Genomic DNA, 378,605 nt, shown 5'->3' with positions numbered 1-378,605 from the left:
AGAAGTGTATAAGAGACAGGCCCAGGGCCGGTGTGGGGTTGTCGGCGTCGCCGGGGCCGGGGCTGGTCATTTGCTCGGGCGGGCGGGGGCCACCGGGGGCGGCACCGGCCGGGCGGCGCCCGTCGCGGGGCGCGCGGCCTTCGCGGGGCTCACGCGGCGGACGTGCCTCACGGCCTTCGCGGGGCTCGGCGCCGGGTTCGCGGCCGGCGCGGGGCTCCTTGGGTTCGCGGGGCTCGCGTGCGGGGCGGGCTTCGGCGCCTTCGTTTTGGGCGGCGCCTTCGCGGGCTTCAGGCTTGCCTTTTTTGCGCTTCGAACGCTTGCTGCTCGACTTGATTTTGTCGTCGAGGCGGTCGAGGGAGCCTTCTACGATGGCCGACACTTCGGGCTCGGGAGCTTCTTCGCGGGGCGGCAGCAGGCTTTCGATGATTTCGCCGCGCTTGTTCAGGTCCAGCAGCTCGCGCACGCGGGCCGTGTCCAGCATCACCCAGTTGTTGTCGCCCTTGAAGGCAAACCACATGCGGCGGCGGAAGATGTCGGTTTTCTGCAGGTAGGCCTCGCCCTTGCTGGTTTTCAGCGGGCGCTGCACCTGCGGAATGTCTTTAAGGGCGTCGAGGTAGGCGTCGAGCTCGTAGTTGAGGCAGCACTTGAGGCGGCCGCACTGGCCGGCCAGCTTCTGCGGGTTCAGGCTCAGGTTTTGGTAGCGGGCGGCCGTGGTGCTCACGGTTTTAAAGTCCTGCAGCCAGGTAGAGCAGCACAGCTCGCGGCCGCACACGCCGATGCCGCCGATGCGGCCGGCTTCCTGGCGCAGGGAAATCTGGCGCATCTCGACGCGCACGCGAAACTCATCGGCCAGGCGGCGGATGAGCTCGCGGAAGTCGACCCGGTCTTCGGCCGAGTAGTAGAACAGGGCGCGGGTGCGGTCGGCCTGGTATTCCACGTCGCTCAGCTTCATGCGGAGGCGCAGCTCGCCCACCACGGCGCGGGCCCGAAACATGGTGCCGTTTTCGAGGTCGCGCACGGCTTCCCAACGCTCCACGTCGTCGGGGGTGGCGATGCGCAGCACGTTGCGGATTTCCTTGGAGTCGGTCGGGATTTTCTTTTTGCGCATCTGCAGGCGCACCAGCTCGCCCTTCAGGCTCACGTGGCCCAGGTGCCAGCCGGAGCCGGCCGCCTCCACCACCACGGCGTCGCCTGTGACGAGCGGCAGGCGCAGCTCGTTGCGCATAAACTCTTTGCGGCCGCCCTTGAAGCGGATTTCCACGATATCAAAGCCCGCAAACGAATCGGGCATTTCCACGTCCTGGAGCCAGTCGAATACATTGAGGCGGGTGCAGCCGCCGGAGCTGCAGCCCCCTTTGGAGCCGCAGCCGCCGACTTTGGTGCCGCAGCCACCGCCGGAAGAACATGAAGTACAAGCCACTGGTCAGAAAATATATAGTTGAGCGGAAACGGGTTTTCCGCGAGAATTCGGTTCCTAGCAAAGATACGTATTTCGGCAAGGGCACCCCGAAAGTGCAGGGCCGGCAAGGGAAAACGGCCTTGCCACTACTAAAAATGCACTTGGACTTTGCAGGATTCAATTCTATCTTGCTTTTAGCACTTTACACATAAACGTGTAAGATTTTGGCAACTCAACCAGCGTGGTAAAATCATAAAGTGAGGATTCGGTGAATAGAAGCGGTTTTTTGCAATTATTCCATTTTTTAGAATTGAATCCCATTGACATTTACAATTATTCTGCTCTTATTTGGCCCATCCTTCAACCATTTTTCACAACTACCAACCCCGTTTACCCTATGAAACTACAAAACGTACTTTCCGCCGCTGCCATTTGCGTCGCCTCGACGTTGGCACTTTCCTCCTGCTCGAAAGAAAAAGAGCAGGCCGCTGCCACCCCCGCCGCCGTTTCGCAGGAGACGCTGAGCCAAATAAAAGCCTTGGGCTTCGGCACCCAAGACGTGCGCGCCGTTGAGGGCGGCTACGTGGTGGAGGGCGACATGCTGCTGACGCCGGAGTTGCTGGCCAGCGCCCCCGGCTACTCTACCCTGCGCGTGGGCGACGAAGAGCAATACCGCACCACCAACCTGGTGACCGGCCTGCCCCGCGTGCTGACCGTGAGCATCAGCAGCTCGTTCAACTCTTACTATGTGCAGGCCATCGACGAGGCCATCCGCCGCTACAACGCCGCCAACCTGCGGGTGCAGTTTCGCCGCGTGAGCTCGGGTGCCCAGATGCCGGTGAAATACTCGTCGAACCTCGGCACGGGTGTGCTGGGCCAGTCGGGCGGCTTCCCCAGCGGCGGCAACCCCGCCCCCGGCTTCACCCTGGTGCCCAACGTCATCAATAGCTCGAACGTGAATTACATCGCCACTATCATGGCGCACGAGATGGGCCACTGCATCGGCATGCGCCACACCGACTACTACAACCGCGCCTACAGCTGCGGTGGTAGCGCCTCTAACGAGGGTGCCAGCACGGTGGGCGCCATCCTGATTCCGGGCACGCCCTCCGCGGCCGAGCCCAACTCCTGGATGCTGGCCTGCGTGGGCAACGGCGTCAACCGCCCCTTCACCGCCAACGACCTCACCGCCCTCAACTACATCTACTAGCCCCCGGCCGGTAGCTTGTATCCAACCCATTTAATGCAAGAGCCTCGACTCTTATGAGTCGGGGCTCTTGCATTAAAAGCCATCCTATTGTCAGGTAATAAATAGCAGATTATCAAACAATTGTTGTTTATTGCTTTTGTCTTTCCACCATCCCACCACCATTTCCAACCAACGTATGAATACCAAAAACTTATTTGCTGCCGGCCTTTGCCTTGCCTCGATGCTGGCCTTTTCCTCCTGCTCGAAGGAAAAAGAGTCTACTCCCAAAGCCGAAGCTCTCTCTGCTGAGGTGCTTGGCCAAATCAAAGCCCTGGGCTTTAGTGCCGACGATGTGCGCGCCGTCGACAACGGCTACGTGGTAGAAGGCGACATGCTGCTGACGCCAGAGTTGCTGGCCAGCGCCCCCGGCTACGGCACGTTGCGCGTAGGCGACGAGGAGCAATACCGCACCACCAACCTGGTGAATGCCACCGGGGGCCGCACCCTGACCGTGAGTCTGGACAGCGGGTTCCCCGCGGCGTATGGACCGGCCATCGACGAGGCCATTGCCCGCTACAATGCCGCTAACCTGCAGCTGCATTTCACCCGCGTTTCGAGCGGCGGCGATTTGCCGGTGAAGTACTCGGCCGACCTGGGCCCGGGCGTGCTGGGCCAGTCGGGCGGCTTCCCCAGCGGCGGCAACCCCGCCCCCGGCTTCACGCTGGTGCCCAACGTCATCAACAGCACAAACACCAATTACATCGCCACCATCATGGCGCATGAAATGGGCCACTGCATCGGCATGCGCCACACCGACTACTACAACCGCCAGTATAGCTGCGGCGGGCGCAAGTCCAACGAAGGCGCCAGCACGGTGGGGGCCATCCTGATTCCGGGCACGCCTTCCGCGGCCGAGCCCAACTCCTGGATGCTGGCCTGCGTGGGCAACGGCGTCAACCGCCCCTTCACCGCCAACGACCTCACCGCCCTCAACTACATCTACTAGCCCCTCGGCCGGTAGCTTGTGCAAAAAGCCCCGACTCAGCAATGAGTCGGGGCTTTTCGTTGTTAGCCCGCTGAGGCGCATGCGGTGGACTTATTGAATAACAACCCGCAGGGTTTGCTTGGGCACGTCGTCCTGCTGCACCTGTAGCAGGTAGAGCCCGGGCTTCAGCCCCTCGGTTTCGATTACGTTAATCTGGCCAGCGGCCGTGGCCGTGCGTTGGAAACGGCCCAGCATGTCGTAGAGGCGAATGACCACAGGCGTTGCGCTGTTGGCCACCACCGTGAGCGGGGCGCCGGCCGGCACGGGGTTGGGATAAGCCTGCAGTTGGCCGGAGCCCAGCAGGTAGGCTTCTTCGGTGCCGCTGTAAAATTGCCGGCCGGCTACGTTGTCGAGGCGCACGCGGTAGAGGTAGCGCCCGGCAGCAGGCGGCCGGTCGATGAAGGAGAAACGGGCAGCGGTGAGCGGGGCGATGGTTTGCACGGCCTCAAAGCCAGCCGAGCCCATACGCTCCAGCGTGGCCGAGCGCAGCCGGAACACCGTGCCCAGCTCCACATCGAAACGAATGGACTCGTCGACCAACTGCCGGGGCAGAAACGAACGGAAATAGCACGCCGTGCCTTGGGTAGCAAAGTCGATGGTAGAACCGGGCTGCACGATGACGCCGCGCAACAGCGGCGCCACGGCATAGTAGCGCGTTTGCGCCATCTGGGCCTGGTTGAACACCAGCGCGGTATCGGCGCTCGGCTGCGCCAGGGGCACGAGCGTGGTGGCGCCCAGCCGGTATACCTGGTAGCCGGTGGCCCCGGGCACGCGGCGCCATTGCAGCAAGGTTTCCTCGGGGCAGGTGTAGCCCACTTGCACCGCCGGGGCCTGCACAATGGCAAACGTATCGGAAGTAAAATTCTGGCTGCCAACCACGAAGCGCAGTTGCGCCAGCGCGGTGGTATCGGGCACGGTCCAGGCGTAGCGGTTGGGCGCGAGCGGCACGGCGGCGCTTACGGCCCGCCACTGCGCGCGGCCCACCGGGCGGTATTCGAGGCGGCCGGTGGCGGTGGCCGGGCCGTTCCAGTACCAGAGCAGGGGGGTAGCCGCGCCCGGCCGCACATTGACGGCGCGTTGCGGGCTGCGCCATTCCAGCGCCGTCGGGCTGGTTTCGTACGCCAGGCTGAAGGCCTGCGGGCCCTGCGGCACGGCAAAGCCCCGCACGTGCAGCTCGTAGGTGCCGGCCGTGGGCACGGCGAGGGTGATTTGCTCGACGTTGTTGAGGTGGTCGGGGCGGCGGCGGGCGGGCAGGGTCAGAGAGTCGAGGCGCGGCGTGCTGCTCAGGGCCCAGGGCTGCCACCGCTGGCCGGTCGAGGTCGAGACCAGCTCCAGGTCGAGGTCGTTCACCAACGCTTTGGCGGCGTTGGCAGCGGCTTCGGGGTCGTTCCAGACCAGGGTGGCTTTGAACTGCTGGCCGGCGGGCACCGACACGATGAACACCTGCTCGGCGCCCTGGGCCACGCTGCCACTGAAAAACTGGCCGCCGCGCATGGTGGTCAGCGCGCCCAGCGCATCGGCCTGCCCGTAGCCGCTCACGAAATCGACTTCGGGCCGGCCCAGGTCGTCGGCGCTGTTCAGGAGCACGGCTTTCACGAGGGCGGCCGGGGGCAGCGCGCCGCTGTGCTGGTCGCGGTAGGCCTGCTGCAGCAGCACGCCGATGCCCGACACCAGCGCCGCCGCCTCGGAGGAGCCGCCTTCGCCGTAGGCCACCAGTTCGGGCTTGAGGCGGCCGTCGTAGGCCGGGCCGCGCGAGCTAAGGCTGGCTACCTGCCCGCTGGGGTCGGTGGCGCCCACGGTGAGGGTGTTTTTCGACATTTTGAACTGGCCCGTGACGTTGGCCACGCCCGCTAGGCCGGTGTAGGGGCCGCTGGGGCTGGCGGCCGAGCCCACGTTGCCCGATGAAAACACGTGCAGCAGCGTGGGGTACTGCCGCACCTGCCGGTCGTATTCCAGCGACTCGATGCCGTAGTAGTTTTCGATGGCCACGCCGTAAGAATGGTTTTGCACCGACACGCCGGCCGCCGCCAGCTGGGCGCCGTCGTCGGGCAGCAGGCGCGCAAAGTCGGAGGTGGTCAGGCGCACCTGCCGGGCCACGCCGCGGCCCAATGGGCTGGAGTTGCCGGCACCGCCAATGAGCGTGGCCATGGCCGTGGCGTGGTCGGAAAAAGGGGCCGGAAACGCAGTCGGGTTAATGACCCGGCCAATAAAATCGATGTCGTTGGGGTCGAAGGGCAATTCTTTCACCGACACGGCCAGGCCCTGGCCGGCCAGCTGCGGAAAGCGCGCGTGCACAGCTGCAATGGCATTCACCGACAAGTCGGAGTTATTGAGCTGGCGCTCCTCGTGGGCCTGGCGGTCGGTTACGTCCACAAAATCGACCGGAGCGGCGGTAGCCAATTGGGAAACAGCCGCGGCGCTCAGGCCGCGCACTTCCAGGGTGCGGGGCGAGGCACCGGGCTGCGACACTTGCGCGGCGGGCAGGTGCTGCTGCACCCAGCGGCGGAAAGCGGCGGGGTCGGCCACGCGCACGCGCACGGCTTGCAGCCCCCGGGCCCCCAAGGCGGCCTGCAGGCCAGGGGCCAGCCGGGCTTGCGCGGCAGCACGCGGCGCCTGTGCCCGGAGCAACTGCGGCCCGGCCAGCAGCACGAGCAACAGCCACCCACGGCAGCGCCAAGATAAGGGAAGTGCCTTCCGGCCGGTGGTAAAATTGCTCGGGGTTTGCAGCATGGGCTTGGTAGAAAGGAGTTGCGGGGCTGGCCGTGGCCTTCTTTTCAAAGGTAAAGCCAAACCCAACAAGGCGCCGGGCGCCGAACCCGGGGGCATTGCCGCACCGCACCGGCCTTATTTGACCACCCGGATGCGGTTGTTGATATAATCGCCCACGTACACTGCCCGCTGGCGTCCACGGCCACGCCGGCGGGGCCGAATAATTTGGCGGTGGTGCCCGGGCCGTCAGCAAAGCCGGGTCCAGGATTGGCAAACCGAAGCCCGGGTTTCACAAACCTGGACTCCGGGTTTCGCAATCCTGGACCCGGGTCTACCAATCATAAGCTCCCATTCCCAAACGGCCCGGCCACGCCCGTCGGCGGCGCCCGCGGGCCGCTATTTGATGGCCCGAATGCGGTTGGTGGGCGGTTCGGCCACGTAGAGGGTGCCCGCCGCCGTGATGGCGATGCCGGTGGGGGTGTTAAACGAGGCATTCGTCCCCGTGCCGTCGGTGCTGCCGACGGTGCCGGAGCCGGCCAGCGTCGTCGTTACCCCCGCTGGGGTGACGCGGCGGATGCGGTGGTTGAGCTGGTCGGCCACATACACGGTGCCCCCCGCATCGACGGCCATCCCCGAAGGCGAATTGAAGCTGGCGGCCGCGCCCGTGCCGTCGGCAAACGTCGCCGCGCCCGAGCCCGCCAACGTGCTGACCACGCCGGCCGCGGTGATGCGGCGGATGCGGTGGTTGCCTTGGTCGGCCACGTACACCGTGCCGAGGGCATCGACGGCCACGCCCGCCGGGGCGTTAAAGCTGGCGGCCGCGCCCACGCCGTCGGCCGCGCCGGCCGTGCCCGAGCCGGCCAGCGTGGTCACCACGCCCGCCGGGGTGATTTTGCGGATGCGGTTATTGCCCTTATCGGCCACGTACAGGGCCCCGGTGAGGTCCACAGCGATGCCCGTCGGCAAGTTGAAGCCGGCAGCCGGTCCCGTGCCGTCGGCCGAGCCGGCCGTGGTCGAGCCGGCCAGCGTCGTGGTCACGCCCGCGGCCGTGACCTTGCGGATGCAATTATTGGCCTGGTCGGCCACGTACACGGTGCCGTTGGCGTCAACGGCCACGCCGGTGGGGGTGTTGAATTTAGCGGCCACGCCCGTGCCGTCGGCGTAGCCGGCCGTGACTGCACCGGCCAGCACCGTGCCCGGCCCGGAAACCGGAAACTGCACGAGGATGTGGTAGTTCACATCGGACGCGTACACGGTGCCGGTCTCGCCGACGGCCACTCCGGTGGGGCGCGGAAGCGTCGAGGAGTTGAACGTGCTCACCACGCCCCCGTTGGGCGGCGCCGTCGAGCCGTTGGCGTCGGGGATGCGGCCGTCGGTCAGGTTGCGCCAGGTCAGGCCCGCGTACACGTAAAGGCCCACGGAACCGTCGGTTTGGTACACGAGCAGGCCCTGGGCCGGATTGGCAATGGCCTGGCGTTGGGCCGCGCTCATGCGGGGCGGCAGCAGGCCCTGCGTGGTGGTGCGCATGTCGAGCACGGCGGAGGCATCGGGCGTGGTGGTGCCAATGCCCACGCTTTGGGCCCGGCTTGCAAGAGGGAAGGCCAGCAACAAGCCCCAGAGCAAGGTTTTCATAGGAAGTAACGTGACAAGTGAACCTATTTTCGGAATAAAGTTAAATATATAGTTTATTATATGCAATAAGCATTAAGTCTGCCTATCACTGAATAAAAACGCCCCGACCGGCAAGGTCGGGGCGTTTGCTGAGCCGTTAGGCCCGGGACTTTCAGTAACGCGGTTTACTACATCCCCGGCTTCAGCACCACTTTGGTGCAGTTGTCCTTTTTGTGACGAAAGATGTCATAGCCGTGGGGGGCTTGCGAAAGCGGCAGGCGGTGCGAAATGATGTCGTCGAGCCGCACGTCGCCATCCGACACGTGCTTCAGCAGCTTGTCGATATGCTTATGGGCGGGCGCCTGGCCGGCCTGGATGATGATGCCCTTGTCGAAAATCTGGTGGATGGGGAAGTTGTCGAAGGGCGAGGAATACACGCCCAGGATGGACACAAACCCACCCCGGCGCACGGCGCTGAAGCAGGCCAGCATCACCTTGTCGGAGCCTTTTTCGAGGTTGATGACGGCCTTGGCGCGGTCGCCGAGGCTGCGGTCGGGCTCAAAGCCCACGGCTTCCACCACCACATCGGCACCGTAGCCGCGGGTCTTGCTGCGGATTTCGTCCACCACCTGGTCGTGGCTTTCCCAGAGGATGCCTTCGGCGCGGGCGGCTTTGGCGGCCAGGTTGAGGCGGTACTGCTGGGTGTCCACAATCATGACGCGCGAGGCGCCGCGCAGCCAGGCCGACTTGGCGGCCATGATGCCCACCGGGCCGGCGCCGAAGATGGCCACCGTTTCGCCGCCCTTCACGTTGGCCCAGTCGATGCCGGAATAGCCCGTGGGGAAGATGTCGGTGAGGAAGAGCACCTGCTCGTCGGTCAGGTTGTCAGGCACTTTGCGGGGGCCGTAGTCGGCGTAGGGCACGCGGGCGTACTCGGCCTGGCCGCCGTCGTAGCCGCCGTACAAATCCGTGTAGCCAAACAAGGCGCCGCCTTTTTCGGTCATCAGGCCGCCTTCGGGGCCGTAGTGCTCGGGGTTGGAGTTTTCGCAGTGGCCGGGCAGGTCGTGGTCGCAAAACAGGCAGTGGCCGCAGGCAATGGGAAACGGCACCACCACCCGGTCGCCGCGCTTGAGGTTTTTGACGCCTTTGCCCACTTCCTCCACAATGCCCATGAACTCGTGGCCCAAGGTCATGGGCCGGGGCTGCGGAATGCTGCCGTTGTAGATGTGCAGGTCGGACCCGCAAATGGCCGTGCTGGTGACGCGGATGATGGCATCGCGTGAGTCCTGAATTTCGGGGTCGTCAACGTTGTCGACCCGCACGTCGCGGGCACCGTGAATGCGTAGAGCTTTCATGAAAAGGGAATTGGAAGTGGAAAGGAAGAACTCCTGTTCCTAACGGGCCTGTTTCGGCCGGGTTACCGATGCCCGCCCTCCCTTACCAACAAACTCGACCGTAGAGCCGGTCAGTTCAGCTGATACACTGCCACTCCCGCCGCCGTGAAAATATAGGCGTACGTTTCGCCCACCAGCACCTGGCGCACGGCCGCCGGGTCGAGGCCGGCGGGCAGGGCCACGCGCCGCTCGGCCAGGGTGTAGAGGTTGAAAAAATGCAGGGCTCCGGCGTCGAGGTAATACAGCTCATCGCCCCGAAAGCCTATCATGCTCAGCCCGGTGAAGGGCAGCTTCTTCTTGTAGCTCCCGAAATTATCGAACACGTAGATGCCCGTGCTGCGGTCCACGAGGTAGAGGTTGTTCTGGTACTGGCGCAGGAAGCGGAAGTCGGGCCGCGAGCGGCCAATCAGCAAATCGAGCGGGGTGTTTTGGAGCAAACGCTGGGTGTTGGGGTCGAACTGGCGCAGCACGAGGTTGCTTTCGTCGAGCAGCCAGATGCGGTTGTCGGGCGCCAGGGTGGCCGCCCGGATGGTGCCGTCCACGTAATCGGCCAGCCGCACTTCGGAAATAGGCGCCAGGAAACGGTCGAGCAAGACGAGTTGCTGCCGGTCGTCGTTGAAGACGAGGGTGGTGGTCACGTTCCAGGCCTCGACCTGGGCGGCGTGGCCGGGCTGGGCCGGGGCGTAGGTGGTCAGCGGCAGGCCTTCAGGCCCGAACTGGCGCAGGTTGTTGTCGGCATCGGCCACGTAGAGGGCGCCGCGCCGGTCGAGCGAAGCCGCACCGGGGTTGGGCAGCTTGATGTCGCGAAGGAGTTTCCACGGCGCGGCAGTGAGGGCGGCCCCGGCAGCCGACGGCGCGGGGGCCGGCTGCACCGGGGAGACCACCTGTTTGGAAGCCGGGGCCGTGGAAGCGGCGGAAGGAACGGTGACTTGGGCGCGGGCTGGGTTCAGCGCCAAAAGCCCAGAACCAAGTGCCAGGAGTTGAACGGCGCGCATGCGCCAAAGCGCGCTATTGCTCAAAATGCCGCAGGGCCAATGCATTACCGTCATACACGCCATAGCTGCAATAATTGACCCATTCGCCCAGGTTGATGTAGCGGCTGCCCGCGGCCACTTCCACATCGAGCGGCAGGTGCCGGTGCCCGAACACGTAGTAGTCGTGGTGAGAACGGGTTTCGACCTCGCGGCAGTATTGCAGCAGCCATTCTTCGTCGCCGAAATACTTGGTGTCGTCCTTGCCCGCCTGCATGCGGCTGCGGCGGCTCCAGCGGTTGGCCATGCCGATGCCGAAGTTGGGGTGCAGCCGCGCAAACAGCCACTGCGCCAACGAGGAAGTGAACACCCGCTTCAGGGCCTTGTAGCTGTAGTCCTTCGGCCCCAGTCCATCGCCGTGGCCAATGTGAAACAGTTGGTTGCCAATGCGCTGCGACACTTCCCGGCGCAGCACCGGAATGCCCATTTCCTGCGTGAAGTAGCCAAACATCCACATGTCGTGGTTGCCGGTGAAAATGGTGATGGGCAGGCCGGCATCGGTCAGCTCCGCCAGCTTGCCCTGCAGCCGAATGAAGCCGCGCGGCACGGCGTGCCGATACTCAAACCAGAAATCGAACAGGTCGCCCAGCAGGTAGATGGCGGCCGCGTCGCGGGCCGCGGCGTCGAGCCAGCGCACGATGCGCTTCTCCCGCTCCAGCGATGCCGCCGCATTGGGCGCGCCCAGGTGAAAGTCGGAAGCGAAGTAGACCTTTTTGCCGGGCGGCAGGGCCAGGTCGGGCAGGGTGAGAGCTTGCTTCATGCAGACAGAAGTTCAGCGTCGTCTTCGAGCAAAAACAAGGCAATGCGGCGCGGGCCGTGGGCGCCCAGCACCAAGGTTTTTTCAATGTCCGCCGTGCGGCTGGGGCCGGTGGTGAGCGACACCATGGAGGGCGGTTGCGCGCCGTAGCGCGTCTGCATCACTTGCAGCGCATCGCCGATTTCGGCCACCACCTGGCTGGGCCGGGCCAGCACCAGGTGCTGGTCGGGATAGATGCTCAGCCGCCGTCCGCTGCCGGTGGCGCCCGACACCAGCACGCTGCCGGTGCGGGCCACCAGGGCCTCGCAGGAAGTCAGGCTTAAATCAGCGTGTTCGATAAATTCGGTTTCATCGGCCCGAAAGGCTACGCCGGCCTTGTAGAGCAGGGCCTGCAGCTCGGGCTCCCACACAAACGGGATGCCCACCTGCTGCCGCTGCCGGAACCCCGCCAGCTGCACCGCCAGGTGCGGCAGCGACTCGCAGTAGTAGAATTCCCCTCCCACCCGCTGGAAGCTCTCCGCAAAAGCCACCACCGGGTCAGCGTTGCCCAGCGGCGGGTGCACGGGCGCGGCAAAATCGGGCCGCGGCGGTAACTGGGCCGGGCCGGCCGCCAGCCCCTGGCGAATGCGGGCCAGTACCGCGTTTCGGGAAGATTCGGACATAAAACAAAAGTACCGGAAGGTTTCACAAAAAAAGCCGGCCCGTGGCGGGGCCGGCTTTCCAGAATAGGCTTCAGCCTGCGCTACTACCCGGCCACGGCGCTGCCGCTGGGGGCCGATGCCTCGTTGTTGTGGTCGTCGTTCAGGCCCGGCAGGTTCAGGTCGGGCAGGTCGTTGCCGAGCTTGCCGCCGGCGGCCTGCTCGCCTTTCACCTCGCTGGCGGTCTCGCTGCGGTCGGTGCCGGCCATGTGGGCCTGGTAGTTGGTTTGGGTAGCGAAGGGGCGCGGGCCCACGAGGCGGGTCAGGTCTTCCTGCTGCAGCACTTCCTTCTCTAGCAGCTCCTTTGCAATCACCTCCAACTCGTGGCGGCGCTCGGTGAGCAGCTCCTTCGTGCGAGTGTACGCCTGGTCGATGATGCTGCGCACTTCCTCGTCAATCATCTGCGAAGTAGCTTCCGAATAGGGCTTCGAAAAACCGTACTCGTTCTGGCCTTTCGAGTCGTAGAACGACACGTTGCCGAGCTTGGCGTTCATGCCGTACATCGTCACGATGGAGTAGGCCATCTTGGTGATGCGCTCCAGGTCGCTCAGGGCACCGGTCGAAATCTTACCGAACACCAGTTCCTCGGCGGCGCGGCCGCCCAGGGCCATGCACATTTCGTCAATTAGCTGCTCGGTGTTGTACAGAAACTGCTCTTTCGGCAAGTACTGCGCGTAGCCCAGCGCGGCCACCCCGCGCGGCACGATGCTCACTTTCACCAGCGGGTCGACGTGCTCCAGGAACCAGCCCGCAATGGCGTGGCCGGCTTCGTGATAGGCCACGATGCGCTTTTCGCCGGGCGAAATGATTTTGTTTTTCTTCTCTAAGCCCCCAATCACGCGGTCGATGGCGTCGGTGAAGTCCTGGTCAGTGATGAACTTCTTGTCGCGGCGGGCGGCGATGAGGGCGGCCTCGTTGCAGACGTTGGCAATCTCGGCGCCGGCAAAGCCCGGCGTCTGAGCCGACAGACGGCGGGCGTCCACGTCGGGGCCCAGCGTCAGCGGCTTGAGGTGCACGTTGAAAATCTCGGTGCGGCCGTTAATGTCCGGCTTGTCGATGCTGATTTGACGGTCGAAACGGCCCGGACGCAGCAGGGCCGAGTCCAGGGTATCGGGGCGGTTGGTAGCGGCCAGGATGATAACCCCGGAGTCGGTGCCGAAGCCGTCCATTTCCACCAGCAGCGAGTTCAGGGTGTTCTCGCGCTCGTCGTTGCCGCCGGGCACCGAGCCGCGCGAACGGCTGCGGCCCACGGCGTCAATCTCGTCGATGAAGATGATGCAGGGCGCTTTGGCTTTAGCTTGCTTAAACAAGTCGCGCACGCGGGCCGCGCCCACGCCCACGAACATCTCCACGAAGTCGGAGCCCGACAGCGAGAAGAACGGCACGTCGGCCTCGCCGGCTACGGCTTTGGCCAGCAAGGTTTTACCGGTACCGGGAGGACCTACGAGCAAGGCACCTTTCGGAATCTTGCCGCCGAGGATGGTGAACTTGCTGGGGTTCTTCAAGAATTCCACAATCTCCTGTACTTCCTCTTTGGCCTCTTCGAGGCCGGCCACGTCTTTGAAGGTAATTTTCACCTTGTCGCCGCCTTCAAACAGGGCGGCGCGGCTCTTGCCGATGCTGAAAATTTGACCACCGGGGCCACCGGCGCTGCCCATGCGGCGCATCAGGAACCAGAACCCGACTATCATCAGCACGATGAAACCGTAGTTCCAGATGTAGTCGCCGGGACTGTTGCGCTCTTCAATGTTGAGGGGCAGGCGCTGGCCGGCCGCCACGTCTTTTTGCAATTTGTCGAGGTCTTCCTGGAAGAGCTTGGCATCGACCACGGGGAAATAAAACTGCGCCCCGCCCGTGCCGCTGGCCCCAAAAGGCGTGCGGCGCGTGAGTTCCTGCTTGTACTTCTCCTGGGCTTCCGGCTTCAGCTTCACCTCCACCAGCTTCTGGTTGCTGATGATGGTGATTTCCTTCACGTCGCCGGCGGCGAGCATGGTTTCGAAGCGCTGCTGGTTGATTTTGGCCGGCGCGTTCATGCTGTTCATCACCAGCACGCCGAACACGAACACGAGCAAGCCGGCCAGCACCCACAGTTGCAAGCCCGGCCGCGGATTGGGCGCCGGCGTCAGGGGCTTCTTTTTCTTGTTGTTGGGATTTTTATCCGACATGAAAATAGCTACTTTAAATCAGGTATAACTACGGGCCTAACACCGCCTCAGAAGCAAATGTTCGGCCATGCAGAAGACGCGCGAAGGACGGTTTTATTTTGGGCGAAGTTGGATTTTCGAGAAAAAGAGAACGTCATGCTGAGCGGAGCGCAGCGCAGTCGAAGCATCTCTGCTACGGGAGTAATCCAATCATCAGGATTAGTTACGCGGGAGAGATGCTTCGGCTGCGCTCAGCAGGACGTTCCTAATTCGTTGTAGGCCCCAGGCCAATCCTTAGGCCGGCTCCGCTTCCACGTAGCGGATGTCGGCGTCGCCCCACAGCTCTTCGAGGGCGTAGAACTTGCGGCGGTCGCGCAGAAACACGTGCACCACTACGTCCACGTAGTCGAGCAGCACCCACTCGCGGTTGGTACGGCCTTCGGTTTGCCAAGGGCTTTCGCCGGTTACTTTTTCAATCTCCTCTTCTACCGAGCGGGCCACGGCGTCGAGTTGGGTATCAGAATTGGCCGAGCAGATGATGAAATAATCTGCCACGGCGTTTTTTAATTCCTTCAAATTCAGCACCACGATGTCGGACGCTTTTTTGTCCTGCATCCCGCGGATGACCAAATCTGCCAATGTGTCTGAATCCTGCCGGACCAACGTGCTTTTCATATTGTGGTGTTAGGTGTGAGCTTTGCAGCTGAAAGTCTACGAAGTTAACGATACGCGAAAGAAGGCCGTGGTTGTCACCCCTCAAACCCTGTTCACGGGCCAACAACTCGTCTGGTTGCCGGCCTGTGCCTCCACCAATTCGGAGGCCCAGGCGTTGATTGTCCAAAACCGGGCCAGCGAAGGCTGCACCGTCATTACGGACTTTCAGTCGGCTGGCCGGGGCCAGCGCGGCAACCAGTGGGAAGGCGCCCCCGCCGAAAACCTGATGCTTTCGGTGGTGTGGCAGCCCACGTTTCTGGCAGCCGCGCAGCAATTCCAACTCAGCCAAGCCGTGGCCCTGGGGGTGCACGACTGGGCCGCGGCCCTGCTGGGCCCCGACCCCAAGCTGAAGCTGAAATGGCCGAATGACCTGTACTACGGCGACCAGAAGCTGGGTGGCATCTTGATTGAAAACACCCTGAGCGGCCCAAAGATTCAATATAGCATCATTGGTATCGGCATGAATATCAACCAGCAAGGATTTGCCGTGCCCACGGCCACCTCGCTGCGCTTGCTCACGGGCCGCGCCTACGACCGGGCCGCGCTGGCCGCCCGCCTGCTCGAATGCCTGGAGCGCCGCTACCTGCAGCTGCGCGCCGGGCAGGTGGGCGCGCTGCGCCAGACCTACCTCCGCGCCCTATATCGCTACCAGGAAACCCACACCTTTCTGATTGACGGGCAGGCAACGCAGGGCCAGATTGTGGGCGTGGAAGAAGACGGCCGGCTGGCCGTGGCCGTGGGCCCAGAGCTACGACGGTTTGGCATGCAGGAAATCCGGCACCTGTAGCCACCGGAGCCGCCGTTTTGGCCTCTGTGGTTCAACCATTAAATGGCAGTAATAAAATATTTCCGGACACAGGCAACCAGTTGGTTTGTCTGGCCGAGTTGGTTTTGTTGCCGCCATACAACTTTTGGCAGTTTTAACAGTCTATCAAACCGAAACGACTGGCCCGGGGTTGATTGCGCAACTCGGCACGGTGCTTGTCTTTGCCGTGGCCGGTACTTACCTTGCTCGTCACCTTACTCTTTTCTGCTTACCCGTATGAAACTTTTTACTCGAATTATGGCTGTGGCCGCCATTTTGGCCATGCCCCTGGCGCCGGTGCTGGCCGCCACCATCACCATTCAGGTGGGCGACAATTTTTACGCCGGCCCGGACGGGACCAACACCATTCGCATAGCGCGGGGCGACGTGTTGGTTTTTCAATATGTGGGGCAATCGAGCCATCCCACCATGTCGGACAGCTCGCCGGCGGCTTGGGCCACGTTCCAGATGAATTCGGCCAACCTGACTAAAACATTTCCGGCCAACACGTTTGCCGTGGGCACCTATCCTTTTCACTGCACCGCCCACGGCGCTCCCGGCCTTGGCCAGTTCGGCACACTCATCGTGACCACCAACACGGCCACGCTGGACGCCAACGCCGCCGGCATCGCCCTGAGCGTGTACCCCAACCCCAGCCACGGGCAAGTGACGGTGAAGCTGGACCAGAAGCCTGGTATAGACTACAAGCTGCGCCTGAGCAACATCATCGGCCAGGAAGTGCGCACCATTGCCCTCAAGCCCGAGCTGACGGTCGCCGGCCTGCCCCTCGACCTGAGCGACCTGCGCGCCGGCTTGTACATGTACAGCCTGCTGGTGGACGGCAAGGTGGTGAGCACGAAACGAATTGTGCTGCAGAATTAAGGTTTCTTTGCCCGAACTACTGACCAAAAAGCAGCCCATGGCTGCTTTTTGTGTTTCTGGCCTGTATCGGCGGCGGGTTCGTGCGCAGTGCAACCGTGCATTGCCTACTTTTGCCCTTTAACTGATTTGCTAGCTTCTTTTTCCGGCCGCGTTTTGCAAACGACGGGCGGCGTTGTGTGCCTCATTCGATAGTATGCGTTCCTTTAAAAGCCTGAACAACCTGGTCGGCTGGCTCGTGTTTGCCATTGCCGCCGTCACCTACCTGCTCACCCTGGAGCCCACGGCCTCGTTCTGGGACTGCGGCGAGTTCATTGCCTGCTCCTACAAGCTGCTGGTGCCGCACCCTCCGGGAGCACCCACCTTCCTGCTGCTGGGCCGCATCATGTCGCTGTTTTCGTTTGGCGACGTGACCAAAGTGGCCGTGCTCATCAACGCCCTCTCGGGCCTGAGCAGCGCCTTCACCGTCTTGTTTTTGTTTTGGATTATCACCCGCATGGCCCGCAAGCTGGTGCTGCGCGAGGCCGTGGGCAACAGCAACCTGCGGGCCGAAGCCATCGAGCCCAATGGCTATCAGCGCCTGCTCATCCTGAGCGCGGGCGCGGTGGGGGCGCTAGCCTTCACCTTCTCCGACTCCTTCTGGTTTAATGCCGTGGAGGGCGAGGTGTACGCCATGTCGGCGCTGTGCACGGCGGCCGTGGTGTGGCTGATGCTGAAGTGGGAAGCCCACGCCGACGAGCCCGATTCTGATAAGTGGATTGTGCTCATTGCCTACGTCATCGGCCTGAGCATCGGCGTGCACTTGCTGAACCTCTTGACCCTGCCGGCCCTGGGCTTCATCTACTACTACCGCCGCACCGCCAACCCCAGCATGAAGGGCGGCATCCTAGTGATGGTGGTGAGCATGATTATCGTGGGGTCCATTCTGGTGGGCATCATTCCCGGCCTGCCCACGCTGGCGGGCAGCGTCGAGGTGTTCTTCGTGAATACCATTGGCCTGCCGTTCAACTCGGGCCTGTTTGTGTTCCTGATTGTCTTTATCGGGCTGATTTGGTTTGGCTTCCGGCTTTCGTACCAGCGCCGCAGTCAGCTGCTGAACACGGCCATGCTGTGCTTCGTGTTCATTCTGATTGGCTACTCGTCGTATCTGATTGTGCCCATCCGGAGCTCCTTCCAGCCTACCATCAACGAAAACGACCCGGAGGATGTGCTCTCCTTCGTGAGCTACCTCAAGCGGGAGCAGTACGGCTCGCGCCCGCTGCTCTACGGCCCGCAGTTCAACGCCCAGCCCAACGGGCAGGAGCCCGGTGCGCCCCGCTACGCCCGCGACCCCAAAACCGGCCGCTACAAGGAGCTGCCCCCGCAGCCCGAGTACACGTACGCCGACGAGGACAAGATGCTCATCCCGCGCATCTACAGCTACGAGCCCGACCAGATTGCCAACTACAAGAAGTGGGTGGATATTCAGGATGGCGTGAAGCCGACCATGGGCCAGAACCTGGGCTTCCTGTTCCGCTACCAGATGGGCCACATGTTCTGGCGCTACTTCATGTGGAACTTCGTGGGCCGCGAGTCCGACATTCAGCAGGCGGGCGTGGTCACGCCCTTCAGCCCCGGCAAAAGCACGCTGCCGGCGCGCATCGGCGAGAGCCCGGCGCACAACAACTTCCTGGCGCTGCCGCTCATTCTGGGCCTCATCGGCCTGTTTTTCCAGAGCCGCCGCGACAGCAAGGACGCCTGGGTGACGGGCCTGCTGTTCCTGATGACGGGCCTGGCCATCGTGTTTTACCTCAACCAGCCGCCGCGTGAGCCGCGCGAGCGCGACTACACCTTCACCGGCGCCACGTTTGCCTTCTCCATCTGGATAGGCCTGGGCGTGCTGGGGCTGGCCGAACTATTCGGAAAAGTGGTGAAGGCCGACGGCCTGCGCGCCGGCCTGGCCCTGGTGGTGGGCTTGCTCATTCCAGGCATCATGGCGGCCCAGGGCTGGGACGACCACGACCGCAGCAACCGCTACAACTCTGTGGACTCGGCCAAAAACCTCCTGAATTCCTGCGCCCCGAACGCCATCCTGTTCACCAACGGCGACAACGACACCTTCCCGCTCTGGTACGCCCAGGAGGTGGAAGGCGTGCGCACCGACGTGCGCGTGGCCGTGCTCTCGTACCTGAACACCGACTGGTACATTGCCCAGATGAAGCGCCGCGCCTACAAGTCGCAGCCCTTCCCCATCAGCATGGGCCCCGAGGCCTACGCCCAGGGCACCAACGACATGCTGCCCTACGCCGCCAACCCGGCGGTGCAGAGCGTAAACCTCAAGGAATTCATTCAGCTCATCGCCTCCAACAACCCGCTGCTGCAGGTGCAGTACCAGGAAGGCGGCCCGAGCATGAACTCCTTCCCGACGCCCAACTTTTACCTGCCCATCGACACGGTGGCGGTACGCAAGCTCGGCATCATCCCCAAAGACCGGGAGAACCAACTGGTGAGCAAGATGGAGTGGAGCATGGGCAAGCGCGCCATCGAGAAGAAAAACCTGGTGATTCTGGACATGATTGCCAGCAACAACTGGCAGCGGCCCATCTACTTCAGCAGCACCGTGGCGCCCTCCGATTACATGAACCTGCAGCCCTACTTCCAGCTCGAAGGCATGGCCTACCGCCTGCTGCCGCTGAAAGACCCCAACTACGACCCCCGCTCCGGCGACGAGGGCTTCGTGGAAAAGGACCTGACCTACGAGCGCCTGCTGAAAACCTTCAGCTACCGCGGCCTGCAAAACCCGCACATCTTCTACGACGAGAACAACCTGCGCTTCCCGGCCAACTACCGCGACAAGTTTGCCCGCCTCTCGCAAGCCTACCTCTCCAGCGGCAACGTGGCCAAGGCCAAGGAAGTGGCCGACAAGTGCCTGGAGCTGATGCCCGACAACACCATTCCCTACGACTACTACTCGCCCCAGCTGGTGCCCGCCTTGGTGGCCGGCGGCGAAAAGGCCAAAGCCGACCAGCTCCTCGACGCCATGACGCGCCGCTCGGAGCAGATGCTGGCCTACTACAGCACCAAGCCCGACGCCAGCCTGTTTGAGGACGACATGCGCGGCTACCTGTTGGGCCTGCAAAGCGTGTACCGCGCCGCCGAACTCAGCGGCGACAGCGTACGCGCCCAGAAGGCCTACGGGCTGATGAACCAGTACTACCCGCGGTAGGTACTTGGTATAGGAGCAATGAAGTGAAGGCCGGTTCGCGCAGTGCGGGCCGGCCTTTTTCATGCCCGAAGTCTATTCTTTTCCAATACCATCGGCCGTGTTTGAGCGTTTGCAGCAGGAAATGGCTAATTTGACGTATTCCAGCCGGCGTCTTCGCATGAACATGGCAATGAAACGCAATTTTGTCCTCAGCTTAATCGGTTGCCTGCTGCTGGCGACGCTGGCGGCAAACGTCGCGCGCCAGCCCCTGGCCCCGCGCCCCGACTACGCCGGCCTCTACCGCGACGTGGCCCGGCTGGACGTGGACACCCGCCGCGAGGGCGACAGTCTGCGCTTTTACCTGCGCCTGCCCCCGCCCGCCCGCCTGGGTCCCGGCCACCCCTTGCGCCTCACCGCCTGGCCCAGCTACGAAGCCCGCCAGCCGCTGTGGCAAGACAGCGTGCCCCGCCGCCAGCAGCACGCCATCCCCTTCCCTGATGGGGTGCGCCTGAGCTTCTGCGTGGCCGCGAGCCGGCTGCCGACCGGCACCGTGCTACAGTTCAACACCACGCTGCCCGACGCCAAAGACGACTACCAGGAGCCCACGACCACGGCCTGGCTGCGCCTGACCGAAGCCCTGCTGGCGCGCCCGTTTGTGCTCGTGGATTCGGTGGGGCAGCCTTTGCTGCGGCGCTACGTGCAGGCCGGCGAGTCTTTCGGCGTGGACAGCTACGGCCTCTACCAGCCCGTGCGCTGGAAGCGCTACGCCGTGAACCCAACCCCGGCCCTGCCGCCCATGACCAACCCGGCCGCCATGCCCGCCGGCCCGCGCACCCTGCCCGTGCTCGACTCGGCCGAAACGCGCCCCGGCCAGCCCCTGCGCTTCGAGGAGCCCGGCCTGTACGCGCTGCGCGTGGGCTCGCGCAGCACCCGCCCGCCGGTGCTGGCCGTGCTGATGGCCCCCAACCGCTACCCCGAGCTCACCACGGCCGCCGAACTCATCGAGCCGCTGCGCTACCTCACCACCAGCCAGGAGCGCAAGAAGCTCACCGACGCCCCCGACCCCAAGCGCGCCGTGGACCGGTTCTGGCTCGACATCGCCCAGGGCAACCAAAATCTGGGCAAAGAGCTCATCCGCCGCTACTACGGCCGCGTGATGGCCGCCAACGAATTATTTGCCGCCCACAAGGCCGGCTGGCTCACCGACCGGGGCCTGCTGTACGTGGTGATGGGCCCGCCGCCCAGCGTGCGGCGGCTGTTCGACGGCGAGGAACGGTGGTTCTACCCGGAGGCGGGACTGGGCGGCGGCGGCGTCACCTTCAGCTTCCGGCCCCGGCCGAGTACCTTTGCGCCTGATTACTACGAATTGGTGCGCCGGCCCGAGTACGAACTGCTCTGGTATGCCGCCGTTGAAAAATGGAGAACCCCACCGACCGCCCTGACCGGCCCGAACGTCCCCAGCGACCTGCCCGCCCGGTAGCCGGCCGCCGCTTCTACGACGGCGCCAACCGCCCCGTCACCCCCAAACAGTTCCGCCCCGACCGCGGCGGCAGCGAGTTTGACGACCGCCCCGCCCGCCCCCGCGGCCGCGGCGGCTCCGACAACCGCGACGACTTCGGCGCCGACCGCCCCGCCCGCCCGGAGCGCGGCGACAGCCGCCCGCCCTACCGCGAGCGCAACGAAAACGGCCCGCGCGGCGGCCAGGACCGGCCCCGCTACGAAAACCGACCGGCCCAGGCGTCGAGCATCGACATGCTGTTTGGCCTGCGCCCCATTCTGGAAGCGCTAAGCGCCGGCCGCACGCTGGAGAAAATCTTCCTGCTGCGCGGCACCAAGAACAGCTTGGTTACCGACATTTCCACCGCCGCCCGCGAGGCCGGCATTCAGGTGCAGATGGTGCCGGTAGAGAAGCTCGACAACCTGACGCGCAAAAACCATCAGGGCGCCGTGGCCTTCGTGTCGCCCATCGACTACGCCCCGCTCGACAACATCGTGTCCGGGCTGTTTGAGGAAGGCAAAGTGCCCTTCCTGCTGCTGCTCGACCGCATCACCGACGTGCGCAACTTCGGCGCCATTGCCCGCACCGCCGAGTGCCTGGGCGTGCACGCGCTGGTGGTGCCCAGCCGCGGCGCGGCCCAAATCAACGGCGACGCCCTCAAAACCTCAGCCGGCGCGCTCAACATCCTGCCGGTGTGCCGCGAAGTGAGTTTGCACGAAACCATTCGCTTCCTGCAGCAGTCGGGCATCACCGTAGTGGCTTGTACCGAGAAAGCTGATGAAGCCGTGGGTGCCGCCCAGGTCGATTTCAGCGGCCCCGTGGCCGTGCTCATGGGTTCCGAAGAAGACGGCATCTCGCCCGACCTGCTGAGCCTGGCCGACGTGAAGCTGAAAGTGCCCATGACCGGCCAGATTCAAAGCCTGAATGTGGGCGTGGCCGCCGGCATCATGCTATTTGAAGTGGCCCGCCAGCGGGTGGCGCAATCTTAAAGAGCAACTATTGCCATCCTGAGCGCAGCGAAGGATGGCGGACAACCTAAAAGCCCCGGCACTGCGCAGTGCCGGGGCTTTTAGGTAAATGGGCGGTCTGGCTCTGACAGGACGGATTGCTGCGCTGCGCTCGCAATGACAGGCGGCGCCTAGTTGTACCCCGCGCCCTTCTTGGCCTTCACGTCGGCTACGAATTCCTTCACGCGCTGTTCTTCGCTGCGCTTGCAGATGAGCAACACGTTGTCGTACTCGGCCACGATGTAGTCTTCCAGGCCCTGCACCACCACGAGGCGATCTTCCGGCGTTTTGATGACGCAGCCGGTGGTGTCGTAGAGCAGCACGTCGCCGCTCACCATGTTGCCATTGTCGTCGTGCTGGCCGATGCGGTGCAGCGAATCCCAGGTGCCCACGTCGCTCCAGCCGAAGTCGGCGGGCAGCACGTACACGTTGTCGGCCTTTTCCATCACGCCGTAGTCGATGCTGATGTTGCGGCAGCGCGAATAAGCTTCGCCGATGAACTCCTCTTCCTGGGGCGTACCGAGCTGCGCGGCGCCCTCGTCAAACACTTCGGCGATGTCGCTCAGGTATTGGTGGAAGGCGTTGATAATCACATCGGCCCGCCACACAAACAGGCCGGAATTCCAGAGAAAGTCGCCGCTTTCCACAAACATGCGGGCCAGCTCCAGGTTGGGCTTCTCGGTGAAGGTTTTCACCTTGTGCAGCTCGCCGCCGGGCAGGCTCTGCTCGTCCATGTACTGGATGTAGCCGTAGCCGGTATCGGGCCGCGAGGGCTGAATGCCGAGCGTGATGAGCACGTCGTGGGCCCGGGCGGCTTCCACGGCTTTGCGGATGAGCCGTCGGAATTCGTCTTCGCGCAGCACGGCATGGTCGGCGGGCGTCACAATGATGGTGGCCTGCGGGTCGCGCTGGGCAATGCGGTAGCTGGCGTAGGCGATGCACGGGGCCGTGTTGCGGCCGATGGGCTCGCCCAGAATCTGGTCGGCCGGCAGGTCGGGCAGGTGTTCCTGCACCAGCTGGGTGTAGTCGCGGTTGGTCACCACGAAAACGTTTTCGCGGGGGCACACGCCGGCAAACCGGTCCACGGTAAGCTGCAGCATGGAGCGCCCAACCCCCAACACGTCGTGAAACTGCTTGGGGTGGTGGGTGCGGCTAAAAGGCCAGAAGCGGCTGCCAATGCCGCCCGCCATAACAACGAGGTAGGTGGAATTCATTACGACAAAGGTAAGACTTCGGCAGAACGTGCAGCACGGGACCCGGACCCGCTACACCAAGCCCTCGCGCAGCAAATCGTGCAAGTGAATAAAACCGGCGAAGGCGCCCTGCTCCGTCACCACCAGCTGCGTGATGTTGCGCTGCTGCATGCGGGCCAGGGCTTCGGCCGCAAAGTCTTCGATGTCAATCGTGGCCGGGCGGGGCGTGAGGATGTCGCGGGCGCGCAGGTTTTCCAGGTCCGAGAAGCTGCCGAGCATGCGGCGCAGGTCGCCATCGGTGATGATGCCGGCCAGCTCGCCGGCGGCATCCAGCACCGCCGTGGCACCAAGGCGCTTGCCGGAGATTTCGAGCAATACTTCCTTTAGCGGGGCATCTTCCTGCACCTGGGGGCGCTGGTTCTGGCGGCTGAGGTCGCCCACTTTCAGGTAGAGGCGCTTGCCGAGGGTGCCGCCGGGGTGCAGCCGGGCAAAATCGGCGGCCGTGAACTGCCGGCTTTCGAGCAGGCACACGGCCAGGGCGTCGCCCAGGGCCAGGGCGGCGGTGGTACTGGTGGTGGGCGCCAGGTTGTTGGGGCAAGCCTCTTTGGCCACCGGCGCGTGCAAGATGTATGTAGCCTGCTGGCCCAGGTAGGAATCGGCGCGGCTCACCAGCGCGGCCAGCGGCACGCCCTTGCGGCGCAGCAGCGGCACCAGCACCTTGATTTCGGGCGTGTCGCCGCTTTTGCTGATGGCAATGACGAAGTCTTCGGGCTGAATCATGCCTAGGTCGCCGTGAATGGCGTCGGCCGCGTGCATGAACAGGGCCGGTGTGCCGGTGCTGTTGAGCGTGGCCACAATTTTGCCGGCCACGTGCGCGCTTTTGCCGATGCCCGTGACCACCACGCGGCCCTTGAGCTGCAGAATAGCTTGCACGCAGCGCACAAAGTCGGGGGTGGCGCCAATGGCCTCGGCCACGTCGTGCAGGGCGGCGGCCTCTTCGTGCAGCACCTGCCGGGCAATGGTGAGCATGTCGGCGGGCGAAGGGGCGGCACCGGCGGCGGCCAGATGGGCGGAAGCGGAAGAAGCGGGCATGGGCAAAGCAAAAGCGGGAAATGGCGCTGCAAAATTCGGCCACAGAAGCTAAGCGGGAGGCAGAGCCCCGACGCCCCCAGCGGTGGCCCGGAACCATTCGTTTTCAGCCGCTAAACGTGCCACGCCCGTTGCCGTTTGCAAACGCCTTGTTCGTCTGGCATTTGCATTTTACCCAGTACGCGGCCACGTATTTGGCGTTACGAAATTGTTTTCCACAATTCACGAAAAACACCATTTTTCACGTTAAAAAACAATCCTCGTGCTTATCTTCGTTAAGAACCGCGCTTCCATACGCACCTCATCTGAGCTTACGAACTATGTCAACAGTTGCCCTTCAAGAATCCCCGGTCCGCACGGCCGATTTGAAACATACGCTTAAAGAAGTATTCGGCTACGGCCAGTTTCGAGGGACGCAGGAAGCTGTTATTCAGAACATACTGGCGGGCCGCAACACGTTTGTCATCATGCCCACGGGCGCGGGCAAGAGCCTGTGCTACCAGCTGCCGGCCCTGGTGCTGCCGGGCACGGCCATCGTGATTTCGCCGCTCATCGCCCTGATGAAAAACCAGGTCGACCAGCTCGGCGCCTTCGGCGTGAATGCCCAGGTGTACAATTCGACGCTGACCAAAACGGAGATGAACCGCGTCAAGAAGGACGTGATGAACGGCGACGTGCGCCTGCTCTACGTGGCGCCCGAAAGCCTGACCAAAGACGACACCATTGAGTTTCTGCTGAAAAGCACCATCAGTTTCGTGGCCATCGACGAGGCCCACTGCATCTCGGAATGGGGCCACGATTTCCGGCCCGAGTACCGCAAGATTCGCGGCATCATCGACAACCTGGGTGGTAATGTGCCGATTATTGCCCTCACGGCCACGGCCACGCCCAAAGTGCAGCTGGACATTCAGAAGAACCTGCAGATGGACGACGCGTCGGTGTTCAAAACCAGCTTCAACCGCACCAACCTTTACTATGAGGTGCGCGCCAAGCACAACACCAAGAAGCAGCTGATTCAGTACGTGAAGCAGCACAAGGGCAAGGCGGGCATCATCTATTGCCTGAGCCGCAAGAAGGTGGAGGAAATAGCCGAGCTGCTGCGCGTGAACGACGTGCGCGCCCGCCCCTACCACGCCGGCCTCGACCAGCAAACCCGCATCGACAACCAGGACGCCTTCCTGAACGAGGAATGCGACGTCATCGTGGCCACCATTGCCTTCGGCATGGGCATCGACAAGCCCGACGTGCGCTTTGTGGTGCACTACGACGCGCCCAAGTCCATTGAGGGCTACTACCAGGAAACCGGCCGCGGCGGCCGCGACGGCCTGGAAGGCAACTGCCTGATGTTCTACAGCTACGACGACATTCTGAAGCTGGAGAAGTTCAGCAAAGACAAGCCGGTGACCGAGCGCGACAACGCCCACCAGTTGCTGCAGGAAATGACGAACTATGCCGAGTCGTCGGTGTGCCGGCGGCGGCAGCTGCTGCACTATTTCGGCGAGGTGCTGGAGAAAGACTGCGGCTTCTGCGACAACTGCAAGCACCCCAAGGAGCGGTTTGAGGGCGAAGCGGCCGTGGGCCTGGCCCTGCGCGCCGTGGTGCAGACCGAAGCCCGCTTTAACCTGACGCACATCGGCCAAGTGTTGCTGGGGCTCAGCAACCCGCACATCGAGAGCTACGCGCACAATGCGCTGCCGGTGTACGGCCAGGGCAAGGAGCTGGGCGACGCCCAATTCTGGCACTCGGTGCTGCGCCAGTGCCTGCTGAACGGCTTCCTGGAAAAGGATATCGACAGCCTGGGCTTGGTGCGCATCACGGACAAAGGCATGGATTTCATTGAGAATCCGACTTCTATCACGCTGACGCGCGACCACAATTTCGACGCCGAGCAGAAGGCCGACGAGGAAAAGGAGGAAGTGCAGCAGGCCGCTGGGCACGACGAAGCCCTGTTTACCCAGCTTAAGGAGCTGCGCAAGCAGGTGGCCAAACAGAAGAACCTGCCGCCCTACGTCCTCTTCCAGGACCCGAGCCTGAAGGAAATGGCCACCACCTACCCCACCACGCTGCACGACCTCACGCACGTGTCGGGCGTGGGCCAGGGCAAGGCCCAGAAGTTTGGCGCGCCGTTCGTGGCGGCCATCAAGAAGTACGTGGAAGACAACGACATCGAAACTGCCGAGGACGTGGTGGTGAAGTCGGCCGTGAACCGCTCCAAAATCAAAATCTACATCATCCAGCAAATCGATAAGAAGATGATGCTGGAAGACGTGGCCTCGTCGAAAGGCATTTCGATGGCCGAGCTGATGGAGGAAATCGAGCACATCTGCTACTCCGGCACCCGCCTGAACCTGGGCTACTACCTCGATGAAATGGTGGAGGAAGAGCGTCAGGAAGAGATTTACGACTACTTCATGTCGGCCACGACCGACAACATTGCCGTGGCCATGAAGGAACTGGGCGACGAGTTCAGCGAAGAAGAGCTGCGGCTGGTGCGCATCAAGTTCATCAGCGAAGTGGCCAACTAATCGGAGCTGGCATCCACGGAAGCCGCTCCAACAAAGCAACCTTACGCAAGAGGTTGTTTCGTTGGGGCGGCTTTTTGGTGCACGTCTGTCATCCTAAGCGCAGCGGAGGACCTTATCACCGAAGAACGATTTACTGTAGTCCAGACGGTGCGAGCGTGATAAGGTCCTTCGCTGCGCTCAGGATGACAGGCGCTCATAAACGACCTGCTGAAATCAACCGCCTGTTAACTTGCCAGACATTTTAACTTTTCTGCTTTAAAGTATGACGACTTCTTTTTCTTGCCGGGCGGTTCTGCGCGGCGCGCTGGCGCTGCTCTCCATGAGCGCGCTCGAGGCCCAAGCCGGCGGCCCGCCCGCGGCGCCCAAAGCGGCCGCCAACCCGCTGATGCCGGCTTTCAACCAGCCCATCGCCTTCAGCAAGGCCACCAAGGCCGATGTGCAGCAGGCCACCACCCTGGCCATTGCCAACACCAAAACGGCCCTGACCACCATTTACAGCGTGCCGGCCGCCAAGCGCACCTTCGCCAACACCATGCTGCCTCTGGATGCCATGAGCGACAACTTTGGCAGCGTGGCCGGCCCCATCAGCATCTTGTTCAACGCCAGCCCCGATTCGGCGGTGCGCAACCAAGCCGAGCGCAGCCTGGCCCTCATCAGCAAGTATGGCAACGAGCTGGAGCTGGACGAAAAGCTCTACCGGGCCGTGAAGGACTACTCCAAGACCCCGGAAGCACTGGCCCTGACCGGCCCGCGCAAGAAGTTCCTGACCGAAACCGTGGACGAGTACGAGCGCAACGGCTTCGCCCTGACGCCCGAGAAGCGGCAGGAGCTGCAAAAGCTCAACGACAAAATATCGGACCTGGCCCTGGCCTTTGGGGCCAACATTGCCAAGGACCGGAGCTTTTTGCTGGTGAGCGAGGCCGATATGAAAGGCCTGCCGGAGGACTACATTAAAAGCCGTCCGCGCGAGGGCGCGATGTACCGCATCAACGTGGACGGGCCTTCTTACACCACGTTCATGAAGTACGCGGAGTCGGAACCCATGCGCAAGCAGCTCTACACACTCTACAACAACCGCGCGGCCGAAGCCAACCTGCCCGTGCTGAAGCAGCTGCTCATTGAGCGCCAGAAAAAAGCCCAGCTGCTGGGCTACAAAACCTACGCCGCCTACCAAACCAGCAGCCGCATGGTGAAAAACCCCGAAACCGTGTGGGCTTTCGAAACCAAGCTGGTGGACCGGGTGAAGGTGAAAAGCCAGCAGGACCTCGACGAGCTGCTGGCCGTGAAGCGCGCCTACCTGAAGGACGTGAACGTGAAGACGATAGCGCCCTGGGAAACGTCTTTCTACAGCAACTTGCTGATGCAGAACAAGTACCAGGTCGACGCGGAGAAAGTGAAGGAGTACTTCGAGGTGAACCACGTGGTGGATGGCCTTTTCAACACCACGCAGCAGCTGTTTGCCTTGAAGTTCAACGAGGTGAAGAACCCTTCGGTGTGGCACAAAGACGCGCGCATGTTTGAGGTGCAGCGCGACGGCCAGCTCATCGGGCGGTTCTACATCGACCTGTACCCGCGCGACAACAAGTACACCCACGCGGCCTGCTTCGGGGTGCAATCGGGCCGGGCCACGGCCAAAGGCTACCAGCTGCCCACGGCCGTGCTGCTCTGCAACTTCAACGCGCCCACGGCCGGCAAGCCGGCCCTGATGAACCACGGCCAGGTGGTGACCTTCTTCCACGAGTTTGGCCACGTGATGCACAACCTGCTGACCACGGCCGAGCTGTCGGCGCAGTCGGGCACCAGCGTGAAGCGCGACTTCGTGGAAGCCCCTTCCCAAATCCTGGAAAACTGGGCCTGGAACTACGACGCCCTCAAGACCTTCGCCAAGCACTACCAGACCGGCGAAGTGCTGCCCAAGCCGCTGTATGACAAGATGTGGACGGCCCGCAACGTGGGCTCGGGCCTGGCCGCCTCGAACCAGATTCTGTACGGCACCCTGGACATGACGCTGCACGACCGGTTCGACCCGAACGGCACCGAGACGACCACCGACGTGCTGAAAAAGCTGCAAAACCAGATTACGCCCTTCTCCTACCTCGACGGCACCAACATGCAGGCGTCTTTCGGCCACCTCACCGGCTACGGCGCGGGCTACTACGGCTACATGTGGTCAAAGGTGTACGCCGAGGACATGTTCTCGGTGTTTGAGAAAAACGGCATCATGGACAGCAAAACCGGCCTGCGCTACCGCGACTACATCCTGGCCAAAGGCGGCACCGACGAGGAATATACCCTGGTGAAAAACTTCCTGGGCCGCGAGCCCAACCAGGACGCTTTTTTCAAGTCGCTGGGGCTGTAAAGGCCCGACGAAGGCATGCTTCCAAACAAAAAAGGCCGCTTCCCCAAGCGGCCTTTTTCGTTTCCGGCTGCGAAGCCTGCCGAACTCTGGCCCCGGCGCCGCGTATTGCCTAAGTGCCTAGCGTGCTGCCTGGCAAATACTTAGCGAATTATATATGTGGGTTGTATTTGCGTTGCTGGCGGCGTTGGTGTCGGCTACTGTGGTCACCTTGTCGAAAGCAGGCATCAAAAACGTACCGCCCAGCCTGGCGTTTGCCATTCAGGCCGTGCTGATAATCATTGTGTCGTGGGGCACGGTGCTGTGGGAAAACCTGCTGCCCGACCTGGGCAAGATTGAGCGCAAAAGCTGGATGTTCCTCATTGCAGCCGGTGTCCTCACGGCCGCGTCTTCCCTCCTGTCCTTTCGGGCCCTGTCCATCGGCGATGCCTCGCGCGTCTCGCCGCTCACCAACGTAGCCCTGGTGTTTTCGGTAACCTTGGCCGCCATTTTCCTGAAGGAGAAACTCACGTGGCAGGTGATGCTCGGCGCTGGGCTCATGGCCAGCGGGGCGCTGCTCATCGCCTTCACCAAGCCAACTGAGAAGCCCGAGGATGCCAGCAAAAAAAATGGCCGCCCCGAAACCGGGACGACCATCTACGAATCGAAGCCAGCGGCTTAGATTGCAAACTAGCAATACTCTTCGAACGCGCCTTGAAGGTTGTTCACGATGCGCATGGCGTCGGAGCCTTCGATGTGGTAGCGCTCAATCATGTGCACCAGCTCGCCGTCTTTGAACAGGGCGATGCAGGGCGACGAAGGAGGGTACGGCAGCAGGTGCTCGCGCATCTTGGCCACGGCATCGGTTTCCATGCCGGCGAACACGGTCACGAGTTTGCCGGGCTTTTTGTCGGCGCTGGCCAGGGCCATTTTCAGGGCCGGGCGGGCCTTGGCGGCGGCGCAGCCGCACACCGAGTTCACGGCCACCAGCACGGTGCCTTCTTTGTCGGCCAGGGCCGATTCCACTGCTTCGGGGGTCATTAACTGCTCAAAACCAACCTCGGTGAGGTCCTGGCGGATGGGCGCCACCATGTATTCGGGATAAACTGCCATTGTACTGTATAATTAAAAAGCGGCGGGGCCGCGTGAGGATGCAAAAATACGCATGCTTAAAGCATTAGGGGCGGCGGAAAGTTTCGAGGGTACCAGATGCGTTAAACAAGAACGTCATGCTGGGCTTGCCGAAGCATCTCTGCCGCGCAGCTAAACCCTGATGACTGGTTTACTGCGGCGGGTGAGATGCTTCGGCAAGCCCAGCATGACGTTGCTTTTTGCGCCGTCTTTCTACCCTCGGCCCTACGGCACTATCGTCTCGATGCCGCCATCGGCGCGGCGCTTCAGCTCGGTGACTTTGATGTTGCGCAGCCAGGTTTTGCCCGAGAGTTGGGTGTCGTGGTAGAAAATGTACCACTTGTCCTTGATGGGCACGATGGAGTGGTGGGTGGTCCAGCCCTGCACGGGCTCCATGATGACGCCCTGGTAGGTGAAGGGGCCGGTGGGCGTAGAACTGGTGGCGTACACCAGCAGGTGCGTGTCGCCGGTGGAGTAGGAGAAATAGTATTTGCCCTGGTACTTGTGCATCCAGCCGCCTTCGAAGAAGCGCCGCTTGGTGTCGCTGGCTAGCAGAGGCTTGCCAGTTTCATCCACGATGACCAGTTCTTTCACGGGGCCGTCGAAATGTTTCATGTCGGCCGAGAGCTTGGCCACGCGGGCGTTGAGGGCGGGCACGTCGGTGCTGGGCTCTTTTTCGGCGGCATTAGCGTCGTAGGTGCCTTTTTGCCAGCGCTGCAGCTGGCCACCCCACAGGCCGCCGAAGTACATGTAGGCGCTGCCGTCGGTGTCCTGAAACACGGCTGGGTCGATGCTGAAGCTGCCGGCAATGGGGGCGGGGTCGGCCTTGAAGGGGCCAGCGGGCGTTTTGCTGGTGGCCACGCCGATGCGGAAGACGTCCTGCTTGTCCTTCACCGGGAAGTAGAGGTAGTAGGTGCCGGCCTTGAAGGCGGCGTCGGGCGCCCAGAGCTGGCGGCCGGCCCAGGGAATGTCCTTGATGTCGAGGCCCACGCCGTGGTCCGTCACCTTACCCCCAATGCTGTCCATCGACAGGATGTGGTAGTCGCGCATGGCGAAATGGTCGCCCTTGTCGTTTTCCGGAATGCCGGCCTCGATGTCGTGCGAGGGGTAGATGTAAATTTTGCCGTCGAAGAGGTGGGCCGACGGGTCGGCCGTGTAGATGTTGCTGATGAGGGGCTGCGACAGCGGCTGCTTGGCGGCCGGGGCGGCGGCCGTGGTGTCGGCCTTGGGCGCGTCGGAGGCGGTGGTGGTTTCCTGGGTGGAGCTGTTGCTTTGGCAGGCGCCGAGCAGGGCCAGCGAAGCGGCTAGCACGGGCGCCAGGCGCGGCGATTTGGAGGAAGTGAGCATGAGGGAATTTTGGAGTGTAAGCAGGTTTTCGAAGGCTGTCAAAAACGACTTGATTGCCGTGGCCAGGCCGGCGTTACCAGCGACTGGCGCGTAAATATAGAAGCGCAACCCGCGCCCGCAACCAGTTGATTGATAACGCTTTTTAACCAAAAACTACCGCAACCGTTTGTGATAGGCGGTCAAAACCTAACGGGTTTTGGCGCGTTTAGCAGCAGCCGGCGCATAACTATTTTGACGCCCAACGCTTTTACCAGACGGCCGCCCTGAGCAGGCCTTTCCCCTCTCCTTTTCCTACTTTTTATGGATACCACACAAGCCACCACGTTCCGAAGAATCTTTCAGGTGATTGACGGCAACCGGAAGGCCGTCGGCGACGGCTTCCAAGTGACCAGTCCCATGCCGGGGCCGCGCATCCGCCAGCTCAGCCCCTTTCTGCTCATCGACCACATCGGGCCCATGGCCATCGCGCCCAGCGAGACGCCGCTGGGCTCGCCGCCCCACCCCCACCGCGGCTTCGAAACCGTGACCGTGATGTACCAGGGCGTGCTGGCCCACCGCGACACGGCCGGCCACCAGGGCAACATCGGCCCCGGCGACGTGCAGTGGATGACGGCCGGCGCCGGCCTCATGCACGAGGAGCTGTATGAGAAGGAATTTACCCGCCGCGGCGGTACGCTGGAAGTGGTGCAGCTCTGGGTGAACATGCCCAGGAAGGACAAGATGGCGCCCGCCAACTACCAAGACATTCCGTCGACGGAAATCAAAACCCTGCCCACAGCCGACGGCAAAGGCACCATCCGCGTCATCGCGGGCAGCTACGAGGGCGTGACCGGCCCCGCCAGCACCTTCTCCCCCCTGACCATGCTCGACGTGCACCTGCCCAAAGGCAGCGAGTTCACGCTTAAGCTGCCGCAGGACTACAACGTGGGCCTTTACATTGTGAAGGGCGATGTGCTGCTGCACGGCAACCGCCCAGCGGCCACCAAGCAGCTGGTGGTGCTGGGCTGGAACTCCGAGGAAGCCCACCTCACCGCCACCGAAGACAGCATCGTGCTGGTGCTGGCCGGCGAGCCCATTGAAGAGCCGCTGGCTACCTACGGCCCCTTCGTGATGAACACCAACAAGGAGTTGGTGCAGGCCATTGCCGACTACGAAAGAGGCGCCATGGGCAAGTTTGAGGACGAGGAGTAGAGCTAAATCGCATAAAATAAGGCCGTCATGCTGAGCGAAGTCGAAGCATCTCTACTGCAGTACTAAATCAAATTAGTTGCGAGGGAGAGATGCTTCGACTTCGCTCAGCATGACGGCCTTTCTGATTTTGTTCTGCTACTTGTCTCTACCGGCTGCCGTAGCGCTGGCCGAAGAAGTCGCCCTTGTTCCAGGTGGGGCGTGCGGGGTTGTTAGCCACTTGGTAACCGATGAGGAAGCAGAGCTGCACGTACTTTTTGCCGGCCTCGAAATCGAACTGGCCGTTGATGTCGTCCTGGGGCTTGTGGTAGGTCACGGCGCGCCACTTCTGCACTTCCTCGCTGAGGTTGTTTTTGCCGTCGGCGGTTTTGTTGCCGTATTTGATGTGCAGGGCCGGAATGCCGGTGGTCACGAAGCTGTACTGGTCGCTGCGGATGAAGCGGTTTTGCTCGGGCTCGGGGTCCTGCTCCAGGGTTACGTTCATGTAGGCCGCCGCCTTTTTTACCGGCTCAATGAGGCTGGAATGCGGGGCGCCCAGGGCCACCACGCTCAGCAGCGGGGCAATGAGGGTGGGCATGTCCATGTTCACGTCGGCCACGATGTTGGCCTTGGGCACCGTGGGGTTGGCCGCGAAGGCGGCCGAGCCCAGCAGGCCCAATTCCTCGCCGGTCATGAACACGAAGAGCATCGTCCGCTTGGGCTTCTCCTTGAGCTTGGAGTAGATTTTGGCGATTTCGAGCACGCAGGACACGCCCGAGGCATTGTCGTGGGCGCCGTTGTTGATGGAGTCGCCTTTCACGGGTGCCGTGATGCCCAGGTGGTCGAGGTGCGCCGAATGCACCACGTATTCGTCCTTCAACTTGGCATCGGAGCCGGTGAACTTGCCCACCACGTTGTAGCTCTCAATGTCCTGATAAGTCGACTGCGCGCTGGCCGTTACGGTGGTTTTCAAAGCAGCCGACGCCGGCTTGCCGCTCTTGATGGACGCAAACACCTGCGCGGTATCCAGGGCGGCCGTTTGCAGGAAGCGCTGCAGCGTGGCGGCGCTCACGGCGCCGTAGAACTGCTGCTTGCTGCCCGCCGCAAAGGTGCGCGACACGGCCACTTTGCCATTGGGCCCCAGCACGCTGTAGGTTCCGGTTTTGATGCTGGCCAACGGTGTGGCGTGGGTCGAAGCCAGCATCAGGCCCACGGCGCCGTGCTGCACGGCCGCTTTCAGCAGCCCCGCCAAATCCTGGCTGGCCGAGGCCACGGTGGAGGCAAACGTGCGCGGCGCACCGCGCACAATCACCACAATCTTGCCCTTCACGTCGAGGCCCTTGTAGTCGTCGTAGCCCAGCTCGGGCGCGCTGATGCCGTAGCCGGCAAAGGCCAGCGGCGCGTTCGTGACGCTGGTGGCCGGCAGCTCGGGGCTGGGGTACACCACGTAGTCCTGGCCCGCCGTGAGCGGCATGGCCGTGCCGTTGGCGTCGCGGGCCGCAAACGTGGCGTCGCCCTTCAGGAAAGCCCGGCGCAGGCGCACTTTCTGGATGTAGGTGCCGCCTTCGCCGGCGGGCTGCGCGCCCAGGTCCTTCAGCTGCTTGGTCACGTAGTCGACGGCCATTTGGTAGCCGGGAGTGCCGGCTTTGCGGCCCTGCAGCTTGTCGTCGGCCAGGTAGGCAATGTGGGCTTTGATGTCGGCCGGCTGTACTTGGTCAAGGGCTTGCTTGACGGGCGCAGGCACCGTGAGGGGCGCCTGCGCCTGGGCGCGGGGGCTGAGCAGTAAAGCCGCGGCGGCGCTTACTAAAAGAAAGTTTTTCATGGATAAATGGTCTAGAGACGCAAGATATTGCGTCTCGTCGTTGAACGACTTGTGCCTGCGCGGTGCGAACGAAACCCGACAATCCTTAAAACGGCGCGGACGACGAGACGCAAAATATTGCGTCTCTACCTCGTTCAGGATTGAGACGCAAATATGCGTCTCTACAGCGCCAGAATCTGCTTCAGCTCCGCATCGGTCACCGTGAGCAGGCCCACTTTAGGCAGGCGCTGGGTGAGGACGCGCCAGTTGGGTTCCTGCTTGAAAATGGGGCGCAGCAAGGCCAGCGCGGCGGGCACCTGCTGCTTGTTGGCCAGCGTGATGGCGTGCCAGTACTTCATTTCCAGGTTTTGCGGGAACATCTTTTCGGCCGCCTGATACTCGTTGATGGCCGTGGGCATGTCGTTTTTCTCCACGGCCAGGTCGCCGGCGTTCATGTGGTCGTAGGCGCGCTGCAGGCGGAGCAGGCGGCGCAGCTCCACGAGTGGGGCGGCGTGGTCTTCCACGCGCAGGTCCACGAGGCGGTCGGCCCAGGGGCCTTCGGTAGCGGTGCCGCGCACCACCAGCAGCGCCGCCGACTGCCGGCCGCGGATGTCGCCGCCCGCGGCCTGGGCGGCATCCAGCGCGGCCAGCACCCGCTCGGCCAGGGGCAGCCGGGCGTTTTGCTCGTAGGCCTTGGCCATGGCGGGCCACACGGTGGCGTTGAGCATCATGTTGGCCTGCACCGAGAACTGGTTGCCCTGCTGATGGCCGGCCATGTCGACGCACTTCTTGCCGGTGTGGGTGGCCACGCGGCCCTGGTTGTCGAGGATGGCAACCTGGCGCACGTCGCGGCCTTCGTCGTTCAACAGCAACTCGTCCAGCGCCTGCTGGGCCGATTTTCCGCTTTTCAGCAACGCCAGCCCGCGCGGGCCGAAGGACTTGTTGGTGAACGACTGGGTGGCCACCATGCCCACGCCGGCCTCGCCCCAGCTCACGGAAGTGCCCACCGAAAACCAGTGGCTTTGCACGGCCACGGCCATTTCGCCGGTGGCCGGGTCGCGCGCCACAATGCTGAAGGTGTGCGCAAAGGGGTCGGCGGTGGAATACATCTGGGCCGCGGCGGACCGATGAAAGAGGAGCAGCAGCGTCAGGCAGGAGAGTAGAAAATTGCGCATGGGAAGAGGTTGAGAAAGACGATGGACACGGGCCGGCCCGTAGAGACGCATCTTTGCGTCTCGTCGTTGAACGACTCGACTTTGCGGTGCGGGCGACGGGGCGCAAAGATGCGTCTCTACGGGCCAGCATTCTTCCCTCAGCTTATGACTCCTTTCGCACGCTCCCGCCGCCTGCTCGCCGCTTCCCTGTGTTGCGTCCTTGGTGCCTCGGCCCAGGCCCAGCAGTTTACCCCGCAGGTGCAGGAGTTCATCAAGGTGAGCGCATCCACCGTGGCCCTTACCGACGCGAAGGTGATTGATGGCACCGGTCGACCCGCCCAGCTCCACCAAACCGTGCTGCTCCAGAATGGCCGCATCACGCAGGTGGGCCCCGCGAAAAAGGTGAAAGTACCGGCCGGAGCACAGGTCATCAATTGCGCGGGCAAGACGCTGATTCCGGGCCTGGTGATGCTGCACGAGCACCTGTACTACACCATGCCAGCGGGCCCGTACTTCAACATCGCCCAGATGCCCTATTCCTTCCCGCGGCTGTACCTGGCCGGGGGCGCCACCACCATCCGCACGGCCGGCAGCATCGAGCCGCAAACCGACCTGGCCATCAAGCGGCTAATTTCGGAGGGCAAGCTCATTGGGCCCGACATGGACGTGAGCGCGCCCTACATGGAGGAGCCGGCCATGGACATTCCGGCCCTGAACACCATCAAAGGCCCCGAGGACGCGGCGGCCACCACCAGGTTTTGGGCCGACAAGGGCTGCACGTCGTTCAAAATGTACATGCACGCCACCCGCGCCGACCTGGCCGCCGTGGTGCGCGAGGCCCACGCCCGCCAGCTCAAGGTAACCGGCCACCTCTGCGCCCTCAGCTACCGCGAGGCGGCCGAAATCGGCATCGACAACCTGGAGCACGGCTTCATGGCCAGCTCCGACTTTGTGCCCAACAAAGCCGCCGACGCCTGCGACTACCCCGCCGCCCGCCAGAGCCTGCTGCGCCTGCCACAGAACAGCCCGGACATGGCCAGCCTCATCAAGTTTCTGGTCAGCAAGCACGTGGCGCTCACCTCCACGCTCACCGTGTTTGAGCCCTACACCGGGCGCGAAGTGGTGCTGGGCGGCGGGCTGGAGTCGCTGATTCCGCAGCTGCAGGAGCGCGAGCGGGCCACTTGGCAGCAAAACCAGCAAAAGGACACCGCCAGCGTGCGGCTGTTCAAGAAGAACATGGCTTGGGAGAAGCAGTTTCACGACGCCGGCGGCCTGCTGGTGGCCGGCACCGACCCCACCGGCGCGGGGCGCACCATTGCCGGATATTCCAACCGCCGCCAGCTGGAACTGCTGGTCGAAGAAGGGTTTACGCCGGTACAGGCCATCAAAATCGGCACCCTGAACGGGGCCATCTACCTGGGCCGCGACAAGGAAATCGGCACCATCGAGGCCGGCAAACAGGCCGACCTGGTGCTCATCAATGGCGACCCCGAGAAGGACATTCAGCAGGTGCGGCAGATGGAAATTGTCTTTAAAAACGGCGTGGGGTTCGATTCCGTCAAGCTGTTTGAGTCGATGAAAGGCAAGGTGGGGCTGAACTAGCGGCCAGCGCCTGGAAGCCACAAGCCAATAATTGGACGCATCTTTGAGGTTCGGCTTCGCCAATCCCTCATTTTTTTATCAATTTATGGAAGCGCTCGAAACGGCGACTTAGCCGGCCCAGCGCCGCGCTTACCGACCTGGCGAAAACCGGTAACGCAGGCCGTTCAATCGATTGTGAAACCTGGCAAAGCCGTTGATTGCGGCAGAGCCCGCGGCTGTCCGCTCCCATGTTTTCGACCGGAACTATCCTGATTTCCTTTGCGTTGAATCATCTTGGCCTGGTTTTTTGCTTATCTTGAGAAAAACCAAGCCTTCACCTTCGAAGCCTAAGTCCCCCCACCGACGCCCGCCCATGCGGCGGCCTCCCGGCCGGCAGCTTCCTCTCAACGACCCATCCCATGAATTCGCATACCTCCTTTCCCGAGCCGTTTGTGCCGCAGTTCCAAATTCAGAACCCCGGCCAACGCCAAACCCACGAGCTCAAAACCTGGCCCTCGTGCTTCGCCGCCGCCAAGGCCGGCAACAAACCGTTTGATGTGCGCGAAAACGACCGAAATTTTCAGGTCGGCGACATGCTCATCCTGCGCGAGTTCGACCCCGACAGCGGGCAATTCACCGGCCGTACCGTCACGCGCTGGGTGAGCTACGTGCTGGAGGGCGGCGCCTTCGGCGTGCAGCCCAACTGGTGCGTGCTGGGCTTCAGCGAGCAAGCGCCCATTCCGGCCGGCATCACCGACATCCGGCTCTGGTAGCCGGCGTCCTTGGAGTGCTGGGCAGCAGCCCCAACGTTGGGTGGCCCGTTGGGTTTACCTTGCTGCCGTATGCCCGATTCCTTACCCCCGGTTATCCGCGTTTCCAGTCTTAGCAAGCGCTTTGGCGCGCACGCCGTGGTGCGGGAAGTGTCGTTTGAGCTGGCGGCGGGCCACACGCTGGTGCTGCTGGGTCCCAGCGGCTGCGGCAAAACCACGCTGCTCAAAATGCTCAACCGCCTGATTGAGCCCGACGCCGGCACCGTCGAAATCAACGACCAAGACGTGCGGCACCAGCGCCCCGAAGCCCTGCGGCGCGGCATGGGCTACGTCATTCAGCAGGTGGGGCTGCTGCCGCACTACACCGTGGCCGAAAACGTGGCCGTGGTGCCGCGCCTGCTGGGCCAGGCGCCAGCCGCCATTGCCGAGCGCACCACGGCGCTGCTGGCCCGGCTGCACCTGCCGCCCGCGCGCTACGCCGGACAGTACCCGCACCAGCTCTCGGGCGGGCAGCAGCAGCGCGTGGGCCTGGCCCGCGCCCTGGCCGCCGACCCACCCATCGTGCTGCTCGACGAGCCCTTTGGCGCCCTCGACCCCATCACGCGGGCCAGCATCCGGCGCGAGTTTCGGGAGTTGGAGGAGCTGCGCCGCAAAACCGTGGTACTCGTGACGCACGACGTGACGGAAGCCTTCGAGCTGGCCGACCAAATTTTGCTGCTCGATGCCGGCCAGGTGCAGCAGCTGGGCACGCCGCGCGAGCTGCTGTTTCGGCCCGCCAATGACTTCGTGCGCCGCTTTTTCGCGGCCGAACGCCTGGCCTTGCAGCTGCGCACCCTGACTTTGGGCGACGTATTTCCCGATAACACGCGCCAGGCCAGCGGCGCATCCTTCACCACAAGCACCACGGTAAACGAGGCCTTGGAAGCCCTGACCACCGGCGACCAAGCGGCCGCTTCCTTTACCATGGCCCAGCTCATGGCGGCCTTCGGCGACGCCCTGCAACGAGAGGAGGACGCATGGAAACGCTAAGCGCCCTGTTCGTTTTCTGGCGCGAGCAGGCCGGCAAGCTGGGCGAGCAAACGCTGCAGCACATCGGCCTCACGGCAGGCTCGCTGCTGCTGGGGGTGTTGCTGGGCGTGCCGCTCGGGCTGCTGTTGTCGCGCCGGCCGCGCTGGGCGCCGGCGGTGCTGGGCCTGGCCGGCGTGCTCCAAACGGTGCCCAGCATTGCCCTGCTCGGCTTTCTGATTCCGCTGCTGGGCATCGGGCCGAAGCCGGCCATCTTCGCGCTGTTTCTGTATTCGCTGCTGCCCATCATTCGCAACACGCTGGCGGGCATTCAGGGCGTGCCGCCGGCCGTGGTGGAAGCCGCCCGTGGCCTGGGCCTGACCGATGCGCAGGTGCTGCGCCAGGTAGAGCTGCCGCTGGCCTTGCCGGTGCTCATGGCGGGCATCCGCACGGCCACGGTGATAAACGTGGGGGTGGCCACGCTGGCCGCCTACGTGGCGGCCGGCGGGTTGGGCGAATTCATTTTTGGGGGCATTGCCCTCAACAACCCGGTCATGATTCTGGCCGGGGCACTGCCGGCGGCCGGGCTGGCGCTGGCTTTCGATGCGCTGCTGGGCGGCGTGCAGCGGCTGAGCACCCGCCGCCTGGGCCAGGTGGGCACCGCGCTGCTGGTGGTGCTGCCGCTGCTGGGTGCGCTCTACCTGCTGCCCCGCGCCACCGGCAAGCTGTTGGCCGGGTTCAGCCCCGAGTTTGTGGGCCGGGCCGATGGCCTGCCCAGCCTCACCAAAACCTACGGACTGCGGCGCCTGCCCAGCGTGGTGCTGGCCCCCGCGCTGGTGTACGAAGCCGCCCGCCACGCCGATGTCGACGTCATCGACGGCTACTCCACCGACGGCCGCATCCGGGCCTACGACCTGCGGGTGCTGCGCGACGACCGCCGCGTGTTTCCGCCCTACTACGCCGTGCCGGTGGTGCGCCCGGCCCTGCTGCTGCAGCACCCCGAACTGGCGCCCGTGCTGGCGCGCCTCAATGGCCTGATATCCGACTCGGCCATGACTAACCTGAACTACCGGGCCGACTACCTGCACCAAGACCCCAAAGCCATTGCCGAAGCCTATCTGCGGCGCCGGGGCTTGTGGCGGGCGCCGCGGGCCGCCGCGCCGGGCGCCCCGGTGGTGCGCCTGGGCTCCAAGATTTTTGCCGAGCAATACATCCTGATTGAGATGTACGCGGCCCTGATTCGCGGCTACACCGACCTGGCCGTGCAAACCAAAACCGGCCTGGGCGGCACCACCATCTGCTTCGAAGCGCTGCGCACCGGCGCCATCGACCTCTACCCCGAATACACCGGCACCGGCCTGCTGGTGCTGCTACAGCCCACGCCCGCCGTGGTCGATTCGCTGGGCGGCCAGCCGGCGGCGGTGCTGGGCTACGTGCGGCGGGAGTTCCGTCGGCGCTACCAGCTGGAGTGGCTGGCGCCGCTGGGCTTCAACAACACCTACGCCCTGCTGATGCGGCAGCGGCAGGCCCGGCAGCTGGGCATTGCCAGCGTGTCGGATTTGGGTCATTTTCTGCGGCAATAGACCCTTTCCCGAAAATGGGCCGCCGTATTTTTGTGCCATGAAACTTGCCACCGCTACCCCTTCCGACGTACCCCGCCTCGCCCGCCTTGTGAACCGCGCCTACCGCGGCGACTCATCGCGCCAGGGCTGGACCACGGAGGCGCATCTGCTCGATGGCCAGCGCATCGACGAGGAAGGTCTGCGCGAAATGCTGGCGGTGCCCGGTGCCGCCATTCTGATGTGCCTGGACGAAAACGACGAGCTGCTGGGCAGCTTCTACGCCCACGCCACGGGCGAGAAAGTATACCTGGGCATGCTGGCTGTGGAGCCCCAGGGCCAAGCGCGCGGTGTGGGCAAGTTCCTCATTCGGGCCGCCGAAGACTACGGGCGCCAGCACAGCTGCACCGTGAGCAAGATGACCGTCATCTCCGTCCGTGCGGAGCTCATTGCCTACTACGAGCGCCAAGGCTACCGCCAAACCGGCGCCACCGAGCCCTTCCCCACCGACCCGCGCTTCGGCATTCCCCGGCAGCCGCTCACGCTGCTGGTGCTGGAAAAGCCGCTGACTTACGCCTGACTCATCCCAAAGCCTTCGCCATGAAAACCCTGGCTGACATGGTCCTGCTCGGCGACCCGCGCCTCTACGAGGTGTGCGAGCCCGTGACGGAAGCCGACTTGCCGCGGGTAGCCGGCTGGGTGGCCGACCTGCACCACGTGATGAACGAAGTGCGCGCCAAGTACGGCTTCGGGCGGGGCATTGCGGCGCCGCAGCTCGGCATCATGAAGCGGCTGGTGTACCTCAACCTCGACCGGCCCTTGGTGCTGCTCAACCCCGAGCTGACCGACGCCAGCGACGACCTGTTTGAGCTCTGGGACGACTGCATGAGTTTTCCTAACCTGCTGGTGCGCGTGCGGCGGCACCAGTCCCTCACGGTGCGCTACCGCGACGAGCACTGGCAGCCGCAGGTGTGGCCGGTGCAGGGCGCGCTCTCGGAGCTGCTGCAGCACGAGTGCGACCACCTCGACGGCGTGCTGTGCACCATGCGCGCCATCGATGCGCAGTCGTTTCGCTGGCGGCCCTAGCCCGGCGGGCTAGTCGCGGTAGTTGAGGGCGGGCTTGCGGTCGCCGAGCAGGGGCTTGTACGCGTAGTCGCCCACCTGCTGCTTGAGCTCGGCTTTGGCTTTGGTCAGCAGGTCAGGAGAAGTGAACAGGTCGATGCCGGTGAGGGCCATGGTTTTGGCGGCCACCATCATGCCTTTGATGCCAATTTCCTTGCCGCTGCACGCCACGGCCTGCCAGCTGTGCGCGGGCGTGCCGGGCACCCAGGTGGCAGCCGAGAGGCCCACGGTGGGCACCACGTAGCTCACGTCGCCCACGTCGGAGCTGCCGCCCAAGCTCCGCACCTGGTAGGGCGCCACCTCTGCGGCCTGCACCACCGGTGGCGCCGGCACGCCCAGCGACGCCTGAATTTTCTGGCCAAATGCGGTTTCCTCGGCCGTGTAGGCGACGCCGCCCACCTGCTCCAGGTTGCGCTGCAGGGCGCGAGCCAGGGTTTCGTTCACAAGCAAATCGTGGGTGCCGCCGATGATTTCGTAGTCCATGGTAGTGCCGGTGCCCAAGGCAGCGCCTTCCGCAGCTTTCACCACCCGCTCGAACACGGCCTGCACCTCGGCCCGGTTGGGGTGGCGCACGTAGTAATACACCTCAGCAAAGTCGGGCACCACGTTGGGCGCCTTGCCGCCGTTGGTGATGACGTAGTGAATGCGCGTTTCCTGGGGCACGTGTTCGCGCATCAGGTTCACCATGTTGTCCATCGCCTCCACGCCGTCGAGGGAGCTACGGCCGCGCTCGGGCGCGCCGGCCGCGTGCGCTGCGATGCCGTGGAAGCGGAATTTGGCCGAGGTGTTGGCGATGAACTTGCCGGCCATGGTGGCGTTTTCGCTGCTCGGGTGCCAGTGCAGCACCGCATCCACGCCTTGGAACAAGCCAGCGCGCACCAGGTACACCTTGCCGCTGCCGCCTTCCTCGGCCGGGCAGCCGTACACCTTCACGGTGCCGCGCAGCTTGCCTTCCTTCAGCAGCTTTTTCAGGGCAATGCCCGCCGCCACGCTGGCCGTGCCGAAGAGGTTGTGCCCGCAGCCGTGGCCGGCATCCTGGCCGGCAATGGCGGTTTTGTCGGCCACCGCTTGCTGGGCCAACCCCGGCAGCGCATCGTACTCGGCCAGAATGCCGATGACCGGCTCGCCGCTGCCGTAGGTGGCCACGAAGGCCGTGGGCATGTCGGCCACGCCGGCCTGCACCGTGAAGCCGTTTTTGCGCAGCTGCTCCTGCAGCAGCGCTGAGCTTTTGGTTTCCTTGTAGCCCACCTCGGCAAAGCCCCAGATGCGTTGCGCCACCTGCTGGTACTCGGTGTAATGCGCCTGCAAGTCCTGAAGCGCTTCGGTTTTGAGGGCGTCGGCGGGCGGCAGGGCCGGGCGGGAAGCCAGCAGCAGGCCAGTGGCCAGCAGGCCGAGGGCGGTACGGTTTTTCATGGACACGACGTGGGGGCGGGCGGTTGTACCCGCCCGAAAGTAGCACCGGGCCGGCGTTGCAAGCATGGGAATGTAGAGACGCGACACTTCGCGGCTTGGCAGCGGCGCCGTTGGTGTGTCATTTGCAAGTCATGACGGTATTATCGTTTTACGCCGAGACGCGAAGGGTCGCGTGTCTATATCCCTCTCATGGCTTACCGCACCAGCTTCTCGGCCCGAAACAGGTCGTCGGCCGCTTGCAACAGCTTGGCCCGCAGCTTGGGGTGGTAGTCGGGGTGGGCGGCTAGGAAAGTGCGCACCGTGGCAGCGGCACTCGCCGTTTGGTAGCTGCCCAATGTGGCCTGCAGCCAGGAATAGGGAAAGAAAATGTCGCCCGTGAGCTGGATTTCTTCCAGCAAATCGAGGCTGGCCGGCAGGTATTTCTCCGACGTAGCCTGCCGCAGCGGGTGGTGCAGGTAGCCCAGCGCCGAAGTCACCCAGGCTTCTTTTTTGCGGCCTTTTTTGTCTTTGAGAGTGGCAAAGAAGGCGTCGCGCGTGGCCGCATCGGGCGCCAGGGCGGGCATGAGGTATTGCAGGCGCAGGCGGCGGTCCTCGTTTTTGATGCGGGCCAGCTGCGCGGGCAGAATGGGCGCGGCGGCGGGGTAGTCGCGCACGGCCAGCGCCAGGGCCAGCGCGGTGTAGTCGTCCTCGGTCAGCTTCACGCCGACGGGGGCTTTTTCGGCTTGCCAGATGCCGTAGAGTCGAGTTTGCGCCGCCTTGGTCAGGGCCACCGACTGATAGGTTTTGAACAGCTGCTTCTTGGAGTTGGGCGCGGGGTTCTTCTGCATGGCCGCCCACAGGTCGGCTTCCAGCCCCGGCCCCACGGCCAGCCGCTGGGCCGGGCTCAGAAACTGCCAGAAAATGGCGCTGGCCTGGCCCGTGAGCAGCTTCAGGTTCAGCTCTTCGGGCTCGCGGGTGAGGGCCTGGCGGTACGTCTTCAGTAGTTCCAGCGGCTTGACGCCATCGCCGCGGAGCATGTTTTCGTAGAGGTTGACGTAGGTGGCGGCGCGGGCCGCGGGGCTTTTTATTTCGGTGAGGCCCGGCAGCAGCGCCGGCGCCACCGGAAACACGCCGTAGCCCACGCCCGTGGAATTGAACACGATGCGCTTCGGCAAAAACGGAATCCGGATGCCCTTTTCCGAGCCGTCCATTTTCACGCTCAGCTGCTGCTGCTCGCCGCTGGCCGATTCAACCAGCACCTCAAACTCCTGCGGCCACAGGCGGTCGGAGCCGTCCTCGGCCGTTTGCGTCACGTACAGACCGTAGCGCTGGTCGTGGCCGCCGCTGATGCGGTAGCTGAACACCGGCCGGCCGGGCTGGTTCACCCACACCTGGTTCCAGGCCTGCAGGTCGGCGGGCGTGCGGGCATCGAGGATGGCGATGAGGTCGGGCCAGGTGGCGTTGCCGTGGGCGTATTGGCGCAGGTATTCCTGCAGGCCGGCCCGGAAGGCTTCGGGGCCCATCAGGCGCTCCAACTGGCGCATCATGATGGGCGCTTTGTGGTAGATGATGTTGCCGTAGAGCGAGCCCGCGTCCTGCAGGTTGGCCAGCGGCTGGCGGATGGGGTTGGCGCCGGCCGTGCGGTCGATGCCGTAGGCGGCGGGGTAATGGTCGATGACGAACTTGAGGTCGTAGTTCGAATTTTTGACGGCCACCTGCGTGATTTTATCGGCCATGAAGTTGGCAAACACCTCCTTCATCCACACGTCGTTGAACCAGCGCATGGTCACCAAGTCGCCGAACCACATGTGCGCCGTTTCGTGCGACACCACGTTGGCGCGCTCTAGCACTTGGTCCTGTGTGGCGCCCTCGTCCAGAAACAAGGTCGAGGCCTTGTAATCGATGGCCCCGACGTGCTCCATGCCGCCGTACTGAAAATCCGGAATGGCCACGAAATCAAACTTCTGAAACGGGTACTTGATACCCGTGTACTGCTCCATAAACTGCAGCGCATCGGCGTGCAGCTGGAAGATGGGGCCGAGGCTGAGGCGCAGCTTGGCCGGGTCGGTTTCGCGGTGCAGGAAGCTCATCGGGCGGCCGTTGAGCGTGCGGTTTAGCCGCGCGAACTTGCCCGCCGCGAAGGAAAACAGGTAGGTGCTGATGCTGTCGGAAGGGGCGAAGGTGTAGCGTTTGGACGGACTAGGACCAACGTTGAGCACCGAGTCGCGCACCGGCGCATTGCCCACGGCTTTCCAACCGGCGGGCACCGTGAGGGCCAGTGTGAACGAGGCCTTCAAATCGGGCTGGTCGAAGACCGGAAACACCGTGCGGGCGCGGTCGGGCACCAGCAGCGTGTAGAGGTAGTCGGCGTTGCGATTGAGCGACTGCTCGCCGGCCGCGAAGCTGATATTGACCTCGTTGCGGCCCACTTTCAGCGCGCTGGCGGGTAACACCAGGTGTTCGTTGCGGTGGTCGATTTCGACGGTCTGCCCGTTCACCGTGAGGCCATGCAGGTTGGCCGTGGGCGCCTTGAAGTCGAGCTGCACGGGGTCGAGGTTGTCGCGCAGCGTGAACGACGCCGTTTCTTCCGCGGCAATGGGCTCCGCTTTCTGGGCCGGAATACTTAGGCGAAGGCCGTAGGCAACGCGGCTGATGTTTTGCTTGCGCGCCGTGGCCAGCGTTTCCGAAACACCTTTTTCGACGGGCGGCAGGGCGCGGGGCGGGGCGGGTGAGGCAGGAGGCACGGCGGTTTGCAACACCGGTTGGCGCTGGCAGGCGCCGGCCGCCACGGCCAGCAGAAGCCCACCGGCCCTGCCATATTTACGGAAGCTGAAAATCATCAACGAAAAGCTCGGTAGGAAGAGCTTCAAAAATAACCGCCAGCCCGTGAGCACTGCCCCCCAACCGCCTGCGCCCCGGGCCGCCGACGTGCGGCTGTTTCCGCTGGGCGACGCGGCCGTGGTGCTGGAATTCGGCCACGGCATCAGCCCCGCCATTCACCGCGCCATCCAGGCCGTGAGCCGCTACCTGACGGAGTACCCCTTCCCGGGGCTGCGCGAGCTGGTGCCCGCCTTCACCACGCTCACCGTGTACTACGACCCGTGGGTGTTGAGCGAAAACGGCCGCCACCAGCCCTACGAGCGGGTGGCCGAAATCCTGCACCAGCTGCTGCCCGCGGCCCAGGCCGCCGCAGGAGAAGCGGGCACGGACCTGGTGGAAATCCCGGTGTGCTACGGCGGCGAGTTCGGGCCCGACCTGGCTTTCGTGGCGGCCCACACGGGCCTGCCCCCGGGCGAGGTTATTGCCCGGCACTCAGCCCCCGACTACCTGGTGCACCTGATAGGCTTTGCGCCCGGCTTCCCCTACTTGGGCGGGCTCGATGAGCGGCTGGCCGCCCCGCGCAAAGCCGAGCCGCGGGCCCTGGTGCCGGCCGGGGCCGTGGGCATTGCAGGGGCCCAAACCGGCATCTATTCCCTGCCCACGCCGGGCGGCTGGCAGCTCATCGGGCGCACCCCGCGGCGGCTGTTCAGCCCCGAATGGGCACGGCCCAGCTTGCTGCAAGCCGGCCAGCGGCTGCGCTTCGTGCCGATTGACGAAGCCGAATTTTACCACCTCCAGCAGCATGAGCATTAGCGTTTTGCGCCCCGGCCTGCTCACCACCGTGCAAGACCTCGGCCGGCACGGCTACCAGCAAGACGGCATCCTGGTGAGCGGGGCCATGGACGCCACCGCCCTGCGCGTGGCCAACCTGCTGGTGGGCAACCCCGACCACGCCGCCGTCCTCGAAATCACGCTGCTGGGCCCTCGCCTGCGCTTTGAAACCGACCACCTCATCGCCCTCACCGGCGCGCACCTCTCCCCCACCCTCAACGGCCGGCCGGTCGGAATGCACCGGCCAGTGTGGGTGGCGGCGGGCACGGAGCTAGCCTTTGGCGCGGCCGTGGCGGGCAGCCGGGCCTACCTGGCGGTTTCGGGTGGTATCGACGTGCCGCCGGTGCTGGGCAGCCGGGCTACCTACCTGCGAGCAGGCTTTGGCGGCTTTCGCGGCCGGGCGCTGCGGGCGGGCGATGTGCTTTTCGTGGCCGGCCCAACGCCGACGGGCCAGCAGCTGATGGCCGCGCTGGCAGCTTCGGCTGCTTCAGCAGCCTGGGCGCCGGCCCGCTGGACTCCCGGCCCGGCGCTGTGCCCCGCGCCCTTGCCTAATCCAACCATTCGGGCAATGGCTGGCCCGGAATACGAGCAGTTTACGCCGGAAAGCCGCCGCGCTTTCTGGCAGCAGCCTTTTACGGTGACAACGGAGGCCGACCGCATGGGCTACCGGCTGCATGGCCCGGTGCTGGAGCGCCAAACGCAGGTCGAGCTGTTGTCCAGCGCCGTCACGTTTGGGACGGTGCAGGTGCCGGCCGGGGGCCAGCCCATTGTGCTCATGGCCGACCACCAAACCACGGGAGGATACCCGCGCATGGCCCAGGTTATCACCGCCGATTTTTCGGTGCTGGCGCAGGTGCGGCCGGGGCAAAGCATTCGCTTTCGGGAAGTTTCGTTGGTCGAGGCGCAGGCGCTGTACCTTGCGCAGGAGCGGCGGCTGCGGGCGTTGCAGCGGGCCGTGGAAACAGTTTTTGGCAGCTAGCAGCACGTCATGCTGAGCTTGTCGAAGCATCTCTACCGCAGCAGTAAACCGCTCGATTGAATTGCGTTGCGCGGTAGAGATGCTTCGACAAGCTCAGCATGACGTGCCATTTTGTTTTCATAATTCATAAATATGCTCCCACCTCTTACCGTTGACCTTAACTGCGACATGGGCGAAAGCTTCGGGGCCTGGACCCTGGGGCACGACGAGGCCCTCATGCCGTTCATCACCTCGGCCAACATTGCCTGCGGCTTTCACGCCGGCGACCCCGGCGTGATGAAGCGCACCGTGCGCGCGGCCCTGCAGCACAGCGTGGCCCTGGGCGCCCACCCCGGCCTGCCCGATTTGGTCGGTTTTGGCCGGCGCAACCTGGACATTTCGCCCGAAGAAGCGTTCGACCTGACGGTGTACCAGCTCGGGGCCTTGCACGCCGTGGCCCGGGCCGAAGGCGGCCAGCTGCACCACCTCAAGCCCCACGGCGCCCTCTACAACATGGCCGCCACCAACGCCGCCCTGGCCGAGGCCATTGCCGCAGCTGTGTATAAGGTGCAGCCCGAGCTGACGCTCTACGGCCTGGCCGGCTCGGAGCTGACCAAAGCCGGCGAAAAGCTGGGCCTGCGCACGGCCCACGAAGTCTTCGCCGACCGCACCTACCAGGCCAACGGCACCCTCACCCCGCGCCGCCAGCCCGACGCCCTCATTGGCAGCGCCGAGGCGGCCATTGCGCAGGTGCTGCGCATGGTGCAGCACGGCCAGGTGCGCGCGCAGCAGGGCCAGGACGTCGCCATTCGGGCCGACACCGTGTGCCTGCACGGCGACGGCGCCCATGCCCTGGAATTTGCCCAGCGCCTGCACGCCGAGCTGAAGGCCGCGGGGGTGCAGCTACAGGCCGGCCGCCCGGCCGTGGCCCCATGAGGCCGCCGCCCAAGGCCCGCTGGTGGGGCGGGGCCACGCTCGGCGCCGCTTTTTTGATGGCCAACTCGTCCATCGGACCGGGTTTCCTGACCCAGACCACGGTGTTTACCCAGCAGCTGCTCACCAGCTTCGGGTTCGTCATTCTGGTATCGGTGCTGCTCGACATCGGCGCCCAGCTCAACACCTGGCGCATTCTCACGGTGAGCGAGTTGCGGGCGCAGGACCTTTCCAACCAGTTGCTGCCGGGCCTGGGCTACTTTCTGGCGGCCATGGTCATCCTGGGCGGATTTGCCTTCAACATCGGCAACATCGCCGGCTGCGGCCTGGGCCTGAACGTGCTCACGGGCCTCAGCTTCGAGCAGGGCGCCATAATAAGCTGCGCGGTGGCGCTGCTGTTGTTCTGGGTGCAGGAAATCGGGAAGATGCTCGACGGCTTCACCAAGATTCTCGGCACGGTCAAGATTCTGCTCACGCTGGGCATTGCCATCAGCGCGCACCCGCCGGTGCTGCAGGCGCTGCACCACACGCTACTGCCCGTGAAGGTGAGCGCGGCGTCCATCGTGACCATTGTGGGCGGCACCGTGGGCGGCTACATCACGTTTTCGGGCGCGCACCGGCTGCTCGACGCCGGCATCAAAGGGCCCGACCACCAGGCGGAAGTGACGCGCAGCGCCCTCAGCGGCATTGTTATTTCCACCGTCATGCGGTTTGTGCTGTTTCTGGCCATTGTAGGCGTGCTCAGCCACGGCGCCGTGCTCGACAAGGACAACCCCGCGGCGGGCGTGTTCCGCTCGGCGGCGGGCGAGGTGGGCTTCCGGGTGTTTGGGGTCATTTTGTGGAGCGCGGCCATTTCTTCGGTGGTGGGCGCGGGCTACACGTCGGTGTCGTTTTTCAAAACCTTCCACCCCGTTTTTGCGCGCTATGAGCGGGTGTGCATCTCGGTGTTCATCGTGCTTTCCACCGCGGTATTTGTGCTGGTGGGCAAGCCCGCGCAGCTGCTGGTGCTGGCCGGGGCCGTCAACGGCCTCATCCTGCCCATTGCGCTGGCCATTATCCTCATAGCCGCCACCAACCGCCGCCTGATGCGCGGCTACCGGCACCCGCGCTGGATGCTGGCCGCCGGCTGGGTGGTGGTGCTGATAATGGGCGGCCTGAGCGTGCCCGTGCTGGTGGAGCAGGTGAGCGGGCTGTTGCGCTGAGTGGTGAGCGGCGAGTCATAAAGGAACGTCATGCTCATCTGGCGTCCGCGCAGTCGAAGCATCTCTACTGCGCAAGTAATTATTTACTATTGCGGTAGAGATGCTTCGACTGCGCGGACGCCAGATGAGCATGACGTTCTTATTAGTTCGATTCGACCATGAACCCCGCTACTGAAATCGCGCCCGCCCCCGGCCTCACCAGCCCCGACCTGGCCCCCGTGGCGCCCACCGAGCGCACCTGGGGCACCGGCAACTACGCCGCTCTTTGGATTAGCATGAGCCTGTGCATTCCGACCTACATGCTGGCCAGCTCGCTCATCGAGGGCGGCATGAACTGGTGGCAGGCCCTGCTCACCATCTTCCTGGGCAACACCATCGTGCTGGTGCCTATGCTGCTCAATGGCCGGGCCGGGGCGCAGTACGGCATCCCGTTTCCGGTGTTTGCGCGGGCCAGCTTTGGCGTGCGCGGGGCCAACGTGCCGGCGCTGCTGCGGGCCATCATTGCCTGCGGCTGGTTCGGCATTCAGACGTGGATAGGCGGCTATGCCCTCTACCAAATGGCGGTGCTGTGGGTGCCGGGGCTGGCCACGCTGCCGGCCGTTTTTCCGGCCAGCTGGGGGCTGGCCACGGGGCCGGCCATCGTGTTTCTGCTGTTTTGGGTGCTGAACATGTACGTGGTGTACCTGGGCGTCGACAGCATTCGGAAGCTATTGGTGTTCAAAGCCTTTTTCCTGCCAGTGGCGGCGCTGGCGCTGCTGTGGTGGGCCATATCGGCGGGCAATGGGCTGGGGCCCATTTTGGCGCAGCCGAGCAAATTCACGAGCAGCGCACAGTTCTGGGCGTTCTTCTTTCCCTCGCTCACGGGCATGGTGGGCTTCTGGGCCACGCTCTCGCTCAACATTCCGGATTTCACGCGCTACGCCACCAGCCAGCGCGCCCAGCAGATGGGCCAGGCCATTGGCCTGCCCACGTCCATGACGCTGTTTTCCTTCGTGGGCGTGGTCGTGACCTCGGCCACGTTCGTCATCTACGGCAAAACTATCTGGGACCCGGTGGTGCTGGCCGGCAAGTTCGACAGCAAGCTGCTGGTGAGCTTCGCCATGCTGGCCGTGGCCCTGAGCACGCTGGCCACCAACATTGCCGCCAACATCGTGAGCCCGGCCAACGACTTCGCCAACTTCTCGCCCGCGCGCATCAGCTTCAAAACCGGCGGCTACATTACCGGCGTCATCGGCCTGCTCATCTTCCCCTGGAAGCTCATTGCCGACCCGTCGGGCTACATTTTCACCTGGCTGGTGGGCTACTCGGGCCTGCTGGGCCCCATCGGCGGCATCATGATTGCCGACTACTACCTCATCCGCCAGCAGCAGCTCGACGTGCCCGACCTCTACCAGTACCACGGCCGCTACGCCTACCGCAACGGCGTGAACCGCGCCGCCCTGCTGGCGCTCGTTGTGGGCATTCTGCCTAACGTGCCGGGCTTCCTCACCGCCATCGGCGTGCTCGACAAGGGCGCGGTGTGGCCGGGGCTGGTGGCCGTGTACAACTACGCCTGGTTCGTGGGCTTCCTGGTGTCGGGCGCCGTTTATTTGCTGCTGATGCGGGCCCAAACCGCCGGCCAACCCGCGCCGCGCGGCCCGGAAGCCGCCATTCCCAATTCCTCACCTTCGCTTGCTCAATAACCTGGTTCATGGTTGACGTCACCATTCAGCACGACACCGTCGTGTTCACCGTGCAGGGCCTGCACAAAATCTGGGCTTTCAAAAGCTCGCTCACCATTCCGCGCAGCCACATTTCGGGCGTCCGGGCCGATGCGGAAGTGGGCAAAAACCTCAGCGGCTTTCGGGCGCTGGGCACCTACATGCCGTGGGTCATCAAAGCCGGCACCTTTTACCTGCACGGCGTGCCGGGCCTCAAGCCCGCGTTTGTCGACGTGGTACACCCCGAAAACGTGGTGGTCATCGACCTGCAAGACGAAGAATACCAGCAGCTCATCATCGAAGTCGACGACCCCGCAGCCGTGGTGGCCCTGCTAACCACCAGCGCCTAGCCGCGCCCGGCCAATCGTAGCATGCTGCGTTGGAAAGACGTCCTCGCCTACGCCAAGTACGGCAACCCCGAGCCCGCCCGGCGCGTGGAGCATTCGGAAGCTGAGTGGGCCGCGCTGCTGCCGCCGGAGCGGTTTCGGGTGCTGCGCCAGCACGCCACCGAACCGCCCTACCGCAACGCCTACTGCCGCGCCTACGAGCCCGGCCGCTACGCCTGCGCCGGCTGCGGCAGCCTTTTGTTTGAGGCCGAGGAGAAGTACCACGCCATTTCGGGCTGGCCCAGCTTTCGGCAGCCCGCGGCCCGCAGCGCCATTGCGTATTTCTTCGACGAAAGCTTCAGCATGCAGCGCATTGAGGCGCGCTGCAACGTGTGCGGCGGCCACCTCGGCCACGTGTTTCCCGACGGGCCGGAGCCGGCCGGACTGCGGTATTGCATGAACTCGGCCAGCCTGGTGCTGCAGCCGGGCTAAGCGGCGCCTACTTGCCGCGCTTGTCCAGCTCGTCGAGGTCGGCAGAGCCTTGGGCTGGGGGCATCCACTGCCAGGGGTGAGTGTCCTTGGGGGAGTTTATTTTCAAGTAGTTCAGCTGCACCGTGTTGGGCACCACCTGCTGGCAGGGGCTGGCCGCTGCCACGCCATACAGGCACAGCTACATGGGCTTGCCAAAGCGGGCCCAGGGCAATTCCAGGTACTGACCGGCCAGCAGGGCACCCACCTCCTGGCCGTTCACCAGCACTTTCACGGCCTCGGCGCCTGCCGAATGGGCGGGGCGGTAGATGTACACGAATGCCGTGTCGGACCGCAGCGGGGTGCGCAGGCTGGGGTACGGGCTGGTGGCGCCGGTGCTCATGTCGAGGCCGTAGGCCAAGGGTTCGCCGGTGTGGTCGGGCACGTTGGTGCGGGCCAGGACCGCGCCGGCCACTCCCGCTATCATGCTCGTTCGGCCTTGGGCCTGGGCCAGCGCGGCCTCGTGTACCTGGTCGAGCGGGGTTTCGCCCACGAAGGTGAAGGAATTGCCCTGGCGCATCAGCGGGAAATACTCCTTGCCATACTTCACGAAAGCTTGCTGGCCGTCGCAGAAGCCCCACAGCTCGGGCAGCGGCACGTTGTGGTCGATGCCGAGGCGTCCTTTCGGCCGCACCCGCGCCACGCCCAGCCACTGCACCGTGGCCAGGCGGCTGCGGTAGTGCCGCCGCAGCGTGTCGAGGGAAAACGCCAGGGCGGTATCGGGCCGGTTGGCCAGAAACTGGTCGAAGCGCAGGTACAGGCCCCGGCGCAGGGGTTCGCGCAGCACGGCGGGCACGGCGCGGCGGCCCACCAGCGCCGCGGGCTGGTCGGCGGGCAGCTCGGTCAGGGTGCGGGCCGGGCGGGCGGCCACCGTCGGCCAGGCAGTGCCGGTGAGCTGGCCCAGGCAGTGGCCGAGCATCTGGGTCACGTGTTCGGCGTGGCGGTACGTCACTTCGCGGCCGGTGTTACTGGCCTGAGCGGCCACGGCCTGCACGAAATGGTAGCCGTCGGGCAGGTGCTCGTACACGTCGGCGGCCAGCTCGGCGGTGGCCTGTTCCTGAGTGCCGCCTAGGGTTTCGCTGAGTTGCAGCCGGCGCAGGCACAGCACCACCGGGTGGTCGAACGGCTGACGGGGCAGCTGGCTTAGCAGAAACGTGGTGAGCTCGGGCCCCACGCCCTGCCGAAACTCGATGGCCGCCGATTTGCCAGCCCGGTACGCAATGCCGATGGGCGGATTTCCAACGCGGCCGTCCACCACTTGCTCCACCCACACGGCCCGGCCGGGCACGTTCAGGGTTTGGGAAGTCAGGTCGGGATAATAGGTTTGGGCGCGGGCCGCACGCCCGGCGCCGGCCAGCAGCAACACGGCCAGTAGAACTGTTTTCACGCAGGAAAGAAAGTTGTGGCGTCAAGGTTAAGCAGGATTTCTCAGACGGCCAACCGCTTGGCCCGTGGCGCCCGGACCCATGCCGCCCATGGACTCAGCCGTAGCAAGCACCAGCCGGCACAGCTATCTGCCAGCGGCATGGATGAACCCGCGGCGGCTACGTATGCGAAGCCTAGCCCAACGCAACGCCTCCTTTCCATGGCCAATTCCTCCCCCTCCTCTGCTTCCGATTTCACCGGCTTCGTGCGCGTGCGCGGGGCCCGCGAGCACAACCTCAAAAACGTCGACGTCGACATTCCGCGCGATGCCCTGGTGGTGTTCACCGGCGTGTCGGGCTCGGGCAAAAGCAGCCTGGCGTTTGGCACGCTCTACGCCGAGGCTCAGCGGCGGTATCTGGAGTCGGTGTCGCCCTACGCCCGCCGCTTATTTCACCAGATGGCGGTGCCCGAAGTCACGGCCATCGACGGGCTGCCGCCGGCGGTGGCTTTGCAGCAGCAGCGCGGCGCGCCCAGCACCCGCTCGTCGGTGGGCTCGGTGACGACGCTTTCCAACCTTTTGCGCATGCTGTACTCGCGGGCCGGCGACTACCCGGCCGGCCAAGGCATCATCTACGCCGAAGCCTTTTCGCCCAACACCGCCGAGGGCGCCTGCCCCACCTGCCACGGCCTGGGCCGCGTGTATGAAGTGACGGAGCAGAGCATGGTGCCCGACCCCACGCTCACCATCCGGGAGCGGGCCATTGCGGCCTGGCCCCAAGCCTGGGGTGGCCAAAACCAGCGCGACATCCTGGTGAGCATGGGCTACGACGTGGACACGCCCTGGCAGGACCTCCCGCAGAAGGACCGGGACTGGATACTCTTCACCGAAGAGCAGCCCGTGCTGCCCGTGTACCCCGGCTACTCGCCCGAGCAAACGCAGCGCGCCATCAAGCGCCGCGAGCCGCCGAACTATATGGGCACTTTCATGGGGGTGAAGAAATACGTGTTGCACACCTTCGCCACCACCCAGAGCGCACTCATGAAAAAGCGCGTGGCCCAGTACATGCTGGGCTCCGACTGCCCCACCTGCCACGGCAAGCGCCTGCGCCGGGAGTCGCTGAGCGTGAAGTTTGCCGGGCTGGACATTGCGGAGATGTCGCGGTTGCCGCTGAAGCGGCTGGCGGCGCTGCTGCAGCCCTTTGCCGCGGGCAAAACGGCCGGCCACCTCGCGCACCCCGAACAGGCCATCGTGGCCCGGCGCATTGCCGAGGACTTGGCCGCGCGGCTCACCGTGTTGCTCGATTTGGGCCTGGGATACCTGTCGCTGGAGCGCGGCACGCCTACACTGTCGCCGGGCGAGCTGCAGCGGCTAAGGCTGGCTACCCAGCTGTATTCTAACCTGTTCGGGGTGGTGTACGTGCTCGACGAGCCCAGCGCCGGCCTGCACCCGGCCGATACGGAGGCTTTGTTGAAGGCGTTGGCTGGCCTGAAAAGCGCGGGCAACTCACTGTTTGTGGTGGAGCACGATTTGGACGTCATCCGCCAGGCCGACTGGCTGGTGGACGTGGGCCCCGCCGCCGGCGAGAAAGGCGGCGAGATTCTTTACAGCGGCCCTCCTGAAGGCCTGAAAGCCGTGGTCGCCTCCCAGACGCGCCAGTTTCTGTTCGACATTGCGGCCCTGCCCGAACAGTCGCCGCGCCGGCCTACCGGCTGGCTGAAGCTGGCCGGTGTGACGCGCAACAACCTCGACCGCCTCGATGTGGAATTTCCGCTGGGCGTGTTCACCACGGTTACGGGCGTGTCGGGCTCGGGCAAGTCCAGCCTCGTGAGCCAGGTGCTGGTGGAGCTGGTGGCCGAAAGCCTGGGCCAGGCCATTGAAGCCGAAGAAGAGGAAACCGACCCGCTGGCCGCGCCCGCGCCGGCCACGCTCGGCGGCCACATCACGGCCGGCCTAGACAAAATCAAGCGCCTGGTGCGCGTCGACCAGAAGCCCATCGGCCGCACGCCGCGCTCCAACATGGCCACCTACACCGGCCTGTTCGACCATGTGCGCAAGCTCTTCGCCGCCACGCCCGACGCGAAAAAGCGCCGCTACGACGCCGGCCGTTTTTCTTTCAACGTGGCCAAGGGTCGCTGCGAAAACTGCGCCGGCGAGGGCTTCGTGATGGTGGAACTGCTGTTTCTGCCCAGCGTGTACGCCCCCTGCCCCGTGTGCCACGGCGCCCGCTACAACGCCAAAACCCTCGAAATCCAGTACCGCGACAAGAACATTGCCGAAGTGCTGGGCCTGACCGTGGACGACGCGTGGGAGTTCTTCGCCGATGAGCCCGCCATCTTCCGCGCCCTCACCGTGCTGCGCGAGGTGGGCCTGGGCTACCTGCGCCTCGGCCAACCCGCCACCGAGCTCAGCGGCGGCGAGGCTCAGCGCATCAAGCTCGCTACGGAGCTGCAGCGCATCGGCCGCGGCAACACGCTCTACGTGCTCGACGAGCCCACCACCGGCTTGCACCCGTCAGATATTGAGAAGCTGATGACACAGCTCGAAGGCCTGGTGGAAGCCGGCAACACGGTCATCGTGGTGGAGCACGACATGCGCGTGGTGGCCGGCTCCGATTGGGTCATCGACATCGGCCCCGGCGCCGGGGAAGAAGGCGGCCGCGTGGTGGCCGCCGGCCCGCCGCGCGAGGTGGCGAAGGTGCGTGAGAGCCGCACAGCGCCGTATTTAAAGGCGTTTCTGGCGGGGTAGAGACGCACTATGTTGCGTCTCGTCGTTGAACAAATACGCTTGCACGACAACCGAACGATACCCGAACTGCGTGGTTCTAATCGTTCAGCGACGAGACGCAATGTGTTGCGTCTCTACATCCCGCTATGAACCCCAACAACCCGCTCCCCGCCAACCTCTTCCGCCGCCAGGACGAAACGCCCGACGCGGAGTTCTACCATCACCCGCGCTTCGTGACGCACATCGACGACCGCGCCATTGCGGCCGTCACGCAGCTGTACCGTGAGTACTTCCCGCCCAATACGGACCTACTCGACCTGATGAGCAGCTGGGTGAGCCACCTGCCGGCCGAGGTGCCCTACCGCCGCGTGGTGGGCCTGGGCATGAACAAGGCCGAGCTGGCGGCCAACCCGCGCCTCGAAAGCTACGTGGTGCAGGACCTCAACCAGCAGCCCGCCCTACCCTTTGCCGATGCGGAATTCGACGGCGCCGCCATCTGCGTGTCCATCGACTACCTCACCCAGCCGGTGGCGGTGTTGCGCGAGCTGGCCCGGGTGCTGCGGCCCGAGGCGCCGCTGGTCATCACCTTCTCCAACCGCTGCTTTCCGAGCAAGGCCATTGCCGCCTGGCACGCCCTCGACGACCGGGGCCACTTGGCGCTGGTGCAGCAATATCTAATTGCGGCGGGCGGCTGGCACGCCATCGAGCTGTTCGACCGTAGCCCGCTGCCCCCCGGCCGCTCCGACCCGCTGTTTGCCGTGGTGGCCCGGAAAAAGGCTGCCTGATGGTGCTGCGGGGCTTGGGCCGCGGCAGATAAGGCGCTAGCAGCCAATACCAAAAAATTATGTTGCCGGTCAGGATAACCGGTTAGGATTATAGCAATTCGTCGTTCTACCTTTGGTTCGACGGATTGTCTGCCTTTCCAAAATCTTATTCCTCCGACGGCTTTATGCGTCTCTTGTTTTTGCTGGCCGCAGTGGGCAGCATGCTGGCTACCCCGGCGTTGGCGCAACAGGCGCCTTACCTCCCCTTCTACTCCCCCGACACCGTGCAGGTGCACCAATTGGCCGTGACGCACCGCACGGCCGTGCAGAAGTATTTGGTCACGCCCAAGTCGGTGAGCGGCGAGTACAAAGACCATTACAAGAAAATTGCGCAGGAGGCCTGCACCGACGTGTACAACACGGTGCGCTACTCGGCCCTGCTCGACCCCGTGCTGAACCCCTACGTGCAGCGGGTGTTTGCCCAAATCCAGAAGGCCAACCCGCAGCTGCCGCCCGTGCAGCTGGTGCTCAGCCGCAACCCCGAGCCCAACGCCCACGCCGTGGGCAACAGCACCGTGATGCTGAACGTGGGCCTGCTGGGCCGCCTCGAAAACGAAAGCCAGCTGGCCTACGTGCTGTGCCACGAGCTGGCCCACATTCAGGAGCAGCACATGGCCACGGGCCTGCGCGAGCAACTCACCAAAATCCACAGCAAGCAGGTGCGCAAGGAAGTGAAGCGCATCGTGGCCGACGAGTACAACATCAGTTCGAAGCTGAAGGCGCTGGCCCTTGGGCTGAAACTGAACAGCACGTACCACCACCGTAAGTATGAGAAGCAGGCCGACTCGCTGGGCTACGCCCTGCTCAAGCGCACGAGCTTCGACACGAAGCAGGCTTACCGCGTGCTGCAGCTCCTCGACCAGATAGACCAGCCCCTGACGCCGGAGCCGCTGGCGCTGGGGCAGTTTTTTGGCTGCGCCAATTTTCCCTATCCCCTGGCCGAAGCGCCGGCTAAGCCCAAGTCCATTTTCACGGTGGCCGCGCCGGTGAAAACGGTGATGGAAACCTCCGACACCCTGAAAACCCACCCCGACTGCGCCAAGCGCATGCGCTACCTCAGCGAGCTGGCCCAGGGCCAAATCACCGACGGGCCCTCGGCCATCTCGCCCGAGTTTGCCCGCGTGGTGGCCCAGAGCCGCCTGGAGGCCGTGCAAAGCTGGTTCGACTACGACTGCTACGACCATGCCTTATTCGAGGCCCTGCAGCTACTGCGCCAAGACCCGCAAAACGCCTACCTGCGCTCGGTGGTGACGCTGAGCCTGTACGAGCTGCGCGAGCACCTGCTGAAGCACGACTTCTACGAAGTGGTGGGCAACGTGTCGAAGCACCACCACGACAACTTCAACCAATTGCTAACCACGCTCTACGCCTGGAAAGCCGACGACTACAAGGGCCTGCTGGCCTGCTTTGCCCAAAACGGCAGCACCGCCCCCGCCCCGCCGGCCAACGAGTATGCCTTGGCCGCCAGCTACGCCGCCGCGGCCCTGAGCGGCGAGCCCACCGCCGCCACGCTCAAGCAGCAATACCTGGCGCACTACCAGGACGGCAAATTCAGCAAGCTACTGTTTCCCAAGCCTGTTTCTTCCAAAAAGTCCATTCGTTAACACTTCCGCTATTCACCACCCTTACCCCCATTTCCATGTTTGTTAAACGCACGCTGCTGGCGGCCTCATTGGCTGCGCTGGCAGCTCCGGCGGCTCTGCACGCCCAAACCCAAACCCTCGACGGCATCTCGCGCGTGTCGCGCACGGCCATCGAGCCGGTGTATGCCGGCAACGAGGTGAAAGGCTACGTGACCTACACCAAGGGCGACAAGGCCGACAAGAAAAACGACAATTTCCTGCTCGATTTCTACGACCAGGACCTCAACAAGGTGACCAACATCACCCTGCAAAAGCCCGCCGGCAAGTACTTCCTGCTGCGCAACGCCTTCAACGGCACGGCCTTCGCCATGTATTACTACAATGCCAAGGACAAAACCCTGGAGCTGGAAACCTACGACACCAGTCTCAAAAAGCTGGGCTTCAAGGCCATTGGCGAGCTGAACCGGGCCGATATGGCCGCCACCATGCAGTCGTTTGGGGCGCAGGGCAACGACGGCGACAGCGGCGGCGGGGGCATGTTCGGCTCGATGGGCCTGTTTCCGGTGCCCAACTACGGCTTCGTGCGCAACAGCTACGAGGGCACGATGAAGGGCTACAACCTGCAGATGTACGACGACAAGCTGACGCCGCGCTGGCGCATTGCCGCCGACCCCAAGGCCAAGTTCTACGAAACCATCAACCTGACCCAGGCCGTGGACAAGTACATCCTGGGCACGGCCCTGCGGCGCGACGGCGTGATGTCGAAGAAAATCAACCCCTACATGGTGGCCATTGAGGCCGCCACGGGCAAGAAAGTATTCGAAATGCCGGTGGAAACCAGCACCACCGAGCAGCTCTCGCTCAGCTCGTTCACCTTCGACCCGGTGAAGCGCGAGTTCATCGCCGTGGGCGAGTTCTACAAGCTGAACGACAAGCCCTTCGTGAACAAAAGCCAGGGCTTCTTCATCAAGCGCTTCAGCGAAGCCGGCAAGCAGGTGGCCGTGACCAACTACGGCTGGCACAACCAAGTGGCCGCCGCCATGCCCGCCGAAGCCCGCCAGAGCCTGGAAGACGGCTTCGTGAACTACACGCACTCCATCGTGCGCGGCTCCAACGGCATGACCTACATCGTGGCCGAGCAGTACAAAGTGGTGGGCGACGGCATGGGCATAGCCATGACCATGCTGGGCGGCAACGCCTCGGTGTCGAAGGGCAAAATCGCCAACATGCTGGTGTTTGCCCTCGACCCGGAGTACAAGCTGACCAACGTGAAATTCTTCCCCAAAGACCCTTCCGTGGCCTACGTGCCGCCGGGAGCGGGCCTCATGGGCACGGGCTTCCTGGGCATGTACTTCCGCCAATCGGGCCAGTTCGATTACCAGTTCACCCAGAAAAACGACGCCAACTCGCAGTTCAACGTGGTGTACATCAACTACGACAAGGAAAAGGGCGAGGCCACCAAGAAGGTCATCGGCAACGTGGCCTTCGGCGACAACGGCCAGTTCAAAGTCGACAAGATTGACGGCACCAGCAACGCCACCGCCTCGTACCTGTACCCGGCCAAGCCCGGCTACGTGATGCTGGTGGACTACCTCAAGAAGGAAAAGAAAATGGGCATGAAGCTCGTGAAACTGAACATCTAAGCAACTTTGGTTGCGGTTCAGCAGAAAAGGTCCGGCAGTTGCCGGGCCTTTTTCGTTTAATGGCCACGACAGCTCACTTCACCCCAACACCTCACTCCCTTGACCAAGCGCGATTTTGACGCCATTGTGGTCGGCTCGGGCCCCAACGGGCTGGCCGCCGCCATCACGCTGCAGCAGCAGGGGCTGTCGGTGCTGCTGCTCGAAGGCAAGGACACGGTGGGCGGCGGCCTGCGCACGGCTGAGCTGACGCTGCCCGGCTTCAAGCACGACATCTGCTCAGCGGTGCACCCGCTGGCGGCCGAGTCGCCGTTTTTTCGCACGCTGCCGCTGGCCGCCCACGGCCTGGAATTTATGTACCCACCGGTGGCCGCGGCCCATCCTTTTGCCAACGGCACGGCGGCCGCGCTGCACTCTTCATTGGTCGAAACCGCCGCCGACCTGGGCGCCGACGCCGACGCCTACCGCCAACTAGTAGCCCCCGTGGTGAACGACTGGCGGGCCCTGGCGCCGGCCATCCTGGGACCATTGCGCCTGCCAGCGCACCCGCTCGCCATGGCCCGCTTCGGCCTGAAAGGCTTGTTGCCGGCCCAGCTGCTGGCCAACCGCTACTTCACCACCCCCGAAGCCCGGGGCCTGTGGGCAGGCATGGCGGCGCACGCGCAGCTGCCGCTGAGCAGCGTGGCCACGTCGGCCATTGGGCTGGTGCTGCTGGCGCTGGGGCACGTGGGCGGCTGGCCGGTGCCTCGGGGCGGCTCGCAGCAAATTGCGGCGGCGCTCACGTCCTATTTCACGTCGCTGGGCGGCCAGGTCGAAACGGGGTTTTATGTCAAATCGCTGCGCCAGCTGCCGTCGGCGCACGCGGTGCTGCTCGACGTGACGCCCCGGCAACTGCTGGCCATTGCGGGGCAGCAGCTGTCGTCGCTCTACAAGTGGCAATTGGCGCGCTACCGCTACGGCATGGGCGTCTTTAAAATTGACTGGGCCCTGGCCGAGCCCATTCCCTTCACCGCCCCCGAGTGCCGCCGGGCGGGCACGGTGCACCTGGGCAACACGCTGGAGGAAATCACCCACGCCGAACAGCTCACCTGGGACGGCCACCACCCCGAGCGGCCCTTCGTGCTGCTGGCCCAGCAAAGCCTCTTCGACGCCACGCGGGCGCCGGCGCGCCAGCATACGGCCTGGGCCTATTGCCATGTGCCCCACGGCTCCACGCACGACATGACCCAGGCCATTGAGCAACAAGTGGAGCGTTTTGCGCCGGGCTTTCGGGAGCGTATTCTGGCCCGCCACACCATGAACCCCGCCCAGATGGAAGCCCACAATCCCAACTACGTGGGCGGCGACATCAACGGCGGCGTGCTCGACATCGGGCAGCTGTTTACGCGGCCGGTGCTGCGCCTGTCGCCCTACCAAACGTCGGCCAAGGGGCTCTACCTGTGCTCTTCGTCGACGCCGCCCGGCGGGGGCGTGCACGGCATGTGCGGCTACCACGCCGCGCGCCGCGCCCTGGCCGACGTGTTTAACGTACGCCTGCCCGGTATCTTGGCGGCATGAGACCCGCCTACATCCTCGCGCTGGGGGCCATCGCCCTGCTTTTTTACCTGGCCATTCCGTATGGCAGCCGCTTGTTCTTCCCGCGCATCGTCATCGGTTACGATACGGCGGTAAATGCGCGCGTGACGGGGCACATGCAGAGCCGTAGCTACCACAGCTTTTTCTTTAACGGACACACCAAAAACCAGTACGACGTAAGTGCCTTTGTGGCGGCCGAAGCAGCCAACGTGGGCCCGGCATCGGCTGATAGCCTGGAGTTAAGCGTATACCTGAAGCACGGCGACATCCTCCGCAAGGAGGCCCATTCCAGCGTGCTCACCGTGCAGCGCGGCAGCAAAGCAACGCAATGGGTGTGCCCACCCCAGGAGAAAGGCGCGGCCGAAGCGGTAGGGACAACGGCCACAAAACCGGTGACCGGGAGTACACCGGGGCCGGCCCCCGGCCAGCGGAGCGTGCCGCTGCAAAACGTTCAGCGCGAAGCCACCGCATTTGCCGCCACCCTGCCCGTGCTCGACGACACGGACGGGGCCATACAGCTCCGCGTTACATTAAACCCTCGGTCGCACCAGTTGCAACAGCTTCGCCTGACTTTTGCACCGCATCGTTCGGCCGTAGCTTATCGGCAGCTGGGCCAAGGCATTGGTAACTACCACGCCCAGTCGGGCCGCTACTATTTCAACGCTGGGTACCAGAAAACCACCCGATTGGGCGGAGGGCTCACTGAAAGCGGCGATTATCAAGAAATCAGCGGGTGGGTGCACCCTGATTCTTCCACGGCGGCAGCGGCGCCTCCAGTCGCGGTGCAGGACAAGTAAGGTCGTTGATTAACCATCTTTCCCTCAAACTTGGTGGATTTAAGTGAGGCCGTGTTCCCTTTGCGCCATGGGAAAAGAAAAAGGCCGTTTCCTTATTGGAAACGGCCTTTTCTTAGGTAGCGGGGACTGGACTCGAACCAGTGACCTTTGGGTTATGAGCCCAACGAGCTACCAACTGCTCCACCCCGCACTGTTTGGTTCTGCAAAAGTACGGGGATTTTCTGGGATGTCAATTATTTGGCTCATATTTCTTGCCCAGCGCTGATAACGCCTTAGCGGACAGGAAATAATTTTTTAGGTGCCTGCCTGCGCTAGGCGCGGTCGCCGGTGGTCTTCACCAGGTTGATGCCGGCAAAAAAGAAGATGAGGCCCACCACAAACGGGACGATGGAGTTCATCTTGCTCAGGCCAATGCCGCCCACGCCCAGGAAAGCGAGGGCGCCGATGATGATGCCGATGATGCCCAACACGGTGAGAATGCTGCCAAAAGTGCGTTTCTGATTCATGGCAAAAAAGGGGATGAAGTAAAATCGGAGGGAAACCCGGACGGGCCGGGACTTGCGCCTCATACGCCAACGGCCTGCAAATGGATAGCCGCCGCGCCGAAATTCCCCCGCGCCCATGCTACTTATGGACAGCCGCCAGCAGCGGAAGGGCTCCGAAATACCAGTTTAATCAGCCATCTTTGCTATCGTATTTAGCATTTGTGTTATGCCGTCTCAGCGCTCGCCTGCCCTTGGGTTCATTTTCGTTACGCTGCTGATTGACGTCAGCGGGCTCGGCATCATCATTCCGGTGGTGCCCACGCTCATTCGGCAGCTCACGGGCGAGGGGCTGAGCCAGGCGGCCGTGTACTCGGGCTGGCTCACGTTTGCCTACGCCGGGGCGCAGTTCTGCTTTGCACCGGTGATGGGCGGGCTCAGCGACAAGCTGGGGCGGCGGCCGGTGTTGCTGGCCGCGCTGCTCGGGCTGGGACTCGACTACATCTTTCTGAGCTTTGCCCCCACCCTGGCCTGGCTGTTTGTGGGTCGCGTGGTGGCGGGCATCACGGGGGCCAGCTTCACCACGGCCACGGCATACATTGCCGACATCAGCACGCCCGAAAACCGGGCCCAGAACTTTGGCATGGTGGGCGTGGCCTTTGGCCTGGGATTCATCATTGGGCCCACGGTGGGCGGGCTGCTGGCGGGCTTTGGCGCCCGCACGCCGTTTATGGTGGCCGCGGCGCTGAGCTTGTGCAACTTCCTGTACGGGCTGCTGGTGCTGCCCGAGTCGCTGGCGCCGGCCAAGCGCCGGGCCTTCGAGTGGGCCCGGGCCAACCCCGTGGCCTCGCTGCTGCGGCTGAAGCGCTACCCGGCGGTGCTGGCGCTGGTGGCCTCGCTGGTGCTGATTTACTTGGCGGGCTCGTCGGTGCAGTCGGTCTGGACGTTTTACACCGAGCTGAAATTTGGCTGGGGCGAAGGTATGGTGGGCATTTCGCTGGGCGTCATCGGGTTGTTTTCGGCCCTGGTGCAGGGCGGTCTGGTGCGCGTGGCCATTCCGAAGCTGGGCGCGGCGCGGGCCATTGTGGTGGGGCTGCTGTGCTACACGGTGGGCTTTGTGCTGTTTGCCTTTGCCTGGCGGGGCTGGCTGATGCTGGCGTTTCTGGCCCCCTACTGCCTGGGCGGCATTGCGGGGCCGGCGCTGCAAAGCACCATTTCGGGCCAAGTGCCGGCCAACGAGCAGGGCGAGCTGCAAGGCGCCCTCACCAGCCTGATGAGCGTGACCGGCGTAGTGGGCCCGCTGCTGATGACGGGCCTGTTCCGCTACTTCACCCGCGAAGGCGCGCCGGTGCATTTTCCGGGGGCGCCGTTTGTGCTGGGGGCGGTGATGGCGCTGGCCAGCGCGGGGCTGGCCCTGCGCTCGTTTCGGCGGCACCCGCCCGTGGAAGTGGCCGCGGCGCCCGCCGATGCCATGCCGGCTCACTAAGGCCCCGGGCAAGGCAACCCCCATGTGCCGCCGGCCGTGTACCTTGCGCAAGACCGATTTTTGCCCATGACTTCTGACCTTCCCGCGCCGCTCATTGAGTTCACCTACCGCGACGACCTCGACATACTGGTGGGCCGCTGGGGCTACCAGCCGGACCCGCGCGAGTTGCCGTCCGTGTACCAGCAAATGACCGACGCGGCCCTGGACAACAGGGCGCGCTTCTGGCTGCAAGACATTCGCCGCCGCACCCTCAACGACCCCTCCACGACCGAGTGGCTGCTGACCAAGTTTTTTCCGGACATGGCGCGGCGGCTCGACGGGCGGCTGTATGTGGCCTATCTGGTGGGGCCCGCGCTGCACAACGCCATTGTGAACCAGCCGGGCTACGTGTCGGCCGAAGCCTACGACGACAAGCCCTTCGCCATTTCGTTTTTTGGTGATGAAGGCGCGGCCATTCGGTGGCTGCAGATTCAGCAGACCGACAAAGTGGGTTCCTAAGTCGGCAAGCATCGCACTGTTCCTGCAATATTTTTCTTACCAAAAAAGGCTTTCCCAATCCGTGGGGAGGCCTTTTTTCATTTCATCACAACATATTTCCAGCCGGGCCGTTTGACAATTACGAAATTTTCGTAGATTTACGACATCATCGTAATTAACTAGTTCACCGGCTTTATGGAACGCCTCACCCAACCCGAAGAAGACGCCCTGCGCGTGCTGTGGCCGCTGCCCGCCGGCGGCTTTGTGAAAGACGTGCTCGACCAGCTGCCCGCGCCGCGCCCGCCCTACACCACGCTGGCCAGCACCCTGCGCAACCTGGAGCGCAAGGGCTACGTGCGCGCCGAAAAGCTGGGCAATTCCTACCGCTTTGTGCCCGTGGTGTCGGCCGACGACTACCAGCGCCGCTCCCTGGGCACGCTGGTGAAGCAGCACTTCCAGAACTCCTATAAGGAGTTGGTGTCGTTTTTCGCGCAAGACAACAAAATCAGCGCCGAAGAGCTGCAGGAGATTATCAAGCTCATCGAAAGCAAGAAGGAGGAGTAGCCATGCTGTCGCCCACGCTCCTGTATCTGCTGAAGGCCAACGGCGCGCTGCTGCTGTTCGCACTGGCCTACTTTGGGCTGTTGCGCCGGCTCACGTTTTTCCGCTTGAACCGGTTCTATCTACTTTTTGCGCTGCTGTTTTCGGCGGTGTATCCGCTACTGCCGGTGCCGGCGCTGCTGCCGCCGGAGCCGGCCGCGCCCGTGGCGGTGGTGCTGATGGATACGGCCACCGGCCCGGCGACCGAACCGACGGCCGCCCCTTCGGCGCCCATTGACTGGAATGCCGTGGCGTTGGCCGTGTACGGCGCGGGCGTGGCCCTGGGGCTGGGGCGGTTGCTGGTGCAGCTGCTGTCGCTGGCGCGGCTGCGGCGGCTTTCGCGGCCGGCGGTGGTGAGCGGCGTGGCCGTGCGGGTGCTGCCCGGCGACGTCAGCCCGTTCTCGTTTGGGTCAACCATTTACCTCAATCCAGCCCAACACCCCGCCCTGGAACTGACGGCCGTGCTGCGCCATGAGCAGGTGCACGTGCGCCACTGGCACACGCTCGATGTGCTGCTGGCCCACGTGGCCCAGGCGGCGGCTTGGTGCAACCCCGCGGCCTGGCTGCTGCGCCGCGCCCTGCTCGACAACCTGGAATACCTGGCCGACCACGCTGCCCTGCAGTCGGGCCTCGACCGGCGCGCCTACCAATACAGCTTGCTGCGCCTGAGCCAGGCACAGCCGGGCCCGGCCCTCGTTTCGCATTTCACATTTCCAACCCTCAAAAACCGTGTTGCTATGATGAACACACCGCTTTCTTCGACCGGGCAGCTGGCCCGCTATTTTGTGGCCGGGCCGTTGGTGCTGGCCGCCACGCTGGGCTTTTCGGGCGCGCGGGCGCAGGGCGCCGGGCCGGCGGTGCCGGCGGCAACCCAAGCAGCGTTGGCTCAACAAGACCAAGACGAGGAGCACGCCACCCACTACCTCGACGGAAAGGTAAGTTCCGTTGAAGAAGAAATTAAGCTCGGAGTTGAAAATGTAGCGTTTATGACTGCATTGGAAGGCGAAGAAGCCCGCAAAATCTCCGGGAACCCGCAAGACGAATACGTGCTGGTTGTTACCTCAAAACAGAATCAGAACCGCGCCGACGTGCGGGCATTCAACGAGAAAGTGGCGGCGGCGGAAGCACGGGAACGTGCCAGCAGGGCAGTTGCTTCGCCTAAGCCAGCCGTAAATCCGGCCGACCACCAGTTGCCCGAAGGCATCAAGGCCTACATTGCCAAAACCTACCCCGGCAGCACTGTTGGCGGTTATTTCATCAGCGAAAAGGCAGCCGAGAAGGCGCCGCATGTGCAGTACTACGCCAGCGTGACGACTCGCAACGGCGAGAAGCACAAGCTGTATTTCAACGCGCAGGAGCAATTAGTAGATGCCCCGGCCACAGTCCGCGCGGCGCGGTCGGCCGCTGGAGCGGCAGCCACTGCGCAAACCCTGGTTACCCCAGGCAAGAAGCTGGCCCCGCTGGTTTACTTAGATGGCCAGCGCTATACTGGTGACATCAAAGATATTGGCCCTGACAACATTGCCAATATCAGCGTATTTAAGGACAACGAGAAAGCCCGTCAAATTTTTGGGGATGAGGCCAACAATGGCGTGCTCATTGTGACCACCAAGGCCAAGGAGAACAGCGCAGAAGTGCTGGCTTTCAACAACAAATTCAACGATATAAGCCCCGCCGCAGCCGCACCGGCCCCGGCGGCCAGCGTGCCTTACCTGGCCGCCCCGGGGCTGGCCTACCTCACCCAGCACTACCCCTCGGCCCGCCTGTTGCGCGTATCGGAGGTAAAAGACCCCAACGGCGGCCCCTCGCGCTACCAGGCCGAAATTGTGATGGGCCGCCGGCCGGCCTACGTGCTGTTCGACGGTGCAGGTAAGTACCTCTCGGAATCCTACACCAGTTACCAAAAATAACGCTTCCCCTTCTTTCTGCAATGAAGTACCAAATTTGCCTGCTTGGGGCGGCGCTGGCCGTCGCCCCGGGCTGGCTGCGTGCCCAAAAAGCCGCTTCGACCGCCGCGTCGGTCGTCATCGAAGGCCGGTTTACCGGTGTGCCGGACTCGACTACGGCGGCTATTTTCGAGCCCCTGCCGGGCGTGCCGCTGAACTACTTTTTCACCGACGGGCCCAACGAGGCGGTGGTGCGCGGCGGGCGCATCCGCTACCAGTTGCGGCACGGGCAAACGGGCTTTGTGCGCTACAATGGCAAGTACGTGCCGCGCAACCTGTCATTTGTGGAGCCGGGGGCCCACGTCACCTTCAGCCTGACGCCCGGGGTGGGCAACGCGCCGCCGACGGTGGTGTACACGGGCGCCAACGCCGCCGGCAACAACCTGCTGGAGCAGGGCCAGTTGCTGAGTGGCGGCCTCGCCAGCGGCGAGCGCATCGGCACGGTGCTGGCCAGCGCGCCTACGGCCGCAGCCGTGCTGGCGGCCCTGGAAGCCGAAACGACCAAGCCCAAGGCCTTGCTCACGGCCGCGCTGAAGGCGCACAGTATCAGTCAGCGCTGCTACGAGGTGCTGACGGCCGAAGTGGAGCAACGCCTGCTCTACTGGTCGGGCAATGCGTTAGCCTTTCATTTTAAAGACTCCGCCAAGGCCAACCTGCATCTGCAAATGCCCGAGGCAGAAGCCCGCCAACTGACCCAGACCCTGTGCGCCCGCTACAACCCCGCCCTGCCCCGCTACCGCTACAGTTCGCTGGGCAATCTGGCCATAGTAGCGGGGCTGCGCGAGCAGGGCGTGCTGCCCGGCCCCTCGCCCACGGCCCGCACCTGGGCCGGTTACACCCCGCAGTTTGCGCAGGTGAACTCGGGCATGAGCCGCTACGACTACCTGCCCGCTGCTGCGCAGGGCCATGCCGTGGGCGACATGCTACTCACGGCGCTGGCCTTCAATGCCATGAGCCCGGCCGACTTTGCCAAAGTAGCGGCCGACTACCGGCGGCTGTTTCCGGCAAGTCCGTATAATCCCATCATTGCCAAGTCCTTGCCCAAGAACGGGCCTACGGCGGTAGTGGCGGGCCAGAACCTGACCTTTGGCACGCTGGCGCCCGGCGCGCGGGCGCTGGCCTTTGCCCCTGCGCCGGGCCTCGACACGGTGCGGACGCTGGCGGGGCTGGTGCGCCAGCAGTTTGCGGGCCGGCCGGTGTTTGTCGATTTCTGGGCGTCGTGGTGCGGGCCGTGCATTGCCGAGTTCCGGCACGAGCCCGGCCTGCACGAGTTTGCCAGCAAAAACGGCATTGAGGTGCTGTACATCTCCGTCGACAAGCCCGGCTTCCGGGAGAAGTGGGCGGCGCTGGCGGCTAAGAACAACCTGCGCGGTGCCCACTACCTGGCCTCGGAGGCCGTGCAGAAGTCGCTGGAGAAGGTAATTCCTTACCTGCCCACTTACATGATTTTCGATAAGAATGGAAGGCTGGTGGAAGCCAGCGCCTACCACCCCAGCGACGGCGAAAAGCTGTATCAGCAGCTGCGCGAGCGGCTGGGGCTGTAGCGAGTGGTGAGTGGTGAGCGGAAGAACGTCATGCAGAGCGCAGCGAAGCATCTTTACCGCAGCAAGTAATCTATTTTACTATTGCGGTAAAGATGCTTCGCTGCGCTCTGCATGAGGTGCTGGTTTCGGGCTGTGAGCCTCGTGCAATCCTGCGGAGCGGCTGGGGTCTTTGACGCTACATTGCTTCTGAAATCCTGATTCTCCACATATGAAAAACCTTGCTTCCCTCGGCGTGGCGGCGGCGCTGACCCTGGCCAACTGCGCCGGCACCAAGCCCGCCCCCGTGGCCAGCACCGCGCCAGCCGCCCCCGCTCCCACCGAGAGCTACCCCAAAGGCGTGGGCCTAGACATGGCCGACCTCGACCGCACGGTGAACCCCTGCGACGACTTCTTTCAGTTTTCGGGCGGCAACTGGCTGCGCAACAACCCCGTGCCGGGCTACGCCAGCAGTTGGGGACCGCGCAACCTGCTCGGCAACCGCACGCAGGACTTGCTGCGCAAGATTCTGGAAGACGCGGCGGCCAACCGCAACGCTCCGCCCGGCTCGAACCTGCAAAAAGTGGGCGACTTCTACGCCGCTGCCATGGACACGGCCGCCATCGACCGGGCCGGCCTGGCGCCGCTGAAGCCGGAACTGGACCGCGTGGCGGCCGTGCGCGACGCCGCTGCCCTCCGCGCCGAAATCATTCATTTGCAGGACCTGGACTTTGGCGTGCTGTTCCGCATCGGGGTGGACGTGGACGAGAAAAACACCTCGCAATACGTCGTGCAAATGAACCAGGGCGGCCTCACGCTGCCCAACCGGGAGTTTTACTTCAAGACCGACGCCCGGACCGAGAAGGTGAAAACAGCCTACCGCGCCTACCTGCAGGAGCTGTTCCGCCTGCAGGGGGCCGCGCCCGCGGTGGCCCAGCTCGACGCCGCCACCGTGGAGCGCATCGAAACGCGCCTGGCCAAGGCCTCGCGCACGCCCGTGGAGCTGCGCGACCCGCAAGCCAACTACAACCAAATGACCGTGGCGGCCGCCCAGAAGCGCTACCCGGCGCTCGACGTCAAGGGCCTGCTGGCGGGCCTGCAGCTGGGCAAAGCGCAGGAAATCATCATCGGCCAGCCGGCATTTTTTGACGAGGTGAACGCCGTGCTGAAGACCGAAAGCACTCCCGACCTCAAAACTTATCTGCGCTGGCACTTGCTGCGCGGCGCGGCCGCGGCCTTGCCTACGCCGTTTGCGGAGGCCTCTTTCCGCTACAACCAGGCCTTGACTGGCGCCAAGCAGCAGGCTTCCCGCTGGAAGCGCATGCAGGCCGTGACCGACCAGACGCTGGGCGAGGCCTTCGGGCAGCTCTACGTCGACCAGGCCTTCAGCCCTGAAGCCAAAGCCAAGGCCTTGGAAATGGTGAACAACATCAAGGCCAGCATGGCCGAGCACATCCAAACCAACACCTGGATGAGCGCCCCCACCAAGGCCGAAGCCCTGAAAAAGCTGAACGCCCTGCGCGTGAAAATCGGCTACCCCGACGTGTGGAAGGATTATTCGACCCTGAAAATCACCCGCGAGAGCTACCTGAAGAACGTGCTGGCCGCCCGCCAGTGGGAGAGCCGCCGCGAGGCCGCCCACTTGGGCCAGCCCATCGACCGCAACGAGTGGGGCATGACGCCGCCCACCATCAACGCCTACTACAACCCGCCGATGAACGAGATTGTGTTTCCGGCCGGCTACCTGCAACCGCCCTTCTTCGACCCCAAGGCCGACGACGCCATCAACTACGGCGCCATTGGCGGGGTGATGGGCCACGAAATGACCCACGGCTTCGACGACCAGGGCCGCCAGTATGACTCCGAAGGCAACCTGCGCGACTGGTGGACGCCGGCCGACGCGGCCGAGTTTACGAAGCGCGCCGCCGTGGTGGGCCGCCAGTACGACGCCTTCTCGCCGCTCGACTCCGTGCACGTGAACGGCCAGCTCACGATGGGCGAAAACCTGGCCGATTTCGCCGGCCTCACGGTGGTGTACGGCGCCCTGCAGAAGCAGCTGCAGCAGCGCTACGGCAACGGCCCGCGCCCGAAGTTTGACGGCTTCACGCCTGAGCAGCGCTATTTCCTGAGCTGGGCCCAGCTGCGCCGCCAGAACATTCGCCCCGAGGCCCTGCGCCAGCAAATTGCCACCGACCCGCACTCGCCCGGCCAATACCGCACCATCGGCCCACTGATGAACATGCCGCAGTTTCAGGCGGCGTTTGGCTGCAAAGAGGGGGATAAAATGATACGTCCGGCCGCCCAGCGGGCGGTGATTTGGTGAGGGCGGTAGCGCGGGCGTTGCAGAACGCATCCCTCGCCGCTTGATTCCATCATTCAGGAAGGCCCTGGTGCCTGCGCACCGGGGCTTCTTTGTGTGGATATATTTAAGCCGACATTCCACTCATAGCATTCATTTTCACTCAATATGAAGCTGATTTTCGCTTGGAAGCGTGCCGGGCTGGCGCTCTTGATTCTTCTGTGGCTGGTGGAGCCGGCAGTGCGGGCACAGGCCCCTGCCTGGCAGATGGCTATGGCAGTGGGACAAGGCGGCGAATGCTTTATTAGTGGAACAGCCGCCGATGCCAACGGCAATATTTACTTAGCCGGCCGCTTTCAGGGAACGGTTCGTTTTGGTCCCACTTCGCTCACAAGCGGAGGGATTAGTGCCCTATTTGTGGCCAAGTGGAATTCTTCAACAGCCGCTTTTGATTGGGCAAATCACGTTGTTGGCAGCGCTATTTCGGCGATAGCCGTCAGCGGAAATAATGTTTACCTGGCCGGTGATTTCAATGGCGCCGTCATCACATTTGGAGGCATCACGCTCACCAATACGACTGCTGGCACTTACGATGTTTTTTTGGCGAAGCTGGTGGATAGCGGCAATGCAGGCAATTTTATTTGGGCGCAGAGCGCCGGTGGAGGGGGCGATGACCGCGCGGGCGGCATCGCCGTAACCAGCGCTGGGGTATTCACAACCGGCAACTTTACGGGCGTAGCCAGCTTTGGCTCTCACAATCTTAGTAGCATTGGGGGCACTGATACCTTTGTAGCCAAAATCGTAGATGGTGGCAGTAGCAGCGTTTTCGCTTGGGCCCAACGGGCTGGCAGCGTAGGGGATGATTACAACGCCGGGGTAGCCGTCAATGGAACCAGTGTTTACCTGACGGGAGGCTTTGGCGGTACCGCTGCCGACTTCGGCAATACGACACTAGCTGCTTCTGGCGGTGCCGATGGCTTTGTGGCAAAACTTGTAGACCTTGGCAGCACAAGTGTTTTCGATTGGGCACAAAAAGTTGCTGGTTCCGGCAACGACTATCTCACTGGCATTGCCGTGAATGGAACATCCGTTTATGTAAGCGGCCTTTATCCCAATGCCATTATGCTCGGCGGGATTTCCTTGACCAATGCCAATGGCTCAAGTCAAAATGCTTTCGTGGGTAAGCTCACCGATACTGGCAATTTTGTATGGGGACAGCAGGTCAGCGGCTACACTCGGTTGGGCGGCTTAGCCGTGAGCGGCAACAACATTTTCCTGGCTGGCTTTTTCTTCAACACCACTGCCACTTTTGGCAGCATTATGCTTATAAATACGCTTAATCCCAGCATTACCTATGACGATGCCTTCGTCGCCAAATTAACGGACAATGGCAATACGGGCACATTTGCTTGGGCGCAACAAATCAGTGGCTCTCTCAGCGAGGAAATACGATGTTTGACAGTAGCGGGCAGAAATATATACGCGGCAGGCTTCTTTAATAGCATGCCCACCTACTTTGGTAGCTTATCACTTTCTCCAGCAAGCAACATTGCTGCCTTCCTCGCTTCCCTCACTGACCCCACCCTCACCGCCACGACCACAGCTCAAGGCTCCTTGAGTTTCTCCCTCTTTCCCAACCCGGCCCACACCAGCGCTACGGTGCAGCTGCCGGCAGGGCCCGGCGGCGCCACGGCCGCGCTCACCCTGCTCGACGCGCTGGGCCGCGCTGTGCGCACCCAACAAGCCGCCCTAGGCGCCCGCGCCGAGCTGGACCTGCGCGGCCTCGCGCCCGGCCTCTACGCCGTGCGCGTCAGCTCCGCCGGTGGCAGCGGCACCCAGTGCTTCGTGGTGGAGTAGGCTCTCGGATTGCCATCGATTGTTACGGTTTTGGAAGGGCTTCTGCTGCGGCGGAAGCCCTTTTTGCTGCGCTGATAAATCCAGTGCCCGCGGGCTGCTAATAAAATTTTGGCCTGCTTCATCTATCGGCAACGGTTGTGTAACTATCACAATCGTTGCCGATAAAAATCTTGTCTATTCACTAGAAAAACAGGCATTTAATCTGGAAAGCCGGGGCATACTTTTAATCCGACGCGGGTGCCAACAGGGCCCTCAGCGTCAGGTTTTTCTTTCCACCATCCCACCCAAACTTGTTTTTCTATGAAAAAACTTCAACGCGTTTTTCTTACGCTGGCGGCTGCTTTCAGCGGCCACCTCAGCCTATCGGCCCAGAACGCGCCGGTGCCGTTTGAGGCCGAAACCGGCGTTTCGGCCGGGGCGGCCATCAGCGGCGCCGCGCAGGGCGACTGGGCGTTCCGCACCACGGCCGCCCCGGCCGTAACCTACGCCACCAGCCTCACCGACGTATCGGCGTACACGGCGGCCGGCTCGCCGGGCGGCGGGGTGGGCGCCTCGGCCCCGGCCACGGCCAACCGGGTGCTGAGCTACACCGTCACCTTTCCCGGGGCCGGCACCTACGATTTGTACGCCCGCATCCGCGTGAACGCCGGGAACGCCAACGACGACAGCTTTTTCTACGGCAGCAGCTTTGGCGCCAAAGGCCCGGCCACGCCCAGCGACTGGACCAATGCCAACGGCCTCAACACCGTGGGCTACACCGCAGGCATCCTGCCCGTGGACGGCGGCGGCGGCGCCGGCACCGGCGTCTGGAAGTGGGTCAACTTGTCGAAATTCAGCACCTTCGGCTCCACCCCGCTGGTCACTTTTACGGTACCGGCCGGCGCCCTGACGCAAACCTTCCAGATTGGAGCCCGCGAGGACGGGCTCGATTTCGATAAGTTCGTTTTCGGCCAAACGGGGCTGTATTTCACGGTCGCCAACCTCGATGCCGGCGCGCAAGGCAGCGTGACCCCGCCGGTCACGTTCACGCCGTCGGGCCCGCCCCTGGCCACGGGCAAGCCCAAATACCTGGGCAGTGCTTACAGCCCGCAACAGGCGCCGTTTTTTGGCAACTACTGGAACAGCGTGACGGCCGAAAACGGCGGCAAGTGGGGCAGCGTGGAAAGCACGCGCGGCACCTTCAACTGGGCCGACCTGGACGCGGCGTACAACCAAGCCATCAGCACCGGCAGCTCGTTTCGCATGCACACCCTGATTTGGGGCTCGCAGCAGCCGGCCTGGATGTACAACCTCACCCCGGCCGAACAACTGACCGAAATCAACGAATGGTTTGCGGCGGTGGCGGCCCGCTACCCCAAAATCGACTTCATCGACGTGGTGAACGAGCCCATCAATGCGCCGCCGACCGGCTTTGTGGTGGTGGGCTCGCCCACCAACCCCACGGGCAGCGTGAACCCCACCGGCGGGGCATACATCAACGCCCTGGGCGGCACCGGGGCCACGGGCTTCGACTGGATTATTACCTCGTTTCAACTGGCCCGCCAGTATTTCCCCAACGCCAAGCTCATGATTAACGAGTACAGCGTGGAGAATTCAACGGCCCGCGCCACCACCTACGTCAACATCATCAACCTGCTGAAAGCGCGTGGCCTGATTGACGGCGTTGGTTTTCAGGCGCATGCCTTCTCGTTCAGCGGGATACCCACGGCCACCATTCAGGCCAATCTGGCGCTGCTGGCTTCGACCAACCTGCCGCTCTACGCCACCGAGCTGGACCTCGACGGCCTGACCGACGCCGTGCAGTTGGCCGAATACCAGCGCATTTTCCCGCTTCTCTGGGACAACCCGGCCGTGCGCGGCATCACGCTGTGGGGCTACCGCGTGGGCCACTGGCGCACCGCCCAGGGCGCCAACCTCGCCAACGCCGACAACACCGAGCGCGCGGCGCTGGTGTGGATGCGCGGCTACGTGGCCAGCACCTACACCGGCCCCATGTGGACCGGCAACACCAGCGGCGCCTGGAACGTGGGCAGCAACTGGATTTCGGGCTCTAACACGCCCACGAACTCGGCCGTGTCGTCGGCCGTCGTCAACACCGTGCCCCTGGCCACCGACGATGCCGTCTTCCCCGGCTACGCCACCAACCAGCCCACCGTGAGCGGGGCGCAGGCCATTCGCAGCGTCACGCTGTCGGGCACTGGCGCCAGCCTCACCACCCCGGCCGGCAGCGTGCTCACCATGACCGGCAACCTCACCAACAACGGCGGTACCCTGGCTGGCAGCGGCAACGGCACCATCGCGCTGGCCGGCGCGGCCGCCCAAACCATCGGCGGCACCAGCCCGTCCAATTTCCAGAACCTGACCGTGGGCGCAGCCGGCGCCAATCTGGCCGCGGCGGCCGGCGTGCGCCAGCTGCTCACGCTGAACGGCAACCTCACCACCAACGGGCAGGCGTTCACGCTGCTTTCGGATGCGGCGGGCACGGCCATGGTCGTGAACACCAGCGGCGCGGTGGTGGGCAACGCCACGGTGCAGCGCTACATCACGCCCAATAATTCGGGCCTGGGCTACCGCCACTACGCGCCGCCGGTGAGCGGCAGCACGGTGGCCGATTTGGCTACGGCTAGCTTCACGCCCGTGGTGAACCCCAACTACAACACGGTGGGCAACACCGTAACGCCCTTCCCCACGGTATTCAGCTACAATTCTTCGCGCCTGTTTGCTTCGGCCGCGCCCACCACCAGCGCGTTCGACTACGGCTGGGAATCGCCCACGACGCTGGGCGATGCGCTGATTCCCGGCCAAGGCTATTCCGTGAACCTAAGCGGCACGCAGCTCGTGGATTTTGTGGGCCCGCTTAATAATGGCAGCATCAGCCGCACCGGCCTCACGCGCAGCGCGCAGCCGGAGTCGGGCTGGCAGCTGCTCGGCAACCCCTACCCTGCCCCGCTCGATTGGGAAGCCGTGAGCACCAGCGGCCTCGACGCGGCCGTGTACGTGTTCCGTTCCAGCGGGCCCTATGCCGGCACTTACGCCAGCTACGTGCGCGGCGGCGCCAGCACCAACGGCGGCACCAACCTGCTGCCCGTGGCCCAGGGCTTCTTTGTGCGCACCACCTCGGCGGCCACGCCGGGCGCCATCAACTTCGCTAACTCGGCCCGCGCCACCACCTACGCCAGCCCCGTGTTCCAGCGCGGCAGCGCGGCCACCGACCCACTGGTGCGCCTCGACCTGCGCGGCGCTACCGGCCCGACCGATGAGGCGGTTGTCACTTTCAGCAGCGGCGCCACGGCCGGCTTCGATGCCACGGCCGATGCCTACAAGCTCACGGCGGCCGGCGTGCCCGTGCTAGCCACCGAGCTCAGCGCCACCGAGTTGCTGTCCATCAACGCGCTGCCTGCCCTCGGTGCCACCGACGTGAACGTGCCGCTGCGCGTGCAAGCGCCGCAAGCCGGCATCTACACCCTGCGCGCCACCGAGCTCCTGAACCTGCCCGCCGGCCGCTACGCCTACCTGCGCGACGCCCAGACCGGCGCCTTCTTCGACCTGAGCCAGGCCGCAGGCTACGCCGTGAACCTAACGGCTGGCCCGGCCGCTGCCGGCCGCTTCACGCTGGTCATCACCCAAAACCGCGTGCTGGCCACTGCCCCGGCGGCCATCAGCCAGCAGGTGGCGCTGTATCCCAACCCGGCTCATGGCAGCGTTTCGCTGGCCCTGCCCGCCGCGCTCAGCGCCCAGGCCGTGGAAGTGGCGTTGCTGAACACGCTGGGCCAAACCGTGCTGCGCCAGACGCTGGCCGCCAGCACCGAGCTGCTGCGGCCGCTTGCGCTGCCCGGCCTGGCCCCGGGCATCTACACGGTGCGTATGCAAACGGCCGCTGGCACCATCAGCAAGCGCCTGACCATCGACTAGTCCGGCTGCCTCCGGGAGCTGCCAGCCGCTTGTGTTAATTGGCGGCCCCCGGAGGCAGACACGGTTTTGCTTCTCATCTTTTGCATCAATAGCATTATGAAAAACACCAACATCCGGCGCAGAGCCCTGGCGGTGGCTGCCTTCACTCTCCTGGCTGGAGCCGCCTCCGAAGCCCAAGCCCAGGGTCCTGGCTCGGGCGGCCCCACGCCCGGCACACCCGCCGCAGAGGTGCCTCTGGACGGCGGCGCCTCGCTGCTGCTGGCGGCCGGCGCGGCCTACGGTCTTAAACGCCTGCGCAACCGCCGTAAATCATAAACACATCATCTCACCCAACAACAAAAAGCCGCCCTACTCACTGCAGGGCGGCTTTTCTTTATGATACGAGTACAAAACCCGCACAAAACGATTTGTGATTTTTTCAATAGTCAATCCTTAGTCTAAAATCAGATTGACTTTCTGGGCTAGCTTTCCATCACCTTGTTTTGGCGGTTGATGGATTCCAAATGTACAGCCGCAAGGTATTGCTCCACAAATTCCGTCGATAAGCCTACTGAATGCCCTTGACGCATAGACCGCTCCAGCACTTCATTAAAGCGTGCTGTTTGCAAAATGGTGATGTCGTTTTCCTTTTTGTACTGCCCGATTTTTTCGGCCACGGCCATGCGGCGGCCTAGTAGCTGCATAATCTCGGCGTCGAGCTGGTTGATTTGCTCGCGGAAGCTAGCCAGCGCGGTGAGGTACTCGCGCTTGTCGGTGCTCTCGTGGCGCCACACCAGGTCTTCAATCAGGTCGCGCAGCACTTCCGGCGTGATTTGCTGCTTGGCGTCGCTCCAGGCCGCGTCCGGGTCGATGTGGCTTTCAATCATGTTGCCGTCGAAACCGAGGTTGAGGGCCTGCTGGGCCACGGCCGCCAGCGTGTCGCGCCGGCCGCAGATGTGGCTGGGGTCGCAGAGCAGCGGCATGTCAGGCATGCGGCGCTTCATCTCAATGGGCAGGTGCCACATGGGCGCGTTGCGGAAATCGGTGTTGCCGTAGCTCGAAAAGCCCCGGTGAATGAGTCCCACGTGCGTGAGGCCGGCTTTTTGCAGGCGCTCCACGGCGCCCACCCACAGCTCCAGCTCCGGGTGAATGGGGTTTTTCACCAGCACCGGCACGTCGACGCCGCGCAGGGCATTGGCAATTTCCTGCACCGAAAACGGGTTGCCGGTGGTGCGGGCGCCCACCCACAGAATGTCGATGCCAAAGGCCAGGCAGTCTTCGACGTGCTTGGCGGTGGCCACTTCCACGGCCGTGGGCAGGCCGGTCAGCTCGCTGGCTTTCTTGAGCCAGGGCAGGCCTTTGGTGCCCACGCCCTCGAACATGCCGGGCTTGGTGCGGGGCTTCCAGATGCCGGCGCGCAGGGCCTGCACCTTGCCGGTGGCGGCCAGGCGCTGGCAGGTTTCGAGCACCTGTTCCTCGGTTTCGGCCGAGCAGGGCCCGGAAATAAGGAAAGGCTTGTCGTCGGGCTGGCGGTTGAACAGCGCGGATTTCATGGCGGGGATGGCGGATGAATTCATGGGATTGATTAGCTATTAGTTTTTAGGTCGTCATGCTGAGCGCAGCCGAAGCATGACGGGCTTTTTTATGTTGTTCTGCCTGCTAAGGCAGGATTTTGCGAATGTGATTGGCTTGTTGAATTTGCTGGGTGAGGCCGTCGTAGTCTTCCCGCGCCAGCAGGTCGCGCAGGTGCTGCAGCTGGTGCAGGTGCTCATCGAGCACATCGAGCACGTTGAGGCGGTTTTGGCGGAAGATGGGCACCCACATGGCGGGCGAGCTTTTGGCCAGGCGCACGGTGGAGGCAAAGCCGCCGCTGGCCAGGTCGAAGATGCGCTGCTCTTCCTTCTCTTTCTCCAACACCGTGAGCGCCAGCGCAAACGAGGTGATGTGCGAGATGTGCGACACGTAGGCCGTGTGCAGGTCGTGGGCCGCCGCGTCGAGGTACAGCAGGCGCATGGGCAGCGCGTGAAACAGCTTTTCGACCAGCTGCACGGCGTCGGGGTCGCTGTGCTCGGTGTCGCAGAGCACCACGGTTTTGCCGTCAAACAGGCCCTGCGTGGCCGCATCGGGGCCGGAGTATTCGGTGCCGGCCATGGGGTGCACGGCCACAAAACGGCCCCGGCGCGAATGTGCGGCCACGGCCGCCAGCAAGGTGCCCTTCGTCGAGCCCACATCAATCACCACCTGATGCGGCGCCGTGGCATCGAGCACGAGCGGCAGCACGGCCACCATGGCGTCCATGGGCACGGCCACCACCACCAAATCGGCCCGGCGCACGGCAGCGGCAAGGTCAGTTTCGATTGCATCGACCAGGCCCAGTTCCAGCGCCCGGCGCGCGTGGACCGGGCTTGCTTCCACCCCAATAAAATGCTGGGCCAGCCCGTGCTGGCGCAGGCTAAGCGCCAGCGAGCCGCCAATGAGGCCGAGGCCAATGATGGTGACGTTCATGAGTTGACAGAAGGAATGGTGACACGAACTCGCTCCAGGGCCTCGCGCAACACGCTTTCTGGCTGGCAAAGGCTGGCGCGCACGTAGCCCAGGCCGTTGCTGCCGAAAATGCCGCCCGGCGTCAGAAATACCCGGGCTTCGGCCAGCACGGCGTCGCTCAGGGCGTAGCCGTCGGCGTACTCGGCCGGCACCGCGGCCCAGATGAACAGGCCCACCTGGCCCGGAGCGGGTTCGCAGCCCACGGCGCGCAGCAGTTCAAGCACCAATTCGCGGCGGACGCGGTAGGTGGCGTTCAATTCCGCGAACCAGTCGTCGCCTAGGGCCAGGGCAGCCACCGCAGCTTGCTGCACCGGCAGCAGCATCCCCGAGTCCATGTTGCTTTTGAAGCGGAGGACGTCGGCCAGCAGGTCGGGGCGGCCGCAGAGCATGCCCACGCGCCAGCCGGCCATGTTGTGCGATTTGCTGAGCGAGTTCAGCTCCAGAGCCACTTCGCGGGCGCCGGGCACCGAGAGCAAACTCACCGGCGGCGTTTCATTCAGGATGAAGCCGTAGGGGTTGTCGTGCACCAGCAGGATGCTGTGCACCTTCGCAAAAGCCACCAATTGCGCCAGAAAAGCCGCGTCGGCCGAAGCGCCGGTGGGCATGTGCGGGTAGTTCACCAGCATGAGCTTCACCCGCGAAAGGTCGGTTTGAGCCAGCGCGTCCAAGTCAGGCAGCCAGCCGCGGGCGGCGGTGAGGTCGTATTCGCGCACCTCGGCCCCGCAGATTTCGGCCACGGCCCGGTAGGTCGGGTAGCCGGGGTTGGGAATGAGCACGACGTCGCCCGCTTCCAAAAACGTCATTCCCACGTGCATGAGGCCTTCTTTCGAGCCCAGCAGCGGCAGGATTTCGCTGGCCGGGTCGAGCGTCACGCCGTAGTGGCGCTGGTAGAAAGCGGCCATGGCCCCGCGCAGCGCCGGCGTGCCTTGGTAGCCTTGGTAGCCGTGGGCGGTGGGCTGGGCGGCGCTGGCACTGAGCGCCGCCACCACGCTGGGGTGCGGAGGCAAATCGGGGCTGCCAATGCCCAGGTTGATGATGTTGGCGCCGGCGGCGTTCAGGGCGGCCAGCTCGCGCAGCTTGCGCGAGAAGTAGTATTCGCCGGTGTGGGCCAGGCGGCTGGCAACGGGCACTTGCAGGCGTGCTGCGGAAGCTGTTTTCATGATTTTAAGTCAATTGCGGCGCTACTTGGGCGTCGATGGTTTGGGAAGCTGCGGTATTCCAGTGGCCACGGCGGTAGGCGCCCAGCACGCGCAGTTCTTCGGTTACGGGGGCCAAATCGGCCAGCAGGGCCTCCAGCTGCGCCGGATTTTCACATTCCACATCGGCGTGGAAGCCGTAGTGCCAGGGCTGGCCGGGGCGGGGGCACGACTGCAGCTTGCTCAGATTTAGGCCGTGGGCGGCCACGCGGGCGAGCACGGCGGCCAGGCGACCGGGCGCGTGTGGCGCGCAGAAGTAGAGCGAGGCTTTGTCGGCCAGCGGGTCGGGGCGGGCGCTGTCGGCGTGCTCCAGCACCAGGAAGCGGGTGTAGTTGTGCGGGTCGTCGTGAATGGCGGGCGCCAGGATGTGCAGGCCGAACTGCTCGGCCGCCTGGGCGCCGGCCACCACGGCCACGCCGGGCGTGCGGTGCTGGGCCAGCAGCTGGGCGCTGTGGCCGGTGTCGTCGGTTTCGACCAGTTTCCAGTGCGGGTGACGGTCCAGAAACTCGCCGCACTGGCGCAGGGCCATGGGGTGCGAGTGCACCTGCTGCACGGCAGCCAGCGTGGTGCCGGGCAACGCCAGCAGGTGCTGATGAATGGGCAGGTACACCTCGCCCGTTACCCGTACGGGGTGGCGCTCCAGCAGCAGGTAGTTGGGCAGGATGCTGCCGGCCAGCGAGTTTTCCATGGCCATCAGGCCGGCCTCGGCGGTGCCGTGCACCACGTGGGCCACCACGGCCGCGAAGGTGGCGCAGGGCAGCAGCGCCGGCGCCGCGCCGAAAAACTGCCGGGCTGCCACTTCGTGAAAACTTCCCTGGAACCCCTGGATGGAAACGTGCTTGGGCATGGTGTAGCGTTAGTTGTTAGTCGTCAGTTGCTCGTTGTCAGTTGTCCGGCTATTTACTCAGTAGTCTGTGCCATGTGAGGCTAACAACTGACAACGAGCAACTGACAACTAGAATTGGGCAATAAAAAAGGGCCTCCGTAGTGCGGGGCCCTGGGGTGGTTGGCAGCGAGTGTGGTGTGGTCACCTCGGGCAACAGCGGGCCGGCTTCTTCGAATAGAAGAAGGTATAGCCGTAATAAAAAAACACTTGCTGCGTGGGTACCATGAGTGAATTGGGCAATAAAAAAGCGCCTTCCCGATGAACGAGCGGCGCTGGAGTTGGCTGAGGTTAGCTACGCGGCGGCTCGTTCTACGCGGTGGCGTAGAAGTAGTAATAGCCGAAAAAGTAGCGCGTCTGGAACATCGGTGGTGCGGGTTTGCGGTGGCAAGTTACGCACAACCGCCGCAACTCCAACCGAAAAGCCCGGCGGCAGCTACGGCAGCACCCGTTCCACTGCCGGCTCGCGGGTGGCCGTGTTCAGCCCCTTGAACTCCAGGTATCTTACGTTCGGCACCCAAAACGTGCCGCCCTCGATGCGCAAATACACACGCTCGAGCTGCAGCTGCTTGCCGGCAATGGTGGTGTAGACGTGAAACGCCTTGTCGACCGGCGACTTCAGCAGGAAAAACCGCACCTTGCTATAGGCCGCAAACTTCAGCTCAAACTTGTCGGCGGCGAGTTTTTCGGCCGTGAGGCCATAAGCAAACTTGCCCTGAATGAAGTTCAGCTCCTTGCGCTCGCCGTGCTCGTCGTAGCGAATCCAGAAGGCGTTCACGGGCTCGTCCTCGTTGAGGCGGCCGGCGCGGTCCACGTTCAGTTGGTAGATGACGGTGTTGGTATTGGGGTCGCGCTGCAGGTAGAAAAGCTGGTTGGGCACCCCGCTGGGGACCGGAAACACAATGCCCGCTTTCGGGCCCGGCGGCAGGCGGCAAAACAGGTTGAATAGCAGCAAAAAGGCCGGGGCCAACATGGAGAATGGGATAGCAGCGGAGTGGCAAAGGTACCGTCGCGTGGACTCGCAGAGGCCACGCTACATCACTTCATCTGCCGGAACTTGCGCTTCATCACGTCTTGCACCGGCACGTTGGAAATCTTGCTTTCCAGCCACGAAATGATGTCCAGGTACAGAAAGGGCCGGCTTTCGTAGGGATTGGCGGCAATGACCGTCAGCTTCTCTTTGAGGTCGATGAAGGCCTCGCGCACCTGCGGCGGCGCAATGCCACCCAGCTGGCGCAGGAACCGGAATATCTCGACCTGCATGGGCTGCTGCTCGTCCATCTTGCCCAGAAAATGGTACACGGAGCGCACCTGGTATTCCAGGCTGGCGTCGTCGCCGGCTTCGTAGTGGGCAATGAGGTTGAGGATGCGGGCAAAGCACTGCAGGTCCTCGCGCAGGCTCAGGTCTTTGTGCTGAATGATGAGCGTGAGGTACTCAATGGCCTTCTCGTACTCGCCGCTGCCGAAGTAGAGGCTGGCAATCTTGTAGTAAAACACCAGCGTGCGGTGGATGTCGAGCTGGGGTTTGAAGTGGTCCAGCTGCTCGAGCAGCTCCGGGATGATGGCCAGGCCCTCGGTGAAGCGGCCCTCCAGGAAGTAGGCGTTGATTTTGTTGGTGTAGATGTACTGGAACAGCAGGATTTCGGTGTTGGGGCTGCTGCGCCGGGTCTGGTTGGCCGCGAAGTCTTCCAGCCTTTTCAGCACCTGCATGAACTTGCTGTAGTAAAGCATGTTATAGAGCGCCGCCAGCAGGTTGTGCAGTCCTTTGATGTAGAGCATGGTTTGCAGCTCCTTCATGGGCGGGGCCTGCTCAAAGAGGTCGACCCACTTCTGGGCGTAGCGGTAGCTGGCCCGGAAATTCTGGCTCAGCGTGTGGTACCACACCTGCGCCTGGTAGAAATACAGCTTCTCGAAAAAGCCGCCGCGGCTGTCTTCGGCAGCCGGCAGGTTTTCGCGGAAAAACGCCGTGATGCGCGCGTGGTCGGCGCGGTTGCGGGCGTGGCCGGCCTTCAGGTAGAGGCCGTAGAGGCGCAGCGCGGCGTTGGACAGCGCGTGCTGGTTGGCCAAGTGCGCCACCGTGTCCGTGGCTTCGGTGGTGAGGGTTTCGGCGCGGTCTTTCAGGCTGCGCGTGATGTACTGGCTTTCGATGAGCTTCTCAAAGTCGAGAGCCAGCAGCACGATGTGCGGCATTTCGGCCTGGCGGGCCTGCTGCTTCACTTTTTCCAGCATGCGCAAGGCCTGCTGGTAGAAGCCCTTGTTGTAGAGCACGCGGGCGTAGTCGAGCTGCTCGTGCAGCTGAATGTCGGGGTTTTGGCCGGCGTGGTACACCCGCAGGCTGGAGAGCACCTGCCGGTAAAGGTTGGCCTTGAGGTTGGCGAGTTGCACGCGCTTGAGGGCGGGCACCTGGGCCAGCACCTGGGCCTCGTCGTAAGTGTCGGCGGCGTCGAGGGCGTCGAAGAGCTGCAAAAACTTGAGGTCTTCGCTTGCGCTCTGCCGGTTGGTGAACAGGCGGAAATGGCGCTTTTCGGAGCGCGTCAACGATTTTACCAACTGAAAAACGGGTTCTTGGCTCTTGTTTGGCATTGTATAACGTCCTGATGCAACCTATTATCCCACAAGGTATTACTCTGCAAATCCCGCCGATTAGAAATAGTAGAAACGGTAAAATGGCGGTTTTCATGCCGCAAACGCGGCCGCTACTTGCCAGCCTATTTCAACGGCCCCGCCCGGCGTTTCCGGGCGATTGTAGCATGTCTCCGCAGCAAATCCAAATCTTCGATACCACGCTCCGCGACGGCGAACAGGTGCCGGGCTGCAAGCTAAACCGCGACGAGAAGCTTCTCATTGCCCGCCAGCTCGAGCAGCTCGGCGTCGACGTCATCGAGGCCGGCTTTCCGGTGTCGAGCCCCGGTGACTTTGCCGCCGTGCAGGCCATTGCCGCCCAAACCCGCGAAGCCACCGTGTGCGGCCTCTCGCGGGCCGTCGAAAACGACATTCGGGTGGCCGCCGAGGCCCTGCGCCCGGCCCGCTACCCGCGCATTCACACCGGCATTGGCACATCGGACGTGCACATTCAGCACAAGCTCTGCACCACACGGGAGGACGTGCTGGCCCGCGCCGTGGCGGCGGTGAAGCTGGCCAAAAGCTTCGTGGACGACGTGGAGTTTTACGCCGAAGACGCCGGCCGCACCGACAACGAATTCCTGGCCCGCGTGTGCGAGGCCGCCATCCGGGCCGGCGCCACGGTGCTCAACATTCCGGACACCACCGGCTACTGCCTGCCCCAGGAATACGGCGCCAAAATCAAGTTTCTGCACGAAAACGTGCGCGGCATTCACACGGTGCGGCTGTCCACGCACTGCCACAACGACCTGGGCCTGGCCACCGCCAACTCCATTGCCGGCGTGATGAACGGCGCCCGCCAGATTGAGTGCACCATCAACGGCGTGGGCGAGCGGGCCGGCAACACGGCCCTGGAGGAAGTGGTGATGATACTGCGCCAGCACCCTTACCTCCACCTCGACACCCGCATCAACACCCGCCTGCTGGCCGAAACCTCGGCCATGGTGTCGCACCTGATGACCATGCCCGTGCAGCCCAACAAGGCCATTGTGGGCGCCAACGCCTTCTCGCACAGCAGTGGCATCCACCAGGACGGCATCATCAAGCACCGCGAAACCTATGAAATCATCGACCCGCGGGAAGTGGGCGTGGCCGATTCGTCCATCGTGCTCACGGCCCGCTCCGGCCGCGCCGCGCTGGCCTACCGCCTCCAGAAGCTGGGCTATGATTTCGAAAAAACGGCCCTGAACAAAGCCTACGCGTGCTTTCTCGAACTCGCCGACCGCAAGCGCGAGGTGGTGGACGACGACCTGCACGCCCTTGTAGAACAAGAAAACCTAGTAGCCGCCAACTAACCCATGACGACTCCCGAAGAATACCGCCCCCTCGCCGCCGGCCCCGCCCAACCCAGCAGCCAGCCTCCCCAACCGGAAACCCCGCAACCGCCGCGCTTCACTGACTGGATTAGCTACGGAGTCGCCGTGATTCAGCAAGCAGCACCCACTGCCGCTGATTTTACCCCAGCAGGCGGCTGAAAGATGTAGAGACGCATCCTTGCGCCTCGTCGTCGAACGATAAATAACGCCTCGTTTCCTCTCCCAAAGCACCCAACGACGAGACGCAAGGATGCGTCTCGTCGCCCCACCCCAATGGCCAAGTCCTTATTCGATAAAATCTGGGAGGCGCACGTGGTGAAAGCCGCGCCGGGCGGCCTGGACATCGTGTATATCGACCGGCACCTCATCCACGAGGTGACCAGCCCGCAGGCTTTCGACGAGCTCGAAGCCCGCGAACTGCCGCTGTTTCGCCCCAGCCGCATCCTGGCCACGGCCGACCACAACGTGCCCACCCGCAACCAGCACCTGCCCATTGAGGAGCCGCTGAGCCGCTCGCAGGTGGACACGCTCACGGCTAACTGCGCCAAGTACGGCGTGGAGCTGTATGGCCTGGGCCACCAGCGCCAGGGCATTGTGCACGTCATCGGGCCCGAGCTGGGCCTCACGCTGCCCGGCACCACCATTGTGTGCGGCGACAGCCACACCTCCACCCACGGCGCGTTTGGCGCGGTGGCTTTCGGCATCGGCACCAGCCAGGTGGCGCAGGTGATGGCCACCCAGTGCCTGCTCCTGAGCCGCCCCAAGCGCATGCGCATCACCGTGGACGGCGCGCTGCGGCCCGGCGTCACGGCCAAGGACCTGATTCTGTACATCATTGCGCAGCTGGGCACGGGCGGGGCCACCGGCTACTTCGTGGAATACGCCGGCAGCGCCGTGCGCAGCCTGAGCATGGAAGGCCGCATGACGGTGTGCAACATGAGCATTGAGATGGGCGCCCGCGGCGGCCTCATCGCGCCCGATGAAACCACGTTTGCCTACGTGCAGGGCCGCCCCTACGCCCCTAAAGAAGCCGCCTGGGAGCAAGCCGTGGCCTACTGGCAAACGCTGTATTCCGATGAGGACACCGTGTTCGACGCCGAGCACCGCTTCGACGCGGCCGCCATTGCGCCGATGATAACCTACGGCACCAACCCCGGCATGGGCATTGCGCTGAATGGCCACATTCCCAGCGAAGTGCCGGCCAGCGAAGCCGAAAGCTTTGATAAGTCGCTGCAGTACATGGGCTTCCAGCGGGGCGAAAGCTTGCTGGGCAAGCAAATCGACTACGTCTTCATTGGCAGCTGCACCAATTCGCGCATCGAGGACCTGCGGGCCGTGGCGGCCTACGTGCAAGGCAAGCAGAAGGCCCGGCACGTGGAGGCCATCATCGTGCCCGGCTCGAAGCAGGTGGAGCAGCAAGCCCGGGCCGAAGGCCTGGACAAAATTCTGGCCGATGCCGGCTTTGAGCTGCGCGAACCCGGCTGCAGCGCCTGCCTGGCCATGAACGAGGACAAAATTCCCGCCGGCGCCTACTGCGTGGCCACCTCCAACCGCAACTTCGAGGGGCGGCAGGGGCCGGGCTCGCGCACGCTGCTGGCCTCGCCGCTGGTGGCCGCCATCACGGCCGTGCAGGGCAAAATTGTGGACATCACGCAGTATTTAAATTGAGTCTTTTCTGTCATCCTGAGCGCAGCGAAGGCCTTTTTCACCTTCGAACGATTTGCAGTAACTGAAACAGCACAGTCGTGATAAGGTCCTTCGCTGCGCTCAGGATGACAACTGATTTCGTCGAATTCCCAATGGAAAAATTCCAGACCCTGTATTCCGCCGCCGTCCCGCTGCCGCTCGAAAACATCGATACGGACCAGATTATTCCGGCCCGTTTTCTGAAGGCGACCACGCGCGAGGGCTTCGGCGAGAACTTGTTTTGCGACTGGCGGCGCAACCCGGACGGCAGCTTCAAGCCCGATTTCGTGCTGAACGACCCGCGTTTCAGCGGGCAGATTCTGCTGGCGGGCAAGAATTTCGGCTGCGGCTCCAGCCGCGAGCACGCCGCCTGGGCGCTGTACGACGCCGGTTTTCGGGTAGTGATTTCGAGCTACTTCGCCGACATTTTCCGCGGCAACGCGCTCAACACCGGCCTGCTACCACTGCAAGTGAGCGATGCCGAGCTGGCCCGACTGTTTGCCCTGGTGGAGGAAGACGCCCACGTGCAATTCGTGGTGAACCTGCGGGAGCAAACGCTGCACGTGCCGGCCACCGGCGAAGTCATCCGTTTCGACCTCGACCCTTACAAGAAGGAGTGCCTGATTAACGGCTACGACGACATCGACTACCTGGTGAGCCAGAAGCCCGCCATCGAAGCCTACGAACAAAACCGAACCTGGTCATGGTAAGCAAGAAAATAGCCGTGTTGCCCGGCGATGGCATCGGGCCCGAAGTCTGTCGGCAGGCCGTGAAGGTGCTGGAAGCCGTGGCCGGCCGCTTCGGCCACCGCTTCGACATGCAGAGCTACCTGATGGGTGCCTGCGCCATCGACGCCACCGGCAACCCGCTGCCCGACGAAACCCTCGACGCCTGCCGCGCCGCTGATGCCGTGCTGCTCGGGGCCATCGGCGACCCAAAGTACGACCACGACCCCACCGCCAAGGTGCGCCCCGAGCAGGGCCTGCTGCGCCTGCGCAAGTCGCTGGGTTTGTTTGCCAACATCCGTCCCGTGACGGCTTACAGCGTGCTGCTGGAGCATTCCCCCCTGAAGCGCGAGCGCATCGAAGGCACCGACCTGCTCATTTTTCGGGAGCTGACCGGCGGCATCTACTTCGGCGACAAAGGCCGCACCGCCGACGGCGAAGCCGCCTACGACCACTGCACCTACAGCCGCCCTGAGATTGAGCGCATTGCGCACCTGGCCTTCCGCGCCGCGGCTGGCCGCCGGCAGAAACTGACGCTGGTGGACAAGGCCAACGTGCTGGAAACCTCCCGCCTGTGGCGCGAAGTGGTGCGCGAAATGGCCGCCGAGTACCCGGAAGTGGCCGTGGATTACCTGTTCGTCGACAACGCGGCCATGCAGGTCATCCTCAGCCCCACGCAGTTCGACGTGATTCTGACCGAAAACATGTTCGGCGACATCATCTCAGACGAGGCTTCGGTGATTGCGGGCTCGCTGGGCCTGCTGCCCTCGGCGTCAGTGGGCGAGCGGGTGGCACTGTTCGAGCCCATTCACGGCTCCTACCCGCAGGCCAAGGGCAAAGGCATCGCCAACCCCATTGCCACCATTCTCTCGGCCGCCATGCTACTGGAGCACCTGGAGCTGGACGCCGAAGCCGCCCTGGTGCGCGAAGCCGTAGACGAAGCTCTCCACAACGGCGTCCTGACCAAGGAGCTAAACCCCACCGCGCCCTATACCACCGAGGAAGTCGGCAATTACATCGCCTTCTGGATTGCAGATTCGAACGAGAAGCAGTGGAATAAAAACAACGTAGAAATCGGGCTGAGCACGATTATTTGAGTGAGCGTCGTGCCGCGCACCTTCTGTCATCCTGAGCGCAGCGAAGGACCTTTTCACTTTTGAACGACTTGTTCAGGCGTGAGAAGGCCCTTCGCTGCGCTTAGGATGACAGGCTTTTTCGAAAGTCGATGCGGGCAAGTCACCATCGCCGTTTATAACCCCAAGGGCTGAAATCAGGTTAAGAAGGCTTGCTTCCCGACCTTACTTTTTGCCCCTTATGATAAAGCTATTTGAACCCCTGGCCCTGCGCGGCGTCACGCTGAAAAACCGCATCGTGGTGTCGCCCATGTGCCAGTACAGCGCCACCGACGGCTTCGCCAACGACTGGCACCTCGTGCACTTGGGCAGCCGCGCCGTGGGCGGCGCCGGCCTCATCATCCAAGAAGCCACGGCCGTGTCGCCGGAAGGCCGCATCAGCCCCGAAGACCTCGGCATCTGGAAAGACGAGCACGTGCCCATGCTCCGGCGCATCAACGAATTCATCACGGCGCAGGGCAGCGTGCCCGGCATTCAATTGGCCCACGCCGGCCGCAAGGCCAGCACCTACGCCCCCTGGCGCGGCGAGGGCGCGGTGCCCGCCAGCGAAGGCGGCTGGCAAGTGGTGGGCCCCGGCAACGAGGCTTTTTCCGACAGCTACCCGCAGCCCAAGGCCCTCGATGCGCAAGGCATTCAGCAGGTTATTGCTGATTTCCGCACGGCCGCGCAGCGCTGCCTGGCGGCGGGCTACCAGGTGATTGAGCTGCACGCCGCGCACGGCTACCTGCTGCACCAGTTTCTGTCGCCGCTGAGCAACCACCGCACCGACGAGTACGGCGGCTCATTCGACAACCGCATCCGCCTGCTGCTGGACGTGGTGGCGGCCACCCGCGAAGTATGGCCCGAAGAACGGCCGCTCATCGTGCGCATTTCGGCCACCGACTGGGTAGAAGGCGGCTGGAACGCCGACGAAGCCGTGCAGCTGGCCGCCGCGCTCAAAACCCGCGGCGTGGACTTGATAGACTGCTCCACCGGCGGTAACGTGCCCAAGGCCAGCATCCCTGTGGGCCCCGGCTACCAGGTGCAGTTTGCCGAGCGCATCAAGGAAGAGGCCGGCATCCGCACGGGCGCAGTGGGCCTCATCACCAACCCGGCCGAAGCCGAGGCCATTCTGGCCAACGGCCAGGCCAACCTGGTGCTGCTGGCCCGCGAGTTCCTGCGCGAGCCCTATTTCCCGCTGTTTGCGGCCCACGAGCTGGGCGCCGAAATGCCCTGGCCGCCGCAGTACGAGCGCGCCAAGCCGCGCGTGCAGACGGTGGCCGGGCCGCGATAAGTTTTCCTCAAAAGTCCGTCCGGCAGAGCGCCAGCGAAGTATGACGGCCTTTGGGCTTTATGCCAAACTGCGCACCCATTTCGCTGTCACCAGTAGCTGGCCCAGGTGGCGCGTGGTGTGCTCGGCGGCGTGCGTGAGGATGCCGATGACGGTGGAGGGCACCTGCGCCCGGCCCACGCCACGCCCTTCGGCCAGGCTGGTTTCGGGGGTGGCTTTTAGCTGCTGCAGGGCGGCGTCTACTTCGTGGTTGAAGCGGGCCACGAGCTGTTGCACCGTGTCGGGCGCGATGGAGAGGGGCGGCACTTCGGCGTGAAAATCGGCAAACTGGCTTTCCGACAACGCCTCGCCGCGGGCGTAGGTCAGCAGGCGATTTAACACGCCGGCCAGGTGCTGCAGGTGGAAGCCCACGGAAGCCACGCCCGCCGGCCGCTCGTTCAGGAGCGCGGGCGGAAAATCGTGCAAGGCTTCGTGTAGCTCGTCGCGGGCCTGCAGCAGGGCGTGGGCTACGGGTTGGAGCAGCGGGGGCACGCCCGCAATGGGGCCGCGCAGCCAGGCTTCGAGGGGAGCAGACATTGGGACAATGGGGAATTAAGTGCTTCAAAATAACGTCATGCAGAGCGCGCCGAAGCACGCAAAACGCTGTGGCGCGCTCTGCATGACGTTCGTATGGACGTCGAAACCGTCAACGACCTTCACGGGCCGTACTTTTGTGATTATGTCAGGTATTAACGATGCGCTGCGCGCCGCCGCCGACCAATTCGGCACCCCTCTCTACGTGTATAATTCCGCGACCATCACGCGGCAGTATAAAAAGCTGACCACGGCTTTTTCGGGGCATAAAACGCGCTTCTTTTATGCGTGCAAGGCCTTGAGCAACGTGTCCGTTCTGCGCCACATCCACAGCCTGGGCTCGGGGCTCGACTGCGTGAGCATCAACGAGGTGAAGCTGGGGCTGCACGTGGGTTTCGCGCCCGACGACATTCTGTTTACGCCCAACAGCGTCACGTTTGAGGAATTGGTGGAAGCCAAGGAGCTGGGCGTTAACCTCAACATCGACAACATCTCGCTGCTGGAGCGCTTTGGGGCCACGTTTGGCGGCTCGTACCCGGTGTGCGTGCGCCTGAACCCGCACATTGAGGCGGGCGGCAACTACAAGATTCAAACCGGCCACATCGACTCCAAATTCGGCATCAGCATCCACCAGATGCGCCACCTCGAGCGCGTGGTGAAGGGCACCGGCCTGCACGTGCGCGGCCTGCACATGCACACGGGCTCCGAAATCAAGGACGTGGGCGTGTTCATGCGGGCCCTGGAAATCCTGTTCGACGCGGCCACGCGCTTTCCGGAGCTGGAGTTTCTGGACCTCGGCTCGGGCTTTAAAGTGCCCTACAAGCCCGGCGACCCCGAAACCGACGTGAACGCGCTGGGCCAGCAAGTGGCCGCGGCCTTCAAGTCGTTTGAGAAAGAATACGGCCGCGAGCTGGAATGCTGGTTCGAGCCGGGCAAATACCTGGTGAGCGAAAGCGGCTTCCTGCTGGTGAACGTGGCGGTGGTGAAGCAAACCACGGCCACCGTGTTTGCGGGCGTGAATTCGGGCTTCAACCACCTCATCCGGCCCATGTTCTACGACAGCTACCACCACATCAGCAACCTCACCAACCCCAAGGGCACGGAACGGCTGTATACCGTGGTGGGCAACATTTGCGAAACCGACACCTTTGCCTGGGACCGGCTGCTGCCCGACATCCGCGAAAACGACCTGCTGGCTTTCCACAACGCCGGCGCCTACGGCTTCGAGATGAGCAGCAGCTTCAACTCGCGCACCCGCCCGGCCGAAGTGCTGCTGGACGAAAGCGGCGAACTGCGCCTGATTCGCAAGCGCCAGACGTTTGAAGACCTGCTGGCCGGGCAGGTAGACGTGGCGGCCAATGCCCCGGCCCAGCCTTCGCCCGTGGCCTGAGGTCGATGCCGGGACGCCCCAAACGTCCCGGCATTGTCGTATATTAGGGGAGGTTCGGGCCTGTTGAGGGGCCACCGGCTGGGGCGGCGCGGTTGGGGCAGGGGGCAGGCGGCCGGGTCTTAACGTAACCGTTTCGTGTGCCATGGACGCTGCCCTTTCTACGCGACTCTCGGCGCTGGCGCCTTTGCGGCCGGGGCTGGTGGCGCGCTTGCTCCACGTGGTGCTGGCCCTGGCCATCGGCGGGCTGTGCTACCGGCTGGCCCCGCCCGATTTCCTGCTCCTCACCCGGCTGCTCATGGGCTGGGACGGGTTCGTGCTAAGCGTGCTGCTGCTGAGCTGGATAACCATTTTCCATACGCGCGCGGCCGACATGTTTCACGTCGTCAGGGCCTTGCACCCCGACAAGACGTGGCTGCTGCTGCTGCTGACCACCTTCGTGGGCACCACCATCAGCATCGTGGCCGTGGTGCTGCTGCTGCACAACCTGCAGGCCATGGCCCGGGAAGAGCGGATTGAGAACATCTCGGTTTCGGTGGTGGCCATTGGCAGCACCTGGTGCCTGATGCACACGCTGTTTGCTCTGCACTACGCGCACACCTATTTCACCCTGCAAAAGAACGCGGGGGCCGATGCCGGCCTGCTTTTTGTCGGCGCCGGGCCAACCTCCTACTGGGATTTTGTCTACTTCTCCTTTGTGGTTGGCATGACGTCCCAAACCGCCGACGTCAGCATTACCTCGCTGCGCATGCGGCAATTGGTGCTGTTTCACAGCCTTATGGCTTTCGCCTTCAACACCACCATCGTGGCCCTGGCCATCAACGTGGTGGCGGGGTTGCTCTGAGGCAAGCCCGGGCTTCTGGTTGTTGATGGTGGGAAATGCCCCGTTCGCTCAGCGTCCGTCGGGCACCTGCGCCAGCCAGGCAGTGGCCTCTTCTTCGCTCTCAAACGTGCGGTAGGTGTGGTTCAGCCCGCGGCTGGCCATCACGAGCTGGTTCATGGCCAGGCGGGCAAATACGTCGTGCGCCACCAGGGCTGCCCCGTGGCGGTAGCCGCACTCGCGCACGGCACCGGGCAGCCATTCGTTGGTCATCCAGTCGAGTTCGGCCGGGGTGAAGGGCGCCATCTCGCGTTGGTCGATGAGGGCCTTCGACCAGCGGTGGCGGGCCAGGGCCTGGCCCAAGTGCGTGAGAATGGCCCGAAACTGCACCGTTTCGCGCGGGCCGGGCCGGTATTCCAGCCGCACATAGCCGCCGGGTTCTTCCCAAATGCGGCCAATGCTGTTTTCGAAATAGAGGGTGCGAACGGGTGACTTGAGCATCTAAAACGTGGGGCAGAGCCGGGCGTCCGGCGGCAGTTGCGGCGGGTGGCGTTGAAAGAGGGGTGCACGCCTCAACCACCAACCGGCGGCTGAGGTTGCACGGCGCCCCATACTTTTCGCCCAACTAGCCTTTCCAGGCGCCGAATGCTCCGCTTTGGTAGTCGCGGTACGCTTGCTGAATCTCGGCTTCGGTGTTCATCACAAACGGCCCGTAGCTCACCACTGGCTCGCCAAACGGCAGCGCGTGGCCCAGCAGCAACAGTGCTTCCTCGTCGGCGGCCAGGGCCAGCTCGTCGCCATCGTGGTTGAATTCGACCAGCTGGCGGGCCTTGGCCTCGGCGCCGTTCACCTGCACCGTGCCGCGCACCACGTAGAAGAAAATGTTGCGCTCGGCGGCCACCGGCAGCGCGACGCGGCTGCCGGCCGGCAGCTCCAGCCAAGCCAGGGCCACGTCGGCCAGCGGCTGCACGGCCCCGGCGGTGCCGGCCCACTCGCCCGACACGGCGTGCACCACCACGCCGCCCTCCAGCGTCACAGTCGGGATTTCTTCCTGTTGCAGGCCGATGTAGCGCGGGGCCACCATCTTGTCCTTGGCCGGCAGGTTCACCCACAGCTGCAGGATTTCGAGCGGCCCGCCCGCTTGCTTGAACTGCTCCGACGACACCTCGGCGTGCACCAGGCCGCTGCCGGCCGTCATCCACTGAATGCCGCCAGCGTTTATCACGCTTTCGTGCCCACCCGTGTCCTTGTGCAGAATATCGCCTTCCAGAATGAAGGTCACCGTCTCGAACCCGCGGTGCGGGTGCGGGCCGAAGGGCAGGCCGTTGTTGTTGGGCCGGTACACCTGCGGGCCGTGGTGGTTCAGAAACAGAAACGGGTCGATGTACTCCACCGACGCCGTGGGCAGCGCCCGGTACGTGACGAGGTCGGCAATGGGGGCATTGATGGCCCGGTGCTGCTGCTTGATGGTGCGCATGGTGGTGGGGTTGAAGTTAAAGTTGTTGCGGGTGCCTCACCCCCTGCCCCTCTCCTCAGGGAGAGGAGAGTCAGCCGATTTATACAGAAGAATAACCGGTGCCCCTCTCCCTGAGGAGAGGGGGTCAGGGGGTGAGGCGTCAACGTCAGACGAGTAGACCAACTCGCTACGCCTCCTGCTCCTGCGGCGGCGAGCCCCGGAAGGCATCCAGCTTGCTCACGGCGGGCAGCTTCACGGGCTTGTTTTCGCGGGCCGACTGGTAGATGGCCTCCATGAGGCGCTGGTCTTGCAGGCCTTCTTCGCCAGGCGTGTAGGGGGTTTTGTTCTGGCGCACGCACTCGGCCATGTGGTCGAGCTCCAGGGCAAACTGGTCCTTCATGGGGTCGTTGGGCGTTTCCTTCAGCTGCTTGCTTTTGGGCGCGCGCACCCGCTCCTGGTGCAGGCCCTGGTAGGTGAAGGCCGGGTCCATCTTGATGGTGCCTTCCTCGCAGTGCACCATGTAGCTCTTGCTGTTGAAAGTGCCGTAGCCCGTCATGCACTGCGAAATGACCCCGCTGGGGAAGCGCAGGGTAAACGTCACGTTTTCTTCCACTTCCTTGAAGCGGGCATCGCCCTGTGTGGTATATATCTGGGCCGAGACTTCGGTGGGCTCCTCGCCCAGCAGGAAACGGCTGGTGTTGAGGCAGTACAGGCCGATGTCGGGCAGGGCGCCGCCGCCGGCCAGGGCCTTTTTGTGGCGCCACTGCTGGTCGTGGGCCTGGTTCTGGCTGTTCACCATTTGCAGCAGCTTCACCTTGCCGTAGGCTTTGTCGCGCACCAGCTGCATGGCCATGCGGTTCAGCGGCTCGTACTGAATGCGGTAGGCAATCATGAGCTTTTTGCCGGCTTTTTTGCAGGCCTCTATCATTTCCTCGCACTCTTTGGCCGAGTTGGCCATGGGCTTTTCGCAGAGGATGTGCTTGCCGGCCTTGGCGCCCCGCAGCGTGAACTCGTGGTGCATGGAGTTGGGCAGCACGATGTAAATCACCTCCACCTCGGGGTTGTCCTTGAGGTTGTCGTAGGTCTGGTAGGAGTAGCAGCTGCTGGGTTTGATGCCGTATTGCTGGGCCACTTTGCGCATTTTTTCGGGGTCGCCGCTCACCAGGGCCACCGGCTTGGCGTGCTTGCTCTGGCCGAAGGCGGGCAGGATTTCATTGAGCGTGAGGTGGCCCAGGCCCACCAGGGCGTAGCCCACGCGTCGCTCGGGCGCGTCGGGGTTGAAGGGCTCCGAGCCCTTGGGGTCGGTGGGCGCTTCCAGCGGGGGCAGCTTGATGTCGAGCGGGCCGGTTACGGGCGGGGCGCCGGCTTCGGCAGTCGCGGCTTCGGCGGCGGCCACGGGCAGGGCGCTGGCCACGCCCACGGCCAGCAGGCCGCGCCCCGCGTGGTTGATGAACTGGCGGCGCGACTCGTCGTGGCGCGATTCCGAATCGGTAGCGGCGGGCGCGGTAGGGTGGTCTTGAAACATGGGGCAGGAACGTGGAAATGTGGAAAACCTAATGGCTGCTGTACGTACGTGCCGAAGGCGGGGCTTTGTTGCCACAGCATTCGGGCATGGCATTACGCCACAGGTTTTTGGGCCGCGCCAGCCGCTGGGCCAATGCGCAGTACATTTATAGCCCCGCATTTGGGTTATGTTGATGTTGAACTGCATGATAAAGCTTTACACGGCCTCGCGCGGGGCTGTTCTCACGGCGCTGCTGGCCGCAGCCAGCACGCTGGCCCGGGCCCAAACCGTCACGCCCATCGGCACCATTCAAACCAGCGGCGCCCTGGCCACGGCGGGCACCTACACCGTCGAGGGCATCGTGACGGCCGTGTACCCCGGGCTGAGCCCGGCCGGCTTTTATGTGCAGAACGAGACGGCCGGCGCCGACGGCGACCCCGCCACCTCCGACGCCCTGTACGTGGTGCAGACGGCCCCCACCGTGGCGGCCGGCACGCGCGTGCGCGTCACCGGCGCCGTGCAGGAAATGCCCACCACGCCCTCGTTCAACCAAGCCGTTCTCACCAGCCCCACCGTCACGGTATTGGCCGCGGGCCAGAACCTGCCGCCCTTTACGCTGCTGAACAATGCCACCTTCGCCATTGCCGATGCGGAGGCCTTCGAAGGCATGCTGGTGCAGTTTTCGGCGCCGGTCACGGTATCCGACGTGGCCACCCTGAAGTCGCGCGGCGAGCTCAACATCTCGACCCAGGGCCTGGTGTACCAGCCCACGCAGTACGTCGACCCCAACGACGACCCGGCCACCGGCACCAGCAGCACCGGCACCACCAACGTGCCCGCCGTGAACGCCTACCAGGCCGCCAACGTGCAGAAGTCGCTGCTGCTCGACGACGGCCTGGCCGCCCTCAACCCCTCCCCCACGCCCTACCTCGACGCCGCCACCGGCACCGTGCGCGTGGGCAGCACCATTGCCAGCCTGCGCGGCATTCTGGGCTACGGCTCCAGCAAGTGGCGCGTGCAGCCCCTGCCGGGCGCCGCCCCGGTGGTGACGACGGTGCGCCCGCCGGTGCCCACGTTCAGCCCGCTGTCGGTGAAGCTGGCCAGCTTCAACGTGCTCAACTACTTCAACGGCGACGGCGCGGGCGGCGGCTTTCCCACCTCGCGCGGGGCCCTCACCCTGGCCGACTTCAACCGCCAGCGCGCCAAAATCATCACGGCCATTGCCCAGATGAACGCCGACGTGGTAGGCCTGATTGAGATTGAAAACGACGGCACCGGGCCCAACTCGGCCATTCAGGACCTGGTGAATGGCCTGAACCAGGCGCTGGGCGCTGGCACCTACGCCATCGTCAACGACGGCGTGCTACGCCAGCCCAACAACACCGACCTCATTCACTGCGCCATCATCTACAAGCCGGCGGCCGTGACGCCCTACGGCAACGTGCTGCTGGCCAGCGTTACGGGCGTGTTCGAGCGCCCGCCGGTGGCCCAGCTCTTCATCACGACGCGCACGGCGGCGCGCGACACGTTTGCGCTGGTCGTCAACCACCTCAAGTCGAAAGCCAGCGGCAGCGGCGCCAATGCCGACCAGGGCGACGGCCAGGGCGCCAGCAACTTGCGCCGCAAGCAGCAGGCCACGGCCCTGGTGCAATTCATCAACGGCACGGTGCTGCCCGCCGGCACGCGCTACGTGGTGAGCGTGGGCGACTACAACGCCAACTACGAAGAAGACCCCATGGACATTCTGCGCGCCGTCGGCTTCGTGCTGGGCAGCCCGGCCAGCAGCGCCTCCTACGTGTTCAGCGGCCTGAGCGGCTCCCTCGACCACGCCGTGCTTACGCCCAACCTGCTGGGCTACGCCGCCGTGGAAAAGTGGCACATCAACGCCGCCGAGCCCGAATTTCTGGAATACGACGTGGCCGGCGCGGCCACCGACGTCAGCAGTCCCTTCCGCTCTTCCGACCACGACCCCGTGCTCATCGGGCTGAACTTCGGCGGCGTGGTAACGGCGGCCGCCCGGCCCGCGGCGGGCGTGCAGATGGAGGCGTTTCCCAACCCCGCCGCCGCCGGCTTCACCCTCCGGATAACGGGCCTGGCCGCCACCGAGCCCCTGACGCTGGACGTGGTGTCGGTGCTAGGCCAGCGGGTGCTGGCGCTGCACGGCCCGGCCGCCGGGCTGCCGGCCGAAACCGCCCAGCGCACGGCGAGCCTGGCGCCCGGCGCCTACCTGCTGCACCTGCGCGGCGCTGGCTTTAGCCAGACACTGCGGGTGGTGAAGCAGTAGCTTTGCCGGCATGAAACCCGCCCGCCGCAAGCCCGCCGCCCTTCGCAAGCCCGACCGATTTCCTGAGGAGAATGTGGCCGTGGGCTGGGACGCCCGGCACCTGCTGAGCCACACCGAGTTCGACGAGTACCGGTTTGTGAATTGCGACTTTAGCGGGGCCGACTTCAGCCGGCTGCGCTTCAGCGAGTGCCTGTTTGAGCATTGCAACCTGGCCACGGTGCGGCTGGCGGGTACGGCCCTGCAAAACGTGGCCTTCGCCGACTGCAAGCTGTTGGGCCTGCAGTTCACGGCCTGCCGCGACATGCTGTTTGGCGTGCATTTCGACCAGTGCCAGCTGCGCTACGCCTCCTTTGCGGGGCGCACCCTGCCCGGCACCCGCTTTGTGGGCTGCGGGCTGGAAGAAACCGACTTCGCCGACGCCGACCTGACCGGCGCCGTGTTTCAGGACTGCACGCTGGCGGGCGCGGTGTTTCAGAATACCCGGCTGGCCGGGGCCGATTTCACCACCGCGTCCGGCTTCATCATTGACCCCGAAACCAACCCGCTGCAGGGCGCCAAGTTCACCCTGCAGGGCCTGGTGGGCGTGGTGGCCAAATTTGGGCTGGTGATAGAATAAAGGCGGCCAGGCAGCGGCTTGCGCCGGAATGTGCCCATGCAGCTGGCGCATTGCCTGAGCAACTTTTTTGGCGGCAGCGGCCCGGATTCGTTTGCGGCTAGTAGATTGCGGCTGAATTCCCATCTATGCCCGAAAAGGACGCTTCTAACCACGGCGCCCACCTGTTTTCGGTAAATTGTCAGCACCCCGCGCCGGTCCAGCGCGGGACCAAAGCACGAGCAGCTGCCGGCCGCGTCCTGGGCTGGCGGCGCCGGCCACTGCGCCGGGGCTCGGGTATTTCATCACTTCGCTACAACCTACAGAGATGGCCAATCGCCGCGCCTCCATTACTGACCTGGCCAAGACGCTGGGACTTTCCCCCTCCACCATTTCGCGGGCCCTGAGCGACCACGACGACGTGAGCGAGGCCACCAAGGCCCGCGTGCGCCAACTGGCCGAAGAGCTGCACTACCAGCCCAACCAGCTGGCCGCCGCCCTGCGCCGCGGCCGCAGCAACACGCTGGGCGTGCTGGTGCCGCACATCACGGGGCACTTTTTCCCACAGGTGGTGCACGGCATCGCCACCGAAGCCGCCAAGCTGGGCTTCAACGTGATGATTTGCCAGTCGAACGAAGACTCGCGCCAGGAGCAGAAAAACATCGACCTGCTGATGAACTCGCAGGTGGAAGGCATTCTGGTGTCGCTGGCCAACACGACGCACAGCTTCGGCCACTTCGAAGCCGTGCGCCAGCAGAACATTCCGCTGGTGTTTTTCGACCGCGTGGTGGAGGATTTCAGCGGCAGCAACGTGAGCGCCGTCATGATTGACGACTACCAGGGCGCCTATCAGGTGGTGACGCACCTCATCGAGCAGGGTTGCACCCGCATTGCCCACTTCACCGGCCCGCTGCACCTCAACATCCACAAAAACCGCCACCAGGGCTACCGCGACGCCCTGCAGGCCCACGGCCTGCCCATCGACGACGAGCTCATCATGTTTTGCGAGATGAGCCAGAAGGGCGGCACCGCAGCCATGCGCCAGCTTCTGAAGCTGCCCCAGCGCCCCGACGCCGTGTTTTCGAGCAACGACCTGGCCGCCATTGGCGCCATTCAGGCGGTGAAGAGCGCCCGCCTGCGCGTACCCAAGGACATTGCCGTGGTGGGCTTCAGCAACGAGATGTTCACGATGCTCACCGAGCCCATGCTGAGCAGCGTGGACCAGCGCTGCGAGCAAATGGGCAAAACCGCGGTGCAGCTGCTGCAAAAGATGCTGAAAAGCGGCCCCAACCGCCAGGGCCCGCCCAAGCCCATCGTGCTCAAGCCCAAGCTACTGGTGCGAGAGTCGTCGCAGAAACGGTAGAAAGTCGTTGTTTTATCTGTCATCCTGAGCGCAGCGAAGGACCTTCTCACGCCTGAACAAGTGGTTCTGTCTTGAGAAGGTCCTTCGCTGCGCTCAGGATGACAGATAAAGCCTTTTACTGCTCTCAGCCGTAGGAAGCCATTCGCCCCTTTCGATTGTTGAAGAGGGTAGAATTCTGCTGCTTTCGATGACGCCGACCACTGCCCCACCCCCGCCCAAGGCCACGCTGCTCACGCCCTTCACCATTGCCATTTTCCGGGCCGTCTGGATTGCGGGCATGGTGAGCAACGTGGGCACCTGGATGCAGAACGTGGCCGGCGTGTGGCTGGTCACTACGCTCACCACCTCGGCCCTGCTCGTGGCCCTCATGCAGGCCGCCACCAGCCTGCCGGCTTTTTTGCTGAGCATGCCCGCTGGCGCCATGGCCGACATGGTGGACCGCCGCAAGCTGCTGCTGTTCACGCAGGGATTCATGGCCGTGGTGGCGTCCATTCTGGGGGTGCTCACGCTCACGGGCGGCATTTCGGCCTATGGCGTGCTGGGCTTCACCTTCCTGCTGGGCATGGGCGCGGCCCTGAACGCGCCCATCTGGCAGGCCGTGACCACGGAGCTGGTGCCCCGGCCCATCCTGCCGTTTGCCATCACGCTGAACGGCGTGAGCAACAACATTGCGCGGGCCATCGGCCCGGCCATTGGCGGGGCCATCATAGCTTATTACTCGGCCGGTTGGGTGTTTGTGCTCAACGGCGTGTCGTTTCTGGGCACCTGGGCGGTGGTGTATTTCTGGAAGCGGGAGCAGGCCGTGGCCAGCGGCCCGGCCGAGAACTTTCTGGGTGCCTTGCGGGCGGGATGGCGCTACGTGCAGTATTCGCCGGCCATCTACGGGGTGCTGGTGCGCACGTTTGCGTTTTCGTTTGGGGCGGCGGCCATGTGGGCGCTGGTGTCGGTGGTCATTGCCCGCAAGCTGCACCTGAGCTCAGGGCACTACGGCGTGATGCTGTCGTGGCTGGGCGCGGGCGCCGTCACGGGGGCTTTCCTAATGGGCCGGGCCGGCTCGCGGCTCAACTTCAACCAGCGCGTGCTGCTGGGCGTGCTCATGTTCGGCGTCACCAACCTGGCGCTGGCGCTCGTGGCCCAGATTTATGTGCTCTACGCGGTGATGTTCCTGTCCGGCATTGCCTGGCTGATGGTGATGACCAGCTTCAGCACCACCGTGCAGCTGAACGTGCCGAAGTGGGTGCAGGCCCGCGTCATTAGTGTGTACATGCTGGTGTTTCAAGCGGGTTTGTCGTTGGGCAGCCTGGCGTGGGGCGAGCTGGCCGACCACCTCACCCTCCAAACCTCGCTGCTCATCGCGGCCGGCTGGATGGTGGCCAGCGCGCTGCTGGCCTTCCCCTTCCCCATGCGCTCGGCCGAAGGCCTGAACCTGGACCCCGCCGAGCACTGGCCCGACCCCAAAACCGACGGCCACATCGACCCCGACGACGGCCCGGTGGTCATCATGATTGAATACCACGTGGAGCCCGCCGACTGGCCGGCCTTTCGGGCCGCCACCGAGCAGCTGACCCGCCTGCGCCTGCGCGACGGCGCCCTGCGCGCTGGCGTGTTTGCCGACGTGGCCCACCCCACGCGCCTCACCGAGTTTTACTACGTGGCCACCTGGGGCGAGCACCAGCGCCAGCACCACCGCTTCACCAAAGAAGACCAGGCCGTGGAGGCCCAGGTGCTCCGGTTGCACAGCGGCCCCGCCGAGCCGCGCGTGACGCACTTCCTCGCCTTCCCCAATACGTCGAACGTGGAAATGGCCACGCCCATGCAGACGCTGGAGAGCCAACGGTAGGAATCAGAAAGGCTTGTGCAACTGCTGCGTTAGGCTCGCCACGACGGATGGCTACTGGCCTTCCCGGCGCTTCTGGTCGAGCCAGGCGTTGGCGGCGCCTTCGTCGATGAAGCGGGCGTATTGGAAGGAGGCATTGGGCGAAGGATTTTTTTCAGCCATGTGGGGGTCGGCTTCCACTTCGCGCAGGTGGTTGGGCAGCACCAGGAAGGCCACGTAGAGCGGGGCACCCATTTCGCGCTGCACCTGCGGCAGGAAGGTGGTCACCACCCATTCGGGGCCGTTCAGGCGGCGGTCGGTGCGGCGGCGCGCGTCCATCAGCCAGTGGTGGCACTGGTGCTCCTGCGCGGCGCGGCGCATGGTTTCGTAACCCTCGCGCAGCTGCGCGTCGTTGATGGAGCACAGCCAGCGGCCAATCAGCAGGCACGAATCGGGCCGGTAGGCAACGTGCAGAAAAGCAGTCGAGGCAAGGTCCTGATACATGAAAAAAGCGGCTCAGTTGGCGGCGGCGCGGTGCCCAAAGCTACGCATCTATTCCGGCTTGCAACTGGTCATTTGGGCGAGTGCGGCCCCTCAACATTTCCTTTGGCAGACGGGCCGGGGCTGCGCTCCCACAGCTGCTTCAGAAACTCCTGCTCGGCCAGCCAGCGGCTCTGGCGGCTCAGTATCCACTCTTCGGACGTCTGGTCTTCGGCCGTGGGCGGGGTGCGGTCGTGGGGCTTGAGGCGCTCGGCGGCAAAGGCAAGGCAGGCGCGGAAGTCTTCGGGTTCGAGCGCCGGGTGCGCGGCCAGCAGCTCGGCTTCGGTGGCGCCGCCGGCCAGCCACTCCAGCACCTGCCACACGGGGTAGCGCAGCCCGCGCACGGTGGGCTGCCCGTTGCAAATGGACGGATGAATGGTGATGCGCGGAAAGACCGGGAATTTCATGCCTCCAATGTACGAACAAGCCCTTTTTTCAGCATCATTCAGAGCAGCTCCTGCAAGTCGGCCAGCCGGTCGATGCGCGTGGGCGCTTCGGCCTCGGTGAGCTGCCCGAAGCCGTAGGTGGCGAAGATGAACGGCACGCCCGCGCCCTGGCTGGCGGCGAGGTCGCCGGGGGTGTCGCCCACGTACACGGGCGCTTGCAAGCCGTATTCGGCCACCACTTCCCGGATGTTTTCGGCCTTGGAAAGCAGTTTGGTGCCGTAGCACTGGTGCCCCTCGAAGAACTCGCCGAGCCCGCTGTGCTTGAAAAAGGCCTCCACGTAGCCCAGCTGGCAGTTGCTCACGATGAACAGCCGGTAGCCCCGGCCGCGCAGGTAGCGCAGGGCCTCGGCCAGGCCGGGGTAGGGCGTGCCGCCGTGGTCCGTGGCCGCGGCCAGTTCGTGGCGGGCACAGAGGGCGCGGTATTCGTCCAGCTTATCGGCCGGCAGCTTGGGAAAGAGGCGCTCGTACACCACGGTGTAGGGCTGGCCGGTCACGGCCTGCACCTGGGCCAGCGTCACGTCGTTTTCGATGTAGTCGACGCTGCCGCGGGCTGCTTGAAAGGCCCGCGTAATGGCTTCTGAGGCATCCCACAGGGTGCCGTCGAGGTCGAAGATGACGCTATCGAATTGGGAGGGCATGAAATCAGTGAGCAGTTATCAGTGAGCAGTTATCAGTGAGCAGTTATCAGTTGGAAGCTTGCTGAACGATGCTGTTCACTGCTCACTGATAACTGTTAACTGTATTTATTCATACAAATCCTGTGGGTCGGCGGCGGCTAGCTCTACCAGAAACTGGGCAATGTTGGTGGTTACGGCTTCCAGGAAGGCGGCGCCTTTTTCGGCGGTGGCGGCGGCGGGGTTGCCCACGCCGGTGTCGGCGCTCACCTTGCTCCACTCGCGTTGGGCCCAGGCCCAGCCCTGGCGCAGGGCCGCGATGCGGAACTGCCGGGCGGCGCCGTTGCCGGCTTCGGCCAGGGGGCGCACCAGTTCGGGGGCGATGTGCTGCATCACGCTGGTTTCCAGCTCGTCGGCGTGGTCGCCGGGCGCGCTGAAGTACTGGTTGCGGTCGGCGGCTTTAAACCAGTTGAGCGTGCTCAGAAACACCGTCGGAAACTCGGCCTGCAGCTCGCGCAGGATTTGGCGGAAGTCGTTGCCGCCGTGGCCGTTCAGGATGACCAGTTTGGGTATGCCCTGGCGGGCCAGCACCTGCACCACGTCGCGCAGCAGCGCCAGTTGCGTGCTGGGGCTCATGTTGATGTCGAGCGTGATGTCGAGTTGGCCGGTGTTCACGCCGAAGGGCACGCAGGGCAGCACCACTGCTTTGGCGCCCTGCTCCCAGGCTTTGCGGGCGGCCTCGGCGGCCACGTAGTCCGACTGGTAGTTGTCGGTGGCGTAGGGCAGGTGGTAGTTGTGCGCCTCGGTGGCGCCCCAGGGCAGCACCACCACTTGGTAGGCGTTTTCCTGCACGGTTTTCCAGGTGGTTTCGGCGAGGATGTAGGGACGGGCGGGCATGGTTTTCAGGCTTGTGGTGGACAGTACACAGCCCTGCCCCGGCGGCAAGGCGCCCGCAAGTTCGCCCCCAAACTACTTTTCGCCCAGGTGCTCGGCTTTCCAGCGCATGGCAGTGTGCACGCGGGTGTGGCCGCTGGGATGGTCAAAAAACAGTGCCTCCTCCAGCGGCGCGGGGTCAATCTTGCGGTATTCCGACAGCTTCATGGCGATGGTGGCGAAGCCATCGGGCTGGCGGGCGGCGTTCAGGCCAAACATGTCGGCCTCCTGCTCCTGGGTGCGAATAATGGTGTTGAGCACCGGCGTGGCCAGGAAGCTGAGCACGGCTAGCAGGGCCACCGCCAGCGGCAGGCCGCCCACGTCGGCACGGTCGGCCACGCCCCAGCGCGGGCCGTAGCGCGCCACCAGCCGCGTGAAGGCCCAGTCGAGCGCCCACAGCCCCAGCCCGATGAGCACAATGAAGAACACCAGCATTTTCTGGATGTGGTTCAGCACGTAGTGGCCTAGCTCGTGGCCCATCACGGCCTGCACCTCCTGGGGCGTGCTGCGGCGCAGCAGGTTGTCGTTGAGCGACACCCGGATGGTGCTGCCGATGCCGCTCACGTTGGCGCTGATGCGCTTGCTCTGGCGGGAAGCGTCCACGAGGTACACGTTGTCGGCGGGCACGCCGTTGGCCCGGGCCATGCGCAGGATGGCGGCACGCACCGGGCTGGCGGGCAGCGGCGTGTACTTGTTGAACAGCGGGCTGACGAACACCGGGCCCAGAAAGATGCTAATCACCAGAAACGCGCCCACAATGCCCGTGCCCCACACCCACCAGCGGCTGCCGGCGCGCCGAATGGCCGCGTACAAAGCCAAAATCAGCAGGCTGCCGAATACCACGTTCAGGGCCAGGCTCGTGAGGTTTTCGCTCAGCCACTGGCCAAAGCGTTGGTTGGACAGTCCGTACTGGTGTTCGCGGAAATAGCCCTCGTACACCGCCAGCGGGAAGCTCAGCAGCCAGGCCAGCAGCAGGTAGGCGGCGGCGTAGGCCAACGTGCGCAGAAACCGCCGCGGCAGCCGTTCCGTCCAGGCCCTAAGGCGCCGCGACAACCCCAGGCCCAGAAACACGGCCGCGATGCCCACGGCATACAGCACGTCAATCAGCAGCAGCCAGTAGCCCCCCTCGAAGTACGCATCGGAGCTGGCTTTCTGGGCCGGGGTGAGGGTGCTGAGGTAGGCCTGGGTGGCGGCTTCCACGTCGAAGGCGGGCTGGGCGGTGGCCGGCGCTGGTGCCGTAGCCGGCGCCTGGGCCCAGGTAGTGCCAGCGGCAGCCAGCAGCAGGAAAACCAGCAGAAATTTTAGAAGTGTTGGCATAAGAAGCGGAGCAGAAAGCGGTGAGCACCACAGCGGTGTGGCGCGCAAGCTACTCTATTCCACCCGGCGGGCCAACCAATAACAGAGGATAGTAGAAACGCAATATTTTGCGTCTCGGCGTTGAACGTCTTGCATTGAACGGCGTGGCGCCAACGACACCCGAACGGCGCGAACGACGAGACGCAAGATATTGCGTCTCTACACCAATAAAGCCCTACTCACTCCCCCGGCCGCTCCAGCAGCACAATGGGCTGCTCGTGGTAGGTGGTGCGGGCGTATTCGCGGTAGCCAAACTTATGCGCCAGGCGCAGCGAGGGCTCGTTTTCGGGGTGAATGATGCACACGGTGCGCACCGGCCCGAAATGCTGCTGGCCCCAGGCCAGGGCGGCTTCCACGCCCTCGGTGGCGTAGCCCAGGCCGTGCACGGCGGGGTCGAGCACCCAGCCGATTTCCGGGGCCTCGCCCAGGGGCGGGTCGAGGGCGCGCTTGAGGCTGAGGAAGCCAATGCCGCCCACGAAACAGCCGCTGGCCTTTTCCTCCACCGCCCAGAAGCCGTAGCCCATGATGGCCCAGTGGCCGGCGCTGCGCAGCAGGAGTTTCCACACCTCCTCGGCGGGCATGGGCTCGGGCGTGAAGTAGCGGTGGTATGCCGGCAGCCGGCTCATGGCAAACCAGCCGTCGAAGTCATCGGCACGAAAGCCGCGCAGGCGCAGGCGGCTGGTTTCCAGCACCGGCACGGCCGAGGCTATAGTATTATGTTCAGGCATCATGATTTGGAGAAGGCTATTGCAAGTGGAGACGCAAGATGCTGCGCCTCGTCGTTGAACGGCTCGCGTCTGGTTGGTCTGAACGAAGCCCGAACGGCGCGGACGACGAGACGCAAGATGTTGCGTCTCTACCTCGTTCTGGCTCCTGGCTGATTTCCCTGACGGCGCGGCCGCCGAGACGCGAATACGCGTCTCTACACCGTTCAGGCGGGCAGGGCGAAATGCGGGTTTTGGATGACGCCCAGCAAGTTGCCGAAGGGGTCGAGCACGGCGCCGAGCAGGATGCCGCTGCCCACGTCCTGCACGGCCTCGCTGGGGTGAGCGCCCAGGCTCAGGAGGCGGTCGTAGGCCGCGGCGGCATCGGGCACGCCCCAATAGGCGGTGGGGCCGGCCTGGCCGGCGGCGGTGTGCTGCGGTATCAGGCCCAGCTCGTAGCCGCCCACGTTGAAGCCCACATAAAAGGGCTCGTTGAAATACGGTTCCTGCTCCAGCGCCCGGCTGTACCAAGCCGTGGCCTCAGCCAGATTTCCCACCGGATACACCACTGTGCGCAAGCCCTGAAACATCGCCAAAAAAGTTTGTTGAAGAATCCGGCCGAAAGGTATAGCGCTTTGCCGATTTACGCTCCGGTCCACGCTCGGACAGGTGCGCGCAGGCCACGGTATTCATGCAAGAAGCCCCGGCGCACAATGCGCCGGGGCTTCTTTGTTTCAGTCTGATTATCGCCGCCCCTTACCAAGAGCCGCTGTTGTCGTCGCCGCTGTCGAAGCCGCCGCCGCCCGTGTCGCCGGAGGAGCTGTCGTCGTAGGAGGAATTGTCGTCCGACGAGAAGTAGTCCGACGAGTTGTCGGCGGCCGTGTTGTCGTCGGAGAAATAATCAGGGCCGGGGCTGTCGGCGGCGCCTGTGCCTCCGCCGTCGCGGCTCGAGAAGTAGTCGCTGGCGGCGCCGGTGCCCGCGGCCCCGAGGCCTGCCCCGGCCGCCCCAGCCGCGCCGGTGTTGAAGTTGGTGTTGTCGTTATCGTTGGTGTAGTTGTGCCCCGAGGTATCGTGGCCCGATGCCATGCGGTTGCCGAGGTAGGCACCGGCGGCCGCAGCGGCGCCGGTGGCCAGCACGCCGCCCATGCCGCCCATCATGCCGCCCCCGCCCTGGTTGGGCGCATTGCCGTAGCCCGGGCCGCCCTGGTTGTAGCCCTGGTTGTAGTTGCCACCCGCCGGGCCGCGGTTCGAGCCGCCCCGGTTGGGCAGGAAGTCGGGCGTAGGTCCCGAGGGGCCCGCGTTCGGGTTATTGGCGGCCGCGGCGGCGCTGCGGTTGCGAAACATGCGCACCACAAACCACAGAATACCCCCGATGACCAGCGCCCCAATCAGCAGCGTGCCCATGCCGGGGCCCGACGGCGCGGGCTCGACCGGCGGGGCAGCCAGCACGGGGTCGGTGGGCGGCACCGGGGCGGGGTCCTGCGAGAGGTTGCTCGGGGTGTTGATGTCGGTGCTGGTGCCCGCGTTGCTGGAGGCGGTGCTGCCGGCCTGGCCGCGGGTGGCGGCGTTGGGGTCGGCGGCGGCCATCAGGGTGTTCAGGCCGGTGCGCAGGCCCGCAAAATAGTTGCCCTGCTTAAAGCCGGGGCCCATTTGGCTGATGGCCTGCTGCGTCACGGCCGGGGTGATGCTGCTTTGCAGGCCGCTGCCCGGCTGAATGCTGATTTTCCGGTCTTTGGCGCTCACCAGCACCACCACGCCGTTGTTTTTGTCGCGTTGGCCCACGCCCCAGGCCGTGCCGATGGCGCGGGCGTAGTCGGCCACGTCACGGCCGCCGAGGGCGGGCACGGTCACCACCACAATCTGCGTGCCGTTGTTGTCGGCGTAGCGGCGCAGGCCGCTTTCCAGCTTTTTGGCATCGGCCGGTGCCATGAGGCTGGCCTCGTCGTTGACGAAATGAAACGGCTGGGGCCGCGGGGGCACGTCGGCGGTGCCGGTTTGGGCGGCCGCGGGCAAGCCCAGCCCGGCCGACACAAACAGGAATACGAGAAACAGTAGTTTAACCATAGCACTGGGGGAGAAGAGTGGAAGAAGGGAATCTTCCGCCTTGTACGGCCCCGGTGCCGGTTTGGCTGTTGGACGGGCTGGCCCTACTGCGCCACGCGCACCTTCACCACCACCTTCTTGTCTTTGTCGATGCCCTCGACCTTGATGTTGGGCCGGTGCACGTCTTGCGGAAAAAACAGGTAGATGGTGCCCGGCCGCGCTTCGTACTGCGGGCCCTCGGCCGAGTAGTTGGCCACGTCGCGGGCCTCGTCGTAGGGCTTGATGACCGTGGCCTTGTCCATGGGCACCTGCCCTATTTTCTCGGCCCCGCGCACCACGTACTGCATGTCGATGTATTTGCGGTGCGACTCCCAGTTGGTGTTGGCGTACTCCTTGGTGGGGTTGTCGGTCACGGCCGCAAACACGTTGTCGGCGTCGATGGGGTACTTGCCCACGGGCAGCTCTTCCAGGTTGGTGTCGCGGAAGTAGGCAAAGGCTTTGTCCCAGGCCGCCTTGTTGGCGGTATACTGCTTGGCAAATTCCACCTTGTTCACCGATTCCTGCACGTTCAGCTTCAGCCCATTGGCCCACACCCGGCTCCGAAACCACTTGTCGGCCTTCTGGGGCGTCCAGCTGTCGGCGCTGGTGTGGGAGGCGGCGGGGCCGCTGGTGGTGCAGCCCAGCGGGGCCAGCGCCAGCGCGAAGAAGCCGTATTTCAGCAAAGCATTTTTCATGGAAGAGCGGAGCAACAGGGACCGGGGATGCGGCAAATGTAGCCCACGGCCGCTACGGTTGGGGCGGCTGCGGGGCGGCAGTTTCGGGCAGCTGCGGCTCCACGGCGCGCTCGTAGCGCAGGCGGCCGTCGGGGGCCGGGCCCGTGGCCACGAAGCCGTTGCGCAGCAGCACTTCCTGCGAGCCCGCGTTGCCGGGCTCGGTGTGGGCCACCAGGCGGCGCACCTGGCCCGTAGCCGCGGCCTGCGCCACCAGGCCGCCCACCAGTTCGGTGGCCAAGCCCTGCCGGCGCCAGTCGCTGGAAATGGAATAGCCGATTTCGGCCGTGCCCTCGGCGTCGGGCGGGCCCATGAAGCCGCCGCTGCCGATGAGGGTGCGGGGCGTGTCGCCTTCGGCTTTGCGCAGGGCATACCAGCCGTACCAGCCCGCGGCGTCGCGGCCGCCGGCCGTGAGCTGCTCCAGAAAGAACTCCATGGCCGGGCGGTCGTACTCGCCGGGCGGCCAGTCTTCGGGCAGGGCAGCGCCCAGCAACACGGGAAAATAGTGCGGCTTGTGCAGCTCGGCCGTGAGCAGGGCGCGGCTGGCGGCCAGAATGAGCAGGCGCGGCGTGTGGGTGATGAGCGGAATCATAGCCCGAGTATACGGCCCCCGGCGCGGGCACGGCCAGCCCGCCGCACCGGGCCGGGCATGCGGAGCCGGCGGGTGCCCGAAAGTATATTTGCCGGGACTGTTCGACCCGTGGGTGTGTGCCGATGCCGATAACTCTCCTTTCTACCTCCGAAGCGCTTGACCTCTACCACGATGAGGAAAACAACTGGCTGTATCTGGATTGGAAGGGCGCCCTAGAGCTGGCCAACGTGCAGGAAGACTGCCAGCGCATTCTGACCTATATAGGCCAACTTGGCACCCCCAAAGCCCTCAACGACAACTCGCACATCACCCACATCAGCTGGGAGCTGCTGAAGTGGGTGGCCGAGGTGTACCTGCCGGCCACGGCCCGGGCGGGCATGGCCTGCGTGGCCTGGGTGCACAGCCGGGCCCTGGAGTGCCGCAGCGACGTGGAGCTGCTGCTGCCCGTGGCCGACAACTGCCCCCCGCAGCTGAGCATGTTCGACGACGTGGCCGCCGCCTACGCCTGGCTGCGGAGCGTGCGCCTGCCCGCCGCGCCGGTGGGGCAGCAGTAAGGCCCGGGCCGGCCTGCCCAAGCCCGCCGGGCGGTACCTTTGCGCCGATGAACCAAACGGCCCTGCCCCTGCTTTTTGAGAATACCGCCGGCCAGCTGCAGGCCGACCCGGCTGGTTTTCTGCGCGCTACCTGGGGGCCGCGCCGGCGCACCCTGGCCGAAACGCAGGCCCTGTTTAACCAGATGCTGCGCTGCCTGCAGCAGCACGGCTGGGGCCGCATCCTGATAAACCAGCTCACCATGCCGCCCTTCTCGCCCACCGAGCAGCAGTGGATAGCCCAGCACTGGCTGCCCCGGGCCGTCACGGAAGGCGGCTACCGCTACGGGGCCGTGGTGGTGTCGCCCGACGTGCTGGTGCGCTTGGCCACCGCCTTCGTCACGACCAGCGTGCAGGGCCTGCCCCTCACCTACCGCTCCTTCGACACCGACGCGGCGGCCACGGCCTGGCTGGCCCAGCAGCCGGCCTAGCCAATCCGCCCCGTGCCGGCCATGCTTGCTCGCTGCTTTTTGCTGGTTGCTGCCAGCCACTCATTGGCCCGGCCGCCGCGCTTGGCCCAGGTGGCGGCCGCGTGGGCTGGGCCCGGCGGCGCCGGCGGAAAGCTAGCCCCAGCTCGCGGCGCACAAACCAGCCGGGCCCTTTACCTTTAGCCCCGAGTGCGCCGGGCGCATTTTCTGCCGCTGTTCTACCCCGTTGTTTTCCGCATGTCTGAGTTTTCCGGTGCCCGCATTCTGGCCCTTCGCAAAAGCAAGGGCTTGTCGCAAGAAGTACTGGCGGAGCAGTCGGGCGTGAGCCTGCGCACCATTCAGCGGGTGGAGCAGGGTGCCACCGTGCCGCGCGGCTACACCGTGCAAGCCCTGGCCGCCGCCCTGAGCGTGCCGCTCGAAGCCCTGCACGCCGAGCCTCCCCCCCCCGCAGCCCCAACGCCCGCTGAAACCCTGCCGGGGCCGGTGCCCACCCTGGCCGAGCCCGTGAGCACCGCCGCCGCTCTGCCCTCCAACCCCGACTACCTGCAGCTGCTCAACCTGAGCGCCCTGAGTTTCCTGGTGCTGCCGCTGCTGAACCTGGTGGTGCCCTGGCTGCTGTGGCGCGCCCGCCGCCACACCACGGCCCACGTGGCCGAGCTGGGCCGCCGGGTGCTGGGCTTTCAGCTGCTGTGGCAGGTGGCCACTTTCTTTCTGGTGCTGCTGGCGCTGGCCGCGCAGCTGGTGCTGTACCGGCGCTACCACACGCCCCTGCCCGAGCTCTGGCTCACGGCCCTGATTGGCACCTACGCGGCCAACGTGGCCACCGTCGTGTACTACAGCGCGCAGCTGCGGCGGGGCAATTTCGACGTGTACCGCTACCGGCTGTAGGCGGGCGCCAATTAATTCGCCCTCACTACCAGCACCTTGCCCCAAGTGGCGGCAAAATGACGGGGTAATGACGCCCGACTTCGGCAGTAGCGCCGGATACTTTTGACGCAGTAATCCTCTCCTTTTTTCTGCGTCATGAAACCCATTTTCAAAATCCTGCTGGCCGTGCTGGCGCTGTTCGTGCTGAGCAGCATCGGCGGTTATTTCTACTTCCGCCAGCAGTTTCTGCCGCCGGCCAACCAACTGGTGGTGTCGGGGCTGCCGGCCGCCACGCCCTTCGCCTGGCTGGCCGACACCGCCGCCGGCCGGGCCATGCCGCACGCCGCCGTGCTGGTGCCCGTGCGCCTGCCCAACTGCCCGCGCACGTGCTACCTGCAGTTCGACACGGGCGCGCCCTACTCGGTGCTCTACGCCCGGCCGCTGGCGGCGCTGCAGGCCCGCTACCCGGCGCTGCGCTCGGCCCTGGCGCTGCACGGCGACACCCTGCGCGACTTCCGCTTCGGCCTCGGCCAAAGCCAGGTGCGGGCGCACTGGGTGAAGACGCGCAACCTGGGCGCCGCCGCGCTGCCCGCCGACACCCTCGCGCCCTTCATCATCGGCACGCTGGGGGGGGATGTGTTGGAAGGCCGCGCCCTGGTGCTCGACTACGCCCGCCAGCGTTTCAGCCTGCTGCCCGCCGTGCCCGACAGCCTGGCCCAGCGCACCGACTTCGTGCCGCTGGCCTTCGACAGCCGCCGGCCGGTGTTCACGGCCGGGCTGCAGGGCGAGCCGCGCAAGCTGTTCTTCGACACGGGCACCAGCGCTTTTGCCCTGCTCACAAGCGAGGGCGAATGGCAGAAACTGGCCCGGCCCGGCGCCCCGGTGCGCACCCAGGCGACCAGCTCGTGGGGCCGGCCGCTCATGTCCTACACCGCCCCCACGGCCGCCGCCGTGCAGCTGGGCACCGCCACGCTGCCGTTGGGCACCGTGAGCCACATGACGGGCACCAGCTTCACCCAAAACCTGCTGATGCGCTTTTCGGGCATGGGCGGCATGCTGGGCAACGAGCCCTTCAGCCAGCGCGCCGTGGTGCTCGATGTGCAGGGCGGCCGGTTCGGGCTGGTGCGGCCCTGAGCCTTAGCGGCGGCTGAGGTAGTCGGTGGCGGCCACTACATGGTAGGCGGGGTCGGTGCTGAAAATGCCGTGCAGCGAGCCCACGTGCCGCAGGCCCATGATGAGCAGCTGACGGTGCTGGCGGGTGGCCAGTTGGGTGGTCACGACGTTGGAGTACACCTTCAGGTCGCGGTTGAAAAACACCGAGATGAACTCCGCGCCCACGTACTTGGGGTTGACGAACGCGGCGTCGACCATGGGGTCGGGCTTGAGGGTGCCGTTGGTGACGCGGGCCGGCGTGCGGTACACCAGCGTGTGCAGGCGCTGCACGGTGGCCGGCTCGTTCATGGCCCGGTAGTACTGGCTCATGGTGGTGGCGCCGGCCAGCAGCGGCTGGTCGATGGTGCGGGCGCCGAACGCCCGCCATTCCGTGGTGGCCTGCTCGTAGAGCCCGATGTTTTGCCCTTCGCTCAGAATGCTTTGGGACGTGCCGCCGGGCGCGTTCACGCAGTGCACGCCGGGCAGACCGAGGCGCTTGGCCAATACAAAGCCGACTTGGTAGATTTCGTTGCGCCCGCCGGGCATGGTGTTCAGGTCCAGCTTGTCTTGCCGGTAGAGGCGATACAGACTGTCGAGGCGGCCTTGTTTTTCGGGCACTTCCTCCACTAGGATGCCGTCGGGGCGGTAGCGCTGCAGCTGGTCGCACATAGCCGAAAGCTCGGCCTGGCGGCGGGGCGTGAGCACGTCGGAATTGGGGTTGTTGGCTTTGTACAGTTGGGCCAGGTGGTTGGAGCCCAACAGCAGGATGGATACGGGGGCCGAAGTGTCAGTGCCCGCAGTCGCGGACGGGGCTTTGGAAGCGGTGCAGGCCGCAAGGGCCAGGAGCAGGCTGCAGCAGCCGAATAAGAAGTGTCGGTCGAGGCGGCCGAAGAATTTCATGCGAGGCGAAAAAGGCGGTAGAAGCGACCAAAGGTAGCTAAATGCCCAACGCCGGTTGCCTGGCAGTGCGGCGAAATCTATCGCCTCGCGCCCCCGCCGCAAGCGCTGCGTTTCCGGGCGCGCAAGCGTGGCGGGGCCGGCGGTAATATCTTTAGCGCCCTTTCCACCTTCTTTTGATTCTTCTTACATGCGCGGTAAGCTCGTCCTTTTCGCAGGGTTATTAATGGGCGCCAGGGCGGCCAGCGCCACTTCCATTGGCACCATTCAGGGCAGCGGCGCCAGCGCCAAGGCCGGCACCTACACCGTCGAGGCCGTGGTGACGGGCGTGTACGCGGGCCTGAACCCGGCCGGCTTCTACGTGCAGGACGACAAGGCCACGGCCGACGGCAACCCCGCCACTTCGGACGCCCTGTTTGTGGTGGCGGCCGCGCCCACCGTCCGCATTGGCGACCGGGTGCGCATAAGCGGCACGGTGCGCGAGGATGCCGGCGCGCCCTCTTTCAACCAGGCCGTGCTGACGGAGCCGAACATCACGGTGCTGGCTTCGGGCCAGGCCCTGCCGGCGTTCGTCACCATCCGCAACGCCGACTTTTCGGCCCCCGACGCCGAGCGCTACGAGGGCATGCGGGTGCAGTTTTCGGACGCCATGACGGTGGTCGACAACTACAGCCTCAAGCAGCGCGGCGAGCTCACGCTCTCGGCCCAGGGCCTGGCCTACCAGCCCACGCAGTTCATCGACCCCAACGACGACCCCGCCACCGGCACCCACAGCAGCGGCCGCAGCAACGTGGCCGCCGTGAACGCCTACCAAACCGCCAACGAAAACAAGTGCCTCGTGCTCGACGACGGCAGCTCGGCCAACAACCCCTCGCCCACGCCCTACCTCGACCCCAACACCGGCACCGTGCGCGTGGGCAGCACCCTCACGGGCCTGCGCGGCATCCTGGGCTACGGCTTTGGCAAGTGGCGCGTGCAGCCGCTGCCGGGCGAGGCGGCGCCGGTGGTGCGCACCTCGCGGCCCAAGGGCCCGCCGGTGTTTGGCAAGCTCGACCTGAAGCTGGCCAGCTTCAACGTGCTCAACTACTTCAACGGCGACGGCGAGGGCGGCGGCTTCCCCACGCCGCGCGGGGCCAAAACGGCCGCGGACTTTGCCCGGCAGCGCGCCAAAATCATTCTGGCCCTTAGCCAGATGAACGCCGACGTGGTGGGCCTCACCGAGATTGAGAACGACGGCAACGGCTCTACCTCCGCCATTCAGGACCTGGTGGACGGCCTGAACCAGGTGATGGGCAAGGGCACCTACATTTTCGTGAACGACGGCGACGCCAACCACCAGCCCAACAACACCGACCTCATTCACTGCGCCATCCTCTACAAGCCGGCGGTGCTGGCGCCGCTGGGGCCGCCGCAGCTCTTCACCGCGCCGGGCGTGTTTGAGCGCCCGCCGCTGGGCCAGATTTTCATCACTAAGCGCAAGGAGCGGCCCGACACGCTGGGCTTCGTCATCAACCATTTCAAGAGCAAGGGCAGCGGCAAGGGCGCCGATGCCGACCAGAACGACGGCCAGGGCGGCTCCAACGCCCGCCGCAAGGCCCAGGCCGCGGCGCTGGTGCAGTTTATTCAGCAGAAGATGATTCCGGCCGGGGCGGCCCGCGTGGTGAGCGCCGGCGACTACAACGCCAACTACGAGGAAGACCCCATCGACATCATGCGCGCGGCCGGGCTGGTGCCGGCCACGCCGCCCACCAGCGCGTCCTACGTGTTCAGGGGCCTCACGGGCTCGCTCGACCACGCCGTGATTACCAATAATCTGGTGGGCTTTATCGACGTGCAGAAATGGCACATCAACTCGGCCGAGCCCAGCGTGCTGGAGTACGCCAACGCCGGCGCGGCCACCGACATCAACACCCCCTTCCGGTCGTCGGACCACGACCCGGTGCTGATTGGGGTCAATTTTTCGGGCATCAGCTACGCGGCCACCTCGCGGCCCACCTCCCGCCTGTTTGTGTACCCCAACCCGCCGGCGGGCGAAGTGCCCTTCACCCTGGCCGATGTGCCGGCCCGCGCCGGCCGCCTCACCCTCGATTTTTCGCTGCCGCAGGGCCCGCGGTTGCTCTCGCTGGCCGGCACGCCGGAGGCGCTGCAAAGCCAGCTGCGCGAATACACGGCCCACCTGGCGCCCGGCATCTACGTGCTGACGCTGCGCGGCACCAACTTTCGGCAAACTCGGCGGGTGATGAAGGAATAGGCCCGGCCCCTACTCCGCGGTGGCCTCGGTCAGCTCGGTTTGGGTTTTGCGGCCGTGGCGGCGGTCCAGCCAGTTCATGACGGGCGTGGCCAAGATGCCGTGCAGCGTGATGGACAGCAGCATGGTGAAGGCCAGCACGGCCCAGATTTGGCGGGCCTGCGGAAAGTCGGCCTCGCCCAGCGCATAGGCCACGTAAAAGACTGAGCCGATGCCGCGAATGCCGAAAAAGGAAATCACGGCCCGCTCGGCCAAGTTGATGCGCTTGGAGCGAATGAGCGTGAGCATGCCGCCCAGCGGCCGCAGCACCAGCACCAGCAGCAGGCCCAGCGCCGCGCCCTGCCAGGTGAGGGCGCGCAGCAGGCCATCGGCTATGGCGGCGCCCAGCAGCAGCAGAATCACCACGATGAACAGCCGCTCCATCTGGTCGGTGAAGGCGTGCATCTGGCGGTGGTACTCGTGCTTGCGCTCGCGGCTGCGCAGCGTGATGGCCGCAATGAACACCGCCAGAAACCCGTAGCCGTGCAGCAGCTCCGTGACGGCGTAGGACGTGAGCGTGACGGCCAGCGCCACAAAGCCGTAGCCTTCCGTTTTGATGCTGACGCGCTTGGGCAGGTTGAAAATCAGGTAGGCCAGTACCCGGCCCGAGAGCCAGCCCATGAGCACGCCCGTCCCGATGCGGTAGCCCACGTCCAGCCACAGCCAGTGCAGCAGCCGCTCGCCCAGCGGCGCGGCCGCGGGCAGCAGCGCCAGCGCCAGGTACACGAAGGGAAAGGCCAGGCCATCGTTCAGCCCGGCCTCGCCGGTGAGGGCGAAGCGCACGTTGTCTTCGCGGCCCTCGCCGGGGTCGCCCACCTGCACGTCGCCGGCCAGCACGGGGTCGGTGGGCGCCAGCGCGGCGGCCAGCAGCACCGCCGAGGCCGGCGCCAGCCCCAGCAGCCAGTGGCCCGCCACCGCCAGCCCGGCAATGGTGAGCACCATGAGCACCAGCACCAGCAGCAGCGGCGAGCGCCAGGCCCGAAAGGAAAACGGCCGGTCAATCTTCAGCCCCGTGCCCGTGAGGGCCACAATCACGCACAGCTCGGAGAGGTGCGTCACCAGGGTTTTGTGCTGCTGCGGGTCGGCCGCGGGCAGCTGCAGGGGCAGGCTCCACACGCCCAGCCCCAATAGAATGTAGAGGATGGGGTACGACAGCGGGTACTTCTCGAGCAGCGACGGCAGCCAGGCCACCCCCAAAATGGCAACTCCGAGCAGCAGCAGCGCAATGGTGTAGTAGGGCATGAGCGAAAACCGGCCGCCAGCCTCTGCAAGGACGCAGGCCAACGCCAACCGGCAAGGATGGTGCCTCCGTCATACGGCACCAGCGCCCCTAAGGCCGGGCCCGGGCTACTTCGGGGGCGCGGCGGGCGGCGTCCCGGCGTTGGCTTTGCCAGCCGCTTTCCGGGCGTTGGCCGCGTCTACGTAGGCTTTGAACAGCTCGCGCCAGTTGCGGCCGTGGGTGTTCAGGTAGTCCTCGTTTTTGGTTTTGTAGATTTCAAACACCGCCGATATTTCCTTCATGGTCTTGAAATCGATGGCCTGCTCGCGGGCCTGTTTCAGGTTGGCCAGAATCACGGCTTCTTCCGTGGGCGTCAGGTTGGGCACGATGGCCCGGTAGCCGTTCAGGGTGAAGGCCACCTTGCCGATGGTGTACTTGTCGAGCACGGCCTCCACCTGCTCGGGCGTGAGGTGCTGGCGCAGGCTGGCCATCAGGTTGTCGTGAATGCTTTTCGGCATGGCCGACACGGCGATAAGCGTCCGGTCCATCACGCTCAGCGGCTGGCCGGTGCCGGGATTGAGGCCGGCCGGCGTTTCGGTGTAGGGGTGGGCGTTGTGGTAGTCCCGGATGGCCGTGAGGTGCGTGGCAATGGCCTGTTGCACGGCGGCCTGCTTCCGGGCGTCGTTGAGGTTAAGGGAAGCCACCCAATCGGCGGCTTTTTTTTCAATCTCCTGGTCGGCCTTGCCTGACGCTGCTGCGCTTGGGGCAGGGCTGGCGGGGGCCTGGCAGCAGGCGGCGCGGGCACCCAGGCTCAGCAGCAGCACCAGCGAAATGGCAGGTTTTTTCATAGTGCAGCGAAGGTAGCGGCGCGCAGCACGGTCGCCTTGGGGGGTTATTGGCCAATTATTGTAGCCGATTAGCCGGTCTCAACCCTGCCGCCCGGCCGCTGCGCGTCATTTTGATTGAAACAAAGGGCAGTTTGGCTAATTATGCGGTTTCATCAATCGGGACCTTTGCACTCATCAACCAACCGAATTTCCTTTCCGATGAAAGCCATAAGAATCCACGCCTTTGGCGGCCCCGAAGTCCTGCAACTGGAAGACATAGCCCGCCCCGTACCGGCAGCCGATGAAATCCTCATCCAAGTGTACGCCAGCGGCGTCAACCCGGCCGACTGGACCATTCGGGAAGGCGGCAACGACGTGCTGCGGTCTTTTCTGACCCTGCCCCTGACCCTGGGCTGGGACGCGGCCGGTGTGGTGGCAGCCGTCGGCGCCGACGTGACGGCCTTCCGCGTAGGCGATGCCGTGTACGGCGAGCCCAACTTCCCCGGCGACGGCAGCTACGCCGAGTACTGCACGTCCAAGGCCAGCCGGTTTGCCCTGAAGCCCCGCCGCCTGAGCTTCGCCGAGGCGGCGGGCGTGCCGCTGGCCGGCCTCACGGCCTGGACGGCCCTCTTCCACGACGGCCAGCTGCAAGCCGGTCAGCGCGTCCTGATTCAGGGCGCCTCAGGGGGCGTGGGGGGCTTTGCGGTGCAGTTTGCCAAGGCCAAGGGCGCCTACGTCATCGCCACCGCCTCGGCCGCCAACCTCGACTACGTGCGCGAGCTGGGCGCCGACGAGGTGTTCGACTACCGCAGCCAGCCCGTGGAGCAGCTGGTGCACGGCGTGGACGTGGTGCTGGAAGCCTCGCCCCTGCGCGACAATGCCGCGCGGGCGCGCATCATTCCGGTGCTCAAGCCGGGCGGCATCTTCGTGACGGTGAACCTGGACGTGCCCTTCGACGAGGCCGTGCAGGCGGCTCTGGTCCGGCAGCAGGCCACGGGCGCGCTGTCGAATAACCAGGCGCGCGGCGAGTGGCTGGAGGAAATCGCGGCGCTGATTGACGCGGGCCGGGTGCAGGTGTTCATTAGCCGGACCTTTCCGCTGGCGCAGGTAGCCGAGGCCCACCGCGAAAGCCAGACCCACCGCGTGCGGGGCAAGCTGGTGCTGGAAATTTGCCCCAACGACGAACCGGCATGAGGCGCTTCCACACCATCAGCGCGTTCCACGACTTCGTGCAGCTGCCCAAGCCGCAGCACCCGCTGCTGAGCGTGGTGAACGTGGGCACCGTGCCACCCCCGCCGCCCGGCCGCGCGCCGGAGAGTATGGTGCTGGACTTCTACATCATCTCGGTCAAGCGCACGCGCAACGTTCAGGTGAAGTACGGGCAGCACCCGTTCGACTTCAACGAGGGCGTGCTTTCGTTCATTGCGCCCGGCCAGGTGTTTAGCGTGGCGGTGGCCGACGAGAACCATGCGGCAGAACAATCGGGGTGGGTGGTGTACCTCCACCCCGATTTCCTGTGGAATACGCCGCTGGCCAAAACCATCCAGCAGTACGATTTCTGGGATTATTCGCTCCGGGAAGCCTTGTTTCTGTCGGGCAAGGAAGAGGAAGCCATTCTAAGCCTCGTCTTCGCCATCGAGCAGGAGTATACGTCCACCATTGACCGGTTTAGCAAGCAGATTATCGTGTCGCACCTCGAAAGCCTGCTGCACTACGCCGACCGGTTCTACAACCGCCAGTTCATCACCCGCGAAAAGGCCAACCACGAGGTGCTCGAACGCCTGGAAATGCTGTTGCATACGCATTTCAACAGCCCCGACCTGCCCGAGCGCGGCCTGCCCACCGTGCAGTACGTGGCCGACCAGCTACATCTCTCGCCCAAGTACCTCAGCAACCTGCTGCGCGTCCTCACCGGCCAGAACACCCAGCAGCACATCCACGCCGCGCTCATTGCCAAGGCCAAGGAAAAGCTCTCCACCACCACCCTCACCGTGAGCGAAATTGCCTACGGCCTGGGGTTCGAGCACCTGCAGTCGTTCAGCAAGCTCTTCAAAACCAAGACCAGCCTCTCGCCACTGGAATTCCGGGCGTCGTTCAACTAGGAGACGGATGGCGCGGGGCTGTGCCCCATGCCGACTATCGGCAGGCCTCCGGCCTGCAATCGTTGAACAACATACGACTTGCCCAAACGGCGCGGACGTCTGCGGGCCAGAAGCCCGCAAATAGCCGGCACGGGCGCAGTCCCGCGCCATCGTGCTTACAAAAATTCACTCAACGGCACGCCGCAATCCGGAAAAGCGCTGCTGAATGGATAATGGTGTGCCTCATCAACCAGCCGGTTTTGCACCGGATTTTGATGGATGTATTCCTGCTTTTCCTGCATCCAAGCCGTCGATTTCAAGTCAATCGGGTGGTTGCCTTCCTGCCAGAACTTGAACGCCTGCCCATGTGGCCGGCCATAAAATTGCAGCAGGTGCAACAGCCAGTCGCGGCGGCTTTCCTGCGGGTGCGTTTCGAGGAGCTGATAGATGCTTTTGGCGGTGAAGCTTTTTAAGTCGCGCAGCACATCGGCCAACAGCAGGCCATCCTCCACGTCGGCGATAAGGTGAACGTGGCTGGGCATGATGCAGAACGCATACACCCGCAGGCCTTTGCGCCGGATGCAAAAGCGTAGGCTGTCCAGAAACAGGTCGGCATAGTCGGGCCGGGTAAATACGTCAATCCAGCCCACCACTGTCAAGGTCACGAAGAATATGCCACCCTCATAGGTTTTATATTTCTCTGACATCAGTAGAAATTGGCAAGTGAAAGGCGATGGCGCGGGGCTGCGCCCCGTGCCGACTATTCGCAGGCCTTCGGCCTGCAATCGTTGAACAATATGCACCGCAATACCCAAACGGCGCGGACACCTGCGGGCCAGAGGCCCACAAATAGCCGGCACGGGGCGCAGCCCCGCGCCATCGTGCGCGACGCTTGGTGTTTCTACCTAACGGCGCAAGCTTCCCCCCAAACGCAAACCAGCCGCCCCCGAAACGGAAGCGGCTGGCGAAGCGGGCCGGAGCCCGGCCCTAGTAGCCTTCCTTCTGGAAGCCGAACTCGCGCAGCACGTTCTTGTACGTGTCGGGGTAGTGGGCCTTGATGAGGTTGATGAGGGCCTTGAGCACCTTGCGCAGGGGCTTTTCTTGCGCGTTTTTCTGGCCGGTTTCGCCGGCGGCGGCGCTTTCGGTTTGGGCGCGCTGGCCCACCAGGTCGGCGTACTCGGTGGCGATGGGCTTCCAGAAGGCCTTGCCGTACTTGCGGTCGTCGTAGCCGTGGGCGTGGAGGGCGGCCACCAGCTTGGCCAGGGCCTTGGCGCGGGCGGGGCGGGCGCTGGGCAGGCGCTGGTTGCGGCCCTCGGCCCTGATGCCGAACTCGTCGTAGTAGGCCTCGTCGGCGTCGCCGTCGTGGTCTTCGGCCAGGTAGCCTTTCACGAAGCCCAGGGCTTTGTCAATCTGGGCATCGAGGGTGCGCAGGCGCTGGGCCTGGGGGCCCCGGCCGTCCTGGGCCGCGTCGGCGGAATCGAGGCTGTCGAAATAGGCCTGCGCCTGGGTCAGGAAGGCCGCTTTGGTTTTCCAGAGCAGGTCGCCCAGCGCGGAGGTTTGCCAGAATGTGGCCGCGCTCAGGGCCAGGGTGGCCAGCTCCAGCTGGCCGAAGGGCAGATTGGGGGTGTAGGTGGGCTCGTTGCCGGAGGGGTCGGGGGCCGGCGTGCCGGTAGATGCGGGACTCATAAACAGGTTGGGGGTTAGGTGAATAAAGCGCCATAAGGTAGCCGGTATCCGCCATATTCCTATCTAGGTTTTTGTCCCGGGGCCCTACTCCGGTTCGAGGCCCGGTCCGGGACCGTCCCGGAGGCCTACTCGGAACCCAAATAGGGCTCCGGGACCGTCCCGGGGCGCTTCTCCGGGTCGAGGCACGGTCCGGGACGGTCCCGGGGCCTTCCTCGGAAACCAAGTAGGGCTCCGGGACCGTCCCACGGCCCCCAGCCGCCCCCGGCGCCCCAGCGGCCGAACGATGCTTAGTGTTTCTCGCCATTCCGCGCGAGCTCCCCCAGAACCAACCCAGCCGCCCCTGGGGCGAAGCGGCTGAACGATACGTCAGTTACTTCCCATGAGTAACTTCTAGGATGCGGCCGTCGCGTTTGCTTATCTCAATGTAAGCCACACCGCCGTCCATGTCTTTGGGCAAAGAGCCTTCCACTACCCACACGCCTTTGCTGTTTAGCGTAGCCTGATACGGTTTTTCACTCAGGACTTTCTTGCCGTAGATGGGCAGCCAGACGGCTTCGGCAATGCGCTTGGCAGTAGCCGCATCGGGCACGAATCCGCCACTCGGCATGAAGCTCGGCGATGATGCGAGCTCTTGCGGCTCTGCTTTTGGGGTTTGAGCCTTGGCGCTGCTGGCTAATGACAGCAAGCCCACAACGAGCGAAAGAAAAACCTGATGCTTCATATTGCAAGCTACGCCCCACGCCCCCCAGCCGCCCCCAGCGGCTGACCGATGCTTAGTGTTTCTACCTAATGGCGCGAGCTTCCCCCAACCCCACCCCCACCCGCCCCCGGCGCGAAGGCGGCTGAGAGAAGCTTAGAGTTTCTCGCCACTCCGCACGCGCTACCCCAAAAACAAACCAGCCGCTCCCGGGGCGGCAGCGGCTGGGGAAGCTGGAGTTACTTGTAATGCTATGCTATTACATCCATTGGAATAGTCTGCTCAACATGCAATATCCCTTTAGGCAAAAGAGAGCATAAGCCATTTTGGTAATGTATTAAAGCCTCATTGTGCAGGTTTTTCAGAATACTGCTTTTGAATCTAGAAGAGTTACCATACTCAGACCATTTGATTAAGTCTGTATCGGAAATCTTCTCAGGATTTTTATGATAAAGGATGACTAATACTTTTTGTGTCGCATCCAAAGCAGTATTCTGGACTCGGACAAAACCATCGACAGTTGCAACAATTGGAACATGTATTTCATTGATGGTTCTAACTATTTTGTTAGCATCATCAACTGAGCAAGCATAATAAACTCTTATCAACTCAGTCATAATCCAATCGGACATTTGAGAGATAAAGATAGAGTCAGAAAAATTCGGGTCTATATCACCGCCAACATGAGCAACATTTCTTCTGTTGCGCACGTCAATCAGAAGCTTTACTAGCTTAGGAATATGTAACCTTACAGAATCATGGAGCCCCGATATATTCTGCATTCTATTAATTATGGTATCAGCATCCTTGACTTGGACCCCGAAAGGCGTATGTGGCTTCCCGTCAAGATACTGGAATAATCGGAGCATACATTCTCCGAACCGCCCACCATCTAACTCACTAGGGCGGAAGCGCCTGTATGCTAGATTTTGTTTTATACTTTGGTACTCGTTGACCAAGTGCTCAATTACTTCTTGAGGTAAGGGCGGAGACAAAGACGCTACAAGTTGTGCTTTTGCTATGCTCATTTCGAAAGCTTATGATTTCTGGGCTTCAGCGGCTGAAGGTTTTGCTTTACCTGATACCCAATCTTCGACACATTGCTTTCCGAACTTTGTCAAGTAGCAAGAGCCATCCAACTGATTTGAATCGAAGTATCTCGGTTTGTTATTATTAATCGCCTTCAGAAAGGCTTCTGATTTCACTGAAATGTTAGCGTACTTGGTTGTTAAGTAGTGATAAGCTTCACTACTTTTAACAGATTCTCCTTTCTTAAGAGCTACGGTAATAGACCAAATTGCAAACATGGCATACTCACGTGCCATTTTCAATTCAAGTACATCTAGCTTACCCAATTCTACTTTCTCTGAAGCCCAAGCTTCAGCTTTTTTCTTGTCTTCGTCTTTGATACGGGGAGTTGCAGGAGCGGACGTGGACTTATTTCGCAGCCAATACTTTTCACCTTCAGGTGCTTGCTTATTATCTAGCAAAGTAATTATTGTTTTGGCTCGCTCTATGCCATCATCATTCAGTTGGAAACCACCTGTTATAGGCATCAAATAACTGCTATGTACGCCCTTTAGATAAGTAGTAAAGTTGTTCTTATCAACGATATCTACCTTCTCTGCAGCGCTACGCAAATGGTCATCACTTGGTACAGGTTTTCCAAATACGAGCTTATAAAAAAAGCAGTATAGAACAAGGAAGTTCTTCTGTTGCTCAGACCACGTTTTGCCCTTAAAGTCCTTTGTTGTAGCAACGAGAACTCCTGAGTCCTCAGTAAAGAATCTTAATTTATCTGTATTGGCAGTTGGATTTTCCGCTTTAGGAGTTTCAGCTGTCGAAGCATCATCTGCATTAGATTTAGGGGTTACATCAGTTGCAGACGTTTCGATTTCATCAGCTGCTGGTGGCAATGCAACTGTCCCATCTCCAATTCTATTATCTGGGAGAATTTGGGCAACTACGAAGGGCGCTATTTCTGCAACCGATTTATCAGATAAAGAAAATTCAGTATGTTCTTTCCGCTTGTCGCCATCTTGTTCTACTGTTCTCAAGTAGTGGTTTGGCGCTTGGCTACCATTCTTTTTAACCACAAGTGGTTTACTGCAACTTAAGCAGTAGTCTTTTCCAGGAAAAGTCTTTTTACCGCACTCCAAGCATTTGGTCTGGCTATCACAGACAACGCAAAAATTGTATTCACTTGGCGTCAGTTCCTTGCAGAATTGACATACTACTTCTTCCGAATCTTCTGCTAAAGCCAAAGCCATAAATGGTAGATATTTAGGTGAACCCAAATATATCAAAAAAAGAGCGAATACTATTTAGTATTCGCTCTTTTATATTTTGAAATCTAATGTTTCTTACGACCCGCAGGCCTCGCAGGCGTCCGGGTTATCCAGGGAGCAGGCCATGTCGGACTGGTTTTGCTCCACCAGGGCCAGGGGCTCCAGGGTTTCGGCGGCTTGCTTTTCCACCGTGAACTTGATGGCGTCGGCGGCGGCTTTGGTGCGCAGGTAGTACATGCCCGTTTTCAGGCCGCGCTTCCAGGCGTGGAAGTGCATGCTGGTGAGCTTGCCGAAGTTCACGTTTTGCACGTGCAGGTTCAGGCTCTGGCTCTGGCAGATGTAGGCCCCGCGGTCGGCGGCCTGGTCGATGATGCGGCGCTGCGAAATCTCCCACACCGTCTTGTACAGGTCCTTGATGTGCTGCGGAATGCGGGCAATGCCCTGCACCGAGCCGTTGGCCGCGATGATTTCCTGCTTCATGGCGTCGTTCCACAGGCCCAGGGCCACCAGGTCCTTCAGCAGGTGCTTGTTCACCACCATAAACTCGCCGCTGAGCACGCGGCGCACGTAAATGTTGCTCGTGTAGGGCTCAAACGACTCGTTGTTGCCCAGAATCTGGGCGGTGCTGGCCGTGGGCATGGGCGCCACCAGCAGCGAGTTGCGGGCCCCGTGCTTGATGACCTCGGCGCGCAGGCTTTCCCAGTCCCAGCGGCCCGAGTCGGGCGTCACGCCCCAGAGGTCGAACTGGAACTTGCCCTGGCTCAGGGGCGAGCCGGGGAAGGTTTCGTAGTGCCCGTCCTTGATGGCGAGGTCCTTCGAAGCCGTCATGGCCGCGAAGTAGATGGTTTCGAAAATGTCCTTGTTCAGGCCCGAGGCTTCGTCGCTCTCGAAGGGCATGCGCAGGGCAATGAACGTATCGGCCAGCCCTTGCACGCCCAGCCCGATGGGCCGGTGGCGGAAGTTCGACTTCTGCGTTTCGGGCACCGGGTAGTAGTTCACGTCAATCACCTTGTTCAGGTTCAGGGTGGCCTGGTAGGTCACCTCGTACAGCTTCTGGTGGTCGAAGGTGGTGTTGCCGGCTGCGTCGGTCACCAGGTAGCGGGGCAGCGCCAGCGAGGCCAGGTTGCACACGGCAATCTCGTCGGCGTCGGTGTACTCAATAATCTCGGTGCACAGGTTCGAGCTCTTAATCGTGCCCAGGTTCTGCTGGTTCGACTTGCCGTTGGCCGCGTCCTTAAACAGCATGTAGGGCGTGCCCGTCTCCGTCTGGCTTTCCAGAATGGCAAACCACAACTCCTGCGCCTTGATGGTGCGGCGGCCGCGGCCCTCCTTCTCGTACTTGGCGTAGAGGCGCTCAAACTCCGGGCCCCAGGTCGTGTCGAGGCCGGGGCATTCGTGGGGGCACATCAGCGTCCAGTCGCCGTTCTGCTCCACGCGCTTCATGAACAAGTCGGGCGTCCAGAGGGCGTAAAACAGGTCGCGGGCGCGCATTTCCTCCTTGCCGTGGTTCTTCTTCAGGTCCAGGAACTCGAAAATGTCGGCGTGCCAGGGCTCCAGGTAAATGGCGAACGCGCCCTTGCGCTTGCCGCCGCCCTGGTCCACGTAGCGGGCCGTGTCGTTGAACACCTTCAGCATGGGCACCAGCCCGTTTGAGTTGCCGTTCGTGCCTTTGATGTAAGAGCCCGTAGCCCGCACATTGCTCACCGACAACCCAATGCCGCCGGCGCTCTGCGAAATCAGCGCGCAATTCTTCAGCGTGTCATAAATGCCATCAATGGAGTCGTCCTTCATCGTCAGCAGAAAGCAGCTCGACATCTGCGGCTTCGGCGTGCCCGCGTTGAACAGCGTGGGCGTGGCGTGCGTAAACCACCGCTCGCTCAGCAGATTGTAGGTCTTGATAACCGAGTCAATGTCATCCTTGTGGATGCCCACCGCCACGCGCATCAGCATGTGCTGGGGCCGCTCCACCACCTTGCCCTCCAAGCGCAGCAGATACGAGCGTTCCAAGGTCTTGAAGCCGAAGAAGTCGTAGTTGTAGTCCCGGTCATAAATAATGGCCGAGTCCAGCGTGGCGGCATTCTTATGAATCACCTCCCACACGTCGGTGGCCAGCAGCGAAGCGTTGTCGCCATTCTTCGGGTCCTCATAAGTATAGAGGCGCTTCATGGTGCTGCTAAAGGACTTCGAGGTCACCTTGTGCAGGTTGCTCACCGCAATGCGGGCCGCCAGGATGGCGTAGTCGGGGTGGCGGGTGGTGAGCGAGGCGGCCGTCTCGGCGGCCAGGTTGTCCAGCTCAATGGTGCTCACGCCATCGTAGATGCCGTCAATCACCTTTTTGGCCACCTCAATTGGCGAGATGTAGTCCTGATTCAAACCGTAGCACAGCTTCTCAATGCGGGCCGTGACTTTGTCGAACTTGACGGATTCGCGGCGTCCGTCGCGTTTAATTACGAGCATACCAGTGGTGTTTGGTTGGGAATTTTTTCTTATAAAAAGCGGCCGGTCCGGGGAGGGCGCAGCCGCAACTTGTTCAGTCCGATGTGAAAGCGCAGTGCCAAGGCCGCGGTGAACTGCTGGCCTGGTTTCATTGAATCCCGGAAATTACCTCCTGTGTTTGCGAGGGGCAAACAAAAAATATAGAAGTTTTCCACATACCCCCAACGCAAGCCGCCCGGCCGCTTTTTAGGGCGTGCCGGGCGGCAAAAGCGTCAATAGCAACTCCGCTATCTAGTCAGACTCAGCGGCTGGCCGTGGCCGTCGTTGCCGGCTGGCAGGTCATTATCACGCTCACGTCGATGCTCTTGGCGATGTTATTCCGCACCAGGGCCGGGATTTTAATCTTGTAATCGGCCGGGGCCACGGCAAACTTGGAGGTCACCACCAGGTCGTTGCCGCGCAGGTGCAGCGTGCCGGGCACCCGCACCTTGCGCTTCACGCCATGAATGGTGAGCACGCCCTGCACGTACACCGGCTGCGGGCCGCTGCGCAGGGTGGCCTCGTCGGGCATGGTCACCAGCGTACCGGTGAAGCGCGCCCGTGGGTACTTTTCGCTCTCGGCGTAGTTCTCGTTGAAGTGCTCCTGCATCAGCGTGTTCTTGAACTGGAAGTCGCGCATCAGCATGGAAAAAGCCAGCTGCCCGGTGGCCATCTCAAACACCGCCGCCACCTTGGGGTTCAGCGCCTCAATGTCCTCCAGCGGAGCCGTGGAAAAGAAGGTGATGAGGCCCGTGGACGTGGAGTAGCGCGGCAGCTTGGTGGCAGCAGCGGCCGCCGCGGCCGGAACAGGCGCCGTTTGGGCCCGCGCCAGGGGCGCAGCAACGAGTAGAGCAAAGAGAGCGAGTAAACGGTATGTCATTGAAATAAAATTGGGAAGACGGAAATAAAGACGCGAAGATACCACCGGGTCAAAGGCCCGATTACCTATCTACTCGTTCCATTTTACGCCGTGGTTGCCCCGGGCTCGACTTTGCGCCGGCATTATTTCTTACCGCCACAGTCCATGGTCGTTCGGTCACGAGGGCACCTGGCACACGCCTCCCCTACTGCGGCTGAATCCGCTGAATGCGCAGGCGCGTGCCGCCACAGCAGGGGCACGCGCCCATATCCTGGTAGAGGGCATACGCCACGCATACGCGCAGCCCGTCTTGCTGAAGGCTGGCCGGCAAGGCATCCACCGGGTACGCCCCACCGCCGTCCAATTTCAGCACCCAGCCGTTGGGGTCGCACCTGTTCGGGCCGTGCGCCACGGTAGCGGGTTGGCTGCCGTCGTCGCAGGTTGCGACCGGCTCTACCACGGGCCCATTGTCTTTGCAACAGGCCGCCAGGCTGCCCAGCAGCAGCAGCGAAATAAGAGGTTGGAAAATACGCATGACGGTCAGAATGAAAGGCACAAATGATTCCTTTCACCCTGACCGTCATGCCCCTATCAGCGTTGCGTCGCCGGCTTAGAAATCCTCGTCCAGCGAGAACACGTTGTCGTTGCGCTCGCTCATCACGCCGGCTTTCTGGTACTCGGCCACGCGCTTCTCGAAGAAGTTGGTTTTGCCCTGCACCGAAATCATCTCCATGAAATCGAAGGGGTTGGTGGCGTTGTAAATCTTGCCGCAGCCCAGGGCCACCAGCAGGCGGTCGGCCACAAACTCGATGTACTGCGACATGGCCTTGGCGTTCATGCCGATGAGGCTCACCGGCAGCGCATCGGTCACGAACTCCTGCTCAATGGTCACCGCGTCGCGGATGATGCTTTGCACCCGGGCCGGGTCGAGCTTGTGTTGCAGGTAGCTATACAGCAGGCAGGCGAAGTCGCAGTGCAGGCCTTCGTCGCGCGAAATCAATTCGTTGGAGAAGGTAAGGCCGGGCATCAGCCCGCGCTTCTTCAGCCAGAAAATGGAGCAGAACGAGCCCGAGAAGAAGATGCCTTCCACGGCCGCGAAGGCGATGAGGCGCTCAGCAAAATTCTCCGAGTTAATCCATTTCAGGGCCCACTCGCCTTTTTTCTGCACGGCGGGCACCGTTTCGAGGGCGTTGAAGAGGTAGTCCTTCTCCTTGGGGTCTTTGATGTAGGTGTCAATCAGCAGCGAATAGGTCTCGCTGTGAATGTTTTCCATCATAATCTGGAAGCCGTAGAAGCAGCGCGCCTCGGGCATCTGCACTTCCTGCATGAAGTTCACGGCCAGGTTTTCGTTCACGATGCCGTCGGAGGCGGCGAAGAAGGCCAGCACGTGCTTGATGAAGTGCTTCTCGTTGTCGTTGAGGCTGTTCCAATCCTTCTGGTCCTGCGAGAGGTCGATTTCTTCGGCCGTCCAGAACGAGGCCTGCGACTTCTTGTAGTACTGCCACACCTCATCGTTCTGGATGGGGAAGAGCACAAAGCGGTTGGGGTTTTCGGCGAGGAGCGGCTCCATAATTTCTCGGGGTCTTTGGTGGCGGGTTTCGTCGAGGTAAGCGGCAACTCAACCGCCGTCATCCGGCAGATGTTTGGCGCAGCGCCGGCAAATGCGGTCGACCTTCCAGCTTCAAATATAGGTCCGGTCGGGAGGCAGTCGGCCCCACTTTTCAGCTTTTTTATTCGTTATTTTTTGGTTAAGAACAGCGGCGTTTGGGGTGGGTGCACCCGTGGTTTTCCACAGGCCAACCGGGTGGCTGCTACCCAAACCCGCCTCAAAATCAGCCGCTTTTACCCGAGTTGTCCACATTTTCCCTGTGGATAAACGCACTTGTCCCCAAAATGACGTACTGTACGTACGTACTCGCGTGCTTTTTTCATCGAGCCGCCGGTTGGCCGTAAGCAGGCGCAAGCGGGCTCCAGCGCCGTTTTGCGAGCCCGCCCGACGGGCAGCCAATGACGATTAAGAACTTAGGCTTGGAAATCCCAAACCAAAGCCGTACTTTTGCCTTCCCATTTCAGAAAAACCCGCGAAAGCTGATGTACGCAATTGTTAACATAGCTGGCCAGCAGACCAAGGTTGAGGCCAACAAATTCGTTTACGCTCACAAACTGGCCGGCAATGTTGGCGACACCGTGACGCTGGGCAACGCCCTGCTGACCGACGACAACGGCACCATCACCGTAGGCGCTCCCGAACTGAACGTAGCCGTAACCGGCACCATCCTCGCTCACGTGAAGGGTGACAAAGTTCTCGTCTTCAAGAAGAAGCGCCGCAAGGGCTACCAGAAGATGAACGGCCACCGCCAGCAGTTCACCAAAGTAATGATTAACAGCATCGGCTAGTTCTAGCTGCCTGCTCGCTATCTAATTCTCTATTAAACCAGCCGCTCCCGGCCATTTGCCGGTAGCTTTAGCTTCAATACCATGGCTCACAAGAAAGGTGTCGGCTCGTCCAACAACGGCCGCGAATCGCATTCCAAACGTCTCGGCATCAAGATTTTCGGGGGCCAGGCCCTCGTAGCCGGCAACATCATCGTGCGTCAGCGCGGCACCAAGCACCACCCCGGCGAGAACGTGGGCATGGGCAAGGACCACACGCTGTTCGCCCTCGTCGACGGCGAAGTGCAGTTCAAGAAAGGCCGCAAAGACCGTTCGTTCGTGACGGTGGTGCCCCGCGAAGTAGTGTCGATGCCGGCTTAATTGCCAGCGCGTTAGCATTGAAAAAGGGCTGCTCCTTACGGGGCAGCCCTTTTGGCGTTGAATAAAAACCTGTCACGGCGCTAGCGGCCGAAGTAGACGCCGAGGTTGAACTGCGTGGCAATGGTGCCGGCGGCGGTGCGGTAGCCGGTGGTAGCAGCGCTGTTGGGTCCGTAACCTATGCCGGCGTTGAAGTCGACCAGAAAGCTGCGCCCCAGCCGTCGCTGCATGCCCCATAAAGCGTTGAGGCTGGGTCCGGTTCGGAGACGGCCATTGTAGCGCTCCAGCTCGGTGTGCAGCTCCAGCCCCACGTAGTTGCCAACGAATAGCCCGTGGGCCCGGCCGGTGTGGGCGCGGCCGGCCTGGTTGTAATAGTAGCGCCCCCCTACCCCCACGGCGCCCGAAGGCACAAGGGGACTGCTGGGGCCGTCGTAGGTAGTGCGGCGTAGCACGCTGATGTCGGCGTCGAGCTGGCTGTAGAGGGTGAACCGGGGGCTTAGGGCGTATTCGGCGGCTACCGAAACGGGGGCGCGGCCCACCCAGCCTTCGTAGCCGCCCCAGCGCAACGCACGGCCAGCACTAAGCCCAACTTTCAGGAGCAGGCTACGGGAGGTGGCCTCGCCCGGCGCATCCGGGTGAGCCCCCGCTTCGGCCGGGGCAGCAGGGGCTGTTTGCCCGTGGCTGAGGGCGGTGCTGGCCAGTATCAGCAGGCTGGACAGAAAAGTACGGGAAAGGCGCATGAGCAGCGGTGGGAATAGAGTGAAGGTTCAGAAGCCAGATGCAGCCGCTGGCGCAGGGGTTGCACGCGGCCGCTGTTCCGGCTGGCTATTCCTGCGGGCTCAGGCGATACAGCACGGGTTTGCTCGGGCTGGCATCGAGCTCCAGGCTGGTGATTTGGAGGTTGAGCAGGTAGAGGCCATCGGCTACTTCATCGGGCACGAAAATCAGCTCGGTGATGGTGGCGCCATAGCGGGGCTGCGCCGGGTATTGCCAGAAGGCGTGGTGCGCCAGGAGCTGTCCGCCGTCTTCCTCGCGGTCGACGCTGGGCAGGTCGAGCAGGAAATGCTGCACGCCGTATTCTACCAGCCACTCGGCCAGGGCGGGTTCGATGTAGGTGGGGTTGGTGCCCGAATACTGGCGGTGACGCTTGGCGGGGTCGTTGGGCAGGGTGCGCAGGATGAGGGCTTCTGGTATAGACCGGTCGGGTTGCTGGGCCAGGGCGGCCTGCACGTCGGCCAGCAGCACCACCAGGTCGCCGTTGGGCAGGGGCCGCGGGGCCACGCTCACCAGCCGGGCCACGAAGAGAAAGCGGCGCAGGCACCGGTTGAGCGTCACGGCCGGGTCGGGTGAGATGTGGCCGTAGCATTCGGTATGGGTGCCGTTGCCGTGGGGCGTGAGGTGCACGCGCTGGTAGTTGGTGCTGCCGCCCAGGGCCACGCTACCCACAAAGCTGCCCACCCGAATGGTATCAAACTGCACCGGCTCGGCCCAGAAGCAGTTCACCTGGTTTTCGCCGGGGGCCAGCGGCAGGGAAATATCGATGGGCGCGGCGGGGTCGAAGGCGTAGGTGCGGCCGGCGTAGGGGTAAGTGGGCGTATTCAATTGGCAGTGAGCAGTGAGCAGTGAGCAGTGAGCAGTGAGCAGTGAGCAGTGAGCAGTGAGCAGTGAGCAGTGAGCAAAAGAACGTCATGCAGAGCGCAGCGAAGCATCTCGCGTGCAATAACTAATTACTTAATTCAAGCGAGATGCTTCGCTGCGCTCGGCACGACGTCCAGATTCTATACAACGCTCGGCTTATGTTGCCAGCTCATTCAAAATCCGGCTGATTTCGCGGGCCTGGCTAATGATGATGAGGTGGCCGCCGGGCAAGCGGTATTGGCTGTGTGCGGCGCCGGCGGGTAGGAGCCGGTCGGCGGTGCCGTGAATGCGGACGACCGGCTGCCCCAGCCGGCCCGGCCACTGCACCAGCTGCGCAATGGCCCAGCGGGTGAACGCCACGTCGGTATCGAGCAGGATTTGGCGGAGCAGGCGGTACTCGCCGCCGTTGCGCGCGCCAAATAGCCACTGCGCCACCTGGGGCAGGCGCGGCAGCAGCTGCGGCGGCACCAGGTGGTGCAGCCCCGTAGCCCGGGCCAGGCGGCCCAGCCACGGCAGTTCCTGCGGGCCGGTGAAGCTGGAGATGAGCACCACCCGCGCCTGCGGACGCAATGCCCCAACCTCCTGCGCCAGCACGCCGCCAAACGAGACGCCGACCAGCCAGCACGGCTGCCCCCCGGGCACGGCCACCGCGAGCCGGGCCGCATAGTGCGGCAGCGGTTCCCGAGGGGTTTGGGGGGGCAGCCATTGCAGCACGTGCACCTCGCCGTGCAGGCGCAGAAATTGAAACACCCGCTCATCGGCGCCCAGCCCGGGAATGAGGTAGAAGACGGGCGGCATGGCCACGGGCGGGCTAGGTATCGAGGCGCACGTACACGCCCTCGAGGTAGAAGATGTTGTGCGGCTGGGGGTCGTCGGGCTCCTCGCCGTCCTCGGCTTCGCCGTCTTCCACGGCGGGGTAGGTCACGGAGAGCTTGAGGGCCACGCTGGGCAATGGCACGGGCGGCTTCTCGTCGGAATTATACTCGAGCAGCGCCGGCCACTCCTGCGCGGCCAGCGCATCGGCCACTTCTTCCTGCAGGGCGTCGGCGCGGGTATGGGCCAGGCTCAGGAGCGTGTCGAGGGCTTTGAAGGGCAGCGCGAGGTGGAAGAAATGCGTGTCGTTGTCGAACAGCGTGGTGGCCCACACGGTCACGTCGTCGGTGTTGTCGAAGACGATGGCCACGACGTGAATTTGCTCCACAAAAAAGTCGGCGTCGTCGGCAATGCTGTCGCTCAGGAGTCTCATGCGGCTACGGCAGGGGGTTGAAACAGCTCCAGCGTGATGTGGTCGGCCAGGAGCTTGCCCGCGTCGGTCAAAGTAAGCACTTCGCCCTGGATGCGGGCCCACCCGTTGGCCTGCAGCTCGGCAAGGTAGGCGGCGTGGGCGGCCCGCACGTCGAAGCCGAGCTGGGTGCGCAGGTGGGCCAGGTCGCAGCCGCGGGCCGTGCGCAGGGTGGTGAGCAGGTACTCGTTGGCGCGGTCGGTGGCGGTGAGCACGTCCAACGTCACGGGCACTTCGCCCCGCTCCAGCACCGCCGCCACATACTGCGGGTTGTTGGCGAGGGTGAACTGGCGATTCTGGCCGTCGTAGCTGTGGGCGCTGGGCCCGAGGCCGAGGTAGGGCACGCCGCGCCAGTAGTTGCCGTTGTGGCGGCTCTCGCGGCCGGGCTGGCAGAAGTTGCTGATTTCGTACTGCTCGTAGCCGTGGGCGCGCATGGCACCTAGCAGCAGCTCAAACTGCGTGGCCACAAACTCGTCGGGCGCCGACGTGAACGTGCCCTTTTGCAGCCGATGCCCGAATGCCGTGCCGGGCTCAATCGTCAGGGCATAGGCCGACACGTGCGGCACGCCCAAGGCAAAGGCATTGGCCAAGTCGGCCTCCCAGATGTGGTGGCCCGGCGCGGGCACGCCGTAAATCAAGTCGATGGAAATATTCTCGAAGCCGGCCTCCTGCGCCCGGCGCACGGCCGTGGTCGATTCTTCGGCGGTGTGGGCGCGGTTCATCAGGCGCAGGTGGGGTTCGTAGAAGCTCTGCAGGCCGATGCTGAGGCGGTTGACGCCGGCCTGGCGCAGCTCGTGCAGCTTGGCGGCGCTCAGGTCGTCGGGGTTAGCTTCGAGGGTGATTTCGGCGCCCGGTGCCACGGCAAAATGCCGATGGATGGCGCTGAAAACCTGGTCCAGCTCCGCGGCCGTGAGCAGCGAAGGCGTGCCGCCGCCGAAGTAAATGGTTTCCAGGGCAGTGCCGGCCGGCAGATAGTCGCGGCGTAGCTCCAGCTCCCGCACGATGGCCTCCACCAACCGGCTTTTCAGCCCCAAGGAAGTGCTGAAGTGAAAGTCGCAGTAGTGGCAAGCCTGCTTGCAAAACGGAATGTGGAGGTACAGGCCAGCCATGGAAACGCGGTGAAAAGCGTAGAAGTAAACGGGCAGCGGCCCCGCAATAATTCCGCCGCCGGAGGCCGGCGACCCGACAAAGGTAAAAAAGCCCGAACGGGCCGGCCGAAGCCAGGACATTCTCCTGGCCCGATTCAGCCAAGCAACTGCCACTGCGTGGTTACTTTGTGGCGAAAAGCCCCGCCCACCACCAGAGCCTTCTTTCGTGAACATTGTGCAGCATTACCAGTCCGGGCGTCTTTCGCAATACCTGCTGGGGCTGGCCTGCGTGGCGGGCGTGGTGGGGCTGCTCTCGGCCCGCTTTCTGGTGGCGCTGGCGCCGGTGGTGGGGGTGCTGGCCGTGCTGGCCAACCCCCACCTGCGCCGCGACCTGCCCCGCTACTGGCACAACGGGGCGGCCATGCGCGCGGCGGCCATCGTGGTATTCCTACTGCTGAGCAGCCTCTACACCAGCGAGTGGCCGGTGTGGCGGCACGAGCTGTTCCGCAGCCTGACCTGGCTGGGCGTGCCGCTGGCGTTTACGGCGGCCGTGCCGCTGGCCCGCGGGCAGAGGCTGGCGGTGGGGGCGCTGTTTGTGCTGGGCACGGCGGCCGTGGGCCTGGCCACCCTGGGCCAATACCTCCTACATCCCGAAGCCGCCAACGCCGCCATCAAAATCGGGCAAAACATGCAGGCCGTCACGCGCATTTTCCACATCCCGTTCGGGCTGATGCTGGCACAGGCATTCTTCTGGGGGCTGTTGCTGCGGCGCCACCCACTGGCCGCGCCCTGGCTGCGGTGGGCATTGCTGGCGGCGGCCGTGGTGGCGGTGGCGGTGCTGCACGTGCTGGCCTACCGCACGGGGCTGCTGGTGCTGTATGCCGGTTTGCTGGCGTATGCGGGCTGGCTGCTCACGCGGCGCCACTTGGCGCTGGGCTTGGCGCTGGTGCTGGTGCTGGGCGCGGCGCCCTGGCTGGCCTACCGGGCGCTGCCTTCGGTGCAGGAGCGGGTGGGCGCCAGCGTGTGGGACGTGCAACAGTTTCAGCTCCGGCACGACATCAACAACTACTCGCTGGCCCGGCGCCTAGCCGCGGCCGAAACGGCGGCTTACGTCATCAGCGAGAACTGGCTGGTGGGCGTGGGGCCCGCCGACACCCACGCGGCCATGCTGCGCCAGTATGCCTGGCACGACTACGGCCTGCGCCTCAAAAACCGCGTGGAAGTGCACAACCAATACTTAGAAGCCATGATGGGCGGCGGCCTCATTGGCCTGGCGCTGTGGCTTGCAGTGCTGCTGTGGCCCCTCACCCGGGCCTGGGCGCGGCGCAACCCGGCCCTCTGCTTTTTCATTCTGACCCAGACCACCGTTGCTATGGTGGTCGACATGCTAAGCCTGCAAATCGGCCTGAACCTCTTCGTGTTCGGCTACGGCTTCCTGGTGGTGGCCGGCGAAGAAGCCAGCAAGCGGGCATTAGCCGATGCAGCCGCGGCGCCCTCGCCCGAAACTGCTACGCAACGCCTGGTTTCGGTGCCTGAGCACCGCTAGCCCGACGGCCGAAGCATCGCCTGGGCGCCCGCGTGCCGGAGGGGTTTATCTTCGGGAAATTAAAAGGCGGCTTTTGCGTTAATGCCCAGAATGGTTATCCGGCTACTGTTGCGTTGCGTGGGAATATTGGCGGTGAGCGGCCTGCTCGGCAGCCCGGCGGCCCGGTCCCAAACGCCCAGCCTGAACCCTGCGGCCCCCAACCAGCCCGGCTTAGCCACCCCGCCCCTGCCGCCGCGCGACACGCCGTCGCCGGCCGCTGCGCCGCGCCGCACCCTGGCCCACCCGCGGGTGCTGCTGCTGCAAACCGAAGCCGCCGACCGCCCCATAGTGCGCCGCTACAAGGTGCGCGCCACCGTGCCCGATTCCTTGAGTGCGCTGCGCGAGGTGCGCGACGTGGTGGTGGCCCTGCAGGGCGACGCCTACCTCACGGCCTCGGCCGACGAGCTGCGCTGGGGCCGCGACACGGTGCGCGTGCGCCTGTACGTGGGCGAGCAGTTCCGCTGGGCCTACCTGCGCAACGGCAACCTCGGCGACGGCTTGATGACGCGGGCGGGCTACCGCGAAAAGCTGTTTCGGCAAACGCCGTTCTTGCCCGACGATTGGGCCCGGCTGCAGGAGCGCATCCTCACCGAGGCCGAAAACCAGGGCTTTCCCTTCGCTACTGTGGGCCTCGATTCGGTGCAGCTCAGCGGGCGCGACATTGCCGGGCGCGTGATGCTCAAGCGCGGCCCGGTGGTGATGTTCGACTCGCTGCAGGTGGTGGGCAACACCAAGACCAAAAAGCGCTTTCTGACCAAGTACCTGCAGATTTTTCCGGGGCAGCCCTTTAGCCAGCAGCGCGTGGCCAGCGCGGCCCAGCTGCTGCGCCAGCTGCCCTACCTGCGGCTGCGCGCCGAGCCCGAAATCCGGTTTGCCGGCGGCAAGGCCCGCGTGTACCTGCTGCTCGACGACCGGCCCAGCAACCAGTTCGACGCCATTGTGGGCATTTTGCCCAACGCCAACGCCGACCAGACCGGCGTGCAGTTCACCGGCGACGTCACCATCAACCTGCGCAACATCAAGGGCGGCGGCAAGCAGGTGGGCCTGCAATGGCGTAAGACCGATGCCTTTTCGCAGCTGCTCGACGCCCAGTACGTGCACCCCAACTTCTTCGGCTCGCCGCTGGAAGTGGCGGGCACGTTCAACCTCTACAAGCAAACCAACGACTTCACCACCATTCAGCCGCGCCTGCAGGTGACGTACCCCACGGCGCGGGCTGGCCGCATCAGCTTCTTTGCCGAGCAGCGCACCTCTTCCCTCGACTTTCTGAAGGACACCACCGTGCTGCCCGCCAACCTTGACTCGCAGTACAATTCCTACGGCCTGGCCTATGCCTGGGCCAACCTCGACGACCTGTTTTTTCCGCACCGCGGCGCCCTTTTGCAGCTGCAATCGGCGGTGGGCACCAAAACCATCAGCCAGAACATCCAGCTGCGGCCCGAACTCTACGCGGGCCTGCCGATGCGCAGCACCCAGTACACCTTCGCGCTGCGCACCGAGCGGTACATTCCGGTGAAGCGCGCCGGGGTGCTGCTGCTGCGGCTGCGCAGCGAAGGCCTGCTCAACCCGCGCCTCTACACCAACGACCTGCTGCGGCTGGGCGGGCTGAACTCCTTGCGCGGCTTCAACGAAAACCAGTTCTACACCAGCTCCTTCGCCGTGGCCACGGCCGAATTCCGGCAGTTCATCGGGGCCGATTCCTATGTGTTTCTGTTTGCCGACCAGGCCTACCTGCGGCACGACGTGACCAACGACCGGTTTTCGGACCAGCCCACCGGCCTGGGGGCGGGCCTGAGCTTCCGCACGCCGGCCGGCCTGTTTCAGTTTGTGTACTCGGCGGGCCAGGCCCGGTCCATCGGCCAGCAGTTTGGCCTGAGCAACTCAAAAATTCACTTCGGCCTGACCAGCCGGTTTTGAGGACGACGGGGGCCCTGGCTGCGCCATTTCGTCGGCATTTTTCAGGGGCAAAACCGCAATTTCTGCCAGCGTGGCCGGAACGCTAAAAAACAGCGCGAAAATCCCGCCAATACGACTGATATTCAGTGCCAGTAACCCTCAATTAAGATTGGTACATCATTTGTCATAGCAAGCCCGAAGCCGCTCTTAAAACCGGCTCCTTGCCATGAAACTTATCAGCCCGAAATTCATCCGCTCCATCGCCCCGCAGCTTGACCTGTTCAACACCATTGGCGGCGGCGTGGCCCAGCCCCAGTTGCGCGTCGACCAGCGCCCCAAAGGCGTGATTCTGCGCGTGGCCATGCCCACCGTGCCGGCCGAGAGCTTCCGCGTGGTGCTCAACCAGCAGCGCCTCACCGTGTTCGGCGAGTACCGCCACGAGCCCGATGACCAGCTGGCCGCTCCCCTCTTCGTGCAGACCCTCGACCTGCCCAACAACCTCGACCTGGCGCGCATCGACGCCGTGCACGAAGGCAACGAGCTACAGGTCCGCATTCCCTTCCTCAACCCTTCCGACCAGCAGCGCGAAATCGACATTCGCCACAATTAATACTGGGCCTTTGCCCGAATTAAATTCACTGAACTGCTGTTGATTAACTACCTATAACGCCGGGACCGACCGGCACCGCAGTCCATCGATAACGCCGGGACCGACCGGCCACGTATTGAGTCTCTTGGGTTTCACATTGAGCCACCGCCCACAGCGGTGGTTTTGTTTTTTTGGGGCCTACCCAAACAGCGGCACCAGCAGCACGAAGCTCATGAGCAGGGCCAGGTAGAACCAGCCCATCACCTGCCCGCGGTAGTGCCGCGGCAGCCGGTTGCTGAGCACGAGCATGGCCGCGATGACCAGCACGAGGTGCAGCACAAAAAACACCATCGTCTTCAGCCAGTTGCTCACAATGGTGTTTTCGGGCTGCATCTGGTTCGATTCGCCCAGGCCCGAGGTGAGGTACTGCAGGCCATAGAAGGCCGCCGTTTCGAAGGCCACGAACAGCAGTAGGCCAATAAACAACGACTCTTTCGAGGATTTGGGGGCTACGTCGGCCATGGCGGTTAGGGGCGCGGGCGGCCCTGCACTTCGGCCGAGCGGGCTTTGATGTACAGGGCTTCTACCTTGGCGCGGGCCCAGGGCGTGCGCCGCAGAAACGTGAGGCTGGACTTGATGCTGGGGTTGTCGGCGAAGCAGTTCATGCGCAGGCGCGCATCGAGTTCGGGCCAGCCGTAGGCGGCCACCAGGTACTCCAGAATGGCGGCGAGCGTGACGCCGTGCAGCTCGCTGATGAGGTGGCCCGATTCGTCGCGGGCGTCGGCGGCGCGGAGGAAAGACATAGCAAAGACAGAAAGCTGGAACCGCAAAGTTGGCGAAAAGCCGGCGGCCAAGGCACGATGCCGCCGGGCGGGGCGTTATTTTTGACCCGCACCGCCCATGCCCCATTCGTCCGCCACCCGTCGCGCCGCCCCTTCCGCCCCGTCCCGTGCCCCCCGCCGGGCCTGGCGCCGCCCGCTGCTGGCCGGCCTGCTGGTGGCCCTGGTGCTGAGCGCGATATACTACCGCCGCCACCAGGTGCAGGTGAACCGCTACGCCCGCCGGGCCTGGGCCACTTTCACCCAAAACGGCCTGACGGGCCGCGAGAAAACCCCGCTACTGGCCGGCTATTCGGTACACGGCATCGACGTGTCGGCCTACCAGGGCCGCATCGACTGGCCCGAGGTGGCGCGCAATAAGGTGCGGTTTGCGTTCATCAAAGCCAGCGAGGGCGCCACAATGCGCGACCAACGCTTTGCCCGCAACTGGAAGGAAGCCCGCAAGGCCGGCGTGCTCTGCGGCGCCTACCACTACTTCCAGCCCAACCGCGACGGCCAGGTGCAGGCCGACCTGTTTGCCCGCACCGTGCCCCTGGCCCCCGGCGACCTGCCGCCCGTGCTCGACGTGGAAGCGTCTAACTTTCACGACGTGGCCGTGCTGCGCCGCGAGGTGGCCCGCTGGCTGCGCCTCATCGAGGCCCACTACGGCGTGCGGCCCATTCTCTACTCCAACCACAGCTTCTACCGCCGCCACCTGGCCGGGCACTTCGACAGCTACCCGCTCTGGCTGGCGCACTACGAGGTGGAAAAGCCCGCCATGCCCGCCAACAAGTGGATTATCTGGCAGCACTCCGACGAAGCCTACGTGCCCGGCATCCGCGGCGTGGTCGACTTCAACGTGTTTCAGGGCAGCTTCGAGCAGCTGCAGGCCTTGCGGGTGCCGGCTCCGCGCCCCACCGCCGCGGCCCCGTCCCCGGCCTCCCGAAACCGGCCGGCGCGCCGGCCCTGAACCGGGCCGCGGCCGGGCGCTTGGCGGCAGCTTTGACCGCTCATTTCGCCGTTGGCCGGTATCTTGCCCCAAACAGCCAGCCATTTCACCGCTTTGATGACCTTCCACTCCAGAGCCTACCCGCTGCCTACCCGCCTATTGCTGCTGCTACTCCTGGCGCTGGGCCTGCTGTCGTCGTGCGGCAGCAGCCGCAACGCCGGCAACGACAGCAAAGGCAACTACAGCAAGTTTTCCCAGTCGGGCCTTGGGTCTTACTACGCCGACAAGTTCAACGGCCGGGCCACGGCCAGCGGCTCCATTTACCGACCGGGCCAGATGACGGCGGCCCACAACACGCTGCCCTTCGGCACGGTCATTCGGGTTACCAACACCCGCAACGGCCGCTCCGTCGACGTGACGGTGACCGACCGCGGGCCGCACACCAAGGGCTATATCGTGGACGTGTCGCGGCGCGCGGCGGCGCAGCTCGACATCATCGAGGCCGGCGTGGTGCCCGTGCGCGTGACCGTGGTGCGGGCAGCCAGCGCCCCTTGAGTTGGCCGCGCCATCCATCCTCCCCTATTCAGAAACATTGCTCACGATGAACATCCGCAAAAAAGTCCGCTGGACGCTGCCCCCCGACACCAACCGCTACGCCGCCCTCGACCTCTGGGTACCCGCCGCCGAAGACGAAGGCTGGTCGGAAGATGAAATCCAGTACGTCATCAACGAAGTAGTGGAAGCCGACAACGACGCTGCCGGGCTGGAAGTACTGGCTTGGTACACCGCCCGTTAGTCGCTGTTCAAACAACCTATCTACCGCACTGAGTAGCGCGGCCGGAATGCCTCCCGCAGCCACGCGCCGCTCAGCGCGGCCAGCCCTCCCGCCAGGCCCGCAATCAGGCCCGCCACGGCCACCAAAGCTGGCACCGAGCCGCCCAGCGGCAGCAGCTGCGCCACGCGGTGGGCCAGCAGACCGTTGTTCTGGTAAGCCAGCCAGGCGGCGGGCAATATCCAGCTGAGCGCTGAGCCCGCAAAGCCCGCCCAAAACGCCGCCTTGCCGCTGGGCGCCACGGCCAGACCGACTACAAAAGCCACCACGGCCAGGCTCCACCACGGCAGGTCCAGTTGCAGGGCCGAAGCCAGCACGAGAATGAGAATCGGTAAAAGCCAGGGGTTGCGCCAGTTCATGCGGGCAAGATAGTGCTTTGCCAATTAAGGCCTCGCATCGACAGACGGCGCATGCAGCCGTAGCTCAAGCGGCCGCCAGCACCTCCGGGTCGTTGTTGGCCGGCGAGTTCACGCGCTTGCTGATGACGTATTCCTGCATGGCCGATGCATCGTAGGGCATCAGCTGCTGCTGGTGGGCGGCCAAGCCCAGTCCGTCGTCGAGCCAGGCCTGCTCGGCGGCGCGGGTGGGCAGAATGACCGGCATGCGGTTATGTATACTGGCCATCAACTCGTTGGGCTCGGTGGTGATGATGGTGAAGGTGGGGTGCACCTCGCCGGTGCCGCGGTCCACCCACTCATCCCAGAGCCCGGCGAAGGCGAAGGGCTGCTCATTGCGCAGCAGGATGCGGTGCGGCACCTTACCGGCCGGCGTGGCCTGCCACTCAAAGAAGCTGTCGGCCAGCACCAGGCAGCGCTTGCGCCCCAGCAGCTGCCGGAAGCTGGGCTTTTCGGCCAGCGTTTCGGCGCGGGCGTTGATGGGCTTGGGGCCGGCGGCGGGGTCCTTGCTCCAGCCGGGCACCAGGCCCCAGCTCAGCAGCTGAATCTGGCCGGGGGCGGTGTTGGTGATGACGGGCAGGCGCTGCGAGGGCGCGGCGTTGTAGGTAGTGGGCGCCGGCTCCGCGAACGTGGCGTCGAAGCGCTGCTCAACGGTTGGGGCGGGGGCGATGAAGGTGTAGCGACCACACATGGCAAGGAAGGGAAATAGTGGAAAGGAAAATAGCTGTCATCCTGAACGCAGTGAAGGACCTTACCACGCCCGGACGAGTCGTTTATACGACAATCGTTCCGACGTGGTAAGGTCCTTCACTGCGTTCAGGATGACAGCCGACCTCTAGTGGGCCAACCGTCCCGCTTGCTTACGCTTTATACAGCAGCTCGTAGTAATCCTTGGCCATGCGTCCGCTCTCGAACTCCGGCTCCACGTCTTTCATGGCGGTTTTCACTACTTTCAGGAAGTTCTTGGGCTGGTCGTAGTACAGCGGCAGCACGGTGTTTTCGAGCACGTCGAGCAGGGTGGTGGCCTCCTGGTCATCCTTCACGTTTTCGGGCAGGTTTTCATCGGCGTGGGCGATGAGGAATCCGTTTTCACCGTCGCGGCAGAACTCCGGAATCCAGCCGTCGGCGATGCTCAGGTTCACGCTGGCGTTCATGGCGGCGGTCATGCCGCTGGTGCCGCTGGCCTCGCGCGGGAAGCGGGGCGTGTTCAGCCAGATGTCGGAGCCCTTCTTGAGAGCCGCCGACAGGCCCAGCTCGTAGCCCGTGAGCACGGCGCAATTTGGCAGGCTGGCAGTGCGCTTGATGATGTCGTTGAACAAGGCCACCGCGCCAAAATCCTTCGGGTAGGGCTTGCCGGCCCAAATCATCTGGATGGGGCGCTGGGTGTTGCGGGCCAGCTCCACGAAGCGCTCGAATTGGCGCAGAATGAGGTCGGCGCGCTTGTAGCCGGCAAAGCGGCGGGCCCACACGATGGTGATGACGCTGGGGTCGAACACGTTGCCGGTCTGGTCGGCCACAATCTTGAACAGCTCCTTTTTCAGCTCCTGCTTGCGGGCCAGCAGGGCCGCGTCGTCCTTGCCTTTGAGCGCGGCGGCCAGCTGCGGGTCGCGCCAGTAGGTGCCGTTCTGGCTGTTGGTGATGGGAATGATGGGGCAAATGCCTTCGTAGTGGCCCCACATTTCGTTGGCCACGCGGCCGTGCACCTTGCTCACGGCGTTGGCCTTGCGCGCGAAGCGCAGGGCCGTGAGCGTGTAGTTCAAGGCGTCGCCCTCGCCGATGCGGGCCACGCGGCGCACTTCCTCCTCGGGCATGGTACCGAAGAAGGTCATGTCCGTCAGCAGCTTCATGGGGCGCTCCTCGTTGCCGGCCAGCTCGGGCGTGTGCGTGGTGAACACCAAGCGCTTCTGCACTTCGGCCAGGTCGCGGCCGTGCTTTTCGTAGAGGTAGAACGCCAGCGGCAGGCCGTGGCCCTCGTTGAGGTGGTACACGTCGGTTTTGCGGCCGAGCTCATCGAGCAGCTTGCCGCCGCCCACGCCCAGCAGGATGCTCTGGGCCACGCGGGCCGCGGCGTCCGGGTCGTAGAGGTGGTGCGAGATGGTGCGCGAGATGTAGTCGTTCTCCGGAATGTCGGTGGTGAGGAAGAACATGGGCACGGTGCCGAACACCTCGGGGGCCAGGTACAGGGCCTTCACCTGCACGTCGGCGCCGTGAATGGTGATGGGAAACACGATGCCCGTGTCCTGCAGAAACGAGTAGTGCTTCTGGCGGAACTCGGCGCGCATGGTCTGGTCTTCGGCGCGGCCCTGGTCGTAGTAGCCGAAGCTCCACAGGATGCTGATGCCCACCAGGTTCTGCTTCAGCTCGAAGCCCGAGCGCATGTGCGAGCCGGCCAGAAAGCCCAGGCCGCCGGAGTAGGTTTTCAGGGCCTGGTCGACGGCGAACTCCATCGAGAAATACGCCGCAGCCGTCTTGTATTTGGCGGCGGGCGCGTAAGGTTTGAACGTAAAAGCCATAGAGAAACACAGTGCCAGCCGGGGCTGGCATTATAAGAAATGCGGGGTGAAATTGAAAATGCTACCAGCCAAGCCGTAGCGAAACGAAGCCGCAATGTGCAAACGTTTCGACAAATAACGTGGAAGCCCAATATTAAGCTTGCTCCGCAAACGCACACCGGCTGAGCTTAAGAAGCTCGTTCTTAAGCTACAACTGACTTAGCGCAAATGCCCTGGCTGCTGGCCAATGCTAGCCCACGCTGGCCACGCCTTTCAGCTGCTGCAGCTTGCGCAGGGTTTCCTGCGAGGTCTGGTGCTGGCGCTCCACGGCCTGGCGGGCGGCCCCGGCGAGCTCCGACGATTCCAGCGCCTCGGTGTAGGCCTTGATGGCCCATTCTTCGCCGTATATGTTAGAATCGAGAATGCTGGCTTCGCTGCGGTTGGTGACAATGGATTTGGCATCCATAAACCCGCGGTAGAACTTGCCTTTGAGCGTGGTGCTGCTTTCGGCGTCGCCGCCGGCGGCTTTGGCAAACCCGTTCAGCTCGCTCACAAACTGTTCGCTTTGCTGCGCCAGTTGCTGGTAATAGGCGTGGTTCTGGGCGTCTTTGGTTTCGTGGGCGGCGGTTTTGTAGCCTTCGATGCGGTCGTTGACGAACAGAGTCAGCTCGTTGAGGGTATCAGCTAGTTTGGAGTTTTCGGTCATGGGCGTGCGGGGGTGGTTGGAGGGGGCAATTGTTGCGTGGGGCGAGCCGGCGGGTGGGCTCCGGCAACATTTCCTAACGAAGGCGGGCAAAGCCGAGTTGGGAACAATCTGCTAATCATTCGATAAATACCAAATCGGGGCCAAGAAGCCGGACGCCTCTTCTGCCCGCCAAACCAGCCACCTCCCCCACCCGCTGCCGGTTTGGGAGGTGCCGTTGCCTGGCCCACCGCCCTTCTTCTGCGGGGTGCATATCGCCAAAATCGTACTTTTGGTGCGCAAACGTTTCCACTGGTCGCACTGCTCCCCATGAAAGTCCCTCATTTGTTACTGGTTGCGGCATTCGCGCTGGCCGCCGCTTCCCCGCTTTCGGCCAAAATGATGACGCCGCCCGCCGCTGCCACCAAGGCCACTGCTGGCATCCGCATCGACCCTACCTACTGGTGGGTGGGCATGAAAAACCCCAAGCTGCAACTGTTGGTGCACGCGCCCGGCGTGGGCACCAGCGCCGCCAGCCTGGCTTCGTATGCTGGCGTGACGCTCGAAGGCACCCAGAAGCTGGAGAACCCCAACTACCTGGTGGTCAACCTCAACATTGGCCCCAACGCCCGGCCGGGCCAGCTTAAGCTCACCTTCAAAGGAGCCAAAACACTGAACTACAGCTACGAACTGCGCGCCCGCAACACCGACCCGCAGCGCACGCAGGGCCTCACGCAGGCCGATTTCATCTACATGCTGATGCCGGACCGGTTTGCCAACGGCGACCCGAAGAACGACGTGGTGAAGGGCACCCGCGCCCCCCGCGTGGCCCGCGACTCGATGTACGCCCGCCACGGCGGCGACCTGAAGGGCATTGCCAACCACTTCGCCTATTTCAAGCAGCTGGGGGCCACGGCCATCTGGCCCACGCCCATCGTGGAAAACGACATGCCCAAAGCCAGCTACCACGGCTACGCCGTGACGGACTGCTACAAGATTGACCCGCGCTACGGCTCCAACGCCGAGTACCAGCAATTTGTGAAGGACGCGCACGCGCAGGGGCTGAAAGTGGTGCAGGACATTGTGCTGAACCACTGGGGCAGCTACCACCACTTGTTTCTCGACAAGCCGGCGGCCGACTGGTTCCACCAGTTTCCCACCTTCACGCGCAGCAATTACAACGCTTTCGCCCTCAACGACCCGCACGGCTCCAAGCGCGACTACCAGCTGTTCAACGACGGCTGGTTCGATACCACGATGCCCGACGTGAACCAGAGCAACCCGCTGGTTTCCACCTACGTGATTCAGAACTTCCTGTGGTGGGTGGAGTCGACAGGCATCGACGGCTACCGCATCGACACCTATCCCTATTCCGACCCGCAGTTCCTCATGGCGTTTGGCCAGGCCATTGGCGACGAATACCCCAAGCTGGCGCAGTTTGGCGAGGCCTGGGAAGGCACTGAGGCCGAGCAGGCGTTCTACGCCCAGAACATTCTGCCGCCGGTGAATGGCTTTAAGTCGAACCTGCCCGGCGTACTCGATTTTCAAATCAGCTTCGCGATTTCGGACGCACTCAAGACCGAAAACGGCGACCTGAGCAAGCTTTACCACGCCCTGCAGGCCGACTGGCTGTACGTGGACGCCACGCGCAACGTGCCCTTCCTCGACAACCACGACATGAGCCGCTTCTACTCGGTGATTGGCGAAGATTTCAACAAGTTCAAGACGGGCATTGCTTGGCTGCTCACGCTGCGCGGTACCCCGCAGCTGTACTACGGCACCGAGGTGCTGATGAAGAATTTCTCGAACCCCGACGGCAAGGTGCGCGAAGACTTCCCCGGCGGCTGGGCCGGCGACAAGCTGAACTACTTTGTGGCGCGGCCCGGGCAGGCGGGCGAGGCCTTCGACTACGTGAGCAAGCTGGCCAACTACCGCAAAACGCACCCCGTGCTGAGCAGCGGCAAGCTGATGCAATTCATCCCGCAGGACGGCGTGTACACGTATTTCCGCTACAACGACGCCGGCGAGTGCGTGATGATTATCGCCAACAACACGAAGGACGCAAAGAAGGTGGACGGCACACGCTTCGCCGAGCGGACGGATGGTTTCTCTTCCGGGGTGGAGGTGGTGAGCGGGGCAACTATCAGCGACCTGAAGACCTTGAACGTACCGGCGCACACGGCCTGGGTGGTGGAGCTGCGGAAATAGCGCGAGGTTTCGCGAGGGTAAGGAAGGTTTCGCGAGGTGCCTAACGCCTGCTTTGTAACTTTCTTAAATCTCGCGAAAACCTGGCGAAACCTCTTTTAACCTCGCGAACCCTTGCGCCCATGACCGACCTCACCGACCAAGTAGCCATCGTGTCCGGCGCCAGCCGCGGCATCGGCAAAGCCATTGCGCTGCTCCTGGCCCTGCAGGGTGCCAAAGTGGTGGCCGTGGCCCGCAGCGAGCAGGAGCTCGAAGACCTGACCCACAAAACCCGGGGCCTGTGCATCGTGGCCGACATTGCCGACGAGGAAGACGCCCAGCACGTGGTGGCCGAAACCCTGCGCCACTACGGCCGCCTCGACATCCTCGTCTGCAACGCCGGGGTGGGTTCTTTCAACGAATTAGAGCACTTTGAAGCCGCCGAGTGGGACCGGATTTTTGACACCAACGTGAAGGGCACGTTTTTGCTCTGCAAAGCCGCCGTGCCTCATCTCAAGCAACAGAAGCGCGGCCACATCGTGGGCATCACCTCCGACGTGGCCCGGCGCAGCTTCGCGCACGGCACGGCCTACGGCGCCAGCAAGTTTGCCCAGGATGCCGTGCTGGCCAGCCTGCGCAAAGAGGTGCGGCCCCACGGCGTGAAGGTGAGCACCATCTACCCCGGCCTAGTCGACACTTATTTCAACGACACCAAACCGGGCAGCCCCGAAGCCGAGAAAACCCACCTGCGCCCCGCCGACGTGGCCCAGGCCGTGCGCTACGTGCTGGAGGCCCCCGCCCACGTGGTGGTCGACGAGCTGATGCTGCACCCGCTGACGCAGGAGTGGTAGCCTGGCAGTGAACAGGTATCAGCGAGCAGTTAATGACGCGCTCGACTGCTAACTGCTCACTGATAACTGTTCACTGACCTATTATCTTGCCGCATCATGAAACAACTGTTGCTGGCTGGCAGCCTCCTCACCCTGGCTGCATTCGCTTTGCCCAACCCGCCCGTGGCCAAAAAACCCACCGCCCAGGACCCCAACACCACCGCGGAAGTCCCCCAGGACAACAAGCTCGTCATCTACCAGGTGATGACGCGGCTGTTCGGCAACAAAGTGGCCCTGAACAAGCCCTACGGCACCATCACGGAGAACGGCTGCGGCAAATTCAACGACATCACCGACAAGGCCCTCGACGAAATCAAGAAGCTGGGCGTGAGCCACGTGTGGTACACCGGCGTGCTGGAGCACGCCACCATGACGGACTACACCTCGCAGGGCATTCCGGCCGACGACGCCGATGTGGTGAAGGGCCGTGCGGGCTCGCCCTACGCCATCAAGGACTACTACGACGTGGCCCCCGACCTGGCCGTGACGGTGAAAAACCGCATGCCCGAGTACGAAGCCCTCATCAAGCGCACCCACGACCACGGGCTGAAGGTGCTGATGGACTTCATTCCGAACCACGTGGCCCGCTCCTACAAGTCGGACGCCAAGCCCCAGGGCGTGGTGGACCTGGGCGCGATGGACGACAAAACCAAAGCCTTCGCGCCCAACAACAATTTCTACTACCTGCCCGGCAAGAGCTTCGTGGTGCCGCCCGACTACAACCCGCTGGGCCCCGGCAAAGGCCCGCGCGAAGACGGCAAATACACCGAAACGCCCGCCCGCGCCACCGGCAACGACGTGTTTTCGGCAACGCCCAGCGTGAACGACTGGTTCGAGACCATCAAGCTGAACTACGGCGTGGACTACCAGAACGGCCGCAAGGGCTACTTCGCGCCCGTGCCCGACACCTGGAAGAAGATGCGCGACATCCTGGTGTTCTGGGCGGGCAAAAACGTGGACGGTTTCCGCTGCGACATGGCCGAAATGGTGCCCGTGGAGTTCTGGGCCTGGGTAATTCCGGAAGTAAAAAAGGTAAAGCCCGGCATCGTCTTCATCGCCGAAGCCTACAACGCCAAGGAGTACAAAACCTACCTCTCCACCGGCAAATTCGACTTTCTCTACGACAAGGTGGGCCTCTACGACGGCCTGCGCAAGCTGATGACCGGCACCGGCACCACCGAGGACATCACCAAAGTGTGGAAAGAAGAAAGCAACGGCTTCTCGTCCAAAATGCTGCGCTTTCTGGAAAACCACGACGAGCAGCGCATTGCCTCCAAGGACTTTGCCACCGACCCCAAACGCGCCGTGCCGGCCATGACCGTGACGGCCACCCTGGCCAGCGGGCCGGTGATGCTCTACTTTGGCCAGGAAGTGGGCGAGCCCGCCCACGGCGCCGAAGGCTTCAGCAGCGAAGACGGGCGCACCAGCATTTTCGACTACTGGGGCGTGCCCGAGCACCAGAAATGGATGAACCAGGGCAAGTTCGACGGCGCCAAGCTCAGCCCCGAGCAAAAAGACCTGCGCCAGTTCTACGCCCGCCTGCTCACCGTCACCAGCCAGAGCGAGGCCTTGCGCAAAGGCCGCTTCTACGAGCTGCAGGACGCCAACAACTTGGGCAAAGAGTACGACCAGCGCCGCATCTATTCTTACCTGCGCTACACCGACAAGCAGCAGGTGCTGGTGGTGGTCAATTTCTCGGCCGACAAAACCTACCGGCCCACCATCACCATCCCGGCCGAGGCCATGGCGGCCATGGGCCTGAGCACCAAAAAATTCTACACCTACACCGACCTGCTCGACACCGACGAGCCCCGCAACGGCCTGAACCTGACGCTGGCCCCGCTGTCGGCGTACATTTTCGAGATAAAGCCGCGCTAACGTTTGCGCAATGCCGCCTAAACTCCTAAATTTGAAGGCTGTGGTGCTCCGGTTACGGGCGTGTCGCAGCCTTCACACTTTCCTCCTTTCTCATGGCCGCTCCCACCGCCGCACCCACTACTAGCACCAGCGTCAAGCCTCGCCTCAGCTTCTGGCAAATCTGGAACATGAGTTTCGGCTTTCTGGGCATTCAATTCGGCTTCGCGCTGCAAAACGCCAACGTCAGCCGCATTTTTGAAACGCTGGGCGGCACCGAAATTGCTCTCTACTGGCTGGCCGCGCCGCTCACCGGCTTGCTGGTACAACCCATCATCGGCTATCTGTCGGACCGCACTTGGAGCCCACGCTGGGGCCGGCGGCGCCCATTCTTTCTGGTGGGGGCCATTCTGGCCTCCATTGCCCTGCTGGTGATGCCCAACGTGACGGCGCTCTGGATGGCCGTGGGCATGCTCTGGATAATGGATTCCAGCATCAACATCAGCATGGAGCCTTTCCGGGCGCTGGTGGGCGACCTGCTGCCCTCCGAGCAGCGCACCACCGGTTTTGCTGCGCAAACGTTTTTCATCGGCGTGGGCGCAGTAGTGGCCTCGTCGCTGCCGTGGGTGTTCACCAACGTTTTTCACGTGGCCAATACGGCCCCGGCGGGAGAAATTCCGCCCTCGGTGCGCTATTCTTTCATTATTGGTGGCATCGTTTTCTTCCTGGCTGTGCTCTGGACGGTGCTGCGCACCAAGGAATACCCGCCCGAAAACATAGCCGAGTTTGAAGCCGAAAAGGCGCGCAGCGCAGGCTTCGCCAACGGTTTCCGCGAGTCGTTCATGGGCATTTTCGAAATGCCCAAAACCATGCGCCAGCTGGCCGTGGTGCAGTTTTTCTCCTGGCTCGCGCTGTTTTCGATGTGGATTTACACCACGCCGGCCATCACCAGCCACATTTACCACACCTCCGACACTACCTCCAAGCTCTACAACGAAGGGGCCGACTGGGTGGGCATTTGCTTCGCCGTCTACAATGGCGTGTCGGCCCTGGCGGCGCTGCTGCTGCCGGCCATAGCCCGGGCCACCAGCCGGCGGTTCACGCACATGCTGTGCCTCACGGCGGGCGGGCTGGGCCTGATTTCCATGTACTTCATTCAGGACCCCAAGCTTTTGCTGCTGTCGATGGTGGGCGTGGGCGTGGCCTGGGCCAGCATTTTGTCGGTGCCCTACGCCATGTTGGCCGGCGCCTTGCCCAGCAACAAGATGGGCTACTACATGGGCGTGTTCAACTTTTTCATCGTGATTCCGCAAGTGGTGGCCGGCCTGATTCTGGGCTTTTTCACCAAGCACCTGTTTCACAACGAATCCATCCTTACCTTGGTGCTCGGCGGCGTGTCGATGATAATCTCGGGCCTGCTCACCCTGCGCGTCAACGACGCCGACGACATCAACCTGCCCGTGCAGGAGCCGGCCGAAACTCTCGGCTACGATGCCCTGGCCCCAGCCAATCCGCAGGTGTAAAGCAGCTGCATTAAGCCCAAAAAGGTCGCTTCTGGTTTGGAAGCGACCTTTTTTGTTTTGGCAATTCATTGCAGGCAAACCTTCCTCAACCCTTAGCAATCATCTCGGCCACCTCCCGGCCCGTGGCCAAAGCGGCGTTGAGCGACGGGTACGCGGCCCAGTCGCCGCACCGGTACAGGCGCTCGGCCAGCTTGAGGGGCTGGCGCACGGGCTGGCCCGCCAGGTACACCGGCAGCGCCGCCGCGATGCGGTAGCTGCGCAGGTGCTGCCACTGCCGGGCCGCCGGACCAAACCACGCGGCCAATTCCTCGCGCACGCCGGCCGTGAGCTCGGCCTCGCTCAGGCTACGCTCGCCGTGGGTGCTCACCGATATCAGCGAGCGACCGGCCGGGGCGTAGTCGCCGCTCACATCGGCTGGGAAAGCCACGTTGTGCGCGAGGGCATGGGAGGAGGCATTGAGGCGCAGCAACTTGTCGTTACGGCCCGGCGAGTGGCCGCCGGAAGTGGCAAAATACGTGCAGGTGGTGATGCGCGCCGCCGTGGGGAAGCTGGCCGCTTCGGTGCTAACGGCATCGGCGGGGTTCCCACTGCGGCCCGCCAGCAGACGCAGGGTCGTTAGGCCGTCGGTGGCCAGCACGATTGCGCTAGCTTCCACGACCTTGCCTGAACTTAGCCGCACCTGCGAGCCGTCGACAATGGCTGCCACGGGTGCGTTGAGCTGCACCGTGCCGGCGGGCAGGCGGGCCGCCAGCTGCTCGGGGAGTTGCTGCATGCCAAGGGCCGGCACGGCGGCTTCGCCCGTCACGAACTGCTGAAACACGAACTCAAAGAAATTGCTGGCCGCGGTGAGTTCGCGGTCCAGAAACACGCCGCCGAAAAACGGCTTGAAGAACGAGTTTATCATCTGCTCGCTCCAGCCGTAGCGCTGCAGAAACGTGAGCGTGTCGGTGGCCGGGCGGGCCAGCAGCTCCTCGGGCTTGTATTTCAGCACGTGCCGCACCAGGCTGAGGATGCGCAGCTTGTCGGGCAGCGTGCCGATGGGCGAGGCCAGCGCCGAAAACGCCGCCAAGGGCCGCTGCAACGGGTTCTCGAGGGTAGTTTCTTGGCCGTCGGGCATTCGGATGACGGCCCCCGACCGAAACGCCCGCAGCTTCAGCGCGCCGTAGTCGAATAGGCGCCGGGCTTCGGGGTAGTTGGTTTGCAGCACCTGAAAGCCACGGTCGAGCCGGAAACCCTCGGGCGTGAGGTCGGTGCGCACGCGGCCGCCCACGCCGTCGGCAGCTTCGAGCACCAGCACCGGGCGGCCGGCGCGGTGCAGCCAGGTGGCGCACGAGAGGCCGGCCATGCCGGCGCCGATAATGATGATGGGAGGGGAAGAAGAAGTCATGGGCAAAACGTGCGTGCAAACCTGTTTTTCAATCTCTGAGTGTACCAGAAAGGCGCGCAACTTGTCGGCGGCAAGGGAGCATCATCATTATACGCGGCGTTCTAACGTGGTACGTTGCCTCAGAACAACTTGGGCATTTTGTGCTCCTTCCATTTCTTCCGGGTTTTCATGGTCCAGAACTCGGCCACGCCGTCGCGGCGCAGGCTGAGCTGCCAAGCGCCCATGGGCTGGCCCAGGCGGTAGCCCGTGGCTTGGTCCTGCGGGAACTGCTTCTGGATGAGGGCGTAATCGGCTTTCGACATGTCCTTGCCTACTTCGCCGTGGCAGCGCAGGCACAACGAGTTGTTCAGCACAATGGGCCGCTGGTAGAAGAATACTTCCTGCGACTCGCGCCGGACCGTGCGCGCAGTGTCGGGGCTCAGCTCCTCGGGGCGCAGCTGGCTCAGGTTGGCGGGATTGCGGGGGCGCGAGCTCACGCGCCGGGTGGTGGCTTTGAACACTTTGGCCAGTGAGTCGGCGAAACGGTACGTTTCGGGCCGGCAGAAGGCGGCAGCCCGCGCCACGCCGCCCGCCGCCAGCTCGCGGGCCAGCGTTTGGCGCAGCAGCGTGTCGGCGGTGGCGGTGAGGGAATCGCCGGCCCAGCGCGCCGATTTCAACAACTCCTTGGGCATGATGCGCTTCACCTCCCAATTCGCGGTTTCGATGCCAATGCGCTTGCTGTCCTTGAGGTGTTCGACCTGGTCGGGGCGGCAGGCCCCGAGGGCGGCCAGCATGAGCACGGCTCCGAGGCGAGCCCCTGACGAAAAAGTAAATAAGCTATTTCGGGTTGAGTGTAGCATGTTCGGTGAGGGCCAAGCCCAACGGCTCATTCCTAAGACAAAAAAGCTTTCAGTTCTTCGTAGTCAACCGCCAGGGGCACGCTTCGTTTGGCGCGGCCCTGCAGGGCCTGCACCACATCGGGCAACCGGATGGCGTGGCCCAGAATGGGCTCCACCACGGCGGGAAACTTCACGGGGTGCGCCGTGGCCAGAATCATGCCCGCGGCTCCGGCCTGCTGGGCCTGATAGCGGCGCAACGCCACGTAGGCCACCGCGCCGTGCGGGTCAAGCAAATAGCCTTTTTCGTTCCACACCTGCCGAATGGCGGCCACGGTCTCGTCGTCGCTCACCGTGTCGGCGCCCAGGGCGGCCCGCATCTTGCCCAGGTCGTTGTCGAACAGCTCCAGAATGCGGGCAAAGTTGCTGGGATTGCCCACATCCATGGCGTTGGAAAACGTGGGGATGGCCGCCCGCGGCGCAAAGGTGCCCGTGCGCAGGTAGGCCGGCACGGGCTCATTGGCATTGCAAGCCGCAATGAAATGTCCCAGCGGCAGCCCCGACGCCCGCGCCAGCAGCCCGGCGCAGAGGTTGCCAAAGTTGCCGCTCGGCACCGCCAGCACCGGCGGTGCGGCCCCTTCAGGCCACTGCTGCGCGGCAAAGCAGTAGTAGAGCTGCTGCGGCAGCCACCGCGCCACGTTGATGCTGTTGGCCGACGTGAGGAAGCGCTTTTTGGCCAGCTCCGTGTCCTGAAACACCTGTTTCACCAGCGCCTGGCAGTCGTCGAAGGTGCCCTGCACTTCCAGCGCCGTGATGTTTTGGCCTAGCGTGGTGAGCTGCTGCTCCTGCACCGGGCTCACCTTGCCCGAGGGGTAGAGGATGACAACCTCCACGCCCGGCACGCCCAGAAAGCCGCTGGCCACGGCCCCGCCGGTGTCGCCGGACGTGGCCACCAGCACCGTCACGGGCGGGGTGTCGCCGCGCTGCGCGAAGTAGCCCAGGCAGCGGCTCATAAACCGCGCCCCCACGTCCTTAAATGCCAGCGTGGGCCCATGAAACAGTTCCAAAGCCGCCACGCCCTCGCTCACCGGCACCAGCGGAAACGCAAAATCCACCGCTTCGGCGCAGATGCGCTGCAAATCGGCCGCCGGAATGGTGTCGCCCACGTAGGGCTGCATCACGTTCAGGGCCACCGTGGCCTTGCTCAGGGTGCGCAGCTCGCGCAGGAAGCCGGGCAGGAACTTCGGGATGGTTTCGGGGAAATACAGGCCGCCGTCGGGGGCCTGCCCGGTCACGGTGGCCGTGCGAAAGTCGACCCGCGGCGACTGGTGGCGGAGGCTGTAGTACTTCATCAATCAAAGCTTATGCTGAAACCACCCGCGCGCCCTCAGTGGCCACCGGCCCTACATAGACGTGGAATTCAATCCCAAGTTCGGTGAATACCTCACCCATGGCCGTGCCCACCGCTTGCGCCGTTGCTTCGGTTTTGTTCAGCATGAAAATGGACGGCCCCGAGCCCGATATGCCCCCGCCAATGGCCCCGGCGGCCAGGGCCCGCCGCCGCGCCGCGGCCAGGCCGGGAATGAGCGGCAGCCGCGCCGGCTCCACAATGTAGTCGTCCAGCGAGCGGCCTATCAGGGCATAATCCGCCGTCAGAAAGCCCGCCACCAACCCCGCCACGTTGGCCCACTGCCGCGTGGCCAGCTTCAGGGGCACATCGGCGGGCAGCACCTTGCGCGAGTCGCTGGTTTTCACTTCAATCTGGGGGTGCACCACGGCCACCCACAGCGGCGGCGCGGCCAAGGCCACGATGTCGATGGCCGGCGTCACGGCCCGCACCACCGTGAAGCCACCGAACACGGCCGGCGCGATGTTGTCGGCGTGGCGCGCGCCGGAGGCCACGGCCTCCCCTTCCATGGCAAAATCGACCAACTCCATTTTACTGAAACGATTGCCGAGCAAGGCATTGGCCCCCACCACGGCGCCCACCGCACTGGCCGCGCTGCTGCCCACGCCACTGCCCGGCTTGATGCCTTTGGTGATTTCCACGTCGAAGCCCACGGCGTCGGGCGCGGCTTTTAGCAAGGCCAGCAGGGCCACGCCGGCCACGTTGTGCGCCGGGTCGGTGGGCAGGTGGTAGGGGTCAAGGTGTTGGATGCGGACGCCGGGCGTGGCACTCCGCGTGACGCGCACGGCATCATAAGGAGCTTCGAGGGCAAGGCCGAGTACATCGAAGCCGCAGCCGAGGTTGGAAAGGGTGGCGGGGGAATGAACGAGAACGGAATCAGGCATGAGTTTTAGTGAACAGTTAACCGTGAGCAGTTAACCATGAGCCATTGCTTGTTCACTGCTCACGGTTAACTGTTCACTGATTTTAAAGCCGCGCGGCCCGGATAATGTCGGCAAACACGCCGGACGCCGTGACTTCCGCCCCGGCCCCGGCGCCCTTCACCACCAGCGGCTGGTCCACGTAGCGGTCGGTGTAGAAGAGCACCACGTTGTCTTTGCCGCGCAGGTCGTAGAGGTCGTGGCCGGGCGCCACGGTTTGCAGGCCCACGCTGGCGCGGCCATCGGCGTAGCGCGCCACAAATTTCAGGCGCTTGCCGCCGGCCGCGGCTTCGTCGTAGAGGGCGCGGAAGTGGGCTTCGTGCGCGGCCATCTGGGCATAGAAGGCTTCCACGTCGCCTTCGAGGCAGGCCGGCGGCAGGAAACCGTTGATTTCGATGTCGCTCATTTCCATTGCCTGGCCGGCTTCGCGGGCCAGGATGAGGATTTTGCGGGCCACGTCGGTGCCGCTCAGGTCGAGGCGCGGGTCGGGCTCGGTGTAGCCTTCGGCCTGGGCCTGACGCACCACCTCGGCAAAGGGCCGCGTGCCGTCGTAGTGGTTGAACACGAAGTTGAGCGTGCCCGAGAGCACCGCCTCCATGCGCCGCACCACGTCGCCGCTGCGCGTGAGGTCGTTGAGCGTGCCGATGACGGGCAGGGCGGCGCCCACGTTGGTTTCAAACAAATAGCTGGCGTTGAACTCCTTCGACAAGCTCTTCAGGCGGGCATAGTGGGCGTACTCCGACGACGCAGCCACCTTGTTGCACGCCACAATGGCCACGCTCTTCTCCAGCAAAGCCGCGTAGATGCCGGCCGCGGCGGGGTTGGCCGTCACGTCCACGAAGATGGAGTTGCGCAGGTTGCGGCCGATGATGAGCTGCGTAAAGTCGTCGAGGCTCTGGGCTGGGGCGGCGGCCAGCTCGTCGGGCCAGGCCGTCAGGTCGAGGCCGTTTTCGTCTACCAGGCAGTGGCGGCTGTTGGCAATGGCCACCACGCGAACCTGCAAGCCCATTTTTTCGAGCAAGTGCGGCTGCTGGCGGGCCAGCTGCTCCAGCAGCTTGCTGCCCACGTTGCCCGGCCCCAGAATGAAGAGGTTCACCTGCTTCTTGGTGGCTTCAAAAAAGGCTTCGTGCAGCACGTTGATGGCCTTGCGCACGTCGGCGGCCCGAATCACCGTTGAGATGTTCTTTTCCGAAGCGCCCTGCGCAATGGCCCGGATGTTCACCCCGTTTTGCCCCAGCGCCCCAAACAGCTTGCCGCTGATGCCGGGATGGTCCTTCATGTTTTCGCCTACCAGGGCCACAATGGCCAGGTCGGCCTCGGGCCGCAGCGGCTCGATGCGGCCCGCCGCAATTTCCACCGCAAACTCTTCGTCCACGGCTATTTTAGCCAGGCCGGCGTCCTGCGCGTTCACGCCCACGCAGATGGAATGCTCCGAGGAGCTTTGCGTGATGAGAATCACGTTGATGCGCTCGCGGGCCAGGGCTTCGAACAGCCGCTTCGAAAAACCGGGAATGCCCACCATGCCGCTGCCCTCCAGGTTGAGCAAGGTCAGGTTGCCGATGCTGGAAATGCCCTGCACCACGGCGGGCGTGCGCGGCGGCGCCACCTCCACCAGGGTGCCGTAGTCGTCGGGGGCGAAGGTGTTTTTAATCCAGAGCGGAATGCCGCGCCGCATCACCGGCTGAATGGTGGGCGGGTAGAGCACCTTGGCGCCGAAGTGCGACAGCTCCATGGCCTCCTGGTAGCTGATGCGGGCAATGGGCCGGGCGCCGCGCACGAGGCGCGGGTCGGCGGTCATCATGCCGCTCACGTCGGTCCAGATTTCCAGCTTTTCGGCGCCGAGAGCGGCCGCCAGCAGGGCGGCGGTGTAGTCGGAGCCGCCGCGGCCGAGCGTGGTGGCGGCGCCGTGGGCGTCGGCGGCGATGAAGCCGGGCACGACCCACACGTTGGCCGACTGATTACCGCGAAATTCGGCCACCTGCTTTTCGGTCGTGCCCATGTCCACCTCGGCCATGCCGAAGCGCGAATTGGTACGAATCAGCTGCCGGGCATCGGCCCATACCGCGTCAAGGCCATACGCCTGGGCGGCGGTGGCGATGAGCTGCGACGACAGCAACTCGCCGTAGCTCATGAGCCGGTCGAGGGTGCGGTTCGACAATTCGCCAAGGGCGAAAATGCCGTCGCACAGCTGCTTCAGCTCATCAAACTGGGCTTGGACATGGGCAATGGCGGAGTGCTGGGCATCGGCCCCCAGCAGGTCGTGGGCGGCAGTCACGTGCCGCTCCTCTAGCTGCTGCAGGGCTTCGCGAAAGTCTTCGTTGGCTTGTTCGGCGGCCCGCCCGGCCCCAATCACGCCATCAGTCGTGCCGCCCAGCGCCGACACCACCATTACCACCGGACCTTGCTCGGCCGCCTTGGCCACAATGGCCAGCGACTTGCGGATATTCTCGGCGGAGGCCACCGACGTGCCTCCGAATTTCAACACTTGCATACACTCAGGCCGACGCGCGGCGGTTGGGTTACGATGCTGAATGAACGTCCGGCCTACATAGCGGTGTTTAGATTCAGTATCTTTGCAAACTACTGACTAAATACCGAACGCCCGATGCTGGATAAATTAGAAGCCATCAATCAACGATACGAAAACGTCAACGAGGAATTGATGCAGCCCGACGTGATGTCGGACCTGAAGCGCTATAAGGCCCTGAACAAGGAATACAAGGAGCTGGGCAAGATTGTGACCGAATACCGCAATTACCAGCAGGTGCTCAGCAACATCGAAAACGCCCGCGAAGTCATCGCCACCGAGAAAGACCAGGACTTCCGCGACATGGCCAAGGCCGAGCTCGACGAGCTGCAGCCCGAGCAGGAGCGCCTCGAAGAAGTCATCAAAGACTTGCTGCTGCCCAAAGACCCCAACGACTCGAAAGACGTCATCATGGAAATCCGGGCCGGCGCGGGCGGCGACGAAGCCGCCATCTTCGCCGGCGACCTGCAGCGCATGTACATGCGCTTCGCCGAAAAGCAGGGCTGGAAAATGGAACTCATTGACGCCATGGAAGGCACCGCCGGCGGCTACAAGGAAATCATTGTGGGCGTGCGCGGCGAAGACGTGTACGGCAAGCTCAAGTTTGAAAGCGGCGTGCACCGCGTGCAGCGCGTGCCGGCCACCGAAACCCAGGGCCGCATCCACACCAGCGTGGCCTCGGTGGTGGTGATTCCGGAAGCCGAGGAATTCGACATCGAGCTCAACATGAGCGACATTCGCAAGGACTACTTCTGCTCCAGCGGCCCCGGCGGCCAGTCGGTGAACACGACCTACTCGGCCGTGCGCCTCACCCACTTGCCCACCGGCCTCGTGGCCCAGTGCCAGGACCAGAAATCGCAGCTCAAAAACTTCGACAAAGCCCTGGCCGTGCTGCGCTCCCGTGTGTATGAAATGGAACTGGCCAAGAAAAACGAAGCCGACGGCGCCGTGCGCAAAAGCATGATTGGCGGCGGCGACCGCTCGGACAAAATCCGGACCTACAACTACCCGCAGGGCCGCGTGACGGACCACCGCATCGGCTACACGGTGTACAACCTGGCCAGCGTGATGGAAGGCAACGTGGACGACTTCGTGGAGCAGCTCCGCCTGGCCGAAAGCGCTGAGCGCCTGCAGGAAGGCGTGGCCAAGTAAACAGAATATCCCTCCCCTCCTTCCTAAGGAGGGGAGTTTTTGCGCAACAAAAACGGGGGTAGTTGCGGGCGTTGAACGACACCCACAAGGCTCTCCTTCGCTTGCCATACTGAAGCGTCCGCTCTTGTCGTTCAACGCCCGCAACCACCCCAGCGTCCGCGTCGCGGCCGCGTCCCCTCCTTGGTAAGGAGGGGAGCTTGACCGTCTTTGCTGCCCTATGCGCTACCTCTTCCCGCTGTTCCTCGTCCTGAGCTGCCTGCTCACCTTCCTGCCCGGCTGCGAGCCCAAGGAAGACCTGATTCAGACCTCGGGCAGCCTGGAAATGGGTGCCGACACGGTGCTGTTCGACACGGTGTTCACCACCATCAAAACCGTGACCAAGCGGGTGTGGGTGTACAACCGCAACAGCGGCGCCGTGAAGACCGACGTGAGCCTGGCGGGCCTGGCCGGCAATACGTATTCGCTGATTATCAACGGCGATGCGGGCCCGGTGGTGAACAACGTCACCGTGCGGGGCAACGACAGCCTGCTGGTGCTGGTGCGCGCCACCCTGGGCGACAACGGGCAGGCCACGGTGGCCAAGAAGTTTCTGGTGGAAGACGAAGTGCGCTTCCGCACCAACGGCAACGACCAGAAAGTGAAGCTGGTGGCGTACGGGCAAAATGCGTACTTCCACCGGGCCCTCGCCATCACGGGCAATCGCACGGAAATCTGGCGCAGCGACAAGCCCCATGTTATCATCAACTCCCTTTACCGGCAAACGGCCCCTAACCCGGATGTGGTCATCGGCGTGTACGTGGAAGCGGGCTCTACGCTCCAGATTGAGCCGGGCACCAAAATCTATTGCCATGCGGGCGCGACCATTCAGGTAAACGGCACGCTGAAAATCAATGCGTCGGCGGCTCTTGCGCCGGGCGACACCACGGCCGCCAAACAAGCCACGGTACGCTTTCAGGGCGACCGGTTGGAGCCGTTTTACAATGATATTCCCGGCCAATGGGGGGGCATTTTCTTCACCTCGACCAGCCGCGGCAACGTCATCAAGTTTGCCGAAATCAAGAACGCGAACTTTGGCGTGTCGCTGCTAAACGTGGAGAATCGCACCCCACAGCCCGACCTGCAGCTGGAAAACGTGGTGCTGCGCAACATCTCCGGCTCGAACCCCAACTACGTGGGCACGGGCCTGCCGCCGGGCGGCATCATTGGCGTGCTCAGCAACATCACGGCCACCAACTGCCTGCTTACCAACTGCGGCGAGTATGCCGTGCTGGGCTACGGCGGAGTGTTCAACCTCAATTTCTGTACCGTCGCCAACTACACCCCCGCCTTCCGACGCGAAACCGCTTCGCTGAGCTTTTCCAACGCCTTAGAAGATGCCAAGGGCAACATCCAGAAGTTTCCGCTGGTCCTCAACCTGACCAATAGCATAGTGTGGGGTTCGTACGACAACGAATTGCTTCTGGAAAACAATGCTGACCCCAACTACACCGTCAACGTGCGCAACACCTTGCTGCGGACCGCCGACTACCAAGCCGCAACGAATGCCCCCGATAAACCGGGCCTGGGCGCTCCCGGCTTGGCTAATTTGGTCAACGTGCAAGACCCGCTTTTCAAGCGCACGTCTCTGACCAGCACTAAACCCGACTACCGACTGCAGGATACTTCCCCGGCCAAAAAACGAGTCCCCGTCAGCACTCCCGCCACCGATATTCTGAACCTGCGCCGCTCCCAGCCAGCCACCAGCTTGGGCACCTACGACTAGCCCCCGCGCATGCGGCCCGCAAGGCTACTGCACCTGCCCGGCCGCCGAATACCGCAGCGTGTCGAACAGCACCAGCTTCTGGGTGCCCTGCACTTCATAGCTACTGAGCTGCCCGTTTTGCAGCTGGAACCGCAGCTGCTTTTGTGCCGAAAAAAGCGGGTTGTCCTGCTCGATGGTGGCCGAAACCTCCTGCGGCACTACCCCCTGATGCACCACCGAGAGTTGCGCCACCGGCGCATTGGGCTGGCCGGGGCGGCGGGTGTAGGTGCGGCGCAGGGCGCCGCCGGGCAGCACCACCGAATCCACGGCGTAGGCCCCGCGCAGGGCGGCTTTGTTGATGTCGGCCTGAAACAGAATTTGGAGCTCATCGGCCCATTTCACGGCGGGCACGCGCACGGTTTCGACGGCGCCGCCGCGCAGGCTCACGCGCTTGGTTACGGCGGCGTGGCGCTGGTCGAGCTGCTCCACCTGCCGGGTCAGCAGGCCTTTCACGTCGAAATACAGGGGCCGCCGCGGCGCGGGTGCCGCCGGGCCGGCGTCGCCGCAGGCCGCCACGAGCAAGCCCGTGCTGCTCCATAGCAACGCCCCAATCCATTCCTTGCCCCGCTTATGCATTCGGCGCGGCAGGACGAAGGATGCTTTGGCCCGTCATTTCCAGCGGCTTGGGCACGCCCATCAGCTCCAGGATGGTGGGCGCCAGGTCGCCGAGCTTGCCATCGGCCAGGGTGCCGCGGTAGTCGTTGTCGACCAGAATGCAGGGCACCAGGTTGGTGGTGTGTGCGGTATTGGGCGAGCCGTCGGCGTTACGCATGAACTCGGCATTGCCGTGGTCGGCGATGATGATGCTGGCGTAGCCATTGGACAGGGCGGTTTCCACCACGGCCTGTGCGCACTGGTCGGTGGTTTCCACTGCTTTAACTACAGCTTCAAACACACCGGTGTGGCCCACCATGTCGGGGTTGGCGAAGTTGAGCACCACAAAATCGGCGGCTTTGGCCTGCAGCTCCGGTATCAGCGCGTCGCGCAGGTCAGCGGCGCTCATTTCGGGCTGCAGGTCGTAGGTGGCCACCTTGGGCGAGGGCCGCAGAATGCGCTTTTCGCCCACAAACTCGTTCTCGCGGCCGCCGGAGAAGAAGAACGTCACGTGCGGGTACTTCTCCGTCTCGGCAATGCGAATCTGGGTTTTGCCGTAGGCGGCCAGCACCTCGCCCAGCGTGTTATTCAGGTTGTCCTTCTCGAAAATGGGCGTGACGCCCACGAAGGTGTCGTCGTAGTTGGTGAGGGTGAGGTAGTGCAGGTTCAGGCGATGCATCTGAAACGCATTCATGTCCTGTTGCGTCAGCACTTCCGTGATTTCGCGGCCCCGGTCGGTGCGGAAATTGAAGCACAGCACCACGTCGCCCTCCTGAATGGTGGCCAGCGGCTGCCCGTCGGCGCCGGTTTTCACGATGGGCTTCAGGAATTCGTCGGTCACGCCGTCCTTGTACTGCTCCTGCACGCTCTGAATCAGGTTTTGCGAGGGCGTGCCCACGCCGTTCACCAGCAGGTCGTAGGCCACTTTCACCCGCTCCCAGCGGCGGTCGCGGTCCATGGCGTAGTAACGGCCCACCACCGAGGCGATTTTGGCGCCGTTGCGCTCGTTGTGCTGCTCCAGGTCGTTGATGAAGCGCACGCCGCTCTTGGGGTCGGTGTCGCGGCCGTCGGTGAAGGCGTGCACGAACACGCGGCGCACGCCGGCTTCGTGGGCAATGGTGCACAGGGCCTTCACGTGGTCGATGTGCGAGTGCACGCCGCCGTCGCTCAACAAACCGATGAGGTGTAGCGGCTTATCGTTGGCCGTGGCGTACTCAAAGGCTTTCACCAGCGCGGGCATCTGGCCCAGCTTGCGCTCCCGAATGCTCTTGCCGATGCGCACCAGCTCCTGGTCGACCACGCGGCCGGCCCCGATGTTCATGTGGCCCACCTCGGAATTGCCCATCTGGCCCTCGGGCAGGCCCACGGCCTCGCCCGATGCCTGCAACGTGCTGTGCGGATACCGCTGCAACAGCGCGTGATAGAACGGCGTATTAGCGGCATCCACCGCCGATGCGGCCGTGTTCGGGGCAATGCCCCACCCGTCCAAAATCACCAACAAAACCTGCTTATTCATGGCGCGAAGATACGGCCGGCCCGCCCATGGGTTGGAATTATCTATCTTCGCGGCCGCTTGGCCTTGTTTTTCTCTCTGTTAAGTTTACCCGCAAACTTTACAGGCTGCAACACGAGCTTGTTTTTTTTATCCTGGCACCATTTTCGCTTCAATTCCGCCGCGTATGACGCACTTATTACCCCGATAATGAAACGCTATTTGTTTAGAACGTTATTTTTAAGCTGGCTATTCCTGCTGGGCCTGGGCGCAGCCCACGCGCAGTCTGATAACCTCGGAGCCGTGCGCGCCGCCTTGCGCAACGGCTCTTCCCGCGAGCTGTCGCAGTACTTTGCCCCCACCGTGGAAATTGGGTTCGACGGCGACAAGCAGAGCTACAACTCCACGCAGGCCGAGATTGTGATGAAGGACATCTTCGCCAAGAACGCGCCCAGCACCTTCGAGTTCATCCACCAGGGCCAAAGCCAGGAGGGCATTCAATACGCCATCGGGCGCTACACCGGCAAGAGCGGCACCTACCGCCTGTTTGTGAAGCTAAAGCCTTCGCGCGGCGCCCCGCTGATTGATACGCTGGACTTTACCAAAGAATAAGCCCGAAGCCCCGACCTGATTAGGCCGGGGCTTTTTGTTTGGCTTTCGCCACCGCCGCAAGGGCCGTACCTTTGCGCCGTGCAAACCCCACCCGCTTCCTACCTCACGCCCGAGGCCCTGACCACTTTCATTCGCACGGCGCTGGCCGAGGACGTGGGCGACGGCGACCACTCCGCCCTGGCGTCCATTCCGGCCGAGGCGCGCAACCGCGCCCACCTGCTGGTGAAGGGCGAAGGCCTGCTGGCCGGCATGGCGCTGGCCCCGCTGATTTTTGCCGAAGTTGACGCCGCCCTGACCATGACGCCGCTGCTGACCGACGGCACGCCCGTGAAGCACGGCGACATCGCCTTCACGGTGGAGGGCCCGGCCCGCAGCATCCTCACCGCCGAGCGCCTGGTGCTGAACTGCATGCAGCGCATGAGCGGCATTGCCACCTACACGGCCCACCTGAACAACCTGATTGCGGGAACCCACGCCAAGCTGCTCGACACCCGCAAAACCACGCCCAACTTCCGCCTCTGCGAGAAGTGGGCCGTGCTCATCGGCGGCGGCGTGAACCACCGCTACGGGCTGTTCGACATGATTATTCTGAAGGACAACCACGTGGACTACGCCGGCGGCATTGCCCAAGCCATTGCCGCCACGCACGCCTACCTGGAGAAAACAGGCCGGCAACTGCCCATCGAAATCGAAACCCGCTCCTTAGAGGAGGTGCAGCAGGCGCTGGATGCCGGTGGCATCACGCGCATCATGCTCGACAACATGCGGCCCGAAGTGCTGCGCGAGGCCGTGGCCCTGGTGGCCGGGCGCTACCCCACCGAGGCCAGCGGCGGCATCACGGAACAGACCATTGGCGAAGTGGCCCAAACGGGCGTCGACTACATTTCCGTGGGCGCCCTCACCCATTCGGTTAAGAGTCTGGATTTGAGTTTGAAAGCGTATTAAATAGTGGTCAACGGTTAGTGATTTGTGGTTAGTAGTCAGCCGATAACCTGGTGCATGCTACTGCCCGATGTTCACTAACCACTAACCACTAATCATTAACCACTAAAAATGAACCAACCCAACCAACGGGGCGGAGGCGGCGGCTTCCGCCAGGCCCAGCAGGCTTCGCCGCTGGCCATTCGCACCAAAAAATCGCAGCTCACCACCGACGCCTACACCAAGATGGTGATGGGCGAGGTGTGGAAAAAAGACTGGGTATACGCCCTCATTCCGTTTGTGCTCGGCTTGCTGCCGGCCATTTTCCTGCCTTCGTGGTGGTGGATTGCCCTGGCCGTGGTGCTCACCATCCTGTTTGTGCTGTTCCGCTCGGCCCAGGTGACGGGCATTACGCAGATGGAGCAGAGCAAGCCCCTGTTTGAGCGCATGGCCTTTGAGATGGACAACAAGCAACTGCTGCTGCGCGTGGGCCCCGACAAGGAAGGCAAGGCCATGCAGCTGAGCTGGGACATGATAGACCGCGCCCGCCGCGACGCCGATGCCTACCTGCTGTACCTGAAGCCCGGCACCCCGCCCGAAGGCCTCGCGGCTTGGCGCCTGTGGCTGGCGCGCACCTTCGACGTGCCGGTGTTTTTACATTTGCCCTACAAGATTTTCAACGCCGACAACGACCGCAAGTTGTTTGAGGCCCTGCTGCGCCGCAAAAACCTGCTGCCCGCCGAAGCCGGCGCCACAACCGTTTAATTCCGGCAGCAGTATCTGGGAACGAGGCGCGTGCCCCGGCCCCGCTTGTTTTCGCATTCAATCTCCCGCTAATTTTACCCCGATGAAACTGACCCCCACCTTGCTGCTGGCCGTGGCCGCCGCTTCCCTGGCCCTGACGTCTTGCAGCAGCGAGCCGTCTGACTGGCGCCCCGACGACAAAGTATCCCTCGACATGGTTGCGCCGGGCACCCGCACCAGCGACAACTTCGACCAGAACACGGCCTACGCTCCCAACCAAGCCAAGGGCGCCGCCATCACCAAGCCCGTGAGCTCGTCGGCCGACCTCGACGTGCGCCCGCAGCCCAAGGTGGAATCCACTATCTCGGCCAACGCCGAAGAGGGCCTGCGCAAGCGCGGCAAGCTGAACGACGCGGGCAAATCGAGCCAAGCCGATACCGCCGAGAACGGGCACGAGATTCAGCGCTAAGGCGCTACGTCGTTTTCAGATTAACTAGTTGGGTGGCAGCCTGGCCCGTCGGTTGACGGCCGGGCTGCCGCTGTTTTTGAGTGAGGCATGCGGCATGCGGAGCGTAATTAGCCGGGCCGGCTACTCGTTCCGCATGCTGCGTGCTTCATTCCTCATTTTTCGCCATGGGGTTTGCTATTTTTTTGCTCCTGCTGACGGTGCTGGGCGCGGGCGCCGCGGCGGCCTGGGTGCCGGTGGCGCAGGGCAGCCGCTGGCTGAAGCCGCTGCTGGCGTTTAGCGGGGCTTACTTGTTTACGCTCACGGTCACGCACATTTTGCCGGAGGCGCTGCAGTTGCTGCCCGAGCAGCCCACGCGGGTGGGCTACTGGGTGCTGGCAGGATTTTTTGGGCAGTTGCTGCTCGAAGTGCTGTCGCAGGGCGTGGAACACGGGCACGTACACCACGAGCCGGCCCACGGGGCGCACGCGGGCGTGAGCCGGGTACCGTTTCTGCTGCTGGCGGCGCTGGTGGTGCATTCGTTTCTGGAAGGCAGCATTCTGGTGCACACGCCCGAGGTGGGCCAGATAAGCCAGAACTTTTACGCCATTGTGGTGGGCGTGGCCCTGCACCACGTGCCGGCGGCATTTGCGCTGGCCACGCTGCTGCGGCTGCGGCTGGGCAGCTTTCGGCGGGTGTGGCCCGGGTTGCTGGTGTTTGCGCTGGCCTCGCCCGCGGGCATCGTGTTCAGCAACTACGTGGTGCTGCGCGAGCTGCTCAGCAGCGGCCTGTATGCGTCGCTGCTGGGGCTGGTGGCCGGCAATTTTCTGCACGTCTCCACCACCATTCTCTTCGAAACCAGCCCGGAGCACCGCCTCAACTGGCCCAAGCTGGGCGCCACGCTGGCGGGGTTGCTGCTGGCGCTGGCTGTGGCGTAACGGCGGTAGTAATTGAGCTTCTGTTCCGACGCGGAAATAGGGCTGATTTATAAACTCTTGGCAGTGGGCAAGAGGTAGTGCAACAACTTATCTTGTACTGACAAACCCACAGTTTTTGTGAACTCGCGGTACTTTTAGCATTCAATGCTGACCATCAAGTACACCACATACACATTGATGGATAAGCAGATGATGCCAAGGGATTTGTAGACTCGGTTCGCATCGACGACGAGTAAAATTCCTGCCAGCAGAAAGAGCAGAGGGCACCAGAGGAGACTGTAGCTACTTAGGAACACAGGATAAAGTCCCAGCAGCGCAAACAGCAACGCGGCAAAACGGGCGGGGCGTTTCATTGTCAGCTCGAATAAGCGGTAAAGCGTTTTCGTAAAGTAAACCTCCTTTCGCTCGTCGGACCCTTTGGCTAAACCGAAGCATTCTCAACGGTTCGGGCCGAGGTGACCCGGCAACGGTTACTCGTCGACACGTCTTAGACCCGGCTCAAACCGCAGGAACTCCCCCTCAGGGGTGAATATCCACGCGACAAGGCCTGTTGACTCCAGGGCAACCAGCAGCCCTTTTTCCGGGGTGGAGGCCAGTTCTTCGGGCTCCAAGCCCGCTTGGGTGAGCAAGTCCATCGCAAAGTCAAAGTCGTTCCGGCGCATAGAGTCAGGATGGCGGGTGATTCGCTAAATTACCGGTTGCGTGAACAGTTGTGTGAGCTAAGCAAACTCGGAAAGTCCCGAACTGAAATACAGCCCGTGTGCGTGTATTTTTTCAAATTCCTGCTTCAGGGCTTCCGAAACAAAAATGGATTGCTCCCCAAATCGGTATAGGTCCAGGCCCAGACCTTCGTGGCCCCAAATCGCATCGGCGTCAACCGAGCGAAGGATGCGTGCCTCAAGGTAGTGGTCCCAGACGAGGTGACGCACGCCATCGACCACCGTAGCCGGGCTGACGTCTACCTGCCCGTGTAGCTGTCGCAGTACCGCTTCGTACTTCTTATCAAAGAGGAAGTAATCGGAGTTAGTCAGCACCTCGGCCGGGTCGTCGTATTGCATAACCCGGAAAGCAGCGGGGCCGGTCCGCCACAACAGCAGGCGGGTAACAAATTCCGATGATAGGTTCCAAAGAGCCATAAGGGATAAGTCTAGCAGGCGAAAGTAGCTACTCTGTGGACCGTTTTTGTAAACCCATTTTTCCATCTAACACGGTCACCCGCGGCTGAGCCAGTCGGCCAGCCACAAGCCGCCGGCCACCAGGGCCGCGCCCACGGCGACCACCGCGCACGTCACCACGCCGATGGCCAGCACCCAGGCTACGCCCGGCACCTTCTCCAGCCCGTCCCCCGTTTCAAACAACCGCATGGGGCAAAGCTAGCACCCCCCGCCGCGGGGGAAGGAGTGGCGGAAGATTTCGCCGCTTTGCGTTCACGCAAAGGGGCGAAATTTTTACTGAGGAGCGCGAATAGTAGTCCAGTACTCTTCTTTCACGTCCTCGTCGATGAGGACGGTGACCCGTTCATAATGCGCGTCGCCCCCACGCTTCTTGGGGCCGGACACCCAGTATTCTTCATTGGTAGCGACGTCGAAAAAATTGCCTTTGAGGCTCGCACTCCCGCCCCGCTGCAGGACCTTGTCGTGGTAGTAAACCGTTTGCATCGTGCGCGAAAACGTGACCCGGCCGATGTGTGCTTCGCCCGTTTCCTTGTTCTCGAGGTACATAATCCGCGTTTTCATAGCGCATATTAATGCTCGTTTTGCTCTTCGGACCCTTTTACTGAACAAGTTTTGGCTAGGTAATACTTACCGGCAGGCGGCCGGGCTGCCTTCGGTAATGAGACCATCGGAGGCCGTTTTGACCAACACGTCGGAAGCCGCGGCATCCCCATTCGATGCGTTGCTGACGCGGTAAGACGTGTTCGGGCGCAACCGCACGCCAGCGGGACACACACGGGAATCCCATCCGCGCACGACGTAGCTCTCACTCAATTGGTCCAACCGGAGATGGTCGGTGCCCGCGGCCCCGGGACGTTTTGCAATGCGGTAAAAGTCTTTTCCATCCACTCCGGCGACAACCACCGTGGTCAGCGTGGCCCCGCTGCACGTTGCCAGGGCGCGCGTGGCCGCGTCGTAGTGCATGGCATTGCCCCCGCAAGAGCAGACCGCCCCCGCCAGTGGTAAGCAAAGAAGGGCGTAGCGGGCCTGCAGGTGCATAAACGTGACAGTGAGAAACACGGCATGAAAATTACGCTCCTTTGCCTGAACTACTAAACTACTCCGCTCCTAGCTCCATGGGGACTTGGAACCGCCTTCTATTGGATATATGGAGTTTACGAAACCCGTCTACCAATCAAAGTTTACAAAACTGCGTTAGGGGATGAGTTTCGTAAACTCTCAAATAGAGCTCACGAATACACCAAAACTTAATTCGGCACAGACAGGAGGTTAGAGGGCAGCAGCTACCTAAAACTGCATGAAGTCGCGTTTTGAAGGCTCATAGTTCTTCCACCGCCCCACTTCCGCGCAGGAAGTTTTCCAGTTGCCGGGCGCGGGCGGTTTCATGGGCCAGCAGGGCCTGCAGGCGCACCAGCCGCTGGCGCATGGCCAGTATCACGTCGAGGGCTTCGGGGGGCAGGCTGAGCTCGTGGTAGAGGCGGGCCAGGCGGGGCAGCTCGTCGGGCTCGTCCACGATGACGGTTTCGGGCGCGGGCGCGGCCCGCAGCAGGCCGGCCTGCAAAAACTCGTGCAGCTCGGCCGGCGCCAGGCCGTAGCGGACGTTGCACTCCTGGAAAGTGAGGGTGATGAGGTGCGTTTCCATAACAACAAGGGGTTAGGCGTCGGGCCGCAGGGCCGCCAGCTGCTTGATGAGGTCTTTTTCCTGGTCGGTGAGGTGCTGGGGCAGCGTCAGGTTCAGGCGCAGGTACAGGTCGCCGAACTGGCCGTCCTTGCGGTACACCGGAAAACCTTTGCCGCGCAGGCGCAGGCGGGTGCCGTTGGGGGTTTCGGGCTTGAGCTTGATTTTGACGGGGCCGCTGAGCGTGTCCACGGTTTGCTCGCCGCCCAGCAGCGCTTTGTAGATGCTCACGGGTACGTCCTGGGTGAGGTCGTCGCCGGTGCGGGCGTAGCGAGCATCGGGCCGAATGCGGAAGGTGATGAGCAGGGAGCCATTGGGCCCGCCGTTGCGGCCGGGGCCGCCCTGGTCGCGCAGCCGGATGGTTTGGCCATCGGCCACGCCCGGCTGAATGGTGAGGCGCAGGTTTTTGCCGTTGACGGTGATGGTGCGCGGGCCGCCGCGGTAGGCTTCTTCCAGGCTCAGCTCCAGCTCGGCCTGGTAGTCCTGGCCGGCGCCGGGGCGGGTGCTGCGCCCTCCCCCACCGCCCATGCCGCCGAAAAGGGAGCTGAAGAAGTCGGAAAAGTCCTCGCCCTCGCCAAAGGGGCTGCCCTGGCCGCCGCCGAAGCCGCCCCCGCCGCCTTGGGTGTACTGGCTCCAGTCGAAGCCCCCGCCGGGCTGGCCGCCGCCGGGCTGCTGCTGGTAGCGCTGCCAGTCGGCCCCGAACTGGTCGTACTTCTTCCGTTTCTCGGGGTCGCTGAGGACTTCGTTGGCCTCGTTGACTTCCTTGAATTTCTGCTCCGCCGTTTTGTCGTTGGGGTTGACGTCGGGGTGGTGCTGGCGGGCCAGCTTGCGGTACGCCTTCTTGATTTGGTCGGGCGTGGCGTTTTTGTCGAGGCCCAGCGTTTTGTAATAGTCTTTGTAATCCATTGCCGAAAGGTCGTTGGAAGTGGCCAGATGCAGAGCGCGCCGGCAAGTTATCGGCTGCGGCGGAATGGGCGGCACGGCAGGGCGGCGCGGCGCGCCACGCCCGCGTGTTGGCCCGGCAACCCAGAGGCTAACACGCCGCCCGCGGAGGCATCCGGTGCAAACAGGCATCAAAATTGAACAGGCTGTTTCTGAACGGAATTATCCCGTCAAAAGTTGGCATTTTGTGCCCACCGAAACCTTAAGCAGTTTTGCACTCGTACATTAAGCCAAGATGAAGACTGACACAATAAAATGTGTAACTTGCGTTCTGATAGGGATTCATACTACTGTTTAAATTATTTCATTTTTAATTTTTCCATGAAATACCCACAACTCATTTGGGCCGCCCTTCTTCTATTGGTTATGCAGGGCACGGTGGCCCAGGCTCAAACAAAATTGCCGCCGCGCCGACCGGGTGGCGCCGTGCCCGCCCGGGTAAAACTGGCCGCCACCGGCGAGGGCGTGAAAGACGGACTGACCATGCAAAAGGGCCGCATCATCCTCACCGAGTTTGGGGTGACCAACCCGCTCACCGCCGACAAGCAGCTCCTCAACGGCACCACCATCAGCACCACGGGGCTCGTGACGTCCAAAGACGGCACCACTACCCAAATCAACGAAGGCGACCACGTGTCGCTGAGCGGCCGCGTCACCTCCCGCCGGGAAATGGTGGTGGCCGACAGCCTCGCCAAAATCAAGTCTTTTGATGCGCTGCACCCCGGCAAGCGCAAGAAGATGGAGGAAGAGCGCGAGAAAAAGGAAAAGGCCAAGCTGAAGCGCGAAGAGGAAAAAATCAAAGCCAAAGAGAAGGCCGCCAAACGCAAGAAATAAGGGTTTCAGCCTGCTGCAGCCAGCCGCGCGCCGCTTCGCCTTCGGGCGGGGCGGCGCGTTTGCGTTGGCGGGCGGGGGCGGCGTTTTGTGTTGCAGAAGCGGGGGTTTGTATAAGGCAGGGCCCGGGACCGGGCCGGACCTTTGCCTTATCAATCAACCCATCTAATTTATTCATGATGAGCACCATTAAAACGGTACCCCTGGGCAGCCAGGGCTTGCACGTTCCCATCGAAGGACTCGGCTGCATGGGCATGACGGCCGGCGTGAACGGCATGAGCGTGTACGGCGAAGCCGACGAAGCGGAAAGCGTGGCCACCATCCACCGGGCCCTGGAGCTGGGTGTGAACCTGCTCGACACGGCCGACCTCTACGGCCCCGCCCTGAACGAGCGGCTGGTGGGCCGCGCCATTGCCGGTCGCCGCGCCGACGTGATTCTGGCCACCAAGTTCGGTTTTGAAGTCGACGACAACGAAACCTGGACGGGCGGCTACAACGGCCGGCCCGAGTACGTGCGCAAAAGCATCGAACGCTCGTTGCGCAACCTCGGCACCGACTACGTGGACCTGTACTACCTGCACCGCCTCGACCCCGCCACGCCCATCGAAGACACCGTGGGCGCCATGAGCCGGCTAGTGGAAGAAGGCAAAGTGCGCTACCTGGGCCTGAGCGAGGTGTCGGCCGACATCCTGCGCCGGTCCCACGCCGTGCACCCCATCACGGCCCTGCAAACCGAGTATTCGCTCTTCGACCGCGGCGTGGAAGAAAGCGGCGTGCTGCAAGCCACGCGCGACATGGGCATCGGCTTCGTGGGCTATTCGCCGCTGGGCCGGGGCTTCCTGTCGGGCGACATCAAAACGCCCGACGACTTCGAGCCGAATGACTCGCGCCGCTTCTTTCCGCGCTACCAGGGCGAGAATTTCTACCGAAACCTCGCGTTGGTGGAAAAGCTGCGGGCGCTGGCGGAGGCCAAAGGCGTGACGGCCGCGCAGTTGGCGCTGGCCTGGGTGCTGGCGCAGGGCGTGGTAGCCATTCCGGGCACCAAGCGCCGCAAGTACCTGGAAGCCAACGTAGCGGCGGCCACCATGCCGCTCAGCCCGGCGGAGTTGGCAGAGCTGGAGGCCATTATGCCCGTGGGCAGCCAAGCGGGCGCGGCGTATCCGGAAGGCTTCTAGGCCGTTGGGCGGCGGCAAAATGGCGAACTTGGCCGTCTATCCCGCAAAAATGTAGCATGGACTATTTCGTTGGCTACCGCCGGCTGGAGGTGACGGACGCCGGACTGGTGCTCACGTTTCCGGTGCTGGTGCTGTACCCCAGCCGCACGGCCGGCCAGGCCGAAACCCTGAGCCTGTACGCTCTGGACGTGGCGCGCGACGCCCCCGTGGCGCCCGGCACCTTTCCGGTGGTGCTCATCTCGCACGGCACCGGCAGCTCGGGGCTGGTGCACCGCAACCTGGCCCACTACCTGGCCCGCCACGGCTGGGTGGTGGGCCTACCGGAGCACCCCTTCAACAACCGCGACAACGACGCCTGGGCCGGCACTCCGCAAAACCTGGCGGCCCGGCCGCGCCACCTGCAGCTGGCCATTGATGCGCTGAGTGACGCCCCGGGGCTGGCCGGAGCGCTCCGGCCGGATGCCGTGGGCCTCATTGGCCACTCGCTGGGCGGCTACACCGCGCTGGCGCTGGCCGGCGGCCGGCCCACCGCCACACCGCGCGACTCGCCCGACTGGCAGCAGCAGCCCATTCCGGTACCGGCCGACGCGCGGGTGAAGGCCCTGGTGCTGCTGGCCCCGGCCACGCCCTGGTTTATGGCGCCCGGCGCGCTGCGCCACGTGCGGGTGCCCATCCTGCTGCTGGAGGCCGAAAAGGACGAACACCTCACGCGCTTCCACGGCGAGATTGTGCTAAATGGCGTGCCCGATGCCGGACAGCTCACGCACCGCGTGGTGGCCAACGCTGGCCATTTCTCCTTCCTGAGCCCGTTTCCGGCGGCGCGGGTCAGCCCGGCATTCCCGCCTTCGCAAGACCCGCCCGGATTCGACCGGATGCAATTTCACGCAGTGTTGTACCCGGAAATTCTGGCTTTTCTGAGCCGAACAGTTTAACCAGCTTCCCGACACCCGATGAAACCGCCCAGCAAAGAATTTCAGGTGCTGCACACCGTCACGGACTACACCCGCTTTTGCGGGAAGCCGGCGCCGGCGCACCCCTTGCTCACCATCCTGGACCTGAGCGAGTCGCGCGGGCAGGCCCCGCCCAAAGGCCTCACGCCGGTGGTGCCGCAGCTCTACAGCATCTGGCTGAAAAAGGGGCTGAAAGGCACCATTCACTACGGCCGGCAGTCCTACGATTTTGGCGAGGGCGTGCTGGGGTTTCAGGCCCCGGGCCAGGTGTTTGCCATCGACGAGACGCTGGATTTGTCGGAAATCAGCGGCTGGATGCTGGTGTTTCACCCCGACTTATTGACGAAATACCCACTGGCTAAGAAGATTCTGAGCTATGGCTTCTTCTCGTACGACGTGCACGAGGCCCTCCACCTTTCGGCCAAAGAAGAAGCGGTGCTGGATGGCCTGCTGCGCAACATCAAAGCCGAATACGAGCAACCCATCGACGCCTTCAGCCAGGACGTGCTCATTTCGCAGCTCGACCTGCTGCTGAGCTACGCCAACCGCTTCTACCACCGGCAGTTTCTGACGCGGCGCACGCCCGAGCACGACCTGCTCAGCCGCTTCGAGGGCCTGGTGACGGAGTATTTTGCGCGGGCGGGAGAACGGCCGCTGCCCACCGTGCAGCACTTCGCCGACGCCCTGCACGTGTCGCCGGCCTACCTCGGCGACATGCTGCGCACCCTCACCGGCCAGAGCACCCAGCAGCACCTGCACCACGCCCTCATCGAGAAGGCCAAACACCTGCTGCTGAGCACTTCGCTCACCGTGAACGAGGCGGCTTTTCAGCTGGGGTTTGAGTACCCGCAGTACTTCACGCGGCTGTTCAAAAGCAAGACGGGGCTGACGCCGGCGGCTTTCCGGTTTTCGGCGCAGTAGGGGCGTGGGCGGGCCTGGCGCATTCGTGGGCAACCGCCTACCTTCGCGGGCCTAACTGCTTTCGGCCCATGCTCTTTTATACTGTGATGAAACCGCTGGTGCAGGTGGCGCTGCGGGTGTTTTTCCGGCGCATGGAGGTGCGGCACCGCGAACGCCTCAACCTGCCCGGCCCGCTGCTCTTCGCCGGCAACCACCCCAACACGCTCATGGACCCGCTGCTCACGGCCATTCACACGCGGCAGCCGGTGGCGTTTCTGGCCAAAAGCACGTTTTTCAAGAACCCCGTCATCCGGGCCATCATGGAGTCGGGCAACTCCATTCCCATCTACCGCCGGCAAGACGCCGAAAGCGGCGCCGCGCCCGCCACACCCGAGCAGCTGGCCGCCCAGAACGAGGCCAGCTTCGGCCGCTGCTACGACTACCTGGACCGGCGCGGCACCATCATGATTTTTCCCGAGGGCACCAGCGTGACCGAGCGCCGCCTGCGCCCCCTCAAAACCGGGGCCGCCCGTATTGCGCTGGGGGCCGAGGCTCGCCACGGTTTCAAGCTGGGCCTGAAGGTGATACCCATTGCCACCAACTATTTCGACCCCGCCCGCTTCCGCTCCGACGTGCTCCTGAACGTGGCCCCGCCCATCATCGTGGCCGACTATGCCGCGGCCTACGCCCAAGACCCCGAAGCCGCCGCCGACCAGCTCACCGACGCCATTCGGGAGGCGCTGGAGCGGCGCCTGGTCATCACGCGCGACGCGGCTGAGGACGAGTTTGTGCAGCAGGTGGAGCGCACCTTCGGCGACCACCTCAACCCCGACGACAACCCCGACACGCTCTACGACAACTTCCAGCTCAGCCAGACGCTGCTGCAGGCGCTGGCTTGTTTTGAGCAGCACGCGCCCACGCGGCTGGTGGCCATGCGCCTGCAGTTCCAAACCTACCTCAGCGAGCTGCGGCGCCACCGCCTCACCGACGAGGCCGTGGAGGGCCAGCGGCGCGGCAGCGTGGCCGGCCTGCTCAACCTGGTGCTGGGCGCGCCGGTGTGGCTCTATGGCCTCCTCAACAACTACCTGCCCTACATTCTGCCGTCGATGATAGCCAAGCGCGCCACCGACGACATTGCGTTTGTGGCGCCCATCATGCTGGTGGTGGGCATGCTCACGTTTCCGCTGGCCTACGCGCTGCAGGCCGCGGCCGTGCAGCATTGGCTCGCGCACGACTGGCGCCTCACGGCCCTCTACGTGCTCAGCCTGCCCCTCACCGGCTTCTACGCCCTTAGTTATTGGAACAAGCTGGCGCCGCGCCTGGACCGGCTGCGGGCGCTGCGGCTGTTTCGCAGCTTGCCCGCCGTGGGCGAGGAACTGCTGAACCGGCGGGCCGACTTGCTACGGCAGCTGGAAGAGGCGCGGGAAGAGTACTTGGCCAAGCGGGTGAAGGCCTGAGGGCAGTCTTTCCTCTCAAAGCCAGCCCCATCCTTTTGCCGGAAAGCCCCAGCGCTGCTCAGTGCCGGGGCTTTTCATGTAAGAGACGTTATTAGGCCAGTCACTGAGAACAGGGCGGACGGCTGCGCTGCGCTCGCAAGGACAGGTGTCTCCCTGCTACCCCAACGCGGCTCCCGCCAGCAGCGCCACGGCAATGATGGCCACGCTCGGCACCTTTTCCCACAGCAGCAGCAGGAACGTGGTGCCCACCAGCAGCGGGTTCAGCGGCAGCGAATCAATCGGCCCGAGGTGGAACGGCAAGTCCAGCAGCCGGTAGGGCAGCGGGTGGTAGAGCAGGAACGTGGCCGCGCACACCAGCCCCGCGCTCACGGCGTTGATGCCTTCCAGCGAGGCCTGCACCACGCGGTATTGCCGCAGCCGGTCCCAGAAGCGAATGACGAAGAAGATGAGGAACGTGCCCGGCAAAAAGATGCCCGCCACGCCCACCAGCGCGCCCAATATTTGCACGCTGGTGCCGCCCATGGGCCGCATGGCCAGCGCCCCGATGTAGGCCGCCACCGAAAAGTTGGGCCCCGGCATGGCCTGCACCAGCCCCAGCCCCGACAGAAACTCCGGCGCCGTGAGATAATGCTTAAACTCCACGAATTCGGCGTAGAGCAGCGGCGCCAGCACCTGCCCGCCCCCGAACACCAGGGAGCCGTTGCGGTAAAAGTTCTCGAACAACCGCACCGGCAGCAGGCGCGTGTAGTGCCCCAGCACGGCCGCCCCTACCAGGAAGCCCAGCCACAGCCCAAAGTTGGCCCACTCCACGCGCAGGGGCTTCTTCTCCTGAATGATGGCGTGCTTGCGGTAGCGCGCGGTGGTGACGGCGCCGCCGGCCAGCAGCAGCAGCGGCAGCATCCAGGGCAGCTGGAAGAAATAGGCCAGCATGGCCGCCGCCACCATCAGGGCCACGGCGGTTTTGGTGTGAATGACTTTTTCGGAAATCTTGTAGGCCGAGAAGGCCACGAAGCCCACGGCCACCGGCTGCACAAACTGCACCAGCGCCGCCACCCGCGCCGGGTCGAGGTGGCTGAGGGTGAGGCCGGCCAGCGTCATGAGCGTGACGGCCGGCGTCATCCAGACCAGCAGGGTGAGGTAGGCCAGGTTGGGCCCGCCCAGCCGGAAGCCGATGACGGTGATGGTTTGGGTAGACGTGGGGCCCGGCAGCAACGCGCACAGGGCCTGCAGTTCCAGCAGCTCGGCCGCGCTGATGTAGCGGCGCTTCTCCACCAGCAGCCGGAAGAACATGGCCAGGTGCGCCTGCGGCCCGCCAAAGGCCGTGCAGGCCAGCAGGGCCACGTCTTTCAAAAAAATAATGCTCCGCACCCGGCGCGTGCGCTTGCCCGAGCGCCGCGGGGGCGGCGTGAGCGACACGGGCGCGCCGGGCGGCGGGGCCGGATTGGAAGCGGAAGCCGGAACGGTCATACCAAGGCAAAAAAGAACGTCATGCTGGGCGGAGTCGAAGCACCTCTGCCGCTTCGTTGCTCCGAGTGGATTACTTGCGTGGTAGAGATGCTTCGGCTACGCTCAGCATGACGTGCTGATGGCGGTTTTACCCAACCTTACTTCTTCTTCAACCCCAGCTCAATCAGGCGCTCGTTCAGGAATTCGCCGGCCGTGATGTCGGCTTCCTTCTTGGGGTTGTCGGGCGTCACGCAGTGGTCCAGGGCGGCCAGGCTCATTTCCGAGCGCGGGTGCATGAAGAACGGAATGCTGAAGCGCGAGGTGTTCATCTTTTCGCGGGGCGGGTTCACCACGCGGTGGATGGTGCTCTTGAGCACGCCGTTGGTGAGGCGCTGCAGCATGTCGCCCACGTTCACCACAATCTGGTCGGGCAGGGCCGTGATGGGAATCCACTTGCCGTCGCGGCGCTTCACCTGCAGGCCGTCGGCGCTGGCGCCCATCAGCAGGGTAATCAGGTTGATGTCGCCGTGTTCGGCGGCGCGCACGGCATCGGCCGGCACCGCCTCCGGGTCTTCGATGGGGAAGTAGTGGATGGGGCGCAGGATGCTGTTGCCGTGCTTCACCTTGTCGTCAAAGTAGTTTTCGGGCAGGTGCAGGTACAGCGCAATGGCGCGCAGCACGTCCTGGCCGGCGCTTTCCAGCGTGCGGTAGGCGCGGAAGGTGCTCTCCTTGAAGGTGGGCACTTCCTCGGGCCAGATATTGGCGGGGTACTCGTTCTTGATGGGGTCTTCTTCTTCCACCTCCTGGCCCACGTGGAAGAATTCTTTCAGGTCGCCGGTGTTGCGGCCCTTGGCGTGCTCCTTGCCTTTGCTGATGTAGCCGCGCTGGCCGGCCAGCTCGGGGTTTTCGTAACGCTGCTTGGCTTCGTCGGGCAGTTGGAAGAACGCCTGCACGTCGGCGTACAATTGTTTGGTCTGTTCGTCGTTGAGGCCGTGGTTTTTCAGGGCCACAAAACCGATGTTCTGGTAGGCCTCGCCGAGCTGCTGCACGAAGCGGGCCTTGCGCTCGGGGTCGCCGGAACGAAAGTCGGCGAGGTCGAGCGAGGGAATTTGGTCAAGAAGTTGGTCTTGCATGGGAAAATTAGGTTTACTTTGGGGCTTGTAAAACCCCTGGTGGGCAACGCCGCAAGTTAATCAAAACCTTGCACCGGGCGCTTGTTCCCTGCCAAAGGGCGTCGCGCATCCCTTTCCAATCAACAATTACTACCAACTCTTTTGCTTACTTTTTTTACAACATGAAAACTCCATTCTGGCTGCTGAGCAGCACCCTCACCCTGGCCGTCCTCGCCAGCTGCGAAACGAGCAAGCCGGCAACCGACGTGAGCGCCTCGGCTGGCAGCAACACCGCAGCCACTGGCGCGCGCACCAGCGGCGAAAGCATGGAGTCGAACGGCATCCGCCTGACGCCCTTCGGCGACTCGCCCAAGTTCCCCGAAGCACAAATGCAACTGCGCGCCCCCATCGCCAACTCGACGGTGCCCAGCGGCGAAGTGCCGTTCAACTATCAGATTACCAACTTCCAGCTCACCAAAATGAGCGGCGGCCCGCACATGGCCGAGATGGCCAACTCGATGAAGGGCCAACACATCCACAACATCGTGGACAACGAGCCCTACACCGCCCACTACGAGACCAGCTTCAGCAAAGCCATTCCCGACGGCCAGCACGTGGTGCTCTCGTTCCTGTCGCGCTCCTACCACGAAAGCCTCAAGCACCGCGGCGCCTACGACCTGCGCGTCATCAACGTGGGCAACGGCGCGGCGCCCGCCACGCCCATCATCAACGTGAACGGCCCCAACCTGTTCTACAGCCGCCCGAAAGACACCTATTCCGGCGCCGATGCCAAGCGCATCATGCTGGACTTCTACCTCGTGAACACCACCCTGGAGCCCGGCGGCAACCGCGTGCGCGCCACCATCAACGGCACCGAGTTCATGCTCGATAAGTGGATGCCCTACATGATGGAAGGCCTGCCCGCCGGCGAAAACACCGTGAAGCTGGAGCTGGTCGACAGCAGCGGCACCCTCATCCCCGGCCCCTACAACTCCGTGACGCGCAAGTTCACGGTGGCCCCTTAGGGCGCCCCGCGGCGTTGTCGCCGTTATTTCTTCGTTATGCTTTTCAAAAAGTCTCTTGGCTCGCCCAAGGGACTTTTTTGATTCCGGCCGTTTGTTGTTCCGGTTCTACCTTGCCCGCCATGCCCGCCGTCCCTCCCGATTCTGCTGCCGCCGCTGCGCCCTTGCTCACCCGCGAGCAGGTGCTGCGCGCCCTGCGCCAGGTGGCCCGCGAGGGCCGGCCGCTGCCGCCCGGCACCGTGTACGAGCTGGTGTACCGGGGCCGCCGCTACCCGCCGCGTGCCGTGGCCGAATTGGCCTACCGCCTGGCCACCGGCAACCCCGCCGCCCACTGGCCCCGCGCCGCCGGTGCCCCCACCAATGCCCTGCTCGAAAGCCTCGATTTCACCATCAGCACCAAGCGGCCGGTGCTTACCTCCGGCTCCGGGCCCGACGGCGAGGAAACCGCTCGTCAGCAGGCCGAGGATTTGTACACCGGCTTGCCCAAGGAAGACCCGGAGGCTCCCGTCACTGGCCGGCCGGCCTCGGCCACTCAGGCAGCAGAGCCAACGGCGCCTTACGCCCCGCCGGCTTACTCGCGTGCCGAGGCGTTGGCCGAGCTATTCATTGACGAACCTTCGCTGGACGCGGCGCTGGCCGGGCTCACCCGCCGGCGCAACCTGCTGCTGCAAGGGCCGCCGGGCACCGGCAAAACCTTTCTGGCGCGGCGGCTGGCCTGGCTGCTGCTGGGCGCCCAAGACGAGCGCCGCGTGGAGCTGGTGCAGTTCCACCCCAGCTATGGCTACGAAGATTTTATGCTGGGCTTCCGCCCCGATGCCGAGGGCCGCTTTCACCTCGTGCCCGGCGTGCTGCCGCTGCTGTGCCAGCGCGCTGCGGCCGACCCCGCACGGCCGTACTTCTTGCTGATTGACGAAGTGAACCGCGGCAATGTGCCCCGCATTTTCGGCGAGCTGCTGCTGTTGCTCGAAGCCGATAAGCGCGGCCCGGCCCACGCCCTGCGCCTGCCCTACGCGCCGCCCGAGATGCCGCGCTTCTTCGTGCCCGACAACCTGTACGTCATCGGCACGCTCAACCTGGCCGACCGCTCGCTGGCCCCGCTGGACTATGCGTTGCGCCGCCGTTTTGCCTTCGTGCAGCTCCAGCCGCAGTTTGGGGAGCGGTTGCGGGTCCACCTCGCGGCCCAGGGCGTGCCCGCCCCGCTCATCGAGCGCCTGTGCAGGCGCATGACGGCCCTCAACCAGACCATTGCCGACGACCCCGAGCTGGGCCCCGACTTTGAGATTGGCCACAGCTACTTCTGCCAGCCGCCCAAAAACGAACCAGCCGAAGCGTGGCTCCGGCTGGTTCTGGAACAGGAAATAGGCCCCCTGCTGGCCGACTACTGGCGCGAGCAACCCGCCATAGCCGCGGCCCAGCTGCGCAAGCTGCTGGCCTAGACGCGCCCTGCGGCGGCAGGCCGTTGGTCACATAGCTGGTGTTTTACTCAATAAGTTTCTGTTGCACTGCACGCTAGCGCAGGTGGTTTTTGGCGGGGACGGCGGTTGCAGGCCGGGCTTTGCACACGCCAATGGTAGCCCCGTTGAAGGCCGGGCTCAGCGTCACGGCGGCATCGGCATACCCGGCGTAGGTGACGGTGGCCTGCATGGGCCCGGCGTGAGCCGGCACGTTGAAGGTGAATTCGCCGGCAGCGTTGGTCACGGTCATCTGGCTGGTGCTGGTGAGCACCACCACGGCCCCGGGCAGGGCGCGGGCGCCGTCCATAATTTTGCCAATCAACGTCACCGTGGCAGCCGGCGCAGCAGCAGTTGCCGCAGAAGCCGCAGTTCGGGACTTAACGGGCGCCGGGGCCAGCTTGCTGCTATCGGGGGCCAACTCCCGCGCCTGCACGGCCGGGGCCGACAACGTGAGGAGGAAGAAAGCGGTGAGGAACGAGAGCAACAGGCGCATGGGAACGGGGCGTTTATTTGAACAATACAAAGGTACCGTGGCACCGAGGCCAGCCTTTTTAGCTTCGTTCAATCCGGGCATTCGGGCGACAAACACCTTGGTTTACCCAGCCGCCGGGCCTCAATATCCCACCAGCATTGCGGCACTGCTCAGCTTACACAGACTAGGCTGTTTTAGGTAAACAGGCTGCTCCAGGCGGGCGGGCGCGTCAGGCGCGGTATTGGACCATCTTTGTGCGGTGCTTCTCGTAAGCCGCCCATTCCGCTTGTTGCGCTGCTCCCGTCTGTGATACCGCTGCCCACCCTCTATTACTTCCTGTGCTATGCCTGGAACCGGCTGCCCGAGCCGGCCGTGCTGCAGGCCACCGAGGCGGCGGCGTTTCAGCGGCCCTGGGGGCTCCTGGCCCAGGTGTTGCTGCACGGCACCCGCCGCCTGCTCAAGCAAGGCCTTCCCCCCACCTTCGAAACCCACCACGCCGAGCTGACCAGCCTGCGCGGCCGCATCGAGCTGGCGCCCAGCCTGGGCCGGGGGCTGCTGGCCCGGGGCCGCGCCCTCTGCACCTTCGACGAGCTGGAGGCTTCGTCGCCGCTGCTGCGGCTGCTGGCGCAAACACTGGCCCAACTGGCCACCGCCTCGGACCTGCCGCCGGCCCTGCGCCGCGAGCTAAGCCACCTCCGGCGGCGCTTGCCGGCCCTGCCCACCACCCCGCCCGAACCCGCGCCCACCGCGGCCACTTTCCGCGAGCTGCGCCGGCAGCGCCCCGATGGCCAGCAGGCGTTTCTGCTGCACGTGTGCGAGCTGGTGTGGCTCACGGCCCTGCCCCAGCCCAGCGCCGGCGGCCGCAGCCGCTTCGCCGATTTCCGGCGCGACGAGGCGTTGATGGCGCGCGTGTTTGAGCAATTCACGCGCAACTTCTTCCGGCGCGAGCAGCGTCGCTACCGCGTCTTCGCCGAAACCATTGCCTGGCAAGCCGAAGCCGCCCAGCCCGACGACCTGGCCCTGCTGCCCACCATGCTCACGGATACCACGCTCGACGCACCCGACCGCAAAATCATCCTCGACACCAAGTACTACGCCGCGGCCCTGCGCCCACGCTACGACCGGCAGCGCCTCATTGCGCCGCACCTGTACCAGCTCTACGCCTACCTGCAAAACCAGCAGCCGGCCCCCGGCCAAACGCTGGAAGGCATCCTGCTGTATCCGGCCGCTGCCCAGGCCGTGGACGTGCGCTACACCTTGGGCGGACACCCCGTGCGGGTGGTCACCCTCAACCTGCACCAGCCCTGGCCCGGCATTGCCGCCGATTTGCTGCGGCTGGTTGAGTAAACGGCCGCCGGCTGGTTGGTTGCCGGCAGGGCCAAATGGGCATCAGCCAGGCACAAAAAAACGGCCCGAACTTGCGTCCGGGCCGTTTTATGAACAGGGAAGATTGGGGGCTGGCCGTAGGCCAGCGGCCAATTACTTCTTCTCTTCGGTGGTCGTGGTGGTGGTGGTAGCGCCGGCGGCGGGAGCAGCAGCAGCGTCGGTGCCAGCAGCGGGAGCAGCAGCGTCCGTGGTGGCGGGAGCCGTAGCGTCAGCAGCGGGAGCCATGGCGGTGGTGTCGGTGGTGGTAGTGGTGGTCGTGGTCTCGCTGCCAGCAGCAGGAGTCTCAACGGTGGTCGACTCGGTCGACTTCGACTCGCAAGAGGTCAGACCAGCGGTGAGGGCGAGGCCCAGAGCAGCAACTTTAAACAGGTTGTTCATTTTAGGGTAATTTTGAAAGTGGGTTAACTTAAAAACGCCCTTTATCCCGCCTTACTGAAAAGGTAACCCGGGCCAGAAAAATATTTTTTCGTCGGGTTACTTGCTGCCCGCAGCCGTATTAACAACCAAAGTGAATGAGCAGGGGCAATCCAACTTCCTCTTCTTTGACTCCTACTGACGACGCGCTCATTGCCGCCATTCGCACCGGCGATGAGCGGGCGCTGGCCCACCTCTACCGGCTGCACTGGCCCATGGTGTCGCACTTCGTGCTGCAAAACAGCGGCTCCGAAGACGATGCCCAGGACGTGTACCAGGAAGGCGTGATGGTGTTTTATGAAAAAGTACGCGACGGCTCTTTGGAGCTCAGCTGCCAGATTAAAACCTACCTCTACGCCGTGTGCCGCCGCCTGTGGCTGAAACGCCTCACGAGCAAAAGCCGCTTCGGCGTGCGCCTGCTCGACGACGAGGAGCACGGCCCCTACCTCAACACGGGGGCCGAGGAAGATGTGCTGGCCGCCGAGGAACAGGACCGCCGCTTCAATACCATGAGCGAGGCCCTGAACCACCTGGGGGAGCCCTGTCGTTCGCTTTTGGAAGGCTTTTACCTGCTCGACAAGTCGATGCAGGACCTGACGGCAGAATTCGGCTACACCAACGCCGACAATGCTAAAAACCAGAAATATAAGTGCCTCGTGCGCCTCAAGAAATTATTCTTTGCCCATTATAAAGAAGAGCCGATTTAATTATCACTAGCTGCGCGCAAACGACGTGCAGAACATTCAATTTGCTTACCGCTGCCGCTCCCACCGGCAGGCTTACCCCATGATGACTGAAGCAGACTATTACGCCTTATTTGAAGCCTACGCCGACGGCGAGCTGGCCGGGCCCGCCCGCGCCAGCCTCGAAGCGCGCATGGCGGCCGACCCGGACTTTGCCCTCCGCTACGCCGACTTCACCGAGCTGACCGGCACGCTGCGGGCCTACCGCCAGCGCCAGCAAGCGCGCGAGCAGCTGCGCGGCATTCACGCCGCCATGCTGGCCGCTGAAACGCCCGAGGCCGCCCCGGCCGCCGAGCAACCCGCCAAGCTGACGCACACTGTGAACCCGATGCTGCGCATTTCGCGCACCGAGCGCCGCCTGCGCGAGTTCTGGAGCGGGCACCGCGCCACGGTGGGCGTGGCCGCCTCGGTGGCCGTGATGGCCGTGTTTGCCACGCTGCTGGGCTTGGACATCTGGCGCAACTCGCACCTGCCCACGCCGAGCGGCTACCAAGCACTGCGCCGCGAAGTCGAGCGCATCAAGAAGAGCCAGAAGGACCTGAAACTGACGCTGAACACGCAATTGGGCAAAGAAACTGCACCCGTCGTGGCCAGCAAGTTTAGCGGCACGGGCTTCGCCCTGACTTCGGAAGGCTATCTGGTGACCAGTTTCCACGTAATTCAAGGCGCTGATTCTGTACTCATTGAAGGCCGCAACCACCAGCGCTACCGCGCCGAGCCGGTGTATTCGGACGTGAAGCACGACCTGGCCATTTTGCGCATCACCGACAAAAAATTCACGGGCTTTGGCCGGCTGCCTTACGCGGTGAAGTCGGGCCAGGCCGACCTCGGCGAACGGGTGTTCACGCTGGGCTACCCGCGCGAAGACGTGGTGTACGGCGAAGGCTCGCTGAGTGCCCGCTCGGGTTTCGAGGGCGACACGGCCTTCTACCAGGTGAGCATCCCGGTGAACCCCGGCAACTCGGGCGGCCCGCTACTAGACGAGCGCGGCAACCTGATTGGCGTGGTGAGCGGCCGCCAGAACGACGCCCAGAGCGCCGCCTTTGCCACCAAGTCGTCGTACCTGGTGCGGCTGGTCGATTCGCTGGCCGCTACGGCCAAGGCCGACGCCCCCTACCACCTGCCCCGCTACGGCCAGCTGGCCGGCTCAGGCCGCCCGCAGCAGTTGAAAAAGCTGCAGGACTACGTGTTTGTGGTGAAGGTGTACGAGAAGGACTAATACCGCCCGCCAACCCAGCCTGACCACAACTTACAACGGCCCTGTTTCTTACGAGAAGCAGGGCCGCCTTCTTGTTGCAAACATGGATTTAGTTATTTATATTTATTGATATAAATCTGAGACCTTTGGCAGCCTGGCTCCACGGCTGGGCTTGTTTTCGATAACCTTGAGTGGGCAAATGCAGTATTCAGGCCAGGATAAACGGCGTTTGTCCATTCTCCTTTGTCTTTCTTAACTCCGCACTCCGTGGCTCAAAATCAACAAACCCCGCCTACCGGTAATGACGTGGCCGGCTCGGCCGTTTTCAAGAAATTTCTCAGCACCGCCGAGGGCTACATCAAACAGCCCACGCGCATGAAAAAGCTGCTAACGGACGCGTACCAGAAAGCCAGCCAAAAGAACGAAGTAGGCACGTTGGCCCACGAAGCCTGGGAAACGCTCCAAACCATGTTCCGGCTCATCAAAGCGTCGATTTCGGGTGAATACACGGGCGTGCCCGGCACCACGGTGGCGGCGGCCGTGGCCGTGCTCATTTATTTCCTGAGCCCAATTGACCTGATTCCGGACTTCATTCCGGTGCTGGGCCTGCTCGACGACGTGGCCCTGGTGGCCTGGTTCTCGACCACGCTTAAGCACGAGATGGACAAGTTTCACGAATGGGAGCTTACGCGGCCGGCGCTGGCTGCCGCCTCGGGCGCCAGCAGCGACAAAACCGCTGCTGAAGAAAAAGCCAATGCCATGGGCTCGCCCTATGCCGCCAGCGCCACGGACCGCGCCCAGCCCGCCGCCGAATCGGCCAAGCAGCACGGCACGCACTCCGAGCAATCCCCCGCTTCGCCCCGCCGCGAGTCCAACACCGATTCCGGCCTGGGCTCGCCCGAGAGCAGCAGCCCGCGCCCCGTGCACGAGGCCGGCGACGACGCCCAGCCCACCGGCCCCACCAGCGGCGCCACGGTGCGCACCTGGGAAGGCAGCCGCAACGCCACCGATGCCGGCGCCCTCGACAGCGGCGGCAACGTGCGTTAGACCCACAAGCCTATAAAAAAAACGCCCCGGAACCATGGTTCCGGGGCCTTTTTAGTTCATAGCAACTATAGCAAGAATATCTGGCGGACCACCACTACGCGGCGGCGGCGTGCTCGCGCACGTAGCGCACGAAGTCGCCCACGGTGAAGAGGGGCACCTCGTCGGGGATGGTGATGCTGAAGTTGCGCTCCAGTTCCAGGATGATGTCGACGACGTCGACGGTGTCGAAGCGCAGGTCGCGGGCGAGGCTCGCGGTTTTGCGCACGCGGCTGGCCCGAATGGCTTTGCGCTTGCTGATGATGCGGAATACCTGCTGCTCGATGGTGGCGGTATGGGCGGGGCTAGTGGTGGATACGTACATAATAGTTGCGAAAAAAACGGTGAGGCGGGGGCGACTAGCGCGGCGGCGCGAGGTGCCCGTCGGGGTGGGATGGAGTGGTTAGTGCTGCAACAAAAACCGACCGACGGGCACCGACAACGCAGAAATGGTTAGGCTAGTACAGGCGGCGCGGCCGCCTGTACTTCTTCAGAGTCCACCTCTTCGGAATTGGTTGCAAGCTGGTCGGGGTTTTTTCCGGAAATTTTTCCTTTGAGCGTTTCGCTCAGCAGGTACATCACCGGCACCACCAGCAGCGTGATGCCCGTGGCGAACACCAGACCGAAAATGATGGTCCAGGCCAGCGGGCCCCAGAACGTCACCGATTCGCCGCCGATGAAGAAGTGCGGGTTGCCGGAGGCGAACAGCTCGTAGAAATCGATGTTCAGGCCGATGGCCAGCGGAATGAGGCCCAGTGTGGCGGCCGTGGCCGTCAGAATGACGGGGTTGAGGCGGGTGCGGCCGGCCAACACGATGGCCTCGCGCAGCGGCATGCCCTGCGAACGCAGGATGTCGGTGAATTCGACCAGCAGAATGCCGTTTTTCACCACGATGCCGGCCAGGGCGATGATGCCCACGCCCGTCATCACGATGCTGACGTTCATGCCGGTGATGGCCAGGCCCCAGAACACGCCCGCAATCGAGAACAGCACTTCGGAGAGGATGATGACCGGCTTGCTGAACGAGTTGAACTGCGTGACGAGGATGAGGAAGATGAGCGCCAGGGCGCCCAGGCCGGCCAGCGGCAGGAAGTCGGTGGTTTCCTTCTGGTCTTCTTCGGCGCCGCCCATTTTCACGTTGTAGCCGGCAGGCACGGGGAAGGACTTGAGGGCCTGCTTCACCTGGGCGGCCACGTCGGGGCCGGTGAAGCCGTTGAGCACGTTCGAGCTGATGGTGATGATGCGCTTGGTGTCTTTGCGCTTGATGCCGCCGTAAGTGCTGCCGTAGCTCACGTCGGCAATGGCCGAGATGGGCACTTGGCGCACCTGGCCGGTGGCGTCGCGGAACGTAAGCGGGGCGTTCACCACGGCGTCCACGTCGTTGCGGTAGGGCTTGGCGTAGCGCACCTGGATGGGGTACTCGTCGTCAGCGGTTTTGAATTTGCTGGCTTCCGAGCCGTAGATAGCGGTGCGGACTTCCAGGCCAATCTGGCCGGTGCTGATGCCCTCGCGGTTGGCGCGGGTGCGGTCGATGTTGACGGCGATTTCGGGGTTGCGGTCTTCTAGGTTGGAGCGCAGGTCTTCGATGCCGCCGATGCGCAGCGAGTCCACGTAGCGCTCCACTTTTTTGGAGAGCTTGGCCAGGGCCGGGTAGTCGTCGCCGCTCACCTCGATGGCGATGGGCTTCTGCTGGGGCGGGCCGCTGGCTTCCTGGTCCACCGATACTTCGGCGCCGGGAATGCCTTTCACCACCTCGCGGATTTTGTCCATGTAGGTGCTGGTGGCGGGGCCTTTGCGGTCGCTCAGCTCCTTGAAGGCCACGCCCACCTTGCCCATGTGCGACTGCGACACGCCCGAAGCCGTGGCTTCGCTGGGGTCGCCGGCGCCGATGGCCACGTTGGTAATCACCGATTCCACGTCGGGGTTCTGGCGGCCGATGACGCCGTAGATGCGGTTTTCCAGTATCTGCGTCACCGAGTCCGTCACCTCCACGCGGGTGCCCACGGGCATGCGCAGGTAGGTGTAGATGAACTTGGGGTCGCCTTTGGGAAAGAAGTCCACCTTGGGGCCGCGGATGCCCACGGCCACAAACGAGCCGATGAACAGCACCAGTACGCCCACCATCACGAGGGCCGGGTGGCTAATGGCCCAACGCACCAGGTCGGCGTAGCCGTTCTGGAAGCGCGGCAAGGCGCGGGTCTGGAACCAGGCAATCATCTTCACCAGCACGAAGCGGTCGAGGGCGATGAAGGCGGCCAGGGCCAGACACAGGTTGCCGAGGAAATGGCCCAGCAGGCCGGTGGCTTCCCCGTCGGGACCAACCTCGGGCGTTTTGCCCATGGCCGTGAGGTTGAACAGAATGCCCAGGCCCACCAGCACGGCCATGGTGATGAGGAAGCCCCGAGTGGCTTTGGGCTTGCTGTGCAGGTCTTCTTCGAAATGCTCTTCGCGGCTCATAAAGCTCACGGCGAACACCGGGTTCATGATGAAGGCCACCACCAGCGACGACATGAGCGTGATAATCAGCGTGACGGGCAGGTAGTACATGAACGAGCCCACGATGCCGGGCCAGAACATGAGCGGCACAAACGGCGCCACCGTCGTCAGCGTGCCGGCCAATACGGGCACGAATACTTCGCCCGCGGCGAATTTGGCCGCTTTCTTGGTGCTCAGGTCGGGGTGCTCGTGCAGCAGGCGGTGGGTGTTTTCGATGACCACAATGGCGTCGTCCACCACAATGCCCAGCGCCAGCAGGAAGGCGAAGAGCACAATCATGTTCAGCGAGAAATCGAAGCCCGGGATGATGAGGAAGGCCAGGAACATCGAAATCGGCACGGACAAGCCCACGAACATGGCGTTGGTGGTGCCCATGAAGAACATCAGGATGAACGTCACCAGCAAAAAACCGATGATGATGGTGTTAATCAGGTCGTGCAGGGTCACGCGGGTGTCGTTCGAGGTGTCGCCGGTGATGGTAATTTTCAGCTCCTTGGGCAGGGTCTTCTCGGTTTCCTTCACCAGGGCCTTGATTTTGTCGGAGGCGTCGATGAGGTTTTCGCCCTGGCGCTTCACCACGTTCAGGGTGATGGCGGGCTTGCCGTCGAGGCGGGCGTAGCTTTCGCGGTCCTTGAAGCCGTCTACCACGGTGGCGATGTCGCCGAGGCGCACGGCCGCGCCGTTGAGGTTCTTCACCTGAATATCGGCAATGTCGGAGGCGCGCACGTACTGGCCGGCCACGCGCACGGCCCGCTTCTGCTGGCCCACGTCGATGGAGCCGCCCGACACGGTGAGGTTTTCGCCGCCGATGGCGCGGGTAATGTCCGAGAAGCCCAGGCGCGAGGCGCGCAGCTTGTTCAGGTCTACGTCCACGTTCACCTGCTGGTCGAGGGCGCCGATGATGTCGACGCGGGTGATTTCGGGCAGGGCCTCAATCTTGTCCTGGAAGTCGTCGGCGTATTTTTTGAGCTGGGCGGCGGGCAGGTTGCCGCTCAGGTTGACGTACATAATGGGCTGCTCCGAGATGTTAATCTCCTTCACCGTGGGGGCCGTGGGCAGGTCGTTGGGCAGCTCGGTGGCCGCCTTGTCTACGGCGTCCTTGATAAGCTGCTTGGCGTACTGCACGTCGACGCCGGAGTTGAACTCCACGTCTACGATGCAATAGTCCTGGTTCGAGGTGGAGTTGATTTTCTTCACCCCGTTCACGCTCTTAATTTCCTTTTCGAGCTGGCGCGTCACCAGGTTCTCGATGTCGGCCGGCGAGGTGCCGGGGTACACCGTGGCCACGATGATGCGCGGAATCACGATGTCGGGGAATTTCTCTTTGCCCAGCTTGATGTAGGCAAAAATCCCCGCCACGCACAGCAGCACCGTGATGATGTAGATGCTGGTTTTGTTGTTGATGGACCAACTGGTCGGCCCAAACTCTTTTTCTAAATCTTGCATAGCTTTTCTAGGGTGCTAGGTAAAAGCGGGAGGAAAAGCCGCCGGGAAAGGCAGCGTTAGGCTTTGGCGACACTCACCGCCTGGCCCTCGTTCAAATTCTGGTAGCCGGCCGAAATCACCTGGTCGCCGTTTTGCAGGCCGCTGGTCACTTCAATCTTGCCGTTGTAGGCGTTGCCCGTCTGGATGATGCGCTTCTTGGCCACGGCCTTGCCGCCCTCCTGGCCCACCACGTACACGTAGCTGTTCTGCTCGTCTTTCTGCACCAGGTCCACCGGGATGACGGTGGCGTTCTGGCGGTCGTAGTTCTGGATGCGCACCGTGGCCACCATGTTGGGGCGCAGGTCGGCGGCTTTGGCGCCCTTCAGGCGCAGCTCTACCGTGAAGGTGCGGCTGGTGGCGTTGATGCCGCGGCTCACCACGCGCACCGTGGCGGGAATTTCTTCGCCGCCCAGGTCCGGAATGGTCACCACGGCGTTGTCGCCGGCCTTGATGCTGTTGCCGTAGGCTTCCGACACGTCGGCCAGGATTTTACCGCCCGAGCCGCTGGTGAGGCGCACCACTGGGGCGCCGGGGGCCGTCACTTCGCCCAGCTTGGGCAGCACCTCGTCCACGGCGCCCGAGAACGGCGCCACCACGCTGTACAGGGAGCGTTGCTGGTTAAGGGTGGCCAGGTTGCGCTGCAGGGCCTCATAGTTGTTTTTGGCTTGCAGGTATTGTATTTCGGTGCCAATCTGCTGCTTCCACAGGCCGGCTTGCTTCTCGTACACCGTCTTGGCCAGGTCCATGCGGGTGCGCAGCTCGGCAATGCTGGCGTCGAGCACCGAGGCATCTACCGTGGCCAGCACCTGGCCTTTGCGCACCTGGTCGCCGCGCTGCACGCGGATGCTAGTGAGCGTGCCGGCGGCGCGGGCGCCCACGGTGGCATTCTGGTCAAAATCGACGCGGCCCTGCACTTCGAGGAAGCTCTTGAAACTCTCGGGCTGCACGCTCAGCACCGACACGGGCGTGATGTTGGCGGCCGCGGCGTCGGCGCCGGCACCGGTTTTGGCTTCCAGCTCGGCAATTTTAGCTTGGTTGGCGGCCTGCTCCTTTTTCAGCTTGGCCAGTTCGGCCTTGGGGTCTTTGGAGCCGCCGCAGGAGGCCAGCAGCAGCGAGCCGGCCAGGAAAAGAACAGCGGGTTGGGTTGAGTTGAAACGCATGGGGAAACGGGTATTTCGGGGGTAATGAATGGGGGTAGTGGGCCGGGCCCAGCGTTATTTTTTCACTTGGTTGTACAGCTCGCCGGTGGCCTTGTCGCGGTCTACTTTGGCCACCAATACATCGTACACGGCGCCGTAGTAATTCGTTTGGGCCGAGCGCAGGTCGGTTTCGGCCGTAATCACCTCCAGGTTGGAACCCACGCCGGCGTTAAACTTGATGCGCGTCACGCGGGCCACGTCGGTGGCCAGGTCGAGGTTGGCCTTTTGGTTGTCGAGCACATCCAACGCATTTACCAGCGTGGTGCGGCTCTGGGCATCCTGCAAGTCAATGCTCTGCTTCAGCGTTTCAAACCCTTTTTCAATGGTTTGCTGCTGGATGCGGCTCTGTTGCACGAGGTACTTGCGGCGGAAACCGTCGAACACCGGCACTTGCAAAGTCAGCCCCACGTTGCCGAAACCAAACCAGTTCTGGTTCGGAAAGCCGTTGCTGCTGCGCGAGTCGGGCCCGCGGAAGGCAAACAAATCGCCCATGGTTTTGGCCGAGCCGGTGAAACCGTAGGCCCCGGTCAGTAGCAGGCGCGGGTAGGCGCCGGCCTGGCGGTTGCGCAGGTCGAGGCCCGCAAGGGCTTGCTGGGTTTCCAAGGTCGAAAACTCGATGCGGTTGTTGTAGTTCAGGGCGCCCAGCGCGGCCGGGGCCAGGCCGCCCGCCAGGGCCGTTTGCTGGTCGAGGCGGCTTTGGGTGGCGGGGTCGGTGCCCGTCACGGGCGCAGGAGCCGCGGGCACGTTGCCTTCGCCGGCGCCGCCGGTGTTCAGGCTGGCCACGCCGAGGCGCTGGCGCAACGCGCCGGCATCCACCACGGCCGCGCCGAGCGAGTCGGTGAGCTGAATGTTCTGCTGCTGCGGCAGGCCCATCTGAAACTTCAGCAAGGCCACGCTCAGCTCGGTGAGGCGCTGCGCTTTCTGCTGCTCCACCACCAGGTTGTTGCGCTGCACCCGCAGGCGGTCCACGTCGAGCTTTTCGGCAAAACCCGCCTTAAAGGTTTGGGTAGTTTGGTAAAGCACCGTGTCGAGGCGCTGCACGTTGCGGGCCAGCAGGGCCAGGCGCGAGCGGGCCACCAGCGTGCTGTAGTAGGCTTTGCTCACCTGCTCCACCACGTCGATTTCGGCCTGCTGGGTTTGCTTCTTGGCCAATTCGGTATACACCTTGGCCGCCTTCAACCCAATCAAATACGAGCCGTCAAACAACAGCTGCGAAACCGAAGCGCTGGCGTTGCCGGCGTATTGCAGGCCGAAGGCAAAGGCTTGCGGCGGCACCGGCTCGGAGGGCAGCGTGATGGGCTTGATGTTCACCGTCTGGCCGGCCTGCGCAGCCGCGATGTCGGCGGCCGTGAGCGGCGTGGCCGACGAGCCGCCCCCCAGCGCGCCAAAATCCACCAGCGACTTTTGCAGCTTGAGGTTGTCGGTGGCGGTGGCGCCCACGTTCACCTGCGGCAGGCCGGCGCTCTTGATTTCGCCCACCCGCGCGGCGGCCGTGGCTTCGCCCAGGCGGGTGGCCAGCAGCGTGGGCTTGTTCTGGATGGCATAGCTCACGGCCTGCTGCAGGCTCAGGGGCATGGTGCCGGCCGTGGGGGCGGTCACCAGCGCGGTGTTGGGCTTGGTTTGGGCAAGCAGCCCTTGCGGCGCGGCCGCGCTCAGCGCCGCCAGCAGCAGGAGTCTGGGTTGAAACATCTTCATAACAGCAAAAAGGGAAACGGGGAATGCGGGGAAAGGGCGCCGGCGGCTATTCGTTTTCGGTCACCTGCCGGTAGGCGTTGATGAGTTTGTGGCCCTTGAGGGTGGCCACGCCCAGCAGGAAATGCTCGTCGAACACGCGGTTGACGCGCATCGGGCTGAATTGCGCCGGCGGGTACAGCGCGGGGTCGAAGGCCAGCTCAATCTGGGCCAGGTTGAGCCGGGCCAGCACGTCCACGTCGAGGTCGGGGCGGAACAGGCCCTCGGCCATGCCCCGGCGCAGGTTCCGGGTAATCTGTTCCAGGATAAACGTGTTTTTGTGCTGCCCAAACAGCTCCCAGGCCGTGGGGTGGTACTTCTTCAGGTCGTTGAAAATGCTGGGGTGCACGTTGCTGAACTGTTCGTCGGCCCACCGGGAGATGGTCAGCATCTCCTCGATGGCGTTGGCGGCGGGGCCGGCCACGGCGGTACACTCGCCCTGCACCTGGTTCAGGTGCCGGTTCATGGTCGCCATCACAATCTGGTCCTTGTTTTCGAACCACTTGTACAGGGTCTTTTTCGACATGGCCATGTCGGCGGCGATGTCGTCCATGCTCACGCTTTTGATGCCGTTACGCATGAAAAGCGCCTGCGCGTGATTGAGGATTCGGTCTTTGATTTCCATAACTACGCCGCAAAGGTACACCGGAAACTTTTATTGTGCCCAAAGTTTCCGACGGTTTTTTTTGCGGCTCAGCCACGGCCAGCAAGGCTTTTCGCTCGGGGATGGACGGATGAGCGGACGATTTATTTTGGCCATGAGCGAAAATTTTCGTGGAACCCTCACGCACTCGACTAAATACAGTAGCAATGCAAAGCTAATAAATTTAGCTTAATAGCATCGCATCATCCGATTATTTTTTTGTTAACCCGGGCCGTGGGCCGGCGTGGCGCGGGCAGCGGCCGGCCGGTACTTTTGCGCCGGCCCCGCTGGGCCCGCCACCTTTCCCCACCCTTATGAAAATTCGCACCGGCTTCGGCTACGACGTTCACCAACTGCAGGAGGGCCTGCCCTTCTGGCTCGGCGGCATTCAGGTGCCGCACACCCACGGCGCCCTGGGCCATTCCGATGCCGACGTGCTCATCCACGTCATCTGCGATGCACTGCTGGGCGCCGCCAACCTGCGCGACATCGGCTTTCACTTCCCCGACACCGACCCGCAGTACAAAGGCATCGACTCGAAGCGCCTGCTGAGCGAGGTAATGCGCCTGCTGCGCTCGAAAGGCTACGAGGTGGGCAACATCGACTCCACCATCTGCCTGGAGCGGCCCAAGGTGAACCCGCACATCGCCGAGATGCAGCGCGTGCTGGCGGCGGTGATGGGCATTGCCGAGGATGATATCTCCATCAAAGCAACCACCACCGAGAAACTGGGGTTTGTGGGTCGGCAGGAAGGCGTGGCGGCCTACGCCACCGTGCTCATCACGCGCAGCTAAGCCGCCCGGCCCGTCTGCGTGGAGACGCGGCTCTGCCCAAATCATTTAAACCTACTCCCACCATTTTCCTTTCTGATGACGAATAAAACGTTGCTGATTGCCCTGCTGGCCCTGGCCAGCGCCACTTCTGTGCAGGCGCAGAAGGTAAAAATCAAGACCAAGCCGGGCAAAAACGCCCCCACGGCCGCACCGGCTACGCAGCCCGTGGCCCCCGCCGCGGAAGACTGGAGCGTGAAATACGCCGACCTGGTGAACGCCGAGCGCCTGCGCGCCCACCTCTCGGTGCTGGCCTCGGACGAGTACGAAGGCCGCGAAACCGGCACCAAGGGCCAGCACATGGCCGCGGCCTACGTGGCCACCCAATTCAAAAATGCCGGCCTGACCGGCCCCGTGGCCGCCAGCAACGACCCGTACCAGCAGCACTTCAACGTGGAGCAGGTGACCTGGGCCGACGGCGCCACCCTGAAAGTGGGCAAAACCAGCTACAAGTGGCTGACGGACTTCTACGGCATGGGCGACTCGCCCTTTGCCACCGAAACCACGGTGAAGCCCGTGTTTGTGGGCTACGGCATCGAGCAGCCCGGCTACTCCGACTATGCCGGCGTGGACGTGGCGGGCAAGGACGTGCTCATTCTGCTGGGCGAGCCCACCGGCGACGGCGGCAAAGCCTTGCTGAGCGCCGACGGTGCTCCCACCAAGTGGGGCAACGACTACCGCGCCAAGGCCCAGCTGGCCGCCCAGAAAGGCGCCCGCACGGCGTTTTTTGTGAGCTTCAACCCCAATGACAACTTTGCCAAGCAGGCCGCTCGCCTGGCGCCCTACATCTCCCGCCCGTCGACGGTGATGCCTAGCACGGAGAAATCGAGCCGCGTGCCGTCGTTCTTCATTTCGCCGGCCGTGGGCCTGGCCGCCCTCGGCGCCAAGGATGCCGCCGTGCAAGCTTACCTGGCCAAAATCAATAGCACGAAGCAACCGGTAAAATCGGCCTTCAAGCTCGTGCCCATGCAGATTAAGGCCGAGCGCAAGCACACGCCCGTGGAAACGGAAAACGTGCTGGGTTTCATTGAGGGCACCGACAAGAAGGAAGACATCATCGTGATTTCGGCGCACCACGACCACCTGGGCATTCAGGACGGCAAGGTGTTCAACGGCGCCGACGACGACGGCTCGGGCACGTCGGGCATCGTGACCATTGCCGAGGCCTTCGCCAAGGCCAAGGCCGAAGGCCACGGCCCGCGCCGCAGCCTGCTGTTCCTGAGCGTGACGGGGGAAGAAAAAGGCCTGTTTGGCTCGGAATACTACTCGAAGCACCCCATTTTCCCGCTGGCCCAGACGGAGGCCGACCTGAACGTGGACATGATTGGGCGCACTGACGTGGAGCACGAAGGCAAGCCGGACTACGTGTACGTCATCGGCTCCGACAAGCTGGCCTCGGAGCTGAAGGTGATTCAGGAGGAGCAGAACAAGAAGTACACCCAGCTCGACCTGGACTACCGCTTCGACGACCCCGCCGACCCGAACCGCTTCTACTACCGTTCGGACCACTACAACTTTGCCGTGAACAAGGTCCCGGTGGCCTTCTTTTTCAACGGCGTGCACGCCGACTACCACAAGGAAACCGACGAAATCAGCAAGATTGAGTTTCCGAAGATGGAGAAGCGCGCCAAGCTGGTGTTCCACCTGGCTTGGGAGCTGGCCAACCGCGACGGCCGCATCGTCGTGGACTCGAACAAGCCGTAATTCGGTTTTCTGAACCACTGATTGTAGAACGTCCTGCTTCGACTGTACGCAGTTGGAGCAGGACGTTCTGCTACTTTTAGGGCGCGTGTTCCCCCGTATGAAACAACTGCTACTGTGCGGCCTTGTGGCCCTGATTTCCTGCTTGCCCGCCACCGCGCAGCAGGCGCCCGCCAAGATTAAAATCAAAACCAAGGGCGGAGCCCCTCCCCCGCCGGCTGCGCCCGCCGCCCCGGACTGGGCCCGCACCTATGCCGCCACCATCCGGCCCGAGGAGCTGCGCGAAAACCTGACGGTGGTGGCGTCGGACGCCTTTCAGGGGCGCGAGGCGGGGCAGCCCGGGCAGAAGATGGCCGCCGAGTTTCTGGTGAAGCAATTTGCCGCGCTGGGCTTGCAAGGCCCCGTGCAGGGTGGCGACAGCCCGTATCTGCAGCACTTCCCGCTGCTGCGCGGCACGCCGGCCCCGGGCGGCTACGTGCAGGTGGGCGGCCAGCGCTACGAGTGGCTGAACGATTTTTTCAGCTACGGGCCCATGCCTTCGCCGTTCCTGGCGCCCACGGTGGGGCAGCCGGTGTTTGTGGGCTTTGGAGTGGAGCAGGGCACTTACAACGACTACGCCGGCCTCGACGTGCAGGGCAAGGACGTGGTGGCCCTGATGGGCGAGCCGCAGGACGACCGGGGCCGCAAGCTGCTGAAGCCGCGCGGCCGCGCGGCCGATTACTGGGACTCGGGCCTGCGCAAGGCGGCGCTGGCCAAGGCCCACGGGGCGCGCAGCATTTTTCTGGTCACGTTTGCGCCCTCGGCCGCGTTTCGGAAGGAAGGCCAGCAGTTTGGTTCGGCGTTGCGCGAGCCCGCGTTTTCGCTGCCCGACCCGGGGCCGGCCATCATCGACACGGTGAGCGAGAGCATTCCGCCGGGCATTGGCGTGTTCCTGACCTCGCAGGAGTTGGGCCTGCGGCTGGCCGGCGCCACCATGCCCGAGGTGCTGGGCTACGTGCGGGCCCTGGGCCAGGCCGGCGGCCCGGTGCGGGCCGCTTTCCAGCCGCCTACGGCCACGTTTTATCTGCCGCAGGCCCAGCAGCAGCTCACCACCGAGAACGTGCTGGGCTTTCTGGAAGGCACGGATAAAAAGGAAGAAGTGCTGGTGATTTCGGCCCACTACGACCACCTGGGGGTGAAGCACGACACCATTTACAACGGCGCCGACGACGACGGCTCGGGCACGGTGGCGGTGCTGCAGCTGGCCAAAGCCTTTGCCCAGGCCCAGCGCGAAGGCCACGGGCCGCGGCGCAGCATTCTGTTTGTGGCGATGACGGCCGAGGAAGAAGGGCTTTTTGGCTCCGAATACTACACGGCGCACCCGGTGCTGCCGCTGGCCCAGACCATTGCCGATTTGAACATCGACATGGTGGGCCGCTCCGACCGCAAGCACGGCCCGAAGCGGCATTTTGTGTGCGTGGTGGGGTCCGATAAGCTGTCGTCGGACCTGCACCGCATCAACGAGGCGGCCAACCGCGACTACACGCACCTGGAGCTGGACTACCGCTTCAACGTGCCCAACGAGCCGGAGCACATCTACTACCGCTCCGACCACTACAATTTTGCGCGGCGCGGCATCCCGGTCATTTTTTACACCACCGGCGAGCACGCCGACTACCACAAGGCCACCGACGACGTGGACAAAATCGAATTCGATAAATTAGCGGAGCGCGCCCAGCTGGTGTTCTACACCGCCTGGGAGCTGGCAAACCGCGAGCAGCGCATTGTGGTTGATTCCAACAAGCCATGACCAACGCCACCAACGCCAAAGCCGACCAGTTCCAGCTCGACGCCGAGGCCAAAGCCTTCGACCGCGAGCACCGCCGCAAAATCCGGTTCAACATCGGCAAGTACGACGCGGCCGTGAGCGCCGGCCTCAAGCTCTACGACCAGCACGAGCTGGCCCGCGACCGCGGCGCCTACCTCAAAGCCACCGTGCTGGAGAAGCTGGACGAGTACCTGCTGCAGTTCGAAGCCGCCTTCACGGCCCGCGGCGGGCGGGTGATTTGGGCGCGCGACGCGGCCGAAGCCTTGGCCGAAATCGGCAAGCTGACGGCGGCGCGCAACACCAAAACGGTGGTGAAGGCCAAGAGCATGACCACCGAAGAAATCCACCTCAACAAGTACTTGGCCACCCGGGGCATTGAGTCGGTGGAGACGGACCTGGGCGAATACATCGTGCAGCTCAACGGCGAGCGGCCCTACCACATTGTGACGCCGGCCATGCACCTGAGCAAGGCCGACATCGCCGACATTTTTGTGAAGCACCTGGGCATTGCCCACACCGACGACGCCCAGCAGCTGGTGCTCACGGCCCGGCACCTGCTGCGCCACAAGTACACCAGCGCCGAAGTGGGCGTGACCGGCGGCAACTTCCTCATTGCCAAAGAGGGCGCCATTGCCGTGACCGAGAACGAAGGCAACGCCCGCCTGTCGGCCACTTTTCCGAAGCTGCACATTGCGGTGGTGGGCATCGAAAAGGTCATTCCGCAGCTGACGGATTTGGACTTGTTCTGGCCCTTGCTCAGCACCAGCGGCACGGGGCAGCAGGTGACGGTGTACAACACGGTGTACTTCGGCCCGCGCCAGCCCGATGAGGTGGACGGACCCGAGGAAATGGTGGTCATCCTGCTCGACAACGGCCGCACCAACCTGCTGGCCCAGCCCGACAAGCGCGCCGCGCTGCGCTGCATTCGCTGTGGCGCCTGCCTCAACGTGTGCCCCGTGTACAAAAACATCGGCGGCCACACCTACGAAACCACGTATTCCGGTCCCATCGGCTCGGTCATCAGCCCGCACCTGAGCGGCCTGCCCGAGCACAAGCACCTGAGCTACGCCAGCAGCCTCTGCGGCGCCTGCACCACAGTGTGCCCGGTACGCATTCCATTGCACAACTTACTCTTGCTCAACCGCAAGCAGAGCGTGGAAGAAGGCTACGCGCCGACTGAGGAGAAAGTCGCTATTGGCCTCTGGAAGTGGAGCATGCAGCACCGCTGGGCGTTGGATGTGCTGCCGGCCAAAATAAAGGACTGGAGCCTGGGCCGCCTGCTGGGCCAGGTGGGCTGGAGCAAGCGCCGCGCGGCGCTGGCCATTGCGCCGCAGTCGTTCCGGGAGCTGTGGCGGGCCCGGCAATAGGCTGGGTGGGATAAGTGAAACTTATTTCACTTTTATAACTTTCAATTATTAAATTCAGGATTAAATTGAATTTTTCAATCTAAGTCTGAATTATATTTCATACATTCGTTGATAACAAATTTTCTTTTGGTTATAGTATTATGTCAGTTGAAGAGCTAGGCAATTCCCTTGCTGCCCGTCGGGCTGAATTGGGTATTACGCAACAACGGGTAGCCGACTTGGGCGGTATTTCGGCCCGCCAACTGATAGACTGGGAAAACGGGCGCGGCAACCCCGGATTTAAACAACTGGGCGCGGTGCTGGCTGTGTTGGGCCTGCAACTAACGATAATCAAGCCTCATCAACTGTGAAGACGCAACGGGCAGAAGTACTGGACAATGGCCGACGTGTGGGTGTGCTGTCGCGCGACGAGCGGGCGTACCGGTTTCGGTACGACGATGCCTATCTGGCCACCGCCGGGCCGCCCATTAGCCTGAGCCTGCCCACCACCCGCCAGGAATACGTGTCCAACTATCTGTTTCCTTTTTTCTCGGGATTGCTGGCTGAGGGCACAAACAAGTCCATGCAAATCAGATTGTTGCACCTTGAAGAAGGTGATGAGTTCACCCGGCTGCTGGAAACGGCGGAGTCGCAAACCATTGGTGCCATTACGGTGCGCAAACTCCCCGACTGATGACCACCTGCCTCGGCTGCTACAAGAAGCTGCCCAACAACCAGTTGCGGTTTTGCGGCAAATGCGCATCCCTGCTCTTCGAGGGCCGAACGGTGGCACCGCAGCTGGCTTTTTTGCTGAGCGACCTGCCCCAGGAATACCAGACCCTGCTGATTGAGGCCATCAAACGCACATCGATTTCCGGCGTGCAATTTAAAGCCTCTATGCGCTTGGTGGGCAACGTACTGGAGCTTAGCAAGGAAACTGGCGAACTGGAATACATCCTGAAGCCCCCACCGCGTAGCCTCGACCTCAGGAATGCCGAAGCGGTACCGGCCAATGAGCACCTGACCATGCAATTGGCACGGCAGGTATTCAAGCTCAACGTGGCCCCCTGCGCACTGCTGCGTTTTGCAGATGGCGCGCCGAGCGCCTATCTGACGCGGCGCTTCGACGTGACGCCGCTGGGACGCCGGCACCAGGAAGATTTCGCCCAGATTGGCCAGTTCAGCCGCGCCACGCACGGCCCCAACTACAAGTACGATGCGGCCAGCTACGAATACGTAGGCGAGCTTATCAGGCGGTACGTGGCGGCGGCTCCGCTGGCGTTGGACGAGTTTTTCCGGGTGATTCTTTTCAACTACCTCGTGGGCAATGGCGATGCCCACCTCAAGAATTTTTCGCTTTACCGCCTCATCGAGCGGGAAGAATACGTGTTGACGCCGGCTTACGACCTGCTCAATACTGCCCTGCACGTGGATGGCGAAAACGGCCTGGCCATGCCGCTGTTTAAAGACGACTACGAAACCCCCAGCTTCGCCGCCAATGCCTACCTGGCCTACGACGACTTTGCCGAGTTCGGGCGGCGCTTGGGATTGCCCGCACGCCGGGTGCAGAAGCTGCTGGCCGACATCGTCGGGCACGATACGGCCATTCAAGCCCTGCTCGACCGCTCCTGCCTGCCGGTCGGCCTGCGCGAGCGGTACGCAGCCGTGGTGGCTAGCCGTCGGCAGCGCTTAGAATATTCGTTCTCAAAGGAGTCTCGGCCTTAAGGCCGAATTTTGCGTTTGATGACGTTATGGATTCTTTCTGGCTGCTGGCCCTGCGCATCATTACCGGCCTGGGCGGCGCGATGCTGGTTGTCACCACGTTATCGGCGGCCATTCGCTCGTTTGTGCTGCCCCGCAACGAGGTGGTGCGGCTGAACGTGTGGGTGTTCATGGGCATCCGGGTGCTATTCGACGTGGCCGCCCGGTTTGCCAATTCCTACGAGCGGCGCGACCGCATCATGGCGCATTATGCGCCGGTGGCGCTGGTGGCCCTGCCGGTGGCGTGGGAAGCCCTGGTGAGCGTGGGCTACACCGGCATGTACTGGGCCGTGGGCGAGGGCACTTGGCTGCACTGCTACCAACTGAGCGGCAGCTCTTTACTCACCCTGGGCACAATTGACGACTTCAGCGTCGGGGGCGGCATCCTCACCTACTCGGAGGCCACGCTGGGGCTGCTGCTGCTCACGCTGCTGCTTTCTTACCTGCCCACCATCTACCAGGCGTTTTCCCGGCGCGAGGTGACGGTGGCGCTACTGGAGCTGCGGGCCGGCACGCCGCCCACCGCCGCCTGCCTGCTGGGCTGGCTCAACCACGACGGCTCGGTGCAAAACGACGACGCGCAGTGGGTCGCCTGGGAGCAATGGTTTGTCGAGATTGAGGAAAGCCACACCTCGCTGCCCATTTTGTCGTTTTTTCGCTCGCCGCAGCCGGGCCGCTCCTGGGTGATGGCCGGCGGGCTGATTCTGGACGCCGCCGCCCTGCTCTTTGCCGCCGTCGACGGCCAGCGGCCCCGGCAGGCCGAGCTTACCTTCAAAGCCGGCTGCCTGGCCATGAACCGCGTGTACCGCTTTTTCGACGCCAAAGCCGGGGCCGAGCCCAGCGCCCTGCTGCCCGACGACGGCGGCGAAACGTCTGGCCGCACCGCGTTCAACGAGGCCTGCGAAGAGCTGGCCACCCACGGCCTGCAGCTTTGCCACGACCGTGATGCGGCCTGGAAACACTACCGCGAGCTGCGCAGCCGCTACGCCCCGGCCGTGGATTTCCTGACGCGCCTCACCATGGCGCCCACCCGGCAGGGGAAGGTTTAGCCCGCCGCATTGGCTGGCTTCGCCGACATTTTTTGCAGCCCTTGGCCGGCTAAGTAGCCCGCCAGGAAAAGGGAGTGCGACCGCCTCGGAGCAGCGCGGCCCACCGAAAAGGGCTGGCCACGGCCCGGCAGGCCGTGCGTTGCGGCCAAGGCTGCTTTGCGGCCACAACGAGCCAAGCCCGCGAGCGTGGGCAAAGGTTTGCACACCTTGTTGCATTACAGGCCTCAATGTAAGACCTTTGGACTTTGCCCAGCCTTGCCTGCTGCAAAAACCAGATTACAAGCTCCTTTCGGGCAGCTTGGCCACTCCTTTTCCTCCCACCCACTCCCTACGGCATGCTACATTCTTTACTCTCCATCTCGCGGACAGTTGTGCGGCGCATTGCGCAACGAATGCCCGTGCTGGCCTGGGCCGTGCTGGCCGGGGCCACCGGCAGCCAAACGGCATGGGCGCAGCAAACAGGCATTTTCCAGACCACCGTGCGCATCGACGGCTTTGACCGCGCCGGCAACCTCAACGCGGGCAACACCACGCCCTACGAAGGCGCCACGCTGGGCGCGGGCGGCTACTCCCCCGGCAACGCGTCGCTCGTTCTCGATGGGGCGGAGGTTCGCACTTTTAAAAACAACGGCGGCAACGTGACCGCCGCCACGCTGTTTTACCGCGTGTATTTGCTGGGCAGCACCTCCCGCGGCAGCGCCAGCCCGGCGTACACCGCCGTGAACCTGCCGTTTGGCGCCAACCTGAGCTCGTGCGACAACAACGGCTGCGACCAGCGCTGGACCCTCACCGGGGCCAACATCAACCTGACGGCGGGCCTCACCACGCGCGGCACCTACGTGGTGGAAGTGTACTGGCGGGCCTCCACGAACCTGGGCGACCGGTTCGACAGCAACGGCGGCAGCAACTTCGTGGCCACGTTCGGCTTTGCCGGCAGCCCGCTCTGCGGCACCTACACGCTGAACAACAGCCTGGCGGCCAGCGCCGACAACTTCACCTCGTTTGCCACGGCGTTCAATTCCTTGAACACGGCCGGCGTGAGCTGCGCCGCCACGTTCAACGTGCGCGACAACCTCACCTACCCCGAAAGCAACGTGCAGCTGAACGCCGTGGCCGGCGCGGGCGCCACCGCCCGCGTCACGTTTCAGCGCGACAACTCGACGGCCAGCGGCGCCAACGTGCGCCCCGTGGTGAAGCCGGCCGCTAACGCAGGCGGCGGCGCGCAGGATGCCATCATTAAGCTCAGCGGGGCCGACTTCATCACCTTCGACGGCATCGACGTGAGCGACGCTAATAGCACGGCCGGCACCAACACCCAAAAAATGGAGTACGGCTACGCCTTGTTTCGGCCCTCGGCCACCGACGGCTGCCAAAACAACGTCATCCGCAACTGCGCCGTGACGCTGAACAAGACCAACAGCGGCACCATCGGCATCTACAGTGCCAACGCCAACATCAGCGGCGTGGCCCAAGTGACCAGCGACGTGGCGGGCGCCAACTCGGGCAATGAATTTGATGGCAACACCATCACCAATGCCTGTTTGGGCATCTCGCTCCTGGGCCGGGCTACGGCCGGGGCTTTTCCGGACCTGAACAACAAAGTGGGCTCGACGCTGGGCAATGCCTTTTCTGACATCAGCGGCACCACCGCGGCCACCGTGTTCGGCATCAAGGCCGATTACCAGAGCGGCTTGCGCATTGAAAACAACGTCATCAGCACTCCCAACGGCAACAGCTCGGCCCCCGTCCGGGGCATTGCCACGGGCTTCACATCGTCCGCGGGCATGCTGGGCACGTTGCTGATATCCGGCAATACCGTGTCCATCACTTCGGCCTCGACGGGCAGCGTCGTCGGCATTTTGCAGAATGCGGGCGGCGCCGTTGGCAACGTCAGCATCACTAACAACCGCGTGCAAAACTCCGTGCTGACCGGTGCTACGGGCGCCGTCAGCTGGCTTGTGGACGCCAGCTCCAACGGCACCACCCCGCAAACGGTGGCCATCACCGGCAACTTCATTACCAACAACAGCTCGGTCACCACCGATGAGGTGAACCACATTTTGCGCAGTGGCGTCAACTCCGCGGCCACCACCATTTCGGCAAACCAGGTTACGAACAACGTCAGCGGCGACGCGAGTGCGGTCAACTACATTGCGGACCGCACCAACAACGCGGCGACGACGGTCGTCATCAGCGGCAACCAGGTGTCGAATAACAGCGCGGCTTCGTTTGGCAACGTTATCGGCATCAGTCGGGCAAGCGTTGGGGCAACCGCCGCCTCTGCGTCCACGTCCATTTCGTCGAACCAGGTCACCAACAACACCAAAAGCGGCAACGGGGCATTTTATGGCATTTACGTGGCCAATGCGGCCGCCGGCGCTACGCCCATCACCCTGAGCAGCAACACCGTGAGCGGCAACCAAGCCACCGGCGCCATCGGCCGGCTGGTGGGCGCAGCGGTGAACACCGGCACCCTCACGTTCAGCTCCAATACCATCACCAACAACGCCGTTCCCAACGCCACCGGCACCGGCTCCTCCAGTTCCCTGGTGGCCGGCTACAGCCAGGAAGCCAGCGGCGCGGTCCCGTCCGAAACGCTGACTGACAACGTGATTACGGGCCTGAGCATCGGGGGCACCGGCACGACGGCGGAACACAACGTGTGGGGTATCTACATTGGCGGCGGCTCGGCGGGCACGGCGCAAAGCATCCTGCGCAACGTGGTGGGCGGCCTCAGCATCGGGGGCAGCGGGAGTGGCAACGTGGTGGGCATCTACCTGTCGGCCGTGAACACCACCTCCGGCAGCAGCAGCGTTGCCCGCAACAAACTTTACGACCTGAGCGCGACGGGCGCGGCCGGCAAGGTCACCGGCATTTACCAGCTCTTTGGGGGCACCGTCACGTATGCCAACAACCTGCTCGGCGACTTCCGCACCCCGGCCGGCGCCGGCCGAAACGCCGTGACCGGCCTGAATCTGACGGGCGGCGCGGCCGCCAACGTGTACTTCACCACCGTGTACCTGAATGCCAGCAGCACCGCGGCCAACTTCGGCACGTCGGGCATTGTGCTGGGCGCCACCGCGCCGCTCGTGAACCTGCGCAACAACGTGGTGGCCAACCTCTCGACTCCGAACGGCACCTTCGTGACCGCCGCCCTGCGCCGCGACGACGTGAACGCCACCAACAGCAACTTTGCCAGCACCACCAACAACAACCTATACTGGGCCGGCCCGCCGTCGCCCACCAGCGTGCTGTTCACCGACGGCACCGTGACGGCCCAGGACCTGCCGGCCTACAAGCTGCTGCTGGCCCCCAAAGAAGCTGACTCCTTCACCGAGAACCCGCCCTTTATCAGCACCGATGGCACGACGGCCAACTTCTTACACATCAAGCTCAACTACGGCACCCAGATTGAAAGCGGCGGCCAGCCCATTGCCGGCATCACCGACGACTTCGACGGCGATGTGCGCAATGCCACCCGGCCCGACCTGGGCGCCGACGAAGGCGCTTTCCGCCTGGGGCCGCCCCTGCCCGTGGAACTTAGCGCCTTCGAAGCCCGCCGCCAAGGCGATGACGCGGCCCTGGCCTGGGCCACGGCCAGCGAAAAAAACAACCGCGGTTTTGAGGTGCAAGTGAGCACCAACGGCCACACGTTCCGCCCGCTGGCTTTCGTGGCCGGGGCGGGCAGCAGCACGGCCCCCCGCCGCTACGATTACCTCGACCGCGAAGTTGGCAAAGCCGGCCGGCGCTACTACCGCCTGCGCCAGCTCGACCTCGACGGCACCGCCAGCTTCTCGCCGGTGCGGACGCTGGATTTCGGCTCGGCTTCTTTCGTGGACGCGCTGCAAGCCGCGCCCCAGCCCTTCGACCACGAGCTTTTCCTGACCGTGCACTCGCTTCAGGCCGAGGCCGGGGTGTTGTTCACCCTCACCGACGCCACCGGGCGCCAGGCGCTGACGCGGCAGCTGGACGTGCCGGCCGGCACCAGCCAACTTCCCCTGCGCGACCTGAGCGCCGTGCCGTCGGGCCTGTACCTGCTCCAGGCCACGCTGGCCGGGCAGCCGCTGCGCCTAAAAGTCATCAAGCGCTAGCACGGTTCTGCACGTTGAGTGCGCCCTCCTGAAAAGCCTCCGACTCAGAATCGGGGGCTTTTTTTTGGAGCAATCGGATAAAGCTTTATTTCAGCGCATAAACACCTTGAAATAATGACTAATTTACGCCGCAGTTCTTTTCAGAAAGGCGCATATTCACATTTTTTCATTTCCTTTTTTTCTTTTTCACCCCCTTTTCCCCACCTATTTCCAACCCTTTATGCACACACCCTTACTTGCTAACCGGCTGAGCCGGTGGCTGGTCGTGGCGCTGCTGACCTTGTTCAGTAGTTCGGCGGCCTGGGCCCAAAGCACGGCCAATTACGCCTTCGCCACCAGCAGCAATGGCTCGCTGGTGGACATGTCGGCGGGCACCACCGATGCCCTGGCGACCGGCACTTATCGCGACAGCGACGCGTCGACGGTGCAGCCCATTGGCTTCACGTTCGTCTTCATGGGCACGCCCTACACGCAGTTCAGCACGAACTCCAACGGGCAGGTGCGACTGGGCGCGACGGCTATTTCGGGCACCACGGCCTCGCCCGCTTCCGGCGCCGCCATCTTGGCGCCAATAGGCGGCGACAACGCTGTGCTGGCCGCGGGCAAAGTGCACTACAAGGTGCTCCCGGGCGCCAACCAGACCTTGGTGATTGAATTCAACGGCTTGCGCATTCCGTTTGGGTCCACGGGCACAGGCAGCGTGATGCAGGTCTTGCTGGAAGAGAACACCGGCAAAATTGAATACCGCTACGGCTCGGTTTACAACAACAGCACGAGCGTAACTCGCTCGCTCTTCATTTCGGCGGGCACCAGCGCCGGGCAGATTGGCGTGGTGAAAACCTACAACGCGACGCCGACCTACGACGCGACCGTGACGACGGCCACCACCACCTCGCTGGCCGACAACGCCCCCGTTGGGGTGCTCAGCTCGACGGCCGATGGCGCCCGCACGGTGTTTACGTTCACGCCCACCGCCACCCCGGCCGCGCCCACCGTGGCCTTGACGGCTGTGACGCAAACCACCCTCACCGTCAGCATCACCGACAATTCGACCAACGAATACAGCTTCTCGGTACTGCGCTCCACCGACAACATCACGTTCACGTCGGTGGGCTCGGTCACGTCGTCGTCGTCGTCGGGCACCGGCAGCACGGTGACGCTGGCTCAGTCGGGCCTCGCGGCCAACACCACGTATTACTACAAAGTGGCCGCCAACGCGGAAGGCATCCAGTCTTTTGCGCCCACGGCCACCGTCACCACGCTCGCCGCGGTGCCCATTTGCGGCACCAAGACCGTGGGCCCCGGCGCCGATTATGCTTCGCTGACCGCCGCTTTCACGGCCATCACCAACAACGGCCTGTGCGGCCCGCTGGTACTGGAACTGCAAGCGGCGTACGTGAGCACCACCGAAACTTTCCCGCTGGTGTATAGCTACGCCGGCGCCACGGCCACCAACACCATCACGGTGCGCCCGGCTGCGGGCGCCAACAACCTCAGCATCACGGGCACTACGGCCGCGGCCGTGTTCAACATCGTGGGCGGCAAGTACCTCATTATCGACGGTCGCCCCGGCGGCTCGGGCACCACGGTGAGCGGGGCCGCACAAGCTACTGACCTGACCATCAGCAGCACCAGCACGAGCGGCATTCCGCTGCAGTTCACCAGCGATGCCACGTTCAACACGGTGCAGCACGTGCAGATTAAAGGCGTGGGCACCAGCGACTCGGGCTCGCCCGACGTGAACTTCACCGGCACGGTGACCACCACCGGCAATAGCGACAACACGGTGCAGTACTGCAACATCGGCGACGGCGCTACCACGCCCGTGACGCTGATTTACGGCGGCAACGCCCTGAACGCCCGCAACAGCATCCTGAACAACAACCTGTTCAACAACTACGGCACGGGCAGCACCTACGGCATCTACCTGAACCAGTCGGGCGCCGGCTGGAACATCAGCGGCAACAGCTTCTACCAAACGGCCAGCCGCGTGAACGTGGCCGGCACGATGTACGGCATCTTCATCAACGCCAACAACGGGCACACGGTGTCGGGCAACTTCATCGGCGGCTCGGCTCCGGCCTTGGGCGGCACGCCGCTCACCGTCACCCTCACCGCCGCCAACGCCGCCGCGGCTTACCGCTTCATCGGCATCGGCCTGGCCACCACCACCGGCACGGCCACCAACGTGCAGGGCAACGCCATCGGCAACATCACCTGGGTGAGCAGCAGCGGCGCCACCACCGGCAACGGCATCTTGTCGGGCATCTACGTGAGCAGCGGCGACGTGAACATCGGCACCACCACGGGCAACACCGTTGGCGGGCCCACGGCTCCGATTTCGGTGAGCACCACCACCACCGGCGGCTACTCGTTCGGCATCTCGACGGCTTCGTCGGGCGCTGTCAACATCTCGGGCAACACCATCAGCAACCTCACCGGCGTGGGCGCCGTGGCGGTGGCCTCGAACGTGGCCGGCATTCTGGCCTCGACGGGCTCGCCGACCATCAGCCGCAACAAAATCTACAACCTGGCCGGCGGCAGCGCCGCCAGCGGCACGGCGGCAGTGCTGAGCACGGGCATCTGGCTGACGGGCGGCACCACCACCACGGTGACCAACAACCTGATTGGCGACCTGCGCGCCGCCACCTCCACCAGCCTGGTGGGCGTGACCGGCGTGCTCATCGGCGGCGGCACCACCCACAACCTGTACTATAACACCATCTACCTGAACGCCACCAGCACCGGCACCACCTTCGGCACGTCGGGCATCTACCTGAACTCGACCAGCGCCGTGCTCGACGCCCGCAACAACATTGTGGTGAACAAGAGCACGGCCGTGGGCACGGGCGGCTACACCGCCGCGCTGCGCCGCATCAGCGGCACAACGGGCACGGCCCCGGTCAACCTGGCCAGCACCGCCAACAACAACCTGTACTACGCGGGCACGCCTTCGGCCACGAACCTGATTTACGTGGAAGGCACCACCACGGCCACCAATGCCTCGCAAACCCTGGTGGCCTACAAAGCCCTGGTGGCTTCGCGCGAAAGCAATTCGGTGACGGAAGACGTGCCGTTTGCCAGCACCACGGGCACGGCGACTAACTTCTTGCACATCAGCACCACCACGCCCACGCAGGTGGAAGGCGGCGGGGCGCCCATCGCGGGCATCACCACCGACTTCGACGGCGAAACTCGCAGCACAACCACGCCCGACCTGGGCGCCGACGAAGGCACCTTCACGCCGCAGGACCTGAGCGGCCCGACCATTACCTACACCGCCCTGGGCAGCACGCCCAGCACGGCCAACCGCACGCTGGTGGTGACCATCAGCGACCCCAGCGGCATTGCCACGGGCACCAACGCTCCGCGCTTGTACTACCGCAAAGGCACCACGGGCGCCTACGTGTTCGTGAACGCCACCAGCGTGAGCGGCAGCAGCTACACCTTCACGTTCGACTACACTCTGATTGGCGGCGTGGCCGGCTTCGACGTGGTGCAGTACTACGTGGCCGCGCAGGACGTGCCCGGCAACGCGTCGACCAGCCCGCTGGGCGGCTCGGGCGCTACGCCTCCCGGCACCACGGCCCCCACGGCTCCCAACCAGTTCCTGGTGCAGGGCGCCCTGGCCGGCCCCTACTACGTGGGCACGGGCACTTCGCCCGACCCCACCCGCACCTACGCCACGCTGACGGCCGCAGTGGCCGCCTACAACGCCAACACGCTGGGCGGCGCCGTGACGTTTGCCCTGCTCGACGCGGCCTACTCGACGGCCGAAACCTTCCCCATTACCCTGAACGCCAACCCGGACGCCAGCGCCACCAACACGCTGACGATTAAGCCGCTGGTGGCGGCCACGATTTCGGGCACCAACACCACCGCACTGGTGGTGCTGAACGGCGCCAACTACGTGACCCTGGACGGGGCCATCGGCACGGGCACCACGCAAGACCTGACGCTGGCCAACGCCGGTGCGGGCGGCGCCGTGGTGCAGGTGCGCAGCCTGGGCACGGCCCTGGGCGCCACCAACGTGACGCTGAAAAACCTGAACCTGACGGCTTCGTCGACCACCAGCGGCATCGGCATTGCCGCCGGGGGCGCCACGGCCGGCGCTTCGGGGGCTGACAACGACAACCTCGTGATTCAAAACAACCGCATCACGCAGGCCTACGTGGGCATCTACGTGGGTGGCTCGGCCACCACTTCGGCCGGCGGCACCGACGGCCTGGTGGTGAACAACAACGTGGTGGGCCCGGCTACGGCCGGCACCGCCAACATCGGCAACGCCGGCGTCTTCATCGCCAACGCGGTGTCGCCGGTGGTGAGCGGCAACACGGTGCAGAACGTGGTGGCGGCCACGGCTTCGGCCCTGACCTACGGCATGACCTTCAGCACCGGCGTGTCGGGCGCCACGGTGACGGGCAACACCATCAACGGGGTGACGGTGAACGCCGGCTCCTTCGATGCCGTGGGCCTGAACCTGGGCACCAACTTCCTCAACGGCGTGGTGGACCGCAACCGCGTGCTGAACGTGGCCTCGAACACGAGCACCTACGGCGGCCGCGGCATCGACCTGAACACCGGCTCGGCCACCAGCAACGTGCGTTTGAGCAACAACTTCGTGGCGGGCATCAACGGCGCCGGCTGGACCAGCTTCAGCAGCGACGCCATCGTGGGCATTCGCATCGGTGCCAGCTCTGCTACGGGCGGCGTGACGGTGGCCCACAACTCGGTGAACCTGACCGGCAACTACAACAACACGTCGAGCACGTCGGCTTACGTGTCGGCCGCGCTCTACGTGGCCTCTACTTCCACGGCCATGACCGTGGTGGACAACATTCTGGTGAACAGCCTGCTGCTGCCCACCAGCACCACCGCCAAGAGCTACGGCTTCTACAGCGCCGCCGCCAACACGGCCTACGCGAGCATCGACTACAACGACTACTTCGTGAGCGGCTCGCAGGGTGTGCTGGGCTACCTGGGCTCCGACAAAACCACGCTGGCCGACCTGCGCACGGCCACCGGCCAGGATACGCACTCGCTGAACGTGGACCCGCAGTTCAGCTCGGCCACCGACCTGCACACGTTCTCCGCGGCCTTGAACAACGCCGGCGTGCCGGTGAGCGGCGTCACGGTTGACATTGACGGCGACACCCGCAGCACCACCACGCCCGACATTGGCGCCGACGAGTACACGCCCGCGCCCATCGACGTGGCCGCCACTGCCCTGCTGGCTCCGGCCGCTACGGGCTGCTTCGGCGCGGCGCAGGCCGTGACGGTGACCATCACGAACAGCGCCACGGCCGTGCTCAACCTGGCCCTGAACCCCGTGACCGTGACGGTGGTGGTGACCCCGCCGGGCGGCACCGCCCAGACCTTTACCACGACCCTGAACACCGGCACGCTGGCGGCCGGTGCCACGCAGAACGTGACCCTGCCGGGCACGCTGAACATGACGGCGGCCGGCGTTTACTCGTTCGCCATCACGACGACGACCACCGGCGACGGCAACCCGGCCAACAACAGCCTCACGGCCACCCGCACCACGGTGGCGCCGCTGCCGCTGCCCTACGCCGAGAACTTCAACGCCAGCACCAACCTGCCCGCGGGCTACACCGTGGACACCGGCAACGCGACCTACGATTTCAAAGTGCTGGCCAACCATGGCACCAGCGGCAGCAATGCCCTGTCGGCCGACGTGTACGGCACCAACCCCAGCTCGTTTGCCATTCTGCCCAAGCTGGGCAACACCACGACGGCCACCAACCAGCTGTCGTTTGATGCCCGCTTCGTGGACTTCAGCGGCTACCCCGCCACCGGCACCACGCTGGCGGCCGGCGACACGCTGAAAGTGCTGCTCTCGACGGACTGCGGCCTGACTTACCAGAAAGTGTTTGCCATCAACGCAAGCAACTACAACGGCAACGGCACCGCCAACAACAACTTCTACACCTACACCGTGCCCCTGACGGGCGTGGGCGTGGGCCAGTCCGTGCAACTGCAGTTTGTGGCCCTACGCGGCAACGGCGACTACTACGTCGACATCGACAACATCAGTGTGCGCAGCCTGTCGCCCATCGACCTGGCACCCGTTGCGCTCGTGACGCCGACCGCCACCCAAGGCTGCTACGGCACGGCCGAAACCGTGACCGTGCAGGTAAGCAACCAAGGCACTACGGCGCTGGACTTCGCCGCCAACCCGGCCACCGTGACGGCCGTGGTGACCACCCCCGGCGGTCCTCAAACCCTGACGGGCACCCTTTCGACGGGCACGCTGGCCGCCGGCGCGGCGCAAACGGTGACCCTTGCTCCTGCCCTGAACATGTCGGCCGTGGGCAGCTATTCGTTCGCCATCACCGCCACGGTGACCGGCGACCAGAATACTGCCAACGACGCGCTGGCGGCCGTGACGCGCACGGTGGCCGCCCCGGTGGCGGGCACCGTGTCGCCGGCTTCGAGCAACCTCTGCGTGAGCGGCACTACTGCCCTCACCCTGACCGGCGCCGCCAACGGCACCATTCAGTGGCAGCAGTCGACCGACAACACGACCTTCACCGACGTGAGCGGCGCTACGGCGGCCACCTTCACCACGCCGGTGCTGACCCAGACGACCTACTACCGCGCGCAGGTGCGCTGCGCGGCCCAACCCGCCGCCACCTCGAACGTAGCCACCATCACGGTGACCAACCCGGTGATTGCCACCACCAACACGCCGCTGACCATCTGCTCGGGCGCTACCGCCACCCTGACGGCCACGGCCACGACCGGCAACTCGGTGCGCTTCTTCAGCACCGCCACGGGCGGCACGGCCCTGACCACCACCACGGCGGGCAGCTACACCACGCCGGCCCTCACCGCTTCGACGACGTATTATGCCGAAGCCTACACGGGCGGCACGGCTTCGGTGGGCGCGCTCACCAACGCCATTGGCACGGGTTCGCAAAGCTCCGCGGCGCAGTACATGGTGTTCAGCGTGACGCAACCCACCGTCCTCACCGGCGTGTACATGTACCCCGGCGCCGCCGGTAACCTCGTGGTAGAATACCGCAGCAGCACGGGCACCGTGCTTCAGACCGCCACCGTAGCCGTAACCGCGGCGCAGGTGGGCACGAAGACCTACATTCCGCTGGGCTTCAACCTGGTGGTAGGCACGGCCCAACGCCTAGGCCTCGGTACTGGCACCGTGACGGCTTACCGCAACGACTCGGGCGCTACCTACCCCTACAACGGCGGTGGCGTGAGCATCACGGGTAACTCTTTCGACCCGGCTTACTACTATTGGTTCTACGACTGGGTGGTGAGCAGCGAGTGCGTGGCTGCCACGCGCACGCCCATTCAGGTGAACGTAACGGCGCCGGCTACGGCCAGCTTCCCGGCCGCCACGGCCACTACCTGCGCCGCTTCGGCTTACACGCTGGCCGGCACGGTGGGCGGCTCGGCTACCACGGGCACCTACACCAGCAGCGGCACGGGCACGTTCGCGCCCAACGCCACCACGCTGGGCGCTACCTACACGCCCTCGGCTGCCGACATTGCCGCCGGCACCGTGACCATCACGCTCACCTCGAACGCGGTGGGCACCTGCTCGCCGGGCACGGCTACGCTCACGCTGGCCATCAGCCCCGCACAGGTGGCCACGTTCAGCTACGCCACGGCCACGGGTTGCGTGGGCTCGACTGGCACCGTAGCGCCCACGCTGGGCACCGGCGCCACGGCCGGCACGTTCTCGTCGACGGCGGGCCTGACGCTTAACGCCACCACGGGCGTTATCACCCTGGCTACCTCCACGGCCGGCACCTACACCGTGACCAACACGGTGGCGGCCACGGCTTCGTGCCCGGCCGTTACGGCCACCACAACGTTCACGGTGAACCCGCGGCCGGCCACGCCGACCATCACGGCCACGTACAACGGCACGACGACCACGCTCACCTCGAGCGCGGCCACGGGCAACCAGTGGTACCTGACCGTTGGCACGACCACCACGGCCGTCGCCGGCGCCACGGGCCAGACGTTGGTGCTCACCGGCACCCCGGCCCAGCTCGGCGCCTACACCGTGACCACCACCAACGCCAACGGCTGCGTCTCGCTGCCCTCCGCCGCCCTGGTGGTTACCGGCACCAAGAACAGCATCGCCGGCGCCAGCCTGAAGCTTTACCCCAACCCCACGCCCAACGGCGAGGTGACGCTGGAGCTGACGGGCTTCCGCTCGGCTACCCAGCTGACGGTGCTTGACCCGCTGGGCCGCGTGATTCTGACCGAAGTGCTGCCCGCCAACGCCGGCACCGCCACCCATCCCCTCAACCTGAAGGGCATGGCTTCCGGCGTGTACCTGCTCCGCCTCAGCAACACCGACGGCGTGGAAACCCGCCGCCTGGTGAAGGAATAATCTTCGGATTAGGCGCATTGAAAAGCCCCGCTGGCAAGCTGCCAGCGGGGCTTTTTTGTGGGAAATGGTGAAGCGCCGTCGCGGTGAGCGACGCTTATTGGTCGGGGTCGTCGGGCAGGATGTTGACGTCCTGCACCAAGACCATTTTCTCAATTTCCTTGCCGCGGGTGGTGGCGGCCAAGCCGCCAAGGGCGGTTTCCTTGTAGCGGGTTTCCATGGCCTGGCCCACTTCGCCAAGGGCGGCCACGCACTGGTCGACGGGAATAACCGGGTCGATGCCGGCAATGGCAATCTGTGCCGAGGAAAAGGCAATGGCGGCGGCCGAGGCGTTGCGCACCACGCAGGGCACTTCCACCAGGCCGGCCACGGGGTCGCACACCAGCCCCAGCATGCACTGAATGGTGACGGCCACGGCGGCAAACACCTGCTCCACGGGCCCGCCCAGGCAGTACACGATGGCGCCGCTGCCCATGGCCGCGGCCGAGCCGGTTTCGGCTTGGCAGCCGCCCACGGCCCCGGCCAGCGAGGCGTTCTGCTCGATGATGAGGGCAATGCCGGCGGCCACCAGCAGGCCCTCCAGTATCTGGCGGTCGGAGAGCTTGTGCAGGTCTTGCAGCGTGACCAGCACGCCGGGCAAGATGCCCGAGGCGCCGGCGGTGGGCGCGGCCACCACGCGCCCCATGCACGAGTTCACTTCTTTGGCGCCCAAGGCACGGGTGATGAGCTGTTTGAATTCGGGCGAGAGGACCGTGACGGGCGAGGCGGCAATTTTCTTGGCGCCGTTGTTAATCATGCCCGAGCGCGAGGTCATGTCGCCGGTCAGGCCCTCGTGCACGGCGTCGCGCATCACGTCGTAGGCGAGCTGCAGGCCGGCCCAGATTTCGTCTTCGCTGCGGCCTTTCTGTTCGATTTCATAATCGAGCACGGGTTGGTAAAGCGGCTGGCCAGTGCGGGTACAATGGGCTTGCCAGGAGGCAAAATCGGTGAAGAGCAACGACATGGTGGGAATTGGAGGATGGGTAAAAACGGGGCAACGGACCGAAGCGGCGGCAAAGAGCACCAGCGAAACAAGCGCCGGAACCGGCTTCGTTCGCCGGCGGGCCATACCGGGGCGCAAAGGTGTACGTTTTCCGTTGGTTGGCTGGCCATTGGGTTTCCCCCGCAACCACAAAAGCCGCTTCCACATCAGGAAGCGGCTTTTGTGGTTGCGGGCAGCACCGGTTTATTCCAGCACGAGTTTCACCGTCTGGCTTTGGGTGCCAGTGCTGAGGCGTACCGCGTAGACCCCGGCGCCGCGCGGCAGGGCGGGCAACGCCAGCGTGTGTTCGCCAACGGACTGCGCACGCGCGGGCAACGTGAGCACGGCCCGGCCTAGGGCATCGAGCACCGTCACAGCCACCGGGGCGGCCGTGGGCAGCACGTAGTGAAGGGCTGCTGCCGTCGTTCCGCCGGTGGCAGGGTTGGGCACCACGGCCAATTGGGCCTGCAGGGCGCGCGAGGCCGTGGTGGCCAGCACGCGCTGGTAGGTGTAGAGGTAGCGGAAATCGTTGACGTAAGCGCCGCTCACGTACGGCTGGTACAGGTCGACGGTGAGGTTGCCGTCGGCGTCGTAGGTTTCCGTGCCGCGCGAGTAGGGCTGCCACACGCCCGGCGTGCTCCCGACGCGCTCCACCAGGTAACTGGCCAGCTGGTAAGCGGCTGGGGTGCCAATGGGCGTGGCAGTGTAGGTATTCGTCACGCGGAAGTCATCCACGTAGGCCCCGTTGGTGTAGCGCTGCTGCACATCGGTTTGGCGCAGGCCCGAGGCGTTGTAGGTGTACACGTTGCGCTGAAACGGGCTGAAAACCGTGCCGGAAAGGTCGGCCAGCTGAAACTCGTCCGTCGCCACTTGCCCGGCGGCGTTGTAGGTAAATAGCTCCTGGTCGTCGGCAAAATACGCCGAGCCGAAATACGACTCGTCCAGAATGCGCGTATTCTGCCCCAGTGCGTTGTAGGTGTAGGTACTGCGGCCATACGGGCGCCACACGCCATTCGACCGAATGCTTTGCAATTCCTGCAGCAGCCGGCCTTGCGTGTCGTACGTGTAGTTCAGGGCCAACAGGGCGGTGGTGTTCACCACGCCGTTCGTGAAGGCGAACGTGGAGTCCGACGTCATCTTGCCAGCCGCGTTGTACTGGTAATTTTCTTGCCGCAACGCGCGCAGGGCCGCCCCGCGGGTGGGCGCATTTTCGCGCAACTCGCGCTGAGGCAAATTCAGGGCCGTGAAGCGGGAATACGTGAAGCGCAGCGTATCAAGCCAGGCGTTGCTGCGGTACTGCTGCTTCACCGTTTGCACCAGCCGAAAGGCGGAGTTGGAAACCAGACGTTGGGCCGCTACGGGCGCCGCCCCGGTTGCGCCACGTTTGGCCGCCGGAGTTTGGGCCTGGGCCGGGGCAGTCGCAAAAGCCAAAGCAGACAGGGCCAGTATAAAATGTAGTTGTTGTTTCATACAAACCGTTTAGTGAAAATGAGCCGGCTCGGCTGCGTACGCAGCCGAGCCGGCTCAAATTTACAACTTGTTTGTAGTGGCAGATTTAACTCCGCCCTACTGCGCCGAGGCCGGTGCCTCCTGCACCAGCTTGATGCTGGCCGAGTTGATGCACAAACGCAGGCCGCTGGGCGCGGGCCCGTCGGGAAACACGTGGCCCTGGTGGGCGTCGCACACGTTGCAGAGCACTTCCACGCGCACCATGCCGTAGCTGGTGTCTTTTTTGTAGCGGATGGCGCTTTCGTCGACCGGCTGCGTGAACGACGGCCAGCCCGTGCCCGACTCGAACTTGGTGCGCGAGTCGTAGAGCGGGGTGCCGCAGCACACGCAGGCGTAGAGGCCGGCTTCGTGGGCCTCGCAATACTCGCCGGTGAAGGCGCGCTCGGTGCCGTGCTCGCGGGTGACGTGGAATTGCTCGGGCGTGAGCTGGGCGCGCCATTCGGCGGGCGTTTTCTCTACGCGGCGAGGCGAAGGAATGGGATTATTGGCAAGGCGGATGACGTCGTTCCAGGTTTGCATGAGGGGAGGTTGAGGGAAAATGGCAGGCTCAGAAAAGATAAACGCAGCCGTGGCCGGGAGGTTTGCGGCGCTGCAGGGTTAGACGGCGCGGCGGCATTTCCCTTACAGCCACTCGCGCAGCAGCGCCAGCCCGGCGGGCCAGGCGCCGTGCCCGCTGGCGGCGTTGATGTGGCCGGCGTCGCCGATGTCGACCAATTCGCTGCCCCAGGCTTCGGCAAATTGCCGGGCGCGGACGGGCGTCACCCATTCGTCGTTCTGGCTGAACACGATTTTGCTCGGGAAGGGCAGCCGGGCCAGCGGCATGGGCCCGAAGCCGGTGGTGGGAAACGCGGCATAGTGCGCAGTTTCGACGTCGCTGGGTGCCACCAGCAGCGCGCCCCGAACGCGGTGGCCGTAGCGCCCGGCCCAGTGCGCCACCGTCACGCAGCCCAGGCTGTGGGCCACCAGCACCACGCGGCGCAGGTCTTCGCCGGCCAGGGCCTGCTCCAGGGTGTCAACCCACTCGGAGCAGTCGGGCGCATCCCACTCGCGCTGCTCGATGCGGGTAAACTCGGGGTGGAAGCGCTGAAAATGGGTTTGCCAATGGTCGGGGCCGGAGTTGCCGAGGCCGGGCACGATGAAGACGCGGGCTGTTTCTTGCATGCGCAAAAGTAGCTTTTCCACCCGCCCGCTTCGCCATGAAAATCCTTTCCGCCGCCCAAACCCGCCAGCTCGACCACGCCACCCTGCAGGAACAAGGCATTACTTCCGTCGAGCTCATGGAGCGCACGGCGCAGGCGTTCACGGAGTGGTTCCTCGGGCAATTTGCTGCCGCCGCTGCCCGCGAAGTGCTGGTGCTGTGCGGCCCCGGCAACAACGGCGGCGACGGACTGGCCGTGGCCCGGCTGCTGCATGCGGCCCACTACGCGGTGCGCGTGGCCCTGCTTCCGGCCGATAAACAGTCGGCCGACTGGCAGCACAACCGCCAGCGCCTGCCCGCTGCCGTGCCCGTGAGCACCCTCGGGCCGCACGGCGCACTGGATGCGCCGGCCGAAGGCGTGGTCATCGACGCGCTGTTTGGCACCGGCCTGTCGCGGCCGCTGGCGGGCACGGCCGCCGCGGTGGTGCAGCAGCTCAATCAAGCCAACGCCCGCGTCGTGGCCATCGACCTCCCCAGCGGGCTTTTTGCCGACGCGACCCAGCCGGCCAATAGCGCCGTGGTGCACGCCCGGCACACCGTCAGCTTCGGCCTGCCCAAGCTGGCTTTCCTGCTGCCACAAAACGCGGCGTTCGTGGGCGAGTGGAAGGTGCTGGACATTGGCCTGAGCCCATCCTTTATTGCCGAAACGGCCACGCCCTGGCAGTATACCGACGTCGCTACCATGGCCGGCGCCTTACCCGCCCGCCCGAAATTCAGCCACAAAGGCACTTTCGGGCACGCGTTGCTGCTGGCGGGCAGCCGGGGCAAGATGGGCGCGGCCGTGCTGGCGGCGGGGGCCTGCTTGCGCGGCGGCGTGGGCCTGCTCACGGCGCACATCCCCGGCTGCGGCTACGACATCTTCCAAGTCAGCCAGCCCGAAGCCATGTGCCTGACCGATGCGCAGGCCGATTTCATCAGCGAATTGCCGGAGTTAAAACCCTACCAAGCCGTGGGCATTGGCCCGGGCCTGGGCCAGGCCGAGGCAGGCGTGGCCGTGCTGCGCCAGCTGCTGGAAGCAGCCAATAAGCCCGCCGAAAAGCGCCCCGCTTCCCTGCACCTCGTCATTGATGCCGACGCGCTCAACCTGCTGGGCCAGCACCGCGAGCTGCTGGCGCTGCTGCCCGAAAACGCCGTGCTCACCCCCCACCCCAAAGAGTTCGAGCGCCTCACCGGCCCAGCCCGCGACGACTACCACCGCCTGGACCTGCTGCGCGATTTTGCCCAGCGGCACCGCTGCCTGGTGCTGCTGAAGGGCGCCTACTCCTGCCTGGCCACGCCCACCGGCGAGCTGCACTTCAACAGCACCGGCAATGCGGGCATGGCCACGGGCGGCAGCGGCGACGTACTCACGGGCCTGATGCTCGCCTTGCGCGCCCACGCCCAGCTGTCGCCGTTTGCAGCGGCGCGGCTGGCCGTGTACGCCCACGGCCGGGCCGGCGACCTGGCCGCCGCCGAAACCGGGCAAGCGGGCCTGGTAGCCGGCGACATTGTGCGGTTTATCGGCCCGGCGCTGCAGGAGTTAGCACGGGGCTAGAACCCGGCTAGCTCAGGAAGTAGAGAATGGGGGGCACCAGCAGCACGCCGTCGGCCAGCAGGGCGAAAAAATAATCGTCGCGGCGCTCGTGCGCCAGCACAATGACGGTGGCGGCCAACAGCACGGTGAGCAGCAGGCCCAGCCGCGGCATGCCCCAGCCCAAGCCCAGCACCAAAGTAGCGGCCAAAAACGCCAACGCCACCAGCTTAGCCCCGCGCAGCCCCAGCAGCACTGGGAAGGTGTGCGTGCCCGCCGCCCGGTCGCGGCTCACGTCTCGAATGTCGAACACAATGGCCAGGGCCAGCACCAGGCAGAAACGCAGCGCCAGCAGCCCCGCTACGGCCGTCAGCGGGTGGTGCAGCAGCAGGGCCGGCAGCCCCACCGTGACCAGCGACCACACCCCGGCAATGAGAAACACTTTCAGCAGTGGCACTTCGCGCAGGGCCCGCCGCCGGCCGCGCCAGCGCAGCAGCGGCCACGAATACAGCAACGCCAGCGCCGCCAGCGGCAGCAGTTTGGGCAGGTAGCGCCACCAGCCATCGGCCAGAAAAAGCCCGCCCGCCACCAGCGCGGCGCCGGCCGCCATCAGGGCCAGCCCGCGGCGGTGGCGCTGCTGCCAGGCCTTGCGCCCGGAAGTGCCCGCCGGCTGCCGGTGCTTGAAGGGCAAGGCGGCGTCGAGGTTATAAACCAGCAGCGTGGCGGCAAACACCAGCAGCACCAGCCGGTAGCCGGCCGCGTCGAGGGGCGGCCACAGGTGCAGGGTATAGGCCGTCTGGGCCGCCGCCGCGCCCGACAGCCACACGCTGCTGTAGAGCACGGCGTCGAGCAGCCGGCGGGGCCAGGAGAAGCGCAGGGAAGGAGCAGGCGGCGTGGGCACGGCCGAAATTAGCGCCACGGCGCCACAGGGCGGTGCCGCTACTTGCCGGTTTCGGCGTAGGCGGCGTCCACGGGCTTGCTTTCGGGCGAGCCGTGCTGGCGCAGGAAGATGCTGAGGCCCACGATGCTCAGGATGCTGAGGAACTCGCTCTGCCAGTTCTGCAACGACTCGAACCAGAACCGCGAGGTGGCCATGTAGGCCAGCGTATCCACGGCGGGCTTGCCGTCGTGCACCTGCTCGATGCTGTATACTTCGGCGCCGCCCTTGGCGTGCAGCCAGAGGGAGAGCAAAAACAAGACGAAAAAGGCGAGGCTGAGCGAGTTTTTGTACAGCTTCAGCACCCAGCCGCCGTGCTTCACGGGGCCGGGGGCGTCTTCTTTGCTGGGGTCGGGCTCGGCGTCTACCTCCTCTTCTTCGTACAGCTTTTTCGATTCGGAAGAGCCTTTCTGGCGCAGCCACACGGTGAGCAGCACGTAGAGGCCCATTTGCAGGAATTCGCTTTCCCAGTTTTCGAAGGTGGCCTCCAGAAAATGACCCGACGTGAGGTACTGGCCGGCCGACAGCTGGGCCAGGCCCATGTCCTGCAGCTCGTCGTTGTAGTCGTACCAGCCGGTGAGGAACTGGCCGCCCAAGGTCAGCAGTGTCATGGTGACAATCACCAACAACAGACTGTTTTCGTATAAAAAACGCCAAAAAGGCGAAGCAGGACGCTGAATGGTCATGCTTCGCCTTTACGAGAAAACGGCCGTTAGGTCGTGTCCGGGTTATTTTTCTTCCAGCACCGCCTTGCGCTCGCCGAAGGTTTCCTGGTAGAGCTTGATGCTGTCGTTGATGATGCGGTAGGCGTCTTCCTTGCCCATGAAGCGCTCCACCACCACGTGCTTGTTGTGCTCGAGGGCCTTGTAGTCTTCGAAGAAGCGCTGCATTTCGAGCAGCGTGTGCGGGGGCAGGTCGGAGATGTCGTTGTAGTGGTTCACCGAGATGTCGTGGGCGGCCACGGCGATGATTTTATCGTCCTCCTCGTCCTGGTCCACCATCTGCATCACGCCGATGACTTTGGCCTCCACGAGGCACATGGGCACGATGTCGACCGAGCACAGCACCAGAATGTCGAGGGGGTCTTTGTCGTCGCAATACGTTTGCGGAATGAAGCCGTAGGCGGCGGGGTAGTGCACGGCCGAGAACAGCACGCGGTCGAGCTTCAGCAGGCCGCTTTCTTTGTCGAGCTCGTACTTGCCCTTGCTGCCTTTGGGGATTTCGATGATGGATTGCACGATGGTGGGCGTTTCGTCGCCGCGCGACACGTCGTGCCAGGGATTAAAATGGGCCATTCTTAAGATTTGCTGATTTTTTGATGTGCTGATGTGCTCCCGCTGGTTGCTGGTGGGCAAGCCACCCGAGAGCCAAGGCAGAGCGTATGTTTGTGGTATATCCGGTTGACTTTTAACTATTTTGCCGTGGCAATTCCCGAAGCTGATAATCTAATTGTTCGGCTGACTTTTGAATTTTCGCTGCTCATCATCGAGTACACCGAACGGCTGGAAGCGCAGCGGCGCTACGTCATGGCGAAACAGTTGATGAGGAGCGGAACGGCAATTGGCGCGAATGTTCGGGAGGCGCAAAGTTCCGAAAGCCGCGCCGACTTTGTACACAAATGTAAAATTGCGGCCAAAGAAGCCGAAGAAACCGATTATTGGCTGCTGCTCTGCCACCACGCCCCTTCCTACGAAAGCCCCGGCGAACTGCTGCCGCGCCTGTTGAGCATCCGGAAAATTTTGTCCAAAATCATATCCTCCGCACGCTCACCCCAGCCAAGTGCATGAACCCGCGCGGAAAAGCACATCAGCACATCAAAAAATCAGCAAATCAACGAAGCACCTCCACCAAAGGAACCCCCGAACAACCGCTGGGTTCCTGAATGTGCAGAAAGCGCGCAATGGTGGGCGCGATGTCCGTGATACGTACGGCGGCCGCCGAAGTGCCGTGTTTCACGCCCCAGCCCCAAAATAGCAGCGGCACGTGCGTGTCATACGCCCCGCTGGAGCCGTGGGTGGTGCCCTTCACCACGGGGTAGGCGTAGGCCTCCAGCCAGCCGGGGGCCAGCACGGTGAGCACGTCGCCGGAGCGCGGGGCAAAAAAGCCGTTTTCCTGGTACATGCCCAGGCCTTCGCTCCAGTGGGCGCGCTGCAGGTCGAGGGCGGTGAGGGCCTGCGTCACGCCGGGCAGCGTGAGTAGCGCGGCGGCCACGTCCTGCTGGGCCTTGCCCAGGTCGATGTTTTTCTTCTTGAGCAGCTGGCGGTTGAGGTACACCTGCTGGTTTTCGTAGCTGAGCACCCACTGGCCGGGGCCGTACTGGCGGGTGAGGGCGCGCTGCACCGAGTCGCGCATCACGGCGGGTCCCACGCCGCCGCCGGGCAGCCGGTGGGCCTGGTTGAAGCCCACGGCGTGGGCCGCGGCGTGGTCGGCGGTGAGGAACACCAGGGTCTGGCCTTTGCCCACTTGCTTATCGAGCGCCTCAAACAGGCGGGCCAGCTCGCGGTCGAGGCGCAGGTAGGTGTCTTCGGCTTCGATGGAGTTGGGGCCGAACTGGTGGCCCACGTAGTCGGTGCTGCTGTAGCTGATGGCCAGGAAATCGGTCACGCCGCGCTGGCCCATCTGCTCCTGGCGCAGGGTTTCGAGGGCGAAGTCGGTGGTGAGCGAGTTGCCGAAGGGCGTGCTGCGGATGAGGTCGAGGTTCTGGGTGGGCGCCTGCGGGTTGCGGGTTTCGCCCGAGTTTTTGAGGGCGGGCTGCACCGAGGCGGGCGCGCCGGCCGCCAGCGCGGGCAGATCGTGCGGAAACACGGGCTTGCTTTCGCCCTTGAACGCGCCTTCCCAGGGCACGTCGTCGGGGGTGCTTTCGGTGTAGTCGCCGATGGGCCGCAGCGTGTTCCAGGGCTGGGCCAGGTACCGGGCGGCGTGGCCGGCGGCGTTGAATTTCTGCACCCAATCGGGCAGCGTGGGCTGGTAGAAGGTGCTGCTGATAAAGGCGCCGTTGGTGCCGTCGTACCAGTAGGCGGCGGTGGCCGAATGCCCGGCCGGTAGGATGCTGCCCCGGTCCTTCATGCTGAGGCCGATGGTTTTGGCCTGAAAATTTGTGGCCAGCCGCAGCTCGTCGGTGATGGTGGTGGCCAGCAGGTGGCGCGGCGACATCTGGCCGGCCGCTTCGGTGCCGCCCACGGCGTGCACGGTTTTGTCTTCGGTCACGTAGGTACCCTTGCCGGTTTCGCGCTCAAACCAGTTGTTGCCCACAATGCCGTGCACGGCCGGCGTGGTGCCGGTGTACACGCTGGCGTGGCCAGGACCAGTGTAGGTGGGCACGTAGTTGTAGTGGCAGCTCTCGTAGCTGAAGCCCTGCCCCAGCAGGCGCCGGAAGCCCCCGGCCGGGTACTTGCTCCAGTAGCGGTAGATGTAGTCGTAGCGCATCTGGTCGACCACGATGCCGACGACCAGCTTGGGGCGCGGGAGGGGCTTTTCGGCTTTCTGGGCGAAGGCTGGGGCGGCGGCCAGCAGAGCGGCCACGGTGAACGGCAGTATCTTTTTCAAGTAAAAGCGGGTAAGGCTATGCAACGGCAAAGATACCGCGCATCGCCGCGCTGTAGAGACGCAACATCTTGCGTCTCGCCGTCCGCGCCATTTGGGTGCCAGCGGCACGTCACCGTTCAAGCGCAAGTCGTTCAACGTAGAGACGCAACATCTTGCGTCTCTACACCCTCGCTTCCTATGAAACCAGCCCTCATCTTCGACATGGACGGCGTCCTCATCGACAACACGCCCTACCAGGCCCGCGCCTTCCAGCTGCTCTTCCGCGACTTGGGCCTGAGCACCAACGCCCGCAAACTGCTGCAGCGCCTCAACGGCATGCCGGCCACCAACATTCTCAAGACGGTTTTTCGCCACCCCGTGCCCGAAAAGCAGCTCAAGGAGTACGCCTCGCAGCGTGAGTTTCTGTACCGCACCCTGTACTGGAGCAAGCGCCGCGAGACGCCCGGCCTCAGCCGCTTTCTGGAAGCGGCCCGCGCCGCGGGCTTCCGCATTGCCCTCGGCACCAGCTCGCCGCCCGAAACCATTGCCTACATCATCGACCACCTCGACCTGCGCCGCTTCTTCGACGTGGTGGTGGGCAAAGACGACGTGGCACGCGGCAAACCCCACGGCGACACCTTCGCGGTGGCCGCCGCCAAGCTGGGCGCTCGGCCCCAAGACTGCATCGTGTTTGAAGACGCCGTGCTGGGCGAGCAGGCGGCCTACAGGGCCGGCATGCGCTGCGTGGCCGTGGCCTCGGGCGTGCCGGCCAAGGCGTTTCAGGCCCCGCTCACCGTCATCAAGGATTTCACCGAGCTCACGCCCGAACGCCTGCTGGAGCTGCTGGCCGAGCAGCCGGAAGCCCCCAAGCCCGACAAGCAGCGCGCCCAGCGCAACTACATGCAGCTGACCTAGCCTGCCGACCGTAAAAAAAGCCCCGACGCATAGCGCCGGGGCTTTTTACTGCTTACGCAACCGGCTTACTCCACCACCAGCTTGATGGCCTGGGTGCCGGTACGCACCACGTACACGCCCGTGGCCGCGCCTGCGGGCAGGGCTAGCTGGGCCGTGCCGGCCGCGGTGGCCGCAGTGGTGAGCACGAGGCGGCCCACGGCGTCAAACACGGTTACCGGGGCACCGGCTTGCGCGCCGGTGAGCGTGGTGGCGCGGGCCAGGGTTGGGTTGGGGAACAGGCCCAGCGCCGCGGTCGGACGGCCATTGGCCGAGGCCAGCGGAGCGGCGGGCACCAGGTTCAGGAAGAAGCGGCCGCTGAGCAGGGCGCTGGCCTGGGCCGAAGTCACCGTGAAAGCGTAGCCGGCAGCCGGCAGCGCAGCCAAATCGGTGCGGGTGCCTAGCTGGGCATCCACGAGCACGGCGGCGGTGCCGGCGGGCAGGTTCAGCAGCTGGGCCACTTGCAAGGTGTAGGTGCCGGCGGTGGGCACGCCTACGCTCAGCGGCACCACCGTGCCGGAGGTGAAGGCAGGCAGGCCGTTGATGGCCAGCTCGCGCCCGGCGGCTCCCGACGACAGGTTCAGGCCCGTGGTGTTGGGCAGCTTCTCGGCATCGAATGCGCCGTCAAAGGCGGCCGTGGCGCCCGTCTCGGCATACACATAGGCCTCGTCCGAAGCCGTACCTGTGGCGCCGCGCAGCGTCAGCTGCACCAGGGGCCGGGCTTCGGCCGTGCGCTGGAAGGGCGTGGTGCTGGGCACGGTCAGGCGCTGGCTGTTGCGGAACGTGAGCGCCCCTGCCGACTGGCCGGTGGCCACGCGGGCGAAGAAGCCCTGGCCCGACGGAATGACCGGGTTGCCGCCCACGCCATTCACGTAGCTGCGGTATTGGCCGGCGTACTGGCTGCTGCTGCTGTACACGTAGATGGCCCCATCCAGACCGGCCCGGTCGGCCAACGCCACCAAGGAGTAATCCAGCGGCGCGGGGTACGGGTTGCCCACCAGCTGCCAGCCGCCGTCGGCAGTGGTGGCGCGGTTGCTGGCCAACGACACCGTCAGGTTGCCGTTGTTCAGCGGCCCGGCCACGCTCAGCGTCTGGTTGGCGGCCAGGTTCACGGCGTAGCCCTGGCCCACGGTCAGCGGGTCGGTCAGGGCAGCCGGCGAGAACCAGCCTTTGTCGAAGGCGCTGAGGTTGTTGCTCAGCGTCAGGCGGCTCTGGTCGTAGCCGTACACCGTGGGGAAGGGCGTCACGCCGCCCGGCGCCGCCGAGCCGTTGTAAGCCGAATTAACCACCGGGGCAAACGAGCCTGTGGCCAGGCTCGCCACGGTAGCCAGGCCCACCGGCGCCGAGTAGTGGCGGTAGCCCAGACCGGCATTCAGGCTCGGGTCGATGTAGCGCTGCACGGTGGCCGTACCGAAAACGAGGCCCCCGGCATTGTTCACCACCACGGCCGTGGCGGTGGCGTCCGACTCCAACGTGAAGGGGTTGCCCTGCGTCACGAAGGTGCCGTTTAGCGTCAGCACGCGGCGCACCGTGGCGCCGGCCGACGTGCTCAGCAGCACGCCGTTGGCCTGCACGGTGAGGTTCCAAAAGCGCACGCGGCTCGACCCGAGCAGGTTGGGGCCATTGGTCACGGCCGTGGCGCCCATTGCCACCGTGCCCCCGCTGGGCACGAAGGTGCCGTTGTTGGTCAGGTCGCCCCACACGTCGAGCGTGCCGCCCGTTTGAATGAGCGTGGCGCCGGAATTGACCGTGAGCGAGCGCACCGAAGCAGTGCCCGCCGCAATGGCGGGCATGTTGGGTGCCGTGGCCGGAATGGTCGCGTCCAGCACGGTGGTGGGCACGCCAGCACTCCAGTTGCCGGCCGTGAACCAGTCGGTGCTCACGGTACCGGTCCAGCTGGTGGCCACTGGCACCACGGTCACCGTGAAGGGCAGGCCGTTGCTGGTGCCGCCCAGGGTGGTCACGGTCAGCAGGCCGCTGGTGGCCCCGGCGGGCAGCGTGAAGGTCAGGCTGGTGGCGGTGTTGGCCGTGATGGCCGACAAAGCCAGGGCCGCGCCGTTCAGGGTCAGGCCGGTGGAGTTGTCCAGGTCGGTACCCGTAATGGTGACGCTGGTGCCCACCGGCCCGCTGGTGGGATTGAGGCTGATGAGGATGGGCGCCGGCAGCGGCGTGAGGAAAGTGGCCTGCGCGTAGCTGCCCGCCACCGTGCCGCCGCTGTTGAGCAGCTGCACCTGCTGCAAGCCGCCGCAGCCGCTCAGCACCTGAATGTCATCCACGAACCAACCCGGCAGCGCATTCGCATAGGGGTTGTTCGAATCGGATTGGAACTGGAAGCGCACCTGAATGGACTGCCCGCTGAACGACGCCAGGTTGACGATGGACTGCTGGAAAGCCGCCGCCCCTTCCAGGCCCGACGACCTGCCCGAGAAGCAAGGTTTGCCGACCGACGTCGTGCCGGCGGCAAACACGCTGTTGTAGCCGTTTTGCAGAAACAGCGCACCCGCGTCCTGCCAGGGGCCGTTGTTTACCGAAATGGCCACCATGCCGCCGTCGTAGCGGGCCTCCGTGTTGAAGAAGTGGTGGAAAGACAGCACCGAGAAGGCGCCCGGCGTGAACGCGGCCGACGTCAGGGTGACGTCGGAAGTGGCGTTGGGGTCGCCGCTAGCCCAGGCGGCGCCGCTGTGGGCGCGGGCCGTGGTCGGGGCCCAGGCGTTGCCGCCGCCGCTGGTCACCACGGCCGGCGTGAAGCCGCCCACGGTGTTGGCGTCGCGGTCGTCGTTCACGGGCAGCGTCACGGCACAGCCCGACCCGGTGGCCGTGCGGGCCACAATCTGGAAGGTGCGCTGCTGGCCGGTCGTAAAGCTCAGGTTGGGGAAGGTGACGGTGCTGCCGCTCAGCGTGCCGCCCGTGCTGCTCACGTATTGCAGGCCGGCCGGCAGCTGGTCGGTGATGGAAACCGGGGCCTGGGTTTGGCACTCGCAGGTGGCCGACAGGTTGATGGCAAATTGGTTGCCCACCAGCGGCACACTGTTTTTGCGCAGGCTCACGCCGGGCAGGTCGTAGGCCACGGTTTGGTCGGTGGCGCTGTTGGAAGAGCCTTCGCGGGCGCTGTAGCCCATGCCGCGGCGGGCAAAGGCCCCCCAGATGGCGCAGTGGTAGCGCCCGCCGTAGAGCAACGAGTCGGCGGCCAGAATGGCGTCGCGGCTGTCGAGGAAGCCGGGCTCGCAGGGCTGCAGCTTCAGGCCCTGCATCACCAGGTTCAGGGCCACGGCGTTGCCGCCCGTGCTGGCGCTGTTGTAGAGGTTGGGCTCGATGCTGTTTTGCTGCTGGATGATGTTCCAGGTCATGTCCCAGAGCGTGGCCGTCCAGACTTCGCCAATGGCGTGCACTTCCGTGTTGGTGGCCACGTTGGCGTAGGTGAGCGGGTTCACGGTCAGGCTGGTACTGAAAGGATAGCGCCGGATGCCCGCCCCGGTAGCTGCCTGGCCCTGGGCGTACGTGCCCATGGTGCGGGCGCGCGGGCCATCGGTCAGGGGAGTAGCAGTCCAGTCGGTGGTCATCATCAGGGCGAAGAAGTCGCTCCAGCCCTCGCCGGCCTGCTCGGCATTGCCCAGGCAGCTGGTGTTGGGGCCGCCGCTGGTGAGGCGGTTGCTGATGCCGTGGCCGTACTCGTGCACCACAATGCCGTTGTCGAAGTCGCCGTCGAGCTGCAGCGGCGGGCGCAGCGTGAGCTGCACCGTGGCGCCCAGGTTGAGCTGCCCGGCCAGCGTTGCGCCGTCGGCCTGCGACACCATCACCGCCGGAATGGTGACGGTGTTGTCGGTGCCGCCCATCGTCACGGGTCCGCCGGCCACGTTGTTCACCATCACCACGGCAATGGCGCCCTCGTTCTGGGCGGCCTTCACCTTCACACTGTAGTTGCAGCTGCCCCGGTAGATAAGCGCAATCTTGCCGCTCACGCTGGTCGACGAAGGCGAGGTGCAGGCAAAGTGCGTGCCCGCGCCCGGGTCGGTGTAGTACACCAGGGTGCCGGAAGTGACGCCCTTGTTAGCCAGCAGGTTCTGGGTACTGAAGGAGCCTTCGGCCATGGTATAAGTGCCCGCGATGGCGGCCGGGGCCGTCACCGTCAAGGAGTTGCTCGTCACGGGGTTCCACAGGTACATCTGCATGCGGCCGTTGGTGCCGTCGGGCGGGGTGCTGAAGTTGGCGTTGTTCACGCCGAGGCCGTCCTGGGCTTCGGCGCGCACGTGGTCGGCGCCCACGCCGCCCCGGCCCAGGTTGTCGGCCTGGAAGTTGGCGCTGGCTTCGTTGAAGCCGTACTGGTACATCACGTCGTGCACCAAGTTGTTCCAATAAAACAGGTTCACGGTCGCGGCCCGGCGGTTCTTGCCCAGCGTGGGCTTGGCCGTAAAGTCGGGCACGTAGTTGAACACCAAGGAGCCGGCCGTGCCGGTGGAGGTGGCAAAGCGGCCCGGCCCGTTCTGCTTCAGGCTGTCGTCGTAGGCCCACACGTTGTTGCCGCGCGTGTCGGTGTAGTTGGTGGTGCCGTCGAAGTGCCAGCCGTGGGTGGCGGCGGCGTTGCCGGCCCCGGCGCGCAGCCAGGGGTTGGTGTCGGTGGTGGGCGCGGTCACGTCGGGCCGCTCGCCGGGGAAGGGCACCACAATGTAGCTGGCCGGCGTCACGGCCAATACTCCCCGCGCGCCGCTGGGGCCGCGCCGGGCAGCCGTGGCAGCCCCACGAGCCGGGCTGGCGCCGGCCGCCGATGCGCGAGCAGGCCCGGCGCCAACCGTCGGGTGCGCAGCTTTCTCGCTCACCGTCCAGTTGTCTTGGCCCAGCACCTGGCCGGTGCTGGCATCCACCCGAATATTGAGCCAGTCGGCCGAGTGCAGCACGTCCACGTTCACGTTCCAGGCCAGGTGCAGCTGCTGGTTCTTATCCTTGGCCCACACCAGGCGCGCCTCAATGGGCCGCCGCGCCACGCCCGCCGCGGCAAAGCGCTGCTGCTGGTCGGGGCCGCTGGCGCCCCCCAGGCCGGCGGGTGCCGCATCGGGGCGGCCCGGCAGCGTGGCCAGCGCCGCGGCTACTGCCGCCGCCGCCGGCACCCGCGGCACTGCCGACAGGCCCGCAAAGGCTTTGGCCGGCACGAAGCTACCCGCGTGATGAGTCAGCTTTCCGTTCTTAAAAACGAGCGTAGCCACTTGGTTGTAGACCGGAATGCCGGCCTGCAGCTGCTGCGGATAGGCATAGAGCAAGCCCGGCCCCTCGATGCGGGCGCTGGAAATGCGCAGGTCCGACGCGGCTACGTCGGCGCCGGCCCATTGCTGCCGGGTCTGCAAAGCAAGTTCGGCAGCCTGTTGGGCGGGCTGGGTTTGGGCGCTGGCGGGCTGCCAGACGGTCGTTAGCAGCCCCAGAGCTGCCAGGTAACGCGCGTATAATTTTTTCATCAATAAAGAATTGTTTTAGGGAAAGAAAAAATTGACCTCATGCAAATATATCGGCATTGCGCGGTATCGCAAATCTCGCCGCAGCTCTTTTGCTCTCACCCCCTTATCACTTCATAAGCAGCACTTTTACGCCAGTGAGTCAGGCCGTGCAAAATTCCTTTAGCCGGTTTTCTTATTGGCACACGGCTGCTCTCCATTGGCACGCTCTGAGGCAATGTGGTGGCCGTGCGAACGCATGAAGAGGCCTGAAAGTGAAATGTGCCCCCGTCCTAACACAACAAAAGCCGATGCGCTAGCTGAGCAGCGGCTTCGGGAATAAATGGTCGGCCCGTCGCTCGGCAGCGCCCCGCACCAATTCCATAATCGTAGGCCCTGGGCACCGGCATTGTTGGCCAGCCGTCAGTTGCGGTCGAAGTAGGTGCGGTTGCGCGGGTCCTGGCAATGTTGGCTCGTAGCACCTCTTGGGTCAGCGTACTAAAGGCACGCACGATTACTTCAGCCAGCGCCACCCCAGCCGCCAAAAAACCCGCTGCCTCAAAAGCCTGGCCAAGGCCCAATGGGAAAGCAAGCCATTGCTTCCCTACCCTATGGCGCCAACTGCGCGGCTCGGGCCGGAGCCCCTACTCTACTTTCAGCGTTTTGGCCACGCGCAGCTCCCCCACCTGCACTTGCACCCGGTACAGCCCCGGCGCGCGGCCCAGCAACGGCACCTCGGTGGTGCCACCCGTTTCGAGCAAGCTGACTGGTTGCTCAAATACCACCGTGCCTTGCGCATCCAGGAGCCGCACGCTGGCGCGGGTGGCACCGGGCACCGCCGGCACCTCCACCGTAGCGCGGATGTGGGCAGGATTGGGATAGAGGCCGACTTCTGAGAGAGCTTCCGGGGCCTGAGCGTGGGCAACGGGGCCGGTCAGCAGCAGCATCAAAGGCAGCGGCAAGGCCAGTTGGCGGCCGCTGGATAAGGTCCGCGAGGAAGCGAAAGAGGATAGCATAGCTTAGGTGTGGATAAGAATAGAATAGCAGCAACGCACCAGAACAGGCCTTTCTAACGGACCAATCCGCAACGTGGTATACCCACAACTGGTATTTAGCGCCTGCTCTCAACTAAGTGGCAGGCGCTCATGAAGTATATTTTTCAATCCTCTTAGCGTTTACAATCATGCAAAAGGCCCGCATCCTTTCGGAAGCGGGCCTTTTGCATAGGTCAAATCAGTTCGGGGCTTACCCGGCCGCCAGCGCCTCGGCACCGCCCTCGATTTCGAGAATCTCGGTCGTGATGGCCGCCTGATGCGTCCGGTTGTAGGTCAGCTTGAGGGCCTAGCGTTGGGCGGGGGCGCTACTCCACGCTGAGCGCCCGGCTGGCTTGCTGCCCACCAGCTTGCACCCGCAGGCGGTAGAGGCCCGGCGCAAGACCGGCCACGGAAACTTCGACGGCGAGTCCGGCGGCGGACAAGGGCACCATCTGTGTGCGCACGGCGCGGCCTAGCGCGTCGAGCAGCGTGAGCGTTGCCTGTGCGGCGCCAGGCACGGCGGGCATGCGCACGGCTGCGGAGACGCGGGCAGGGTTGGGAAAAACGGCCAGCCCCTCCAGCGTGGCCGGAGCAGCGGTGGCCGTCAGGGTAGCATCTACTATCGAAGCCAGAAACGGCGCCTGCGTTCCCGTGGGCGTGCCAATAGTCAGGCTGCCGAAGGTGGCAGGCGGGTTAGTGGCCCCGGCCACGAAGATGGTGTTGCCGCTCACGGTCAGGGCTTCGCCGGTGTCCTGGCCCGAGCCGCCGGCCCGAAGTGCCCAGGCAAAGCGGGCCGTCGCACCGGCGTCCACCACCCGGGTCACAAACGCATCAAAGGCCGTGGCGGGGTTGGCCAGCGTGGTGGAGCCAAAGGCCATGGTGGAGCTGCCGAAGTAGCCGCTCATCAGCACGTTGTTTCCCTGCACGGACAGGCTGGTCGGGGCATCCTCGGCGGTGCCCCCGGCCCCCAGGGCCCAGGCAAAGGCGGCGGTGCTGCCCGCGTCGGTCAGCTTCGCAATGAAAGCATCGCTGGCCGTGCCGCCCGCGTGGGGCAGCGTCGTGCCGCCGAAGCTGGCGGGGCTACCGGTGTAGGCGCCGGCCACGTACACGGCGCCGGGCGCCAGCGCCAGGCTCGTGGCATAATCGCCGCCGGTGCCGCCGGCCCGCTGCGCCCACCCGAAGGCAGCGCTGCTTCCGCCGTCGGTCAGCTTCGCTACAAATACGTCCTGCCCCCCCGCGCTGGTCAGGCTGTTGGCACCAAAGGCAGCCGTGCCGGAGAAGCCTCCGCCCACGTACATCTGGCCGCCCGTCACGGCCAGTGCGAAGACCTGCTCGTTCCCCGGGCCGCCCATTTGCTGCGCCCACCCCACGGTGCCGCCGGCGCCGGTGTCGGTGAGCTTGGCCACGAACACATCGAAGGCCCCGGCGTTGGTCAGGGCCACCGTGCCAGCATTGAGCACGGGGCTGTTGAAGTATCCCGTTACGTACACCCTGTTGCCGCTCACGGCCAGCCCCGTGGCAAAGTCCGAGCCGGTGCCCGCCAGCCGCTCCACCCAGGTGAAGTCGGCGCTGGTGCCCAGGTCCGTGAGTTTGGCCACGAAGACGTCGGAGTCGCCCGTGCCGTTGCCACCGTTCGGGAGGGTGAGGCTGCCAAACTGCACCGGATTACTCCGGTAGTAGCCCGTCAGGTAGATGTTAGTGCCGCTGACGGCGACATCGCCCGCGTATTCATTGCTGGCCCCGCCCACCTGCCGCGCCCACTCGAAGGCCTGGTTGCTCCCGCTCCACTTGGCCACAAACACGTCGGTCTGTCCCGCGCTGGTCAGCGCCGTGGCCCCGAACACGATGGTGCCGGAGAATGACCCCACCAGGTAGAGGTTACCACTGCCATCGGCCGCCATGGCCGATGCCGTGGAGAAGCCGTTGGTTTGGCCCGCAGCCACCGCCATTTGCCATGCGGGAGCTTGCGCCCGAACCCCCACCGATGTGCTGAGGATTGCCAGAACGAAGAGCCAGACAAAGCGGCGTGAAAAGTCATAAAAGAGCGTAGAAAAAAATCTCATAAATCAAGGGAAAGAGGATTAGCCGCAAAAGCCCCTAAATGTAGCTTACTGCCTAGCTCACAACCTGCAGAACGACTAGCGAGGGCATGCCTTATCATGAAAAAGGCCCGACTCCAACGGAGACGGGCCTTTTTGCTTCATCTTAATTCTGAATGCCGATTTACCCGGCCGCCAGCGCCTCGGCACCGCCCACGATTTCGAGAATCTCGGTCGTGATGGCCGCCTGACGCGTCCGGTTGTAGGTTAGCTTGAGGGCCTTGAGCAGCTCACCGGCGTTGTCGGTGGCTTTGTCCATGGCCGTCATGCGGGCGCCGTGCTCCGAGGCATTGCTTTCCAGCACCGCCTTGTAGAGCTGAATTTTGATGGACTGCGGAATCAGCGTCTGCACGATTTCCTCTTTCGAGGGCTCGAACAGGTAATCGATGTTGGCCGTGGCCGAAGCCGTGACGGGCGCCGCAGCCGGCACCAGCGGCAGCAGCTGCTCGGTGCGGATAATCTGCGTGGCCACGTTGCGGAATTCGTTGTACACCACCACCACTTCGTCGTAGGTTCCGTTGCGGAAGCCTTCCATGGCCACTTCGGCCGCCTCACGCACCGTCTCAAACGAGAGCTTGGCGAACACGTGCGCGTAGTTGCCCACCAGCGGGCCGCGCCGACCGTAGTAGTCGTGCGCCTTCTTGCCGATGGCCATGTACGAAATGTTGGCCGCCGGCAGGTCAGCGTAGCGCTCGGCAATGGCCGCGTTCACGCCCTTGAACACGTTCGAGTTGAACGCCCCGGCCAGGCCCCGGTCCGAAGTCACGGCAATGACCAGCACGCGGCGCACTTCGCGGGCCACGCCGTAGTCGCTCACGATGTCGACATCGGCCGTGCGCGTCAGGTTCGCCAGAATGGTGTTCAGGCGCTGGGCGTAGGGCCGCATCCGGATGATGTTGTCCTGGGCACGGCGCAGCTTGGCGGCCGCCACCATTTTCATGGCTTTGGTAATCTGCTGCGTGCTGCTCACCGACTGAATGCGGTTGCGGACTTCTTTTAAACTAGCCATATTTAATGGTTAATGATTAGTGGTTAGTGGTTAATTGCTAGTGGTTAATGACCGATGGCTGAACCAGCCGCCAGGCATTAACCACTAACCGTTAATCATTAACCATTAAGAAGCGTAGCTCGCCGACACGTCCTTGGCTACCTCGCGGATGGCCTTGGTGCCAGCGTCCTCCAGCTTGCCGGCTTTCAGGGCCTTCAGCACGTCGGGGTAGCGCGAGTTCATCACTTGGCCGAACTCCTTCTCAAACTCGCGCACGCGGTTCACGGGCACGCTGTCGAGGAGGCCGTTGGTGGCGGCGTAGATGATGGCCACCTGGTCTTCCACCTTCACGGGCGAGAACTGGGGCTGCTTCAGGATTTCAAGGTTGCGACGGCCGCGCTCGATGGTGAGCTTGGTCGAGGCGTCGAGGTCGGAACCGAACTTGGCGAAGGCTTCCAGCTCGCGGAACTGAGCCTGGTCAAGCTTCAACGTACCGGACACTTTCTTCATCGACTTAATCTGGGCGTTACCACCCACGCGCGACACCGAGATACCCACGTTGATGGCCGGACGCACACCCGAGTTGAACAGGTTCGTCTCGAGGAAAATCTGGCCGTCGGTGATGGAAATCACGTTGGTCGGGATGTACGCCGATACGTCGCCGGCCTGCGTCTCAATCAGGGGCAGCGCCGTCAGCGAGCCGCCGCCTTTCACCAAGTGCTTGATGCTCTCGGGCAGGTCGTTCATGTCGCGGGCGATTTCGTCCGACGAGTTGATTTTAGCGGCCCGCTCGAGCAGGCGGCTGTGCAGGTAAAACACGTCGCCGGGGTACGCCTCGCGTCCGGGAGGACGACGGAGCAACAGCGACACCTCGCGGTAAGCCACGGCCTGCTTCGACAAGTCATCGTATACCACCAGCGCCGGACGGCCCGTGTCGCGGAAGAACTCGCCGATGGCCGCACCCGTGAAGGGAGCGTAGAACTGCAGCGGCGCGGGGTCGGCGGCCGGAGCGGCCACCACCACGGTGTAGTCCATGGCACCGCCTTTGGTCAGGGAGTTTACTACCTGGGCAATGGTGGAAGCCTTCTGGCCAATGGCCACATAGATGCAGAACACCGGCTGGCCGGCTTCGTAGAACTCGCGCTGGTTCAGGATGGTATCGATGGCCACGGCCGACTTACCGGTCTGACGGTCGCCGATAATCAGCTCGCGCTGACCACGGCCAATCGGAATCATGGCGTCAATCGACTTGATGCCCGTCTGCATGGGCTCGGTTACCGGCTGACGGTAGATTACGCCGGGCGCCTTGCGCTCCAGGGGCATCTCGTACAGGTCGCCCGAGATGGGGCCACGGCCGTCGATGGGCTGGCCGAGGGTGTTCACCACGCGGCCCACAATGCCCTCGCCCACTTTGATGGAGGCAATTTTGTTGGTGCGCTTCACCGTGGCGCCTTCCCGGATTTCCGAGTAGTCGCCCAGCATCACAGCCCCCACGTTGTCTTCTTCGAGGTTGAGCACGAGGCCTTGCAGGCCGTTTTCGAACTCAATCAGTTCGCCCGCTTGGGCTTTGCTCAGTCCGTAGATGCGGGCCACGCCGTCGCCGACCTGCAACACGGTGCCGACTTCTTCCAGCTCGGCTTCGGACTTGAAATTGGACAGCTGCTGCCGCAGGATTGCGGATACTTCGTCCGGACGTACTTCTGCCATGATGCTGTATTATAGTTGTTGTTGGTAAGAATTTTCTTGCAAAGAGGTGCGCAGCTTGCGGAGGCTGGTGCGCACGGAATCGTCAATCTGGTTGTCGCCGACGCGCAGGATGAATCCGCCAATGAGGCTGGGGTCCACCTTTTCGGTCAGCTTCACTTCGGTGAGGCCGGTTTGCTGGGTCACCAGCTTTTCCATCTCCGCGCGCGAAGCGGCCGTGAGGGGCGTGGCCGATGTCACTTCGGCCATCTGAATGCCCTGCATGGCGTTGTACTGCACCTGGAATTCGGTGCCCATGCTTTCGAGCGCCGCCTCCCGGTTTTTCTCGGTGAGGATGGTGAAGAAGCGCATGGTCATGTCCGACACCTTGCCGCCAAAAATGGCTTTCAGGATGGCCAGCTTCTTGTCGTGCTTCACAATCGGGTTGCGGAGCAACAGCCGCAGCTCGCGGCTTTCGGCCATGGCCTTGCTCAGCAGGTCCATGTCCGCTTTCACGCTATCCAGCGTGCCCATCTCCTTGCCCAAGTCGAGGAGCGACTTGGCGTAGCGGGCCGCTACTCGTTGGTCAGCCATTGGTTGGTATTAGTTGGCAGTTGTTTGTTGTCAGTTGTCAGTGATTGTTAAAGATTTGCCGTTCGAATGGCCTAACAACTGACAACTAAAAACCAGCAACTAGTTCAGTTTAACGTCTTTCAAATACGAATCCACCAGCTGCGTTTGGGCAGCAGGCTCGGCCAGTTCGCGGCGCAGGATGCGCTCGGCAATGTCGACCGACAGCTTGGCGGCGGTGTTTTTCACTTCGGCCAGGGCCGCGTTCTTCTCCTGCTGGATGGCTTCGCGGGCTTGCTGGATGATGGTGTTGGCCTCGGCGGTGGCGCGGGCGCGCTCGGTTTCGCGGTGCTGGTTGGCCATCACGGTGGCTTCCTGCATCATGCGGTCGCGCTCGAGGCGGGCGTCGGCAAGCAACTTCTCGTTGCCGGCTTTCAGCTGCTGCATTTCAATCTTGGCCTGGTCGGCCATGCGCAGGGCGCTTTCGATGCTGTCCTCGCGCTCTTTCAGCGACGACAAAATCGGTTTCCAGGCAAACTTGGCCAACAGAAACAGCACCAGCAGGAAAATAACCAGTTGCCAGAAAATGAGGCCGAGTTCGGGGGTGAGGAAAGCTGGCATAATGAATTAAATAGGTAAAACCGTTGGGATGCAATCGGCTAAGGCAGCTACAGGCAGTAGGAGCAGGTAAGCCCGCCGCGCAGGGCTGCACAAGCAGCAGCGGGCGGCGGGCTTCCAACTACTTCCGGGCACTAGGCCCGGCAAAACTTCTTAGAGCTTGGTCCAGATAAGAACGCAAACCACGACGGCGAACAGACCGAGACCTTCGATAAGAGCGGCGGCGATAATCATGGCCGTTTGAATCTTACCCGAAGCATCGGGCTGACGGCCGATGGCGTCCATGGCGCTGCCGCCGATGCGACCAATACCCAGGCCTACGCCCAGGGCAACCAAACCAGCACCGATACCGGCACCCATTACAGCCAAACCAGGACCGTAGTTAGTCGCCATTTGGGCAACAGCCTGCAACAACAAAGAGAGAAGCATAAAAAAAGAAAAAATGGAAAAAGAGAAAAATTAGCCGAGCCCGCAGCGGGGGGGGGGGGATTGCCACGGTCCGACTGAAAAAATCGGATAGTCTAGCCCGGAGGCCGACGGGATATTCAGGGATTAGTGAGCGGCGTGCGGGGCAGTGCCGTCCTCGTTGTAGCCAATCTGCAGGTCGGCATCGTGGTGCTCTTCCACGGCACCGCCGATGTACATGGAGGTGAGCAGCGTGAAGATGAACGCCTGCAGCAGGGCCACCAGCAGTTCGAGGATGTTGATGAACAGGCCGAACGCCAGCGTCACCGGGGCCACAGCCCACGATTTGAAGATGAACACCAGGCTGATGAAGCTCAGCACCACGATGTGGCCCGCCGTGATGTTGGCGAACAAACGAATCATGAGCGAGAAGGGCTTGGTGAAAATGCCAATCACCTCCACGATAATCATGATGGGCAGCAGGGGCTTGGGCACGCCGGGGGTGGCGAAGATGTGGGCCCAGTAGTACTTGTTGCTCGATGCCAGCGTGATAACCAGCGTCATGAGGGCCAGCACCATGGTCACGGCGATGTTGCCGCTGAGGTTGGCCGCGCCGGGGGTGAGGCCGAGCAGGTTATTGAACCAGATGAAGAAGAACACCGTGAGCAGGTACGGCATGTAGCGCTCGTACTTCGGGCCGATGTTTTTCTTGGCTACTTCGTCGCGAATGAAGACGATGATGGGCTCGAAGAACGACTGAATGCCTTTGGGGGCGCGGCCGTGGTTCTTGGCGTAGCCGCGGGCCACGGCGGTGAAGATGACGAGCATCAGCACGGCGCTGCCGATGAGGGCGGCAATGTTCTTGGTGATGGAGAAGTCGTAGACTTTGCTGCCGTCGGTGCTCACGAGGTGCTCGTGCTCCAGCTTCAGGCCGTCGTACTCTTTGGCGGGGCCTTCGGCTTCGCCGTTGGAGATGCGCTTGGAGGAGAACACCGACAGGCCCTTGCCGGGGCGGTAGGCGATGATGGGCAGGTAGGTGGTGAAGCTGCCGTTGTCGGTAGCCAGCCAGTGCCACTCGTGCGAATCGCCGATGTGGTGCAAAATCATTTCGCCGGGATTGAAGCCCTCCTCTTTGGAAGCCTCGTTGGCGGGTTCGTTAGCAAAAACGGACAGAGATAGGAAGCAGAGAAGAACGGAAAGTAAATGCTTCATCTAAAGTTAATTAATGACTGATTTCGGGCTAAAGTGCTATGTTTGCGACACTTGCTTTTCCGAAATCGGCCGCAAGTTACTCAAAGTAGCCCAGATTTCAAACCCGACCCATGAAAAGTACAGGAGGAAGAAGGCCCCGAGGAAGGTCCAAACGCCCCGTCCTTCGTGGGCGCCGCCCCGGGCCAAATGCACCGTAACGAGGGCCAGCGAGGCCAGCAGCCGGATGGTCATGCCCACCAGATAGCCGATACCGAGATTGGTGGGCGACACGGCCACGAGCCGGGCGGTGAGGCCGTAGGTGAGCAGCGTGAGGCCGGCCATGAAGCCAAACAGCAGCCAGGTGCGCGGGTGAATGATGGCGGGCCCGAACCCGTGCTGCAAGGCGAAAATGAGCAGGGCCAGCGCACCGGCGAAAACAAGGAACTGGCGCAGAAACCGCATCGTGAACTAGCTAAACCGTAAACCCAAGGAGTACTTCAACCTACTCAGCCCCTTTGGTGAGGCTGCGAATGACCTGGAACATGGCCACGAACACCCCGAGCAGCGCGAGGCCGATGGTAAACCAGGGGTTTTGGGTGTGAAAATGACCGTCGAGCCAGGTGCCTACCCACGTGGCCCCGCCGATGATGGCCAGCATCTGAAACGCCAGCCCGGAGTACTTGGCAACGGCCTGGAGACGGTTAGGGCCGGGGGGCGGAGGCGAAGACGGCGAGGACATGGAAACGGGCTGAGCAACAGAACCACAAAGGTACGCCGCGGGCCGGGGCCGCGTTTGCCCCCGGAAAAACGTAATTTTACTTCTTCGGCTACGTTAGCTTTCCGGCGCCGACGAACATTTCGGGTTGCCGCGCGCGTTGCGTGGGCAAGCACCTGCTTAGTATTCCTTCCTTTCTGGCTTTGACTCACTACTTGCTGACATACCGCTGGGCGGCCCTGTTTCTCTTCTTGCTGGCCGTGGGGGCGGCGGGCTGCGCTTCGGATAAAAACCTGGTGGCGCACGCCTTCAACAACGTGGCGGCGCGCGACAACGCCTACTTCCTGGCCCGCGAGAAGCTGCACGCCACCGAAGACAAGCTCTACGCGGCCCGCATCAACGACTACAACCAGACGTTGCCGCTGTTTCCCACCCTGGACAGCACCACGGTGCGCGCCAACCGCGCCGATTTGAACGACATCATCAAAAAAGCGTCGATGCCGATTCAGCACCGGCCGGGCTCGGACTGGACCGACGACGCCTACATTCTGGTGGCGTGGTCGCGTTTCTACCAGATGCAGTTCGACGACGCGGCGCAGACGTTCAAGTACGTGAACTCGACCAGCAAGGACGCCAACGCCAAGCACGAGGCGCTGATTGGGCTGATGCGCACCTTCATGGCGCAGGGCGAGATGGAAAGCGCCAAGGCGGTGTCGGACCTGCTGGATAAGGAAGTGGGCCTGCCCCAGGATGCCCGGCAGCTGTTTCTGACCCGAGCCGACTACTACATCCGCACCGAGGAGCCGGCCAAGGCCATTCCGCAGCTGGAAAAGGCCATTCCGCTGATTGAGTTCAAGAACGAACGGTCGCGGACGCGCTACATTCTGGCGCAGCTGTACCAGGACGCGGGCGAAAACAAGAAGGCCTACGAGCAGCTCGACCAGATTCTGGCCCGCAACCCGCCGTATGAGCTGGATTTCCAGGCCAAGCTGATGCTGCCGCAGGTGTCGGACCTGACGCCGGAGAGCCGGGAGCGGCTGAACAAGACGTTTGCGGGCCTGCTGAAAGACCCGAAGAACAAGGACTACCGCGACAAGATTTACTACGAGATGGCGCGGCTGAACTACCGCGAGAAGAACTACCCGGAAGCACTGAAGCTGCTGCGGCAGTCCATTGCGGCCACCACCACCAACCGCCTCCAGAAAAGCTACACCTACCTGCTGGCGGGCCGCATCTATTACGAAAACCTGCAGAAGTACCGCCTGGCCGCCGCCTACTACGACAGCACGGTGCAGACGCTGAACAAGGAAGCCAAGACCTACGCGGCCATCAAGGAGCGCAGCGAGATTCTGCGGGATTTCGCCAAGCAGTACACCATCATCGAGACGCAGGATAGCCTGCAGGCCCTGGCCCGGCTGCCCGAGGCGGCGCTGAACGAGAAGCTGAACCTGTACGCTGACGCCGAAATCGAGCTCAAGCAAAAGGAAGCGGCCAAGCTGGAAGCGCAGCAGAAGGCGCAGGCCCGCGACGCTGAGTTCCAGAACCGCGTGGCCAACGGCGGCGGCTCGGCCAGCCCTTTCCCGGGTGGCAGCGCCGCCCCCGACCCCATGTCTTTCGACCCCACGGCCCCGGCCAGCGGTGCCAAATGGTATTTCGACAACCCGGCCACGCTGGGCACGGCGCGGGCCGACTTTATCCGGAAGTGGCAGGACCGCAAGCTGCAGGACAACTGGCGCACGGTGCGCCAGACCGGCAATTCGCCCAATGCCACGGCCAACGGCGGCGTACCCCTGACCGTGACCGGCAACCGCACCACCGGCGTGAACGGCGGCCTCGACTCGGCCCGCACCGCGGCGCCCGTGGACCCCAATGCCGAAAAGAATGCGCTGGTGGCCCGGTATCGCGGCACGCTGCCCCTCACGCCGGCTCAGCTGGAAGCGTCCGACAAGCTGGTAGAGGCGGCGATGTACGAGTTGGGCGGCATCTACAAAGAGCAGCTGAAGGAGCGCGAAAAGGGCTTCGAGGTGTACGAAAAGCAGGTGACGCGCTATGCCCGCGGCCCGCACGCGCCCGATGCCTACTACCTGCTTTATCTCTACTACAAGGACAAGCCCGACGCGGCGAAAACCGCCCAGTATGCGGCCGCGCTGCAGAAGGAGTTCCCCAATTCCATCTACGCCAAGCTGATTGCCGACCCGCTGTACCGCGAACACGAGCTGGCGCTGCACAACGCCGTGGCCAGCCGCGTCGACTCGGCGTTCACGCTCTACAAAAACCAGGAGTTCAAAAAGGCCTCGGCCGTACTGGCCCGCACCGAGAAGCAGTTTCCGAAGAGTGACCTCAACGACCGGGTGGCGTACATGAAGACGCTGCTGGTGGTGCGCACCCAGGCCCCGCTCACGGCGCGCTCGTCGGTGGAAAAATTCTATAAAGACTACCCCGACAGTCCGCTGGTGCCTCAGGCGCAGGCCCTGGCCGAGTCGTACAAGAAGCAGAGCACCGGCCAGATTGCCGGAGCCCTAGCCTCGACGGAGAAGCCGGTGGTGTCGCTTTTCCGCCCCGGCGAGGTGGACAACCGCATGCGCATCTTCTACCGCGAAGACGAGACGCCCTACAAGGCCCTCAGCCCGGTGGCCCCGGACGCCAAGCCGGCCGATGCCCCTGTGCCCGCACCGATTCCCACGTCTTCGGGAATCGCCGCGCCGCGCTCCACCACCGAGTCGATAGCACCGGCGGGCTCGGCGGGCCCGGCCCCGGTCAAGCCTTCGGTTCCTGCGAAAGGCAAAAAAGCGGAGACTCCGGTCGTAGCTGCCCCGGCCCCCGCGCCGACTACGCCCACAACTACGCCCTCGCCCGCCAGCCCGGCCGGTGCAGCCCCCGCACCCAGCGTAGCCCCGGCTCCTGCAGCGCCCGCGGCCCCGACCACGGCCTACACCACGCAGCTCAGCGGGGCCCACGCGGTGGTGCTGGTGTTTGCGAAAGCCACGCCCCCGGCCGCCGACCTAGTCACTCAGCTCACGGCGTACAACAGCCGCTTTTTCCGGGCCAACAACCTGCAACTGGACACCCCGGCTTTGGGCGCCGACCAGTCGCTGGTCGTTGTGCGCACGCTGCCGGGCGCCAAGGTGGCCCAGAGCTACGCCACCAAGCTGCGCGGGCCGCAGTCGCCGCTGGCGCGCCTGCGCGGGGCAGGGTATCAAACGCTCGTCATCAGCCTCGAAAACCTGGCGCTGCTGCAGGCCAGCGGGGACTTGGCGGGGTATTTGAGTTTCTACCAGAAAGTGTACAAGTAGATTTTCAAGCGTAATTCAAGCACGTCATGCGGAGCGCAGCCGAAGTGTCTCGCTTGTGGTAGTAATTCAATCGTAAGAATTGCTGCGGCACGCGAGACGCTTCGGCTGCGCTCCGCATGACGTTCCCATTTATTCCTTAAACTCGTGTAAGCTGCCTGCCCGCCGCCCAGGCTCTATTTTTGCGTATTATTTCGTTTTCATTGCCAATATGCCAACCTCCTCTCCTGCCCGCCGCCCCAAGCCCATGCCGCTGAAACCTGCGCGCCGGGGCCGGTTCACGGCTTTTGTTCGGACCATGTGGGTGCTGTTTGGCGCCGGCGTGCTGGGGCTGGGCCTGTTTGTGCTGGCCGTGAGCGGCAACTTCCTGAACCTGTTCGGGCGCATGCCCAACCTCAAGACGCTGGAAAACCCGCGCTCGGAGCTGGCGTCGGAAATCTATTCGGCCGACGGCGTGCTGCTGGGCAAGTACTTCCGCGAAAACCGCACCCCGGTCGAGTTCAAAGACCTGCCCCAGAACCTGATTGATGCCCTCATTGCCACCGAAGACGTGCGCTTTGAGCAGCACTCCGGCATTGATGCCAAGAGCGTGCTGCGGGCCGTGACGGGCGTGCTCACCTTCTCGCACAACGGCGGCGGCTCCACCCTCACCCAGCAAGTGGCCAAGGTGCTGTTCAAAACCCGCCAGGACCTCAACGACGGCTCCCTGAACGGCAACGGCAAGCTGGGCTTGCTCATCACCAAAACCAAGGAGTGGATTCTGGCCATTCGGCTGGAGCGCAACTACACCAAGCGCGAAATCATGCGCATGTACCTGAACACGGTGGAGTATGGCTCGAACTCGTTCGGCATTAACACGGCGGCCAAGACCTTCTTCAACAAGCGCCCCAAGGACCTGAGCACGCCCGAGGCCGCCACGCTGGTGGGCATCGTGAACGCGCCGGGCCGCTTCAGCCCCGTGGTGCACCCCGACCGTTCGCGCAAGCGCCGCAACTGGGTGCTGCGCCAAATGGCCAAGTCGCACTACATCACCGATGCCGAGCTGGCCCAGGACACCGCCAAGGCCATTGTGCTGCACTACTCCGTGGAAAACCCCAGCAAGGGCCTGGCCCCGTACTTCCGGGCCGAGGTGGTGAAGTCGCTGCTGGCCTGGGCCAAGGAAACCGACCACGACCTCTACGCCGACGGCCTGAAAATCTACACCACCATCGACTCGCGGATGCAGGCCTACGCCGAGAAATCCCTGGCCGAGCACCTGTCGCTGCAGCAAAAGTGGTTCAGCCAGCACTGGAAGGGCCAGCTGCCCTGGCGCGACGAAACCGGCAAAGTCATCCCCGATTTCCTGAACACCGCCATGCGCCGCACCCAGCGCTACAAGTCGCTGATGAATCAGTTCGACGGCAACCGCGACTCGGTGAACTACTACCTGCGCAAGAAGTACAAAATGCCGGTGTTCACGTGGCAGGGCGAGAAGGAAATGCTCATGTCGCCGCTCGACTCGCTGGCCTACTACAAGCGCTACCTGCAGGGCGGGTTCATGGCCATGAACCCGCTGAATGGCCAGGTGAAGGCCTGGGTGGGCGGTGCCAACTACAAGTTCTTCAAGTTCGACCACGTGCGGCAGGGCAAGCGCCAGCCCGGCTCCACGTTCAAGCCCATTGTGTACACGGCGGCCATTGAGGCCGGCGGCTTCTCGCCGTGCTACCCACGGCCCGACGTGGCCACCACCTTCCCCGCCGTGGCCGGCCGCGCCGCCTACACACCCAAGAACTTTGAGGGCGGTTTTTCGGGCCGCACCTTCACGCTGCGGCAGGCGCTGGCCCGCTCCATGAACTCCATCACGGCCTGGCTGGTGATGAAGCTGGGCCCCGAAACCATTGCCACCTACGCCAAGCGCCTCGGCATTACCTCGCCCGTTGATGCCGTGCCCTCCATGGGCTTCGGCACTTCCGATTGCAGCATTTACGAGCTCTGCGGCGTGTACTCCACCTTCGTAAACAAGGGCGTGTGGACCTCGCCCATCATGGTGACGCGCATCGAAGACAAGAACGGCAACGTGCTGCGCGAATTCGTGCCACAAACCCGCGAGGTATTGAACGAAGAAACTGCCTACATCATGACCAACATGCTGCAGGCCAGCACCACCGAGCCCGGCGGCACCAGCACCATCCTGCATACCGGCTTCAAGTTCCCGTACGAAATCGGCGGTAAAACCGGCACCACCAGCAATTACTCCGACGCCTGGTTCATGGGCATCACGCCGGACTTGGTGTGCGGCATGTGGATAGGCGGCGAAGACCGCAGCATCCACTTCCGCACCGGTGCCTACGGGCAGGGCGCCCGCCTCGCGCTGCCGCTCTACGGCCTGTTTATGCAGAAAGTGTACAAAGACAAAAGCATTGGCATCGACACGGGCCCGTTCCCCAAGCCCGCGGCCCCGCTCAGCATCGAAATCGACTGCTCGAAGTACTACGGCGGCCAGCGCGACACCATCCCCTACGACCAGAAGATGCAGGTGCCCGACGCGTCCGACCTCGACGACAAGGACATTTAATTGCCTGAAATCCTCATTTTCCTTGGTGGCCGGCGACCTTTCGTCGGCCACTTTTCGTTATCCTTGATGCGAATTACACGACGCGGTTTCCGTCGATTTCGCCTTATCTGCCTAACTACCCGCCATGGCCGCCAATCCTGAACTGCAAGCCCAAATCAACGGCCTCCCGCACCGCCCCGGCGTGTACAAGTACTTCGACGACGAGGGCATCATCTACGTGGGCAAAGCCATCGACCTGCGCAAGCGCGTGAGCAGCTACTTCACCAAAAACGACCACAACAAGAAAACCCAGCAGCTGGTCCGCAACATCAAGCGCCTTGAATTCACCATCGTGGATTCGGAATCCGATGCCTTTCTGCTCGAAAACAACCTCATCAAGCAGCACCAGCCCAAGTACAACATCCTGCTGAAGGACGGCAAGACGTACCCCTACCTCTGCCTGACGAATGAGCGGTTCCCGCGCCTCATCCCCACCCGCAACAAGATTAACGACGGCTCGCGCTACTATGGCCCCTACGCCAACGGGACGGCCCTCAACGTGCTGCTCGAGCTCATTCGGGCCTTGTACCCGCTGCGCACCTGCAACTTCAACCTGAGCCCGCAAAACGTCGAAGCCGGCAAGTTCCGGCCCTGCTTGGAGCTGCAGCTCGGCAACTGCAACGCCCCCTGCGTGGCCCGCGAAGACGAGGAAATCTACAACGGCTACATTCAGCAAATCCGCAACATCCTCAACGGCGACCTGCGCATTCCCAAGCAGTATTTCCGGGAAAAAATGACCGCCGCCGCCCAGGAAATGCAGTACGAACTGGCGCACCAGTTCAAGGTCAAACTCGACAAGATTGAGGCCTTCCAGGTGAAATCAACCATCGTCAACGCCTCGCTCACCAACATCGATGTTTTCGCCATTGCCAGCAACGAAAAGTCGGGCTTCATCACCTACCTCAAGGTGATGAATGGCAGCATCATCCTTACGCAGTCGCTCGAAGTCACCAAAAAGCTGGACGAAGAGGACGCCGAAATTCTCGCGCCCCTCATCATGCAGATGCGCCAGGAGTTCGAAAGCGAATCGAAGGAAATCCTGACCAACGTAGCCGTCGAGTTGCCCCTGCCCGGCGTTACGCTCGCGGTGCCGCAAATCGGCGACAAACGCAAGCTGCTCGACTTAGCCATCAAAAACGTGCTTTATGCCCGCAAGGAGAAGGAAAGCATGAACGAGCGCAGCAAGGACGTAAACGAGGTGCGCATCATGGAAACCATTAAGAAGGACCTGCGCCTCACCGAATTGCCCAAGCATATCGAGTGCTTTGACAACTCCAACTTTCAGGGCGACAATCCCGTGGCGGCCATGGTCTGCTTCCGCAACGCCAAACCCAGCAAAAAGGATTACCGCCACTACCACATCAAAACCGTTGTCGGCCCCAACGACTTCGACTCCATGTACGAAGTCGTGACTCGCCGCTACCGTCGCCTCGTGGATGAAGGCGCCAGCCTCCCGCAGTTGGTCATCGTAGATGGAGGCAAGGGCCAGCTCAGTATGGCCGTGAAAGCCCTGAAAGACCTCAACCTCTGGGGTCAGATTCCCGTCATCGGCATTGCCAAGCGCTTGGAGGAAATCTACGTGCCCAACGACCCGCTGCCGCTGTACATCGACAAAAAGAGCGAATCCTTGCGCCTTTTTCAGCGCATGCGCGACGAAGTTCACCGTTTCGGCATCACCTTCCATCGCTCGCGCCGCGACGCTGCCACGCTCAAAACGGAGCTCACCGACGTGAAAGGTCTCGGCCCCGTCACCGCCGACAAGCTGCTCAACAAATTCAAGTCCGTCAAAAAAATCCGGGAGCTCTCTGAAGCCGAACTCATCGCCGAAGTCGGCAAGGCCAAAGCCAAAGTGCTTCAGAACTACTTCGCGGCAAACGAAGCTCCCTCCCACCCTATGCCCGCCCGCCAGCTCCCAAGCTGATGCGCCTAACGTAACACGAAAAAGGCCCTCGCATTGCTGAGAGGGCCTTTTTCGTTTCTACACTGCAAGCGTTAGAAGCTCCACAGGTTGTATTCGTATTCCACCAGGTCGGCAGCCGTCTGCTGAGCAGCCAGGATGCCTTGCTGAGCACCACCGTAGATGTCGTCGAGGCGGCTATCGCCGGCGTTCGACACTTTGGTGATGTAGGAGTTGAACAGCCACAACTCGAAAGCATCGGCCAGGTTCTTGTGCTGAGCGTCGTTCTCGGCGTTGAACCAGATGGCGTTTTGCGGATTAGCGCGGAACACCTTCACCAAGTCGCTGTATTTGAACGTGCCAATCGGCTTTTCAATGCCCGACACGTTCGTCGGCAGCGTGGAGGGAACCAGCAGCGTGATGGACTTGATGTCGTGATACATTCTCGACCGTTTCTTGTCGAAAATCATATCCTCTTTCACTTCCATCTCATACAAGTCTTTGGGACGGTACTCGTTGCCCAACGGCGCGGGGGGCGGCGGCGGAGCTACAGCTACGGTTTCGTAGATGATTTTACCTTTCTTGTCCTTCAGCGGCTTGCCGTTGGCACCCAGCTTGGGCTGGCGCTTGGTGGTGGCGGTAGCGCCACCGCTTTTCTTCGGCGCCGGGGTACCCCAGCCGTCATCACCACCACCGTTGAGGTCTTTCTCGCTGAAACCAGCGGCCTTTTCCTCGTCGCTCAGCTTCACGGCCTCGTCCACGTAGGAGGCATTGCCTTGCACTTCCTGCGAAGTGTAGGTAGAGGTCAGCGAATCGTTCTTATAAGCTGTCAATTCGCCACGCTTCACCGCATCAAGAATAATGCGGCTGATTTCCTTGCCCTCGGAGAACATGGGCTTGTTCTGCTTCTCGCGCAGGTCCACTTGCCGCCAAATGCTCTTGCGGAACATCTGGTCAGAAGGCGGAATGGGGCGGTGCGAGCCCGTGCTGCTCGCCGTCGTGGCTTGCTCCTGGGCCGAAGCCGTCAGCGACAGCGACAAGCCCGCCGCAATGGCGGCCAGGGTGTGAATGGATTTCATATCGGGCAAAAGCAAATTAATTGTAGGATAGTTCGCTAACGTGGACAAGCCACAAATATTACAGCAGGGGGATATTGAACTGCTTGGAAACGCTCACCGGCTCGGTGCTGCCTTGGAAGTTCATGCGCTGCACTTCCTTCACTTCTACATAGAGACGGTCGCCGTCACGGTAGGCGTTCACCACATCGCTGAGGTCCGCCTGAGGGCCGTTTACGGTTTTGGTAGCCAGCGCCGGGCGACGGCCGCGCACGAGGGTCACTTCGTAGCGGGTCACGCGGAAACGAGCATCATCGGGCAGGAAAGTAGCAAAGCCGGCATCCGGCACAGCCTTCAGCGTCATCGAGCGCACGGCAGTACCCGGGGTACCCTGCTTCTCGTTGGCCTCACGGCCGCCTACGAAGCACTGAATGGTGGGCTTAGGAATAGGACGAACCTGGAAAGTCTGCGAACCAATGGCGTTGCCACCGCTGCTTACGTTCAGGGTCACTTCCTTCGAATTCGGAATCAGCGTCACGTCGCCGGTCTTCGAACCGGGGATAGCCGCAGCGCCCGAAGCCGAGAAACTAGGCTTGTACTGGGCGCCCAGCGCGGGCACCGACACGTTCAGCTTGTTGCCGCACTTGAAGTACAGGGCCTGTACCGAAGCCGACTGAATCTGCATCACCGGCTTGGTGATGGTGTAGGGCACTTTCACCGTAAAGGTGGTATCGCGGCCATTCTGGTTGAAACGGATGGTGCCCGTCCACGAAGCTTTGGCGTTGCCCGAAGCATCGAATGCGCCGGGGCGAGCCGTGAACTCCACCTTGCCTTTGCCATCCGGGCCTACCGACAGCGGGCTGCCGTTCAGGGTCATGCGGGGGCTGATGGTCGAGGCCGAAGCCGTCAGGAACAGTTCAGCTTTGTACTTGGTGCCGGCGGCTACGGTGTTGGACTCAGCGCTGGCGAAAGCACCAATCTTGTCAAACACAATCGTCTTGGCACCTACTTTCTGGGCCAGGGCCGACAAAGCGTCAGCTTCGTATTTCAGCACTTCGGTCTCTTTCTGCGAGATGGTGGCCAGAGCGGCTACCACCGGGGTATTTTCGAAGTTGAGCTCCGCGAAGTTTTTGTTCTTCTGCGCCTTCTCCGTCACGCGGGGGTCGTCTTTGGCGTCGATGGCCAGCGGCGTAGCCGTGGGCACATACTGCTTGATGAACTCCGAGTATTCGTTCAGCTTCGGCTTCAGGCCCGTGTAGGCGATGCCGTTGTGCTTTTGACCGCCGAGCATGGTGATGGCCACTTTGTCTTCACCGCTCAGGTTGGTCATTTCCTGACCTTCCTTGTTTTCGGTAGCAGCAAGCAGCTTCTGCCGCACGTCGCGCAGGTAAGAAACCAATTCCTTGGTTTTGGCCCGAATTTCCTCGCTTTGCTTCAACACCGCGAGGTCACGGGGCTGGTTGTTGTTTTTCTGAACAGCGGCTTGGATACCTTTCACGGTACCGTCGGCGCCAACCGAGGTCTTATCGTTGACGCCCAAGAGGCTATCATCGATGAATTTGAACTTCAGCAGAATTGCTGAGTTCACTTGGAGCGCCAGAAGAGCGGTTAGCACGAGGTACATCATGCCAATCATCTTCTGCCGCGGTGTTTCTTTTCCGCCTGCCATTATCTGGTTCCGCTAAAATTTGTGGAGAGGATGATAAAAAGCGCTTAGGCTTGGGCGCCGGCCCGCATGGCGTTCAGCATGTTGCCGTACACACGATTCAGCGAAGTGAGGTTGCCCGTGAGGTCGGCCACCTGCTTCTGGAACTGCTCGGTGTCTTTGCCGGCTTGAGTCATGTTGTCCATGGCCTTGCTGAGCGTGCCATAGAATTGGTTCATGGACTTGAGGTGCGTGTTGGCATCCTGCAGTTCCATTTCGTACACAGCATTCAGCGCACCCAGGTTTTTGGTCACGTTCTGCACCTGCATGTGGTACTCCTTGGCATCCGAGGTGGCGTTCGACATGGCCGAAATGGCGTCCACGGTGTTGGAGTAAGCCACGTTGATTTTTTCGAGCGAATCAGCAGCCGAGCGTACTTTTTTGGTGTACTCGTCGGTCACGTTGGTGGCTTCGCCCAGCTGCGACAGCTGCGAGGTGGTGGTGCTCAGCCGGTTCAGGCCCTGACCGAGGCTCGAAATGGCTTCGGGAGTTACGTTGGCGTTCTTCAGCATGTCGTCGAGCTTCATCGTCAAGCCCTTGGCCGAGCTCTCCGTCGAGAGGCTGTTGCTACCGGTCGAGGGGTCATAGCCTTCGCTCAGCTCGGGGTACACCAGCGACCAGTCGTGCTCTTTGGCTTGCGGCTGGAATGCGCTGAGGAAAAAGATAACGGCCTCAGTGCCCAGACCTACGATGAGCATAGTATCAGCACCGGCCCAGTGCTCAATTTTAAACAATGCACCGACGATAACAACGGCTGCACCGATGCCATAAATCTTGGGCATCAGCGTATCATAGAGAAAACTTCCTTTAGCTGCCATGAGAATTTAACTGTTGAAAGGGGTTGAAGAAGGTGTTAGAAGGGGAGGGTGGTTATGATAAGACTTGCTGATTAGTTGAGGGAACTGTTGGTACCCATGCCAATTTGAATCATCGAGCAGCGGAAGCCGATATAGGAGCGTGCCGAATCTTGGTATTCAAAGTTGCGAGTGCCCGTTTCGAGGAAATAAGCAATGTCTTTCCAGGAACCTCCCCGCACCACCTTGCGCGGTTCGTTGTCGTCCGGGTTGGTGGGGTTCAAGTCCCATACCACCGGCACCGAGGCTTCCATGTAGGCGTCGTCGCACCATTCCGACACGTTGCCGGCCATGTCGTACAGGCCGAAGTCGTTGGGGAAGAAAGAGCCCACTTCAGAAGTGTAAGCAAAGCCATCCGAAGCGTAATCGCCGCGGCCGGGCTTAAAGTTGGCCAGCATGCAGCCTTTGGTGTTGCGCAGGTACGGGCCACCCCAGGGGTAAGTAGCCAGGTCGCGGCCGCCGCGGGCGGCGTACTCCCACTCGGCCTCGGAGGGCAGGCGGAAGTTGGGGTCGTTGGCATAGCCCGATTCCTCACGCGCGGCGTTGCGGAACTTGGTGCGCCAGTTGCAGAAGTATTTGGCGGCAAACCAGTCGACGCCCACCACCGGGTAGTCATCGAAAGCGGGGTGCGTGTAGTAGTACTCGAGCAGCGGGTCGCCCATGTGGTAGGTGAAGTCGCGCACCCACACCGTGGTATCGGGGTAGAGTTCCGTCATCACGTACTCCTCGCCCAGAACGTCGAGCGAATCCTGCTTGATGGCGTCCACGAATTGGCGGTACTCGTTGTTGGTAATCTCCGTTTCGTCCATGTAGAAGCCGGCGATGGTCACCTGCTTGTTCATGTTTACCATGGAGGCCGAAATGTCTTGGTCGGTTTGGCCCATGTGGAACGTGCCACCGGGGCAGGGTACCATGCCATAAGGCACTTCCTGGGGAATAAAGAAGGGGCGGTCTTCAGAACCAACCAGGTCACCCGTGGGTCCTTTTCCAAAACACCCACCTAATAACGTCCCGGAGATAGCGAAAAGGGATAATGCTAGAAGCTTGTTCATGTGTGTTAAAATTCTGTTTTTAGATACCGATACCGCTAAAGTACATTTAGATGGGCTGGCAAATCTACACTGAATTAGGAAACTGTGCAATACCTAAGTTTTGCTGCACACGACCAAATTCGGGGCAAACACGCTGAATAGCGCAAATAACTCGGTTAATCCGTTTTATATTTTGCGAGGCCGCCTAAAATTTATCCTAACCGAATAGGATAATGCTCATTCTGAGAGCCGAACGAGAAATAGGAAAATTAGAAGCTGTAACGGGGCGTGCGAATGGCCGGACGGGTATTCACCATGGCCTTAGGCAAGCGGTAGGAGAGCATAATTTCGTGCGAGCTGAACGCGCGGGCATCCTGGTTGAAGGCAATAAAATCGAAAGCGTAACCTAAGCGTACAGCGTTGTCTTTGGCAAAGCTGATGCCGAGCAGGCCGGAAACGGATTCTTCGGTGCGATAGTTGGCACCAATCCAATATTTGTCGTCGATAGTGGCCCGAACACCACCTTCAAAGGAGTAGTTCTTGGAGTTGCTAAATTTGCTGCTGCTGGAAAAATCGCCCGGCAGTACGGACTTCACCAATACCGTCGGCGTCACTACAACGGAAGACGAGGCGTCGATATTGTAGCCCGCCGTAAAGTAGGCGTGATTCTCGGCGATGTACTTGTTGGGCGTGCCAACGTTGCCGGCGCTTTTGAAGGTGTATTGCGAGCGGAGCAGGTTGTTCATGCTCAAGCCCGCGTAGAACTTCGGCGACTCGTACCACAGGCCTACGCCGGCGTCGAACTTGTTGTCGGAAGCACCGCTGGGCACGTTCACGTCATTTTCGTCGATGGCGATGTAGGTGCCTTTGCTCAGGTAAGTATAAATGCCCTGGATGCCGATGCCCAGCTTGCCTTCGCCCAGCTTAATGTGCTGTGAGTACGACAGTGCGGCGTTGGTCATTTTCGACTGGCCCACTTGGTCGTAGTACACCACGGCGCCCACGCCCCCACCGGTGGCGAGAACGGGCATGGAAGCCGAGAAGAGACCCGTGCGGGGCGAGCCGTTGGCGTCGCCGTAAGTGCCGTAGTTGAAGTACTGATAACGTCCAATCAGGTTGAATTCCCCGTAACCCTTGATGCCGGCGTAGGCCGGGTTCAGGGCCATGCCGTTGAAAGCATAGTGGGTGAACTGAGGCTGCTGCTGAGCATACGCCGAGCCAGCTGCGGCCGCGAAAAAGAGGGTCGCGAGTAACGTTCCTTTCATAGGACAGGTGGTAACGGGGGTGTGAAAGAAGAGGGAGGTGGAAGTTGGGTGGTTACGAGCGAAAGACTCGCTTCCAAATGTAAGGGAAAAAGCGCGGCCAAAAAACTTGGACAAAAAAAACCGGGGCAAAGGTGGGTTGCTCCGGTTTTCAACCATTTACCTGAATCAGGCGTTGGGTTTAGCGTTTTTGGAATTGGGCTTGCCCACATCGGGCTGCGCATGGCGCCGGATGTAGGCCTCGATGGCCCCGGTCATGGATGGGGCATTGGGGTGGGGCGCCTCGATGTCGAGAATGAGGCCGGCGTCGAGGACGGCTTTGGCCGTGGTGGGGCCAAACGCAGCAATGCGGGTGCCGTCCTGCACAAAATCAGGGAAATTGATGAAAAGCGAACTGATGCCGGACGGGCTGAAAAAGGCGATGCAGTCGTACTTCACCTCGGCCAGGTCAGATAAGTCGCTGGCCACGGTCCGGTAAATGACGGCTTCCGAGAACTTCAGGTTGTTGGCCCGCATGAACACGGGCAGGTCGTCCTTGCGGATGTCCGAGCAGGGGTATAAGAACTTCTCCCCCTTGTGCTTTTTAATTACATCGAACAAGTCGGCGGCCGTGCGCTCGCCCACGAAGAGCTTGCGCTTGCGCAGCACAATGTATTTCTGCAAGTAGTTGGCGGTCTGCTCCGAAATGCAGAAATACTTCATTTCGGCGGGCATCTCCAGCTTGGCTTCCTGGCAAATGCGGAAAAAGTGGTCCACGGCGTTACGGCTCGTGAAAATCACGGCTGTAAAATCCAGGATGTTGATTTTTTCGCGTCGGAAGTCCTTGTAAGACACCGGCTGCACTTCGATGAACTCCCGGAAATCGACCTTGATGCCGTATTTCTCGGCAATGGCGAAGTAGGGAGAAACGTCGTTGGCGGGCTTGGGCTGGGTAACCAGGATGCTACTGATGCGCTTGGCATGCCGGCCTGTGCCCGGCTTATCTGCACTCTCGGCCATACAGGAAGAAAAAGGGTAATGCTAGGACAATAAGAGGAGGAGTATGCACGAAGGCAAATTGCGAAGCTAAGGCCAATCAGTACGTAAAGACAATAAGTTTGAGTAAAACCAATAAAGGCAGTACTTCAGTTGCGCAAAGGTAGGCAAACAAATGGAGATTTAGCAGGGAGGCATATTGGTGTAAGGTGTGGGCCACGCGCAGCACCGTGCCCACCAGCACCACGGCAATGGCGGCGCTAGCGGCCCAGGCCACGGCCTGCGGGTAGCCGCTGTTGAGGCTGAGGTAGAGCAGCAGCACCACCGGCAGAAATAAGCCTGCCAGCAGCGTGGTGCGCAAAAATTCCCGGTATTGCACGTTGACCAGCCCCTGCAGCCCGAAGGTGTAAGCCAGCAGGGCCACGTACACGTATTTGCCGAACACGAATACGGTGATGACGCCCGCGTAGAGCAGCACTCGGGCCACGATGGCGGTTTCGGGCACGTCGAAGAAGCGGCGTAGCAGCGGCAGGTTCTGCAGGTCGGTGTGCAGGGCGGTGAGGAGCAGCGCGAACGAAAACGCGAACAGCACCACCAGCAACAGGTTCAGGAGGGAGAAGGCGGGCTTGGCGAGGAAGGCCTGCTGGTCGGCACCGCTGCTGAATAGCTCGTCAATCTGAAAGATGCGAGCCAGACCGGGCTGGTAGGTGGCGCGCACGGCCCCGTAGGACAGCCCCAGCACCAGCAAAAAGCCCAGATACACGTTTTGGCCCTGCGGCGCGGGCACGCGGGGCTGGGCCAGCCCCGCGCGCGCCTCGGCCTGGCCGGGGGCAGTGCTGCTGGCGCTCACGCCCGAGAACGACGCCAGCGCTGGCGAGCCGTCGGGCTGCCACACGGCCAGCAGGTGCGTGCCCGGCGCCAACTGCGCCGGCAGCAGCCGCGCCAAATCGAGGGAGTAAGTTGTTGCCGATTTGGCGTTGAAAATGAGCTGGTTGTCAAGAAACAAACTCAGCCCCGGCTGGGCGGCAAACGACAGCGGGAAGGGCTGGTTGCGGCTGATGCGCACCCACTGGTAGTAGGCGTGGGCGGGCTGGTGGTAGCCCGGCAGATAGAAAATGAGCCGGTTGCGCGCGGCGTCGTGAATCAGCCAGTCGGCCGACAAAGAAGTTGGCGTGGATGGGGGCAGCTGCCGGTACTCGCTGGCGCGCGCCGGGCGTGCCGTGCCGGCCAGGGCCAGGCACAAGCCCCACGCCAGCAGCCAGCAGATGCGTCGCGCGCGCCACATAGTCAGGACGTTAGTTGCCGCTTTCGGCGGCCAGCAGTTGCCGGCGGGAGATGCGGCTTTGGTACACGCCAAAGAAGACGCTCAGCAGCGCCGAGAAGCCAGCCAGGGCGGCAATGAGGATGGTGTTGCCCAAATGGGCGAAGCGGATGACGAACAATATTACCAGCACGTTGAGCAGGCCCAGCAGCAGCACGGTGCTGATTTGCTGGAAGCCCATGGCCAGGATGCGGTGGTGAATATGGTTTTTATCGGGCGAAAAGGGCGAACGACCCGCCAGCATGCGCAACGAAAATACCCGCAGGGTGTCGAACAGCGGAACAAACAGAATGCCCACGGCCACCGAAGGAGCCGCCGCCCCGAAAGGTTGCCCCACGTGCAAGCCCATCTCGATGAACTGAATGGACAGCACCGACACGATGAAGCCGCACACCAGCGAGCCCGTGTCGCCCATAAAAATGGGGGCCCGGTGAAAGTTATAGCGTAGGAAACCCAGCAGGCCGCCGATGAGGCAAAGTGCCACGAAGGCGTAGTTGCTGTAGTACGGGCCGCCGTATTGGTAGAAGTAGTAGCCAAAGGTGCCACAGATAATGAGCACAATAGTGCCGGCCAGCCCGTCGAGGCCGTCGATGAGGTTGATGGCGTTGGTGATGCCCACGATAACGCCCAGGGTGAAGGCGTAGCTGACGCCCACCGGCAGCGTGCCAATGCCGAAAATGCCCTGGAAGCTGGTGATGCGGACATCGGCCATTATCATCACAATGCCCGTGGCCAGGAGCTGGCCCACAAACTTCTTGGCCACCGACATGCCCACCAAATCATCTTTCAGCCCCACAAAAAACAGGATGATGCAGCCGGCCAGCAGCTCTTTCACCCCGTTTTGCAGGGGCGCGAAGATGGTGAGGGCCGACATGAACCCGGCGAACACGGCCACCCCGCCCAGGCGCGGCGTGAGCGACTGGTGCACGGTGCGCCCGTTGGGCGTGTCGAGCATGTTTTTGAGGTGGGCGATGTAGATGATGGACGGCACGGCGAACAGCGACACCAGCAACGCCCACATCCACGACAAACCCAGCGGAATATCGAAATGACTCATATACAATAGTTACAATTAATGACTTACGCTACCCGAAGGCAGATTTATTAGCTGTGCAGCACCCCAGTTTGGTCGAGCAGGGCGATGTGGGTGAAGTTGTCGGGCACGATGGAATCGGGCACGAAGATGAATTTTTTGTCGAAAATCTGGGTGCCGTGGTAATAGCTCACCCAGTATTGGTTGTTGAGGTGAAACAAAGCCGGGTCGATGGGCTCGACGGGCACGGCCGTGCGGGCCCCCACTTCCTCAAATACGTAGCGCAAGGTGGAGGTGCGCACTTTTTCGCCGTCGGGCTGCTGGCCGTAGCCGTTGGCGTTCACGATGACGTTTTCCAGCGGGAAATCGTTGTGGTTGAGCAAGTACACCTGCCACAGGGTCTGGCCGTCGGGGGGCAGCGCGTCGCTGTCGGGGATGATGGCGACCGAAACGCCTTCTACGGGGTCGAAGGAAATATCTTGTTTCACGGCTTAGGTAGTGGGCAGGGCGAATTGGGAGAATGTGGCGGCCTCGGTGGCTCCCAGCAGGGCCAGCAGGTGCGGCAGGAGGCGCTCCTGCACCTCGGGCACCGACACGGCCGCGCCGGGGCCCAACTCCCGGGCCAGCGAGGTCACGGCTTTGTCGGTGATGCCGCAGGGCACGATGTGGCCGAAATACGACAGGTCGGGCGTTACGTTGAGCGCGAAGCCGTGCAGGGTGACCCAGCGGCTGCACTTCACGCCCAGGGCGCAGATTTTACGGGGATTGGGGGCGCCTTCTTCCCAGTCGAGCCACACGCCGGTGAGGCCGGCAATGCGGCCGGCATTCAGGCCGTACTCGGCCAGGGTGCGAATGACGGCCTCCTCCAGCATGCGCAGATACCAGTGGATGTCGGTGCGGAAGTTGTCGAGGTCGAGAATGGGGTAGCCCACCAGCTGGCCCGGACCGTGGTAGGTGATGTCGCCGCCCCGGTTGATGCGATGGAAGCTGGCCTGATGGGCCATGAGGGCGTCATCGTCGAGCAACAGGTGCTCGGGCTTGCCGCTTTTGCCCAGCGTGTAGGTGTGCGGGTGCTCGCAGAGCAGCAGGTAGTTAGGCGTGGCCTGGTGCGGGGCGCCGGTGGTTTCGGCCTCACGGTTTTGGGTTTTGATGGCCAGTGTGCCGGCCATCAGCGCTTCCTGCAACTCCCAGGTGGGCACGTAGTCTACGAGGCCCAGGCGGCGCACCTCCACCGTCCGGTTGGTGGTGGGCTGCGCGTCGTCGGGGCCGAGGGCGTCGTGCGGCGGCGCGGGAACCTGTTCTACTGAAGAAGCCATGGGCAAGGGAAAACGTAACGGGACGCAAAGGTACTAAGCGCCGTAGGCATTGGCTTGCGCGCGCCTTCGGTTAGCTTGCGGCGGCTTGCGCCGGGGCTGGTGCAACCAAGCCCTTCCGACCCTTCTTACCCATGGCCCACGCCCCTCACGAATTAGGCCAGGCCGGCGAGGCCGCGGCCGCCGACTTTTTTCTGGCCCAAGGCTACCAGGTGCTGGCCCGCGGCTACCGCCACGGCCGCGCCGAAGTCGACCTGGTGTTGCGCCAAGGCAACGCCCTCCTGGTGTTTGTGGAAGTAAAAACCCGGTCGTCGGGCCAATTCGGCGCCCCCGAAACTTTTGTTTCGACCCGCAAGAAGGAGCTGTTTCGGCTGGCCGCCACGCATTTGCAGGAGGAACTGGACTGGCGCGGCGACATCCGCTTCGACATCGTGGCCCTTACCCTGCTGAGCCAGGGCTTCCGACTTGAGCACTTTGAGGATGCTTTTTACTGAGCCTAAAGCTTACTTCTTGCGGGGCGTTACTTTAGGAGACGCCTTGGGCACGGTGCGGGGCGTGTAGCCGGGGCGGCGGGTTTGGCCCGGCCGGTCTTCGGCTTCGGGCTGGCCGCGCTTGTCGAGGTTCTTCTCTTTGTCGTAGATGAGGGTGGCGTTGCGGTTGTACTCGCGCACCAGCTCGGGCTCGGTCACTTCGGGGTCGTAGCCGGATTCGGCGTATTGGTACTCGTAGTGGCGGCGGCCGCGAAAGCCCCAGTACTTGGTCCAGATGCCCACGCGCTTGCCGTTCTCAAACTGGCCGCGCCAGTCGGGCTGGCCGTTCACGAGAAACTTGGCGTAGTCGCCCTCCAATTTGCCGTTTACGTAGGGCACCACTTCGTTGATTTTGCTGCGGTCTTCGCCGTAGTAGCTCACGTTGGCATCGCGCGGGAAACCCATCTCGTAGTGGGTTTTGGTGAGCAGCACGCCGTTTTTATCGAAGGTCTCCCAACGCAGGTGCTTGGTGCCCAAGGCATAGAAGCCGGTTTCGAGCACCTTGTTGTTCTGCAGCACCTTGTACGGCCCATGCAGAATCTTGAGGTTGGTAGCGTCTTCTTCCACAGCCGCCAGCTTCAGGATTTTGTGCTTTTTGGTGTCGTAGTAATAATGCGCCGGCGCATAGTCGCTCAGCACCTTGGGATACTTCAGGAAGTAAAAGATGGCGATTTTCTGATTGCGGCCCTTGGGGCCGGTTTTCACGAAGGCCTTCTTCATCTTCTCGCCCAGAAAGACGTTTTTCGGCTTTTTCTTGGCCTTGCGCTGGGTGTCTTTCTCTGCGTCTTTGGCGGCTTTTTCTTGCTCTTTGGTGAGCACCACCTTGCGGGCCGTGCTGAGCGAAGGCTTGCCGTTGAGCGAGTCGGCCGTGCGCGTCAGCGTGTCGGCCACGAGGGCCACGGGTTCGTCGGGCGTGCTTTTGAACGACACGGTTTTGCGTGTGCACGCCCACGGCAGGAGCGTGAGTGCCACTACCAAAATACCCAGAAAACGCAGCGGCCGCAGCCACAAACGAAGATTACGCATGAAAAGCACCAAATAATTTCGCCGCATCAACGCAAATGTAGGACGCTTTGGTGCCCGTGGGGAGGGGAGGCAGGGAAAGGAGGGCGTCTGTCATCCTGAGCGCCGCGAAGGACCTTCTCCCCGAAGAACGATTTGCAGCAATTCAATCAGCGCAGGCGTGAGAAGGTCCTTCGCGGCGCTCAGGATGACAGACGCTATCCACTTTTTCTTATCGTCCGTCTCCCCTACCCCGCCTTCACCTCCCGCGTGACCAGGTCGAGGTGCTGGCCGGCCACCATGAGGTGCAGGCACAGGTTGTGGCCGCTGATGACTTGGTCATCGGGCAGGTCGGGCAGGTTGTTGTGGGTGGCGGCGGCGGCGTCTACTATCACCACGGCTTCTTCGCCGAATACTTCGGCGGGGTGGCCGGCGCGAATGACCAGCCCCGTTTCTTCGCTGAGGCCAATGCCCAGCAGCGTGGGCTGCGCCAGCACGGCGTGCATGAGCCGCGGGTAGCGCCCGCGCTCGGCAAAGTGCTGGTCGAGCAGCACGCCCGGCAGCAGGCCCAGGCCGGGCTTCACGTCGACGTGGCCCGCCAGCAGGCTACGCCAGCCGTGGCCGTTCACGAGCATAAAATCGGCCACGGCGGAGGCACCGGCGCTGGTGCCGGCCACGATGAAGCCGGCCTCGGCCTGGTGCTTGTGCTTGAGAATGGCCAGAAATTCGGTGCCGAGCAGGAAATCGGTGATGCGTTCCTGGTCGCCGCCGCTCATGAAGACGAGGGCGGCGCGGCGCAGGCGCGCCAGGGTGGCCGGGTCGTCGGCGGGGTTGTTTTCGTCGACTTGCAGGTGGCGCACGTGGGGACAGCCCAGCTGGTTCCAGGCGTGGGCGTAGGCAGCGGCGGTGCGAGCGGGCTGGCGGCGGCTGGCCGTGGTGAGCACCTCAATGGGCGAGTTGCGGTCGGGCAGCAGCCGGGCCAGCAGGGCCAGCATGGGGTCGTCGTCGCCGCCGCCTAGCACCACAAGGGTGCCCAGCGGCGCAGTGGCAGGCAAAGAGGAATCGGCGGGCATGAACACGAATTTGGAAAGGCAAGATAGAATGGTGAATACGGGGAAACTGCGCCGCTTGCTGTGCGCCGCGGCGCGGCTGGCACTTCCTGAGCCAACCAAAGCTGCTACGGCCGAGGTAATGCCGCGGAACCGGGCGCGCTTTTTATCGCCGTCAACTTTGGTTCGGTCGGCCATTTACCGCCGGCTTCGCGCTACTTTTGCACCGCAATTTTCCGTTCCCCAACCCCGCTTGCCTAGCGAAGCACCTCCGCCCCTCTTTTCATGCAGCCGCAGACCGTGGAAACCATCACGTCCCTGATTCAGGAGGGCGAGTTTTTTAAGCTTAAGCAAGTACTCCGCGACTTTCAGCCGTCGGAGCTGGTATCCCTCATTGAGGAGGAGGAAGAACGGGAACAACTCATCATTTTCCGGCTGCTGCCCCTGAAGCTGGCCACCGAGGTGTTCGAATACCTCGACCTGGAGGTGCAGAAGCACTTTCTGGAAAACCTGGCCCAGGACAAGATGGCCGACATCCTCAACGAGATGTCGCCGGACGACCGCACGGCCCTGCTCGAATTCCTGCCCGCCAACTTCGTGGCCGAGCTGGTGCAGAGCCTCTCGGAGGAAGAGCGCAAGGTGACGCTGCAGCTGCTGGGCTACCCCGAATACTCGGTGGGCCGCCTGATGACGCCCGATTACATCGCCATTCGCGAGAACTGGACGGTGCAGCAGGTGCTCGACTACATCCGGCAGCACGGCGGGCAGTCCGAAACGCTGAGCATGCTCTACGTGACCGATGCCCACGGCGTACTCATCGACGACATCCGCATTCGGGAGTTTCTGCTCACGGCGCCCACGGCGCGGGTGCGCGACCTCATGGACCGCCGCTACGTGAGCCTCGTGGCCAACCAGGACCAGGAAGAAGCCATCGATATTTTCCGGCGCAACGACCGCAACGCCCTGCCCGTGGTGTCGGACCAGGGCATTCTGCTCGGCATCGTGACCATCGACGACATCCTGAGCATTCGGGAGGAAGAAGACACCGAAGACATCCAGAAGTTCGGCGGCTCCGAAGCCCTCGACGAGCCCTACCTCACCATGCCCCTGCTGCGGCTGGTGCAGAAGCGGGCCGGCTGGCTGGTTATCCTGTTTCTGGGCGAGTTGCTCACGGCCTCGGCCATGCAATTCTTTGAGGGCGAGCTGCAAAAGGCCATCGTGCTCGTGCAATTTGTTCCTCTGATTATCAGCTCGGGAGGCAACTCGGGCTCGCAGGCCACGTCGCTCATCATCCGGGCCATGGCGCTGGGCGAGTTCACGCTGGGCGAGTGGTGGCGGGTGCTGCGGCGCGAAATCGTCACAGGCTTAGCCCTGGGGTTGATTCTCGGACTGGTGGGCTTCGGGCGCATTGCCATCTGGCAAAGCATCACGCCAATTTACGGCGAGCATTGGGTGCTGGTGGCCCTCACGGTGGGCGTGGCGCTGGTGGGCATTGTGCTGTGGGGCTCATTGGCGGGCTCCATGCTGCCGCTGCTGCTCAAGCGGCTGGGCCTGGACCCGGCCACGTCGTCGGCACCTTTCGTGGCTACGCTGGTCGACGTCACGGGCTTGATTATCTACTTCTCGGTGGCCCTGCTGCTGCTGCGGGGCACGCTGCTGTAAGGCAGCAATGGGCAAAAGGATGGGTAGCACTTTCTGCGGCTCGAAAAGCCGACGGGCTCCGCGTGCTGGAACCCAGGCGGCGCAGGCAGGTAATAACCGCTCCCGTAAAAACACGGGGCAGAATCACGTAGAATAGCGGGTTGTGAAAATCAAGTAGTTGTGCGCTTATACGCCGGGCGTCCGGGCTGTCTCTTTGTACTGTCAAACGAAGCTTCAGTGAGACACCAGGCGGTTGCCGAAAAGCCTTGACCCAGAGTAGGCGCACCCATCTTTTTTCTACTACCCCCATGGCACTCCAACAAGTAGGGCAGTTCAAACTCAACCAGCAAGGCGGCTACGTTTGCCGCACCGAATTTGTGTACCTCGACGACAACGGCCAGCTGCAGTCGTCGGCCCAAACCAGCAACGAGCTGCTGGGCCAGTCCTACACCACCTCGCCCGGCGACCTGGGCGTGCCCGACGGCGCCACCACCTGGATGAAAATCTGGGTGATGTGGGGCACCGACAACCAAGCCACCCAAGCCTTTACCTACACCAAAGGCGCCGCCCCGACGGCCGAATACACCTGCTCCGGCACCACCCTCAGCAACCACCTCGCCCTCGACGGGGTGAAGTAGCCGCCACTCCATCAACTGGCAACCAGAAAAAAGCCCCCGTGCCCATGGCACGGGGGCTTTTGTGCAGCCTAGAAGCGGCCCGCGCCGCTAGTCCAGCTTGCGGCGGTTGGCTTTCTTGTCGCTGTGCAGCTTTTTGCCCTCCAGGCGCTTGCGCACGGCGGCTTTGCTGGGCTTGGTGGCCTTGCGGGGCTTGGGCCGCCGCAGGCTTCGGAGCAGCAGCTCGTGGAAACGGGTCAGCGCAATTTCCTTGTTGCGCAGCTGGCTGCGGTCGTCCTGGGCCGTGACGAGGAGCAGGCCCTCAGCGGTGAGCTGGTTGCCAATCTTTTCCAGAATCAGCTCCTTCTGCGCCTCGGTCAGCACCTGCGACTCGCGCAGCGGAAAGCGCAGTTCCACGCGCGATTCCACCTTGTTCACGTTCTGCCCGCCCGGCCCGCTGCTGCGGCTGGTTTGGAAAGTGATTTCGGGCAAAAAAGCGTCGGGCGGCGGCAGCATGAGGTTCTATTTCTCCAGCAGCATAGCGCCGTAGGAATAGCCGCCGCCGAACACGGTGATAATCACCTTGTCGCCGCCTTTCAGCGTGTCCCACACTTCGGCCAGGCCGATGGCGGCGCCGGCGCAGCCCGTGTTGCCGAGGCGCTCGATGTTGCTCACGGCGCGGGCGGGGTCGAGGCCGAGCTGCTTGGTCACGTTCTTGGAGATGCGCAGGTTGGCCTGGTGCGGAATCAGGTAGGTGAGCTGGTCGATGGCAATGGCGTGCTTGTCGAGCAGCTGCTGGGTCACCTTGGCCATGTAGATGCAGGCCTGCTGGAACACGTCGCGGCCAAACGGCATCACGATGCCGCGCTCCACGGGCTTCAGGGTCACCGACTCGTCGGCTTTGCTCACGGGCGCCGCGCCGCCGGTGATGACCTCGGCAATGCGCAGGTCGCCGGGCGCGAGGCGCTCCTTGCTGATGAGCAGGGCCGCCGCGCCGTCGCCCCAGAGGTGGCCGGCCATGGTGTCTTCCTCGTTGTTGTAGGCGGTGTTGTGCTCCGTGACGACCACTACGGCGCGGGTGGCCTTGCCCATGGCAAAATAACCCTCCACAATTTCCACCGCATTCAGCAGCGACGAGCAGGCCGAGGAGATGCTCACCGTGGGGATTTCGTTCACGTCCAAATCCCGCTGCACGGCGTGGGCGGCCGTGAAAATGGTGTCGTGCGGCGTGTAGGTACCCACCACAATAAGGTCGACGCTAGCGGCAGCAAAGGCGGGGGCGGCGGCGAAAGCCGCGCGGGTGGCCGCAATGGCCATGGTGTTGGCATTTTCGCCGGGGGCCGCTTTGCGCCGCTCCTGGATGCCGGTTCGCTCAATTATCCACTCGCTGGCCAGGCCATTCAGGCGGGTGAAGTGAGCATTGGTGACGACGGCCTCCGGAAGGTAGGACGCCACATGATGAAGGTACACGGACTGGGGTTGGATGGGGAAACGCAAACGCGCCTTGCGGCGGGCACAAAGGTACGGCCCCCGGCCCGCGGCGGCCGGCCCCAACCGTCCAGATGCCCGAATTTTACACGCAGGGCCACTTCCCGCCCCTAAAACTCGACGTGCAGCCGCACCGCCGCCACGTGCACCGGCCCGCTGCGGTCGCGGTTGTAGCCGGGGTTGATAACGAGTTGGTAATCGGGGCTGATGGAGGCGTGGTAGCGCGGCAGGCTGAGGCTGTAATACACCTCGCCAATGCTTTCGAGGCCGTAGTTCAGGGCGCCGTCGCCCACGATGAAGCCGTAGCCGCCGGCCGCCAGATAGGCCCGGTGCTCAGGGCTGAGGCCGTTCACCACCACGGCAGCCCCGAGGCGGTCGTCGGGCCGCTGCCAGCGGGCGCCGGTGCTCACCAGCCCCAGGCTGGCGCTGTGGTCGATTTCGGTGAAAGCCCAGGTTTCGTAGCGGCCGTCGTTGTAGCTCACGCGGGCAAAAAGGCCCACGTTCTTGGTCAGTTCCTGCTCGGCGTTGAGCGCAAAGCCGGTTTTGGTGCGGCCCGGTGCCCGAAACAGGGCCACGGCCGAGGTGTCGGCGTGCAGGCGCGGGTTGGCCGCGGTGGCGGCGCGGTAGTCGCCCATGGCCGCCACGTTGCGAAAGCCCAGCAGGCGCAGCGTGCCCTGGCGGCCACCCAGGCGGTAGCTTTTGGTGAGCTCCACGGTTTCGGCGTGGGCGGTGCGGTAATGAAAGTCCAGCGTGGGGCCGTTGGCATAAGTAGGCTCCAGCGTCGAGCCCACACGCAGGGCAAAGGCGGGCGTCACGTACTCCACCACGCCGCCCACGGTGTAGCCGCGGGTGTTGGCGGCGTAGTCCCAGCCGCCGGCACTCATCAGGCCCCAGTTCAGGAACTGCGTGCGGGGGTCGTGCGAGTAGCTGTTCTGGTCGAAGAAATCGGCCACGCTGAACTTGCCCACATTGAAGGCGAGGTAGCGCGTGGGCCGGGGCCCGGCCAGCTGGTTGAGGTCGTCTTCGTCGGCATCAGTGCCCGGGCCCAGGGCAATGGTCTGGCGCAGGTAGAGGCGGGCCAGGTACAGCACGGGGTCGGCCACGCCGATGCGGAAAGTTTCGCCGTTGGTGAAGCCCGCAATGCCGCGGGCACTGCTCAGGCCGCTGCCACCGGCCACCTCGGGGTTGAAATACACGGCCGCGCCTTTCCACAGCCGCCGCCCGATGAACAGCGTGGAGGTGAACGACAGCTTCGCCGATTCGCGGTCGGCCAGGCTGTAGTCGCCCGCATACGGCGTGCGCAGGTCGTTGTGCCACTGGTCGATGAGCGTTTGCTGGAAGTGCAGGCTCCAGTTGCGCGGCTGGTCGGGGGCGTCGTTGGGCTGGTGGGCGGGCTCCTGGGCCGATGCGGCGTTGGGGGGCGTAACCGGCGTGGCCCCGCCGGGCGGCGTGACCTGGGCGCGGGCCGGCCCCACCAGGAGCAGCGCCCCCGCGAGCAGAGGCAGGAACTGTTTCAGAAGACGAAAACAACAAGGGCCAACCGAAGCCGCCCGGGATGAAAACGTCAAACCTAGACCGTTGCGTCTGTAGGAAGCATGAAGCCAGCCTGCTGGTTGTCGGGCGGTTCTAGCCTTGCCCGGCGCCGGCCGGTGCCTCAGCGGCAGCGCTGCGGTCTAAGTACTGCAGGCCCCAGCCCAGCAGCTCGGCAAACATGGGCCGCACGCGCTGGCCCTGCGCCGTGAGGCTGTAGTCGACGCGTGGCGGCACGGTCTGGTGCACGGTGCGCGCCACAAGGCCGTCGGTTTCCATCTCGCGCAGCTGCTGAATGAGCATCTTCTCCGTGATTTCGGGCATCAGCCGGCGGAGCTCGCCGTAGCGCCGCGGCTCGTCGAGCAAGTACGACAGAATGAGCAGCTTCCACTTGCCACCCAACACGTTGAGCGTGGTGCGCACCGGGCACACCAAGTCATTTCGGGTAGATGAGGCCAGCCAATACGCCTCGGCCTGTTGTTGTTTGGTGGGCTTGCTCATAAAATTATTTTTCTGATTGTCAACGATTCTTTCTATCAGGTAAGTACCCTACTTTTTAGTAGGTACTTGCGAAAAGTAAAGTTACACATTCACCTTTGCATGGCCAGCGGGCAACAGGGTCCCGGCATCACTACTCCGACTCATGGCTAAGAAAATCACCGTATTAGGCGCCACCGGCAACATTGGCACCGCCCTCGTTCACCACCTGCTGGGCCAGGGGCACCAGGTCACGGCCGTGGCCCGTCCCAGCGCCCGCCTCGACGCGCTGCAACAAGCAGGCGCCACCACCAAAGCCGGCGATGCCCACGACGCGGCCTTCCTCACCGATGCCCTGCGCGGTGCCGACGCCGCCTTCCTCATGATTCCGCCCAGCCCCACAGTGCCCGACGTGCTGGCCCACATGCAGCAAATCGGCGAGGCCATCGCCCAGGCCGTGCGCGACGCCGGCGTGCGCCACGTGGTGCACCTGAGCAGCATCGGGGCCGAGCAGCCCACCGGCACCGGCCCCGTGGTGGGCCTGCACCACCAGGAAGCCCGCCTCAATGCCATTGAGGGCTTGGCGGTGGCGCACCTGCGCCCGGCGTATTTCATGGAAAACCTGCTGGCCAACGTGGGCATGGTGCAGCACATGGGCATCATCGGCTCGGCCACGCGGCCCGACGTGGCCTTCCCCATGGTGGCCACCCGCGACATTGCCGCCAAAGCCGCCGAGCTGCTGAGCGGCCCGGCGCTGGAAGGCCACACCGTGCACTACCTGCTGGGCCCGCGCGACTACTCCATGGCCGAGGCCACGGCCATTCTGGGCCGGGCCATTGGCCGGCCGGAGCTGCCTTACGTGCCGTTTCCTTATGCCGATGCCCGGCAGGGCATGGTGGGCGCCGGCCTGAGCGAAAACATGGCCGACCTCTACATTGAGATGACTCAGCACATAAACGAAGAAAAATCGATGACCAAGGGCCCGCGCACGGCCGAAACCACCACGCCCACCACGCTGGAGGAATTCGCCCAAACGGTGTTTGCGCCGGCGTTTGAGGGCGCCGCGGCAGGCGCACCCGCCACGGCATAAGCGGGGCCGTGTGCCCTAATACGACATGCTCTTCGGCTCGGCCGGGGAGCCTGTCGCTATTTTTGCCTCATGCCTTTGCTTCATCACCTCGACCAAGGCCAGGGCCGGCCCCTGGTCATCCTCCACGGCCTGTTTGGCACCCTAGACAACTGGCAGAGCCTGGCCCGCCGCTGGGCCACCGAAGCCGGCCTGCGCGTGGTGAGCGTGGACTTGCGCAACCACGGCCGCTCCTTCCACAGCCCCGAACACAGCTACGCCCTGATGGCCGAAGACGTGCTGGCCCTGTTCGACCACCTGCAGCTCGGCCCCGACGTGACGCTGATGGGCCACAGCATGGGCGGCAAAGTGGCCATGCGCCTGGCCCTGGACCACCCCGAGCGGCTGGCCCGCCTCATCGTGGTCGACATTGCCCCGCGCTTTTCCGACATGGAGCATCAGGACGACATCCTGGCCGGCCTGCAATCCGTGGATTTCACCACCTGCACCAACCGCCAGGAAGCCGACGCTGCCCTGGCCAAGCACGTGCCCAACGTGGGCACCCGGCAGTTTCTGCTCAAAAACCTGTACCGCACCGAAGACAACACTTTTGCCTGGCGCATCAACCTGCCGGTACTGGCGGCGCAGCTGGCGGCCATTGGCGAGGCCACCACGGCAGCGGCCCCGTTTCTGAAGCCGGCCCTGTTCATCCGGGGCGGCAAGTCCGACTACATCACCGCCGAGGACAAGCTGCACGGCATTCCGGCCCTGTTTCCCAACTCCGAAGTGGCCACCGTGGTGGACGCCGGCCACTGGGTGCACGCCGAAAAACCGGAGGAAGTGTTTGGGTTGGTGCGGGCGTTTGCGCTGCAATAACCGGGGCTTTGTGGCCCAGCGCTGACCCCACCCGCGGCTGTGCCGTTCCTTTGCGGCTTATTCCCCGCGCCCATGCCCGCCACGCTGTACCTTCTCCCCACGCCCCTGGCCGACGACACGGCCCCGCAGGTGCTGCCGCCGCAGGTGGTGGCCGCCGTGGCCGCCCTCCCCTACTTTCTGGCGGAAAACGCCCGCACGGCCCGCCGCTTCGTGAAAAGTGTGGCCCCGCACCGCGTGATTGAGGACATTCGCTTCACCGTCATCGACAAAGACAGCACCGACGCCGAGGTGCGCGCCGCGCTGGTGCCGCTGGTGAAAGAAGGCCTCGACGGGGGTATTCTGAGTGAAGCCGGCTGCCCCGGCATTGCCGACCCGGGCGCGGCGCTGGTGCGCGAGGCCCACCGGCTGGGCCTGCGGGTGGTGCCGCTGGTGGGGCCGTCGTCGCTGCTGCTGGCGCTCATGGCCTCGGGGCTGAACGGGCAGCAGTTTGCCTTTCACGGGTATTTGCCCATCGAGAAGGCGCCGCGCGTGGCATCCATCAAAGCCCTGGAGAAGGAGGCCCAGCAACGGCAGCAGTCGCAGCTGTTCATCGAAACGCCCTACCGCAACGGGGCTTTGTTTGCCGATTTGCTGGCGCACCTGCAGCCGGGCACCCGCCTGTGCGTGGCGGCCGACGTGACGGGCGCCGGGGAGTTCATCAAGACGTTAACCGTCTCGGATTGGAAGCGCCTGCCAGCGCCGGAGCTGCACAAGATTCCGACGGTGTTTGTGCTGGGGACGTGACGCATTTATATCAGCACGTCATGCTGAGCGCAGTCGAAGCATCTCGCGTGCAGGAGTAAATAATTACTTTCCCGGTAGAGATGCTTCGACTGCGCTCAGCATGACGTGCTGATTATTTATGACGTCGCTACGAGGCCCGTACCACGTAGCGCAGCTCGCTTTCGGGCACGGCCTCGGGCACGATGGGCAGCACGGTTTCGCCGTGCTGGCTCATGTCGAGGCCGTCGGCTTCGTGGCGGGCATTCACCCGAATGGGAATGAGCAGGTTGGTGAACTTGTAGAGCAGGTAGGAGCCGCCGAAAGTGAAGACGGAGATGAAGGCCAGTGCCCCGAGGTGGCGCAGCAGCAGCGTCCATTCGCCGGTGGTGGCCAGGCCGCCGTTCTTGGCAAACACGGCCGTGAGAATCATGCCCACGATGCCGCCCACGCCGTGGCAGGGAAACACGTCGAGAGTATCGTCCAGGGTAGTTTTGTTTTTCAAATCGACAGCGCCGGCGCTGATGGCGGCCGCCACCACGCCAATAAACAGCGCCGGACCGTAGCTAATGTAGCCCGCCGCCGGCGTGATGGCCACCAGGCCCACCACCGCGCCAATGGCCGCGCCCGCCGCCGACGGCCGCTGTCCGCGCACGGCTTCAATCATCATCCAAGTGAGCATGGCGGCGGCCGAAGCCAAGTGCGTGGTCATAAAGGCCTGCACCGCCGTGGCGTTGGCCGCCAGCGCCGAACCGGCATTGAAGCCAAACCAGCCAAACCACAGCAAACCCGTGCCGATGAGAATGAACGGCACGTTGGGCGGCACGTGGGTGTGGCCTTCGAGGTGGGTGCGGCGACGGCCCAGGGCCAGCGCGCCCGCCAGCGCCGCAAACCCGGCCGAGATGTGCACCACCGTGCCCCCTGCAAAGTCTAGTATGCCCCACTTAAACAGGAAGCCGTCGGGGTGCCAGGTCCAGTGGGCCAGCGGGCAGTAGATGCACAGGCTGAACAGGCACATGAACAGCAGGTAGCCCCAGAAACGAATCCGCTCAGCGAAGGCACCGCTGATGAGGGCCGGCGTGATGATGGCAAACTTGAGCTGAAAGGCCGCAAATAGCACCAGCGGCAGGTTGGAGGCCAGGCGCGGGTGCGGGGCCGTGCCCACGTTGTTGAACATGAAGAACGTGAGCGGGTTGCCAATCACGCCCCCGATGCTGTCGCCAAACGCCAGCGAAAAGCCCACCACGTACCACAGTATCGAAATCACGCCCAGCGCGATGAAGCTCTGCAGCATGGTGGAAATGACGTTGCGCTTGCTCACCATGCCGCCGTAGAAAAACGCCAGCCCCGGCGTCATCAGCAGCACGAGGCCGGAGGCCGAAAGCATCCACGCCAAGTCGGCGGGATTGAAGGCGTCGGCAGCGGCTTCGGGGTGGCTTTGGGGCAGAAAGGCTGCGACTCCGGCCAATAGAAGGATAAAGCCGAGGCAGGCAGTGGCCAGGTATTGCTTGCGAGTCATAACAGGGAGCAGATGATGGGCTATTCCACGAAGTTATGCAACATCATTTACAAATGCACCCTAAATTTTTAGGTCACTTTTCCTGTAAATGTAAGTTTAATGGAAATATGCCCCCTTCTCAAGAGGTCATTTCGATAAAAAATGCCGTGCGTTGGTCTTTTTGGGTAGTGAGTTGAAACCGGAACCCGTGCGCCAGCAGAATGTCGCGCACCAACGTCAGGCCAATGCCCTGGCCGTCGCGCTTGGTGCTGAAAAAAGGCGTAAACAGGCGCTGGCTGATTTCGGGCGTCAGGCCCGGTCCGTCGTTTTCGATGGTGACGGTGGGCGGCTGCGCGGTGGTGCGCACCCAGATGTTGCCGTCGTGGCCAATGGCTTCGAGGGCATTTTTGGCGATGTTTAGGAGGGCTTGCTCCAGCTGCTGGGCATCGAAGCGCAGCAGCAGCGGTGTTTCCGAAATGTCGAGGTGCCACCGGATGTGCCGCTCTTCGCTCTGGGGCTGCAACAGCCGGCAAATGCCACGTAGGAGGGCGTGCACGTCGGTGGGCTGGGGCACGGGGGCGGGCAGCCGCACCAGTCGGGCAAAGTTGGCAATGAAGTTGGCCAGCTGGGTGTTGCGGGCGATGCTGACGTCGAGGGCCTGCGCGAAATCGGGCTGGTCGGCGGGGTCGAGCTGCGGGCGGTAGTGCTCGAAGCTGTGCAGGATGGAGTTGATGGCGCCGATGGAATTGTTGATTTCGTGCGACATCATCCGAATCAGCTTGCCGTAGGACTGTTTTTCCTGCTGAATCAACTCCTGAGTCAGCTCTTCGAGCAGAATGAAGCGCCGCGTGAAGCCCCGGTCGAAGAAGTGTGCGGCGTGGGCCCGGTAGGTTTGCAGGCCCGAGAGGCGCAGGCTCTGCGGCTGCTTTTCGGTGAGGTTGGCCAGGGCCGGGCCCCAGGCGCCCGGCAGCGCGGCGGGCAGCTGGCCCAGCAGCGCCTGGGCCGGCTGCCCGAGAAAGCGTTCGGCGGCGCTGTTCACGCTGTCAATGCGGCCTTCAAAGTCTAGAATGAGCACGCCGGCCGGCGAGGCCTCGATGAGCCGCTCCAGCAAAAAGCTCTTTTCGTGCTGGCTCACGCGCTCCTGCCGCAGCTCGTCAATCATGTGGTTGTACACGTCGATGAGCTGGTCCATCTCGCGCTGGCCCACCGGCACAAACTTCATCGAGAAGTCCTTGGCCTGGATGGCCGCCGTGCCCGCCGCGATGAGCTGAAACGGCCGCACAAATCCCCGGTAGAGCCGCACCGTGAGGTAGATGCTCGCCAGCAGCAGCGCCTCCGAAGCCACGAAGAGCGTCGGATTGGTGGTGCGCAGCTGGGCCGCCAGCGCAATGAGCACGGCGTGAATGATGGTGACGAAAAGAAGGAATTGGGTGCGGAGCGTCATGGGTTGCGGGGGGGCAGGACGACAAATAAAAGAACGTCATGCTGAGCGCAGCCGAGACATCTCGCTTGGCTCGTTCTGACTTGACGCCTCACCCCCCAGCCCCCTCTCTCAGGGAGAGGGGGTGCGTTCGATAACTCTAGCCAGTGCGCAGTAATCGGGCCGCCGTGGCTCCCCCGAAGAATGGTTTGTCGCATTCCCCTTCGGAGAGGGGGCCGGGGGGTGAGGCGCCCAGCAGAATGACGCCCTACTCGTCGAACGGAATGCCGTGCTTCTCAAACCGCCGGTACAGCGCGCCCCGGCTCAGGCCCAATGCCTTGGCCACGCGGCTGATGTTGCCGTCGTAATGCGCCAGGCTCTGGCGTATCATCTGGGCTTCCAGCTCGTCCAGGGTCATGGTGCCGGGGGTGGGCAGCTCACCGGGCGCGGGCGCGCGGGCGGGCAGCCGCTGGGCGTTGGCCTGGAAGTCTTCGGGGCCCAGCTCGTCTTTGCCGCTCACGAGCACGGCGCGCTCCACCAGGTTTTTCAGCTCGCGGATGTTGCCGGGCAGGAGCTGCTCGCGCAGCCAGTGCATGGCGCGGGCGCCCACCTTCAGGGCCGGGCGGTGGTAGGTGGCGCGCAATTGGTCCACGAAGTGCTGGGCCAGCAGCGGAATGTCGGCGGCCCGCTCGCGCAGGGCCGGCAGGCGCACCGTAATCAAGTTGATGCGGTAGAACAGGTCTTCGCGGAAGCGGCCCTGCTGCACCATCTCGGCCAGGTTGCGGTTGGTGGCGGCAATGACGCGGATGTCGAGGCGGCGCGGCTTGGAGTCGCCCAGCACCTCGTAGGTGCGGTCTTGCAGCACGCGCAGCAGCTTCACCTGGCTGGCCAGCTCCAGCTCCCCTATCTCGTCGAGGAAGATGGTGCCGCCGTTGGCCAGCTCGAAGCGGCCCACCCGGTCGGCCTTGGCGTCGGTGAAGGCGCCGCGGCGGTGGCCGAACATCTCGCTTTCAAACAAGCTGCTGGAAATGCCCCCGAGGTTCACCTTCACAAACGGCTGGTTTTTACGCTGGCTGTTGCGGTGAATGGCTTCGGCGATGAGCTCCTTGCCGGTGCCGCTTTCGCCTTCAATCAGCACCGAGGCATCGGTGGGCGCTACCTGGCCCACGTTGCGGAGCACGTGCAGCAGCTGCGCATCCTGCCCGATGATGTCGGCGAAACGGTACTGGCGGTCGAGCTGGCGGCGGCTGGCGCTGGGGCTGCCGGCGTCGGCCGGGTGGGCGTCGTGCAGGCTGAGCACCGTCCGAATGGTTTGGAGCAGGGCGTCGTTGTGCCAGGGCTTGGTCACAAACTCGGCCGCGCCGGCCTTCATGCCCTCCACCGCCAGGCTGATGGAGCCCCAGCCGGTGATGAGGATGACGGGCACCTGCGGGGCCAGCTGCTTCATATCGCGCAGCAGGGCCAGGCCGTCTTCGCCGGTGGTGGCCAGCGAGAAGTTCATGTCCATGAGCACCAGCGTGGGCGGGGCTTCGCGCACCACGGCCAAGGCCTCGGCGGGCGTGGCCACGGCCTGAGCAGGGTAGCCGGCCTGCTTCAGCAGCAGCCGGAGCGACGTGCGGACGGCCAAGTCGTCGTCGACGATGAGAAACATAATGCAGAAAAAAGGTGAGTGCGGCGGGCAGGCGGGCGGGATGCTACCGCCCTTTCACGCTGCCGCCGCTGCTGGTGTGCTTGGTGACCTGGGGCGAGCCGGCGTAGCGCACGTCGCCGCCGCTGGAGGCATCGGCCATCAGCTTGTCCTGCACGGCCACGCTGATGGTGCCGCCGCTGGAGGCCTTGGCATCGCAGGTGGCGGCCTGCACGTTTTGGCCCTTAAACACGCCGCCGCTGGAGGCGCGCACGCTCAGGCTTTGCACCTTGCCGCCGAGGGTGGCCACGCCGCCGCTGCTCACCTGGGCCTGCACGGCCACGCCGGCCAAAGTGGGCGCGGTGAAAACGGCACCAGACGAGACGTCCAGCTTGAAGTTGTTCACGGCGTAGTCGTTTTTCACCGTCACCCGGGAGCCGCTGCTGGCCTCCACGCCGGTGAGGGGGCCGGCCACAATGCTCACGCGCAGGTTGCGCGGGCGGTTGTCCTTGCTCCACGTCTCGTTCAGCTTGTGTTCAAAGCTTACTTTCAGCACGCCGTCGCGCACTTCGGTTTTGAGGCGGTCCAGAAACTCGGCGTTGTCGGCGCTGGCTTCCACGCGCTGCGTGGTGCCCGAGGCCACGGTCACCTGCACCCCGTCGGAAACTTCGAGGGCATGAAAATCAGCCACGGTGCGAATTTCGGGTGCGGTTTGGGCAAAGGCGGGCGCGAAGGCGAGCAGCCACAGCAGGGCGAAGGTGGAGAGAGCTTTCATGCGGAAAAAGGGAAATGAGTGAGTGAAAAGAATGGCTTTTGATACCCCAGATGCATGCCGGGTGGCCGGGGTTGCCCGGGTACCGGCGCCGGCGCCGGTTCGTTACCGCCCACCGGCAAAATAACGCCGGGGCCGCCATCGGCCTACTCCTCGCGCAGGGCCACGGCCGGCTGAATGGCGGCCGCCAACCGGCTGGGCTGCCACGCGCACAGCGCCGTGATGAAATAGACCGCGGCTGCCGCTGCCCCGATGGCCAGCAGGTAAGGCTGAGCAGGCAAATCGAAAGCATTGAGCAGCGGAAACTGCGCCGCCAGCAGGGTGCCTAGCAGCACACCAAACGTGGTGACCACCATCATCTCTCCCAGAAACTGCCAGCCGATGCCCGCGCCCGTGGCACCCATGGCCCGCCGTAGCCCAATCTCGGCCCGGCGCTGGCTGATGTTGTACCACAGCACCCCAAACAGCCCCAGCGCCACGTTGATGATGAGAAACAGGCCCATGATACACAGCCCCACCACCGGCACCAGCGTGTAGAGGCGGCGGTGCAGGCGCTCGTTGTCCATCACGCGAACCTGGCTGGTCCATTGGCGCGTGACGCCAGCCACGGTGCGGGCTATTTTCTCCTGCAGCTCGCCGCCCGAGCCGGGGGCCACGCGCACCAGCACGTTGGCCGTTTCCCAGTGGGTGGTGTCGTAGGGAATAAGGCGCTTCCACACCGAGGGAATGGCGGCCGAAAAGTCGCTTTCCATGCGCACGGCGTCTACCACGCCCGTCACCAGAAATTCGTCTTCGGGTTTGGCTGGTCCTTTGCCGGGGTTTTCCCAGGTGAATATTTTGCCTAGGGCCGGGCCGTTGCCAAACATGCTTTCGCGCAGGTCCTGGCTGATGACCACGGGGCGGTGGTTGCTGCCGTCGTCGGATGGCGCAAACCAGCGCCCTTCGCGCAGGTGCAGCTGCATGGCCTCTCCGTAATGGTCGTCGGCGTCGTACACGTTGGCTTGCGGCGACTTCTTGCCCTCGTACTCAAACACCGAGTTGTTGGTGTTGAAAATGAACGGTGTGTTGCCGCTGGTCAGGGCCACGGTGCGCACGCCGGGCAGGGCCTTCACCTGACGCAACACGTCGTCTAGTTCGGCGCGGGGCATTTTCAGGTTCTGGCCGGCGCGCACCTCCAGCCGCCACACCTGCTCGTAGTTGAAGCCGTGCGGGGCCAGGTAGTTTTTGGCCGCGGTGATGAGCACCGCGCCCACCCCAAACAGCACCACGAAGGAGAAAAAGACTTCGGAAATCAGCAGCAGGTTGGCCCGCTTGCGGTTCCAGATGAGGGTGAAGAGATGGCGGAGCATGGGGAGTTGGAGGAGGAATTAGCAGGAAGAAAAACAGCACGTCACGCCGTTTGGCAGGTTACTTCTGGTCGCCGCTGCCGCGCAGAGCAGCCACGGGGTTCAGGCGCGACATTTTCCAGGCCGGGTACACGCCGCTCATCAGCCCGAAAATGAACGTGAGCAGCATACCCCAGCCAAACACCCGCCAGCTGAGGACGAAGTGGGCGTAGGCTACGGGGTGCGCTTCATTTACCAGGGCGAGGGCGCCGGCGGCCAGCCCCAGCCCCAGCAGCCCGCCCACCAAGGCCAGCACCACGTTCTCCACCAAAAACTGCCCCACCAGATTGCCGCCCGTGGCCCCAAAGGCCTTGCGCACCCCAATCTCGCCCGAGCGTTCCAGAATGCGCGTCACGTTCAGGTTCACCAGGTTCAGGGCGGGCAGCAGCATGAAGAGCAGCGCCAGCCCGCCCACAATTAGGTAGAAGGCGCCGATGTTGTCGTCGTCCACGGTCTGGTCTTGGTGGTTGAGCAGGGCCCGCGTGAAGGAGGCTAGAATGGGGTCGGCATAGGAAAACACGGCCTTCACTTCCTTCGGATTCGGGATTTCCACACGTCGCATCATCTGGCGGTATTCCTCGCGCATGGCCGGCACCGCCGCCGCCGAGGGGGCCAGCAACACCGGCAGAAACTCGCCGTTGAGGCGGTTGTCCTTGAAATAATTCGCGCTCAGGGTGTAGGGCAGCCACACGTCGGCGTAGGCGTAGATGCGCGCGGCTGATACGTTGCGCACTACGCCCGCCACCCGGTAGCGCTTCAGGTCAATTTCAATGGGCCGGCCCACCACGTCAGTGCTTCCGAAGTAACTGCGGGCCGTGGCCTCGTTGATTACGCACACCCGCTGGGCCTGCTGCACTTCGGCTTTGCTAAATGCTCGCCCACCCAGGAAATCGAAGTCCATGATTTGCCAAAAGTTACCGTCGGTGTAGGCCACGTCCAGCGGCAGCAGCTTGCTCTTGGTGAAGGCCGTGGCGTTGGAAATCCCCGAGCTGATACCCACCAGTTCCGGCGTTTTCATTTTCCGGACGTAGTCGTCCACGAAATGAATGCTGGCCGGCATGTTCATCCAGCCGTGGTTGTCCACCATCTCGTGCCGGATGGTGTTCACAAACAGCATCCGGTCGATGCGCTTCGCGGGCGCGCCCGGCCCCACCAGGTGGTCGAACATGGCCATTACCACCAGCAATATCATCAGCGTGAAACTCACGCCAAACAGGCTGATGAATGTGAAGAACTTGCGGCGCATGAGCACCTTCCAGGCAATTTTGAGGTAAGAGAGAAGCATGGCTTTCCGGTTATCAGTTTTCAGTGAGCAGTTAACTGAATCAGCCCACTTGGCTGCCATCGAAGAAGCGCACCACGCGCTGCGTTTTCAGGGCCTGCTGCTCGTCGTGGGTCACCATCACGATGGTCACGCCGTCCTGCCGGTTCAGGCCCAGCAGCAGGTCCATGATTTCCTCGCCCATCACCGAGTCGAGGTTGCCGGTGGGCTCGTCGGCCAGAATGATTTCGGGGCCGCCGGCCAGGGCCCGGGCAATGGCCACCCGCTGCCGCTGCCCACCCGACAGCTGGCCGGGGAAGTGCCCTGTGCGGGCGCTCAGGCCCACTTTGTCGAGGGCGTCGAGGGCGCGCTGGCGGCGCTCCTTGCCGCCCATGCCCTTGCGGTACAGCAGCGGCACCTCCACGTTGTCGACCACCGAAAGGTCGTTTATCAGGTGGTAGCTCTGAAATACGAAGCCGATTTTCAGGTTGCGCAGGTTGGCCAGTTCGCGGTCGGAGTACGACTGCACGGTGCGGCCGTCTACCTCAATCGTGCCGCGCGTGGGCTCGTCAAGCAGGCCCATCAGGCTGAGCAGCGTCGACTTGCCGCAGCCGCTGGGCCCCATCACCGACACAAACTCGCCGCGGTTGATGGTGAGGTTGACCTGGTTCAGCGCCACCGTTTCGATGGTCTTGGTTTGGTACACCTTCTCGATGTTGGTGAGCCGAAGCACGGGCAGGGCGTCCGTAGCGCCGTTCAGCGGCTGCGAGCGGGTGTGGGAAGAGGTGGCGAGCAGATTTTCCATGAGAAAAAAGGTGAGAAAAGCGCGTGAAACAGGGTTAAATCATCAGCGGGCGGCCACAATGGGCGCCTGCCGCTCAAAGTCATACAGCGTGAGGGCCCGCAGCCGGAAGTGCGCCACCCAGCACGAGCGCAAAGCAAAAATGTAGTCGCGCTTGGCGCCGTCTTTGGCGTTCGAGGCCAGGCTCAAATCGGTGAGGCTGATGCGGCCCAGCAGGTAGGTGGCGCGGGCAATGTCGTAGCGCCGCTGGGCAATGGAGTCGGCCCGGCCGGCCAGGCGCAGCTGCTGGGCCAGCGCGGCAAACTGCCGGGCCTGGGTGAGCACCGTTTGCTCGAAGGTGCGCTCTTCCTGGGCCACGGTGTGCGTCACTTGGTCGCGGGCCAATTCGGCGGTTTTGATGAGGGAGCGTTGGCGGCCCCAATCCACCAGCGGCATCGAAAAGGCCAAAGCCACCTGCTGCTGGTTTTGCAGGTTGAGGTAGGTAGCGCCGAAAGAGGCCGCCTGGTTCACGTAGCCGGTATTGGCCGTGAGCGTGGCCCGGAAGCCGGTGGTGCCGCGGGCCTGGGCCACGTCGCGCTCGGCCTGCAGCAGCCGGCGGCGGAAGGCCAGTGTGGCGCTGCGGTTGTGGCGGGCCTGCTCCAGGGCCAGGGCGGGCGCCACGGCGGGCTGGGGTGCCGGGGCGGGCACCGCCAGCGCGGGCGCCTCGGCCAGCCCGGTGTAGCCCTGCAATTCGACGGTGGCATTTTCGGCGCTCAGCTGGGCTTGGGTTTGAGCCTGTTGGGCATTCAGCAGGTTCAGCTCCAGCTGCAGCTGGTCGCTTTGCGAGAGGCGGCCCAGCCGGTACCGCTCCTGCCCGATGCGCAGCAGCTCGGCCGTGGCCTCGGCGTTTTGGCGGGCCACTTCGGCGTTCACCTGCTGCAACAGCACGTCGAAATACAGTTCCGTGACGCGCTGGGCGATGGTTTCGCGCTCTTCCACGTACTGGCGCTGGCTTTCCTGGTAGCGCAGCGGCTCGATGCGCCGGGCCCAGCGCAAGGCGTTGAACTGGCCCAGCGGCTGCGTGAGGCCCAGCGTGAAAGGCTGGTTGTTGTAGCGGCGCAGCGAGCCATTGAAATCATCGAACCGCTGCACCTGCGAGCCCACAAACACCTGCCCGCCGGTGAGGCCAATGTTCTGGCTCAGGGTCAGGCCCAAATCGGAGTTATTGATGCGCACCGACTGAAAGCTGGTGGTGCCGTCGGGCTGCACCACCGGCGCAATGGCCCGGCTGAAGTTGGGCAGCGTGCCCTGCAGCCCCAGCTGCGGCCGGTAGTTGGCCTGGTAGCCGCGCCAGGCCCAGTAGATGGTTTCGCGGGTGGTGAACGCCTGCTGGCCCACCGCCGATTTATCGAGGGCCAGGGCAATAATCTGGTCGAGCGTAAGGCCGCGGCCCGCCGGCAACGCCACGGGCTCCTGGGCGCGGGCTGGCGGCGTCAGGAAAACCAGCAACCCAAGCAAGAAGAGGAAAATTCGCTTCATCGCCTTAGTCTTTGAGTGTCAGCTCGGGCGTGTCGAGGTGGTCTTTCATGTCCGACACCACCACTTCTTCGCCGGCCTGCACGCCGCTCACTATCTGCACATAGTCAAAATTGCTGTCGCCGAAGCGCACCGTGCGCCGCACCGCCCGGCCGTCCTTCAGCACAAACACCGGCTGCTCTTTGCCGCCCGTGTAAAACGGGCCGTTTTTCACGCGCAGCACGCCGTGGTGGGCGCGCGTCACCACAAACACGTCGGCGCGCAGGTTGGCGCGCAGGGCCGGGTGGTGCGGGTTGTCGAGCTGGGCGTAGAAGGTCACCACGCCCTTTTCCACGCTCGGGCTGATGGTCGTCACGGTGCCGCGCAGGTCGGTGTTGTTGGCCCGCACCACCACGGGGTCGCCTTGGTGCAGGTCCTCCGCGTAGCTGTCCGAAATGGTGGCCCGCACGCGGAAGCTGCTGAGGTCGGCCACGCGGGCCAGCGGGTCGCCGGCCTGCACCGTGGTGCCGATGCTCTCGTTTACCCAGGTCAGCACGCCGGGCTGCTGGCTGCTGATGTCGGCCTGCCGCAGCTTGGTGGCCAGCTCCGCAATGCTGCGCTGCTGCATCGACACCGTGTAGCCCAGCTCGCGCACGTCGGCGGCGTTGGAGCGTTGCTGGGTCTGTATCTGGCGGGCCAGGCGCTGGGCTTCCAGCTGGGCCACGGTCAGGTTGAGCTCGGCCTGGCGCACGTTTTCGGCGGTGCCGCCGCCAATTTTCAACAGCTGCTGTTCGTCGCGCAGCGCCGATTGTAGGCTGCGCACCTTCGCGGCCTGCACCTCGGCTTGGGTGCGCAGGTCGTTCAGGCTGCGCTCCAGGGTGAGCTGCAGTTGCGAGTTCTTGTTTTGGTTGCGCAGCTGCTCGTCGTCGAGCTTGGCCAGCGAGGAGTTAGCCAACTCTTTGTCGAGTTCCAGAATGGTTTCGCCGGGCTTCACCTTGGCACCCACGGCCACCACCACCCGCCGGATGGTGCTCTGAATGGGGCTGGTAAGCACGGCTTCCCGGCCCGGAATGACGGTGCCGGCGGCCGAGATAGAAGCTTCCACGTCGCCGGTTTCGACGGTTGCCGTCAGTAGGTCGGCCCGGCGCAGGCTCGGTTTCAGCACCGAGCGGAAGGCCAGCACCGCCAGCAAGGCAACCACGGCCACCCCGGCGCCCAGCAGCCAGTGGCGGCGCCGGCGTTGGTTTTGGATTGAAGGGGCAATGGCTCTGTCCATTTTCGTGCAGCAGTAGAGAGGTTTCCCTTCACCCTTGCCAAGCCCCGTGCCATTTATATAATCAAGTGATTTTTAAGTATTTAAACTCCAGCCCAAGTGAAGGCCAACTAAAAAAGGTGTCCAATTTTGGACACCTCGTTTTGAAATGGACAGTTGTGTGTTCGGAAATACCAGAATCAGCTCAGCACCTGGTACACCGCAAATGCGGCCACGTATGCCAGCCCGGTCATGTACAGCAGCTGGGCCAGGGGCCACTTCCAGCTCTTGGTTTCGCGGTACGTCACGGCCAATGTGCTCATGCACTGCATGGCAAACACGTAAAACACCAGCAGCGAAAACGCCCGGGCCGGCGTGAAAAACGGCTGGCCGTTGGCGTCTTTCTCGGCGCTCAGCTTCTGTTGCAGCGTGCCCATGTCGGCGTCCTGCCCCACGCTGTAGATGGTGGAAATGGTGCCCACAAACACTTCCCGCGCCGCAAACGAGGTGAGCAGGGCAATGCCAATTTTCCAGTCGTAGCCCAGCGGCCGAATGGCCGGCTCAATGAGGTGGCCGAAGGTGCCGGCGTAGGAATTTTCGAGGCGGGCCGAGGCCACGCGGCGGGCCAGGTCTTCTTTGTATTCGGGGTGCTCCTGGTTGTAGCGGGCCATGGCCTGCGGCGAGCTGAACCCGATGTTCTGCCGCACCATAAGCTGCGACACGGCTTCCTCCTGCCGCTGCCCGGGGCCGTAGCTGGCCAGCACCCACAGCAGCACCGAAATGGCCACAATCACCTTGCCGGCCTGCAGCACAAACGCCTGCACTTTCTGGTAAATGGTCAGGCCCACGTTTTTCCAGCGCGGCCACTGGTACACCGGAAATTCCATGATGAAGTAGCTCCGCTCGCGGGCTTTCAGCACCTTTTTCAGCACCCAGGCCGACGCCAACGCCGAGAATAGGCCCAGCAAATACAGCGACATCAGGGCCACGCCGCGCAGGTTGAAGATGCCCCAGGCGGCCTCGTCGGGCACCACCAGCGCCACCAGCACCGTGTACACCGGAATGCGGGCCGAACACGACATCAGCGGGGTCACGAAGATGGTTATCATCCGGTCTTTCCAGCTCTCGATGGTGCGCGCCCCCATGATGGCCGGCACCGCGCACGCCAGCCCCGAAATCAGCGGCACCACGCTTTTGCCGCTGAGGCCGAACGGCCGCATCAGCTTGTCCATCAAGAAAGTGACGCGAGCCATGTAACCCGTCTCTTCCAGAATGGCCAGAAAGCCAAACAGCAGCGCAATCTGCGGAATGAAGATGAGCACGCCGCCCAGGCCCGCCAGCACGCCCTCGGTCAGCAACCGAATAAGCGGCCCGTGGAAGTTTTCCTGAATGGTCGCGCTCAGGGCCGAAATGCCCTGGTCAATCCAGTCCATCGGGTACTGCGCCCAAGCAAAAATGGCCTGAAACAACAGGAACAGGATGGCCAGAAAAATCAGGTAGCCGCCCACGCGGTGGGTCAGCACCCGGTCGATGCGGTTGCTCACCGGCTCGCGGGTTTCGGTGCGCGTCACCGTCACCGTTTCCAGCAAAATTTCGTTGATGCGCGCGTAGCGGGCAATGGTTTCGCTGGCCTGCTGGGCCGTGGCGTCGAAACCGTATTTCTGCGTCAGCTCCTGCAAGTACGCCTTGTCGTCGGCGCTCAGGAAACCAATTTGGCGGAACTGCTGCGCGTAGTGCAGCGCCAGGTAGTCGTTGTGCAGGTCGAAGTAGTAGCGAATCTGGCGCACGAGCGGCAGCAGCTTTTCGTCGGGCTGCCAGCAGCGCACGGGCGGCGCGTCGAGCCGCTGGGCCATCACAATCTTGAGCGCGGCCACCCCAATGCCCTTGCGGGCGTTCATCGGGATGATGGGCACGCCCAGTTCCCGCTCCAACGCCGGCAGGTCGATGTTGACGCCGTGGCGCTCGGCCACGTCCATCATGTTGAGGGCCAGCACGGCGGGCAGGCCCAGGTCGCCCAACTGGGTGAACAGCAGCAGGCTCCGGCGCAGGTTGTTGGCGTCCACCGTCACCACCACAAAATCGGGGTAGCTGGCCGACGTCTTGTCGTACAGCAAGTCGGTAATCACCTTTTCATCCAGGCTCTTGGGGTAGAGCGAGTAGGTGCCGGGCAGGTCCACGATTTCGGCCCGCTGCGTGGCGGTCAGCTGCGCGAAGCCCGACTTGCGGTCCACCGTCACGCCGGGGAAGTTGCCCACCTTTTGGTTGAGGCCCGTGAGCTGGTTAAACAGCGAGGTTTTGCCGCTGTTGGGGTTGCCGATGAGGGCGATGCGCATGGGCCGCGCGCCGGCGGCCGGGCCGGTTTGCAAGGCGACGGCTTCCGCCGCCGAGGGGTTGCTCAAAATCGCCGCCATACGCTGCGCCCTATTCTTTCAGCAAAATGGTGGCGGCCTCGTTGGCCCGCACCGATAAGGTATACTCCTGGTCGCCCAGCACCAGCATCAGCGGGTCGCCCAGGGGGGCACGGCCGCTGAGCCGCACTTTCACTCCGGGCACGCAACCCATTTCCAGCAGCTTCAGTGCCATCTCGGGGTCTTCCAGGCAGCAGATGGTGCCGCTTTCGCCCAGGCGCAGGTCTTTGGCGGTGCGCCGGGTGGCGGCGCTGACGGCGACCTGTTGCGATGAACGACGGAATAATGCCACGGGTGGGAGATGCGTGAAAGCTTATTTAGAAAGAATACAAACAAAGGTACGAAGGCAAAAGCTTTCCCGACGCCATCATTTTTTTACCGGCTTCTTGGCCCTCGGCAATAATGCAATTTTACGAGCGCTAAGGCCCTGCTTCTCCGCAATGGTTGTTTGTCCTAATAATTTCTAATAACTTTCCGCTCTCTAATTTGTAATTTTGTTCGGTCTACCTAGCATCTTATGTATAAACGCCTACTTTTTATAGCATTATTTTTATCCGGTGCTGCAACCGTAGCCCGGGCGCAGCAGGTTCAAATCAAGGGCGTAATCGTTGATAAAGACACCAAAGAGCCGCTGCCTTTTACTTCTATTGGCCTCAAAAATGAGCAAATAGGTGCGCTCAGCAACGAGCACGGCGTGTTCATTGTGCCGGCGCCCACCCAAAACACCGCCGACTCGCTGGTGGTGGTGGCCCTGGGCTACGCCCGCCGAGCTGTGCTGGTAAAGCGCGGCGTGCCGCTCACCAATCTCACCATCGAAGTGCCCAAGCGGGCCGTGGAACTGGGCAACGTGACGGTGAAGGGCGGCAAGGTGAAAAACCTGGGCCTCGGCGCCAAAGCCAGCAACCCGGGCGAGGGCATGATTCAGGGCCTGCCCGGCAGCCAGTACGCCTTCTTCGTCAAGAACGACAAGAAAAAGAAGCTGGGCAACGTGCGCACGGTCTCGTTCTACATCGGCGAGAACGGCTTCCCGCGCGAGCCTTTCCGCGTGCGCCTCTACAAGGCCGACGGCAACTACAACGCCCCCAACACCGACCTGCTCACCGAAAACGTCGTCGTCTCGGCGCCGCAGGGCGGGCAGTGGTACACCGTCGACCTCACTCCTTATAATATCGTCGCGCCGGAAGAAGGCTTCTTCGTGGCTATGGAATGGGTGGTGAGCGGCGACAAGTTCTTCGCCACCAACTTCATGGACGACTACACGCCCTACGGCCAGATTATGCGCCCCACCTTCGAGTTCAAGGAAAGCCGCACTTGGAATTACTCCATCGGCAAGGGCTGGAGCCTCATCACCGCCTCCAACGGCCAGGGCCTGCGCTACAACGCCATGATTAAGGCCGAGGTCGACATGATTAAATGACGTGCTGATTTTTTGATGTGCTGATGTGTGCCGAATAGCGCATGCATGCCGCGTAAACAGAAAGGCCCTGCTGTGAAGCCGGGCCTTTTTCTATTCAGCTATTCAGCAAAGAGGATGCACGAGCAGCATATCAGCACATCAACGAATCATTTTTTCACCCCCAGTCCCACAATCCACTCCCGAATCACGTTGAGGGCGACGGGGGAGAACATGGGTTTCATTTCGCCGTTCATCAGGGTCCACTCCGTTTTGGGGGGCTGGAACAGGTGGTTCACGCCGGGCAGGCGCTTCGACACGGTAGCGCGGTTCACGCTTTTCAGCTCCTTCTCCAGCGCAGTGAGATGCAGGTCGGCGGGGGCTTCCTGGTCGTCGGTGCCGTTGAGCAGCAGCACCGGGCAGGCCACCTGGTCGAGTTCGGCAATGGGGTCGTACGACAGGAAAAAGTGGCGCCAGGGCGTGAGGAGCTTCACGGCCTGCACCTGGGCTTCCTTGGCGTCGAGGTCGGGGTGGTCTTGGCGCAGCATGTTGGCCACAATGGACTTGGCCTGCGGCTCGTTGGTTTGCCGAATGATGTCGTACATGGTGCGCTGCCGCTCGTAGGCGGCCTGAATCTTGGCCGGGTCCATCTTTTGGGCGCGCTGCTCGGTCACCTGCTGCTGCAGCAGCGTCTGCTCGCCGGTGAGGCCGTAGCCCGCCAGCGACACCACAAACGCCGGGGGCAGGGGCGCGCCGGCGGCCATCAGGGCCACGTCGGCGCCTTCGCCGTGCCCAATGACGCCGATGCGGCTGATGTTCACTTCCAGGCGCGAGCGCAAGAAGTTGATGGCGGCCTGCACGTCGCTCACCAGCATGGCGGTGGTAGCCGTGGCGGTGCTGCCGCCCGACTTGCCCACGCCGCGGTCGTCGTAGCGCAGCACGGCAATGCCGCGGCGCGTGAGGTAGTCGGCCAGCGAGCCCATCATGTGGTAGTCGCCGAACGTGCCGTCGCGGTCCTGCGCGCCCACGTCACTCACCAGCACCACGGCCGGGAAGGGGCCCTGCCCGGCAGGCACGGTCAGCATGCCGCTCAGGTTGAGGCGCGAAACCGGGTTGTTGAACATCACTTCCTCTTCGCGGTAGGGCGGGGCCAGGCGGGTGCTGGGGCCGTTGAGCGTGGGCATGGGCGAGTGTTTCAGCAGCACCGCCGACTTCACGGTGCCCTGCGTCCAGGTGCCGTTGAGCTCGTTTTTCTCGCGGTCGAAACGGGCGGCGTAGCGGCTGCCGGCGCCGGGTATGGCCAGCAGCACCGAGTCGCCGCGCACGGTGACTTCGGTGGGCACGCGGGTCATTTTCTGGGCCGGCACGTCGAGGGCCGCAAAGTATTTGCCGCCCGCCAGCGGCACCACGCTGATGGTGAGGTCCAGCTGCCCGCCCAGCACGGGTAGCTTGCCTTTCCACAATCCGGCAAGGGGGATGTTATCGCCCGTTGGAACTACCGCATGGGCGTGCGCGGCGCACGGCCCGGCCAGCCACAACAAAGCCCAAAATAAGTACCTGTTCATCTCAAATAATACGAATCCATTTATGGCACCCTAAAGGTACGCAGGCCGGCCGCGCATTCAGAAAAAAACGGCCGTATTCTTCCGCAAGGCGCTGTTTATCAACCATCGAAAATGAGCAGCACTTTTCAGAAAAGGTATTTTAAGATGTATTGACGCTGGCCCGGGGCCCTACGGAACGCGCCGCCCTCCCAACCGCCACGAAAAAGGCCCGGATGCGGGGGCATCCGGGCCTTTCTTTTCGCAGCCCCGCGGTGCAGGGCGCGGCCGGGTTATTTGGTGCGTACCGCGATTTTGACGCGGCGGTTTTCCTGGCGGCCTTCCGGCGTGGCATTGGAGGCCGCGGGCATGGCTTCGCCCATGGGCTCCACGCTCACACGGCCGGCGTCGATGCCGCCCAGGCTCACGAGGTAGCTTTTCACGGCTTCGGTGCGCTTCTCGCTCAGGGCCTGGTTGTGGTTTTTGTCGCCGCGCGAGTCGGCAAAGCCCATCACGCGCACCTGACCGGTGGCGTAGCGCTGGCCAATGGAGCCGGTAATCTGCTTCAGGGTTTCGGCCGCGCCGGGCTTGATGTCGGCCTTGTCGGTGTCGAACAGCACGGTTTCGTCTACGCTGTACACGTTGTAAGTATCGTCGCCGCGCACGGTCACGCCCGGCGAAGTGATTTCCTTGAACTTGACGTCGGCCAGCTTGGCTTTGGTCAGGTCCCAGGCGTTGTCGACGGAATTGGCGGCGCCGGCGGCCACCTTGGCGGCGGGTTGGCCGTCGCGGGCCAGCACGGCGGTGTCTTGGCCAGCCTCGGCGAGTTGGTCTTAGATTTCAGAATGTTTGGTTTCACAGCCGGCCAGCAGGGCGCCGGCCGCGAGCAGAGCAAGGAGGCTTTTTTTCACGTTAGAAAGAAAAAGGTGAATGAATAAATGTTGGCCCCGGTACGCAACAAACCAGTCCGTGTTCGTTTGGGAATTTTATCGGGAAAAATGCAACATCCAACCCAGCTATTTGGAACGTATTTTTAGGCCAATACGGGCCAATTTGCGGGCTTAGCTTGCTGATTTCAATTTGCATTCCCCAAATTCATTACTGCCTTCATTGACTATCAATGGCAATAGTATGGCTCGGAATTTGTAAATTTGCCAGTCGACATCCAACTATATTATTTTTGGCAATGATGAAACGCTTACCTTTTCTCGCATTCTGGGTTCTGCTGCTATTGCCGGCGCTGAGCTGGGCGCAGGAAAACCGCATTACTGGTCGTGTCGTGGATGCCAAGACCAAAGACCCGGTGCCGTTTGCCTCCATTGGCCTGCGTGAGGAGGGCACCGGTGCCCTCACCAACGAGTACGGATATTTCCAATTGGCCGGTCTGGAAAAAACCAGCCAGGACTCCCTCATCGTGATGACGCTGGGCTACGAGCGCAGCGCCATTTTCATCAAGCGCGGCGCCACCGAAGACCTCATCATCGAGCTCAAGAAGCGCGTGATTGAGCTGGGCAACGTGACGGTGAAGGGCGGCAAGGTGAAAAACCTGGAGCTAGGCTCGAAGTCGAACAACCCGGGCGAGGGCATGATTCAGGGCCTGCCCGGCAGCCAGTACGCCTTTTTCGTGAAAAACGACAAGCAGAAAAAACTGGGCAACGTGCGCACGGTCTCGTTCTACATCGGCGAGAACGGCTTCCCGCGCGAGCCCTTCCGCGTGCGCTTGTACAAAGCCGACGGCAATTACAACGCCCCCAACACCGACCTGCTCACCGAAAACGTCGTCGTTTCGGCCTCGCGCGGCGGCGAGTGGTACACCATCGACCTGAGCACCTACAACATCCCGGCGCCGGAAGAAGGCTTCTTCGTGGCCATGGAGTGGATTGTGGGCGGCGACAAGTTCTACACCACCAACTTCATGGACAACTACACGCCCTACGGCCAGATTATGCGCCCCACCTTCGAGTATAAGGAGAGCCGCACCTGGAGCTACACCATCGGCAAGGGCTGGAACCTGCTCACGCTGGCCAACGGCCAGGGCCGCCGCTACAACGCCATGATTAAGGCCGAAGTAGACATGATTAAGTAATGCATTATTGGGTGCTGTGCTGCTTTGCCGCCGTTCAGCGACCTCATTAAAGTATTAATGAAGAAGGGCCCTGCTTCACAGCAGGGCCCTTTTCGTGTCTTACGGCATCTGGTACCGGCCGTGGGTAGCCCGTGCGGCCCTTGCACCTCAGCACGTACTTAAGCAAGTGCCGCATCATTTCTTCGTTTGGGCCACAATCCACTCGCGGATGGTTTCCTGGGCCTCGGGCGAGAAGTTGGGCTGGGGCTGGCCGTTGATGATGGGCCACTTGGTGGCATCGGGCTGGAAAAGGTGGTTCACGCCTTGCAGCTTCTTCACGGTCACGGCCTTGTTCTTGCCCAGGCCATTTTTCAGCGCGTTCAGGTTGGCATCGGCGTTGATGGTAAGGTCGGAGGTACCGTTGAGCAGCAAGACCGGGCAGGCTACGGCGCTGAGTTTCTCGACGGGGTTGAAGGCCAGGAAATAGCGGTAGCGGGCCGAGGTCATTTCGGCCGCGCTCGACTGGGCGGTGGCGTTGTCGATGGCCGCGTTGTTCTGCTTCAGCATGTTGGCCACAATGGCCTGGGCCTGGGCGTTGTCGGTGGTTTGGCGAATGATTTCGAGCATGGCCTGCTGGCGCTTGGTGGCGGCCTCAATCTGGGCCGTCTCCGTGCCGAGGGTGCGCAGGGTGGTGGCCTGCTGCTGCACCACGATGTCGCGGCCGGGCAGGCCGTAGGCCGCCAGCGCCACCACGAAGGCCGGCGGCAGGGGCTGCGCCGCGGCCAGCAGCGCCACGTTGCCGCCCTCGCCGTGGCCCACCAGGCCCAAATGAGCCAAATCGATTTCGGGGCGGGTGCGCAGGTAGTTGAGGCCGGCTTGGGCGTCGCTCACCAGGTCGGCGGTGGTGACGGCGGGCGTACCGCCCGACTTGCCCACGCCGCGGTCGTCGAAGCGCAGCACGGCCACGCCACGACGGGTAAGGTAGTCGGCCAGCAGGCCCAGGGGCGCAAAGTCGCCCACGGTGCCGTCGCGGTCCTGCGGGCCGGCATCGGAGAGCAGCACCACGGCCGGAAACGGCCCCGGGCCGGCCGGAATGGTGAGCATGCCGCTGAGGCGCGTGTTCACGCTCAGGTTGCTGAAGGTGGCCTCTTCTTCGCGGTAGGGCGGGGTGAGGCGCACGTTTTTGGCGTTCATGGCGGGCAGGGCGCTAAAGGTCAGCGTCATGGGTACCTTAAAGCCGGGCTGCTGCCAGGTGCCCACCATCTGCTTGCCATCGGCCGATACTTTGCCAATGAAGCGGCTGTTGGCTTCTTCGGCAAACAGGCGCACGGTGTCGGCCTTCACTTCGGTTTTCACGGCCATGCGGCTCACCTTCTGCAGGGGCACGTCGAGGGTGGCAAAGTACTCGCCGCCGGTGAGCTTCACGAAGCGGAAAATAACTTCGAGCTGCCCGCCGGGCACTTTCAGCTGGCCTTTCCAGATGCCGTCGAGCGGCGGGATGTCGGCCGCGGCCGCGGGTCGTACGCCTGGGCGCGCCGATGCCGCAGCCGCCAGCGCGAAACAGATAAAGAATGCGCCCAGCAGGCGCATCACACGAAACGTATTGATGGTCATAGCTAAAAAAGAAGCGTCACAAAGGCCAATGGCCCCCCAAAGTTATTAGAGCCACGGTGCGCCAACGGTAAAGAAGCAAAATAAATACCTTGCCAAGCTTAATCTGAAGGAGCAATTATACCAAAAAGTCCCTCGCTTCCGGACGAAAACGAGGGACTTTGGTAAACTACGGCGCCGCTAACCTACACGGGCACCGCCGCGCGGCGGAAGCGCGAGAGCAAGGCCACCTTTTTGGTGGTGGCGGCCTGCAGCACGGCCTGGGCCGCCAGGCGGCCGGTTTCGGCGGCGCCGTTCATGTAGCCCTGGAAATAAGCGCTGCAGTGCTCGCCGGCAAAAAACAGGTTGCCCACCGGGCGGCCTTCGGCCCCGGCAATGCTGGTGTATTGGCCGGGGCGGTAGCAGGCGTAGCTGCCGCGCGTGAGCGGGTGGCTGGGCCAGTGGAAACGCTCCACCTTGCCGTTGTACTGGGCCTGCGTGCCGGGCCAGGCGGCCTCCAGCGTGGGCAGGAAGCGGTTCACCTGCGACTGCGGCGCGCCGGTGCCCATGTCGACGCCTACCTGGCCGCCTACATATACGGTATAGGCGCCGGCGGTGCCGGGCTGCAACTGGCTGCCGTCCCAGCCGCTCTGGGCGGCTTGGTCGGAGAAGATGTAGCCGGTGCAGCCGTTGGTGCGCCAGGGGCGGCTGTTGAAGCCCAAAAACAGCTTGGCATTGGTGCCATAGCCCAGGTTGTTGATGGCGTTGACCTTCCAAGCGGGCAAGGGCAAGTTGAGGCTTACCTGGCGCAGCACGCTGAAGGGAATGGTGAGCACCACGATGTCGGCCGCCACGGTGACGGTGGCCCCGCTGGCCTGCTGGAAGGTGAGCAGGTACTCGTCGGCGGGCTTGGCAATGGCCGTGAGCTTGTGCTGCAGCGTAATCTGGCCGGCCAGGCGCTGGGCCATGGCGTCGGTGAGGCGCTGGTTGCCGCCCTGAATCTTGTACCGCTCGTCGCTGATGCCGAAAATATCGAACGTGCCCTTGCGGGTGTCGGGCGAAAACAGCCAGAGGAAGTTGATGGCCGTCTGCTGGTTGGCTTCGAGACCGTATTCGGTCACGTAGGCCACTTCCAGCAGCGTGCGAATCAGGCCCGTCATGCCAATGGAATCGAAGTAGCCGGCAATGGACAGTTGGTCGTAGGGGCCGGCCGCGCCGTAATTGTCGAACACGATGGTGTTGGGCATGGCCCGCACGTCGTCGGTGATGCGCGCCACGTAGGGTTGGAAAGCCTGAATGACCTCCTGCAGCGAATAGCGGCGGCCGTTGAAGAAGTAAGTGTCTTTCTCTAGGGCCGTTTCGCTGGGCGATTCCACGTCGTAGAGCGGCAGACCGAATTCCGTGACCAGGTTCAGCATGTCGACGTGGCCGCTGTCGATGAATTCGCCACCCAGCTCCGTGGTGAGGCCGCTGCCCATCAGGTCTTTGGCCGTGAAAATCCGCCCGCCCACGCGGGTGCTGGCGTCGTAGAGGCTGGCCTGAACGCCGCCTTTCTGCAGCTTGAGGGCACAATTCAGGCCCGCCATGCCGGCGCCTACTATCACCACCCGCGCCGCGCCGCCCTGGGCGTTGCTGCCCCGGAAGGCCGTGAGGTTTGGAGCGGGCTCGGGGGCCACGGTTTCGCAGGCGGCCAGCAGGCCGGTGGCGCCGGCCAGCACGCCAAACCGGGCACTGTTGGCCAGAAAGCGGCGGCGGCCCTGGTCTTCGGCTTGGGCAATGAGCTCGGGCACGGAGGGCGCGCCGGGCTGCTCGGCGGCCACGGCCAGCCCAAAAGCCTTTTGCAGGGAGCGCAGCAGGTCGGTGCGGGCCAGGCGCGACGAAGCAGGAGTAGCAGTGTCGTTCATGCAAGAAAAATTAACGTTGGATGGGCTGAGAATTCACTTCGCAAGCAACAACTTAAAAACTTATTGCCCAAAGGCGTACGTCGCTTTCAGGTAGAAAAAAGCCCCGTTGGCGCCCATTTGCACCATGTGGTGGGGCAGGATGTCGTGGTCGTAGGGCGTGGTCGAAGGCGTGCCGTAGGTTTTGAGGTAGTAGGCCTGGTAGTCGGCCGCCGAGGCGAAGCCGTCGGGGGCGTGGCCGTTTTTGGCGGCCTGCAGCAGGTTGTCGGGCCGCACGTTGAACAGGTTCTGGGCGCCGGCGGCCAGGGTCAGGCCTTTCACGGGCTTGTAGGTGAGGATGAGGTCGGTGACGGATTTGGCGCTGAACACCAGGTAGTAGCTGCCTTCTTCCAGCCCGTCGAAGTTGAAATCGTAGGACGACACCTGACCGAAGCGGGTGTAGCGGGCCGTGACGCCCCATTTCACGCTTTCGTAGCCCACGCTGGCCAGCAGCTTGCTTTTGGGGCTGCCCGTGGTGATGAGCGACAGCTGGCGCTGGCCGATGAAGTTGTTGCCCGCAATTTCATCGGTCTGAATGCCCCGAAACAGCGTGGGCACGTTGAGGCTACGCAGCGTGGTTTCGTTGAAGTTGGCGGCGGCGGTGACGTGCAGCGTGCCGCGGCCCAGCGTGCGGTTGTAGCTGGCCACCAGGTCGAGGCCGCGGGTGCGGGTGTTCAGGGCGTTGGCGAAGAACTGCACGCTCGTGGTTTCGGCCTTGTCGAGGGCGTCGTCGAGCTGCGGCGAAATGCCGGCACCAAACTCGTTGGTGAGCGAAATGCGGTCGTCGATGTCAATCTGGTACGCGTCGGCCGTGAACACCAAGTCCTTGGTGGGCGTGAGCACCAGGCCCAGGCTGGCGTTGCGCGACTTCTCGGCCGTGAGCTTGCTGATGCCGGCCACCTGCGCAATGTCGCTCTGGTTGTTGTAGATGCCTGAGTAGGTGGTGCCGCTGGCCGTGGGCAGCAGCGTGAGCTGCCGGTACAGCTGCTGGTGCTGCGAGGGCGCTCGGAAGCCGGTGTTGTAGGCGGCGCGCAGGGCCAGCCACTTGGTGGCCTGCACGCGGGTAGTGGCCTTGTAGATGAGGGCCGAGCCGAAGTCGGAATACCGCTCGTAACGGGCGGCGGCGCCCACGGTCCAGTTTTTCAGCACGTCGGCTTCCACGTCCAGAAATCCGGCCACGTTCTGGCGGCTGCCCGCGATGGCCGAGGTGGGGTCGAAGCCGATGAAGCCCTGCGAGCCGCCCGAGGCGCCGGGCTGGCCCGCCTGATAGTCTTTCCAGGAGTTTTCGTCGCCGGCCACAATCTCGAAGTAGTCGTTGCGGAATTCGGTGCCAAAGGCCACGTTGGTGCCGGCCAGCACGTTGTCGAACAGGCGACTAGCCGTGGCGTTGGTCACGGCCTGGGTGAACTGCAGCCCACCGGCCTCAAACGAGGTGGGCGACTTGGCGCCCAGCGAGGGGTTGAGGGTGTTGTCGAGGTCGTAGCGCATGCGGTTGGTGCCGATGCTCTGGCTTAGGTCCAGGTCCCAGCGGCCCAGCTTGAGGTCGAGGCCCACCACGGCGGCCCCATCCTGAATGCGGGTATTGATGTTGGGCTGGTAGCCCAGGCTGAAGCCCGGCTGCGTGCCCAGGTCGGCGGGGTTGGCACTGGGCAGCACCCAGGGCGCCACGGCCTGGCCGCGCCGGTAATTATAGGTGCCGAAGGAATAGAACCGCGCCTTCTCCGACAGCTCCACGCCGGCGTTATACACGGCTCGGTAGTTGGTCATGATGGCGTCGCCGTTGCGCTGGCGGTAGTCCTTGGCCGTTTTTTTGTTGGCCAGCAGGAAGGAGTCTTCGCGGGCCCGAATGCTGGAGTACACGGGCCAGGAATTCAGGTCGCGGGCGTAGTCGGGGCTGGTGGTGTAGCCGCGGTAGTCCACTTCGCCGGTCACGTTCAGGAAGCCTTTGCTGCCCAGCTTCAGGCCTTTGTTGAGGCTCAGCGTGGTGTTGTAGCCCAAGCCCGACTGATGGATGCCGTTGTTGACCATGACGCTGCCGCCGTGGTTGTCGCTTTTCAGGTTGAGGTTGATAACGCCGGCAATGGCGTCGGAGCCGTATTGGGCCGCCGCGCCATCGCGCAGGATTTCCACGCGGTCCAGGGCGTTCGAGGAAATCGTGTTCAGGTCGGTGGTGGCGCTGCCGTAGGGGCGGCTGCCCAGCAGGTTGATGAGGGCCGAGGTGTGGCGGCGCTTGCCGTTCACGAGCACCAGCACCTGGTCGGAGCCCAGGCCGCGCAGCGTGGCGGCGTCCACGTGGTCGGCGCCGTCGGCCGAGGTTTCGCGCACCGAGTTGAACGACGGCACCGCGTAGTTGAGCAGCTGCGTGTTGTCGACGCGCGGGGCCGCCAGGGCCAGTTCGCGCATGTCAATCACGTCCACGGGCGCCACCGACTCCAGGGCCGTGCGGTCGAGGCGGCGCGTGCCCACGGCCACCACGTCGGGGGCCAGCACCAAGGCAAAACTGGCTGGCGCGTCGGCCTTCAGAAACACGTTGTTGATGACCTGCGCGCGGAAGCCGGGCTGGCTGATTTGCAGCGCATACGGCCCGCCCGTGAGCAGGGTGCTGATGGTGAAAACTCCCCGCGTGTCGGTGGTGGCCACGCGCCGGATGCCCGTGGGCAGATGCAGCGCCGTAATCGACACACCCGTGAGGGCCCCGCCCCTTTCGGTTTGGATGGTTCCGGTGATGGTGGCCGTGTTGGTGATTTCGCTTTGGGCCCAACTACGGGCCGGAACGCCAGCGCCAACTGCCAAAGCTAGAAAACAAGAGAGTCGAAGTAGATGCATAAATAACGTGTGGGAAGTTTGTGTCCAAAAATTAGAAAAGCGTCTAATTTTTGGACACAAACTTCCCACACGCACGGCGGCTCCTCGTTCTTTTTCGGCCAACAGGTGATTTTAAGACACAAAGACTCCGCTATAGTCGATTAAGACATCGAGAAATCATTCGTACCTCGTCAACCTGTTTTTTTAGCTTATGCAAAGAAAAGCAGGACCATGCCGGGTGCTATTCACTCACAAACACACGCTTCACCCGTTCGCTCACGTTGGTGAGCAACTCGTAGGGAATGGTGCTAATGCGGCCCGCCAGTTCGGGCAGCGGCAAGCCTTCGCCAAACACCAGGGCCACATCGCCGGCCCGGGCCTCGGCAATGTGCGTCACGTCGACCATACACATGTCCATGCACACGGAGCCCACCAGCGGCGCCCGCTGCCCCCGAATGAGCACCATGCCCGCGCCGTTGCCGAAACGCCGGTCGTACCCATCGGCGTAGCCAATGGCCAGCGTGGCAATGCGTCGGTCGGCATCGGCCGCGGTGCCCCGGCGGCCGTAGCCCACGGTGTGGCCCGCGGGCAAGGTTTTGATTTGAGAGATGGTGGTGCGTAGCTGGCTCACGGAGCGCAGGGCATCGGTGTCGCGGCCGCTGGCGTCCACGCCATAGAGCCCAATGCCCAGGCGCACCATATCGAAGTGGGCTTCGGGAAAGCGCAGAATGCCGGCCGAGTTCAGCGCGTGCTTGAGCACGGCATAGCCCAGCGCTTCCTCCACGGCCGCGGCCATGCGGCGGAAGGCCGCCAGCTGCTGTTGCGTGAAATCGTCGTGCACCGCCTCGTCGGCGGCGGCCAGGTGCGTCATCGCGCTGGCCACGGACAGGTGCGCGGCGTGCTCGCGCAGGCGGGCAGTCAGCGCCGGCAGGTCGGCTTCGTCGAAACCAAGGCGGCGCATGCCCGTGTCGAGCTTGAGGTGAATTTTGGGCACGGGCAACGGGCCCTCAGACGCCGCGGCATCGAAGGCGGCCAGGTATTCGTTCAGCATCTCGAACGAATAGATTTCCGGTTCGAGACGGTACTGGCGTAGCGCGGCAAAGGAATCGGGCGCCGGGTTCATCACCATGATGGGCAGGCTGATGCCGGCTTCGCGCAGGGCAATGCCCTCGTCGGCGTAGGCCACGGCCAGGTAGTCGGCCCGCTGAAATTCGAGCAGGCTGGCCACTTCGTAGGAGCCCGCGCCGTAGGCGAAGGCCTTCACCATCACCATGAGTTTGGTGCCGGGCTGAAGCTGGCGGCGGTAATGCTGCAGGTTATGACTCAGCGCATCAAGATTGACTTCCAGCACCGTGCCGTGCTGCTGGGCCTGCAGGGCCGCCACAATTCGCTCAAAGCCGAAGCGGCGGGCGCCCTTCACCAGCACCACTTCGCGGGCAAAGGCGGCGGGGTCGAGCTGGGCAAGAAACGCCTCGGTGCTCTGGAAATACTCGGCCGCCAGGCCTTCCGGAAACACTCTTTGCTGCTGGCCGATGGCTTCGCCGATGCCGATGAGCCGCGTAACGCCCGCCGCGGGCAGCAGGGCGGCTACCTGGGCATACAGCTCCTCACCAGTGAGGCCCGATTCCAGCACGTCGCTCAGAATGAGGGTGCGGCGCCCCGGTCGCGGCTGCCGGGCCAAGGCACTGAGAGCCAGCGAAAGGCCGGCCAAGTCGTTATTATAGGTATCGTCGAGCAGGTAGGAGTCGTGGCGGCCCTGCTTCATTTCCAGGCGCATGGCCACGGGGTGCAGGCGGGCCAGGCGGCGCTGGATTTCGACCGGCTCCAGGCCGCGGTGCAGCAGCACGGCCAGGCAGTGCAGGGCATTTTCGACCGAGGGTTCGTCGGCGAAGGGCAGGGTGAACTCCGTTTCTCCCCCACCGACCGCGGCGTGGGTTAGCCAGCGGGTGCGGCCGTCGGTGACGGGCTGCGCGTCGAAAAACAGGTCGGCCGTTTGGCCCGCCTGGCGCGTCCAGCTGAAACCGGGCAGCCCAAGGCGCGAAACGGCGGCCTGCACCAGCGGCTGGTCGGCGCAATAAAACAGGCGTTGAAAGCCGGGGCCCTGAAACAGCTTCAGTTTCTCCAGCAGCTTTTGTTCGTGGGAGGCAAAGCCGGCGTCGTGGGCCGTGCCGAGGGTGGTGAACAGGCCCTCGGTGGGCTGAATGATGCCGGCCAGCCGCGCCATCTCTCCCACTTCCGAAATGCCGGCTTCAAAGATGCCGAGCGTGTGCCGGGCGGGGTTCAGCTCCCACACGCTCAGCGGCACGCCCACCTGCGAGTTGTAGGAGCGCGGCGAGCGGCAGATGTCCTCGTCGGGGCTCAGCAGTTGGGCCAGCCATTCTTTCACAATGGTTTTGCCGTTGGAGCCAGTGATGGCCAGCACCGGTCCACCGAACCGGGCGCGGTGCGCCGCCGCCAGGGCCTGCAGCGCCGCCAGCGGGCTGGCCACGGCCAGGATGCCGGCTTCGGGATAGGCCGCAAGGCCGCCCGGCAGGTCCTTCCCTTCTTCCACCACAAAGAGGCGCACGCCTTGGGCGTACAGGGCCGGCAGGTAACGGTGCCCGTCGTGGCTGGGGCCGCGCAGGGCGAAGAACAAGGCGCCGGCGGGCAGGCCCACGCGCCGGCTGTCGAGCAGCAGGTGGCGCACCTCGGCGGCGGGGTCGGCGGGGGCTTGCAGCAGGTGGCCGGCAAGCAACGCCGGCAGCGTAGAAAAGGCGAACACGGCGCAAAGGTCGCGCGGCGGGTCCTAAAATGTTGTGAGGCCCGGCGGCGATGCAACGGCCGCGCATTATCCCTCTTCATTGCTTCGGCGTTGGCCGGCGCTGCCCGTCGGGCGGGTTGACATGTGCCGACATTTCTTAACTTAAGAGCCTCTTACACCACTCTCCCACTTCACACCTTTTACCTATGAGACAGTTGTTTACCTTGCCACGGGGCCTGCGATGGGCGCCGGTGGCCGCGCTGGCGCTCGGAGCGTGCAGCCCCAAGGCCACGTCGGTGGTCACGACGCCTGCGCCCAGCACCGCCGCCCCCGCGGTGGCGGCAGCCCCCACCCCGCCGCCCGCCGGGCCGGCGTTTGAGATTCCGGTGGAATACTACACGCTGCCCAACGGGCTAAAAGTGGTGCTCTCGCCCGACCACACGGCGCCCACGGCCACGGTGGCGGCTTATTACGGCGTGGGCTTCCGCACCGAGCCGCGCAACCGCACGGGCTTTGCGCACCTGTTTGAGCACCTGATGTTTCAGGGTTCGCAGAACTTGGGCAAGAACGAGTTCATCGGGCTGATTCAGAAGAACGGCGGGGCCCTGAACGGCTCGACGCGCTTCGACTTTACCAACTATTTTGAGGTGGTGCCGGCCCACAAGCTCGAAACCATTTTGTGGGCCGAAGCCGACCGCATGCGCGGCTTGGCCATCACGCAAGTCAACCTGACCAACCAGCAGGGCGTGGTGAAAAACGAGGTGCGCGTGAACGTGCTCAACCAGCCCTACGGCGGCTTTCCGTGGATAGACATGCCCATGAAAGCCAACAAGAACTGGAACAACGCCCACAACTTCTACGGCGACATGAGCGACCTCGACGCGGCCAACCTGGCCGATACCAAGTCGTTTTTCAAAACCTACTACGCCCCCAACAACGCCGTGCTGGCCGTGGTGGGCGACTTCGACCCCGCCGAGGCCAAGGCCTGGGTGCAGAAGTACTACGCCGCCATTCCCAGCGCGCCGCAGCCGCCCAAGCCCGACATTGCGGAGCCACGCCAGGAGCAGGAACAGCGCTTCAGCAAAGACGACAAGCTGGCCACCAAGCCGGCCCTGGCCTTCGGCTACCACATGCCCGAGCGCAACACGCCCGAGTATTACGCTATGATAATGCTCGACCAGATTCTGCTGCAGGGCAACGACAGCCGCCTCTACCAAGCCCTGGTGCAGAAGCGCGGCTACACCGACAACGTGAGCGGCGGCATCAACTATTTGGGCAATCAGTTCAACTACAACGGCCCCATGCTGTGGATGGGCGACCTCGTGTTTGACCCCGCCGTGCAGGCCGACTCGGTGGTGCGCGTGCTCGACCAGGAAATTGACCGACTGGCCCGCACCGGCATCGACCAGCCCACGCTGGACTTGGCCTTGGTAAAAATCCGCTCGGCGTTCTATGACCAGGTGAGTGGGTCCGACAACTTCGGACGGGCCGATTTGCTGGCCGCGTTTGCCTTGTTCGACAACGACCCCAGCCGCATCAACCGGCTCGAAGGCGAGTTCCGGAAGGTGACGCCCGAGCTCATGCAAAAGACCATTCGCGAGTACCTGCGGCCCACCAACCGCACCATCATCACCGTCAACCCCCTGGCCAAAAGCTAGTTTTCCGCCTTCTTTATATGAAAAAGCTAGTTATGGGGCTGCTCAGCGCGGCCCTGGTGGGCGCCGGGGCGCCGCATGCGCAGGCCCAGAAAGCCCCCGCCAAAACCCAAACGACCGCCAAGCCGGTCATTCACTCCAAAGGTGCGGCCAAGCAGGCCCCGCCCGCCGGCGGCCAGCCGCGCGACTTTGCCCTGCCGGCCAAGGAAGATTTCACACTCGACAACGGCCTGCGGGCCCGCCTGGTGCCGTTCGGGCAGGTGCCGAAGGTGACGCTGCTGGTGGCCATTCAGGCGGGCAACGTGCACGAGGCGGCAAACGAAGCGTCGGTGGCCGACCTGCTGGGCAAGCTGCTGCAGGAAGGCACCGCGTCGACGTCGGCCACGCAGCTGGCCGAGCGGGTGGCCCGCATGGGCGGCGCGCTCAACATTTCGGTGGGCGCCGACCAAACCACGCTGCTGGCCTCCTGCCTAAGCGAGTATGCGCCCGAGCTGGCCACCCTCCTGGCCGACGTGGTGCTGCACCCGGCCCTGCCGGCCAGCGAAGTGGCCCGCCTCAAAACCGACCTGAAGCGGCAAATGGCGCTGGCCCGCGCCCAGCCCGGCGTGCAGGCCCGCATGAAGTTCAACACGGCCATCTACGGCGACCACCCCTACGGCCGCGGCCTGCCCACCGATGCCCAGATTGACGCCCTGACACTGGAGCAGGTGCAGAACTTCTACAAGACCCAATACGGCGCCCAGCGCACCAGCGTGTACGCGGCCGGGCGCTTCGATGCGCCGGCACTGCGCCAGGCCATCACGGCGGCATGGGCAAGCTTCCAGCAGGGCCCGGCGCCCAAGATTGAGGTGGCCAAGCCGCTGACCAAGGGCGACCTGCTGACCCAGGACCGGCCCAACGCCCCGCAGTCGACCATAGTGGTGGGCCTGCCCGTGGTAGACCCCAGCCACCCCGACTACATCCGGATGCGGGTGATGAACTCGCTGCTGGGCGGCTCGTTTGGCTCGCGCATCACGCGCAACATCCGGGAGGACAAAGGCTACACGTATTCGCCCTACAGCTCCCTCACCACCCACTACCGGGCCGGCACCTGGAGCGAAACGGCCGACGTGACGACTGCCGAGACGGGCAACTCGCTCAAGGAAATCATGAACGAAGTGGAGCGCCTGCAGAAGGAAGCGCCCTCGACGGAGGAGCTGAAGGGCATTCAGAACTTTGAAGGGGGCATGTTTGTGCTGCGCAACTCCACGCCGGCCGGCATCATTGGCCAGCTCAACGCGCTGGACCTGCACGGCCTGCCCGAAACCTACCTCACCGAGCAGGTGAAAAACATCAACGCCGTGACGCCGCAGCAAGTGAGCGACATCGCCCGCAAGTACATCCGCCCCGAGGCCATGACCATCGTGGTGGTGGGCGATAAAAAGGTGGTGGAGCCGCAGCTGAAGAAATTCCAGGCCGAGCGCAAGAAGCCGCTGTAGCGCTGGCATTTCCCACATGAGCCATTTTCCCAGCACTTGCCCGCAGGGCTGGGAGAATGGCTCATTTCGTTGCGCGTGCAATTGGGCATTCGTGCCTACCTTTCTTTTGCCTTCCTTTCACGCAGCGCTGCTGTTGCCCACTTTCTTATGCTAAACTCTACCCGCGGCTGGCTCCTGGCCGCCCTCACGGCCACCTCGTTCCTCGCCGCCTGCCGCAAAGACGAGGCGCCATCGGCCGACCCTGCCCCCTACTGCGAACTGGCTAATCGAATAGTCCGGCCGGATGGAAGCGCCTATGTCATTACCAACGACCCGCCCAGCATCCGGAGCGCGGCGGTGCTGGGCACGGGGGCCCTGAAGCTTGAGCTCGTGTCTTCCACAACCGTCCTGCACATAGACATAGACGCTGCTCAACTGAAGCACCGGGACAGCGCTTTGCGCGGCGGCGAGCTGGTAGGCACGTATGCGTGGAAGAGCTTCGACCGACCCAACGACCCGGCTGTGGTGCATTACCAGTTCCGGTGGGACGGGGTGACTTCCGTTTTCCCCTTCAGCGAAACCACGCCCCAACTAACCGGCAATCTGACCATCACGGCTTACGATGCCAAACGGCACCTTATCAGTGGCCGGTACGAATTGGGGGCCCCCAATCAGCTGAATCCTTTGCCCGGCTCCGTCGCCATGTTCCCATTGGTTACCATTAGGGTATATGGCAAATTCGACAACGTGAAAGTAGCCATCTAGCGCCTCTCTTTCGACTGCTTAAAGCGCCGGGAGAATGGCTCATTTATTGCCAGTCACTTTGGGCATTCGGGGCAATCATTGTGCCCGCCTTTTTCTCCACTAGCCTCGCGGTCACTACCACTTTTCATGAAAATAACTACTCGCGCCCTATTGCTGGCCGCCCTCACGGTTACCGCTACCGGCTTTGCTGCTTGCAGCAAGAATGAGACGGCCCCGGCTGACCCAGCGCCGTATTCTGAGCTGAAGAACTACGTGATGCGACCCGACGGGGGTGGTTTTGTGAGAACCTATAATTCCCCCGGTATCCAGAGCGCGGCGGCGCTCGGCTCGAAGGTGCTAACGCTGGATTTTGTGGCTTCCACGGCCAACCTTCACTTGGAAATAAACCGGACCCAGCTCAAGCTGCGCGACAGCCCGTTGCGAGGAGCCGATTGGGTGGGCACGTATGCGTGGCGCTGCCTGGACCACCCTACCGACCCTGTTTTTGTGCGTTACGAATTTAACTCCGAAGGAGTAACCTCTGCTTTTCCCTTTTCCGAAACCACCCCGCAGCTGACGGGCAACGTGACCATCACAGCTTACGATGCGAAGCGCCACCTTATCAGCGGCCAATTCGTTGTGGAGGCGCCAAACCAACTCAACCCATTGCCATTCGTCGTCGCAAGGTTTCCACTGATTACCATGCAGGTATCCGGCAAGTTCGACAACCTGAAAGTGGTGATGTAAGCTTACTTCCCCATTAACAAAAACGCCGCTTCGAGAACTCGAAGCGGCGTTTTTGTTGACTCCTTCATACAAATTGAGAGGCTTGTGCCAAGTAGCCCCCTCAACTAACCTGAGCAGAACTCATAAGCAAAACTGATTTTATAAATCAGTTTTATAACCCCAGATTATCTTTGCTACATGAATTTGCAGCAACTCACGTACCTGGTGGCCCTCGACACGCACCGCCAATTCGGCCTCGCCGCCGACAAAAGCTGCGTGAGCCAGCCCGCCCTGAGCGTGCAGGTACAGAAGCTGGAAGAAGAGCTGGGCGTGCTGCTCTTCGACCGCAGCCAGCGCGGCGCCGAGCCCACGGCGGTGGGCGCGAAGGTCATTGCCCAGGCCCGGCAGGTGCTGCGCGAGGCCCAGCTGCTGCGCGAGCTGGTGCAGGCCGAGAAGGGCGAAGTGGTGGGCGAACTGCGCCTGGGCGTCATCCCCACGGTGGCGCCGTACCTGGTGCCGCGTTTTCTGGTGGGCCTCACCGCGGCCTACCCGGAGCTGCGGGTACGGGTAGAAGAGCTGCGCTCCGAGGAAATCATGCAGCAGCTCAAGGAGCACCGCCTCGACGTGGGCCTGCTGGTGACGCCGCTCGACGACCGGCAACTGCGCGAGCTGCCGCTGCTGGAGGAGCCGTTTCTGCTGCTGGCCTCCGACACCCACCCGCTGGCCGCCCGCGCCACCGTGCAGCCCGCCGACCTGCACCAACCCGGCCTGTGGCTGATGCAGCAGGGCCACTGCTTCCGCAACCAGGTGCTGAACGTGTGCGGCCCGTCTTCTTCCACGGGCGCCGTCACGTACGAGAGCGGCTCGATTGAAACGCTGATGGAACTAGTTCGGCGGCATCATGGCTATACACTGGTGCCGGAGCTGGCAGTGCTGGACGAAGTGGGCCACAACCCGTTACTCAAGCGCTTTGCCGAGCCGGCGCCGGTGCGCGAGGTCAGCCTGGTGGTGCACCACGGCTTCGTGCGCACCCCGCTGCTCACGGCCCTCCGCGACCTCATTCTGGCCAGCGTGCCCGCCCGGCTGCACGCGGGCCAGGCCGGCGCCAAAGTGCGTTGGCGCTGAATGTACCCCAAGCTGCCCTTTCCGCGCCCATCAGGCGTTATTATTCGCCGGCAGTGCCCGGCATGCACCATGCGTTTTCACCCTGGGCCGTCGGGTCCTTTTACCCACTTTTTTATCCGATTCTTTTACGCCCCTTTGCTTGTAGCCCGGTGGCTTGTGCTGAGCGGCGGCCTGTTGCTAGCCGCCCAGCCACTGCGCGCCGCCCAAACGCCGGCCACCGACAGCCTGCGGCGCGTGTACGAGCGCACGCTCGCCGACTCGAGCCGGGTGCTGGCCCTGCTGAAGCTGGCCTACACGTACCGCGCCTCCAAGCCCGATTCGACCATGGCCCTGGCCCAGCAGGCCTGGCAGCTGGCGCGGCGCTACAATTTTGACAAGGGCCGCGGCCGGGCCCAGAGCATGATGGGCATTGTGCTGCGCGAGCGCGGCGAGCTGCCCAAAGCCTTTGCCAACCAAACCATTGCCCTGCAACTGAGCCGCGACACCCACGACTTGGAAGGCGAGGCCGCGAGCCTAAATGCCTTGGGCAACATCAGCTTCGACCTGCGCCAGTACCGGCAGGCCATTCGCTATTATGAGCTGTCGCAGGCCTTGTTTCAGCGCACGCACCAGTCGGCCTGGGTGGCCGGCGCACTCACCAACCAAGGCAGCTGCTACGAGCGCCTGAACGTGGTGGACTCGGCCCTGTTGCGCCAGCGCCAGGCCCAGGACCTGCTGGCGCGGTTTCCGCGCCCCAAGCTGGCCGAGGCCCTGGCCCTGCGCAACATGGGCCGCGTGCAGGCCCGGCTGGGCCACTACCCCGAAGCCTTGAGCTACTACCGCCGCTCGCTGCGCGAAACCGCCCTGACCAACGACCTGCGCAACCGCTCGATGGCGTACTACCGCATGGCCGACCTCTACCACACGCTGCACCAGCCCGATTCGAGCCTGCTGTATGCCCGCCGGGCGCTGCAAACCGCGCAGCGGGTGTCGTACCGCATCACCGTGCTCGATGCGGGCAACCTGCTGGCTCGCCTCTACCAGGCGCGCAACAACCTCGACAGCGCCTACCGCTACCAAGGCCTGGCCATTGCGGCGCACGACAGCCTGTTTGGGCCCGACAAGTTCCGGCAACTGCAGCTGCTGGCGTTCAACGAGCAGCAGCGCCAACTGCAGCAGCGGGCCGAGCACAAGCTGCAAACGGCTAGCTACCAGCGCATGGCCCTGCTGGCGGCGCTGGGCTTTTGCGCACTCATTGCCGCGTCGCTGTGGCGCACCAACTACCACCAGCGCCGCGCCAACCGCCTGCTGAACGAGCGCAACGCCGAGATTGAAGCCCAGCGCAATGCCCTCGACCAGGCCCTGACCGAGCTGCGCACCATGCAGGACCAGCTGGTGGCGGCCGAGAAATGGTCGTTTGTGGGCGAGCTCTCGGCCGGCATTGCCCACGAGCTGCAAAACCCGCTGGCCTTCATGCGCAATTTTGCGGCCGTGAGCGAGGCCCTGCTCGACCAGGGCCCCGCCCTGCCCGGCGCCGACCAGCCCAGCGGCCTGGAGCAGAAAATCATGGCCGGGCTGAAGCAGAACCTGCGCGAAATCAGCCAGCACGGGCAGCGGGCCTCGTCCATCATCACCAACATGCTGGCCCACGCCCGCACCGGCAGCAGCGCGCCGGAGCCCACCGACCTCAACGCCCTGCTGGCCGAAAGCCTGCGCCTGGCCGGCCTGAGCACGCCGGGGCCGGCCGGGGCCGCGGCCGTGCAACTCGACGTGGAGCTGGCCCCCCACCTGGAGCCGGTGCCCGCCGTGCCGCAGGAGCTGGGGCGGGCGTTTCTGAACCTGTTTACCAACGCCTTGCACGCCGTACGCCACCGCCAGGCCGACGAGCCCACCTACCAGCCCGTGGTGCGCGTGCAAACCCGCCGGGCCGAGGGCGCGGTGGAAATTCGGGTGCGCGACAACGGCATCGGCATGTCGGCGGAGGTGGCGGCGCAGGTGTTTCAGCCCTTCTTCACCACCAAGCCCATGGGCGAGGGCACGGGCCTGGGCCTGTCGCTGAGCTACGACATCATCACGAAGGGCCACGGCGGCACGCTCACGGTGGAAAGCGAGGAAGGCGAGTTCACCGAATTTACGGTGCGGCTGCCGGCCTAACTTTGCCGCGGCCGTTTGCCGCTCTTCCGCATGAATTTTCCCCGAGTCTTACTGGGCCTGAGCCTGGCCGCGGCGCTGGCCGGCTGCGCCCGCCGGCCCACCAAGCTGCCGATTTACGACGTGGTCATCAACCACGTCACCCTCGTGGACGTGGCCACGGGCCAGCTCACGCCCAACCAGGTGGTGGCCATTTCGCGGGGCAAGATTGTGGAGGTGCAAACGGCCGACAAGGACAGCTACGCCGCCAAGCAGTACGTGAACGGCAACGGCCGCTACCTCATTCCGGGCCTGTGGGACATGCACGTGCACTTCCGGGGCGGCGACAGCCTGGCGGCGGCCAACAAGAAAAGCCTGGCCCTGTTTCTGGCCCACGGCGTGACCACCGTGCGCGACTGCGGCGGCGACCTCACGCCCAGCGTGCTGCAGTGGCGGGCCGACATGGACGCGGGCCGCTACGCCGGGCCGCGCATCTTCACCTCGGGCCCTAAGATTGACGGTCCCAAGGCCTACTGGCCGGGCTCGCTGGAAGTGGAAACGCCGGCCCAGATTGGCAAGGCGCTGGACTCGCTGCAGCGGCTGCGGGTCGACTTCGTGAAGATTTACGACAGCAAGATTTCGGGCGCAGCCTACCTCAACACCATTGCGCAGGCGCAGCGGCGCGGCCTGAAAACCACCGGCCACATGCCCTACTCCGTGAAGCTGGGCGACGCCGTGAAGCGCGGGCTCGACGCTACCGAGCACCTGTATTATGTGTTCAAGGCCTGCTCCGGCAAGGAAGACAGCCTGACGGCGGCGGTGCGCACCAGCTTGAACACGCCCAAGCCGCTGGGCTTGTTTGCGGTGCTACCGGCCGTGTACGACACCTACAGCCCCGCGGCGGCCGCGCGCATCTTCAAGCTGATGGCCAAGCACAAAACCGCCGCCGTGCCCACGCTGCACATTGGCAAAACGCTGACCGAGCTGCCCGAAAACGACCACGCCCGCGACACCCTGCTCGCGTACATCGACCCGAAGATTCAGGCCACGTATGCGCGCCGGCTCAACAGCGCCAAGCAGCAGCCGCTGGCGGCCCAGCAGTTTAGCAAGAAGCTCGAAACCAAGTTTATGAGCCTGGTGCCGCAGATGCAGGCGGCGGGCGTGCCCCTGCTGGCCGGCTCCGACAGCGGGCCCTTCAACTCGTTCATTTACCCCGGCGCCTCGTTGCAAGACGAGGTGATACTGCTGGTGCAGGCGGGCCTCACGCCCCTGCAGGCCCTGCAGGCGGCCACCGTCAACGGCGCGAAGTTTATGGGCGTGGCCGAGCGCACGGCCGCCATTGCCGTGGGCAAAGACGCCGACCTGGTGCTGCTGACCGCCAATCCGCTGGAGAACATTGCCAACATCAGGCACATCGACGCGGTGATATCGCGCGGCAAAGCCTACCCGGCCGCGGCCCTGGCCAACCTGCTGCGCGCCATTAAAAACCCGTGAGCGCCGGCTGGCCCGCGGGCGCTGTATTAATTTGAGATTAAAAGAGGTAGCGGGGTAATCCTTGCGGCTGAATGCCAACGTATGTAACGGGCGACCCGGCGAAATAACGCCGCGCCGCCCGTTGCTTATCGTTTCATCTTTACCTCCTACTCCATGTTCAAACACCTACTTTCACCGTTGGCAGCGCGCCAGCGGTTTCGTCGTTTAACAGGGGCCGCGGCGTTGGGCGCGGGCCTGCTATTAGGAGCGACGCCGGGCGCTCAGGCGCAAACGGTTTACGGGCTGGGCACGGCCACCAACAGCGTGATAGTACCGGCGGGCTCGCAGGGCCTCATCACTATCAACCTGACGACGGGCATGACCAACACCTTGTCGCCCACGCCCATTGTGTACGCCTCGCCAACCGATAACCTGCCGCTGGTGGGCCTCGACTTCCGGCCGGCGACCGGCGGGCTGTACGCGCTGGGCTACGACGGCGTGAACCAAGCGCAGCTCTACACCGTGGACCCGGCCACGGGCCTCACCACGGCCGTGGCAGCCAAGTTTGCGCTGGCGCTGGGCGCGGCACCGGTGCGCATTGGGTTCGACTTTAACCCCACCGTGGACCGCATTCGGGTGGTGAGCTCGACGGGAGCGGACTTCCGCCTCAACCCCATCACGGGCGGCGTTGCGGCCACCGATACCAACCTAGCTTACGCAGCGGGTGATGCAAACGCCGGCACCACGCCGCGCGTGGGCGCCGCGGCCTACACCAATTCGGTGGCGGGCCCGCTGCCGCTCAACACCCAACTCTACGACATCGACGAGCAGAACAACGACACGCAAATCGGCTACCTGACCATTCAAAGCCCGCCCAACAACGGCACCTTGAACACCGTAGGCGAGCTGCGGCTGGGCTCCTTCGGCATTAGCACAGCCCGCGGCTTCGACCTCGACATTTACTTCAACCCCACCACCGGCCAGAACGTGGGCTACCTGGAAGAAGTGAACGGCACGGGCGGCAGCAACTTGTACACCCTGAACCTGGGCACGGGCCAGGCCACGCTGGTGGGCAACACCGTGCCGGCCGCGGCCGCGTTTGAGATTCGCGACATCGCCGCCCAGCCTTCGGCCACGGCGCCGGCCACCACCGGCCAGCTGCTGTATGCGGTGAGCGGCGGGCAGCTGGTTTCTTTCTACTCTGACTCGCCCAGCCTGCTGCGCTCCACAATTGCCCTGGGCGCCCTGAACGCGGGCGAAACCCTGGCCGGGATGGACTTCCGGCCCCTGACCGGCGAGTTGTACGCCTTGGGCTACAACGCTACCGCCGCCACCGGCCGCCTGTATACCGTGAACCTGGGCACCGGCGCGCTCACGCCCATTGGCAGCGGCCCCGTGTCGCTGGCGCTGGGCGGCGCCAACGACCGAATTGGGTTCGATTTTAACCCGACGGTGGACCGCATTCGGGTGGTGAGCACCAACCGCGCCGACTTCCGCCTCAATCCCATTACGGGCGGCATTGCGGCCACCGACGGCACCCTCACGGCGGGCCCGGTCATCAGCGCAGCCGCGTACATCAACAACCAGGCGCCCACCAACGCCACCACGCTGTACGACTACGACGCCACCAACAGCAACCTCTACATTCAGAACCCGCCCAACAACGGCACGCTGGTGCTGGTGGGCGCGTCGGGACTGGCGGCGCCGACTACGCCCCGCGGTGCCGACTTTGACATTTTTAACACGCCCACCACCACCACCAACGCGGCCTACCTACTGACCAACACGGGCGCCAGCATCGACGACCAGCTCTTTACGCTGGACCTGGCCACCGGCGCGGCTACGCTGAAAGGCACCGTGGGCAACGGCGGCGACGTGAGCGGCCTGGCAGCCTTTATCCCGACGGGCTCGCTGCTCACCTGGACCGGCGCCACCAGCACCGACTGGGGCACGGCCACCAACTGGACGCCCAACCAAGTGCCCCTGGCCAGCAACGACGTGGTGATTGGCGCCGCCGCCAACCAGCCCGTGGTGAGCAACGCCCAGCAGGCCCGCACCGTGACGCTGAACGCCGGCGCTACGCTCACTACCGCCAATGGCGGCAACCTCAGCGTGGTGGGCAACTTCACCAACGCCGCGGGCACCGTGGCCGGCGCAGGCTCGGGCCTGGTGACGCTGAACGGCGCCGCGGCCCAAACCATTGCCGGGCCGGCGCTTTCCACCTTCCCCAACCTGAGCGTGGGCACGGCGGGCGCCGCCACCACCGGTCCGGTGGCCATCCAGCGCGGCCTCACGGTCAGTGGCTCGCTGGCCATTGGCTCGGGCCAGGCCTTTACGTTGCTGTCGGGTGCCAGCGGCACGGCCTACGTGGTGAACACCGGCGGCACCGTGAGCGGCACGGCCACGGTGCAGCGCTACATCGACCCGAGCCTGAACGGCGGGGTGGGCTACCGCCATTATTCTTCGCCGGTGGCCAACTCGACGGTGGCCGACCTGGCCACGGCCGGTTTCACGCCGGTAGTGAACCCGAATTACAACACGGTGGGCAACACCGTGACGCCGTTCCCCACGGTGTTTGCCTATGATGAAACCCGGGTGAGCACCAGCGGCAACGCCGGCTCCATCGACTTCGACAAAGGCTTCTTCTCACCCGGTTCCACGGGCGATGCCCTGGAAGTGACGCGCGGCTACACCGTGAACATCAACGCCAATCAACTGGTCGATTTTGTGGGCACGCTCAACAACGGCACCTCGCCTCTTACCGCCGCCGGCCTCACCCGGGGCGCGCAGACGCAGAGCGGGTTCCACTTGCGCGGCAACCCCTTCCCCTCGCCCCTGAACTGGACGGCAATGGTGAGCAACGGGCGCCTGAGCAACGTGGACAACGCGCTGTACGTGTTCAAGAGCAGCGGCCAATACACCGGCTCCTACGCCAGCTACGTGAACGGCGTGGGCACCAACGGCGGCACCAACATCGTTCCGCTGGGACAGGGCTTCTTCGTGCGCGCCAGCACCGCCGGCACCAGCGGTTCCGTGACGTTCACGAACCAAGAACGGGTGGCTACCTTCGACAACACGCCCTTCCAGCGCGGCGCCAACGACATCCGCCCGCAACTGACGCTGGCCCTGAGCAATGCCAAGGCCCGCGTTCAAGCCACGGTGTATGTGGAGCAGGGCGCTACCGCCAGCTTCGACCGCGCATTTGATGCCAGCTTCCTGCCCGGGTCCAACGGGCTTACCCTGGCCACCGAAGCCGGTGCCGAGGCCTTGGCCATCAACGGCCTGCCCGAGCTGACGGGCGCCGACGTGGTGGTGCCGCTGCTGGTGTCGGCGGCCACGGCCGGCACGTACGCCCTCACGGTCGACGACCTGGCCAACGTGCCCGCCAACTACCGCGTGTACCTGCGCGACGCCCTCACCGGCGCCTACACCGACCTGGCCGCTACCCCCTCGGTGAGCCTGACGCTGACGGCCAACGCCGCGGCCGGCGGCCGCTACGCCGTGGTGTTCAGCACCCAAAACCGCGTGCTGGCCACGGCGCCCGCCGCCCTGGCCCAGCTGGCCAGCGTGTACCCCAACCCCGCGCGCGGCGCGGCTACCCTGATGCTACCGGTGGCGTTGCGCGGCCAGCAGGCCACGGCCGTGGCGGTGGTGGACAACCTGGGCCGCACGGTGCTGACGCGCACCCTGGCCGCCGGCTCCGCCGACGCGCTGGAACTGCCCCTGAGCGGCCTGGCCGCCGGTGTGTATTCGGTGCAGGCCCGCACGGCCGCCGGCCTCGTGGTGAAGCGCCTCGTGGTAGAATAACAGCTTGAATGGCCTGACCGCCGGCCCCGGGCGCTACTATAGCTCCGGGGCCGGCTTGGGTCGGGTTTCCGTCTCATCGCAACTCATTCTTTCTTTCCCATGAAAATTCTGACCCCGGCGCTTCGCCTCGTTCTTTCTGCCGCGGGCGTGTGCCTGCTGGCTGGTGCCTTCACGCCCGCCCTAGCCCAGGGCCCCGGCTCGGGCGGCCCCACGCCCACCACGCCTGCCGCCGAAGTGCCTATTGACGGCGGCGCCTCGCTGCTGCTGGCCGGCGGCGCGGCCTACGGCCTCAAGCGCCTGCGCGACCGCAAGCGCACCGCCGCCGACTAGCCTTCGGCTGCATCCAGCAGCCAAACGCCTGCCTGGCCCACGCTTGTGGGGCCGGGCAGGCGTTTTTGTTGGCGCGAGGTGCTGGTGGGCAGGCTTACGCGCAGCGGTGTTCGTCCAGTAGCATCTTAATGTCGGAGAGACGCCGGCTCACCTGCGTGAGTAGCTCGGCCGGCACGGGCACTTGCACGCCGTGGCGGGTGAAGAGGTAGCGCACCAGCGCCGTGAGCTCGCGCAGCTCTTCCTGCAATTGTGCCCGCACGGTTTCCCATTGCTCTACTCCCAGCGTGGGCTGCCCCAAACAGGTCACCCGCACCGCAATGGCCTGGCTGACCAGGGCCGCCAGCTGCTCCAGCAACTGCTGCTCGGCCTCGCTCAGGGTGCGGGGCTGGCGGTCGATGATGCACAGCGTGCCCAGCGGCGGCTGGTTGGGCAAACGCAGCAGCGCCCCGGCGTAGAAGCGCAACTCATTTCCCTCGGCGGCGCGCACGGCCTCGGGCGTGAGGGCGGCGGTTTCCAGAAGCAAGTCGTGGTAGACCACGGCGCGCGACTGTTGCACGGCCGTGGAACACAGCGCCTCGACGCGGGGCTGCTGGTCGTTGCCGGGCATGCCGTGGTTGGCGGGGTAGTACACGTCGTCCTCCTCCACCACGGCAATGAGCGAGATGGGCAGGCTGAACACCTGCGCCGTGAGGGCCACAAACTCTTCAAACACGGGCTCAATGAGCGTGGGCAGCACCTCATTGGCGCGCAGGCTGCGCAGCCGCTCGGGTTCGTCTTCGGGAAGCAATGGAGCGGGGGTGGCGGACATAGGCAGGCAGCGAAAAAGGAACCCACAAACATAGGAACCTGAGCAGCGAGAACCTGCGCACGCCAACCGCTTGATGCCGCACGACTACGCTTTCGCATCCGGCCTCCCCGGCGCACAGCCTCGTGGCGGCTATCAATTATTCTTTGTAGAAGAATTCTTCCCGCACAATTTTCCCCTCCACCACCTCAAAAACAGCCAACTGGTGCTTGTTCTTGCGCTGCCCGTTCTGGGTCACGTCGAGGCTTTGGGCGCAGGCGAAATAATCGCCGGACACCACCGGCTTGCCGCATTCGCCGCCGTGCATCTGCTCGTATAGTTGGTAGAACTGCTGCTCCTTCTGCTTCATGGCAGCCAGCCCTTCTACCCGGCGCGGCAGGTTGGAGCGGTTTTCGGGTTCGAGGCTCACGGCGTTAGGGGCATACAGTTCGTCCTGTATCTGGCCTATTTGCCCGCGTTGGGCCAGTTCGTAGTAACGGTCGGCTACTTCCTGTACGGTCATAATGGCTTGGGTAGTGGTCATGGGGGGTTGGAAAAAGGGGTAAATGACGCCGCCGCAGCGGCTTGAAAGTTGGTGGTCGCCCTGGCGCTACATGAGCCACGCGGCGATGATGACCCAAAAGTCCAAGCAGGAAGTGACAGCCCTGTGTCAGCAGGAAGTGGGGCGCTTCAAAAAAAAGAGCAGCCGGGCGCTTCTTTGGGTGAAACGCCCCGCTTGCATGACCGCGGCCTGCGCGGCAAGCCCGGGGCTTTGGGTTTTCGGTCCCATTTTTACGCCTCCCTTCTGGTTTGCGCATGAACCGCTTCGACCGCATCACGGCCATTCTTTTGCAGCTGCAAGCCAAACGGCTGGTGCGCGGGCCGGGCTTGGCCGCGCAATTCGGCGTGAGCTTGCGCACCGTGTACCGCGACCTGCGGACGCTGGAAGCCGCCGGCGTGCCGCTCTACGGGGAAGCCGGCGTGGGCTATTCCTTGGCCGAAGGCTACCGCCTGCCGCCCGTCATGTTTACCCGGGAGGAGGCCGCCGCTCTGCTCACGGCCGAGAAACTGGCGGCCCGCCTCGCCGATGCACAAACGGCCCGGCACGGCCAAGCCGCCATGGACAAGCTGCGGGCCGTGCTGCGCCGCGCCGACCGCGACTACCTCGAACAGCTCAGCCCGCACATTCAGGTGGTGCGCCCGGGCCCAACGGCTTCCGCGGGCTCCGATGTGCACCAGCAGCTCCTCGCGGCCATTGCCACGCAGCGGGTGGTGCGCCTGCAGTACCGGGCCGGCTACCCCGAGGCTTGCACCGAGCGCGACGCCGAGCCCATCGGCCTGTACCTGGGGCAGTACTGGCACGTGGTGGCGTACTGCCGGCTGCGGCAGGCCTTCCGGGATTTTCGCCTCGACCGCATCGAACACCTGCGCCTGCAGGAAGAAACCTTCGCGCCCCGCGCCGAAACGCTGCAGCAGTACTGGGCCCAGCAAGCCGAACGCCGGCCCCGCGACACGGCGGTGGTGCGGTTCGGGCCCGAGGCGGCGCGACGCGCCCAGGACGCCAAGCGCCAGTACGGCTGGGCGCACGAGCAGCCCGCGCCCGACGGTAGCGTGGAAATGACTTTCGTGCCCGGCTACCTGCCGCCGCTGGCCGCCTGGCTGCTGCCCCAGGCCGGCGCGGTCACCGTGGTTTCGCCCCCCGAGCTGCGCCAGCTACTGCAAGACTTGGCCCGGCAGGCATACCAGTCTTTTGGCTCATCATCAAGCACTTGCGGTGCATAAACGCTCTGGCTAGAAGCCGAACCCCACCCGGAAGCCCGTGCCGAGCCGCTCGCCGCTTTGCAGGGCGGTGTAGAAATCGACCCGGAACACCTTCAGGATGTGCTCGAGGCCCACGCCCACTTCCACGTAGTGGCCGGCCTGCCGGGTGGTGAGGTAGTTGAGCGAGGCCACTTCCTGCCATTTCAGCTTGCGCAGCAGTGGCACGTAGTTGAGGAAGAAGCCGTTGAAGTGGTGGTCGTAGTGAGCTTCGAGGTAGGCGTTGTTGGTGCTGAAGCGGTAGTAGTCCAGCAGCTGGAAGTAGCTGAAGTTGCCGGTGAGCAGGGTCTGGTTGCCGGAGAAGTGGCGGTAGTCGATGAATGTCATGCCTTCCTGCTTGCCCACGAAGCCGCCCACGTTCAGGCGGAAATTGCTGGTGCCCAGCAGGCCCAGCGGCACGGCGTCGCGCACGCCGGCTTGCAGCAGCAGGTAGCGCACGTCGGCGCCCAGCAGGCCGGGCAGGGCCGCGCGGCCCTGCACGTTGAAGGTGGGCCATTTCGAGCCCAGGTTGAACTTGCCATCGGGCCGGTTGATGTAGCGTTGGCCGGGCTTGTAGTCGAGCGACAGCCCCACGGTGAGGATGCGGCTGCGGCCAAAGCCGGTGTCGGCCAGTTCGTCGCTCAGCGGGATATTGGGCGTGAAGGCCCGGCCCGGCACGTCGTGGATGAGGCGGTCGGTGGTGTTGGCCAGCTCGTGGCGGTCGAAGTAGCCGGCGGTGGCGCGCAGGTTCAGGCCGTTCACCGGCTCGGTGAGGTAGGTAAACTCGGCGCCGTCGCGGCGGTAGAGCTTGGCGTAGTTGCGGTTGAGGTAGAGCGTGTAGAACGTGTTGATGGCCGGCGTGAGCTGCGTGTTCTTGTCGAAGTTCTCGATGGTGCGGCCGGCCACCACGCTGATTTGCTTGAGTTTGGCCGGGTGCAGCTGCCAGGTAGCGCTCAGGCTCGGGTTCAGCGCCTCGCTGCTGAAGCCGTAGCGCAGCGTGGGCGTGATGGTGAAGTACCGCCGGTCATCAGTGCGCTGGTTGAAGATGGCCTGGGCGTTGAGCACGACGCCCTCCACGGTGTTGTATTGGAAAATCTGGGCCACCGGCAGCACCGACACCGACTGTTTTTTGAAGGTGTTCTGGTGGGTGTAGCCGCCCAATATGAGGCTGGTAAACTCAAACTCGTTGCGCTTCTTGTCCAGCGAGTCCTGGTAGGGGCGCGACTTGCGGATGACCTCCGTGCTGTCTTTCACGCGGTAGTCTTTCTGCTCCTCGGCCGTGAGGGGCACCGGGCGAATGGCGTCCCAGTAAGCCGAGTCGCGCTCGTTCACGCCTTTCTCGATGCGCTGCACCTCGCCGCGCCCCATGCTGGCGAAGGGGTCGTTTTTGAGGGAATCGCGCTGGGCCTGCTTCACCTTCTTGCGCACCTGGGCATTGAGGCCGCGTAGGTCGGGCTTGCGCTTGCGAATTTGGGCGGCGGTTTCCTGGCCCACGGGCGCGTCGGGCTTCTCGGTCACCACGGGCGGGGCGGCCTTGGGCTCGGGCGGGGCCGGGTAGGTGGGCACCACGTTGGCGTAGTTGGAAAGCACGGCCGTAATGTAGCCCGAGCCTTTGAAGCCCAGCCCCGACAGGTTGGCGCGCACCTGCTGCGACTGAATGAGCCACACGTTCGGGTTGCCCGGCGCGGGGGCGTACTGCTGGTTGATGGTTAGGTTGTCGACGTAGTCAATCTGGGCGTCTTGGTCCAGGCTCAAATCAACGGAGTGAATGCGCCAGGAACCGTCCACAATGTAGATGTAGCCCGAGAAAACCGGGTCGGTGCGCCGGCGCGGTATCACCCGGATTTTGTGCACCACCTCGCCACCCCGGGGCGTGCTGCCCACCAGCTCGTACTTGTAAAACAGCATGGCGTTGGCGGCAATGGGCGACACAAACCCGCGCTCCGAAAACGCCGGCTTTATCAGGTTCTCATAGAAGCCCAGGTTGCGCCCCGCGCTGGCCCGGTTGAAGCTCAGCCCGCGCGAGTCGCCGCTCACCCGGCTCGATATCATACGTTCCTTCACCACGTTGGGCTGCGTGAAGCTGAAATCGGACAGGCTCTCGGACAGGTAAAAGATGCCTTTTTTGATGTCGGGCCCGAGCTTAAACAAGCCCATAATTTTGGCCGGCGTGTCGTCTATCCGGCCCAGGGCCTTGATGTAGATGCGGGCCCGGTAGGCGGCCACTTCGCGCCGGTGGTAGGCCCGCCACTGCTGCGCTTGTTGGATGATGGCGTAGGCCGGGTCGCGGTCTGAGGACTTCACCAGCACTTCGCCCAGGTTGTAGGCCTCGGCCTGCAGGGTCACGTTCACGGTCAGGAGCGAGTCGCCGCCGGGCACGCGCACGGGCTGCACCTGCGGCCGATAGCCCACATACTGAAACACCAGTTCGTAGCGGCCCGCCGCGAGGCGCAGCTGGTACTCGCCCTGCTCGTTGGCGCCGGTGCTGGTGGCCGAGCCGCGCACCGCCACGTTGGCAAAGGCCAGCCCCTGCTGGTCGGCCCCGCGCACGGTGCCTTTGATGACGCCGGCGCGGCACCACGTAGGTAAGCAGCTTAGCAAGAAGGCAACGGCAAGAAAGCGCAAGGCAGTCGGAAACATAAACGCAGCAGAAAGCAGAAGTGTAGGCCAGCCCAAGGTACGGCCCCGCTTTCTGTGATGCCAGCCGCGCCGCAGAGGTTGCCTTGCGGGGCACCGGGGGCAGGGCTTTTATGTTCGGCAGCGGCCGCGCTGGGTTCCGGCACCGGGCGCGGCCTCAGGCCGCCACCTCCTCGGCCGGCGCCGGCACGGCTGCGGGTGCGCTGCGCCGGCCCGTGTACCAGGCATTGAGCCCCACCCCTGCCAGCACCAGCCCAATGCCCGCATACGCCAAGGGCCCGAAGCTCTCGCCAAACAGCCAGCACCCCAGCGCCAACGCGTACAGAATGCCCAGGTAATTGAGCGGCGCCACCCGGCCGAGGCGCTCCAGCTGGTAGGCGCGCGTCATGGCCACCTGGGCGGCCTGGGTGAAGGCCCCGCAGGCCAGCAGCCAGAGCCAGTCGAGCCCCTGCGGCGTGCGCCACTGAAACAGGCAGGCCACCGCCGTGAGCGGCAGCGAAATCAGGGGCAGGTAGAACACGATGACCACCGGATGCTCGCGCCCCCGCAAGGTGCGGATGGCGTTGTAGCTCAGGCCCGATATCACGGCGCTGAGCACGCCCACGGCCAGGTATACCCAATTGCTGCCCGCGGCCACCGCGGCGCGACCGGCCGCGGCCGGGCTGCCCTGCCCCACCAGCAGCACCCCGCCAAAGCTCAGCCCGAAAAACAGCCATTGCCAGGGCCGCACGGGCTCGCGCACCAGCCAGATGCCCAGCACGGCCGTGCAAATGGGGGCCAGGTACTGCACCGTGACGGCCGTGGCCAGCGGCAGGTGCTGCAACGACGCGAAGTAGCACATGAGGGCCAGCGCGCCCGTGCTGCCCCGGCTGATGAGCAAGGCGCGGCTGTGGCCAAACGGCGCCACGCCCAACCGCCGCAGCGCCGCGTAGCTGGCCACGATGGAAAAGAGCGAGCGAAAGAAAATGATTTCGAGCGCCGGCAGGTGGTGCAACTGCTTCACGCAGGCGTTCATGCCCGCAAACAGCACGGTGCTCAGCAGCATGAGCCGCACGCCGGGAGAAAGGTTACTAGTCAATGAAACGACGGGAAGCGCGACGCGTGGGAAACGAACTTTGCGGAAGGATGTTAGGTAAAAACCTGCGGGCCCGGCCGAGAAGCCTCGCGCCGCTACCTGCTAACTGTTCACCGGTATTCATGTTCAAAAACCCCGACAAAGCGCCCAAGCAATACACGCCCGGCGAAGCCCTGCAAAAAATCGCCGCCTTTTGCGCCTACCAGGAGCGCACCCAGAAAGAGGTGGAGCAGAAGCTGCGCTCCTACGGCCTCGACGAGGACGAAGCCGGCGAAATCATCATTCGCTTGGGCCGCGAAAAGCTGCTGGACGAAGAGCGGTTTGCCCAGGCTTTCGTGCGTGGCCACTACCGCCAGAAGAAGTGGGGCCGCCGCCGCATTATGCAGGAGCTCAAGCAGAAAGGCATCAGCGAGTACTGCATCAAGTCGGGCATGAAGGAGATTGACGGCGAGGAGTATTACCAGAACCTGGTCGAGGTGTTGGAGAAGAAAGACCGCCAGGAAAAGGAGAAAAACCCGCGCGTGCGCCGCATGAAAATCTCGCAGTACCTCACGGGCAAAGGCTACGAGCAGGACCTGATAAAAATCGCGCTCGATGACTTGGGCAAAACGCCGGAGGACGACGAGTAAGGTTTGTCTAGGTCATGCTGAGCGCAGCCGAAGCTTCTCTACCGTGTAAGTAATCATTTACTATAGCACGCGAGATGCTTCGGCTGCGCTCAGCATGACCGTTCTTTTTTCTTCCGGCTCACCCCTACTGTTTCGGGCCCGATTTGGGCAGCACCATCTGTTGGCCCAGTATCACGCGGCGGCCGGTGAGGGTGCGCAGCATGGGCACCAGAATCTGCTCGGCGTTGCGCTGGGTTTGGGCCAGAATGCCCGACTGCAGGGCGGCGTTGCGCACCTGGGCTTCGGCGTATTTGTAGCCTTCGTCCACCAGCTCAGCATCCTGGAAAAGGCCGTTTTCGGTGCTGAAGACGCGGCTTTGGTTGTGGTTGATTTGGAAAGTGCACAGCTCCGGCGCGGGCAGGGCCACGCGCACCACCGAGTCGCCTTCGAGCACCACGTCCTGGGGCTTGAGCTTGCGCAGGTCGATGCAGCCCACGGCCTCGCCGCCCACCACCAGGGCCACTTTCGACTCGGGCAAAAACCGGTAGGCCTTGCGCCGGTACTCCACCACGTCCTTGAAGCGGTAGCGCACCAGCTCCAGCCGGCCCAGGGCTTCCACCTGCGTGAGGACGGTGTTGTGCGTCACGGTGATGCGCGGCTCGTCGGCCGCCAGCGGGTTGAGGCCGGCCAGGGTGGGGCCCACTTTTTTCCAGAGAAACCAGCCCAGCGCCACCAGAAACAGCAGCGGCAGCAGGCGGCGAAACAGTCGGATAAGGTTCATATGCGGGTAAGTACGGCTGGGCTTCGGCGGCGTTGGGCGGAAGCGCGGGCTAGCTTTGCGGCCAATGCGCGCATTTTGGTTTTTTCGTCTGCTGGGCCAGCGCCTCGGCCGGCAGCACCAGGGGCTGCTGGCGGCGCTGTGGGTGCTGGTGCAGGTACGCTTCCTGCTGCAGTTCCGCGGCCCCCACTTCGCCAACGACAGCGGCCGCTACCTCTCCTACGCCGCCAACATCGCCGAGCGGTTTTATTTCGAGCCCGGCCACAACCTCCGCTACGTGCTCTACCCCTTGTTCGAGAGCCTGTGGCTGCGGCTGGGCCTGGGCTGGTGGGGCATTGTAGCGAGCCAGCTGCTGGTGTCGGCGCTGGCCACGCGGGCCGTGTACCAGGGCACGCGCCGCCTGGCCGGGGGCCGCTGGGGCGCTGCGGCACTGGCCACTTTTCTGTTCATTGCCTGGCCCGACATTCAGCAGTTCAACGTTTTTCTGCTCACCGAGTCGCTGTTCATTAGCCTGGTGGCGCTGTCGTTTGGCGCTTTCACGCGCCTGCAGCACGGCGGCCCACGCCACTGGCTCGGCTTTTTCCTGCTGCTCACGCTCACGGCACTGGCCCGGCCCAACGGCTTCCTGGTGGCCCTGGCCGCCGGGCTGGCCGGCCTCGACGCTCTGCGCCGGCGCCCCGACCACCGGGCCTGGCGCGCTGCCCTGCTGGGCCTGGTGCTGCTGTCGCCGCTGCTGTGGCGGGCCCTCAACCACCAGCTGGCCACCTACTACCTCATGGACACCTACCAGCGCGGCGAGCTGATTTTCCGTTCCCCGCTCTGGGCCGTGCACCAGGCCGCGCCCCTGCAAATGCCCCCGCCCGGTACCGGGCCGGCCATGCGGGTGCTCTACTTCGCCGTCCACAACCCCTTGTACCTGGGGCGCTTGATGCTGGGCAAGCTGTTTGTGTTCGTGAGCTACCTCAAGCCGCACTACTCGCTGGCGCACCGGGTGCTGGGGGTGCTGGTGCTGTGGCCCGGCTACTGGCTGGCCGCCCGCGCCACCCGCCGGGCCCACATCTGGCGCCCGGCGCGGGTGTTTCTGGCCGCTGTTTTCCTGCTGCAGGCGGCCATCATCACACTCACCGTTGATGATTGGGACGTGCGCTTTCTGGCGCCGGTGCTGACGGTGGTGTTCGTGCTGGCCGCGCTGGAGCTGCAAGGCGTTTGGCAGCGCGTAGAGACGCGTATTCGCGTCTCGCCGTTGAACAACTCACATCGGACTACGCATACTGATAAGCCAGAATAACGACCTGACGGCGCGGTTCCAGTCGCTCAACGACGAAACGCGAATACGCGTCTCTACCTCGCCGCAAACCGCTCGTTCCACCCGGCCCAGGCCTGCTGGCCGCCCGTGTGAATGGCCACCACCGTGCTGCCCGGCGCGAAATTCCCGCGCGCAATCATATCGAGCACGCCAAACAGCAGCTTGCCGGTGTAGATGGGGTCGAGCAACACCCCGTGCCGCGCCTCAAACGCCCGAATGAACCCAAGCAGCTCCGCCGAGTATTTGGCGTAGCCGCCGAAATGATAGCCGGTTTCCAGCGAGTAATTGCTGAAAGCGCGGCCGCTGGCCTGCCGGGTCAGCGCATCAATCTCGTCCCGCAGAAAGCCGCCGTTTTTCAGGGCTGCCACACCCACGGCCTGTTGCTGCCCGGCCAGGCCCGTGAGCAGCCCCGCCAGGGTGCCGCCCGTGCCCACCGCCACGGCCAGCGCGTCGAAGTCGGTCTGGGCCCGAATTTCGGCCACCAGCTCGGCGCAGCCGGGCAGGGCCAGCGCGTTGGTTCCGCCTTCGGGCAGCACGTAAGCCGGGCCAAACTGTTCAAGCAATTCGGTAATGAAACCGGGTTCAGACCGGCGGCGGTAGGCGCTGCGGTCGAGGTAATATAACTCCATGCCGTCGGCGCTTGCCTGGGCCAGCGTGGGGTTGAGCACGGCAGAGCCGGCGCCAGGAGGCGGCGCATCGCCCCGCACCAGGCCAATGGTACGCAGCCCATAGAGGCACCCGGCCGTGGCCACGGCCGCCAAGTGGTTGGAATAGGCCCCGCCAAACGTCAGGAGTGTGCGGTGGCCCTGCTCACGGGCGGCCCGCAGGTTGTACTTGAGCTTGCGGGCTTTGTTGCCGGGCAGGTCCGGGTGCGCTAGGTCGTCGCGCCACAGCAGCAGGCGCACGCCGCGGGCCTGGGCCTTGGGTTCAGGTAGTTCCTGCAGCAGCTGGCTCATGGCTCGTGTTCGGTTGGCTCGAATAGAAACGGCCACGCCGCGGGCGCAGCGTGGCCGTTCCGGTTTTCAGCCGCTGAGGCTACGCCAGCGGGGCGGCGTATGCCGGAGCGGCCGCGTCGGGCTTGCGGCGGGCCACGTACACGCCCGCCCCGATGAGGGCCAGCAGCAGCACGATGCTCGACACCAGCGACACCGTGTTGCCCACGGCGTAGGACTTGGGCTCAAACTTGAACTCGATGGTGTGGTTGCCGGCCGGCACCTGCAGGGCCCGCAGCACGTAGTCGACGCGGAAGTGCGGCACCGGCTTGCCGTCGATGAAGGCCTGCCAGCCGTCGGCATAATAGATTTCGGAAAACACCACCACGCCGTCGTGGGTAGCGTTGGCGCGGTATTTCAACTCGTCGGGACTGTAGCCGGCCAGGGCAATGGTCGAGCCGGTGATGTCGTAAGTGGCGGCTTTTTGCTGCGGGAATTTGCTGGCGTCCACCACGGCTTCGGTGGCGGGGCTGAGCGTGCTCAGGGCGGCCATTTCCTCGTCGGGGCTGTTCACGGTTTTCACGCTGCTCACAAACCAGGCATTGCCCAGCGCGCCGGGGTTGCGCTGCACCGGCTGCTTGGGGTCGCCGGTGATGAGGTAGCGGGTGTTCAGCATGTTGAGCACCTGCTGGTTGTTGTTGGAAATCTGGCGCTCAATCAGGTCCTGATAGCGGCGCAGCTTGGCGCCGTGGTAGCCCCCAATGCTCTTGTGGAAGTACGAGGTCTGAGCCTCGTTGAAGGGATTTTGCACGTTGAGCACGCGGTAGCTCAGGTCGGTGTCGCGCAGGATGAGCTGGTCGGCCGGCGTGGGCTGAAACTCTTCGGCGATGGTTTCGCGCTGAAACTTGTTCTCGCCCAAGTAGCGCTTGTCCACACCCCACAGGTCGAGCAGCACCAGGGCCACCATCACCAGGGCCGCCGGCATCATGGCCAGCTTGCCTTTCAGGTAGAAATACAGCACGCCCAGCGCCGCCCCAATGAAGAGCAGGCCGCGCCACACGTCGTTGCGCAGCAGGTCGGCGCGGTCGGCGCGCAGGGCCGAGAGCAACTGCGGCGTGAAGCCCTGCTTGGTGAGCTCGCCGTCGATGGGCGCGGCAAAATCGAAGCTGAAGCTGGCCAGGTAAGCCAGCACGCAGATGCCGGCCGTGATGGCGCCGGCATACAGCACTTTCGGCAGCAGCACTGCCGTTTCCGGAGCTGCAGCGGCCGCCGCGCCGGGCGTCGCCGCGGGCACCACGGCGCGCGGCCGCAACACCCGGCTCAGCGCCAGCGCGCCCAGAATGGGCATGGCCAGCTGCGCAATTACCAGCGCCATGCTCACGGCCCGGAACTTGTTGTAGCCGGGCAGAATGTCGAAAATCAGGTAGTTAAAGGTCTCAAAGTTCTTGCCCCAAGCCAGCAGAATGGACAGCACCGTGCCAGCCAGCAGCCAGTAGCGCGTGCGCTTCTCCACCACGAACAGGCCCAGAATGAACAGGAAACACACCACCGCGCCCATGTACACCGGGCCGGCCGTGTAGCTCTGCTGCCCCCAGTAGGTCGGCATCGCGCCCAAGTATTCGGCCGGCAGCCCGGCGCGGCCGAGGTTGGAATCGGTGCCGAGCGGCATGGAGCTGGCCCCGCCGTAGAAGTTGGGAATCAGCAAGGTAATGGTTTCGCCCACGCCGTAGCTGTACTGAAAAGCGTAGTCGCGGTCGACGCCCGTGCCGCCGTCTTCGGTGGCAGCGGCCGGCGCCTGGCCGGGGGCCGTGGGGGCGGGCGTTTTCAGCTCGCTCGGGCCGCGGTTGCTGTATTTGCTGTACTCGGCGGTGGTGTAGAGGCGGCCGAAGCTCACGCCCACGGCCAGCGCTGCGCCCACCGCCAGCAGCGCGGTGCGCTTGAGGAAATCGGGCAGACGGCCTTCGCGGAAAGCGGCCACGGCTTCGATGACCGCGAAAATGGCCACCAGCAGCAGCAGGTAGTAGGTGATTTGCAGGTGGTTGACGTGCACGTTCAGCGTGAGGGCCACGGCAAACAGGGCGGCGCCCAGCCACTTATTCCGTCGGTACGTGACCAGAATGCCGCCCAGCACCAGCGGCGCGTAGGCCAGGGCCAAGCTCTTGGTGTTGTGGCCGGCGGCCAGAATGGCGAGGTTGTAGCTCGAAAAGCCCAGCGCCACGGCGCCCGCCACGGCCACCAGCGGCCGCACGCCCAGCGCCACCAGCAGAATGTAGCCGCAAAGCAGCGCCAGGAACAGGTTGGCCACCACGGCGGGCAGGCCCAGCGTCAGGGCCGTTTGCAGGTAGCCCGACCAGTCGCCCGGAAAGTGCAGGCTGACCAGGTAGGTGGGCATGCCCGAAAACATGGAATTCGTCCACAGAGCTTCCCTGCCCATGGTTTTGGCGTATTGCTGGGCCTCGTGGGCACCGCCCTGAAACTGGGTGATGTCGTGCTGGGCCAGGGTCTTGCCCTCGAACACAATGGGCGAGAAGTACACGCAGGCCAGCAGGGCGAAAAACATCACCGCCAGCACGTGCGGCAAAGCCCGCTGCCACCACGGCGCGGACGAAACAGAAGAAGCAGAAGCAACAACAGCCATCAGGGCAAGTTTGAGGGAACACAAAAACGTGCCCGAAGGTACAGCACAACCCCGCGAAGGCCGCTCGCGCGAGGTTTCGCAAAGTGAAAAGAGGTTTCGCGAGGTTGACGTTGATCAAACCTCGCGAAACCTCTTTTCACCTTGCGAAACCTCGCGCGCCTACTTTACTTCTTCAAAGTCAACGTATTCGCCGCCCTTGAACTCGTTTGGCTTCGGCTTGGCCGCCGTGGGCGGCACGTAATCGACGTGAATCTGGCCGGGCTCCCGGTCTTGGCGCGGCGCGGCCTGCGGGGGCACCACGAAGCCGCCGTTGCGCATCTGCTTGCGCACAAAGCTGTTCAGCGCCCAGCGCAGCACAATGGGCAGCACGTAGCGCACCGCGAAAAAAATGAGAATGAAAATGAGCCAGAAGCGCATAATAGCTGAGGATGGTGAGGCCGTCGCAAAGTACGGGCAACGCTGGCTGACGCGCCAGCGCCGCCTTTGCTTTATCCCAACGCCCGGGCGGCGGCTAACGTTTCCGCAGCGCCTGCGCCACGGCCCCGGCCACCAGGCCACCCACGGTGTACCAGGCCACGGTCATGGCCCGGGTTTGGGGCGTCCGGTTGCTGGGGCCTTCGCCCAGGCCCATGGGGCCGGGCAGCACCACGCCGCCTACGCCCGCCGCCACGCCCAGCAGCAGGCCCCGGCGCAGGGCATGCTTGCCGCTGCCTACCAAGGTGTAGTATAGGCCATTGCTGAGGATATCGCCGGCCATGGTGAGGTCGAAGAGGGTGTCGCGGTCGGGCTGGGGCGCGTCGGCTTTGCGCAGCAGCTTGCGCAGGCCGCGCATGCCCAGCACGTCCATGCGCGGGGCGTCTTCGGGGCGCAGGCGGCGCACGGTTTCGTGCAGGGCGGTGAGGGCGAGGGCGCCGGCAAAGCCGGCGGCGAGCGAAGGCAGGGGTTTCATATGGCGTGGGCAAGGAGGCTGCGTTTCAAACGCGGCGTCGGCGGCGGGGTTTCTAAATTTTTCTGGGGCGGCGGTTGCGCGGCTTCCGGCGCGCTGCCTATCTTTGCACTCCCTTCCAAAACCGTTGGCCGGGAACAAGCCGATTTAGCTCAGTTGGTAGAGCAGCTCATTCGTAATGAGCAGGTCGTTGGTTCGAGTCCAATAATCGGCTCACACATGCACACCCGGAAAACCGCTTCTCATGTTGTGAAAGCAGTTTTTCGGGTTTTTTGCATTTAAAGCGCTGGGGGTTACGCCGCGAACCAGGGCTTTGGGCACTAGAGGCTTTGGTGGGCCGTTCGGTGCCCGCCGTTGCGCGTAATTTGCCGGCCTTTTCCGGCGCTGCCCCTCCCCCATGCCCGACGGCACCATCCTGCTCATCGACGACGAAGCCAACCTGCGGCAGGTCATCTCGCGGGTGCTTGGCTTTGAAGGGTATACCGTGCTGCAGGCTCCCGATGCCCGGCGCGGCCTCGACGCCTTGCAGCAGCACGCCGCCGACATTCTGGTGGTTCTTTGCGACGTGAAGCTGCCCGACGCTCACGGCGTGGAGCTGTTGCCCCGCCTCAAAGCCTTGGCCCCCAGCGCCGAAGTCATCCTGCTCACCGCCTACGGCACCATTGCCGACGGCGTGCAGGCCATGAAGAGCGGGGCCTTCGACTACCTCACCAAAGGCGACTCCGACGACCAGCTGCTGGTGGTGGTGGCGCGCGCGGCCGACAAAGCCCGCCTGCAGCGCCGCGTGGCCGACCTCGAAAAGCAGGTGGGCGCTCAGTACAGCTTCGCCTCCATGATTGGCCCGTCGGCCGCCCTTGCGCAGGCCAAGGCCCTGGCCGAGCGCGTGGCCCCCACCGAGGCCGCGGTGCTGCTGGAAGGGCCCACCGGAAGCGGCAAAGAGCTGTTTGCCCAAGCCATTCACCACGCCAGCCCGCGGCGCGCCAAGCCCTTTGTGGCCGTGAATTGCAGCGCCTTTCCCAAGGATTTGATGGAATCGGAGCTGTTTGGGTATAAGAAAGGCGCTTTTACGGGGGCACTGGCCGACAAGAAGGGCCTGTTTGAAGAGGCGCACGGCGGCTCGTTGTTTCTGGACGAAATCGGCGAGCTCGACATCAACCTGCAAGCCAAGCTGCTGCGCGTGCTCGAAAGCCAGGAGTACACCAAGCTTGGGGCCACCACGCCCACCAAAGGCAACGTGCGCCTGGTGGCGGCTACCAACCGCAACCTGCGCCACGAGGCCGACCAGGGCCACTTCCGGGCCGATTTGTATTACCGCTTGTCGGTGTTTGTGGTGCCTGTGCCGCCGCTCAATGCCCGCCGCGACGACATTGAGCCCTTGGCCCGCCACTTCCTGCAGCTCTACGCCGCCAAGCTGCGCAAGCGCCTGCGCGGCATGGATGCCGACTTCCTGGCCCTGCTGCGCCACTACGATTGGCGCGGCAATGTGCGGGAGCTGAAAAACGTGCTGGAGCGCGCCGTCATCCTCGCCGACGAGGAACTGCTCACCCCCGACACCCTGCCCGCCGAGTTTCAGCAGGCGCCGGCGGCCGACGAGGCGCCCGATAGCCGCTCCCTGCGTGCCCTGGAAAAACGCCAGATTCGGCAGGTGCTGCACGAAACCGCCGGCAACAAGACCGAAGCCGCCCGCGTGCTGGGCATCGGCCTGAAGACCCTCTACCGCAAGCTGCAGGAATACGGCCTGTAACCGGGCCGGCGGGCGCCCTTCACCCTATCGTTTTGACCTCCCACCGTGTCAAAATGATAGGGTGCCTCCGTTTCGGGACCTTGGCATTCTTTAATCCCATCAAAATAGTTACCTGACTGACAGCACATTGCCATCTCAATACGAGTACGGTTGGCACCTTGGCTTGTGGTTGGCAAAGTCCCTTTCATCTTCTGGTCATGAACATCAAAACCAAAATCACCCTCGGATTCCTGGCCGTGCTGGCGCTGCTGCTGGCCATGGGCACCTACGCCCACTACACCGTGCAGCACCTCGACCGCAGCTCGCGCACCATCCTGCAGGACAACTTCTATTCGGTGCAGCTTGGCCAGGGCATGCTGCTGGCGCTGGACGCCGCCGAAGCGGACCCGAATGCGCCGCAGGGCTTGCCGCGTTTCCGGGAGCAGCTCCGCCGCGAGGCCGCCAACGTGACCGAGCCCGGCGAACAGCTTCTGGTCGACAGCCTGACGGCCGGCGTGGCCCGCTTTGCGGCACTGCCGGCGGCCGCCCGGCCCGCCGCCCTGGCCGGCCTGCGCCGCCTCACCCACGGCGTGGTGCAGCTCAACATGCAGGCCCTCACCCGCAAAAATGAACAGGCCAACCACACCGCCGTCTGGGCCGGGCGCTACCTGCTGGTGTTCATCACCCTCAACCTGCTCCTGGCCCTGGGCCTAGCCCTGGGCGTGCCCGAAGCGGCCGTGGGCGGCCTGCGCAAGCTCTCGGCCAGCATCGAGCACGCGGCGCAGGGCAATTTCGCGGCCACCATTCCCGTCGAAAGCCGCGACGAGTTTGGGCAGGTGGCCGAAGCTTTCAACCGCCTGCTGGTACACCTCAACGAGTTTCGCAACACCAACCTGGCGGAGGTGCTGACCGAGCGCCACCGCGTGGCCAGCATCGTCGAAACGCTCGACGAGGCGCTGCTGCTGCTCAACGAAGCCGGCGTGGTGCTGGTGGCCAACCCGCCGGCCTGCACCCTGCTGGGCCTGCCCCAGGCGCGGGTGGTGGGCCAGTCCGCCGAGCGGCTGGCCGCTCTTGCCCCCGTGATGGCCACCCTGCTGCCGCTGCTGCCGTCTTCGGGCGCCCGCCCGGCCGAGGCGCAGCCGCTCACGCTCACCCTGGGCGGCGAGGAGCGCCACTACCGCCTGCTGGTGCACCAGGCCGTGTCCTTCAACCCGGTGCGCGACCAGGTGGAGTTTGTGGGCACCATCGTGGCCCTGCACAACGTGTCGGAGTTTAAGCGGCTCGACCAAGCCAAGTCCCACTTTCTGGCCACCGTTTCGCACGAGCTCAAGACGCCGCTTTCCACCATCAATTTCCACCTCAAGCTGCTGCAGGACCAGCGCGTGGGGCCCCTCTCGCCCGAGCAGCAGGAGCTGGTGCTGGCCCTCAAGCAGGAAAGCCAGCGCCTGCTCAAGCTCACGGGCACCCTGCTCGACGTGTCCCGGCTCGAATCGGGCGCCGTGCCGCTGCACCTGCAGCCCACCGCCCCGGCCGACCTGGTGGCGGCCGCCACCGCCCCGCTGCAGCTGCAGCTGGCCCCCAAGCGCCTAACCCTCGACGTGCACGTGCCCGCCGACCTGCCCCCGGTGCGCGCCGACCTGGAAAAAACCGCCTGGGTGCTGCTCAACCTGCTGGCCAACGCCGTGCGCTACTCGCCCGAAGGTGGCCGCATTGACCTGCGCGCAGCCCCCACGCCCGACGGGCGCGCCGTGCAGGTGAGCGTGCAGGACCACGGCCCCGGCATCGCCCCCGAGCACCAGGAGCGCATCTTCCAGCGCTTTGTGCAAATGCCCGACGCCAGCGGCGCGGCCCCGCGCGACGGCAGCGGCCTGGGGCTGAGCATCTCCCGCGACTTCATCGCCAGCCAGGGCGGCCAGCTGGGCGTGAGTAGCGCGCCCGGCGCTGGCAGCACCTTCTTTTTCACGTTGCCTCTTGCCACCGGCGCGGCCTGACGGCCCGCCACCATCTTCATTTTCATGGCTTCTCCCGCACTTTCCACTTCCAGCATTCACGCCCGCCGCGTCACGGCGGCCGGGCTGCTGGTCACCCTCGGCATCATTTTCGGCGACATCGGTACCTCGCCGCTCTACGTGTTCAAATCCATCCTCGGCGACCGGCCCATCAGCGAGCTGCTGGTTTACGGCGGCGTGTCGGCCGTGTTCTGGACGCTGACGCTGCAAACCAGCGTTAAGTACATTTTGCTCACCCTCGAAGCCGACAACCACGGCGAGGGCGGCATTTTCTCGCTGTATTCGCTGGTGCGCCGCCGCGGCAAGTGGCTGCTGTGGCCGGCCATCATCGGGGCGGGCACGCTGCTGGCCGACGGCATCATCACGCCGCCCATCTCGGTGTCGTCGGCCATCGAAGGCCTGAAAATCCTCGACCCGGGCCTCACGCAAAGCACCATCATTGTGATTGTGCTGGCCATCATCACGCTGCTGTTCGGCTTTCAGCAGTTCGGCACCAAGGTGGTGGGGGCCTCGTTTGGGCCCATCATGCTGCTGTGGTTCAGCACCATTGGCACGCTGGGCTTTGTGCAGGTGCTGCACCATCCGGAGGTGCTCCGGGCCCTGAACCCCCTGTACGCCATCGAGCTGCTGACCGTGTACCCCAAGGGTTTCTGGCTGCTCGGGGCCGTGTTTCTGTGCACCACCGGGGCCGAGGCGCTGTATTCGGACCTGGGCCACTGCGGCCGCCAGAACATTCGGGTGTCGTGGCTATTCGTCAAGACGGCCCTGGTGCTGAATTACTTCGGCCAGGCGGCGTGGGCCATGCAGTTTGCGGGCAAGGCCCTGGATGGCGACCAAAACCCGTTCTTCCTCATTGCGCCGCAGTGGGCGCTGCTGCCGCTCATCCTGCTGGCCACGGCGGCCACCATCATTGCCTCGCAGGCCCTCATCTCGGGCTCCTACACGCTGATTTCGGAGGCGGTGAGTTTGAATTTCTGGCCCAAGGTGCGCATCCTGTTTCCGACGGACCAGCGCGGCCAGATTTACGTGCCCAGCATCAACTGGATGCTGTGGGCCGGCTGCGTGGCCGTGCAGCTCTGGTTCCAGACCAGCAGCAACATGGAAGCGGCCTACGGCTTCAGCATCACGGTGGCCATGCTCATGACGAGCCTGCTGCTCTCGCAGTACCTGCGCGGCGTGCGGCACTGGGCCCTGCCGGTGGTGGGCCTCATCATGCTGGTGTTTCTGACGGTGGAGCTGTCGTTCCTCATCGCCAACATCACCAAGCTCCTCAACCGGCTCGGCATCCTCGTCTTCGAGTGGGCCCTGATTCTGGGCATGTGGGTGGGCTACAAGGGCCGCCAAATCAAGAACCGCTACCTCGACATGACCGAGTGGGCCGAGCACCTGCCCATTCTGCAGGAGCTCAGCCAAGACGCCACCGTGAGCAAGTACGCCTCCAACCTGGTGTACCTCACGCGCAGCAAAAATGCCCGGCAGATTGAGTCGCGCATCCTCTACTCCATCCTGCGCAAAAAACCCAAGCGCGCCGACCGGTACTGGTTTCTGAACATCTCGCTGCTCAACGAGCCCTTCGGCATGCACTACACCCTCGAAACGCTGGTGCCCGACGTGGCCTACAAAATCAATTTCCGGCTGGGCTTCCGCGTGCAGCCGCGCATCAACCTGCTGTTTCGCCGGGTGCTGGAAGACATGGGCGCCCAGGGCGAAATCGACATCACCTCGCGCTACGCCACTTTGCAAAAGCACCATTTGCCCGGCGATTTCCGCTTCGTGGTGCTCGATAAAATCCTCAGCTACGACAACCAGCTGTCCTTCTTCGAGCGCTTCGTGCTCAACGGCTACTTCTTCTTCAACAAGCTCGCCATCAGCGACCAGCAAGCTTTCGGCCTCGACACCAGCGACGTGGTGGTCGAAAACGTGCCCCTGACCATTCAGCCCTACCGCCAGCTGGAGCTGCGGCGCGTGCCCGCCGAAAGCGCCGCCGACCCCGTGCCGGCCAGCGCCCTGGCCGCCGAGCACTTGGTATTCAAAGTGTAGCCCACCGGGTTCACCGGTTCCTGCTGCAGGCTCACCCACCCCACTTTTTTCATGAACATTCTGTTTCTGCGCCCGTGGCAAAGCGGGCTGCCCGTCGCCCTGCTGCTTGCCCTGAGCCTGCCGGCCGGCGCCCAATCGACCGAACCGACGACCCAGAAGTCGGCTCCGGCCGCTGATTCTGGCACGGCCAAAGTGCCTTTTGCGGGCCTGGACCTCACGTGGGTAAATGGCCAGAACCGCCAGCGCGATTTTCCGCTCCAGTTCAAAGACGCCGCGGGCGAGACGGTGCTGACCGGCACCGTGCTGCTCGACAGCTACTTCAACTACAATTTCGCCCGGCCCCTCGACCACACCCAAACCATTTCGGCCACCACCGGCCGGGCCCAGGAATTCTCCCTGAACCTGGCCTCGGCGGGCATCGAAACCACTTATAAGAACGTCATCGGCCGGCTCTGGGTCCAGACCGGCTCGATGCTCCACGTGGTGCAGGAAACCGATGGCTCGGTGCTGCGCGGCCGCAACACCGGCACCGGCAACCTTAAGTTCATCCGCGAGGCCGCGGCCGGGTATCATTTCAACAAAGCCTACGGGCTGAACGTGGAGCTGGGCATTTTCATGAGCTACATCGGCCTGGAAAGCTATGTGATGCAGGAAAACTGGAGCTACCAGCGCAGCCTGGTGTGCGACTTCACGCCCTTTTACTTCCAGGGCGCCCGGGTGCAGTTTTACCCCAGCCGCCGCCTCAAAACCGAGCTTTGGCTGATGAACGGCTGGCAGACTTACAACAGCTTCAACCGCCGGCCGGCGGTGGGCCAGTCCACCTACTTCCGTCCCAGCGAGAACCTGCAAGTGGCAGCCAATTTCTACTACGGCAACGACTCGCGGCCCGCGCCCGATTCCGCCGCCATTGGCGCCCGGGCCTACCCCAACGTGGTGCGCTTCCACCACGACCATTCCGTGGTGGCCCGCTACTACCACAAGCCCCGCACCGGCTCCTTGCGGGGCATCACGCAGGCCGCTTTCAGCCTGAACAACCACTACGGCTTCCAGAGCGGCGACGGGCTGCGGGCCCGCGACAATTTCATGCTCGGCTCCTCGCTGGCGCACCGGCTGTGGTTTGCCCAAAACACCCTGGCCTTCACCACCCGCGTGGGTTTCGTGAAGAACCCTTCGCGCTACCTCAGCTTCAGCCCGTCGGCGGTGGGCTTCACGGACGCCGACGCAAGCCGGCTCACGGCCAAAGAGGCCACCCTTACGCTCGATTTTATGCCTTCGGACTTTGTCACGTTTCGCGCGGAGTACTTGCACCGCTCCGCTAACGTGCCCTACTTCGCCGGGCCCGGCGGCACCACCTCGCCGTCGGGCTACGCCGACCAGCCCCTGCCCGCCGGCTGGCAGCCCGACCTGCGCACGTATGAGAACCGCGCCATTTTCTCGCTCAACGTGCGCCTGTAAGTGCCTATTCCCGCGCAAATACAAAGCTCCTGGCTACGGCTGGGCCTTCTCAACCTGGGCTGGCTCGGGGCGCTGGGCGCGCTGCTGGGCTGCTTTCCCTGGCTCCGCGCCGTGCCGGGAGCCGCTGGGCTGGGCGGGCTCTCCATCGTAACGGTGGCCGGGCTGACGCTGCGCCTTGCCGTTCGAATCAGCGTTTCCAATGGGCTGTTGGCCATTTGCTACCCCTACCGGCTGCCTCGCAAAACGTTCTTGCTCCTGGCCGAGGAAATACGCTCGTGGCAGGTGGAGCGTGGCGTTCCCACCGCGCTGCTTTTCTACGTGGATGAGCGCCGCATCCGCCTGCCCTGCTGCGGCCTGCCCCCGGCGGCCCTTGCCCACCTGAAAACCCAGCTGGAAGGCAACGCGAAAATTTGCCCTGCCGTTTGTCCGGCGTCATCGGGCCAAAACGACGGCGGCAAGCCCCAAAAACCCAAATAATTACTCTTGCAGCCCCAAGTGCAGCGTCTGCAAGCCCTGTTGCAGAAGCTCGAGCACGGCGGCCGGTGTGGGCACTGCTGCTCCATGGGGCGGCAGCAGTTCCAGGACGTGGCGGCTGAGCGCCGCCACGCCCGTGCGAAGACGGCCGCAAATCACGGCCCATTCCTCGGGTCCTAATTCCGGCGTTTCGAGGCAAAGATGTCGCACGCTCAGCGCCACGCCGAACACGTTGGCCAGGGCTTCGAGGGCTTCGGCCTCGGTTTGGCTGAAAGTGCGCGGCTGCGGGCCCATTAGGCACAGCACGCCAATGTGGTAGCCGTCGGGCATGCGCAGGGGCGCCGCGGCGTAAAACCCATTACCCCGAGCTACAGCCGCTCCAATGGCGGGCGCATCGGCCCCGGTTAGAGCCGTGGCGGCCAGGTTTTTGTAGGCCACCGCCCCCGGCGCCAGGATGGCCGACGAGCACAATGCTTGGTCGCGAGGCACCGACGGCATGCAATCCGCGCCGTGGCGCACCGGAAAAAGCACTTCGTTGGCATCGACGAGGGCCACGAAAGAGGTAGGCTGGCCAAATACCTGCGCAGCCAGTGCTACCAGCGCGTAAAAAACGTCATCGGGCGGCGTCGACAGAAAGTTGTAATGACGCAGGGACTGCAGGCGCTCGGCCTCGTAGGGAGGCACCAAAGAAGATGGAGCGGACATGAGCATAAAAGCGGGCAAGCCAATACAATAAGAAAAAGGCGTAAGCCCGGGCATTCGAAAGTTACACAACAAGTGCGGCCTCTCGCGTATTGCCTGCGTCGCTCAAATGACCGGGCCCGTTGCGCAGGAATTCCTGCTCAAAGCCAAAATATTTACAATTTTGCACTTATATTACTGAATTTCAGATGATAACGCTCAGCACATAGCCGCTGTGGCCTAACCCCGGAGTGGCCGTGCGCGTACTGAGTTGCGGTGCCGTGGCCCCCTTCCTTTCGCCTATTGCTTTCTCTACTATTTCTGAATGGCTACCCCAGTGGCACCGCTTGCGTTGCTGAACGAAACCGAGTTGGTGCGCCGCCTGCAGGCCCGCGACGAGCAGGCGCTGGCCTGCGTGCAACGGGCCTACGGCAAGCAGCTGCTCACGGTGGTGGTGCGGCTGGTGCGCGACGAAGCCCTAGCCCAGGACATTCTGCAAGAGGGAATGCTCAAAATTTGGCAGGGCATTGCCAGCTACCAGCCGGAGCGAGGACGCTTTTTTACCTGGATGGTGCGCGTGTGCTGCAATCACGCCATCGACTCCCTCCGCAATCCCCGCCATCGGTTTAACAACCGCAACCGGCCCTTGGAGGCCAGCGCTGTCTGCCAAGTGGAGGCCACGGCTACCTTCAACCCCGAGCACATTGGTTTGCGGGAGCTCACGCTGGAGCTCAAGCCCCGCCAGCGCGAGGTGATTGATTTGCTGTATTTTGGCGGCTGCACCCAAGCGGAAGCCGCTCAGCAGCTGGGCATTCCGGTGGCCACCGTGAAAACGCGCGCCCGCGCTGCGCTGGTGGCGCTCACGGTGTTGGCCCGCAGTGCTCATTACCGGCGTTAGATAGGGGTTGGCTTTCTCGGATGCGGGCTAGGCCGTGGCCACCACGCGGTTGAAAGAAGCCACTACGCCGGCCACTTCGCCCAAAAAATCGGGGTTGGCTTCGATGTGGTTGCCCACCACCACCACGTCGGCCCCGGCGGCCAGCGCGGCGTACACTTTCTCGCCCGTGTTCAGCCCGCCGCCCACGATGATGGGCGTGCTCACGGCTTCGCGCACGGCCGCAATCATGGCGGCCGAGACGGGGTGCTGGGCGCCGCTGCCCCCGTCGAGGTACATCAGCTTCAGGCCCAGCTGCTCGCCGGCCAAGGCCGTGCAGGCCGCAATGCCGGGCTTGTCGTGCGGCAGCGGCGTGGTGCCGCTCATGTACGAGGCCGTGGTTTGCCGGCCCGAGTCGACCAGCATGTAGCCGGTGGGTAGCAGTTGCAGGCCGCTGGCCCGCAGGCGCGGCGCGGCCACCACGTGCTGGCCAATGAGAAAATCGGGGTTGCGGCCCGAAATCAGCGAGAGCAGCAGCACGCCATCGGCGGGGCCGTCGAGGTGCAGGCTGTGGCTGGGAAAGAGCAGCACCGGCACGGTGGAGTGCTGCTTAATCAACGCAATGAGGGCAGCCTGGTGCTCGCTCAGCACCAGACTGCCCCCAACGAAAAAGTAATCGACCGGGTGCACCGCGCTCAAGCGTAGCAGGTGCAACAGGCTGTTTTCGTCTAAGTTATCGGGGTCGAGCAGCACGGCCAGCGCCTTGCAGCCGTGCTGCTGACGGGTCCGCAACGCATCATAAAGACTGGGAGTGGGTGGACGCATCCGGGGAATCTAGGGAGACAGACGAGGCGGCGGGGGCAAACCCCGTTTCGGCGGGCGCGTAGCCCGCCGAAGTCGCAAGGTCGGAAGTAGCGTCCGAATTTTTGGCGGACGGCAAAAACTCGCTCACCTTTTTCGACACTAGGGCCAGGGCCACGGCGGCCACCTGGCCCACCAGCACCTTGCCCGTGTCGGACTTCAGAAACGACTGCAGCACGTCGGCCACGAAGCGCGTGCGGCCGTTGGCGCGGTTGGGCGCCAGGGCGGCCGCGTCGTCGAAGGCGTGCGAGGCGGGCAGGCGGCGGCTGTCGTCGTAGGGCAGGTCCTGGAAAGGGTCGTCCTCAAATTCTTCGGGGTCGCGGAACGAGCCCTGCTGGCCGCTGGCGCTGGCATCGGTGGCCGACGGCTTGCCGCCAAAGCCCAGGTCGTCGGCCTCGTGGCTTTGCTCGGGCTCGTCCTGCTCCACAAATGCACGGGCCGAGTCGGCGGCCGACTTGCGGTAGAACTTGCTTTGGTAGCGCTTGCCGTTGCCGGCGGTGTAGTAGCCGCGGCCGGTTTCGTCCTCGGGGTCGTACGCGTCGCCGTCCCGGTCAAACTCGTGGGTATCGAAGCCGTTGTGGTAGCCGTGGCTTTCGGCGCCGCGGTAGTCGTAGTCGCCTTCTTCCTCCACGTAAGGGTTGTGCTTCTTTTTCTTTTTGCCGCCAAACGCTTTGCTGATTAGCCAGATGCCGCCGGCCAGGCCCGCGCCCACGGCCGCGATTTTGCCCACTTTCAGCGACTGGTCCTTGATGTGGTCCACGTCGCCGCGCAGGGCGCGCTCGTACTCCAGCTTTTTGCGTTCGAGAAATTCTTTTTCTTCGTCAAACAGGGGATTTTGCAGGTCACTCATAGCAGGCTAGGCTTGGCGTTTGTCGGATTTGTAAATGGTGTCTTTCATCACCTTGTTGGCAAGGCCCTGGAAGGCGGCTTTGTCGACGCCCACCAGCACCAGCACCAGCAGCACCAGGTAGAAGCCGGCCACGATGCCGAAGCCCCAGAACTCGCTGTCGAGGGCCGAGTTGAGGGCCAGCCCGGCAAACACGCTCAGAAAAATCAAAAAGAAAATGCCCAGCACGGCCAGCATCACGCCGTGAATGGTGCCCACCAGGGCCGTGGAAACTTTCTGCTGGATTTCGAGGCGCACCAGGTCGATGCGCGTGTCGAGGTAGCCGGTCAGGTTGCCAATCAGGCTGTCGTTGCGAGGGGTTTTGGAGGTGTCGTCGTCGGTGACCATACGGCGCGAAAATGGAGTGGCAAGAAAGGAAAAAGGGCGAAAAAGCTCAGCCATTCTATATAAACAGACCGGCAGATTGCGTCGGTTCTACGGAAAATTTCGGCGCGTGGCTGACTTTTGTGCCGTCGTTTGTGTTTGCTGCCGTAGCGTGAGTCAGAATCATTACCAAGTTCTTGGAGTAGCCCCCACCGCCGCGGCCGCCGACATCAAGCGGGCCTACCGGCAGCTGGTGGTGCGCTACCACCCCGATAAGCACGGCGGCGACGTCCGGTACGAAGACCAGTTCAAGGCCGTGGCCGTGGCCTACGGCGTGCTGAGCGACCCCGGCCGCCGGGCCACCTACGATTTCCAGTTGCAGCAGGCCGCCCGCCGCGTCGAGGAAGCCCGCCGCCAGCAGCAGCACCGCCCCGCCACGCAGCACGTGTACGGCGTGCCCATGCCGCCGCCCGTCCCGCTGCGCACCCGCCCGCCCGCCGGCAGCCGCGAGCGGCACTACCAGCGCATTCCGCGCCAGCAGCCGCGCTTCAACGCCCGCGACTGGGGCCTCACCCTGCTCTTCATTCTGGGCCTGGTGGTGTTTTCGCTGGCCGTGAAGGTGACCATGGACCGCATTTCGGCCAACCGCAACTACGACGACGGCCTGCGCGCCTACGCCAACGGCAACTTTGCCGCCGCGCACGCTTTCCTGGAAGAAACCCTGCACTTCCGGCCCGACTACGCCCCCGCCCTGCGCCGCCGCGGCGAGCTGGAGTTGCTGCTCAACCACAACCCCCAGGCCGCCCGGGCCGATTTTCAGGCGGCCCTGCTGCAGCGCCCGCCGCGCCGCGTGGCCGCCGACCTGCTCTACCGCCTGGGCCGCTGCGAAACCGCCCTGGGCCGTCCCGCCGCGGCCGAACTCAGCTTCAACCGCGCCCTCACGCTGGATTCGACCCTGAGCGCCGCCTACCTGGCGCGGGGCAAAGCCCGCCTGCTCGACCTCAACCAACCGGAGAAAGCCGTGGCCGACCTCACCCAGGGCTTGGCCCAGCGCCAGCGCACGGGAGCCGGGCCGCCGTGGCAGTTTGTGCAGGTGCGCGGCGTGGCGTTTGCGGCCCTGGGCCGCTACGACGCCGCCCGCGCCGACTACTTCCACGTGCTGCAGGCCCGGCCCGCCGATGGCCGCACGCACTTTCTGCTGGGCCGCCTGGCGGCCCACACCGGCGACACCACATCGGCGTGCGAGTTTTATCGCCGCGCCTTGCGCCTGGGCTACGAGTATGCCCGCGCCGCCGAGGCCGAATGCCGCTAGCGGCTGGCACCCCGGGCGCGCACCAAACAAAAAACCGCTGCTGGCTGAGGCCGGCGGCGGTTTTTGCGTTTGTTAAAAGCTCAGAAAGACAACGGAGACTGCGTGGGCAGCAACGCTTGGGGCCCGGGGCGGGCTGCCGCCACCCCACACCCCGACGGGCGCCGCGGTGCTGGCCATCGTGCCCGACTCGCGAACGCGCACCGCGGCACACGTCGCTCATCGTGAAAGCAAGATACTACAACTCACGCCTTTTGCAGGGCCGGCTGGCCGGAATTTCAGGGCGCCGGGGCCGGGGCGCGAACGGGCCGAGTGGCGTGGCACACAAAAAAACCGTCGCAGGCCTTCGCCCACGACGGTTTTCAACTTTGCTAGCTTCCGCTAATTAGTTAGGCATCAGCACGGTGTTCACCACGTGAATCACGCCGTTGCTTTGCAGCACGTCGGCGATGGTCACGGTCGACACGCCGCCTTTTTCGTCCTTCAGCTCAATGGTTTTGCCCTTGGCCATGGCGGTCAGGGTGCCGCCGCTCACGGTTTTGAGGGTAGCGGTGCCTTTGCCGGCTTTGATGGCTTTCATCAGGTCGGCGGCGGTCATGCGGCCGGCTACCACGTGGTAGGTCAGGATTTTGGTGAGGGTCGCCTTGTTCTCGGGCTTCACCAGGGTTTCCACGGTGCCGGCGGGCAGCTTGTTGAAGGCGGCATTGGTGGGGGCAAATACGGTGAAGGGGCCGGCGCTCTGCAGGGTTTCGACCAGGCCCGCGGCTTTCACGGCGGCCACCAGCGTGGTGTGGTCTTTCGAGTTAACGGCGTTTTCCACGATGTTCTTCGTGGGGTACATGGGCGCGCCGCCCACCATCACGGTTTTGGCAGCCTGTGCCGAAACGGTGGTGGTAGCACCAACACTAAACAAGGCAACGAAAGCGAGGGAAAACAACGTCTTTTTCATCTGAATAAAGAAATGATTGGTTATTGAAGAGTATGACCCACCTACGCCGCTGGCTGAGCCAGCGGATTGCCTCGACAGTATTTTTTCTTGCCTTCTAGCCCTCGCCGCAAATCATTGCGCTGGTTATTTGCCGAATAGAATTGCTGATGCGCGGCCCAGGCCACTGCCCGGCTGCGCCGTTTCTTGGTTTGCTTCTTCCATCGCCTTTTCCACGCCCCATGTCCCCGTTGGTTCTGCTCATCCGCCGATACGCGGCGCTCACCGAACAAGAAGCCACGCTGATTGCCGCCGAATTTGAGCCCGTAGATTTTCGCAAAGACGACTACTTGTTGCGAGCGGGGCGCGTGTGCGAATATTATTTCTTCGTGGAGCGCGGCGGCTGCCGCATTTTTCACGAGGTGGGCGAGCGGGAGATAACCGGCTGGCTGGCGTTCGAGGGCAACCTGTTCACGGAGCTGCAAAGCTTCAAGTCGGGGCGGCCGTCGCGGTTTTCCATCCAGGCCCTGGAAGACATGCGCGTGTGGCGGCTGCCGCGCCCGGCCCATTTTCGGCTCTTCCAGGCGGTGCCGGGCTGGCAGGCCGTGGTGCGCGAAGTGTGGGAAGAAGCCTTCCTGCGGCTCGTTGACGGCATTTTGGCGTTCCAGACCGAAACCGCGGAGCAGCGTTACCGCAAGCTGGCCGGCGTGGCCCAACGCGTGCCGCTAAAGCACCTGGCGTCGTTTTTGGGCATCACGCCCACCAGCCTCAGCCGGCTACGGGCCAAGAAATAAGGCGCCGCCGAAGTTGCCAATTGACAACTCGGACCAGGCGGTTGGGGGCGGAATTTTGCATAAACCTTTCGCAGCTGGCTTATGCAACCTTCTCCGTCGCCGACTATGGCCAATCGTTTTTTGCTCCTTTTTGGGTTGCTTGGCACCGCCCAGTGGTTCTTCGGCAATTTCTACGAAGCCGTGGTGCTGGCGCCGAACATGCTCAGCAGCACAGCCGCCAAGCTTGCGGCCTGGCAGGGCTATTTCACCAGCACCAACCCCATTTTTTACTACGTCCCGCTTACCCAACTGGCCATGGCAGCGGTGTGGGCAAGCTGGTACCGGGCGCCGGCGGGCTCGCGACTGCGGGGGCGGCTTGCCAAGGCCTCGCTGCTGGGGCTGGCGGCGCTGCTGCTCACGGGCTACATCGTCACCCAGCTCAACTTGCAGCTGTTTTTTGGCGACCTCGCCGCCCAGCAAGCCCAACTGCCGGCCATGGCCTTGCGCTGGAACGTGCTCAACCTGGTGCGCGTGGGGCTGCTGGGCGGCTGCCTGTTTCAGGTGTACCGCGCCCATCTGCTGAGCGCCGCCGGAGTCACCATTTCTTAATCCGGCCGTTGGCCCAACCTTTTGCCCGGCTTGTTGCTTCCCTGTCCATGAGAATCGCTACCCTGCTGCTGCTACTGCTGTTTTCGCTGCGCGCCCTGGCCCAAAACACGGCCACCGTGGCCGGCACCGTGCGCGACCGCGCCACCCAGGAAGCCCTGCCCGGCGTGAGCATCACCCTGGAGGGCACCGAATTCGGCACCGCTACCGATGCCGAGGGCCGCTACCGCCTCACGGGCGTGCCGGCCGGCGCCTACAACCTGCGCGCCACCTTCGTGGGCTACGACCCACTGGTGCGCTCCAACATTGCCCTGAGCAGCGGCAACGTGAACACCCTCAACCTGGAGCTGAACACCGTGCCCCAGGCCTTGGGCGAGGTGACCGTGACGGCCAATCGCGCCATTCGGGTGGCCACGGCCGAAACGCCGCTGAGCGTGCAACGCCTCACTACCGAAGAAATCAAGAGCAACCCGGGCGGCAACTTCGACATTTCCCGGGTGGTGCAGAGCCTGCCCGGCGTGGGCGGCGGGGGCAGCGGCGGCACGGCCGGCTTCCGCAACGACATCATCATCCGGGGTGGCGCGCCGAACGAAAACGTGTACTACCTCGACGGCATTGAGGTGCCGGTCATCAACCACTTTCCCACGCAGGGCAGCGCCGGCGGCCCGGCCGGCATTCTCAACGTGAGCTTTATTGAGGACGTGACCTTGAGCAGCTCGGCCTTACAGGCGCGCTATGATAATGCGCTGAGTTCGGTGCTGCAGTTCCGGCAGCGCGACGGCAACTCCGAGCGCATTCAGGGCAACCTGCGCACCTCGGGCACGGAGGTGGCGGCCACGCTGGAAGGCCCGCTGACGGGCAACACCACGTTTCTGGCTTCGGCCCGGCGCTCGTATTTGCAGCTGCTGTTTAAGCTGATTGACTTGCCCATTCGGCCCGATTTCTACGATTTTCAGTTTAAGACTACCACCAAGCTGTCGGAGAAAACCACGCTCACCAGCCTGGGCCTGGGCGCCATCGACCACTTCGAGATTGTGCCGCCCAAGAAAAGCTCGCCCTCGAAGGAATACGTGCTGCGCTCCAACCCCACCATCGACCAGTGGAACTACACCGTGGGCCTGAACCTGCGCCACCTAGTAGAAAACGGCTTTGTGAACGTGGCCCTGAGCCGCACCCAGCAGCACAGCGCCGCCGATGCTTTTGAATACGGCTACACCGGCGACGAAAGCCGCCGCAAGCTGGGCGCCCGCAGCGGCGAAACCGAAAACAAGCTGCGCGCCGACGTGAACAAGCGCGTGGGCCGCTGGCAGTACAGCTACGGCACGGTAATCCAGCTGCAGCACTACGACAACGACCTGAGCCAGCGCCTGCGCTCCGAGGTGCGCGACGCCAGCGGCCAGCTCGTGAGCCCGGCCGTGACCGTGCGCTTCAAAACCGACCTCGATTTCCTGCGCTACGGGGCCTTCGTGCAGGCCACGCGCACCTACGGCGCCACCAGCCGCCTCACGGTGTCGGCCGGCATCCGCACCGATGGCACCACCGCCCTTACCGAAGGCTACCGGCTCGACCGGACGCTGTCGCCGCGGGCCTCGCTGAGCTACGCCCTGCTGCCCACGCTGAACCTCAACGCCTCGCTGGGCCGCTACTTCAAGATTCCGCCCAGCACCATCCTGGGCTACCGCGCCCCCAACGGCGCCCGCGTGAACTCCGACAGCCGCTACATCCGCTCCGACCACGCCGTGGCGGGCTTGGAATGGCTACCCGGCAAGGCCACCCGTTTCACGCTGGAGGGCTTTTATAAGAAATACGCCTACTACCCCGTGTCGGTGCGCAACGGCATCAGCTTGGCCAACCTAGGCGGCGACTTCAATGCCATCGGCAACGAGGCCGTGACCAGCACCGGCCAGGGCCGGGCCTACGGCGCCGAGGCGTTTTTCCAGCAGAAGCTCAGCGGCAAGCTCTTCGCCATTGTGTCGCTGACGGGTTTCCGGTCGGAGTTTTCGGGAGTGGATGGCATATACAAGCCCACGGCCTGGGACACGCGCTTCCTGGGGTCGGCGCTGCTGGGCTACCAGCTGGGCCGCGGCTGGGAGCTGGGCGCCAAGTACCGCGTGGGTGGCGGCGCCCCCTACACGCCCTACGACGAAGCCGCCAGCCGCGCCAGCTACCAGGCCGTGGGCACGGGCATTCTCGATTACAGCCAGCTCAACACCCGCCGCCTGGGCGGCTTCCAGCAGCTCGATTTGCGCCTGGACAAAAAGGTAAACCTGCGCCGTCTGAGCTTCGATTTCTACGTCGACGTGCAGAATGCGCTGCTGGCCAAACCAGTCTCAGTACCTTCCTACACCTTCGACCGCCTGCCCGACAATTCCGGCTACGTCACCACCGACGGCCAGCCCCTGCGCCCCGACGGCAGCAATGCCGTGCCCATTCTGTTGGGCGACAGCGACGCGCTGGTGGTGCCCACGATTGGGTTCATTGTGGAGTTTTAGCCTTGTTGCGGTCCTCGCCGGCATAAGTAGCAGTGCCAGAAGAGTGCAGGTAGGTTTCGGACGCAACGCAATGGTTCTTGCGCAGGAGTAAAGTGGGCTTCCCACCGATTACCTGACCCGCGCGTGATGCTTTTCGGAAAACTGCTGCTTCGGCGAGCCTGGCTGCTTGCTCTTCTCTTCTTCGGCTTGGGTGCTGCCAGCGCGGCCCCACCGGCGGGTGGCTTCAACGTGCGCGACTTCGGGGCCAAAGGCGACAGCGCGACGCTGGACGGCGACGCCATTAACCGGGCCATTGCGGCGGCGGCGAAGGCGGGGGGCGGCACGGTGTATTTTCCGGCGGGCACCTACCGCAGTTACTCTATCCGGCTGCAAAGCCACATTTCGCTCTACCTCGACCAGGGCGCGGTGCTGCTGGCCGCCGCGCCCGTGGGCGCCACCGGCTACGATGCGCCGGAACCGGCCGACAACGACAAATTCCAGGATTTCGGCCACAGCCACTGGCACAACAGCCTGATTTGGGGTGAGCGGCTGGTGGACATTTCCATCCTCGGGCCGGGCACCATTTACGGGCAGGGCCTCACGCGCGAGGGGCCGCACCAAGCTCCCGTCGGCAACAAGGCCATTGCCCTGAAGCTGTGCCGCAACGTGACGCTCAAGGATTTCACGGTTCGCCAGGGCGGGCATTTTGCCCTGCTGGCCACGGGCGTCGACAACCTCGCCATTGACAACCTGAAGCTGGACACCAACCGCGACGGCCTCGACATCGACTGCTGCCAGAACGTGCGGGTGAGCAACTGCACCGTGAATTCGCCCTGGGACGACGGCATTTGCCTGAAAAGCTCCTTCGCCCTCGGCTACGCCCGGCCCACCGAGAACGTCACCATCACCAACTGCCAGGTGAGCGGCTTCGACCGCGGCAGCTTGCTGGATGGCACCTACCGGCGCAACGAGGCCGCCCTCGTGCCCGACCACGAGGGCCCCACCGGCCGCATCAAATTCGGCACCGAGTCGAACGGCGGCTTCCGCAACATCGCCATCAACAACTGCGTGTTCATTTACTGCCGCGGCCTGGCCCTGGAAACCGTGGACGGCGGCCTGCTCGAAGACGTCGTCATCGACAACATCACGATGCGCGACGTCATCAACGCGCCGTTTTTCCTGCGACTGGGGGCCCGGTTGCGGGCGCCGGCGGGCACGCCCGTGGGGGCCCTGCGCCGCATCAGCATCAGCAACGTGAATGTGTACAACGCCGACTCGCGGTTTGCCATGCTCATCAGCGGCGTACCGGGCCATCCCATTGAGGATGTGCATTTGAGCAACATCAACATCTGGTACAAGCCGCTGGACGCGGCATCGGCAGCAGCCATTCAGCAGGACTTGCCGGAGGACGAGAAAGGTTACCCCGAACCCCAGAAGCTGGGTGTGGGCCCGGCCTACGGCTGCTACATCCGCCACGCCCGCAACGTTGAGCTGCACGACGTGAGCCTGCACCTGCTGGGCGCCGAAACGCGGCCGGCCCTGATGCTCGTGGATGTGCAAGGCGCGGGCCTGCGGCACGTATCGGCTGACAAGGCCGGGGCGGCGCCGCTGCTGGTGCTGAAAGGCGTGCAAGGACTGGAAGTAACCGAGAGTGACCCCCTGAAGAAATCCACCAGAACGAGGTAGAGACGCAATATTTTGCGTCTCGTCGTTGAACGACCGGGACCGCTCCACCTGCTTAAAATGGCTCAGAGCAAACACCATCAGCAACGACAAGATGCAAAATATTGCGTCTCTACCGCGTTCAATTCGCCCTTCTAAAACCCGCCCATGAAAACTGCTTTACTTCTCGTCGCCCTCCTCCTCGCCGGCACCGCCCGGGCCCAAATCGGCCGACGTTTCCCCTCGGAGAAGAAGGTGGTGAAAGACCCCGTGACGGGCACCCTGCTCACCTTCCTGACCAGCACGTCGGCCGGCGACAGCAAAATCTACCAAACCCACAACCAGTGGACCGCCGACGGCCAGTGGCTCATCTTCCGCTCGAACCGGGCCAAGGACGAAGCGTTGGCCGTGAACGAGAAAACCGGCGACATCGTGCAGGTAAGCGAGGGCAGCTACACCGGCATGCTCAACGTGGCGCGCAAGGCCATGAAGCTGTATTTCATGCGCAACCTGCCGGGCGCAGGCAAGGAGCGGCCCGCCGGCGTGCAGATTGTGGAAGTGGATTTGGCCAAAGTTTTTGCCGACAGCAAGGCTGGCAAGATGCAGCCCGCCAGCGCCTACCAGCGCATCTGCGGCACCACGCCGCCGGAGCTGCAGGCCGGCGGCGACATGGCCCTCGATGGCGACGAAACCTGGGCCTATTTCCGCGTGGGCCGCGACGAAGCCGCCCGCCACCTCGCGCCCGGCACCAAGCTGGAAGCCGAATTTGGGCCGCGCCACATGGGCGCCGGGCCGGCCGGCATCGCGGCCATGAACGTGCAGACGGGTGCCATCAAATATGTAGTGTCGGTGCCGTTTCAGGTGGGGCACATCCAGACCAACCCCTGGGTACCGGGCGAAATCGTGTTTTGCTGGGAAACCGGCGGGAAGTCGCCCCAACGCACCTGGACGGTGCAAGCCGACGGCACCGGCCTGCGCCCCCTCTACCCCGAAGCCGAAACCGAGTGGGTGACCCACGAGGCCGTGATATCGAAGGACGAAACGGCCATCGCCATCATGGGCCACCGCAAAATCCCGGGCTCGACCAAGGAAGTGGCCGCCGGCTCGGCCGTGAGCGGCGCCAACCCCGGCCAGGAAGCCGCCTGGGGCCCCTCCGGCACCCGCGAGAAGCCCACCGGCCTGGGCATCGTGAACCACCGCACCCGCGAAATGACCATCGTGGGCCAGACGCCCAGCGGCAGCGGCCTCTGGCACGTGAGCGGCTCGCCCGACGGCCGTTGGGCCGTGGGCGACGACTTCTCGCGCAGCATCTACCTCATCGACCGGCACACCCGCGAAATGCGCTTGCTCAGCACCGGCCACAAGGAAACTGCCGCCGACCACCCCCACCCCACCATGAGCCCCGACGGCACCAAGATTGAGATTCAATCGGCCATGCTCTCGGCCGATGGGCGGAGCATGAACATCTGCATCATCCCCGTGCCGCAGGAGTGGCTGAAGCGGAAGTATTAACCTGCGCCTCACCCCCGGCCCCGGTTCGCTTGAAGCGCGAAGCCCATGGGAGAAGGGAGCCAGCCGATTTCTGTAAAAGCGCAATACTGGTGCCCCCTCTCCCTCGGGAGAGGGGGTCAGGGGGTGAGGCGCCCCTCAGAACCACTATGTCAATGCAGAGGCCAACCACCATACTTTATATGAAAAAATTCACCCTTTGGGCCCTAGCGCTCTGCCTGGCCACGGCAACCTCCGCCGCTGCGCAAGCCCAGCCCAAGCCGCGGTTCTTCAACAACGCGGAGCTGATGAGCATCGGCAGCTACTACTACCCCGAGCAGTGGCCGCACGACAACTGGGCGCGCGACATCAAGAAGATGGCCGAGGTGGGGTTTCAGTTTACGCACTTTGGCGAGTTTGCCTGGTCGTTTATTGAGCCCGAGGAAGGCAAGTTCGACTTTGCCTGGCTCGACGAGGCGGTGGGATTGGCCCACCAGAACGGCATCAAAGTCATCATGTGCACTTCCACGCCCACGCCGCCGGCCTGGCTGGCCCAGCAGCACCCCGAAATCCTGATGGTGAACGCCGAGGGCCGCACCATGCAGCACGGCTCGCGCCAGCAGATTTCGTGGTCGAGCCCCGTTTACCGGCAGTACGTGGCGCGCATGGTGGAGGCCATTGGCAAGCACTACGGCCAGGACAAGCGCATCTGGGGCTGGCAGCTGGATAACGAGCCTTCGCACTACGGGCAGTACGACTACAGCCCGGCCGCGCAGGCCAGCTTCCGGCGCTGGCTGCAAGCCAAATACCAAACCCTCGACGCCCTGAACCAGGCCTGGGGCACGGCCTTCTGGAGCATTCGCTACAACGATTTCGCCCAGGTGCTCATTCCGAACCAGAAGGAATTGATTGCCCAGCCCAGCCCGCACGCCGTGCTGGATTTCAAGCGGTTTTCGGCCGACGAGGCCAACGACTTTCTGAGCGCGCAGTACACCATCCTGCGCAAATACCTGGCGCCCAGCCAGTGGATTACTACCAACCTCATGCCCGAGCACGTGGACGTGGACCCCACCCGCATCACGGGCCTCGACTTCCTGACCTACACCAAGTACCTGGTGGCGGGCTACGACAACGGCACGGGGCCGCAGGGCTTCCGGCTGGGCTCGGCCACCAGCATTGCCTTCGCCAACGACCTGTTTCGGTCCTTCAACGGCACCACCGGCGTGATGGAGCTGCAGCCGGGTCAGGTGAACTGGGGCAAATTCAACCCCCAGCCGCTGCCCGGGGCGGTGCGCATGTGGATTTGGCACGCCTTCGCGGGCGGCAACCGTTTCGTGTGCAACTACCGCTTTCGCCAGCCGCTGACCGGCGGCGAGCAGTACCACTACGGCATCATCGGCACCGACGGCGTGACGCCGAGCACCAGCGGGCAGGAATACATCCGGGTCATCAAGGAGCTGAAGCAGGTGCAGCAGCAGTACACCCCCAAGGCCCCCGTGCCCGCGGCCTACCGCCGCCGCCAAGCCGCCGTGCTCTACAACGCCGACAACCGCTGGGAGATGGACAACCAGCCCCAAACCGACCAGTGGAGCTTCATGCTGCACCTCAAGCACTACTACGGCGCCCTGAAGCAGGCCGGCGCCCCGGTCGACGTCATCACCGAAGCCAAAGATTTCGCGCGCTACCCCGTGCTGGTGGCGCCCGCCTACGAGCTGCTCGACCGGCCCCTGGTGGCGCGCTGGAAGCAGTACGTGGAGCAGGGCGGCCACCTCATCCTGAGCGCCCGCACCGGCCAGAAAGAGCGCACCGGCAAGCTTTGGGAAGCCAAGTGGGCCGAGCCGATTCACGACCTCATCGGGGCCGGCATTTCGATGTACGACCTGCTGCCGAGCTGGGTGGCGGGCACCGTGGAGGCCAACGGCAAAACCTACAAATGGAACAACTGGGCCGACGTGCTGGAGCCCCAGCCCGGCACCGAGGTCTGGGCCACCTACTCGAACCAGTTCTACAGCGGCAAGGCGGCCGTGGTGTCGCGCCGGCTGGGCAAGGGCACCGTCACCTACGTGGGCCCCGACACCGACGACGGCGCCCTGGAGAAGGAGGTCATCCGCCGGGTGTATGAGCGGGCGGGCATCGCCATCGAAAACCTGCCCGACGGCGTGATGCTGGACTGGCGCGACGGGTTTTGGGTGGGCGTGAACTACGGCGAAAAGCCGTATACCGTGGCCGTGCCGGCCGGGGCCAAGGTGCTGGTTGGCGAGAAGGTGCTGCAGCCGGCGGGCGTGGTGGTGTGGCAGGAATAATCATTAAAACGCCATGCAAACAGCCCATCATCCCACACCGAACGTCATGCTGAGCGCAGCGCAGCGAAGCCGAAGCATTTCTGCCACTTCGTTGATTCGATTCGGTTACTATTGCAGGAGAGATGCTTCGGCTTCGCTCAGCATGACGTGCTGCTTTCGTGGTTTCGGCCTGTTGTTGCTGCTCCTCTGCGGCATCCACCCCGCTGCCCGCGCCCAGGAAGACCGGGGCTTCAAAATCTACCAATTCCCGGCCAACATGATTCCGCGCGTTGACGGCAAGGCCGACGACTGGGCCACGTTCCCGAAGGAATACATCGTGGGCACCGACCAGTTGCGCGACGACTCCGGCCACTACCCCAAAGCCGATTCCACCAATCTCGATGTGAAGGTGCGCGTGGCCTGGGTAGCGGGCCTCAACCGGCTCTACTTCCTCTACGAGGCCACCGACGACTACTGGGATTTCAGCCAGCCCGGCCTGCACAACGACACCTTCGAAATCATCGTGGACGGCGACCTCTCCGGCGGCCCGCTCATCGCCGAGCAGCACCCCAACCAGGAGTTGCCGCTGATGGAGCGCTACTTTGCCTTCCACGGCGTGCACGCCCAGAACTACCACATTTTCATGCCCGCCGAGGGCAAGGACTGGGCCCTGGCCTGGGGCAGCCAGCCCTGGATAAAGCGCCTGCCCTACTCCAACATCGCCTACAGCTACGACTTCCGGCCCGGCCAACCCGGCAAGCTCACGGCCGAGTTCTGGATTACGCCCTTCGACTACGCCGGCGCCGAGGGCCCCGCTCGCGCCGTGGAATCGGTGCTGACGGAGGGCAAGAAAATCGGCCTCACCTGGGCCGTAATTGACTACGACGATGTGCAGGACGAAAGCAAAAAAGGCTTCTGGAACCTGTCGAAGAACCACAAGATGTACGGCAATTCCAGCCTGGGCACCGTGTTCACGCTGCTACCGCTGTCCGCGCAATACCTGCCGAAACTGGCGGCCCAATGGTCGTTTCAGGTCACGGACATGGCCCGCCGCCAGGTCACGTTCCGCGACGAAAGCCGCGGCCCCATCAAGCGCTGGCACTGGGATTTCGGCGACGGCACCACCTCCACCGAGCCCAGCCCGGTGCACCGCTACAAAGACGCCGGCAAGTACCTCGTGGTGCTCGACGTGGAAGGCCCCGCCGGCAAAGCCCGCATGGCCAAGCTCTGGGACGTGGCGGTGAAGTGAGGCAAAATTTTAGAACGTCATTAGACCGTCATGCTGAGCGCAGTCGAAACATCTTTACCGCTTCACTTGGCTCCCCTCTCCCTTGGGAGAGGGGCCGGGGGTGAGGCGTCACGCCAGGCAAAGCGGTAGAGATGCTTCGACTGCGCTCAGCATGACCGTTTCAGGTTTCCCTTACTCCGTTCTAAGACGATTAACCCTACCGCCCCATAATGACCAGCACTGGTGCCACCAGCAACTGAGAAGCAGTAGCGTCCAGGTGCAGGCCGTCAGCAGTCATAGTGTTGATATCGAGGCCCGGCGTGTTGTAGCCATTCACGAACTGAGAATGGGTCCGTTTTGCCACCTGCTGGAAAGCGTCAGCCATGTTGCGCACCCGCGCGTTGCCGCCCTGGTATTTGGGCAAGGCTTCGGCTTTGGTGCCGTAGGGCGGCGGGGAGATGATGATAATCCGAGCTTTGCTGATGGCGGGATATGGGCAGTTTTTAATCTTCTTGAGGAGGGTTTCCAGGTTGGCCGGGACTTCTCGTTGGCGGTCAGCAAAAACGGCTTTGGCGTCGTTGGTGCCCAGCTCCAGCACCACGAAATCGAACGGCCGGTCCTTGGTAAACTCGGCGGCTTTGCGCAGGTTTTCGTCGATGACCAGCAGCGAATTCAAGGTACTGTCGCCGTTGTTCACGAACCCGATGGTGCGGCCCGATTTGCTGAGGTTGAAGACCTGCGCCCGGGGCAGGGCCAGCTCCAGCTGCTTGGGCCAGCTCTGGGGAAACGTGCCGTTGCTGTCGCCCAGGGTGAAGATGTTGAGGGGCTTGTCCGCCGCCACCGGGGTTTGCGCGGGCAGCAGGGCCGGCAGAAGCAACAGAAACAGGAGAAGCTTTTTCATGTCGGGAGGTGCTGAGCGTGAAAGGCCCGGCCGGCAAGGCCCGCATGGCTAAGGTGTGGGATGTGGCCGTGAAGTGAGGCGGCTTCTAGTCTAAAACATGCCCATATCAACAAAACTGATTACTACAGTTAATCAAAGAACCAGTCCAGAAAACCGCCATAGGTAGCAATAAAAGCGGCTCCCAAAGCGGTCCAGATGTACAGACGAACAAGAATACTCAACCTAGTCTTTCTGCTGCGTGCATACCCTAAAACAACTAAAGACAAGGGTACAGTAATAAATTGAGCCAGTAGCAGCAATACGATTGCGCCGTTAAGCAGAGGAAAATTAACTTGTGTGGCTTCGGGCTGTGAGTCGGGATGAGGAAAGAAGCCGTATGTGACGTAATACTGGAAATAAAAGCCTGTGCATGCTAGCGCGTAACCTGCCGAACAGGAAGCCAAAATCCACAGCCAAATGCTGATTCTACGCCCAGTTGGCTCGTACGGGCTTATTGTTTGTTCTGAGGAGACAGATTCCATAAGGTTCTCTTCTATGAGTGGCCAACGGAAGCCAATGAGATTAATTGTTTGCTTCGCTTATGGCCGAACAGTCTGCCCATCATCTACAACCTTCGCCGCCTACTTCACAATCTGCACCGAGCTGTCGTTGATGCCATACGGGTGCTGCTTGAGCAACTGGGTGATTTCGGCGCCGGCCAGCAGCACGGGGCCGTAGCCGTGGGCGGCGTACACGTTCACGGGGCGGTAGTAGTAGAAGGCGGGGTCGAAGCCCATGCCGGTGCCCACGCAGGTGCCTTCGACCTGGCCCTGCTTGTTAACTTTGGTGCTCACGGCGTTCCAGGCCAGCAGGGCCATGGGGCCGTAGGCCTGGGCATCCAGCCAGCCCTGGTTCACGGCGTGGGCGATGGCGTAGGCGTAGATGGCCGTGGCCGAGGTTTCGAGGTAGCTGTCGGGGCGGTCGAGGAGCTGGTGCCAGAAGCCGGAGCCGCTTTGCTGGGCGGCCAGGCCGCGGGCGTGGGCGCGGAGCAGCTCCAGCACGGCCGGGCGGCCGGGGTGGTCGGCGGGCAGCACGTCGAGCAGTTCCACGGTGGTGAGGATGGCCCAGCCGTTGGCGCGGGCCCAGTGGAACTCGGGGTGCTCGGCCATGCCCTGCACCCAGCCGTGCATGTAGAGGCCCTTTTGCCGGTCGAACATGCGCGGGGCAAACTGCGTGAGTTGCTTCACGGCCTCGTCGTAGTAGCGGGCCTCGCCGGTGAGCTTGCCCATCTGGGCCAGGGCCGGGATGCTCATAAACAGGTCGTCGAGCCAGAGGGTGTTGGGCTGGGGGCGGTTGCGGGCCAGCGTGCCATCGGGCAGGCGGAATTCCTTGGTCATGATGTACTTGACGAAGTTGTCAATCATCGGCCGCAGGTTTGCTTTGGGGTCGAGGCGCTGGGTTTTTATCATGGCCGCACAGATGGCGCCGGCATCGTCCAGGGCGTGCGGCTGCAGCACCGAGCGCACGGGCGTGGCCACTTCGGGGTGCTGGGTTTGGTAGGCCTGGAAGTAGGGCACCAGCTCGCCCAGAAAGGCGAGGCGGCTGCGGGTGTAGGCCGCGAATTTGGGGTCGCCGGTGGTTTCGGAGGCGCGCAGCATGCCGGCGTAGGTCACACCCCACTCGTAGCTGGTGAGGCGGAAGTCGCCGGGCTTGATGATGGCGTCAGGGTTGAATTTCCGGCGGTCGGTGATGGGCGCGTTGGTCTTTTTATCGACCAGCTCGGCGGGCGTGGCGGCGTTGAGGTAAGCGTACACGCGGTCGAGCACCAGCTTCACGTCCTCGGCTTTGGTCTGGCCGTAGGGCACGGGGTAGTCGGGTTTGAGCAGGTGCAGCGGCGTGGTGGTGTCGTTGGTTTTTACCTGCGCGTGAGCAGGCGCAGCAAGCAGCAACAGGGCCGGCGCGCAGGCACTGACCAACAAAGAGCGGAGAAGCATGGTGGGTGGGAATAGCCGCCCGGCGGAGTCACCGGCGTGGCAGGCCAAGGTAGAAGCCGCTTAAACGCCAATTCTCCTGTGCTGTCCTGCCCGGCAACGGCCCGCCACAGCCGATACCTGACAGGGCCAGGTCTAGGGGCCGCTTGGCGTTTAAGCCACTCCATCATTCAAACTGGGCGGCTGGCAAGGAGCAGCTCATCCACCACGCTAATCATCGGCCCAAGCCCAAGCAAAAAGGCCTCCAGCACAATGCTAGAGGCCTTTTTCGTGGCAACAGTTGGAATCGAACCAACGACACCAGCATTTTCAGTGCTGTGCTCTACCAACTGAGCTATGTTGCCGTTTCCCCACTGCTCCGGAAGGCGCTTTGGGGACCGCAAAGGTACGAATCCAAAACAATGGCGCAAGAAAATGAGTAAAAAAAGTATTGGCGCCCCGCCCGCCCGCTAAAAAGTAGTCGGCATGCCGACTATCTTGCGGCCGCAAACGTTCCCGTCTCCTTACCTTTACCCGCATGTTGCAATCCATCCTCTTCCTGCTGCTGCTGGTGGCAGCATTCGGCCTGTTTGCCTGGCAAGTGCGAAAAATCTGGGCCAATATCCACGTCGGGCGCGAGCGCGACATGAGCGGCCACCCCGCCGAGCGGTTCCGCAAAATGATGCTGGTGGCCTTCGGGCAGCAGAAAATGTTCAAGCGCCTCACCCCCGCCCTGCTCCACCTAGTGGTGTACGTCGGTTTTCTGGTGATTAACATCGAGGTGATTGAAATCGTCATCGACGGCCTGTTTGGCAACATTTTCGGCTTCCACCGCTCCCTCAAGTTCCTCGGCCCGATGTATGACGTGCTGATGGCCACCAACGAAATCCTGGCCGCGCTGGTGATACTCGCCGTGGCCGCCTTCTGGTGGCGCCGCAACCGCAGCCAGCCCGTGAAGCGCTTCACCGGCGTGGAGCTGCGCGCCTGGCCCAAGCTCGACGCCAACGTCATTCTCTACATCGAAGTCATCCTGATGGTGGCCCTGTTCTTCATGAACACCGCAGACCTCAAAATGCACCAGATGCTGGGCGAGGAAATGCCCGGCACCTTCCCCATCAGCAGCCTGCTGGTCGGGCTGCTCCCATCTGATGCCGGCACGCTGCACGTGCTGGAGCGCATCGGCTGGTGGGCGCACATTACGGGCATCTTCCTATTTCTCAACTATCTACCTAGCTCCAAGCACTTCCACATCATCATTTCGTTCCCGAACGTGTGGTACTCGCGGCTGGTGCCGCAGGGCCAGTTTTCGAACGTGGAAAGCATCACCCACGAGGTGAAGGCCATGATGGACCCCAGCTACGTGGTGCCGCCCGCCCCCACTGCACCCGACGGCTCGGCCCTGGCGCCCACCTCCTTCGGCGCCAAGGACGTGGAAGACCTGCCCTGGACCAACCTGATGAACGCCTACTCCTGCACGGAGTGCGGCCGCTGCACCTCCGTATGCCCCGCCAACCTGACGGGCAAGCTGCTCTCGCCGCGCAAAATCATCATGGACACGCGCGACCGCATGGAGGAGAAATACGAGTCGCCGCTCATTTTCCGGCCCAACCAATACGGTGCCGAAGCCAAGCACGAGCCCGTGACCGACCTGATGGAGGCCACCCTGCTGCGCGGCAAAGTGACGCCCGAGGAGCTCTGGGCCTGCACCACCTGCAACGCCTGCGTGGAAAGCTGCCCCGTGAACATCAACCCGCTGGAAAGCATTATCGAGATGCGCCGCTTCTTGGTGCTGGAAGAGTCGGCCGCGCCGAACTCGCTCAACGTCATGTTCTCCAACATCGAAAACAACGGTGCGCCGTGGGCCTTCTCGCCGTCGGACCGGTTCAACTGGGCCGATGACTTGTTTGCCGCCGAGAAGCCGGCGAAGGCTGCGGTAGCTTAGTCAGCAGCAAAAAGCACGGTCCTGCTTCATCTTGCGTCCGCGAAGCCGAAGCATCTCTACCGTGTAAGTAAATCAACTTATTAGAAATAGATAGTTGCGCGGGAGAGATGCTTCGGCTTCGCTCAGCATGACGTTCTTCTTAAGCACTTTCCCATGTCCCCCACGTCTCCCGAAGCCTCCGCTAAAAAGCAAATCACCGTTCCCGTCATGGCCGATTTGGCGGCCCGCAACGAGTCGCCCGAAATCCTGTTCTGGGTGGGCTGCGCCGGCGCGTTCGACGACCGGTACAAGCGCGTGACCCGCGCCTTCGTGCGCATCCTCGACCACGTGGGCGTGAAATACGCCGTGCTGGGCCTGGAAGAAAGCTGCACCGGCGACCCCGCCAAGCGCGCCGGCAACGAGTTCCTGTTTCAGATGCAGGCCATGCAGAACATCACGACGATGAACGGCTACGGCATCAAGAAAATCGTGACGGCTTGCCCGCACTGCTTCAACACCATTAAAAACGAATACCCCGCGCTGGGCGGCGATTACGAGGTCATTCACCACAGCACGTACCTGCAGCAGCTCATCAACGAGGGCAAAGTGGGCGTGACGGGCGGCGAAAGCTTCAAGGGCCGCCGCATCACCTTCCACGACAGCTGCTACCTGGGCCGCGCCAACAACATCTACGAAGCCCCGCGCGAGGTGCTGGCCGCCCTCGACGCCGACCTCGTGGAGATGAAGCGCAGCCGGGCCAACGGCCTGTGCTGCGGTGCCGGCGGCGCCCAGATGTGGAAAGAGCCCGAGCCCGGCAAAAAGGACATCAACATCGAGCGCACCGAGGAAGCCCTGGCCACGCTCAGCGGCGCGGCCGCGGCCCTGCAGAACCTGGGCGGCGTCGAAACTGAAACCGACGCGCCCAGCCAGCACAGCCTGCAAGGCAGCATCATTGCCGTGAGCTGCCCCTTCTGCATGACCATGATGAGCGACGGCGTGAAGAACAAGGAGCAGGAAAACGCCGTGCAGGTGTTCGACCTGGCCGAGCTGGTGGCTTCGGCCGAAGGCATTAACGCGTAGTTTTTCGCAGCTGCCGTCGTTTTTGCGCGGGGTAATAGGCACAAAAGTGGGCCGCTCGTTCGTTTGCCTGATACCTTTGGCAACGCGGGGCGGCCCTCTTGCTGCCCGCTCACTCCGCGCCCCCTATGTACGTCTCCTTCGACCAGTTGCCGCCTTCGGCACGAGTATGGATTTACCAAGCCAGTCGGCCGCTTTCGGGGCCCGAAACGGTGGCCTTATTGCCTCACCTGGCCCGCTTTTCGGAAGAATGGACCAGCCACGGCCGTAGCCTGTTGGCCTCGGCGGAAGTGCTGCACCAGCAGTTTTTGGTCATCGGCCTCGACGAAGGCGTGGCCGGCGCCAGCGGCTGCTCCATCGATGCCTCGGTGCGCTTCGTGGCGCAGCTCGAACAAGAGCTCGGCATTGAGCTGCTCGACAAATCCCGAATGGCATTCATGCAGGATGGTGAGATTTATTTATTAAAGCACAACGAGATAAAGGCGGCGGTGGCCGCCGGCACGGTGGGCCCCGACACTTTTTACTTCGACAACACGGTGGCCACAAAGGGAGAGCTGGGCACTAGCTGGCCCCGCCCGGCGAGCCAAACCTGGCTGGCCCGCTACTTTGGTTAGGAAGAAAAAAATCAGCGTCTTGCGCGAATCCTACCTAAACGTAGTATTATTGCTAACCCAAAAATGCCTAGTCGGGAAAATTTTCCGGCTCCTTCTCCCTCACCACCCCTCCACCACACCACCTATGAGGAAACTAGTATTAATCTGCGCTGCGGCTGGTTCTACGGCATTGCTAAACAGCTGTGCCAGCAGCGGCGCCATGAGTAAGGGCGACAAGCAGTTTGCCCGCGGTCAGTACGAGCTGGCGATTCCGCTGTACCAGGCCGATGTGGCCAAAGGCAAGAATGCGGCCATCTCGAATTTCCGCATCGGCGAAGCTTACCGCCTGTCGAACCGGGTGGAGCTGGCCGAGCCCTTCTACAAAGCTGCCCTCGACGGTGGGGTGAAAAACGCCGACGCCGGCTTCCGCTACGCCGAAGCCCTGCGCGCCAACGGCAAATACGACGAGGCCGCGGCCCAGTTCAGCAGCTACGCCAGCAGCGGCGGCAACCGCACCCTGGCCGCCCGCGCCGAAACCGAAGCCAAGAACGCCGCCGCCAGCAAAGCCGTGGCGGGGGTGAAAAATAAGTACGATGTGATGCCGGTGGACGCGCTCAACTCGGCGGGTTCGGACTTTGGCGGCACGATGATGGGCTCGGGCGGTGACTTCGTGTTCACGTCGGGCCGCGACGGTAAGAAGTACCTCGGCAACGGCGAAAATTTCAACGACCTCTACGCCATCAAGTTCGACAACGCCGCCACCATGACCGGCGGCAGCGTGCGCAAACTGGAAGGCCCCTTCAATTCCGACAACAAGCACGAGGCCAGCGCCACCTTCACCCCCGACGGCAAAACGGTGGTGTTTGCGCGCTCGAACGACGGCAGCAAGAAAGGCTACCTGAGCGTTGACCTCTGGATTTCCTACAACAAAGCCGGCACCTGGAGCGAGCCCGTGCTCGCCAACATCAACGACCGCACGGCCGACGACTTCTCGCCGGCGTTCGCGCCCGACGGCACCACGCTGTACTTTGCTTCGAGCCGCAAGGGCGGCCAGGGCGGCAACGACCTCTACAAAGCCACCCTCGGCCCGAACGGCCGCTTCTCGCCGGCTGAAAACCTCGGCGAAAGCATCAACACCGCCGGCAACGACAACTTCCCCGGCGTGGCCCCCGACGGCACACTGTACTTCGCGTCGGACGGACGCCCCGGCCTGGGCAAGCTCGACTTGTTCATGGTGAAAGGCGGCCAGGCCGTTAACCTCGGCGCCGACGTGAACAGCACCGGCGACGACTTCGCCCCGGTGCCGATGGCCAATGACATGGGCCTGTTCAGCTCGAACCGCGCCGGTGGCAAGGGTTCGGACGACGAGTACATGTTCAAGAAGAAGCCGCTCAAGCTGGTGACCTTCTACGCCGACGGCACCGTGCTGGAGCGCGACGACAAAGCCAACACCACCCTGCCCGTGGCCGGCGCTACCGTGACCATCACGGGCCCCAACGGCCAGCCGCAGACCGTGACCAGCGACGCCGCCGGCAAATTCAGCGTGAAGCTGGACTCGGTGAGCAATTACACCTTCCGCGCCGAGCGCGCCGGTGATTTCACCGCCCGCACTTCGCTGAGCACCGTGGGCCGCAAGCCCAGCCAGGATGCCCTGCCCAACCTCACGAACGACGTTCAGCTGCCGGTGACCCTGACTCTGAACAAAATCATTCTGGCCAAAGCCATCGAGGTTAAGGACATTTTCTACGATTACAACAAGTACAACATCCGTCCGGATGCCGCCATCCGCCTCGACACCCTGGTGCAGACGCTGGTGGACAACCCCAAAATCAGCATCGAGCTGAGCTCCCACACCGACTCGCGCGGCAAGGACGCTTACAACATGAAGCTCTCGCAGCAGCGTGCTGAAGCCGCCGTGGCGTACATCGTGAGCAAAGGCATCGCCAAGTCGCGCATCACGGCCAAAGGCTACGGCGAAACCCGCCCGGTAGTGCCGAATGCCAAGACCGAAGCCGAATACCAGCGCAACCGCCGCACCGAGTTCAAGGTGACGCGAATAGCGAAGTAAACTCCGCGTTTCGTTTGCATAAAAAAGCCCCCGCAGCCTTAGTTGTGGGGGCTTTTTGCGTTGAGGCGGATGGGAGAACTATGGAGCGGAGCAAGCGCAGGAAACATGGCACACCTTTTGAAAATAGCGAAAATACCCGCCGATTTCACAGCGGACTCTTTTCTGCAAACGCCATGAAAAAGCTCCTACTCCTCGCCATTGCCAGCTTCTTTTCGGCGGTGGCTCCTACCCTGGCCTATCCGCCCGCGCCGGCCAACGTCAACTTTGCCTCGGAGCGCGGCGTGCCCTTCGACTTGGTGCTGGACGGCCGCCTGGTGACGCGCGGCGGCGCCCGGCAGGTGCACGTCGACCGGCTGGCCCCCGGCCAGCACTGGGCCGACTTCACGCTGCCCGCCGGCTACGGCCGGGTGGTGCGCTTCCGCAGCCGCGTGTGGCTGCAGCCCGGCCTCGAAACCTCGTTTGTGCTGATAGCGCGGCCCGGCCGGCCCCTCGACCTGCGGCAAGTGGGCGCGGTGGCACTGTATGGCCCCGGCGGCTACGGCGGCGGGCACGGCTACAACAACGGCGGCTACTACGGCCCTGGCTACGGCGGCAATGGCGCCTACAACAGCCCCACGCCCTACGACCCCAACGGCTACGGCAATGGCAGCGGCAACAACTACCCCAACGGCGGCAATAACTACCCGAACGGCTACGACCCCAACGGCGGCTACAACAACGGCCCAAACGGTCCCAACAACGGCGGCGGAGGTTACTACCCCGGCAGCGCCAGCAGCAGCTACCGCGTGCTGCCCGCGCAGGACGTGGATGCCATCATGCAGTCGGTAAAGCAGCGGCCATTTGAAGCCAGCAAGCTGAGCACGGCCAAAGAGGCACTGGCCCAGAGCAGCATTCAGGCCGATGATTTGAAGCGCTTGCTGCGCACCTTCGAGTTCGAGGCGTCGCGGGTCGAATTTGCCAAATATGCCTACCCGCACGTGGCCGACCAGCAGAATTTCTACCGCGTGTACGACGCCTTCGATTTCGACGCCAGCGTGCAGGAGGTGCAGCAGGCCATCGGCACGGTGCCGCAACGCTAAGCGTTTTCCAATGCAAACAAAAAGGCCGCTGTGAAACCCACAGCGGCCTTTTTGTTGCCTAAAAGCTAATTAGCGCAGACGGTCCATGCTGCGCACGAGCTGCTCGTCGCGGCGGATGAAGCGGTTGGCCAGCAGGTTGAGCAGCAGCGCCAGCGTGGGCAGGTAGAAGCCGGCCAGGAACTGGCCTTCCAGCTTGAGGTTGAGCAGCTGCTCGCCTTTGTTGGAGAAGTAGAACATGGCGCCCAGCGTGGCCACAATGAGCAGCAGGTTGAGCGAGCCCAGCAGCAATTGCTTGGCGCGGTTTTTAAACTGGAAAATCTCGTAGCCGGCCAGGGCGGCCGAAGCGGCGGCCAGCGCGCCAATTAGCCACACGGGGCCGGTGCTGGCGGGCAGTTGCAGGCCCTGCGCCTGGAAACCGAAGGCCGTGAGCGTGAGCTCCTGGTGGGTGAGGCCGTCGACTTTGTGCCACAGCGGCAACGCCAACACGCTGAGCATGGCCAGGGCCAGCAACAGTAAAAACACGCTTTGGATTCTTTGTATCATCTTTGTTGTAGTGTTGAACAAGGTCCGGGCGAGTGCCGGGGCCGCAAATTTAGTCCCATCCGGCGCTTGCGCCGCTATTGTTACCTGTAATGCCAACTGCTTATGTCGTGGACGCGGTGCGTACCCCGATTGGAAAATTTGCCGGCGCTCTGAGCAGCGTCCGCCCCGACGATTTGGCCGCCCACGTGCTCCGCGAGCTCATGCGCCGCAACCCTTCCGTTGATAAGAATGCCGTGGAGGACGTCATCATTGGCGCCGCCAACCAAGCCGGGGAAGACAACCGCAACGTGGCCCGCATGGCGGCGCTGCTGGCCGGCCTGCCCATCACGGTGCCCGGCAACACCGTGAACCGCCTCTGCGCCTCCGGCCTGCAAAGCATCATGGACGCGGCCCGCGCCATTAAGTGCGGCGAGGGCGACGTGTACCTAGCGGGTGGCGCCGAGAGCATGACCCGCGCCCCGTTTGTGATGGCCAAGTCGGAGTCGGCCTTCGGGCGCGAGCTCACGGCCCACGACACCACGCTGGGCTGGCGCTTCGTGAACCCGAAGCTGAGCAAGATGCATTACCCCTTCGCCATGGGCCAGACGGCCGAAAACGTGGCCAAGCAGTACGGCATCACCCGTGAAGAGCAGGACGCGTTTGCCTTCGAGAGCCAGCGCAAGTACGCCCGGGCCCTGGAGAAAGGCCGCTTCCGCAAGGAGATTGTGCCGGTGTTCATTCCGCAGCCCAAGGGCGACACGGCGCTGTTCGACGCCGACGAGCAGCCGCGCTTTTCCTCGTTGGAGAAGCTAGCCACCCTCAAGCCCGCCTTTCAGCCCGAGGGCGGCACCGTGACGGCCGGCAACTCGGCCGGCATCAACGACGGCGCGGCGGCCGTGCTGCTGGTGAGCGAAGAGGCTCTGCAGCGCTACAACCTGAAGCCCCTGGCGCGGGTGGTGGCCTCGGCCGTGGCCGGCGTCGACCCCGCGGTGATGGGCCTGGGCCCCATTCCGGCCACCCGCAAGGTGCTGGAGCGTGCCGGCCTCACGCTGGCCGACATCGACCTGATTGAGCTAAACGAAGCCTTCGCGGCCCAAAGCATTGCCTGCATCCGCGAGCTGGGCCTGGACCCCGCCAAGGTGAACGTGAACGGCGGCAGCATTGCCCTGGGCCACCCGCTGGGCAGCTCGGGCGCCCGCATCACGGCCACGCTGCTGCACGAGATGCACCGCCGCGGCGAAGGCATGCGCTACGGCCTGGCCACTATGTGCGTGGGCGTGGGCCAGGGCGCGGCCGTGATTTACGAGAAGCTGTAGGCTACAATAATTTGCAGAAATTAGGCCCGTATGGCTAAGCATAGCGCTTGGCCATACGGGCTTTTTTGTGTACTCATTTTGTGTGCGTTGTGATTTATAAGTACCTTCCAACCTGCCGTTGTCCGGCATCTTGTCCACCTCAACCCACTACCTGATATGAATCATCTCTTCCCATTTGCCACTACTTGCTGGCGTTTGGCGCGGCGCGGCACGCTGCTGCTGGTTCTGGGCGCGGCAGTCCCCGCGGCGTGGGGACAGAGCTTCGGGCCCAAAACCGATTATCCGGTGGGTACCTCCCCTGCCAGCGTGGCGCTGGGCGACGTGACTGGCGACGGCCGGCTCGACATCGTAGTGAGCAGCAACTACACTGTTTCCGGCACTCTTAGCGGTGTGTCGGTGCTACCGGGCCTGGCCAGTGGCGGCTTTGGCCCCAATACCCTTTTCTCCACGGGTGCAAACTCGCAGAGCCTTGCGCTGGGCGACATGAATGGTGACGGCCGGCTCGACATTGTTATGACCAACAGCGGCGCTGATGCGGTTTCAGTACTGTTGGGAGTGGCAGGAGGGTTTGGCATTAAAACCGACTATCCAACGGAATCATCTCCCAGCTCGGTTGCCCTCGGCGACATGAACAATGACGGTCGCCTTGACATCGTGACGGCCAGTTTCAGGGCCTTCAATGGGGGCACAACCGGGGCAGCATCGGTTCTGCTGGGCTTAGCCACCGGCGGCTTCGGACCCAAAACTACTGCCATGACTAGCGCAATTGCCAGCGTGGCCTTGGGCGACTTAAACAACGATGGCCGCTTGGACATAGTGGGAGGCAGTGGGGTAAATGATGCCATCACTCTGGTGCAGGCCACGGCTGCCGGCGGCTGGCAAAGCCAGAATTATGCAGCCAATTATTATCCCCGAAGCATTACGCTCGGCGATGTGAATAATGATGGCCGCCTCGATATTGTGACGGCTAATTCTGATTTTGCTTCATCTTCGGTTCTTCTGGGCCAATCAGGTGGCGGCTTTAGCCGTAAAACTGACTACCCTGTTGGAGCAAACCCAAACTGCGTGGTGTTGGGCGACGTGAATGGCGATGGACGCCTTGATATGGTAACAGGTAGCGCTTCCAGCAGCCAAGTGGCGGTGTTGTTGAGTTTAGCCAGTGGCGGCTTTGGGCCCAAAACCAATTTTACCACGGATGCTAATCCTTATAAAATAGCCTTGGGTGATGTAAACGGCGATGGTCGCCTCGATATCGTGACGACCAACCCCAGCGCCAACACCGTCTCGGTCCTGCTCAACACCGGCACTTTCACGCCGCTGGCCACTGCCCGTCCCGTAGCCGCCGACGTTTCGCTCTTCCCCAACCCGGCCCGCGGCGTCTTTACCGTGCAGCTGCCCGCTGGCTTCGGCAGCACGCAGGCCGAGCTGCTCAACGCCCTTGGCCAAGTAGTGCGCCGCCCCGCCGTGGCCGTCCCCAGCTTCCGCGTCGAAACCGCCGGGCTGGCGCCGGGCGTGTACACCCTGCGGCTGCACACGGACGCGGGCGCCGTGGCCAAGCGCGTGGTGGTGGAGTAGAAACGCCAAAGGCCGCGCCTGTACTTTTGCGGCCCATGCGCTACTTCCTGCACCTTGCCTACGACGGCACCCACTACCGCGGCTGGCAGATTCAGCCCGGCCAGCCCACCGTGCAGGCCGAGCTCGACCGCTGCCTGACCCAGATACTGCGCCGCCCTACCTACTGCGTGGGCAGCGGCCGCACCGATACCGGCGTGCACGCCAGCCACCAAGTAGCCCATTTCGACGCCGAGCTGCCGGACAACATGCCGCTCGACGTGCTGCTCTACCGCCTGCGCCGCGCCCTGCCGCCCGACATCGGCGCTCTGCGCCTGCACCCCGTGCCCGATGAGGCGCACGCCCGCTTCTCGGCCGAGGAGCGCAACTACGAGTACTTCGTGGTGACGCGCCCCGACCCGTTCCGCCGCGACCACGCCCTGTACGTGGACCGGCCCTTGGACATTGCCGCCATGAACGAGGCCGCTGGCTACATGCTGGGCCAGTTTGATTTTACTTCCTTCTCGAAAGTGAAGGGCGGCGAAAACCATTACGTGTGCTACTGCACGGCCGCCGGCTGGCACCCGGCGCCGGGCGGCTGGGTGTTTCGCATTCGGGCCAACCGCTTTGTGCGGGGCATGGTGCGGCTGGTGGTGGGCACCCTGCTCGACGTGGGCCGGGGCAAGATGACGCCGCGCGAGTTTCAGCAGCTGCTCTGGGCCCAGCGGCGCGTCGACGCCAGCGGGGCGGCGCCGGCGCGGGGCCTGTTCCTGAGCCGGGTGGAGTACGAGGACGGGATTGTGCCGGAGGCTGAATAATTCGGTAAAAGGCAATACTTTAGGAGTAATTTGCAGGAGACTGCCAAGAATGCGGGCGCCGTTTCCGCGCGGCTCGCAGGTCCACTGCTCCTTTCCTTCCGTTTGCCTATGCGCTCAACATTTACCCTGTTGTTGCTTCTGGTGCTTTTCTTCCGGCCGGCCTGGGCCCAGGAAGCAGCGCCCACCGTGGAATTTACAGAGAACAAGGGCCAGTGGGATGCGCGGGCGGCCTACGCGGCGCACGTGGCCACGGGCGCCTGGCTCTTTGTGGAGCCGGACGGTCTTGCCTACGCCCTCACGAGTGGGCTGCCCGACCACGTCCCGGCCAAGTCTGGCCCCGAGCAGGCCTCTTCGCCCAGCGCATTGCTCCGCAGCCACGGCTTGCGGGTAGAGTTTGTGCAGCCGCTGGCAGGCGCTAAGCTGCTGGCCGAAAACCCGGCGGCTGGCCGCCAGCACTACCTGCGCGGCAACGACCCCAGGCGCTGGGCCGCCGATGTGCGCACCTTCCGTCAGCTGCGCTACCGCGAGCTGTGGCCCGGCACCGACTTGGTGCTGCACGAAAGCGCCGCCCACCAGCTGGAATACGACCTGCTGCTGGCACCCGGCGCCGCGCCCGCGCGGGCCCGCCTGCGCTACCGCGGTGCCGAGGCAATGCGCCTCGACGCAGTTACCGGCAACTTGCTGGTGCAAACCTCTGCCGGCCCGCTCACCGAGCTGCGCCCCCGGGCCTGGCAAACCAATGCCGCCGGCCAGCGCCAGCCCGTGGCGTGCACTTTTGAGCTGCGCGGTACCGAGGTCGGCTTCAAGTTGGGGGCCTACGACCGGCGGCGGCTGCTGGTCATCGACCCGGTGGTGCAGTTTGCCAGCTACACGGGCTCGACGGTGGAAAACTGGGGCTTTGCGGCCACTCACGATGCGGCGGGCAGCCTCTACACGGCCGGCGTGGTGTTCGAGCCCGGCTATCCGGTGACGACCGGGGCCTACCAAACGAGTTTTGGCGGCAGCATCGACATTGCCATCATGAAATTCAACACCGCCACCTCGGGGCCGGGGGCCCGGGCTTGGGCGACGCACCTGGGCGGCAACAACCTGGAATTTCCGCACAGCCTGGTGGTGAACGGGCGAGGCGAACTGCTGATGCTGGGCACTACGTCTTCCACCAATTACCCCACCACCGGCAAGGCCGCGGGCACGGCGTTTCGGGGCGGCACCCGCATTGCGCCCTACGGCAGCAGCTCGGCCTTTGTGCTACCCAATGGCTCTGACTTAATTATCAGCCGGTTGAGCGCCGACGGCGGCCGGCTGCGGGCCAGCACGTACCTGGGCGGCACGGGCAATGACGGCCTGCTCGACCCGCAAACGCCGGCGCCCAACCTGCGCTACAACTACGGCGACGCTTTCCGGGGCGACCTGGCCGTGGATGCGCAGGGCAACGTGTTCGTGGCCAGCACCACGGCCTCGGCCGATTTTCCGGGGCTGGCCGCCGGTGCCACGTTTCGCGGGGGCCTCACCGATGGCCTCGTCACCAGCCTCGATTCCAGCCTGAGCCAGGTGCGCTGGACCACGCTGCTGGGCGGCTCGGGCGCCGACGCGGCCTACTCCATGCAGCGCGAAGACAGCGGCGGCCTGCTGGTGGCCGGCGGCACCACCAGCGCCAACTTTGGGGGCACGGCGAATGGCTACCGGCCCAGCTTTGGGGGCGTGGTGGATGGCTTCGTGGCGCGCCTGTCGGGCACCGGAAGCCTCATCCAGAGCACCTACCTGGGCAGTACGGCTCTGGACCAAGCCTACTTCGTGCGGCGCACGGCGGGCGGGCAGGTGTACGTGCTGGGGCAAACGCTTACCAACAACTGGCCGGGCCTGAGCAACGGGGTGTACGGCAACCCACGGGGCCACCAGTTCATTCAGCAGCTGGCGCCCGACCTGCGCACGGCGGGGTTTGCCACGGTGTTTGGCAGCGGCCGGGCCGTGCCCGACATCTCGCCCACGGCGTTTGAGGTGGACTGCTACGGCCGCCTGTTTGTGGCGGGCTGGGGCGGCGGGCTCGACCCCAACAACGGTTCCACCGCGGGCCTCGAAGTGACTTCCAACGCCCTGCAGGCCACCACCGATGGCATGGATTTCTACCTGATGCAGCTTTCCGACGAGGCGCGGGTGTTGGAATACGCCACCTTTTTCGGCACCTCGGCCGACGACCACGTCGACGGCGGACTGTCGCGCTTCGATGCGCAGGGCTCCCTTTACCAGGCCGTGTGCGCGTGCAATCAGGGCACCGGTGCCGGCCTGCCCATTCCGGCCGGCGCGCACACCTACTCGCCCACCAACGGCTCGGCCCATTGCAACAACGCAGCCTTCCGATTTGACCTGACGGCTGGCACCAACCCGGCCGGAACCGACTCCCTCACGGTATGTGCCCGGTCTGGGCCCGTGATGCTGGGCGGTTCGCCGGCGGGCGGCGTCTGGACAGGAACGGGCGTGACGGGCTCGGTGGCAACGGGCTACCGGTTTACGCCCGACACGGCCCGGCTGGGCACGTTCGTGCTGACGTACACGAGTCCGCTTGCGGGCACCTGCGCGGGCACGGGCACGGTCACCAACACCCGGCGCATCACCGTGCTGCCGCAAGCCCTGGCCCGCATGGCAACCCGCGACACCACCATATGCCTGCAGCCGCAGGGCCCGCCGCCGCCCCTGATTCGGCTGGCGGCCACGCCGGCGGGCGGCACTTTTGTGGGCGTGGGCGTGACGAGCACCGCTCCCTTTGCTTTCGACCCCGTGGCAGCGGGGCCTGGCCAGCACCAGGTACGCTACGTGCTGCCGGGCACGGCGTCGGGCGGACGCTGCCCGTCGGTGGCGTCGGTCACGTTCACCGTATTTGGGCTGCGCTACGTCGACCTGGGCCCGCCGGTGGTGCTATGCGCCAACGACCCACCTTACGCCCTAGGCGGGCTGCCGCCTGGCGGCAGCTGGATGGGCGATGGCGTAAGCGTGAACAACCTCGGTGTCTACGTATTCACCCCCAGCCCGGCCCTGATTGGCACGCACCGGCTGGTGTATGTATTCAGCGGCACGCAGTTCTGCGCGCCCATCCGCGACACGCTGTACGTGCGGGTGAAGCCGGTGAGCGGCGCGGTGCAGGTGCCGGCCGACACGGTGCTGTGCACCACGTCAGCCGCCTTTCGGCTGCGCGGCGGCTCGCCCGCGGGCGGCACTTGGAGCGGGCCCGGCGTGACGGGCTCGCTGGCCACGGGTTTCTTTTTCACGCCCAGCCCCACCCTGACCGGTAGCCGCGCGCTGGTGTACACGGGCGCGGTGCTCGATACGGCCAGCTGCCCGGCCCGGGCCACCCGCACCGTGACCCTGCAAGCGGGCGTCGTGCAGTTGAGCATTCCCAACACCACCGTGTGCCCCACGGCCGGGCCACAGGTGCTGAGCGCCTTCCCAGCCGGTGGCATTTGGAGCGGGCCGGGCGTGACGGGCTCGCCGACCAGCGGCTACAGCTTCACACCCAGCGTGGCCCTGGTGGGCCTCCAAACGCTGATTTATGCCACCACTGCCTCTACCAATCCCTCGCTGTGCCCGGCTTCGGGGCGGCTGCAGGTGCAGGTGCTGGCTTTCCCCGCGGCCGTGCTCGATTCGCTGGCGCCGATAAGTTTTTGCGCCGCGGCGCCACCCCACGGCGTGGTGCTCACGGCCCAGCCACCCGGCGGCACGTTTGGCGGCCCCGGCGTGGTGGGCAACCGCTTCAACCCGACGCTGGCCGGGCCGGGGCGCCACGTGCTCACCTACACGCTGCCGTTTCTGACCTGCACCCAAGTAGTCACCACCGTGGCCGAGGTGACGCTACTGGCCCCCATCCGCCTGCCCGCCGACACGGTGCTGTGCCTCGACCCCGCGCCATTTCGACTGCGCGCCACGCCCGCGGGCGGCACCTGGACGGGCCCGAACGTGACGGCAGCCGGCGTCTTCACTCCGCAGCTCACGCCGGGTACCAGCGTGCTCACCTACACCCTGCCCGACGGCTGCGGCACGGCTCCCTACCGCGTCACGGTGCCGGCGCAGCCCACATTTGCGGCGCGGTGGTCGGCAATCGACTGCTCGGGCAATGCCCTGGCGCCGCGCTTGGTGCGCTTTGAAGCTACGGGGCCGGCGGCGGCGCAGGTGCAGTGGGACTTTGGCGACGGCAGCGCCCCGGGCCGCGGCGCAGTGGTGGAGCACATTTATGCGGCCGGCCGCTACCAGCCGCAGGCGTCGCTGGCGGGCGGCACGGGGCCGGGTCCCTGCCCCCGCCAGGTGGCCCTGCCGCTTCTGGAAGTGCAGCCGGCTGTGCTGCCCAACGTCATCACGCCCAATGGCGACGGGCAGAACGACGTGTTTGCGCCTCGCATCGGGGGCTGCCTGGGGCGGCTGCAAATCTTTTCCCGCTGGGGCCAGCCTGTGTTCAACAGTCCTGCCTACCACAACGAGTGGGACGGCGCCGGGCTGCCGGCCGGCATCTATTATTACCTGCTCGGTACTGCCGATGGCAGCAGTCAGCTGAAGGGCTGGGTCGAAATCGTGCGGTAGGCCGGGGTTGGGCGGCATTCGGGAGCACGGCGAAACCGGGGGTAACTCTTTCGGGTTGGCCGCGGTTTACTCCCGACCTTTGCCCCACTTATGGACCCCACCACTTCCGCCACCAAAACCGGCCAGGTCTTCGACTGGGCCGTGCTGCGCCGCCTGCTCGGCTACGTGCGTCCCTACCGGCGCGTGTTCGTTGGCCTCATCGTGCTCACCGTGGCCACGGCCGTGCTGGGCACGCTGCGGCCCTTTCTCATTCAGCGCATGGTCGATGTCAGCATCGAGCAAGGCGACATGAAGGGGCTGAACTTTATGTTTCTGCTGCTGCTGGTGCTGCTGGTGGCCCACGCCGGCGTGAGCTATTTGCAGACTTACTACGGCGGCTGGCTGGGCCAGTACATCGTGCGCGACATCCGCACCGACCTCTACCGCCACCTGCTCAGCCTCAAGCTCAAGTTCTTCGACCAGACGCCCATCGGCGTGCTCGTGACGCGCAACATCTCCGACGTGGAAACCCTGTCCGACGTGTTCAGCGAGGGTCTTGCGGCCATGGTGGGCGACATTCTGCAACTGCTTTTCATCATGGCCTTCATGTTTTGGATAGACTGGCGGCTCACGCTGGTGAGCTTGTCCGTCATTCCGCCGCTGCTGTTCAGCACCTACGTGTTCAAGGAAAAAATCAAGGGCTCGTTTCAGGACGTGCGCACGGCCGTGGCCAAGCTCAACAGCTTCGTGCAGGAACACCTCACGGGCATGAACGTGGTGCAGATTTTCAACAACGAGGAGCGCGAGTACCGCAAGTTTGCCGCCATCAACAAGGAGCACACCGAGGCCAACATTCGCTCGGTGCTCTACTACAGCATTTATTTCCCGGTGGCCGAGGTACTGGGCGCCATCGGCGTGGGCCTGCTGGTGTGGTACGCGGCGCAAGGCCAGATTGAGGGCTCCATCTCGAAGGGCGCGCTCATCGCCTTCATCATGTACAACGCGCTGTTTTTCCGCCCCATCCGTCAGATTGCCGACCGGTTCAATACCCTGCAGCTGGGCCTGGTGAGCACCGAGCGCCTGCTCAAATTGCTCGACAATCAGGAGCTGGTGGCCCCCAGCGGCACCTTCGCCCCCGCCGAGCTGCGGGGCGACGTGGAATTCAAGCACGTCAAATTTGCCTACAACGAGCCCGACTGGGTGCTCAAGGACATCAGCTTCCACGTGAAGCCCGGCCAGACCATTGCCTTCGTGGGCGCCACCGGCGCGGGCAAAACCAGCATCATCAACCTGCTGAGCCGTTTCTACGACATTCAGGAAGGCAGCATCTGCATCGACGGCCGCGACCTGCGCGAGTACGACCTCAGCCTGCTACGCCGCCAAATCGGCGTGGTGCTGCAAGATGTGTTCTTGTTCGCCGGCAGCATCCGCGACAACATCACGCTGGGCAACAAAACCATCACCGATGCGCAAATCTGGGAAGCGGCCGACCTCGTGGGCGCCCGCCGCTTCATCGAGCGCCTGCCCGAAGGGCTCGGCTACCCCGTAATGGAGCGCGGCGCTACGCTCTCGGTGGGCCAGCGCCAGCTCATCAGCTTTGTGCGGGCCATGGTGTACCAGCCGCACATCATCGTGCTCGACGAAGCCACGTCGTCGGTCGATTCCGAGACCGAAGAGCTCATTCAGCAGGCCATCGAAAAGCTGATGCAGGGCCGCACTTCGCTCGTCATTGCCCACCGCCTGAGCACCATCCAGAAAGCCGACAAAATCATCGTGCTCGACAAGGGCGAAATCAAGGAAACCGGCACCCACGAGGAATTGCTGCGCCTGGAGGGCGGCTACTACGCCCAACTCTACCGCATGCAATACGTGGTCAACGGCTAATGCTTACTCCCCAGAAATGACCCGCTACCTCTTTTTGGCCATCATCCTGCTCACCGTTGGCGCGGCCGGCGTGTACGTGTACCTGGGCGGCGCCCGCTCGCCCAAAGTTGCCCTCGAAACCACGACCGCGCCGCTGTACCTGGCCGGCCAGCCCTACCACGGCGTGGTGACGGGCGACGCCTTTGGCCGCCTTTTCCGCCGGGCCAAAGACGCCCAGACGCGCCTGCACGGCGACTTGGCCAACCTGTACCTCAACGACCCCGAGACGGCCCGCGACACCATCCGGGCCTTCATTGGGCTGGCCCTGGCCGACACCACCCAGCCGTTGCCCGCCGGCTTTCGCTACCGCGTGGTGCCCGCCGGGCAGCGCGTGGTGGCCGCGCGCCTGCAGGGCGTGAGCTACCTGCTGGCCCCCAACAAGCTCTACCCCGCGGCCCTCGAAGCCGTGAAAACCCAGAAGCTCACCCAGCGCGGCGACTTCTACCTGGAACGCTTCGGGGCCGATGATGCCTCTGAGGTGTGGGTGGGCGTGAAGTAATGGGCAGCCTCGTTTATTGACCACACCGAGGTTTTTAGCTAACAAAAAAGCCCCTGACCGAACATGGTCAGGGGCCCTCGCTTGCAGAAGTAGCATCACTTCTGACATGGCCTAACGGCCGAGGTAGTACGTGCCGCCAAACTGCAGTTGGTTGAGGCCAAAGTTGGCGCCGAAGGTGCTGAGGGTGCTTTCGTAGCTCGACGGCTTGGTAACGTTGCTATTAGGGTATTCGGGCTGGTCGAAGCTGAGGTGCGAGAAGCCAAGCGAGCCAATGGACGCGCTGATGCCCAGCTTCGGAATGGGAAAGAACACGATGCCGGGGGTCAGGTCCGCATAATAGCCGTTGCCCACGTAGCTCACGGCCACCGGAGCGCCGCTGCCACCGTTGTCGTAGGTGTTGTTCTTGGTATGCTGGTAGCCGGCGCCCAGCGTGCCCACCAGGCCAAACTGCTCGCCAAACATCTTATAGTATTGGCCGAAAGCTCCCACCCGCGTGTTGGTATTTGGCGACAAGTCGGGCAAGTTGATGGGCTGCGGCGACGTCGAAGAAGTGTTTTTGTAGATGGTGCTGGCCGCGATATAGGCCACGCTCAGTCCCACGGCCAGGTTGTCAGCCACGAAGTAGCCGCCCGACAGCGCCAGATTAAACTGGCTGGTTGTGCTTTCGCTGGAGTAAGTATAGTTACCGCCACCGCTCCGCTGGTTGTAGGTCGCACTCTGCTTGTTGGCAGTCCGGCTGTAGCCAATGTTGCCGCCCAAAGACACGGTACCGGCCGCAATACTTTGCCCCTGTGCCGCTTGCACGCTGGCGAGCGCCAACGCGAGAAGTCCAATTTTTTTCATGTGAAAAAGGTAGAAAACTGGTGAAGCCGTAAAGGTAGCGGTGCTTCTTTCTCAGTAGCCGGGCCATAGCGCACCCTCCGTATTAAGACGGAGACGCCCGTACGTATCGCTCGAACTAGTACTGAAATCCAAGGCCTTATTCCGCCAAACAGAAACCCTGCCCTCCCCAGGCAGTACAGCCAGCAGGCCTTGCGACGCTTTGAATAAGAGACTAATCTCCAGGCAAAGCCAGCAATTCACATCCTTTCCACACTTAACCCTTTTCGCTATGTTAGCAATGGATTTCAGAGGCCCCAAAAGGGTCCGCGCCGTTCAAAAGCCCATGCCCACCATCTTGCATCCCGAGGATGCCATTGTGAAGGTGCTGCGCACGTGCATCTGCGGGTCCGACCTGCACCTCTACAACGGCAACGTCCCTGACACCCGCGTCGGCATGACGTTTGGGCACGAATTCGTGGGCGAAATCGTGGAAGTTGGTTCCGAAGTAACCAATGTGAAAGTGGGCGACCGGGTGCTGGTGCCGTTCAACATTGCCTGCGGGCGCTGCATTTTCTGCAAGCAGGGCATGTTCGGCAACTGCCACGAATCCAATTCCGAGGCCACGGCCGTGGGCGGCTTCCTGGGCTATGCGCACACCGGGGGCGGCCACAACGGTGGCCAGGCCGAGTACGCGCGGGTGCCCTACGCCAATTTCGGCCCCACGGTCATTCCGGCGGGCATGAGCCTCGACGATGCCGTGCTGCTCACCGACATCACCCCGACCGGCTACCAGGCCGCCGAAATGGCCGGCATTCAGCCCGGCGACACGGTGGTCGTGTTTGGCGCGGGCCCGGTGGGCATCATGGCAGCGCGCTGCTGCTGGCTGTTTGGCGCGGGCCGCGTCATCATCCTCGACAAAGAAGACTACCGGCTGGAATTTGCCCAGAATTTCGCCAAGTGCGAAGCCTACAACTTCGAAACCGACATGGAAGACCCGGTCATGTTCCTCAAGAAGCAAACCGACTGGATTGGCCCCGACGCCTGCATCGACGCCGTGGGGGCCGAAGCCGCCGGCAATACCATGCAAACCATCACCGGGCGCAAACTGCTGCTGCAGGCCGGTTCGGCCACGGCGCTGCACTGGGCCATCAACTCGGTGCGCAAGGGCGGCGTCATCTCCATCGTGGGGGTATATGGCCCCACCGACAACCTTGTGCCCATCGGCAACGTGCTGAATAAAGGCCTCACCATCCGGGCCAACCAGGCCTCGGTAAAGCGCCACCTGCCCCGCCTGATTGACCACGTCATGAACGGCATCCTCAAGCCCAGCGAGCTGATTACGCACCGCATCCCGTTGGAAGACGTGGCCGACGGCTACCGCATTTTCTCGGCCAAGCTCGACAACTGCATCAAGCCGGTCCTCATTCCCCCCACTGCTAACGCCTAATGCCGCCCATCATGAAAAAGACCGCAGAAGACTTCGCCCACATCCCCGGCTGGGGCATCGACGCCGACCCCGAAAACGAACCCACCTACCCCAACCGCCACCGGACCGGCGAGGAGCACGACGGCCGCTCCTGGGTGCGGCCCACCCAACAGGTGCTCGACCGAGAGGTGCTGCACTCCATTGAGCGGCCCGACTACACGGCCGTGGTGGGCAACTCGGTGCCGCCCTCCGGCCTGAGCGGCATGATTCGTCGCTTCGCCTTCAAGTACAGCGAAAACCAGTACCTGCACTGGCTGCCCCTGCTCATGGCCGATAAGGTGAACGTGGTGGAAGGCATCATCGACGACCTGGCCCACGGCACGCTGCCCAACATTTGGGCCGAGAAGGGCTATCCCGCCGAGTGGAAGCACGACAAAAAGGGGATGATTGTGAAGCTGGCCACCTTCGCCGCCGTGGTGGGCGGCGGCGTCTTCCTGCTCACCCGCAACGGCGACAAGCCGCGCCGGCGCGGGATTGGCCGCCGCTACGGCTCGACCAGCCGATATAAAGGCTAGCACGGGTCGGCTCGCGCCCAAAAGCCAAAAGGCCCGCCGAACGTCTGTTCAGCGGGCCTTTTCAGTTTGTTTTCGAGTCGGGGTGGCAGGATTCGAACCTACGGCCTCGTCGTCCCGAACGACGCGCGCTACCGGGCTGCGCTACACCCCGAAAGCAGGCCGATGGGGCGGCCTGTTTTCTGTTTTCCAATTTGCGGCCGAAAAAAGCCCCCGAACCCGAAAGTTCGGAGGCTGTTTGAGCGGCTGCTCTTCCGTCGGAGTGGCAGGATTCGAACCTACGACCTCCAGCACCCCATGCTGGCGCGATACCAGGCTACGCTACACCCCGATTGGTAATTGGAGCGACAAAGGTAAGGCAATTTTTGAGAGTGGTGCAAGCCGAACGCAAATAAAGTTTCGTAAATCCTGCATCGGCCGCCGCGGCCACGCCCCGGCAAAAACGGCTTCCTGCTAAAGCGGCCCCAGAATTGCTTAGCTTTACCGTAGCCGTTTTACTCCATCCTGCTCTTATCCTACTTATGAAAAAGTTATTACTATTTGTGCTCGCCAGCACGCTGGGTTTCGGGGCTGCCCGCGCGCAAGCCCCGGCTGCTGCCTCCGCCTCCGCCGCCAAAGAAGAAGCCATTTTACCCAACGGCGCCGTGGCGGCGCCCGTCGCCGCGGCTGCTCCGGCGGCCACGCCCGCGCCGGGCCTCATTGCCCCCGCTCCCGAGACCCCTGCCGCCAACCCAAACGCCATCAAGGTGAAGGCAGAGTCGGCGGCCGGCAAGCTCACCGTCAAAACCGACAACCCCGGCCCCACCCGCGTGGAAGTGACCGACGCCGGCGGCCGCCCCGTCATCACCCACACGATGATGAACGGTCAGATTCCGGCCGTGCTCAACGTGAGCCAGCTACCGGCCGGCTCCTACATCGTGCACTGCACGGCCTACGAAAAAACCGGCATGCGCCGCGTCATGATAGGCCAGTAGCGGCTGTGCCCGGTGCTTAGCCTAATGGCTGCAGCAGGTCCCACTTGTTGCCGTAGAGGTCTTTAAACACGGCCACGTGCCCGTACACTTCGCTGCGCGGGGTTTCCAGAAAATGGAGGCCCCGCGCTTGCATGATGGGGTAGTCGCGCCAGAAGTCGTCGGTGTGCAGAAAGAGCCACACCCGGCCAGCCCCTTGCTGGCCCACGGCCCTCTTTTCGGCTTCGGTTTTGGCCTCGGCCAACAGCAGACCACAACCGCCCGTACCGGGTGGCGCCACCACCACCCAGCGCTTGCCCTCGCCCATGTCCAGGTCAGATTCCAGCCTAAAACCCAGCACCTGCGTGTAGAAGGCAATGGCTTCGTCGTAGTTGCGGACGAGGAGGGTGACGTGAGCGAGGCGTTGGTTCATGAGGATGGTAGCCTGGACTTTGCGAGTCCGGGCATTGATGGGAATTTATTGGGCCGCGCGGGTGGGCGCGGGCTCGCAGAGTCCACGCCGCTTTACGCTTCCTCGGTTTGCAGCTGCCGTTCGTAGAGGGCGCGGTAAAGGCCGTCGGTTTCGGCCATTAGGGCGTCGTGGGTGCCGTGCTGCACAATGAGGCCGTCATCGAGCACCAGGATTTCGTCGGCCAGCTTCACCGAACTCACGCGGTGCGAGATGATGAGGCTGGTGCGCGCCGCCATGATGCGCTGCAGGCTGCCCAAGATGGCATTTTCGGTCTTGGTGTCCACGGCCGACAGCGAGTCGTCCAGAATCAGGATTTTGGGCTCTTTCACGAGGGCCCGGGCCATGCTCACGCGCTGCTTCTGCCCGCCCGAAAGCGTGATGCCCCGCTCGCCCACTTTGGTGTCAAATCCTTCGGGGAAAGCCAGGATGTTCTCATACACGTCTGCGTCCTTGGCCGCTTGTAGCATGCGGGCCTCGTCGGGCTCGTCGAGGCCGAAGTTGATGTTGTTGCGAATGGTGTCCGAGAACAGGAATACGTCCTGCGGCACGTAGCCAATCTGGCCGCGCAGGGCGCGCAGCGAGTAGTCGCGCACGTCCACGCCGTCCACTTTGATGTCGCCGGCCGACACGTCGTATAAGCGGCAGAGCAGGGCGGCCACCGTGCTTTTGCCCGAGCCCGTGTTGCCGATGACGGCCAGCGTCTGGCCCGGCTTCACGCGGAAGCTCACGTTTTTCAGGGCCTGAATGCCGGTGTCGGGGTAGGTGAACGACACGTTCTCGAACACAATGTCGCCGGCCAGCTCGCGCTCCACGTTCTGACGCGACACGATGTCGGTTTTCTGGTCCAGAAACTCGTTGATGCGGGCCTGCGAGGCCTCGGCGCGCTGCACCAGCGACGACGTCCAGCCCAGCGCCGTCACCGGCCACGTCAGCAGGTTCACGTAAATCAGGAACTCGGCAATGGTGCCCGTGGTGATGGTGCCCCGGATGACTTCCTGCCCGCCCACCCACACGGTGATGAGCGTGCTCAGGCCGATGAGGAACAGAATGAGCGGGAAAAACAGCGAGTTGACGAAGTTCAGGCTTAGCGACTTCTCCTTGTATTCGTTGCTGGCGTTGACGAACTGCTCGTGCGAGTCGGCTTCGCGCACGAAGGACTTCAGCACCCGAATGCCCGAGAAGGCTTCCTGCACGAAGGTTGTCATGCCGGACAGGGCCTTCTGAATCTCGTCGGACTTGCGCTCAATCAGATTATTAACGTAGAAAATACTGACCGACAGAATGGGCAGCGGCAGCAGCGTGTAGAGCGTCAGCTTCACGTTCACCATGAGCATGAGCGGCACGATGAGCAGGAACAGCAGCACCAGCTGCAGGAAGTACATGATGGCCGGCCCGAGGTACATGCGCACGCGGCTCACGTCTTCCGAAATGCGCGACATCAAGTCGCCGGTGCTGTGGCGGCGGTAGAAGCTGAGCGGCAGCGACTGGTAGTGCTGGTAAATCTGGTTCTTCTGGTCGTTTTCGATGTGCCGCGACATGACGATGAGCGTCTGGCGCATGAAGAACAGAAAGATGCCGCGCCCCAGCGCCAGCGCAATGATGAGCACGCCGTAGAACAGCACGTTGCGCCCAAACAGTTGGTAGACGCCGCTCTGGGCCTGCGTACCGGCGTAGAGGTGGTAGAGGTCGATGCCCTCGTTCACCAAATCGAAAGCGTAGCGCACCAGCTGGGCCGGAAAAATGGCCAACAGCGTGCTCAGCGCCACGAATAACACCCCGGCGAGGAAATGCCATTTGTAGCGGTAAATGAAGGGGTTAACGGCGGATAATGCGCGCACGGGCTGGGTGGGAAAGCGGCCGGTTTGGGAAAATAGGGGTACTTTTGCGGCCTGAAAGAGAAATCAGAACGTCATGCAGAGCGCCGCGAAGCATCTTGCTTGCCGCAGTAATCCATCCGTAATACGATTGAATTACTATTCCGAGCGAGATGCTTGGCGGCGCTCTGCATGACGTTCCGGTTTTTCCGTATGAGACCCAACAAAGTTACGCCGCACTGTTCCCAACCCATCCCACAATTCCCACCAACCCATTTCACTCATCCCCATGATTGAAGCCCAAACCCTGGCCCCCGAGGCCATTTTCGGCCAAATTGCCGAGCACCAACACGAGCAGGTCGTGTTTTGCCACGACCACGAGACGGGCCTCAAGGCCATTATCGGCATCCACAACACCGTGCTGGGCCCGGCCCTGGGCGGCACCCGCATGTGGCACTACGCCTCCGACATGGAAGCCCTGAACGACGTGCTGCGCCTTTCGCGGGGCATGACCTACAAGGCCGCCATCTCGGGCCTGAACCTGGGCGGCGGCAAGGCCGTCATCATCGGCGACGCCAAAACGCTGAAGACCGAGGCGCTCCTGCGCAAGTTCGGCCGCTTCGTGAAGAACCTGAACGGCAAGTACATCACGGCCGAGGACGTGAACATGACCACCAAGGACATGGAGTACATCCGGATGGAAACCACCCACGTGGCGGGCCTGCCCGAAAGCATGGGCGGCTCCGGCGACCCCTCGCCCGTGACGGCCTTCGGCACCTACATGGGCATGAAAGCCGCCGCCAAAAAGGCGTTTGGCTCCGAGAGCCTGGCCGGCAAGCGCATCGGCGTGCAGGGCGTGGGCCACGTGGGCACCTACCTGCTGGAGCACCTGCAGAAGGAGGGCGCCAAGCTCATCGTGACCGACTACTACGAAGACCGCGCCCTGGAAGCCGCCGCTCGTTTCGGCGCCACCGCCGTGGGCCTGGACGACATCTACGACCAGGACATGGACATTTACTCGCCTTGCGCGCTGGGCGCCACGCTCAACGACGAGACCATTCCGCGCCTGAAGTGCCAGGTAGTGGCCGGCTGCGCCAACAACCAGCTCAAAGTAGAAAACCAGCACGGCCCCGACCTCGTGCGCCGCGGCATTGTGTACGCCCCCGACTTCCTCATCAACGCCGGCGGCCTCATCAACGTGTACTCTGAAGTGGTGGGCACCAGCCGCCAGGGCGCCCTCACCCAAACCGAAAAAATTTACGACTTCACCCTCCAGGTTTTGGCGAAAGCCGAAGAAGAGCATTCGCACCCGCAGGCCGCCGCCATCAAGCAGGCCAAGGAGCGCATTGCCAGCGTGGGCAAGGTGAAGTCTACCTACTAGTTGTTAGTTGCTGGTTGTCAGTTGTTAGTTAAGCACAACAGTTGACAACCAGCAACTAACAACTGACAACCAGCAACTAACAACTAACAAAATGCTCAACCGCCGCCTCCTCCGTATCAAAGTCATGCAGTCGCTCTACTCCTACCACCAGGCGGTGGGAGCGGACTTAATGCTGGCTCAGGACCGCATTGCGGCTGCTTTCGAGCCCGACCTGACGGCCAAAGAGGCCCCCGACCGCCGCAAGCTGGAAGGCCAGCGCAAGCTGGGCGAAGCCCAGTTGCGCGAGTGGTACCGCACCGGCGTGACGCCCGAAAAGACGGACGACAAAGCCGTGGACAAGGCCGTGACCGACGCCATCAACTCTTTCCAGAACCAGGTGAAGAAGGACGCCG

General features: G+C 63.7%; 312 protein-coding genes, 5 tRNA genes and 2 pseudogenes (1 of these 319 only partly in view). 154 read left to right on the top strand and 165 right to left on the bottom strand.

Annotation, left to right across the window (positions count from 1 at the left end; genetic code table 11):
• A partial coding sequence (gene ricT, locus IC234_RS17505) for a PSP1 domain-containing protein (protein WP_317173402.1) occupies positions 1-1,420 on the bottom strand: 1,420 nt, incomplete at its 3' end.
• A gap of 376 nt (positions 1,421-1,796) precedes the next feature.
• On the opposite strand from ricT, the gene IC234_RS17500 reads away from it, so the two are divergent.
• Together IC234_RS17500 and IC234_RS17495 are read left to right on the top strand one after the other, a co-directional pair.
• Positions 1,797-2,609 (top strand): M57 family metalloprotease, encoded by an 813-nt coding sequence (locus tag IC234_RS17500; RefSeq protein WP_190927101.1) that lies wholly within the window; start codon positions 1,797-1,799, stop codon positions 2,607-2,609.
• 175 nt (positions 2,610-2,784) lie between these two features.
• Entirely contained in the window at positions 2,785-3,594 is an 810-nt protein-coding gene (locus IC234_RS17495) for a M57 family metalloprotease (RefSeq protein ID WP_190927099.1), read from the top strand.
• Positions 3,595-3,684: 90 nt separating this feature from the next.
• Here IC234_RS17495 and IC234_RS17490 read toward each other — a convergent pair whose 3' ends face one another.
• From IC234_RS17490 to rsfS, 8 genes are all read right to left on the bottom strand, one after another.
• Entirely contained in the window at positions 3,685-6,363 is a 2,679-nt protein-coding gene (locus IC234_RS17490; RefSeq protein WP_190927097.1) for a S8 family serine peptidase, read from the bottom strand.
• A gap of 375 nt (positions 6,364-6,738) precedes the next feature.
• Positions 6,739-7,974, bottom strand: coding sequence for an NHL repeat-containing protein (locus tag IC234_RS17485; protein ID WP_190927094.1), 1,236 nt, complete (start codon positions 7,972-7,974; stop codon positions 6,739-6,741).
• Positions 7,975-8,141: 167 nt separating this feature from the next.
• Positions 8,142-9,308, bottom strand: a complete 1,167-nt coding sequence (locus IC234_RS17480; RefSeq protein WP_190927093.1) for a zinc-dependent alcohol dehydrogenase — start codon at positions 9,306-9,308, stop codon at positions 8,142-8,144.
• A 110-nt stretch (positions 9,309-9,418) separates the two neighbouring features.
• Complete coding sequence (locus tag IC234_RS17475; RefSeq protein WP_190927091.1) at positions 9,419-10,303, bottom strand: hypothetical protein; 885 nt, start codon at positions 10,301-10,303, stop codon at positions 9,419-9,421.
• A 52-nt stretch (positions 10,304-10,355) separates the two neighbouring features.
• Positions 10,356-11,138: a UDP-2,3-diacylglucosamine diphosphatase gene (locus IC234_RS17470; protein WP_190927089.1), complete on the bottom strand. Its 783-nt coding sequence runs from the start codon at positions 11,136-11,138 to the stop codon at positions 10,356-10,358.
• A complete protein-coding gene (locus tag IC234_RS17465; protein WP_190927086.1) occupies positions 11,135-11,797 on the bottom strand; it encodes a LutC/YkgG family protein in 663 nt (220 codons plus the stop codon). The genes IC234_RS17470 and IC234_RS17465 overlap by 4 nt, the downstream gene beginning before the upstream one ends.
• An 83-nt stretch (positions 11,798-11,880) precedes the next feature.
• Positions 11,881-13,998, bottom strand: a complete 2,118-nt coding sequence (gene ftsH, locus IC234_RS17460) for an ATP-dependent zinc metalloprotease FtsH (protein ID WP_190927084.1) — start codon at positions 13,996-13,998, stop codon at positions 11,881-11,883.
• 273 nt (positions 13,999-14,271) lie between these two features.
• Entirely contained in the window at positions 14,272-14,652 is a 381-nt protein-coding gene (rsfS, locus tag IC234_RS17455) for a ribosome silencing factor (protein WP_190927081.1), read from the bottom strand.
• A 67-nt stretch (positions 14,653-14,719) separates the two neighbouring features.
• Here rsfS and IC234_RS17450 point away from each other — a divergent pair, with 67 nt between their 5' ends.
• The 5 genes from IC234_RS17450 (at position 14,720) to rlmB (ending at position 22,046) form a co-directional block, all read left to right on the top strand.
• Entirely contained in the window at positions 14,720-15,478 is a 759-nt protein-coding gene (locus IC234_RS17450; RefSeq protein WP_317173401.1) for a biotin--[acetyl-CoA-carboxylase] ligase, read from the top strand.
• Between the two features lie 255 nt (positions 15,479-15,733).
• A complete protein-coding gene (locus tag IC234_RS17445; protein WP_190927079.1) occupies positions 15,734-16,378 on the top strand; it encodes a T9SS type A sorting domain-containing protein in 645 nt (214 codons plus the stop codon).
• Between the two features lie 193 nt (positions 16,379-16,571).
• Positions 16,572-19,580, top strand: coding sequence for a glycosyltransferase family 117 protein (locus tag IC234_RS17440; protein WP_190927077.1), 3,009 nt, complete (start codon positions 16,572-16,574; stop codon positions 19,578-19,580).
• A 169-nt stretch (positions 19,581-19,749) separates the two neighbouring features.
• A complete protein-coding gene (locus IC234_RS17435) occupies positions 19,750-21,039 on the top strand; it encodes a GWxTD domain-containing protein (RefSeq protein ID WP_190927075.1) in 1,290 nt (429 codons plus the stop codon).
• Complete coding sequence (gene rlmB / locus IC234_RS17430) at positions 20,976-22,046, top strand: 23S rRNA (guanosine(2251)-2'-O)-methyltransferase RlmB (protein WP_223827738.1); 1,071 nt, start codon at positions 20,976-20,978, stop codon at positions 22,044-22,046. Before IC234_RS17435 ends, rlmB begins: the two co-directional genes overlap by 64 nt.
• 149 nt (positions 22,047-22,195) lie before the next feature.
• Here the strand turns inward: rlmB and IC234_RS17425 are convergent, their stop codons facing one another.
• Both IC234_RS17425 and IC234_RS17420 read right to left on the bottom strand, forming a co-directional pair.
• Complete coding sequence (locus IC234_RS17425; RefSeq protein ID WP_190927073.1) at positions 22,196-23,278, bottom strand: mannose-1-phosphate guanylyltransferase; 1,083 nt, start codon at positions 23,276-23,278, stop codon at positions 22,196-22,198.
• A gap of 51 nt (positions 23,279-23,329) precedes the next feature.
• Positions 23,330-24,286, bottom strand: coding sequence for a KpsF/GutQ family sugar-phosphate isomerase (locus IC234_RS17420; RefSeq protein ID WP_190927183.1), 957 nt, complete (start codon positions 24,284-24,286; stop codon positions 23,330-23,332).
• A 380-nt stretch (positions 24,287-24,666) separates the two neighbouring features.
• On the opposite strand from IC234_RS17420, the gene recQ reads away from it, so the two are divergent.
• From recQ to IC234_RS17405, 3 genes are all read left to right on the top strand, one after another.
• Positions 24,667-26,871, top strand: a complete 2,205-nt coding sequence (gene recQ / locus IC234_RS17415; RefSeq protein WP_190927071.1) for a DNA helicase RecQ — start codon at positions 24,667-24,669, stop codon at positions 26,869-26,871.
• A 262-nt stretch (positions 26,872-27,133) separates the two neighbouring features.
• The gene (locus IC234_RS17410; protein ID WP_190927069.1) at positions 27,134-29,230 is read left to right on the top strand and encodes a M3 family metallopeptidase; all 2,097 of its coding nucleotides are present in this window, start codon (positions 27,134-27,136) and stop codon (positions 29,228-29,230) included.
• A 154-nt stretch (positions 29,231-29,384) separates the two neighbouring features.
• Positions 29,385-29,888 carry an EamA family transporter gene (locus tag IC234_RS17405; protein ID WP_190927066.1) on the top strand — a complete coding sequence of 168 codons (504 nt, stop codon included), beginning with the start codon at positions 29,385-29,387 and terminating at the stop codon, positions 29,886-29,888.
• 8 nt (positions 29,889-29,896) lie between these two features.
• Here IC234_RS17405 and IC234_RS17400 read toward each other — a convergent pair whose 3' ends face one another.
• Together IC234_RS17400 and IC234_RS17395 are read right to left on the bottom strand one after the other, a co-directional pair.
• A complete protein-coding gene (locus tag IC234_RS17400; RefSeq protein WP_190927064.1) occupies positions 29,897-30,319 on the bottom strand; it encodes a BrxA/BrxB family bacilliredoxin in 423 nt (140 codons plus the stop codon).
• Between the two features lie 243 nt (positions 30,320-30,562).
• On the bottom strand, positions 30,563-31,684 hold the full coding sequence (locus tag IC234_RS17395) for a glycoside hydrolase family 43 protein (RefSeq protein ID WP_190927062.1): 1,122 nt from the start codon (positions 31,682-31,684) through the stop codon (positions 30,563-30,565).
• Positions 31,685-31,984: 300 nt separating this feature from the next.
• Between IC234_RS17395 and IC234_RS17390 the strand changes: the two genes are divergently transcribed.
• Entirely contained in the window at positions 31,985-32,875 is an 891-nt protein-coding gene (locus IC234_RS17390; RefSeq protein WP_223827737.1) for a pirin family protein, read from the top strand.
• A gap of 145 nt (positions 32,876-33,020) precedes the next feature.
• Here IC234_RS17390 and IC234_RS17385 read toward each other — a convergent pair whose 3' ends face one another.
• Together IC234_RS17385 and IC234_RS17380 are read right to left on the bottom strand one after the other, a co-directional pair.
• Entirely contained in the window at positions 33,021-34,673 is a 1,653-nt protein-coding gene (locus IC234_RS17385) for a M28 family peptidase (RefSeq protein ID WP_190927059.1), read from the bottom strand.
• Between the two features lie 161 nt (positions 34,674-34,834).
• Positions 34,835-35,827 carry a DUF1028 domain-containing protein gene (locus IC234_RS17380; RefSeq protein ID WP_190927057.1) on the bottom strand — a complete coding sequence of 331 codons (993 nt, stop codon included), beginning with the start codon at positions 35,825-35,827 and terminating at the stop codon, positions 34,835-34,837.
• A gap of 144 nt (positions 35,828-35,971) precedes the next feature.
• On the opposite strand from IC234_RS17380, the gene IC234_RS17375 reads away from it, so the two are divergent.
• From IC234_RS17375 to IC234_RS17350, 6 genes are all read left to right on the top strand, one after another.
• Complete coding sequence (locus tag IC234_RS17375; RefSeq protein WP_190927055.1) at positions 35,972-37,408, top strand: amidohydrolase family protein; 1,437 nt, start codon at positions 35,972-35,974, stop codon at positions 37,406-37,408.
• A 398-nt stretch (positions 37,409-37,806) separates the two neighbouring features.
• A complete protein-coding gene (locus tag IC234_RS17370) occupies positions 37,807-38,160 on the top strand; it encodes an ASCH/PUA domain-containing protein (protein ID WP_190927053.1) in 354 nt (117 codons plus the stop codon).
• A 69-nt stretch (positions 38,161-38,229) separates the two neighbouring features.
• Positions 38,230-39,186: an ABC transporter ATP-binding protein gene (locus tag IC234_RS17365; RefSeq protein ID WP_190927051.1), complete on the top strand. Its 957-nt coding sequence runs from the start codon at positions 38,230-38,232 to the stop codon at positions 39,184-39,186.
• On the top strand, positions 39,174-40,745 hold the full coding sequence (locus IC234_RS17360) for an ABC transporter permease/substrate-binding protein (RefSeq protein ID WP_190927049.1): 1,572 nt from the start codon (positions 39,174-39,176) through the stop codon (positions 40,743-40,745). Before IC234_RS17365 ends, IC234_RS17360 begins: the two co-directional genes overlap by 13 nt.
• A 37-nt stretch (positions 40,746-40,782) precedes the next feature.
• Entirely contained in the window at positions 40,783-41,301 is a 519-nt protein-coding gene (locus IC234_RS17355) for a GNAT family N-acetyltransferase (RefSeq protein WP_190927046.1), read from the top strand.
• 20 nt (positions 41,302-41,321) lie between these two features.
• Positions 41,322-41,807 carry a peptide deformylase gene (locus IC234_RS17350; RefSeq protein ID WP_190927044.1) on the top strand — a complete coding sequence of 162 codons (486 nt, stop codon included), beginning with the start codon at positions 41,322-41,324 and terminating at the stop codon, positions 41,805-41,807.
• Positions 41,808-41,816: 9 nt separating this feature from the next.
• On the opposite strand, the gene IC234_RS17345 is transcribed toward IC234_RS17350, so the two are convergent.
• Entirely contained in the window at positions 41,817-43,256 is a 1,440-nt protein-coding gene (locus tag IC234_RS17345) for an amidohydrolase (RefSeq protein ID WP_190927042.1), read from the bottom strand.
• Positions 43,257-43,450: 194 nt separating this feature from the next.
• Positions 43,451-46,105, bottom strand: coding sequence for a M1 family aminopeptidase (locus IC234_RS17340; protein ID WP_317173400.1), 2,655 nt, complete (start codon positions 46,103-46,105; stop codon positions 43,451-43,453).
• Between the two features lie 16 nt (positions 46,106-46,121).
• On the opposite strand from IC234_RS17340, the gene pxpB reads away from it, so the two are divergent.
• From pxpB to msrB (IC234_RS17305), 7 genes are all read left to right on the top strand, one after another.
• Positions 46,122-46,868, top strand: coding sequence for a 5-oxoprolinase subunit PxpB (gene pxpB, locus IC234_RS17335; protein WP_317173399.1), 747 nt, complete (start codon positions 46,122-46,124; stop codon positions 46,866-46,868).
• The gene (locus IC234_RS17330) at positions 46,858-47,865 is read left to right on the top strand and encodes a 5-oxoprolinase subunit C family protein (protein WP_190927040.1); all 1,008 of its coding nucleotides are present in this window, start codon (positions 46,858-46,860) and stop codon (positions 47,863-47,865) included. Before pxpB ends, IC234_RS17330 begins: the two co-directional genes overlap by 11 nt.
• Positions 47,866-47,997: 132 nt before the next feature.
• A complete protein-coding gene (locus IC234_RS17325) occupies positions 47,998-48,780 on the top strand; it encodes a LamB/YcsF family protein (protein WP_190927038.1) in 783 nt (260 codons plus the stop codon).
• Between the two features lie 56 nt (positions 48,781-48,836).
• Positions 48,837-49,979, top strand: a complete 1,143-nt coding sequence (locus IC234_RS17320; RefSeq protein WP_223827736.1) for an NRAMP family divalent metal transporter — start codon at positions 48,837-48,839, stop codon at positions 49,977-49,979.
• A gap of 158 nt (positions 49,980-50,137) precedes the next feature.
• The gene (locus tag IC234_RS17315) at positions 50,138-51,661 is read left to right on the top strand and encodes an NCS1 family nucleobase:cation symporter-1 (protein WP_190927034.1); all 1,524 of its coding nucleotides are present in this window, start codon (positions 50,138-50,140) and stop codon (positions 51,659-51,661) included.
• An 8-nt stretch (positions 51,662-51,669) separates the two neighbouring features.
• Positions 51,670-52,029: a hypothetical protein gene (locus IC234_RS17310; RefSeq protein WP_190927032.1), complete on the top strand. Its 360-nt coding sequence runs from the start codon at positions 51,670-51,672 to the stop codon at positions 52,027-52,029.
• Between the two features lie 21 nt (positions 52,030-52,050).
• Complete coding sequence (msrB, locus tag IC234_RS17305; protein WP_190927030.1) at positions 52,051-52,497, top strand: peptide-methionine (R)-S-oxide reductase MsrB; 447 nt, start codon at positions 52,051-52,053, stop codon at positions 52,495-52,497.
• A 7-nt stretch (positions 52,498-52,504) separates the two neighbouring features.
• Here the strand turns inward: msrB (IC234_RS17305) and IC234_RS17300 are convergent, their stop codons facing one another.
• A complete protein-coding gene (locus tag IC234_RS17300) occupies positions 52,505-52,660 on the bottom strand; it encodes a hypothetical protein (RefSeq protein WP_190927028.1) in 156 nt (51 codons plus the stop codon).
• Between the two features lie 15 nt (positions 52,661-52,675).
• Positions 52,676-53,920, bottom strand: coding sequence for a hypothetical protein (locus IC234_RS17295; protein ID WP_190927026.1), 1,245 nt, complete (start codon positions 53,918-53,920; stop codon positions 52,676-52,678).
• A 198-nt stretch (positions 53,921-54,118) separates the two neighbouring features.
• Between IC234_RS17295 and uvrA the strand changes: the two genes are divergently transcribed.
• The 6 genes from uvrA (at position 54,119) to IC234_RS17265 (ending at position 63,042) form a co-directional block, all read left to right on the top strand.
• Complete coding sequence (gene uvrA, locus IC234_RS17290) at positions 54,119-56,644, top strand: excinuclease ABC subunit UvrA (protein WP_190927024.1); 2,526 nt, start codon at positions 54,119-54,121, stop codon at positions 56,642-56,644.
• A 125-nt stretch (positions 56,645-56,769) separates the two neighbouring features.
• A complete protein-coding gene (locus IC234_RS17285; RefSeq protein ID WP_190927022.1) occupies positions 56,770-57,408 on the top strand; it encodes a methyltransferase domain-containing protein in 639 nt (212 codons plus the stop codon).
• A 164-nt stretch (positions 57,409-57,572) separates the two neighbouring features.
• On the top strand, positions 57,573-59,051 hold the full coding sequence (locus IC234_RS17280) for a M48 family metallopeptidase (RefSeq protein ID WP_190927020.1): 1,479 nt from the start codon (positions 57,573-57,575) through the stop codon (positions 59,049-59,051).
• Positions 59,052-59,086: 35 nt separating this feature from the next.
• Positions 59,087-60,673, top strand: coding sequence for a DUF6770 family protein (locus IC234_RS17275; RefSeq protein WP_190927018.1), 1,587 nt, complete (start codon positions 59,087-59,089; stop codon positions 60,671-60,673).
• 99 nt (positions 60,674-60,772) lie between these two features.
• Complete coding sequence (locus tag IC234_RS17270) at positions 60,773-62,227, top strand: phytoene desaturase family protein (protein WP_190927016.1); 1,455 nt, start codon at positions 60,773-60,775, stop codon at positions 62,225-62,227.
• Positions 62,224-63,042, top strand: a complete 819-nt coding sequence (locus IC234_RS17265; RefSeq protein WP_190927013.1) for a hypothetical protein — start codon at positions 62,224-62,226, stop codon at positions 63,040-63,042. The genes IC234_RS17270 and IC234_RS17265 overlap by 4 nt, the downstream gene beginning before the upstream one ends.
• 117 nt (positions 63,043-63,159) lie before the next feature.
• Here the strand turns inward: IC234_RS17265 and IC234_RS17260 are convergent.
• Both IC234_RS17260 and IC234_RS17255 read right to left on the bottom strand, forming a co-directional pair.
• A tRNA-Met gene (locus IC234_RS17260) sits at positions 63,160-63,232 on the bottom strand.
• 121 nt (positions 63,233-63,353) lie between these two features.
• On the bottom strand, positions 63,354-63,548 hold the full coding sequence (locus IC234_RS17255; RefSeq protein WP_190927011.1) for a hypothetical protein: 195 nt from the start codon (positions 63,546-63,548) through the stop codon (positions 63,354-63,356).
• Positions 63,549-63,753: 205 nt separating this feature from the next.
• Between IC234_RS17255 and IC234_RS17250 the strand changes: the two genes are divergently transcribed.
• The 9 genes from IC234_RS17250 to IC234_RS17210 all read left to right on the top strand — a co-directional run bounded on the left by IC234_RS17250 (position 63,754) and on the right by IC234_RS17210 (position 77,936).
• Positions 63,754-65,010: a TCR/Tet family MFS transporter gene (locus IC234_RS17250; RefSeq protein WP_190927009.1), complete on the top strand. Its 1,257-nt coding sequence runs from the start codon at positions 63,754-63,756 to the stop codon at positions 65,008-65,010.
• A 66-nt stretch (positions 65,011-65,076) separates the two neighbouring features.
• Positions 65,077-65,508, top strand: a complete 432-nt coding sequence (locus tag IC234_RS17245; protein WP_190927007.1) for a hypothetical protein — start codon at positions 65,077-65,079, stop codon at positions 65,506-65,508.
• 174 nt (positions 65,509-65,682) lie between these two features.
• Entirely contained in the window at positions 65,683-66,051 is a 369-nt protein-coding gene (locus IC234_RS17240; protein ID WP_190927005.1) for a BlaI/MecI/CopY family transcriptional regulator, read from the top strand.
• A 2-nt stretch (positions 66,052-66,053) separates the two neighbouring features.
• On the top strand, positions 66,054-67,997 hold the full coding sequence (locus tag IC234_RS17235; RefSeq protein ID WP_190927002.1) for a M56 family metallopeptidase: 1,944 nt from the start codon (positions 66,054-66,056) through the stop codon (positions 67,995-67,997).
• 20 nt (positions 67,998-68,017) lie between these two features.
• On the top strand, positions 68,018-69,577 hold the full coding sequence (locus IC234_RS17230; protein WP_190926999.1) for a TlpA family protein disulfide reductase: 1,560 nt from the start codon (positions 68,018-68,020) through the stop codon (positions 69,575-69,577).
• A 208-nt stretch (positions 69,578-69,785) separates the two neighbouring features.
• A complete protein-coding gene (locus tag IC234_RS17225) occupies positions 69,786-71,876 on the top strand; it encodes a M13 family metallopeptidase (protein WP_190926996.1) in 2,091 nt (696 codons plus the stop codon).
• Positions 71,877-72,020: 144 nt separating this feature from the next.
• The gene (locus tag IC234_RS17220) at positions 72,021-73,709 is read left to right on the top strand and encodes a T9SS type A sorting domain-containing protein (RefSeq protein ID WP_190926993.1); all 1,689 of its coding nucleotides are present in this window, start codon (positions 72,021-72,023) and stop codon (positions 73,707-73,709) included.
• Positions 73,710-74,009: 300 nt separating this feature from the next.
• On the top strand, positions 74,010-77,621 hold the full coding sequence (locus IC234_RS17215; RefSeq protein WP_190926991.1) for an endo-1,4-beta-xylanase: 3,612 nt from the start codon (positions 74,010-74,012) through the stop codon (positions 77,619-77,621).
• Positions 77,622-77,717: 96 nt separating this feature from the next.
• A complete protein-coding gene (locus IC234_RS17210) occupies positions 77,718-77,936 on the top strand; it encodes a PID-CTERM protein-sorting domain-containing protein (protein WP_223827735.1) in 219 nt (72 codons plus the stop codon).
• Positions 77,937-78,082: 146 nt separating this feature from the next.
• On the opposite strand, the gene IC234_RS17205 is transcribed toward IC234_RS17210, so the two are convergent.
• The 6 genes from IC234_RS17205 to IC234_RS17180 form a co-directional block, all read right to left on the bottom strand.
• Positions 78,083-79,177: a chorismate mutase gene (locus tag IC234_RS17205; protein WP_223827734.1), complete on the bottom strand. Its 1,095-nt coding sequence runs from the start codon at positions 79,175-79,177 to the stop codon at positions 78,083-78,085.
• An 82-nt stretch (positions 79,178-79,259) separates the two neighbouring features.
• Positions 79,260-80,105: a prephenate dehydrogenase gene (locus IC234_RS17200; RefSeq protein WP_190926989.1), complete on the bottom strand. Its 846-nt coding sequence runs from the start codon at positions 80,103-80,105 to the stop codon at positions 79,260-79,262.
• Positions 80,102-81,304, bottom strand: coding sequence for a pyridoxal phosphate-dependent aminotransferase (locus IC234_RS17195; RefSeq protein ID WP_190926987.1), 1,203 nt, complete (start codon positions 81,302-81,304; stop codon positions 80,102-80,104). The genes IC234_RS17200 and IC234_RS17195 overlap by 4 nt, the downstream gene beginning before the upstream one ends.
• 4 nt (positions 81,305-81,308) lie before the next feature.
• Positions 81,309-82,187, bottom strand: a complete 879-nt coding sequence (locus IC234_RS17190; protein ID WP_190926984.1) for a prephenate dehydratase — start codon at positions 82,185-82,187, stop codon at positions 81,309-81,311.
• Positions 82,188-82,659: 472 nt separating this feature from the next.
• Positions 82,660-83,196, bottom strand: a complete 537-nt coding sequence (locus tag IC234_RS17185; protein WP_190926982.1) for a DUF4833 domain-containing protein — start codon at positions 83,194-83,196, stop codon at positions 82,660-82,662.
• A gap of 65 nt (positions 83,197-83,261) precedes the next feature.
• Positions 83,262-84,761, bottom strand: a complete 1,500-nt coding sequence (locus tag IC234_RS17180; protein WP_223827733.1) for a hypothetical protein — start codon at positions 84,759-84,761, stop codon at positions 83,262-83,264.
• Between the two features lie 212 nt (positions 84,762-84,973).
• Here IC234_RS17180 and IC234_RS17175 point away from each other — a divergent pair, with 212 nt between their 5' ends.
• The 5 genes from IC234_RS17175 (at position 84,974) to IC234_RS17155 (ending at position 90,978) form a co-directional block, all read left to right on the top strand.
• Complete coding sequence (locus IC234_RS17175; protein ID WP_190926978.1) at positions 84,974-86,140, top strand: 2-isopropylmalate synthase; 1,167 nt, start codon at positions 84,974-84,976, stop codon at positions 86,138-86,140.
• A gap of 294 nt (positions 86,141-86,434) precedes the next feature.
• Positions 86,435-87,829 (top strand): 3-isopropylmalate dehydratase large subunit, encoded by a 1,395-nt coding sequence (gene leuC, locus IC234_RS17170; protein ID WP_190926976.1) that lies wholly within the window; start codon positions 86,435-86,437, stop codon positions 87,827-87,829.
• A 131-nt stretch (positions 87,830-87,960) separates the two neighbouring features.
• Complete coding sequence (leuD, locus tag IC234_RS17165) at positions 87,961-88,557, top strand: 3-isopropylmalate dehydratase small subunit (protein WP_190926974.1); 597 nt, start codon at positions 87,961-87,963, stop codon at positions 88,555-88,557.
• Positions 88,551-89,669, top strand: a complete 1,119-nt coding sequence (leuB, locus tag IC234_RS17160; RefSeq protein WP_190926972.1) for a 3-isopropylmalate dehydrogenase — start codon at positions 88,551-88,553, stop codon at positions 89,667-89,669. Before leuD ends, leuB begins: the two co-directional genes overlap by 7 nt.
• Before the next feature lie 217 nt (positions 89,670-89,886).
• Positions 89,887-90,978 carry an NADH:flavin oxidoreductase/NADH oxidase gene (locus IC234_RS17155; RefSeq protein WP_190926970.1) on the top strand — a complete coding sequence of 364 codons (1,092 nt, stop codon included), beginning with the start codon at positions 89,887-89,889 and terminating at the stop codon, positions 90,976-90,978.
• Positions 90,979-91,035: 57 nt separating this feature from the next.
• Here IC234_RS17155 and IC234_RS17150 read toward each other — a convergent pair whose 3' ends face one another.
• Positions 91,036-91,551, bottom strand: a complete 516-nt coding sequence (locus IC234_RS17150) for a DinB family protein (protein WP_190926967.1) — start codon at positions 91,549-91,551, stop codon at positions 91,036-91,038.
• A 142-nt stretch (positions 91,552-91,693) separates the two neighbouring features.
• Between IC234_RS17150 and lysA the strand changes: the two genes are divergently transcribed.
• Together lysA and IC234_RS17140 are read left to right on the top strand one after the other, a co-directional pair.
• On the top strand, positions 91,694-92,938 hold the full coding sequence (gene lysA, locus IC234_RS17145) for a diaminopimelate decarboxylase (RefSeq protein WP_190926965.1): 1,245 nt from the start codon (positions 91,694-91,696) through the stop codon (positions 92,936-92,938).
• 142 nt (positions 92,939-93,080) lie between these two features.
• Positions 93,081-93,779: a DUF1345 domain-containing protein gene (locus IC234_RS17140; RefSeq protein ID WP_190926962.1), complete on the top strand. Its 699-nt coding sequence runs from the start codon at positions 93,081-93,083 to the stop codon at positions 93,777-93,779.
• Between the two features lie 48 nt (positions 93,780-93,827).
• Here IC234_RS17140 and IC234_RS17135 read toward each other — a convergent pair whose 3' ends face one another.
• The 3 genes from IC234_RS17135 to IC234_RS17125 all read right to left on the bottom strand — a co-directional run bounded on the left by IC234_RS17135 (position 93,828) and on the right by IC234_RS17125 (position 96,736).
• Positions 93,828-94,256 (bottom strand): SpoIIAA family protein, encoded by a 429-nt coding sequence (locus tag IC234_RS17135; RefSeq protein ID WP_190926960.1) that lies wholly within the window; start codon positions 94,254-94,256, stop codon positions 93,828-93,830.
• Between the two features lie 124 nt (positions 94,257-94,380).
• Positions 94,381-95,232, bottom strand: a complete 852-nt coding sequence (locus tag IC234_RS17130; protein ID WP_190926958.1) for a pirin family protein — start codon at positions 95,230-95,232, stop codon at positions 94,381-94,383.
• Between the two features lie 166 nt (positions 95,233-95,398).
• Positions 95,399-96,736 carry a Gfo/Idh/MocA family protein gene (locus IC234_RS17125; RefSeq protein WP_190926956.1) on the bottom strand — a complete coding sequence of 446 codons (1,338 nt, stop codon included), beginning with the start codon at positions 96,734-96,736 and terminating at the stop codon, positions 95,399-95,401.
• Positions 96,737-96,920: 184 nt separating this feature from the next.
• On the opposite strand from IC234_RS17125, the gene IC234_RS17120 reads away from it, so the two are divergent.
• From IC234_RS17120 to IC234_RS17105, 4 genes are all read left to right on the top strand, one after another.
• On the top strand, positions 96,921-98,999 hold the full coding sequence (locus IC234_RS17120; protein ID WP_190926954.1) for an ExeM/NucH family extracellular endonuclease: 2,079 nt from the start codon (positions 96,921-96,923) through the stop codon (positions 98,997-98,999).
• Between the two features lie 10 nt (positions 99,000-99,009).
• Complete coding sequence (locus tag IC234_RS17115; RefSeq protein WP_190926952.1) at positions 99,010-99,615, top strand: pentapeptide repeat-containing protein; 606 nt, start codon at positions 99,010-99,012, stop codon at positions 99,613-99,615.
• Between the two features lie 304 nt (positions 99,616-99,919).
• Entirely contained in the window at positions 99,920-100,954 is a 1,035-nt protein-coding gene (locus tag IC234_RS17110; protein ID WP_190926950.1) for a LacI family DNA-binding transcriptional regulator, read from the top strand.
• Positions 100,955-101,141: 187 nt separating this feature from the next.
• Positions 101,142-102,794 carry an MFS transporter gene (locus IC234_RS17105; protein WP_190926947.1) on the top strand — a complete coding sequence of 551 codons (1,653 nt, stop codon included), beginning with the start codon at positions 101,142-101,144 and terminating at the stop codon, positions 102,792-102,794.
• A gap of 51 nt (positions 102,795-102,845) precedes the next feature.
• Here the strand turns inward: IC234_RS17105 and IC234_RS17100 are convergent, their stop codons facing one another.
• From IC234_RS17100 to IC234_RS17055, 10 genes are all read right to left on the bottom strand, one after another.
• Positions 102,846-103,274: a hypothetical protein gene (locus IC234_RS17100; protein WP_190926945.1), complete on the bottom strand. Its 429-nt coding sequence runs from the start codon at positions 103,272-103,274 to the stop codon at positions 102,846-102,848.
• Between the two features lie 68 nt (positions 103,275-103,342).
• Complete coding sequence (locus IC234_RS22215) at positions 103,343-103,717, bottom strand: DUF433 domain-containing protein (RefSeq protein ID WP_190926943.1); 375 nt, start codon at positions 103,715-103,717, stop codon at positions 103,343-103,345.
• Positions 103,718-103,755: 38 nt separating this feature from the next.
• Positions 103,756-104,394 (bottom strand): HAD family hydrolase, encoded by a 639-nt coding sequence (locus IC234_RS17090; RefSeq protein ID WP_190926941.1) that lies wholly within the window; start codon positions 104,392-104,394, stop codon positions 103,756-103,758.
• Between the two features lie 105 nt (positions 104,395-104,499).
• Complete coding sequence (locus tag IC234_RS17085; protein WP_190926939.1) at positions 104,500-105,267, bottom strand: creatininase family protein; 768 nt, start codon at positions 105,265-105,267, stop codon at positions 104,500-104,502.
• Between the two features lie 72 nt (positions 105,268-105,339).
• Positions 105,340-106,620, bottom strand: a complete 1,281-nt coding sequence (locus IC234_RS17080; protein ID WP_190926937.1) for a M48 family metallopeptidase — start codon at positions 106,618-106,620, stop codon at positions 105,340-105,342.
• A gap of 218 nt (positions 106,621-106,838) precedes the next feature.
• Positions 106,839-107,390: a GNAT family N-acetyltransferase gene (locus IC234_RS17075; protein ID WP_223827732.1), complete on the bottom strand. Its 552-nt coding sequence runs from the start codon at positions 107,388-107,390 to the stop codon at positions 106,839-106,841.
• A 200-nt stretch (positions 107,391-107,590) separates the two neighbouring features.
• On the bottom strand, positions 107,591-107,953 hold the full coding sequence (locus IC234_RS17070) for a VOC family protein (RefSeq protein ID WP_190926935.1): 363 nt from the start codon (positions 107,951-107,953) through the stop codon (positions 107,591-107,593).
• Between the two features lie 166 nt (positions 107,954-108,119).
• Entirely contained in the window at positions 108,120-109,427 is a 1,308-nt protein-coding gene (locus tag IC234_RS17065) for a TPM domain-containing protein (protein ID WP_190926932.1), read from the bottom strand.
• 83 nt (positions 109,428-109,510) lie between these two features.
• Positions 109,511-110,140 carry a YhcH/YjgK/YiaL family protein gene (locus IC234_RS17060; RefSeq protein WP_190926929.1) on the bottom strand — a complete coding sequence of 210 codons (630 nt, stop codon included), beginning with the start codon at positions 110,138-110,140 and terminating at the stop codon, positions 109,511-109,513.
• A gap of 52 nt (positions 110,141-110,192) precedes the next feature.
• Positions 110,193-110,768 carry a GNAT family N-acetyltransferase gene (locus IC234_RS17055; RefSeq protein WP_190926927.1) on the bottom strand — a complete coding sequence of 192 codons (576 nt, stop codon included), beginning with the start codon at positions 110,766-110,768 and terminating at the stop codon, positions 110,193-110,195.
• A 122-nt stretch (positions 110,769-110,890) separates the two neighbouring features.
• On the opposite strand from IC234_RS17055, the gene IC234_RS17050 reads away from it, so the two are divergent.
• The 4 genes from IC234_RS17050 to IC234_RS17035 all read left to right on the top strand — a co-directional run bounded on the left by IC234_RS17050 (position 110,891) and on the right by IC234_RS17035 (position 113,787).
• On the top strand, positions 110,891-111,322 hold the full coding sequence (locus IC234_RS17050) for a hypothetical protein (protein WP_190926925.1): 432 nt from the start codon (positions 110,891-110,893) through the stop codon (positions 111,320-111,322).
• Between the two features lie 47 nt (positions 111,323-111,369).
• Positions 111,370-111,789: a hypothetical protein gene (locus IC234_RS17045; protein WP_190926923.1), complete on the top strand. Its 420-nt coding sequence runs from the start codon at positions 111,370-111,372 to the stop codon at positions 111,787-111,789.
• Between the two features lie 234 nt (positions 111,790-112,023).
• A complete protein-coding gene (locus IC234_RS17040) occupies positions 112,024-112,674 on the top strand; it encodes a helix-turn-helix domain-containing protein (protein ID WP_190926920.1) in 651 nt (216 codons plus the stop codon).
• Positions 112,675-112,809: 135 nt separating this feature from the next.
• Positions 112,810-113,787 (top strand): hypothetical protein, encoded by a 978-nt coding sequence (locus tag IC234_RS17035; RefSeq protein WP_190926918.1) that lies wholly within the window; start codon positions 112,810-112,812, stop codon positions 113,785-113,787.
• A 3-nt stretch (positions 113,788-113,790) separates the two neighbouring features.
• On the opposite strand, the gene IC234_RS17030 is transcribed toward IC234_RS17035, so the two are convergent.
• Positions 113,791-114,705: a DUF5694 domain-containing protein gene (locus IC234_RS17030; protein WP_190926916.1), complete on the bottom strand. Its 915-nt coding sequence runs from the start codon at positions 114,703-114,705 to the stop codon at positions 113,791-113,793.
• A gap of 223 nt (positions 114,706-114,928) precedes the next feature.
• Between IC234_RS17030 and IC234_RS17025 the strand changes: the two genes are divergently transcribed.
• Positions 114,929-116,953, top strand: coding sequence for an ExeM/NucH family extracellular endonuclease (locus IC234_RS17025; RefSeq protein WP_190926914.1), 2,025 nt, complete (start codon positions 114,929-114,931; stop codon positions 116,951-116,953).
• A 9-nt stretch (positions 116,954-116,962) separates the two neighbouring features.
• Here the strand turns inward: IC234_RS17025 and IC234_RS17020 are convergent, their stop codons facing one another.
• Together IC234_RS17020 and IC234_RS17015 are read right to left on the bottom strand one after the other, a co-directional pair.
• The gene (locus IC234_RS17020) at positions 116,963-118,231 is read right to left on the bottom strand and encodes a cation:proton antiporter (protein ID WP_190926912.1); all 1,269 of its coding nucleotides are present in this window, start codon (positions 118,229-118,231) and stop codon (positions 116,963-116,965) included.
• A 105-nt stretch (positions 118,232-118,336) separates the two neighbouring features.
• The gene (locus IC234_RS17015; RefSeq protein WP_190926910.1) at positions 118,337-119,056 is read right to left on the bottom strand and encodes a DUF3826 domain-containing protein; all 720 of its coding nucleotides are present in this window, start codon (positions 119,054-119,056) and stop codon (positions 118,337-118,339) included.
• 198 nt (positions 119,057-119,254) lie between these two features.
• Between IC234_RS17015 and IC234_RS17010 the strand changes: the two genes are divergently transcribed.
• Both IC234_RS17010 and IC234_RS17005 read left to right on the top strand, forming a co-directional pair.
• The gene (locus IC234_RS17010) at positions 119,255-120,229 is read left to right on the top strand and encodes an NADP-dependent oxidoreductase (protein ID WP_190926907.1); all 975 of its coding nucleotides are present in this window, start codon (positions 119,255-119,257) and stop codon (positions 120,227-120,229) included.
• Positions 120,226-121,137: a helix-turn-helix domain-containing protein gene (locus tag IC234_RS17005; RefSeq protein WP_190926905.1), complete on the top strand. Its 912-nt coding sequence runs from the start codon at positions 120,226-120,228 to the stop codon at positions 121,135-121,137. Before IC234_RS17010 ends, IC234_RS17005 begins: the two co-directional genes overlap by 4 nt.
• 155 nt (positions 121,138-121,292) lie before the next feature.
• On the opposite strand, the gene IC234_RS17000 is transcribed toward IC234_RS17005, so the two are convergent.
• From IC234_RS17000 to IC234_RS16960, 9 genes are all read right to left on the bottom strand, one after another.
• The gene (locus tag IC234_RS17000) at positions 121,293-121,919 is read right to left on the bottom strand and encodes an REP-associated tyrosine transposase (RefSeq protein WP_317173398.1); all 627 of its coding nucleotides are present in this window, start codon (positions 121,917-121,919) and stop codon (positions 121,293-121,295) included.
• 184 nt (positions 121,920-122,103) lie between these two features.
• A complete protein-coding gene (locus IC234_RS16995; RefSeq protein WP_190926902.1) occupies positions 122,104-122,802 on the bottom strand; it encodes a hypothetical protein in 699 nt (232 codons plus the stop codon).
• A 370-nt stretch (positions 122,803-123,172) separates the two neighbouring features.
• On the bottom strand, positions 123,173-123,523 hold the full coding sequence (locus tag IC234_RS16990; protein ID WP_190926900.1) for a YbbC/YhhH family protein: 351 nt from the start codon (positions 123,521-123,523) through the stop codon (positions 123,173-123,175).
• Between the two features lie 227 nt (positions 123,524-123,750).
• Positions 123,751-124,527, bottom strand: a complete 777-nt coding sequence (locus IC234_RS16985) for a hypothetical protein (RefSeq protein WP_190926898.1) — start codon at positions 124,525-124,527, stop codon at positions 123,751-123,753.
• 9 nt (positions 124,528-124,536) lie between these two features.
• Positions 124,537-125,769, bottom strand: a complete 1,233-nt coding sequence (locus IC234_RS16980) for a zinc ribbon domain-containing protein (RefSeq protein WP_190926895.1) — start codon at positions 125,767-125,769, stop codon at positions 124,537-124,539.
• A gap of 93 nt (positions 125,770-125,862) precedes the next feature.
• Positions 125,863-128,244 (bottom strand): ribonucleoside-diphosphate reductase subunit alpha, encoded by a 2,382-nt coding sequence (locus IC234_RS16975; protein ID WP_190926893.1) that lies wholly within the window; start codon positions 128,242-128,244, stop codon positions 125,863-125,865.
• A 280-nt stretch (positions 128,245-128,524) separates the two neighbouring features.
• Positions 128,525-129,142: a YceI family protein gene (locus IC234_RS16970; protein ID WP_190926891.1), complete on the bottom strand. Its 618-nt coding sequence runs from the start codon at positions 129,140-129,142 to the stop codon at positions 128,525-128,527.
• Positions 129,143-129,326: 184 nt separating this feature from the next.
• On the bottom strand, positions 129,327-129,656 hold the full coding sequence (locus tag IC234_RS16965; RefSeq protein ID WP_190926889.1) for a hypothetical protein: 330 nt from the start codon (positions 129,654-129,656) through the stop codon (positions 129,327-129,329).
• 75 nt (positions 129,657-129,731) lie between these two features.
• Complete coding sequence (locus IC234_RS16960; RefSeq protein ID WP_190926887.1) at positions 129,732-130,691, bottom strand: ribonucleoside-diphosphate reductase small subunit; 960 nt, start codon at positions 130,689-130,691, stop codon at positions 129,732-129,734.
• A gap of 521 nt (positions 130,692-131,212) precedes the next feature.
• Between IC234_RS16960 and rplU the strand changes: the two genes are divergently transcribed.
• A complete protein-coding gene (gene rplU / locus IC234_RS16955; protein WP_190926885.1) occupies positions 131,213-131,518 on the top strand; it encodes a 50S ribosomal protein L21 in 306 nt (101 codons plus the stop codon).
• 81 nt (positions 131,519-131,599) lie between these two features.
• On the top strand, positions 131,600-131,875 hold the full coding sequence (gene rpmA / locus IC234_RS16950) for a 50S ribosomal protein L27 (RefSeq protein ID WP_190926883.1): 276 nt from the start codon (positions 131,600-131,602) through the stop codon (positions 131,873-131,875).
• 80 nt (positions 131,876-131,955) lie between these two features.
• Here the strand turns inward: rpmA and IC234_RS16945 are convergent, their stop codons facing one another.
• The 5 genes from IC234_RS16945 to hemW all read right to left on the bottom strand — a co-directional run bounded on the left by IC234_RS16945 (position 131,956) and on the right by hemW (position 135,901).
• The gene (locus IC234_RS16945; protein ID WP_190926880.1) at positions 131,956-132,612 is read right to left on the bottom strand and encodes a hypothetical protein; all 657 of its coding nucleotides are present in this window, start codon (positions 132,610-132,612) and stop codon (positions 131,956-131,958) included.
• 85 nt (positions 132,613-132,697) lie between these two features.
• A complete protein-coding gene (locus IC234_RS16940; protein WP_190926879.1) occupies positions 132,698-133,474 on the bottom strand; it encodes a cyclase family protein in 777 nt (258 codons plus the stop codon).
• Between the two features lie 192 nt (positions 133,475-133,666).
• On the bottom strand, positions 133,667-134,308 hold the full coding sequence (locus tag IC234_RS16935; RefSeq protein ID WP_190926877.1) for an alpha/beta hydrolase: 642 nt from the start codon (positions 134,306-134,308) through the stop codon (positions 133,667-133,669).
• Between the two features lie 13 nt (positions 134,309-134,321).
• Entirely contained in the window at positions 134,322-134,756 is a 435-nt protein-coding gene (locus IC234_RS16930; RefSeq protein ID WP_190926875.1) for a hypothetical protein, read from the bottom strand.
• Entirely contained in the window at positions 134,753-135,901 is a 1,149-nt protein-coding gene (gene hemW, locus IC234_RS16925; RefSeq protein WP_190926873.1) for a radical SAM family heme chaperone HemW, read from the bottom strand. The genes IC234_RS16930 and hemW overlap by 4 nt, the downstream gene beginning before the upstream one ends.
• 205 nt (positions 135,902-136,106) lie before the next feature.
• Between hemW and IC234_RS16920 the strand changes: the two genes are divergently transcribed.
• The 3 genes from IC234_RS16920 (at position 136,107) to IC234_RS16910 (ending at position 139,971) form a co-directional block, all read left to right on the top strand.
• A complete protein-coding gene (locus IC234_RS16920) occupies positions 136,107-137,426 on the top strand; it encodes an O-antigen ligase family protein (protein WP_190926871.1) in 1,320 nt (439 codons plus the stop codon).
• 90 nt (positions 137,427-137,516) lie between these two features.
• Positions 137,517-139,382: a BamA/TamA family outer membrane protein gene (locus tag IC234_RS16915; RefSeq protein ID WP_190926869.1), complete on the top strand. Its 1,866-nt coding sequence runs from the start codon at positions 137,517-137,519 to the stop codon at positions 139,380-139,382.
• A 205-nt stretch (positions 139,383-139,587) separates the two neighbouring features.
• Entirely contained in the window at positions 139,588-139,971 is a 384-nt protein-coding gene (locus tag IC234_RS16910; RefSeq protein WP_190926867.1) for an Hsp20/alpha crystallin family protein, read from the top strand.
• Positions 139,972-140,148: 177 nt separating this feature from the next.
• On the opposite strand, the gene IC234_RS16905 is transcribed toward IC234_RS16910, so the two are convergent.
• Complete coding sequence (locus IC234_RS16905) at positions 140,149-140,472, bottom strand: hypothetical protein (protein WP_190926865.1); 324 nt, start codon at positions 140,470-140,472, stop codon at positions 140,149-140,151.
• Between the two features lie 5 nt (positions 140,473-140,477).
• Entirely contained in the window at positions 140,478-140,753 is a 276-nt protein-coding gene (locus tag IC234_RS16900; RefSeq protein ID WP_190926863.1) for a VF530 family protein, read from the bottom strand.
• 97 nt (positions 140,754-140,850) lie between these two features.
• On the opposite strand from IC234_RS16900, the gene IC234_RS16895 reads away from it, so the two are divergent.
• From IC234_RS16895 to IC234_RS16885, 3 genes are all read left to right on the top strand, one after another.
• A complete protein-coding gene (locus IC234_RS16895) occupies positions 140,851-141,738 on the top strand; it encodes a glycoside hydrolase family 25 protein (RefSeq protein WP_190926861.1) in 888 nt (295 codons plus the stop codon).
• 96 nt (positions 141,739-141,834) lie between these two features.
• Positions 141,835-142,272, top strand: a complete 438-nt coding sequence (locus IC234_RS16890) for a septal ring lytic transglycosylase RlpA family protein (RefSeq protein ID WP_190926860.1) — start codon at positions 141,835-141,837, stop codon at positions 142,270-142,272.
• A gap of 46 nt (positions 142,273-142,318) precedes the next feature.
• Positions 142,319-142,513: a hypothetical protein gene (locus tag IC234_RS16885; RefSeq protein WP_190926858.1), complete on the top strand. Its 195-nt coding sequence runs from the start codon at positions 142,319-142,321 to the stop codon at positions 142,511-142,513.
• A gap of 20 nt (positions 142,514-142,533) precedes the next feature.
• Here the strand turns inward: IC234_RS16885 and IC234_RS16880 are convergent, their stop codons facing one another.
• The 4 genes from IC234_RS16880 to IC234_RS16865 form a co-directional block, all read right to left on the bottom strand.
• Positions 142,534-142,908: a hypothetical protein gene (locus IC234_RS16880; protein WP_190926856.1), complete on the bottom strand. Its 375-nt coding sequence runs from the start codon at positions 142,906-142,908 to the stop codon at positions 142,534-142,536.
• A 64-nt stretch (positions 142,909-142,972) separates the two neighbouring features.
• Positions 142,973-143,635 carry an SOS response-associated peptidase gene (locus IC234_RS16875; protein ID WP_190926853.1) on the bottom strand — a complete coding sequence of 221 codons (663 nt, stop codon included), beginning with the start codon at positions 143,633-143,635 and terminating at the stop codon, positions 142,973-142,975.
• Positions 143,636-143,804: 169 nt separating this feature from the next.
• Positions 143,805-145,457, bottom strand: a complete 1,653-nt coding sequence (gene glgP / locus IC234_RS16870; protein ID WP_190926851.1) for an alpha-glucan family phosphorylase — start codon at positions 145,455-145,457, stop codon at positions 143,805-143,807.
• A 229-nt stretch (positions 145,458-145,686) separates the two neighbouring features.
• Positions 145,687-146,142, bottom strand: coding sequence for a PA2169 family four-helix-bundle protein (locus IC234_RS16865; protein WP_190926849.1), 456 nt, complete (start codon positions 146,140-146,142; stop codon positions 145,687-145,689).
• Positions 146,143-146,448: 306 nt separating this feature from the next.
• On the opposite strand from IC234_RS16865, the gene IC234_RS16860 reads away from it, so the two are divergent.
• The 4 genes from IC234_RS16860 to IC234_RS16845 all read left to right on the top strand — a co-directional run bounded on the left by IC234_RS16860 (position 146,449) and on the right by IC234_RS16845 (position 152,569).
• Complete coding sequence (locus IC234_RS16860; protein ID WP_190926847.1) at positions 146,449-148,326, top strand: alpha-amylase family glycosyl hydrolase; 1,878 nt, start codon at positions 146,449-146,451, stop codon at positions 148,324-148,326.
• Between the two features lie 119 nt (positions 148,327-148,445).
• Positions 148,446-149,153, top strand: coding sequence for an SDR family oxidoreductase (locus IC234_RS16855; RefSeq protein WP_190926845.1), 708 nt, complete (start codon positions 148,446-148,448; stop codon positions 149,151-149,153).
• Positions 149,154-149,249: 96 nt separating this feature from the next.
• Positions 149,250-151,070, top strand: a complete 1,821-nt coding sequence (locus tag IC234_RS16850; protein ID WP_190926842.1) for an alpha-amylase family glycosyl hydrolase — start codon at positions 149,250-149,252, stop codon at positions 151,068-151,070.
• A 92-nt stretch (positions 151,071-151,162) separates the two neighbouring features.
• Positions 151,163-152,569 carry an MFS transporter gene (locus IC234_RS16845; RefSeq protein WP_223827731.1) on the top strand — a complete coding sequence of 469 codons (1,407 nt, stop codon included), beginning with the start codon at positions 151,163-151,165 and terminating at the stop codon, positions 152,567-152,569.
• An 85-nt stretch (positions 152,570-152,654) separates the two neighbouring features.
• On the opposite strand, the gene IC234_RS16840 is transcribed toward IC234_RS16845, so the two are convergent.
• The 5 genes from IC234_RS16840 to thrA all read right to left on the bottom strand — a co-directional run bounded on the left by IC234_RS16840 (position 152,655) and on the right by thrA (position 159,590).
• Positions 152,655-153,956 (bottom strand): protoporphyrinogen/coproporphyrinogen oxidase, encoded by a 1,302-nt coding sequence (locus IC234_RS16840; protein WP_190926840.1) that lies wholly within the window; start codon positions 153,954-153,956, stop codon positions 152,655-152,657.
• A gap of 119 nt (positions 153,957-154,075) precedes the next feature.
• Positions 154,076-154,729, bottom strand: a complete 654-nt coding sequence (locus IC234_RS16835) for a c-type heme family protein (RefSeq protein WP_190926838.1) — start codon at positions 154,727-154,729, stop codon at positions 154,076-154,078.
• A gap of 98 nt (positions 154,730-154,827) precedes the next feature.
• Positions 154,828-156,123, bottom strand: coding sequence for a threonine synthase (gene thrC / locus IC234_RS16830; protein ID WP_190926836.1), 1,296 nt, complete (start codon positions 156,121-156,123; stop codon positions 154,828-154,830).
• 10 nt (positions 156,124-156,133) lie between these two features.
• Positions 156,134-157,063 carry a homoserine kinase gene (locus IC234_RS16825; protein ID WP_190926833.1) on the bottom strand — a complete coding sequence of 310 codons (930 nt, stop codon included), beginning with the start codon at positions 157,061-157,063 and terminating at the stop codon, positions 156,134-156,136.
• An 82-nt stretch (positions 157,064-157,145) separates the two neighbouring features.
• The gene (gene thrA / locus IC234_RS16820; protein ID WP_190926831.1) at positions 157,146-159,590 is read right to left on the bottom strand and encodes a bifunctional aspartate kinase/homoserine dehydrogenase I; all 2,445 of its coding nucleotides are present in this window, start codon (positions 159,588-159,590) and stop codon (positions 157,146-157,148) included.
• 114 nt (positions 159,591-159,704) lie between these two features.
• Between thrA and prfA the strand changes: the two genes are divergently transcribed.
• The gene (gene prfA, locus IC234_RS16815; RefSeq protein ID WP_190926829.1) at positions 159,705-160,778 is read left to right on the top strand and encodes a peptide chain release factor 1; all 1,074 of its coding nucleotides are present in this window, start codon (positions 159,705-159,707) and stop codon (positions 160,776-160,778) included.
• Positions 160,779-160,995: 217 nt separating this feature from the next.
• Positions 160,996-162,540 carry a hypothetical protein gene (locus IC234_RS16810; protein ID WP_190926827.1) on the top strand — a complete coding sequence of 515 codons (1,545 nt, stop codon included), beginning with the start codon at positions 160,996-160,998 and terminating at the stop codon, positions 162,538-162,540.
• Positions 162,541-162,564: 24 nt separating this feature from the next.
• Here IC234_RS16810 and IC234_RS16805 read toward each other — a convergent pair whose 3' ends face one another.
• Together IC234_RS16805 and gpmI are read right to left on the bottom strand one after the other, a co-directional pair.
• Entirely contained in the window at positions 162,565-163,155 is a 591-nt protein-coding gene (locus tag IC234_RS16805; RefSeq protein WP_190926825.1) for a hypothetical protein, read from the bottom strand.
• Complete coding sequence (gene gpmI / locus IC234_RS16800; protein ID WP_190926823.1) at positions 163,148-164,689, bottom strand: 2,3-bisphosphoglycerate-independent phosphoglycerate mutase; 1,542 nt, start codon at positions 164,687-164,689, stop codon at positions 163,148-163,150. The genes IC234_RS16805 and gpmI overlap by 8 nt, the downstream gene beginning before the upstream one ends.
• Before the next feature lie 186 nt (positions 164,690-164,875).
• On the opposite strand from gpmI, the gene IC234_RS16795 reads away from it, so the two are divergent.
• From IC234_RS16795 to IC234_RS16775, 5 genes are all read left to right on the top strand, one after another.
• Positions 164,876-165,277, top strand: coding sequence for a DUF4783 domain-containing protein (locus tag IC234_RS16795; RefSeq protein ID WP_190926821.1), 402 nt, complete (start codon positions 164,876-164,878; stop codon positions 165,275-165,277).
• Between the two features lie 78 nt (positions 165,278-165,355).
• The gene (gene nadC, locus IC234_RS16790; RefSeq protein ID WP_190926819.1) at positions 165,356-166,222 is read left to right on the top strand and encodes a carboxylating nicotinate-nucleotide diphosphorylase; all 867 of its coding nucleotides are present in this window, start codon (positions 165,356-165,358) and stop codon (positions 166,220-166,222) included.
• Between the two features lie 108 nt (positions 166,223-166,330).
• Positions 166,331-166,963 carry a hypothetical protein gene (locus tag IC234_RS16785; RefSeq protein ID WP_190926817.1) on the top strand — a complete coding sequence of 211 codons (633 nt, stop codon included), beginning with the start codon at positions 166,331-166,333 and terminating at the stop codon, positions 166,961-166,963.
• An 82-nt stretch (positions 166,964-167,045) separates the two neighbouring features.
• Positions 167,046-167,411: a hypothetical protein gene (locus IC234_RS16780; protein WP_190926816.1), complete on the top strand. Its 366-nt coding sequence runs from the start codon at positions 167,046-167,048 to the stop codon at positions 167,409-167,411.
• Positions 167,412-167,575: 164 nt separating this feature from the next.
• Positions 167,576-168,325, top strand: a complete 750-nt coding sequence (locus IC234_RS16775) for a ZIP family metal transporter (protein ID WP_190926814.1) — start codon at positions 167,576-167,578, stop codon at positions 168,323-168,325.
• Between the two features lie 134 nt (positions 168,326-168,459).
• On the opposite strand, the gene IC234_RS16770 is transcribed toward IC234_RS16775, so the two are convergent.
• The 8 genes from IC234_RS16770 to IC234_RS16735 all read right to left on the bottom strand — a co-directional run bounded on the left by IC234_RS16770 (position 168,460) and on the right by IC234_RS16735 (position 172,084).
• The gene (locus IC234_RS16770; protein WP_190926812.1) at positions 168,460-168,678 is read right to left on the bottom strand and encodes a hypothetical protein; all 219 of its coding nucleotides are present in this window, start codon (positions 168,676-168,678) and stop codon (positions 168,460-168,462) included.
• Between the two features lie 117 nt (positions 168,679-168,795).
• Positions 168,796-168,987 (bottom strand): hypothetical protein, encoded by a 192-nt coding sequence (locus IC234_RS16765; protein ID WP_190926810.1) that lies wholly within the window; start codon positions 168,985-168,987, stop codon positions 168,796-168,798.
• Positions 168,988-169,044: 57 nt separating this feature from the next.
• A complete protein-coding gene (locus IC234_RS16760) occupies positions 169,045-169,383 on the bottom strand; it encodes a hypothetical protein (RefSeq protein ID WP_190926807.1) in 339 nt (112 codons plus the stop codon).
• 153 nt (positions 169,384-169,536) lie between these two features.
• Positions 169,537-169,689, bottom strand: coding sequence for a hypothetical protein (locus IC234_RS16755; RefSeq protein ID WP_190926805.1), 153 nt, complete (start codon positions 169,687-169,689; stop codon positions 169,537-169,539).
• A gap of 84 nt (positions 169,690-169,773) precedes the next feature.
• Positions 169,774-170,061, bottom strand: coding sequence for a 1-deoxy-D-xylulose-5-phosphate synthase (locus IC234_RS16750; RefSeq protein ID WP_190926803.1), 288 nt, complete (start codon positions 170,059-170,061; stop codon positions 169,774-169,776).
• A gap of 66 nt (positions 170,062-170,127) precedes the next feature.
• Positions 170,128-170,559: a hypothetical protein gene (locus IC234_RS16745; RefSeq protein ID WP_190926800.1), complete on the bottom strand. Its 432-nt coding sequence runs from the start codon at positions 170,557-170,559 to the stop codon at positions 170,128-170,130.
• Between the two features lie 259 nt (positions 170,560-170,818).
• Positions 170,819-171,142: a hypothetical protein gene (locus IC234_RS16740; protein ID WP_190926799.1), complete on the bottom strand. Its 324-nt coding sequence runs from the start codon at positions 171,140-171,142 to the stop codon at positions 170,819-170,821.
• Positions 171,143-171,154: 12 nt separating this feature from the next.
• Entirely contained in the window at positions 171,155-172,084 is a 930-nt protein-coding gene (locus IC234_RS16735; RefSeq protein WP_190926797.1) for a DnaJ C-terminal domain-containing protein, read from the bottom strand.
• Positions 172,085-172,441: 357 nt separating this feature from the next.
• On the opposite strand from IC234_RS16735, the gene IC234_RS16730 reads away from it, so the two are divergent.
• The 5 genes from IC234_RS16730 to IC234_RS16710 all read left to right on the top strand — a co-directional run bounded on the left by IC234_RS16730 (position 172,442) and on the right by IC234_RS16710 (position 177,433).
• A complete protein-coding gene (locus tag IC234_RS16730) occupies positions 172,442-172,954 on the top strand; it encodes a DUF6799 domain-containing protein (protein WP_190926794.1) in 513 nt (170 codons plus the stop codon).
• Positions 172,955-173,130: 176 nt separating this feature from the next.
• Positions 173,131-174,126 carry an aldo/keto reductase gene (locus IC234_RS16725; protein ID WP_190927164.1) on the top strand — a complete coding sequence of 332 codons (996 nt, stop codon included), beginning with the start codon at positions 173,131-173,133 and terminating at the stop codon, positions 174,124-174,126.
• A gap of 56 nt (positions 174,127-174,182) precedes the next feature.
• Positions 174,183-175,058, top strand: a complete 876-nt coding sequence (locus IC234_RS16720) for an alpha/beta hydrolase family protein (RefSeq protein ID WP_190926792.1) — start codon at positions 174,183-174,185, stop codon at positions 175,056-175,058.
• A gap of 18 nt (positions 175,059-175,076) precedes the next feature.
• Positions 175,077-175,997, top strand: coding sequence for a helix-turn-helix domain-containing protein (locus tag IC234_RS16715; RefSeq protein WP_190926790.1), 921 nt, complete (start codon positions 175,077-175,079; stop codon positions 175,995-175,997).
• Positions 175,998-176,065: 68 nt separating this feature from the next.
• A complete protein-coding gene (locus IC234_RS16710) occupies positions 176,066-177,433 on the top strand; it encodes a lysophospholipid acyltransferase family protein (RefSeq protein WP_190926788.1) in 1,368 nt (455 codons plus the stop codon).
• A gap of 156 nt (positions 177,434-177,589) precedes the next feature.
• On the opposite strand, the gene IC234_RS16705 is transcribed toward IC234_RS16710, so the two are convergent.
• Both IC234_RS16705 and IC234_RS16700 read right to left on the bottom strand, forming a co-directional pair.
• A complete protein-coding gene (locus tag IC234_RS16705; protein ID WP_190926786.1) occupies positions 177,590-178,900 on the bottom strand; it encodes a chromate transporter in 1,311 nt (436 codons plus the stop codon).
• A 137-nt stretch (positions 178,901-179,037) separates the two neighbouring features.
• Complete coding sequence (locus tag IC234_RS16700) at positions 179,038-180,012, bottom strand: isopenicillin N synthase family dioxygenase (RefSeq protein WP_190926784.1); 975 nt, start codon at positions 180,010-180,012, stop codon at positions 179,038-179,040.
• A gap of 161 nt (positions 180,013-180,173) precedes the next feature.
• Between IC234_RS16700 and IC234_RS16695 the strand changes: the two genes are divergently transcribed.
• Positions 180,174-181,016, top strand: a complete 843-nt coding sequence (locus tag IC234_RS16695) for a hypothetical protein (RefSeq protein WP_190926781.1) — start codon at positions 180,174-180,176, stop codon at positions 181,014-181,016.
• A 119-nt stretch (positions 181,017-181,135) separates the two neighbouring features.
• Positions 181,136-182,449, top strand: coding sequence for an AAA family ATPase (locus IC234_RS16690; protein WP_190926778.1), 1,314 nt, complete (start codon positions 181,136-181,138; stop codon positions 182,447-182,449).
• A 73-nt stretch (positions 182,450-182,522) separates the two neighbouring features.
• Here the strand turns inward: IC234_RS16690 and IC234_RS16685 are convergent, their stop codons facing one another.
• Positions 182,523-182,960: a carboxypeptidase-like regulatory domain-containing protein gene (locus IC234_RS16685; protein ID WP_190926776.1), complete on the bottom strand. Its 438-nt coding sequence runs from the start codon at positions 182,958-182,960 to the stop codon at positions 182,523-182,525.
• A gap of 285 nt (positions 182,961-183,245) precedes the next feature.
• Between IC234_RS16685 and IC234_RS16680 the strand changes: the two genes are divergently transcribed.
• Entirely contained in the window at positions 183,246-184,286 is a 1,041-nt protein-coding gene (locus IC234_RS16680; protein ID WP_190926773.1) for a 5-methylcytosine restriction system specificity protein McrC, read from the top strand.
• 132 nt (positions 184,287-184,418) lie between these two features.
• Here IC234_RS16680 and IC234_RS16675 read toward each other — a convergent pair whose 3' ends face one another.
• Positions 184,419-184,703 (bottom strand): hypothetical protein, encoded by a 285-nt coding sequence (locus tag IC234_RS16675; protein WP_190926771.1) that lies wholly within the window; start codon positions 184,701-184,703, stop codon positions 184,419-184,421.
• A gap of 134 nt (positions 184,704-184,837) precedes the next feature.
• Here IC234_RS16675 and IC234_RS16670 point away from each other — a divergent pair, with 134 nt between their 5' ends.
• The 3 genes and pseudogenes from IC234_RS16670 to IC234_RS22270 form a co-directional block, all read left to right on the top strand.
• A complete protein-coding gene (locus IC234_RS16670; RefSeq protein ID WP_190926769.1) occupies positions 184,838-185,446 on the top strand; it encodes an RNA polymerase sigma factor in 609 nt (202 codons plus the stop codon).
• Between the two features lie 79 nt (positions 185,447-185,525).
• Positions 185,526-186,701, top strand: a complete 1,176-nt coding sequence (locus IC234_RS16665; RefSeq protein ID WP_190926767.1) for a S1 family peptidase — start codon at positions 185,526-185,528, stop codon at positions 186,699-186,701.
• Between the two features lie 354 nt (positions 186,702-187,055).
• A pseudogene (locus IC234_RS22270) lies at positions 187,056-187,310 on the top strand (YkvA family protein); the annotation flags it as partial.
• 511 nt (positions 187,311-187,821) lie between these two features.
• On the opposite strand, the gene IC234_RS16655 reads toward IC234_RS22270, so the two are convergent.
• From IC234_RS16655 to IC234_RS16635, 5 genes are all read right to left on the bottom strand, one after another.
• Entirely contained in the window at positions 187,822-188,088 is a 267-nt protein-coding gene (locus IC234_RS16655; RefSeq protein WP_190926765.1) for an acyl carrier protein, read from the bottom strand.
• Positions 188,089-188,216: 128 nt separating this feature from the next.
• Complete coding sequence (locus tag IC234_RS16650; protein ID WP_190926762.1) at positions 188,217-191,705, bottom strand: efflux RND transporter permease subunit; 3,489 nt, start codon at positions 191,703-191,705, stop codon at positions 188,217-188,219.
• Between the two features lie 56 nt (positions 191,706-191,761).
• Positions 191,762-192,904 (bottom strand): efflux RND transporter periplasmic adaptor subunit, encoded by a 1,143-nt coding sequence (locus IC234_RS16645; protein ID WP_190926760.1) that lies wholly within the window; start codon positions 192,902-192,904, stop codon positions 191,762-191,764.
• Between the two features lie 54 nt (positions 192,905-192,958).
• Positions 192,959-194,632 (bottom strand): TolC family protein, encoded by a 1,674-nt coding sequence (locus IC234_RS16640; protein WP_190926758.1) that lies wholly within the window; start codon positions 194,630-194,632, stop codon positions 192,959-192,961.
• 52 nt (positions 194,633-194,684) lie between these two features.
• Entirely contained in the window at positions 194,685-195,299 is a 615-nt protein-coding gene (locus IC234_RS16635) for a TetR/AcrR family transcriptional regulator (protein WP_190926756.1), read from the bottom strand.
• Positions 195,300-195,631: 332 nt separating this feature from the next.
• Here IC234_RS16635 and ispF point away from each other — a divergent pair, with 332 nt between their 5' ends.
• The 10 genes from ispF to IC234_RS16585 all read left to right on the top strand — a co-directional run bounded on the left by ispF (position 195,632) and on the right by IC234_RS16585 (position 216,291).
• Entirely contained in the window at positions 195,632-196,111 is a 480-nt protein-coding gene (gene ispF / locus IC234_RS16630; RefSeq protein ID WP_190926754.1) for a 2-C-methyl-D-erythritol 2,4-cyclodiphosphate synthase, read from the top strand.
• A gap of 75 nt (positions 196,112-196,186) precedes the next feature.
• The gene (locus IC234_RS16625) at positions 196,187-197,851 is read left to right on the top strand and encodes a M28 family peptidase (protein WP_190926752.1); all 1,665 of its coding nucleotides are present in this window, start codon (positions 196,187-196,189) and stop codon (positions 197,849-197,851) included.
• 97 nt (positions 197,852-197,948) lie between these two features.
• Positions 197,949-199,637 carry a M28 family peptidase gene (locus IC234_RS16620; RefSeq protein WP_190926750.1) on the top strand — a complete coding sequence of 563 codons (1,689 nt, stop codon included), beginning with the start codon at positions 197,949-197,951 and terminating at the stop codon, positions 199,635-199,637.
• Positions 199,634-201,022 (top strand): LutB/LldF family L-lactate oxidation iron-sulfur protein, encoded by a 1,389-nt coding sequence (locus IC234_RS16615; RefSeq protein ID WP_190926748.1) that lies wholly within the window; start codon positions 199,634-199,636, stop codon positions 201,020-201,022. The genes IC234_RS16620 and IC234_RS16615 overlap by 4 nt, the downstream gene beginning before the upstream one ends.
• Before the next feature lie 140 nt (positions 201,023-201,162).
• The gene (locus tag IC234_RS16610; protein WP_190926745.1) at positions 201,163-201,372 is read left to right on the top strand and encodes a helix-turn-helix domain-containing protein; all 210 of its coding nucleotides are present in this window, start codon (positions 201,163-201,165) and stop codon (positions 201,370-201,372) included.
• Entirely contained in the window at positions 201,369-201,695 is a 327-nt protein-coding gene (locus IC234_RS16605; RefSeq protein WP_317173393.1) for a HipA N-terminal domain-containing protein, read from the top strand. Before IC234_RS16610 ends, IC234_RS16605 begins: the two co-directional genes overlap by 4 nt.
• Positions 201,695-202,726 (top strand): type II toxin-antitoxin system HipA family toxin, encoded by a 1,032-nt coding sequence (locus IC234_RS16600; protein WP_190926744.1) that lies wholly within the window; start codon positions 201,695-201,697, stop codon positions 202,724-202,726. The genes IC234_RS16605 and IC234_RS16600 overlap by 1 nt, the downstream gene beginning before the upstream one ends.
• 26 nt (positions 202,727-202,752) lie before the next feature.
• A complete protein-coding gene (locus IC234_RS16595) occupies positions 202,753-203,811 on the top strand; it encodes a hypothetical protein (protein WP_190926742.1) in 1,059 nt (352 codons plus the stop codon).
• Between the two features lie 335 nt (positions 203,812-204,146).
• A complete protein-coding gene (locus IC234_RS16590) occupies positions 204,147-207,902 on the top strand; it encodes a beta strand repeat-containing protein (RefSeq protein WP_190926740.1) in 3,756 nt (1,251 codons plus the stop codon).
• Between the two features lie 220 nt (positions 207,903-208,122).
• Positions 208,123-216,291 (top strand): Ig-like domain-containing protein, encoded by an 8,169-nt coding sequence (locus tag IC234_RS16585; protein WP_190926737.1) that lies wholly within the window; start codon positions 208,123-208,125, stop codon positions 216,289-216,291.
• A 94-nt stretch (positions 216,292-216,385) separates the two neighbouring features.
• Here IC234_RS16585 and sdaAA read toward each other — a convergent pair whose 3' ends face one another.
• The 4 genes from sdaAA to IC234_RS16565 form a co-directional block, all read right to left on the bottom strand.
• A complete protein-coding gene (gene sdaAA / locus IC234_RS16580; protein ID WP_190926734.1) occupies positions 216,386-217,291 on the bottom strand; it encodes an L-serine ammonia-lyase, iron-sulfur-dependent, subunit alpha in 906 nt (301 codons plus the stop codon).
• Positions 217,292-217,513: 222 nt separating this feature from the next.
• Positions 217,514-218,779 carry a T9SS type A sorting domain-containing protein gene (locus tag IC234_RS16575; protein ID WP_190926732.1) on the bottom strand — a complete coding sequence of 422 codons (1,266 nt, stop codon included), beginning with the start codon at positions 218,777-218,779 and terminating at the stop codon, positions 217,514-217,516.
• A 96-nt stretch (positions 218,780-218,875) separates the two neighbouring features.
• The gene (gene msrB / locus IC234_RS16570; RefSeq protein WP_190926730.1) at positions 218,876-219,337 is read right to left on the bottom strand and encodes a peptide-methionine (R)-S-oxide reductase MsrB; all 462 of its coding nucleotides are present in this window, start codon (positions 219,335-219,337) and stop codon (positions 218,876-218,878) included.
• A 102-nt stretch (positions 219,338-219,439) separates the two neighbouring features.
• Positions 219,440-219,979: an RBBP9/YdeN family alpha/beta hydrolase gene (locus tag IC234_RS16565; RefSeq protein ID WP_190926728.1), complete on the bottom strand. Its 540-nt coding sequence runs from the start codon at positions 219,977-219,979 to the stop codon at positions 219,440-219,442.
• Between the two features lie 35 nt (positions 219,980-220,014).
• Between IC234_RS16565 and IC234_RS16560 the strand changes: the two genes are divergently transcribed.
• Positions 220,015-221,550, top strand: coding sequence for an NAD(P)H-hydrate dehydratase (locus tag IC234_RS16560; protein ID WP_190926726.1), 1,536 nt, complete (start codon positions 220,015-220,017; stop codon positions 221,548-221,550).
• A gap of 7 nt (positions 221,551-221,557) precedes the next feature.
• On the opposite strand, the gene IC234_RS16555 is transcribed toward IC234_RS16560, so the two are convergent.
• Genes IC234_RS16555 through IC234_RS16545 form a run of 3 tightly spaced genes read right to left on the bottom strand, consistent with a single transcriptional unit; the run spans position 221,558 to position 223,758 of the window.
• Complete coding sequence (locus tag IC234_RS16555; protein WP_190926724.1) at positions 221,558-222,445, bottom strand: UbiA prenyltransferase family protein; 888 nt, start codon at positions 222,443-222,445, stop codon at positions 221,558-221,560.
• Positions 222,446-222,465: 20 nt separating this feature from the next.
• A complete protein-coding gene (locus IC234_RS16550; RefSeq protein WP_190926722.1) occupies positions 222,466-223,149 on the bottom strand; it encodes a DUF6766 family protein in 684 nt (227 codons plus the stop codon).
• A 42-nt stretch (positions 223,150-223,191) separates the two neighbouring features.
• Complete coding sequence (locus IC234_RS16545; protein WP_190926720.1) at positions 223,192-223,758, bottom strand: inorganic diphosphatase; 567 nt, start codon at positions 223,756-223,758, stop codon at positions 223,192-223,194.
• A gap of 126 nt (positions 223,759-223,884) precedes the next feature.
• Between IC234_RS16545 and IC234_RS16540 the strand changes: the two genes are divergently transcribed.
• Complete coding sequence (locus IC234_RS16540) at positions 223,885-224,250, top strand: four helix bundle protein (RefSeq protein ID WP_317173392.1); 366 nt, start codon at positions 223,885-223,887, stop codon at positions 224,248-224,250.
• Positions 224,251-224,293: 43 nt separating this feature from the next.
• Here IC234_RS16540 and pafA read toward each other — a convergent pair whose 3' ends face one another.
• A complete protein-coding gene (pafA, locus tag IC234_RS16535) occupies positions 224,294-226,009 on the bottom strand; it encodes an alkaline phosphatase PafA (protein ID WP_223827729.1) in 1,716 nt (571 codons plus the stop codon).
• 177 nt (positions 226,010-226,186) lie between these two features.
• Here pafA and IC234_RS16530 point away from each other — a divergent pair, with 177 nt between their 5' ends.
• A complete protein-coding gene (locus tag IC234_RS16530) occupies positions 226,187-226,903 on the top strand; it encodes an HAD family hydrolase (protein WP_190926717.1) in 717 nt (238 codons plus the stop codon).
• A 65-nt stretch (positions 226,904-226,968) separates the two neighbouring features.
• Here the strand turns inward: IC234_RS16530 and IC234_RS16525 are convergent, their stop codons facing one another.
• The 12 genes and pseudogenes from IC234_RS16525 to IC234_RS16470 all read right to left on the bottom strand — a co-directional run bounded on the left by IC234_RS16525 (position 226,969) and on the right by IC234_RS16470 (position 241,686).
• Positions 226,969-232,383, bottom strand: coding sequence for a M36 family metallopeptidase (locus tag IC234_RS16525; RefSeq protein ID WP_190926715.1), 5,415 nt, complete (start codon positions 232,381-232,383; stop codon positions 226,969-226,971).
• 620 nt (positions 232,384-233,003) lie between these two features.
• Entirely contained in the window at positions 233,004-233,375 is a 372-nt protein-coding gene (locus IC234_RS16520) for a T9SS type A sorting domain-containing protein (RefSeq protein ID WP_190926713.1), read from the bottom strand.
• 229 nt (positions 233,376-233,604) lie between these two features.
• Positions 233,605-233,697 (bottom strand): annotated as a pseudogene (locus IC234_RS22265) (F0F1 ATP synthase subunit gamma); the annotation flags it as partial.
• A 22-nt stretch (positions 233,698-233,719) separates the two neighbouring features.
• A complete protein-coding gene (locus IC234_RS16510; RefSeq protein ID WP_190926710.1) occupies positions 233,720-235,342 on the bottom strand; it encodes a T9SS type A sorting domain-containing protein in 1,623 nt (540 codons plus the stop codon).
• A 274-nt stretch (positions 235,343-235,616) separates the two neighbouring features.
• Entirely contained in the window at positions 235,617-236,501 is an 885-nt protein-coding gene (atpG, locus tag IC234_RS16505) for an ATP synthase F1 subunit gamma (protein WP_190926708.1), read from the bottom strand.
• 105 nt (positions 236,502-236,606) lie between these two features.
• Positions 236,607-238,187 carry a F0F1 ATP synthase subunit alpha gene (gene atpA, locus IC234_RS16500; RefSeq protein ID WP_190926706.1) on the bottom strand — a complete coding sequence of 527 codons (1,581 nt, stop codon included), beginning with the start codon at positions 238,185-238,187 and terminating at the stop codon, positions 236,607-236,609.
• Between the two features lie 9 nt (positions 238,188-238,196).
• Complete coding sequence (gene atpH / locus IC234_RS16495) at positions 238,197-238,757, bottom strand: ATP synthase F1 subunit delta (protein ID WP_190926704.1); 561 nt, start codon at positions 238,755-238,757, stop codon at positions 238,197-238,199.
• Positions 238,758-238,856: 99 nt separating this feature from the next.
• Complete coding sequence (locus IC234_RS16490; RefSeq protein ID WP_190926702.1) at positions 238,857-239,354, bottom strand: F0F1 ATP synthase subunit B; 498 nt, start codon at positions 239,352-239,354, stop codon at positions 238,857-238,859.
• 150 nt (positions 239,355-239,504) lie between these two features.
• Entirely contained in the window at positions 239,505-239,780 is a 276-nt protein-coding gene (gene atpE, locus IC234_RS16485; protein WP_046243983.1) for an ATP synthase F0 subunit C, read from the bottom strand.
• Between the two features lie 123 nt (positions 239,781-239,903).
• A complete protein-coding gene (atpB, locus tag IC234_RS16480; protein WP_190926700.1) occupies positions 239,904-240,968 on the bottom strand; it encodes a F0F1 ATP synthase subunit A in 1,065 nt (354 codons plus the stop codon).
• 36 nt (positions 240,969-241,004) lie between these two features.
• Positions 241,005-241,409 (bottom strand): hypothetical protein, encoded by a 405-nt coding sequence (locus tag IC234_RS16475; protein WP_190926697.1) that lies wholly within the window; start codon positions 241,407-241,409, stop codon positions 241,005-241,007.
• 40 nt (positions 241,410-241,449) lie between these two features.
• Positions 241,450-241,686, bottom strand: a complete 237-nt coding sequence (locus tag IC234_RS16470; protein ID WP_190926695.1) for an AtpZ/AtpI family protein — start codon at positions 241,684-241,686, stop codon at positions 241,450-241,452.
• Positions 241,687-241,865: 179 nt separating this feature from the next.
• Here IC234_RS16470 and porW point away from each other — a divergent pair, with 179 nt between their 5' ends.
• The 3 genes from porW (at position 241,866) to uvrC (ending at position 249,466) form a co-directional block, all read left to right on the top strand.
• Positions 241,866-244,955: a type IX secretion system periplasmic lipoprotein PorW/SprE gene (gene porW / locus IC234_RS16465; RefSeq protein WP_190926693.1), complete on the top strand. Its 3,090-nt coding sequence runs from the start codon at positions 241,866-241,868 to the stop codon at positions 244,953-244,955.
• Positions 244,956-245,163: 208 nt separating this feature from the next.
• Positions 245,164-247,506 (top strand): penicillin-binding protein 1A, encoded by a 2,343-nt coding sequence (locus IC234_RS16460; protein ID WP_317173391.1) that lies wholly within the window; start codon positions 245,164-245,166, stop codon positions 247,504-247,506.
• 124 nt (positions 247,507-247,630) lie between these two features.
• Positions 247,631-249,466, top strand: a complete 1,836-nt coding sequence (gene uvrC, locus IC234_RS16455) for an excinuclease ABC subunit UvrC (RefSeq protein WP_190926691.1) — start codon at positions 247,631-247,633, stop codon at positions 249,464-249,466.
• Between the two features lie 71 nt (positions 249,467-249,537).
• On the opposite strand, the gene porN is transcribed toward uvrC, so the two are convergent.
• From porN to lipB, 10 genes are all read right to left on the bottom strand, one after another.
• Positions 249,538-250,521, bottom strand: coding sequence for a type IX secretion system ring subunit PorN/GldN (porN, locus tag IC234_RS16450; RefSeq protein ID WP_190926689.1), 984 nt, complete (start codon positions 250,519-250,521; stop codon positions 249,538-249,540).
• 58 nt (positions 250,522-250,579) lie between these two features.
• Complete coding sequence (gene porM, locus IC234_RS16445; RefSeq protein WP_190926686.1) at positions 250,580-252,166, bottom strand: type IX secretion system motor protein PorM/GldM; 1,587 nt, start codon at positions 252,164-252,166, stop codon at positions 250,580-250,582.
• A 44-nt stretch (positions 252,167-252,210) separates the two neighbouring features.
• Entirely contained in the window at positions 252,211-252,984 is a 774-nt protein-coding gene (gene porL, locus IC234_RS16440) for a type IX secretion system motor protein PorL/GldL (RefSeq protein ID WP_190926684.1), read from the bottom strand.
• A gap of 107 nt (positions 252,985-253,091) precedes the next feature.
• Positions 253,092-254,108: a T9SS ring complex lipoprotein PorK/GldK gene (gene porK, locus IC234_RS16435; protein ID WP_190926681.1), complete on the bottom strand. Its 1,017-nt coding sequence runs from the start codon at positions 254,106-254,108 to the stop codon at positions 253,092-253,094.
• Positions 254,109-254,356: 248 nt separating this feature from the next.
• Positions 254,357-255,352: a PorP/SprF family type IX secretion system membrane protein gene (locus IC234_RS16430; protein ID WP_190926679.1), complete on the bottom strand. Its 996-nt coding sequence runs from the start codon at positions 255,350-255,352 to the stop codon at positions 254,357-254,359.
• 165 nt (positions 255,353-255,517) lie between these two features.
• Complete coding sequence (locus tag IC234_RS16425) at positions 255,518-256,348, bottom strand: uroporphyrinogen-III synthase (protein WP_190926677.1); 831 nt, start codon at positions 256,346-256,348, stop codon at positions 255,518-255,520.
• A gap of 76 nt (positions 256,349-256,424) precedes the next feature.
• On the bottom strand, positions 256,425-257,609 hold the full coding sequence (locus tag IC234_RS16420; protein ID WP_190926675.1) for a DUF4271 domain-containing protein: 1,185 nt from the start codon (positions 257,607-257,609) through the stop codon (positions 256,425-256,427).
• A gap of 10 nt (positions 257,610-257,619) precedes the next feature.
• Positions 257,620-258,702 carry an MraY family glycosyltransferase gene (locus IC234_RS16415; protein WP_223827728.1) on the bottom strand — a complete coding sequence of 361 codons (1,083 nt, stop codon included), beginning with the start codon at positions 258,700-258,702 and terminating at the stop codon, positions 257,620-257,622.
• 47 nt (positions 258,703-258,749) lie between these two features.
• Positions 258,750-259,166, bottom strand: a complete 417-nt coding sequence (locus tag IC234_RS16410) for a hypothetical protein (RefSeq protein ID WP_190926673.1) — start codon at positions 259,164-259,166, stop codon at positions 258,750-258,752.
• A 3-nt stretch (positions 259,167-259,169) separates the two neighbouring features.
• Positions 259,170-259,994 (bottom strand): lipoyl(octanoyl) transferase LipB, encoded by an 825-nt coding sequence (gene lipB, locus IC234_RS16405; protein WP_190926671.1) that lies wholly within the window; start codon positions 259,992-259,994, stop codon positions 259,170-259,172.
• 131 nt (positions 259,995-260,125) lie between these two features.
• On the opposite strand from lipB, the gene IC234_RS16400 reads away from it, so the two are divergent.
• Positions 260,126-260,485, top strand: coding sequence for a YraN family protein (locus tag IC234_RS16400; protein ID WP_190926668.1), 360 nt, complete (start codon positions 260,126-260,128; stop codon positions 260,483-260,485).
• Positions 260,486-260,494: 9 nt separating this feature from the next.
• On the opposite strand, the gene IC234_RS16395 is transcribed toward IC234_RS16400, so the two are convergent.
• Both IC234_RS16395 and IC234_RS16390 read right to left on the bottom strand, forming a co-directional pair.
• On the bottom strand, positions 260,495-261,547 hold the full coding sequence (locus tag IC234_RS16395) for a toxin-antitoxin system YwqK family antitoxin (protein ID WP_190926666.1): 1,053 nt from the start codon (positions 261,545-261,547) through the stop codon (positions 260,495-260,497).
• A 224-nt stretch (positions 261,548-261,771) separates the two neighbouring features.
• Entirely contained in the window at positions 261,772-262,596 is an 825-nt protein-coding gene (locus IC234_RS16390) for a cyanophycinase (RefSeq protein WP_190926664.1), read from the bottom strand.
• Between the two features lie 261 nt (positions 262,597-262,857).
• Between IC234_RS16390 and mgtE the strand changes: the two genes are divergently transcribed.
• A complete protein-coding gene (mgtE, locus tag IC234_RS16385; RefSeq protein WP_190926661.1) occupies positions 262,858-264,234 on the top strand; it encodes a magnesium transporter in 1,377 nt (458 codons plus the stop codon).
• Between the two features lie 287 nt (positions 264,235-264,521).
• Positions 264,522-264,851 (top strand): hypothetical protein, encoded by a 330-nt coding sequence (locus tag IC234_RS16380; protein WP_190926660.1) that lies wholly within the window; start codon positions 264,522-264,524, stop codon positions 264,849-264,851.
• An 87-nt stretch (positions 264,852-264,938) separates the two neighbouring features.
• Here IC234_RS16380 and arfB read toward each other — a convergent pair whose 3' ends face one another.
• The 4 genes from arfB to IC234_RS16360 all read right to left on the bottom strand — a co-directional run bounded on the left by arfB (position 264,939) and on the right by IC234_RS16360 (position 268,346).
• Positions 264,939-265,319, bottom strand: a complete 381-nt coding sequence (arfB, locus tag IC234_RS16375) for an alternative ribosome rescue aminoacyl-tRNA hydrolase ArfB (RefSeq protein ID WP_223827727.1) — start codon at positions 265,317-265,319, stop codon at positions 264,939-264,941.
• A gap of 30 nt (positions 265,320-265,349) precedes the next feature.
• Complete coding sequence (locus IC234_RS16370) at positions 265,350-266,297, bottom strand: 3-oxoacyl-ACP synthase III family protein (RefSeq protein WP_190926655.1); 948 nt, start codon at positions 266,295-266,297, stop codon at positions 265,350-265,352.
• Positions 266,298-266,425: 128 nt separating this feature from the next.
• Positions 266,426-267,883: a carbohydrate porin gene (locus IC234_RS16365; protein WP_223827725.1), complete on the bottom strand. Its 1,458-nt coding sequence runs from the start codon at positions 267,881-267,883 to the stop codon at positions 266,426-266,428.
• Between the two features lie 58 nt (positions 267,884-267,941).
• Positions 267,942-268,346 carry a winged helix-turn-helix transcriptional regulator gene (locus IC234_RS16360; protein ID WP_190926651.1) on the bottom strand — a complete coding sequence of 135 codons (405 nt, stop codon included), beginning with the start codon at positions 268,344-268,346 and terminating at the stop codon, positions 267,942-267,944.
• A 142-nt stretch (positions 268,347-268,488) separates the two neighbouring features.
• On the opposite strand from IC234_RS16360, the gene IC234_RS16355 reads away from it, so the two are divergent.
• The 3 genes from IC234_RS16355 to IC234_RS16345 all read left to right on the top strand — a co-directional run bounded on the left by IC234_RS16355 (position 268,489) and on the right by IC234_RS16345 (position 271,047).
• Positions 268,489-269,412: an NmrA family NAD(P)-binding protein gene (locus IC234_RS16355; protein WP_190926649.1), complete on the top strand. Its 924-nt coding sequence runs from the start codon at positions 268,489-268,491 to the stop codon at positions 269,410-269,412.
• A gap of 69 nt (positions 269,413-269,481) precedes the next feature.
• Positions 269,482-270,264, top strand: a complete 783-nt coding sequence (locus IC234_RS16350) for an alpha/beta fold hydrolase (RefSeq protein WP_190926646.1) — start codon at positions 269,482-269,484, stop codon at positions 270,262-270,264.
• Between the two features lie 72 nt (positions 270,265-270,336).
• Entirely contained in the window at positions 270,337-271,047 is a 711-nt protein-coding gene (locus IC234_RS16345) for an SAM-dependent methyltransferase (protein ID WP_190926644.1), read from the top strand.
• A gap of 127 nt (positions 271,048-271,174) precedes the next feature.
• Here IC234_RS16345 and IC234_RS16340 read toward each other — a convergent pair whose 3' ends face one another.
• The 11 genes from IC234_RS16340 to IC234_RS16290 all read right to left on the bottom strand — a co-directional run bounded on the left by IC234_RS16340 (position 271,175) and on the right by IC234_RS16290 (position 285,234).
• A complete protein-coding gene (locus IC234_RS16340; RefSeq protein ID WP_190926642.1) occupies positions 271,175-272,542 on the bottom strand; it encodes an ammonium transporter in 1,368 nt (455 codons plus the stop codon).
• 118 nt (positions 272,543-272,660) lie between these two features.
• Positions 272,661-273,965, bottom strand: coding sequence for a sensor histidine kinase (locus tag IC234_RS16335; RefSeq protein ID WP_190926640.1), 1,305 nt, complete (start codon positions 273,963-273,965; stop codon positions 272,661-272,663).
• Positions 273,966-274,209: 244 nt separating this feature from the next.
• Positions 274,210-275,592: a sigma-54-dependent transcriptional regulator gene (locus IC234_RS16330; protein ID WP_190926638.1), complete on the bottom strand. Its 1,383-nt coding sequence runs from the start codon at positions 275,590-275,592 to the stop codon at positions 274,210-274,212.
• Between the two features lie 43 nt (positions 275,593-275,635).
• A complete protein-coding gene (locus IC234_RS16325; RefSeq protein WP_190926636.1) occupies positions 275,636-276,343 on the bottom strand; it encodes a head GIN domain-containing protein in 708 nt (235 codons plus the stop codon).
• Positions 276,344-276,486: 143 nt separating this feature from the next.
• On the bottom strand, positions 276,487-277,689 hold the full coding sequence (locus tag IC234_RS16320; protein WP_190926634.1) for an ABC transporter permease: 1,203 nt from the start codon (positions 277,687-277,689) through the stop codon (positions 276,487-276,489).
• A gap of 58 nt (positions 277,690-277,747) precedes the next feature.
• The gene (locus IC234_RS16315) at positions 277,748-279,010 is read right to left on the bottom strand and encodes an ABC transporter permease (RefSeq protein ID WP_190926632.1); all 1,263 of its coding nucleotides are present in this window, start codon (positions 279,008-279,010) and stop codon (positions 277,748-277,750) included.
• A 40-nt stretch (positions 279,011-279,050) separates the two neighbouring features.
• Complete coding sequence (locus tag IC234_RS16310) at positions 279,051-279,719, bottom strand: ABC transporter ATP-binding protein (RefSeq protein ID WP_190927150.1); 669 nt, start codon at positions 279,717-279,719, stop codon at positions 279,051-279,053.
• A 114-nt stretch (positions 279,720-279,833) separates the two neighbouring features.
• Positions 279,834-281,306, bottom strand: coding sequence for a TolC family protein (locus IC234_RS16305; protein WP_190926629.1), 1,473 nt, complete (start codon positions 281,304-281,306; stop codon positions 279,834-279,836).
• A gap of 4 nt (positions 281,307-281,310) precedes the next feature.
• Positions 281,311-282,558, bottom strand: a complete 1,248-nt coding sequence (locus IC234_RS16300; RefSeq protein WP_190926627.1) for an efflux RND transporter periplasmic adaptor subunit — start codon at positions 282,556-282,558, stop codon at positions 281,311-281,313.
• A gap of 176 nt (positions 282,559-282,734) precedes the next feature.
• Entirely contained in the window at positions 282,735-284,945 is a 2,211-nt protein-coding gene (gene feoB, locus IC234_RS16295; protein WP_394354890.1) for a ferrous iron transport protein B, read from the bottom strand.
• A gap of 10 nt (positions 284,946-284,955) precedes the next feature.
• Positions 284,956-285,234 (bottom strand): FeoA family protein, encoded by a 279-nt coding sequence (locus IC234_RS16290; protein WP_190926625.1) that lies wholly within the window; start codon positions 285,232-285,234, stop codon positions 284,956-284,958.
• A gap of 225 nt (positions 285,235-285,459) precedes the next feature.
• Between IC234_RS16290 and IC234_RS16285 the strand changes: the two genes are divergently transcribed.
• Positions 285,460-286,359 (top strand): carboxypeptidase-like regulatory domain-containing protein, encoded by a 900-nt coding sequence (locus IC234_RS16285; RefSeq protein ID WP_190926623.1) that lies wholly within the window; start codon positions 285,460-285,462, stop codon positions 286,357-286,359.
• A gap of 146 nt (positions 286,360-286,505) precedes the next feature.
• On the opposite strand, the gene IC234_RS16280 is transcribed toward IC234_RS16285, so the two are convergent.
• A complete protein-coding gene (locus IC234_RS16280) occupies positions 286,506-287,798 on the bottom strand; it encodes an alpha/beta hydrolase family protein (protein ID WP_190926620.1) in 1,293 nt (430 codons plus the stop codon).
• A gap of 371 nt (positions 287,799-288,169) precedes the next feature.
• Positions 288,170-288,676 (bottom strand): OmpA family protein, encoded by a 507-nt coding sequence (locus IC234_RS16275; RefSeq protein ID WP_190926618.1) that lies wholly within the window; start codon positions 288,674-288,676, stop codon positions 288,170-288,172.
• 386 nt (positions 288,677-289,062) lie between these two features.
• Here IC234_RS16275 and IC234_RS16270 point away from each other — a divergent pair, with 386 nt between their 5' ends.
• A complete protein-coding gene (locus tag IC234_RS16270) occupies positions 289,063-289,962 on the top strand; it encodes a carboxypeptidase-like regulatory domain-containing protein (protein ID WP_190926616.1) in 900 nt (299 codons plus the stop codon).
• Between the two features lie 174 nt (positions 289,963-290,136).
• Here IC234_RS16270 and IC234_RS16265 read toward each other — a convergent pair whose 3' ends face one another.
• The 4 genes from IC234_RS16265 to IC234_RS16250 form a co-directional block, all read right to left on the bottom strand.
• Entirely contained in the window at positions 290,137-291,555 is a 1,419-nt protein-coding gene (locus tag IC234_RS16265; protein ID WP_190926614.1) for an alpha/beta hydrolase family protein, read from the bottom strand.
• Between the two features lie 182 nt (positions 291,556-291,737).
• Complete coding sequence (locus IC234_RS16260) at positions 291,738-293,435, bottom strand: NAD(P)/FAD-dependent oxidoreductase (protein WP_190926611.1); 1,698 nt, start codon at positions 293,433-293,435, stop codon at positions 291,738-291,740.
• A gap of 60 nt (positions 293,436-293,495) precedes the next feature.
• Positions 293,496-296,264: a TonB-dependent receptor gene (locus IC234_RS16255; protein ID WP_190926608.1), complete on the bottom strand. Its 2,769-nt coding sequence runs from the start codon at positions 296,262-296,264 to the stop codon at positions 293,496-293,498.
• Between the two features lie 253 nt (positions 296,265-296,517).
• Positions 296,518-299,037 (bottom strand): bifunctional UDP-N-acetylmuramoyl-tripeptide:D-alanyl-D-alanine ligase/alanine racemase, encoded by a 2,520-nt coding sequence (locus IC234_RS16250; RefSeq protein ID WP_190926606.1) that lies wholly within the window; start codon positions 299,035-299,037, stop codon positions 296,518-296,520.
• A gap of 185 nt (positions 299,038-299,222) precedes the next feature.
• On the opposite strand from IC234_RS16250, the gene IC234_RS16245 reads away from it, so the two are divergent.
• The 9 genes from IC234_RS16245 to IC234_RS16205 all read left to right on the top strand — a co-directional run bounded on the left by IC234_RS16245 (position 299,223) and on the right by IC234_RS16205 (position 312,442).
• On the top strand, positions 299,223-300,674 hold the full coding sequence (locus IC234_RS16245) for a M16 family metallopeptidase (protein WP_190926603.1): 1,452 nt from the start codon (positions 299,223-299,225) through the stop codon (positions 300,672-300,674).
• 17 nt (positions 300,675-300,691) lie between these two features.
• Positions 300,692-302,149 carry a M16 family metallopeptidase gene (locus tag IC234_RS16240; RefSeq protein WP_223827723.1) on the top strand — a complete coding sequence of 486 codons (1,458 nt, stop codon included), beginning with the start codon at positions 300,692-300,694 and terminating at the stop codon, positions 302,147-302,149.
• A gap of 147 nt (positions 302,150-302,296) precedes the next feature.
• Positions 302,297-302,893: a hypothetical protein gene (locus IC234_RS16235; protein ID WP_190926601.1), complete on the top strand. Its 597-nt coding sequence runs from the start codon at positions 302,297-302,299 to the stop codon at positions 302,891-302,893.
• Between the two features lie 150 nt (positions 302,894-303,043).
• On the top strand, positions 303,044-303,619 hold the full coding sequence (locus tag IC234_RS16230) for a hypothetical protein (RefSeq protein ID WP_190926598.1): 576 nt from the start codon (positions 303,044-303,046) through the stop codon (positions 303,617-303,619).
• A gap of 177 nt (positions 303,620-303,796) precedes the next feature.
• The gene (locus IC234_RS16225) at positions 303,797-304,723 is read left to right on the top strand and encodes a hydrogen peroxide-inducible genes activator (RefSeq protein ID WP_190926596.1); all 927 of its coding nucleotides are present in this window, start codon (positions 303,797-303,799) and stop codon (positions 304,721-304,723) included.
• A gap of 135 nt (positions 304,724-304,858) precedes the next feature.
• Positions 304,859-306,856, top strand: coding sequence for an ATP-binding protein (locus IC234_RS16220; protein WP_190926594.1), 1,998 nt, complete (start codon positions 304,859-304,861; stop codon positions 306,854-306,856).
• Positions 306,857-306,886: 30 nt separating this feature from the next.
• Positions 306,887-308,326, top strand: coding sequence for an amidohydrolase family protein (locus IC234_RS16215; protein ID WP_190926592.1), 1,440 nt, complete (start codon positions 306,887-306,889; stop codon positions 308,324-308,326).
• A 153-nt stretch (positions 308,327-308,479) separates the two neighbouring features.
• Positions 308,480-312,112: a DUF4394 domain-containing protein gene (locus IC234_RS16210; protein WP_190926589.1), complete on the top strand. Its 3,633-nt coding sequence runs from the start codon at positions 308,480-308,482 to the stop codon at positions 312,110-312,112.
• A gap of 99 nt (positions 312,113-312,211) precedes the next feature.
• The gene (locus IC234_RS16205; RefSeq protein WP_223827722.1) at positions 312,212-312,442 is read left to right on the top strand and encodes a PID-CTERM protein-sorting domain-containing protein; all 231 of its coding nucleotides are present in this window, start codon (positions 312,212-312,214) and stop codon (positions 312,440-312,442) included.
• Positions 312,443-312,536: 94 nt separating this feature from the next.
• On the opposite strand, the gene IC234_RS16200 is transcribed toward IC234_RS16205, so the two are convergent.
• The gene (locus IC234_RS16200; protein ID WP_190926587.1) at positions 312,537-313,250 is read right to left on the bottom strand and encodes a GAF domain-containing protein; all 714 of its coding nucleotides are present in this window, start codon (positions 313,248-313,250) and stop codon (positions 312,537-312,539) included.
• A gap of 136 nt (positions 313,251-313,386) precedes the next feature.
• Positions 313,387-313,770 carry a nuclear transport factor 2 family protein gene (locus tag IC234_RS16195; RefSeq protein ID WP_190926585.1) on the bottom strand — a complete coding sequence of 128 codons (384 nt, stop codon included), beginning with the start codon at positions 313,768-313,770 and terminating at the stop codon, positions 313,387-313,389.
• Between the two features lie 272 nt (positions 313,771-314,042).
• Between IC234_RS16195 and IC234_RS16190 the strand changes: the two genes are divergently transcribed.
• Positions 314,043-315,008, top strand: a complete 966-nt coding sequence (locus IC234_RS16190) for a helix-turn-helix transcriptional regulator (protein WP_190926583.1) — start codon at positions 314,043-314,045, stop codon at positions 315,006-315,008.
• Between the two features lie 9 nt (positions 315,009-315,017).
• Here the strand turns inward: IC234_RS16190 and IC234_RS16185 are convergent, their stop codons facing one another.
• Together IC234_RS16185 and IC234_RS16180 are read right to left on the bottom strand one after the other, a co-directional pair.
• On the bottom strand, positions 315,018-317,624 hold the full coding sequence (locus IC234_RS16185) for a DUF5686 and carboxypeptidase regulatory-like domain-containing protein (protein ID WP_190926581.1): 2,607 nt from the start codon (positions 317,622-317,624) through the stop codon (positions 315,018-315,020).
• A 193-nt stretch (positions 317,625-317,817) separates the two neighbouring features.
• Complete coding sequence (locus tag IC234_RS16180; RefSeq protein ID WP_223827721.1) at positions 317,818-318,738, bottom strand: DMT family transporter; 921 nt, start codon at positions 318,736-318,738, stop codon at positions 317,818-317,820.
• Positions 318,739-318,857: 119 nt separating this feature from the next.
• On the opposite strand from IC234_RS16180, the gene IC234_RS16175 reads away from it, so the two are divergent.
• On the top strand, positions 318,858-319,364 hold the full coding sequence (locus IC234_RS16175) for a regulatory protein RecX (RefSeq protein WP_190926579.1): 507 nt from the start codon (positions 318,858-318,860) through the stop codon (positions 319,362-319,364).
• Positions 319,365-319,488: 124 nt separating this feature from the next.
• Here the strand turns inward: IC234_RS16175 and IC234_RS16170 are convergent, their stop codons facing one another.
• Positions 319,489-320,124, bottom strand: a complete 636-nt coding sequence (locus IC234_RS16170) for a DUF4230 domain-containing protein (protein WP_190926577.1) — start codon at positions 320,122-320,124, stop codon at positions 319,489-319,491.
• A gap of 64 nt (positions 320,125-320,188) precedes the next feature.
• Between IC234_RS16170 and IC234_RS16165 the strand changes: the two genes are divergently transcribed.
• Entirely contained in the window at positions 320,189-321,409 is a 1,221-nt protein-coding gene (locus tag IC234_RS16165; RefSeq protein ID WP_190926575.1) for a hypothetical protein, read from the top strand.
• A gap of 53 nt (positions 321,410-321,462) precedes the next feature.
• Here the strand turns inward: IC234_RS16165 and IC234_RS16160 are convergent, their stop codons facing one another.
• The 4 genes from IC234_RS16160 to IC234_RS16145 all read right to left on the bottom strand — a co-directional run bounded on the left by IC234_RS16160 (position 321,463) and on the right by IC234_RS16145 (position 325,946).
• A complete protein-coding gene (locus tag IC234_RS16160; protein ID WP_190926572.1) occupies positions 321,463-322,383 on the bottom strand; it encodes a 1-aminocyclopropane-1-carboxylate deaminase/D-cysteine desulfhydrase in 921 nt (306 codons plus the stop codon).
• A gap of 79 nt (positions 322,384-322,462) precedes the next feature.
• A complete protein-coding gene (locus tag IC234_RS16155; protein ID WP_190926570.1) occupies positions 322,463-324,997 on the bottom strand; it encodes a YfhO family protein in 2,535 nt (844 codons plus the stop codon).
• 159 nt (positions 324,998-325,156) lie between these two features.
• Positions 325,157-325,414 carry a DUF4834 family protein gene (locus IC234_RS16150; protein WP_190926568.1) on the bottom strand — a complete coding sequence of 86 codons (258 nt, stop codon included), beginning with the start codon at positions 325,412-325,414 and terminating at the stop codon, positions 325,157-325,159.
• A 94-nt stretch (positions 325,415-325,508) separates the two neighbouring features.
• Entirely contained in the window at positions 325,509-325,946 is a 438-nt protein-coding gene (locus IC234_RS16145) for a hypothetical protein (protein ID WP_190926566.1), read from the bottom strand.
• A 138-nt stretch (positions 325,947-326,084) separates the two neighbouring features.
• Between IC234_RS16145 and IC234_RS16140 the strand changes: the two genes are divergently transcribed.
• The 6 genes from IC234_RS16140 (at position 326,085) to IC234_RS16115 (ending at position 333,647) form a co-directional block, all read left to right on the top strand.
• Positions 326,085-326,157: transfer RNA gene (locus IC234_RS16140), tRNA-Thr, on the top strand.
• Between the two features lie 183 nt (positions 326,158-326,340).
• The gene (locus tag IC234_RS16135) at positions 326,341-327,687 is read left to right on the top strand and encodes a sigma-54-dependent transcriptional regulator (RefSeq protein WP_190926564.1); all 1,347 of its coding nucleotides are present in this window, start codon (positions 326,341-326,343) and stop codon (positions 327,685-327,687) included.
• 197 nt (positions 327,688-327,884) lie between these two features.
• Positions 327,885-329,657: a HAMP domain-containing sensor histidine kinase gene (locus IC234_RS16130; protein ID WP_190926562.1), complete on the top strand. Its 1,773-nt coding sequence runs from the start codon at positions 327,885-327,887 to the stop codon at positions 329,655-329,657.
• A 24-nt stretch (positions 329,658-329,681) separates the two neighbouring features.
• Positions 329,682-331,715 carry a KUP/HAK/KT family potassium transporter gene (locus IC234_RS16125; RefSeq protein ID WP_190926559.1) on the top strand — a complete coding sequence of 678 codons (2,034 nt, stop codon included), beginning with the start codon at positions 329,682-329,684 and terminating at the stop codon, positions 331,713-331,715.
• Positions 331,716-331,766: 51 nt separating this feature from the next.
• Entirely contained in the window at positions 331,767-333,170 is a 1,404-nt protein-coding gene (locus IC234_RS16120; protein ID WP_190926557.1) for an outer membrane beta-barrel protein, read from the top strand.
• On the top strand, positions 333,171-333,647 hold the full coding sequence (locus IC234_RS16115) for a hypothetical protein (RefSeq protein ID WP_190926555.1): 477 nt from the start codon (positions 333,171-333,173) through the stop codon (positions 333,645-333,647).
• Here IC234_RS16115 and IC234_RS16110 read toward each other — a convergent pair whose 3' ends face one another.
• Positions 333,648-334,349 (bottom strand): GAF domain-containing protein, encoded by a 702-nt coding sequence (locus IC234_RS16110; protein WP_190926553.1) that lies wholly within the window; start codon positions 334,347-334,349, stop codon positions 333,648-333,650.
• Positions 334,350-334,650: 301 nt separating this feature from the next.
• Between IC234_RS16110 and IC234_RS16105 the strand changes: the two genes are divergently transcribed.
• On the top strand, positions 334,651-335,223 hold the full coding sequence (locus IC234_RS16105) for an RNA polymerase sigma factor (RefSeq protein ID WP_190926551.1): 573 nt from the start codon (positions 334,651-334,653) through the stop codon (positions 335,221-335,223).
• Positions 335,224-335,250: 27 nt separating this feature from the next.
• On the opposite strand, the gene IC234_RS16100 is transcribed toward IC234_RS16105, so the two are convergent.
• Genes IC234_RS16100 through IC234_RS16090 form a run of 3 tightly spaced genes read right to left on the bottom strand, consistent with a single transcriptional unit; the run spans position 335,251 to position 337,294 of the window.
• Entirely contained in the window at positions 335,251-336,024 is a 774-nt protein-coding gene (locus IC234_RS16100) for a geranylgeranylglyceryl/heptaprenylglyceryl phosphate synthase (RefSeq protein ID WP_190926549.1), read from the bottom strand.
• Positions 335,996-336,910: a hypothetical protein gene (locus IC234_RS16095; RefSeq protein WP_190926547.1), complete on the bottom strand. Its 915-nt coding sequence runs from the start codon at positions 336,908-336,910 to the stop codon at positions 335,996-335,998. The genes IC234_RS16100 and IC234_RS16095 overlap by 29 nt, the downstream gene beginning before the upstream one ends.
• A gap of 6 nt (positions 336,911-336,916) precedes the next feature.
• On the bottom strand, positions 336,917-337,294 hold the full coding sequence (locus IC234_RS16090; RefSeq protein ID WP_190926545.1) for a phage holin family protein: 378 nt from the start codon (positions 337,292-337,294) through the stop codon (positions 336,917-336,919).
• 148 nt (positions 337,295-337,442) lie between these two features.
• Here IC234_RS16090 and IC234_RS16085 point away from each other — a divergent pair, with 148 nt between their 5' ends.
• On the top strand, positions 337,443-338,582 hold the full coding sequence (locus tag IC234_RS16085) for a J domain-containing protein (protein ID WP_190926543.1): 1,140 nt from the start codon (positions 337,443-337,445) through the stop codon (positions 338,580-338,582).
• 382 nt (positions 338,583-338,964) lie between these two features.
• Here IC234_RS16085 and IC234_RS16080 read toward each other — a convergent pair whose 3' ends face one another.
• Positions 338,965-339,528, bottom strand: coding sequence for a fasciclin domain-containing protein (locus tag IC234_RS16080; RefSeq protein WP_190926541.1), 564 nt, complete (start codon positions 339,526-339,528; stop codon positions 338,965-338,967).
• A gap of 218 nt (positions 339,529-339,746) precedes the next feature.
• On the opposite strand from IC234_RS16080, the gene IC234_RS16075 reads away from it, so the two are divergent.
• From IC234_RS16075 to IC234_RS16045, 7 genes are all read left to right on the top strand, one after another.
• A complete protein-coding gene (locus IC234_RS16075; RefSeq protein WP_190926539.1) occupies positions 339,747-340,298 on the top strand; it encodes a Crp/Fnr family transcriptional regulator in 552 nt (183 codons plus the stop codon).
• Between the two features lie 105 nt (positions 340,299-340,403).
• Complete coding sequence (locus tag IC234_RS16070) at positions 340,404-340,886, top strand: hypothetical protein (RefSeq protein WP_190926537.1); 483 nt, start codon at positions 340,404-340,406, stop codon at positions 340,884-340,886.
• A 47-nt stretch (positions 340,887-340,933) separates the two neighbouring features.
• Positions 340,934-343,375, top strand: a complete 2,442-nt coding sequence (locus IC234_RS16065; protein WP_190926534.1) for a TonB-dependent receptor — start codon at positions 340,934-340,936, stop codon at positions 343,373-343,375.
• Between the two features lie 126 nt (positions 343,376-343,501).
• Positions 343,502-345,040: a rhamnogalacturonidase gene (locus tag IC234_RS16060; protein WP_190926532.1), complete on the top strand. Its 1,539-nt coding sequence runs from the start codon at positions 343,502-343,504 to the stop codon at positions 345,038-345,040.
• A gap of 144 nt (positions 345,041-345,184) precedes the next feature.
• Positions 345,185-346,528, top strand: coding sequence for a TolB-like translocation protein (locus IC234_RS16055; RefSeq protein WP_190926530.1), 1,344 nt, complete (start codon positions 345,185-345,187; stop codon positions 346,526-346,528).
• A 179-nt stretch (positions 346,529-346,707) separates the two neighbouring features.
• Complete coding sequence (locus tag IC234_RS16050) at positions 346,708-348,807, top strand: beta-galactosidase (RefSeq protein ID WP_190926528.1); 2,100 nt, start codon at positions 346,708-346,710, stop codon at positions 348,805-348,807.
• A 142-nt stretch (positions 348,808-348,949) separates the two neighbouring features.
• Positions 348,950-350,035 (top strand): PKD domain-containing protein, encoded by a 1,086-nt coding sequence (locus tag IC234_RS16045; protein WP_190926526.1) that lies wholly within the window; start codon positions 348,950-348,952, stop codon positions 350,033-350,035.
• Positions 350,036-350,231: 196 nt separating this feature from the next.
• On the opposite strand, the gene IC234_RS16040 is transcribed toward IC234_RS16045, so the two are convergent.
• The 4 genes from IC234_RS16040 to IC234_RS16025 form a co-directional block, all read right to left on the bottom strand.
• Positions 350,232-350,915, bottom strand: coding sequence for a GDSL-type esterase/lipase family protein (locus tag IC234_RS16040; protein WP_190926524.1), 684 nt, complete (start codon positions 350,913-350,915; stop codon positions 350,232-350,234).
• Between the two features lie 128 nt (positions 350,916-351,043).
• Complete coding sequence (locus IC234_RS16035) at positions 351,044-351,436, bottom strand: hypothetical protein (RefSeq protein ID WP_190926522.1); 393 nt, start codon at positions 351,434-351,436, stop codon at positions 351,044-351,046.
• Positions 351,437-351,535: 99 nt separating this feature from the next.
• Positions 351,536-352,888, bottom strand: coding sequence for a glycoside hydrolase family 88/105 protein (locus IC234_RS16030; RefSeq protein WP_190926520.1), 1,353 nt, complete (start codon positions 352,886-352,888; stop codon positions 351,536-351,538).
• Between the two features lie 268 nt (positions 352,889-353,156).
• Positions 353,157-353,229, bottom strand: a tRNA-Phe gene (locus tag IC234_RS16025).
• A 173-nt stretch (positions 353,230-353,402) separates the two neighbouring features.
• On the opposite strand from IC234_RS16025, the gene IC234_RS16020 reads away from it, so the two are divergent.
• The 5 genes from IC234_RS16020 to IC234_RS16000 all read left to right on the top strand — a co-directional run bounded on the left by IC234_RS16020 (position 353,403) and on the right by IC234_RS16000 (position 359,602).
• Positions 353,403-354,806 (top strand): 4Fe-4S dicluster domain-containing protein, encoded by a 1,404-nt coding sequence (locus tag IC234_RS16020; RefSeq protein WP_190926518.1) that lies wholly within the window; start codon positions 353,403-353,405, stop codon positions 354,804-354,806.
• A 207-nt stretch (positions 354,807-355,013) separates the two neighbouring features.
• Positions 355,014-355,865, top strand: coding sequence for a (Fe-S)-binding protein (locus IC234_RS16015; protein ID WP_190927139.1), 852 nt, complete (start codon positions 355,014-355,016; stop codon positions 355,863-355,865).
• A 125-nt stretch (positions 355,866-355,990) separates the two neighbouring features.
• Positions 355,991-356,476, top strand: a complete 486-nt coding sequence (locus tag IC234_RS16010; RefSeq protein ID WP_190926516.1) for a hypothetical protein — start codon at positions 355,991-355,993, stop codon at positions 356,474-356,476.
• 199 nt (positions 356,477-356,675) lie between these two features.
• Positions 356,676-358,523: an OmpA family protein gene (locus IC234_RS16005; protein WP_223827719.1), complete on the top strand. Its 1,848-nt coding sequence runs from the start codon at positions 356,676-356,678 to the stop codon at positions 358,521-358,523.
• A gap of 173 nt (positions 358,524-358,696) precedes the next feature.
• Complete coding sequence (locus IC234_RS16000; protein ID WP_190926513.1) at positions 358,697-359,602, top strand: DUF4476 domain-containing protein; 906 nt, start codon at positions 358,697-358,699, stop codon at positions 359,600-359,602.
• Positions 359,603-359,671: 69 nt separating this feature from the next.
• Here IC234_RS16000 and IC234_RS15995 read toward each other — a convergent pair whose 3' ends face one another.
• A complete protein-coding gene (locus tag IC234_RS15995) occupies positions 359,672-360,145 on the bottom strand; it encodes a DUF4293 family protein (RefSeq protein WP_190926511.1) in 474 nt (157 codons plus the stop codon).
• Between the two features lie 89 nt (positions 360,146-360,234).
• On the opposite strand from IC234_RS15995, the gene IC234_RS15990 reads away from it, so the two are divergent.
• The 6 genes from IC234_RS15990 to IC234_RS15965 all read left to right on the top strand — a co-directional run bounded on the left by IC234_RS15990 (position 360,235) and on the right by IC234_RS15965 (position 370,776).
• Complete coding sequence (locus IC234_RS15990) at positions 360,235-361,440, top strand: thiolase family protein (protein WP_190926509.1); 1,206 nt, start codon at positions 360,235-360,237, stop codon at positions 361,438-361,440.
• Positions 361,441-361,596: 156 nt separating this feature from the next.
• Complete coding sequence (locus IC234_RS15985) at positions 361,597-363,015, top strand: T9SS type A sorting domain-containing protein (protein ID WP_190926506.1); 1,419 nt, start codon at positions 361,597-361,599, stop codon at positions 363,013-363,015.
• Positions 363,016-363,050: 35 nt separating this feature from the next.
• Entirely contained in the window at positions 363,051-363,809 is a 759-nt protein-coding gene (truA, locus tag IC234_RS15980; protein ID WP_190926503.1) for a tRNA pseudouridine(38-40) synthase TruA, read from the top strand.
• Positions 363,810-363,917: 108 nt separating this feature from the next.
• Positions 363,918-368,375, top strand: a complete 4,458-nt coding sequence (locus IC234_RS15975) for a gliding motility-associated C-terminal domain-containing protein (protein WP_190926501.1) — start codon at positions 363,918-363,920, stop codon at positions 368,373-368,375.
• Positions 368,376-368,465: 90 nt separating this feature from the next.
• The gene (locus IC234_RS15970; protein WP_190926499.1) at positions 368,466-370,238 is read left to right on the top strand and encodes an ABC transporter ATP-binding protein; all 1,773 of its coding nucleotides are present in this window, start codon (positions 368,466-368,468) and stop codon (positions 370,236-370,238) included.
• Positions 370,239-370,254: 16 nt separating this feature from the next.
• Complete coding sequence (locus IC234_RS15965) at positions 370,255-370,776, top strand: GyrI-like domain-containing protein (protein ID WP_190926497.1); 522 nt, start codon at positions 370,255-370,257, stop codon at positions 370,774-370,776.
• Positions 370,777-370,887: 111 nt separating this feature from the next.
• On the opposite strand, the gene IC234_RS15960 is transcribed toward IC234_RS15965, so the two are convergent.
• The gene (locus tag IC234_RS15960; RefSeq protein WP_190926495.1) at positions 370,888-371,619 is read right to left on the bottom strand and encodes a hypothetical protein; all 732 of its coding nucleotides are present in this window, start codon (positions 371,617-371,619) and stop codon (positions 370,888-370,890) included.
• 268 nt (positions 371,620-371,887) lie between these two features.
• On the opposite strand from IC234_RS15960, the gene IC234_RS15955 reads away from it, so the two are divergent.
• Both IC234_RS15955 and IC234_RS15950 read left to right on the top strand, forming a co-directional pair.
• On the top strand, positions 371,888-373,045 hold the full coding sequence (locus IC234_RS15955) for a zinc-dependent alcohol dehydrogenase (RefSeq protein WP_190926493.1): 1,158 nt from the start codon (positions 371,888-371,890) through the stop codon (positions 373,043-373,045).
• Between the two features lie 11 nt (positions 373,046-373,056).
• Positions 373,057-373,599: a hypothetical protein gene (locus tag IC234_RS15950; RefSeq protein ID WP_223827718.1), complete on the top strand. Its 543-nt coding sequence runs from the start codon at positions 373,057-373,059 to the stop codon at positions 373,597-373,599.
• Positions 373,600-373,676: 77 nt separating this feature from the next.
• Here IC234_RS15950 and IC234_RS15945 read toward each other — a convergent pair.
• Positions 373,677-373,750 (bottom strand) — tRNA-Pro (locus IC234_RS15945).
• A 103-nt stretch (positions 373,751-373,853) separates the two neighbouring features.
• Positions 373,854-373,927: transfer RNA gene (locus IC234_RS15940), tRNA-Pro, on the bottom strand.
• A gap of 190 nt (positions 373,928-374,117) precedes the next feature.
• On the opposite strand from IC234_RS15940, the gene IC234_RS15935 reads away from it, so the two are divergent.
• Positions 374,118-374,570, top strand: coding sequence for a T9SS type A sorting domain-containing protein (locus tag IC234_RS15935; RefSeq protein ID WP_190926491.1), 453 nt, complete (start codon positions 374,118-374,120; stop codon positions 374,568-374,570).
• 16 nt (positions 374,571-374,586) lie between these two features.
• Here the strand turns inward: IC234_RS15935 and IC234_RS15930 are convergent, their stop codons facing one another.
• Positions 374,587-374,979 carry a VOC family protein gene (locus IC234_RS15930; RefSeq protein WP_190926489.1) on the bottom strand — a complete coding sequence of 131 codons (393 nt, stop codon included), beginning with the start codon at positions 374,977-374,979 and terminating at the stop codon, positions 374,587-374,589.
• A 92-nt stretch (positions 374,980-375,071) separates the two neighbouring features.
• A complete protein-coding gene (locus IC234_RS15925) occupies positions 375,072-376,856 on the bottom strand; it encodes an ABC transporter ATP-binding protein (protein ID WP_190926487.1) in 1,785 nt (594 codons plus the stop codon).
• A 265-nt stretch (positions 376,857-377,121) separates the two neighbouring features.
• Between IC234_RS15925 and IC234_RS15920 the strand changes: the two genes are divergently transcribed.
• A complete protein-coding gene (locus IC234_RS15920; RefSeq protein WP_190926484.1) occupies positions 377,122-378,213 on the top strand; it encodes a Glu/Leu/Phe/Val dehydrogenase in 1,092 nt (363 codons plus the stop codon).
• A 91-nt stretch (positions 378,214-378,304) separates the two neighbouring features.
• Positions 378,305-378,605, top strand: the 5' end (the start) of a protein-coding gene (gene nusB, locus IC234_RS15915; protein ID WP_190926482.1) for a transcription antitermination factor NusB. 896 nt of this gene lie beyond the right edge of the window; the window shows 301 of its 1,197 coding nt (coding positions 1-301); its start codon is at positions 378,305-378,307; its stop codon lies off the right edge, out of view.

It is taken from the genome of Hymenobacter armeniacus (assembly GCF_014699055.1).
Lineage (GTDB): Bacteria > Bacteroidota > Bacteroidia > Cytophagales > Hymenobacteraceae > Hymenobacter > Hymenobacter armeniacus.
The sequence above is the reverse complement of the archived record's forward strand: the minus strand, read 5'-3'. Positions and strand labels throughout refer to the sequence as shown.

Bases quoted from the DNA above. Each gene is read 5' to 3' on its own strand.
- IC234_RS17500 (WP_190927101.1), top strand. From the start codon at position 1,797: ATGAAACTACAAAACGTACTTTCCGCCGCTGCCATTTGCGTCGCCTCG.
- IC234_RS17495 (WP_190927099.1), top strand. From the start codon at position 2,785: ATGAATACCAAAAACTTATTTGCTGCCGGCCTTTGCCTTGCCTCGATG.
- IC234_RS17490 (WP_190927097.1), bottom strand. From the start codon at position 6,363: ATGCTGCAAACCCCGAGCAATTTTACCACCGGCCGGAAGGCACTTCCC.
- IC234_RS17485 (WP_190927094.1), bottom strand. From the start codon at position 7,974: ATGAAAACCTTGCTCTGGGGCTTGTTGCTGGCCTTCCCTCTTGCAAGC.
- IC234_RS17480 (WP_190927093.1), bottom strand. From the start codon at position 9,308: ATGAAAGCTCTACGCATTCACGGTGCCCGCGACGTGCGGGTCGACAAC.
- IC234_RS17470 (WP_190927089.1), bottom strand. From the start codon at position 11,138: ATGAAGCAAGCTCTCACCCTGCCCGACCTGGCCCTGCCGCCCGGCAAA.
- IC234_RS17465 (WP_190927086.1), bottom strand. From the start codon at position 11,797: ATGTCCGAATCTTCCCGAAACGCGGTACTGGCCCGCATTCGCCAGGGG.
- ftsH (WP_190927084.1), bottom strand. From the start codon at position 13,998: ATGTCGGATAAAAATCCCAACAACAAGAAAAAGAAGCCCCTGACGCCG.
- rsfS (WP_190927081.1), bottom strand. From the start codon at position 14,652: ATGAAAAGCACGTTGGTCCGGCAGGATTCAGACACATTGGCAGATTTG.
- IC234_RS17445 (WP_190927079.1), top strand. From the start codon at position 15,734: ATGAAACTTTTTACTCGAATTATGGCTGTGGCCGCCATTTTGGCCATG.
- IC234_RS17440 (WP_190927077.1), top strand. From the start codon at position 16,572: ATGCGTTCCTTTAAAAGCCTGAACAACCTGGTCGGCTGGCTCGTGTTT.
- IC234_RS17435 (WP_190927075.1), top strand. From the start codon at position 19,750: ATGAAACGCAATTTTGTCCTCAGCTTAATCGGTTGCCTGCTGCTGGCG.
- rlmB (WP_223827738.1), top strand. From the start codon at position 20,976: ATGGAGAACCCCACCGACCGCCCTGACCGGCCCGAACGTCCCCAGCGA.
- IC234_RS17425 (WP_190927073.1), bottom strand. From the start codon at position 23,278: ATGAATTCCACCTACCTCGTTGTTATGGCGGGCGGCATTGGCAGCCGC.
- IC234_RS17420 (WP_190927183.1), bottom strand. From the start codon at position 24,286: ATGCTCACCATTGCCCGGCAGGTGCTGCACGAAGAGGCCGCCGCCCTG.
- recQ (WP_190927071.1), top strand. From the start codon at position 24,667: ATGTCAACAGTTGCCCTTCAAGAATCCCCGGTCCGCACGGCCGATTTG.
- IC234_RS17410 (WP_190927069.1), top strand. From the start codon at position 27,134: ATGACGACTTCTTTTTCTTGCCGGGCGGTTCTGCGCGGCGCGCTGGCG.
- IC234_RS17405 (WP_190927066.1), top strand. From the start codon at position 29,385: ATGTGGGTTGTATTTGCGTTGCTGGCGGCGTTGGTGTCGGCTACTGTG.
- IC234_RS17400 (WP_190927064.1), bottom strand. From the start codon at position 30,319: ATGGCAGTTTATCCCGAATACATGGTGGCGCCCATCCGCCAGGACCTC.
- IC234_RS17395 (WP_190927062.1), bottom strand. From the start codon at position 31,684: ATGCTCACTTCCTCCAAATCGCCGCGCCTGGCGCCCGTGCTAGCCGCT.
- IC234_RS17390 (WP_223827737.1), top strand. From the start codon at position 31,985: ATGGATACCACACAAGCCACCACGTTCCGAAGAATCTTTCAGGTGATT.
- IC234_RS17385 (WP_190927059.1), bottom strand. From the start codon at position 34,673: ATGAAAAACTTTCTTTTAGTAAGCGCCGCCGCGGCTTTACTGCTCAGC.
- IC234_RS17380 (WP_190927057.1), bottom strand. From the start codon at position 35,827: ATGCGCAATTTTCTACTCTCCTGCCTGACGCTGCTGCTCCTCTTTCAT.
- IC234_RS17375 (WP_190927055.1), top strand. From the start codon at position 35,972: ATGACTCCTTTCGCACGCTCCCGCCGCCTGCTCGCCGCTTCCCTGTGT.
- IC234_RS17370 (WP_190927053.1), top strand. From the start codon at position 37,807: ATGAATTCGCATACCTCCTTTCCCGAGCCGTTTGTGCCGCAGTTCCAA.
- IC234_RS17365 (WP_190927051.1), top strand. From the start codon at position 38,230: ATGCCCGATTCCTTACCCCCGGTTATCCGCGTTTCCAGTCTTAGCAAG.
- IC234_RS17360 (WP_190927049.1), top strand. From the start codon at position 39,174: ATGGAAACGCTAAGCGCCCTGTTCGTTTTCTGGCGCGAGCAGGCCGGC.
- IC234_RS17355 (WP_190927046.1), top strand. From the start codon at position 40,783: ATGAAACTTGCCACCGCTACCCCTTCCGACGTACCCCGCCTCGCCCGC.
- IC234_RS17350 (WP_190927044.1), top strand. From the start codon at position 41,322: ATGAAAACCCTGGCTGACATGGTCCTGCTCGGCGACCCGCGCCTCTAC.
- IC234_RS17345 (WP_190927042.1), bottom strand. From the start codon at position 43,256: ATGAAAAACCGTACCGCCCTCGGCCTGCTGGCCACTGGCCTGCTGCTG.
- IC234_RS17330 (WP_190927040.1), top strand. From the start codon at position 46,858: ATGAGCATTAGCGTTTTGCGCCCCGGCCTGCTCACCACCGTGCAAGAC.
- IC234_RS17325 (WP_190927038.1), top strand. From the start codon at position 47,998: ATGCTCCCACCTCTTACCGTTGACCTTAACTGCGACATGGGCGAAAGC.
- IC234_RS17320 (WP_223827736.1), top strand. From the start codon at position 48,837: ATGGCCAACTCGTCCATCGGACCGGGTTTCCTGACCCAGACCACGGTG.
- IC234_RS17315 (WP_190927034.1), top strand. From the start codon at position 50,138: ATGAACCCCGCTACTGAAATCGCGCCCGCCCCCGGCCTCACCAGCCCC.
- IC234_RS17310 (WP_190927032.1), top strand. From the start codon at position 51,670: ATGGTTGACGTCACCATTCAGCACGACACCGTCGTGTTCACCGTGCAG.
- msrB (WP_190927030.1), top strand. From the start codon at position 52,051: ATGCTGCGTTGGAAAGACGTCCTCGCCTACGCCAAGTACGGCAACCCC.
- uvrA (WP_190927024.1), top strand. From the start codon at position 54,119: ATGGCCAATTCCTCCCCCTCCTCTGCTTCCGATTTCACCGGCTTCGTG.
- IC234_RS17285 (WP_190927022.1), top strand. From the start codon at position 56,770: ATGAACCCCAACAACCCGCTCCCCGCCAACCTCTTCCGCCGCCAGGAC.
- IC234_RS17280 (WP_190927020.1), top strand. From the start codon at position 57,573: ATGCGTCTCTTGTTTTTGCTGGCCGCAGTGGGCAGCATGCTGGCTACC.
- IC234_RS17275 (WP_190927018.1), top strand. From the start codon at position 59,087: ATGTTTGTTAAACGCACGCTGCTGGCGGCCTCATTGGCTGCGCTGGCA.
- IC234_RS17265 (WP_190927013.1), top strand. From the start codon at position 62,224: ATGAGACCCGCCTACATCCTCGCGCTGGGGGCCATCGCCCTGCTTTTT.
- IC234_RS17255 (WP_190927011.1), bottom strand. From the start codon at position 63,548: ATGAATCAGAAACGCACTTTTGGCAGCATTCTCACCGTGTTGGGCATC.
- IC234_RS17250 (WP_190927009.1), top strand. From the start codon at position 63,754: ATGCCGTCTCAGCGCTCGCCTGCCCTTGGGTTCATTTTCGTTACGCTG.
- IC234_RS17245 (WP_190927007.1), top strand. From the start codon at position 65,077: ATGACTTCTGACCTTCCCGCGCCGCTCATTGAGTTCACCTACCGCGAC.
- IC234_RS17240 (WP_190927005.1), top strand. From the start codon at position 65,683: ATGGAACGCCTCACCCAACCCGAAGAAGACGCCCTGCGCGTGCTGTGG.
- IC234_RS17235 (WP_190927002.1), top strand. From the start codon at position 66,054: ATGCTGTCGCCCACGCTCCTGTATCTGCTGAAGGCCAACGGCGCGCTG.
- IC234_RS17230 (WP_190926999.1), top strand. From the start codon at position 68,018: ATGAAGTACCAAATTTGCCTGCTTGGGGCGGCGCTGGCCGTCGCCCCG.
- IC234_RS17225 (WP_190926996.1), top strand. From the start codon at position 69,786: ATGAAAAACCTTGCTTCCCTCGGCGTGGCGGCGGCGCTGACCCTGGCC.
- IC234_RS17220 (WP_190926993.1), top strand. From the start codon at position 72,021: ATGAAGCTGATTTTCGCTTGGAAGCGTGCCGGGCTGGCGCTCTTGATT.
- IC234_RS17215 (WP_190926991.1), top strand. From the start codon at position 74,010: ATGAAAAAACTTCAACGCGTTTTTCTTACGCTGGCGGCTGCTTTCAGC.
- IC234_RS17210 (WP_223827735.1), top strand. From the start codon at position 77,718: ATGAAAAACACCAACATCCGGCGCAGAGCCCTGGCGGTGGCTGCCTTC.
- IC234_RS17205 (WP_223827734.1), bottom strand. From the start codon at position 79,177: ATGAATTCATCCGCCATCCCCGCCATGAAATCCGCGCTGTTCAACCGC.
- IC234_RS17200 (WP_190926989.1), bottom strand. From the start codon at position 80,105: ATGAACGTCACCATCATTGGCCTCGGCCTCATTGGCGGCTCGCTGGCG.
- IC234_RS17195 (WP_190926987.1), bottom strand. From the start codon at position 81,304: ATGAAAACAGCTTCCGCAGCACGCCTGCAAGTGCCCGTTGCCAGCCGC.
- IC234_RS17190 (WP_190926984.1), bottom strand. From the start codon at position 82,187: ATGCCCAAGCACGTTTCCATCCAGGGGTTCCAGGGAAGTTTTCACGAA.
- IC234_RS17185 (WP_190926982.1), bottom strand. From the start codon at position 83,196: ATGTTGGCCCCGGCCTTTTTGCTGCTATTCAACCTGTTTTGCCGCCTG.
- IC234_RS17175 (WP_190926978.1), top strand. From the start codon at position 84,974: ATGTCTCCGCAGCAAATCCAAATCTTCGATACCACGCTCCGCGACGGC.
- leuC (WP_190926976.1), top strand. From the start codon at position 86,435: ATGGCCAAGTCCTTATTCGATAAAATCTGGGAGGCGCACGTGGTGAAA.
- leuD (WP_190926974.1), top strand. From the start codon at position 87,961: ATGGAAAAATTCCAGACCCTGTATTCCGCCGCCGTCCCGCTGCCGCTC.
- leuB (WP_190926972.1), top strand. From the start codon at position 88,551: ATGGTAAGCAAGAAAATAGCCGTGTTGCCCGGCGATGGCATCGGGCCC.
- IC234_RS17155 (WP_190926970.1), top strand. From the start codon at position 89,887: ATGATAAAGCTATTTGAACCCCTGGCCCTGCGCGGCGTCACGCTGAAA.
- IC234_RS17150 (WP_190926967.1), bottom strand. From the start codon at position 91,551: ATGTCTGCTCCCCTCGAAGCCTGGCTGCGCGGCCCCATTGCGGGCGTG.
- lysA (WP_190926965.1), top strand. From the start codon at position 91,694: ATGTCAGGTATTAACGATGCGCTGCGCGCCGCCGCCGACCAATTCGGC.
- IC234_RS17140 (WP_190926962.1), top strand. From the start codon at position 93,081: ATGGACGCTGCCCTTTCTACGCGACTCTCGGCGCTGGCGCCTTTGCGG.
- IC234_RS17135 (WP_190926960.1), bottom strand. From the start codon at position 94,256: ATGCTCAAGTCACCCGTTCGCACCCTCTATTTCGAAAACAGCATTGGC.
- IC234_RS17130 (WP_190926958.1), bottom strand. From the start codon at position 95,232: ATGCGCACCATCAAGCAGCAGCACCGGGCCATCAATGCCCCCATTGCC.
- IC234_RS17125 (WP_190926956.1), bottom strand. From the start codon at position 96,736: ATGTTTCAAGACCACCCTACCGCGCCCGCCGCTACCGATTCGGAATCG.
- IC234_RS17120 (WP_190926954.1), top strand. From the start codon at position 96,921: ATGATAAAGCTTTACACGGCCTCGCGCGGGGCTGTTCTCACGGCGCTG.
- IC234_RS17115 (WP_190926952.1), top strand. From the start codon at position 99,010: ATGAAACCCGCCCGCCGCAAGCCCGCCGCCCTTCGCAAGCCCGACCGA.
- IC234_RS17110 (WP_190926950.1), top strand. From the start codon at position 99,920: ATGGCCAATCGCCGCGCCTCCATTACTGACCTGGCCAAGACGCTGGGA.
- IC234_RS17105 (WP_190926947.1), top strand. From the start codon at position 101,142: ATGACGCCGACCACTGCCCCACCCCCGCCCAAGGCCACGCTGCTCACG.
- IC234_RS17100 (WP_190926945.1), bottom strand. From the start codon at position 103,274: ATGTATCAGGACCTTGCCTCGACTGCTTTTCTGCACGTTGCCTACCGG.
- IC234_RS22215 (WP_190926943.1), bottom strand. From the start codon at position 103,717: ATGAAATTCCCGGTCTTTCCGCGCATCACCATTCATCCGTCCATTTGC.
- IC234_RS17090 (WP_190926941.1), bottom strand. From the start codon at position 104,394: ATGCCCTCCCAATTCGATAGCGTCATCTTCGACCTCGACGGCACCCTG.
- IC234_RS17085 (WP_190926939.1), bottom strand. From the start codon at position 105,267: ATGCCCGCCCGTCCCTACATCCTCGCCGAAACCACCTGGAAAACCGTG.
- IC234_RS17080 (WP_190926937.1), bottom strand. From the start codon at position 106,620: ATGCCAACACTTCTAAAATTTCTGCTGGTTTTCCTGCTGCTGGCTGCC.
- IC234_RS17075 (WP_223827732.1), bottom strand. From the start codon at position 107,390: ATGATGCCTGAACATAATACTATAGCCTCGGCCGTGCCGGTGCTGGAA.
- IC234_RS17070 (WP_190926935.1), bottom strand. From the start codon at position 107,953: ATGTTTCAGGGCTTGCGCACAGTGGTGTATCCGGTGGGAAATCTGGCT.
- IC234_RS17065 (WP_190926932.1), bottom strand. From the start codon at position 109,427: ATGGTTAAACTACTGTTTCTCGTATTCCTGTTTGTGTCGGCCGGGCTG.
- IC234_RS17060 (WP_190926929.1), bottom strand. From the start codon at position 110,140: ATGAAAAATGCTTTGCTGAAATACGGCTTCTTCGCGCTGGCGCTGGCC.
- IC234_RS17055 (WP_190926927.1), bottom strand. From the start codon at position 110,768: ATGATTCCGCTCATCACCCACACGCCGCGCCTGCTCATTCTGGCCGCC.
- IC234_RS17050 (WP_190926925.1), top strand. From the start codon at position 110,891: ATGCCGATAACTCTCCTTTCTACCTCCGAAGCGCTTGACCTCTACCAC.
- IC234_RS17045 (WP_190926923.1), top strand. From the start codon at position 111,370: ATGAACCAAACGGCCCTGCCCCTGCTTTTTGAGAATACCGCCGGCCAG.
- IC234_RS17040 (WP_190926920.1), top strand. From the start codon at position 112,024: ATGTCTGAGTTTTCCGGTGCCCGCATTCTGGCCCTTCGCAAAAGCAAG.
- IC234_RS17035 (WP_190926918.1), top strand. From the start codon at position 112,810: ATGAAACCCATTTTCAAAATCCTGCTGGCCGTGCTGGCGCTGTTCGTG.
- IC234_RS17030 (WP_190926916.1), bottom strand. From the start codon at position 114,705: ATGAAATTCTTCGGCCGCCTCGACCGACACTTCTTATTCGGCTGCTGC.
- IC234_RS17025 (WP_190926914.1), top strand. From the start codon at position 114,929: ATGGGCGCCAGGGCGGCCAGCGCCACTTCCATTGGCACCATTCAGGGC.
- IC234_RS17020 (WP_190926912.1), bottom strand. From the start codon at position 118,231: ATGCCCTACTACACCATTGCGCTGCTGCTGCTCGGAGTTGCCATTTTG.
- IC234_RS17015 (WP_190926910.1), bottom strand. From the start codon at position 119,056: ATGAAAAAACCTGCCATTTCGCTGGTGCTGCTGCTGAGCCTGGGTGCC.
- IC234_RS17010 (WP_190926907.1), top strand. From the start codon at position 119,255: ATGAAAGCCATAAGAATCCACGCCTTTGGCGGCCCCGAAGTCCTGCAA.
- IC234_RS17005 (WP_190926905.1), top strand. From the start codon at position 120,226: ATGAGGCGCTTCCACACCATCAGCGCGTTCCACGACTTCGTGCAGCTG.
- IC234_RS16995 (WP_190926902.1), bottom strand. From the start codon at position 122,802: ATGAGTCCCGCATCTACCGGCACGCCGGCCCCCGACCCCTCCGGCAAC.
- IC234_RS16990 (WP_190926900.1), bottom strand. From the start codon at position 123,523: ATGAAGCATCAGGTTTTTCTTTCGCTCGTTGTGGGCTTGCTGTCATTA.
- IC234_RS16985 (WP_190926898.1), bottom strand. From the start codon at position 124,527: ATGAGCATAGCAAAAGCACAACTTGTAGCGTCTTTGTCTCCGCCCTTA.
- IC234_RS16980 (WP_190926895.1), bottom strand. From the start codon at position 125,769: ATGGCTTTGGCTTTAGCAGAAGATTCGGAAGAAGTAGTATGTCAATTC.
- IC234_RS16975 (WP_190926893.1), bottom strand. From the start codon at position 128,244: ATGCTCGTAATTAAACGCGACGGACGCCGCGAATCCGTCAAGTTCGAC.
- IC234_RS16970 (WP_190926891.1), bottom strand. From the start codon at position 129,142: ATGACATACCGTTTACTCGCTCTCTTTGCTCTACTCGTTGCTGCGCCC.
- IC234_RS16965 (WP_190926889.1), bottom strand. From the start codon at position 129,656: ATGCGTATTTTCCAACCTCTTATTTCGCTGCTGCTGCTGGGCAGCCTG.
- IC234_RS16960 (WP_190926887.1), bottom strand. From the start codon at position 130,691: ATGGAGCCGCTCCTCGCCGAAAACCCCAACCGCTTTGTGCTCTTCCCC.
- rplU (WP_190926885.1), top strand. From the start codon at position 131,213: ATGTACGCAATTGTTAACATAGCTGGCCAGCAGACCAAGGTTGAGGCC.
- rpmA (WP_190926883.1), top strand. From the start codon at position 131,600: ATGGCTCACAAGAAAGGTGTCGGCTCGTCCAACAACGGCCGCGAATCG.
- IC234_RS16945 (WP_190926880.1), bottom strand. From the start codon at position 132,612: ATGCGCCTTTCCCGTACTTTTCTGTCCAGCCTGCTGATACTGGCCAGC.
- IC234_RS16935 (WP_190926877.1), bottom strand. From the start codon at position 134,308: ATGCCGCCCGTCTTCTACCTCATTCCCGGGCTGGGCGCCGATGAGCGG.
- IC234_RS16930 (WP_190926875.1), bottom strand. From the start codon at position 134,756: ATGAGACTCCTGAGCGACAGCATTGCCGACGACGCCGACTTTTTTGTG.
- hemW (WP_190926873.1), bottom strand. From the start codon at position 135,901: ATGGCTGGCCTGTACCTCCACATTCCGTTTTGCAAGCAGGCTTGCCAC.
- IC234_RS16915 (WP_190926869.1), top strand. From the start codon at position 137,517: ATGGTTATCCGGCTACTGTTGCGTTGCGTGGGAATATTGGCGGTGAGC.
- IC234_RS16910 (WP_190926867.1), top strand. From the start codon at position 139,588: ATGAAACTTATCAGCCCGAAATTCATCCGCTCCATCGCCCCGCAGCTT.
- IC234_RS16905 (WP_190926865.1), bottom strand. From the start codon at position 140,472: ATGGCCGACGTAGCCCCCAAATCCTCGAAAGAGTCGTTGTTTATTGGC.
- IC234_RS16900 (WP_190926863.1), bottom strand. From the start codon at position 140,753: ATGTCTTTCCTCCGCGCCGCCGACGCCCGCGACGAATCGGGCCACCTC.
- IC234_RS16895 (WP_190926861.1), top strand. From the start codon at position 140,851: ATGCCCCATTCGTCCGCCACCCGTCGCGCCGCCCCTTCCGCCCCGTCC.
- IC234_RS16890 (WP_190926860.1), top strand. From the start codon at position 141,835: ATGACCTTCCACTCCAGAGCCTACCCGCTGCCTACCCGCCTATTGCTG.
- IC234_RS16885 (WP_190926858.1), top strand. From the start codon at position 142,319: ATGAACATCCGCAAAAAAGTCCGCTGGACGCTGCCCCCCGACACCAAC.
- IC234_RS16880 (WP_190926856.1), bottom strand. From the start codon at position 142,908: ATGAACTGGCGCAACCCCTGGCTTTTACCGATTCTCATTCTCGTGCTG.
- IC234_RS16875 (WP_190926853.1), bottom strand. From the start codon at position 143,635: ATGTGTGGTCGCTACACCTTCATCGCCCCCGCCCCAACCGTTGAGCAG.
- glgP (WP_190926851.1), bottom strand. From the start codon at position 145,457: ATGGCTTTTACGTTCAAACCTTACGCGCCCGCCGCCAAATACAAGACG.
- IC234_RS16865 (WP_190926849.1), bottom strand. From the start codon at position 146,142: ATGACCGAAAACTCCAAACTAGCTGATACCCTCAACGAGCTGACTCTG.
- IC234_RS16860 (WP_190926847.1), top strand. From the start codon at position 146,449: ATGAAAGTCCCTCATTTGTTACTGGTTGCGGCATTCGCGCTGGCCGCC.
- IC234_RS16855 (WP_190926845.1), top strand. From the start codon at position 148,446: ATGACCGACCTCACCGACCAAGTAGCCATCGTGTCCGGCGCCAGCCGC.
- IC234_RS16850 (WP_190926842.1), top strand. From the start codon at position 149,250: ATGAAACAACTGTTGCTGGCTGGCAGCCTCCTCACCCTGGCTGCATTC.
- IC234_RS16845 (WP_223827731.1), top strand. From the start codon at position 151,163: ATGGCCGCTCCCACCGCCGCACCCACTACTAGCACCAGCGTCAAGCCT.
- IC234_RS16840 (WP_190926840.1), bottom strand. From the start codon at position 153,956: ATGACTTCTTCTTCCCCTCCCATCATCATTATCGGCGCCGGCATGGCC.
- IC234_RS16835 (WP_190926838.1), bottom strand. From the start codon at position 154,729: ATGCTGGCCGCCCTCGGGGCCTGCCGCCCCGACCAGGTCGAACACCTC.
- thrC (WP_190926836.1), bottom strand. From the start codon at position 156,123: ATGAAGTACTACAGCCTCCGCCACCAGTCGCCGCGGGTCGACTTTCGC.
- IC234_RS16825 (WP_190926833.1), bottom strand. From the start codon at position 157,063: ATGCCTGATTCCGTTCTCGTTCATTCCCCCGCCACCCTTTCCAACCTC.
- thrA (WP_190926831.1), bottom strand. From the start codon at position 159,590: ATGCAAGTGTTGAAATTCGGAGGCACGTCGGTGGCCTCCGCCGAGAAT.
- prfA (WP_190926829.1), top strand. From the start codon at position 159,705: ATGCTGGATAAATTAGAAGCCATCAATCAACGATACGAAAACGTCAAC.
- IC234_RS16810 (WP_190926827.1), top strand. From the start codon at position 160,996: ATGCGCTACCTCTTCCCGCTGTTCCTCGTCCTGAGCTGCCTGCTCACC.
- IC234_RS16805 (WP_190926825.1), bottom strand. From the start codon at position 163,155: ATGCATAAGCGGGGCAAGGAATGGATTGGGGCGTTGCTATGGAGCAGC.
- gpmI (WP_190926823.1), bottom strand. From the start codon at position 164,689: ATGAATAAGCAGGTTTTGTTGGTGATTTTGGACGGGTGGGGCATTGCC.
- IC234_RS16795 (WP_190926821.1), top strand. From the start codon at position 164,876: ATGAAACGCTATTTGTTTAGAACGTTATTTTTAAGCTGGCTATTCCTG.
- IC234_RS16785 (WP_190926817.1), top strand. From the start codon at position 166,331: ATGAACCAACCCAACCAACGGGGCGGAGGCGGCGGCTTCCGCCAGGCC.
- IC234_RS16780 (WP_190926816.1), top strand. From the start codon at position 167,046: ATGAAACTGACCCCCACCTTGCTGCTGGCCGTGGCCGCCGCTTCCCTG.
- IC234_RS16775 (WP_190926814.1), top strand. From the start codon at position 167,576: ATGGGGTTTGCTATTTTTTTGCTCCTGCTGACGGTGCTGGGCGCGGGC.
- IC234_RS16770 (WP_190926812.1), bottom strand. From the start codon at position 168,678: ATGAAACGCCCCGCCCGTTTTGCCGCGTTGCTGTTTGCGCTGCTGGGA.
- IC234_RS16765 (WP_190926810.1), bottom strand. From the start codon at position 168,987: ATGCGCCGGAACGACTTTGACTTTGCGATGGACTTGCTCACCCAAGCG.
- IC234_RS16760 (WP_190926807.1), bottom strand. From the start codon at position 169,383: ATGCAATACGACGACCCGGCCGAGGTGCTGACTAACTCCGATTACTTC.
- IC234_RS16755 (WP_190926805.1), bottom strand. From the start codon at position 169,689: ATGCGGTTGTTTGAAACGGGGGACGGGCTGGAGAAGGTGCCGGGCGTA.
- IC234_RS16750 (WP_190926803.1), bottom strand. From the start codon at position 170,061: ATGAAAACGCGGATTATGTACCTCGAGAACAAGGAAACGGGCGAAGCA.
- IC234_RS16740 (WP_190926799.1), bottom strand. From the start codon at position 171,142: ATGGAAACGCACCTCATCACCCTCACTTTCCAGGAGTGCAACGTCCGC.
- IC234_RS16735 (WP_190926797.1), bottom strand. From the start codon at position 172,084: ATGGATTACAAAGACTATTACAAAACGCTGGGCCTCGACAAAAACGCC.
- IC234_RS16730 (WP_190926794.1), top strand. From the start codon at position 172,442: ATGAAATACCCACAACTCATTTGGGCCGCCCTTCTTCTATTGGTTATG.
- IC234_RS16725 (WP_190927164.1), top strand. From the start codon at position 173,131: ATGAGCACCATTAAAACGGTACCCCTGGGCAGCCAGGGCTTGCACGTT.
- IC234_RS16720 (WP_190926792.1), top strand. From the start codon at position 174,183: ATGGACTATTTCGTTGGCTACCGCCGGCTGGAGGTGACGGACGCCGGA.
- IC234_RS16715 (WP_190926790.1), top strand. From the start codon at position 175,077: ATGAAACCGCCCAGCAAAGAATTTCAGGTGCTGCACACCGTCACGGAC.
- IC234_RS16710 (WP_190926788.1), top strand. From the start codon at position 176,066: ATGCTCTTTTATACTGTGATGAAACCGCTGGTGCAGGTGGCGCTGCGG.
- IC234_RS16705 (WP_190926786.1), bottom strand. From the start codon at position 178,900: ATGACCGTTCCGGCTTCCGCTTCCAATCCGGCCCCGCCGCCCGGCGCG.
- IC234_RS16700 (WP_190926784.1), bottom strand. From the start codon at position 180,012: ATGCAAGACCAACTTCTTGACCAAATTCCCTCGCTCGACCTCGCCGAC.
- IC234_RS16695 (WP_190926781.1), top strand. From the start codon at position 180,174: ATGAAAACTCCATTCTGGCTGCTGAGCAGCACCCTCACCCTGGCCGTC.
- IC234_RS16690 (WP_190926778.1), top strand. From the start codon at position 181,136: ATGCCCGCCGTCCCTCCCGATTCTGCTGCCGCCGCTGCGCCCTTGCTC.
- IC234_RS16685 (WP_190926776.1), bottom strand. From the start codon at position 182,960: ATGCGCCTGTTGCTCTCGTTCCTCACCGCTTTCTTCCTCCTCACGTTG.
- IC234_RS16675 (WP_190926771.1), bottom strand. From the start codon at position 184,703: ATGAACAACCTGTTTAAAGTTGCTGCTCTGGGCCTCGCCCTCACCGCT.
- IC234_RS16670 (WP_190926769.1), top strand. From the start codon at position 184,838: ATGAGCAGGGGCAATCCAACTTCCTCTTCTTTGACTCCTACTGACGAC.
- IC234_RS16665 (WP_190926767.1), top strand. From the start codon at position 185,526: ATGATGACTGAAGCAGACTATTACGCCTTATTTGAAGCCTACGCCGAC.
- IC234_RS16655 (WP_190926765.1), bottom strand. From the start codon at position 188,088: ATGTACGTATCCACCACTAGCCCCGCCCATACCGCCACCATCGAGCAG.
- IC234_RS16650 (WP_190926762.1), bottom strand. From the start codon at position 191,705: ATGCAAGATTTAGAAAAAGAGTTTGGGCCGACCAGTTGGTCCATCAAC.
- IC234_RS16645 (WP_190926760.1), bottom strand. From the start codon at position 192,904: ATGCGTTTCAACTCAACCCAACCCGCTGTTCTTTTCCTGGCCGGCTCG.
- IC234_RS16640 (WP_190926758.1), bottom strand. From the start codon at position 194,632: ATGTTTCAACCCAGACTCCTGCTGCTGGCGGCGCTGAGCGCGGCCGCG.
- IC234_RS16635 (WP_190926756.1), bottom strand. From the start codon at position 195,299: ATGGAAATCAAAGACCGAATCCTCAATCACGCGCAGGCGCTTTTCATG.
- ispF (WP_190926754.1), top strand. From the start codon at position 195,632: ATGAAAATTCGCACCGGCTTCGGCTACGACGTTCACCAACTGCAGGAG.
- IC234_RS16625 (WP_190926752.1), top strand. From the start codon at position 196,187: ATGACGAATAAAACGTTGCTGATTGCCCTGCTGGCCCTGGCCAGCGCC.
- IC234_RS16620 (WP_190926750.1), top strand. From the start codon at position 197,949: ATGAAACAACTGCTACTGTGCGGCCTTGTGGCCCTGATTTCCTGCTTG.
- IC234_RS16615 (WP_190926748.1), top strand. From the start codon at position 199,634: ATGACCAACGCCACCAACGCCAAAGCCGACCAGTTCCAGCTCGACGCC.
- IC234_RS16610 (WP_190926745.1), top strand. From the start codon at position 201,163: ATGTCAGTTGAAGAGCTAGGCAATTCCCTTGCTGCCCGTCGGGCTGAA.
- IC234_RS16600 (WP_190926744.1), top strand. From the start codon at position 201,695: ATGACCACCTGCCTCGGCTGCTACAAGAAGCTGCCCAACAACCAGTTG.
- IC234_RS16595 (WP_190926742.1), top strand. From the start codon at position 202,753: ATGGATTCTTTCTGGCTGCTGGCCCTGCGCATCATTACCGGCCTGGGC.
- IC234_RS16590 (WP_190926740.1), top strand. From the start codon at position 204,147: ATGCTACATTCTTTACTCTCCATCTCGCGGACAGTTGTGCGGCGCATT.
- IC234_RS16585 (WP_190926737.1), top strand. From the start codon at position 208,123: ATGCACACACCCTTACTTGCTAACCGGCTGAGCCGGTGGCTGGTCGTG.
- sdaAA (WP_190926734.1), bottom strand. From the start codon at position 217,291: ATGTCGTTGCTCTTCACCGATTTTGCCTCCTGGCAAGCCCATTGTACC.
- IC234_RS16575 (WP_190926732.1), bottom strand. From the start codon at position 218,779: ATGAAACAACAACTACATTTTATACTGGCCCTGTCTGCTTTGGCTTTT.
- msrB (WP_190926730.1), bottom strand. From the start codon at position 219,337: ATGCAAACCTGGAACGACGTCATCCGCCTTGCCAATAATCCCATTCCT.
- IC234_RS16565 (WP_190926728.1), bottom strand. From the start codon at position 219,979: ATGCAAGAAACAGCCCGCGTCTTCATCGTGCCCGGCCTCGGCAACTCC.
- IC234_RS16560 (WP_190926726.1), top strand. From the start codon at position 220,015: ATGAAAATCCTTTCCGCCGCCCAAACCCGCCAGCTCGACCACGCCACC.
- IC234_RS16550 (WP_190926722.1), bottom strand. From the start codon at position 223,149: ATGACCATTCAGCGTCCTGCTTCGCCTTTTTGGCGTTTTTTATACGAA.
- IC234_RS16545 (WP_190926720.1), bottom strand. From the start codon at position 223,758: ATGGCCCATTTTAATCCCTGGCACGACGTGTCGCGCGGCGACGAAACG.
- IC234_RS16530 (WP_190926717.1), top strand. From the start codon at position 226,187: ATGAAACCAGCCCTCATCTTCGACATGGACGGCGTCCTCATCGACAAC.
- IC234_RS16525 (WP_190926715.1), bottom strand. From the start codon at position 232,383: ATGAAAAAATTATACGCGCGTTACCTGGCAGCTCTGGGGCTGCTAACG.
- IC234_RS16520 (WP_190926713.1), bottom strand. From the start codon at position 233,375: ATGCTATCCTCTTTCGCTTCCTCGCGGACCTTATCCAGCGGCCGCCAA.
- IC234_RS16510 (WP_190926710.1), bottom strand. From the start codon at position 235,342: ATGGCGGTGGCTGCGGGCCAAACCAACGGCTTCTCCACGGCATCGGCC.
- atpG (WP_190926708.1), bottom strand. From the start codon at position 236,501: ATGGCTAGTTTAAAAGAAGTCCGCAACCGCATTCAGTCGGTGAGCAGC.
- atpA (WP_190926706.1), bottom strand. From the start codon at position 238,187: ATGGCAGAAGTACGTCCGGACGAAGTATCCGCAATCCTGCGGCAGCAG.
- atpH (WP_190926704.1), bottom strand. From the start codon at position 238,757: ATGGCTGACCAACGAGTAGCGGCCCGCTACGCCAAGTCGCTCCTCGAC.
- IC234_RS16490 (WP_190926702.1), bottom strand. From the start codon at position 239,354: ATGCCAGCTTTCCTCACCCCCGAACTCGGCCTCATTTTCTGGCAACTG.
- atpE (WP_046243983.1), bottom strand. From the start codon at position 239,780: ATGCTTCTCTCTTTGTTGTTGCAGGCTGTTGCCCAAATGGCGACTAAC.
- atpB (WP_190926700.1), bottom strand. From the start codon at position 240,968: ATGAAGCATTTACTTTCCGTTCTTCTCTGCTTCCTATCTCTGTCCGTT.
- IC234_RS16475 (WP_190926697.1), bottom strand. From the start codon at position 241,409: ATGCGGTTTCTGCGCCAGTTCCTTGTTTTCGCCGGTGCGCTGGCCCTG.
- IC234_RS16470 (WP_190926695.1), bottom strand. From the start codon at position 241,686: ATGTCCTCGCCGTCTTCGCCTCCGCCCCCCGGCCCTAACCGTCTCCAG.
- IC234_RS16460 (WP_317173391.1), top strand. From the start codon at position 245,164: ATGCCAACCTCCTCTCCTGCCCGCCGCCCCAAGCCCATGCCGCTGAAA.
- uvrC (WP_190926691.1), top strand. From the start codon at position 247,631: ATGGCCGCCAATCCTGAACTGCAAGCCCAAATCAACGGCCTCCCGCAC.
- porN (WP_190926689.1), bottom strand. From the start codon at position 250,521: ATGAAATCCATTCACACCCTGGCCGCCATTGCGGCGGGCTTGTCGCTG.
- porM (WP_190926686.1), bottom strand. From the start codon at position 252,166: ATGGCAGGCGGAAAAGAAACACCGCGGCAGAAGATGATTGGCATGATG.
- porL (WP_190926684.1), bottom strand. From the start codon at position 252,984: ATGCCCAAGATTTATGGCATCGGTGCAGCCGTTGTTATCGTCGGTGCA.
- porK (WP_190926681.1), bottom strand. From the start codon at position 254,108: ATGAACAAGCTTCTAGCATTATCCCTTTTCGCTATCTCCGGGACGTTA.
- IC234_RS16430 (WP_190926679.1), bottom strand. From the start codon at position 255,352: ATGAAAGGAACGTTACTCGCGACCCTCTTTTTCGCGGCCGCAGCTGGC.
- IC234_RS16425 (WP_190926677.1), bottom strand. From the start codon at position 256,348: ATGGCCGAGAGTGCAGATAAGCCGGGCACAGGCCGGCATGCCAAGCGC.
- IC234_RS16420 (WP_190926675.1), bottom strand. From the start codon at position 257,609: ATGTGGCGCGCGCGACGCATCTGCTGGCTGCTGGCGTGGGGCTTGTGC.
- IC234_RS16415 (WP_223827728.1), bottom strand. From the start codon at position 258,702: ATGAGTCATTTCGATATTCCGCTGGGTTTGTCGTGGATGTGGGCGTTG.
- lipB (WP_190926671.1), bottom strand. From the start codon at position 259,994: ATGGCTTCTTCAGTAGAACAGGTTCCCGCGCCGCCGCACGACGCCCTC.
- IC234_RS16400 (WP_190926668.1), top strand. From the start codon at position 260,126: ATGGCCCACGCCCCTCACGAATTAGGCCAGGCCGGCGAGGCCGCGGCC.
- IC234_RS16395 (WP_190926666.1), bottom strand. From the start codon at position 261,547: ATGCGTAATCTTCGTTTGTGGCTGCGGCCGCTGCGTTTTCTGGGTATT.
- IC234_RS16390 (WP_190926664.1), bottom strand. From the start codon at position 262,596: ATGCCCGCCGATTCCTCTTTGCCTGCCACTGCGCCGCTGGGCACCCTT.
- mgtE (WP_190926661.1), top strand. From the start codon at position 262,858: ATGCAGCCGCAGACCGTGGAAACCATCACGTCCCTGATTCAGGAGGGC.
- IC234_RS16380 (WP_190926660.1), top strand. From the start codon at position 264,522: ATGGCACTCCAACAAGTAGGGCAGTTCAAACTCAACCAGCAAGGCGGC.
- IC234_RS16360 (WP_190926651.1), bottom strand. From the start codon at position 268,346: ATGAGCAAGCCCACCAAACAACAACAGGCCGAGGCGTATTGGCTGGCC.
- IC234_RS16355 (WP_190926649.1), top strand. From the start codon at position 268,489: ATGGCTAAGAAAATCACCGTATTAGGCGCCACCGGCAACATTGGCACC.
- IC234_RS16350 (WP_190926646.1), top strand. From the start codon at position 269,482: ATGCCTTTGCTTCATCACCTCGACCAAGGCCAGGGCCGGCCCCTGGTC.
- IC234_RS16345 (WP_190926644.1), top strand. From the start codon at position 270,337: ATGCCCGCCACGCTGTACCTTCTCCCCACGCCCCTGGCCGACGACACG.
- IC234_RS16340 (WP_190926642.1), bottom strand. From the start codon at position 272,542: ATGACTCGCAAGCAATACCTGGCCACTGCCTGCCTCGGCTTTATCCTT.
- IC234_RS16335 (WP_190926640.1), bottom strand. From the start codon at position 273,965: ATGACGCTCCGCACCCAATTCCTTCTTTTCGTCACCATCATTCACGCC.
- IC234_RS16330 (WP_190926638.1), bottom strand. From the start codon at position 275,592: ATGTTTCTCATCGTCGACGACGACTTGGCCGTCCGCACGTCGCTCCGG.
- IC234_RS16325 (WP_190926636.1), bottom strand. From the start codon at position 276,343: ATGAAAGCTCTCTCCACCTTCGCCCTGCTGTGGCTGCTCGCCTTCGCG.
- IC234_RS16320 (WP_190926634.1), bottom strand. From the start codon at position 277,689: ATGCTCCGCCATCTCTTCACCCTCATCTGGAACCGCAAGCGGGCCAAC.
- IC234_RS16315 (WP_190926632.1), bottom strand. From the start codon at position 279,010: ATGCTTCTCTCTTACCTCAAAATTGCCTGGAAGGTGCTCATGCGCCGC.
- IC234_RS16305 (WP_190926629.1), bottom strand. From the start codon at position 281,306: ATGAAGCGAATTTTCCTCTTCTTGCTTGGGTTGCTGGTTTTCCTGACG.
- IC234_RS16300 (WP_190926627.1), bottom strand. From the start codon at position 282,558: ATGGACAGAGCCATTGCCCCTTCAATCCAAAACCAACGCCGGCGCCGC.
- feoB (WP_394354890.1), bottom strand. From the start codon at position 284,945: ATGGCGGCGATTTTGAGCAACCCCTCGGCGGCGGAAGCCGTCGCCTTG.
- IC234_RS16285 (WP_190926623.1), top strand. From the start codon at position 285,460: ATGTATAAACGCCTACTTTTTATAGCATTATTTTTATCCGGTGCTGCA.
- IC234_RS16270 (WP_190926616.1), top strand. From the start codon at position 289,063: ATGATGAAACGCTTACCTTTTCTCGCATTCTGGGTTCTGCTGCTATTG.
- IC234_RS16265 (WP_190926614.1), bottom strand. From the start codon at position 291,555: ATGACCATCAATACGTTTCGTGTGATGCGCCTGCTGGGCGCATTCTTT.
- IC234_RS16260 (WP_190926611.1), bottom strand. From the start codon at position 293,435: ATGAACGACACTGCTACTCCTGCTTCGTCGCGCCTGGCCCGCACCGAC.
- IC234_RS16245 (WP_190926603.1), top strand. From the start codon at position 299,223: ATGAGACAGTTGTTTACCTTGCCACGGGGCCTGCGATGGGCGCCGGTG.
- IC234_RS16240 (WP_223827723.1), top strand. From the start codon at position 300,692: ATGAAAAAGCTAGTTATGGGGCTGCTCAGCGCGGCCCTGGTGGGCGCC.
- IC234_RS16235 (WP_190926601.1), top strand. From the start codon at position 302,297: ATGCTAAACTCTACCCGCGGCTGGCTCCTGGCCGCCCTCACGGCCACC.
- IC234_RS16225 (WP_190926596.1), top strand. From the start codon at position 303,797: ATGAATTTGCAGCAACTCACGTACCTGGTGGCCCTCGACACGCACCGC.
- IC234_RS16215 (WP_190926592.1), top strand. From the start codon at position 306,887: ATGAATTTTCCCCGAGTCTTACTGGGCCTGAGCCTGGCCGCGGCGCTG.
- IC234_RS16210 (WP_190926589.1), top strand. From the start codon at position 308,480: ATGTTCAAACACCTACTTTCACCGTTGGCAGCGCGCCAGCGGTTTCGT.
- IC234_RS16205 (WP_223827722.1), top strand. From the start codon at position 312,212: ATGAAAATTCTGACCCCGGCGCTTCGCCTCGTTCTTTCTGCCGCGGGC.
- IC234_RS16200 (WP_190926587.1), bottom strand. From the start codon at position 313,250: ATGTCCGCCACCCCCGCTCCATTGCTTCCCGAAGACGAACCCGAGCGG.
- IC234_RS16195 (WP_190926585.1), bottom strand. From the start codon at position 313,770: ATGACCACTACCCAAGCCATTATGACCGTACAGGAAGTAGCCGACCGT.
- IC234_RS16190 (WP_190926583.1), top strand. From the start codon at position 314,043: ATGAACCGCTTCGACCGCATCACGGCCATTCTTTTGCAGCTGCAAGCC.
- IC234_RS16175 (WP_190926579.1), top strand. From the start codon at position 318,858: ATGTTCAAAAACCCCGACAAAGCGCCCAAGCAATACACGCCCGGCGAA.
- IC234_RS16170 (WP_190926577.1), bottom strand. From the start codon at position 320,124: ATGAACCTTATCCGACTGTTTCGCCGCCTGCTGCCGCTGCTGTTTCTG.
- IC234_RS16165 (WP_190926575.1), top strand. From the start codon at position 320,189: ATGCGCGCATTTTGGTTTTTTCGTCTGCTGGGCCAGCGCCTCGGCCGG.
- IC234_RS16160 (WP_190926572.1), bottom strand. From the start codon at position 322,383: ATGAGCCAGCTGCTGCAGGAACTACCTGAACCCAAGGCCCAGGCCCGC.
- IC234_RS16155 (WP_190926570.1), bottom strand. From the start codon at position 324,997: ATGGCTGTTGTTGCTTCTGCTTCTTCTGTTTCGTCCGCGCCGTGGTGG.
- IC234_RS16150 (WP_190926568.1), bottom strand. From the start codon at position 325,414: ATGCGCTTCTGGCTCATTTTCATTCTCATTTTTTTCGCGGTGCGCTAC.
- IC234_RS16145 (WP_190926566.1), bottom strand. From the start codon at position 325,946: ATGAAACCCCTGCCTTCGCTCGCCGCCGGCTTTGCCGGCGCCCTCGCC.
- IC234_RS16135 (WP_190926564.1), top strand. From the start codon at position 326,341: ATGCCCGACGGCACCATCCTGCTCATCGACGACGAAGCCAACCTGCGG.
- IC234_RS16130 (WP_190926562.1), top strand. From the start codon at position 327,885: ATGAACATCAAAACCAAAATCACCCTCGGATTCCTGGCCGTGCTGGCG.
- IC234_RS16125 (WP_190926559.1), top strand. From the start codon at position 329,682: ATGGCTTCTCCCGCACTTTCCACTTCCAGCATTCACGCCCGCCGCGTC.
- IC234_RS16120 (WP_190926557.1), top strand. From the start codon at position 331,767: ATGAACATTCTGTTTCTGCGCCCGTGGCAAAGCGGGCTGCCCGTCGCC.
- IC234_RS16110 (WP_190926553.1), bottom strand. From the start codon at position 334,349: ATGTCCGCTCCATCTTCTTTGGTGCCTCCCTACGAGGCCGAGCGCCTG.
- IC234_RS16105 (WP_190926551.1), top strand. From the start codon at position 334,651: ATGGCTACCCCAGTGGCACCGCTTGCGTTGCTGAACGAAACCGAGTTG.
- IC234_RS16100 (WP_190926549.1), bottom strand. From the start codon at position 336,024: ATGCGTCCACCCACTCCCAGTCTTTATGATGCGTTGCGGACCCGTCAG.
- IC234_RS16095 (WP_190926547.1), bottom strand. From the start codon at position 336,910: ATGAGTGACCTGCAAAATCCCCTGTTTGACGAAGAAAAAGAATTTCTC.
- IC234_RS16090 (WP_190926545.1), bottom strand. From the start codon at position 337,294: ATGGTCACCGACGACGACACCTCCAAAACCCCTCGCAACGACAGCCTG.
- IC234_RS16080 (WP_190926541.1), bottom strand. From the start codon at position 339,528: ATGAAAAAGACGTTGTTTTCCCTCGCTTTCGTTGCCTTGTTTAGTGTT.
- IC234_RS16075 (WP_190926539.1), top strand. From the start codon at position 339,747: ATGTCCCCGTTGGTTCTGCTCATCCGCCGATACGCGGCGCTCACCGAA.
- IC234_RS16070 (WP_190926537.1), top strand. From the start codon at position 340,404: ATGGCCAATCGTTTTTTGCTCCTTTTTGGGTTGCTTGGCACCGCCCAG.
- IC234_RS16065 (WP_190926534.1), top strand. From the start codon at position 340,934: ATGAGAATCGCTACCCTGCTGCTGCTACTGCTGTTTTCGCTGCGCGCC.
- IC234_RS16060 (WP_190926532.1), top strand. From the start codon at position 343,502: ATGCTTTTCGGAAAACTGCTGCTTCGGCGAGCCTGGCTGCTTGCTCTT.
- IC234_RS16055 (WP_190926530.1), top strand. From the start codon at position 345,185: ATGAAAACTGCTTTACTTCTCGTCGCCCTCCTCCTCGCCGGCACCGCC.
- IC234_RS16050 (WP_190926528.1), top strand. From the start codon at position 346,708: ATGAAAAAATTCACCCTTTGGGCCCTAGCGCTCTGCCTGGCCACGGCA.
- IC234_RS16045 (WP_190926526.1), top strand. From the start codon at position 348,950: ATGACGTGCTGCTTTCGTGGTTTCGGCCTGTTGTTGCTGCTCCTCTGC.
- IC234_RS16040 (WP_190926524.1), bottom strand. From the start codon at position 350,915: ATGAAAAAGCTTCTCCTGTTTCTGTTGCTTCTGCCGGCCCTGCTGCCC.
- IC234_RS16035 (WP_190926522.1), bottom strand. From the start codon at position 351,436: ATGGAATCTGTCTCCTCAGAACAAACAATAAGCCCGTACGAGCCAACT.
- IC234_RS16030 (WP_190926520.1), bottom strand. From the start codon at position 352,888: ATGCTTCTCCGCTCTTTGTTGGTCAGTGCCTGCGCGCCGGCCCTGTTG.
- IC234_RS16020 (WP_190926518.1), top strand. From the start codon at position 353,403: ATGTTGCAATCCATCCTCTTCCTGCTGCTGCTGGTGGCAGCATTCGGC.
- IC234_RS16015 (WP_190927139.1), top strand. From the start codon at position 355,014: ATGGCCGATTTGGCGGCCCGCAACGAGTCGCCCGAAATCCTGTTCTGG.
- IC234_RS16010 (WP_190926516.1), top strand. From the start codon at position 355,991: ATGTACGTCTCCTTCGACCAGTTGCCGCCTTCGGCACGAGTATGGATT.
- IC234_RS16005 (WP_223827719.1), top strand. From the start codon at position 356,676: ATGAGTAAGGGCGACAAGCAGTTTGCCCGCGGTCAGTACGAGCTGGCG.
- IC234_RS16000 (WP_190926513.1), top strand. From the start codon at position 358,697: ATGAAAAAGCTCCTACTCCTCGCCATTGCCAGCTTCTTTTCGGCGGTG.
- IC234_RS15995 (WP_190926511.1), bottom strand. From the start codon at position 360,145: ATGATACAAAGAATCCAAAGCGTGTTTTTACTGTTGCTGGCCCTGGCC.
- IC234_RS15990 (WP_190926509.1), top strand. From the start codon at position 360,235: ATGCCAACTGCTTATGTCGTGGACGCGGTGCGTACCCCGATTGGAAAA.
- IC234_RS15985 (WP_190926506.1), top strand. From the start codon at position 361,597: ATGAATCATCTCTTCCCATTTGCCACTACTTGCTGGCGTTTGGCGCGG.
- truA (WP_190926503.1), top strand. From the start codon at position 363,051: ATGCGCTACTTCCTGCACCTTGCCTACGACGGCACCCACTACCGCGGC.
- IC234_RS15975 (WP_190926501.1), top strand. From the start codon at position 363,918: ATGCGCTCAACATTTACCCTGTTGTTGCTTCTGGTGCTTTTCTTCCGG.
- IC234_RS15970 (WP_190926499.1), top strand. From the start codon at position 368,466: ATGGACCCCACCACTTCCGCCACCAAAACCGGCCAGGTCTTCGACTGG.
- IC234_RS15965 (WP_190926497.1), top strand. From the start codon at position 370,255: ATGACCCGCTACCTCTTTTTGGCCATCATCCTGCTCACCGTTGGCGCG.
- IC234_RS15960 (WP_190926495.1), bottom strand. From the start codon at position 371,619: ATGAAAAAAATTGGACTTCTCGCGTTGGCGCTCGCCAGCGTGCAAGCG.
- IC234_RS15955 (WP_190926493.1), top strand. From the start codon at position 371,888: ATGTTAGCAATGGATTTCAGAGGCCCCAAAAGGGTCCGCGCCGTTCAA.
- IC234_RS15950 (WP_223827718.1), top strand. From the start codon at position 373,057: ATGAAAAAGACCGCAGAAGACTTCGCCCACATCCCCGGCTGGGGCATC.
- IC234_RS15935 (WP_190926491.1), top strand. From the start codon at position 374,118: ATGAAAAAGTTATTACTATTTGTGCTCGCCAGCACGCTGGGTTTCGGG.
- IC234_RS15930 (WP_190926489.1), bottom strand. From the start codon at position 374,979: ATGAACCAACGCCTCGCTCACGTCACCCTCCTCGTCCGCAACTACGAC.
- IC234_RS15920 (WP_190926484.1), top strand. From the start codon at position 377,122: ATGATTGAAGCCCAAACCCTGGCCCCCGAGGCCATTTTCGGCCAAATT.